Annotated in this window: 346 protein-coding genes, 5 tRNA genes, 4 pseudogenes and 1 riboswitch (2 of these 356 running past the window's edge); of the genes and pseudogenes, 136 read left to right on the top strand and 219 right to left on the bottom strand. The window is 30.8% G+C overall.

Annotated elements, in window-relative coordinates:
* The 12 genes from galE to WHD08_RS15855 form a co-directional block, all read left to right on the top strand.
* Positions 1 to 748, top strand: the 3' portion of a protein-coding gene (galE, locus tag WHD08_RS15910) for a UDP-glucose 4-epimerase GalE (protein WP_208890096.1). The gene continues 263 nt to the left of window position 1, outside the view; only the last 748 of its 1,011 coding nucleotides appear in the window; its start codon lies off the left edge, out of view; the stop codon is at positions 746 to 748.
* 234 nt (positions 749 to 982) lie between these two features.
* Positions 983 to 1,927 (top strand): TIGR01212 family radical SAM protein, encoded by a 945-nt coding sequence (locus WHD08_RS15905; protein WP_208890097.1) that lies wholly within the window; start codon positions 983 to 985, stop codon positions 1,925 to 1,927.
* Between the two features lie 162 nt (positions 1,928 to 2,089).
* A complete protein-coding gene (locus WHD08_RS15900) occupies positions 2,090 to 2,500 on the top strand; it encodes a carboxypeptidase-like regulatory domain-containing protein (protein ID WP_208890099.1) in 411 nt (136 codons plus the stop codon).
* 160 nt (positions 2,501 to 2,660) lie between these two features.
* The gene (locus tag WHD08_RS15895) at positions 2,661 to 4,016 is read left to right on the top strand and encodes a TlpA disulfide reductase family protein (protein ID WP_340832968.1); all 1,356 of its coding nucleotides are present in this window, start codon (positions 2,661 to 2,663) and stop codon (positions 4,014 to 4,016) included.
* Positions 4,017 to 4,583: 567 nt separating this feature from the next.
* On the top strand, positions 4,584 to 4,757 hold the full coding sequence (locus WHD08_RS15890; RefSeq protein ID WP_165732482.1) for a hypothetical protein: 174 nt from the start codon (positions 4,584 to 4,586) through the stop codon (positions 4,755 to 4,757).
* A 175-nt stretch (positions 4,758 to 4,932) separates the two neighbouring features.
* Positions 4,933 to 5,100, top strand: coding sequence for a hypothetical protein (locus tag WHD08_RS15885; protein WP_165732481.1), 168 nt, complete (start codon positions 4,933 to 4,935; stop codon positions 5,098 to 5,100).
* Positions 5,101 to 5,716: 616 nt separating this feature from the next.
* Positions 5,717 to 6,391: a YiiX/YebB-like N1pC/P60 family cysteine hydrolase gene (locus WHD08_RS15880; protein ID WP_244183293.1), complete on the top strand. Its 675-nt coding sequence runs from the start codon at positions 5,717 to 5,719 to the stop codon at positions 6,389 to 6,391.
* Between the two features lie 479 nt (positions 6,392 to 6,870).
* Positions 6,871 to 7,065: a hypothetical protein gene (locus WHD08_RS15875; RefSeq protein ID WP_165732480.1), complete on the top strand. Its 195-nt coding sequence runs from the start codon at positions 6,871 to 6,873 to the stop codon at positions 7,063 to 7,065.
* Positions 7,066 to 7,177: 112 nt separating this feature from the next.
* Positions 7,178 to 10,012 carry a M16 family metallopeptidase gene (locus tag WHD08_RS15870; RefSeq protein WP_208890102.1) on the top strand — a complete coding sequence of 945 codons (2,835 nt, stop codon included), beginning with the start codon at positions 7,178 to 7,180 and terminating at the stop codon, positions 10,010 to 10,012.
* 314 nt (positions 10,013 to 10,326) lie between these two features.
* Complete coding sequence (locus tag WHD08_RS15865; protein ID WP_208890104.1) at positions 10,327 to 10,509, top strand: hypothetical protein; 183 nt, start codon at positions 10,327 to 10,329, stop codon at positions 10,507 to 10,509.
* A gap of 90 nt (positions 10,510 to 10,599) precedes the next feature.
* Positions 10,600 to 11,904 carry a hypothetical protein gene (locus tag WHD08_RS15860; RefSeq protein ID WP_208890106.1) on the top strand — a complete coding sequence of 435 codons (1,305 nt, stop codon included), beginning with the start codon at positions 10,600 to 10,602 and terminating at the stop codon, positions 11,902 to 11,904.
* Complete coding sequence (locus tag WHD08_RS15855) at positions 11,904 to 12,281, top strand: hypothetical protein (protein WP_208890108.1); 378 nt, start codon at positions 11,904 to 11,906, stop codon at positions 12,279 to 12,281. Before WHD08_RS15860 ends, WHD08_RS15855 begins: the two co-directional genes overlap by 1 nt.
* Positions 12,282 to 12,497: 216 nt before the next feature.
* On the opposite strand, the gene fabD is transcribed toward WHD08_RS15855, so the two are convergent.
* Entirely contained in the window at positions 12,498 to 13,385 is an 888-nt protein-coding gene (fabD, locus tag WHD08_RS15850) for an ACP S-malonyltransferase (protein ID WP_208890110.1), read from the bottom strand.
* Positions 13,386 to 13,910: 525 nt separating this feature from the next.
* On the opposite strand from fabD, the gene WHD08_RS15845 reads away from it, so the two are divergent.
* The 6 genes from WHD08_RS15845 (at position 13,911) to WHD08_RS15820 (ending at position 20,177) form a co-directional block, all read left to right on the top strand.
* On the top strand, positions 13,911 to 14,621 hold the full coding sequence (locus WHD08_RS15845; RefSeq protein ID WP_208890111.1) for a DUF547 domain-containing protein: 711 nt from the start codon (positions 13,911 to 13,913) through the stop codon (positions 14,619 to 14,621).
* 250 nt (positions 14,622 to 14,871) lie between these two features.
* Entirely contained in the window at positions 14,872 to 15,360 is a 489-nt protein-coding gene (locus tag WHD08_RS15840) for a rhodanese-like domain-containing protein (RefSeq protein ID WP_208890112.1), read from the top strand.
* Between the two features lie 224 nt (positions 15,361 to 15,584).
* Positions 15,585 to 16,202: a TIGR04282 family arsenosugar biosynthesis glycosyltransferase gene (locus tag WHD08_RS15835; RefSeq protein WP_208890113.1), complete on the top strand. Its 618-nt coding sequence runs from the start codon at positions 15,585 to 15,587 to the stop codon at positions 16,200 to 16,202.
* Between the two features lie 59 nt (positions 16,203 to 16,261).
* Positions 16,262 to 17,077 carry a purine-nucleoside phosphorylase gene (locus tag WHD08_RS15830; protein ID WP_208890114.1) on the top strand — a complete coding sequence of 272 codons (816 nt, stop codon included), beginning with the start codon at positions 16,262 to 16,264 and terminating at the stop codon, positions 17,075 to 17,077.
* Positions 17,078 to 17,160: 83 nt separating this feature from the next.
* On the top strand, positions 17,161 to 18,045 hold the full coding sequence (locus WHD08_RS15825; RefSeq protein ID WP_208890115.1) for a sterol desaturase family protein: 885 nt from the start codon (positions 17,161 to 17,163) through the stop codon (positions 18,043 to 18,045).
* Between the two features lie 38 nt (positions 18,046 to 18,083).
* The gene (locus WHD08_RS15820) at positions 18,084 to 20,177 is read left to right on the top strand and encodes a S46 family peptidase (protein WP_208890122.1); all 2,094 of its coding nucleotides are present in this window, start codon (positions 18,084 to 18,086) and stop codon (positions 20,175 to 20,177) included.
* A 251-nt stretch (positions 20,178 to 20,428) separates the two neighbouring features.
* On the opposite strand, the gene WHD08_RS15815 is transcribed toward WHD08_RS15820, so the two are convergent.
* The 5 genes from WHD08_RS15815 to WHD08_RS15795 form a co-directional block, all read right to left on the bottom strand.
* On the bottom strand, positions 20,429 to 21,160 hold the full coding sequence (locus tag WHD08_RS15815; RefSeq protein ID WP_208890124.1) for a metallophosphoesterase family protein: 732 nt from the start codon (positions 21,158 to 21,160) through the stop codon (positions 20,429 to 20,431).
* 324 nt (positions 21,161 to 21,484) lie between these two features.
* Positions 21,485 to 22,888, bottom strand: coding sequence for a hypothetical protein (locus WHD08_RS15810; RefSeq protein ID WP_208890126.1), 1,404 nt, complete (start codon positions 22,886 to 22,888; stop codon positions 21,485 to 21,487).
* Between the two features lie 6 nt (positions 22,889 to 22,894).
* Positions 22,895 to 23,728, bottom strand: a complete 834-nt coding sequence (locus tag WHD08_RS15805) for a universal stress protein (protein ID WP_208890128.1) — start codon at positions 23,726 to 23,728, stop codon at positions 22,895 to 22,897.
* An 81-nt stretch (positions 23,729 to 23,809) separates the two neighbouring features.
* Positions 23,810 to 24,814 carry a glycoside hydrolase family 113 gene (locus WHD08_RS15800; RefSeq protein ID WP_208890129.1) on the bottom strand — a complete coding sequence of 335 codons (1,005 nt, stop codon included), beginning with the start codon at positions 24,812 to 24,814 and terminating at the stop codon, positions 23,810 to 23,812.
* A 187-nt stretch (positions 24,815 to 25,001) separates the two neighbouring features.
* On the bottom strand, positions 25,002 to 25,430 hold the full coding sequence (locus WHD08_RS15795; protein ID WP_165732465.1) for an Lrp/AsnC family transcriptional regulator: 429 nt from the start codon (positions 25,428 to 25,430) through the stop codon (positions 25,002 to 25,004).
* Positions 25,431 to 25,556: 126 nt separating this feature from the next.
* Between WHD08_RS15795 and WHD08_RS15790 the strand changes: the two genes are divergently transcribed.
* The 4 genes and pseudogenes from WHD08_RS15790 to WHD08_RS15775 form a co-directional block, all read left to right on the top strand.
* Positions 25,557 to 26,273: a sulfite exporter TauE/SafE family protein gene (locus WHD08_RS15790; RefSeq protein WP_165732463.1), complete on the top strand. Its 717-nt coding sequence runs from the start codon at positions 25,557 to 25,559 to the stop codon at positions 26,271 to 26,273.
* Between the two features lie 210 nt (positions 26,274 to 26,483).
* On the top strand, positions 26,484 to 27,833 hold the full coding sequence (locus WHD08_RS15785) for an NAD(P)/FAD-dependent oxidoreductase (RefSeq protein ID WP_208890130.1): 1,350 nt from the start codon (positions 26,484 to 26,486) through the stop codon (positions 27,831 to 27,833).
* Positions 27,834 to 27,885: 52 nt separating this feature from the next.
* The gene (locus tag WHD08_RS15780) at positions 27,886 to 29,508 is read left to right on the top strand and encodes a 4Fe-4S binding protein (protein WP_208890131.1); all 1,623 of its coding nucleotides are present in this window, start codon (positions 27,886 to 27,888) and stop codon (positions 29,506 to 29,508) included.
* A gap of 223 nt (positions 29,509 to 29,731) precedes the next feature.
* Positions 29,732 to 29,991, top strand: a pseudogene (locus tag WHD08_RS15775) (FeS-binding protein); the annotation flags it as partial.
* Positions 29,992 to 30,169: 178 nt separating this feature from the next.
* Here WHD08_RS15775 and WHD08_RS15770 read toward each other — a convergent pair.
* On the bottom strand, positions 30,170 to 31,171 hold the full coding sequence (locus WHD08_RS15770; protein WP_208890132.1) for a fasciclin domain-containing protein: 1,002 nt from the start codon (positions 31,169 to 31,171) through the stop codon (positions 30,170 to 30,172).
* Between the two features lie 26 nt (positions 31,172 to 31,197).
* Positions 31,198 to 32,091: a hypothetical protein gene (locus tag WHD08_RS15765; protein WP_244183294.1), complete on the bottom strand. Its 894-nt coding sequence runs from the start codon at positions 32,089 to 32,091 to the stop codon at positions 31,198 to 31,200.
* A 214-nt stretch (positions 32,092 to 32,305) separates the two neighbouring features.
* Here WHD08_RS15765 and WHD08_RS15760 point away from each other — a divergent pair, with 214 nt between their 5' ends.
* The 6 genes from WHD08_RS15760 (at position 32,306) to WHD08_RS15735 (ending at position 38,292) form a co-directional block, all read left to right on the top strand.
* Complete coding sequence (locus WHD08_RS15760; protein ID WP_208890133.1) at positions 32,306 to 32,773, top strand: toxin-antitoxin system YwqK family antitoxin; 468 nt, start codon at positions 32,306 to 32,308, stop codon at positions 32,771 to 32,773.
* Positions 32,773 to 33,465, top strand: coding sequence for a glycosyltransferase family 2 protein (locus WHD08_RS15755; RefSeq protein ID WP_208890134.1), 693 nt, complete (start codon positions 32,773 to 32,775; stop codon positions 33,463 to 33,465). The genes WHD08_RS15760 and WHD08_RS15755 overlap by 1 nt, the downstream gene beginning before the upstream one ends.
* Positions 33,466 to 33,521: 56 nt before the next feature.
* Positions 33,522 to 34,955: a cellulose synthase family protein gene (locus WHD08_RS15750; RefSeq protein WP_422894393.1), complete on the top strand. Its 1,434-nt coding sequence runs from the start codon at positions 33,522 to 33,524 to the stop codon at positions 34,953 to 34,955.
* Positions 34,955 to 36,373, top strand: coding sequence for a mannosyltransferase (locus WHD08_RS15745; RefSeq protein ID WP_208890136.1), 1,419 nt, complete (start codon positions 34,955 to 34,957; stop codon positions 36,371 to 36,373). Before WHD08_RS15750 ends, WHD08_RS15745 begins: the two co-directional genes overlap by 1 nt.
* Positions 36,374 to 36,434: 61 nt before the next feature.
* Positions 36,435 to 37,463 carry a LacI family DNA-binding transcriptional regulator gene (locus tag WHD08_RS15740; protein WP_165732446.1) on the top strand — a complete coding sequence of 343 codons (1,029 nt, stop codon included), beginning with the start codon at positions 36,435 to 36,437 and terminating at the stop codon, positions 37,461 to 37,463.
* Between the two features lie 22 nt (positions 37,464 to 37,485).
* Positions 37,486 to 38,292: an HAD family hydrolase gene (locus tag WHD08_RS15735; protein ID WP_208890137.1), complete on the top strand. Its 807-nt coding sequence runs from the start codon at positions 37,486 to 37,488 to the stop codon at positions 38,290 to 38,292.
* Positions 38,293 to 38,303: 11 nt separating this feature from the next.
* On the opposite strand, the gene WHD08_RS15730 is transcribed toward WHD08_RS15735, so the two are convergent.
* Positions 38,304 to 39,146 (bottom strand): glucosaminidase domain-containing protein, encoded by an 843-nt coding sequence (locus WHD08_RS15730; RefSeq protein WP_208890138.1) that lies wholly within the window; start codon positions 39,144 to 39,146, stop codon positions 38,304 to 38,306.
* Positions 39,143 to 40,102, bottom strand: a complete 960-nt coding sequence (locus tag WHD08_RS15725) for a 1-aminocyclopropane-1-carboxylate deaminase/D-cysteine desulfhydrase (protein WP_373942397.1) — start codon at positions 40,100 to 40,102, stop codon at positions 39,143 to 39,145. Before WHD08_RS15725 ends, WHD08_RS15730 begins: the two co-directional genes overlap by 4 nt.
* A 579-nt stretch (positions 40,103 to 40,681) precedes the next feature.
* On the opposite strand from WHD08_RS15725, the gene WHD08_RS15720 reads away from it, so the two are divergent.
* From WHD08_RS15720 to WHD08_RS15685, 8 genes are all read left to right on the top strand, one after another.
* Positions 40,682 to 42,127 carry a RimK family protein gene (locus WHD08_RS15720; RefSeq protein ID WP_165732441.1) on the top strand — a complete coding sequence of 482 codons (1,446 nt, stop codon included), beginning with the start codon at positions 40,682 to 40,684 and terminating at the stop codon, positions 42,125 to 42,127.
* Between the two features lies 1 nt (position 42,128).
* Positions 42,129 to 43,361 (top strand): glutamate-cysteine ligase family protein, encoded by a 1,233-nt coding sequence (locus tag WHD08_RS15715; RefSeq protein WP_208890139.1) that lies wholly within the window; start codon positions 42,129 to 42,131, stop codon positions 43,359 to 43,361.
* Positions 43,362 to 43,363: 2 nt separating this feature from the next.
* Complete coding sequence (locus WHD08_RS15710; RefSeq protein WP_208890140.1) at positions 43,364 to 44,044, top strand: N-formylglutamate amidohydrolase; 681 nt, start codon at positions 43,364 to 43,366, stop codon at positions 44,042 to 44,044.
* A gap of 532 nt (positions 44,045 to 44,576) precedes the next feature.
* Complete coding sequence (locus WHD08_RS15705) at positions 44,577 to 45,845, top strand: DUF2254 domain-containing protein (protein ID WP_208890141.1); 1,269 nt, start codon at positions 44,577 to 44,579, stop codon at positions 45,843 to 45,845.
* 585 nt (positions 45,846 to 46,430) lie between these two features.
* On the top strand, positions 46,431 to 47,306 hold the full coding sequence (locus tag WHD08_RS15700) for a TIR domain-containing protein (RefSeq protein ID WP_208890142.1): 876 nt from the start codon (positions 46,431 to 46,433) through the stop codon (positions 47,304 to 47,306).
* A 2-nt stretch (positions 47,307 to 47,308) separates the two neighbouring features.
* Positions 47,309 to 47,536, top strand: coding sequence for a hypothetical protein (locus tag WHD08_RS15695; RefSeq protein WP_208890143.1), 228 nt, complete (start codon positions 47,309 to 47,311; stop codon positions 47,534 to 47,536).
* A 115-nt stretch (positions 47,537 to 47,651) separates the two neighbouring features.
* Complete coding sequence (locus tag WHD08_RS15690) at positions 47,652 to 48,167, top strand: helix-turn-helix domain-containing protein (protein WP_208889910.1); 516 nt, start codon at positions 47,652 to 47,654, stop codon at positions 48,165 to 48,167.
* 2 nt (positions 48,168 to 48,169) lie between these two features.
* A complete protein-coding gene (locus WHD08_RS15685) occupies positions 48,170 to 49,003 on the top strand; it encodes an IS3 family transposase (protein ID WP_244183341.1) in 834 nt (277 codons plus the stop codon).
* Between the two features lie 189 nt (positions 49,004 to 49,192).
* Here the strand turns inward: WHD08_RS15685 and WHD08_RS15680 are convergent, their stop codons facing one another.
* A complete protein-coding gene (locus WHD08_RS15680; protein WP_208890144.1) occupies positions 49,193 to 51,742 on the bottom strand; it encodes an adenosylcobalamin-dependent ribonucleoside-diphosphate reductase in 2,550 nt (849 codons plus the stop codon).
* A 487-nt stretch (positions 51,743 to 52,229) separates the two neighbouring features.
* Between WHD08_RS15680 and WHD08_RS15675 the strand changes: the two genes are divergently transcribed.
* The 7 genes and pseudogenes from WHD08_RS15675 (at position 52,230) to WHD08_RS15645 (ending at position 56,052) form a co-directional block, all read left to right on the top strand.
* On the top strand, positions 52,230 to 52,793 hold the full coding sequence (locus tag WHD08_RS15675) for a TetR/AcrR family transcriptional regulator (RefSeq protein WP_165732427.1): 564 nt from the start codon (positions 52,230 to 52,232) through the stop codon (positions 52,791 to 52,793).
* Between the two features lie 53 nt (positions 52,794 to 52,846).
* Entirely contained in the window at positions 52,847 to 53,290 is a 444-nt protein-coding gene (locus WHD08_RS15670) for a cupin domain-containing protein (RefSeq protein ID WP_208890145.1), read from the top strand.
* A gap of 23 nt (positions 53,291 to 53,313) precedes the next feature.
* Complete coding sequence (locus WHD08_RS15665; RefSeq protein ID WP_208890146.1) at positions 53,314 to 54,060, top strand: SDR family NAD(P)-dependent oxidoreductase; 747 nt, start codon at positions 53,314 to 53,316, stop codon at positions 54,058 to 54,060.
* Positions 54,061 to 54,150: 90 nt separating this feature from the next.
* The gene (locus tag WHD08_RS15660) at positions 54,151 to 54,393 is read left to right on the top strand and encodes an alpha/beta fold hydrolase (protein WP_244183295.1); all 243 of its coding nucleotides are present in this window, start codon (positions 54,151 to 54,153) and stop codon (positions 54,391 to 54,393) included.
* 17 nt (positions 54,394 to 54,410) lie between these two features.
* Positions 54,411 to 55,073: pseudogene (locus WHD08_RS15655) on the top strand (alpha/beta fold hydrolase); the annotation flags it as partial.
* 9 nt (positions 55,074 to 55,082) lie between these two features.
* Positions 55,083 to 55,604, top strand: a complete 522-nt coding sequence (locus tag WHD08_RS15650; protein ID WP_208890147.1) for an alpha/beta fold hydrolase — start codon at positions 55,083 to 55,085, stop codon at positions 55,602 to 55,604.
* Positions 55,605 to 55,749: 145 nt separating this feature from the next.
* A complete protein-coding gene (locus WHD08_RS15645) occupies positions 55,750 to 56,052 on the top strand; it encodes an alpha/beta fold hydrolase (protein ID WP_208890148.1) in 303 nt (100 codons plus the stop codon).
* Between the two features lie 91 nt (positions 56,053 to 56,143).
* Here the strand turns inward: WHD08_RS15645 and WHD08_RS15640 are convergent, their stop codons facing one another.
* The 8 genes from WHD08_RS15640 to WHD08_RS15605 all read right to left on the bottom strand — a co-directional run bounded on the left by WHD08_RS15640 (position 56,144) and on the right by WHD08_RS15605 (position 65,564).
* Positions 56,144 to 57,322, bottom strand: coding sequence for an AIR synthase related protein (locus tag WHD08_RS15640; protein ID WP_208890149.1), 1,179 nt, complete (start codon positions 57,320 to 57,322; stop codon positions 56,144 to 56,146).
* A gap of 110 nt (positions 57,323 to 57,432) precedes the next feature.
* Complete coding sequence (locus WHD08_RS15635; RefSeq protein WP_208890150.1) at positions 57,433 to 58,935, bottom strand: carboxypeptidase regulatory-like domain-containing protein; 1,503 nt, start codon at positions 58,933 to 58,935, stop codon at positions 57,433 to 57,435.
* Positions 58,936 to 58,948: 13 nt separating this feature from the next.
* Positions 58,949 to 60,253: a CsgG/HfaB family protein gene (locus tag WHD08_RS15630; protein WP_244183296.1), complete on the bottom strand. Its 1,305-nt coding sequence runs from the start codon at positions 60,251 to 60,253 to the stop codon at positions 58,949 to 58,951.
* A gap of 51 nt (positions 60,254 to 60,304) precedes the next feature.
* Entirely contained in the window at positions 60,305 to 60,718 is a 414-nt protein-coding gene (locus tag WHD08_RS15625; RefSeq protein ID WP_165732412.1) for a curli assembly protein CsgF, read from the bottom strand.
* Positions 60,719 to 60,729: 11 nt separating this feature from the next.
* Positions 60,730 to 61,452: a CsgE family curli-type amyloid fiber assembly protein gene (locus WHD08_RS15620; RefSeq protein ID WP_208890152.1), complete on the bottom strand. Its 723-nt coding sequence runs from the start codon at positions 61,450 to 61,452 to the stop codon at positions 60,730 to 60,732.
* Entirely contained in the window at positions 61,453 to 61,935 is a 483-nt protein-coding gene (locus tag WHD08_RS15615) for a hypothetical protein (RefSeq protein ID WP_208890153.1), read from the bottom strand.
* 75 nt (positions 61,936 to 62,010) lie between these two features.
* Positions 62,011 to 62,952 carry a hypothetical protein gene (locus WHD08_RS15610; RefSeq protein WP_165732409.1) on the bottom strand — a complete coding sequence of 314 codons (942 nt, stop codon included), beginning with the start codon at positions 62,950 to 62,952 and terminating at the stop codon, positions 62,011 to 62,013.
* Positions 62,953 to 63,380: 428 nt separating this feature from the next.
* Positions 63,381 to 65,564 carry a glutamine synthetase III gene (locus WHD08_RS15605; RefSeq protein ID WP_208890154.1) on the bottom strand — a complete coding sequence of 728 codons (2,184 nt, stop codon included), beginning with the start codon at positions 65,562 to 65,564 and terminating at the stop codon, positions 63,381 to 63,383.
* A gap of 168 nt (positions 65,565 to 65,732) precedes the next feature.
* Between WHD08_RS15605 and WHD08_RS15600 the strand changes: the two genes are divergently transcribed.
* Entirely contained in the window at positions 65,733 to 66,749 is a 1,017-nt protein-coding gene (locus WHD08_RS15600) for a glutamine synthetase beta-grasp domain-containing protein (protein WP_165732406.1), read from the top strand.
* 231 nt (positions 66,750 to 66,980) lie between these two features.
* Positions 66,981 to 67,271: a SelT/SelW/SelH family protein gene (locus WHD08_RS15595; protein ID WP_165732404.1), complete on the top strand. Its 291-nt coding sequence runs from the start codon at positions 66,981 to 66,983 to the stop codon at positions 67,269 to 67,271.
* Between the two features lie 40 nt (positions 67,272 to 67,311).
* Here the strand turns inward: WHD08_RS15595 and WHD08_RS15590 are convergent, their stop codons facing one another.
* Complete coding sequence (locus WHD08_RS15590; RefSeq protein WP_208890155.1) at positions 67,312 to 68,250, bottom strand: calcium/sodium antiporter; 939 nt, start codon at positions 68,248 to 68,250, stop codon at positions 67,312 to 67,314.
* A gap of 540 nt (positions 68,251 to 68,790) precedes the next feature.
* Here WHD08_RS15590 and WHD08_RS15585 point away from each other — a divergent pair.
* The 3 genes from WHD08_RS15585 to WHD08_RS15575 all read left to right on the top strand — a co-directional run bounded on the left by WHD08_RS15585 (position 68,791) and on the right by WHD08_RS15575 (position 69,324).
* Positions 68,791 to 68,943, top strand: a complete 153-nt coding sequence (locus tag WHD08_RS15585; protein ID WP_165732401.1) for an SsrA-binding protein — start codon at positions 68,791 to 68,793, stop codon at positions 68,941 to 68,943.
* Positions 68,944 to 68,957: 14 nt separating this feature from the next.
* Positions 68,958 to 69,188 carry a DUF2007 domain-containing protein gene (locus tag WHD08_RS15580; RefSeq protein ID WP_165732399.1) on the top strand — a complete coding sequence of 77 codons (231 nt, stop codon included), beginning with the start codon at positions 68,958 to 68,960 and terminating at the stop codon, positions 69,186 to 69,188.
* A gap of 59 nt (positions 69,189 to 69,247) precedes the next feature.
* A tRNA-Arg gene (locus WHD08_RS15575) sits at positions 69,248 to 69,324 on the top strand.
* An 86-nt stretch (positions 69,325 to 69,410) separates the two neighbouring features.
* On the opposite strand, the gene WHD08_RS15570 is transcribed toward WHD08_RS15575, so the two are convergent.
* The 5 genes from WHD08_RS15570 to WHD08_RS15550 all read right to left on the bottom strand — a co-directional run bounded on the left by WHD08_RS15570 (position 69,411) and on the right by WHD08_RS15550 (position 74,451).
* Positions 69,411 to 69,887 (bottom strand): DUF4625 domain-containing protein, encoded by a 477-nt coding sequence (locus WHD08_RS15570; RefSeq protein WP_208890156.1) that lies wholly within the window; start codon positions 69,885 to 69,887, stop codon positions 69,411 to 69,413.
* Positions 69,888 to 69,946: 59 nt separating this feature from the next.
* On the bottom strand, positions 69,947 to 70,717 hold the full coding sequence (locus tag WHD08_RS15565) for a DUF4625 domain-containing protein (protein ID WP_208890157.1): 771 nt from the start codon (positions 70,715 to 70,717) through the stop codon (positions 69,947 to 69,949).
* Positions 70,718 to 70,742: 25 nt separating this feature from the next.
* Positions 70,743 to 71,564, bottom strand: coding sequence for a hypothetical protein (locus WHD08_RS15560; protein ID WP_208890158.1), 822 nt, complete (start codon positions 71,562 to 71,564; stop codon positions 70,743 to 70,745).
* A 43-nt stretch (positions 71,565 to 71,607) separates the two neighbouring features.
* A complete protein-coding gene (locus WHD08_RS15555) occupies positions 71,608 to 73,965 on the bottom strand; it encodes a TonB-dependent receptor (RefSeq protein WP_208890159.1) in 2,358 nt (785 codons plus the stop codon).
* 243 nt (positions 73,966 to 74,208) lie between these two features.
* Positions 74,209 to 74,451 (bottom strand): hypothetical protein, encoded by a 243-nt coding sequence (locus WHD08_RS15550; protein ID WP_165732366.1) that lies wholly within the window; start codon positions 74,449 to 74,451, stop codon positions 74,209 to 74,211.
* Between the two features lie 361 nt (positions 74,452 to 74,812).
* On the opposite strand from WHD08_RS15550, the gene WHD08_RS15545 reads away from it, so the two are divergent.
* The gene (locus tag WHD08_RS15545; RefSeq protein WP_208890160.1) at positions 74,813 to 75,697 is read left to right on the top strand and encodes a ChaN family lipoprotein; all 885 of its coding nucleotides are present in this window, start codon (positions 74,813 to 74,815) and stop codon (positions 75,695 to 75,697) included.
* An 81-nt stretch (positions 75,698 to 75,778) separates the two neighbouring features.
* On the opposite strand, the gene WHD08_RS15540 is transcribed toward WHD08_RS15545, so the two are convergent.
* From WHD08_RS15540 to WHD08_RS15515, 6 genes are all read right to left on the bottom strand, one after another.
* Positions 75,779 to 77,224 (bottom strand): M16 family metallopeptidase, encoded by a 1,446-nt coding sequence (locus WHD08_RS15540; protein WP_208890161.1) that lies wholly within the window; start codon positions 77,222 to 77,224, stop codon positions 75,779 to 75,781.
* A 10-nt stretch (positions 77,225 to 77,234) separates the two neighbouring features.
* Positions 77,235 to 78,551: a M16 family metallopeptidase gene (locus WHD08_RS15535; RefSeq protein WP_208890162.1), complete on the bottom strand. Its 1,317-nt coding sequence runs from the start codon at positions 78,549 to 78,551 to the stop codon at positions 77,235 to 77,237.
* A gap of 60 nt (positions 78,552 to 78,611) precedes the next feature.
* Positions 78,612 to 80,195, bottom strand: coding sequence for a DUF6850 family outer membrane beta-barrel protein (locus WHD08_RS15530; RefSeq protein ID WP_208890163.1), 1,584 nt, complete (start codon positions 80,193 to 80,195; stop codon positions 78,612 to 78,614).
* Complete coding sequence (locus WHD08_RS15525) at positions 80,179 to 81,420, bottom strand: DUF4876 domain-containing protein (RefSeq protein ID WP_208890164.1); 1,242 nt, start codon at positions 81,418 to 81,420, stop codon at positions 80,179 to 80,181. The genes WHD08_RS15530 and WHD08_RS15525 overlap by 17 nt, the downstream gene beginning before the upstream one ends.
* Before the next feature lie 21 nt (positions 81,421 to 81,441).
* Positions 81,442 to 84,330, bottom strand: a complete 2,889-nt coding sequence (locus WHD08_RS15520) for a TonB-dependent receptor (RefSeq protein ID WP_208890165.1) — start codon at positions 84,328 to 84,330, stop codon at positions 81,442 to 81,444.
* Between the two features lie 145 nt (positions 84,331 to 84,475).
* Complete coding sequence (locus WHD08_RS15515) at positions 84,476 to 85,654, bottom strand: FecR family protein (RefSeq protein WP_208890166.1); 1,179 nt, start codon at positions 85,652 to 85,654, stop codon at positions 84,476 to 84,478.
* Positions 85,655 to 85,763: 109 nt separating this feature from the next.
* On the opposite strand from WHD08_RS15515, the gene WHD08_RS15510 reads away from it, so the two are divergent.
* Positions 85,764 to 86,342 (top strand): RNA polymerase sigma factor, encoded by a 579-nt coding sequence (locus WHD08_RS15510; protein ID WP_208890167.1) that lies wholly within the window; start codon positions 85,764 to 85,766, stop codon positions 86,340 to 86,342.
* Positions 86,343 to 86,601: 259 nt separating this feature from the next.
* Here the strand turns inward: WHD08_RS15510 and WHD08_RS15505 are convergent, their stop codons facing one another.
* The 6 genes from WHD08_RS15505 to WHD08_RS15480 form a co-directional block, all read right to left on the bottom strand.
* Positions 86,602 to 86,799 (bottom strand): hypothetical protein, encoded by a 198-nt coding sequence (locus WHD08_RS15505; protein ID WP_165732350.1) that lies wholly within the window; start codon positions 86,797 to 86,799, stop codon positions 86,602 to 86,604.
* A gap of 101 nt (positions 86,800 to 86,900) precedes the next feature.
* Positions 86,901 to 87,173 (bottom strand): hypothetical protein, encoded by a 273-nt coding sequence (locus WHD08_RS15500; RefSeq protein WP_208890168.1) that lies wholly within the window; start codon positions 87,171 to 87,173, stop codon positions 86,901 to 86,903.
* A 17-nt stretch (positions 87,174 to 87,190) separates the two neighbouring features.
* Positions 87,191 to 87,466, bottom strand: coding sequence for an ATP-dependent Clp protease adaptor ClpS (locus WHD08_RS15495; protein WP_165732346.1), 276 nt, complete (start codon positions 87,464 to 87,466; stop codon positions 87,191 to 87,193).
* Positions 87,467 to 87,475: 9 nt separating this feature from the next.
* Positions 87,476 to 88,312, bottom strand: a complete 837-nt coding sequence (gene prmA / locus WHD08_RS15490; RefSeq protein ID WP_208890169.1) for a 50S ribosomal protein L11 methyltransferase — start codon at positions 88,310 to 88,312, stop codon at positions 87,476 to 87,478.
* 78 nt (positions 88,313 to 88,390) lie between these two features.
* Positions 88,391 to 89,149, bottom strand: a complete 759-nt coding sequence (gene tpiA / locus WHD08_RS15485) for a triose-phosphate isomerase (RefSeq protein WP_208890170.1) — start codon at positions 89,147 to 89,149, stop codon at positions 88,391 to 88,393.
* Positions 89,150 to 89,383: 234 nt separating this feature from the next.
* Positions 89,384 to 89,878 carry a TlpA family protein disulfide reductase gene (locus WHD08_RS15480; protein WP_208890171.1) on the bottom strand — a complete coding sequence of 165 codons (495 nt, stop codon included), beginning with the start codon at positions 89,876 to 89,878 and terminating at the stop codon, positions 89,384 to 89,386.
* 103 nt (positions 89,879 to 89,981) lie between these two features.
* Between WHD08_RS15480 and pyrF the strand changes: the two genes are divergently transcribed.
* Both pyrF and WHD08_RS15470 read left to right on the top strand, forming a co-directional pair.
* A complete protein-coding gene (gene pyrF, locus WHD08_RS15475) occupies positions 89,982 to 90,797 on the top strand; it encodes an orotidine-5'-phosphate decarboxylase (protein WP_208890178.1) in 816 nt (271 codons plus the stop codon).
* 4 nt (positions 90,798 to 90,801) lie between these two features.
* Entirely contained in the window at positions 90,802 to 91,584 is a 783-nt protein-coding gene (locus WHD08_RS15470; RefSeq protein ID WP_208890180.1) for an ABC transporter substrate-binding protein, read from the top strand.
* 103 nt (positions 91,585 to 91,687) lie between these two features.
* Here WHD08_RS15470 and WHD08_RS15465 read toward each other — a convergent pair whose 3' ends face one another.
* Both WHD08_RS15465 and WHD08_RS15460 read right to left on the bottom strand, forming a co-directional pair.
* The gene (locus tag WHD08_RS15465; RefSeq protein WP_165732334.1) at positions 91,688 to 93,304 is read right to left on the bottom strand and encodes a RagB/SusD family nutrient uptake outer membrane protein; all 1,617 of its coding nucleotides are present in this window, start codon (positions 93,302 to 93,304) and stop codon (positions 91,688 to 91,690) included.
* 39 nt (positions 93,305 to 93,343) lie between these two features.
* Positions 93,344 to 96,469 (bottom strand): SusC/RagA family TonB-linked outer membrane protein, encoded by a 3,126-nt coding sequence (locus WHD08_RS15460; RefSeq protein ID WP_208890181.1) that lies wholly within the window; start codon positions 96,467 to 96,469, stop codon positions 93,344 to 93,346.
* Positions 96,470 to 97,153: 684 nt separating this feature from the next.
* Between WHD08_RS15460 and WHD08_RS15455 the strand changes: the two genes are divergently transcribed.
* Together WHD08_RS15455 and WHD08_RS15450 are read left to right on the top strand one after the other, a co-directional pair.
* On the top strand, positions 97,154 to 99,106 hold the full coding sequence (locus tag WHD08_RS15455) for a sensor histidine kinase (protein ID WP_208890183.1): 1,953 nt from the start codon (positions 97,154 to 97,156) through the stop codon (positions 99,104 to 99,106).
* A complete protein-coding gene (locus WHD08_RS15450; protein WP_165732329.1) occupies positions 99,103 to 99,519 on the top strand; it encodes a response regulator in 417 nt (138 codons plus the stop codon). The genes WHD08_RS15455 and WHD08_RS15450 overlap by 4 nt, the downstream gene beginning before the upstream one ends.
* Positions 99,520 to 99,579: 60 nt before the next feature.
* Here the strand turns inward: WHD08_RS15450 and WHD08_RS15445 are convergent, their stop codons facing one another.
* The 3 genes from WHD08_RS15445 to WHD08_RS15435 are packed head-to-tail and all read right to left on the bottom strand — an operon-like array spanning position 99,580 to position 101,108.
* Positions 99,580 to 100,290, bottom strand: coding sequence for a DUF4197 domain-containing protein (locus tag WHD08_RS15445; RefSeq protein ID WP_165732327.1), 711 nt, complete (start codon positions 100,288 to 100,290; stop codon positions 99,580 to 99,582).
* Between the two features lie 55 nt (positions 100,291 to 100,345).
* On the bottom strand, positions 100,346 to 100,510 hold the full coding sequence (locus WHD08_RS15440) for a DUF5522 domain-containing protein (RefSeq protein ID WP_165732325.1): 165 nt from the start codon (positions 100,508 to 100,510) through the stop codon (positions 100,346 to 100,348).
* 58 nt (positions 100,511 to 100,568) lie between these two features.
* Positions 100,569 to 101,108 carry a DUF4136 domain-containing protein gene (locus WHD08_RS15435; protein WP_165732323.1) on the bottom strand — a complete coding sequence of 180 codons (540 nt, stop codon included), beginning with the start codon at positions 101,106 to 101,108 and terminating at the stop codon, positions 100,569 to 100,571.
* A 406-nt stretch (positions 101,109 to 101,514) separates the two neighbouring features.
* Here WHD08_RS15435 and WHD08_RS15430 point away from each other — a divergent pair, with 406 nt between their 5' ends.
* The 3 genes from WHD08_RS15430 (at position 101,515) to WHD08_RS15420 (ending at position 106,255) form a co-directional block, all read left to right on the top strand.
* On the top strand, positions 101,515 to 101,838 hold the full coding sequence (locus WHD08_RS15430) for a hypothetical protein (RefSeq protein WP_208890188.1): 324 nt from the start codon (positions 101,515 to 101,517) through the stop codon (positions 101,836 to 101,838).
* Entirely contained in the window at positions 101,814 to 102,602 is a 789-nt protein-coding gene (locus tag WHD08_RS15425) for a M15 family metallopeptidase (protein ID WP_165732318.1), read from the top strand. The genes WHD08_RS15430 and WHD08_RS15425 overlap by 25 nt, the downstream gene beginning before the upstream one ends.
* A gap of 71 nt (positions 102,603 to 102,673) precedes the next feature.
* The gene (locus tag WHD08_RS15420) at positions 102,674 to 106,255 is read left to right on the top strand and encodes a methylmalonyl-CoA mutase family protein (protein WP_208890189.1); all 3,582 of its coding nucleotides are present in this window, start codon (positions 102,674 to 102,676) and stop codon (positions 106,253 to 106,255) included.
* A 402-nt stretch (positions 106,256 to 106,657) separates the two neighbouring features.
* Here the strand turns inward: WHD08_RS15420 and WHD08_RS15415 are convergent, their stop codons facing one another.
* From WHD08_RS15415 to WHD08_RS15385, 7 genes are all read right to left on the bottom strand, one after another.
* On the bottom strand, positions 106,658 to 108,148 hold the full coding sequence (locus WHD08_RS15415) for a M48 family metallopeptidase (protein ID WP_165732312.1): 1,491 nt from the start codon (positions 108,146 to 108,148) through the stop codon (positions 106,658 to 106,660).
* Positions 108,149 to 108,153: 5 nt separating this feature from the next.
* A complete protein-coding gene (locus tag WHD08_RS15410) occupies positions 108,154 to 109,323 on the bottom strand; it encodes a DUF6882 domain-containing protein (protein ID WP_208890191.1) in 1,170 nt (389 codons plus the stop codon).
* Between the two features lie 38 nt (positions 109,324 to 109,361).
* Complete coding sequence (locus WHD08_RS15405; protein ID WP_208890193.1) at positions 109,362 to 110,018, bottom strand: hypothetical protein; 657 nt, start codon at positions 110,016 to 110,018, stop codon at positions 109,362 to 109,364.
* A 14-nt stretch (positions 110,019 to 110,032) separates the two neighbouring features.
* The gene (locus WHD08_RS15400; RefSeq protein ID WP_208890195.1) at positions 110,033 to 111,004 is read right to left on the bottom strand and encodes a hypothetical protein; all 972 of its coding nucleotides are present in this window, start codon (positions 111,002 to 111,004) and stop codon (positions 110,033 to 110,035) included.
* Positions 111,005 to 111,045: 41 nt separating this feature from the next.
* Positions 111,046 to 111,456 (bottom strand): hypothetical protein, encoded by a 411-nt coding sequence (locus WHD08_RS15395; protein WP_165732306.1) that lies wholly within the window; start codon positions 111,454 to 111,456, stop codon positions 111,046 to 111,048.
* 107 nt (positions 111,457 to 111,563) lie between these two features.
* Positions 111,564 to 112,301: a LytR/AlgR family response regulator transcription factor gene (locus WHD08_RS15390; protein WP_208890196.1), complete on the bottom strand. Its 738-nt coding sequence runs from the start codon at positions 112,299 to 112,301 to the stop codon at positions 111,564 to 111,566.
* Entirely contained in the window at positions 112,301 to 114,151 is a 1,851-nt protein-coding gene (locus WHD08_RS15385) for a tetratricopeptide repeat-containing sensor histidine kinase (RefSeq protein WP_165732302.1), read from the bottom strand. Before WHD08_RS15385 ends, WHD08_RS15390 begins: the two co-directional genes overlap by 1 nt.
* A gap of 182 nt (positions 114,152 to 114,333) precedes the next feature.
* On the opposite strand from WHD08_RS15385, the gene WHD08_RS15380 reads away from it, so the two are divergent.
* The 7 genes from WHD08_RS15380 (at position 114,334) to WHD08_RS15350 (ending at position 121,104) form a co-directional block, all read left to right on the top strand.
* Complete coding sequence (locus tag WHD08_RS15380; protein ID WP_208890198.1) at positions 114,334 to 114,675, top strand: DUF3703 domain-containing protein; 342 nt, start codon at positions 114,334 to 114,336, stop codon at positions 114,673 to 114,675.
* A gap of 237 nt (positions 114,676 to 114,912) precedes the next feature.
* A complete protein-coding gene (locus tag WHD08_RS15375) occupies positions 114,913 to 115,452 on the top strand; it encodes a sigma-70 family RNA polymerase sigma factor (RefSeq protein ID WP_208890200.1) in 540 nt (179 codons plus the stop codon).
* A gap of 69 nt (positions 115,453 to 115,521) precedes the next feature.
* Entirely contained in the window at positions 115,522 to 116,412 is an 891-nt protein-coding gene (locus WHD08_RS15370) for a dienelactone hydrolase family protein (protein ID WP_208890202.1), read from the top strand.
* Positions 116,413 to 116,585: 173 nt separating this feature from the next.
* Positions 116,586 to 117,407, top strand: a complete 822-nt coding sequence (locus WHD08_RS15365) for a class I SAM-dependent methyltransferase (RefSeq protein WP_165732294.1) — start codon at positions 116,586 to 116,588, stop codon at positions 117,405 to 117,407.
* 89 nt (positions 117,408 to 117,496) lie between these two features.
* Positions 117,497 to 118,954, top strand: a complete 1,458-nt coding sequence (locus WHD08_RS15360) for an FAD-dependent oxidoreductase (RefSeq protein WP_208891161.1) — start codon at positions 117,497 to 117,499, stop codon at positions 118,952 to 118,954.
* Positions 118,955 to 119,308: 354 nt separating this feature from the next.
* A complete protein-coding gene (locus tag WHD08_RS15355; protein WP_208890204.1) occupies positions 119,309 to 120,373 on the top strand; it encodes a sensor histidine kinase in 1,065 nt (354 codons plus the stop codon).
* Positions 120,370 to 121,104, top strand: coding sequence for a LytR/AlgR family response regulator transcription factor (locus WHD08_RS15350; protein WP_165732290.1), 735 nt, complete (start codon positions 120,370 to 120,372; stop codon positions 121,102 to 121,104). Before WHD08_RS15355 ends, WHD08_RS15350 begins: the two co-directional genes overlap by 4 nt.
* 81 nt (positions 121,105 to 121,185) lie before the next feature.
* On the opposite strand, the gene WHD08_RS15345 is transcribed toward WHD08_RS15350, so the two are convergent.
* Positions 121,186 to 122,337: an adenylyltransferase/cytidyltransferase family protein gene (locus tag WHD08_RS15345; RefSeq protein WP_208890206.1), complete on the bottom strand. Its 1,152-nt coding sequence runs from the start codon at positions 122,335 to 122,337 to the stop codon at positions 121,186 to 121,188.
* Between the two features lie 193 nt (positions 122,338 to 122,530).
* On the opposite strand from WHD08_RS15345, the gene WHD08_RS15340 reads away from it, so the two are divergent.
* Entirely contained in the window at positions 122,531 to 122,995 is a 465-nt protein-coding gene (locus WHD08_RS15340) for a glycine--tRNA ligase subunit alpha (RefSeq protein WP_165732285.1), read from the top strand.
* Positions 122,996 to 123,080: 85 nt separating this feature from the next.
* Here WHD08_RS15340 and WHD08_RS15335 read toward each other — a convergent pair whose 3' ends face one another.
* Together WHD08_RS15335 and WHD08_RS15330 are read right to left on the bottom strand one after the other, a co-directional pair.
* Complete coding sequence (locus WHD08_RS15335; RefSeq protein WP_208890207.1) at positions 123,081 to 125,045, bottom strand: YgiQ family radical SAM protein; 1,965 nt, start codon at positions 125,043 to 125,045, stop codon at positions 123,081 to 123,083.
* Between the two features lie 301 nt (positions 125,046 to 125,346).
* Entirely contained in the window at positions 125,347 to 126,093 is a 747-nt protein-coding gene (locus WHD08_RS15330) for a DJ-1/PfpI family protein (RefSeq protein ID WP_208890208.1), read from the bottom strand.
* Between the two features lie 272 nt (positions 126,094 to 126,365).
* Between WHD08_RS15330 and WHD08_RS15325 the strand changes: the two genes are divergently transcribed.
* On the top strand, positions 126,366 to 128,288 hold the full coding sequence (locus WHD08_RS15325) for a CocE/NonD family hydrolase (protein WP_208890209.1): 1,923 nt from the start codon (positions 126,366 to 126,368) through the stop codon (positions 128,286 to 128,288).
* A gap of 53 nt (positions 128,289 to 128,341) precedes the next feature.
* Here the strand turns inward: WHD08_RS15325 and WHD08_RS15320 are convergent, their stop codons facing one another.
* The gene (locus WHD08_RS15320; RefSeq protein ID WP_208890210.1) at positions 128,342 to 129,547 is read right to left on the bottom strand and encodes an MFS transporter; all 1,206 of its coding nucleotides are present in this window, start codon (positions 129,545 to 129,547) and stop codon (positions 128,342 to 128,344) included.
* A 235-nt stretch (positions 129,548 to 129,782) separates the two neighbouring features.
* Here WHD08_RS15320 and WHD08_RS15315 point away from each other — a divergent pair, with 235 nt between their 5' ends.
* Entirely contained in the window at positions 129,783 to 130,397 is a 615-nt protein-coding gene (locus tag WHD08_RS15315) for a DUF1684 domain-containing protein (protein WP_208890211.1), read from the top strand.
* A 95-nt stretch (positions 130,398 to 130,492) separates the two neighbouring features.
* Here WHD08_RS15315 and WHD08_RS15310 read toward each other — a convergent pair whose 3' ends face one another.
* Positions 130,493 to 130,741 (bottom strand): hypothetical protein, encoded by a 249-nt coding sequence (locus WHD08_RS15310; RefSeq protein ID WP_165732273.1) that lies wholly within the window; start codon positions 130,739 to 130,741, stop codon positions 130,493 to 130,495.
* A complete protein-coding gene (locus tag WHD08_RS15305) occupies positions 130,741 to 131,067 on the bottom strand; it encodes a nucleotide pyrophosphohydrolase (RefSeq protein ID WP_165732271.1) in 327 nt (108 codons plus the stop codon). Before WHD08_RS15305 ends, WHD08_RS15310 begins: the two co-directional genes overlap by 1 nt.
* Positions 131,068 to 131,682: 615 nt before the next feature.
* Between WHD08_RS15305 and WHD08_RS15300 the strand changes: the two genes are divergently transcribed.
* Both WHD08_RS15300 and WHD08_RS15295 read left to right on the top strand, forming a co-directional pair.
* Complete coding sequence (locus WHD08_RS15300) at positions 131,683 to 133,269, top strand: carboxypeptidase-like regulatory domain-containing protein (protein WP_340832914.1); 1,587 nt, start codon at positions 131,683 to 131,685, stop codon at positions 133,267 to 133,269.
* A gap of 76 nt (positions 133,270 to 133,345) precedes the next feature.
* Positions 133,346 to 134,299 carry a tRNA-dihydrouridine synthase family protein gene (locus WHD08_RS15295; RefSeq protein WP_208890213.1) on the top strand — a complete coding sequence of 318 codons (954 nt, stop codon included), beginning with the start codon at positions 133,346 to 133,348 and terminating at the stop codon, positions 134,297 to 134,299.
* Between the two features lie 690 nt (positions 134,300 to 134,989).
* Here WHD08_RS15295 and WHD08_RS15290 read toward each other — a convergent pair.
* A complete protein-coding gene (locus tag WHD08_RS15290; protein WP_165733072.1) occupies positions 134,990 to 136,621 on the bottom strand; it encodes a mechanosensitive ion channel family protein in 1,632 nt (543 codons plus the stop codon).
* A 100-nt stretch (positions 136,622 to 136,721) separates the two neighbouring features.
* Between WHD08_RS15290 and WHD08_RS15285 the strand changes: the two genes are divergently transcribed.
* Both WHD08_RS15285 and WHD08_RS15280 read left to right on the top strand, forming a co-directional pair.
* Complete coding sequence (locus WHD08_RS15285; RefSeq protein WP_208890215.1) at positions 136,722 to 137,123, top strand: hypothetical protein; 402 nt, start codon at positions 136,722 to 136,724, stop codon at positions 137,121 to 137,123.
* A gap of 179 nt (positions 137,124 to 137,302) precedes the next feature.
* The gene (locus WHD08_RS15280; RefSeq protein WP_208890217.1) at positions 137,303 to 137,776 is read left to right on the top strand and encodes a hypothetical protein; all 474 of its coding nucleotides are present in this window, start codon (positions 137,303 to 137,305) and stop codon (positions 137,774 to 137,776) included.
* 188 nt (positions 137,777 to 137,964) lie between these two features.
* Here the strand turns inward: WHD08_RS15280 and WHD08_RS15275 are convergent, their stop codons facing one another.
* Together WHD08_RS15275 and WHD08_RS15270 are read right to left on the bottom strand one after the other, a co-directional pair.
* Entirely contained in the window at positions 137,965 to 138,480 is a 516-nt protein-coding gene (locus WHD08_RS15275) for a gamma carbonic anhydrase family protein (protein WP_165733075.1), read from the bottom strand.
* Between the two features lie 74 nt (positions 138,481 to 138,554).
* On the bottom strand, positions 138,555 to 139,346 hold the full coding sequence (locus WHD08_RS15270; protein WP_208890219.1) for a DUF2797 domain-containing protein: 792 nt from the start codon (positions 139,344 to 139,346) through the stop codon (positions 138,555 to 138,557).
* An 81-nt stretch (positions 139,347 to 139,427) separates the two neighbouring features.
* Between WHD08_RS15270 and WHD08_RS15265 the strand changes: the two genes are divergently transcribed.
* Both WHD08_RS15265 and WHD08_RS15260 read left to right on the top strand, forming a co-directional pair.
* Positions 139,428 to 140,945 (top strand): GH3 auxin-responsive promoter family protein, encoded by a 1,518-nt coding sequence (locus WHD08_RS15265; RefSeq protein WP_208890221.1) that lies wholly within the window; start codon positions 139,428 to 139,430, stop codon positions 140,943 to 140,945.
* A 78-nt stretch (positions 140,946 to 141,023) separates the two neighbouring features.
* Positions 141,024 to 143,432 carry a TonB-dependent receptor gene (locus tag WHD08_RS15260; protein WP_208890223.1) on the top strand — a complete coding sequence of 803 codons (2,409 nt, stop codon included), beginning with the start codon at positions 141,024 to 141,026 and terminating at the stop codon, positions 143,430 to 143,432.
* 22 nt (positions 143,433 to 143,454) lie between these two features.
* On the opposite strand, the gene WHD08_RS15255 is transcribed toward WHD08_RS15260, so the two are convergent.
* The 5 genes from WHD08_RS15255 to WHD08_RS15235 form a co-directional block, all read right to left on the bottom strand.
* Complete coding sequence (locus WHD08_RS15255; protein ID WP_165733079.1) at positions 143,455 to 144,432, bottom strand: polyprenyl synthetase family protein; 978 nt, start codon at positions 144,430 to 144,432, stop codon at positions 143,455 to 143,457.
* 80 nt (positions 144,433 to 144,512) lie between these two features.
* Positions 144,513 to 145,550, bottom strand: coding sequence for a 23S rRNA (adenine(2503)-C(2))-methyltransferase RlmN (gene rlmN / locus WHD08_RS15250; protein WP_208890224.1), 1,038 nt, complete (start codon positions 145,548 to 145,550; stop codon positions 144,513 to 144,515).
* Positions 145,551 to 145,774: 224 nt separating this feature from the next.
* On the bottom strand, positions 145,775 to 146,824 hold the full coding sequence (gene queA / locus WHD08_RS15245) for a tRNA preQ1(34) S-adenosylmethionine ribosyltransferase-isomerase QueA (RefSeq protein WP_165733081.1): 1,050 nt from the start codon (positions 146,822 to 146,824) through the stop codon (positions 145,775 to 145,777).
* Positions 146,825 to 146,896: 72 nt separating this feature from the next.
* Positions 146,897 to 148,126, bottom strand: coding sequence for a 3-phosphoshikimate 1-carboxyvinyltransferase (locus WHD08_RS15240; protein ID WP_208890226.1), 1,230 nt, complete (start codon positions 148,124 to 148,126; stop codon positions 146,897 to 146,899).
* A 111-nt stretch (positions 148,127 to 148,237) separates the two neighbouring features.
* Positions 148,238 to 148,939 carry a crotonase/enoyl-CoA hydratase family protein gene (locus tag WHD08_RS15235; protein ID WP_165733083.1) on the bottom strand — a complete coding sequence of 234 codons (702 nt, stop codon included), beginning with the start codon at positions 148,937 to 148,939 and terminating at the stop codon, positions 148,238 to 148,240.
* A gap of 300 nt (positions 148,940 to 149,239) precedes the next feature.
* On the opposite strand from WHD08_RS15235, the gene WHD08_RS15230 reads away from it, so the two are divergent.
* Positions 149,240 to 150,541 (top strand): voltage-gated chloride channel family protein, encoded by a 1,302-nt coding sequence (locus WHD08_RS15230; RefSeq protein WP_208890227.1) that lies wholly within the window; start codon positions 149,240 to 149,242, stop codon positions 150,539 to 150,541.
* 21 nt (positions 150,542 to 150,562) lie between these two features.
* Here the strand turns inward: WHD08_RS15230 and WHD08_RS15225 are convergent, their stop codons facing one another.
* Genes WHD08_RS15225 through WHD08_RS15215 form a run of 3 tightly spaced genes read right to left on the bottom strand, consistent with a single transcriptional unit; the run spans position 150,563 to position 152,697 of the window.
* Complete coding sequence (locus tag WHD08_RS15225; protein WP_208890229.1) at positions 150,563 to 151,531, bottom strand: DoxX family protein; 969 nt, start codon at positions 151,529 to 151,531, stop codon at positions 150,563 to 150,565.
* Positions 151,528 to 152,154 (bottom strand): hypothetical protein, encoded by a 627-nt coding sequence (locus tag WHD08_RS15220; RefSeq protein WP_208890230.1) that lies wholly within the window; start codon positions 152,152 to 152,154, stop codon positions 151,528 to 151,530. The genes WHD08_RS15225 and WHD08_RS15220 overlap by 4 nt, the downstream gene beginning before the upstream one ends.
* A 6-nt stretch (positions 152,155 to 152,160) precedes the next feature.
* Positions 152,161 to 152,697, bottom strand: a complete 537-nt coding sequence (locus WHD08_RS15215) for a DUF1599 domain-containing protein (RefSeq protein ID WP_165733087.1) — start codon at positions 152,695 to 152,697, stop codon at positions 152,161 to 152,163.
* Between the two features lie 89 nt (positions 152,698 to 152,786).
* Here WHD08_RS15215 and WHD08_RS15210 point away from each other — a divergent pair, with 89 nt between their 5' ends.
* From WHD08_RS15210 to cdaA, 4 genes are all read left to right on the top strand, one after another.
* Positions 152,787 to 153,368, top strand: a complete 582-nt coding sequence (locus WHD08_RS15210) for a TIGR00730 family Rossman fold protein (RefSeq protein ID WP_208890232.1) — start codon at positions 152,787 to 152,789, stop codon at positions 153,366 to 153,368.
* Between the two features lies 1 nt (position 153,369).
* Positions 153,370 to 154,194, top strand: coding sequence for a dihydropteroate synthase (folP, locus tag WHD08_RS15205; RefSeq protein ID WP_208890233.1), 825 nt, complete (start codon positions 153,370 to 153,372; stop codon positions 154,192 to 154,194).
* Positions 154,195 to 154,521: 327 nt separating this feature from the next.
* A complete protein-coding gene (locus WHD08_RS15200) occupies positions 154,522 to 155,127 on the top strand; it encodes an ExbD/TolR family protein (RefSeq protein ID WP_208890235.1) in 606 nt (201 codons plus the stop codon).
* A gap of 52 nt (positions 155,128 to 155,179) precedes the next feature.
* A complete protein-coding gene (cdaA, locus tag WHD08_RS15195) occupies positions 155,180 to 155,956 on the top strand; it encodes a diadenylate cyclase CdaA (RefSeq protein WP_208890236.1) in 777 nt (258 codons plus the stop codon).
* Positions 155,957 to 156,035: 79 nt separating this feature from the next.
* Here cdaA and WHD08_RS15190 read toward each other — a convergent pair whose 3' ends face one another.
* Genes WHD08_RS15190 through truA form a run of 3 tightly spaced genes read right to left on the bottom strand, consistent with a single transcriptional unit; the run spans position 156,036 to position 159,013 of the window.
* Positions 156,036 to 156,464 (bottom strand): hypothetical protein, encoded by a 429-nt coding sequence (locus WHD08_RS15190; protein ID WP_208890237.1) that lies wholly within the window; start codon positions 156,462 to 156,464, stop codon positions 156,036 to 156,038.
* A 53-nt stretch (positions 156,465 to 156,517) separates the two neighbouring features.
* Positions 156,518 to 158,284 carry an ABC transporter ATP-binding protein gene (locus WHD08_RS15185; RefSeq protein ID WP_208890238.1) on the bottom strand — a complete coding sequence of 589 codons (1,767 nt, stop codon included), beginning with the start codon at positions 158,282 to 158,284 and terminating at the stop codon, positions 156,518 to 156,520.
* Positions 158,285 to 158,287: 3 nt separating this feature from the next.
* On the bottom strand, positions 158,288 to 159,013 hold the full coding sequence (gene truA, locus WHD08_RS15180; protein WP_208890239.1) for a tRNA pseudouridine(38-40) synthase TruA: 726 nt from the start codon (positions 159,011 to 159,013) through the stop codon (positions 158,288 to 158,290).
* A 264-nt stretch (positions 159,014 to 159,277) separates the two neighbouring features.
* On the opposite strand from truA, the gene WHD08_RS15175 reads away from it, so the two are divergent.
* Positions 159,278 to 159,775, top strand: a complete 498-nt coding sequence (locus WHD08_RS15175; RefSeq protein WP_208890240.1) for a metallophosphoesterase family protein — start codon at positions 159,278 to 159,280, stop codon at positions 159,773 to 159,775.
* Here WHD08_RS15175 and WHD08_RS15170 read toward each other — a convergent pair.
* The 4 genes from WHD08_RS15170 to WHD08_RS15155 all read right to left on the bottom strand — a co-directional run bounded on the left by WHD08_RS15170 (position 159,762) and on the right by WHD08_RS15155 (position 163,836).
* Positions 159,762 to 161,552 carry a tetratricopeptide repeat-containing sensor histidine kinase gene (locus WHD08_RS15170; protein ID WP_165733096.1) on the bottom strand — a complete coding sequence of 597 codons (1,791 nt, stop codon included), beginning with the start codon at positions 161,550 to 161,552 and terminating at the stop codon, positions 159,762 to 159,764. The two genes, WHD08_RS15175 and WHD08_RS15170, sit on opposite strands and share 14 nt — an antisense overlap.
* Before the next feature lie 33 nt (positions 161,553 to 161,585).
* Entirely contained in the window at positions 161,586 to 162,281 is a 696-nt protein-coding gene (locus WHD08_RS15165; protein ID WP_165733097.1) for a hypothetical protein, read from the bottom strand.
* Between the two features lie 168 nt (positions 162,282 to 162,449).
* On the bottom strand, positions 162,450 to 163,115 hold the full coding sequence (locus WHD08_RS15160) for a response regulator (protein WP_165733098.1): 666 nt from the start codon (positions 163,113 to 163,115) through the stop codon (positions 162,450 to 162,452).
* 289 nt (positions 163,116 to 163,404) lie between these two features.
* Positions 163,405 to 163,836: a DUF4293 domain-containing protein gene (locus WHD08_RS15155; RefSeq protein WP_208890241.1), complete on the bottom strand. Its 432-nt coding sequence runs from the start codon at positions 163,834 to 163,836 to the stop codon at positions 163,405 to 163,407.
* A 201-nt stretch (positions 163,837 to 164,037) separates the two neighbouring features.
* Here WHD08_RS15155 and rho point away from each other — a divergent pair, with 201 nt between their 5' ends.
* Positions 164,038 to 165,747, top strand: a complete 1,710-nt coding sequence (rho, locus tag WHD08_RS15150; RefSeq protein ID WP_208890242.1) for a transcription termination factor Rho — start codon at positions 164,038 to 164,040, stop codon at positions 165,745 to 165,747.
* A gap of 316 nt (positions 165,748 to 166,063) precedes the next feature.
* On the opposite strand, the gene WHD08_RS15145 is transcribed toward rho, so the two are convergent.
* The 7 genes from WHD08_RS15145 to WHD08_RS15115 form a co-directional block, all read right to left on the bottom strand.
* The gene (locus WHD08_RS15145; RefSeq protein ID WP_208890243.1) at positions 166,064 to 168,154 is read right to left on the bottom strand and encodes a peptidylprolyl isomerase; all 2,091 of its coding nucleotides are present in this window, start codon (positions 168,152 to 168,154) and stop codon (positions 166,064 to 166,066) included.
* A 122-nt stretch (positions 168,155 to 168,276) separates the two neighbouring features.
* Entirely contained in the window at positions 168,277 to 169,542 is a 1,266-nt protein-coding gene (locus WHD08_RS15140) for a hemolysin family protein (RefSeq protein ID WP_208890244.1), read from the bottom strand.
* Positions 169,543 to 169,557: 15 nt separating this feature from the next.
* On the bottom strand, positions 169,558 to 169,755 hold the full coding sequence (locus WHD08_RS15135; RefSeq protein WP_165733103.1) for a hypothetical protein: 198 nt from the start codon (positions 169,753 to 169,755) through the stop codon (positions 169,558 to 169,560).
* Position 169,756: 1 nt separating this feature from the next.
* Positions 169,757 to 170,320, bottom strand: a complete 564-nt coding sequence (gene lptC, locus WHD08_RS15130) for an LPS export ABC transporter periplasmic protein LptC (protein WP_165733104.1) — start codon at positions 170,318 to 170,320, stop codon at positions 169,757 to 169,759.
* A 4-nt stretch (positions 170,321 to 170,324) separates the two neighbouring features.
* A complete protein-coding gene (locus WHD08_RS15125; RefSeq protein ID WP_208890245.1) occupies positions 170,325 to 171,647 on the bottom strand; it encodes a tetratricopeptide repeat protein in 1,323 nt (440 codons plus the stop codon).
* 15 nt (positions 171,648 to 171,662) lie between these two features.
* On the bottom strand, positions 171,663 to 172,952 hold the full coding sequence (locus WHD08_RS15120; RefSeq protein WP_208890246.1) for a hypothetical protein: 1,290 nt from the start codon (positions 172,950 to 172,952) through the stop codon (positions 171,663 to 171,665).
* Positions 172,949 to 173,680, bottom strand: a complete 732-nt coding sequence (locus tag WHD08_RS15115) for a type III pantothenate kinase (RefSeq protein ID WP_317618157.1) — start codon at positions 173,678 to 173,680, stop codon at positions 172,949 to 172,951. The genes WHD08_RS15120 and WHD08_RS15115 overlap by 4 nt, the downstream gene beginning before the upstream one ends.
* Before the next feature lie 122 nt (positions 173,681 to 173,802).
* Between WHD08_RS15115 and WHD08_RS15110 the strand changes: the two genes are divergently transcribed.
* A tRNA-Phe gene (locus WHD08_RS15110) sits at positions 173,803 to 173,875 on the top strand.
* 160 nt (positions 173,876 to 174,035) lie between these two features.
* Here WHD08_RS15110 and WHD08_RS15105 read toward each other — a convergent pair.
* From WHD08_RS15105 to pdxA, 10 genes are all read right to left on the bottom strand, one after another.
* Positions 174,036 to 174,743 (bottom strand): LytR/AlgR family response regulator transcription factor, encoded by a 708-nt coding sequence (locus WHD08_RS15105; protein ID WP_165733107.1) that lies wholly within the window; start codon positions 174,741 to 174,743, stop codon positions 174,036 to 174,038.
* Positions 174,744 to 174,757: 14 nt separating this feature from the next.
* Positions 174,758 to 175,075: an Hpt domain-containing protein gene (locus WHD08_RS15100; RefSeq protein ID WP_208890247.1), complete on the bottom strand. Its 318-nt coding sequence runs from the start codon at positions 175,073 to 175,075 to the stop codon at positions 174,758 to 174,760.
* 15 nt (positions 175,076 to 175,090) lie between these two features.
* Positions 175,091 to 175,501 (bottom strand): response regulator, encoded by a 411-nt coding sequence (locus tag WHD08_RS15095; RefSeq protein WP_165733109.1) that lies wholly within the window; start codon positions 175,499 to 175,501, stop codon positions 175,091 to 175,093.
* Positions 175,502 to 175,624: 123 nt separating this feature from the next.
* The gene (locus tag WHD08_RS15090; protein ID WP_165733110.1) at positions 175,625 to 176,074 is read right to left on the bottom strand and encodes an Lrp/AsnC family transcriptional regulator; all 450 of its coding nucleotides are present in this window, start codon (positions 176,072 to 176,074) and stop codon (positions 175,625 to 175,627) included.
* Positions 176,075 to 176,164: 90 nt separating this feature from the next.
* The gene (accC, locus tag WHD08_RS15085) at positions 176,165 to 177,502 is read right to left on the bottom strand and encodes an acetyl-CoA carboxylase biotin carboxylase subunit (RefSeq protein WP_165733111.1); all 1,338 of its coding nucleotides are present in this window, start codon (positions 177,500 to 177,502) and stop codon (positions 176,165 to 176,167) included.
* 76 nt (positions 177,503 to 177,578) lie between these two features.
* Positions 177,579 to 178,049 carry an acetyl-CoA carboxylase biotin carboxyl carrier protein gene (gene accB, locus WHD08_RS15080; RefSeq protein ID WP_208890249.1) on the bottom strand — a complete coding sequence of 157 codons (471 nt, stop codon included), beginning with the start codon at positions 178,047 to 178,049 and terminating at the stop codon, positions 177,579 to 177,581.
* Between the two features lie 25 nt (positions 178,050 to 178,074).
* A complete protein-coding gene (locus tag WHD08_RS15075) occupies positions 178,075 to 179,070 on the bottom strand; it encodes a beta-ketoacyl-ACP synthase III (RefSeq protein WP_208890250.1) in 996 nt (331 codons plus the stop codon).
* Positions 179,071 to 179,224: 154 nt separating this feature from the next.
* Entirely contained in the window at positions 179,225 to 179,422 is a 198-nt protein-coding gene (gene rpmF, locus WHD08_RS15070; protein ID WP_165733114.1) for a 50S ribosomal protein L32, read from the bottom strand.
* A 1-nt stretch (position 179,423) separates the two neighbouring features.
* Positions 179,424 to 179,960 (bottom strand): YceD family protein, encoded by a 537-nt coding sequence (locus WHD08_RS15065; protein ID WP_165733115.1) that lies wholly within the window; start codon positions 179,958 to 179,960, stop codon positions 179,424 to 179,426.
* A 71-nt stretch (positions 179,961 to 180,031) separates the two neighbouring features.
* Positions 180,032 to 181,066, bottom strand: coding sequence for a 4-hydroxythreonine-4-phosphate dehydrogenase PdxA (pdxA, locus tag WHD08_RS15060; RefSeq protein WP_208890251.1), 1,035 nt, complete (start codon positions 181,064 to 181,066; stop codon positions 180,032 to 180,034).
* 59 nt (positions 181,067 to 181,125) lie between these two features.
* Between pdxA and WHD08_RS15055 the strand changes: the two genes are divergently transcribed.
* Positions 181,126 to 181,710 carry a riboflavin synthase gene (locus WHD08_RS15055; RefSeq protein ID WP_208890252.1) on the top strand — a complete coding sequence of 195 codons (585 nt, stop codon included), beginning with the start codon at positions 181,126 to 181,128 and terminating at the stop codon, positions 181,708 to 181,710.
* On the opposite strand, the gene WHD08_RS15050 is transcribed toward WHD08_RS15055, so the two are convergent.
* From WHD08_RS15050 to WHD08_RS15040, 3 genes are all read right to left on the bottom strand, one after another.
* Positions 181,700 to 181,846, bottom strand: a complete 147-nt coding sequence (locus WHD08_RS15050) for a PID-CTERM protein-sorting domain-containing protein (RefSeq protein WP_244183297.1) — start codon at positions 181,844 to 181,846, stop codon at positions 181,700 to 181,702. The two genes, WHD08_RS15055 and WHD08_RS15050, sit on opposite strands and share 11 nt — an antisense overlap.
* Before the next feature lie 873 nt (positions 181,847 to 182,719).
* Positions 182,720 to 182,793 (bottom strand) — tRNA-Ile (locus WHD08_RS15045).
* A 64-nt stretch (positions 182,794 to 182,857) separates the two neighbouring features.
* On the bottom strand, positions 182,858 to 183,829 hold the full coding sequence (locus WHD08_RS15040; protein WP_208890254.1) for a polyprenyl synthetase family protein: 972 nt from the start codon (positions 183,827 to 183,829) through the stop codon (positions 182,858 to 182,860).
* Positions 183,830 to 183,957: 128 nt separating this feature from the next.
* Between WHD08_RS15040 and WHD08_RS15035 the strand changes: the two genes are divergently transcribed.
* The 5 genes from WHD08_RS15035 (at position 183,958) to WHD08_RS15015 (ending at position 191,170) form a co-directional block, all read left to right on the top strand.
* Positions 183,958 to 184,557: a TetR/AcrR family transcriptional regulator gene (locus WHD08_RS15035; RefSeq protein ID WP_208890255.1), complete on the top strand. Its 600-nt coding sequence runs from the start codon at positions 183,958 to 183,960 to the stop codon at positions 184,555 to 184,557.
* A gap of 76 nt (positions 184,558 to 184,633) precedes the next feature.
* The gene (locus WHD08_RS15030) at positions 184,634 to 185,896 is read left to right on the top strand and encodes a TolC family protein (RefSeq protein ID WP_340832909.1); all 1,263 of its coding nucleotides are present in this window, start codon (positions 184,634 to 184,636) and stop codon (positions 185,894 to 185,896) included.
* 9 nt (positions 185,897 to 185,905) lie between these two features.
* Positions 185,906 to 187,078 carry an efflux RND transporter periplasmic adaptor subunit gene (locus tag WHD08_RS15025; protein WP_208890257.1) on the top strand — a complete coding sequence of 391 codons (1,173 nt, stop codon included), beginning with the start codon at positions 185,906 to 185,908 and terminating at the stop codon, positions 187,076 to 187,078.
* A gap of 11 nt (positions 187,079 to 187,089) precedes the next feature.
* Positions 187,090 to 190,623, top strand: a complete 3,534-nt coding sequence (locus WHD08_RS15020) for an efflux RND transporter permease subunit (protein WP_340832908.1) — start codon at positions 187,090 to 187,092, stop codon at positions 190,621 to 190,623.
* A gap of 73 nt (positions 190,624 to 190,696) precedes the next feature.
* Entirely contained in the window at positions 190,697 to 191,170 is a 474-nt protein-coding gene (locus WHD08_RS15015) for a regulatory protein RecX (protein WP_340832906.1), read from the top strand.
* Positions 191,171 to 191,359: 189 nt separating this feature from the next.
* On the opposite strand, the gene WHD08_RS15010 is transcribed toward WHD08_RS15015, so the two are convergent.
* Both WHD08_RS15010 and WHD08_RS15005 read right to left on the bottom strand, forming a co-directional pair.
* Positions 191,360 to 191,881 carry a nuclear transport factor 2 family protein gene (locus WHD08_RS15010; protein ID WP_208890259.1) on the bottom strand — a complete coding sequence of 174 codons (522 nt, stop codon included), beginning with the start codon at positions 191,879 to 191,881 and terminating at the stop codon, positions 191,360 to 191,362.
* Positions 191,882 to 191,884: 3 nt separating this feature from the next.
* Positions 191,885 to 192,532 (bottom strand): hypothetical protein, encoded by a 648-nt coding sequence (locus WHD08_RS15005; RefSeq protein WP_208890260.1) that lies wholly within the window; start codon positions 192,530 to 192,532, stop codon positions 191,885 to 191,887.
* A gap of 214 nt (positions 192,533 to 192,746) precedes the next feature.
* Between WHD08_RS15005 and WHD08_RS15000 the strand changes: the two genes are divergently transcribed.
* Complete coding sequence (locus WHD08_RS15000) at positions 192,747 to 193,358, top strand: thioredoxin family protein (protein WP_208890261.1); 612 nt, start codon at positions 192,747 to 192,749, stop codon at positions 193,356 to 193,358.
* A gap of 184 nt (positions 193,359 to 193,542) precedes the next feature.
* The gene (locus tag WHD08_RS14995; RefSeq protein ID WP_208890262.1) at positions 193,543 to 194,025 is read left to right on the top strand and encodes an ABC transporter ATPase; all 483 of its coding nucleotides are present in this window, start codon (positions 193,543 to 193,545) and stop codon (positions 194,023 to 194,025) included.
* Between the two features lie 133 nt (positions 194,026 to 194,158).
* Here WHD08_RS14995 and WHD08_RS14990 read toward each other — a convergent pair whose 3' ends face one another.
* The gene (locus WHD08_RS14990; RefSeq protein WP_208890263.1) at positions 194,159 to 194,545 is read right to left on the bottom strand and encodes a nucleoside triphosphate pyrophosphohydrolase family protein; all 387 of its coding nucleotides are present in this window, start codon (positions 194,543 to 194,545) and stop codon (positions 194,159 to 194,161) included.
* 214 nt (positions 194,546 to 194,759) lie between these two features.
* Between WHD08_RS14990 and WHD08_RS14985 the strand changes: the two genes are divergently transcribed.
* From WHD08_RS14985 to WHD08_RS14970, 4 genes are all read left to right on the top strand, one after another.
* On the top strand, positions 194,760 to 194,966 hold the full coding sequence (locus WHD08_RS14985) for a hypothetical protein (RefSeq protein ID WP_165732174.1): 207 nt from the start codon (positions 194,760 to 194,762) through the stop codon (positions 194,964 to 194,966).
* A 172-nt stretch (positions 194,967 to 195,138) separates the two neighbouring features.
* A complete protein-coding gene (locus WHD08_RS14980) occupies positions 195,139 to 195,399 on the top strand; it encodes a hypothetical protein (protein ID WP_208890264.1) in 261 nt (86 codons plus the stop codon).
* A 325-nt stretch (positions 195,400 to 195,724) separates the two neighbouring features.
* Positions 195,725 to 200,434 carry a cadherin-like domain-containing protein gene (locus WHD08_RS14975; protein WP_208890265.1) on the top strand — a complete coding sequence of 1,570 codons (4,710 nt, stop codon included), beginning with the start codon at positions 195,725 to 195,727 and terminating at the stop codon, positions 200,432 to 200,434.
* On the top strand, positions 200,431 to 201,387 hold the full coding sequence (locus WHD08_RS14970; protein WP_165732168.1) for a PorP/SprF family type IX secretion system membrane protein: 957 nt from the start codon (positions 200,431 to 200,433) through the stop codon (positions 201,385 to 201,387). Before WHD08_RS14975 ends, WHD08_RS14970 begins: the two co-directional genes overlap by 4 nt.
* 148 nt (positions 201,388 to 201,535) lie before the next feature.
* Here WHD08_RS14970 and WHD08_RS14965 read toward each other — a convergent pair whose 3' ends face one another.
* From WHD08_RS14965 to WHD08_RS14955, 3 genes are read right to left on the bottom strand one after another with little or no spacing between them, the layout of a single operon-like run.
* Positions 201,536 to 203,575 carry a dipeptidyl-peptidase 3 family protein gene (locus WHD08_RS14965; protein ID WP_208890266.1) on the bottom strand — a complete coding sequence of 680 codons (2,040 nt, stop codon included), beginning with the start codon at positions 203,573 to 203,575 and terminating at the stop codon, positions 201,536 to 201,538.
* Between the two features lie 38 nt (positions 203,576 to 203,613).
* Positions 203,614 to 204,375 carry a hypothetical protein gene (locus tag WHD08_RS14960; protein WP_208890267.1) on the bottom strand — a complete coding sequence of 254 codons (762 nt, stop codon included), beginning with the start codon at positions 204,373 to 204,375 and terminating at the stop codon, positions 203,614 to 203,616.
* Positions 204,376 to 204,377: 2 nt separating this feature from the next.
* On the bottom strand, positions 204,378 to 204,932 hold the full coding sequence (locus tag WHD08_RS14955) for a DNA-3-methyladenine glycosylase I (RefSeq protein ID WP_165732163.1): 555 nt from the start codon (positions 204,930 to 204,932) through the stop codon (positions 204,378 to 204,380).
* A gap of 98 nt (positions 204,933 to 205,030) precedes the next feature.
* Between WHD08_RS14955 and WHD08_RS14950 the strand changes: the two genes are divergently transcribed.
* The gene (locus tag WHD08_RS14950) at positions 205,031 to 205,462 is read left to right on the top strand and encodes a DUF6146 family protein (protein WP_208890268.1); all 432 of its coding nucleotides are present in this window, start codon (positions 205,031 to 205,033) and stop codon (positions 205,460 to 205,462) included.
* 10 nt (positions 205,463 to 205,472) lie between these two features.
* Here WHD08_RS14950 and WHD08_RS14945 read toward each other — a convergent pair whose 3' ends face one another.
* Entirely contained in the window at positions 205,473 to 210,050 is a 4,578-nt protein-coding gene (locus WHD08_RS14945) for a YCF48-related protein (RefSeq protein ID WP_261972507.1), read from the bottom strand.
* The gene (locus tag WHD08_RS14940; RefSeq protein ID WP_208890271.1) at positions 210,050 to 210,541 is read right to left on the bottom strand and encodes a dihydrofolate reductase; all 492 of its coding nucleotides are present in this window, start codon (positions 210,539 to 210,541) and stop codon (positions 210,050 to 210,052) included. Before WHD08_RS14940 ends, WHD08_RS14945 begins: the two co-directional genes overlap by 1 nt.
* Positions 210,542 to 210,843: 302 nt before the next feature.
* Between WHD08_RS14940 and WHD08_RS14935 the strand changes: the two genes are divergently transcribed.
* The gene (locus tag WHD08_RS14935) at positions 210,844 to 211,140 is read left to right on the top strand and encodes an isoamylase early set domain-containing protein (RefSeq protein ID WP_208891164.1); all 297 of its coding nucleotides are present in this window, start codon (positions 210,844 to 210,846) and stop codon (positions 211,138 to 211,140) included.
* Between the two features lie 186 nt (positions 211,141 to 211,326).
* Here the strand turns inward: WHD08_RS14935 and WHD08_RS14930 are convergent, their stop codons facing one another.
* From WHD08_RS14930 to WHD08_RS14910, 5 genes are all read right to left on the bottom strand, one after another.
* Positions 211,327 to 212,151 carry a thymidylate synthase gene (locus tag WHD08_RS14930; protein ID WP_208890272.1) on the bottom strand — a complete coding sequence of 275 codons (825 nt, stop codon included), beginning with the start codon at positions 212,149 to 212,151 and terminating at the stop codon, positions 211,327 to 211,329.
* A gap of 86 nt (positions 212,152 to 212,237) precedes the next feature.
* Positions 212,238 to 213,683, bottom strand: a complete 1,446-nt coding sequence (locus WHD08_RS14925; RefSeq protein WP_165732153.1) for a NupC/NupG family nucleoside CNT transporter — start codon at positions 213,681 to 213,683, stop codon at positions 212,238 to 212,240.
* A gap of 17 nt (positions 213,684 to 213,700) precedes the next feature.
* The gene (locus tag WHD08_RS14920) at positions 213,701 to 214,312 is read right to left on the bottom strand and encodes a bifunctional nuclease family protein (RefSeq protein WP_165732151.1); all 612 of its coding nucleotides are present in this window, start codon (positions 214,310 to 214,312) and stop codon (positions 213,701 to 213,703) included.
* Positions 214,313 to 214,666: 354 nt separating this feature from the next.
* The gene (locus WHD08_RS14915) at positions 214,667 to 215,623 is read right to left on the bottom strand and encodes an electron transfer flavoprotein subunit alpha/FixB family protein (RefSeq protein WP_208890273.1); all 957 of its coding nucleotides are present in this window, start codon (positions 215,621 to 215,623) and stop codon (positions 214,667 to 214,669) included.
* Between the two features lie 109 nt (positions 215,624 to 215,732).
* The gene (locus WHD08_RS14910) at positions 215,733 to 216,479 is read right to left on the bottom strand and encodes an electron transfer flavoprotein subunit beta/FixA family protein (protein ID WP_208890274.1); all 747 of its coding nucleotides are present in this window, start codon (positions 216,477 to 216,479) and stop codon (positions 215,733 to 215,735) included.
* Between the two features lie 165 nt (positions 216,480 to 216,644).
* Between WHD08_RS14910 and WHD08_RS14905 the strand changes: the two genes are divergently transcribed.
* The 6 genes from WHD08_RS14905 to WHD08_RS14880 all read left to right on the top strand — a co-directional run bounded on the left by WHD08_RS14905 (position 216,645) and on the right by WHD08_RS14880 (position 226,325).
* Positions 216,645 to 217,688, top strand: coding sequence for an acyltransferase family protein (locus WHD08_RS14905; RefSeq protein ID WP_340833857.1), 1,044 nt, complete (start codon positions 216,645 to 216,647; stop codon positions 217,686 to 217,688).
* Complete coding sequence (locus tag WHD08_RS14900; protein ID WP_208890276.1) at positions 217,666 to 219,171, top strand: phosphoethanolamine transferase; 1,506 nt, start codon at positions 217,666 to 217,668, stop codon at positions 219,169 to 219,171. Before WHD08_RS14905 ends, WHD08_RS14900 begins: the two co-directional genes overlap by 23 nt.
* 117 nt (positions 219,172 to 219,288) lie before the next feature.
* A complete protein-coding gene (locus WHD08_RS14895; RefSeq protein WP_208890277.1) occupies positions 219,289 to 220,269 on the top strand; it encodes a pyruvate dehydrogenase complex E1 component subunit beta in 981 nt (326 codons plus the stop codon).
* Between the two features lie 243 nt (positions 220,270 to 220,512).
* Positions 220,513 to 223,023, top strand: a complete 2,511-nt coding sequence (locus WHD08_RS14890) for a DUF5686 family protein (protein WP_208890278.1) — start codon at positions 220,513 to 220,515, stop codon at positions 223,021 to 223,023.
* Between the two features lie 111 nt (positions 223,024 to 223,134).
* Entirely contained in the window at positions 223,135 to 223,686 is a 552-nt protein-coding gene (locus WHD08_RS14885) for an inorganic diphosphatase (RefSeq protein ID WP_244183298.1), read from the top strand.
* Positions 223,687 to 223,976: 290 nt separating this feature from the next.
* The gene (locus WHD08_RS14880; RefSeq protein WP_208890279.1) at positions 223,977 to 226,325 is read left to right on the top strand and encodes a sodium-translocating pyrophosphatase; all 2,349 of its coding nucleotides are present in this window, start codon (positions 223,977 to 223,979) and stop codon (positions 226,323 to 226,325) included.
* Between the two features lie 121 nt (positions 226,326 to 226,446).
* Here WHD08_RS14880 and WHD08_RS14875 read toward each other — a convergent pair whose 3' ends face one another.
* Positions 226,447 to 226,608, bottom strand: a complete 162-nt coding sequence (locus WHD08_RS14875) for a DUF1328 domain-containing protein (protein ID WP_165732137.1) — start codon at positions 226,606 to 226,608, stop codon at positions 226,447 to 226,449.
* Between the two features lie 340 nt (positions 226,609 to 226,948).
* On the opposite strand from WHD08_RS14875, the gene WHD08_RS14870 reads away from it, so the two are divergent.
* Positions 226,949 to 227,974 (top strand): helix-turn-helix domain-containing protein, encoded by a 1,026-nt coding sequence (locus WHD08_RS14870; protein WP_165732135.1) that lies wholly within the window; start codon positions 226,949 to 226,951, stop codon positions 227,972 to 227,974.
* A 19-nt stretch (positions 227,975 to 227,993) separates the two neighbouring features.
* On the opposite strand, the gene WHD08_RS14865 is transcribed toward WHD08_RS14870, so the two are convergent.
* The 5 genes from WHD08_RS14865 to WHD08_RS14845 form a co-directional block, all read right to left on the bottom strand.
* On the bottom strand, positions 227,994 to 228,194 hold the full coding sequence (locus WHD08_RS14865; protein WP_165732134.1) for a DUF6327 family protein: 201 nt from the start codon (positions 228,192 to 228,194) through the stop codon (positions 227,994 to 227,996).
* Between the two features lie 24 nt (positions 228,195 to 228,218).
* Entirely contained in the window at positions 228,219 to 228,566 is a 348-nt protein-coding gene (locus WHD08_RS14860; RefSeq protein WP_165732132.1) for a hypothetical protein, read from the bottom strand.
* A gap of 3 nt (positions 228,567 to 228,569) precedes the next feature.
* The gene (locus WHD08_RS14855; protein WP_165732130.1) at positions 228,570 to 228,902 is read right to left on the bottom strand and encodes a YtxH domain-containing protein; all 333 of its coding nucleotides are present in this window, start codon (positions 228,900 to 228,902) and stop codon (positions 228,570 to 228,572) included.
* Positions 228,903 to 229,057: 155 nt separating this feature from the next.
* Positions 229,058 to 230,668, bottom strand: coding sequence for a phosphoenolpyruvate carboxykinase (ATP) (pckA, locus tag WHD08_RS14850; RefSeq protein WP_208890280.1), 1,611 nt, complete (start codon positions 230,666 to 230,668; stop codon positions 229,058 to 229,060).
* A gap of 90 nt (positions 230,669 to 230,758) precedes the next feature.
* Complete coding sequence (locus tag WHD08_RS14845) at positions 230,759 to 231,142, bottom strand: DUF423 domain-containing protein (protein ID WP_165732126.1); 384 nt, start codon at positions 231,140 to 231,142, stop codon at positions 230,759 to 230,761.
* A gap of 70 nt (positions 231,143 to 231,212) precedes the next feature.
* Here WHD08_RS14845 and WHD08_RS14840 point away from each other — a divergent pair, with 70 nt between their 5' ends.
* Positions 231,213 to 232,580, top strand: a complete 1,368-nt coding sequence (locus WHD08_RS14840) for a saccharopine dehydrogenase family protein (protein ID WP_208890281.1) — start codon at positions 231,213 to 231,215, stop codon at positions 232,578 to 232,580.
* A 236-nt stretch (positions 232,581 to 232,816) separates the two neighbouring features.
* On the opposite strand, the gene WHD08_RS14835 is transcribed toward WHD08_RS14840, so the two are convergent.
* From WHD08_RS14835 to WHD08_RS14690, 30 genes are all read right to left on the bottom strand, one after another.
* A complete protein-coding gene (locus WHD08_RS14835) occupies positions 232,817 to 233,536 on the bottom strand; it encodes a tRNA1(Val) (adenine(37)-N6)-methyltransferase (RefSeq protein WP_208890282.1) in 720 nt (239 codons plus the stop codon).
* A 142-nt stretch (positions 233,537 to 233,678) separates the two neighbouring features.
* Entirely contained in the window at positions 233,679 to 234,629 is a 951-nt protein-coding gene (locus WHD08_RS14830) for an MBL fold metallo-hydrolase (protein WP_208890283.1), read from the bottom strand.
* 16 nt (positions 234,630 to 234,645) lie between these two features.
* Complete coding sequence (locus WHD08_RS14825) at positions 234,646 to 235,194, bottom strand: RidA family protein (protein ID WP_208890284.1); 549 nt, start codon at positions 235,192 to 235,194, stop codon at positions 234,646 to 234,648.
* A gap of 52 nt (positions 235,195 to 235,246) precedes the next feature.
* Entirely contained in the window at positions 235,247 to 237,310 is a 2,064-nt protein-coding gene (locus WHD08_RS14820) for an amidohydrolase family protein (protein WP_208890285.1), read from the bottom strand.
* Positions 237,311 to 237,352: 42 nt separating this feature from the next.
* Positions 237,353 to 238,474, bottom strand: a complete 1,122-nt coding sequence (locus WHD08_RS14815) for an FG-GAP repeat domain-containing protein (protein WP_244183299.1) — start codon at positions 238,472 to 238,474, stop codon at positions 237,353 to 237,355.
* 81 nt (positions 238,475 to 238,555) lie between these two features.
* Positions 238,556 to 239,710, bottom strand: a complete 1,155-nt coding sequence (locus WHD08_RS14810) for a dipeptidase (RefSeq protein WP_208890286.1) — start codon at positions 239,708 to 239,710, stop codon at positions 238,556 to 238,558.
* A gap of 162 nt (positions 239,711 to 239,872) precedes the next feature.
* A complete protein-coding gene (locus WHD08_RS14805; protein ID WP_208890287.1) occupies positions 239,873 to 241,282 on the bottom strand; it encodes a RagB/SusD family nutrient uptake outer membrane protein in 1,410 nt (469 codons plus the stop codon).
* 15 nt (positions 241,283 to 241,297) lie between these two features.
* Positions 241,298 to 244,594: a TonB-dependent receptor gene (locus tag WHD08_RS14800; RefSeq protein ID WP_340832887.1), complete on the bottom strand. Its 3,297-nt coding sequence runs from the start codon at positions 244,592 to 244,594 to the stop codon at positions 241,298 to 241,300.
* A gap of 168 nt (positions 244,595 to 244,762) precedes the next feature.
* Positions 244,763 to 245,827, bottom strand: a complete 1,065-nt coding sequence (locus WHD08_RS14795; protein WP_208890289.1) for a FecR family protein — start codon at positions 245,825 to 245,827, stop codon at positions 244,763 to 244,765.
* A gap of 100 nt (positions 245,828 to 245,927) precedes the next feature.
* On the bottom strand, positions 245,928 to 246,623 hold the full coding sequence (locus tag WHD08_RS14790) for an RNA polymerase sigma factor (protein ID WP_165732108.1): 696 nt from the start codon (positions 246,621 to 246,623) through the stop codon (positions 245,928 to 245,930).
* Positions 246,624 to 246,949: 326 nt separating this feature from the next.
* On the bottom strand, positions 246,950 to 248,137 hold the full coding sequence (locus WHD08_RS14785; RefSeq protein ID WP_208890290.1) for an MFS transporter: 1,188 nt from the start codon (positions 248,135 to 248,137) through the stop codon (positions 246,950 to 246,952).
* 5 nt (positions 248,138 to 248,142) lie between these two features.
* Positions 248,143 to 249,045 carry an ROK family protein gene (locus tag WHD08_RS14780; protein ID WP_208890291.1) on the bottom strand — a complete coding sequence of 301 codons (903 nt, stop codon included), beginning with the start codon at positions 249,043 to 249,045 and terminating at the stop codon, positions 248,143 to 248,145.
* A gap of 158 nt (positions 249,046 to 249,203) precedes the next feature.
* On the bottom strand, positions 249,204 to 253,184 hold the full coding sequence (locus WHD08_RS14775) for a hybrid sensor histidine kinase/response regulator transcription factor (protein ID WP_208890292.1): 3,981 nt from the start codon (positions 253,182 to 253,184) through the stop codon (positions 249,204 to 249,206).
* Between the two features lie 21 nt (positions 253,185 to 253,205).
* Positions 253,206 to 255,014, bottom strand: a complete 1,809-nt coding sequence (locus WHD08_RS14770) for a metallophosphoesterase family protein (RefSeq protein WP_208890293.1) — start codon at positions 255,012 to 255,014, stop codon at positions 253,206 to 253,208.
* A gap of 5 nt (positions 255,015 to 255,019) precedes the next feature.
* Complete coding sequence (locus WHD08_RS14765; protein WP_208890294.1) at positions 255,020 to 257,977, bottom strand: glycosyl hydrolase 115 family protein; 2,958 nt, start codon at positions 257,975 to 257,977, stop codon at positions 255,020 to 255,022.
* 6 nt (positions 257,978 to 257,983) lie between these two features.
* On the bottom strand, positions 257,984 to 259,063 hold the full coding sequence (locus WHD08_RS14760) for a phosphatidylinositol-specific phospholipase C1-like protein (RefSeq protein WP_208890295.1): 1,080 nt from the start codon (positions 259,061 to 259,063) through the stop codon (positions 257,984 to 257,986).
* A 189-nt stretch (positions 259,064 to 259,252) separates the two neighbouring features.
* Positions 259,253 to 261,112 (bottom strand): family 78 glycoside hydrolase catalytic domain, encoded by a 1,860-nt coding sequence (locus tag WHD08_RS14755; RefSeq protein WP_208890296.1) that lies wholly within the window; start codon positions 261,110 to 261,112, stop codon positions 259,253 to 259,255.
* A 41-nt stretch (positions 261,113 to 261,153) separates the two neighbouring features.
* Positions 261,154 to 263,709, bottom strand: coding sequence for a glycoside hydrolase family 3 C-terminal domain-containing protein (locus tag WHD08_RS14750; RefSeq protein WP_208890297.1), 2,556 nt, complete (start codon positions 263,707 to 263,709; stop codon positions 261,154 to 261,156).
* A gap of 66 nt (positions 263,710 to 263,775) precedes the next feature.
* The gene (locus tag WHD08_RS14745) at positions 263,776 to 265,077 is read right to left on the bottom strand and encodes an alpha-L-fucosidase (protein WP_208890298.1); all 1,302 of its coding nucleotides are present in this window, start codon (positions 265,075 to 265,077) and stop codon (positions 263,776 to 263,778) included.
* Positions 265,078 to 265,105: 28 nt separating this feature from the next.
* Positions 265,106 to 267,439 (bottom strand): GH92 family glycosyl hydrolase, encoded by a 2,334-nt coding sequence (locus WHD08_RS14740; protein ID WP_208890299.1) that lies wholly within the window; start codon positions 267,437 to 267,439, stop codon positions 265,106 to 265,108.
* A gap of 51 nt (positions 267,440 to 267,490) precedes the next feature.
* Complete coding sequence (locus tag WHD08_RS14735; protein ID WP_208890300.1) at positions 267,491 to 269,539, bottom strand: glycosyl hydrolase 115 family protein; 2,049 nt, start codon at positions 269,537 to 269,539, stop codon at positions 267,491 to 267,493.
* Between the two features lie 326 nt (positions 269,540 to 269,865).
* Positions 269,866 to 272,667, bottom strand: a complete 2,802-nt coding sequence (locus WHD08_RS14730; RefSeq protein WP_208890301.1) for a heparinase II/III family protein — start codon at positions 272,665 to 272,667, stop codon at positions 269,866 to 269,868.
* A 132-nt stretch (positions 272,668 to 272,799) separates the two neighbouring features.
* Positions 272,800 to 275,232, bottom strand: a complete 2,433-nt coding sequence (locus WHD08_RS14725; protein ID WP_208890302.1) for a glycoside hydrolase family 3 N-terminal domain-containing protein — start codon at positions 275,230 to 275,232, stop codon at positions 272,800 to 272,802.
* Positions 275,233 to 275,449: 217 nt separating this feature from the next.
* Positions 275,450 to 276,598, bottom strand: coding sequence for a glycoside hydrolase family 88 protein (locus tag WHD08_RS14720; RefSeq protein WP_244183300.1), 1,149 nt, complete (start codon positions 276,596 to 276,598; stop codon positions 275,450 to 275,452).
* A 138-nt stretch (positions 276,599 to 276,736) separates the two neighbouring features.
* The gene (locus WHD08_RS14715; protein WP_208890304.1) at positions 276,737 to 279,157 is read right to left on the bottom strand and encodes a glycoside hydrolase family 3 N-terminal domain-containing protein; all 2,421 of its coding nucleotides are present in this window, start codon (positions 279,155 to 279,157) and stop codon (positions 276,737 to 276,739) included.
* A gap of 358 nt (positions 279,158 to 279,515) precedes the next feature.
* Positions 279,516 to 281,162, bottom strand: coding sequence for a RagB/SusD family nutrient uptake outer membrane protein (locus WHD08_RS14710; protein ID WP_165732077.1), 1,647 nt, complete (start codon positions 281,160 to 281,162; stop codon positions 279,516 to 279,518).
* Between the two features lie 18 nt (positions 281,163 to 281,180).
* Positions 281,181 to 284,249, bottom strand: a complete 3,069-nt coding sequence (locus WHD08_RS14705) for a SusC/RagA family TonB-linked outer membrane protein (protein WP_208890305.1) — start codon at positions 284,247 to 284,249, stop codon at positions 281,181 to 281,183.
* Between the two features lie 696 nt (positions 284,250 to 284,945).
* Positions 284,946 to 285,032, bottom strand: a tRNA-Ser gene (locus WHD08_RS14700).
* Between the two features lie 5 nt (positions 285,033 to 285,037).
* Positions 285,038 to 285,565: a ribosome maturation factor RimM gene (rimM, locus tag WHD08_RS14695; protein ID WP_165732073.1), complete on the bottom strand. Its 528-nt coding sequence runs from the start codon at positions 285,563 to 285,565 to the stop codon at positions 285,038 to 285,040.
* Between the two features lie 19 nt (positions 285,566 to 285,584).
* Positions 285,585 to 286,121 (bottom strand): 30S ribosomal protein S16, encoded by a 537-nt coding sequence (locus tag WHD08_RS14690; RefSeq protein ID WP_165732072.1) that lies wholly within the window; start codon positions 286,119 to 286,121, stop codon positions 285,585 to 285,587.
* A gap of 479 nt (positions 286,122 to 286,600) precedes the next feature.
* Between WHD08_RS14690 and WHD08_RS14685 the strand changes: the two genes are divergently transcribed.
* From WHD08_RS14685 to WHD08_RS14665, 5 genes are all read left to right on the top strand, one after another.
* The gene (locus WHD08_RS14685) at positions 286,601 to 287,047 is read left to right on the top strand and encodes a ferritin-like domain-containing protein (protein WP_208890306.1); all 447 of its coding nucleotides are present in this window, start codon (positions 286,601 to 286,603) and stop codon (positions 287,045 to 287,047) included.
* Positions 287,048 to 287,742: 695 nt separating this feature from the next.
* Positions 287,743 to 292,083 (top strand): DNA polymerase III subunit alpha, encoded by a 4,341-nt coding sequence (gene dnaE, locus WHD08_RS14680; RefSeq protein ID WP_208890307.1) that lies wholly within the window; start codon positions 287,743 to 287,745, stop codon positions 292,081 to 292,083.
* Positions 292,083 to 292,727, top strand: coding sequence for a hypothetical protein (locus tag WHD08_RS14675; RefSeq protein WP_208890308.1), 645 nt, complete (start codon positions 292,083 to 292,085; stop codon positions 292,725 to 292,727). The genes dnaE and WHD08_RS14675 overlap by 1 nt, the downstream gene beginning before the upstream one ends.
* Before the next feature lie 84 nt (positions 292,728 to 292,811).
* Positions 292,812 to 294,125 carry a D-arabinono-1,4-lactone oxidase gene (locus WHD08_RS14670; protein WP_208890309.1) on the top strand — a complete coding sequence of 438 codons (1,314 nt, stop codon included), beginning with the start codon at positions 292,812 to 292,814 and terminating at the stop codon, positions 294,123 to 294,125.
* Positions 294,125 to 294,775 carry an HAD family hydrolase gene (locus WHD08_RS14665; protein WP_244183301.1) on the top strand — a complete coding sequence of 217 codons (651 nt, stop codon included), beginning with the start codon at positions 294,125 to 294,127 and terminating at the stop codon, positions 294,773 to 294,775. Before WHD08_RS14670 ends, WHD08_RS14665 begins: the two co-directional genes overlap by 1 nt.
* A 176-nt stretch (positions 294,776 to 294,951) precedes the next feature.
* Here WHD08_RS14665 and gldA read toward each other — a convergent pair whose 3' ends face one another.
* The 4 genes from gldA to WHD08_RS14645 all read right to left on the bottom strand — a co-directional run bounded on the left by gldA (position 294,952) and on the right by WHD08_RS14645 (position 300,353).
* Positions 294,952 to 295,845, bottom strand: coding sequence for a gliding motility-associated ABC transporter ATP-binding subunit GldA (gene gldA / locus WHD08_RS14660; RefSeq protein WP_208890310.1), 894 nt, complete (start codon positions 295,843 to 295,845; stop codon positions 294,952 to 294,954).
* A 48-nt stretch (positions 295,846 to 295,893) separates the two neighbouring features.
* Positions 295,894 to 296,664: a hypothetical protein gene (locus tag WHD08_RS14655; protein WP_208890311.1), complete on the bottom strand. Its 771-nt coding sequence runs from the start codon at positions 296,662 to 296,664 to the stop codon at positions 295,894 to 295,896.
* A 75-nt stretch (positions 296,665 to 296,739) separates the two neighbouring features.
* Entirely contained in the window at positions 296,740 to 299,469 is a 2,730-nt protein-coding gene (locus WHD08_RS14650; protein ID WP_208890312.1) for an outer membrane beta-barrel protein, read from the bottom strand.
* Positions 299,470 to 299,498: 29 nt separating this feature from the next.
* A complete protein-coding gene (locus WHD08_RS14645; RefSeq protein WP_165732057.1) occupies positions 299,499 to 300,353 on the bottom strand; it encodes a GLPGLI family protein in 855 nt (284 codons plus the stop codon).
* A gap of 228 nt (positions 300,354 to 300,581) precedes the next feature.
* Between WHD08_RS14645 and WHD08_RS14640 the strand changes: the two genes are divergently transcribed.
* Entirely contained in the window at positions 300,582 to 301,196 is a 615-nt protein-coding gene (locus WHD08_RS14640) for a deoxynucleoside kinase (protein ID WP_165732055.1), read from the top strand.
* A gap of 152 nt (positions 301,197 to 301,348) precedes the next feature.
* On the opposite strand, the gene WHD08_RS14635 is transcribed toward WHD08_RS14640, so the two are convergent.
* Together WHD08_RS14635 and WHD08_RS14630 are read right to left on the bottom strand one after the other, a co-directional pair.
* Positions 301,349 to 302,191: a mechanosensitive ion channel family protein gene (locus tag WHD08_RS14635; RefSeq protein WP_208890313.1), complete on the bottom strand. Its 843-nt coding sequence runs from the start codon at positions 302,189 to 302,191 to the stop codon at positions 301,349 to 301,351.
* A gap of 184 nt (positions 302,192 to 302,375) precedes the next feature.
* Positions 302,376 to 302,945 (bottom strand): RNA polymerase sigma factor, encoded by a 570-nt coding sequence (locus tag WHD08_RS14630; protein WP_165732051.1) that lies wholly within the window; start codon positions 302,943 to 302,945, stop codon positions 302,376 to 302,378.
* Positions 302,946 to 303,146: 201 nt separating this feature from the next.
* Here WHD08_RS14630 and WHD08_RS14625 point away from each other — a divergent pair, with 201 nt between their 5' ends.
* The 3 genes from WHD08_RS14625 (at position 303,147) to WHD08_RS14615 (ending at position 306,636) form a co-directional block, all read left to right on the top strand.
* Entirely contained in the window at positions 303,147 to 304,010 is an 864-nt protein-coding gene (locus tag WHD08_RS14625; protein ID WP_015482077.1) for a sigma-70 family RNA polymerase sigma factor, read from the top strand.
* Positions 304,011 to 304,602: 592 nt separating this feature from the next.
* A complete protein-coding gene (gene rpe / locus WHD08_RS14620) occupies positions 304,603 to 305,259 on the top strand; it encodes a ribulose-phosphate 3-epimerase (protein ID WP_208890314.1) in 657 nt (218 codons plus the stop codon).
* Positions 305,260 to 306,636: an exonuclease domain-containing protein gene (locus tag WHD08_RS14615; RefSeq protein WP_208890315.1), complete on the top strand. Its 1,377-nt coding sequence runs from the start codon at positions 305,260 to 305,262 to the stop codon at positions 306,634 to 306,636.
* Between the two features lie 48 nt (positions 306,637 to 306,684).
* On the opposite strand, the gene WHD08_RS14610 is transcribed toward WHD08_RS14615, so the two are convergent.
* Together WHD08_RS14610 and WHD08_RS14605 are read right to left on the bottom strand one after the other, a co-directional pair.
* Positions 306,685 to 307,815, bottom strand: coding sequence for a PepSY-associated TM helix domain-containing protein (locus WHD08_RS14610; protein WP_208890316.1), 1,131 nt, complete (start codon positions 307,813 to 307,815; stop codon positions 306,685 to 306,687).
* A gap of 213 nt (positions 307,816 to 308,028) precedes the next feature.
* The gene (locus tag WHD08_RS14605; protein ID WP_025562381.1) at positions 308,029 to 308,445 is read right to left on the bottom strand and encodes a CBS domain-containing protein; all 417 of its coding nucleotides are present in this window, start codon (positions 308,443 to 308,445) and stop codon (positions 308,029 to 308,031) included.
* Positions 308,446 to 308,626: 181 nt separating this feature from the next.
* Between WHD08_RS14605 and WHD08_RS14600 the strand changes: the two genes are divergently transcribed.
* From WHD08_RS14600 to WHD08_RS14580, 5 genes are all read left to right on the top strand, one after another.
* The gene (locus WHD08_RS14600; RefSeq protein ID WP_340832872.1) at positions 308,627 to 318,094 is read left to right on the top strand and encodes an Ig-like domain-containing protein; all 9,468 of its coding nucleotides are present in this window, start codon (positions 308,627 to 308,629) and stop codon (positions 318,092 to 318,094) included.
* A gap of 472 nt (positions 318,095 to 318,566) precedes the next feature.
* The gene (locus WHD08_RS14595; protein WP_340832870.1) at positions 318,567 to 323,600 is read left to right on the top strand and encodes a PA14 domain-containing protein; all 5,034 of its coding nucleotides are present in this window, start codon (positions 318,567 to 318,569) and stop codon (positions 323,598 to 323,600) included.
* A gap of 482 nt (positions 323,601 to 324,082) precedes the next feature.
* Positions 324,083 to 337,471, top strand: a complete 13,389-nt coding sequence (locus WHD08_RS14590) for a T9SS type A sorting domain-containing protein (RefSeq protein WP_208890320.1) — start codon at positions 324,083 to 324,085, stop codon at positions 337,469 to 337,471.
* Positions 337,472 to 337,946: 475 nt separating this feature from the next.
* On the top strand, positions 337,947 to 346,127 hold the full coding sequence (locus WHD08_RS14585) for a T9SS type A sorting domain-containing protein (RefSeq protein WP_340832868.1): 8,181 nt from the start codon (positions 337,947 to 337,949) through the stop codon (positions 346,125 to 346,127).
* 451 nt (positions 346,128 to 346,578) lie between these two features.
* Positions 346,579 to 347,556, top strand: a complete 978-nt coding sequence (locus tag WHD08_RS14580) for a T9SS type A sorting domain-containing protein (RefSeq protein ID WP_208890321.1) — start codon at positions 346,579 to 346,581, stop codon at positions 347,554 to 347,556.
* A 67-nt stretch (positions 347,557 to 347,623) separates the two neighbouring features.
* On the opposite strand, the gene WHD08_RS14575 is transcribed toward WHD08_RS14580, so the two are convergent.
* The 4 genes from WHD08_RS14575 to WHD08_RS14560 all read right to left on the bottom strand — a co-directional run bounded on the left by WHD08_RS14575 (position 347,624) and on the right by WHD08_RS14560 (position 349,494).
* A tRNA-Arg gene (locus tag WHD08_RS14575) sits at positions 347,624 to 347,697 on the bottom strand.
* 33 nt (positions 347,698 to 347,730) lie between these two features.
* The gene (locus tag WHD08_RS14570; protein ID WP_208890322.1) at positions 347,731 to 348,180 is read right to left on the bottom strand and encodes a GatB/YqeY domain-containing protein; all 450 of its coding nucleotides are present in this window, start codon (positions 348,178 to 348,180) and stop codon (positions 347,731 to 347,733) included.
* Between the two features lie 20 nt (positions 348,181 to 348,200).
* The gene (locus tag WHD08_RS14565; RefSeq protein WP_165731945.1) at positions 348,201 to 348,650 is read right to left on the bottom strand and encodes a retropepsin-like aspartic protease; all 450 of its coding nucleotides are present in this window, start codon (positions 348,648 to 348,650) and stop codon (positions 348,201 to 348,203) included.
* 52 nt (positions 348,651 to 348,702) lie between these two features.
* Positions 348,703 to 349,494: an alpha/beta hydrolase gene (locus WHD08_RS14560; RefSeq protein ID WP_208890323.1), complete on the bottom strand. Its 792-nt coding sequence runs from the start codon at positions 349,492 to 349,494 to the stop codon at positions 348,703 to 348,705.
* A gap of 232 nt (positions 349,495 to 349,726) precedes the next feature.
* On the opposite strand from WHD08_RS14560, the gene WHD08_RS14555 reads away from it, so the two are divergent.
* Positions 349,727 to 349,906: a hypothetical protein gene (locus tag WHD08_RS14555; protein WP_208890324.1), complete on the top strand. Its 180-nt coding sequence runs from the start codon at positions 349,727 to 349,729 to the stop codon at positions 349,904 to 349,906.
* Positions 349,907 to 350,219: 313 nt separating this feature from the next.
* On the opposite strand, the gene WHD08_RS14550 is transcribed toward WHD08_RS14555, so the two are convergent.
* From WHD08_RS14550 to WHD08_RS14495, 12 genes are all read right to left on the bottom strand, one after another.
* Positions 350,220 to 350,966 carry a LytR/AlgR family response regulator transcription factor gene (locus tag WHD08_RS14550; RefSeq protein WP_165731939.1) on the bottom strand — a complete coding sequence of 249 codons (747 nt, stop codon included), beginning with the start codon at positions 350,964 to 350,966 and terminating at the stop codon, positions 350,220 to 350,222.
* A complete protein-coding gene (locus tag WHD08_RS14545) occupies positions 350,953 to 351,648 on the bottom strand; it encodes a sensor histidine kinase (RefSeq protein ID WP_244183302.1) in 696 nt (231 codons plus the stop codon). Before WHD08_RS14545 ends, WHD08_RS14550 begins: the two co-directional genes overlap by 14 nt.
* An 83-nt stretch (positions 351,649 to 351,731) precedes the next feature.
* The gene (locus WHD08_RS14540) at positions 351,732 to 352,394 is read right to left on the bottom strand and encodes a hypothetical protein (RefSeq protein WP_208890326.1); all 663 of its coding nucleotides are present in this window, start codon (positions 352,392 to 352,394) and stop codon (positions 351,732 to 351,734) included.
* Positions 352,395 to 352,424: 30 nt separating this feature from the next.
* Positions 352,425 to 353,117 (bottom strand): hypothetical protein, encoded by a 693-nt coding sequence (locus WHD08_RS14535; protein WP_208890327.1) that lies wholly within the window; start codon positions 353,115 to 353,117, stop codon positions 352,425 to 352,427.
* A 164-nt stretch (positions 353,118 to 353,281) separates the two neighbouring features.
* Entirely contained in the window at positions 353,282 to 354,136 is an 855-nt protein-coding gene (locus WHD08_RS14530) for a hypothetical protein (RefSeq protein WP_165731931.1), read from the bottom strand.
* Between the two features lie 89 nt (positions 354,137 to 354,225).
* The gene (locus tag WHD08_RS14525; RefSeq protein WP_165731929.1) at positions 354,226 to 355,950 is read right to left on the bottom strand and encodes an OmpA family protein; all 1,725 of its coding nucleotides are present in this window, start codon (positions 355,948 to 355,950) and stop codon (positions 354,226 to 354,228) included.
* A 240-nt stretch (positions 355,951 to 356,190) separates the two neighbouring features.
* Positions 356,191 to 357,501, bottom strand: a complete 1,311-nt coding sequence (nqrF, locus tag WHD08_RS14520) for an NADH:ubiquinone reductase (Na(+)-transporting) subunit F (protein ID WP_165731927.1) — start codon at positions 357,499 to 357,501, stop codon at positions 356,191 to 356,193.
* A 2-nt stretch (positions 357,502 to 357,503) separates the two neighbouring features.
* The gene (gene nqrE / locus WHD08_RS14515) at positions 357,504 to 358,232 is read right to left on the bottom strand and encodes an NADH:ubiquinone reductase (Na(+)-transporting) subunit E (protein ID WP_165731925.1); all 729 of its coding nucleotides are present in this window, start codon (positions 358,230 to 358,232) and stop codon (positions 357,504 to 357,506) included.
* 79 nt (positions 358,233 to 358,311) lie between these two features.
* Positions 358,312 to 358,959 carry an NADH:ubiquinone reductase (Na(+)-transporting) subunit D gene (locus WHD08_RS14510; RefSeq protein WP_165731923.1) on the bottom strand — a complete coding sequence of 216 codons (648 nt, stop codon included), beginning with the start codon at positions 358,957 to 358,959 and terminating at the stop codon, positions 358,312 to 358,314.
* A 3-nt stretch (positions 358,960 to 358,962) separates the two neighbouring features.
* A complete protein-coding gene (locus tag WHD08_RS14505; protein ID WP_165731921.1) occupies positions 358,963 to 359,709 on the bottom strand; it encodes a Na(+)-translocating NADH-quinone reductase subunit C in 747 nt (248 codons plus the stop codon).
* A 2-nt stretch (positions 359,710 to 359,711) separates the two neighbouring features.
* Positions 359,712 to 360,911 (bottom strand): NADH:ubiquinone reductase (Na(+)-transporting) subunit B, encoded by a 1,200-nt coding sequence (locus WHD08_RS14500; protein WP_165731919.1) that lies wholly within the window; start codon positions 360,909 to 360,911, stop codon positions 359,712 to 359,714.
* 4 nt (positions 360,912 to 360,915) lie between these two features.
* A complete protein-coding gene (locus WHD08_RS14495) occupies positions 360,916 to 362,265 on the bottom strand; it encodes a Na(+)-translocating NADH-quinone reductase subunit A (RefSeq protein WP_208890328.1) in 1,350 nt (449 codons plus the stop codon).
* 204 nt (positions 362,266 to 362,469) lie between these two features.
* On the opposite strand from WHD08_RS14495, the gene WHD08_RS14490 reads away from it, so the two are divergent.
* Both WHD08_RS14490 and WHD08_RS14485 read left to right on the top strand, forming a co-directional pair.
* On the top strand, positions 362,470 to 363,687 hold the full coding sequence (locus tag WHD08_RS14490) for a DUF5103 domain-containing protein (RefSeq protein WP_208890329.1): 1,218 nt from the start codon (positions 362,470 to 362,472) through the stop codon (positions 363,685 to 363,687).
* Positions 363,688 to 363,747: 60 nt separating this feature from the next.
* On the top strand, positions 363,748 to 366,177 hold the full coding sequence (locus tag WHD08_RS14485) for an ATP-binding protein (protein WP_208890330.1): 2,430 nt from the start codon (positions 363,748 to 363,750) through the stop codon (positions 366,175 to 366,177).
* Here WHD08_RS14485 and WHD08_RS14480 read toward each other — a convergent pair.
* The 8 genes from WHD08_RS14480 to WHD08_RS14445 all read right to left on the bottom strand — a co-directional run bounded on the left by WHD08_RS14480 (position 366,170) and on the right by WHD08_RS14445 (position 370,534).
* Entirely contained in the window at positions 366,170 to 367,528 is a 1,359-nt protein-coding gene (locus WHD08_RS14480; RefSeq protein WP_165731915.1) for a sigma-54-dependent transcriptional regulator, read from the bottom strand. The two genes, WHD08_RS14485 and WHD08_RS14480, sit on opposite strands and share 8 nt — an antisense overlap.
* Before the next feature lie 126 nt (positions 367,529 to 367,654).
* Entirely contained in the window at positions 367,655 to 368,017 is a 363-nt protein-coding gene (locus tag WHD08_RS14475; protein ID WP_165731914.1) for a hypothetical protein, read from the bottom strand.
* Between the two features lie 93 nt (positions 368,018 to 368,110).
* Positions 368,111 to 368,440, bottom strand: a complete 330-nt coding sequence (locus tag WHD08_RS14470; RefSeq protein WP_208890331.1) for a hypothetical protein — start codon at positions 368,438 to 368,440, stop codon at positions 368,111 to 368,113.
* 103 nt (positions 368,441 to 368,543) lie between these two features.
* Entirely contained in the window at positions 368,544 to 368,873 is a 330-nt protein-coding gene (locus WHD08_RS14465) for a hypothetical protein (protein WP_165734410.1), read from the bottom strand.
* A 61-nt stretch (positions 368,874 to 368,934) separates the two neighbouring features.
* On the bottom strand, positions 368,935 to 369,267 hold the full coding sequence (locus tag WHD08_RS14460) for a hypothetical protein (RefSeq protein ID WP_165734411.1): 333 nt from the start codon (positions 369,265 to 369,267) through the stop codon (positions 368,935 to 368,937).
* A 78-nt stretch (positions 369,268 to 369,345) separates the two neighbouring features.
* A complete protein-coding gene (locus WHD08_RS14455; RefSeq protein WP_208890332.1) occupies positions 369,346 to 369,678 on the bottom strand; it encodes a hypothetical protein in 333 nt (110 codons plus the stop codon).
* 102 nt (positions 369,679 to 369,780) lie between these two features.
* Complete coding sequence (locus WHD08_RS14450; protein ID WP_165731912.1) at positions 369,781 to 370,110, bottom strand: hypothetical protein; 330 nt, start codon at positions 370,108 to 370,110, stop codon at positions 369,781 to 369,783.
* Between the two features lie 94 nt (positions 370,111 to 370,204).
* The gene (locus tag WHD08_RS14445; RefSeq protein WP_208890333.1) at positions 370,205 to 370,534 is read right to left on the bottom strand and encodes a hypothetical protein; all 330 of its coding nucleotides are present in this window, start codon (positions 370,532 to 370,534) and stop codon (positions 370,205 to 370,207) included.
* Between the two features lie 401 nt (positions 370,535 to 370,935).
* On the opposite strand from WHD08_RS14445, the gene apaG reads away from it, so the two are divergent.
* The 3 genes from apaG (at position 370,936) to WHD08_RS14430 (ending at position 375,250) form a co-directional block, all read left to right on the top strand.
* On the top strand, positions 370,936 to 371,322 hold the full coding sequence (gene apaG, locus WHD08_RS14440) for a Co2+/Mg2+ efflux protein ApaG (RefSeq protein ID WP_165731910.1): 387 nt from the start codon (positions 370,936 to 370,938) through the stop codon (positions 371,320 to 371,322).
* Between the two features lie 158 nt (positions 371,323 to 371,480).
* Complete coding sequence (locus WHD08_RS14435) at positions 371,481 to 372,386, top strand: DUF3667 domain-containing protein (RefSeq protein ID WP_208890334.1); 906 nt, start codon at positions 371,481 to 371,483, stop codon at positions 372,384 to 372,386.
* 203 nt (positions 372,387 to 372,589) lie between these two features.
* Entirely contained in the window at positions 372,590 to 375,250 is a 2,661-nt protein-coding gene (locus WHD08_RS14430) for a chondroitinase-B domain-containing protein (RefSeq protein ID WP_208890335.1), read from the top strand.
* Positions 375,251 to 375,309: 59 nt separating this feature from the next.
* Here WHD08_RS14430 and WHD08_RS14425 read toward each other — a convergent pair whose 3' ends face one another.
* Positions 375,310 to 376,011: an NRDE family protein gene (locus WHD08_RS14425; protein WP_165731907.1), complete on the bottom strand. Its 702-nt coding sequence runs from the start codon at positions 376,009 to 376,011 to the stop codon at positions 375,310 to 375,312.
* 153 nt (positions 376,012 to 376,164) lie between these two features.
* Here WHD08_RS14425 and pruA point away from each other — a divergent pair, with 153 nt between their 5' ends.
* Positions 376,165 to 377,790, top strand: a complete 1,626-nt coding sequence (gene pruA, locus WHD08_RS14420) for an L-glutamate gamma-semialdehyde dehydrogenase (protein ID WP_208890336.1) — start codon at positions 376,165 to 376,167, stop codon at positions 377,788 to 377,790.
* Between the two features lie 76 nt (positions 377,791 to 377,866).
* Here pruA and WHD08_RS14415 read toward each other — a convergent pair whose 3' ends face one another.
* Both WHD08_RS14415 and WHD08_RS14410 read right to left on the bottom strand, forming a co-directional pair.
* Complete coding sequence (locus WHD08_RS14415; protein WP_208890337.1) at positions 377,867 to 378,547, bottom strand: hypothetical protein; 681 nt, start codon at positions 378,545 to 378,547, stop codon at positions 377,867 to 377,869.
* A complete protein-coding gene (locus WHD08_RS14410) occupies positions 378,544 to 382,266 on the bottom strand; it encodes a reprolysin-like metallopeptidase (RefSeq protein WP_208890338.1) in 3,723 nt (1,240 codons plus the stop codon). Before WHD08_RS14410 ends, WHD08_RS14415 begins: the two co-directional genes overlap by 4 nt.
* A gap of 63 nt (positions 382,267 to 382,329) precedes the next feature.
* Between WHD08_RS14410 and lipB the strand changes: the two genes are divergently transcribed.
* Positions 382,330 to 383,034, top strand: coding sequence for a lipoyl(octanoyl) transferase LipB (gene lipB, locus WHD08_RS14405; RefSeq protein WP_208891169.1), 705 nt, complete (start codon positions 382,330 to 382,332; stop codon positions 383,032 to 383,034).
* 62 nt (positions 383,035 to 383,096) lie between these two features.
* On the opposite strand, the gene WHD08_RS14400 is transcribed toward lipB, so the two are convergent.
* Together WHD08_RS14400 and WHD08_RS14395 are read right to left on the bottom strand one after the other, a co-directional pair.
* Positions 383,097 to 384,149: a nucleoid-associated protein gene (locus WHD08_RS14400; RefSeq protein ID WP_208890339.1), complete on the bottom strand. Its 1,053-nt coding sequence runs from the start codon at positions 384,147 to 384,149 to the stop codon at positions 383,097 to 383,099.
* 185 nt (positions 384,150 to 384,334) lie between these two features.
* Complete coding sequence (locus WHD08_RS14395; protein ID WP_208890340.1) at positions 384,335 to 384,934, bottom strand: ribonuclease HII; 600 nt, start codon at positions 384,932 to 384,934, stop codon at positions 384,335 to 384,337.
* A 175-nt stretch (positions 384,935 to 385,109) separates the two neighbouring features.
* On the opposite strand from WHD08_RS14395, the gene WHD08_RS14390 reads away from it, so the two are divergent.
* Together WHD08_RS14390 and WHD08_RS14385 are read left to right on the top strand one after the other, a co-directional pair.
* Complete coding sequence (locus WHD08_RS14390; RefSeq protein ID WP_208890341.1) at positions 385,110 to 387,080, top strand: putative porin; 1,971 nt, start codon at positions 385,110 to 385,112, stop codon at positions 387,078 to 387,080.
* A gap of 48 nt (positions 387,081 to 387,128) precedes the next feature.
* Positions 387,129 to 387,383, top strand: coding sequence for a hypothetical protein (locus WHD08_RS14385; RefSeq protein ID WP_208890342.1), 255 nt, complete (start codon positions 387,129 to 387,131; stop codon positions 387,381 to 387,383).
* On the opposite strand, the gene WHD08_RS14380 is transcribed toward WHD08_RS14385, so the two are convergent.
* The 6 genes from WHD08_RS14380 to rsgA all read right to left on the bottom strand — a co-directional run bounded on the left by WHD08_RS14380 (position 387,334) and on the right by rsgA (position 393,675).
* Positions 387,334 to 387,801, bottom strand: coding sequence for a GNAT family N-acetyltransferase (locus WHD08_RS14380; RefSeq protein WP_244183304.1), 468 nt, complete (start codon positions 387,799 to 387,801; stop codon positions 387,334 to 387,336). The two genes, WHD08_RS14385 and WHD08_RS14380, sit on opposite strands and share 50 nt — an antisense overlap.
* Complete coding sequence (gene nhaC / locus WHD08_RS14375) at positions 387,788 to 389,275, bottom strand: Na+/H+ antiporter NhaC (RefSeq protein WP_208890343.1); 1,488 nt, start codon at positions 389,273 to 389,275, stop codon at positions 387,788 to 387,790. Before nhaC ends, WHD08_RS14380 begins: the two co-directional genes overlap by 14 nt.
* Before the next feature lie 194 nt (positions 389,276 to 389,469).
* The gene (locus WHD08_RS14370) at positions 389,470 to 391,383 is read right to left on the bottom strand and encodes a DUF3857 domain-containing protein (protein ID WP_208890344.1); all 1,914 of its coding nucleotides are present in this window, start codon (positions 391,381 to 391,383) and stop codon (positions 389,470 to 389,472) included.
* 101 nt (positions 391,384 to 391,484) lie between these two features.
* The gene (locus WHD08_RS14365) at positions 391,485 to 392,126 is read right to left on the bottom strand and encodes a YceI family protein (RefSeq protein ID WP_208890345.1); all 642 of its coding nucleotides are present in this window, start codon (positions 392,124 to 392,126) and stop codon (positions 391,485 to 391,487) included.
* A 121-nt stretch (positions 392,127 to 392,247) separates the two neighbouring features.
* Positions 392,248 to 392,700, bottom strand: a complete 453-nt coding sequence (dtd, locus tag WHD08_RS14360; RefSeq protein WP_208890346.1) for a D-aminoacyl-tRNA deacylase — start codon at positions 392,698 to 392,700, stop codon at positions 392,248 to 392,250.
* 6 nt (positions 392,701 to 392,706) lie between these two features.
* Positions 392,707 to 393,675: a ribosome small subunit-dependent GTPase A gene (rsgA, locus tag WHD08_RS14355; protein ID WP_208890347.1), complete on the bottom strand. Its 969-nt coding sequence runs from the start codon at positions 393,673 to 393,675 to the stop codon at positions 392,707 to 392,709.
* A gap of 150 nt (positions 393,676 to 393,825) precedes the next feature.
* On the opposite strand from rsgA, the gene WHD08_RS14350 reads away from it, so the two are divergent.
* The gene (locus WHD08_RS14350) at positions 393,826 to 394,467 is read left to right on the top strand and encodes a hypothetical protein (RefSeq protein ID WP_208890348.1); all 642 of its coding nucleotides are present in this window, start codon (positions 393,826 to 393,828) and stop codon (positions 394,465 to 394,467) included.
* 498 nt (positions 394,468 to 394,965) lie between these two features.
* Here WHD08_RS14350 and WHD08_RS14345 read toward each other — a convergent pair whose 3' ends face one another.
* The 4 genes from WHD08_RS14345 to WHD08_RS14330 all read right to left on the bottom strand — a co-directional run bounded on the left by WHD08_RS14345 (position 394,966) and on the right by WHD08_RS14330 (position 399,027).
* The gene (locus WHD08_RS14345) at positions 394,966 to 396,048 is read right to left on the bottom strand and encodes a bifunctional 3-deoxy-7-phosphoheptulonate synthase/chorismate mutase type II (RefSeq protein WP_165731893.1); all 1,083 of its coding nucleotides are present in this window, start codon (positions 396,046 to 396,048) and stop codon (positions 394,966 to 394,968) included.
* A gap of 21 nt (positions 396,049 to 396,069) precedes the next feature.
* Complete coding sequence (locus WHD08_RS14340) at positions 396,070 to 396,921, bottom strand: prephenate dehydrogenase (RefSeq protein WP_208890349.1); 852 nt, start codon at positions 396,919 to 396,921, stop codon at positions 396,070 to 396,072.
* A 125-nt stretch (positions 396,922 to 397,046) separates the two neighbouring features.
* Positions 397,047 to 398,195 carry a pyridoxal phosphate-dependent aminotransferase gene (locus WHD08_RS14335; RefSeq protein ID WP_208890350.1) on the bottom strand — a complete coding sequence of 383 codons (1,149 nt, stop codon included), beginning with the start codon at positions 398,193 to 398,195 and terminating at the stop codon, positions 397,047 to 397,049.
* 7 nt (positions 398,196 to 398,202) lie between these two features.
* Complete coding sequence (locus WHD08_RS14330; RefSeq protein WP_208890351.1) at positions 398,203 to 399,027, bottom strand: prephenate dehydratase; 825 nt, start codon at positions 399,025 to 399,027, stop codon at positions 398,203 to 398,205.
* Between the two features lie 809 nt (positions 399,028 to 399,836).
* Here WHD08_RS14330 and WHD08_RS14325 point away from each other — a divergent pair.
* Positions 399,837 to 406,697 (top strand): T9SS type A sorting domain-containing protein, encoded by a 6,861-nt coding sequence (locus WHD08_RS14325; RefSeq protein WP_208890352.1) that lies wholly within the window; start codon positions 399,837 to 399,839, stop codon positions 406,695 to 406,697.
* A 223-nt stretch (positions 406,698 to 406,920) separates the two neighbouring features.
* Here the strand turns inward: WHD08_RS14325 and WHD08_RS14320 are convergent, their stop codons facing one another.
* Entirely contained in the window at positions 406,921 to 408,510 is a 1,590-nt protein-coding gene (locus tag WHD08_RS14320; protein ID WP_340832852.1) for a hypothetical protein, read from the bottom strand.
* An 818-nt stretch (positions 408,511 to 409,328) separates the two neighbouring features.
* Between WHD08_RS14320 and WHD08_RS14315 the strand changes: the two genes are divergently transcribed.
* From WHD08_RS14315 to WHD08_RS14300, 4 genes are all read left to right on the top strand, one after another.
* Positions 409,329 to 413,318, top strand: a complete 3,990-nt coding sequence (locus WHD08_RS14315; protein ID WP_208890356.1) for a T9SS type A sorting domain-containing protein — start codon at positions 409,329 to 409,331, stop codon at positions 413,316 to 413,318.
* Between the two features lie 18 nt (positions 413,319 to 413,336).
* Positions 413,337 to 413,504: a hypothetical protein gene (locus tag WHD08_RS14310; protein ID WP_208890357.1), complete on the top strand. Its 168-nt coding sequence runs from the start codon at positions 413,337 to 413,339 to the stop codon at positions 413,502 to 413,504.
* 198 nt (positions 413,505 to 413,702) lie between these two features.
* The gene (locus WHD08_RS14305) at positions 413,703 to 414,587 is read left to right on the top strand and encodes a LysR family transcriptional regulator (RefSeq protein WP_208890358.1); all 885 of its coding nucleotides are present in this window, start codon (positions 413,703 to 413,705) and stop codon (positions 414,585 to 414,587) included.
* Positions 414,588 to 414,663: 76 nt separating this feature from the next.
* Positions 414,664 to 415,584: a YeiH family protein gene (locus WHD08_RS14300; RefSeq protein WP_208890359.1), complete on the top strand. Its 921-nt coding sequence runs from the start codon at positions 414,664 to 414,666 to the stop codon at positions 415,582 to 415,584.
* A 169-nt stretch (positions 415,585 to 415,753) separates the two neighbouring features.
* Here the strand turns inward: WHD08_RS14300 and WHD08_RS14295 are convergent, their stop codons facing one another.
* From WHD08_RS14295 to WHD08_RS14280, 4 genes are all read right to left on the bottom strand, one after another.
* Entirely contained in the window at positions 415,754 to 416,872 is a 1,119-nt protein-coding gene (locus WHD08_RS14295) for a hypothetical protein (RefSeq protein ID WP_208890360.1), read from the bottom strand.
* Between the two features lie 40 nt (positions 416,873 to 416,912).
* The gene (locus tag WHD08_RS14290) at positions 416,913 to 418,049 is read right to left on the bottom strand and encodes a YncE family protein (protein WP_208890361.1); all 1,137 of its coding nucleotides are present in this window, start codon (positions 418,047 to 418,049) and stop codon (positions 416,913 to 416,915) included.
* The gene (locus tag WHD08_RS14285) at positions 418,046 to 420,055 is read right to left on the bottom strand and encodes a TonB-dependent receptor (protein ID WP_208890362.1); all 2,010 of its coding nucleotides are present in this window, start codon (positions 420,053 to 420,055) and stop codon (positions 418,046 to 418,048) included. The genes WHD08_RS14290 and WHD08_RS14285 overlap by 4 nt, the downstream gene beginning before the upstream one ends.
* 100 nt (positions 420,056 to 420,155) lie before the next feature.
* Positions 420,156 to 420,342, bottom strand: a riboswitch (cobalamin riboswitch).
* A 628-nt stretch (positions 420,343 to 420,970) separates the two neighbouring features.
* Positions 420,971 to 421,639 (bottom strand): response regulator transcription factor, encoded by a 669-nt coding sequence (locus WHD08_RS14280; RefSeq protein ID WP_208890363.1) that lies wholly within the window; start codon positions 421,637 to 421,639, stop codon positions 420,971 to 420,973.
* A gap of 190 nt (positions 421,640 to 421,829) precedes the next feature.
* Here WHD08_RS14280 and WHD08_RS14275 point away from each other — a divergent pair, with 190 nt between their 5' ends.
* The 3 genes from WHD08_RS14275 (at position 421,830) to WHD08_RS14265 (ending at position 425,576) form a co-directional block, all read left to right on the top strand.
* Positions 421,830 to 423,026 (top strand): Ig-like domain-containing protein, encoded by a 1,197-nt coding sequence (locus WHD08_RS14275; protein ID WP_208890364.1) that lies wholly within the window; start codon positions 421,830 to 421,832, stop codon positions 423,024 to 423,026.
* A 7-nt stretch (positions 423,027 to 423,033) separates the two neighbouring features.
* Complete coding sequence (locus WHD08_RS14270) at positions 423,034 to 423,894, top strand: hypothetical protein (protein WP_208890365.1); 861 nt, start codon at positions 423,034 to 423,036, stop codon at positions 423,892 to 423,894.
* Between the two features lie 350 nt (positions 423,895 to 424,244).
* Positions 424,245 to 425,576 (top strand): tyrosine-type recombinase/integrase, encoded by a 1,332-nt coding sequence (locus tag WHD08_RS14265; RefSeq protein WP_208890366.1) that lies wholly within the window; start codon positions 424,245 to 424,247, stop codon positions 425,574 to 425,576.
* Between the two features lie 103 nt (positions 425,577 to 425,679).
* On the opposite strand, the pseudogene WHD08_RS14260 reads toward WHD08_RS14265, so the two are convergent.
* The 25 genes and pseudogenes from WHD08_RS14260 to WHD08_RS14150 all read right to left on the bottom strand — a co-directional run.
* Positions 425,680 to 426,036: pseudogene (locus WHD08_RS14260) on the bottom strand (BfmA/BtgA family mobilization protein).
* A 1,174-nt stretch (positions 426,037 to 427,210) separates the two neighbouring features.
* Entirely contained in the window at positions 427,211 to 428,371 is a 1,161-nt protein-coding gene (locus WHD08_RS14255; protein ID WP_208890367.1) for a pyridoxal-phosphate-dependent aminotransferase family protein, read from the bottom strand.
* Positions 428,372 to 428,498: 127 nt separating this feature from the next.
* Positions 428,499 to 428,993: a PPC domain-containing DNA-binding protein gene (locus WHD08_RS14250; RefSeq protein ID WP_208890368.1), complete on the bottom strand. Its 495-nt coding sequence runs from the start codon at positions 428,991 to 428,993 to the stop codon at positions 428,499 to 428,501.
* Between the two features lie 26 nt (positions 428,994 to 429,019).
* Complete coding sequence (locus WHD08_RS14245; RefSeq protein ID WP_208890369.1) at positions 429,020 to 429,310, bottom strand: putative quinol monooxygenase; 291 nt, start codon at positions 429,308 to 429,310, stop codon at positions 429,020 to 429,022.
* Positions 429,311 to 429,436: 126 nt separating this feature from the next.
* On the bottom strand, positions 429,437 to 430,153 hold the full coding sequence (locus WHD08_RS14240) for a metallophosphoesterase family protein (RefSeq protein WP_208890370.1): 717 nt from the start codon (positions 430,151 to 430,153) through the stop codon (positions 429,437 to 429,439).
* A 639-nt stretch (positions 430,154 to 430,792) separates the two neighbouring features.
* Complete coding sequence (locus tag WHD08_RS18650) at positions 430,793 to 430,858, bottom strand: hypothetical protein (RefSeq protein WP_373943402.1); 66 nt, start codon at positions 430,856 to 430,858, stop codon at positions 430,793 to 430,795.
* A 281-nt stretch (positions 430,859 to 431,139) separates the two neighbouring features.
* Positions 431,140 to 432,177 carry a glycoside hydrolase family 43 protein gene (locus WHD08_RS14235; protein ID WP_208890371.1) on the bottom strand — a complete coding sequence of 346 codons (1,038 nt, stop codon included), beginning with the start codon at positions 432,175 to 432,177 and terminating at the stop codon, positions 431,140 to 431,142.
* An 11-nt stretch (positions 432,178 to 432,188) separates the two neighbouring features.
* Positions 432,189 to 433,607 (bottom strand): MFS transporter, encoded by a 1,419-nt coding sequence (locus WHD08_RS14230; protein WP_208890372.1) that lies wholly within the window; start codon positions 433,605 to 433,607, stop codon positions 432,189 to 432,191.
* A 12-nt stretch (positions 433,608 to 433,619) separates the two neighbouring features.
* On the bottom strand, positions 433,620 to 434,768 hold the full coding sequence (locus WHD08_RS14225) for an endo-1,4-beta-xylanase (protein ID WP_208890373.1): 1,149 nt from the start codon (positions 434,766 to 434,768) through the stop codon (positions 433,620 to 433,622).
* Between the two features lie 229 nt (positions 434,769 to 434,997).
* Positions 434,998 to 435,177, bottom strand: a pseudogene (locus WHD08_RS18645) (galactose-1-epimerase); the annotation flags it as partial.
* Positions 435,178 to 435,484: 307 nt separating this feature from the next.
* Positions 435,485 to 436,654 (bottom strand): hypothetical protein, encoded by a 1,170-nt coding sequence (locus WHD08_RS14220; protein ID WP_208890374.1) that lies wholly within the window; start codon positions 436,652 to 436,654, stop codon positions 435,485 to 435,487.
* 93 nt (positions 436,655 to 436,747) lie between these two features.
* Complete coding sequence (locus tag WHD08_RS14215; RefSeq protein ID WP_208890375.1) at positions 436,748 to 437,152, bottom strand: hypothetical protein; 405 nt, start codon at positions 437,150 to 437,152, stop codon at positions 436,748 to 436,750.
* 159 nt (positions 437,153 to 437,311) lie between these two features.
* The gene (locus WHD08_RS14210; protein ID WP_208890376.1) at positions 437,312 to 438,709 is read right to left on the bottom strand and encodes an alkaline phosphatase; all 1,398 of its coding nucleotides are present in this window, start codon (positions 438,707 to 438,709) and stop codon (positions 437,312 to 437,314) included.
* A 209-nt stretch (positions 438,710 to 438,918) separates the two neighbouring features.
* The gene (locus WHD08_RS14205; RefSeq protein ID WP_244183305.1) at positions 438,919 to 439,656 is read right to left on the bottom strand and encodes a ThuA domain-containing protein; all 738 of its coding nucleotides are present in this window, start codon (positions 439,654 to 439,656) and stop codon (positions 438,919 to 438,921) included.
* Positions 439,657 to 439,681: 25 nt separating this feature from the next.
* Complete coding sequence (locus WHD08_RS14200) at positions 439,682 to 440,962, bottom strand: sugar phosphate isomerase/epimerase family protein (RefSeq protein ID WP_208890377.1); 1,281 nt, start codon at positions 440,960 to 440,962, stop codon at positions 439,682 to 439,684.
* A gap of 6 nt (positions 440,963 to 440,968) precedes the next feature.
* Positions 440,969 to 441,985 (bottom strand): hypothetical protein, encoded by a 1,017-nt coding sequence (locus WHD08_RS14195; protein ID WP_208890378.1) that lies wholly within the window; start codon positions 441,983 to 441,985, stop codon positions 440,969 to 440,971.
* A gap of 89 nt (positions 441,986 to 442,074) precedes the next feature.
* Positions 442,075 to 443,742 (bottom strand): glycoside hydrolase family 43 protein, encoded by a 1,668-nt coding sequence (locus tag WHD08_RS14190; protein WP_208890379.1) that lies wholly within the window; start codon positions 443,740 to 443,742, stop codon positions 442,075 to 442,077.
* A gap of 11 nt (positions 443,743 to 443,753) precedes the next feature.
* Entirely contained in the window at positions 443,754 to 444,839 is a 1,086-nt protein-coding gene (locus tag WHD08_RS14185) for an endo-1,4-beta-xylanase (protein WP_208890380.1), read from the bottom strand.
* A gap of 112 nt (positions 444,840 to 444,951) precedes the next feature.
* Positions 444,952 to 446,307 (bottom strand): endo-1,4-beta-xylanase, encoded by a 1,356-nt coding sequence (locus WHD08_RS14180; protein WP_208890381.1) that lies wholly within the window; start codon positions 446,305 to 446,307, stop codon positions 444,952 to 444,954.
* A gap of 33 nt (positions 446,308 to 446,340) precedes the next feature.
* Entirely contained in the window at positions 446,341 to 447,588 is a 1,248-nt protein-coding gene (locus WHD08_RS14175) for a carbohydrate binding domain-containing protein (RefSeq protein WP_208890382.1), read from the bottom strand.
* Between the two features lie 191 nt (positions 447,589 to 447,779).
* Positions 447,780 to 449,270, bottom strand: a complete 1,491-nt coding sequence (locus WHD08_RS14170) for a RagB/SusD family nutrient uptake outer membrane protein (protein WP_208890383.1) — start codon at positions 449,268 to 449,270, stop codon at positions 447,780 to 447,782.
* Between the two features lie 13 nt (positions 449,271 to 449,283).
* Complete coding sequence (locus WHD08_RS14165; protein ID WP_208890384.1) at positions 449,284 to 452,280, bottom strand: SusC/RagA family TonB-linked outer membrane protein; 2,997 nt, start codon at positions 452,278 to 452,280, stop codon at positions 449,284 to 449,286.
* A 43-nt stretch (positions 452,281 to 452,323) separates the two neighbouring features.
* Positions 452,324 to 454,975 (bottom strand): glycoside hydrolase family 3 protein, encoded by a 2,652-nt coding sequence (locus tag WHD08_RS14160; RefSeq protein ID WP_340832835.1) that lies wholly within the window; start codon positions 454,973 to 454,975, stop codon positions 452,324 to 452,326.
* A 268-nt stretch (positions 454,976 to 455,243) separates the two neighbouring features.
* A complete protein-coding gene (locus tag WHD08_RS14155) occupies positions 455,244 to 459,386 on the bottom strand; it encodes a hybrid sensor histidine kinase/response regulator transcription factor (RefSeq protein WP_208890386.1) in 4,143 nt (1,380 codons plus the stop codon).
* A gap of 11 nt (positions 459,387 to 459,397) precedes the next feature.
* Positions 459,398 to 461,373, bottom strand: the 3' portion of a protein-coding gene (locus WHD08_RS14150; RefSeq protein ID WP_208890387.1) for a DUF5060 domain-containing protein. It continues 871 nt past the right edge of the window; 1,976 of the gene's 2,847 nt are visible here — the last part of the coding sequence; the start codon falls outside the window, past its right edge; the stop codon is at positions 459,398 to 459,400.

Below are 461,373 nucleotides of genomic sequence, written 5' to 3'. Positions count from 1 at the left end.
AGAAAGCATGCACAGACCTTTAGATTACTACGAAAACAACTTAGGTTCTTTAGTATATTTATTACAAGAAATGAGAGACAGAAAGTTAGATAACTTTATTTTCTCTTCTTCTTGTACCGTTTACGGACAAGCAGATGAATTGCCTATTACAGAAAATGCACCTGTAAAAGCAGCAGAATCTACTTACGGGAACACCAAACAAATTGGCGAAGAAATTTTAAGTGATGCGAGTAGAGCACATGGTTTAAATATTATCGCATTAAGATATTTTAACCCTATTGGAGCACATCCATCTATTAAGATTGGAGAATTACCTTTAGGAGTTCCTCAAAACTTAATACCTTATATTACACAAACTGCTGCAGGTATGCGTGATGAATTATCTGTTTTTGGTGATGATTATGATACCGTAGACGGAACAGCTGTTCGTGATTATATTCACGTAGTAGATTTAGCAAAAGCACACATTGCTGCATTACAACGTTTGATTAAAAAGAACAATAAAAAGGCTTTTGAGTACTTTAACGTGGGTACAGGAACCGGTAGTTCTGTTTTAGAAGTAATTAAAGCTTTTGAAAAAGCTTCTGGAAAACCTTTAAATTATAAAATTGTTCCTAGAAGAGAAGGTGATATTACTGCTGCTTTTGCAGACACCACTATTGCAAATAAAGAGTTGAACTGGAAAACAGAAAAAACGCTAGAAGAAGCATTAGCGTCTTCTTGGAAATGGCAATTAGCTCAAAAATAAAATTCTAAAAAACTCCAATCTTTACCGATTGGAGTTTTTTTTTGCTTTAGAATATTTCTATTCTTTTTTAACAACGAATTGAAAAACCTAAACCTATATAGGTTTTACTTAATGTAATTAACTTTAGAAATGTCAGTTCTAGTGATTCCGCTTTTAGACAGAATTGTATCTAGAATTCATATAAAAGCTAAATATTCAATAGATTAATGCAATAATTTATCAAACTTACTTTTCATGAAAATTTCAGGAAAGCGTTATTTAGATTACGCTTCGTTTATCAAATTAACCTTCGGAGAAAGGGTTCAAAAAATATCTTTAGACATTGGTTTCTCTTGTCCTAATAGAGATGGTTCTAAAGGATACGGTGGTTGCACCTATTGCAACAACGATACTTTTAACCCAGATTATTGCGAACCTACCAAAAGTGTAAAACAACAATTAGAAGAGGGAATTTCTCGGTTTTCTACCAAATATAAAACGCAACAATATTTAGCCTATTTTCAAGCTTATACAAATACCTACTCAGATTTTGAATCGTTAAAGAAAATGTACGAGGAAGCGTTAAGCGTTCCTAATGTTATTGGTTTGGTTATTGGAACAAGACCCGATTGTATTTCTGATGAAGTGATCGATTACTTATCCTTTTTATCAAAAACATATTTTATTTCTCTAGAATTCGGAGTGGAAAGCACTTCGAACAAAACTTTAGAAAAAGTAAACAGATGTCATTCTTATGATGATAGTATTGCTACTTTTAATAAATGTAAAAACAGGGGTTTTCATTTAGGCGCACATTTAATTATCGGTTTACCAGGAGAAACCAAAGAGAATTTATTAAACCATGCCATTGAAATTTCGAAGCTACCTATAGACACTTTAAAACTGCACCATTTACAGATTGTAAAGCAATCTATCATGGCGTCTCAATACAAACGAAACCCCGAAGATTTTAATCTGTTTACACAAGAAAGCTATATTGCCTTTATAACCAAATTTGTTACTTTATTAAGACCAGATATTGTTATAGAGCGCTTTATTAGTCAAGCACCTATAGATTTGCTAATTGCTCCAAAATGGAACGGACTTAAAAACTTTGAAATGGTTGCTAAAATTGATAAACAACTTGAATTAGAAAATATTTGGCAAGGGAAGAATTATACATCTTATTTGAAAAATTAAGTATAAAAAACACTCTAATTTTCAACTTAAAAACAACCACAAAAGAGTTAATTTAGTTTGATTCTAAAATTAAAAAAAGCTAATTTCGTTAACTTCTGATATAAAACATTGAAACGATTTAATATTATTAGAGTTGTAGCAAATTAAAAACTGAACACAAATATGAAATATTTTTTATTAATTATAGCTTCTGCTATGCTATTTTACCCTTTAGAAAATAAAATTAAGTCTGAAATTATATTTGGATCAAAATCTGTTGAATTTAGAAAAGAAAAAGATTCTTTAATAATTTATGGTAATATTAAAGATAATGTCGGAGACTCATTCAAATACGTAAATGTGAATATTCAAAACTCAAATTTGAAAATTAAAGTGAATGAAAACGGAGATTATAAAGTAAATGTATTTGACCTTTTGAATAAAAAAGATGAATTAATCATCCAATTTTCTTTTTTAGGATTTAAAACTGAAAAAAGAAATGTAAAAAAAGAATTATTCAATAGGAATAATATTTTAGAAATTAACATTAAAATGAAAGAAGAAATAACAATAATTGAATGTCCGAATGGATAAAAAACTTGCTACAACACCGTGTATAAAAAATTGCTATTTTTAGCTTAACCCAAAGTCGTTGCATTTTTGCAAACTTATATTTTCCTGCGGAAAATACTCGTTCACAAAATCGCAACTTTCCATAACACAACAACGTTGTAGCACATAAAAAAAATTCTAAATGAAATCAAAGTACATATTAGTATTAAGTGTTTTATACTTACTGTATTCCTGTAAAGAAGAAAATAATAGCTTTGAGATTAGTTTAAATTCAAAGATTAAATTGGACACAATATATGTTTCCGAATTAATCACTAAAAAACCAATTACCCAAATTTATAAGGAGAACGAAATAAGAACTGTTCAAATAAATAGTCCTACTGTAGCCAACCTACACGATAAAAGATATAACAACCAATATCTGACTATATTAGCTCGAAATAAAGACTTGAATATATCGATTCTTTCAGATTCTACGATAATTACTAATAACAAGAGCGATTCTTTGGTCAACTATCTCTGGAAAAGTACTGTGCCATTTATATCTAAAAATAGTTCATTTATATTTAAAACTAAAAATACAGATTCTATTCTAATCTTATTTGAAAAATTTAGAACTAAAAGAGAAAATAAAATAAAGAAATTCAAAGAAAAATTCAGTTCTGAAATAGCAGATATTTTATATTTCCAAAATGATGCAAGAATTTATTCATTTTTGTTTTTTTTAGGCAGAATATCTAAAGGGTTAAACCCAAATGATAGTTACTTTGATTTTATTAAAAATATTCCGGAAGTAAACGAAACATTAAAATCGCTTCCTGATATTTATCTCTATAAATATGAAATTGAGTATTTGAGAAAAAATAAATCGATAGAAAGTATTACTGATTTTTTAAGGTTTATTGAAAAAAAGACAAATAATAAAGATTTAGCCGATTATTTAAAAGCAAACTACATTAAAGCATTGATTGAGAGTCCATCATATTGGCAAAAACATGAAAAACTATTCAATACAGAAGTGTTATCTAAAGCTTTAAGTTCTGAAAAAAATAATACTTATCATTACATAATTGAACAACCTTCTTCTTCTTTTTATGCCTCTCAAAATGGAGAAATGGCATATTTATTTGATGCTCAAGATAAATTTGGAGGAAACTTTAATTTACAAAGCTTAAAAGGGAAGGTCCTTTTTATTGATGTTTGGGCTACATGGTGTGGACCTTGTATAAATCACAGACCAAGAGTAAAAGAATTTGCTGAAAAATTCAAAAACAATAATGATGTAGAAGTTTTATTTGTTTCAGTAGATTCATCAAAAGATAAATGGTTGTCTTTTATTGAAAAAGAAAATAATGAATTTGGGAAAAATCTATTTATAAGAAAAGGTATGCATACCGAATTTGGAAAAAATTATAATATTAAATCAATACCAAGATATATACTTATAGGTAAAGATGGAAAAATAATAAATTCAAATATTAATGAACCCTCAATTGCAGCTGAGAAAGAGATTGAAAAAGCATTAAAAGATAAATAACGTGATAAACACCGTGTATAAAAAATTGCTTATTTTTAGCTAAGCCTAAGGCTGTTGCATTTTTACTCACTTCAATTTTCCTTCGGAAAATAGCCGTTCATAAAAATCGCAACTTTCCATAACACAACAACGTTAACGAAACCGAAAATCAATCACAAAAATAAAAACGAACTCTTGCTTGTTCGTTTTTTCATTTTAAAGACTCATTAAACATTTCAATAACTCCCCATATCCAACTTCTATAAATTCGATTGTAACATTTTTAAATCTTACTATTTGCCCAAAATACAATGGATTTAAAAACTTTGAAATGGTTGCCCAAATTGACAAACAACTGGAGTCAGAAAATATTTGGTAAGGGAAGAATTATACATCTTATTTGAAAAATTAAGTATAAAAAACACTCTAATTTTCAGCTTAAAAACAACCACAAAAGAGTTAATTTAGTTTGATTCTAAAATTAAAAAAAGCTAACTTCGTTAGCTTCTGATATAAAACATTGCAATGATTTAATATCATAAGAGTTGCAAGTAATTGGCGAAATCACTCAACACAAAATAAAAAAGTATGAAAAATAAGATATTTGTAATTATACAAAGTTTAGGATTATTATTTTTTGGTTTAAATATTTTTTTTGAGTTTATAAAATTTGAAAACTCAAAAGTAAATCCAATTGGTATTGTAATAATTTGTGTTATTTCACTATTATTTACCTTAAAAAAGAAGAAAAGTACAGCATAAAAATTATGAACACTCTCTCGCTCGTCAACAAAATTAAATTTATGAATTGTGGGAATTGCAAAACGTGTGAATTTACTCAAACTCTGAAAATTAAATTGGCGGAATTATCACTCAAAATCGGAATTTAGAAAGTTTGCGGAATTGAAAAATATTATAAATTAGAAAAAATAACATTATGAATAAATCACAAATTAAGGGAATTGCAGTTTTGATTTTCGCAATTATAGCATATTTATTACTTGATAATAGTTTTATGAAGACAGCTTCAGGATTTTTATGTGCTGTAGGTTTAGGATTAATTTTAAAATGGATTCCATTCAAAAAACAAAACTCAACTGAATAATTAAAAATCGGAATAAAAACAACGAAATGCCAACAATGTATAAAAAGCATAGGGCTTTTGTCTTAATTCCAAAGTTCTGTGTTTATTTACAAAGTCCGCTAAATATAAAATTTGGCATTTAAATCCGAAAATATAAAATCAAAATATTTATATTTAGCTAAGTGTTAAACCCGAAACGATAGTGCTTATCTACTGCCCTACGTTTCTTATACCAATCCGTTAACGAAACCGAAAATCAATCACAAAAATAAAAACGAACTCTTTCTTGTTCGTTTTTTCATTTTAAAGACTCATTAAACATTTCAATAACTCCCCATATCCAACTTCTATAAATTCGATTGCAACATTTTTAAATCTTAGTATTTAACCAAAACACAGCGGACTTAAAAATTTTGAAATGGTTGCCCAAATTGACAAACAACTGGAGTTAGAAAATATTTGGCAAGGGAAGGATTATACGGAGATTGAGAATATTAAACAAGTTGTAAATGTTAGTTTAAAAAAATAGCAGAAACATACTTGGTATGATTAATCGTTAAAATAAAAATCTAAAATAATTCTAGATCTATTTAGTTCGTTGTAATTTTGCGATTCCTAAATTTAACAACAATAAATCATGAATAAAATCTTAAATCAGACTTATCCTTTCCTTATACTCTCTTTAATTTTATTCAGTTGCAAAACTAGTCAAAAGAATAAATTTGAACTGCAACAAGGAGACTTACTATTTCAAAACACAGGAACAGGTGAAATAGACAATGCTATTAAAAACGTAACGGCAACTTCAGTTTCTAAAAACTATTCGCATGTTGGTATGGCAATGCAAAAAAATAAAGAATGGTTTGTAGTAGAAGCGATACCAAAAGAAGGTATTCGTCAGACTCCATTGCAAAAGTTTCTGAATAGAAATAAAAATAAACTCAATAAATCTCAAACCACAGTGGCTAGACTAGATAGTTATTACCAGCCTTATATTTCTAAAGCAATAGCCTATGGTATTGAAAGAATAAAAACACCTTATGATGAGATTTTTTTATGGGATGACAATTCTTATTATTGTTCCGAATTAGTTTATAAAATGTTTTCTTCTCAAGACCTACCTAAAGATTCTATTCCTTTTCTTACACAACCAATGACATTTAACGACAGCACAGGAAACCCTATGCCTAGTTGGAAAAAGTACTACGAAACACGCAACCAACCAATTCCCGAAGGAATTGAAGGAACAAACCCGAACTTAATGGCTAGCAGTCCTTTCATCATATTTGTACATGATTATGAGAATGAATAACGAGTAACTTATTATTTGTAAACAATTTACGACATCAGTAATAATTAAAACTCGTTTTGCTGCTTAATTCATAAGTTTAGAATATTTAATAGGTACATCAATCCCCTATTTTATGAAGTATGATCATAAAAGAAAATAAAGGTGGAAAAAAATCTCTATCTAAATCTGATTGATTATTTGACAAATAATTTATAGCTAAGTTTTAGTAAATTTACAAAAACAGTTCATAATTCACCCAAACAAGAAACAAAAACCATTAATTACAAGTAATTCTCACGATTTTCAATCAGTTTCCTGCTTTTTAATGTTCTTATATGATAATTATATCACCCTTAGAATATCATATCCATAAAACCTACTTGTAATGTTTTACATATTCATGTTTCTTCACCCTTTTATCGGATTTTAACAGTTATAAATAGACAGCCCTTTCAAATCATAATAAATTTGCAGCCGATTTATTAATGATACTAGAAAACATGAAACTGATTAAAATTAAAAGAAAAACACGCTTAGAAAAACGATTTACGCCCAAAATGGGAAAACTACACACCAATGTAACCTACATTCAAAAAAGATTATTTAATATCATACCTATAGAAACGGTACACAAATATAGAGAAACATATTACGGAGAAATTAAAGCTTGTGAAGACTGCGTTTTATCTAAATAATATTCAAAATTCTAAACTAAAGTTTAGGATTTTTTTTTGCATTATATTTAACAACACAAAAATATGCTCATCAATAAATAATAGTATTTTTAAAAGCTTAAAATCAACCAAAATGAAAAAAATATTACTTGTATTCTTAGCAACAACTTGCTTATTAAGTTGTAAAAAATCATCCGAAGAAAAAACACCAGAACTGAGTATCAATTATAAAAAAATTGAACTAGAAAACGGCTTAGGTGTTGTTTTTCATGTAGATAAATCAGACCCAGTGGTAGCAGTAGAACTAATGGTTCATGTTGGATCTGCAAGAGAAGTGGAAGGTAGAACTGGTTTTGCTCATTTATTTGAACATTTACTATTCTTAGAATCAGAAAATTTAGGAAAAGGTGGATTGGATAAAATGAGTGCAAGAATTGGTGGTTCTGGTGCTAATGGATCTACTTCTAGAGACAGAACAAACTACTTACAAACGGTACCAAAAGATGGTCTAGAAAAAATGATTTGGGCAGAAGCAGATAAATTAGGCTATTTTATAAACACAGTTACAGACCCCGTTTTATCAAAAGAAAAACAAGTAGTAAAAAACGAAAAAAGACAAAGTATAGACAACAGACCGTATGGACATAACCAATATGTAATTGGTAAAAACTTATACCCAAAAGACCATCCATATAACTGGCAAGTTATTGGCTCTTTAGAAGACTTACAAAATGCAACCTTACAAGACGTAAAAGATTTTTATAAGAAATGGTATGTACCAAACAATGCTACTTTAGTCTTGTCTGGAGATATAGATATTGCACAAGCTACAGAATGGGTTCACAAATATTTTGATGAAATACCAAAAGGAAAAGAAGAAATACCTGCATTAACTAAACGACCTGGTATTGTTAAAGAAACCAAGTTTTTATATTACGAAGATAACTTTGCCAGAGTTCCGCAATTAACAATGGTTTGGCCAACTGTAGAGCAATACAATCCAGACTCTTATGCGCTAGATGTATTGTCTCAATATTTAACAGATGGTAAATCTGCACCTCTTAATCAAGTTTTAGTTGATGATTTAAAATTGACATCTAGAACAGGTATGTACAGTAGAAATTCTGAATTGGCAGGAGAAATTCAGATTTCGATAAGAGCTTTTAATAATGTAAAATTAGACGATGTAAAAGCTGGAGTTGAAAAAGGATTGGCACAGTTTGAAACTGAAGGAATTTCAGAAAAAGATTTAAACAGAATAAAAGCAGGTCAGGAAACTAATTTTTACGCAGGACTTTCTAGCGTTTTAGGTAAAGGGACAAATTTAGCATCATACAATACCTATTTAGGCAACCCTGGCTTTGTTACAGAAGATATTAAGAGAACATTATCTGTTACCACAGCAGATGTAATGCGTGTTTATAATACATACATCAAAAATAAAAATTACATAGCAACAAGTTTTGTTCCTAAAAGTAATGCCGAATTAGCGCTGACAAATTCTGAATTAGCAGATGTTGTTGAAGAAAAAATTGTAACAGGCGCAGAAGAAAATTTTGACCCTAAAATTGCAGCAACGTATGAGAAAACGCCTTCTACTTTTGATAGAAGCGTAGAACCAAATTATGGTGAAACTCCATCTTTAGCAGTTCCTAAAGTATATGAAAGTAGTTTAGAAAACGGTTTAAGAATCTTTGGAATTGAAAATGACGAAGTACCTTTAGTTCAATTCAATATTACAATTGATGGTGGCCAATTATTAGAATCTATGGACAAGTTAGGTGTTGCTAACTTAACTGCAGATTTATTAAATAAAGGGACCAAAAACAAAAGCGTAAAAGAATTAGAAGAAGCTATTCAAGAATTAGGCGCTTCTATTTATGTCTATTCAGATGTTGAAAACATAACTTTAAGCGGAACAACTTTAGCTAAAAACTATGATAAAACATTGGCTTTAGCCCAAGAAATTTTATTAGAACCAAGGTTCGATGAAAACGAATTCGATTTACTTAAAAAAGCTACGATTGCTAATTTACGTCAGCAAGAAGCGAGCCCTAATTCTGTAGCAAGAAATGCTTACAATCAATTAATTTACGGAAAAGACAACATTCGTTCTAAAAATATTTTAGGAACAACAACATCTGTAGAAACCATTTCTATAGAAGATTTAAAAACGTATTACAACAAGTACATTTCTCCTTCTGTTGCTAAAATGTTGGTTGTAGGTGATATTTCTAAAGAAAAAGTAATTGCTTCTTTAACAACACTAAACACTAATTGGAAAGCTAAAGAAGTTACCATTCCAACTTATAGAACACCAGATACACCAACAAAACCAGCTGTTTATTTTTATGATATTCCGAATGCAAAACAATCTGTTTTACAATTCGGTGCTCCAGCTTTGGCGGCAACGGATAAAGATTTTTACGCAGCTTCTGTGATGAATTATATTTTAGGTGGCGGTGGTTTTGCTTCTCGTTTAACGCAAGAATTACGTGAAGGAAAAGGATATACGTACGGAGTTCGTTCTGGATTTTCTGGTACAAAAGCAAAAGGTGCTTTTACCGTTTCTAGTAGTGTACGTTCTAATGTTACTTTAGAATCTGCTCAATTGGTAAAGCAAATTTTAGAAGAATACCCAACTACTTTTTCTAACAAAGATTTAGAAACCACAAAAAGTTTCTTAATTAAAAGTAACGCAAGAGCTTTTGAAACTTCTAGAGCAAAACTAAATATGTTGTCTAATATTAGTAATTATGGTTGGAGTGCAGATTATGTAAAAGACCAAGAAAATACGGTTAACAACATGACTAAAGAACAAATTACAGCATTAGCTAACAAATATGTGAATCCTAATAAAATGATTTGGCTAGTTGTGGGTGATGCAGAAACTCAACTAGAAAGAATGAAAGAACTTGGTTATGGAGAACCAATTTTATTGAATAAAATACAAAGAATAAAAAATTAGCTTTAAAAATATTTTTATAGAAGCCCCAATTTCAATTTTGAAATTGGGGCTTTTTTTTGTGTTTTTTATTAAAATGCTTAGCAAAGTAAAACACAATAGTATCTGCATAAAACAAATACAAAAGAACTAATTTAATTTGCTTCTAAGTTTTTAAAAAGCTAACTTCGTTAACTTCTGATATAAAACATTGAATGATTTTATATTATTAGAGTTGTGGTTTATATGGCTCATCTATGAGCTGAAGTGAATATTCAAAAATTGCAGCTTGTTAAATAACAAAAAACGAATATTAATCATTAAATTTATATCGATATATGAAAACGAACAAAAACAAATTAATCAACCTTCTAAAAACTAGAATTCTTTTCATTGGAATTTCATTATTACTCTGGAATTGTGAAAAAGAAGAAAACCAACTAGTTCAGGAAAACACTATTTCTGAACAACTACAAAAAACCTTTAATCAAAATGATTTTAGCAACTTAATTCCTTATTAATTTACTGTAGATTTTAGCAGCCCTGTAAAATCCTACTCCGAAGATTTAGAATTATTTTACTACGAACTTCCTGTCAATTATACTTCTTTATTGAACCCCAATGAGTTAAACAAACTTAAACGAAAAGGAGGGTATTATACTAAATATAAAATAGTAGCCATTCAAAATAATGAAGGAGATTTTAATTTTTTTGCTGCCAAATTTTATCAAAATGTAGACACCCAAAATAGTCATTTAATTAATTCAGAAGTTTCATTCTCTAATTCTAAAAATTATTCTGGTATCATTTATTTAGTAGATAAAGAAAAAAACTTTGTCTATACTAAAAAAGTCGATAAAGGTAATGTAACACACTATTCACCTTTTAAAACAAAAAAAGAATCTTCAACATCAACATTTGCTAAAAGCGATTCAAATTGTGAAACTGTTAGACTTGTTACAGAATATACAGATTGGTATAATATATCTAGTGATGAAGACGGAATTTTTATAGTATACCACGGTACAACAATAACTGGGTATGATTATGAGGAAATTTGTATAACTAGAGGTAGTTTACCCGAAATGAATAGATTTGGGCCAAATGGTGCTGGTATCTATAAAAAAACAGGCACTAACAATACTGGAGAAAAAGAAGAAAAAATTGCTTTTATTAATGATGCAATTAGTTATTGTGGACCAGGGTTATTTCCTAATAGTAATGGTGATTGTGTAAAGGATTTGGAAGATCATATTGATTCCTCTGACCTTACAGGTAAAGCAGAGTGTTTAAACGATAGTTTAACCAAAGATAGTAATGATTTTGTTAAAGATTTATTAGCTAATTTTAATGGAAACTCTGAATTTAACATAAATATATCTTCAAAAGATAAAATTTTTAGAAAAAATACTAATATTGAACTTAATGGAAAAACTACGTATCTACCTGGTTCTTCATTAATAAATATTAATATTAGTACTGGAAGATTATCAAATATGTCTTCATTAGCTGGCATAAGAACTATACTACATGAATATATACATGCAGATATGTTTAGAAAATTAAATACAAAATATTCAATAAACGGTGATTTAGATTTTAAACAAACGTTTAACCATTTTAAAAATGTTAACTTTAAACCAGACCCTCAACACGAGACTATGGCTAAATTATATTTAAACGAAATGATATTAGCACTAAAAAATACTCATCAAAAATTAATACCTAATGAGGTAAAATATTACAAAGAAAATTATCCATTAAATACTTTAGATAATATTTATGAGGCGCTTGCATGGCAAGGATTAAAAAACCATAAATTACAAGCTTGGCTAGATAAAGGTAAAGACACAATTAAAATAAATAATACAATTAATACAAACCTATCGGGCTTAACTAAAAACTTTTGTAAGTAATGAAAAAAATATTTTTAGTCATATTATTTCTTCCTTTTATTTGTTTCTCTCAAAAAGTAAAAGATACTTTATTTATAAAGCTAGATGGCAAATACTTAAAAAAAGGATTTGACTATACAGAAAAAGAACATATTTTTGTATTTAAAGACAATGATAATTCAGCAGAATTTACTTCACTATCTATTACAGACACTTTGTATAATTTAAAGCCAACAAAAATATATTGTATGAATACAATAATAAAAAAATCTGGAGCCTATTATGATAATGATAAAGTTAGAAATTATGATTTAGCTGTATATTTAAATAAGCATATTGTAATTATAATTGAAAAAAAACACTTTACTAAAACTGTTGCAATTACTGAAATAGAATAATATACAAACCACAACACGTTATATAAAAAATAGCAGTTAAGTGTGGGCTACAAAGTTTGTGCTTTTCTACTATTTTGTGTATAAACTGAAAGTAAAAGCATTATTATTCTACTACTTTTCATATACCAACACGTTAACGACACCAAAAATTCGGCCACAAAAAAAAACGAACTCTCACAAGTTCGTTTTTTTAATATTTAAATATTTCGTTAAAATCTATTCCGCTAATGCAGCTCCCGAAGCAGCAACAGATCTATCAATCTTACGCATTAAACCTTGTAACACTTTACCAGGTCCTACCTCAATAAATTCCGTTCCACCATCAGCAATCATTGCTTGTACACATTGCGTCCATTTTACTGGTGCAGTTAACTGAGCAATTAAGTTTTCTTTAATTTCATCCGGACTCGTAACCGCTTTGGCAACTACATTTTGGTATACAGCACAAGTAGGTTTGCTAAATACAGTCGCTTCAATTGCAGCCGCTAATTCTGCTCTTGCAGGTTCCATCATTGGCGAGTGAAACGCACCACCAACTGGTAATAACAATGCTCTTCTTGCACCTTTTTCCGTTAAAACTTCGCACGCTTTTTCTACTGCAGCAACTTCTCCAGAAATTACTAACTGTCCTGGGCAATTGTAATTTGCTGCCACCACTACTCCATCTATTTCTGCACACGTTTCTTCAACTACATTGTCATCTAATCCTAAAACTGCCGCCATGGTACTTGGTGCCGCTTCACATGCTTTTTGCATTGCCAAAGCACGTTTAGAAACTAATTTTAAACCATCTTCAAAAGTTAAAACTCCGTTTGCTACTAAGGCAGATAATTCTCCCAAAGAGTGTCCTGCAACCATTTCTGGCTGAAAAGAATCGCCTAAAACTTTCGCTAAAATTACCGAGTGTAAAAAGATTGCTGGCTGCGTAACTTTCGTTTCTTTCAACTGTTCCGCCGTTCCTTCAAACATAATATCTGTAATCGAGAAGCCTAAAATCTTGTTTGCTTTTTCAAAGTATTCTTGCGCCAATGCAGACTTTTCGTATAAATCCAATCCCATTCCTGTAAATTGCGCTCCTTGACCCGGAAAAATATATGCTTTCATAAATTGTAATTTTGTGTCGTTGTTTGTTTGTTTAATTGTCTGCAAAAATAATCATTTTTATTGGAAGCTAATCCCGCTAGGAATTTATCTTGAGCATCGTCGAAAGGCACTCACTTTTTTTATTTCGAAACAGCATAAAAAGAGCTCAAACATTAGTTTATACTGAGCGTAGTCGAAGTACTGCAATCGGGGCTAAACTTGTTTGCCAACTATTTGTAATCCTAAAACAGTAAATAGATTTATCTTTAATAAAATTTTAATGGTGATCAACTTTAAGAACTTCATTCAATGAGCAGATATCAAAAATTTAACCATTCTATATTGCAAAACCTCAAAGGTTTTAAAAACCTTTGAGGTTTATGAATTAGGTAGCTTTGTAGTTATCAATCTATACATATTTATATTTTTAATGTACTAAAAGAACTACTTTTAAAAATAATATCAAATAACTAAATTATCAACTATTATTATTATTTGTAATCAACTTAAAAATTTTTCGTCTATATAATTAGAAAACAAAAAACAATGAAAAAAATACTTTTAGTAATCGTCACTCTTTTTGCATTATCTAATACAAATGCGCAAACAGCAATATTTCACAATTTGTTACAAAATAATGTAACCAAAGACGGAGTTGTAGATTACAAATCACTGAAACAAGATCCTTCAGAATTAAATAGTTATATTTCTTATTTAGAAAAAACGACTCCAGATAATTCATGGTCAAAAAACAAACAAAAAGCCTTATGGATAAACGCCTACAATGCCTATACTCTTAAACTTATTTTAGACAATTATCCTTTAAAAAGCATTACAGATATCAAAGAAAACGGACTTATTGCTTGGAAAATACCGTTTGTTAAAGTTGGTGGAAAAACCTACACTTTAGATCATATAGAACATACCATTTTAAGAAAACAATTCTCAGATCCAAAAATACATGTTGGTGTAAATTGTGCTTCTGGTTCTTGTCCTAAATTAGGAAACAAAGCATTTACAGAAAAAAATGTAGAAGCAGAATTAACGCATTTAATGAAAGTTTTTGTAAACGATACTTCAAGAAATAAAATTACAGAAAACAACATTCAAATATCTTCTATTTTCGATTGGTTTAAAGAAGATTTTATCAAAAATGGTACAATTATCGATTTTTTAAACAAATATTCGGAAACTAAAATTAACCCAGAAGCAAAAATTAGTTATCTAAAATATGATTGGTCGTTAAACGGAAAATAGTATTTTTATTTTTCAAATAAACATCAAAAACGATTATGATGTTGCACATTAAATAGAATTTACAAGAATCATAAAACACAACAAAGAACTTGGAAACAGGTTCTTTGTCTATTCTAAAAAGGGTTTAACAATTGTATAAAACAAAAAAACTATAACTTTATAAATTAGTATAAGCCAACTAAGAATACTCTAAAAAAAATCGTTGTAGAAGTTAAGTTCAAATAACGTCTACCAAAGGAATAAATATATAATGAAGAAAATTTTAATTCTTTTTCTACTGATAACATCAACACTATCTGCACAAAAGAAGTTAGATAAATTGTTGAACAAATTCAACAAGAACAATGTTCCTTATATTTCTGTAGATACATTAGCAACTACAAAAACTTTTCTTTTAGACGCTAGAGAGCCAAAGGAATACAAGGTCAGTCATTTAGAAAATGCGATACTTGTTGGTTTTGATCATTTTAACATCAAGGAAACAATAGATAAATTACCTGAAAATAGAGATGCAAAAATTGTAGTGTATTGCTCTGTTGGTGTTCGTTCAGAAATTATCGCACATCAAATTATAGAAAAAGGCTATACAAATGTTTATAATCTTTTCGGAGGAATTTTTGAATGGAAAAATAACGGTTTTCAAGTAATAGATACCTTGGGTAACCCGACAGAGAAAGTCCACACTTATAATAAAGAATGGAGCAAATGGCTTACAAAAGGAGAGAAAGTGCATGAATAAGTTTGCAGTAGGCAGTTGCAGTTTGCAGTGATCACTGTTATGTTTTAAAAAATATAAAATTCTTACACATAGAAACATACAAAAATAAGTTTTCAGTAGACAGTTGCAGTTTTCAGTAATCACTCTTGTGTTTAAAATAAAAATATATTAAAAAAAAATTCTAACCACATTAAAACATAGTCTATCTTCCCTATACTTCTATGTGGTGAAAACTTGATACATTAATGGAAAATAAAATAAATAGTAAAAATTTATTATTAATCTTCACCAGAAACCCAGAGTTAGGCAAAGCAAAAACACGTTTAGCAAAAACGGTTGGTGATGAAAAAGCTTTAGAAATCTATAAATTTTTATTAGAAAAAACACGTAATATTTCCTCTGAAGTAACATCTGATAAAGCGGTTTATTATTCTGTAAAAATTAGAGAAAAAGATATTTGGGAGGCAAATAGCTATCAAAAACACCAACAAGTTGGAGAGGATTTAGGCATTAGAATGTTAAATGCTTTTAAAAACAGTTTTGATGCGGGGTATAAAAAAGTAATGATTATTGGTAGCGATTTATATGATTTAACATCAGAAAACATAGAAAATGCATTCCAACAATTAGACTCAAATGATGTGGTTTTAGGACCTGCAGAAGACGGGGGTTATTATCTTTTAGGAATGAATGCTTTACAAGAAAACATCTTTAAAAATAAAGACTGGGGAACGGCTTCAGTTAGAAAAGATACCTTAGCAGATTTACAAGATAAAGCAGTATTTTTGTTAGAGGAATTAAATGATGTTGATGTTTTTGAAGATATCGAGCATCATCCTGCATTTGCACAATTTTTACAATAACAAAATTATTCTGGACTGCGCTCGACCAGACAACAGATACTGAACTAAATTCAGCATACATGAAAAAACAACAATTACAAGAAACCATCGATTTTTTAAAATCAAATGGAATTACAAACCCAGAAATCGGAATTGTTTTAGGAACAGGATTAGGAAAGATAGTTAACGAAATTTCAATAGAAAAAGAAATTTCGTATTCAGATATTCCAAATTTTCCGGTAGCAACGGTAGAGTTTCATTCTGGTAAATTAATTTACGGAGAATTGTCTGGAAAAAAGGTACTTGTAATGGCTGGACGTTTTCACTTATACGAAGGCTACAATGCTTGGGAAGTAACATACGGAATTAGAACTATGCACGGTTTAGGTATTAAAAACCTACTAATCTCTAATGCTTCAGGAGCCATTAACTTATCATACAAAAAAGGAGATTTAATGCTGATTGAAGATCACATTAATTTACAAGGAAGTTCTCCTTTAGCTTTTCAAGGAGCCAATACTTTTGGAAATATCTTTGCAGATATGTTAGCGCCATATTCCGAAGAAATAAACACCAAAATTATAGCGGTTGCCAAAGAGCAAGGTATATTATTACACAAAGGTGTTTACACAAGTGTTTTAGGTCCGCAATTGGAAACTAGAGCAGAATATAGAATGTTGCAAATTTTAGAAACTGATGCCGTTGGTATGAGTACCGTTCCGGAAGTTATCGTTGCAAAACAACTCAACTTGCCTTGTGCGGCCATTTCTGTATTAACGGATGAATGTGATCCTAAAAATTTACAACCTGTAGATATTACAGAAATTATTGCTATTGCCGGTGAAGCTGAACCTAAAATGATTACGCTGTTTAAAGAGGTGATAAAAGTAATATAGTTTGATTTAAACAAAATTAGAGTACGTCAGACCTTTCAGGTTTCAAAAAACTGAAGGATCTATATTACCGACACAAAGAACCAATGAACAAATACATCGACATCATAAAAAGTTCCTATTCTGATTATTGGAATTACGTAAAACAATCTGTTTTAATGGATCTTAATTGGGAGAACTATTTCTACGGATTAATTATTATTTCTCTAGTTGTTTGGGGATTGGAAGCTATTTTTCCTTGGCGAAAAAACCAATCATTATTTAGAAAAGACTTTTGGCTAGATACCTTTTACATGTTTTTCAATTTCTTTATACTGAATTTAATTGTGCTCATCGCTTTATCTAATTCGGCAGCAGAGTTGTTTAATGATATTTTAGGAATTGTAGGTTTGTCAATTGCAAATTTTCAATTGTTAGAAATTAATAATCTCCCATTTTTTGCACGTATTTTCATCTTTTTTATTGTGGTTGATTTTGTACAATGGTGGACGCATAGACTATTACACACGTTCGAGTTTCTTTGGAATTTTCACAAAGTGCATCACTCTGTAAAAGAAATGGGCTTTGCTGCACATTTACGTTACCACTGGATGGAACCCGTAGTTTACAGTTCTTTAAAATACATTCCGTTGGCAATTATTGGTGGATTCTCTGCACAAGATGTTGCTATAGTTCACTTTTTTAACATTTTTATTGGGCACTTAAACCACGCAAACATTAATTGGGACTATGGTTGGTTAAAATACATTTTAAACAATCCGAAAATGCACATTTGGCATCACGTTAAAGTATTACCAGAAGACAGAAAAAATGGTGTAAACTTCGGAATTACATTAAGTATTTGGGATTATATTTTTAAAACAAACTACATTCCGTATTCTGGTAGAGATATCGAATTAGGTTTTGAAGGTGATGAGGAATTCCCTAAAAACTTCATCGAACAAGAACTATATCCTATAGTAAAAAAGTAACTCTTTTTGTATCTTTATCACTTTTTAAAAACAACTATATGAAATACATTAAAATTCTATTTTTATTCCTTTTTGTACAAGTTTCTGCGCAACAAGGTGGTATGTGGATTCCGTCTCTTTTAGAAGGAATGAACGAGCAAGAAATGACTTCTTTAGGAAGTAAATTAACAGCAAAAGACATTTACGATGTCAACAATTCTAGCTTAAAAGATGCTATTGGGCATTTTAATGGAGGCTGTACTAGTGAAATTATTTCTCCAAAAGGTTTAATTTTAACCAATCATCATTGTGGATTTGGTCAAATTCAATCTCATTCTACCTTAGAAAATGATTACCTAAAAGATGGTTTTTGGGCAATGAATTTAGAGCAAGAATTACCAAATCCTGGTTTATATATAGAGTTTATTGTACGTATAGAAGATGTTACAGACAGCGTTCTTGCAGGTGTAAATGACACTTTAACTGAAAGAGAAAAACAATCTATCATTACAAAAAATGGGAATGCTTTACAAAAAAAAATTACCAAAGAAGCTTGGCAACAAACTAAAATAAAATCCTTTTTTCAAGGAAATCAGTTCTTTTTATTTGTGACAGAGCGTTTTGATGATATTCGTTTAGTAGGTGCGCCTCCAACAAGTATTGGTAAATTTGGTAGCGACACAGACAACTGGGTTTTCCCTAGACATACTGGAGATTTTTCTATGTTCAGAATTTATGCAGATGCAAATAATCGCCCTGCAAAATACAGTAAAGACAACGTACCTTATACACCAAAACACTTTTTACCAATTTCTTTAGACGGTGTAGAAGAAGGAGATTTTACCTTAGTTTTTGGTTTTCCAGGAACTACAAATGAATACTTACCTGCTACTGCAATTAAGCATATTACTGAAGAATACAACCCAACAAATATTGCCATTAGGGAAGCTGCATTAAAGGTTATTGATGCAAAAATGAAAGAGAGTGATGAGGTTCGTATTAAATACGCTTCTAAACAAGCTGGAATTGCAAATTCTTGGAAAAAATGGATTGGAGAAAATTTAGGGATTAAGAAAAGTAACGCTGTAGAAAAAAGACAAGCTTTTGAAGCTACATTTACAAAAGCCTTGGCAGAAAAAAACTTAACGGAAAAATATGGAAATATCCTTCCTGAATTTGATCGTTTGTATAAAGAGTTTGCTCCTATCAACATCAAAAGAAGAAACTTTATTGAAGTCTTTTTAGTGACTAATGAGCTAATGAGTATGACTTTTAGAGCGTATCAGTTTGAGCAAAGTATTAATAAAGATCCAGCGTCTTTTGACAAAGCAAAAGCTGCTATAGAAAGCACTTTAAAAGGCATTCATAAAAATTATGATGTAGGTGTAGATAAAGGAGTATTCGAAAATGTAATGCCTTTTTATAACGAGAACGTTGATGCTAGTATTTATGAAAAAACAGCTTTTACAAATTTAGATACCGCTTTACAATTGTTTGATGGAAAGGCTAAAAAAGTGCTTAAAAACTTGAATAATGATGCTGCATATCAATATGCTAAACCAATGATTGCTGCTTTTTACAATGATCTGAATAGAGAGTATCAACTAAAAAATGAACCGATTGTAGCTTTGCAAAAAACCTACATGAAAGCATTGATGGAAGCATTGCCAAATGCGCGTTATTTTCCGGATGCAAACAGTACTTTACGTGTAACCTACGGACAAGTTAGAGGCTACGCACCAAGAGATGCTGTCTACTATAATCCTGTTAGTTATTTAGATGGAGTTATTGAAAAATATGTTCCTGGAGATTATGAATTTGATGTTCCAGAGAAATTACGTGAACTTCACAAAACTAAAAATTACGGACAGTATGCAGATAAAAATGGTAAAGTTCCTGTGTGCTTTTTAGGTACAAATCACACCACAGGTGGTAATTCTGGAAGTCCTGCAATAGATGCTGAAGGAAACTTAGTCGGTCTAAATTTTGATAGAGTTTGGGAAGGAACCATGAGTGATATGAACTACGATCCTGAAATTTGTAGAAACATTATGGTAGATATTAGATATGTATTATTTATTGTTGATAAATATGCTGGAGCGACTCATTTAATAGATGAAATGACCATCGTACATCCGAAGAAAGATAAATAATTAAAGTATATATTAAGTATTAAAAAAGGTTAAAGAAACATGAAAATAAATGTTTCTTTAACCTTTTTTTGTGTTGAAAATTCAGTGTATTTCTGTCACTAAATAGTAATGCCACATAGTAGGTTTCGAAGTTGTTCCTCTTTGAAATGACTTAATACATTAACACATTCTAAAAAAAAAGAACTGGAACTATGAGATTCCTCTTCGTTCCTCATTCGGAATGACAAGCTAAACCATAAGCAACATAAAAATTACTTATTTCTACCTGTTTCATTCGGGTACAAACTTGGTAAACTATCACTTTGTACAAACTCTTTGGTATAAATATTTAAACCAGTTACTTTCCCTCTAAAAGCTGCACCTGTATCTACATTCCAAACATTTGCAATGTTTATTGGGTTTGGTTCATTGTAGTTTGTTGTTGGCGTATGTCCAATATAAATTTCTTTATAGTGTTGTATTCTTTTTGGATAAAATAAAGAGTCTTTTTCGATTCTAGAGTCTAAAGCTAAAAGCATCTCCCACAAAGACCTATCTAAATAAAACAACTCTTTAAATTGCTCTTTTTCTACGCCATGTAAAGAAGTAAAACCAGCATGTAAAAACAATCTGTTTTCTGTATCTATATGATACAATGGTAAATTCTCGAAAAAAGTGAGGTGCTGTTTTTTTTCTTCAACAGAGAAACCTTCATAACTTTCCATGGTCTCTTTACCTCCGTGTAAAAACCAAATAGGATTTACATCATTTGCATCTTTTAACCAATTCTGACACCAAACATCATGATTTCCTTTGATAAAAACACAGTCGAATTTTTGAGACAACTCTAGTAAAAGCGCAACAACTTGTGCTGATTCACTCCAACCATCTACATAGTCTCCCATGAAAATAATTCTATCGCCATCTTTTAATTCTAGCTTATTTAAAACCTGAATTAATGCTTTTAATCCTCCATGAATATCTCCAATTGCAAAAGTTCTCATCTAAATTTGTTTTTGACAAAACTAAGTATTTTTATAAGAGAACAAGAATTGTAAGATTAAATTTAGATTACCAAACATTATTGTCGAATAAAAGACATAAGACCACTTCATTTTTAGAATCAAGAACCAAGACTTAGTTTCTACTACTTTACAAACACCCCGAACTTAAGCTAAAATTAGTTTGTCTTTTCTCAATAAAATTATTTCAAAAAACCAGGGTGTCATTTATAAAATACGTAAAACCACTTATTAAAAAAAGGATTAATCGGAAACTAATGATTACCGAACAAAAGTATTAACGTTTAGAAGCTTTTTCTAGAGAACCTACTCTACCGTAAAGGTTTCTTGAATCATCAGGTTTACCCAAAAATCATCACTTAAACCCATTACCGTAATTTTATAATCTTCATTTAAAATTAATGCTGCTGGTGTCTCTAAATTTATTTTTGAAGTAACGTTCGAAGTATCATAATATTGAAACATTTTATCCTCTGTAAAAGTACCTGATAACAAATCACTATCAGCATCCGTAATTATCTCTAGATATTCAACATTCTCTACATAAGAACCATCCGTCCAAGTAAATATCGGCATTAATGATTCCGAAGCATCTATGGTAAGATCCGTAAACCATTCTGTAGGCCTTGTTTGATTTTTAATTTTTACTGGATTAGAAATATGCAATGTTTCATCAATAACGTATGTAACAATACACCAACTTTCTGCATCATCTGTTCTATTGTACCTTCTTAGTTTTCCTCCATAAACAGCTTCATCTGTTAGCATTTTTCTTCTATAATTAGAAAAATCATTTTTACCTACCAAGGTATTGTCTGTTTCATAATATCTCATAGCAGAAGAACCTGTTAAGAAATCATAATAAATATAAGAAAGACTTTTAGAACCACTACTACTAGCTGCAAAAGCCAATGCACTTTCAATGGTTTTAGATGAATTTAAAGCTACATATTCTTCTAAATTTCTAGGAACAAATGTTTCTAAAATTACGGTATTTACCCAATAATCATCACTAATTGCCATCATAGTAAAAAGATATTCTGTATCTTCTACCAAATCGGCAGGAGATTGCGAAACATGTATAGAACTTTCTACATTAGAGGTATCAAAATATTGAAATATTTTATCTAAAGTATACGTACCTGAAATTAAAATATCATCTTCTACTTCAGAAATAGCTTCAAAATAAATTACATTATCACTCACTCCAAAATCTGACCAAGTGAATTTTGGATTTAAAGTTGTTGGATATTCTATAGTAACTTCATCCGTCCAACTTGTTGGGTTTGTTGCATTTTTTAAACGAATTGGGTTTGATTTATGTAATTCGCCATCTAACATGTAAGTAACAATGCACCAATTTTCTTCGGAACCAGACCTAGAAAAACGCTTCAATTCTCCTTCATAAACATTTGTTGCAGTTAGGTTCTGTCTTCTGTAATTAGAAAAATCTAATTGATCTACACTTAAGCTATCTGCTTCGTAATATCTAATATCTGTAGCTCCTTCTTCTGGTGCTGTATATATATACGTTGTACTAGTGTCTCCACTTGCACTTGCTGCATATGCAAAAACGTCTCCTAAATCTGTGTTTGATGAAGTATCTATATATTCCTGTAAATTTCTTGGAACAGTAATATCGTTATCTTCGGTACAAGAAAATAAAAAAAAGCAAACAAAAACTGTTCTCAAAAAATTTTTAATAGTCATATCTTTTTAAATTTTAATCGTAATAATTGGCAAGGTAGAATGATTTGCAATATCCTCGGCAATACTTCCTGCAAAAATATGAGATAATCCTTTTCTACCATGCGTAATTACAGAAATTAAATCTGCACCTAATGCATTCGAAAAATTTAGGATCCCTTTTTCTACAGTTCTATCGCAAACATAGTTTACATTAATCATTCTATGAACATCTCCCTCTGCTTTCAATAAAAAATTATTTGCCATTTTTTCCATTTCAGAAGTTGTTTTAAATTCTTCATTTGGTAAATTCACATATAAAATATGTTTTTGGGCATTTAAAAAGTCTAATGTTTTTAACATTCTTTGAAATCCAGGAATACTTTCTTCAGAAAAATCTGTAGCTACCACAATGTCTGAAAAATCTGCATTTACCATTTCATTTTTTATAACTAAAACCGGTAAGTTTGCAAATCGTACGACTTTTTCTGTATTAGAACCTACAAAAAATTCTTTTAGACCACTTGCTCCTTCAGATCCCATAATTATTAAATCTGCATTTAATTCTTTTGCAATGTCATTTATTTCACTAAAAACTTTAAATTGTTTTATTACAGGAATAAGTTTAACACCTTCTAAAAAATCTTTAACCAGAAAATCTTTAAACTTTTTTTCTGCTAATTTTAAGAAAAAAATTGCTTTTTCATGCTGATTATCTTCACTCTCCGTTAAAGAAATTTCTTGTAAATCTAACATGTGCAACGCGTAAACAGTTGCTTTGTATTTTTTTGCTAACAAAGCTGCCGTTTTTAAGGCATGCTCAGAATGTACAGAAAAATCTATGGGTACAATTATTTTTTTCATGGTAGTAGTAGTTTTTAGTTAATATGCTAATTTAAGCGCTAATGACCTAAATATATAGGACATTCGTCATATTTTAGAATGCTAATTTTCTTGATATAATTTTCTAATTGTTGCTTCTGCTGGTTTATTTTGTGGTGTAAATCTATTATCGTTGCTTCCACCAACTTTATCGTGTTTATGAAACCACTTCCAAATAAAACCACCTGCAAACCATTCTTCTTTCCAAAACTGATTATGGATTGCCTGTAAACCATTTACCTGAGCTTGCAAATTTACACTACCTTCTACCCTATTTGCGTCCCAAGGTTCTTTCCCTGTATAATCTACACTTCGGTAACCGAACTCTGTAAATAAAATGGGTTTCTTAAATTTCTCTTGAACTTGTAAAATTTCTTTTTTGTGAGGTTGCCAACTTAATTCGAACTCCTTAACAGAAGGTGTTTTTTTATCACTTAAAGGAAAATAAGCATCTACACCAATAAAGTCTAATTCATTCCAAAAAGGAATTCGTTTGTATTCATCCCAATTTGCAGCATAAGTTAGTTTCCCTTTGTAAACTTTTTTAATTTCTTTAACTAATTGATGCCAATATTCTGGTCTGTTCATTACAAACTTTTCTAATTCTGTACCAATACAAAATATGTCTGCATTAATTTCTTGTGCTGCTTTTGCATAGGTTAAGATAAAATCTGAATAAGAAACTTCTAATGCTTTCCAGTTTTCTTCAGAATCCATTTTTATATCACCTGTAAAAAAACCATGACCAACCCAAATTTGAGGTTTCACCATAATTTTTACATTCTTTTTCTGAAATTCTTCTGCATACTGCAATAAACCTCCTCTAGTTTCTCCAAACCATTGTCTGCTAGAATTAAAACCAACTTCAGGAAAAGAAAGGTCTCTAATAAATCCAAATGGCATTAATGCAACATAATTACTTTTCGCTTCTAAGACCGAATTTATATGTGTTTTATTTATTGTATCTCTTGAAGCAACAAAGCTTAATCCGTTTATTTTTTTCTGTTGACTATTGCATGATAACTGAATGAATATCAACAATAAAAAAAGGAGTTTATAGGTTTTCATATCGCCCGAAAATAGCTTTTTAATAAAACAATGCTCTTAAACCAATGTTAAAACTTTGTACCAATAGCATAAATATTCCGCATACTGATTTACTTTCTAATTTTTGTTTAATAATTGGCATATGTGGAGGATCTTAAATATTTCTTTAGAAAACAATCAAAATCATTAATTCATATTATTTTACCAACTACAAAACTTCTTCTTTTTTAAGTTCAGAAAGTATAAGATACGTACACGGACTACCATATTTAATAAGCTCGTCTATAAACTCTTGCAAATGTAATTGATCTCGAAGCGCTACACGCATATGAATATTATAAGGCCCCGTTATTCTAAAAACCTCTTGTACTTCTGGGTACGTAGTAATTTCTGATAAAATATAATTAAGCTTACCATCAAATATTTTTAACATTACAAATACCTCTAAGCCACTACCTAACATAGCGTGGTTTAATTTTATATTATATGCTTTTATAACTCCTAAATCTTCTAATTTCTGAACCCTTTCTCTTACAGAGGATGGTGAAAGTGCAATTTTTCTTCCTATTTCTGCAAATGAAGCCCTCGCATTCTTTTTTAATATTTCGATTATTTCCTTATCTATCTCACTAACCATTGATTCAAGTTTAATTCACTCAAAAATACATTTTTAAACTACATATATGGCGTTTAAACAAATTAATCCATTTTAGTTTTGAACCTCAATTAAATAATTTTACAGTAAATAAATAACTATTTCCTGATGAATATAACCGTCCTATTAATCTTAACAATTGGAATTTTTGTAGGATTTTACGTACAAACAGTAATTGGTTTTGCTGGATCTTTAATGGCATTACCTATTTTATTATTTGCGATAAAATTGCCAGATGCCATTGCGTATATCTCCATCTTCTATCTATTTTCTAGCATATTTTTAATTAGAAAAGAATATAAAAATATTGATAAAAAAATAATTTTAAAACTTGCAACCGCATCAATCATAGGAATTCTAACAGGTATTTTAGTACTCACTTTCTCCAACCCAATTGTACTAAAAAAAGCACTTGGAATTTTCATCTTATTTTATGTAGGATATGTATTATTTAGTAAAAAAAAGGTCATTTTAAACAACGGCGGCATTATTAGCTTTGGTGTTATGGCTGGATTTTTTTCCGGTGTTTTTTCTTCTGGAGGTCCGTTGCATGCTATTTGCATCGAAAATTCCGCAAAAAACATGAAAGTATTTAGAGCAACTATGATAGGAATTTCTGGTATTGTTTCTTTAACACGTGTTCCTGCTTTGGCAGTAAGTGGAATTTTAAATTTCAGCCATTTAAAGATGGCAGTATTAGTATTTCCTTTTTTTCTTTTTGCACAATTTTTAGGTAAACGAACTTTTACAAAAATTAATGAAAACGTGTTTAAAAAATCATTATTAGTTCTTTTATCCATTTCAGGAATTATGCTAATCTTTTAGTTAAGTATCTAAAAACAAGTAATACTAACCACAATTAATAAATACTTTCATCCATAAGATAACTATTTAAAAACTAAAATATTCTCCTTAATAACTTTCATATTGCATTCAACAAATACCGATTCCTTTATTTAAATCCATTCTAAATTAATCTATACAATTAAGTTCTTAACTTTAGCTTCGACTTAACCCTCAAGAATCAATCGCCCTATGAAACATATTGTAATAATCGGTAACGGAATTTCTGGAGTTACCACTGCGAGACATATCAGAAAAAATTCTGACCATAAAATAACAATCGTTTCCGCAGAAACTAAATATTTCTTTTCTAGAACCGCTCTTATGTATGTTTACATGGGACACATGAAGTTTGAACACACCCAACCTTATGAAAATTGGTTTTGGAAAAAAAATAGAATTGAGTTAAAAGAAGGATTAGTAAGTAAAGTACATACAGACAAAAAAGAATTGGAGTTTAGCGATGCTTCTACTCTTTCTTTTGACCAACTGATTATTGCAACAGGATCTAAACCAAATAAATTTGGATGGCCGGGTCAAGATCTAGAAGGTACATTGGGCATGTATCATAAACAAGATTTAGAAAAATTAGAAAAGTTTGCACCAGACAACAAAGCTTGTAAACGCGCCGTAATTGTTGGTGGTGGATTAATTGGTATTGAATTGGCAGAAATGTTAAGAAGCAGAAAAATTCCGGTTACCTTTTTAGTTCGCGAAGACAGTTTCTGGAACGGGGTTTTACCTGCACAAGAGTCGGAAATGATTAACAATCATATAAAAGAACATCATATAGATTTACGTTTAAGCACCAATTTAAAAGAGATTAAATCGGATGAAAACGGACGTGTAAAATCGATTATTATTGAAGAAACTGGCGAAGAAATTCCTTGTAACATAGTGGGTTTAACAGCTGGAGTAACACCTAATATAGATTTTCTAAAAGAATCTGGAATAGAATTAAGCCGAGGCGTAAAAGTAAATCGATTTTTAGAAACGAATATAAAAGATGTTTTTGCAATTGGAGATTGTGCAGAACAACACGAAGCTATTGGGCAACGTAGAAATATTGAAGCAGTTTGGTACACTGGTAGAATGATGGGCGAAACTTTAGCGCAAACAATTTGTGGTAATAAAACAGCGTATAAACCTGGACATTGGTTTAACTCTGCAAAATTTTTAGATATCGAATACCAAACCTATGGTTGGGTTTTTAGCGAAAGAGGTAAACAAGAAAACGAAGCCTATTTTCAATGGCAACATCCAACGGATCATAAATGTATTACCATTTCTTTTGATAAAAATACGCATCAATTTTTAGGGATAAATACTTTCGGAATTAGGATGCGCCATGAAATTTTTGACAAATGGTTAACCGAAAACCAATCTATAGAACATGTTTTAGAGTATTTAGCCGATGCTAATTTTGATCCAGAATTCTTTAAATTACATGAAGCTGAAATTTTAGCAAAATTCAATACAGAAAACAACACCAATATTCAACCAAAAAAGAAAAGTTGGAAACGTATTTTTTCTCTTAATTAAAGAAAGACGTTTAAAGAAATCCAATTTTAACTCATAATACCCCATACTTATTTTGAAACTCATAAAACAATCAGGTTTAATCATTTTCTTAGCAGGATTAACCTTCTTTATAGCTACAATTTTTACAGGTTCTTTTAGCTTAAAACAAGCCGAATTAGATACTTTTATAAAAGAAAAAGGCTATAAAAGTGAAATTATAAAAGAAGAATTATCAAAGGCAATTGTAACACAAGAAAACTTAAATATTTTTCAATTCTCTAGCCGTGTAATCAATGCTTACGAAACCTCTAACAATCATTACGATGCGTTAATTGCTAAATATGATTCAGAGAAAAATTGGGACGCAAAAGGAAAACAATTTCAATATAAAATCTCAGGAAAACCACATAGTGTCAGTTTTGAACTTGCAAAAAAATCTGGTAAAGGTTTTGCTGCAGACAATACAGGTTTAGCTTGGTTTTTAACCTTTGGTTTAGGTATTATTGGGGCACTTATGTTTATTGTACCTGATGTAATTTTATTAGGTAAACCTGGAATAAAAAACGATGGAATTTTCTTAAGCGCAGTAACCAACCGTGGTTGGATTGGTTGGTTTACTTTTGTCTTTTTAGTAACTTTTTATATTCTACTTTATTTTTATCCAGATTTTATTGTAAACTGGGTGTATTTAGTCGATCCAATTAGTAAATCTCTAAGCGGTAACCCAGCTGGTCAATGGTTTTTATATGGTTATTTATACTGTGTTGTTATGACAGTTATGGCAGTGAGAATGTATATAAAATACCGTCATAATAAATACCAAATATTAAGAACAACTTCTGTTTTATTCTTTCAAATTGTATTTGCATTTTTAATTCCAGAAATTTTAGTTCGATTCGAAAAACCTTGGTACGATTTTAAAAACGCATTCCCTTTAGATTACGACTTTTTCTTTAGATGGAATCTAGAAGAGCTACTTGCTAGCGGCGGTTTTGGTTTATTCATATTAGTTTGGGGAGTTGTTTTAACTATTGTAGTTGTACCTGTAATGGTTTATTTCTTCGGAAAAAGATGGTACTGTTCTTGGGTTTGTGGTTGTGGTGGATTAGCTGAAACTTTAGGAGATCCTTATAGACAAAACTCAAGTAAAACTTTACTTTCTTGGAGAGTAGAACGTATTGTAATTCATACTGTTTTAATTTTTGTTTTGGTAATGACCGGTTTTGCTTTGTACACTTTCTTTACGCAAGAAAGTCAAGTTTTAGGTATTAAGACACAAACAATTCAAGATATTTATGGCTTTTTAATAGGTGCTATTTTTGCAGGAGTAATTGGTACAGGTTTCTATCCTATTTTTGGGAATAGAGTTTGGTGTCGTTTTGGTTGTCCGTTGGCTGCATATTTAGGTTTTGTACAACGTTTTAAATCAAGATTTAGAATTACCACAAATGGTGGACAATGTATTTCTTGTGGAAACTGTTCTACGTATTGTGAACAAGGAATTGATGTAAGAGCTTATGCTCAAAAAGGAGAGAACATTATACGTTCTAGTTGTGTTGGTTGTGGTATCTGTTCTGCAGTTTGCCCAAGAGGAGTTTTAAAATTAGAAAACGGACCAGAAGAAGGTAGAATTAATCCTACAGAAATTTTATTAGGAAACGATGTTGACTTAATGGATTTGATGAATAAGAAATAATAATAAACTTTACGACTTATTTTAAAGATATACTTAAAAACATTTCTTTATGTTAGAAAGAACACTAAACACATATTCCTGAATGTAAAAATTCATTTTTTTATAAAAAAAATAAAGCCACAAATTATATTTGTGGCTTTATAAATTAAACTAAACTGACATTCAATTTTAGTATAGATTTGGTAATAAAACTCCATCTATTACGTAAACCATACCATTGATACTTACCACAAATGGACGACAATGTATTTCTCGTAGAAACTTTTCTACCAATTGTGAGCAAGGAATTGATGTAAAAACTTATCCACAACAAAAAGGAAGAAACATTATACGTTATAGCGTATTAGTTGTGGTTTCTGTTCTGCAATTTATCTAAGAGGAGTTTTAAAATTAGAAAACACTCCAGAAGAAGGTAGTATTAATGCTTCATCAATTTTATTAGGAAACGATGTTAATCTAACAGATTTGATGAATAAGAAGTAGAAGTAAACTTTACGACCTATTTTAAAGCTATTTAAATATCCTTAAAGGCATTTCTTTATGTTAGTAAAAAACCTAAACACATATTCCTGAATATAAAAAATCATTTTTTTGTAAAAAAATAAAGCCACAAAATAAATTTGTGGCTTTAAAAATCAAACTAAACTAACACTCTATTTTATTATAGATTTGGTAATAATACTCTATCTATTACGTGAACGATACCATTTGTTGTTTGTACATCTGGTATTACCATATTTGCAACTTCACCACTATTTCCTAAACCAGTAACCGTAAGTGTACCATTCGTAAAAGCACCTAAAGTTAAATCATCTCCTCCTAATGGAGATACTGCTCCTGCACTTAACTCTGAAGTAAATTTACCATCGTTTGCTATTACATGGTTTAAAAGTACTGATCTTACTACCTCTACTGGTAATTGACGAATATCTTCTGGTTTTGTGAAAGTTAATCCTAATGCAGTTCCTAAATCAACAAATGCTTGATCCGTTGGAGCAAATACTGTAAATGACGGGCTACCTTCTGAAGCAGAAAGTGCTCCTGCTAAATCTGCATAAAGAACAGCTTCCACTAAATAAGTTAATTCTGGTGCCGTAAAAACCTGAGCAGTTTGAAGTGCTATTGCAGTTTGTACAATATCAGCTCCAGAAGCAATCATAACTTTATCAATTACGTGCACAGTACCATTACTTGCCATAACATCGGTTGCCAATATTTTAGAACCATTGATATAAGTATCCCCATCACGAGTTACAAAACGTCTGTCAATTCCAAGAGCAGATGTTGAAGAAACATCAGCAGAAATTGCTGAATTAAGTAAGTTTCCATTAGAAACATGATATAATAATGTATTCGTCAAAAATGATTTTTGAAGTGCTCCTAAAGTATTTTCATTTAATCCTAATCTTGCAAAAGCATCATTAGTTGGTGCAAAAACGGTATAATCTCCAGAAACATCTCCTGGATTAGGGTTACTTAAAACAACAGCAACACCACCAGCTACAGCTGCAGCTTCTAACGTACTAAAATCTTGGTTTGTAACAGCAATATTAGCTACAGAAGGTAATTCTTCTTCGTAATTAGATGTTGTTTCACATGAACTTAATGTACTAATAGCCATAGCTGACATTAATATATATTTTGATATAGATAAATTTTTCATAATTGTATATATTTTTTATTTATTGATTAAAATGAGTAAACAACACCACCGTAAACCCCTGTAGATTTACCAACGTTTCTACCACTTACATAACTACTTACTCCTGCTGTTATACCTACAGATTTATCTAATGGCACAAAACCATTAACACCTATTCTTGTATAATTTACACGTGTTGCAGGAAAAAAGCCTTCAAAACCTTCTCCTAAAATATCTACACCATCTTTATCTGATAATTGATTAGCAACAAACCCATCTACGTAAAATTTAGAGGATGCGTACCCTAACTTTAATTCTGTGATAAAAGCATTTGGAACATCGTTACCTCTTAAACTGTAACCAGCCTGACCTGTTGCAAACATTCCTGAATCGTTTTTAAAAGTAGCAATACCAAAAGCACTAAACTTAGTCGACTCATTTCCAATAGCAATAATAGATTGTAAACCTTCATCTGCGCTGTAACTACCTAAAGGTGTTTCTAAACCAGCAGCTCCAATTAGAGATAAAGAGTTTTTATCAAAATCAAAAGTGTGAATTTTATACTTCGCATAAATTTTTAAATCTTGTAATCCTTTTCTTTCATTCTCAAAGCCATTATTAGCTAAAACTTCACTACTTGCATTTCCTTCAGATTTAATATAAGGTACATTTAATACAATATTAAAATTATCGGTAACACCAATTTCTCCGTATAAAGAAATACTTGTTGTAGTTACATCATTAAATACAGGTACTCCGTCTACCTCATTAGGCACTAAAAACACCTTACTATAAGATTCTTGAGAATAAGATAAAACCAAAGCGCCTTCTCCTGTTTTTTTCATAAATCCACTTACTGGGCTCTGAGCCATACAAATAGTGGTAAACATCATGCATAATCCTGCAAGAGTTCCAATGTTATTCATTTTTTTAATTGTCATAATTGTTTTGTTTTAAATGTTAGTGACACCATATTTACGTAAAAAAACAAGTGGCGGTTTTAAAATTTTTTAAAAAACCTTAAATAAAAAAATTACGTATGTATTATATACAAGAAATAAGCGACTACATCAAAGGTTAACGAGTTTATGAATTTTATTAATTAACCTATAAATAGCAGCTAATTAACTTCAATACACTAAAGAACAAGAAACTATGATTCTTAAATATGCATTATGTCTCTTTTTTATTTCAACCTATGCTCAAAATGAAAAAGAATTTGTACAAATTTTTAATACTCAAGGAAATTTACAATCTAAAGGATGGGTTCAAAATAATGAAAAGGTAGATTTCTGGACTTTTTATCATTCAAATGGTAACATTTCAAAAAAAGGTCATTTTAATCACGATAAAAAAAATGGATATTGGTACTTTTACACCGAAAATAAAATATTATTAAAAGAAGGTACTTATACGAATGATTCTGCTAATAATTGGTGGACCTTCTATACTAATAAAGAGAAGAAAAAAATTCAGTTTAAAAACGGTGTTAAAGATGGTTATGCATTAGTTTATAAAAATAATCGTTTAGAAAAAGCAGAGCATTATAGCGCAAACGAAAAAACTGGAGAGTGGACATCTTATTTTGTATTTAAGAAGGATAATCCAAATGTAAAATTTTAATGGATCAACTAATAAAAGTAATTATACCTGCTTATAACGAGCAAGATTCTATAGCAAATGTTATTAACGACATTCCTAAAATAGTAAATGAAGTTATTGTAATTAGCAACAACTCTACAGACAATACAGAAGTTAATGCAAAAAATGCAGGTGCAACTGTTTTAACAGAAACTAGAAAAGGATATGGTTTTGCTTGCTTAAAAGGAATGGAATACATTAGTCAGCAAGAAATAAAACCTACTATTATTGTATTTTTAGATGGAGATTATTCTGATTACCCAGAACAGTTAACAGAAATAATTCACCCAATCTTACATGATAATATCGATTTTGTAATTGGTTCTCGTGTAAAAGATACGAGAGAAAGTGGTTCTATGACACCGCAACAGGTGTTTGGTAATTGGCTAGCTACTTTTTTAATGTCGTTATTTTTTGGCGCAAAATATACAGATTTAGGTCCTTTTAGAGCTATAAAATATGATAAATTACTAGCTCTAAACATGGTAGACAAGACTTATGGCTGGACGGTAGAAATGCAATTAAAAGCATTAAAACAAAAATTAAGTTACGTAGAAATCCCTGTAAAATATAGAAATAGAATAGGCGTTTCTAAAGTATCAGGTACTGTAAAAGGAAGTATCTTTGCAGGAGTTAAAATATTAGGTTGGATTTTTAAATACAGTTTTAAATAGTGGTTATAGAATACATTATTATAATTATTTACTCGTTATCGTTATTGCTCATTTTTATGTATGCATTAGCGCAATTAAATTTGCTTTTAAATTATTTAAAAGCAAGAAAGAAAGTAGATAACTCAGAAAAATATAATTTCTCAAATACAAATGAGATTCCATTTATTACCATACAGTTACCCGTTTATAACGAGTTGTATGTAATGGAGCGCTTGTTAAAAAACATTGCGTTATTAGAATACCCAAGAGAAAAGTTAGAAATTCAGGTTTTAGATGATTCTACCGATGAGTCTGTAGAAATTACCGCTAAACTTATCAAAGAAATTCAAGCACTTGGCATAGATATTCAGCATACTAGAAGAAGCAATAGACAAGGCTTTAAAGCAGGTGCGTTAAAAGAAGGTTTAAAAACAGCTAAAGGAGAATTCATTGCTATTTTTGATGCAGATTTTTTACCAGAACCAGATTGGTTATACAAAACTGTTCCCTATTTTAAGGACCCAGAAATTGGTGTTGTTCAAACACGCTGGGGACATATAAACAGAGATTATTCTACGCTTACCAAAATTCAGGCTTTTGCCTTAGACGCACACTTTACGCTAGAACAAGTGGGTAGAAATAGTCAGGGACATTTTATTAACTTTAATGGTACTGCTGGTCTTTGGAGAAAAGAATGTATTTATGATGCTGGTAACTGGGAAGGAGACACGCTTACTGAAGATTTAGATTTAAGTTATAGAGCACAATTAAAAAATTGGAAGTTTAAATACCTAGAAAACGTAGTTACACCGGCAGAATTACCGGTAGTTATTAGCGCTGCTAGATCTCAACAATTTAGATGGAATAAAGGTGGTGCAGAGAATTTTCAGAAAATGATGAAACGTGTTATTAAAAGTAAGAACGTTCCTTTTAAAACTAAAATTCATAGTTTATTGCACTTATTAAACAGTTCGATGTTTACGTGTATTTTCTTGGTGGCAGTTTTAAGTGTGCCTATGTTGTACATTAAAAATGAATATGCGCATCTAAAAATATACTTTTATGTCATGAGCTTTTTTGTAATAAGTTCATTAATCTTTTTCGTCTGTTATTGGTTTATGTTTAAAGCAATTTACGGTGGCGGATTTATAAAATTCATAAAATATATTGGATCTTTTTTTACATTTTTCTCAATTGCAATGGGATTTTCTTTACACAATACAATTGCTGTTTTAGAAGGTCATTTAGGTAAAAAAAGTGAATTTATAAGAACTCCAAAATTCAATATCAATGGATTAAAAGGAGAATGGAAAAGCAATAAATACATTAAGAAAAAGCCCTCTTTTCATGTTATTTTAGAAGGTTTATTGGCTCTATATTTCGTTTTTGGTATGTACAGTGCATTTATTGTAGGAAACCAAGGTGGAGATTTCGGTTTATTTCCTTTTCACTTTATGCTTTTTATTGGGTATAGTTATGTATTCGTTAAATCAATATTCTCGAAAGCTTAATGTCGTCTTTTACCAAATACAAAGACCTATTCCTAATTTTAATTAGCACACTTTTATATGTAACTTTTGCCTATTATTTAGAAAGAACAGAATTCTATAAACTTTTATTTTTATGGTTTTCGCTTTTTACTTGTTTCTTTTTTTTGATCAAAAGCAAATCCATAAACACATCAACTTTAATTGGATTAGTTATTCTTTTTAGGTTGATTTTCCTCTTCGCTATCCCAAATTTATCTCAAGATTTCTATAGATTTATTTGGGATGGACGTATGATTCTTGAAGGGTTGAATCCGTATTTATCATTACCAAAAAACTTCATTCAACAAGGTCTTCACCCAATAGCAGAAACATCTAATTTGTATGTTGGTATGGGCGAGATGAATGGAAGCCATTTTACTAATTACCCACCTATTAACCAGCTTTGTTTTTTAATAGCTGCGTTGTTTGCTAGTAAAAGTATATTTGGTTCTATTGTAGTTTTAAGGCTAATTATTATTCTTGCAGATATTGGAATCCTGTATTTCGGAAAGAAACTACTAGAAAGATTAAACTTGCCTGTAAAAAACATCTTTTTATATGCATTAAATCCGCTTATAATTATAGAAATGACGGGGAACTTGCATTTTGAGCCGGTTATGTTATTTTTCTTAATTTGGAGTTTTTACAAATTACATCAACAAAAATGGATATGGGCCGCAGTACTTTTAGCTTGCTCTGTTTCTGTAAAGTTAATTCCGCTATTGTTTTTACCCTTGTTTTTTCAATGGTTTGTTCAAAAATCTTCTAATAAAAAAGAGGTTACTTCTTCGAACACTCCTCGTAATACTTTTAGTGTAAAATGGATTCCTACCTTCTCAGGGATAAAAAAACTAATAGGCTTTTATGCAATAACATTAACAACAATCATCATTTTATTTCTTCCTTTTTACTCATCAGAATTCATTAATAATTATGCTAATTCTGTTGGTTTATGGTTTAGAAACTTTGAATTTAATGCAAGTTTCTATTATATTTTTAGAGAAATTGGTTACCAATTTAGAGGCTATAATGAAATTGCAATTATTGGAAAAATCACTCCCATTTTAACTATTTTATTTCTTGTTATACTCACTTTTTTCAGAAAAAACAACACTATAATTCCGTTAATCACAGCAATGTTATTTGGATTGTGTTTTTACTACTTTACGGCAACAACTGTACATCCTTGGTATCTGGCAACACCTTTAATTTTATCTGTATTTACGAAGTATCGTTTTCCTGTAATTTGGACAATTGTAATTATTTTTAGCTATCAAGCCTATGCAAATATTCCTTGGAAAGAAAACCTTTGGTTTGTTGGTACAGAATACGTTATCCTCTATGTTTATCTTATTTTTGAGCTTCTAAAGAATCCTCAATATTATAAAATTGTAAAATAATCAATTTTAGCTATTATATTCCGAGAATTTTGTATTTTAGTCTTTAATTTTTGAATCAAATATGAAAAGACTTACCATAAAAGACATTGCTAAAGAATTTAATGTTTCTATTTCTACTGTTTCTAAAGCACTTAATGACAGTTATGAAATTAGCGTAAGTACAAAAGATAAAATTCAAAAATACGCTAAAGAAAAAAACTACAAACCTAACTTTAACGCACTAAGTTTAAAGAATAGACAGACCAAAACTATCGGAATTATCATTCCGAATATGTTAAACTATTTTTTTGCTCAGGTATTTAACGGAATCGAAAAAGTTGCCAACGACAGAGGTTATAAAATAATTTCATGTATTTCTAATGAATCCTTTAAGAAAGAAGTAGAAACTATTGAAATGCTTTCTAACGGAAGTATAGATGGTTTTATATTATCGCTTGCAGAAGAAACGGTTTCTAAAGGAGATTATAAACACTTTCAAGAAGTTTTAGACAATGACACTCCAATTGTTATGTTTGATAGAGTTGCAGAAAAATTAAAGTGCGACAAGGTAGTTACAGATAATTTTGACAGTGCAAGAAGTACCGTCTCTTATTTAGTAAAATCTGGTCATAAAAATATTGCCTTTATTTCTACAATGAATAATTTAGATATTGGAAGAAGAAGACAATTAGGTTATTTAAAAGGTTTGGAAGATTATAATCTTAAAGCCGAAAAAAACCTGATCATAAATATTGATGACAACTATAAAAACTACGAGAATATTTTAACTCCTATTTTTAAAGACAACACCATAGATAGTGTTATTGCTACAGACGAATCTTCTGCTATTGCAGCAATGAAAGTAGCTATAAAACAAGGACATAAAATACCAGAAAATTTTTCCGTTATTTCTTTTTCTAACGGAATCTTAGCAAGACACTCTAGTCCAAGAATGACTACTGTTAGCCAACATGGAGAGATTATGGGAGCTACAGCTGCAGAAATGCTAATTAACAGACTAGAAGACAAATCTAAGGTTAAGAAAAAGCATGAAACTGTTATTGTTAAAACAGATTTAGTAGAAAGAAATTCTACTAAAAACATATTATAATTCCAACTCTACATACAGCATAATGAATTTATCTAAAGTAAAATTAGTAGTTTCTGATATGGATGGAACATTACTAAACTCAAAAGGTGAAGTAAGCACCTTATTCTTTGACTTACTTAAACAACTGAAAGAAAAAAATATCACTTTTTGCGCTGCAAGCGGAAGACAATATAATAGTATTGTTTCTAAACTAGATGCTATTAAAAATGATATTTATGTAATTGCAGAAAATGGTGGAATTGCAAAAAAAAATGATGATTTATTAGTCTTAAATTTACTTTCTGCAGAGAAAATTAAAAAAATTCTTCCGATTTTAAAAAGTATAGAAAACTCTCATGTGGTTTTGTGTGGAAAAAATGGCGCATTTATAGATTCTAAAGATGAAGATTTTATTGATTTGTTTCAAGAATATTATACCAAATACCAAATTGTAGATGATTTATATAGCATTATAGACAACGAGGATTTCTTAAAAGTAGCAATTTATCATTTTACATCTTCAGAAGAATATGTATACCCACTTATAAAAGATTTTGATGAAGATTTATTAATTAAAATCTCAGGCAAAAACTGGCTAGATATTTCTGATAAAAAATCAAATAAAGGAAATGCTTTAAGAGAGGTTCAAAAAATCTTAAATATTACCAAAGAAGAAACGATGGTTTTTGGTGATTACCATAATGATATAGAAATGTTAAGAGAGGCCGATTTTAGTTTTTCTATGAAAAATGCTCATAAAGACATTACCAAAATTGCTAATTACGCTACCGAAAGTAATGATAACTATGGGGTAGAAAAGATATTAGCTCAATTAATAGAAGCTAAATAACAAACTTGCTTTTATCTAGTAAGCAAGTGTTGCCCAATAGATATTGTATTATCTTTTAAGCCGTTAATTTCTTTAAGAACCTCAACACTTATTTTAAATTTTCTAGAAATAGAATACAACGTATCTCCTTTTTTAACTTCATAGTATTTACTAATAGTTTTTTGGAGACCTTTATCCTCTATCACAACTTTTGTATTTTTACGATCAACATTAAAGCCATTGCTTTTTATTTTATCAAATTCATGCAACCTGTAGTCTTCAATAATTTTAATAAGCTTATTAGGGTATTGCCTATCTGTAGCATATCCTGCCCTTCTTAACCCTTTAGCCCAACCTTTATAATCATCACTATGATAATCAAACAAAAAAGCATACCTTCTTCTTTGTGTTAAAAAGGCAGAATGATCATCATAAGAAGATTCTACATACTGGTATTTTCTAAAGCATTCTCCTTTATGATCATCATCATGATAAACGCGTTGTCCTTGCCATTCACTATGACATTTTATACCAAAGTGATTGTTAGATTTTAAAGCCAATTCACTCCTTCCTCTGCCCGATTCTAAAATACCTTGGGCTAACGTAATGCTGGCAGGAATTCTATGCAAGTGCATTTCTTTAACTGAAACTGCGGCATATTCTCTAATATAATCTAAAGTTTGTTTATTTAAGTTTGAGTTTTTAGTTATTAAATTTGTAGTTCGTTCTACTTCACTTGATGTAGGTGTTTTTACAGGCTTTGATTCATTTAAAACAACACCAGCATCCCTTTTAGTTCTACTAGCTTTTTTGCTAGACCCACAACTTGATAAAATTAATAAACTCACACAAAATAATACAACTCTTAACTTCATATACTTTTAATTATTGGCTCATTTTTCTTTTCTAACATCTGGTTAAATCCAGCTATCCCCTGAATTCCTCCTGTATGAATTGCTAAAATCTTAGTTCCTTCATCAAAAAAATCTTTTTTAATTAAATCTACAATACCAAACACCATTTTACCCGTATAAATAGGATCTAATAGAATACCTGTTTTATCTGTAAAATCATTAATAAATGTAATTAATTCTTCACTATGCTTAGCATAACCTCCAAAATGATATCCTTTTTGTAATTTCCAATTATCATTTTTAATAGTATATTTTTTTATTTCTTCGGATAAAAAGTTTCCTTTTAACGCAGGAAAACCTAATACCTTTTGTTTTCTTTTTAACGTTTTTATCAAACCAGCTAACGTACCTCCAGTACCAACTGCTGCACACACATAATTAAATTGAGCATCTTCTTTTGTTAAAATCTCTTCACAGCCATTCACTGCTAAAAAATTTGTTCCTCCTTCTGGAATTAAATAAAAATCACCCCATTTATTTTTCATTTTCTCTATAAAACCAAAAGACGTTTTTTGTCTGTATAATTCTCTAGAAACAAAATGAAATTTCATGCCATGTTCATGCGCAACCTTTAATGTTGGATTTTCTTCTAAAGTTTGTTCTAAGTTCTTCCCCAATTCCTCACCTCTAATAATACCAAAGGTTTTTAAGCCTTCCATTTTACCAGCAACTGCAGTTGCAACAATATGATTAGAATACGCACCTCCAAAAGTAAGTACCGCCTTCTTTTTAAGCTTTTTAGCTTCTTCTAAATTGTATTTTAACTTTCTAAATTTATTACCCGAAACAAAAGGGTGAATTAAATCTTCTCTTTTTATAAAAAGTTCTATATTTTTTTCTTCTAAAATAGGAAGAAAAACTTGTTGGTTCTCAGCGATAAAATCACTCTCGAAAAAGGTTTGGTTTGTATTACTCAATGTTAAGAATTTGTTACCGCAAAAATAACAGATATTATTTTGATACCTACATAATCTTCACTTTTTAAAGTTAAAACTGCAACTTAACATACTTTTTAGAAGAAACATACCCAAAACACCTTTAAATTAAACCCTTACCTAAAAACCTGCCATTAAAAAAGCTTACAAATAGTGGTTAAAGGAAGAAACAATTCTATTTAGATTTTAAAAATAGGTTATAAAAACAGAAATAAGCACCTAAGTTTTTGAGAACCTCATATAAAACCGTCAAATATTTCTACATAAAAGGAATAAAACATTGCTTTTCCTAAAGGATAAAGTAAGCTTCTTTATACTTAGAAATAACTAATTATCACTCACAACAAAACCAAATAGTTGGTTCTTTTTAACAATACTAAAATAAAACGAAATTCTAATCAACATAAAACACTAAAACAGATGAATATTAAACGCTTTAGCTACTGTTATAATGAAAGTTAACAACTAAAAAATAATTTATTATATTTTTCAACTCATGTATTTTCAATCAAAAAAAAGTATAATTTCACTTAAAATACATATCGCGATTATGCACCATAAATGAACAAATACATTGTTGCCAATCAACCAGAAAAATGGCTTTTTTCTATTGATAATATTACCGTAATTTCCTCACAAGAATATCTTACAAATCCCAAATATTCTACCATAAAAAAAGCGAGAATATTTAACCTTTGTAAAAACTACAGCTACCAATCTAAAGGCTACTATGTTTCTCTTTTAGCAGAAGCTAGAGGGCATTTAGCAATACCTACCGTAAAAAATATTGTAGATTTAAAAACATTAAAGCTGGTAAAAATAGTTTCTGATGAGTTTGATGACGAGATTCAGCAAAGCTTAAAAAACATTAAATCGAGATCTTTTACTTTAAGTATTTACTTTGGTCAGAATGTTGCTCAAAAATACAAAGGATTAAGCAGCTTGTTTTACAAACATTTTCAAGTACCTTTTTTACGTGTAAATTTCAATTTCAACAATAAGTGGAACATACAAAGTATCAAAGCTATTTCTGAATCTGAAATACCAAATGAACACTTAGAAAGTGTCTATGAATTTGCCAACCAGTATTTTTCTAAAAAACGTTATGACACGCCTAAACTAACCACTTCAGATTTTGATTTGGCCATATTAGTAGACCCAAATGATCCTGCACCACCAAGCAATGCAAAAGCACTAAAAAAGTTTGTAGACATTGCCGAGAAAATGAATATTTATGCAGAAATTATTGAACCAAAAGATTTAAGCAGATTATCGTCTTTTGATGCTTTATTTATCCGCCAAAGTACCGAAGTTAATAATGAAGCCTATGCCTTTGCCCGTAAAGCACAGCAAGAAGGTATTGCAATTATAGATTACCCAGACGCTATTTTAAAATGCTGCAATAAGGTTTTTATGGCAGAAGCTTTAAACAATGCCAATATTGCGACTCCAAAAACAATTATAGTTCATAAAGACAATATGGACGCTGTTATTGATAATGTAGGTTTACCATGTGTGCTAAAGGCGCCAGATTCTACTTTTTCTTTTGGTGTAAAAAAAGCAAAAACAGAAAGTGAGTATTATGATTTAGTAAATGATATGCTTAAAGAATCTGAACTTATCATTGCGCAAGAGTTTTGCCCTTCTGATTACGATTGGAGAATTGGTATTATAGACGATAAACCCTTTTTTGCTTGTAAATATTACATGGCAAAAGGACATTGGCAGATTTACAATTGGAGTGCAAAAAAGAAAAATGAACAAGATGGAGATGCAGATTGTTTGCCAATAGAAAAAGTACCAAAAGTAGTTTTAGACATGGCTTTAAAGTCGGCCAGAATTATGGGAAAAGGACTTTATGGAATAGATATAAAAGTAGTGAATAACAAACCAATGGTCATCGAAATTAACGACAACCCAAATGTAGATTTTGGAGTTGAAGATGCTTTCTATGGTGATTTGGTGTACACCGAAATTTTATCAGCATTAAAAAAACGTTTAGAATAAAATGGCTAAAAAATATAAATTATTTGAAGTGTATGGTATCGAGTTAGAATACATGCTAATTAATGATACTTCTTTTAAAGTTGCACCAATTGTAGATACTTTATTGACCAAAAAAAATGGCGAATTAACATCAGACATCGAAAATGGTGCTATTGCTTGGAGTAACGAGTTGGTGGCACATGTTGTAGAAATTAAAACCAATGGTCCAACAGCTAACCTTACCAATTTAGCGGATGAATTTCATAAAAATATTGTTGAAATTAATGCGCTTTTAAAACCATTAAACACCAAATTATTACCTACGGCGTGCCATCCTTTAATGAATCCTGCACAAGACACACAACTATGGAAACACAGTTATAGTGAGGTTTATGAATTATACAATCGTATTTTTGATTGTAAAGGACACGGTTGGTCTAACGTACAAAGTACCCATATTAATTTACCTTTTTATAATGATACTGAGTTTGAAAAGCTGCATGCTGCAATTCGTGTTATTCTACCATTAATCCCTGGCTTATGCGCTAGTTCTCCTGTTTTAGAAGGTAAACTTACAGGTTTTAAAGACACTCGCTTAGAGTTTTACAAAACCAATCAAAAAGAGATTCCGGAAATGACTGGTAGCGTTATTCCTGAGCAAGTTTTTTCTAAATCGGATTATCATAAAACTATTTTTGATCCTATTAAGACAAAGATTAAAAAACACGACACCAACAATATTTTAGATCATCATTTTCTAAATTCTAGAGGAGCCATTGCTCGTTTTGATAGAAATGCCATAGAAATTAGATTGGTAGACATACAAGAATGCCCTAAGGCAGATGTAGCTATTTGTGTTTTAATTATTGAAGTTTTAAAACAATTGGTAAACGGAAAGTTGTCTAGTTTACAATTGCAAAAGGAATGGAAAGAACAAGACCTATTCAGTATTTTAGACGATGCCATAAAACAAGGTGAAGATTATAAAATTACCAATAAAGAATATTTAGCTCTTTTTAATATTTATAAAAGCAGTACAATTCAAGAAATATGGAAACAACTCTTCGAGTTGGTGAAAGAAGATATCTCTGAAAACTACAAAGAAGCATTGCACATTATCTTTAAACACGGAACATTGGCAACAAGAATTGAAAATAATCTTAGCAATGATCTTTCTGAAGAAAACATTATAAATACCTACAACAAATTAGCAGATTGTTTAGAAACCAACACTCTTTTTATTCCAAATAATTAGGAATGAAACTTATTATAACTTGCGAGCATGGAGGAAATGAAATTCCAAATACCTACAAGACTCTTTTTACTGATAAAGAAATATTAAGCACGCACAGAGGTTATGATTTAGGAGCATTAGATGTTTTTAATTCGCTAAAAACGTTAGCAACCTACACTGATTACAGTAAAACAAGTAGACTGTTAATTGAGCTAAATAGATCTCTTTGGCATAAAAACTTATTCTCTGAATTCACTAAAAAACTATCTTTTATTGAAAAAGAACACCTCATTAAAAGTTATTATGAGGTGTATAGAAATAGGGTAGAAAATAAAATTAAAGCACTTATTACAAAGGAAAAAAAGGTTATACATCTTTCTATACACTCATTTACGCCTATTTTAAATGACGATGTTCGGAATTGTGATATTGGCTTGCTATATGATTCTTCAAATCCGCATGAAAAAAATATTGCCATACAACTTAAAGCTAGCTTGTATACAATAAACCCCAAATGGAATGTCCGTTTTAACTATCCTTATTTAGGAAAAGCAGACGGATTTACAACGTATTTAAGAAAGGCTTTTAGTAAAAAATATGTAGGAATTGAGGTTGAACTCAATCAAAAGTTTTCTAAAAATAACAGTATGAATTTGGAATTGAAAAATGATTTATACCAAGCAATTAGTGAGCTAAAAGATTAAAAACTCACAATGTCATTTCGAAATGAGTCTTTTTAGACGATTGAGAAATCTCATCATAATAAACCTATACTATGAGATTCCTCGTCGTGCCTCACTCGGAATGACAATCCGAATAAAAACTCACAATGTCATTTTGAAATGAGGCTTTTTGGACGATTGAGAAATCTCTTCATAATAAACCAACACTATGAGATTCCTCGTCGTGCTTCACTCGGAATGACACAAACCGACTGAAAACTCACAATGTCATTTCGAAATGAGGCTTTTTGGACGATTGAGAAATCTCATCAGAATAAACCTATACTATGAGATTCCTCGTCGTGCCTCACTCGGAATGACACAATCCGACTAAAAAACTCACATTGTCATTTCGAAATGAGGCCTTTTGGACGATTGAGAAATCTCATCAGAATAAACCCCAAACTTTAAGGTTCCTTGTCGTACCTAGCTCGGAATGACACAACTTGATTAAAAATTTGAATTTAACCTCTAAAAAAGGTAACTTCATCAAATAAATTAAGGAAAAAATCAAATGAAAAAAAAGTTCAGAATATATTATAACAGGCTTCGAGAGCAGCTATGGTTTAGACCATTACTCTTTTGTTTATTCTCCGTTGCAGGTGCTTTATTTGCGCATCAAGCCGATGGACTTGGAATTAATGATCTTGTTCCTGATATTGATATAGAGTCAATTGAAGGACTTTTAGACACAATCTCTGCAAGTATGTTGGTCATTTCCACATTTGCTGTTGCCTCAATCATTTCTGCATTCTCCTCCGCAAGCGATACAGCAACTCCAAGATCCTTCAAAATTGTTATCCAAGATGATGTATCTCAGAACGCACTGTCTGTTTTTATAGGAGCATTTATATTTAGTATCGTCGCTACAATTGCACTTGATAATGGCTATTATGGAAAAGCAGGGAGATTTATTCTCTTTTTGTTCACTTTAATATTTTTTACAATTGTAATACTCATCTTTTTAAGGTGGGTAGATAGAATTTCGAGATTAGGGCGTTTAGAACACACCATACGTCAAGTAGAAACAGTTGCATCCAAATCCTTATCAACATATATAAAACATCCTTATTTAAAAGGGCTTCCAATAAAAGATGAATTTATTGATGGAAAAACAATTTTTGCAAGTTCTACTGGATACGTGCAGCATATCAACATGGAATCTTTACAACTACTAGCTGAAGAAAAAGAGTTTAAAATTCAATTAAACTGTCTTCCGGGTAAGTTTGTCCATAAAAACTTTATTGTTGCATACCTTAAGTCAGAAAACACTTTAGATTTTGATCAAGCGCAAGAAGACATAAACAATTCTATTCATATAGGGCAAACTAGGTTATTTGACGAAGATCCTCGATTTGGGTTAATCTCATTAACTGAAATTGCAAGTAGAGCTTTATCACCTGGTATTAATGACCCTGGAACGGCAATTCAAATTATCGGAAGTCACGAAAGATTATTTTTTTTATGGAACGAAAAAACAAAAAATAGTGATAACAATGATGAAACGGTTCCTTTTGATCGTATTGAAGTCCCTAAAATCCCGATGCAAGATTTCTTTGATGATGCTTTTAGACCAATTGCCAGAGACGGTGCCGATAATATTGAGGTGATGCTAAGATTACAAAAAGCATTAACAGCTATAGAAACCCTTGCCAATCCAGAATTAAAAGAAATAGCAATGCAACATTCTATTAAGTCTTATAATAGAGCTGAATCTGAAATGAAATTTAAAGATGACCTCGCTATTTTAAAAACACATTCTTTATTTCATAAAAAACGTTAGAAAAACACCAAAGCAAAACTTATACTTGTAGAACATAAACTCGTAACGACATGCGCTTTAATCACCTATAATCAACTAAACACAAAAGACTTACAACGTATTTAAGAAATACTTTTACCGAAAATTATCTAGGAATTAAGATTGAACTCAATCAGAAATTATCTAAAAATAATTGTATGCACCTGCAATTAAAAGAAGATTTGTACCACGCTACTTCTGAACTAAAAGAATAAAAGCGTACAATGTTATTTCGAAATGAGTCTTTTTAGACGATTGAGAAATCTCTGTATAAAAAACATATAAGATGAGATTCCTCGTCGTGCCTCGCTCGGAATGACACAAACTGATTAAAAACTCACAATGTCATTTCGAAATGAGACCTTTTTGGACGATTGAGAAATCTCAATAGTTTTAAAAAAAGTATTAAGCTTCATAAAATTTAAAAAACCTCTTAAAACTTTCGAGAAGTCTATATAGTTTAGTTTGAATCTAACCTTTAAAAAGGCTAACTTCGTTATCGTCTGATATAACGAATTAAAACTCGACATATCAATAAAGTTGTGCGTCATTTGAGAAAAAACCATTATGCCAAGAAAGAAAACAGAGAATAAAGTGCCACCACCAACAGAACTAATAGTATCAATAGAAGACTTTAAAAAAGTCCTAACGGAAAGAATTAAACTCGGAGAAAAAATTCTGAATCTAAATATAACAACTCAAAAAGAATTTGACGAAAATCGAGAGGAATTCAATCTTTGGAATGACTTTAATTCTGAATTTCTAAAGCAGTCATTTAATAACGAGTATAATGAATATAGAGACCGTTATGACAAATGTTCAATGTTCATTGGATTTGCAAAAAGAGCTCAAACACCTAACAGCAAGCTTGTAAACTTCAAAGAATCCGTTAAAGCAAAAGTTACAAATCTTAATAAGTTATTGGCTAAAGCAGACCTTTTTAAGTGTTCTGTAAAACTACAAGTAAAAGAAACTGAAAAAATTATGGAACCTGAAATTTTAAGCAACAATGTTTTTATTGTTCACGGTCACGATGACAGAGTTAAATTAGATACTGCGAGAACTATTGAAAAGTTAGGACTAAATCCTATAATTTTATCTGAACAACCTAATCAAGGACAAACAATTATTGAAAAATTTGAACTACATTCAGATGTTGGTTTTGCAGTAGTATTATTAACTGCTGACGATTTAGGAAAAGTTAAAACTGATGATGAAGATAAATATAGAGCTAGGCAAAATGTTATAATTGAAATGGGATATTTCATTGGCAAATTAGGTCGTAGTAAAGTATTTCCATTATATGAAGAGGGAGTTGAATTACCAAGTGATTTACACGGTGTTTTATATATTCCTTTAGATAATGCTGGAACTTGGAAATTTAGATTGGCAAAAGAATTAAATGCTTCAGGCTATGATGTCGAAGTGAAAAATATATTATAAATATGAGAACATATACCTTTAAAGATTTCGAAATTGGAGTAAGTGTTTACCATAAGTCGAATACTAGAATTAAAATGATTGTTGTTGGAAAAGACAGTGAAACGTTTGAATTAAAGTGTCGATGGATAGATAAAGATGGTAATAGATTAGAAGACATTTTTCTATTTGCGGAACTTGTAAAATCAGACGACCACGATTATGATACTAGACCAAGATTTAGCGTGATATAAAAACGAACGCATAACACCGTATATAATTTATTGCTGGCTTCTCGCCTACTTACGAAAGTCCTCGCGGACTTTTACACTGCCCCCAAAAAGTTAGACACTATTTGAGGGTATTTTTATGGGAAGAAAAGTCAAGTATAGTTACGATTTTAAACTACGTTGTGTAGAACAAGTATTAAAAAAAAATCAAGCAGTTTCCACTGTTTCGTTATTGAACGGTATTCATCACACATCTCTTCATAGCTGGGTTAGTTTTTATGAAAAGCATGGTAAAAAAGGTTTATTACCTAGAGAAAATCAAGAATATAGCTTAAAATTTAAATTGAAAGTTTTAGAATCTATTGTAGATGATTCATTATCTTTAAGTCAAGCTTGTTTAAAGTTTAATATTCCAACCAAATCTGCAATAATGAATTGGCAAAGGAATTATAAAAAACTAGGAATTACAGGCTTAAATAATAAACCAAGAGGAAGACCTAGATCTATGGAATTTAAGAGAGCAAAAAAGAAGTCTAATAAACCTTTAACAAGGGAAGATGAACTTCTATTGGAAAATGAATCGTTAAGAGCTGAGCTGGATTTGCTAAAAAAGTTACAAGCCTTAGTTCTAGCAGCGCAAAGCAAAAAGCGCTAGCCATAACAGAATTAAGGCATAAGTATAGTTTAGAATTATTACTAAATCATACCAATATGGCAAGAAGCAGTTATTATTATCACAAAAAAAGAAGTCAATTAACAGATAAATATGAAGAGGTAAAAATCTTAATTAAAGAGATATATCATTATCATAAAGGAAGATATGGTTATAGAAGAATCACCTTAGAAATAAACAAAAGAGGACTTGTTATAAATCATAAAACAATTTTAAGATTAATGCGAAAATTAGGTTTAAAAAGTTTGATAAGAATTAAAAAATATAAATCTTACAAAGGACAGATAGGTGAAATAGCACCCAATATATTTCAACGTAATTTTAAAACAACCAAACCTAATACAAAATGGGCAACTGATATTACCGAATTTAAAGTCTTTGGAAATAAATTATATTTATCACCAATAATTGATTTATACAATGGCGAAATAGTTAGTTATGAATTATCTGAAAGACCTAACTTCGAACAAGTGGTTAAGATGCTAAAAAAGTCTTTTAAGAAGGTTCCTAACCAAGCAAACATTATATTACATTCAGATCAAGGTTGGCAATATCAAATGAAACAATATCAACGGTTATTAAAAGAAAAAGGAATTACACAAAGTATGTCTAGAAAAGGAAACTGTCTAGACAATGCAATAATTGAAAATTTCTTTGGTATCTTAAAATCTGAATTATTTTATTTAAACAAATACATATCGATTATTCAATTGAAAAAAGAAATTAAAGAGTATATAAAATATTATAATACAGAAAGAATTAAACTAAATTTAAATGGAATGAGCCCAGTAGAATATAGAGCTCTTTATTATCAATAATTAATTATAAATTTGTCTAAGCTTTTGGGTGCAGTCTACTTTCTTGGTCGGTAATTATTTACTAAATTCACTGCTTAAACAACACAATAAAGCTTATACAAACACGATAACGACATCAAAAATTTACAAACAAAAAAAGCGCCAAATACTCAAAGTGTATTTGGCGCTTTTCATTTCATCTAAGTTAGTCTACCCACATTTAGAAGAACCACAATCTTTACAAGTTAAACATCCTTCTTGATAAATTAAATTTGTAGAATTACAATTTTCACAAGTATGTCCTTTTACCTCCGTACCATCTTCTACATAACGTTTTAAAGCACGTTGTACACCATTTTTCCAAGAGCTTATAGATTCTGAATCGAATTGTAAACTTTGTATCAACTCTACAATTTTATCAATTGGCATTCCATGACGTATGGTTCCAGAAATTAGTTTTGCATAGTTCCAAAATTCAGGATTAAATTTATGAGACAATCCTTCAATAGTGGTTTTATACCCTCTCTTATTTTTATATTGAAAATCGTAACGAGTCGTTCCATCTTCATTTTTATTCTTAATAATAAATCCTTTATCTGCCCAACGCGGAATTAAAATTCCGTCTTCATCATCGGCTAATCCTGTAAAAATCTCATAAGGTCTTCCATCAACCAAACCTACAAAAGCAATCCATTTTTCTTTTTGATTTTGAAAACGAACTACATCTGCTTCTAAAACTTGAGGACGTTTTTTAGAAAAATTAGAGGTTGTTATTTTATCTTCTTTCTTTTCATCCGTAGAAATTAAAACTCCAGAACGAGAACCATCTCTATAAACGGTTACTCCTTTACAGCCAACTTCCCAAGCTTTTAAATACAATTCGCCAACCAATTCTTCTGTTACATCATTTGGTAAATTAACAGTAACACTAATAGAATGATCTACCCATTTCTGGATAGCTCCTTGCATTTCTACTTTGCTATTCCAATCAATATCATTAGACGTTGCTTTGTAATATGGAGATTGTTTTACCAACTCGTCTATTTCTTTTTGCGTAAAATTCTTAGAAGAATCGATGTTATTTACGTCCATCCATTGTTTAAAACGATGATGAAAAACCACATATTCTTCCCAAGAATCTCCAACCTCATCTACAAAATCAATACGTACATTTTTATCATTAGGATTCACCTTTTTTCTACGCTTATACACAGGCATAAAAACAGGCTCAATTCCAGATGAAGTTTGTGTCATTAAACTCGTAGTTCCTGTAGGCGCAATAGTTAACAAGGCAATATTTCTACGACCATGTTCTAACATTTCATAATACAGTTTACTATCTGCTTCTTTTATTCTTAAAATAAAAGGATTCTCTTTTTCTCTGTCTGCATCAAAAATAGCAAACGCACCTCTTTCTTTTGCTAAATTTACAGAAGCTCTGTATGTTTCTACTCCTAAAACTTTATGTACTTCTGTAGAAAAAACATTTCCTTCTTCACTACCGTAACGAATATTTAAAGCTGCTAACATATCTCCTTCTGCAGTAATACCAATACCGGTTCTTCTACCTTCTTCTGCTTTATGCTTAATATTCATCCACAGATTTCTTTCTGTAGCTTTTACAACTTCTTCTTCTGGATCTGCAGCTATTTTTGCTAAAATTCCATCAATTTTTTCTAACTCTAAATCAATAATGTCGTCCATCATTCTTTGAGCAATAACAATATGCTTTTTGAATAACTCAAAGTTAAAAGCAGCCTTTTTTGTAAACGGATTTTCTACATAAGAAAATAGGTTTATGGCTAATAATCTACAAGAATCATACGGACATAAAGGAATCTCACCACAAGGGTTTGTAGAAACAGTTTTGTAGCCTAAATCTGCATAACAATCCGGCACAGATTCATTAATAATGGTGTCCCAAAATAAAATTCCTGGTTCTGCAGATTTCCATGCATTGTGTACAATTTTCTTCCAAATTTTAGTTGCTTCTATTTCTTTAGTATACAAAGGATTTTCACTAAACGTTGGATATTTTTGCGTGTATTTACCGTCACTTTTTACAGATTTCATAAATGCATCATCAATTCTTACTGAAACATTTGCTCCAGTAACTTTTCCTTGCTCTAGTTTTGCATCAATAAAATCTTCTGCATCTGGATGATTGATAGAAACAGACAACATTAAAGCGCCTCTTCTACCATCTTGTGCAACTTCTCTTGTAGAATTAGAATAACGCTCCATAAACGGAACAATTCCTGTTGATGTTAATGCTGAATTTTTTACAGGAGATCCTTTTGGACGAATGTGAGATAAATCGTGACCAACACCACCTCTACGTTTCATTAACTGTACTTGTTCTTGGTCTATCTTCATGATTCCACCATAAGAATCCGATTCGCCATTGTTACCAATTACAAAACAGTTAGACAAAGAAGCTACCTGAAAAGGATTTCCAATTCCTGCCATCGGACTTCCTTGAGGCACTATATATTTAAAATCTTTAATAGCATCAAAGATTTCTGATTCTGTTAATGGATTGCTATATTTTTGCTCTACTCTTGCTATTTCCGAAGCAATTCTCTGATGCATTTCATCAGGAGTGCTTTCGTAAATATTATCAGCAGAATCTTTTAAAGCATATTTATTTAACCACACAGATGCAGCTAATTCATCGCCTTTAAAATAGTTAAGAGCAGCTTTTAAAGCTTCGTCTCTAGAATATGTTTTTGTTGGAGTAAGTATTGTAGAAGATTTCATTGTATTATACAGCAATTAGATTGTTTTTTTGTTTGATAAATATCCCACAAATGTACAACCTAAAAGATGACAATTATCATAAAGTTTACAAGAAAAAAACACAATACACTTAAAGTCAGCTAAATAAAACTTATCAACACGAAAAAGTTAACAAATAATTTTATTTTTATTGAATTCTCATCACTTTAAACAACATTACTTATTATCAGTATTTTAAATTTGATTAAGACCGTTTGTATAAAAAATAAAGGACTTTTATGAGAAAAAAAAGACTTAAATAAGACTGTTTTTATGACTTTTTACTAGACAATATTTGAAAGTACGGAAAACCATAAAACTTTGTATTTTTATAATGATTATCTTTTATAATGCTTACACTTAATTTGAAAAGCAATCTATTTATTTATAAATAGTAGTAGCAAATTAAGTTATTAAATAAAAATAGACAGACCTGTCTGTTTTGAATGTTTTTTTATATATTTGCAGAATGAAACATAGTGAAGTGAAAAATAGAATTACTGAAACAGCCTCCTTTTTATTTTATAAGAATGGGTATAATTCTACAGGTATAAACCAGATTATTGCAGAAGCTGGTATTGCTAAGGCGACACTTTACAATCATTTTAAATCTAAAGAAGAAATTTGTTTGGCCTATCTTCAATTTAAGAATATTAATTTTCTTGAAGATTTTGAAAAATTTACAACATCAAAACCAAAAGGAACAGATCAGATATTAGCGATATTCGATTTTCTTCAATTATTTTATCAAGATAAAGATTTTAATGGGTGTTGGTGTATAAAAACGGTTTCAGAAATACCAAAAGACAATGAAATTATTAGACATGAAATTCAGTCTCAAAAAAACGACTTCATTGCACTTATAACAAAACTAATTACAAACAATTTAGAGCAAGTTAAAAGCGAGCAAGTAAATTCATTAGCAAGACAAATCTATTTACTGTACGAAAGTGCGGTAGGAGAAAGCCATTTACATCAAGAAGATTGGCCTATTATAGAGTCTAAAAATTTATGTGAAAAAATAATAACTTAAAAAAATTTAACTCATTAAAGACAGACTTGTCTGTCTTTAATTAACAATTCAAAATGAAAGATAATAATACAACAAGTGATTACTCAAAATTAGAATTAGGTGAATTCTCAAATTTGACTGAAAATGTATTTCAACCAAGTCCTGATTTTAAATTAGATGGTAAAAAATTTGTAAAAGATGAGCTCGGATTAACAAGTTCAGAAATATCGTTTAATACAATGGCACCGAATACAGCAATTCCTCTCCTTCATAAACACAAAGAGAACGAAGAAATCTATATCGCCGTTAAAGGAAAAGGTCAATTACTTCTTAATGATAATTATGTAGATTTAAAAGAAGGAACGATTGTAAGAGTTGCAACAGATACAGAAAGAGCCATCAGGAATAATTCGGATGCACTTTTCTCTTTTATCGTAATACAAGCCAAAGAAAATTCATACGAAGGAAGCACAGTTTCTGACGGATACTTAATAGAGAAAAAACCAAATTGGAATTAATTAATAATTAAAGAATATATAAAATGAAAGAATTTGCAAACAAAGTAGCCTTAGTAATTGGCGGAACAAGTGGTATTGGTAATGCAACAACAAATGCATTATTAGAAGGTGGTGCAACGGTACATGTTGTAGGAAGAAATACGGATAAAATTGCCGATGCAACAAACTTAATTAAACACACAGCAAACATCTCTAACACAACAGATGTTGATGCTTTAATAGCTAAAATTGACGGCTTAGATAACTTAGATTATTTAGTAAATGCTTCAGGTATTTTTGGTCCTAAACCTTTTTTAGACCATACCATGGAAGATTATAATTCTTATTTAGATTTAAATAGAGGGTTCTTTTTTATCACTCAAAGTGCTGCTAAAAAAATGAAAGCAACCAACGGAGGTGCTATTGTAAACGTAGGTTCTATGTGGGCAAAACAAGCTGTAAAAGCAACACCTTCTACGGCATATTCTATGCAAAAAGCAGGTTTACATTCGTTAACTCAACATTTGGCTATGGAATTAGCAGACGATAACATTCGTGTGAATGCGGTCTCTCCTGCCCTAGTAAACACACCTGTTTATCATGGTGTTTTTGGTGGAGAAGAAGCTGCTAAAGAGGCATTGGTTGGCTTCAACGGTTTTCATCCAATAGGTCGTTTTGGTGAATCGGAAGATATTGCCAATAGTATCATCTTCTTATTATCAGATAAAGCTGCTTGGGTAACAGGTGCTATTTGGGATACTGATGGTGGTGTTATGGCTGGTAGAAACTAAAAAACACAAAGAAAAAGTCATAACCTATACATATATTAGGTTATGACTTTTCAACTTTTCTCAAATTAATTTGAGATTTAAATTTAAATTATGAAAAACTTAGTCTTAGCCTTAAGTATCTTTTTACTTTTTACCTCTTGTAAAGAGCAGGTAATATCAGAAACGGATAAAGGTTCTAACACTTTACAAACTATTAGTGAAAATCAAAAATCAACCATAAAATATAAAACATTAGAAGTTAATGGCATTAACATTGCCTATAGAGAAGCTGGTAATGTTAACAACCCAACCATTGTTTTACTGCATCATCGTATCAATACAGAAAAGTATTAGCGCAATTATCTAACGAATATCATTTAATTGCTCCAGATTATCCTGGTTTTGGTAACAGTGATTTTCCAGATTCAGAAACATTTAAATATACGTTTGATAATATAGCAACGGTTGTAGATTCTTTTTTAGAGCAAAAAAAGATTAATTCTTATGCGATTATGATTCAAGATTATGGTGCTCCTATTGGTTTTCGATTAGCCACAGCGCATCCCGAAAGAATTACCGCCATCATAAACCAAAACGGAAATGCCTACGAAGAAGGTTTAGGTGACGCTTGGGCTGAAATAAGAGCACTTTGGAAAAATAGAACTAAAGAAAACGAAGATGCTATATTACCTGCTTTTTCTTTAGAAGGTTTAAAATGGCAATATACACATGGTGTTAGAGATACTGAAACTGTAGACCCTGATACTTATAATTTAGATTTATTTTATGATTATCAGAATAATATAAAACTATATCCAAAATGGCAACAATATTTAAGAGATAATCAGCCACCATTATTAATAGTTTGGGGTAAAAATGATGCTTTTTTTCCTGAAAGTGGTGCGGCAGCTTTTAAAAGAGATGTAAAAAATATAGATTACAACATTTACGATACCGGTCATTTTCCTTTAGAGGAAGATGGTGATGCTATTATTACAAAAATGAGATTTTTCATGAGAACCCTGAATAAATAGACATATAGAATGAAACAATTTGTACTAGTTTTAATAATTATAGCCTCTTTATTTGGGTGTAAGAATACAACTGAAAAGAATGAAAAACAGTTCTTTTTACCACCAGCTACAACGTATAATTATGCAGAAATTGATAATGTAAAACTATTTTATAGAGAAGCAGGAGATAAAAGCAATCCGACAATTGTGTTGCTACATGGTTATCCTTCTTCTTCACATAGTTATAGAAATTTAATTCCTATGTTGGCAACGCATTATCATGTTATTGCACCAGATAATTTCGGCTCGGGTTATAGCACACATTTAGATCCAGCAAGGACGAAATATACTTTTGATCTATTGGCAACTTATACAGAAAAGCTAATTGATACACTTCAAATTAAGAATTATGTGATGTACATGCAAGATTTTGGTGCTCCTGTTGGGTATCGTATGATGATGAAAAATCCAAAACGGATAGAAGCTTTAATTGTTCAGAATGCAAATGCTTATTTAGAAGGTTTAACACCGAAACGACAAGATTTTTTTTAGAACAGCACAAACAGATACCTCGCAAGTAAAACATGATTTTTTATATAGCCTAACAAGTGAAGATGCGATAATAAACAAACAGTATTTATTTGATTTAGATAGCACAAATATCAAAATTCAAAGTCCAGATGCGTGGACACACGATTTGGCATTTTTAAGTTCTAAAAAAGACAGAGAAATTCAGGTACAATTATTTAAAGATTACAACACCAATTTAATTCGATATCCTAAGTGGCAAAAAATGTTGAAAGAAAATCAACCAAAAACATTAATTACTTGGGGGAAAAAGGATTTGAAATTTAATGCCAATGGTGCAAAAGCTTACTTAAAGGATTTACCAAATGCTGAGTTGCATTTATTGGATGCAGGTCATTTTGCTGCAGAAGAAAAAACGAGAGAAGTAGCAAAACTTATTCTGGAGTTTTTATCTAAAAGCGAAATAGAATAATTAACTACAAAAAAATATTAGTTAACTAAAAACTCCAACTACTTTTAAAAGTAGTTGGAGTTTTAATATAATTTAATAATGACTTGGTTTTTTAATATTCAAAAACACCATACTCACTTGTAATTGTTAATTTTTTAGTTTCAGAAGCTTCTACTCTACCAATAATTTTTGCATCTACATTAAAAGATTTAGAAATAGCGATGATATCTTCTGCAATTTCTGGAGTTACATAAATTTCCATTCTATGACCACAGTTAAAAACCTGATACATTTCTTTCCAATCTGTTTTAGATTGCTCTTGTATCAATTTGAATAATGGTGGAATTGGAAACATGTTGTCTTTTACAATATGTAATTCATCCACAAAGTGTAAAATTTTTGTTTGCGCTCCACCAGAACAATGAATCATTCCGTGTACTTTATCCGAAGAAAAGTTAGATAGTATTTTTTTAATTATTGGTGCATATGTTCTTGTTGGCGATAAAACTAATTTACCTGCATCAATTGGAGAATTTTCTACTTTATCAGTCAATTTTGTATTTCCAGAATATACTAATTCTTCAGGAACCGCAGCATCAAAGCTTTCTGGGTATTTTTCTGCTAAATATTTATGAAACACATCGTGTCTTGCAGAAGTTAACCCGTTAGACCCCATTCCTCCATTATATTCAGTCTCGTAACTTGCTTGTCCAAAAGACTCTAAACCAACAATTACATCACCTGCTTTTATGTTTGCGTTATCAACAACATCTGTACGTTTCATACGTGCAGTTACAGTAGAATCTACAATAATTGTACGAACTAAATCGCCTACATCTGCAGTTTCTCCACCGGTGGAATGAATGGTAACTCCAAAACCTTTTAGATCTTCGATTAACTCTTCTGTACCGTTTATAATTGCTGATAAAACTTCTCCAGGAATTTTACTTTTATTTCTACCGATTGTAGATGACAACATAATGTTATCTGTTGCTCCAACACACAAAAGATCATCAATATTCATAATTAAAGCATCTTGAGCAATACCTTTCCATACAGAAATATCGCCAGTTTCTTTCCAATACATATACGCTAAAGAAGATTTAGTACCTGCTCCATCTGCATGCATGATTAAACAATAATCATCATCATTTGTTAAATAATCTGGAACAATTTTACAGAATGCCTTCGGAAATAAACCTTTATCTATATTCTTAATTGCATTGTGTACATCTTCTTTAGATGCCGAAACACCTCTTTGTGCGTATCTTTTAGAAACCTCTTGACTCATGTTGTTGTGTTGTTGTTGGGTGCAAATTTAACTTTCTTTTATGTGGCATCATAAAAAAACCAAATGATTTTTGATCATTTGGTTCTTTCTTATTAATATTTCAGTTTTAATTACTCCCAATCTGGCATAATTGCTCCTGTAAAAATTTCCTCTCTACTATTATCTCCATCAATTGGGGAGGTAAATATTTTCTTTTCTGAAATACCATCGTTAGATGTATTTACATAAATTATTTCGGCCTCATTAGGTGAGAATCTTGGATCTAAATCATTCGTTCCTGATGCTTTTGAAAGAATCATTTCTGTTTCTGTCATTGTTGAAAAATTATATTTAAAAACTTTATTATTCAATCTTCTATAATTTGATGATTGAAAATCACTTACATCTTTAGTGTAAATTAATAAGTTACCATCTACAGACAAATTTAAACCGCCTAAAGCACCAACATTTGCAGAAACAACTGTATTTAATACATTTCCACTCATATCAATAGTATAAATAGCACCATCATAACCATCAGAATTATTTGTTCTCAACACTATTTTAGTACCGTCATTACTCCAATCACATTCGGTAATTAAGTGTCCATTTGCTGTTTTATATATCATTTGAAGACCACTACCATCTTTATTAATCATATATAACTTATCAAAACTTGGATAAATAAGTTGATCACCCGTTGTAGACCAAGAGAAGTCCACTTCATTCAAATCAAAAGTATTAACAGGGATATCAGAAGTTACTCTTTTTACATCCGCCCCATTTGGTTTCATGGTAAAAATATGGGCCTCATTATTATACAATCTTAAAAAAGCAATTAAATTTACAGTGTTATTTTTTCTAGGTCTCCAAGAATTTGTGCTAGATTCTGTTAATTTAACAGTATTAATTTCATCAAGCCCCTCATCTAAACTAGATGAATAAATTACATTATTACCTCCTTCAACCCTAACGTAAGTATACCTATTCTCTGGATCACCCTTTACTGTAAATGAATTTGAAGTACTTAGCACTTCAGAATTTATATTATCTGTTACTGCTACTTGCCAAAAATACTTACCACCAAATTTTAAATCAGGAACCACATAAGTTGTATCACTAAGATTTTGAACTTGAATTATATTATTATCAAAATCATTTTTAATCTCTAATCTATACGTTAACTCATCATCATCTACACTAGAAGAAGACCAAACCAACTCTACTGAACTATCAATGTCTAAAGCACCATCCATTGGCATTAACAATACAGGCGTTGTTGGCGGAACATTAAATGCTGTTTCCACCTGCATTTCAAAAACAACATTTATTGTTGCCCCTATTTCTACAGAAACTGGCTCAAAACTATTTAGAAAACCTTCTTTAGAAGCCTCTATAGAGTATTCATTTACCGGAACCTCTTCATAAGAAAACGCTCCATTCGCATCTGTAAATGTAGTATTATTTGTTGGAGACAAAGTTACTTTAGCATTCTCAATAGGCTCAAAATCACTTTTTCCCACAACCTTTCCTGTGATTACCCCAAATTCTACACTATCAATAGTAACTTCTTCTCCGCAACTAAAAAACAAGCATATAGTTATGAGTATTAATATTTTTTGTAAGGTTTTCATACTAATTTATTTTTTAAAAATAGAAATTAATTCCTGCTCTAACATTCCAAATCTTATCATTTTTATCTCCCCTAACCAAACCATCTAAATTGTCTGTTGATATAATATTTTGCTCACCTCTTAAGATAAACCCCAATTTATCAGTAATAAGATACTCTAAACCAATACCATATTGATACTTAAAATAGTTATCACTTAAGTTTTTAGTAGAAATAGAACCAACACCAACATAAGCATAAGGAGTCATCCTGTCATTAGGCAATAGATAGTATTCAAAATTCACATTAGAATCATAAATCCTTTTTTCAAATATGTTTTTATTAGAAAGCGTGCTAGAACCTAATCCTAAAGAAAATGCAAATCTAGATTTATTTAGCATGAATTTAAGTAGCATATCTGTCCCAAGACCAAACTCTGCATCAGAATAATCACCAACAATTTTAGATACTCCACTCACAGCCCCAACACTAATCTTACCCCTTCTATATTCTTGCTTTCTATTAAATAATTCTGTTAACTCCGCCTCTTCTTGTTCTTTCTTATAGTTCTTTTTTACAAAATCTACAACTTCCTGTCCACCACTAGGCTCCCATATACCATCTATAATACCTTCTGTAATTAATAATTCTACAGCTTTATCAATAGCTTCTTTAACAGCTAATTGAGCTGGCTCATTTTTTGTAATACCTGTTTCTGCCTCTAATAACCTTCTTAAAGATACATACTTAAACAAATTAGCAGAAAGACCTTGTGACAAAATAGTTTTAGACACATACACATTTTTAAGAATTTGACCCGTGGATGTAGAAACAACTCTTAAATATACCGTTATTCTGTCTTGTCTATATTCTCCAGAAGCACCAACTCCAAAGTAACGCAAACCAGTACCCCCCGTAATAATATTAGAATCGTAAGACACAACACCACCTTCTACAATGTAATTTGCAAATAATAATGGTGGCATTTTAATAGGTTTATTATCTCCTGCATATTCTTGACGAGTATTTCTAATTATCTGTCTTTCATTTAATAAATTTCCTATATTCTCTCTTTCAATTGGCTTAAACCAATTAGATTCTTCTAATGATTTTAATAGTATAGAAGTACCTCCTTGTGTAACAGCTGTACTAAAAGTAGAACCATTTTCTACTGGTTTATATTGACCAGTATGATCCCTAAACTTATAAACACCCACTACCGTTTTTTCTTTTGGAGAAAAACTTTTTATAGACATTTCTGGAGATGAATTTTCTCCAATTCTAGCTCTTGATTGATCTAAAGGTTGGTTAAAATAAGTTCCACAACTCGAAAAAAACATTGCTATTAGGAAATAGCATAAAATAAAGTACTTCCTTTTCATAGATTTCAATTAATTGTTTGGAATAGTTATTTGAGTTTGTTCTCCTGTTGATGTATTTAAAATACTTACGCTTAAACCGCCAACACCTGGACTAATCTCTACAACTAAAGAACCATAAACATAAGTTCCTTCTGACAATCCTTGACTGCCAATTTGTTCCTGAAATAAGCCCTGTGAGAGTGAGTTTAGTAATTGCCTATTTAAGTTATCTGTAAAATTATCTATCTCTGAAGATTGCGTAAATGGATTTGTATTTTCCTCTTGAAAATCATTTTGGGCATTCGCTGAAGCTAACAACTGCTGGTATGCAAATGAATCTCCCCCTCCAAAAAACGGGTTTATCGACTTATAAACCAATTGCTGTGAAAATGAAAAACTAGAAAAACAAACAAATAACACGAATAATAGTACTTTTTCTTTCATAACAATTTTATTTACATTTTACTTTTCTTTCTTAATTCTTCTCTTTGTTTTGCATAAAAGTACAATCGCTCTAATGCAACTCCTACATTCGATTTTAAAAACTCTTCATCTGGTCTAGAAAAAAACTCATGTATTTTAATTTCTTCTACCTCTACGAGAATAATACTCGTTCTACCCATACCTGGTTTTTCTTTTATTTTTATAATAAAAGGATACTTTATACCAGATAATAAATACGATTGATAAAAAAGGTCATGGTAATCTTTACCTAATTTAGTTATAGCCTCATCTACGACTATACCTTTAAGAAAAAAATCTTTCTCGTCTGTTTTCTCAGCAACTTCCTGCTGTATATTTTTAGGTAATATCCAAAGTGAATCTTTAGATATTAATTTTTCATTTTTTTTAATAAATAAATAAACTTTTAATTCTTCGTCTCCATTTAAGTTAACTTTTATGGTGGAAACCTCCATGTTTTCATTCGGTTGTATCGAAAACTCACCTGACTGTCTATTGTTAGAGTAATTACCTCCCTTTCCTTTTTTTAAGGCAATTAAATTATAAAACAACTTATCTATATGCAACAAACCATCATTATTTACCTCTGCTTTTAAAGTAATAAAATTATCTTTTTTATCAACATTAATCTTGCCGTAAACATCATTTTCAGATTGACTAAAACCAATGCTACAACTTAAACATAAAATAAAAAAAACAATTTTAGAAAAATACATTTAGTAGTTTTTAATAATAAGTGCCTGATTATTGCTGTTTTGAATTATAGCAGCTCCGTTCATCATTGAATTTGTACCGTAAATTTGTAACGAATTAGAGTTTCCTTGTTGATGAACACCAAAGTTGATAGGATTACTATTATAGTAATTAATAAAACTATAATAATTTTCATTTCCTATTTGATTTACATTTTGAGAAGTCTGATTTGAACTCTTTATGTCTGCATTATTCTCAAAGCCTACCTGGTTAAGTACTACACTATTTATGTTTTCTGATTGTTGTTGAAATAAGCTATTTTGACTATTCTCATTTGTCAACAAACTATTACTATCTACTAGTAAGGAAGTGTTATATGGACTTAACTGAGAGAAATTATTAGAAAAATACGTAGGTAGCTTTTCTTGTTGTGCAGAAACCTCAGTAACGTATAAACTACACAATAAAAAGACAAGAAAACACCATATGTTTTTATTTTTTTTCATGATAGAAAGTGTTTGAAAAATAAGTAAGGAGGAAGAACCCCTCCTTACTTATAAATTAAGTTAATAATTTATTTTTTAGTTACCAATTTGCTCAACACAAGCTTGATTAGCACCTCCACTTTGCATAATAGTACTCATATTACTAGATAAATTAGCTGTTTGAGTAACAACTGCAGTGTTTCCTGGTGTCCAACCATAAACACCCGCTAAATTAGTCTGTGTAATTGAACTAGTATTATTTCCTCCAACTGAATTTTGAGTTACACAAGCTAAATTACCTGTACCAGTAGTCCATAAAAGAAAATCTTGATTCACTGTAGAAGTATTAGAAAAAGCACCTCCAGCAACAGATGTTTGGTCTTCAGAAGATGTATTGTCAAATCCATTTTGAGTAGAAGACGCATTATTATTACTTCCCATTTGCGCTTGTTTCGCTTCATTATCTGTACCACTTTGGTTTATCTGAGCAACACTACCCGCAACACCATTAGCACCACTATTTTGATCTTGTTCTGCGTAATTACTTACACCAACCTGCATTACTGTTGCCGAGTTGTTATCAAAACGTTGCTTTTGGAACGAAGTATTTAAAAGTCCGTTTTGATTAGCACTAGCATCATTATTTTCCGCTTGTCCAACCCCTACATCTTGCTTAGCATAATTAAGAGTTCCTCTTTGCTCTACTACACCAGAGTTATTATCTCCATCTTGCTTAATATCTGAATGGTTTCTCCAACCACTTTGATAAATTAAAGCTTCATTACTACTCCCTCCATTACCAGCTCCTAAAGTGTTATCACCGTCTTGGCTAACTATAGAGTAGTTTCCTGTTCCTATTTGATAAGCATTCGCATCATTTAAGATACCTTTTTGAGTGATATCACTCGTATTGTCAACTGCTCCTCTAATTCCAGAAGTCATTTGAGTAAAAGAACAATCATCACAACTTGCTTGTGGAGTTTGTGCGAAAAGCGCACCTGTAGCTAAACACATAGCCATAATTACTAATTTTTTCATGATAAATAATTTAAATACGTTAGTTAAAAATTAAGCATATCAAAATCTATCCGATATAAATTGAATATGATATACTACAATAAATTTTTAGGGGTAATTAAAATTATTAGGGATAAAATGTTAAGTTATTAAGGATAACTTTTCATTTTCAGTCAACTCTTAAAGTAAAGAGTTGTTGTAAACTATATAGCTTGATCGATTCTGTGTTTAAACAAGTCAAATATAGAAATTTATTTGTCTAATTCCAAAAAAAATAAAAAACACAAATAAAATAAAAGCGTAAACAACTCAAAAACAAACACTTACAGGTATTAAATATAAATAAAATAAACAAAAACAGGGGAAAACACCTATAAAAAAAAGGTTAAAAATGAATAATTATCATTTTTAACCCTTACTTTTTAAGATATTATCAATTTACCTATCGTTTAATTAATAAATAACAACTCCCTATACTTAGCTAATGGCCATAAATTATCATCTACCAAGGTTTCTAACTGGTCACAATGATATCTTATATCTACAAAAAAAGGTTTTATTTTGTTACTGTATTGTTCTGCTAATTTAAAACCAAAATGTTTATTAGCTTTCACTTTTTCTGCTTCCATTTTTACTACCAAAGCATTAATTTTAGTAATATGTTTAGAAATTAACATAACTAGCTCAATTTGCTCTTTGGCTATATTTTTATATTCATCACCAAAAATTTCTTTTAAGTTCTTAGTATTCTCCAATAAAGTATTCTGATAAATTATTGCAGTAGGCACTACTTGATTTCTTGCAATATCTGCCAAAACACGTCCTTCTATTTGCACCTTTTTAGCGTACGATTCTAAATCAATCTCATAACGAGCTTCTAATTCTACTTTACTCATTACTTCCATTTCTTCAAACAAAGAAATTGTTTTCTCAGAAACTTTTGCCTTTAAAGCTTCTGGAGTTGTTTTATAATTAGTTAAGCCTCTTTTTTTAGCTTCCTTTTCCCAAGCTTCTCCATAACTATCTCCATCAAAACGAATTGCCTTAGAGTCTTTTATATATTCTCTTAGTATATTAAAAACAGCTTCATCTTTTTTAAGATCCTTTTCCTCTATTAAAGCATCTACTTCAATCTTAAATTCTTTTAATTGCTTTGCAACAATAGTATTTAAAACAGTCATTGGTATTGCACAATTTGCTAAAGAACCAACAGCTCTAAACTCAAATTTATTTCCTGTGAATGCAAACGGAGAAGTTCTATTCCTATCTGTATTATCCAATAAAATTTCAGGAATTTTACCTATAATATTTAACTTTAAATCCGTTTTTTCTTGCGGTGAAAGCTTTCCTTTAGTTACATTTTCTAATTCATCCAAAACTGCTGATAGTTGACTTCCAATAAACACAGAAATAATTGCAGGTGGTGCTTCATTAGCGCCTAATCGATATTCATTACTTGCAGACGCAATAGAAGCTCTTAACAACTCTTCGTATTTATACACCGCTTTAATAGTATTGATAAAAAAGGTAAGAAATTGCAAGTTCTTCATTGGGGTTTTACCCGGACTTAGCAAATTAGTTCCGTTACCGGTAGACAAAGACCAATTGTTGTGCTTCCCAGACCCGTTAATACCTGCAAATGGTTTTTCATGCAGCAAGACTTTAAAATGATGTCTTCTAGATATTTTTTGCATCACATCCATTATTAATGAATTATGATCTACCGCTAAATTAGCTTCTTCATAAATTGGTGCAATCTCAAACTGATTTGGAGCAACCTCATTATGCCTTGTTTTTACAGGAATCCCCAACAACATACACTCTTGCTCTAAATCTTGCATAAAACTCATAGCCCTTGCAGGAATGGTTCCAAAGTAATGATCATCAAGTTGTTGTCCTTTAGCCGGCGAATGCCCTAATAAAGTTCTACCTGTAAATTGTATATCATGTCTTGCAAGCACTAAAGCTTCGTCAATTAAAAAGAATTCTTGTTCCCAACCAAGTGTTGCACTTACTTTATTTGCATTCTTATCAAAATATTTACAAACAGCAGTAGCATGTGTATCTATAGCTTGTAATGCCCTTAACAAAGGCGTTTTATTATCTAAAGCTTCCCCAGTATAAGCAACAAAAATTGTTGGAATACAAAGTGTTGTTTCATAAATAAAAGCAGGAGAAGTTGGGTCCCAAGCCGTATAACCACGAGCTTCAAACATATTTCTAATTCCTCCATTAGGAAAACTAGATGCATCTGGCTCTTGCTGAACCAATTGTTCTCCATCAAATTTTTCCATTGCAAGACTGCCATTTATAGACTCAAAAAAAGCATCATGTTTTTCTGCAGTAGCACCTGTAAGTGGCTGAAACCAATGCGTATAATGAGTAGCCCCTTTAGACATTGCCCAATCTTTCATACTTACCGCAACCTGATCTGCAATTTTTCTATCAATTTTAGTTCCATGATCAATTGCATTCATCACACTTTCGTATGCAGCACGTGTAAGATACTGTTGCATAGCGTATTTATTAAACACATTCCGACCAAAAAGTGCTGATCTTTTTTCATTCTGAACTACTTTTATAGGACTTCTACGTAGTGTTTCTTGCAATGCATTAAATCTAATCCTTGACATATTAGTAATATTTTCTACTTATTTTTAACTTTATACAAATATACCCTTTCAAATTTAGGGATAAAATTATTTTTTAGCTATTTTAAATATTTTACCCCTATTTTTTTTGATATCTAATGAAAATATTTGATTTTTGTAGGACGAACATCACATAAACACATATATATTATGGCAAAAATTAAATTAGAATACATTTGGTTAGATGGTTATTATCCAACTCAGAACATGAGAAGTAAAACCAAAGTTGAAGAGCATGAAGATTTTAAAGGAACAGTTGAAGAATTGGGACTTTGGTCTTTTGACGGTTCTTCTACAAAACAAGCTTCTGGAGGAGCATCTGACTGTATTTTAAAACCTGTTGCTATTTATCCAGATCCAAATCGTATTAACGGTTATTTGGTAATGAATGAAGTAATGAATGCAGACGGAACTCCACACGAATCTAATGCACGTGCTACTATTGAAGATGATGATAACGATTTCTGGTTCGGTTTTGAACAAGAATACTTTATTATGAATACAAGTACAGGATTGCCTTTAGGATTTCCAAGAGGTGGTTACCCTGCTCCACAAGGACAGTACTACTGTTCTGTAGGAGGTTTATATACACATGGTCGTGATATCGTTGAAGAGCATGCTGATTTATGTATTGATGCTGGTTTAAACTTTGAAGGAATTAACCAAGAGGTTGCTTCTGGACAATGGGAATACCAATTATTTGCAAAAGGAGCAAAGAAAGCAGGAGATGAAATCTGGATATCTAGATATTTATTAGATCGTTTAACTGAAGGAAAAGGAATGTACATTGAGTACCACCCAAAACCATTAGGAGATACTGATTGGAATGGTTCTGGAATGCACGCTAACTTCTCTAACTCTATCTTAAGAGAATGTGGTTCTAAAGAAAAATACATCGAAATTTGTGAAGCTTTCCGCCCAGTAGTAAAAGAACACATTGAAATTTATGGTGAGTTTAACGACCAACGTTTAACTGGTAAGCATGAAACTGCTGCAATTACTGACTTCTCTTGGGGAGTTTCAGATAGAGGTGCATCAATTCGTATTCCAATTATCGTTGTAGAAAAAGGATACAAAGGATGGTTAGAAGACCGTCGTCCATCTTCAAACGCAGATCCATATAAAGTAGCTGCTAGAATTATTAAAACTGTTAAACCAGTTAAATAATTACGAATAGTATAAAATCTTAAAAAGCACTTACAGCAATGTAGGTGCTTTTTTTATGCAATTATTTTGGGCGTTACCAAAGGTCGGGCTACCCGTTATATCTTTTAAATTTTTAGCTATCGCCAAAATTAAAAAAGGATACCACTTCTATCCCTAACGCAAAAAAAAGTAACTTTAAACACAAAAAGTTCAGTACTTTTAAATACCATTTTAAACAATTACATTTAATATATGGAAAACACTATAAAAATAGAATACTGCACACAATGCGGTTGGCTATTACGCGCCTCTTGGATGAGTCAAGAACTATTAACCACTTTTACCGAAGAAATTACAGAGCTGACCTTAAAACCGGGTACCGGAGGTATTTTTAACATTACAGCAAACAACCAATTGGTTTGGTCTAGAAAAGAGGAAAATGGATTTCCAGAAATTACAGAATTAAAACGACGTATTAGAGATGTTATCGCTCCAGAAAGAAACCTAGGACATATCGACAGAAAAAAAACGCCAACAAATTAATGTTAGCGTTTTTTTATATCTAATTTTACTTGCCTTCTATTTAAAGAACTAAATAAATAAACAATACATACCCTAAAAATAAAAAGACACCCTTAAACCTATTTAAAATAAACTTCTTAGGTAAAAACACTAACAATAATAAAGCAGCAGCAAACCCTAACATCCAAAAAATATCTCTAGATAAAATCTGGGCTTCTGTAACAGGTATTTCTTTAATAATAGCTGTTAAACCTAATACAGAAGCTATATTAAAAATATTAGAACCAATTAGGTTCCCCAAAGAAATTGCTTTCTCACCCTTCATAGCGGCAATAACAGAAGCAGCTAACTCAGGCACACTAGTTCCAATAGCAATCATTGTAATAGAAATAACACCTTCACTAATCCCCATATTCTGAGCAATATCTTTTGCACCGTTCACTAAAAATTCCGATCCAAAATAAAGCGCAACACCTCCTATTAATAACCATCCAAATATTTTACCATAACCTATAGAAGCCAAAGCATCATCTACCTCTTCTACATCCACATCTTCTTTTCTTGCACTTCTTATCAATACAAATAGAAAAACAGCCAACCCAACTAAAAGAATAACACCTTCTAACTGTGTTAAAACACTGTCGTTCCATAAAAAGTAATACAAAACTAAAGAGAAAAGCATCATTACAGGCCAATTAAGCTTATAAAAGTCTTTACTAACCGCAATAGGACCAATTAAAGCTGTGATACCTAAAACCAACCCAATATTAGCAATATTAGAACCTATAACATTGTTTAAGGCAATAGCTGGCGATCCATCTAAGGCAGCTTGTAAACTAACTAATAATTCTGGTGCAGAAGTAGCAAAAGAAACCACCGTCATACCAATTACCATTTTAGATATACTCAACTTAAAAGATAAACCGATAGACGATCTTACCAAGAACTCACCACCAACAACTAATAAGATTAATCCAATAATAACATAAAAAATACTCATCAATTTTATTTTTTGCGAAGATACATTTTTATCACTTTAAGAAGAAAATAAAAAATGAAAAGCCAAAAAGTATTCATTTTAAAAATAGTTTTCCCTTTACTTTTAAAAAAAGCACAAATCTCTCCCTTTAAAACCTAACACTTTTTAATAATAAAAACATATTACAATTACAATAAACAACAAAAAATAAACAATACTAATTACACATTATTACATATAACACGATTTTAGTTGTAAATAAAAAATCAATTTGATTAATAAGTAATAGTTCTCTTGGAAACAAGCCTACAGTGGTTATATATTGATAAAACAATTTCGAAATTGACCTAAATTACTAACCTTAAAACCCAAACTATTATGATTCTTATTATAACTAAATTTATTAAAGACCTGTCTGATATTATATTTCTGATTTTATTATAACAAAAAAATAACAGAACTAGATTATGAAGAGAGAAAAAAGTAGCTTATCTTTAAACAACTCAATCTTTAAACACTGAGTTGTTTATTTTAGTAAATTTGAAAGCTAATTTACAACTCATGAAAAAACAAGTTTTTAAAACACTTGCAAAGATTAATAAATTAATTTTACCTTCCTTTACAAAAAAAGGATTGGATATTTCTAAAGCATCTAAACTTCAATTAGCTATTATTGGATGGAGAGCTTTTATAACTAAAAATTCATTAACCTAAAAAAAAACAATATTATGTCAGAAGATTATACAAAAGTATTTACTGATAATTCTATATTAGTAAACAGATTAAAACACTTACTAGACGAAGCAAATATCGAATCTAAAATCATTGATCGTGTGGAGTCTGGAAGATTGGCTGGTTTTGGAGTACCTACAAACTCCGTAGAATTATTTGTACTAAATAACGACCTAGAAAAAGCGCAATCTATTGTCGATTTATTTAAAACTGAAATAAATTCATAAAAAAACTAGAATTATCTTTCTAATTTAAAAAAAGGATACTATATTTGCACCCGCTTAACGGCCATGTGGCGCAACTGAATAGCGCACTTGATTACGGCTCAAGAGGTTCTAGGTTTGAATCCTAGCATGGTCACCAATAAAACCAGTACTTTACAACGATTTGTAAATTACTGGTTTTTTCATTTGCAGAATATTTGCCTACTTTTATATAATTAAGATTCTTTAAATAATCTTTATATCTACAGAAGTTCTACTTTGCCAACCTGTTACATCTGTTACAGAATACGCACAGTGATAATCTCCCGTATCTATATCATTAGGAATTGTAATTGAAATATTAATTTCATGAGTCATTACTCCGTCTTCGACCGAATAGTTTTCCATAAATATTAATGGATTTACAGATGTTTTTATAGCCTCTAAATCACATTGTACTCCCTGATCGTCATGTGTATGGTGGTCAAAATTATGGTGAATATCAATACTGTAAGAAGCTAATTCTTTATTATCTGTAACCTGAGCTCTAAAACTATAAGTTTCCCCTCTTGAGAGTTCAGTACAGCCCTGAGGAAACCCTTCATTATAATTAATAGTAATTGTTGGTTTATCTAAATCCTTATCAATGCTATTATCTTCTGAACATGCAGCAATGCATATTATAAATGATAAAAAACAAATATATTTTAGTGTAAATTTCATTTTTATAGAATTAAAACCGCATAACAACATTTAATGTTATGCGGTAATTTTATTTTTAATTAAGCCGTAACGTCAATATGTGTTTCATATTCTTTCGTATTTCCATCTTCATCTTCTACTGTAAAAATGATATGATACTCACCAACTGGGGCAGTTGCAGGAACATCTATATGCTCATGAAACTCAATAGAAGTTTCTTCATGGTACTTCTCTAAAAACTCTTGTTCAAAATCCCATTCTACCTCTCCATCAGCAACAATAAGTCCATGAGCATGTGCATCAACAGAAACACTGTGAATACCATTTACAGCATCTATTAAAAATTCTGCATGAAAATCACTACCTCTAGCAACCGTTTCATCTATAGAAACCTCACTTAATGTAATAGGTTCTAAAATTTGTATGTGCCCATCTACTTCTGTACTATTCCCTAACTCATCTGTAACTGTTAACTCTACATGATATTCTCCTGCAGGAATATTTGAAGGAACATCTATATGTTCATGAAAAGTTGGATTAATTACCAAGTACTTTGTATCCGTAAATACTTGCTCAAACTCCCATTGAACCTCATCCTCTCCTAAAACCAAATCATGAGCATGGATAGAAAGCGTAATACTACTTACAATAGCTTCTGCATTAATTTCTGCTTCTAAATGAATATCCGATCCTTTATAAGCTACTTGATCTGTAGTATGCTCACTCCCTTTTCCGTACTCAAAACCTGATATTATTGGAGCATTTAAGTCCAAGGTTTCATCACTACTACAAGAATGTAGTGTAAATCCGATAAAAGCGATTACTGCTAAAAATTTAAAATTTGTTTTCATGGTGTTTATTTAATTTAGTTTATAATTATTCTACGATGCTTAATGGAACAGATAATTTTACTGCTTCCTCTCCTTGTTCTTGTACATATATATTTAACCAATAATCTCCAAGTGGAAAACCTGAATCTATTGCCATGTGATAATGAATATGTGGATTACTCTGATTCTCATAAAGATTTTCCGGAAGTATAATCACTATTGTATCCCACTCACCTACAGCTACATTTTGCCCTTCTCTCCATTCTTCGAACCATAATTCATACTTTATCTCACTTATCGTATTGCTACCTGCGTTATAATAAAATTCGGTATCGATCTCATCACTTCCTGCAATAACCTTATTATCTACCCCTACTTCTACCTCTGAGAACTTTTTTATTATTTCAAATTCTTTAGTGATATAACTTTCTGAATTATCTTCTTCTATTACCGTAATCTTTAAATTATAAACACCTTCCGAAGGCCTTACCGTTGGAAAAGTTTCGTTTGAAGAATCAAAAAGAATATGATAATGTATATGTGGATTTAATTGATTTAAGTAATAACTTTCTGGCACTAAATAAACTAATACCTCCCAGTTTACTTTGTCCGCACTTGGCTCACTTACATTTACAGGATTAATATCAAAATAGATCTTTTTTACTTTGGTTTTCCCTGTATAATCAAATTCTATATGTAAGTCTGGATTAAACTGAGGTACTTTAAAATCGGTATTTCCAATTTCAAGACCTTCAAACCTTTCGGGATTTTGATCTATGCTATTTTCTAAATCCTCATCATTTTCACAAGACTGCAAGGAAAACCCTACAAAAGCTATAATTGCTAAAAATTTTAAATTCGATTTCATTCTTTTCATTTGTTTTAATTTAATTATTGGTTATTGATTAATTTTAAAAAGGTACCGTTACAGATAAGGATAGATTTCTACCTGCTTCTGGCACATCTATCAATCTGTAAAAACTAGTATGATTGTAATATTTTGTATCGAATACGTTATTTAGTTTTAAACGCATATGTACAGGATCATTATTTTTAAATAGATTTACCTCAGCTAAAAAAGACATATTTAACACCTGATAACCTGCCGTTTTTTCTTCTGGAGGCACAATTTCACCCTGAGACGCAGTCATTCTAAAATCTGCTACTAATTGTGGTTTCTTAAAAAAGGACACATTTTTAAATTGATAATTAGCAGACAGCAAGCCCGATAATGGTGGAGAAAAAGGTAGTGTAAACCCTTCTTTTGGTCCGCTAGTTTGTCTAGAATACACATACTCTATAGAAGCATCTAATTGCAAGTTTTTAGATATTGTGGTATTTGCTCTAAACTCTCCTCCTACTCTAAAAACTTTGGCTTGTGTGTATTCATAAATCTGCAAAGTTTCGTAATAATTAGAAGTAGGATTTAAATAAATATAGTTTTGAAATATATTTACAAACGGACTCACACCAACACTAAACGATTTTCTAGTATGATCGATATCAACATCTAATTGATAGGATATTTCTGGGTCTAAATCTAAATTCCCTCTTTCATAACGATACATGTGATAGTTCACTCCGTCTGATGCCAGTTCATTAGCCAAAGGCATTCTAAAACTTCTACCCACATTTACTTTATACGTGGTATTATTGTTAATATAACTAACACCTAAAGAAGCACTTAAACTACCAAAATCCAGAACCTTATCTTGTGCTCTCTGTAAATATTTATAGGAAGTAGAACCGTCTTCATTATTAATTGTTGACGGAAACCAATCATTATAAGATTTGGTATCTATCAATCCTAAATCATAACGAACACCTGCTAAAATGTGTAAGTTAGGTTTGATTTGAAAATGATCATAGCCAAAAACACCTGCTGTAAAACGGTTATACTCCGGAATTAAAAATCCCCAACCTCCAATATTATTATCTTGATATTCCGCATTAACACCTAAAACCATATCGTGTTGATCATTTGATTTAAACGCATCTTTTATATTTAAAGAATAGGTGCTTTTATTAAAGACCCGTTCTTTTGTGTCTGAAGGTTTTGGCATATAACCATGCGGAACTGGTTCTGAGTGTTCTTCTCTACGGTTGTTCTGGTAACCAAGATCAAAATGTATTTTGTGATTATTTGTGTTTATAGTAGTATTGTTGGTAATTTTAAAGTGATTTACTTTATGAAAAGGCAAATCGATATCTCTATTAGAACGATCATAATCGATAGTAGAAGTTCTTACTTCTAAACCATGTGCATTTGCAAAAAATCCGTTTTTAGCATTTACATTACTAAATGTAGTTTCTGATGTAATTTTATCAGAAACATAACCAATACTTACACTTGCATCTGCTTCATTCCCCGCAGTATTTCTTAAATTATTATCATGTAAATCGAAAATGTAATTTTCATAATTAATTTTATCTGTCGGCACCTTATAATCTCCGTAATCTCTATACGTTAATCTACTTCTGTAAAACCAATTCTCTTTTCTAGATTGAATCCCTGCAGAAATTCCTAATAAATCATTATTACTTTCTCCCAAAATATTTACTTCTCCACTAAAAGAATTTGGTAACGGAATTTTATTAGGCTGAATATCTATAACACCAGCAATAGCATCTGATCCATATAACAAAGAAGCAGGACCTTTTATAATTTGGATGTTGTCTATACCTTGTTGGTCTATTTCTAAACCATGATCATTTCCCCATTGTTGCGCTTCGTGTTTTATACCATTTTGTACTACAGCAACTCTATTAAAACCTAAGCCTCTAATTGTAGGTTTCGATTGCCCAGAACCAATACTAATTGTACTAACTCCTGGTATTTTACTTAAAGTTTGCATCAAACTATTTTCTCTATTATTATCTAAAAACTCTTTAGAAACAACATGAGAAACAATCGGATTCTCTTTTAGCACTCTTTTTTTTGATTTTCCAAAAACCTTAATTTCATCTAAAGACGTAGACGATTCTCTTAAGAAAACGGGCATGGTAACTATTTTAGATTTTACAGTGACTGTAACCGTTTTAGCTTCGAAACCAACATGAGAAATCTTGAAAGTATAAACACCTTCTTCCTTAAGATCTATTGTAAATTCCCCGGATTTAGATGAAATTGAAAATGAATGTTCTCCTACAACATTAACACCTTCTAAAGGCTGTAAGTTGTTATCATTTAACACAGACCCTTTTATTTGATAAGAATCTTGCGCAAACGCACTAGAGCACAGGCTAAAATATAGCCATATACTCAACATATTTTTAAACATAATTGTATACTATAAGATTTGAACATTTGTTCTTAAAAAAGAACCACGACAAAATCTATACATACATAAAGACTAACCAATAGCTTGTTTTATAAACTGACAAATAATAGCAATTAAGGTGTTTAAAACATCCATAAAAAAATGAATTGAATAAACCACTCAAAAGAAATCAATTGAATAAACACAGAACTAATTACTTATAGAATTCATAAATAATATGCATAGAAAAACTTATACTAAAAAAGGTGGAGGTCGAGAAAAGAGTTCTCTTGGAAAAGTATTCTTAGAAATAATACTTTTATAGTTTGTTATTACTTCTTTCTGAATAAAAAATTCAATATTTTTAAATTCGAGATCAGGTCCATCCGAACTAATTATTGGAGTTAGATTGTTTACAATCGCATTATCACATACTGCACAATATAGTGCATGCTCTTTATCATCTGTATGAGACAAAGCATGTAAACCTGCCATTTTCATTGATAGAAAAAGAACAAGAAACAAATAAGTGATACTATTTTTTAAGCGACTGAATTTCATTAAGACATTAAATAATGATTTAATTATTTTATCTACAAATACTTTTTACAATTAAATATAAAAAGACCTTACTACTACTAAAGCAATCAAGTTGCGTTAATGCAATTGCAAACATATTCTATTTTTAATATTATTGCAACTAAATTGCATTAAAATAATAAAAAGAAAAACTCATTAGATAAACTACCTAAAATAGCGTGAAAAACAATAATTAAAAAGCTATTTATATTTAACAATCCTTTAACTACAACCTTTTATATCATCCTCTAATTTCGCAAACCTAAACTAACAAAACATGAAATATTTAATACTTACAACTCTCTTATTTATATCTCTAATAAGCACGACCAAAGCACAGGATAAACCTGCCTATCAATTATTTAAAAATAATGGAAAGACTGCCAATTATAATAAAATGATTAAAGATCTTGCTGATAGCGATATGGTATTTTTTGGCGAATATCATTACAATCCAATTTCACATTGGATGCAATTAGAAGTTAGTAAAAGCTTGTTTGAAATAAAAGGAAACTCATTATTCTTTGGAGCAGAAATGTTAGAAAGCGGAAATCAATTGGTTTTAAATGAGTATTTATCTGAATTGTATCCAGAAAGTAAGATGATTCCTGAAATGACACAAATGTGGAATAATTACAGCACAGACTATAGACCTTTGGTTGAATTTGCTAAAGAGAATAAGCTGCGTTTTATTGCTACAAACATCCCTAGAAGGTATGCTTCTTTAATTAGTAAAAAAGGAATAAGTGCTTTAAAAGAATTAAGCCCGGAAGCACTTGCTTTAATTGGTCCTGATTTAGAAACATATTTTGATCCTACTGTAAAAGCATATGCAGAAATGGCGGATAATATGGGAGGGCACGTACCTCCAAACATGTTAAATATACAAACAGCACAAGCTGCAAAAGATGCTACTATGGCACATTTTTCTCTTAAAAACTTTACAAAAGGAGATTTATTACTTCATATAGAAGGCTCTTATCACTCAAATTACGAACAAGGTATTATTTGGTGGATTCATAAAATTAAACCTGGATTAAATTTAAAATCGATTACTACGGTTACAAAATCTGAATGGGATAAAATGACCAAAGAAGAAAAAAATACCATTGCCAATTATATTCTTGTAGTTGCAGATAATATGACACAAACAGAAAGTTAGTTTTCTGATTCTAACTTTCTTTTACAATAAAAAATCCTAGAATTACTTCTAGGATTTTTATATTTTTAGTAAACGTTAAGCTTATTCTATTGTATTTCCTTTTTCATCAAAGTATATTACATCTCCAAATTTTTCTAGCGTCCCTTTTAGTTCAGAAACTTTACCTTTAATATAAATAACCGATTTAAAAGGATCTATATATTTTTGAGACATTGCCATAATATCATCAACATTTACTGCATAATATTTTTCTACTTTACTTTGTAAATAATCATCAGGTAAATTATAATCATCTTTTTGCATGGCAAACGTAATATACGGAATTGGGGCAATTGCATTTAAAGATCGTGTATAACTACCAATTAAACTGTTTTTAGCAATTTTTAAATCTGAAGCGCTTACTTTTCCGTTTCTTAATCGCAACATTTCTAAAATGATGTTTTCTATAGCATACGCCGTTTGATTATTACGTACACTTGTACGAACAGTTCCTCTACCACCAACAGCAGAAGCTCCAACAGAAGATCGTATAAAATAACAAAGCCCTTTATCTTCTCTTAAATTTTTATACAAATAGGATAGTTGACTCGCTCCAAAAATTTCATTTAACACTTGTAACTTAATATCATCTTTAAAATAAGTATATGCATCCCCTAAATGCCATCTAAAAGAAATATCAGACTGAACTGCATTTGGCGCATCTACAACCACTATTTTCCTTTTTTTAATAATAGAAGTTTTTTTATTTATAGGGCTATTCTTAACATAAGGTTCTCCAGATTTCCAAGCACCAAAATAACGCATCATTAATTCTTTACATTCTTTTTCTGTAAAATCTCCAACAACTACTATTAAAGAATTATTAGATACAATTCTATCATTTTTAAAGTTTTCAATATCAGAAACTGTTAAACCATTATAATTAGCTTTCACTTTTTCTTGAGTTTCAATAACTTTCTTCTCATTGCCAAATAACAAGGAATCTATAATTTTTTCTATCGAAAACGGCCTTTTAGGTGTATTTACTTTTGATATTTTCTTCTTATCTTTTTCAACCTGTTCTTCTTGTCTTTTTTGAATGTACGCATCCGTAATAACAGGATGTAATAATGCATCTACATACACATCTAACAAAAGGTTTACGTCTTGTTTCATCCCTTTAATTGTACCACCATACATACTCGCATTTAACAAAGCGCCGTAGTAATTAGATATAGAATCAATTTCTCCTTTAGGGTATTTCTCTGATAGTTTATTTGAATACGCTGAATTTAAAATTTTCTTTTCTGCTAATCTTTCTTCCTCATCATAACCCGGTAATTCTATATTTACCGATATTGTAAATTTTGGATACTCTTTTACCGGAGCTAAATAAATACGAAGTCCGTTGTCTAATTGTATCGGAATTAATTTACCTACATTTAATTTTACAGGCTCATCTGCTTCTGGAGGCATAGAACGATCTACTTGTGCAATAGCCTTAAAGCTAAAACAAATAGCAAATATTAATATATAAATATTTTTCATTTTTAATAAATTATTCTGGGTGGTAAACAATTACTACTCGATTCTTTTTATCTAAATATTTTTTAGCAACTCGCTGAATGTCATCCGCTGTTACCTTATTAAAATCATCTATAAGATTTCTAATGTCTGATGTTTTATTATATAAGTGATAATAATTAGTTACCTTATCTGCAAATGTTTCTGCATGATAAAAGTAATCTACATGAGCAGATTCGAATTGCTTTTTTACTTGTTGCAATACAACAGCGTCTACATGCTCATTTTTTAAAAGCATTATTTGTTCCTCTAATTTTTCTAGTAAATAAGGTTCACTATTTTTACTCTCAACATTTGCAGTAATACGCAATGTTCCTTCCTTTTCCCAAAAATCAACTGAAGATTTAATACGTTTAATAATGGTATCTTTCTTTAAATTTAGATGATTTTCAAAATAGGAATAATTACTACTACCAGATAAAATAGCATTTATTATTTGCATTGCAGGAGCATCTGCATCACTTTGTGACATTAACGGATATCCTACTAATATAGATTCTCCTTTTAGGCCTTTTACAGTTCTTTCTGTATGCTTTTCGAGTCCAGATATTCTATCAAACTTTATAGGTCTTTTTATCTTTTTCCCTTTCGGAATATCTTTAAAATAAAGCTTTATCCATTTTTTAGTTTCTTTAATATCAATATTACCAGAAACTACTAAACAGGCATTATTAGGAGTGTAATACGTTTTTAAAAATGCATCAAAATCTTCTTTAGAAGCCGCATTAAGATCTTCCATAGAACCAATCATATTGTGTCCGTAAGTTTCATCAGAAAATAGTTTAGACATCATTTCAAAGTAAGAATTACCCAATGGTTTACTATCGTAACGCATTCTTTTTTCTTCCTTTACAATCTCTCTTTCTCGATTAATACCTTCTGATGTAATTACCGGATGTAACATTCTCTCTGATTCTGCCCAAAGACCTAATTTAAATTCGTGTGCAGGCAATAATTGATAATAATAAGTTACATCATAATTAGTATAAGCGTTGCAATACCCACCAGCATCTAAAATAATACTTTCAAATTTTCCTTGCGGGATATTTTTTGTTCCATGGAATAAAAGATGCTCGTAAAAATGTGCATATCCTGTTTTCCCTATCTCTTCATTTTTAGAACCTACATGGTATTTAGTACCAACAATTACATTGGGTTCGTTTACATCTTTATGAAGAATAACATGCAATCCGTTTGCTAAATCATATTCCTCAAAATGAACATTGTCCATCTTTTGTCCACAAATAACCAGCGGAATAAACAAGATGAACACTTTAAATAATGACTTCATTTTTTTAATTTAAATTTTATAATAACAAGAACTCTTTACAGCAAAAAGCTTGCGTATCCATTAAAAATACAATTTAAGCCCAACCACTAAACTTAGATAATCATCGCTTTTTGAAACGTAATTAATTGTTTCGTTAGATAAGCTTGTCGCTTTCCAATAATCACCAGTAAGAGAACATTCTAAGGTATTTTCGTTTTTAAGTTTTATATTAAAACCTAATTTGGTATTAAAATTAAAAGAACTGGTTCCGGTATAATCTGCAACACTATTACCAATCCAATCTACATAAATATTGTTGGCTGCATAAGGGTTGTGTTGCATATCTAAAACATGATGGTACAAACCAGAAATATTTGTAAAAAATGATGTTTTAGTAGAAACATCTTTATGTAAGCCAAAAGCTACTTTAGGTTCTAAAAACTGATAATCGAATTGATATGCATAGTTTAAATCTAACTGCTCTACATTAGAATAATTCACTCCTAAGCTCACTTTATTCAAGAACTTTTTATAGAATAAAATGTTAGCCTCTGTTTTAAAATTATAGTTGGTAGCATTAAAATTTTTAGCATAATAAGTACCTACCTCTTGCCAAACTTTACCTTTCCCTTTTAAATATTCGGCATTTAGATTAATAGATAATAAACTATTTTTTTTATATTGATTATAAACAACATTAAACTGTTGATTTAAAAAACTATACTTCGTTAACTCATCATTTTCTTCTACTCTAACAATGTTTTTATCAATCCATCTTTCTGTACCGTACTTTGTAGCACTTTCTACAGATAAATCCCAATTATTTTGTTTTAAAAGCCAATGTAATTGCAACTGAGGCAATATTCTTTTTGTTTGAAATCCATTATCAATATTTTTTATATACGAGCCTAAACCGGTGTTTAAATAATAATTTGCAGTAAGCTCTGTATTATTTTCTGGAAACTTATTTCCTAGTTCAGAATCTGTTTTAAAAAACTCTGTGCTTAAGGCCAAACTCAATAAATGTTTTTCGTTAAACTGATAACTTGCTGAAATCTTTCCATTAATTTTTAAAGCCGTTAGCTCATTTCTAGTGTCTGTTTTTCTAAAATAAAAATTGGTGTCATAATTTAAATAACCACCTAAACTCAGTTTAGAATTTACTTTATGAGCCGCACTTATTTCAAAATTATAATTCTGATGATTCCATATACCTGTTGTTTTCTGAAAAAAGTAGTATGGAGAATTATACTCTGAAATTCCGTATGTTAAATTATTTTCTACATCTTCAATTCTAGTATTTAAATATTCTAAACTACCATAAAAAGTCCAATTGGTATTTTCTAAAGCTGCTAAAGAGGCCGTTTTTAAATACAATCCGTTTTGTTTTTTAAACTCCTGCGGATGCCTTAATTTCCCTTCACCATACAAATACTTACCTTCTCCATAAGAAAACTTTTTAAGGTTAGATTGATTGATTAATGACGGTATTTGAAAGTACCTATTTTTAAATTGTTCAAATTGAAAATCTCTCTCAATAACAGACAAACTATCTATAGTTATTGCTGTTTGAGAAAAACTACTGAACACACTTAATAATAAAGAGAATGTTAAAAACATTCTCTTTATTGCTAAATGGTCTATTTTATTAGTTGTTGTAACCATATTTGTCAGGGAAAGCAATTGCTTCAAAATCTACCGTTGAATTATTTGTATCTAATAAAATAGTTCTACCAAAACGAGCAGTAGCTACTTCATCAATTTTTCTTCTATTACTTAAACCTGTATATGAAATTGCTCCATCAGCAGTTAAATAAGTAAAACCACCATCTATTACAGTAGGCATACGTTTATAATCTGCTGCTCCAGAATTATCTAAAATATCTACTCCATCAACTACGTTTTCAATAGAAATTTTCATTAATTTAGAAGTAGTTGTAGCTCCTGGTGCTGTATAATCTACAATTCCTGAAGCATCAAAAGTTGCTTCACTACTTACTAAAACAATACTTCCTGGTGTAGATAATCTAAAAAAGTTAGTACCTTCAAACATATATGTGTTAGTCATGTTTGGTACAGCAGGATTATCTAACTCAAAATAAGGATTTCCTGCACGACCTTGTGCTTCTAACCAATCTACAGAATAATGCTCTAATGTTGCATCTGTATTATCTAACTGTGCATCTGGCGCAGTACTTCCTTCTTTATAATTAACAGCGTTTAAAGCTATTACAATACTTTTACCAGCTGCTACAGGGTAATCTGTTCCTGCTCCTGGTATTTGGCTCATTACATCTGTATACACATAACTTTCATCTGTTAATACAGAATAAATTGCAATACTACCGGTAGAACCAGATCCGCCAAAAAGATTAGCGATGTACATACCATCTGCATATAAAGTTTCTGCTGAATTATTGAAAATTTCAATAAATGAATCTTTAAATAAAGTAATATAACCAGAACCAGCTGTATATACTTCTTTAATTACTAAACCTCCGTCTTGGTTCACCGCATTTACCTCTACTGTTGTTGCTACAGTTTCTTGTTTTGTAATTACAATATTATTTGCAGTACCACTTAAAGTATATTCATCTGTAGAATGTGCTATTACTACGGTATAAGTACCCGCAGAAATATCAGAAAAAGTTGCCAAACCGTTTACATCTGTATTCATAGTTAAAGTAGAATTATCTATGGTCTGTGTAATTGTTACATCTATATCTTCTAATGAAATATCATTAAGACCACTTGCTAATGTTACTTGAACTTCTAAGTTTCCTAAATTAGGAATATCCTCATCACTTTCACAGCTAACTATTACTGATATTAAGAGAAATAATGCGATTAACTTTGTTAAACCTACTTGTTTTAAAATTGTTTTTTTCATGTTGTTGTTGTTGTTTTACTGTTATTTAATTAATAAGGTTAAATTAAAACCTACTGATATTTTATTATTCAATGTTCTTCTACTTCCTAAAAACTCATAAGTTGGGTTGTTCCATGGTGCGTTATTAGCGTAAAAACTAAAAGAATGCCCTTGTTTAGTTTCTTTACGTATTTGTAAATTAAAATTACTGTAAAATGGAGTTGCTGTGGTGGTAAAAGAGTTTTCATCTCTTTTTAAATCATCAAATTCTGGGTTCATTCTATTTTCTTCCGGAATTTCTATATAAGTACCATCTATATCATAATATGCAAACGGATATAAACTTGCACCAATAAACTGGCTACTTTCCTTAAAGTTTAATTCCGCCGAAAGTGTTAACACAAAACGCAAAGAAGGTATATGTTGAATTAAAGTTAAAGTACCAAAACTTCTAATTGCCTTTGTTAAACTATTTTCATAAACACCATATCTTACTGAATTGTCGCCAACAACATAACTAGACTTATCAATATCAAAACCTGTATTTGTTACCACACTTTCTAAATAACTATACCTAAAATTAAACTGCGTATTGGTTGCCTTTATTTTCTTTGGACTTATTGTGGCTTCTACTCCATTGGTAGCAACGTAATAATTGTTGTTCATTACACTTACTGTTCTTGGTATATTGTTTACCTCTCCTGTTGGCGCTACCGTTGGCTGCACACCTATCGGCGCATCTACTACTTCATAAACAGCTTTCGGCAATAATAACAACTCGTCTGTTGTTGTAATACCTCTACGCATGTCTTTTTTAAAATAGGTGAAATTAAAATTCATAAAAGAAGGAGACCAATCAAAACCAACTTCCTTTAAATCGGAATAATTAGGTTTTAAATGCTCGTTTGTAGGCTGATAAACATAGGTTGTTACAATTGCTAAACGCTCGTCTGGATTCTCTGCATAATATTGAAAATTGATATAATCTATATAAGATCTTCCTGGATATAATTGTACCATTGCTGGAGCTTTATACGAAACTCCCCAAGCTCCTCTTGCCGTAAAATTATTATGTTTTGATGAAAAAGACATACGAGGAGATAGCAAGTTATAACGTTCTAACATGTTATCATATCTAAGCCCTAAATTTAATTGTTGATTAGACGCCTCTCCAGATCGTTTTATAATTGTTTGATGATATGCCGAAAAAGTTTTAGAAGCCGGAATTTTCTCAAAAGTTGCAGATCTACTCCCAGCAATATCTTGTGTATGAACAATATTACCAGTTGCAACTCTACCACTACCTGTATTATCATCAAAAGAATACTGCAAACCCGTTTCAAAATTAAAGTCTAAACTCTTAAAACTTGCATTTTGAGAAGCCTCAATTCTTCCATTTAAATTAATGGGCTTTCCTTTAATATCTCTAGTTTGATTAAATGCATTCGGAGAATATGTAGTAGCATAAGTTCCGCTTTCTATAGATTCTATAATTGGGAAAGGTCCGTTAATTACATAAGTATCATAAAAAGAATGTTGATTAACAACACTACCACTAAAATTATAACTTATTTTCCCTAAAAGGGATGAATGAAAATCACCTGAAAGCGTTGCCTGATAAGAAGTACTTTTTACATCCGCTTCATTTTTAAAAACCTCTTCTGGTTCATGGTTGTTTCCATCATCGGAATGCCCTATTCGTAGAGAGGTAAAATGATTCCATTTAACATCTTTAAATACTGGTAATTTCCAACGTAACCCTAAATTAAAACTTTGATAAAATAATTTACGTTCTGTTGGTGCTCCAGAAGAATACGCGTAAGATAAATCTGTATTTAAAACGCCTAATTTATTTAATTCATATCCTTTTGCAACAGATCCCTGATAATTTGTAGATGAGACATTGGCAGAAACAATATAAGGAGATTTACCTACTTTACTTTTTACTAGAATTCCACCAGAAGATAAATTACCATATTTTGGAGATGCAATACCTGTTATAATCTCTACAGATTCTACATTTGCTAAGGTTATACTTCTTAAATCTACACCGCCACCAACTACAGATTTCCCTCCATCTAAAGTAGATGAGTTTTTGGTTTGCATATTTGCATCTGTACTAATTGCTGCACCATCTAAAATAATAGCGGTACCAAAAGAATTTACATCAGAACTTACTGCACTTCGTAAATTAGCTTGTTTAGTAGCCGTTAAGTTTGTTTGCTCCATTTTATTACCAGGAATTAAACTTAACACATCGCCTAAGTTCATTGCCTGAACTTGTTTCATTGCCTGACTACCTATTTTATAAGTAGACGTACCTTCTCTACTTACCGTTTTTTTTGCAGTAACAACAATTTCATCTAAACCTAATAAATCTTCTTTAAGCGTAATTCTAATAGTAGACAAATCTGATTCTGAGGACAAATCAACCTCTTCTGTTTTATACCCTAAAAGGCTTACATTTAATTTAAAATTTTGATGAGGTAAAGTCATCAAAAACGTACCGTTTTTATTTGTAAAAGTTCCTAAATTTAAGTCTCTAACAATTACATTAACATCAGAAAGAGGTTGGTTATTAATATCTACAATTTTACCTCTAACCTCTATTTTTTTAGAAAAATCTCTTTTCCCGATAACAATGGTATTGTTTTTGAGCAATTCTATGTTATAAAATCTTTTAGGTAATGCTTTTATCAATAAGGTTTTTGCTTTTATTATACCTTCTTTTAAATGCATTGGAGAAACATCTTTAAACATATCTGAACGATAAATAAAAGTGTAATCTGTTTGTGCTTGAATAATGTCAAATATTTGATCTACAGTTACGGTTTTGTCCTGAATTATTTTAATTTCCGCATTTTGGGAGACGACATCAATTGGAGTAAAACTAAATACTGTAGAACAAAATAATAAAAATGCTGTCCTCATAATAAAATTTTGAGTTAGCTTTTTGAGCCACTCTTGAGTAAAATTAATTTTCATAAATTTGTAAAGTATTAGTTATGCATTTAATTAATATTTCTTTAGGGATAAAGCGATGTACTTTGAGCGGTATTGACTTTATCCCTTTTCTTTATTTTAATATTATTTTGGTATCGTTTACGAGATAATTTAAATTAGAACTCCTTTTAATAGAATTTAAAGTTTCTTCAAGAGTCATTTTTTTATTTAAAACACCATTAAACTTAATGGTTTCTAATTCCTTATTTTCAAAAACAATATCAATATCATACCACCTAGATAAGACTTTCATGATTTCTTTTAAAGTTTTATTTTTAAAAGAAAAGGCGCCTAACCTCCATGCTGTTTCATTATAAATATTCACTGTTTTTACATTAATTTTCCCTGTTGATTTATCAATAACAGATTGTTGCCCTACTTTTAAATTCTCTTTAAAAGCAAAATTACTAACTGCTACTTTACCTTCAGCTAATGTGGTATATACACTTGCTTCATCTTTATAAGCCTTTATATTAAATTCTGTTCCAAACACTTCTACTTCTTGTAAATTAGAAATAACTTTAAAAGTTGCTCCGTGGTGGTTTTTACTTGATGAAACATCAAAATAAGCTTCACCATACACCAATTCTATTTGCCTAGATTCTCCTTTTTTAAATACTGTTGGATATTTTAATTTGGTTTCAGAATTTAACCAAACTTGCGTTCCATCTGCCAACGTAATTTGAAACTCTCCTCCTCTTGGAGTCGTTAAATAATTATAAGCTATTTTAGACTCTGTCTTATTTGCTTCCACTTTATCTTCAAGATTAATTATTGTTTCTTGCTCTTTTTTATAAATAATCTCTTCTCCATTACTTGCTACCGTCTTATTATTATAAACTGTACCTGCTTCTAAAATAATATTAGATCCATCATCTAATGTTAAAGTTGCTTTATCTACACCAGACTCTACAACAGTTACAAAAGAGTTTAAAACCTCTACAGGTTGCTCTTTATTATAAAAAACATATACATATGAAAACATAAATACAATAACTGCCGCTGCTGCATATCGAGACCAAACGGGGAGAATTCTAAATTTCGATTTCTTTTCAGTATCAATAGAATGCCTTATTTTTTTATAAGCAGTATCTAAATCTGGTTTATTCATTACAGTATCTATATCATAAGAAGCTTTTATGTATTCATCAAATGTTTCTTGATTATTTTCCTTTTTCAGCCACAACCTAAGAGTTTCTAACTCTTGGTCTGTAATTGTATTGGCGATGTATTTTATTATTATTTTCTTCAACAGAAAGGCTGTTTTATTAAATTTATATTAACAATACGTTGATTTAACACTATACCCTTAGTTAAATTTTAATTATGTTTGTTTTTTTAATAATAACAAACAAAACAATTTGAATTTATATTTAGACGATCTTACACTGGCTACTAATATTAAGGTAGGTGATGAAAAAGCATTTAAAACATTATTTGATCGTTATTATAAAAAACTTGTTGACTATGCATTGTCCTACACAAGTAATCTGCATGAGGCAGAAGACATTGTGCAACAAACTTTTATAACTCTTTGGACTCATAGAAAAAACATTAACACAACAAAACCTATTAAAAGTTATTTATACAGAATTACCCATAACAGCTATATAGACACTTATAGAAAAAAGAAACATAAAGAAAGTTTTTTTGATGAAATTAAAGAACGTGCTTTAAGAGATAGAATTAATGATGATGATGAAATAATAGAGCAACGCATTTTAAAATTAAAAATCATAATTGAATCTTTACCAGAAAAGAGCAAAGAAATATTAAAACTTAATAAATTTGATGGACTTAAATACAAAGAGATAGCAGATCTATTAGGCATTTCAATAAAAACAGTAGAAGCACATATGTACACGGCTTTTAAGAAAATACGTAAAGCATTTAAGGGTGATGATTTCTTCTTATTTCTTCTATTTAAAATTATGCGTTAATTCTTAATTTTTTAAAAATATTATTCATCTACTTTTAGCACCTATTTACATTATTATACATATCTAACCATTATTACTATCCCAAAATAAAAGAGTAAATTATAAAAGCATCATTATTTAGCTCTAGTTATTTTCTGCAAATATACTTTATTATTCTTATTTAGACTTAATTTAAATAATAATCTTAAAACGATATAAATAGAAAAGACCTTGAACAAATGTCCAAGGCCTTTTCGTCTAACCAAACTTAGTATAAAAACTAACTACTACTATCTTTAAGGATCTTTCTAGACCCGTATATCAATCCTAAACTTATTAAAAACAAAACACCTATTAAATTATCTATAGGCAATCCCGGAGGAGGTGGCGGACCTGCAGGCATAGGAACAGCTTGACTATATCCTAACGCAGGAACCATAAAAATTATCACTAATAAGAAAGTAAATTTTTTAACCATATATATTGCTTCTTATCTATAAGACTCATATTGTTTATAAAAGTCACTACAAATAAAAAATAAAATAGGTATTTCTAAAAAGTTATTCGGTGAAAGGTACTTTAGTGAAGGTATTGCTTAATCATTATTCGGTGAGCAGGGATGCTCTTATCGTAGTTTTCTACTAATAATTCTAATATTTCTGGGGCATTTACTCCAATATCATTTTTTTGTAGATATCTAGATACATATAAATTATATGTATCATTATTCTTTTCAAAAATTAAAAAATGAGTTTCATTTAATTCTGAATAACAAATTTCATTCCCAGAAAAAGTATCAGATGTATCTAAAAAGAATGGTGAGAACTCGTAATATTTAAAAACATTTTCCATAAACTACTTATTTTCAATTATACTAATTCTGCCGATAAACCTAATTGTAATAATTTAGAGCATCTTGGTTCTAAATCTTTAAGTTCTCCAGATTTAACGGTACATTTTCCTTTATAATGCACTAAAGTAGCACACTGCTCTGCTTGCTCAAATGAATGTTCACAAACAGTAACTAAAGATTCTATAACATGATCAAAAGTATTTACATCATCATTATGCAATACTATCTCATGCTGAAAAACCTCTTGTTCTAAGACATCTACCTCTTCTTGTATTTTTTCTTTTGTACTCATTTTACAAAATTACAATTTATTGTATTTTAATGCAACCCAATTATTTCTTTCTATAACAGTTTCTAATTTTAAATTGTATTTAGAAACCTCCGCATCTATAACAGGTATATCATCTTTATAAAAGCCACTTAATAAAAGCACGCCGTTATCGTTTAAACAATTGGTGTATGCTTGCATATCCATCAATAAAATATTTCTATTGATGTTGGCAATAATAACATCATATTTTTTATCAACTAAAAGCGCTGCTTCTCCTTCAAAAACTGAAATATTTTTACAATTATTTCTCTCAACATTTTCTACAGAATTTTCATAACACCAATTATCAATATCGATAGCATCAATAGGATTTGCTCCTTTCATTTCAGCAAAAATTGCTAAAATTCCGGTTCCACATCCCATATCTAACGTTTTTTTACCTTCTAAATCTAATTGCAATAAATGCTGTACCATCATGTGAGTCGTTTCATGATGCCCAGTACCAAAACTCATTTTTGGCTCAATTACAATATCATATTTTAAATTAGGGTTTTCATGAAATGGTGCTCTAATACTTACCACATCTTCCACTTGGATAGGTGAAAAATTCTTTTCCCATTCTGCATTCCAGTTAGTTTGCTCAATCTCCTTTTGATCGTATTCTATAGAAAACTCTTCAGAATTTAAAACAAAAATATCATCTAAAACAGTAGCGCTCCAATCGTCTTTTTGAATATAAGCTGTTACTCCGTTTTCATTTTCAACAAAACTCTCAAAACCAACCTCTCCTAATTCTGCAATTAAAATTTCTGTTGCTGGTTCTTTTGGTGTAACTGTAAAATTGTATTCTATATAAATATTGTCCATAAATGTCTTGTAAAAAAAATGCATCGAGATTTTAAAATCTCGATGCAAATTTATTGTAAATATCTTTAAGTACGATGCTTAAATAGCTTTAATAATTCCTGTAAAATCATCTACATTTAAAGCAGCTCCACCAATTAATCCACCATCTACATCTGGTTTAGAGAAAATTTCTTCTGCATTTGCAGGTTTTACACTTCCTCCGTATAAGATAGAAACAGCATCTGCAACTTCTTGATTGTATTTTTTAGCTACAATACTTCTAATAAAAGCATGCATTTCTTGCGCTTGTTCTGCACTTGCAGTTTCTCCTGTACCAATTGCCCAAACTGGTTCATAAGCTAAAATAATGCTTTTCCAAGCATCTGCTCCTAAATGGAATAATGCATTAGAAATTTGGCTTTCTACTACTGCAAAATGGTTTTCAGATTTTCTATCTTCTAACAATTCTCCAAAACAAAAAATAGTTTCTAAATCATTTTCTAAAATAGCATCTACTTTTGCTGCTAATGAAGCATCTGTTTCATTAAAATAAGTTCTTCTTTCTGAGTGTCCTAAAATAACCGTTTTAATTCCGATTGCTTTTAACATATCTGCAGAAATTTCTCCTGTATAAGCACCATTTTTAGCTTGGTGCATATTCTGAGCAACTACTTCAATTGCAGAACCGTCTGCTGCTTTTAAAGAAGCCGATAAGTTTACAAAAGTAGGAGCAACTATAACACGAGTATTTTTTAATTTCTCTTTTTTAATTGCTTTTTTTAAATCTTTGATAAGTTTTTTACTCTCTTTCTTATCATTGTTCATTTTCCAGTTACCTGCTACTATTTTTGTTCTCATAATTATTATTTTATAACCTAAAAGGCCCTTGTTAATGTTTCTATTAATTTGGATGTAAATTTAAGAAATGGAAAGACAAAAAACACTTAGAAAAGCAAATAGTTACTATAACGTTTTATATAGTTTTTTTTTAATGTGTTAAAAAGACTTTAAACCGCTATCGCTGATAGAAAAAGGGCTAATAAACATCTATTCTTATAGAAAACGAAAAGGATAAAATTCAATCAAAAATACTTACTCTTTTAAAGCTTCAATTATATCTTTATCGGAAGCATCTATTTCATTAAATAATGTTATTTGACTGTTTTCATCAACCACAACATATCTCGGAATCCAACTAAGATTTAAAAAATCAACCAAATCTCCTGTCTTCATTCCTTGTGGTAAATTGTAGTGTTCTCCAATAACATCATAACGCTTTACACCTCTTTTCCACGAGTCCTTCTTTTCATCAACAGATAAAAATAAATACACCACTTCTGGAAACACTGTTTGCAATTCTTTTACTTTCGGCATTCCGACTAAACAATCTCTACACCAAGAAGCCCAAACATCAATTAAAATCTTTTTTCCTTTATGTTGATCAATTACTTCTTTAAACGTACTTACTTCGTCGTTTAAATCGTACACTTTTTCTTGAAGCGCTTTTTCTGTAAATTCGGTTGGAGTTTCTAAACTACAACTCGCTAAAATAGATACGAGAACTAAGACTATTATTTTTTTGAACATTACTTATTTTTTGTTTTTTGTCACCTAAAGATCTCAATACTTACAATTAGACGCTTTGTTTAAAAACAAAAATACCTATTTTTGCAAAACTTATAGAAAACAAATGACAACACAAGAACTTATTGCCCAGATTAAGAAGAAAAAATCATTTTTATGCATCGGATTGGATGTGGATTTGAATAAAATTCCACAACATCTTTTAAAAGATGAAGATCCTATTTTTGCATTTAACAAAGCAATTATCGATGCTACGCATCATTTGTGTGTTGCCTATAAACCCAATACCGCTTTTTATGAAGCCTACGGAATAAAAGGTTGGAAATCTTTAGAAAAAACGATTCAGTATTTAAATAAAAATTACCCAGAAATCTATACAATTGCAGATGCAAAACGTGGCGATATTGGTAATACCTCAACCATGTATGCAAAAGCTTTTCTAGAAGATTTAGCGTTCGATTCTGTTACCGTTGCGCCTTATATGGGAAAAGATTCTGTAGAGCCATTTTTAGCGTTTAAAAACAAACATACTATTATGTTAGCATTAACATCTAATGAAGGTGCTTTCGATTTTCAAACAAAAGAAGTAAACGGAAGAGAATTATACAAAGAGGTTTTAGAGACCTCTAAAGGATGGAAAAATTCTGAAAATTTAATGTATGTTGTTGGTGCTACAAAAGCAGAATATTTTACTGAAATTAGAAAAATTGTACCTAATTCTTTTCTTTTAGTTCCTGGTGTTGGCGCACAAGGCGGAAACTTGCAAGATGTTTGTAAATATGGCCTATCAGAAAATATTGGTTTATTAATCAATTCTTCTAGAGGAATTATTTACGCTTCTAAAGATGAAAATTTTGCACAAAATGCTGCTTTAAAAGCCGAAGAATTACAACAAGAAATGGCGACTATTTTAGCACAATAAGTTCATGGAATTTCAAGATCAAATAAGACGGATTTTAACGTTTGATAAAACGCCGAAACGGATTATTTGTCTTGTACCAAGTTTAACAGAATTATTGGTCGATTTAGGTTTAGAAACCTCCATTGTTGGTGTTTCAAAATTTTGCGTTCATCCCAACCATTTAAAAGAAACTAAAACGATTGTTGGTGGTACAAAAAGTATTCATATTGATAAAATAAAGGCTTTACAGCCTGATATCATCCTTTGTAATAAAGAAGAAAACACAAAAGAGATTGTAGAGAACTGTGAAAAAATTGCACCAACGCATGTTTCAGATATTTTTACTATTGATGATAATTTAGAACTCATAAAGCAATACGGAATGTTGTTTTCCCTAGAAAATAAAGCTTCAGAAATTATTCTAAAAATCAATTCTGAATTAGACATCTTTAATGAATTCATCAAAAATAAAGAAGTAAAAAAAGTTGTTTATTTTATTTGGAAATCTCCTTGGATGGCTGTCGGAAACACTACGTTCATCAACCATTTATTAGCACTAAATAAGTTTGCTAACATCTATCAGTACAAAGAGCGCTACCCTGAAATCGATTTGGATGAAATGAAATTACAGTCAGAACTAGATTTTATTTTTTTATCATCAGAACCATATCCATTTAAAAAAGAACATTTAGCAGAAGTAGAAAACTATACTAAAAACGCCAAGGCTGTTTTAGTAGATGGAGAAATGTTTTCTTGGTACGGAAGTCGGTTAATAAAAGCGTTAGAATACTTTAAAACACTTCATTAAAAATAGCCTTTTAGAAAAAAAATAAATTATTATTAAGCTTTAATCATAAAAAAACCACCTTAAAAAGGTGGTTTTAATATTTAATTAAGTTAAAAATAACTTGTTAGTTTTGATCTGCTTCCGTTAAATTTGGATTTGCATCAATTTCTGCTTGTGGAATTTTCCAAATCCAATCATCATTTAAAGAAGGTTTTTCTTGAATGAAACCATCTCTATATAAATTATCATCAGCTCCAGAGTTCGTTAAATCAATTCCTTCATCCCAACGAATGTGATCATGGAAACTAAACCCTTCTCCGTAAAGTTCTACTCTTCTTTGCCATTTAATATGATCCATTAAAGCATCTACAGAAGTAAATACAGAAGAATCATAATCAGTATCTCTTGCTGAACCAAAAGCTTGAAGAGCTGTTTGAGCACCTGAAACATCAGATAACATTGTTTTAGCCTCTGCTTCTATTAAATACATTTCTGAAGAACGCATATAAAGAACATCATCTGGATCAATAGATCCTGGATTTTCCTGCAAAAACTTAACCGCCATATATGGGTGTGTGTTATGCGCAGAAGTCATTCCATATTTGTTTATAATTGAATCTTTAGCAGCAAAAAATTCTTCTTCGGTATCATAATTAGGATCAGTCTCAAAACTACCACCTTCTCCGTTAGATGCAGAAGAATTTGTATTTGGAGCCCAAGCTAATGCCATATTAATTCTAAAGTCTGTAGATGGAATTGCATCATAAACTTCTTTATTCATTAACTTAGGGTTTGATCTATTTTGACTTCCATTAAAAGTTGGACTAATAAAGTAGAAGAGAGATTGATAAAAGTTTGTTTCTGACTCAATAACAGTACCTCCCCAAATTACTTCAGAAAGATCTACTGTATTAAAACCAGATAACCAAGCATCTTCATCTAACAAAGGAAAACCTTCACGTGCAGCTATTGCCGCATCTGATGCATCTTGCCATTTACCTTGCGTTAAATCTATTCTTGCTTTTAAACCTTGCGCTGCATTTATAGATAAATGAGATTTATCAGCTGGACTAGAAGCACCTTCAAAGAAACTGATAGAATTTGCTATATCTGAATTTATTTGATCGTAAACAACTTGAACTGTAGATCTAGGAGCACTTGTATAAGGAGTTCCTGTAATTAACAATAAAGGAACACCTGCATCTGTCGCAGGATCACCAATTAAGTACCCTTTTGCAAATGTTGAAATTAATTGATGATACGCCCAAGCTCTATACGCATAAGCTTGACCAAGAATATTTCTTACATCTTCATCTGCTTCTGGAAAACCATTTGCTTCAATTAAATTAATTAAGTTGTTAGATGATGCTATAATATGGTAACGCATATACCAAAAATTACTTACTGTTGTAAAATTTGCATTTGTATGTGTTAACCATCTTAATTCATTTGTCATCCATCCATTTCCTGGTGATGAGTGAATCATTTGAGCACCCATTGCATCTAATGCTGGCATATAAAAACTCTGCCCACTTCTACTTGAAGTTCCTCCTGATATAGGATTTTGAGCATACATTACCCTATGCAATCCATTTAATACCAAAAACATATTGTCTACACTTGCAAAAGCATCTGCTTCTGCAATAGAATCTGTTGGTGTTGTTTCTAGAAATTCTTCTTCACAACTGGTAACAAATACTACTAATAATCCTAAAATTAATAGATTAATTTTTCGTAACATAATATAATATTTTATTTATAATTTATAATTTAATAATTTCTAGAAAGTTAAATTCAACCCTAAAGTTACTGTTCTAGAAGGGCTATAATCATATCCGCTTGATGTACCAGATAAACTATATTGAGGATTTAAACCTGTTCTTTCTGTGCTAATAAAAATATTTTCACCAGAAAGAGAAATACGTAAATTACTTAAACCTAATTTTTCTGCAACATCGTTATCAAAACTATATCCTAAGTTTACGTTTTTTAAAGAAATGTAAGATGCATCTGTTAAGAAACGAGTAGAACCAGCAATTGTTTGGTTTGGGTTTCCGTTTTCTAAACGAGGTACGTCTGTAATATCTCCTGGAGCTCTCCAAGCATTTTCTGCATCTACATGTAAAGCTCTACCAAAAGTACCTGGGTGCATTAATGAAGAATATCCACTATCTAAAATATCTCCTCCAATACCAAAAGTAAATAAGAAATCTAAAGAAAATTGTTTATATCTAAATGAGTTAGAAACAGATCCTAATAAATCTGGAATACTACTACTATCTGTAAATGCTTCTCCAGCTTCTTGATAATCGTTAGTAGTTGCTTGTGTTCCATCTGCATTTAAAACAGCTGTTCTTCCACCCCCATCTGTATCTTCAAACATGTAGTATAAAGCATCCCCATTTGCTGAATCAACTCCTGCATAATGATAGATGTAGTAATCATAAATAGATCTTCCTTCTTCCCAACGTTTAGTACCGTTATCTGCAGGACTATCAATTTTTGTAATTTCATTTTTAAAAGTACTAGCCTGAACACTTAAATCCCAATTAAAATCTTTTGTTCTTAATAAGTGACCTGTTAAACTAACCTCTATACCTTGGTTGTAAAGATCTCCTAAGTTTGTAGGGAATACATCTAATCCTTCTGAAAGAGGAATACCTAATTCATATAATAAATCTTGAGAAGATTTTTTGTAAAATTCTACAGAACCATCTAATACATTATTAAACATACTAAATTCTAAAGCAACATCCCAACTAACTTGGTTTTCCCACTCTAAATCTACATTTCCTGTATTACTCCAAATAATACCAGGTGCACCTGCGTTTGGAATAATCTCATATAATGCTTGAGAAGCGTAATAAGAACCAACTCTTTCATTACCAATTTCACCGTAAGATGCTCTTAATTTTAATTGATCTATAAAAGAAACGTTATCCATAAATTTTTCTTGATCAATTCTCCAAGAACCACCTACTGAATAAAAAGTTCCCCAACGTGCATCTTTAGCAAATCTAGAAGTACCATCTCTTCTTACAGAAGCACTTAAGTAATATTTGCTATCAAAATCATAGTTTAATCTAGCAAAATAACCTTCTATTCTGTGATCTGTACTATTTCCATTTACATTATCACCTGCAGCAAAATTATCAAATTCATAAATACCTGTAGCAGTTTGAGTATTAGCAATACCTCCTAATGTAGAAAAGTTTCTATCAAAACTTTCATGACCTAAAGTAACATCTATATTATGAACATCTTTTAGAGAAGTATTATAAGTTAAAATTTGATTAAAATTCTCTACAACTCTTCTATATCTATCTTCACTATATCTACCTGATGGTGCTCCATCACCTACTGTTTCGTTTTCATAACCTTTAGTAATATTATCTTGAATATCTCTACCATAAGTTACTTTAGCTTTTAATCCTTCTGCAAGCTTAACTTCAAGATAATTTCTAAATCCATATAAGTTTAACTTATCTTGATCTTCATTTAAAATTAGCTCAGCAATACCATGTCTTCCTGGATTGTAAGGTCTTGTTTGAATATTACTATCCGGATATCCTTCTCCTAAATCGTATAAAGGGTTACCTGAAGCATCATTTACAATTTTACCACTATTATCTACTAGGTAAACAGGGTAAATAGGACCTAAGTTATTAGCCCAACTAAAAGGATTTGCTGTAGAAGACCCTCCTCCACTAGTTGGTCCATGAGAATCTGTAGCTGTAATATACACACTACCACCAGCAGAAATATTATCGGTTAGAGTAAAATCTGCATTTAATCTATTAGTTACTCTTTCATAATCACTTTCAATAACATATCCTTCTTCTTTTAAATAAGATGCAGAATAAAATATAGAATGATTTTCGCCACCAGAAGCAACATTTACAGAGTGATTTTTTCTACTACCAGTTCTTTCTAAATAATCGAACCAATCTAAAGACTCATACTTAAGTTCTGCATTAGGATTTAATTTACCGTCAGTACCAACAATTTGATCATTTGCTACATTAAATGGGTTATAACCTAATTGATTAAATATTTTTGCAGAAGCTTCAATTTCTGGATTTGCACCACTAATTGTGTTCTTGTAACCTTCCCACATTAATTCATAATAAGAACCAGCTCCTACTCTATCATAATTAGGTACAGATCTTGTAATAACACTGTATTGTGTTGATGCACTAACAGTTGTTTTATTATTTCTTCCTTTTTTAGTTGTAACAATAACTACACCATTTGCTGCTCTAGAACCATATAATGACGTTGAAGCCGCATCTTTTAAAACTGTCATAGAAGCAATATCATCTTGATTGATAGAACTTAGAGAACCATCAAACTGTATTCCGTCTATAATGTATAACGGAGTTGAACTACCATTAAGAGTACCAACACCACGAATTACAATTGATGGCGAAGAACCTGGTTGACCTGATGCTGCAACAAACTGCACACCAGTTGCCTTACCTTCAATAGCTCCAATTGGAGACGTTACAGATCTAAGTGCTAAATCTTTTGCACCAACAACATTTGCAGAACCTGTAAAAGCTTCTTTAGTTGTTGTACCATATGCTACAACAATAACCTCTTCTAAAACACTACTATCTTCTTGTAAAACTACATTAATAACAGCAGAAGCACCAACTTTCTTTTGTGTCGATTTATAACCTAAATAACTAAACACTAACACGTCACCTCTTTTACTAGCAATTTTGTAGTTTCCATCAAAATCTGTTTCTACTCCTGTATTAGTACCTTTTACTAAAACACTTACACCAGGTAAACTCCCTGACTCATCTGAGACTGTCCCAGAAATAGTTTTCTTTTGAGCAAAAGTAACTTGCACAATCAACCCCAAAAATAGTATGAGGGATACCTTTAAAAATTTTTTCATTGTAATATCTATTTGAATTAATTATGTTCCAAAAATCTTAAAATTTTCTTAATATAAAAAATAAAGATTAACATTTATTTATTTTTTAAATAACAAACATTAATTTTATTGAATAATATTTATCATTTTCAACAAACCACTGAACATTCTTTAATAAACTATAGTGTTTTTTATTTAACAATAAGTTAATATATATGACAATATTTCTACACAAAAAGAACACAAACAACAATTTTAAAGTTAATTATTTAATAAATTAACTAATTAGATGTTATTTATATCAAAACTTTCAACTTCATTTTCCTTAATTAAAGTAACAATCAAATTAACATGTTTTTTTTTCATTTTGTTAATTTCTTCTTAAAACATCAAAAAAAGACTAACTACGTTAACACCCACAACTAAAAACCTAAAGAACAGTAACTTATAAGACAAAACTTTTTATAAAGTTCAATTTTATAAAAATTACACAAAAAAATTACCCTCATTTTGTTTCACAAAAAAACAGAAGAAATCACCTAAAAAAACCGTTTTAACACTTTTTTAGTTTTATTTTTAACATCAATTAAAACTATCTTATTTCTTATAATCATTTATTTATGTTATTTAAGAATACTTATAATTATTAATTTAACCTTTTTTAAAGAAGCAATGTATTTATAAATAAAATAATTACATTGCTATATGATAAAGCTCAAAAAAACTCCTAAAATTGCAGAACAATTAATTATTGCTTTCATTTTACTTCTAAGTACCTTAGTAATGTTAGGATGGTTTTTAAATTATCCGAAAATTTTAAGCATTATCCCTGGAAGTGCTACTATGAAATTTAACTCGGCATTGTTATTTTTTCTATCAAGTTTTTGTGTTATTAAAAGTAAAAAGAAAAAACACCCGCTTATTTTATTATTTTTTACGCTTTTAGTACTAATAATTAGCTTCTTAACATTAATTGAAAATCTATTTGACATCAATTTATTTATTGATAATCTTTTTGTAGAAGATATTTACTCCTCTAAGAACCCTGGAAGAATGTCCACTGCAACAGCTTTGTGTTTCTTTTTATTTAGTTTAAGTCTATTAGGGTTAAGGTCTGATAAAACAAAAAAAGGTAGTCAGAACATTGTTTATTTTATAATAATTATTGCATTTATTAGTACAGTCACTTTTATTCTAGACATTCCCGCAGAATATAAAACTGATTTTTACAAAACAATGGCTATTCACACTTCAATCTTGTTTTTATTAATATCTAGTTTACTTGCCTCAAAAACACCTAATTTGGGCTTCACAAGGGTTCTTATAGGAAAACAATCTGGGAGTAATTTACTACGAAAACTATTACCTTTTGTTATTTTAATTCCATTTTTATTAAGTTATTTTCTTTTAAGTCTTTTAAATAAAAATGCTATTGAAATCAATTTTGGTATTGTTTTATATACTGTAATACTAATCTCAATAAGCGTAACTTACACATCAATTATATCTATAGGGCTAAACAAGTCTGATACAGAAAGAAAGAAATTAGAAAATAATATAATTCTTAGAAATCAAGAATTAATGCAATTTAAAGAAGCTTTAGATAGAATTGCAATTGTATCTATATCTGACAATAAAGGAATCATTAAATATGTTAATAATAAATTTTGTGAAATTTCTAAATGGAGTAGAGAAGAAATCATTGGAAACACCTATGAAATAACTAGTTCTAATCACCATTCTAAAGATTTTATAGAAAAAATATCGGAAATTAATGATTCTAATAATACTTGGATTGGTGAAATAAAAAACAAGACAAAAGATGGCAAATTATATTGGACAGAAACTGCCGTTATTCCCTTAAAAGACAAGCTGGGCAATAACTTTGAATATATGGCTATCAAACAAGACATTACCGAAAGAAAAGAAAACGAAGAGTTATTAGCATCTAAATATGTTAAACAATTAGAAACAAAGAATAAAGAGTTAGAACAATTTGCTTATATAGCCTCGCACGATTTACAAGAACCATTAAGAACTATTACCAGTTTTTGTAATATTCTATATACAGAATACAATGAAAAATTAGATGAGCAGGCCAAAATCAGTTTTAGGTTTATAAGACAAGCAACTGGTAGGATGAGTTCATTAATAAAAGCTTTATTAGATTATTCTAGATTAGGTTATGAAGAAGAATTGATACTAATTGATTGTAACATAGTAATAAAAGATATCATAGAAGATTTAAACACTACCATAAAACTAACCAATACTAAAATAGAGTTTAAAAAATTACCAGAAATTAGCGGGTATAAAACAGGAGTTAGATTGTTGTTGCAAAATTTAATAACGAATGCTATAAAATTCAGAAAAAAAGATACAGATTGTATCATTAAAATCAATGCATTAAAAAAAGAAAATTTTATAGAATTCTCTGTTGAAGATAATGGTATTGGTATTGCTAAAGAATATCAAAAAAAGATTTTTGCTATTTTTCAGCGTTTACATTTAAAAAACGAATATGAAGGGACAGGGATTGGTCTTGCACATTGCCAAAAAATTGTTAATCTACACGGTGGAGAAATTTGGGTAGAATCATCTTTAAATAATGGAAGTAAATTTTATTTCACGATATTAAACGAAAAAGAAAAAAAATGAAGAAAAAATTAAAATGCATCTTATTGATTGATGATGACGAAGCTACAAACTACATTCATAAATTTGTTATCGAAAAAGCAAACTGTACAGAAAACATTGTTTGTAAACAAAGTGGCCAGCTTGCATTAGATTATTTATTATCTATAGAAAGCGAAAAACATCCTCATCCTGATATTATTTTTTTAGATATTAATATGCCCGGAATGAATGGTTGGGAATTTTTAGAACATTACAAGAAGCTAGAAAAGAACCAGCAAGCAGAAATGGTTGTTATAATGTTGACCACTTCTTTAGACCCTATTGATAGAGAAAAGGCTAAAGAAATAGGAGAAATAAGCGAATTTAAACCAAAACCATTAACAATTGAGATGCTTAATAACGTTCTAAAAGATAATTTTCCAAATTTATTTTAATCTAGATCACCTAAATAAAGGCTTTGTAATTTTATACAAAGCCTTTAATATTTATTTTATCTATTTATTATCTTGTAGCGCAAACACTTGCTTTAATAAAGCAGAAGTACGTAAGCTTGCTTTTTCTCTAATTCCTTTTTCTTCAACTTCAATCATTGTAAACACTCCTTTTAAAGCTTGGTTTGTTACATATTTAGTTAAATCTGGATCCACCTTATTCACAAAAGGAATAGAATTATATCTACCAATTAAATTACTCCAAATTTTATCTGCTCCTACTTTAGAAAAAGAATTTTCAATTACTGGACTAAAACTAGTAGTTAAATTATCAGTAGTTTTTACTTGCAGGTAAGAAGTTGCCGCATTTTGGTCACCTAAAAGAATATTCTTTGCATCTGCAAACGTCATATCTTTTACTGCATCTACAAAAATTGGAGTCGCTGTTTTAACAGCATCTTCTGCAGCTCTGTTTAAGGCTTTAATACCTTCATCTGCCAAGTTACCTAAACCAATTTTACGCAAACCATTATCTACAGCTTGTAATTCTGCAGGCAACATAATTTTCACCAAATCATTTTTATAAAACCCGTCTGTTGCAGTTAATTTAGAAACTTGATTTTTTATTCCGTTGTCTAAAGCTGCACGCAGCCCGTTACCTATTTGCTCTTCACTTAAACCTGTATTTTGACTTACCTGATTCACTACATTTTGTAACTCTGCACACCCTGCAAACTGAAGGGCAACAACTAAAATTAAAATTTTTTTCATCATTTTTATTATATTTTATCTACTATTTAGAAACTCTTTCTACTTAAAAGTCACTTTCTTATTTAAAACTATCTGTTTTCTTATCGTACCCATAAGGACAATGTTTACAACCGCTTTTACAGCAATGACCTCTTTTTAGATGAAATTTTTCTGTAAACACCTTATAGCCTTGTTCGTTTACATAAAAATCACCTTCCTCTAATGCTACTCTTTTATTATACACTTTGCAAAAATAGTTTATAATCCATAAAAAAAGCGCTCCTAAGAACGCTTTTTAATTTTTATTTATCTTTTCCTGGAGGAAATCTAGAGATAATCTCTTTTACAAACTCTTTAATTCTAGCTTCTTTTTTCTCTCTATTTTGAAGTTTTAAAGCTCCAGTTCCAATTCCTTGCCAAATCAATTCTTTTTTCTGTTTATCAATAAAATCTACAAACAATGTACCTTCTGTATATTGAGAAACACTTATGTTATTTCTACCTCCCATCATCCAAGGACTCCATCCCCAACCGTAACCATAGCCAAAATTGTTATTTTGATTTACATCTACTTTTTCTCTAGATTTTGTAAAAATACTCACCAACATATCTGGATTTTCAGATTTTGTAAATCCTTGTGCTGATAATTCTGACTCAATAGCACGTAAAATTCTTTTTTTATCTAAATCAGAAATTTCTGCTTTATCTATTCCTGGTTTGTAAAAAGCAAACGTTTTATATTGAGTAAAATCTACTTTATTATCATAATCGGTTGTAACCTTTATAGCACTACAAGATGCTAAAAGTACAGTACTAAACAAAAGTAAAAATGTTTTTTTCATGAGATTTGTTTTATATTATTAATTCGATTAAAGCACTATTAAAAGCATGACAAATAAGTATTTTCACACACTCACTATCTTTTAAATAACTTACAAGACTACCTTATTTTTTGTCTTACATCTTCTTAAAACCACATTGTTTCCTTTCAAAAAAATGCAATTTCTAAATGCTTGTACATTACTTACAATCAGCAATAAACATGCCAAAAGAATCGTAAAACTCTTATTAACAAGCAAAAATGAATCTTATAACAAATAGAAATACATTCATTGTAAAAAAAACCTGCTTCTACGTTTGATGGATAATTGTAAAATTAGATTTAAAAACTCTTTATTTCATCATATTTTGTGAAGAAGTTTACCCAAATATATTTATTTTGTAATGAATATTGTTTAATTTTAAGAAATGATTTTAATTACTAAATATCTAATCCCAAAAGGTTTTGTAGGCATCACCTTATTTCCTTTTATTCTCCTAAAAAAGAAAGATTTAAAAGATGATAAAGTTTTAGTAAACCATGAAAAAATACATTTAAAACAGCAAGCTGAATTACTACTGATATTCTTCTACATTTTTTATAGTTTAGAGTGGATTTTAAAATTTTTAAGACATAAAAACGGATATCTAGCTTATAAAAACTTAAGTTTCGAACGTGAAGCATATCAAAATGAAAATAATTTTAACTATATAAAAAATCGAAAATTTTGGGCATTTATAAAATACTTTTAAAACTAATTGTAATTCTTTTTTTCTTCGGATGTTTTAATGGTTGCAAGCCAGCACCAAAGAAAATTGCAATACAAACTACTGAAGTTTCTAAGGAAAAAGATTCCACTTTGTCATTTCCAAAATATCTAAACACAAATTATGTTTTAGGGAAATTTGATTATACAGAAAACTCAGATTTTACAGTTGTTCCTAAAGAAAATTCATCAAAAAAAATATACTTAAGAAAAGAGGTTTTAGAAGCCTTTTTAGAAATGAATGCAGCAGCTTTAAAAGAAGATATTTCATTTACAATACTATCTGGAACCAGAAATTTTGATCATCAAAAACGTATTTGGGATTACAAATGGAATGATAAATATAAAAACCTACCGTCTGTTGAAAGGGCTAAAAAGATTTTAGAATTTAGTTCTATGCCTTCTACTTCTCGTCATCATTGGGGAACAGATATGGACATTAATAGTCTTACTAATTCTTATTTTACACAAGGAAAAGGACTAAAAGAATACAATTGGTTGTTACAAAATGCACATACATTTGGTTTTTATCAAGTGTACACTTCCAAAGAAAATGGAAGAACAGGTTATAGTGAAGAAAAATGGCATTGGACTTATTTACCACTCTCAGCACTCTATTTAAAATATTATAACACAACAATTGGTTTAGAAAACATCAAAGGATTTGAAGGTTTTTCTTACGCAAAAGACCTAAACGTTGTTGAAGAGTACGTAAATGGAATTAACCCAAAAATCCTTAAAAATCAATAATAAACCAAAAAAATGTATATTATTTTAATAATTCACTAAATTGCATTGCTAATTTTATATAAATTTTACGAATGAAACAAATTACACCTTATAAACCAAAACACAAAGTACGTATTGTAACTGCTGCTGCTCTTTTTGATGGACATGATGCTTCTATAAATATTATGCGTAGAATTATTCAAGCTACAGGCGTAGAAGTAATTCATTTAGGTCACGATAGATCTGTGGAAGAGGTGGTAAATTGTGCCATTCAAGAAGATGTAAATGCCATTGCAATCACTTCTTACCAAGGAGGACATAATGAGTATTTTAAATACATGTTTGATTTGTTAAAAGAAAAAGGAGCTGAACATATCAAGATTTTTGGAGGTGGTGGTGGTGTAATCCTTCCTAAAGAAATAAAAGAGTTGATGGATTATGGAATTACAAAAATATATTCTCCAGATGATGGTAGAGCATTAGGTTTACAAGGAATGATAAATGATTTGGTGCAAAAAGCCGAGGCCCATCCTAACCTTCCCGAAGGGAAGGAACTCCAATCTGACTCAAATAACGCTCTTAAAGTTTGTAATGAAGATGGAGGTTGGCTATTGGAATTAGAAAGTAAAAAAGTTTTAGAAAACTTAAAAAGCAAAGACGTAAATACAATTGCAAGATTAATTTCATTAGCAGAAAATAACCATACTGATTTTACAAAGATATTTTCACCTTTAGATAAACTAATAGAAACTTCTACCCCAGTTCTAGGAATTACAGGAACTGGTGGTGCTGGAAAATCTTCTTTAGTTGACGAATTGGTACGTCGATTTTTAATCGATTTTTCAGAAAAAACAATCGGAATTATTTCTGTAGACCCATCAAAAAGGAAAACAGGCGGAGCACTTTTAGGAGACAGAATTAGAATGAACTCCATAAATAATTCTCGCGTGTACATGCGTTCTTTAGCGACGCGTCAATCTAACTTAGCTTTATCTAAAAATGTGAATGAAGCTATTGATATTTTAAAAGCAGCTGAATTCGATTTAATTATTTTAGAAACTTCCGGAATCGGGCAATCGGATACCGAAATTACAGAACATTCTGACACTTCTTTATATGTAATGACTCCCGAATTTGGTGCTGCAACACAATTAGAAAAGATTGACATGTTAGATTATGCCGATTTGGTAGCTATCAATAAATTTGATAAACGTGGTGCTTTAGATGCTGTTAGAGATGTGAAGAAACAATACATGCGTAATAATAATTTATGGCATATTCATCAAGATGATCTGCCTGTTTATGGTACCATCGCCTCTCAATTTAACGATCCAGGAATGAATACTTTGTACAAAAGTATTATGGACAAGTTGGTTGAAAAAACAGGTGCAGATTTAAAATCGAACATGGAAATTACCACAGAAATGTCTGAAAAAATATTTGTAATTCCGCCTGCAAGAGTTCGGTATTTATCTGAAATAGCAGAAAGCAATAGAACGTATGATGAAAGTGTTGATGATCAGGTAGTGGTTGCTCAGAAATTGTACGGAATTTACCAGACAATACTTTCTATTACAGAAAATAATAAGTCATTGCAAGGAACAGAACAATCTGTTCTTACTAAAACAGGACTTGATGAAGATGAGATTCTGAAACAAGTTCAGAATGACAAGTCGAATGTCATTCTGACAGAAAGAGGGACGAGTGACGAGGAATCTGAAACCTACTTCTTAAAATTACTACTTGCCCAATTCGAAAAAGTAAAACTAAACCTCCATCCTTTAAACTGGGAAATCATTTTAAACTGGAATGAGAAAGTTCAAAAATACAAAAGCCCAATTTACACGTTTAAAGTCCGAGATAAAGAAATCAATATAGAAACACATTCAGAGTCTTTATCACACACACAAATTCCTAAAATAGCTTTACCAAAGTACCAAGCTTGGGGAGATTTATTACGTTGGAATTTACAAGAAAATGTTCCAGGTGAATTCCCTTACACCGCAGGATTATACCCGTTTAAAAGAACAGGAGAAGACCCAACTAGAATGTTTGCAGGTGAAGGTGGTCCAGAAAGAACAAATCGCAGGTTTCATTATGTAAGCTTAGGAATGGATGCAAAACGCCTTTCTACTGCTTTTGATTCGGTTACTTTATACGGAAACGACCCTGGAAAAAGACCGGATATTTACGGAAAAATTGGTAATGCAGGTGTTTCAATTTGTTGTTTAGACGATGCTAAAAAACTATATTCTGGTTTCGATTTAAGTCACGCAATGACTTCCGTTTCGATGACCATAAATGGACCAGCACCTATGTTGTTAGGCTTTTTTATGAATGCAGCTGTTGATCAAAGTTGTGAGAAATATATTATAGAAAATAAATTAGAAGCACAAGTTGAAGCTACTTTTATAGAGTTTTATGATTTAAAAGGCTTAGAGAGACCAAAATATCAAGGTGAATTACCTGAAGGAAACAATGGTTTAGGTTTACTGTTATTAGGTTTAACCGGAGATTTGGTTTTACCGTCTGAGATTTATCAACAAGTAAAAAAAGACACACTAGCTCAAGTTAGAGGAACCGTACAAGCAGATATTTTAAAAGAAGATCAGGCGCAAAATACCTGTATTTTTTCTACAGAATTTGCGTTGCGCTTAATGGGTGATGTGCAAGAGTATTTTATAGAAAAACAAGTCAGAAATTTTTATTCCGTTTCTATTTCTGGATATCATATTGCAGAAGCCGGCGCAAACCCAATTACGCAATTAGCCCTGACCTTGTCTAACGGGTTTACCTATGTAGAATACTATTTAAGCAGAGGAATGGACATTAACAAATTCGGACCCAACTTATCTTTCTTTTTCTCTAACGGAATAGATCCTGAATATTCTGTAATTGGAAGAGTTGCTCGTAAAATTTGGGCAAAAGCGATGAAGAATAAATACGGCGCAAACCCAAGGGCACAAATGTTAAAGTATCATATTCAGACTTCTGGTCGCTCTTTACACGCTCAGGAAATTGATTTTAATGATATTAGGACAACACTGCAAGCGCTGTATGCTATTAATGATAATTGTAATTCTTTACACACAAATGCATATGATGAAGCGATTACCACTCCAACTGAAGAATCCGTAAGAAGAGCCATGGCTATTCAGTTAATTATCAACAAAGAATTAGGATTAACTAAAAATGAAAACCCAATACAAGGAGCATTTATTATTGAAGAATTAACCGATTTAGTAGAAGCTGCCGTTTTAGAAGAGTTTGATAGAATTACAGAACGTGGTGGAGTTTTAGGCGCTATGGAAACCATGTATCAACGTTCTAAAATACAAGAGGAAAGTTTGTATTATGAAACCTTAAAACATAATGGAGAGTTTCCTATTATTGGTGTAAATACATTTTTAAGTTCTAAAGGATCTCCAACCGTTCAACCTGCAGAAATTATTAGAGCAACGGAAACAGAAAAGCAACATCAAATTAAAACAAAAGAAAACCTCAACAAAGCAAATCCGAAGAAAGTTGAACAGCAAATTGCAATTTTACAAGAAGCAGCTATACAAAATGAAAACTTGTTTGATATATTAATGGAAGCTACAAAAGTTTGTACTTTAGGTCAGATTACGGAAGCGTTATTTAAAGTTGGCGGACAGTATAGAAGAAATATGTAGAAGGCAATTTTTCTAAAATTTATAAAAATCCACATATAATTTATGTGGGTTTTTTAATTTAAATAAATAAAATAAACCTGCCATTTTTGTTGATAGTATGTTCAGTAGAAAATTACTCAAACTAAAAGTTTTAGCAGCTTTGGGGGTAAAAAAAAAGGCAGTAATATAAAATCACCACCTTTCTAACTAACTGTAATAAGGATCCCCCAACCCTTAAACAGTGTTTATTAATTATGTATTAATCTCATTATGCTTCAACAATAATAGGATCTATTCCTACCAAAATTAGAAATATTAGAAGCATAAAAGTCTTTAAAAAAGGCAGTATTATAAAAAAACTGCCTTTCTAATTAACTGTAATAAAAGTCCCCCAACTCTTAAACAGTATCTACTTATTTTTTATTAAACTCCTTGTGCATCACCAATAACACGATCTATAAAATCTGTATTGATATATAAAAGCCTTGCTAAATTGTACAAAACATTTACTTCGCTATCATCTATTTCTCCATCAGCATAAGATATAATAGATAAATCTCTTAAAATGTTTAACTTTTGCATCACAGATAACACAACATCTAAGTCTTTAGTAAGCTGTTGTACTTCGCTAATCATTTCATCTTCTGTAAGCCCTTTTATGGTCATCATACAATTGGCAAAAACTTTAGGAGCCACAATACTACTTAAAGCTTGTATTTCAGAATCGTCTACTACACCATCTGCATTCGAAATTAAATATCCTCCTAAAAACATTAAACGTTGTATTTTCTCAGAATGTTCACCTTCATCCTCTAAATTCTCAGGTTCCATTAAAGACATAATTCGCTTAATTTCTACCTCCATTGCTTCCTCTGTAATTTCACCTGAAATAGAATCATTAAAAGCTGCATACGTTTCACTTTTATTAAAAAGCTCTAACGCTTTAATTCTTAACGGACTAAACGGATGAGTACTATACCAATCTGAAGGATCCAAATTAGAATCGTTTAAAACCTCTTCTAAATCTACAAACTGTTCTATGTAAGCATTTAATTGAAAATCTAAAGAATCTGTAGTTACACCAGATGATAATTTAAAGAAAGTACGACCTACAGCTTCAAAATTCTGACAACATAACAATCCTGCTCTATCTGCACTTATTTCTGCATTTCTGTTCCAAGCATACAATTTCATTGCGTGAATTGGAGCTAAATCATTTTCTCCAGTATCTAAAATTTGTCTTACAGGATAATCAAAGTGTTCAAAAAGTACATGTCCTATTTCATGACCAACAACAAAAGTTAATTCTTCTTTAGAGAAACGCTCCAGAATTCCAGATGATAAAATAATGTATAATTTATTATCGTCTGGCGGATAACAAGATGCATTAAAAGTATCTCCTTGGTACACAAAAAACTCAATATCTGCTTTAAGCTTTAATGTTTTTTTACAATGTTCTCCTATTTCATGAAGCATTGGCGCTAAGGTTTTTGTCAACCTTAAACTAGATTTTAATAAATGCTTTCTAGACTTAAATTTACCACTATTCTTATTTACTTTTTCTAACGTTTTTTGTATTAAATCGTCTTGTTGAAAAGCAATAACATAATCTCTATCTCCATCATAAACCAATAAGTTTAAGTCAATATCAGCTCTATTATTTGTATAGATTCCTTCTACGGTTTCTACTTCTGCCTTATGATTTAAAGCATTTATCTCTTCTATACGTTTGGTATATTCTGCCGCTAGTTCTGTTGTTAAATTTTGAAAAACAATACTAGCTTCTTGTATTTTATCGAAATTTCCTGACGCTTGTGCATCATTTAAATCGGTTAACATTTTTTCTTGAGCCGTATTTAAAGCCGCTTGATGTTCTTTTTCTAATTCTGAAAGTGTTTCTGCTATATATGACATACTTTTTAGGCTTGAACTGTTATTTTTGAATTAGAAACTTTCATCAATCGTCCTTTTAAATCAAATATTCCTAAAATTTGATCTTCTCCTTTTTTCGCTACAAGATTATTACCTGGCAACGCTACATCGTAACCTTTAGCTGTTAGATAAAAGTACAGGCTAAACTTCTGCGGAAAAGTATATTCAGATGTTACTTTTAAAATATGAGAACATATTGATTCTGCTGTATTTTTAGCTTTACTATCTGCTTCTTCAGATTTTATGGTTACATAAACTATTACACCTTTAAAAGCTAAGGGTACATAGCAGCTTTCACCTATAGACGCAGTTGCGATGGTAGCGAAAAAAGCACCGGGATCACTTTCCACCTCAAACTTAGGAGTAGTAAAATCAGTTATATTTAATGCTTTACCAAATGCTTTTACTGCTAATGAGGTCTGTAAAAATGTTTCAGATATTCCGCTTTGGGTATTTGCCCATGCCCACATCCAACTTTTTTCATTCTCAGAATACGTACCAAATATTTGAATATCAAACACCTTATCTTCACCGAAAGTCAGTTTACCTTCAGCCATATCACAGCTCCAGTCCAACCCTGATACCATTTCGTTAAAAATCTCTTGTTTCTCCATTGATGTTACAAAAGATCGGTTGTACATTTCATTAATGTCGATTGTTTTCTTTTCAGAACTTTCAGTGGTTTTATTTTCTGAGCTCTCGGCAGATTCCGAAGTAGTATTTGTACTTCCATTCTCAGCAAATTCCTCTAACTTATCTTCTAATAATGAAATAATACGAGCAGATCTACGATCTACTTGATCTGCATTAACAATAGGACTATGGTCAATTTTTAAAACACCAGCTTCAAAAGTAATTGCACGTTCTAAATTATGTTCGTCGTTTTCATTAATGATAATAACTTCTTTTAATCCGGCTTTTAAAAGTTCAATTCCCATATCATCTACACAAATTGCTTTAAAACCTTCTATTAATGGCTGAAAATAGATTTTAGGAAACGTATCATTATATAAATGAGAAAATCGATCTTCCATTAAAGTGTTCCAAGAAATATTTAAAGGAACAGTAAAACCTGCCGCCGTATTAATTTCTGTTTCTAATGCTGGAAATAATTCTTTTTGAAATGCTTGGATAATTCTTTTTTCTTTAAGTCCCATAATTCTATTGTTTTAATTTTATTAATTTTGTATTTATTTTATAATATTTGAAGTAGTTTTTCTTCAAAAATAGTAGCTAATTTTTCTGGTAATGCTTTATCAATACTAATTGCTATGGTTAGTATTTCTCCCTGATATTTAAGATCTAATTTATCTGCTTGTTGTAGAATAATAGTTTCTACACCTTGCCAAGCTTCTTTACCTAATTCGTCTGTTATAACTTGATGTATCGCACTTTTTAATGCTGTAAAAACATCCTGAATATTCAGTCTGGTATTTATTTCACTTAGAGAAATATCATTGATATCAAATTCTTTTATCTGACTTCCAAGTAAACTTTTTTCACTTTGCAACCAACGTTTTAGTTGCAAAACAGTTAAATCTTCGTTTTCTGATGATAAAGGCCTACTAATAGCTCCTTTAGATAATTCTACAACCATTTTTTTAGGTTGTTTTATAGTAATCATTGCAATACTATGTAGGTTTAAAAAAGTTACTTCTTCATGCTGAGAAAGCATACAAACCGATTTATTATGGTTATTGTCTTCTTTTAAATCTAGAATTATGCCTTCTACATAACCTCCATTGTTTAATGAAATAGCAATTAAAATGTCTTCCTCTTTCTTAAAAACAGATCGTAAGATTTCCTCTGGCGTTTGGGCTACAAACGCTTTATAATAATGTGTGTTTTTCATGATAAAAAATAGTGTTATAAATCTGCTATGAGATATTGGTAATCTTGTGGCAACTGTGTAAATAAATAAAGAAAAATATCATCTTTATCTGTAGTTTTGTAATCGTAGTAGGTTAAATTTTTCTTATTTAAATTCGGATAATTCATTTCAACTAAATACATCCCTACTACTTCGGTTAAAGACTGATCTTTTTCTAGTCTTTTTCTTGGTTCATGTTTTTCAAAAGCGATATAAAATGAATTTAAATCTTTTTGATTGACCCAAATATTGCTTAAAAAAACAGGAGAATTTGGCTTAGAAAATTCTTTTCTTATTATGTAATCTATATTTTCTGCCTTTACAGATCCATAATTATTTGCAACAATAGCATTTTGCTTATATCTATATAATTCTGTGCTATCATTATACGCAGTGGGTTTTACTATCAATTCATAAAAACCCTTTTCTTCTCTTTCTATTTTAAAATCTACATGAGCTTCTCTTGTCCAGGTATTTGGATATTTATCTAAAACGTTACCAATTTTATTTGAAAAATAATGAAACTTATTAAATGTAGGTTCAGATTTTAAACTAATACTAATGGAATGATTAAAGACATTTACATCAACACTTAAAACATCTTCATCTAACACTTCGTACAGTTCTTCTCTCAATACAATTTCTTGTTTTTGATACTCTGTTAACGCCTTAATACTCCTATCTTCAGTATCATGAGAAGAAACACAAAGCGCTTTATCTTTAGCATCCCATTCAAAATTTATAACAACTTTAAGGTTTTCTTTAAGCGCTAATTCTACCCAGTATAAATTAGGATCCATATTGGCAGCATTAAAATTTCTTTCAAAAGTTAGAATTTCATACTTGTTATTATGGTGCTCTTTTAAATACGCTACAAACCCTTTTTTTGCATTCGTATTAGAAACTCCACAACCAACAAACAAGAATAAAATTCCGATTAAAACACTATATAAAATGATTTTATGCATACCAATATCTTTTACCAATTACACTAAATATAAAATGCTTCTTATAAATTATTTTCCAATAAGTTAACAAGCACTTTAATTCTACTATTTACGTCTGGTGCATTTGAAATAGGACTATGATCTATCGTTAAAACTCCATCTGAAAATGTGAATCCATTAGCAGGATTGTGATGATCTTTGGTATTTAATATGTGTATTTCTTTTAAGCTTTCTGCTAATGCTTCTTTTCCCATATCGTCACTAGCAATAGATTTAAAAGCTTCTATAATTGGTAAGAAATATATTTTTGGGTATGAATCTGAATAAAGATGTAAAAAACGATCTTCAAATAAAGTGCTCCACTCAATATTTAGAGTAACATCAAAACCTGCAGCTTCATTTATTTGTGCTTTTAATTCTGGAAATTGTTCTTCTTGAAATGTTTTTGTAAATCTGTTTTCTTTTAATCCCATGATATTTTAATTTAAAGGTTATTTGTTTATATACCTCAAAACTAAGATTTGATTAGGATGTTTTTAAAACCGTTTTACATTTGTCGTTCTTCGTTTTATAATTGCTTTTATAACGTATCTAAAATCTGTTTTAAGTACGATTTTTTACGTGTAGCAACAGGTATTTTTTCACCGTTTGTTAAGTAAACAGTGTTATTGGCGTTAATGGTTTTTATGTATTTTATATTTACTAAATGTGATTGATGTATGCGCACAAAGGTGTGTTCACTTAAAATATTCTCGTAATATTTTAGATTACGAGCACTCATTATTTTTTTATCAACAGTATGAAAAATGGTATACGCACCATCAGACTGACAACGAACAATGTCTTTTGTTTGAAGAAAATATTGTGCATCTGCGGTTTTTATCAATAAGGTTTTATCAATTTCCTTTTTATTAATTTCAGAAACTTGATTTAATGCATTTTTATAAACTTGTTCTTTTTTAAAACCAACCCTAAACCGGTCTATACACTCTGATAGTTCTTCTGAATCGATCGGTTTAAGCAAATAATCTATCGTATCAAACTTTATTGCTTTTATAGCAAACTCATCATAAGCAGTCGTAAAAATTATTTTAAAAGCAATACTATCTAAAGCTTCCAAAATCTGAAAAGCATTACCACCAATCAACTCTATATCTAAGAAAACTAAATCTGGAGTTTCTTCTTTTAAAAATGAAATAGCATCTGTAACATTATCAATTTTAGCCACAACCTCAATGTCTTTTTGAGTATAGGTAATCAATTTATCTAATGTATTTAATGCATTAAATTCGTCTTCTATTATAACTGCTTTTATCATTAAAGTTTTAATTTAAAAAATACTTTTGTTCCTGAAGGATTATTGTTTTTATCAAATAAATCTTGAAGTATAAACGATTTCTCTTCTCCCTTTTTCCTCATTTTTAAACGCTCCTTAAAAATAGTTGTTGCATGTAGGTCTTCCGTTACTTCTTCTTCTTTTGCTTTTGCAGATCTCCCTACTCCATTATCTAAAATAACAAATAACAACTCATCTCCTTTTTTTTCTATTTGAAGCAATAATTTACCATCCTCTTTTTTCTCTTTTAAACCGTACTCTATAGCATTTTCTAAAAAAGGTTGTAACAACATTGGCGGCACTTGTATCTTAGAAACATCCATCAATTGATCGATTTCTATAGTATACGAAAAAACATTATTAAAGCGTAATTGTTGTGTTTCTATATAATTAGAAATCATGGCAATTTCTTTATCTAAAGAGATTGATTCTTTTCTAACATAATCGAAGTTTTGCCTAATCAACTTAGAAAACTTAGCAATATAATTAGAAGATTTTATAGCATTTCCTTCTAAAGTTATATTCTGAATAGCAGCCAATGTATTGAATATAAAATGTGGATTCATTTGTACACGCAACAAACTTTGCTCTAACTTTGATGCTTTATTAGCTGCTCTTAACTTGGTATTATACACATAAAAAGCCGTTGCAATCGCAAGAAATATAAACAACAAAATAGTACTTATTAAAAGCCACTGATTTCTGGTATTTATTTCTTTTTGATGATTTATTTCAGTTTCTTTTTGTTTAACTTCATAATTAACATTTGCAAAATTTAATAGTCTATCTTTTTCTAAAGCACTCACATTCAACTGCAAGCTATCTCTAATTATTTGGTTATCTAAAGCCTTAGCATAATCTCCTGTCAGAATAGATATTGCAACCAATTTATCCCTTACCTCTATTTCTTCTTTAACATTTTTATTAGCAACATAAATATCTAATGCTTTGTAATAATTAACCTGTGCAGAATCATTCTTAGATCTTAATAAAAACAAATTCCCCAAGCCTTTATAAGGCGCAGCATTTACAGCTTTTATATTGTTATTTAAAGTAGCAGCACCTCTTAAAAACTTCTCTGCATTTTCATATTTATTAGCTTCTATATAAGTAAAGCCAATATTATTTAGAATACTCGCTAATATTTTAGGGCTTTTTTTAGATTGACTTAAAGACATCGCTTCAGCATAACTATTTAAAGCTTTGTTATATTCCTTTAATTGTAAATAAACACTTGCTTTGTTATTCTTTATAGAGATAATAGAAGCAGTATCAATACCCTTAGAAAATAAGCTGTCTGTTACATTTATGTAAGACAATGCTTTGCTATAATCTTTTAATTTATAATGAAGATTAAATAGTTGATTATAAGCTTTACCCTCTATTCTTTTATCCTCTATTAACTTTGCCAAATGCAATGCTTTAAGCGCATATATTTGCGATGTTTCTACATCTCCCATATGTAGTGAAGCTCCACTTAATGTTATCAAACTACGCCCTTGGTTATAAATATCGTTTAATTCAACAAATAATTTGTAACACTTTAAATGCGTATTAAATGCTTCTTGATATTTAAAGTTTATATATAAAAATTCTCCTTTTTTAAACAGCAACATTGCACGTTCTAAGGATGTTAAATCTTTACTGTTTTGTAATAAACTATCTAATTCTAAAAAAAAATCTTCTGTTTGTGTTTGCGTAATACTATCTAAGCTAGCTAGTTTATTTTTTATATTCGGGCGAATAACATCTTGTTTGGAACAAGCTAAAAACAATAGTAATAAAGACATCGCAAAACTTAATTGCCATAATCTTTTCTTTTTTAAAATCATAAAAACTAAAATAGAAAATGTTTGAATAAGCTAAAATAAGCAATCATCAATACTCTAATAAAAAAAATACTTTTATTTTTGTTAAACCAAACATTTTATTGGAGCAAAATGGTAATTGATAACAATATTTTTTTTAGATTTTCTGCATCTTTATAGATAGCGCTTTGTCTATTAGAAAAAATATGAGCAATCAAAAATTGAAATCAGAATTCAAGAACCAATTAAATATCGTAAAAGTAGCACTAGCCAAAAAGCAGTATAAAACGGCTTTTTATCATTTAGAAAACGCACATATCTTAGGACAAAATAACTTGTACAGACATACTTTAAGTCATTATTACATGTTGATATTGGGTTGTAAAACAAAAAACAGTAAAGAAATTATTGGGCAAGTCTTAAGAATTTTTGCATCTATTTTGTTTACATTAATTTGGGTTCCTATAGGCAATACAGGCGGTACCAACATATCTCCAGTAAAAAAGAATCCTATTAGAAAAGAATTAAAAAAATATTTCTTAAATTAATGCATCTTTTTAAATGATACTCCGTCTATTAGGTGAACATTAAAATAGAATATCATGAAAAATACAAACTGTAACTGTAATTGTGAAGGTTGTAAAACCGGAGATTGTAAAAATTGTACTTGTACAAACTGTACTTGTAACAATTGTAATTGTTAAATAACTGCCATTCCGAATTAAGTTTTGATAAAAATTTTGATTCTTTAATTCGGAATGTCATTTTAGAATAAAAAATACTGTATGAAAACAAAACAAGTTTGGACTTTATATTCTGAAGATTTAAAACGATTTATTATCAGCAAAGTAAAAGACACCACTATTGCAGATGATATTTTGCAGGATACTTTTATTAAAATCCATACAAAACTACATACCTTAAAAGATATTAAAAAGCTAAAACCTTGGTGTTTTACCGTTGCTAGAAATTCTATTTTAGATTACTGGAGAACTAACAATAAAACTTTTGAAATTGCCAATTTTGAAGCTGAAACTAGTATTTTAAAAGAAGAACATACAGAACAAGACTGTTTAATAGGCATTTTAAATCATTTACCAAAAAAGTACAGAGACCCATTATTTCTTTCGGATATAAAAGGGATGAAACAGCAAGAGGTTGCAGATCAATTAAAACAGTCTTTACCAACTACAAAATCTCAAATACAACGTGCTCGAAAATTAATTGCAGAGGGCTTTATGGATTGTTGCGGTTTTGTTTTAAATGATGATGGTAATTTGGTTGGAGAAATTAAGGAAAAAGAAGATTGTAAAGTTTGTAAATAAATTAACCATAAACATCATCTTATTATTTATCTTAGTTAAAATTATAACAAAAATTAAAATACCCCAACTATGGCAGCACTTAAAAAAGAAGACATTAGTCAAGAAGTATTTGACTTATATGACGACTATGCACATAACAAAATAGACAGAAAGCAATTTCTAAAAAAACTATCCTTATATGCTGTTGGTGCAATTACATTGCCTGCTTTATTGAGCTTTATTTCTCCTAATTATGTAGATTCTATTTTGGTAGAACCTAACGATCCTCGATTAAAATCTGAAACCATAAATTACGCCTCTCCTAAAGGAGGAAAAAAAATGACAGGTTTACTCTCCATTCCTAAAGATCCAAAAGGTAAACTACCCGGAATTATAGTTGTCCACGAAAACCGAGGATTAAACCCGTATATAAAAGATGTTGGCAGAAGAGCTGCCTTAGAAGATTTTATAACCTTAGCGCCAGATGCACTTTCTCCAATGGGAGGATATCCTGGTAATGATGATGATGGTAGAGATATGCAAAAAAAGAGAGACCAAGGTGAAATGCTAGAAGACTTTATTGCTGGCTACAACTACCTAAAATCTCACAAAGAATGTAACGGAAAAGTAGCAGTCGTTGGTTTCTGCTTTGGTGGTTGGATTTCTAATATGATGGCAGTAAGAATACCTGAATTAGCAGCTGCCGTTCCATATTACGGAAGACAACCAGAAACAGAAGATGCTAAAAAAATTAAGGCTCCTTTACTATTGCAATATGCAGGTTTAGACAAAAGGGTTAATGATGGTTGGCCTGCTTTTGAAAAAACTTTAAAAGAAAATAATATTGAACACGAAGCACATTTTTACTCTGAGGTAAACCATGGGTTTCATAACAATACAACACCTAGATATGATGAGGCTGCAGCTGATTTATCTTGGAAAAGAACCATCGATTTTTTTAACAAGCATTTAAAAGAATAATTTTATCGTTGCAAGGAAGAATAGTATAAAATGTATTTATTTACAATCGTTTCTCAATTTATAATGAGAAACGATTGATAAATCTATTCTTTAAATAGATTTTGCCTCATTCTTTCTTCGGAATGACAATTTAATGTTTATAATTATTTACTTTTATCTTTTAAACATTTAAGGTGAAAAATAAAACTCTTATCAGTAAAGAATTAGACAATTTTTACAACAAAGCTTCAGAAGAAACCAGACTAGAAAAAGGAATGGGAATTTTTGAATTTGAACGTATTAAAGATCTCATACAATTACATATTTCCAACCCAAAATCTAGAATTATTGATGTTGGTGGTGGAACCGGTAAATATTCTGAATGGTTGGCAAAAAATAATCATACTGTTCATTTAATAGAACCTGTTTTAAAACATATAAAATTGGCTGAAAAAAGAGCCAAAAAACTAAAAAACCCTTTTTCTGTTGCTATAGGTGAAGCTAAAAATTTACCTTTTGAAGACAATGTTGCCGATTTGGTAATTTTACACGGACCTTTATATCATTTACAAAAAAGAGAAGATAGAGTTGCGGCCATTCTTGAAGCTAAAAGAGTATTAAAAAAAGGCGGAATTATTTTAGGTTTTGCTATTAACGCAACTGCCTCTACCGTTGTTGGTTTAATGAATGGAATGATTCATGCAAACTCTTTCTTTAATATGTGCAAGGAAGAACTTACTACAGGAATTCATGATGCGCCTAAAGATTTTCCTTTTCTATTAGCAGATGCTTTTTACCACAAACCAGCAGGATTAAAAGCGGAGTTTCTAGAGCAAAACCTCAACTTTATAAACCTGTTTGCCGTAGAAGGAATGATTTGGTTAGACAATGAATATTTTGCAAATATGTTAGATAAGAAAAAATCGAAAACATTAAAAGCATTGCAAAACCTCACCCAAAATGATGAGTATTTATTACCTTTTAGTCCGCATATGATGATTGCTGTAAAGAAATAACTTCGTTTCTATTTAAAAAATTATATAAAATAAATCTGCCTCAGAGATAATTAGAAATAGTCTTTAGAAAAATCTATAAACTGATAAAAATAACTAAAGTGAAAGATAAGGAGGTTTATTGGGGAGTTTGTATAAACTGTAAAGGCACGGGAAAAAAAAGGAAAAGTCTTCCTAAAAAAACACGAATCCATTACAAAAAAACATTAGAACAATTTGAAAAGTCTAATGGAAAAACGCCTGCTCCAATTCTACATAAAGGACAACTAGACACCTGTGTTAAATGTAAAGGAACTGGACTTATTGAATCTAATACCTTACCGACTATAGACAAAGAAAACTACCCACATGTTGCCATTATTGGTGGTGGAATTGGTGGAGTTGCACTCGCTATTGCCTGTTTGCATCGCGGAATTCCTTTTACACTTTATGAACGAGATGTTAGTTTTAATACTCGGTCTCAAGGTTACGGACTTACCCTTCAACAAGCAAGTAAAGCCATGGCTGGTTTAGGTATTGTAAATCTAAAGGACGGAATTACATCTACCAGACACGTAGTTCACACAACCGAAGGAGAAATAATTGGCGAATGGGGAGTTAGAAAATGGGGAAGATCAGAAACAAAAACATCGCCAAAACGGACAAATATTCACATTGCAAGACAATCTTTACGTTTGGCTTTGCTAGAGCAGTTGGGCAATACTGATAGCATAAAGTGGGGACATCAATTATTAAATTACAAAGAGTCTGAAGATGAAAGTATTGACCTCAGCTTTAAACTAAACGACAAAGTTAGAACAGAAAAAGCAGATCTAATTGTTGGTGCAGACGGAATTAGAAGTACTATAAGAAAACAGTTAATTGGCAATCATGTTTCTCCTTTACGCTACTTAAACTGTATCGTTATTTTAGGTATTTGCCCTCTAAAGAATCTAGAAGGAATTGTAAGCCCATTATTAGATTCCGCTACCGTTTTTCAAACTGCTAATGGTAATGAACGCATCTATATGATGCCTTTTGATTCGGATACCATCATGTGGCAACTTAGTTTTCCTTTATCAGAAAAAAAAGCAAAAGAACTTAATAGTAAAGGAGCTAAATATCTTAAAGAAGAAGCCTGTAAAAGAACGCAATGGCACAGTCCTATTCCACAAATTGTTACTGCGACCAATGAAGCTCAAATATCAGGTTATCCTGTTTATGACCGAGAATTACTAAAACCCGAATTATTAGAAAAAGGATCTAAAGTAACACTAATTGGAGATGCAGCTCACCCAATGAGTCCGTTTAAAGGACAAGGAGCAAACCAAGCTTTGTTAGATGCTTTATCGCTTGCCCGTGGCATAACTAAGGGATGTAAACCGTTATCTAAATGGAGAGAAATTGGACTACGAAAAAGTGTGCTCACTAAATTTGAAGCTGAAATGATAGCTCGCAGTGCTTCCAAAGTAAAAGATTCCGCAGAGGCTGCAAAATTATTACATTCAGAAATTGTACTTTATAAAGGTGATGGCCCGAGAGGCAAACATCGAAAGAAAAAAGGAGAATAATTTTTAACCTTAAAACAAGACAACATACTTAAACAACCGACTATCAAACCACTAACATATTCATTGCAAGATTTATTACCCTTTATTTTATTGATTAGATGAAATTTCCGTTGCTCACATTCAAATTACCGCTTATCATATTATCAAATTAAAAAGTAGTTTACTCACTTACATTTACCAAACCATTCTAAAAACAATAAATTATGATTGTAATTGTAAAAGCAGTAATAGAAATAGTTGAAAAAACAATTGAATTTGTTTTTCAAGTATTCTTGTGATAAATTCATTCAATAATTGATAAAAAAATTAAAATTAGATTTAATTTGTAAGTTAGACAATTAGAATACTTAATACATGAATTTATCTTTAAAAAGATTTTATATACTATTCAATCTCATTGGGTGGGTCCTTTTATTTACAGCAACATTGGCTGGACCAAAACTATTTCTTTCAGGCACTATATTAGCTCCTGAACAGATATTATATTATTGGCTAGAAACTATTACATGTGCACTGCTTGCTTTTACGCTAACATTTTTAATCTCTTTTTATGTTGATAAAAAAATTAATTTTAACAGCGACTGGAAGCCTATTACTTGGAAAATTCTTCTAATTTTTACAATTGTACAAGCATTATACTCCTTATTTATCTGGCCTATGTTAGATTTTGTTCAAGAGTACACCAAGTATGAATCTGCTCAGATAATGACTTTTGTAGGTAAAATATACAATGTTTTTTATTTTTCAACTTTATTTGTAATCTGGCTTTTTGTTTTTTTAACCATTAAAATTTACCATCAATTAAAAACGGTTCAAATAAAACAGCTAGAATTAAAGGCTACCCTAAAAGAATCTCAATTAAACACTTTAAAAGGACAAATCAATCCACATTTTATGTTTAACAGCTTAAATAATATACGTGGGCTGATGCTAGAAGATGTTGATAAAGCAAGAAATATGCTTACTAGTTTGTCTGAAACCTTAAGGTATTCTCTTACAAAAAGTGCTCTAAATTCAATTTCTTTAGAAGATGAATTAGAAATGGTAGAAAATTACATAGAGATTTCTAAAATTCAATTTGAAGATCGTTTGCACTTCGAAACTCATATTGATAAAAATTCTTTAAGCAAACAAATTCCACCAATGATCATTCAAATGTTAATTGAGAATGCATTGAAACACGGAATTTCTAATTTAAAACAAGGAGGTAAAATAACCCTATCGACCGCTATAGAAAGTAATCATTTGCAAATCGAAGTTATAAATTCAGGTACATTACAAAATACTAAAAAAGGTACTCAATTAGGAATAAAAAATATTAAAAAGAGGTTAAAACTACTCTATGGAGAAACTGCTAATTTTAGATTAGTAGAAATAGAAAATCACGTAATTGCCTCTATTAAAATTCCACTAATATGATAAAGTTAAAAGCAGTTATTGTAGAAGATTCTCGTCTAGCTCGTAATGAGTTAAAAGAACTTATTAAGGTACACAAGGAAATAGAAATAATAGGAGAAGCTGAAAATGTAGATGATGCTTTTAAATTGATTAATAACACAAAGCCCGATCTCCTTTTTTTAGACATCAATATGCCAGAAAAAGATGGTTTTGAACTCTTAGAAATGTTAGATGACGTACCTATTACAATTTTTACCACTGCGTTTGATGAATATGCAATTAAATCTTTTGAATACAATGCTTTTGACTACCTATTAAAACCAATTAATCAAAAACGATTTTCTAAAAGTATTGAGAAAGTAATTGAAAGTATTAGTAAAAATGAAACAACTACTATTACTAAAAATGAGAATGCTTTAAGTTTAGAGAAACAAATTTTTATTAAAGACGGAGAAAATTGTTGGTTGGTAAAATTAAAGGATATTTCGCTATTTGAAATTGTAGGCAATTACACGCGGGTTTACTTTGATGGGAAAAAACCATTAATTTACAAATCATTAGCACAAGTAGAAGAAAAACTACCAACAGAAGTGTTTTTTAGAGCTAACAGACAACAGATTATCAACATTAACCATGTTAAAAAAGTGGTTTCTTGGTTTAACGGAAAGTTAAAAATAGAAATGAATTCTGGCGAAGAAATAGAAATTTCTAGAAGACAATCTTACTTATTTAAAGAACAATTGAGTTTCTAATTCAGTTATTTTAAAGCAAAAAAAAAGTTTTTCATCCTTTAAAAAAAGGATAAAAAACTTTAATTGTATTTCGTATAAAAACTATAAAGCTTCTTTTCTTCTTACTTTAATTTTCATTGCACCTTCAATAGGTTTGTCAGAAACTAAAATTAAATATCCTGCTCCTCCAGCTCCTGCTAGTTTCCAAGCAAGTGACTTTTCTTTATATTTTTCTATTTCTTTAAGAATTCTATCATTTACCATTGCTGGGAACATTTTTACTTGTGCATCAAATGACTTTAAAAATGCTGCAGAAAACTTTTCTAAATCTTTATTTTGAATCGCATCCCAAACTTCCTCAGAAGCATTTGCTAAAGACTTTACATTATCTTCCGTAATATAGGTTTCACCTAATAAGTCTAAACCTTGTTCTCTAGGCCATAATAATACCATCTGAATATGATCTTCTAACCAACCTAAAATAGATTCATCATGTACAGATTCAAATTCAGTTGGCCAATAACCATCATTATAATAATGTCTAACAAGACCTGGCATACAAATACCTATTGCATCTTGAGCTCCAGAAACCATGGTAGAACCTGGTGTATTTTCAAACTTAAAAAGTATTTCTGCTAATTTTTGTGGTTTTTCTAACGGTAAATAATGAGGCCATATTTTTTTTGCAGCATTTCTAGTAGAAGTAGACATTCCGCAACGTTCATTATACTCAATAATTGGTTCTAAAGAAAGTGTAATTGCCCAACCTGGGTGAAATTTAGATACATAAGGTTGATCGATCCATGTACCTCCAAGATCTATTCTGTAAGGCAAACTACAATTACCTCCGGTTCTTAAAGAAGTGGTAGATCTTTCTGGTAAACCTGCATCCGGAATTCTTTTCAAGTTTTTTAACTCAATATTTAATTCGTCACACAATTCTTCTTTTGCAGGCGAAAAACCATCTTCATTTACAATAAAGTAATCTGGTTTTAATGCTTCTAGATCTTCTTTAAAATCTAGCATTCCAGAACCAGAGTTCACAAAAGCATTTTTTACATATTTAATTGCATTAATCATATAAATTCTTTCTTGTTCAGAATTTATAGTATGACGCCCTTTTAATTCAGACACAGTAGCATCGGAACCAATACCTACATATAAATCTCCATATGTAGAAGCTTCCTTAAAAAATGCAATATGCCCACTATGTAGCATATCAAAACAACCTGATACAAATACTTTCTTTTTCATCAATTATAACTATTTTTTGTAATTCACTCTATTTGAACAGTAAAAATACTGCATTTATTTTAAAAGGTAACTTTCTTGAACTAATTTTCATTAAAATCAGAAAACCCATTATAAACATTTACATTATCTTTATATTCTATGTTACTTTTTATAATTTTACGTGTCTAATAAGTAACAGACATAAAATACAATCATGAAAAAAATACAATCCCTATTAGTTTTAATATTTCTTTTTTTAGCAGCAACTTCTTACGCACAAGAAGTAGTCTATAAAGACACAACATATACTGTTAAAAGGAAATCAATTTATTTAGCAAAAGTAGATGTAACAAAAACCTTAAAACCTGAAAAAGTAAATGAAATTTTTGCTATTCATAAAATAAATGAAGACAGAATAGAAGCTGCAAAAAAAGCAGAGAAAGAAAAAAAAGCAACCCAAAAGAAACTAAAAAAAGCTGAAAAGGCGTTAAAGAGTAAAATAAAAGCTCAGAAAAAATTAAGCAAAGCAAACGACAAACTAGAGAGTGGTATTAAAAAATACAATAAGCTTAAAAAGAAAGGCGACTTATCTCCTAATGACGACCAAAAATGGTTAGATAAAATAAAAAAGCTAAAAAAGAACGTTACAAAAGCAGAAAAGAATTTTAAAAAATCATAACTGATTATTTAAAAATTTCTTATTCGTAAAAAAGGTCTGGTTTATAATAAACCAGACCTTTTTTTGCTATATAATTTTATAAATATTACCTCCTTCTTTTTGGAGCTCTACTTACTTTTTTCTTTCGCTTATTAAAAGGAACAGGAACTGCATCATCAAAAGTATTTTTTACTTCTTTTGCATTTTTATTCTTTTTCCAAGAATTATTTTCTGGTAATAATTTTTGTAATAAATCTTGTCTTCCTACTTTATTTAACGTGTTTTTAATCCAATCTTTATTCTCTTTCTTGTACCAAAAGAAAAATTTATGTTGATCTTCACGCTCTTTTTTAGATTTCGGAGTTTTCGTTGGTTTTAAAGTATACGGATGATATCCTGAATAATAAATTACCGTTGCAACCGTCATTGGTGTTGGTGTAAAACCTTGCACCTGTTCTAACTGAAAGCCCATATCCTTGGTTTCTGCAGCTAAATTTGCCATATCTTCCACCTCACTTGCTGGGTGACTAGAAATAAAATAAGGAATCAACTGAAGATTCAATTTCTTCTTAATATTTATCTTATCGAAACGCTCTTTAAACATATGAAAATATTTAAAAGACGGCTTACGCATCAATTTTAAAACAGGATCAGAAGTATGTTCTGGCGCAACTTTTAATCGACCAGAAACGTGCTTTGTCATTACCTCTTCAGTATATGCATCTAACTCCTTTGGATCTGCATTTTTATTAAATTCAGGCACCAACATATCATGCCTAATTCCACTTCCAATAAAAGATTTTTTAATCTTTGGATGCTTATCAACTGCTTGATATAATTCTGTTAAAGGTTTGTGAGACGTATCTAAATTAGAACAAATCACAGGCGATATACAACTAGGCGCAACACATTTGTCGCAAATAGACTGTACCTTTCCTTTCATCTGATACATATTAGCAGAAGGTCCACCAATATCAGATAAATACCCTTTAAAGTCCGGCATATTTGCCACTTTATCAATTTCTCTTAAAACAGACTCCTGACTTCTACTTGCAATAAACTTTCCTTGATGCGCAGAAATTGTACAAAAACTACAACCACCAAAACATCCTCTGTGAATGTTGATAGAAAATTTTATCATTTCAAACGCAGGTATTGGCCCACGTTTGTTATATTTTGGATGTGGTAAACGTGTAAAAGGCAAATCGAAAGAACCATCAATTTCCTTTTCTGTCATTGTTGGGTAAGGCGGATTAATCACCAACGTATTTTCTCCTACTTTTTGTAAAACTCTACGTGCTTTTAACTTATTAGATTCTTGCTCTATCACTTTAAAGTTAGAAGCAAATGTCTTTTTATCCTTTAAACAAGCCTCATGAGAATTAATTGTAACATCTTCCCAATCATTTACAACGGGTAATTTTTCAACCTGCTCATTAACGTAAATAGCTGTTTGTTTAATATTTTTTAAACTAGAAAACGGAACTCCTTTTTGCAATAATTCTACAATTTCTCGCAAAGGCTGCTCTCCCATTCCGTACACCAACATATCTGCTTTAGAAGTCTCTAAAATACCAGGCAATAACTTATCCGACCAGTAATCATAATGAGTTACACGTCTTAAAGAAGCTTCAATTCCTCCAATTAAAACTGGCACATCCGGAAACTTATCTTTTAATATTTTAGAATATACAGATGTTGCATAATCGGGTCTAAAACCTTTATCTCCATTTGGCGTATACGCATCTTTATCCCTACTTCGTTTACTTGCGGTGTAATTAGAAACCATCGGATCCATACAACCACCAGTAACTCCAAAAAATAAACGAGGCTTCCCTAATTTCTCAAAATCCTGTAAATTATCGTTTACACTTGGTTGCGGCACAATAGCCACTCGCAATCCATAACTCTCTAAAATACGCCCAATTACTGCAGGCCCAAACGATGGATGATCTACATAAGCGTCTCCGCTAAATAAAATAACGTCTAACTCTTCCCAACCACGAATTTTCACTTCCTTGTTTGTTGTTGGTAACCAGTCGGTTAATTGATGTTTTTTTGGTTCTTGCATAGTTTGCAAAAATACAAGAAATTTTATTGAATAAACACTTATTTTTCAAATCTCTCTTAGAATAGTATTTGAAGCTATTTCCTGCTTTACGCACTCGCTTTTTTTATTCAGATAAAGAATAAAAAAGAGCTCAAACAAATGCTTCAATCAGGGCTAGACTTGTTTGTCGACAAATAGAAAAACTAAGAATAAAATCTATTTTTTTTTAGAAAAACACAAAAACTCGCAAACTTGTCATTTCGACGAAAGGAGAAATGACAATTGTATAAAAAAATATACTTTCTTATAAGAGACAAATGAATTACTCCACAATTAAATGCGGAACATTATCTACATTCCAATCAATAACCAAACCACCAGCTAAAGATTTTGCCACTTCTTTTCCGTATAAAAATTCACATAGATACAAAGCAGCTTCAAAAGATTTTGCGCCACCGGCAGAAGTAATGTATTTTCCGTCGTGTACAAATAAAACTTCTTTTCTAATATCTAAATCAGGAAAGGTTGCTCGCATTTTATCAATATCACTCGGAAAGGTTGTTGAGACTTTACCATTTAATAATCCTGCTTTTGCTAAAATAAAAGCACCATCGCAATGAGAAGTCATATAAGTTGCATCCTTATCTACTCGTTTTACAAAGTCTATCATTGCCGTATCTTCTAAATCGGAATCTAAATGATGTTCTGCAGAAGGAACTACTAAAATATCAATTTTTGGCAACGAGTCTTTTAAGTAATTAAAATCGGGTAAAATTCTCATTCCTTCGAAAGTAGTAATCGGGTTGTCTGTATTTGCAACGGTAAACACATTCATTGCCTTAATATTTTCTCTAAAAATAGTATGCTGAAAAATATCAAAAGGTGCTGTTAGTTCTGTATTAAAAGTTCCGTCCATAATTAAAAAAGCAACATTATATCTGCCTTTTTCTAATTTTGGAAATACTTTTTTAGGTTGAATTTCTTTTACGTTTTCAGTGTTCTTTTCTACTTCTTTAGGTTGACAACTTATTATTAAAATTACTGACAATAACAAAAATACTTTTTTCATCTTTTGGCTTTTAGTAAAGTTTAAAAATAGGCAAAAACTCATAGCCCTGATTGAAACGGCATCCTTTTTATGCTAAAATCGTTTCATTGTCATTAGGTTTATAGAAATGCTATTTGATAAAAAAGAGTAAATGCTGAACTAAATTCAACATAAAAAGATATAGTGTAAAGCAGGAAATAGCTTCTAAAAAAAAACAATTTTCATTTTAACAAAAGAATTTTTACCAACTCTTTTTTGTTTTGTAGTTTTAGCAAAAACTAATTTACCTTTATATGAAGAAACTTTTACTCTTAACATTTTTCAGTCTTTTTTTACTAAGTTCTTGTAATTCTACAATAGAAAAAGAACAAAAAAAAGACACTTTTGTAGCAGATAATTACACCAAAAAGGAAGTAGATATTGTTATGCGAGATGGCACAAAATTGCATACAACTATTTATTCCCCAAAAGATACGAGCAAAGAATATCCTATTTTAATGCAAAGAACGCCTTATAGTTCTGCTCCTTATGGAGAAGGAAAAATGAAGGCAAAAATTAGTCCGAATGTTCATTTAATGAAAGAATTGAATATTGTGGTATATCAAGATGTTCGTGGTCGATGGATGAGCGAAGGCGTCTATGATAATATGCGTGCGTATATTCCGAATAAAACAGCGAAACAATCTGATGAAGTTTCTGATACTTATGACACCATTGATTGGTTGGTGAAAAACGTAGAAAACAACAACGGAAATGTTGGTACTTGGGGAATTTCATACCCTGGGCATTACGCAACCGTTTCTACTATAGATGCTCATCCGGCATTAAAAGCAGCTTCTCCACAGGCTTCAATTGGAGATTTTTTCTTTGATGATTTTCATCATAATGGTGCTTTTTTATTAAGTTATTTTAGAGCCATTTCTTTATTTGGAACTTATAAAGATGCTCCAACAGATTCGGCTTGGTATTCGTTTCCTAAAATGGATTCTCAAGATCAATACCAATTTTTCTTAGACAAAGGTCCTTTAAAAAACTTGAATGAATATTTTCAGTATGATAAATTAGATGTAGCAAATACCGAAAAAGATAAAAATAGAATAGATGATTTTTTCTGGAAAGAGATTGTAGAACATCCTAATTACGATTCTATCTGGCAAAGTAAAGGGATTATTCAGCATTTAGACAAAGTACCTTCTACCGTTGCAACAATGGTTGTTGCAGGAGAGTTTGACGCAGAAGATTTATACGGACCTTTAGAAACCTATAAAGGCATAGAAAAACACGGAAAAGACAATTACAATACCTTAGTTTTTGGTCCTTGGGATCACGGAAAATGGGCTAGAAATACTGTAGAAAATTATGTTGGTAATTATTATTTTGGAGATTCTATTTCTTTAAAATATCAGTCTGATGTAGAAACAAAGTTCTTTAATCACTTCTTAAAAGGAAAAGGTGATAAAAACTCTGGATTACCAGAAGCCTATGTTTTTGATACTGGTAAAAAAGAATGGAAATCTTATGATGCTTGGCCTCCTAAAAATGTGGTGAAAGAAAATTGGTTTTTAAATAGAAACCAAGGTTTAGCAAAAAAACATGATGGAAAATTAACTCGTGAAATCAATTTCATTAGCGATATTAAACGTCCTGTTCCGTATTCTGAAGATATTAAAACGGTTTTTACACCTCGTAAATACATGACAGACGACCAACGTTTTGCAGCAAGAAGACCTGATGTTTTGGTTTTTGAAACAGATATATTAACGGAAGATTTTACTTTAGCGGGAGATATTTTAGCAAAACTAAAAGTAGCAACTACAGGTTCTGCTGCAGATTGGATTGTAAAAGTGGTAGACGTTCATCCTGCGGATGCAGAAGAAAACAACGAAAAACTACAAAATCATTTAAAAATGAGCAATTATCATTTAATGGTTAGAAGTGAAGTTCTAAGAGGTAGATTCAGAAATAGTTTTGAGCATCCAGAACCTTTTATCCCAAATAAAAAAACGGATGTAAATATAAAATTACAAGATGTTTTTCACACGTTTAAAAAAGGGCATAAAGTACAAATTCAAGTGCAAAGTACCTGGTTTCCTTTAATCGATTTAAATCCGCAAACCTATGTAGACAATATTTACAAAGCGGATGAAAAAGATTTTAAAACACAAACACATACCGTTTTTACGGATTCCAGTATTGAATTTTCTGTGTTGAAATAAAATAGTAAACATTTAATTTTAAAAAATCCATCAAGAAAACTTGATGGATTTTTTTATATCAACTCTTTCCTTAAAACTCTTAAGAGATAAAATAGAATTAAAACACCAACAAAGGCAAAAGCTGTAACTAGCATCCAAGTGGTTTCAAAACCAAATTTGGCCACCAATTGCATACCAACATTGTGACTAAAAATATGTGATAAAGAGAACGCAATACTATACAAAGCCATGTATTCTCCTTTATTTCCTTTTTCTGCTCTATCTATAGCAAAAGCATTCGAAAACGGAAAAGCAATCATTTCTCCTACAGACATTAATAAAATTCCGATAATTAAAACACCCACCCAACCTGTTAAGTTTAAAATGATAAAACTAAAACCGACCAGAAAAAGACCTAAAGCAATTAATTTAACTTTAGATTTCTTTAAATCTTCTAACCATTTTATCAAAGGCATTTCTAACAGAAAAATAAACAAACCACTTAAACCCATTAATAGTCCTATTTCAAATTCTGATAAAAAACGCTTATCACTATAATACAAAGGAATTGTAGAAAAATATTGCATAAATACAAATCCAAAAATAAACATGGCTATGAAAAAGACCCAAAAAGCTTTGTCTTTATATACAGAAATTGGGTTTTCTACTTTTACTTCATCTTGTACTTTTGCTTTCTTAGGGTGCAATACTTTCAGTAATAAAAAGGCTGCCGAGACACAGGTAATTCCATCCATCCAAAATAAGCCTGCATATCCAATTCCAGTAATTATTAAACCTCCAATTGCAGGACCTGCAGAAAAACCTAAGTTAATAGCCAAACGAATTAAAGTTACAGAACGTGTTTTATTTTCTGGCTTACTGTATGCGCTTAATGCTACAAACATTGCGGGTCTAAAAGCATCTGCAACTAACATAACCATAAAAATACCAAAGCAGAATTCGTTAAAAGTGCTTGCAAATTGCAGAAAAACAAATAGAATTCCTGTACCAAATAAACTTACCAACATTACTTTGTAATAGCCAATTATGTCGGTTAATTTTCCTCCAATCCAAGTACCAACAACAGAACCTAAACCAAAGAAAGACATGATCCAACCAACATCTGACAATGAAAAATGAAGACTTTTTGTAAGATATAATGATAAAAAAGGTATAACCATTGTACCAGATCTGTTGATAAAAGTGATTAATGCTAGCCACCAAACTTCTGTAGAGAGCCCTCTAAAAGTGTTTATGTAATTGTTATAAAGTTTTTTCATTTTGGTTTAGTTGATGTATATAAAGCAAAAAAGTCCGACGGTGAAGTCGGACTTTTATAATTGTTTGATATTATATTGAACACATCAAAACATATAAATATACCGATTACTGTAGTTCTCCCACGATAACTTGGCAATATAAAATGTTAAGACTCTTTTCATTATTTGTTTATTATAGCGCCAAAGCTACATAAATTATTTGAATGTTGTATTTTTGATTTGTAAATAAATTGTAATGAAAAAAATAGTAATTCTACTTTCTGTCACTTTTCTATGGATGTCTTGTAATTCAAATGCAAAAAGACCTTTAATGGGTAAAACAGTTTATCAACAAGAACTAAATGCTAGTTTTAAAGACGCATCCATATCACCTTTAAAAAAGAAAGACTTAAGACAATTTAAAGGTTTAGATTTTTTTGAAATCGATTCTACTTTTATTGTAACTTCAAAATTAGTTAGAACAGAAAATGCACCAACATTTGAGATGGCAACCACCACAGATAGAAAGCCTTTGTACAAAGAATACGGGAAGTTGCATTTTACTTTGCAAGGAAAAAATCAGGAATTAACCATTTACCAAAGTCAAGATGATTTAGATGACGAAAAATATAAAGACTATTTATTTTTACCATTTACGGATGACACTTCTGGAGAAGCATCTTATGGCGGCGGACGTTATATGGATGTAATGACCACAGATATTACGGCAGAAAACACGGTAATATTAAACTTTAACAATACTTACAACCCTTACTGTGCCTATAACGACAAATATTCTTGTCCCTTAACACCTAGAAAAAATCATTTAGATTTAGAAATAAAAGCCGGAATTAAGGTTTATAAAAAATAGGTATTTTAAAATTCTGTTATATCCTACTATAAACAAAAGCAGAAATAACAACTTTATTAAAATCCCCAAGGTTTCAACTTGGGGATTTCTTTTTTTTATACCATTTTTTTATTGGTCATATACAAACCATAAGCCGCACTAAAAACAACTTTAAATCCAAAGAAGTTTTTCCATTTTCCATCTGCAAAATTGGTTTCTATAACTTTCGCAAAGTCAGCAGAGAATAAATCGCTAAAACTAGCCATTAACAAAGAAACTACCGTTACAATTACAAAGAAAGGAATAGCTACTCTAGCAAAATTACTCCAAAACAGCGGTTGTTTTATTTTTTCTAAAAATGTCATTATTTTAATTTTTGATTATTGTGATGACGATCGTGATCACGTTTTGTTTTAATATCTAATTTCTTTTCAAAAGCGTCTTGTAAATTGATTCCTGTTTGGTTGGCCAAACATAAAACTACGAACATTACATCTGCTAATTCTTCTCCTAAATCTTTATTTTTATCAGATTCTTTTTCACTTTGCTCTCCATAACGTCTTGCAATGATACGTGCAACTTCCCCTACTTCTTCAGTAAGTTGTGCCATGTTTGTTAATTCGTTAAAATAACGAACTCCATGAGCTTTAATCCAATCGTCTACTTGTTTCTGTGCGTTTTCTATATTCATTTTTCTTTATTAAAAGATTGAAAAAAATTAAAGTATCAAAGATACATTTTATAAATTATTTGGTTTGTTTCTAAACCAATAAAACGCTAACTTCGTTATCGCCTGATATAATACTTAAAATAATATTTGTTTTTATATTATTAATAAACTCAAACATCGCTTTCTCGCAAAATAATGGAATTTATAAGAAAAAATACATTGTGAAATTCGAATATGATAATAATAGAAATTTACTTAACATTAATTCATACTCTAAAGAAGGAAAATTGATTGGTATTAGCAAAAACAAAATTGAATTAAAACTTGACTCTTTAAAAATCACATATTACTCAAGTTAATTTGATATAAGACGCTATTTAAAATCTTTATTAGAATCTTCTTCTGCAAATATTTCTGATGTAAAATCTTTAGCAAGAGGAGAGTTGAAACGTTTACAACGTGATGCAAAATCTACTTCTAATAGAGGAAACACTTTAACACGTTACCACTTACAAGATGTTGTAGATAGAATTGATACTATTTTAGATCCTAAATAATTTATTTAGAATTATATAATACTAAAACCACACCTCTAATTGGCGTGGTTTTTGCTTTAAAAAAAATAAAATTTCTATTTTGAATCGAAAAAAAATCTCTTTTTTAGTTCTTATCATAATAACTATAAGCACAACTTTTTCTCAAAAAAAAATTTCTTGTAAAGTAGTAGATGCTTCTTCCGGAGCACCTATTGTTTATGCTACAGTTATGCTAAAAAATATAAATAGAGGTACACATGCAGACCTCAACGGAAATTTTGAAATACCAATAGAACAAAAAAATAAAGGAATAATTAGAATATCTTCTATTGGTTATAAAACAAAAGAAGTAAAGCTCTCTCAATTAAAAACAAATAGTATTAATGTTATCTACTTATCAATAGCGAATAATCAACTCAATGAAATCGTTATTAAATCTTCAAAAAAGAAAAAAAGACAATTATTAGGTATCCAAATTGTCAAACAAGCTATTCAAAATATTACAGAAAATTACCCAACAGAACCGCATTCTTATATTGGTTATTATAGAGATTATCAACAACCTGTTGGTGATTCTTACCAAAAAAACAGACAATCTAAAGAAGAAATAAAATACTTAAACGTACATGAAGCAATTATAGAATCTTTTGATGATGGTTTTGATAGTGATAAATTAGAGAGTAAAAAAAATCAATCTTTATTATATAACTACAGAACAAATAACCAATTTATACAAGACCCTTCGCTTACAGTTCCCTATGATAACGAAAAAAGAAAATATTCAGAAAGTGTATATATAACTCCTTTAGGAGGCAATGAGTTAAATATTTTAAACCTAACAAATACAATTAGAAACCATGATAAAATGTCATTTTCTTTCAGCAATGTTTTTGAAAAAGATTTTGTTAAAAACCATAAATTCAAAGTAAAACAAGTAATTTTCTCTGACACTACTCCAATCTATGAAGTTTCATTTTCTTCTATTATGGAAACAACAAATTATGATTATGCTGCATTTGGAACCATTTATATTTCTAAACAGGATTTTGCAATTCATAAACTCAACTACAACCTCTATTATAACAATAAGAAAAATCCACAATACTCAGTTACTATAGAATACATTCCTAAGAAGGATAAAATGTATTTAAATTACATCACTTTTAATAATTTCTTTGAAGCTTACAGTGGAGAATATTTTAAATTAATTAAAACCTATTACAATCCTAAACAGCAAAGTTTTGAAATGCATTTTAATCGATTGGTAGCACTTAACAGTATCCATAAAAGAAACTTTAAAATTTATTATAAAAATAAAAGATTAAAAGTTCTAGATATTATACCTATTGAAGGAAGTTCGAGAGTATTTAATGTTGTTATTGATGAAAAATCTTTTGATGACATAATCTTAAAAAAGGAAAATGTAAACCTAATTTATTCCCCTTATCTGAAATTCGATATTACGAATATAAAAGACCTAAATGGTTTTGAAATTAATAAAAGACCTAGTTTAAAAATAAATCAATACAGAGAGTTTTTTGTACAAGAAACTTTCGAACAGAAAGAACTCCCTATTCAACAAAATTTTATTGATAAAAACGCACCTTTATCAAAGTCATTAATAACACCTTTAGAATTAGAAAACAACTACTGGCTAAATACTCCTTTAAAGTCTTCTAAGAATTAAGGAAAAGTTCAATCCATTTTTTATTTTCTATCAAACGCATTAAAAAGTATTCTATATTTGCAGCACAATATTTTTTATGAGTCAGACACTTTTATCATCTCCTTTACAAGGCTTTACAGATTACAAATTTAGAAACGCATTCAATCATTTTTTTGGTGGAATTGATACTTTTTATTCACCATACATCCGTTTAAACGGAAAATTAGTGATTAAAAATTCTTATAAAAAAGACATTGAACTAGAAAATAATACTGAGTTAGAAGTAATTCCGCAAATTATTACCAATGATGTAGAAGAATTTTTGTTTGTTTCTAAATACGTAAGAGAGTTGGGTTACAAAGAATTAAACTGGAATTTAGGCTGCCCCTACCCCATGGTCACCAAACGCGGAATGGGTTCTGGACTAATTGCAGATCCGGAGAAAATAAATAGCATTCTTCATAAAATTCATAATGAATCTGATATTTTAGTTTCTATGAAAATGAGAATGGGTTATGATACTCCGGAAGAAATTTTAGAAGTGTTACCTATTTTAGATAACTATCCACTTAAAAATATAGCTATTCACGCAAGAATAGGAAAACAATTGTACAAAGGTGGAACAGATTTAGATTCGTTTCAAAAATGTGTAGACAACACAAAACACAAATTGTATTACAATGGAGATGTTACTTCTGTTTCTGCTTATAAAAATTTACAAGAACGTTTCCCGTCTATAGATCATTGGATGATTGGTAGAGGACTAATTGCAGATCCTTTTTTACCAAGTATGATAAAAGCCGAAACTACAGCATACCCGAAAAATAGGTTCGATATTTTTAACGAGTTTCACGATCGTATTTTTACAGAATATGATGCAGCGCTTTCAGGTCCTACTCCTATTAAAATGAAGATGCTTGGTTTCTGGGAATATTTTTCTCAAAGTTTTTCAAATCCACAGAAAACCTATAAAAAAATTAAAAAGGCAGGTAATGTAAGAAACTACGAAATTGCCGTTAGAGAAATTTTTAAAGAGGCTAAAAACGGTTAAATAAATTCGTTATCGCGAGTTTACGAAGCAAACCGTTTGGTTAATGAACAGATTACTTTTATAAACATGTAATGAGATTCCTCTTCGTACCTCATTCGGAATGACACTCGTTTTAAAAACGACTTCTTTGATTGGTAAAATACACTCTAATTATATCATAAAAAATGATAACGTGCAGTTTTGTCATTTCGCCCCTAAAGGAGAAATCACATAATATTGCTCAATTTTGTGTTCTCATCTTTATGAAACTTCTCCCAAAACGTCGAAGTGCCAGATTAGTATCTTCGAAATCAAAAAAATAAAACAACCAACCAATATACAGTTACTTACTAAAAAAATCAATGATAAGTAGGAAACAATTTGTTTGGTAAAAAAGTAGACTGCTTAGTGAACACGTAATGAGATTCCTCTTCATGCCTCATTCGGAATGACACTCGTTTTTTAATTAACTTCTAAGATTGAGGATGCTAAACTCTAAACAAATCGTAAAAAGTGATAAATTAGATAGAATACATCGCTGTATGAGACTCCTCTTCGTAACTTATTCTGAACAACATTTGTTGTAAAATTAACTTCTATGATTTGTAAAAACACATTCAAATTATACCATATTAAGTGATAATTTACACAAAACTATCACTTAATAAGATTTTCCTCATTCGGAATAAATCATTTTAAAATTAAAATGCTTTAAGAAACAGTTTCATTAGGATTCTCTTTATTAAAATCGCTCACAACTGTTGCAATTACAGTATCTATTCTTTCTTGATTAATATCGTATTTAGGATTTAATCCTTTTTTCTCAGGAAAATTCTCGATCGTAACCGTTGTAGAAGGAAAAGCAAAATCTACACCTAATTCTTTTGCTAATTTTACAATAGCAATGTGAAGCCTGTGTTTAGAAGACTGCTCTACACCCCAAGCTAAACTCTTAAAATAGACATTTACCATCACTAATAAAGCTGAATCTCCAAAACCTGTAAACTCTACATTATAAGAATCAGAACGTGTTTCTGGATGGGCAATAATAATTTCTCGAACCCCTTTTACAAAAGCTTCAATTAATTCTGGAGGTGTATCATAACGCAAACCTAAGTTTGTATTGTATCTTCTAAATAAACGCAAACCTTTATTATTGATCACCAATTCAGACAACCTACTATTCGGAATTTGATAAATAGAAGTATCTGCAGCACGCACTTGTGTAGACCTAAACCCTACTCTTTCTACTGTACCTACAACTTCTCCTGCCTCAATCCAATCATCTATATGAAATGGTTTATCAAGAAAAATCATAATGGTACCAATCAAGTTTTTTACCGTGTCTTGAGAAGCCAACGCAAATGCCAAACCACCAATAGTTGCACCCGCTATCATTGTTGTAGTATCCACTCCAAAAAGAACTAATAATCTTAAAATACCAACTACAATAACAACACCTGTTAAAAAACTATGTAAAATAGGTACTAGTTGATCATCTAACCTTCCATGAGTTCTTTCTGTAAACTCACCATAAATACGCATTACAACTTTTACTAATTTTAAAAACACGTAAATCCAGAAAACTGTTTCTGCAATATTTAAAGCCAAAAACACCCACGTATTTGTGGTTAAGCCAAATTGTAATGATGGAAAAGCTTTATCTATAAAACTTAACGCAACCAATAAACTTATTGGATGAGCCAATTTCTTAATGACTTTATTAACTTCTAAATTGGTATTCTTTGTTATTTGCTGTTGTAACTTTAATAAAATAAAAAATGCAATCCTTTTTACAATTAGGAAAATAATATAGGCTAAAACAAATAGTATTAACAATCCTATAATTTTCCACAATTCTATATTCATTATTTTTTTATGACCAGAAAGAGGAATTATATTCTGTAATTTTTGAATATACCACGGATATACCGATTTGTATAAACTTTCAATTTTGTTAATTGTTTCTGTTGAATAATACCAATTATCACCTATCTTTTCTACATAAATTTGTGGCATTCTTTCAGGAAACAATACGTATCTATAATAAGAAGAATACCCAATTGTATCTTTATAATTAGCATTGGTAGGTACTCTGTTCATATCTACATACAAACCCTTACCGTCTAAAACTTGCTTTATTTTAATCGCTTTTTCAATAGCCTTCTCCTCAGAAAGACCCAAAATAGTTTTTGCTGCTTTTTTAGGTTCATAAGAATCCGATTGCAAAAAGTATAAATGTGTATAAACAGTAGCATGAGGAGTACTCATATCTACACGGATACTATCTTGAGCAGTTGTAAGAATTGGTAGTAATAAAAATAGCCACAATAATTTTTTCATATTTATTTCTTAAAAACACATTAAACAGAAATGCAAATTTAAACCTTTTCATTTTTTAAGTGTCCAAGAAGCGTAATTAAAAATAACAAAACAAAAAACAATGAAAAACATAGTAACTATTTTAGTACTTGTAATCGCTTTTACATTTACTACGCAAGCGCAACAAAGAGGAGGAAAAGCTTCAACTGAAAAAATGTTAAAGAAAATGACAACAGACTTGACGTTAACTACCGAACAACAAAATGAAATTAAACCTTTGTTAGAAGAACAGATGGCAGAAAGAAAAGCTGCTATGGAAAAAAGAAAAGCCATACAAGATTCTGGAGAAAAACCTAGTAAAGAAGAACGCCAAAAACTAAATGCTGAAAGAAAAGAAAAGGCTACTGCATTTAATACAAAAATGGCAAGCATTCTAGACAAGGAGCAATTTGCAAAATTTGAGGCAATGGCTAACGAGAAAAAAGGAAATAAAGAAAACAAGGGTAAAAAGAAAAAAAATTAAAAATAACTAGTTTTGGGTTGATTAGTTTTTAAAAAACTCGGTTTCTTTATGGAGACCGGGTTTTTGCTTTTACCACATTTAATGTATGTTAAATACATGTTAAACAAAAATTTACATTAAACCATTCTATTTTATAATTGTCAAAGAAGTATACATAAAAACATTAAAATTATATAGATATGAAAAAATTAGCAAGCATCTTAGTATTAGTATTTGCAGTTACATTTACTACACAAGCACAGAAAAAAAGAGGAGGAAACGGAGAAAGAGACTTTAAATTAACAGCAGAGCAGCACGCTACTTTAGCCGTTAAAAAAATGACATTGACTTTAGATTTATCTGAAAAGCAACAAAACCAAATTAAGCCTCTTTTAATGGCTCAAATGGCAGAAAGAAAAACTGCTATGGCAGAGAGAAAAGCAAATAGAGCAGATAAAAAAAGACCTACTGCAGATGAAATGTACGCAATGAAAAACGAACGATTAGATAAAAGAATTGCAATGAAAAATCGTATGAAAGAGATCTTAAATAAAGAGCAATTGGAGAAATTTGGAAAAATGCGAAAAAACAAAGGTAAAATGGCAATGAATAAAACGAAAGGTAAAAAAGGGTCTAAAGATAATAAAGGAGAACAAAGAGGTCGTAGATCTTAAAAAAATAAAAGTAAACTAGTTTTGGTTGATTAGTTGATTGAAAAAACCCGATTTCTTAATTGAAATCGGGTTTTTGTATTTATAACGAATTGTTTTTGCGTTAGGGATTGAGCGCTCTGTTTGAGCTCTTTTTTGTGTTTACAAAAAAAGCGAGTAGCGAAAGCCCGACCTTGTGTAACGCCCAAATCTTATTCTTTAAACCAACTAGAGTATTTTAAATAATTATTGGCTATTCTATCTATTTCACCCGAAATTAATTCTTGCGAAATATCTTTTACTTTCTTTGCTGGAACTCCTGCATAAATACTTCCGCTTTCTACTCGGGTATTCTTGGTAACTACCGCACCTGCTGCTATAATTGAATTAGATTCCACCACACAATCGTCCATAATAATAGATCCCATACCTACCAAAACATTATCATGAATTGTGCAACCGTGTACAATTGCATTGTGACCAATAGATACATTATTACCAATTGTTGTTGGTGATTTCTGATACGTTGCATGGATTACCGCACCATCTTGAATATTGACTTTATCACCAATTTTGATGTAATGTACATCGCCTCTTAGCACTGCATTAAACCAAATACTACACTCTTTTCCTAGAGAAACTTCGCCAACAATTGTTGCATTTTCTGCTACGTAACAATCTTCTGGTATTTGCGGATGATTTCCTCTTACTGCTTTTATAATTGCCATAATTTATAAATTTAAATTGTATTTTTTAGTATTATAACATTGGATTACATCTAATTTATTGGGAAAAACGGAAGTTATACCTCTATTGAAACCACCAAACCTTCATTACTTCTTACATTAAAAACGGTTTCATCTTCAAAAATTAAATACTGCCCTTTTATTCCCACTAAAGTCCCTGTATAATTTGGTGTTTTAATCAGGTTTAAACTTTTTGGTTTTGCAGGATATTTTATCACCGGAAAATTGATATGTGTTTCGGTATTATTTTCAATAAAATATGCCTTTGCTTCTTCTGGGATAAATTCTTTTAATTTATCTCGCCAAGCAACCAAATCTACATCTTCAATATCATTTTTTAGCATTTTACGCCAATTGGTCTTATCTGCAACATACTCTTTTAAAGCAACCTCGGTAATTCCTGCTAAATAACGATTTGGGGCTTCTAATATTTCAATTGCTTCATGTGCTCCTTGATCGATCCAACGGGTTGGTACTTGCTGTTTTCTGGTAACTCCAACTTTTACGTTGCTAGAATTTGCCAAGTACACAATATGTGGTTTTAATTGCACCGCTTGCTCATACGCCAAATCTCTATCTTCGATACCTAAATGTGCTTTACTTAATTCTGGTTTCATAATCCAATCTGCCGCACTCGGGATTTCAAAAAAACAAGACTTACAAAAACCTTGTCTATAAATTTTCTTTTCTAAATGACAATTTAAACATTCGTATGTTACAAAACGGATAGTTATCTCTTTATTTATTAACTGATTCATGTTTATAAAATCAGTTTTCATATCTAAATAATACAGAATTTCAGCTGCATTTTCGGTCATCATTTTTTTTAAAACTCCTTGGTAAATCATCGCACAAATTTTGTATTTTTAAACTTCGGTTTTAAAACAATATTTGTTCTAAAATCATTCTAAACAAACTTACGAATTTCTATGGCTTTTCAAATTATCAATTCTATAATTTCTTGGTTTTTAAAGAAACGTAAACATCAAATAGAACTGTTTTTAAAATACCCTATTGATGTACAAGATGAATTACTTTTAAAACTTGTACATACAGCTAAAAACACAACATTTGGAAAAGAGAAGAACTTTGCTCAGATAAAAAGCCATACAGATTTTACAAAAAATGTTCCTATTCAGAAATATGAAACCTTTGAGCCTTTAATTGAAAGATGTAGAAAAGGCGAACAAAATTTATTTTGGCCAACAGATATTAAATGGTTTGCAAAAAGTAGCGGAACCACAAATGCTAAAAGTAAATTTATTCCTGTTTCTGATGAAGCTTTAGAATATTGCCACATGAAAGCTGGTAAAGATATGTTGTGTTTATACATTAATAATAATGAAGATACGCAGCTTTTTACAGGAAAAGGATTACGCTTAGGCGGAAGTTCGGATGTTTACCAAGACAACAATTCTTATTTTGGAGATTTATCTGCAATTATTATAGAAAACATGCCTTTTTGGGCAGATTTTAGCTCTGCTCCTAGTCAAGAAGTTGCTTTAATGAGCGATTGGGAAACAAAAATGGATGCTATTATTGATGAAACCATCGATGAAGATATTACAAGTTTAGCAGGTGTACCAAGTTGGATGTTGGTTTTGCTAAACCGAGTTTTAGAACGTTCTGGAAAAGAAAATATTCTACAAGTTTGGCCAAACCTAGAAGTCTATTTTCATGGAGGTGTAAACTTTAATCCTTATAGAGAACAGTATAAAAAAATTATACCAAAAGATGGTTTTAAGTACTACGAAATTTACAATGCTTCGGAAGGTTTTTTTGCTATTCAAGATAGAAATAATTCAAAAGAATTGTTGTTAATGCTAGACTACGGAATTTTCTATGAGTTTATTCCGATGAGTGACTATAAAGGTGAAAATTCTAAAACAATCACACTTGCTGATGTTAAAAAAGACATCGATTACGCTTTAATTATTACCACAAATGGAGGTCTTTGGCGTTATTTGATTGGAGACACCATTCGTTTTACTTCTTTAGAACCATATAGAATTAAAATTACAGGTCGTACAAAACATTATATAAACGTTTTTGGAGAAGAATTAAATATAGAAAACGTAGAAGATGCTTTAAAATTAACTTGCGAAAAAACAGCTGCTACGATTGCAGATTATACTGTGGGACCTATTTTTATGGAAGGTAAAGAAAAAGGAGGTCATGAATGGGTAATAGAATTTACTAAAAAACCAGATTCTATGGGCTATTTTTCTGAAATTTTAGACAATGCATTAAAATCTATCAACTCAGATTATGAAGCTAAACGCTATTTAAACATCACTTTAATGGCGCCAAAAGTACACCAAGCAGAAGAAGGTTTATTCTACAAATGGCTAAAACAAAAGAACAAATTAGGTGGCCAACATAAAGTACCAAGATTATCTAATTCTAGAGATTTTGTAGATGAATTAATAGTGTTAATGAAATCTTAAAATTATTACAATTCCAACTTCATTAGGCATGATTATTGATAAATAACCTTGAGATTTATCAATATCAAAAACCTAGAAATGATTAAAAAAATTACTTTTATTTTTTTCCTTTTACTCTTAAACTATACTACAAGCGCTCAAATCCTTACAGTAATAAACAAAGAGACTAAAGAAACTTTAGAGCAAGTAACTATATTTAACAAGCAAACCAGTAATTATGTTACTACAAACGGAGAAGGACAAGCAGATATTAGTGATTTTATAAATGCAGAAACATTAGAAGTTCGGTTTCTTGGCTTTAAAACTAAAATTAAAAGTTACGAAGCTTTTAAACAAAATAACTTTCTAGTACACCTAACTCCTACTATTTTAAGAATAGATGAAATTGTAATTTCCGCTACAAAATGGAAACAAAAAACGTCTGATTTAGCTACTAAAGTTACTGTTATATCACCAAAGGCAATACAATTAATGAACACTCAAACGGCTGCAGACTTGCTTACCGTTTCTGGTAAAGTATTTATGCAGAAAAGCCAACAAGGAGGCGGAAGTCCGTTAATTAGAGGTTTTGCTACCAACAGATTGTTATATACCATTGATGGTGTTAGAATGAATAATGCCATTTTTAGAGCTGGTAATATTCAGAATGTAATTTCTTTAGATCCTTTTGCCATAGAAGAAACCGAAATCATTTTTGGTCCTGGTTCTGTTATTTACGGAAGTGATGCTATTGGTGCTGTAATGAGTTTTAAAACCTTATCGCCAAGTTTGTCTTTAGATGATGAAACATTAATCACAGGAAATGCGTTAACACGATTTTCTTCTGCGAATGAAGAAAAAACCTATCATGCAGATTTTAATCTAGGGTATAAAAAATGGGCATTTGTTACCAGTTTAAGTTATAATGATTATGGCGATTTAAGAATGGGAAGCGATGGACCTGAAGAATATTTAAGAAATTTTTACGTAGAAAGGCAAAATAAGGAAGATGTTGAAATTACTAATAAAGACCCAAAAATTCAGACTCCTTCTGGGTATACACAAACCAACTTGATGCAAAAAGTGAGGTTTAAACCAAATGAAAAATGGAACTTTGAGTACGGTTTTCATTTATCAGAAACCTCAAGTTATTCTAGATACGATAGACATTTAAGAACAAAAGATGGAAATCCTAGATATGGAGAATGGAGCTACGGTCCACAAAAGTGGATGATGAATAATTTTGAAATCAACAAAAAAGGAAGCAATTCTTTTTATGATGATGTTACTTTAAGATTAACCTATCAAAAATTTGATGAAAGCAGAATTAGCAGAGATTTTAATGATAATGAAAGAGAAACAAGAACAGAACGCGTAGATGCCTACTCTACCAACTTAGATTTTTCTAAAAGCTTAAGTGCAAAAAGCAAATTATTTTACGGAACAGAATATGTTTATAATGATGTAAATTCTACTGGAGTAAACACAGATGTAGACACCAATATTTCTCAAGCAGGACCTAGTAGATATCCAGATTCTAATTGGTCTTCTTTAGGTGTTTATGTTTCTAACCAATATAATCATTCTAAAAAATGGGTTTTACAATCTGGTTTGCGTTATAATTTTTACAGTTTAAATGCCACTTTTGATACTACTTTTTACCCTTTTCCTTTTACAAAAGCCAATATAAATGATGGAGCTTTAACTGGTAGTTTAGGTTTGGTTTTTAGACCTGAAGAAGATTGGTTATTAAGCACTAATTTCTCTACTGCTTTTCGCTCACCTAATGTAGATGATGTTGGTAAAATTTTCGATTCGGAACCTGGTTCTGTTGTTGTTCCAAATCCTGATTTAAAAGCAGAATATGCTTACAATACTGATGTTTCTGTTGCAAAAACTTTTGGTGATTATTTAAAGCTAGAAGTTACTGGATTTTACACCCATTTAAAAGACGCCATGGTACTAAGAGATTTTACTTTAAATGGCGAAACTGAAATTATGTATGATGGAGAATTGAGTAATATACAAGCAATTCAGAATGCTGCCAATGCACATGTGTATGGTTTTCAGACAGGTTTTGAAGCAGAACTTGGAAGTGGAATTGGATTTTCATCAACAGTTAGTTATCAAAAAGGAGAAGAAGAATTAGATAATGGAGATAAAAGTCCTTCTAGACATGCTGCTCCTTGGTTTGGTACCACAAGACTAACTTATAATGCTAGTAAATTAAAAGCGCAACTATATGCAGATTATAGTGGTTCTGTGGCTTATGACGATTTACCTGACAGTGAAAAAGCTAAAGATTATATGTACGCAATTGACACCAATGGAAACCCATATTCGCCATCTTATATTACACTAAACTTAAAAACGTCTTATAGATTTACTGATAATTTATTAATATCTACAGGATTAGAAAACATTACAGACAAGCGTTACAGACCTTATAGTTCTGGAATTGTTTCTCCTGGTAGAAATTTTGTGATTTCTTTAAAAGCGAATATTTAAAATAATATAAAAGTAAAGTAAACTATATTTTACGTTTTACCACGTAATCTATCATGGTTAATAGCGAACTTTTATATTCAGATTCTGGATAGTTTTCTAAAATAGCTAAGGCTTTATTCTTGTAGTCATTCATTTTAATGGTGGTATATTCTATACCGCCATTTTCTTTTACAAAAGTAATTACCTCTTTTACGCGTTTTTTATCTTTATTGTGTTTTTTGATAGAATTGATTAACCAAGATTTCTCTTTTTTAGAACAAGTGTTTAAAGTATAAATTAAAGGCAGTGTCATTTTCTGTTCTTTAATATCAATTCCGGTAGGTTTACCAATTTTATCATCGGTATAATCAAACAAATCATCTTTAATCTGGAAGGCAATACCAATATATTCTCCAAATTTTCGCATTTGTTGCACGGTATCATTATTAGCACCTACAGAAGCTGCTCCAATACCACAACAAGCGGCAATTAAAGTCGCTGTTTTTTTACGAATAATATCAAAATAGACATCTTCTGTAATGTCTAATTTTCTTGCTTTTTCTATTTGAAGTAATTCACCTTCGCTCATTTCACGAACGGCAATAGAAATTAATTTTAACAAATCAAAATCTTCATTATCTATGGATAACAATAATCCTTTTGATAATAAAAAATCTCCAACCAAAACGGCAATTTTATTTTTCCAAAGTGCATTTACAGAGAAAAAACCACGTCTTCTATTACTTTCATCTACCACATCATCATGTACCAAAGTAGCGGTATGAATCAATTCTACAACAGAAGCACCTCTATAGGTTCTTTCATCGAAACCTCCATTAGAAACCATCTTTGCTACTAAAAAAACAAACATTGGTCGCATTTGTTTTCCTTTTCTACGAACAATATAATAGGTAATTCTGTTTAAAAGCGGAACTTTAGACAACATAGAATCTTTGAACTTTTCTTCAAAGAGTTCCATTTCATTTTTAATGGGTAGTTTAATAAGTTCTACTGGCTTCATTTGTACTAGACGAGTTTTTAGAAAGTCAAAAATAGGGAAATTAATAAGATACTGAAACAAGTTCTGTACCGCTATTTTCTTTAAGATTTATTTGCTAATTGCCCACATGCAGCATCAATATCTTTACCTCTACTTCTTCTTACATTTACTGTAATATCATTCATTTCTAAGTTAGAAATATAATTATTAATTGCAGACGGACTCGCTTGTTGAAACTCTCCATCATCAATTGGGTTGTATTCTATTAAATTGATTTTACAAGGCACTGCTTTACAAAAGGCAACCAGAGCTTTTATATCTTCTTTTCTATCGTTGATACCTCCCCAAACAATATACTCATACGTAATTGCTCTTCCTGTTTTTTCGTACCAATATTCTAAAGATTCTCTTAAATCTTTTAATGGAAAAGTAGCATTAAATGGCATTACTTTAGTTCTTATCTCATCGATTGCAGAATGTAATGAAACTGCTAAATTAAATTTAGCTTCTTCATCTGCCATCATTTTTATCATTTTTGGAACTCCAGAGGTAGAAACAGTAATTCTTTTAGAAGACATCCCTAAACCTTCTGGAGATGTAATCATCTCTATAGATTTCATTACGTTTTTATAGTTCATAAGAGGTTCTCCCATACCCATAAAAACAATATTTGTTAGTTTTTTGTCATAATACAATCTACTTTGTTTATCAATTACCACAACCTGATCATAGATTTCATCTGGGTTTAGATTACGCATTCTTTTTAAACGTGAAGTTGCACAGAATAAACAATCTAAACTACACCCAACCTGACTAGAAACACAAGCGGTTGTTCTTTTTTCTGTAGGAATTAAAACTGACTCTACAATTAAACCATCGTGTAATTTAATTCCGTTTTTTATAGTTCCATCCTTACTTTTTTGCATAGAATCTACTTTGATATGGTTAATTACAAAGTTTGCTTCTAACATTTCTCTAGTTTCTTTAGAAATGTTTGTCATAGCCTCAAAGGTATGTAAAGACTTACTCCAAAGCCATTCATATACTTGATTTCCCCTAAAGGCTTTGTCGCCATTTTCTACAAAAAAATCGCGTAATTGGTCTTTAGTTAAGGCTCTTATGTCTTTCTTTTTAGTCAAGTTTTCTAGTTTTTAAAAATAGAGTTGCAAAAATACGCATATAATTTTAGCTTATTACTATAGTTTGCTAATTGGCTGCGTTAGCGATTGAAGTGGCATCCTTTTTTGTTTTTTTTAACAAAAAAGATATAACGAAAAGCGCGACCTTTTTAGGGAACGCCCAAAAACAGAAAAACTGACAATTAAAATAACTGTCAGTTTTTGTTTTTAAATTCTTAACAGAATTATATGATTAACATAGCATCTCCGTACGTAGAGAATTTATATCCTTCTTTTATAGCTTCTTTATATGCATCCATTACAAAATCGTAACCTCCAAAAGCAGCTGCTTGCATTAGTAAGGTAGATTTTGGTGTATGAAAATTAGTAATCATTGCGGTTGCAATGCTAAAATCGTGCGGAGGGAAAATAAATTTATTTGTCCAACCTGTATATCCGTTTAACTCACCTTTAGAAGAAACTGAAGATTCTATAGCTCTCATTACCGTAGTACCAACAGCACAAACTCTTCTTTTTTCTTTTTTAGCTTTATTAATTTTATCTGCAGTAGCATCTGAAATATCAATTTGCTCAGAATCCATTTTGTGCTTTGATAAATCTTCTACTTCTACTGGGCTAAATGTACCTAAACCAACGTGTAATGTAGTTTCTGCAAACTCAACTCCTTTAATTTCTAAACGTTTCATTAAATGTTTAGAGAAGTGTAAACCAGCTGTTGGTGCTGCAACTGCTCCTTCATGCTTTGCATAAATAGTTTGGTAACGCTCATCATCTAAAGGTTCTACATCTCTACCAATAGCTTTAGGTAATGGTGTTTGACCTAATTCTAATAATTTTGCTCTAAATTCTTCGTAAGAACCATCAAACAAGAAACGTAAAGTTCTTCCTCTTGATGTTGTGTTGTCTATTACCTCAGCTACTAAACTATCATCGTCTCCAAAAAATAATTTGTTTCCAATTCTAATTTTTCTTGCTGGATCTACTAAAACATCCCACAATCTATTTTCAGAATTTAGTTCTCTTAATAAGAAAACCTCTATCCTAGCACCTGTTTTTTCTTTATTACCATACATTCTTGCAGGGAAAACTTTGGTATTATTCAACATCATAACATCACCTTCATCAAAGTAATCTATTACATCTTTAAAAACCTTATGTTCTATGGTTTGTTCTTTCCTGTTTAATACCATTAAACGAGACTCATCTCTATGTTCAGCAGGATACGTTGCTAACAATTCTTCTGGTAAATCAAATTCAAAATGCGATAATTTCATATATATATTTGCTTATAACGAGCGCAAAGATACGATATCGGGATAGGCGTTGTCAAGTGTTTGCCTAATTATTTACACTTTATCTATTTTAATGCCAATTTGTTGCATGTCATCCCAAAACTTTTGATACGATTTTGTAACCACTTCAGCATTTAAAATTTTAATAGGAACTCTTAGCGCCAAAGGTGCAAATGCCATTGCCATTCTATGATCGTTATACGTTTTTATAGAAATATTAGAATTTATTGTCGAAGAAATTTCTAAATGTAAACTTTTATCGGTTACAGAAATTGTAGCTCCTAAATTGGTTAACTCGTCATTTAAAGCGACTAACCTATCTGTTTCTTTAATTTTTAAGGTATGTAAACCGGTTAAATTACACGCAATATTTTCTGCAAAACAAGTTACAACAATTGTTTGTGCAATATCTGGTGCATTTTTTAAGTCGATTTCTAAAGTTGCTTTCTTTGTTTCTTTTACTTTTTTTAAGGTGATAAAATTCTCACCAAAAATAGTTTCTACTCCAAAGTGTTGATAGATTTCTGCCAAACAAGAATCTCCTTGTAAGCTTTCTTTTTTATAAGCTGATAAAGAAATTTCTGATCCTATTTCTGCCAAAGCAGCAATTGAATAAAAATAACTTGCAGAAGACCAGTCTGATTCTACCACAACGGTTTGTTTTTTCACCGATTTCTTAGGCAAAACTTTAATAAAGTTTCCTTCAAAATTAGTTTCAATTCCTAATTGATTTAACAAACTTAACGTCATGTTTATATAAGGAACTGAAGTAATTTTACCTAGTAACTCTATTTCTAATCCGTTTTCTAATTTTGATGCAATTAGCAACATAGAAGAAATATATTGACTACTTACATTTCCATTAATTTGGACTTTATCTGTTGTAATTTTAGAACCTTTGATTCTAATTGGCGGATACCCAACTTTATCTTCATAAGTAATTGTTGCTCCTAAATCTTTTAAAGCATTTACCAATATTTCAATTGGTCTGTTTTGCATTCTCTCAGAACCTGTAAGCACCACTTCTCTACCTTCTTTTACAGCAAAATAAGATGTTAAAAAACGCATTGCTGTACCAGCATGACCAATATTTACAACTTCATCTTTTGTAGAAAGAGCATGTTGCATGTGTACAGAATCGTCTGAATCTGATAAATTTTCTATAGAAAGTTCTGGAAATAAATTTTGAAGAATCAACAATCTATTCGATTCACTTTTAGAACCAGAGATTGTTATTTTCTCATTAATCTTTTTATTATCTACAACATTTAATAATATATCCATCTCTGTAAGTTCTATAAATTGATTTTATTAACAAAATGCCAAAGTTACTACTCAAAAGGCTTTTACCAAAGTTTCTTTGCTTTAAATAAATGTAAAAATTCTATACTTTTATTAAGAATTGATAGAGATATCGCTATTTAAATCCAATTCAATTGCATTTTCTAAATCTTGCAAATGTTGTTTTCTAACTTTTAACTTTGTTGCTGCATGTGCTTTTTTATTCAATTTAGAAAACATGCCTGCAACTTTTATTGTTGCTGGCAACAAATGGTCTACAGGAACAATTAAGTCTAAAAAACCAGCTTTTACAGCATCTTTTGGGTTGTAAATTTCAGAATTATTTACACTTCTATTTACATACACCTCAGACAATCTAGATTTTGCAATTGCAATACCAGCATTGTGCATCGTCATACCAATCATTACTTCATTTAATCCTATTTTAAAATCGCCTTCTACTCCAATTCTATAATCTGCAGAAAGCAATAAAAATGCACCTTTAGCAATAGCGTGACCAGAACAAGCGATAATTATTGGTTGTGGAAAAGACAACATTCTCAAAGATAATTTAGAACCTTTTGTTACCAGTTCTTTCGCCGCTTCTGGTGATTTTGTCATCACTTTTAAATCGAATCCTCCAGAGAAAACACCGTTTTGACCAGTAAGAACAAATACTTTATTTTCGGTTGCTGCTTTGTCTAAGCCAGCATTCAAACCTTCTATTACTTCATGAGAAATCGCATTTGCTTTTCCGTTGTTAATAGTAATTAAAGCGTAATTTTCTTCTGATTGATAAGTAACAAATTCGTTCATTATTTTTATATTTTAAAAGAAGTTACAATATAATCTAAAATTACAACATCAACAATTCATCCTTCATCATTCATTTTATTTGGGCGTTACCAAAAGGTCGGGTTTGGAGTTTATCTTGAGCGAAGTCGAAAGGCTACAATCTTTTTATTCGTACCTCTAAAAAAGGATTTCCACTTCAACCCCTAACGCAACCTACTTGACAACAATCTATAATTGAAGATTTATTAGTTATTATTTGTTTATTTTTGCCCAAAAGGAAAGAATTTAAAACTCCTTTTATATACAGAGGTTTAAAAACACATGGATAAAATTAAAAAGTTTTTTCTTCAATTTCAACAAAGTTTCTCTTTCGTTTTTCTATTAAAATGGACTTTTATTTGCTTACTTATTGGCGCATTAACAGGTAGTACTTCTGCTGTTTTTCTATGGACTTTAGAATGGGCTACAAATTATAGAGAAGCAAACCAATGGATTATTTGGCTGTTACCTATGGCGGGTTTTGTAATTGGTTTATCGTATCATTATTATGGAGAAAGTGTTGTAAAAGGGAACAATTTATTATTAGAAGAGTTCCACAACCCTAAAAAAGTAATTCCTTTTAAAATGGCTCCTTTGGTCTTTATTGGAACTATTCTTACTCATTTATTTGGTGGTTCTGCTGGTCGTGAAGGAACTGCTGTACAAGTTGGTGGCGCTATTGCAGATCAGTTTACAAAAATTTTTAAATTAAATAATCTAGATAGAAAAATTATATTGATTGCTGGTATTAGTGCAGGTTTTGCCTCTGTTTTTGGCACGCCTTTAGCAGGTGCAATTTTTGCTCTTGAAGTAATGGTAATCGGTCGCATAAAGTTTGATGCAATCATTCCGAGTTTTCTTGCTGCTGTTTTTGCTACCTATTTTTGCGATGTTTGGCAAATTTCTCATCACACACATTATACTATTTCTACGATTACTGCATTAACGCCAGCAAGTATTTTATGGGCTTTATTAGCAGGAATTATTTTTGGATTGGCAAGTATGTTGTTTTCTAAATCTACGCACTTTTGGGGTGTACTCTTTAAGAAACAAGTTAAATATGCACCACTTCGTCCGGTTATTGGTGGTATTGTAATAGCTGTAATTGTATACCTTATGGGAACTACAAAATACATAGGACTTGGTGTACCAACTATTGTAGATGCTTTTAATATCGATTTAAATTCCTATGATTTTATCTTAAAAATCTTATTTACTTCATTTACTTTAGGAGCAGGATTTAAAGGAGGAGAAGTAACACCTTTATTTTATATTGGAGCAACTTTAGGAAATGCTTTAGTTTGGTTTATTCCTTTACCAATGGGTTTATTAGCAGGAATGGGATTTGTTGCTGTTTTTGCAGGAGCTACAAATACACCAATTGCTTGTACTATTATGGGAATTGAATTATTTGGTATTGAATCCGGTGTTTTTATAGCCTTGGCTTGTATAACTTCTTATTTATTTTCTGGGCATACTGGTATTTATACTGCTCAAATTATTGGAAGTCCAAAACACTTATTTTCTAAAATTGAAAAAGGATTAACACTTACTGAAATTGACAAGCAACACAGTAAGAGTTAATCCTTAGAATATTTAGTTATTCTATAATTCTATATCATCAACATCTACCCAATTTTTCTTTTCTACAACAGTTCCTTTATCTAAAATAACAACTCCTGGGTTTCCTCTAATAATGGTTTTAAGGGTTGTTTCGTCACAGAATAAAAAGTCGAAAGGCAAGTCATACTTTTCCTTTGCTAAAATTAAATCATCAGAAAAAGAAGCCGAAACTCCATAAACGGTATATCCTTTTGATTTCGCTTTTGTAGCAATATCTTTAATTGCTGGAAAACCGTTTTCATCAGCTTTATCTAAATTATAGACAATTACCAACATTACTTTTTCCTTCTTTAATAATTCTGGTGCTAAATCTGCTTGTTCATCTTCTAACATAAAATCATGCACTGGCGGTATGCTGCCATCTTTAGGATATACCATTCCTTCCGGAATATTCTTACCAATTGCATAGGCTCTAAAATCTATAATTGGCAAATGCGTTAATACATGTTGCACAATAAAAAGGAAAGCTGCCAATGATAAAAACGTAATTACTTTCGGAATTTTACCTCCAAAAATTGGTTTTACATATTTTACGCCTACTACTAAAATAAGCACTAACGCAATTAAAATAACGTTTTTATAGAAAGTACCCCAAGTAGATAATTTTACAGCATCTCCAAAACAACCACAATCTGTAACTTTATCATAATAAGCAGAATACCAAGTTAAAAACAAGAAAACAAGTGTTAATAAAAACAAGCTCCAAACAGTTAATTTAGATTTGTAACCGATTAAAACCATCACTCCTAACAATATTTCTGCTACAATTAATACAATTGAAAAAGGCAATGCATACGGAATTAAAAACTCCATATTTAAAACACTTTCAGAAAAGTATTCTTCAAATTTGTATTGAGAACCTATTGGATCTACCAATTTTACAAAGCCCGAAAATATAAATAAGGCTCCTACTATAATTCTTGCTAATTGTACTAATATTTTCTGTATCATGGTTTTCTACTTTTATAATTGTGCTTTTTATCATTTACCGTTAAATAATAAATTGCGAAAAATAATCTTCTTTTTATTCCTTTAAATTCTTTTTTTTCAAATTGATAAAATACGGTTGATTGCACTCCAAAAGAAATTTCATTTGACATGTAAAACAGATCATAAAAATCTCTAAATAAAACATCTTCCTTTTTTAAACTCTTTAAAAACAAGATATATTTTCCAAACAGATTCAAATCATAAGATTTTTCTGTAACTTCTGTATCTAAATCAAAATAAGCCTTGTGAATCCAAATTTCTTTAAAAAATAGGCTATCTATTTTTGAGTACAATTTTTGCTGTAATTTATAATCTATTGGAAGCTCCAATTCTTTATTCCCATAAACTGCACTTGTTATCGTATTCTTATTATATTCATAATAACAATCAACTTTAGGTCTACTTTTATCTAAACAGATTTCGCTTTCAAAAAAATTCACAATCATTGATAAATCTTCCAACTCTTTATCAGTAAAAAATTCTGACATAGATTTATCAGCTTTCATTTCTTTATGAGTAGACGATTCTTGGCTAGAACAATTTGTATAAAATAAAATGGCAAGTAAAAAAACTACCTTTTTCATATAAATTTACTCCGCTAAATGAATCATTGCAAAAATTGCATAATTAATCATGTCTTGGTAGTTAGCATCGATCCCCTCAGAAACCAATGTTTTCCCTTTATTATCTTCAATTTGTTTCACGCGTAATAATTTCTGTAAAATTAAATCTGTCAAGCTAGAAACACGCATATCTCGCCAAGCTTCACCATAATCATGATTTTTATTCATCATTAATTCTTTGGTAATTTTAGCATGTTTGTCATATAAAACAGTAGCTTCTTCCGTATTTAAGTCTGGGTTAGCCACTACTCCATTTTCTAACTGAATTAACGCCATTATAGAATAATTAATAATTCCAATAAACTCAGATTTCTCTCCTTCATCAACTTTTCTTACGTCGTTTTCTTGTAATTGACGAATTCTTTGCGCCTTAATAAATATTTGATCGGTTAAAGATGGTAAACGTAAAATTCGCCATGCAGAACCATAATCACTCATTTTTTTTATAAATAAACTTCTGCATTCTTCAATTACAGCATCATATTGTTTAGATGTATCTTGCATTCTATCTTGTTAAAAAGTATTTGTTCAAAAATACTAAATCCTATAGGCATTTCATTTATTTTTGTCAAAGAATTTTAAAACTCACTAAGTTGAAAAAAATTGTTGTCTTTTGTGGCTCAAGCCTAGGTTTTAACCCTATTTATAAAGAAGCTGCTGTAGCATTAGGAAATCATTTTGTAACCCACAAAATTGGTTTGGTATATGGAGGTGGAAAAATTGGTATGATGGGCGCAATTGCTGATACTATTCTTTCTAAAAATGGTGAAGTTATTGGCGTAATTCCTCAATTATTAGAAAAAGAAGAAGTTATACATTCTGGAGTAGAAGAAATGATTGTTTGCAAAACAATGAGCGAACGTAAAGTAATAATGAGCCAATTAGTAGATGGTTATATTACGCTTCCTGGAGGTTTTGGCACCTTAGATGAATTGTTTGAAGCACTTACTTTAGGTCAGCTTTTTATTGAGCAAAAACCTGTAGGACTTTTAAATATTAATGGTTTTTTTGATGCTGTTATACTGCAACTAGATAAAATGATTGAAGAAGGTTTCTTAAAACAAACCAATAGAGATATGTTAATAGTTGGTACTTCTGTAGAAGATTTAATGCAAAAAATGGAAGCTTACGAAGCTCCAAAAATGAGCCATGTAATTAATAAAGTAGTGAGCTAAAATGACTATAAATTGCAAAGGTACTTTAGTAGATTTAACTTCTCCAAAAGTGATGGGGATTTTAAACATTACCCCAGACTCTTTCTTTGACGGCGGTAAATATAAAAACGAATCTGACATTCTTTCTCAAACAGAAAAAATGCTTTTAGACGGCGCAACGTTTATAGATGTTGGTGCGTATTCTTCCAGACCAGGAGCAAAACACATATCTGAAGAAGAAGAACTACAACGAATTGTTCCGGTTATTAATTTATTGACTCAAAATTTTCCGGAAATTATTATTTCTGTAGATACTTTTAGAAGTAAAGTTGCCCAAGAAACTATCAATGCTGGTGCAGCAATTGTAAACGATATTTCTGGTGGACAAATGGACAATAATATGTTTACAACCGTTGCCAATCTGCAAGTTCCTTATATTTTAATGCATATGTTAGGCACTCCACAAAATATGCAGAAAAATCCAATTTATACAAATGTAACTCAGGAAATTATTTCTTTTTTCGCTGCACAAATACACAAATTACATCAACTAAAACTAAACGATGTTATTATAGATGTTGGTTTTGGTTTTGGTAAAACAAACACTCATAATTTCGAAATTCTTAAAAATTTATCGCTTTTTAAAAGTTTAGAGACACCCATTTTAGCCGGAATTTCGCGTAAATCTATGTTGTATAAAACGTTGGATATTTCTGCGCAAGAAGCCTTAAACGCTACCACTTCTGCAAACACTATTGCCCTTTTAAATGGTGCAAAAATTTTACGTGTACACGATGTTAAAGAAGCTGTCGAAGCTGTTAAAATAGTAAATCAGATTTCTTTTTAGAAGCTATTTCTCGCTTTCCACTATATCTTTTTGCTGAAAAAGCAAAAAGGATGCCGCTTCAATCGAGGCTAGACTTGTTTGCTAACAGATAACTTAAATAAAATAAGCTTGTCATTTCGAAATGAGATTTTTCATCGATTGAGAAATCTCATCATTTAACAAACAGATTGCTTCGTTTACATACTTGCAAAGATAATACTAAAATACTTGGCATTCTTTTTGTTAAAGAAATGTTAACATCAAATAACTACCTAGTCAAACTTTAATAAATCAATTCGAAATAATTCGGATTGAAAATCCATTTATTAACTTTAAAATCTAGGAATTATGAGTAGAAAAGGAACTCCAGAAATTAATGCCGGTTCCATGGCAGATATTGCATTTTTATTATTAATCTTTTTTTTGGTCACCACAACGATGAGTGTTGATGCCGGAATTTCCAAAAAAATTCCACAAAAACAAGAAAACCTCACAGATATTGACATCAATGAAAGAAATATCCTTGAGGTAAACATCAACAAAAAAAATGAACTATTTGTAGACGGAAAAACGATTGAATTAAAAGAACTGAAACAGATTGCTGTCAATTTTATAGACAATGGTGGTGGATTAGACATCAACAAAAATAGTTGTAATTGGTGCAATGGAAGCAAAAACCCATCCTCTTCAGACCATCCCACAAAAGCAATAATCACTATAAAAACAGATCGGTTAACTACTTATGAAACCTATATCTCTTCCTTAGACATTCTAAATTCGGCCTATACACATTTACGAAACAAACTGTCTGTAAAATTATACAATCAGAATTATGCGAGTTTGTTAAATGCCTATAAAAATTCTAATAATAGTGATAAAAACATTCAAGAGAAAATAAAATTAATCCGAGAAAAATACCCTTTATTAGTATCAGACATAGAATTTGATAATTGATATTGCTGTCAGCAAATTTATTAGTAATTTAGCCTAAAATCAGTCAATTTTCATGTTCGATTTTATTGAATTTTCTTTATTAGATGCTTTAGACATTGTATTAGTTGCCACACTACTCTATTACATTTACAAGCTATTAAAAGGCACAGTTGCTATTAATATTGTAATTGGAATTGCGTTTATTTTCTTAATTTGGAAAATAACACAAGCTCTTAAAATGGAAATGCTGAGTGGTATTTTGGGATATCTACTTTCTGGTGGAGTTATTGCTCTTATCATTGTTTTTCAGCAAGAAATACGAAAATTCTTATTAATGATTGGTACAACAAACTTTACCAATAAACGAAGTTTTTTAAAACAGCTTAAATTTTTACATACAGAAATAGGTACTGAGATTGATACAGAGACAATTTTAGATGCATGTAAAAGCATGGCTAAAACTAAAACGGGTGCTCTAATTGTTATTGAACGTACCAATGCTTTAGATTTTTTAATAAACACAGGAGATAGCATGAATGCTTTGGTAAATGTGGCTATTTTAGAAAGTGTATTCTATAAAAACAGTCCGTTACATGATGGTGCTTTAATTATTAGAGACAATTATATTGTGGCAACAAGAGTTATTTTACCTGTTTCCGACAGTACTAAAATTCCTTCTAGATTTGGATTAAGACATAGAGCTGCAATTGGTGTTTCGGAAAAAACAGATGCCGTTTGTTTATTAGTATCAGAAGAAACTGGGGAAATTTCTTATATAAAAGATGGTGGATTTGAGTTGTATTCTGATTTTAAGGAACTGGATGAAAAACTAAAAAAAGATTTAATGTAAACTTATTAAACATTAAAAAAACACATAAAAAAAAGGTTCTCAAAATTGAGAACCTTTTTCTATTTATAATAAGTATTTTCTAGTTAGCTGCTGCCATTTTTGATTGAATAGCGGCTAATACACTTTTGTATTTTTCTACTTCACTTTTGTCTAATGTAGAAGTTAATTTTTTTCCTTCTTTTAATAAAGAAGCTCCTTTAGATGCCATACCTGTAATTTTAACAAAATCACCCTTAGCTTCTATATAATTTTTAGCATATTGAGCATAACCTAATAGATTCTGTGTTACAGCCTCATTAGAAAAACTAGGAATTGTAACTCCTTCTACTGCAGAAGTTAACTCTTTACTAACTTCTTCCTCAATTTCTTCTTCCTCAACCAACTCTAAATCTTCATTAACAACCGTTTCGGTTTCTACAACTACTTCTTTTACATCTTTCTTTTCAGATTTACAAGAAGAAAATACTAATGCTCCTATTACGAAAATTGATACAACTATTTTTTTCATTTTTTTTTGATTTGTATTATTAGTATTACAAATGTAAATCAAAAAAAATGATTTTAAGAAGCTTTCTGTATGCTAAATTGCTTGTCGTATAGGTTTTTATAATATCCTTTCTCCCTTTCTAACAACTCATTATGAGTTCCTTCTTCCACAATTAACCCATTATCCATAACAATAATTTTATCCGCTTGTTTTATGGTTGCTAATCGATGTGCAATTACAATTGAAGTTCTACCTTTTGTAATGGTTTCTGTAGCATATTGAATCATTTGCTCCGCATGAGAATCTACCGAAGAAGTAGCTTCGTCTAAAATTAAAATACTTGGTTTGCTTACATAAGCGCGTAAAAAAGCAATTAATTGTCGCTGACCGGATGATAGCATAGCACCACGCTCTTTTACATTGTATTGATAACCTCCTGGAAGTGTCATAATAAAATCATGAATTCCAATTTGTTTTGCTGCCTTTTCTACTTCTTCTAAAGTGATATTTTTATCTTTTAAAGTAATATTATTCAGAATTGAATCTGAAAACAAAAATACATCTTGTAAAACTACTGCAACTTGATTTCTTAAACTCTCTAAAGTATATTGATCTATAGAAATATCATCAACACAAATAGTACCACTATCTATTTCATAAAAACGGTTTATTAAATTGATAATAGTAGATTTTCCAGCTCCTGTTGCGCCAACAATGGCTACCGTTTGTCCACTTTTCACATCCAAAGAAATTCCTTTTAAAACTTCTTCACCTTCTATATAACTGAATCTAACATCTTTTAAATTGATATTTCCTTTCAAGTTTCCAGCTGTAATTGTTCCGTTTTTAACAATACTACTGTGAGTATCTAAAACCTTAAAAACACGTTCTCCAGAAACAATACCCATTTGTAACTGGTTAAATTTATCTGCAATTTGACGTAAAGGTCTAAATAGCATTTGTGCCATTTGCACAAAAGCCATCACCGTACCAGGACCTGGCACAGCACCACCAATAATTTGTTTACTTCCAAACCAAACAATTAAACCAATACCAATAGATGATAAAATTTCTGCAATTGGAAAGAAAATAGAAAAATACCAAATGGTTTTTACGTATGCTTCCTTATGTTTATTATTAATGTCGTTAAAATTCTTATACTCAATTTTTTCTCTATTAAAGAGCTGCACAATCTTCATTCCGGTCACTCGCTCTTGCACAAATCCGTTTAAATTGGCTACTTGGTTTCTTACCTCTTGAAAAGTAGCTTTTATGGCTTTCTGAAAAACACTAGTAGCATAAATTAAAATAGGTAAAACAGCTAGAGCTATTAAAGCTAGTTTCCAATTAAAATAAAACATTAACGCAGCTACAGCAAACATTTGTAAAACATCACTTACTATGGTAAAAACACCACTACTAAAAAAAGCTGCAATAGTCTCTATATCAGAAACGACTCTTGTAACTAATTTACCCACAGAATTCTTATCAAAATAAGACATTTTAAACTGTAAAATGTGTCTAAAAGTTTTTGCTCTAATATCTCTGATTATATGCTGACCAACCCAATTTGCAAAATAAATAAAAGTAAAACGCAATAGCACTTCTACAAGTACAATTACAAACATTAAGATGATATTATTGATAAGCCCTTGTGCGTCTTTTTCTGTGATGTACTTATCTACAGTTTCTTTTATTAAATAAGGATTTAATAACGCAACAAACGATAATAAGATTGTAGAGAAAACAGCTATAAAAAAGTTTAATTTATAACGTTTTGCAAAAGACATTAGCCTTAAAAAGATTTGTAAATCAAATGCATTTCCTGTTTTACCTTCCAAAACTTAGTATTTTATATTTGTTAAAAACAATCCTTTTGCCGGAACTGATAACCCTGCATTGCTTCTATTTTTACTCTCAATAATTTTTCTAAAATCTTCTTTTGATATTTTTTCCAGTCCAACATCAACTAAAGTACCAACAATGGCTCTCACCATATTTCTTAAAAAACGATTTGCTGTTATATAAAACACCAATTCCTTTCCGTTTTGTTTCCAAACAGCTTCTGTAACATCACAATTATAAGTATACACATCTGTCTTTACTTTAGAAAAAGTTTGAAAATCTGTATATTCTAACAATAGTTTTGCGGCGTCATTCATTAAATCTAAATTTAAATCTTGTGAATGTATTTGCCACGAAAAATCTAATAAAAAAGGGTTTCTACCCATCCATATTTTATACTCGTAACTTCTGCTAAGTGCTCCAAAACGAGCATGTTTTTCATCATCAACAGCAAACACATTATAGACTACAATATCCATAGGAAGTAATGAGTTTAACTTGTGCGGAATATCTCCTTTTAATGTTTTTTCTATATCAAAATGAGCAAACATTTGCGAAGCATGTACTCCGGTATCTGTTCTACCTGCTCCTACAACTTCAATTTTTTCTTGAAATATAGTACTAACCGCTTTGTTTAATTTTTCTTGTACAGAGATTACATCTGGCTGAATTTGCCAACCATGATAATTTTTTCCATTATAAGAAAGTTCTATAAAATACCTCAAGAAAGTCTGTTTTTGTAGTCGTCAAAATTACGGAAATTATTTTGTTATGATTACATTTGATGCTAATATCAAATAAACATCAAAATAATCGATTAAATCCGTTTCTTTCTCCTTAATATTTTAATATAAAATAGAACCATAACTAAGGCTATGATTATATTTTCTATTTCATATTAAGAAAAAATAATTCAAATTTATTATCAATCATTTTAAAATTTATTTGATGCTAATTGAGACGTTAAACTTTTCTAACTATTTCTTTTTATGAAGAAAATATTATTATTATCTGATACCCACAGCTTTATTGATGCCCAAATATTAAAGTTTGTAAAACAAGCAGATGAAGTTTGGCATGCCGGAGATATTGGAAATTTAGAAGTTACCGACACTATAAAAAAACTGAAACCTTTACGAGCTGTTTTTGGCAATATTGATGGATCTGATGCTAGATCTGAATTCCCTTTAGACGCAAAATTTGAAGTTGAAAATGTTTCTGTTTGGATTACACATATTGGAGGATACCCTAATAGGTATGACCAGAGAATTCGTGAAGAAATAAAAATAAATCCTCCAAAAATTTTTATCTCAGGGCATTCTCATATTTTAAAAGTACAATATGATAAGAAACTAAATTTATTACATTTAAACCCTGGGGCAGCGGGAAATCATGGTTTTCACAAAGTAAGAACCATGTTGCGTTTTACCTTAGAAAAAGGAAACGTACAAGATCTAGAAATTATAGAATTAGCTAAACGTGGTTAATTTGTTCTTTTTCTAAAATTGGCAAAATAACTTTAATAACAGTACCATTCTTAGGCGAAGTATCTATATGGAATTCTCCTTGCATCATTTGTATTCTTGCATCAATTTGATTTAACCCGAGTCCTTCTTTTTTTACTATCTTTTTTTTATCAAACCCAACACCATCATCAGAAATTCTTAAATACAACTTGCCATCGGCTTCATCTAGCTTAATCATTGCCTTTTCTGCCTTACTATGCTTTAAAATATTATTAATAAATTCTTGAATAATATTATATACTTTTATTTCAAAATTTTGTTCATACCTCCTTATTTCCCCTACTCTTGTATCAATCTTAATTTGAGAATTAGAATATTTATCTGCCATATCTTTTAAGGCATATTTTAAACCAAATTTTAACAATACAGACGAAACTAGGGTATGAGATAAATCTCTTATAGTTTGAGATGCCTCCTTAATAATGTGTTGAGTCTTATCTATTTCTATAGGAATATCTCCTTTAAACAAACCTCTTGCTGCTTGTAAATGAAGGTTTGAAGATGATAAAAGAGCACTTACACTGTCGTGTAAAGTTTCTGCTATTTGTTTTCGCTCTGATTCTTTACCATCTATAGTAGCATTTAAAATTCTTACTTGAGCATCTGATTTTATTTTTTCTAAATCTTGAAGCTGTACCAACTGTGTTTGCGATAATTGTAAACGTAAATTTTTCTGTCGAAGTTTATAATAATTCAATACAAATAATAATGTAATAATTATAATTAAACCTCCTATACCAAAAGACCAGAACGTTCTTTGATTTTTAAGACGTTTATTTTCTTCCTCTTTTAAAACTAATTTTTTAACAGCATCAACATCATATTCTGCATTAATTTTTTTAACGATTGCTCTAAATTCAGCTTCTCTTAAACCATCTTTTATACCGTAGGACCTTTCTTGAAATTCATACGCTTTATAATCTTTTAATTTATACATAGACCAAGATAGGTTTGCATATAAACTTGCTTTAAATCTTATTGCTTTCGCACTATTATCATTCTTTATTAATTCTAATCCTTCTAAATAAGTCTTTTTAGCCAACTTATAATCTTCTTGAATTAAATAGATACTAGCTAAATTACCTAACCCCGCAGCTTGGTTAATCTTATCATTTTTAGACTTATGAATACTTATGGATAGATTTGCATACTTTTCCGCCAAATCATATAAGGAATCATTTATATAAAAAGCTGATAAATTACTGTATGCTTTCGCTTTCTCTCCTAAAACATCATCACTTACACCATTAAAATCAATAACTTTTCCATAAAAATACAAAGTACTATCTCTATACTTTTTTAATTGCTCTTTATCTTTTAGATGCTCTCTTTCTTTAAGTTTGTGATAAGAACTACCTAAACGAAAATAATTTTGAATTAAAAATTTTTTATTAAAATTATGGTTATTACCATCTAACAAGATAGAGTCTTTTAGAATATCATTTACATTAACTCTAAAATATTTGATTCCAACTTTAAAGCTTAATGTTTCGTAAAAAACATTACCTATTAAATAGTTTGTTTTGTAAAAAATTTGATTATTTTTTTTTGAGCTATCTAATAAGATAAAAGCTTCTTTTAATGCTAAATCAAATTTTTTCTCCTCATATAATTTAGTAACATTTCGAAAACTTTTATTTAAAAGACTATCATTTAATTGTATATCAAAAGAAGCTGTATGTAATACAGCTTCTTTTTTATTGGATAGTGTCTTAAATACAACTACCAAAAAAAACATTAAAAATATTTTATTTAAAGTTTTCAATATTTATTATATTATTATTACCTCAGGTCTTCTTTCTTTTGTAAAAACATACCCATCATCTTCACCATTTGATTTGGCAGAAATATTATCATCTTCACGAATATGATTTACAAAATCTATTTTTAACGCTTCACCATCTATTTTATCAAAAACTTTAGAGAAAGTAGTTTCATCAGACTTTCCTTCTTCTAAATGAACTTCATAAATATTTAACTCTTCATTAAAAACAAAATCTACTTTCACTTTATTATTTACACTAAAATTTAAAGTATATGTTCCATCTTCGTTTCCAGAAATACTATACTCAGATAACATATCTTCATTTTTAGTTTTAAAAAATTTAGCATCTTCATCTTTAATAGTAATTTGAGATTTCTTACTAGAATTAGTATCTACAAAACCTATTTTAAGCTGATTACCATCAATGGTAAAATCTTGAGTAACCTTACTGCTAAGTTTATTCTCTGCTGAATATAAATAAATATAATTTGTATTCGTAGACTCATCTACAACATTTTCAGTTGCTGCATTTGCATTTAAACTATAATCTAAAGAATATGTTCCATCAACATCTCTTTTAATTGTATGTGTTTTTAATAAATCTGTAGATTGTTCTTCTGGCAACACTGTTTCATTGAATGAGCAAGAAGTAAAAACTAATGTTAGCGAAACTACTGCTGCAAATAAGTTAAAATTTTTCATAAGGGAGATAATTAATATTATATTTAATTAGGGTTAACTATTCATATTTTTAGTAAGCTAGAATGCATGCAACAATTAGTATTCTTTGAATTAACTATTAAACTTTTTAGGGGATCGATTTATAAATAAATCAAAGTCTAATAGTTATTTATTTTAGGGGCATAAGAACTATACTATATTGTTTTTAACTGCATACATTGCCAAGCCTACTGCATTTTTTACTTTTAATTTTTTTAATAAACTTTTTCTATATGTTTCAATGGTGTTCCTACTAAGGTGCATTAAATCTGCCATCTCAATAGTACTGTACTCTTTTGTGATTAATTTTAAAACATCTAATTCTCTTTCCGTTAAACTTTCTAACAAGTATTTGTCTGGCACTTCTCCTTTAGGAACCATTTGACCGGATAAAGATTGTAATAACATTTTCTGAATATCATCACTAAAATATTGCTCGCCTTTTGCAACTGCTTTTATAGCATTTACAATATGTTCTCCAGCATTGTTTTTAGAGATATACCCATTAGAACCAAGAGATAAAACTTCTTGAACAATTTTAAGATCATCATAACTAGATAAAATAATAACTTTTTGGTCTATTTTTCTTTTTCTAAAGTGCTTTAAAACCTCAAAACCATCTAGAACTGGCATTGTAATATCTAATATTAAAACATCTGCCGAGTTTTCTTTTTGATCAAACCAATCAATTACTTCTTGTCCTGTTAAAGAATATCCTTTAATTTCAATCTCTTTATCAGTATTTATTACAGCGATGATGCCTTCAATTAAAATTTTGTGATCATCTGCTACGTGAACGTATATCTTTTCTTTCATTATTATATTACAAATTTAGAGTACAGTTTATAAACTTACAATACCCATTTTAGGTGAAATTTCAATCTCACTGTTTTCAGTGAACCCTCTCACTGAAAACAGTGAGACCACTATCTTATATAACTAGTTTACAATACATTAAACCCTCATAAGGTTATATTATTTAAGTTAATAAAAATACAAATTAAATATTCAAATTAGATTTAAACTCTAGAAAGATCTAGAAAACAAAAAACCGAGAAATAAATTCTCGGTTTTTTTTCGCACTAAATATACTAATATGATAGGTTTATCGCAATCTATCTACAGATTTCACAAGATCTTCATCCTTTTTAATAGCTTTATTTGCCAAAACAATAAGCAAAATAACTAAAATTGGTAAGAACATCCCAATACCCTTCTCCGAAATCGAAACTTCTCCAGGTAAAGTTAGAGATACATAAATCAATAATCCTAATAAAAAAAGATTGATCAAAATTACTAAACGCCCTACAACAAATTGTAACTTCCTATTTTTAAACAAAAAAATAGTTCCAAAAGATACGATTGCAGAAAGCAAATATAATAAAGGAATTACTTTTAAAAGCATAGAATCTCTAAAAAATAAATCCAAAGCAAAAATTTCTTCTTTAATAGTACTCCAAATATCGAATACAAATACCAATCCTCCAGAAACGGCGGTTGCTAACAATAAATAGATACTCTGTATTCGTTGAATCATATTTAAAAAAAAAATAGAAATACAAAAGTAGAACTTTCTTTTTTAAAAAGAAAACCTAAAACTTAAAAAATTTGCATATATTTGTAATATAGTAACCACCCATTAAATATTGTATAGTACTATATACAATACATAAACTCTAAAAAAATTATAATTAATCTTATCTAAATAAGGTTTACAATTTAACTTAACATATAACGAATGTTCGAAATCTCAGAACTAAAAGCAAAAACACTTGCTGATTTACAAGTAATTGCAAAATCTATTGGTCTATCTAAGACGAGTCAACTTAAAAAATTAGATTTAGTGTATCAAATATTGGATACACAAGCTGCAAACCCTGTAGATACTTCTTCAACTCCTGTAACTGAAGTAAAAGAAAAAACAGAAAAACCTAAAAGAAAAAGAGTTTCTAAAGCTACTGATTCTGTAAAAGCACCAAGCGAAGCAGAAACTGAACAACCTACTTTAGATACACCTGAAAAAAAGGTAAAACAAGAAAAAACAATTCAACGTAAACCTAATCCTAGGAAACCAGTACAAAAAGAAACTGTACAAAAGGAAGTTGAAGCAGAGACAGAAACTAAACCAAAGGCGGCTAAAGAAAGAGTTGTTAAAAAAGTAGATAAACAGGAACCAAAACCTGCAAATACTCAAAATAAAACACAACCAAACAAGCCTCAACCAAAAACGAACGTTCCAAAGAAAAACCCTAACCAAACTAGAGACAAAAACAACTCTAATAGAAGTAATGGTAATAAATCTGGAAACCGTTATAAAGATCCCGATTTCGAATTTGATGGAATTATTGAAAGTGAAGGTGTATTAGAAATGATGCCTGATGGCTATGGTTTCTTACGTTCTTCTGACTATAACTACCTATCATCTCCAGATGATATTTATGTTTCTCAATCTCAAATTAAATTATTTGGGTTAAAAACTGGGGACACCGTTAGAGGTAATGTTCGTCCGCCAAAAGAAGGTGAAAAATATTTTCCTTTAATTAGAGTTTCTAAAATTAACGGATTAAACCCTAACTTAGTTAGAGACAGAGTTTCTTTTGAACACTTAACTCCGTTATTTCCTCAAGAAAAATTCAATTTAGCAGAAAAAGGAAGTTCTTTATCAACAAGAATTATCGATTTGTTTTCTCCTTTAGGAAAAGGACAACGTGGTATGATTGTGGCACAACCTAAAACTGGTAAAACCATGTTATTAAAGGATGTGGCAAATGCAATTGCAGCAAATCACCCAGAAGTTTATCAAATTGTTTTATTGATTGATGAGCGTCCGGAAGAGGTTACAGACATGAAACGTAATGTACGTGGAGAAGTTGTTGCTTCTACTTTTGATGAACCTGCAGACAAACACGTAAAAGTGGCCAATATTGTTTTAGAAAAAGCAAAACGTTTGGTAGAATGTGGACATGATGTTGTAATTCTATTAGATTCAATTACCCGTTTGGCAAGAGCTTACAATACCGTTGCACCAGCATCTGGTAAAATACTTTCTGGTGGTATCGATGCAAATGCTTTACACAAACCAAAACGTTTCTTTGGAGCAGCTAGAAACATAGAAAATGGTGGTTCTTTAACCATTATTGCTACTGCACTTACAGAAACTGGTTCTAAAATGGACGAAGTAATCTTCGAAGAATTTAAAGGAACAGGTAACATGGAACTTCAATTAGATAGAAATATCTCTAACAGACGTATTTATCCTGCTATCGACTTAATTAAATCTTCTACAAGACGTGATGATTTATTATTAGATGCTAAGACAGTACAAAGAATGTGGGTTTTACGTAAATACCTTGCAGACATGAACCCTATTGAAGCAATGGAATTTATCAATGATAAAATTAAATTCTCTAAGAATAATGATGAATTTTTAATCTCTATGAACGGTTAGAAGTAACCTTTAGATAAAAAATTATACTTTATAGAAAACCTTTTTGAGCAATCAAGAAGGTTTTTTTATTAAAAGCAATTTCCTGATTGGAGTTTATCTTGAGCGTAATCGAAAGGCACTCGCTTTTAATATTCCAATAATAATGAGCTCAAACAAATGCTTCAATCAGGGCTAAACCTACTTGCTTTTATCATGACATAAACAAAGCAACAATTCACATCTAAATAGATTTACAAGATCTATTCAGCTAAATCTAAAGCATAAAAAATCCGTTCAAAAACTTGAACGGATTTTTATATTTTAAATAAAACTTATACTAGTTACTTCTGTATAAGTTTGATCTGTTATCTTCTATATCAGCAGCATTTTTAATTGCCTCATAAATTGCAAAAGTTTTTGTTTTTCTAGACTCAGCAATACTCTTTCTAGAAGTTTCATAGTTTGGTAAAGCAGTTGGCAACTCTTTGTTTGTTACAGCAAAAGCATACACACCTCTATTACCTTCTATATTTTTATAAACTTTATTAATTTCTGCGTTATACATAGCTCCTACAACCTTAGGCTCTGAACCAGCACCAGACAACGTAGGACTTTTTAAATTAATACCACTTGCATTTCTAACATTGGTATTGTTCTCTTTAGCGATATCTGCTAACGTACTTCCATTAAATTTATCTGCAATTAATTTAGCTTTCTTTTGGTTTACTAAAATAGGCTTTACAGTATTTGTTGCTTTAGCAGCAGACATTAATCCTTTTTCAGTTTTTGCCGTTACAAAAGCAACTACATGACTACCTTCTAAATCGAAACGCTTAAAATCTCCAGGTTTAGTATCATTACTAAAAGCCCAAGAAATAATTTGTCTTTGGTTTCCTAAACCAGGTACATTTTCATCTAAAACTTTTAAACCAATAGCAGGTTTTGTAACATAGTTATTTTCTTTTGCTACTTCAAAAAACTTATTGTCTTTTGATGATGCCAGAGCAAATTGTTCTGATTTTTGAAAAATAGCATTTTCAGTAGCTTCAGAAGCTATTATCTGTCTACTATAAGTAGCTAGTTTTAAAGCTGTCTGATTGTTCTTTTGTCCATCAATCTTAATGATATGAAAACCAAATGGAGTTTCAACAACATCGATATCGCCAGTATTACCTTCAAAAACAAAGTCTCTAAATTCAGGTGTCATTCTGTTGTATGTAAACCAATCTAAATCTCCTCCTTTTGCACCAGAACCAAGATCCGAAGACATTGTTTTAGCTAAGTCTTCAAATTTATTTTTGTTTCTTTTTACAACATTTAAAATACTATCAGCTAAAACCTTAGCTTCATCTTGTGTTCTTGTTACATCAGCAGCAACTCTTTGAGCTCCTAAAAAAGGAATTAAAATATGACTTGCTCTAGCAGAGTCTGGCATAGTAGTTACATCAGTAATTTTAGATATTTTAAAATATCCTTGTTCTTTATAAGGACCAAAAACATCTCCTTTAGCACCTTTAAAAATTTCTGATGCTACTGTTGCATTAATCTCTTTTTGAAATTTAAAACTATCATCAATACTAGTATCAGAATCATTTTCGCTTAAAAATACACTTTCATTAGAAGTATTTTTAAAATCTTCAATTAATTCAGCAACACTAGCTTTAATAGCATTTTCATCTTCTGTTGTAGCAGCAATATTAAACTGTACATAAGAAATATCTCTAGACTCTTCTACTTTAAAATCGTTAGAGTTTGTTTTTATATAAGATTCTATTTCTCCTTTAGAAACTTTAACTAAACTATCTGCAATTGAAGTATAAGGAACAAATACAAATTGAGAAGTTAATTTAGTATTATCTGCAAAATATTGAGACTCTCCTTCTTTTAAAGAAGCTCCAAGACCTGCAGTAACTAAATTATTATACGTATTTCTTTCTCCATTATCTCTAATTTGAGTCATGTAGTTAGACCACGCTCCCCACATTTCTGGATTATTTAATTTTGTGTCTGCTAAAAATTGTTTGAATTTAACTTCATCAAAAAATCCTACTTCATTTTGAAATTGAGGATTATCTTTTACAGAAGGAGCATTAATTACTTCGTTCCATACATCTGCTTCACCAACGGTAATTCCTGCTTCTGATAATTGATTTTGGTAGATTTTTTTTCTAACAATATTATCCCAAACATTTTTAGAGGCTTGCATTTCAGTAACACCGCTACCTACTTGTTGCTTATAGGCTTCCAACTCTCCTGTAAACTCTTGTAAAGAGATACTCTCTCCATTTATTTCACCTACTTGATTTACTTTACTTGAATCGAAAAAATCACCTAAAGTAGATGGGTCCAATACAAAAGCAAAAAGTGCTAAACCAATTATAATGATTAAGAACATTGAACGTTCTCTAATTTTTGATAAAATTGCCATACGAATTTATTTAATTTTCAGTTTGCGAATATACGATTTGGGATTTAATATTGCAATCGATTTTATACTTATTAGTAGTAATTAAATTGGCTTATAAATAGTTCTAAAAACAAAGAGAATTATTAAGCATCTTCATCTACTATTTTTAAGCGTACTTCTTCTATTTTTGCACTACTCATTTTTAAGATTTTAATTTCAAAATCTTCAATATCAACTACTTCATTTTCCATAGGAATACTTTCTGTTTGCTCTATAATAAAGCCTCCTAAAGTTTCATAAGCTTCAGATTTTGGTATATTCAAACTGTACTCTTCATTCAAATAATCTACCTCTAATCTTGCAGAAAAATTAAATTCTGTTTCAGATATTTTCTTTTCTAAAAATTCTTGTGTATCGTGCTCGTCTTCAATTTCACCAAACAATTCTTCTACAATATCCTCTACGGTTATCATACCAGAAGTACCTCCATATTCATCAACAACAACAGCTACACTTTTGCGTTTTTTCATTAAACTGTTTAAAATGTTGTTTATCATCATAGACTCTGGTACAATCTCTACTGGCAATAAAATAGATTTAATAGTCTTTGGTTTCTTAAATAATTCAAAAGCGTTTACATACCCGATCACATCATCTAAAGATGATTTGTAAACCAACACTTTAGACAATCCAGAATCTATAAAAATATTTTTTAAATTCGCGACTTTTTCATGTAGTTCAACCGCAACAATTTCGGTTCTAGGAACCATAACCTCTCTTGCCTTTACATTATGAAAGTCGAGTGCATTTTGAAAAATTTGTATTTCAGAATCCACTTCTTCATCATTGTTACCTGTTTCTAATTGTTCTGTAATATAATAACCTAGTTCTTCTTTACTGAATTCCGTTTGTTGCTCTTCTGCATCTGTTTTAAAGAATACACGCAGAAAAAAATCTGAAATAAAAGAAATAATTTCAGAAAAAAAGTGAAATAAAACGTAAAAAAAATAGGCAGGTACAGCAAATAATTTTAAAACCTCATTTGCATAGATTCTAAAAATAGCTTTAGGTAAAAACTCAGCAGTAATTAGTATTATTATGGTAGATATAATTGTTTGTAAAAGAAGCGTAGTAAACTCATTATAGGTATTCAAGGGAAGAATTCTAATTAAGAACCCTCCCATATAATAACTGTAAATCACCAAAGAAATATTATTACCAACTAACATTGTAGTAATAAATTTTGATGATTTTTGAGTAATTTTATTAAGAACACTCGGTATAAAGCCTTCTCTTTTTTTCTCTAATTCTATGTGCAGCTTATTCGCAGAAACAAATGCTATTTCCATTCCCGAAAAGAAAGCGGAAAGAATAATAGAGGTCAATATTATGATAATTTCAATTTCCATTAAGAAATTTATAATCTATTTTTGGTTATTTCTAGTTTCTACTTTCTTTCTAAAATGTCTTTTAAAGAAAAAAACTAAGATAATAAAAATAGAAGCACCAAAAAACATATAAGATTTCTGCTTATCTGCTCCCCAACTGAGAAAACCTTCTACCAAACATATTAAAGCGACTACTAAATAGCCATATTGAAAAATTTTCCAAACTGTATTCATATTATTCTCCTTCTGATGTTACTAACCTTCCTGTTGTTTTCTTTGCTAAATGCTTACTTAAATCTTCTTTACACTCAAACCCAACACCGTATATAGTATCTTTTAAAGTGGTTAAAGTAAATGCTTTTTCTGAAAAAAAGTACTTCGTATTTTGATCCCAAAATAATTGTTCTGTTTCTAATTTAGAATTTTCTTTAGGGTTTACAACTACCACATTTCCTTTTATTTCAGAAATCTGAGTGTTTGAATATGATAATGCATAATTTCCTGAAATAGTAACAGAATCGATTCCATCAAAATTTATAATTTCAATACCTTCTGGAAATTCATTATAAGGGTGTTGTTTTCTATTACTAAAATCATACAATAACGGCGTAATTAGTTTTGATGTAATTCTACCAGAATCTTTATATACATGAAATGCATCTTTAGCAATTCCGATAGGCAAATTCTTAGACACCAAAAAATCCCTCACTTCCTTTGTATTGTTAGAGCAAGAAAAAAGCATTACTGTAACAAATAGTACAGTAATGCTTTTATATAATATTTTATTTAAGTTTTTCAAAAAATTAATTTGAAGGTACTCTTACCGTTTCACCAATCCAACATTTTATAGTGTAACTACTACCAGGAGTAACACCTGCAGTAAAAACAACTTTAGAACTTGGTACATTACCTCTATAACTTCTAATATATGAACCTGCAGTAGCAGAAATACTAGGATCTACAGATGCAGCTCTTTGCGCCTGGTTTAATGCAGCAACATATACCATTCTTTTTTCAAACTCATTATCACCACAATTATTTACACTAGATTGGTATAATCTTGCAATAAATAAATATGCTTTACCATAGTTAGGGTTAAAACGTAAAGCTTCTCTTGCTAAACTTCTAGCTTTACTTAACTGACCTCTAGATTTAGCTGATTGTGCGAATTTTAATTTATACTTTGCTTTCTTTAAAGGATCTGTTTCTAAATTGAAAGATTTCTCTCTCATTTCATTCGCTCCAGCATTATCTCCATTATCCTCTAATACAGTTGCTAAGAAAGAGAATGCTTCTGGTGATGGAGAAGCATGAGCATAAGCTCTTACTAATTCTTGGTATAAAGGATCCTCTTGACATCCTTTGTTAAACATTCTAGATACAGATCTTTTTAACCAAACTGCATCATCTTTATTTGCTTCAAAATCTCTTTTGTAAATAGGTATTAACCTTTCACAAGTTGCTATTTCTGAAATAATATTATCTAAACCTCCTTCTACAGTACCCAAGGCTCTTGAGTTTGTAGAATATGCATGTATTAATTTTTTGTTAGCTACAGAATCTTTAGAAAGATCTTTTAATTTTGCAGCATATCCTTCCAATTTTGTACTTACAGATTCTAAAACATCATCATAAGTATCAAATACCTTTTGAGGATCTGTATCTTTATTTCTGTCTGTAACTCCTTGAAAATAGATATACAAGTTTTTTACCCCCATTTTAGTAGGATCGATATTATATCCTTTTTCTAAAATAGCAAATACTTCATCATTAGATGCTAATTTATTATCTAGCAAATAAGTTGCATAGTCACTATGTACTTTTGCAGGGTTACTTGTTGGGTAAAATTCTAATCTTTGTTCATAAACTCTTTTTGCTAAAACAGGATCTTTTCTAACATCTTCAGCTAAAGTTGATCCGAATTTATAAATATTTACAGATAAATCTTTACAGTTATCCATTAAATAAATCCAGTTTGTATAAGCTTCCTCATACTTTTTAGATTGGAAATCTCCTTTAAAAAGGTTATACTTAATAGTACATTCTCTTTTTGCATCGTCTTGCGCATTTGTTTTTGCTGATGCCAATAACAACATTGCAGCTAGTAAAAACGTAATTTTCTTCATTTTATTAGTTTTTTGTTAATCTATTTTTCTTTTCTGAAACCAATTAGTGTCTGTCAAAGATAAACTTAATCTAAAATTAAAATAATTTTCTTTAATTAAATTATTAGCAGTTGTGCCTCTTTGACCAAATTCAAATCCCATATTTACTGAGGATAGTTGCTTCAGTGGTAAACCTAAACCAAAAGATATGCCAAAGTCGTCAACTTGCGTAAAATTTGTATATGGAGTTGCTCCATCTACTAATAATCCAGTCTTTTCTAAACGAACACCAGCCCTATAAGTAACTCTCTCCCAGTAGTTTGAAATTGAATTAATTTTAGGAATATAAAACCCTCCTAAAGAAATTCTATTTGACTCACCATATTTGTATGCATTGTTAGAAGTCGCTAGGAAACCTGTAGCTTCTATTGCTTCTTGTTGTTCATACTCTAAACCAACATACCATTGATCATCTTTTCCTACTCCTGCACCTAAAATTGCTTTTAAAGGCAATTTATAATTTCCGCTAATTTCCGATTGAGAAATAGTATCTCTTCCAAATTCTCCTCCAGAATTAGTTAATGTAAGAGAGTATAAATAGTCATCTCCAGTAACTTCTAAATCATTACCCATTTTAAGAGTAGCTCCACCGCTTATAATCAGTTTATTTTTAAGTGCTTTTTTATATTGTGCCCCTAGTGTAACCGATCCACCTCTAACAGTAGTGGCTTCCTTATATTTTGTAGCTAAAGGAACCCCTAACCTTTCATTAAGAATACTATTATCTATACTTCCAAATTTATAATCTAATTCTACACCTAAAGATAATTCTTTATATACTTTTATACCAAAACTAGTGTAAATTCTACTTACACCGCCTTCACCAGTAAAACGAGTTCGCTCTAAAATATTTTCCTCGTCATCTAAAATAGAATTAGATAAAGAATACCCTACAGAAGATACGGGTTGTAATCCAAAAGACATACCTGCTTTCTTTCCAATAGGAAATGCCAAAGCAAAATAACTTAAACTAGTAGAATTTGAAGACTGTTTAACACCGTCATTCTCTACTGATAATTTATTATTTAACAAACCAAAAGAATATGTTGTATATCTTAAGTTAGCATACGCTGCTGGGTTTGTAAAGTTTAAATATTTGTAGTGGTTAAAAGCTACTCCAATACCACCCATTGCACTTTGTTCTACTGTAACAGGGCTAAATTCATCTCCTATACCAAAAAAAGAGTATGGTGATGAACTTGTTCTTTGAGCCGTTAGAGCTGAAGAGGTTATTAGTATAAAAACTAATAATATGTTTCTAATCATTTGTCTATATTAAATATCAATATTCTATTTAATCCTTGAAGAAGAAAATTTTTCTTGGCAAATATGCTACTTTTTAATTGCTTTGACAAGAATTTTGTGTCTCCTCCTGTTAAAACGACTGTTAAATCCATATATTTCTTTTTATATTGATTAATTACACCATCAATTTCTTGAACAACTCCATTTACAACACCAGAATTCATACTTTCTTTAGTGTTGCGACCAATAAAGCTATTCACTTCATCTTTTTGCAGTAATGGTAAATTTGCCGTAAAATGATTTAAAGAATCAAACCTCATTTTTATTCCTGGAGAAATTGCACCACCTAAATATTCTGACTTACTATTTACAAAATCGAAAGTAATGCAAGTACCAGCATCTATAATTAATGTGTTTTTTTCTGGAAACTCATCTACTCCCCCCACAACCAATGCAATTCTATCTGCTCCTAAAGTTGTTGGTGTTTTATACAAATTGACAAAAGGAACTTTTGTAGCAGAGGACAAAACCGTCAATTGCATTAAATCTTGAAGCTTATTCAACGTTTTTTCTGATATAAAACTGACCGAAGACAAGATTCCTTGGCTAATTTTATATTTTTTTAAAATTTTTTTTATTTCTGATAAAATTTTTTTCTGGTCAATAAAAACCACTTCTAAAATGGTATCACCCTCAAATACAGCAGTCTTAACTCTTGTATTACCTGCATCAATTATTAAATTCATCATTACAATATTTATAAAAATCAAAAATACAATACATTTTTTTAAAAAGATGCTTGCACATCTTAAAAAAGGTTGTATATTTGCCACCGCTAAGGGAAAGATATTAATCTAACTTTTAAAGTAATGGTACCTTAGCTCAGTTGGTAGAGCAAAGGACTGAAAATCCTTGTGTCCCTGGTTCGATTCCTGGAGGTACCACTTAAAACCCTATAAACTCACTGTTTATAGGGTTTTTACTTTTTAGGATACTAAATAAAAAAGGTGTACTCTAAAATTTAGAAACACCTCAATACTATAAACAAACCATAGTAAATCCTAGATTGTTTAATTAAAACGAAATTTGATATTTAAAAGAATGTTAAAGTAAATTCAACCTTCTCATCAATTCACTTTTATTAGATCTACTAATTGGTATTACACTTTTTTGAATAAGTACGCTGTTATCCTCAATATCTACAATCTCAGAAATATTAATAATAAAAGACCTATGTATTCTAAGAAATAAAGAAGAGGGTAATTTATCTTCTATTTTTTTTAATGTTGAATGCACAATATAGCTCTTGCTACCTGTTCTAATGCTAATATAATCTCCTTTTGCTTCTACAAAACAAATACTAGGAATATTAATTTTAACAAGTCTTCTCTCTACACTTACATAAATAAAATCAGAATCTTCCTTTGATGCATTAGTTATGCTCGTGGAACTGCCTGTCTTTTTTAAATTAGCTAATTTCTGCAAAGACTTATTAAACCTTGTTTTAGCAATAGGCTTTAAAAGATAATCTACTACACAGTCATATTCAAATGCCTGAAGCGCAAAATTTTTATCTGATGTTGTTAAAATTATTTTTGGGGGAGATTTTAAGGTTTGGATAAAGTCGAAGCCAGAAAATGTAGGCATGTGAATATCTAAAAATATTAAATCTACCTCATTTGAGTTAAGATATTTTATAGCCTCTATAGCAGAACCAAACTCTTCTAAAACAGCAATCTCCTTAAAATCGGCACATAGCTTTTTAATAATCAGTCTTGCAGTTGCATCATCATCAATTACTATACAATTCATACTATTTTTAAAAATTATTCGACTTTTAAATATACATGAATTTTGTTTAAAACATTTATAAAATCGGTATATAATTTGGTGTCATTATTTTTTAAATCTTTTTCAAATTTAGAAGCTAATTCAGTACCTTTTTTTAATCCTAAAATACTAATTTTATGTTTTATCTTATGTACTTTGTCCGCAGCTTCTGAATACTCTTTATTATTATAATATTTATTAAAAAGTAAACATTCTTCTGGAAATTCGTTTTTTAAAACAATTAAAATACTCTCTTCAAATTCTTTATCTCCTCCAGAAAGATCTTTTATATAATTTAAATTAGGTTCTTCCATCTTTGTTCATATTATTTATTCATTAATAAGTTTATTCTCTTTCCAATAATTTAATAGTGATTCTACTTTTTTAGAATATGCAGAAAATTGTAACGGCTTTGTAAAAAATCCCGAAACTCCAAAATCATAGCATTTTTTTAATTCTGTATCATCTTCAGAATTAGACATAACTATTATAGGAATGTTTCTAAATTTAACATTAGATTTTAAATTACTTAAAAAATCTAACCCATTCATTTCTGGCATATGCAAATCCATAATAATAATATTAAAAGAATGTTCTGCATTATTTAAAATACGTAATGCTTGTTTTCCGTCTATTGCTTCTACTACTTTAGAGCGGCAATTATTATCATTACACACCTTTTTAAACTTCATTCTTTCTATTTCATCATCATCAACAAGTAATATGGAGAGGAAGTTCATGTTTTCTTACATTTTATTTTAAGATGATGTAAAAATGAACTAATAAAATTTAAAAAAAATATTTGTTAGCTTATTTGAAGTAAAAACTCGTTAAGTGGTAAAGATTTAATGTTTAATATAATGCTATATATAAACCTGTCTATCTATTTGATGGTTAAGAGAAATAAATGTTTCAAACTTAGTAACACCATTAATCATTTTTATTTTAGTATCTAACAAACACATTAAGTCTTCATTATCTTTACATAATACTTTTATAAAAATTGTAAAATTACCGGTTGTATAATGACACTCTACGACTTCTCTAACTTCTTTAAGCCTTTTTATAATTGATGATAATACTGCTGTTGTATCTAAAAAAACACCAACAAAAGCAATTGTAGTATACCCCAAAGCTTCTGGATTTATCTTCATTTGGTAACCATCGATTAATTTAGATTTCTCTAACTTTCTTAATCTTTGATGAATTGCTGCTCCAGATATACCAACATCTCTTGCAATACTTAAAATAGGTACTCTTGCATCTTTTACTAAACTTCTTATAATTTTTTTATCAATACCGTCTATCTTCATCTTTATATCTTAGACTATAAAGGTAAAAAAAATAGAGAACACAAATTGTGTTCTCTATTTTAATATCAATTTAAACTTAAATATTATGTATTATTTCATTTTGAAATCTTCCATAAATTTAGTCGTATAGTTTCCTGCAACATAATCTGGATGATCCATTAATTGTCTATGGAAAGGAATTGTTGTTTTAACACCTTCTATTACAAACTCATCTAATGCGCGTTTCATTTTATTAATAGCTTCTTCTCTTGTTTGAGCAGTCGTTATTAATTTCGCAATCATTGAGTCGTAATTTGGTGGAATCATATACCCTGCATACACATGAGTATCTACTCTTACCCCATGTCCTCCTGGAGAGTGAAAAGTTGCAATCTTTCCTGGAGCTGGTCTAAAGTTATTATACGGATCTTCTGCGTTAATTCTACATTCTATAGAGTGCATTTGAGGAAAATAATTTTTTCCAGAAATTGGTACACCTGCAGCTACCAAAATTTGCTCTCTAATTAAATCGTAATTTACTACTTCTTCCGTAATAGGGTGCTCTACTTGTATACGAGTGTTCATCTCCATAAAGAAGAAGTTTCTATGCTTATCTACTAAAAACTCAACAGTTCCAGCACCTTCATACTTTATAAACTCTGCTGCTTTTACAGCTGCAGTACCCATTTTCTTTCTTAAAGCATCTGTCATAAAAGGAGAAGGAGTTTCCTCCGTTAATTTTTGATGACGACGTTGAACAGAACAGTCTCTTTCTGATAAATGACAAGCTTTCCCGTAAGAATCTCCAACAATTTGAATTTCTATATGTCTAGGCTCTTCAATAAGCTTCTCCATATACATATCATCATTACCAAAGGCTGCTTTACTTTCATGTCTTGCAGAATCCCAAGCATCTTTTAAATCTTCAGGCTTCCAAACAGCACGCATTCCTTTACCTCCACCTCCTGCAGAAGCTTTTAACATTACTGGATAACCAGTTGCAATAGCTGTTTTTTCACAACTTTCAAAGTCTTCAATAACACCTTCACTTCCTGGTACACAAGGTACACCAGCAGCAATCATGGTAGATTTAGCATTCGCTTTATCTCCCATTTGATCAATCATATCACCTGTTGCTCCAATAAATTTTATATTATGTTCTTCACATAATCTAGCAAACTTAGCATTTTCAGATAAAAATCCGTAACCAGGGTGAATAGCATCTGCATTTGTAATTTCTGCAGCTGCAATAATATTAGACATTTTTAAGTAAGACTCAGAACTTGGTGCTGGACCAATACAAACTGCTTCATCTGCAAATCTTACGTGCAAACTTTCTGCATCTGCAGTAGAATATACTGCTACAGTTTTAATGCCCATTTCTTTACAGGTTCTAATAACACGAAGTGCTATTTCCCCTCTATTGGCAATTAATATTTTTTTAAACATAATTTAAGAGTTATAAGTTATAAGTTATAAGATTTTGAGTTAGAACATCTATACTCAAAAATCTAAACTCTTTCTATTACGATGGGTCTACTAAGAATAATGGCTGATCAAATTCTACAGGAGAAGAATCATCCACTAATATTTTAACGATCTTACCTGAAACTTCAGATTCTATTTCATTAAATAATTTCATTGCTTCAATAACACAAACAGTATCTCCTACAGAAATATCTGTTCCTACTTCTACAAAATTAGGCTTATCTGGTGATGGTTTCCTATAAAAAGTTCCAATAATAGGAGACTTTACAGTAATATATTTAGAATCACCACTTTCTGCTACTACTGTATCTGCTGTAACAGGAGCTGCTGCAACAGGTTGTGCAACTTGAGGCATACCAGCCATCGGAGCTGCTTGTAAAATTGTTGTTTCTGTTTTACCAGAACCAGTTCTAATTGTAATCTTTACATCTTCCATTTCTAACTTTACCTCGCTAGCGCCAGATTTAGCTACAAATTTTATAAGATTTTGAATCTCTTTAATATCCATACTCATAATTGTTTAATTGTTGTGTTTATGAATTATACGCCCATTTTACGTAAGCTGCTCCCCATGTGAAACCGCCACCAAATGCCGCAAAAATTAAATTATCTCCTTTTTTTAATTGACTTTCATAATCTGCTAGTAAAAGTGGTAAAGTTGCAGATGTAGTATTTCCGTATTTTTGAATGTTCATCATAACTTTTTCTGATGGCACTCCTACTCTTTTAGCGATTGCTTCAATAATACGTTTATTAGCTTGGTGTGCTACTAACCATTGAATATCCTTTTCTGCAAGATCATTTCTTTCTAATACTTTTCCAGCAACATCTGCCATATTAGAAACTGCATATTTAAAAACAGTTTTTCCTTCTTGATATACAAAGTGTTTATCTGCAGCAACAGTTTCTTTAGTTGTTGGCATTAAAGACCCACCTGCCTCTATTCTTAAGAAGTCTCGTCCGATACCATCACTTCTTAAGTACTCGTCTTGTAAACCTAGCCCTTCAAAATTTGGTTCAAACAAAGCAGCTCCTGCTCCATCACCGAAAATAATACAAGTAGCCCTATCTTTATAGTCTATTATAGAAGACATTTTATCTGCTCCTATTAACAATACTTTTTTATATCTACCAGACTCTATATAACTAGCTGCTGTAGACATACCATATAAAAAACTAGAACACGCTGCTTGCAAATCATAACCAAAAGCATTTACTGCTCCTATTTCTGATGCCACATAAGCAGCTGTAGATGCTATAGGTAAATCTGGAGTTGCAGTACCAATAATAATTAAATCTATTTCTGCAGGATCTACGTTTGACTTTTGTAATAATTCTTCCGCAGCTTTTATTGCCATGTAAGAAGTACCTAAACCTTCTCCTTTTAAAATCCTTCTTTCTTTAATCCCTGTTCTACTGGTAATCCACTCATCATTAGTGTCTACCATGGTTTCTAACTCTTTATTAGTTAGAACATATTCAGGAACATACTTCCCTACTGCTGTAATTGCTGCAGTGATTTTTGTCATAATTTTCGTTGTTTTCCGTGTGGTTAGGAAAATCAAAAGTAGTGAAATTTATTTCACTTTTTAAAGTAAAAATTATCAAAAGAATTAATTTCTAATTTAAAAACGCAAAAAAACCCTCAATTAATGAGGGTTTTAAAAAAAACTTTTGATTCTTTTATGCTTCTATTGCAGATGCAGATTCTAATACGATCTGTCCTCTATAGTATAATTTACCTTCATGCCAGTGAGCTCTGTGATATAAGTGAGACTCTCCTGTTGTAGGGTCTGTAGCAATCTGCTGATAAGATGCCTTATAATGAGTTCTCCTTTTGTCTCTTCTAGTTTTGGATATTTTTCTCTTAGGATGTGCCATTTTATGTCTTTTTTTCTGTTATTAAATTCTTTAATTTATCCCACCTTGGGTCTGTCTCTTCAACAGTCTTTACTTCTTTTATTTCTAATTCTCTTAACTTATTTAATGCTTCAGAGTCCATTGTTCCATCTAAAACTCCTGGATGAACTCTTTTATTAGGAACTGATAATACAATCATTTCATAAATAAACTGAGCTACATTAAACTCATACGCCTCGTGAGGTAATATTAAAATCTCCTCATTTTCATCATTAAATTCTGGTCCAAAGTTTACAACTAAAGGTAAAACAGCTTGAACATCTTGTTTATAAAGTTCATTAGAAACATCACATGGTACTTCTACAAAACCATTGGCGGTAAAAGTTAATTCTAGTAACGTACTCTTCTTTATAAAATTTAATGATATTTTAATTGATGAACTTTCGAATTCATCAAAATTAAAAACACTAAAGAACGTATTGTTAATTTCATATTCAAACAAATGAATTCCTTCCTTTAATCCTACAAACTGTATGTCGAACTCCTTTAAGTCTTTCATTTCCAAATATCAATTAAGCGTGCAAAGATATAAAATTTTATTATTCTACACTGTTTTCTATTAAAAGTTTTTTATTTTACTAAAAGAGGACTTTTTGTGAGCTCTTTATATTCTTTTCTTGTCTTATAAATTTCGATAGCAGTAAATAATGCTTCTTTAAAAGAAGATGGGTTTGCTATGTTTTTCCCAGCTATATCAAAGCCTGTACCATGGTCTGGAGATGTTCTAATCTCACTTAAACCTGCCGTATAATTTACGCCACTACCAAAAGACAACGCTTTAAATGGCGCTAACCCTTGGTCATGATACGTTGCTAAAACACCATCAAATTGCTTATATTTTTCCGAACCAAAGAAACCATCTGCTGCATAAGGTCCAAAAACCAGCTTACCAGATTCTTTTATTTCATCTATAGTTGGCTTTATAATTTCATCATCTTCAACACCAATAACTCCCTTATCTCCACAGTGTGGATTTAATGATAAAACTGCTATTTTTGGTTTATTGATACCAAAATCTTGCACCAAAGAGGTATACATAGTACCTACTTTTTCTTTAATTAATGCAGGTGTTATAGACTCTGCGACTTTAGATATAGGAATATGACCGGTTATCAACCCTATTCTTAATGCATCCGTCATTAAAATCATTAAACTCTTTCCTTCTAACTTATCTTCTAAATATTCTGTATGCCCTGGAAAATTAAAAGTATCAGATTGTATTGTTTCTTTATTAATTGGTGCAGTTACTAAAACATCAATCTTTTGTTCTTTTAAATGAGTAGTAGCTATCTCTAATGATTTTGCCGCATACTCACCAGATTCTTTAGTAGCCTCACCTAACGCTACAGAAACTTCTTCTTTCCAGATATTTAATACATTAACCTTATTATGATTAACCTGCTCTATAGACGTAATTCCATGAACAGGAGTCTCTGCCCCTAACGCTTTTTTATGATAAGTAACTACCTTTGTACTTCCAAAAATAACTGGTGTACAAAAATCTAACATTCTTTTATCTTGAAAGGTTTTTAGAATAACTTCTAAACCAATTCCATTTAAATCTCCTATTGAAATACCAACTATAATTTTATCAGATTTATCCATAGTAACTCTTCTATTATTCCTATTTTTGAATATCACAAAAGTAACTAAATTTTACAAATATGTTTACCGGAATTATAGAAACCCTTGGTACAATCACAAATATCACTAAAGAACAAGACAACATTCATTTAACTGTAAAGAGTAATTTTACAAATGAATTAAAGATAGATCAAAGCGTTGCTCATAATGGAGTATGCTTAACTGTGGTAAATATTAAAAATGATGAGTATACTGTTACAGCTATTAAAGAAACTTTAAACAAAACAAATATTGGTAGTTTATCTAAAACTGATTCTGTAAATTTAGAAAGAGGGATGAAATTAGGAGATAGGTTAGACGGTCATCTAGTACAAGGCCATGTAGACCAAACAGCAACCTGTGTAAATATTAAAAATGAAAATGGAAGTACCGTTTATACTTTTAATTATGATGCTTCTACTAAAAACGTTACTATAGAAAAAGGATCTATTACCGTAAATGGTGTAAGTTTAACGGTAGTAAACTCTAAAAAGAATGAGTTTAGTGTTGCTATAATACCTTATACAACAGAAAACACAACCTTTAAGTTTTTAAAACTGAATGATTGTGTAAATTTAGAATTTGATGTTATTGGAAAATATGTTAGTAGACTTACTAATCCTTAACCTTTTTAATTCCGTAAATAATTCCTGAAACTATTAAGAAAACTAAACCTCCGTCTATTGCTAAACCAGGTGGCGGTGGCGGTCCTGCAGGCTGCGGCACGTTTTGCGCGCTAACTACATAAGTAAATGCTAGCATTATTATAAATGCGAAATGTTTTTTCTTTATCATTTTATATCCCCCCAGATTAAAAATTAATATTAATTAAACTTTATACAATATATATCATTTGTAAGAACAAATGTATATTTCTTTCTTAATAAGAAGAAAAAAGCAATCTAACTTGATATTACATCAACAATATAGACTTTTTTTTACTTCTATAAAAACAATAAACTATTTTGATTCTCAGAATAGTATCTAATTGTTTTACAGCGCAAATATATATATACTTTTCTTTATTAATCACAATTTTTCGCTCAAGTTTTAAATATAATTTAATTCCTATATCCCAAACCTTATCAAAAAATCAAGTAACACAATTATATCCCAAATTACATATACCACATTAAACATTACACTAAGTAGTAGACTTGAATACCTAACATTATCTAGCACCTCTACTAGCACTCATTCTATTCTTAATCTTACTCTCAAATAAATAGCTAAAATCGTGTTTATTTACAGAAATAGTAATTAGTCTGCACTCTTATGTAAATTGTACCCAAAATGCACTTTATTTTTAAGCTCAAAAGTTGTGAAATTTATCAATTAAAAAAATGAAAGGTAATAATTTCATCTATCTAAACTAATAAGTTTCTCTTTTGGATATTTCTTAGAGATTTGAAATAAACTAGAAATAGCAATAGACCTATACAGTCTTCATCTTGCCAGTTTAATATGCTTTATAATAAGAAATATTTTTTTATTCCTTCTCCAGAAAACAACTTGACACCTAAACTAGTTTTAAATTTCTCATACAAAGGAATATTACAATCAACACGCAAACAAAATGAAGAGTTAAACAAAAAAAAAAGCCTCTACATCTCTGTAAAGGCTTGCTATTAAATGTGGTCCCACTTGGGCTCGAACCAAGGACCCTCTGATTATGAGTCAGATGCTCTAACCAGCTGAGCTATGGGACCAAAATAATTGGCTGCAAATGTAATACTTTTTATTACATAATTAAATAAAATATTAGTTTTTTTTCTAAACTGTTCTATTCATTAGCCAAAGTCCAAAATTCTTTAGACTTTCTTTGTTTTTTTCTGACACATCCATCGTGTTTAAAGTATCAAAAGCTTTCTCTGTATAGCTCTTAATCTGCTCCTTAATTAAAACAGGGATATTATTTTTCTCAAAAACCTGAGTCACTTCTTTAATTTTTAAAGAATTCTCTGTTAAATTTTGATTGTAAAAACCACTTAATTTATTTTTATCTTCCTCAGATGCAATCTCTAATGATTTTAAATACAAGAAAGTCTTCTTATTTTCTATAATGTCTCCTCCTATTTGCTTACCAAATGTTTTAGGATCTCCAAAAGTATCTAAGTAATCATCTTGTAACTGAAAGGCTAAACCTAAATTTAAACCAAAGTCATATATTAAGTCTGCATTTTCTTCATTTGTTTCTACAACTATTGCACCCATTTTTAATGCGGCTGCTACCAAAACAGATGTTTTTAACCGAATCATATTTATATATTCATCAATAGTTACATCATTTCTGGTTTCAAAATCGACATCTAATTGCTGTCCATCACAAACTTCTAAAGCAGTTTTACTAAATAATTTTGCTAATTTCTGAAAAACAACAGGCTCATAATTCTCAAAATACTGATACGCTAAAATTAGCATTGCATCTCCAGAAAGAATCCCTGTGTTCAAATCCCACTTTTCATGAACCGTAGCTTTCCCTCTTCTAAGAGGAGCATCATCCATAATATCATCATGAATTAAGGTGAAATTATGAAAAACCTCAACAGCCAATGCTGCCGGCATAGCTTTTTCATATCCTCCAGAAAAAATATCTGCCGCCATTAGTGTTAAAATTGGACGCATTCTTTTACCGCCTAATTTTAAGATATAATCTATAGGTTCATATAAATTTCTTGGCTCACTAACCCATTTTATAGATTCTAAATAATTGATAAAATCTTTCTGATAATGTAAAATCTCCAAATCTGTTATTTTTTTGTAAAAATAATGTAAAGTAATTTTACTTCACAATTACAATGTTAAAAAATAAATAAAACTTTGGAAACTTTTTTTGTTTCTAAAGTTTCCATTCGTACATTTGCAACCGAATTATGAGAGAAAAAATATTAGAAAAATCTAACGAACTCTTCTTAAACCTAGGTTTTAAGAGTGTTACTATGGATGAAATTGCAAGCGCTTTAGGTGTGTCTAAAAAGACTATTTACAAGTATTTTAAGAATAAAACGGAACTTGTAAATGGTGTTACACTATCTATGTTTAATACAATTTGCCTTGGTATTAATGGTATTTGTGAATTAAATCTAAATCCTATTGACGAGTTATTCTCTATAAAAAGGTTAATTATGGAGAACCTAAAGGATGAAAAGTCATCGCCTCAATATCAACTTCAAAAATACTACCCTAAAATTTACGCTTCCTTAAAGCAGAAGCAGTTTCATATAATGCAAGATTGTGTAATAAATAATCTAAAAAGGGGAATAGAAACAGGCTTATTTAGAAAAGAAATAGACTTAGAATTTATTTCTAGAATATATTTTAATGGAATGTTGGGCATTAAAGACAAAGACTTGTTTCCTTTAAAAGACTATTCTATGAATTTATTAATGACTCATTATTTAGAATATCATTTACGAGGAATTTGTACAATTAAAGGAATACATCAATTAGAAAACCAATTAAAACAGAAATAAAAACCACATGAAAAAAATAATTCTGGTATGCATAAGTACCTGTTTTTTCTTTATTGCAAACGCACAAGAAAAAACAATGACTTTATCACTAAAAGAAGCTATAGATTTTGCTATTGACAATAGTTACAATACCAAGGCTTCTAAAAATGATATTAAATCTGCTAACGAAAAAGTATGGGAAACAACGGCAACTGGTTTACCTCAAATAAGCGCCGCAGTAGATTATCAAAATTGGATAAAACAACAAGTAAGTTTAATTGATATTGATGGAGACGGAACCGAGGATGAATTGGTTTTTGGTACGAAACAAAGTTTAAGTGGTTTTGTTACTTTAAATCAATTAATTTTCGATGGTTCTTATTTAGTAGGATTGCAAGCCTCTAAAACCTATTTGAAAATTTCTAAACAAGCAAACGAAAAAACAGAACTTTTAACTAGAGAAACTGTTATAAATGCATATGGAAACGTTTTAGTAGCAGAAAATAGTATTACAATTTTAGAAGGAAACATTAAAATTCTTGAGAAAAACTTAAGTGATGCAAAACAAATCTATGAAAACGGATTTAATGAAGAAGAAGACGTAGAGCAACTAGAAATTACTTTAGGAAACTTAAAAAGTCAACTAAACAGTGTTAAACGAATGAAAGTTATAGCTTATAAAATGCTAAACCTTTCTTTAGGAGCTCCAATTGATACAGAACTTACGCTAACAGATTCTTTAGATTCATTAACTGAAAGTAATATTAACTTAAGTTTAGTTTCAGAAGATTTTAGCTTCTCTAATCATATCGATTTTAAAATTGCAGAGAACGATAGAGAATCTAAACGTTTACTAGTTCGTTTAGAGCAAAGTAAAGCACTACCTAGCTTATCTGCTTTTGTAAACTACGGATATTCTGGTTATTCAAACAATTTCACTTTCTTTGATAATGACCAGAAATGGTTTGAATCTTCTCTTTTAGGAGTGAGCTTAAACATCCCTATTTTTAGTAGTTTAGGAAGAAGTTCTAAAACAAAACAAGCAAAAATTGCTTTAGAAACAGCAGATATTAAGTTAGAAGAAACCAAACAACGTTTAGAATTATTAGCTGAAAAAGCAAAAAGCGAATATCAACTAAGTATAGAAAACTATAACACTGCTAAAAAGAATGTAGGTTTAGCAGAAAGAATAGAAAAGAAACAAAGAATTAAATTTTTTGAAGGAATTTCTACTAGTTTCGATTTACTACAAGCACAAAACCAACTATATACACAACAACAATCGTACATCCAATCTATGTTAGATGTAATTGCTAGTAAAGCAACCTTAGAAAACGCATTAAACACACCAATTAAATAATAACCAGGCATGAGAAAAATATATACATTATTAGCAATCACACTTGTTTTAATCTCTTGTGGAGAAAAAAAACCAACATCAGTTGCAGCTATTATTTCTGTAGGAGATTTAAAAGAATTAACTGCTAAAAAGAAAGAAATTACGGCAAACTTAGAAACTATAAATGCAGATTTAGAAGCTATAAATAATGCAATTGCTAAAAAGGACACGCTTAAGAAACTTCCTTTAATCACCACTTTCACCGCAAAAGAGGCCGTTTTTAAACATTATTTAGAAATTCAAGGAAGTGTAAAGACAAAACAAAATATTTTAATTTACCCAGAAATGCCTGGGATTCTAAAAAAAGTTTTTGTTAAAGAAGGTCAAAAAGTTTCTAAAGGACAATTATTAGCAACTATAGATGATGGTGGTATCGGTAATCAAGTTGCACAGTTAGAAGCAACTACACAATTAGCAAAAACTACATTTGAACGTCAAAAACGTTTATGGGAACAAAAAATAGGATCAGAAATTCAGTTTTTACAAACTAAAACGAATTATGAATCTCAAAGAAACTCTTTAAAACAACTAAAAAGTCAGCAAAATAAAGCATCCATTAGAGCGCCATTTTCTGGAGTTATAGATGATGTTATGAAAGAAGCTGGAACCGTAATTGCTCCTGGGCAAGGTTCAGAAATTTTTAGAATTGTAAATTTAAATAATATGTATGTAGAAGCAGAAGTGCCAGAAAGATACATTACAAGTATTCAAAAAAACAAAGAAGTAAAAATAGAATTTCCTGTACTTGGCACAAGTGTAGACAGTAAAGTAAGACAAGTTGGTAGTTTTATCAACCCAAATAATAGATCTTTTAGAATTGAAGTTCCTGTTGATAACAAAAGCGGAAATGTAAAGCCAAATTTAACAGCAAAACTTCAAGTTAATGATTATACAGATACAAATGCTATTTTAATTCCGCAAAGTATTATTTCTGAAAACGCAAATGGAGAACAATTTATATACACCATTAAAGACAAAAAATCTAACAACGAAGCAACTGCAGAAAGAGTTATTATAAAAACAGGTAAAACACAAGGAAATTTCATTGAGGTTTTAGAAAACTTACCTGCAGGCACGGAAATTATTGATGAAGGTGCACGAAGTGTAAATAACGGACAAGTAGTTAAAGTTATCAATAAATAAAAACATTAGAGATGACAAAACAAAAAAAACAAGTCGATAAAGAGTTTAAGTTATCCGCTTGGGCAATTCACAATAAAACTACCATTTACGTGCTAATGGGTGTTTTATTTTTCTACGGTATTTCTGCTTATTTAAGTATGGCCAGAGAGAATTTCCCGGAAGTTAAAGAGACCAAGATATATATTAGTACTGCTTACCCTGGTAACACTGCAGAAGATATAGAGAAACTGATTACAGATCCTATAGAAGACAAAGTAAAAACCATTAGTAACGTAGTAGAAGTTACCTCAACCTCTCAAGAAGATTACTCTATGGTAATTGTTGAGTTTGATGAAAACATTTCCGTAGAGCTAGCAAAACAAAAGGTTAAAGACGAGCTTTCTACAGAAACATCTAGTGAAGATTGGCCAACTTTTAATGACGCTAAAGTAGAGCCTAATGTATTCAATTTAAGTATGTCTGAAGAAATAGCCATCTTAAATATTAATATTTCTGGAGACTACCCTGTTCATAAATTAAAAGAATTTGCAGAGTATTTACAAGATGACATTGAAGATTTAGCTGAAATTAAAAAAGCTGATATTAGAGGTGCTCAAGAAAAAGAAGTAGAAGTTGCTGTAGATATTTATAAAATGATGGCTGCAAAAGTTAGTTTTAACGATATAACTTCTGCAATTAACAATGGAAACGTAACCATGTCTGCTGGTAACTTTATTACCTCAGGACAAAGGAGAACGGTAAGAATTATTGGTGAAATTGACAAACCAAGTGATTTAGAGAATTTTGTAATAAAATCTGAATTCGACAATCCTATATATTTAAAAGACGTAGCAACCGTTTCTTTTAAAGACAAAGACAAAACAACATTTGCAAGAGAAAGAGGACAAGAAGTTGTAATGTTAGATGTTAAAAAACGTGCTGGAGAAAACATGGTTGCTGCATCAGAGCAAATACAAGTAATTGTAAGCGATGCTATTGAAAATCATTTTCCTCACGATTTAAGTGTTACCATTACCAACGATCAATCTAACAAAACCATCGGTCAGGTAGACGATTTAGTAAATAACATTATTTTTGGGGTTATCTTAGTGGTAACTGTTTTAATGTTTTTCTTAGGATTTAAAAATGCCGTATTTGTTGGTTTTGCAATACCAATGTCTATGTTTATGTCTTTAATGATTTTAAACTTATTAGGCTACACCATGAACACCATGATTCTTTTCGGATTAATTATGGGACTGGGAATGCTGGTAGATAATGGAATTGTCGTCGTCGAAAACGTGTATCGTTTAATGGACGAAGAAGGCATGAATAGAATTGATGCTGCTAAAAAAGGAATTAGCGAAATTGCATTTCCAATTATTATTTCTACAGCAACAACCGTTGCGGCATTTATCCCTTTAGGTATGTGGCCAGGAGTTATGGGAGATTTCATGGTTTTATTGCCAATTACATTATCCACCGTTTTAGGTTCATCTTTATTAGTAGCAATATTCTTTAACTCTGTATTGGTTTCTCAATTTATGAGTGTAGAAGATGTAGACATGCCTATTAAAAAAATTGCAATTGTAACAGGTATTATGGCAGTAATAGGTATCTTAATCTTAATTGCAGGCGGAACTTATAGTGCCATTGGTGCATTAATGATTTTTGTAGCAGTAATGCTTTGGGTGTATCGTTTACTCTTAAGAGGATGGGCTAATAGTTTTCAAACCAAAGTATTGCCAGTTTTAGAGAGATGGTACGAAAGTAGTTTGCGTTTTTCTTTAAGAGGTAAAACTCCTTACTTTTTAGTAATTGGTACCACTATTCTTTTATTTGCGTCATTCATGGTTTTCGGTTGGTCTTTAGGTACTCAAAGAACTAAAGTTGAGTTTTTCCCTGACAATAAGCCAAATCAAATAATTGTTTATATAGAATATCCAGAAGGAACAGATATTCAAAAAACAAATGCTATTACCAAACAAATTGAAGAGAAGGTAGAAGGCGTTTTATATGCTGATGAGTATATGGATGGCGACTATAATTTTATGGTTGAAAGTTTAATTTCTCAAGTTGGTGAAGGAGCAGGAAACCCACAAACCGATGGTGGTTCTGCTGCAGAAATGCCTCACAAAGGAAAAGTAACCGCTTCTATGAGAGAATACAAATATAGAAGAGGCTTAGATAGTGAGCTTATGCGCCAGAAAGTACAAACTGCATTGGTTGGTATTTATCCTGGAGTTTTAATTTCTGTTGAAAAAGATGCAAACGGACCACCTGCAGGATCTCCAATTAATATTGAAATTGAAGGAGATGATTATGCAGAATTGATACATGTAGCGCAAAGAATGCGAGACTTTATCAACACAAAAAGTATTTCTGGTATAGATGAATTAAAGATTGATGTAAACCGAGACAAACCAGGAATGGAGGTTATTGTTGACCGTAAAAAAGCGGGTGAATTAGGTGTCTCTACAGGTCAAGTTGGACAACAATTAAGAGCTTCTATTTTTGGAAACAAAGCAGGTGTTTATAAAGAAGATGGAGACGATTATGATATCTACGTTCGTTTTAATAAAGAAGACAGATATAATAAGAGTGCTATTTTTAATCAGAATATTATCTTTAGAGATATGGCTTCTGGTAAAATAAAAGAAATTCCGGTTTCTACAGTTGCAACACAATCTAACAATTCTGGTTTTAGCGCTATTAAGCACAAAGACATAAAAAGACTTGTTACTGTATATTCTGCATTGTCTCCTGGAGAAACTGATGCTGGTGCCGTGGTTGGTAAAATTAGAGAAGAAATGAAAAACTTTAAAGATTTACCTAAAGGAATAAAAATTGATTATACAGGTCAGCTAGAAGAACAAAACAAACAAATGCTATTCTTAGTAGGTGCTTTCTTTACTGGATTGGCTTTAATTTTCTTTATTTTAATTTTTCAATTCAACTCGGTTTCTAAACCAGGAATTATCATGTTAGCGATTTTCTTAAGCTTTATTGGTGTTTTTGGAGGAATCGTTATTTCTGGTAGTTCTTTTGTTATTATGATGACCATGATGGGAATTATTTCATTAGCCGGAATTGTAGTAAACAATGGAGTGGTATTATTAGATTACGCACAATTGTTAATTGATAGAAAGAAAGGTGAATTAGAAATAGACCACGAAGATTATTTAGACAAACAAATGTTATTCGAAGCAATTGTAAATGCTGGTAGAGCACGTTTAAGACCTGTTTTATTAACGGCAATTACAACCATTTTAGGATTAATTCCTTTAGCAATTGGATTAAATATAAACTTCTTTAGTTTGTTTACAGAATACAACCCGCACATTTACATGGGTGGAGATAACGTTGTTTTCTGGGGACCTCTAGCTTGGACCGTTATTTATGGTTTATTAATAGCTACTTTTTTAACGTTAATTGTTGTACCTGTTTTATTCTACTTAGTAACCTTATTTAAAATGTGGATTAGAACCAAAACAACTTCAAAGGAAATGGTTCCTCAAGAAGTAATTTCTGAGGATAAAAGAATTGATGGAAAAAATAAATTCTAAATTTTAAACATATATTTTTATAAAAAAGAGATGAAATTCATATAATTTCATCTCTTTTTGTATTTTCGAACCAATGATAAAAAAGAAGTCTTTTACAGTTGATGAACTAAAACGGAAATTAGAAAACTACTGCGTTTACCAAGATAGATGCCACAAAGAAGTAGAACAAAAAATGCGCGAATACAAGCTGATTCCTGAGGCTAGAGAAATGATTTTATTAAGTTTGATGAAAGATAACTTTTTAAATGAAGAACGCTTTGCTAAAAGTTTTGCACGCGGAAAATTCAGAATTAAATCTTGGGGAAAACAACGTATTGTTAGAGAATTAAAATTTAGAGATATTTCTGTTTACAATATTAAAACAGCCTTAAAAGAAATTGACGAAAAAGAATATCTACAAACTATTTATAGAATTACAGAAAATAGAAATGAAGTAATTTCTGAATCTGATATTTATAAACGAAAACAAAAATTAATTGGTTTTTTAATGAGAAAGGGTTTTGAAAGCGAGTTGATATATAAAGTTGTTGCCGAAGTGGTTTCTTAGAGGATTGTATGCGCTACATATAAATAGCACTCTAAGGAATAAACCATCATTACATACATTTTAAATGCCAACAGCTTACTAACAAGTTTAGCCCTGATTGAAACGACATCCTTTTTGCTTTTTCTGCAAAAAGATATAGTCTTTCGACACCGTTCAAGATAAAATCCAAGCAGGAATTAGCTTCTAAAATTACTTATTAAGTGTACTTAGAAATATAGAATCACTTTTTTTCTTTGCTAAAATAACCGCTTGTATATCATTATTTGGTATTGCTACAGACAAGACATAATGCTTAATTTTCCAAACGTTCTGCTTCTTTTCTAAAACACCAGAACCTCTACAAGTCCCCATCCAAGTAGTTAACAACTCATCGAACCAAACAAAATTTTTGGCTTTATTTACATAAATATTTCTTTCTAAAGGTATAAAAGACCATGCTTTACCTTTATCAAAAAAAGGTTTGCTAAATTTTTGAAATTGTGATTTGCTCCAGTTTTCAGTTGCATCTGTGCCAATAAAAACCGAAAGGCTGTCCATCTTACCAAAATAACCTTCGTAATTTGCTTCAGAAGCAGCTTTGTGCCAATCATCTAGCAAAGTATTCACATTGCTTTTTATCGATGTAATTGTAGGAGTATTTGTAATCTCTTTTTTAACGTTACAATTAAAAAAAGAAACAAGTACTACTAAGACTAAAAAACAGTTTTTCATTGCCTATTCTTTCTTTAAAAAATCTTGATTTTCTGGTGAATTATTAATGAGTTCTTGCTCTTTAATAGAATCTAGTTCCAACCTTTTTAAATTGATAGATTTCTTAGAAATACTATCCATTTGCGTAGAATCGATACCTATAAAACCGAAATCTATATCTATTTCTTCTTCGAAACGTTTTTTGGCAAGTATGCTATTTATCTTAGAGTTTACAGTTGAAAAAGCAGCTATTGTTTTATCTACCTGTAAATTAACTTCTTCGGAGGTAATTGCGGGTATAAAAGTAAGATCTGCCAAACGCAATACCTCATTGTGCAAAACGTTAATTCTTGTTTGAAAAGGAGGAGTGTCGAAAATCTCTGGTTTTACACTGTCTTTTAAACTGATAACCAAATCTCTTAATTCTAAGGCATTACTTAAAGCCTCGTTAGGCGATACTTTTTCGAATTTCTTTAGAAAAGAACTTACCGTTTTTAATTCTTGCCAGTCTTCTATTTCTGGCTCAGAAATAGCTTTAACACCTTCTACAGAAATATGCTTTACAGGAATACTTAATTTTGGTATTTCTTGAAGCGTACTAACAGTTTCTTTCTTATTATTACCACAAGAAAATAAAATAATAGACAGCAATAAGTAAATAATTTGTTTCACGATTTTTTATAATAAGTGGTAAAAATAAGCATTTTAAAAACATATCTTATTTATTTAAGGAAATTGTAACAAAAGTGTTTATTTTAAACCTAAAAATTAGCCTGTAAGTTATTCAATTTATCTCGTCTATATTAATAATAAAAACAAGAGGTTTGTAACAAAGGTTACCGTTTTTTATAATCAATAAAAATACCTTTGCATAAAACATTAAGAGATGAAAAATATTATTGAAAAAAGTTTACAAAACGTATTATCTTATAGTGAATATAGAGATTTAGTAAGTAATTTATTAGCAGAAGGAAAAGCGACAGGACAAGAACAATCTGAAGATTTAACAAATTACAGTATGTTAAACGACAGAAGAATGAAGCGCTTAGACAAAACCATAAAAATCCCTGAAGCTACTATTACTAAAATGCAAGAAATTACTGAACCTCAAACTTGGTTACTTATTACAGAAGGTTGGTGTGGAGATGCTGCTCAAAACTTACCTGTTATAAACAAAATTGCAGCAACAAATAGTCTTATTAATCTTAAATTAGTTTTAAGAGATGAGCATGAAGATTTAATGAATCTGTTTTTAACAAACGGAGGGAAATCAATACCTAAATTAGTTGCTCTAGATAAAGACAATAATGTAATTAATAGTTGGGGACCTAGACCTAGTGAAGCTACAAAAATGGTTGCAGACTATAAAGCCAAACATGGTGTAATAGACGCACAGCTTAAAGAAGATTTACAAGTTTGGTATAACAAAAACAAAGGACAAAATATACAAGACGATTTTATAGAACTTTTTACAAATACACTTGCTAAAGAAGTCTAAAAAGTAATTTAAAGTAGGCGTCTTAAAAATAGCTTTTATCGTCAACCTGAACTTATTTCAGAATCTTAATATTATTGAGTTTTCAGTAATTTGAGATCCTGAAATAAGTTCTATATGACAATGTGAAAACTTTTTAAACAAGCACTTCTCTTTTCTGTATATTTGCAGCGAAAATTATATATAAATGTTTGTAGATTATTCCACAATTACCGAAGATGCAAAAGTTTGGGTGTACCCTTCTAGTAGAAAATTTTACCCAAATGAAATTGAAGGAATTGAAAGTAAAGTAAAAGATTTTCTAGAAAGCTGGAAATCTGACGATGAAAACTTTAAAGCTTCCTACCAATTTTTATACAATAGGTTTATTGTGTTTTTTGCAGATGATGAAAATTCAACGTTAACAAACTCAGATATAGACGCTTCTGTTTCTTTTATCTTAGGATTACAACAAGAATATGAAGTAGAATTGTTAGACAAAATGAACGCTTGTTTTAAACAAGGAGAATATGTACAATACAAAGATTTAAAAGACTTTAAAAAACTACTTAAAAATAAAGCTGTAACAGCAAAGAGTATCATTTTTGATAATTTAATAACTACAAAAGTGGACTTTGATAACAATTGGGAAATTCCTCTTGAAGAAAGCTGGTACAATAGGTATTTATAACAATCTATCTTGTATACATTGTAAAGTCTAATTTATCTTTACGAAACTAATGCAAGTTCCTTCTATTAAAAACTTGTATCGAGAATAAATTAAGTAATTAATTCTCGATACAAATTTTACTTATTATAATTGCCTATTTATCTAAAATATCGCCAATATTTGGCTTAAAGTAATTAGGCCCTTTTAAAACTTTACCATCTTCTCTGTAAATAGGTTTACCGTCTGCACCTAATTTACTCATATTACTACGCTGAATTTCATTAAAAACCTCTTCAATTTTATCTTGCATTCCGTGTTCTATAATTGTTCCACATAAAATATACAGCATGTCTCCTAAAGCATCTGCAACCTCAACCAAATCATTATTTTCTGCTGCCTCTAAATATTCTTCATTTTCTTCTTTCATTAAATTAAAACGAAGCGTGTTTCTATCTTTACCAATATTTGCAATTGGCTTTTGATTCATATTTAATTTAAAAGCGGTGTGAAACTCAGTTACTGCTGCTATTTTGTTTTTCATTATATATTAAGGTTTATTTATATTTTTTATTGTTGATTTAATTAATAAGATTCAATTTTAGAAGTTACACCAAAAACAAGGACATTCTTCTTTTAATTTGTAATTTTGCAGAATAGAATTTTATTAATTTCAGTTAGACAATATATAGAAACTTTCTGATAAAATAAAAGCTTCTTGTTTACCATTAACCCACAACTTATAAAGAATACAAATTATGTTTTTAAGTGCTTATTTTACAACAGGAAGAATTATTTTTATGACTTTATTTTTCATTTCTTTTGTAGCTTTAATGATTTACAGTTATAGAAAAGACATAAAAAACCACCAACGCTATTATAAAGGAACGGGTAAAAAAGTGCTTATTTACGGCGCAATTGTTATAGCTGTTTTTGTTGCCATCAGAATACTTTGGGGTCAATAAGCTAATTTACAAATACTTAATTTGTTTTTAAATCAATTTTAAACGTTGTTATTCATAATAATTTTATAATTTCGCAAAAATAAAAAAGAGAAATAGAGTTATAATTAAAATATTTTTAGCTACATTTATCAACATATTATTAGAAATACATAATCATTTAATCCCCCAAAGAATGATACCCTTAAATAAAAACAAATGCAAGCTACTTGCATTCTTCATATTTCCTTATCAGTTTGCTACTGCAACTTCTGTTGCTCCAGCTGATAATTACAACATTAAAACAAATACTACATTAACAGTTAACAATCGAGACGCTTTTATTAATCACATAGGGCCAAATGAAAATTCTCAATTGGTTACTAGTTTTTATTCGAGTTACCCTATTTGTTATATTCCAAAAAACACAAACACTTATACAAATACTAATAATTAATAATTAATAGAAATATTAAAATCATTTAATCCCCCAAGAATGATATCTACTAAAAAAAACAAATACAGTACATTTATATTATATGTAGTATCCCTTTTACTACTATTTATATTATTTTATTTCTTATTCAATCAGTTTGCTCTAGCAGACCCTGGATCAAAAAAGGATAATACTTCTGCAAAAAATAATACTACTTTAAAGATAAAATCTTTGAGCTTATCTGTTAATACAACAGATTTAGGTATAAATTATTCCACTCTCAAAACCGCATAATTATCTAACAATATTTAAACTTTTTTATTAAAATCATTTAACCCCCCAAAAAATGATACCCCCTAAATACAATACGTATAAAATACTTATATTTTTTTTACTTTTCTATCAATTTACATCTGCACAAACAGCACCTGTAGCAAAAGATGATAGTTATACCACTACATCTAATACAGTACTAAGGATAGAAACTCCTGGTTTATTAAGTAACGACACTGATATAGATGATGACGATCTAGAGGTTACAGAGTTTACATTAGATAGTATTACATATGCTGCAGGAGACACAGCCAACTTAACCGATGGAACAATTACTATAAATGCAAATGGTAGTTTTCTCTTTATACCTACTACTAATTATAATGATATTACTCTTGCAATTAACTATGTAATTTCTGATGGCACGTATACAGATTCTGCTAACTTGAGCATTAAAGTTAACAACCTATATGCGCCAGATCTTAAAAATGACAATTATTCAACAGAAACAAATGCAACGCTTAATGTTGATGCGCCTGGTATATTAAGTAATGACACAGATAAAGACGACAGTTTTTTATTAGTTACTGAGTTTAAAATAGATACCATTAGTTATAATGCAGGTGAAAAAGCAAATTTTACTGAAGGATCTATTACTATTAATGAAGATGGTAGTTTTTCTTTTATACCTGCCGCTAATTATAACAACAAAATTCCTACAATTAGTTATACCGTTTCAGACGGAACTTTTACAAGTACTGCTAACTTAACTGTAAAAATCATTAACTTATATCCGCCAAATGCTAAGGATGATTATGATACAGCAAACATAAACACTACTTTAAATGTAGATGCTCCTGGTGTACTTATAAATGATAGTGATCAAGATAACAACTCATTATCGATTATCAATTTTATTATAAACGGAACAACTTATACCACAGATCAAAAAGCAATTTTTGCAGGAGGTAGTATCTCTTTTAAACCAGATGGTAGCTATAGTTTTATCCCTACTAAAAATTATACAGGGAACATTCCTGTAATTAAATATATTATTTCTGATGGAACTTTTACAGATTCAGCTAATTTATATTTAACAGTAGAACATATAACCGATTTACTAGAAATAAGCTCTATATCTAGCTGTAACCAAGGCTATACAGTAGATGGAGTATATAAGATTAAATACAGTTTAACCCTTAAAAATAAAAGTACTGCAAGAGATTACCATGCAGAAAACCTTATAAAAAACATCGATTTAACAAATGATTTAAACAGCATTTACGGAAATGGATGTGTAGAACAGATAGAAGGAGTTACGGTAAATACTACTGCTGTTCAAGATTTTGTAGACAACCCATACCCTACCGAATTTAATACAGATGCTGTAAATAATAACTTTTTAAATGCTACATCAAATTCTCTTTTTAACAAAGATGCTATAGATAATTTCATTTTATACCCAAGGCAATCTATAAATATTGAATTTTGCGTAACGGTAAATCCTTTTTGTGGTGGTAGACCTAACCCTACTCCTTCTGGTTCTGGAATCGATTTTAATCATGTAGCAGAGGTAACTTCTACAATAGGAAACGACGCTAACAGTATTTTACTTGAAGATTTTCATACTACAGAAGCTATTGTGGCTGGAGGATTATATGTACCAGAACGAAATCCTAATGTAAACCCAGACGGAACTTTTGATTATAACAATAGAGTTATCTTAACAAATGAAGGTACTGCTACAGCTAATAATATTAATTATAACATGGGTTTAGGCGATTTCTTAAGCAAGGGTATTGTTTTTAGAGAGCTTAAAGTTACTCAGGTTTCTGGTCCTGATGTTACTGTTAATACTTCTTATAACGGAGGAACAAACACAAAATTACTAATGCCAAATAACTCTCTTGAACCTGGAGAAACTGTAATTTTAGAAATCTATTATTTAACAGAACCTTTCTCTTCTACTGGAATTAACAATTTTTATCAATTAAACCTTTCACAAACACAAGGAGATTTAGACGGACTAGATGAGTCAACTTCTTCTAACAACAAGAAATTCTCTTTTGTTAATTGGTCTGATGGTTTAGGAAATCATTTAGATAGATATTACCCAACAAATTCGTCTACAGCACCAGTAACATCTGCAATGCAATGCAGTTGCGCTTCTTCTAATATGGTATTGTTATTTAGTTCTGCCAATAATAATGAGAAAGCAATTTCAGAAGTTAATAAAATTCCTAATGGTATTTTAGAACATGATGAAGTTACCTTTCAACTTACCATCAAAAACAATAGTAACATTGTTCAATTAGAAAACTTAAATCTACAAGACGACTTAAATAAAATTTGTTCTGGTAATATTGTTTCTGTTACAACTCCTTTTATAGAGAACTCAACAGCAACAAAAGATCCAATATTAAACCCTAATTACAACGGAACATCAGATATCAATTTTTTTGATGGTACTTCTGGTATATTAATGCGAGGAGAAACAATTACGGTTCAATTTACAGTTGTTTTTTATGAAGACTGTATTGGCAATAACACTTCTAAATTTACTGCAACAGACCCATTAAATAAAATTATAAGCTCATCTGATTTTGTAGCTGTTAATGCCACTACAGATTCTGACAATGATGGTATTTCTAACGCTGTTGATATTGATGATGATAACGATACCATACTAGATGTTAATGAATACAACGGGTTAAATCCTTTAGATGATCATGACAACGACTTTATACCTAATTACAGAGATACCGATTTTGGTGTTGATGCTAATAACGATGGTATTGTAGATATTTTTGATTTTGATGCTGATGGAGTTCCTAATCATTTAGATTTAGATAGTGATAACGATGGAATTTTAGATATTGTAGAAGCAGGAAATAAGTCTGTAGATACAAACCGTAATGGTCGTACCAATAAACCTGTCGGTAAAAATGGACTTGATAACACTAAAGAAAACAACGATACTACCAATGCCTCTATTAATTACACTATTCCGAATACAGACACCAAGGGCAATCAAGATTTTATAGATATTGATGCAGATGGAGATGGTATTGTAGATAATATTGAAGGACAAACTACCGCTAATTACAAAGCTCCAAATGGTATTATTAATGCTTTAGGTATAGATACTGCATACCCAAATGGAATTACTCCAACAGACACAGATCGTGATGGTAAACCTGATTATATTGATCTTAATTCTGATAATGACATTCGTGATGATGCTATTGAAGCTTGGGATTTAGATAATGATGGAATTGCAGAAACTACCCCACTAAATATAGACATTGACAATGATGGTTTAGATGATGCATATGACAATAATACTGCATTGGTAAACCCAACAAACGGTCAAGTTCCTACTGATTTCCCAAATAATGATGACCCTGATACAACCGAAAGAGATTGGAGAGAGATCATAGCCATTGTTGTACTTATTGATAATGTATCCGTAATTGAAGGAGAAGATTTAGAGTTCACAATCTTGTTAGTTAAAAAGACGGATCACTCAAAATTGATTCAAAGTGCATCACCAATTAATATTAGCTTTTCAACAGTAGATGGTACCGAAACTGCAGACACATACAACATAGCAATTGCTCCTTATGATTATAAGCAAGTAACTTCTAAAACCTTAACGATAGATCCTTTTACAGATACAAATAGGTTTACGGTAAATTCTTTAGATGACAATATTGATGAGCTAGATGAATTATTTACTTTAAAAGGTAACATAACTTCTAACAACACCATTAATACAGAAATAAGAGGGATTGGTACTCTTTTAGATGATGAAGACGCACCGTCTATTACAATGAATAACGCTGTAAGTAATGAAGGTGATGATTTAGAACATAAAGTTACTTTAAGCCGCCCATCTTCTAGACCTATTTACATAGACATTCAAACAACAGACGGAACTGCAATTAGTCCAGAAGATTACCAAAGTTTTTATAAATCTTTAACCATTACCGAAACCACAGATCCTAATAACGCAAATACAGAAAGCTCTTTTAACATTCCTACTTTTATAGACAATATAAACGAACCAGATGAATTTATAAACGTTGTCGGCGTTGTAGCTTCTGCTCATATTGGAGCACAAGATTTAACTAAAACAGGTACAATTTTAGATATAAACCCAGATCCTAAAGTTATAATAGATAATGTTACTGTTATTGAAGGGCGTACTTTAACTTTTACCATTTCACTAGTAAATCCAGATTCAGATGAACCAATGCAGAATTATTTACCGATTAACTTTAATTTAGAAACGGTTAATGAAACAGCAAGCGATTTAGAAGACTATAATCCGGAATTTACCATCGCTTATATACCAGCACTTGAAACATCTATAACTCAAGATGTAAAAACCATAGATGATACTATAAACGAAGATACAGAAACAATGCTATTAGAGGTAGAAATAACAAGTACAGGTGTTTCTAATTATTCATCAACAATTTTTGGTATTGGAACCATAAAAGACAATGATTACCCAAATCTTTTTTCACCAAATGATGATGGAAAAAGTGATGTATTTGAAATCTCTGGAATTGAAGAATATCCAAACTTTAGAATAACGATACTTGACCGTTGGGGAGGTCAAGTATTCGATTATAAAAACAATGGTAATCCAAATCCACTTTGGTGGGATGGCACCAACAACGGAAAACCTGTTACGGAAGGCATCTATTATTACTCTTTAGATTATAATGATGGTATTACAAAACCTAAACAAAGCTTTATCCAATTAATAAGATGATACAAAAAAGCCCCCAAAACAATTTAAGAATTACAGATAAAACGCTTTTTACGTGTGTCTTACTAATTATTTTCTTTAACACATTTAATTACGCACAACAGACACCACATTATACACAATACATGTATAATATGCAGGTAATAAACCCTGCATTTGTAGGTTCTAGAGCAGATCTAAGCATCTCTTTACTAGCTCGTCAACAATGGGTTGGTGTAGAAGGGGCACCAGAAACCAAAACGTTTTCCATAAACGGAAGAACAGCAGCTGGTTTAGGTTTTGGTGCAACGGTTATAAACGACAAATTAGGTTTAGCAAATAGTACTAATATAAATTTAGACGTCTCTTATACATTGCCTATATCTCGCTACGAAAGACTCTCTTTTGGTTTAAAAGGTGGCGTTACTTTTTTTAATAATAATTATGCAGGAGGTGTAACACCAGATAATGAAATATATGCTTCTACAGATGGAAGTTATCCCAATATTGGTTTTGGTGGATTGTATTACACTGAAGATTTTTTTATAGGATTATCCATTCCAAATATTTTAAAATCTAGACAATTTAAAACTTTAGAAAACCTTGATGAAAGCTTTGGAATAAGCAATCACAATTTCTTTTTAGCATCAGGATATATCTATGAGATGTCTGAAGAATTAAAATTTAAACCTTCAACGATTATAAAATACACCCCTAGTCTACCTGTTTCTGTAGATCTAAATGCTAATTTTATTTATAAAGAAATAATTGAAGCAGGTTTGTCTTACCGTTATAAAGAATCTATGAGTGCTCTGTTTGCTATAGTTGTTAATAAAAAATATAGAGTTGGATACTCTTATGATAATAGACTGGCTAATTATGGAGAGAATCTAAGCTCTCATGAAATTATAATTAGTTTTGATTTAGATTTAAAAAGAAATACACGCTGGTTGTTTCATAACCGCTGTTACTTTTAAAATATTCCCTTTAATTTTAGACTGTTTATTGTTTACCTATCAATAAAATCAGTTTATAATTTGATTATCATAAAAAAAACGACTCTGTTTAGAGTCGGTTTTTACATAAATTACTTTTAAAGATATTCCTTATCAGGAATAAGAAATTTTAATTTTCAGTTCCTAAGAAATTATAATTTTTAGAATAAAATAACATTTGCTCTTCAAAATCTTTAGGGTGTGTAACTTGTACATCTATAACCTTTCCATTTTCATCTACATCCGGAACTAAAACAGGGTTTACAAATCCATTATAAGGTGCAGATTTAAACTGCTCATTTCTTTGTAAAACCTCTGCATGTATTTGTTGATCTACTTTAACACCATACCCTTCTACCAAAGCTTTAGCAGCATCAAAATCACCTTCAGATTTTATACGTTGTGCCTCTTTTAATAAGCTTCCAAATATTACTCTTAACTTATCGTAATCATTTATATTAAAGTACGTTTTACCGTCTCTCACAACCTTTTCTATAACATTGTCTTTTTTACCTTGCTCAAAAGCCCAAGCAGAAACCCATTGTCTGTTCACCATGTGGTCTTCCTCAATATCATCTCCTAAATTAATTCTTACTAACTGAGTCATTAATCCATTTCTAATATATCCATCATAAGCAGCCATTCCTAACTCTTTGTAATTATCTGTCAATCCCAATTCTTGTAATTTAGAATCCATTAAATAATACAAACCAACTAAATCTGCACGCCCTTCTTCCATTGTAGAAGCATAATTTTGAAGCGTTTCTTTTGGTTGCCCTATTCCTTCATTAATTACACCAGAAGCATGCCCAACAACTTCATGCAAAGAAGTATGTAATTTATCTGCAATCTGACCGTATTTTTCTTCTAGACGAACTTCCTCTTCATCATTGGCAAATTCTTTTAAACGATCTGTTCCGCCTACATTATTATAAGCCCCAATAATGTTTCCTAAAGAAACAGATTTAGAACCATGTTGTTCACGAATCCAATTGTTATTCGGTAAGTTTACACCAATTGGCGTACTTGGAGATGCATCTCCTGCCTCACCTGCAACATTTACCGTTTTATAAGAAACCCCAACTACATTTTGTTTTTTGTGAGAAGGATCTAACGGAGCATTATCTTCAAACCATTGCGCATTATCAGATAAAACTTTCATTTTACGAGACATGTCAAAATCTTTAATCTGAACAATAGTTTCATAAGAACCTCTGTATCCTTTTGGATCGTTGTATACTTCTATAAAACCATTTATCCAATCGATATTTCCTTCTGTAGAAGTTGCCCAAGCAACACAATACTGATCCCAAACATCTAAACTACCAGTTTTGTAATATTCTATTAATAACTCTAAAGTATGCGCTTGCTTATCATTTTCTGCAACTCCTTTTGCTTTTTCTAACCAACCAATAACATTGTCTAATGCAGCACCATACATTCCGCCAGATTTCCACACTTTTTCTACCAATTTACCGTTTTCTCTAACTAATTTAGAATTTAAACCCGCTTCAATTGGTTGCTCTTTAGATCCTTTATAAGCTGTTTTATAAAATTCAGCAACATCTTTGTCGGTAATATCTGGTCCATAAAAATTAATTGCTGATGACAAAATATTGTCAACTCCAGATTTCTTATTTACTTTTTTATTATCAGCATCATTAAATAAAATTTCAATTATTGCTGATGACAATTCTGTATTTGAATTTTCTAATAAATCTTCTGTAAAATATTCTTTTGTAAATGCTGGTTTTAATTTATCATTAGAATAATGATGATGAATTCCGTTAGAAAACCAAACTCTTTTTAAGAAGGTTTTAAACGATTTAAAGCTCTCACTTCCTCTATCTCCAGTATAATTTTGGTTGATATTTTCTAAAGCCTTTCTAATACTTAAATTATAGCGATAGTTTTGATCCCACATAATATCTCTACCAGACAAACCTGCTTGTGTTAAGTAATAAACAAGTTCTTTTTCTTTTAAAGTAAGCTCTTCAAACCCTGGGATTTTATAACGCAATACTTTAATATCTGCAAACTGTTCTACAAAATGGTTAAATTCTGCTGTTGCTTTTACCGTTTCTTTTTCGGTTTCTTTTTTTTGTTCCGCAGTACAAGAAGCCAATAATACAGCTACTGAACAACCAAAAATCATCTGTTTTATATTCATTTTATTAAATTTATAATTGATGTATAAAGGTACAAATTTTAAGTGCGTATACTTCGTATATTTTTAAGCCTACTCCAAGTTATCTTATGTCTTTGAGTATAAATTACAAAGCAACCAATATCTAATAAAAAGTAAAATAAACTAATACCACTTGGCGGGTTATTACTTGGTAAAAACTCAAAAACTTCAAACCCTATACTTGGCCAACTCCAGCACCCAAAGGCAGTACCACCAATTTCTAAAATTGCTACTAAAATATACATCGCATAGAAAAACAACCTATCCTTAGGCCTTTTCCAAAGTAATAGAAAAACACCTATTGTCATTACAAAACCAAAAACATCTGAAAAGAAAACAAGATATGTAGTTGCAAAAATTGCAATTACAATTGCAAACAATTGCTCAATAGCTTTATTGTATTTTTTTACAACTGATGCCTTACTAAACATTAAAATTCTACCGTACAAAGCGGCGTGACCAATGGGTACATAAAACGGCACATTCTCTAATCTATAAGTATACATACTTAATGCTCTAGAAAAAAGATATTCTCCTCCAAAACCCAAAATTACAGCATAAATCATTAGTTCTTTTACTCTTGGAGTAGATCTAAAGTACATTTTTAAAAAACCTGCTAACATTAAAATATTAATTAATAGCTGCGAGCTTGTTACGTTTTCTGCAAAATAAATACTATCAAAAAACAAGACGAAAACAAAAAAAATAAAGCGACCAATTTCTCTGTTAAAAATAGAAATGATTTTTTTTAAATCATCTTTGGGTATTTCAAATACATTCATTCTTATAAATATTTAAAACAATCTGTAGTGTGGTCATTTACCATACCAACAGCTTGCATATATGCATACATTACAGTAGATCCTACAAATTTAAAACCTCTCTTTTTTAAGTCCTTAGAAATTTTATCTGATAGCGCTGTTGTTGCAGGTACTTCCTCTCTTTTATTAAACTTATTAATAATTGGTTTGTTATTAACGTAAGACCAAATAAATTTAGAAAAAGAACCAAACTCCTTTTGAATATCTATAAATAATTGTGCATTTGTAATGGCACTTTTAATTTTTAGCTTATTTCTAATAATGCCACTATCTAATAATAAAGATTCATATTTACTTTCGGAATAAGTTGCAATTTTATTATAATCGAATTGATCAAAAGCAACTCTAAAATTTTCTCTTTTGTTTAAAATTGTAATCCAACTTAAACCTGCTTGAAAGGTTTCTAGGATTAAAAATTCAAATAAAACACCATCATCATAGACAGGTGTTCCCCACTCTTCATCATGATATTTTTTATACAAGTCACTGTCTGTTACCCAAAAACATCTTTGTTTCATCCTTTTTTATTAAGGTTGAAAATTAATGTTAAATCAATTAAAAACCAACCTATTTTAGAATATTTTTCGGAACTTTACTTTAAATAAAACAATTGATTATGAAACTATTAAAACAACTTCTTATACTTTTTTCTTTTGGATTATTTGTGTACGCTTGTGGTTCATCATCCATAAAAAAAAATACAACATCAGAAGAAAAACCTGTTGTTATTGCCAATGATAGTTTAGAATATGAAGTAATTATTATAGACCCTGGTTTTAATGCCTTTTTAGCTTCCATAGCTAAACCAGAAGGTTATTATTCTCAAAACTACCTAGAGGCTAGAAATAGAACTTGGGTTTTAGAATGGAATAATAGAGCTAGAAACCCTATTCAATTCAACGCTAATATATATGAAAACATCGTTGACTACCAATCTACTACTGATTACGGTTACGACGTAAACTATAAATTATTTAATTACTTTTTATTTGCCCAACAAAAGTATAAAATGAATTTAGGGGGAGGTTTTTCTAGTAGAATTAGATAATTATTTGAGTTTAATTTTTAATAATTTTTTTAGTAAACACTTTCGAATTGATAGATATTTTTAAAAAATATACTCCAGATTTTAAACTGCTTATATTTAAGTAAGAATTTTCATCAAATTCAAATGATTGTTCTTTTCCTAACAAATTGTAAATTTTAATAACCTTTTTAGAGCTTTTTAAGTCTATAGGAAAATCTACTTTTATGCTATTCTTAGAAGGAACAGGATACACTGTAATATTTTCAACCCTATCAGATTGACCAACGGTTAAAACATCTTTTATTGTAACAAATAAATTATTTCTTACTCTAGTATTTGTTATGTTATCTATTTCTGTTACAATTATTTCTCCTTCACCAATTTCTCCCCAATTTATTTCTATTTTATTTTCATTCTCAACAGAATTATCATCTCCAATTACCTTCCATAAGTATCTAGAATCTGCACTAAGAGCTGTGTAATATACTTCGTTTGTAAAGTTTAAAACTTCAGAAGAACCTACAATATTAGGATTAGGTGTATTGTAAACATTTACAATTAAATCTCTAGCACCTACTACTTCTTCACAATCATTAAAAGAACTAACCGACACCACAAATTGCCCTGGTTCTTGCCAATTAACCTTAGCAATATTATTAGCATACTCTATAGAATTATTACCAGTGACAGACCATTTATACGACGTGTTAAAACCTTGATTAATAGAATAACTCGATTTCGATTTTTCTACTACATTTATATCTCCATTAATAAAACTTGGCAATAAAGAAGCTTTATTTAATGTGTATTTATAAAAGGTTCCACGATCTCCTATTAAATAAAGCTCGTTATTAAAAAACTTTAAATCTTTAACATCTTCTTCTAGAACTTCTACCGTTTGCCAACTATTTCCATTATCAATACTTTTATTAAGAGTAGTATCCCCCCCTCCATTTGTAGAAATAGCATAATAATTGTTTAAGTTAACTTCTAACTCTGTAACACCAACAGGCATTATACTTACAACACGCTTCCATGTATCTCCTCCGTTAGAAGTAACATAAACAAGACCATCATTATTACCTATTACACCATTTAATTCGTCTTTAAAAAAGATAGATGTAAAAAACACTTCATCTTGATAGTTATCCTCTTTTAAATCATTTTTATAAGTAAAACTTACACCACCATCTATAGTTTTATAATACCCATTATATGTTAATAAGAAACCAATATTATCATTAACAAAATAAATATCATTGGGTTTTGAAAATTCATCATAACTTAGATTTGGATTTTTAACCCAAGTAATTCCGGAATCTTCAGATTTATAAAAGTTTTCATAAGAAGTACCATAAACAATATGATTATCTCCCCAAAATAAATTGAGTAAACCTGGATTTTCAAATATTTGAAAACTTTCTCCAAAATCTTCACTCACATAAATTTTATTTCTACCTAAAATATAAAACTTATTATTTTTGATGTAACATTTAAAATATGCTTCATTTTCTACTTCCGGAAGGTTTATTTTCTGCCATGTTATTCCTCCATTTTTTGTAATTCTAGAATCACTATTCCCAGAATATTGACCATTAGACAAAAGCATACCTAAATTATCTGAAAAATCCATTGATACATAATATGCATCTCCTCTTAAAGACGATTTCAGTTTAATATCATTATCTGCTACATCCATTTTATATATTGAATGTCCGTTTTCAGAAGTTCTTCCAAACCCCTCTCCATGACCTACAATTATGGCATTATTATCATTAAAATCAATACTGGTTATACTCCCTACTCTTTCAAAATCTAGGGAATGCCAAGTATTACCTCCGTCTTCTGTTTTTAAAATAGAGCTATAATTAAACCCACCCATAAAATACCCTGTATTTTCATCTATAAATTTGAGTTTCGTTGGATAACTTACATTAGTAACACTCTTAAACTCCCATGTTTTCCCTGCATCTTCTGTTTTTATAATTTGTCCTTTATACGATGTAGCATAACCAATTTTATCATCTATAAAATCTATTTTACTTATGGTAGATGAATAGCTAAATTCTGGAAAATCAACACTTATATTCTCCCAATTTAAACCACCATCAGTCGTCTTTAAAAAAGACTTAGAATTTTGACCAATAATACCTTCATTTTCATTAAAAAAATAGGCACAAGTTAAATTACTATAATTTACTTTTTTAAACGTCCAAGAAATTCCTGCATCTATCGTTTTATAAATTTTACCTTCACTACCAAATACATAACCTACTGCTTCTGAAACAAAAAACATATTATTTGTATAAGGATAAGACTCAACAGGAAAACTTACTTGAAACCAATTCTCACCAGCGTCCATAGTTTTTAAAAGAATACCACCTCCTTTTATATAGCCAACATTATCGTTTATAAATTGTATCTTATTAAGTGTGTTTGTAATATCTACGCCAACGTTCTCCCAAGTAATTCCTACATCTGTAGATTTTAAAATCCGACCAAAATCACCAACTGCTACTACCGTTTTATCATCTATAAATGTTACATCATTTAATCCGTAAGATAAATTGATTAAACTTTCTGAACACTCCCTTAAAACATCTTCATTCTGATTTACAACCTTTATTACAAAACTTCCTTCTAAAGTATTAGCGGCATCATTTATAGATGTTGCTTTTACGCGAACAATCAAAGTATTTTGCAACTCGTAATTAAAAATCTTATTTGCCTTTAATTTATTATCTTCAATAATAAAATTACTATTATCTGCTTCCCCATCAATAAGAATAAACTTATAATCAATATTATTTAAACTAGAAAAACGACCAATCTCTGTACTTAATTGATTGTTTTCTTCAATACTATTCGCACTTAAAAGAAATAACGAATTTTCAAATTTAATGTCCTTTTTTAATGGAAAGGTATTCGTTTTATTTTTTACAATTCCTTCTTCTACAGTTCCTATAAAATTAATCTTATAATTAAAAGACTCAGCATCATTAGATTTTATATAAAGTATACCTGATTCTTCTTTTAATTTACTCGGATAAAAACCAATTTGAAAACTAGTAAACTCTCCTGGCTTTATAATTTGACTTATAATTCCTTCAGAATTGTTTTCATTTATATTTTTATCGGATTTATTATTCACAAAAAAACCTTTTCCATCAATATAGATTGAAGAAAGCGCCAAGTCTTTATACCCTTTATTTTTTATGGTAAATGTTTTGGTTACTAGACTATCTACTTTAGATGTTAAGTTTATAATTTTATTATTTTTAATAATTGAATAAGATTCTTTTACCTCTATAGACGGACTTGAATTAATAGTAAAAAGGGCATTTTCTGAACCCGAAAATGTACTTCCTTCTATATAAACTGTACTGTTTCCTACGCTTACATTAAATAAATCGTTAGAGTATTTAGAAGAAACTAAAATATCTGAAGTCTTATGAATATCGCCAAAACTGCCATTTGTATAATACAAATTAGAACCTGATATAAAATATAAATTGTCTTTAAAAACAAACATATTTACAGAGCTACTTACTGCATTATTTAGAGACTCTTTAGTCCCGGATGCAGTACCGTTAGAAACCCATAAACTGTATCCATATTGGCTTTTTCCACTAAAGTATAAATTATTTTTGTACGCTATAAAATTTGACATTTGAGAACCAGAAGAATGCCTATCCCAACTAAAAGATTTTATTGCTAATGTGTTTGCCGCAGTACCATCTGTTTTCCATAAAACATCTGTGTCGTCTTCCGAATTAAAATCTGTTCTAATTGAAAAATAAACGTCGCCATTTACAAAAGTAAAATTATCAATATCTATATCTCCATATTTTGGTTGGTTGTACTCTTGTAATAAAATTAAATTCTCATTTTTATCAATTTTATAAAACCGTATATTTTGTCTGTAACTAGTATGGGATATAAAATACAGTTCGTTGTTAAAAACATTAAATTCTGCAACACTATAATAATTACCTACTTTAACTTCTGTTAATGAATGATCATAAACGTTAACCGTATATAACTTAGTTCCCTGTGAAAAATAAAGTAAATTATTTGCTACAATTAAATCACCTCTATTTGAATGAGCACCATAAACTTTTAAAGTCCCCACTTCTGTGCCGTCTGTTTTCCATATATCTTGATATCCACTGATATTATCATCTGCTGCAAGAAAATAAAGTTCATCATTATAAACAGTAAACCCTCTAGGGTTAGCACTTTGTTTAACGTACTTATATATGTTTTTAATAAGAATTGTTCCTTGTTCCGTACCATCAGATTTCCATAATTCTTGGCCATGAACACCATCGTTTGCTGAAAAATAAAGATTATTTTTAAAATAAAAAAGGTTGGATATCGAAGACCCCCTAGTTCCTTTGTATATATCTTTTACTAAAACAGTTCCTTCTTTTGTCCCATCAGTCTTCCATAATTCATTACCATAAAGAAAATCATAGGCTATAAAATAAGATTCATTATTACCTTTTACAAACTCTTTAATAGAACCAAAATCTTTTAGATACTCTTGCGAGACTAAATTTATAGTGTAAAAAAAACTAACAATTAGGAGGACTAGATACTTATTCATTATTTTTTCTTTTGAAAACTTACAAAACTAAAATCAAATTTATTTTTTTCGTCTGCTATAAAATCTTCTCTATTTGTTTCTTTCCAAATTTTTAAATCTATCTCTGGAAAAAAAACATCTGCTTCAAATTCATGATGCACTTGAGTAATATCTAATCGGTCTACCAAACCTTTTTGCATGCTTTCTTTATAAATTTGTGCGCCACCAATTATAAAAATATCATCTTTATTTTCTACCATTCCTATGGCTTCTTCAATACTATTGGCTATTAAACACCCTTCTTTAAAATAATTTTGATTTCGGGTTATTATAATAGTAGTTCTATTAGGTAATGGTTTACCTATAGACTCAAAAGTATTTCTGCCCATTAAAATGTGATGTCCGGTTGTAACTTTTTTAAACCTTTTTAAATCTGCTGGTAAATGCCAAATTAAATCATTATCCTTTCCTAAAGCATTATTCTTTGCAATTGCTGCTATAATTGTAATCATAGAATCCTAAAATTTTAACAAAATTAGAATATTTCTACTAAGATTTGACGTTTTAAGGGCACTTTAAATCAAAATAGCATACTTACGAATACGTTTTCGAACTGAAAACACTGAAAATCAAGTAGAAACAAATATGCTTTATTTTATATAAACAATAAATTTAATTCCCTTTCATTTTGAATTATCAATAATTTATATGGCCATTTTACATAACTGATAATTCTTTTATTTTCTTACAAAATAATGATGTTTATAACCAAGTAGTTACATATTTTTACTTAAAATTTTTGAATAGAATAATTATGGCAATTAAAAAACAATTTTTAAAAAGCAAACCAGTTTGTAAAGTAACTTTTACTGTACCTGCTGAAGAAGCTAAAAAAGTAGTGGTAGTAGGATGCTTTAATGAGTGGAATGAAAAATCGGCTCCTTTAAAGAAATTGAAAAATGGGTCTTTTAAAGGTACTTTAGATTTAGAATCTGGAAAATCTTATGAGTTTAAATACTTAATAGATGGTACATATACAAACGAACAAGAAGCAGATGGACTTGCTTGGAACGACTTTGTAGGAACAGAAAACAGCGTATTAAACTTATAATAACAACGTTATTGATATAAAAAAAAAGAGCTTCCAATTAATTTTGAAAGCTCTTTTTTGTTTTAATTTCTATGAGTTGTTTTAATCAACAACCTCTACCTAAAGGCACCAGGTATGCTTGCAATACAACTATTTTTCATTTGAAGCAAGCCTCCGGAAATTGAATCTTTGGCTATTGCCTTGCGATTAAACCGCAACTTTTCCTTTAATATGTGGGTGAGGATTATAATCTAACAGCTCAAAATCTTCGAACGTAAAATCTTCGATATTTTTTATTGCTGGGTTCATTTTCATTTTTGGTAATGGTCTAATATCTCTAGCCAACTGAACTTCAAATTGTTCTTTATGGTTATTATAGATATGAGCATCTCCAAAAGTATGAATAAATTCGCCTGCCTCATAACCACAAACTTGTGCAATCATCATAGTAAATAATGCATAAGATGCAATATTAAAAGGTACTCCTAAAAAGATGTCTGCACTTCTTTGATATAGTTGACAAGATAACTTACCATCTGCTACATAAAATTGAAAAAAAGCATGACAAGGAGGTAACGCTGCTTTGCCATTGGCTACATTTTCTGAAAAAGATACCGAAGTATCTGGTAATACAGAAGGATTCCAAGCAGAAACCAACATTCTTCTTGAGTTTGGATTGGTCTTTAAAGACGTTATTACATCTTTTAATTGATCTACTTCATCACTATTCCAATTACGCCATTGATGTCCGTAAACAGGACCTAAGTCTCCATTTTCGTCTGCCCAATCATTCCAGATTCTTACACCGTTTTCTTGTAAATATTTAATATTTGTATCGCCCTTTATAAACCAAAGCAATTCATAAATAATAGATTTTAAATGTAGTTTTTTGGTAGTAACCATTGGGAAACCTTCACTTAAATCAAAACGCATTTGGTACCCAAAAACACTTTTTGTTCCAGTACCTGTTCTATCTCCTTTTTCGTTTCCGTTTTCTAAAACGTGTTTTACTAAATCGTGATATTGTTTCATTTAGTTGTGTAATCTTTTAATTATGTAATTGTTTATTAAAGTACATGTAAAGGTTTAAACAAATAAACAATTACACGCTTACACTTTTATCCTATAATCATACCTGCAATTGTTGCAGACATTAAAGAAGCAATGGTACCTCCAATTAAAGCTTTAATTCCAAATTCTGACAAAACTTTACGTTGTCCAGGAGCTAAAGATCCAATACCTCCTATCTGTATACCAATAGACGCAAAATTTGCAAATCCACACAACATGTATGTTGCCATAATTATAGATTTGTTATATGTTAAATGAGTTGCACTAGCTACATTTTTTAATTCTGCTAACTGAATATAACCAACAAATTCACTTGCAGCCAATTTTATACCCAATAACTGCCCCATTAAAGCCATATCTTCTTTAGCAACACCAATAAGCCACATTAAAGGAGCAAATATATATCCTAAAATAAACTCTAAAGAAAGACCGTCGTAAAGCGTGTTATTTGCGATAAGTTCATTAACAGAAGTACAGCGCCATTCTAAGCTTAAAAATTCAATTGTAAAACCATCAAAAGATGCAACCGCTCCTAAAATACCATTTAACATCGCTATTATAGCTACAAAAACTAAAAGCATTGCTCCTACATTTACGGCTAAACGTAAACCTTCTGTCGTTCCATTAGCAATAGCATCTAAAATATTAGCGCCTATTTTTTCTTGAGAAACAGTAACGTCAGAATTTACTTCTTCAGTTTGTGGATATAATATTTTAGAAATTACAATAGCACCAGGTGCCGCCATAACAGAGGCCGCTAATAAATGTTTAGCAAATACCAATTCTAATTCTTTATCTCCACCACCTAAAAAGCCAATGTAAGCAGCCAATACAGCACCTGCAACGGTTGCCATACCACCAATCATTACCAATAACATTTCCGACTTATTCATTTTCTCTAAATAAGCTTTAATTAGAAGTGGTGCTTCGGTTTGCCCTAAAAAGATATTACCAGCTACAGAAAGACTTTCCATACCTGAAATCCCTAAAAATTTAGACAATACAATTGCTAAAACTTTTACAACTTTTTGAATTATTCCCAAATAAAACAATAAAGAAGTTAATGCAGAAAAGAATATAATTGTTGGTAATACTTGAAAAGCAAAGATGTAACCAAACTTATTCATATCTCCTACAATACCAGCAAATAAGAACTCACTACCTGCTTTTGTATAAGCTAATATTTCTATAAATATACCTCCTACAAATTCAAATATAGATTGTATAAATTCAACTTTTAAAACTCCAATAGCAATTAATAATTGCAATCCTAAACCAATAGCTACTTTTTTCCAATCTATTGCTTTTTTATTTGCACTAAATAAGAAAGCTATTAAAATTAATGAAAACATTCCTAAAATTCCTCGCCATAAACTCTGAAAAGAAAAACCTTGACTAGGTATAATTTCTGTTACAGCAGAAACTGTTTCTGTACTTTGAGAAAAAACTGAGATTGACAACAAACAGAAAACAGCAATAAATATTTTTTTCATAATGTGTACTTATAATATTAAGAGCGTTTACTAATTTCGTCTCTAATTTTTGCAGCTAATTCGTAGTTTTCATCAGAAACTGCAGTATTTAATTGGTCATGAAGTTCTTCTAAACTAACGTCAGAAAAAGAAGACTCCTTTTTAAGGATTAACGTATCTATATCAATAACGTCTTCTTCAGATTCTGGTGTATCTTCAATTCCAAATTCTTCTTCTATCTTAAGAAAAATACCTGCTTTTTCTAAAATATTTTCATAAGTATATATTGGAGCTTGAAAACGAACTGCTATTGCAATTGCGTCTGAAGTTCTTGCGTCTAAAACTTCTTCTACGCCGTCTTTTTCGCAAACTAAGCTAGAAAAAAATACTCCATCTACTAATTTATGGATAATTACCTCTTTTACTGTGACAGAAAAGCGGTCTGAAAATGTTTTAAAGAGATCGTGTGTAAGTGGTCTTGGAGGTTTAATTTCTGTTTCTAAAGCAATTGCAATAGATTGTGCTTCGAAGGCTCCAATAATAATAGGTAAAGTTCTCGTTCCTTCCATCTCACTCAAAACCAATGCATAAGCACCACTCTGAGTTTGACTGTAAGAAATACCCTTTATAGTTAATTGTATTAAACTCATAAATTTATTTACGTAAAACTAAAATATATTTGCAAAACTTTTTGAAGTCATTTTTACAAACTTTTAGAGGGGCACAATTTAATAAAAATAATAGGTTAATGCTGATATTTCTCAAAAAAGTGAGTTTTACTCTTGCATGAAGGATTGAAGCACCTGTTTGAGCTCTTTTTATTTTTCTTTTAAAATAAAAAAGCGAGTGCCTTTCGTCTGGCTCAAGATAAACTCCAAGCCTGACGAAATTATTTTGACTTTGATAAAAGTTGATAAAAAAACTTATCAAAATTTTACTTCTGATAAGTTTCTAATATTTCACTTTAAATAATTTGGGCACGCCCAAAAAATAATTCTTTATAATTAAGACGCTTTAAAAGCTTTTAATTTTTCGATTAATTTTGGAACTACTTCAAAAGCATCACCAACAATCCCATAATCTGCTGCTTTAAAAAACGGTGCTTCTGGGTCTGTATTTATAACTACTTTTACTTTTGATGCGTTGATACCAGCTAAATGCTGAATTGCTCCAGAAATACCAATGGCAATATATAAATTAGATGCAACTGGCTTACCAGTTTGCCCTACATGTTCTGCATGTGGACGCCATCCTAAATCTGAAACTGGTTTAGAACAAGCTGTTGCAGCGCCTAAAACACTTGCTAATTCTTCTACCATACCCCAATTTTCTGGTCCTTTTAAACCTCTACCTGCAGAGACAACAATTTCTGCATCTGCAATAGTTACTTTACCAGTAACTCTTTCTATTTTTTCCGATTTTACTCCTGATTCTACTATTGTAGCTTCAAAAGTTTCTGTGCTTCCAGTAACTACATTTTCATGAACGCCATAAGAATTTTTTGCAACTACTATAACTTTATGTTCTGTAGAAATTACAGTATTTGAAAATGCTTTGTTAGAAAATGTTTTTCTTTTTACTGTAAACGGACTCGTACTTGATGGTACATCTACTACGTTAGAAACGCAACCTGCTTCTAAGTTTACTGCAATAATTGGAGCTAGATACAAACCATCTGTACTAGAATCTACAACTACAACAGTGGCATTTTGTGCTTTTGCAACTTCTGTAATTACAGCTGCATATTGTTTTGCATTAAAAGTTTGTAAAGCATCATTAGAAACTGATACTACTTTCTCTGCTCCGTATGTATATAATTCTGATGAATCGCTTGCGTTTATTGTGAGTGCAACAACATTAGTACCTAATTGTTCTGCAACCTTTTTTCCATATGAAACTACTTCTAAAGCAGTTTTCTTAAATTTTCCTTCCGATGAATCGGCAAAAACTAAAACAGACATATATTTATTTTTTTTTTAAAATTGTGTAAATGTGTAGTTGTTTACTGTGTAATTGTTGGGTAATCGTTATAACAATTACACTATTCAACAATTCACCAATTACACTCTCTTATATTACTTTTGCTTCGTTATGCAATAAGCTAATTAACTCATCTACATTATCTGCATCTACTAATTTTACAGCTCCTTTTGCTGGTAGTTTTTCAAAAGATTGAATACTTGTTGATGCTTCATTACTAACTGGCTCTACCACTTCTAATGGTTTTTTACGTGCCATCATAATTCCACGCATATTTGGTATGCGTAAATCTTTTTCTTCTACCACTCCTTTTTGTCCACCAATTACTAAAGGTAAACTTGTAGATAAAGTTTCGTTTCCTCCATCTATTTCTCTAGTTGCAGTAACAGAAGTACCCTCTACTTCTAAACCAACACAACCATTTATAAAATTAAAATCGGTTAACGTAGCTAACATTCCTGGAACCATTTGACCATTATAGTCTGCAGATTCTTTTCCTGCCAATACTAAATCATATTCACCATTTTTTACAACTGCTGCCAATTCTTTTGCTACTTGAAATCCGTCTGTTGGGTTTACATTTACACGTATTGCATTATCGGCTCCTATTGCTAAAGCTTTACGCAATGTAGGTTCTGTTTCTGGACCACCAACATTTACAATTGTTACAGAAGCACCTTGTTTTTCTTTAAACCACATGGCTCTTGTTAAACAAAATTCATCATAAGGATTAATAACAAACTGTACTCCATTTGTATCAAATTTTGTATCGTTTTCTGTAAAATTAATCTTAGACGTGGTATCTGGAACATGACTAATACAAACCAATATTTTCATAAAATTCTATTTTTATACTTTTTATCTGCAACGAAAATACATAATTTTTTAAAAAAATACTATGCATGCATAGTATTTTTTTGAATTATTTAACTTTTTCGCATTATGAAGACACATTTATTTAATAAAATGTAAAAAAAGTCTGTTCTTTACAGTTAAAACAAAATTAATACTAAAATAAAATTTCAAAAAAACATCAACGCTCTAGTTTCAAACCAAAAAAGAATAAATTGGATTGACCAAATTAAAGGTTTTGGTATCATTCTAGTTGTTTACGGACATAATTTCCCTGTAATCGAAAATTATATTTATAGTTTTCACATGCCTTTATTTTTTTTAATTGCGGGCGTTTTTCATCCTAAGAAATCTAATTTCGAGATCGTTAAAAAAAGGGTTCAACAACTTTTAGTGCCATACTTTCTCTGGAGTTTTATACTTTTTTTCTTTTGGTTATTTTTAGGTAGAAAATATGGAGAATCAGCAGCTTTAGATCTATCCCCAATTAAAAATTTTATAGGTATTTTTTATGCTCAAGGAGACATCGACTATATGAATTGGGGAATTCCAATGTGGTTTTTACCATCCATTTTTTTAACTTTTCTTATTTTTTGGTTGATAAAAAAATTCATTCAAAACAAAAAAAAACAATTCCTAGTCATAATTATTAGTGTATTAATAGGTTTTTTAATTCCTAGATTCACAAACATAAACTTGTTCTGGAGCTTAGACGTTTCTTTAGTTTCTTTAATTTTTTACACCTTTGGCTATTACACTAAAAACTATTTATTTTTTAATAAATGGAAAGGAGAAAAAACCTCTTTTTTTATTTTGGGTATACTTCATTTAATTTTTTCTTTATTCCTTCTACAAGAAGTAGACATGTATAGATCTACATATGGCAATGAGTTTTTATTTATTATAAATGCACTTGTAGGAGTTCTCTTTTGGTGTAACCTTTTTAAAGTGTTACCTATTTTTAAATTCTTATCCTTTTTCGGAAAAAATACCATACCAATTTTAGCTATGCAAGTAAGATCTTTAACTTTTATAAAACTAGTGCTCGTTTTAACTATAGGATCTAGTGTTTTTAACTTTACCGAACTAGAAAAAATAGTCTTAGTCCTTTTTCAACTATTATTAATGTTTCCTATTTTATTATTAATCAACAAATATGTACCCTTTTTAAATGGAAAAAATAAAAGTATATAAAAAAGAAATTCTATTTCATTTACTACTAAATATCTTTGTAGCTCTATTTATAACAATTGCCTGTTATGTTCATGTACCTTTTGGTACTGTAAAAGCATTTTTTATCTACGTAATACATTTTCTGCTACTTCAGTTTTCTGTATTTGGTTTTATATATATTTTAAGTTTATTTAAAAGAGTATTTATCCTACTTTTTCCTATTCTATTTTTAATATGTGCTTGTTTATCATTTTGGGTGTACACACAAGATATTAGTATCGATTTTGGTATGATTCAAGCCATTTCTGAAACCAATTTAGATATTGCCGTAGATGTATTTAGTTGGCTATTTTTAGGCTATATACTGCTTGCTACGCTTGCTGTATTTATCATTTTAAAAAAATTTACAAAACTTGAAAAGAACACTATAAAATCGCCTTTATTTATTTTATCTATACTTGGAATAATCACATTTTTCATGGTTGAAAATTATCGTTTTGGCGCTCTTAAACGAAGATTACCGTACTCTGCTTTTTTTAGTGTAAAACAATATTTAGCAAAAACCGATTTAATTTTAGAAGAAGTAGATAAACATATTGTGAGTTCTCAAGACGACCTACATATTGTTTTTGTTCTTGGAGAATCGGTAAGAGCAGATCACCTTTCTTTAAATGGATATCACCGGAAAACAACTCCTTTATTAGAGCATCAGAAAAATATAATTAGCTATAAAGATGTCTATACTCCTTTAACTTATACTGCTATTAGTGTACCACAAATTCTAACAGATAAATCTATTACAGATACTTTAAACACCGCGACAAGTTTGTATAGTGTACTTAACCAAGCAGCTTTTAAAACAGAATGGATTGGAAATCAATCTTTAGAAAAAAGCTACGAAGACATTGTGAACACCAATGATAAAATACAAATTATAGATAAATTCCATTCCGTTTTAAGCTTTAAAAAAGAAAAGGATTTAGAGATATTAAATAACATAGATCTTACTAAAAATTTTAAAGGAAATAAAATAACAACCCTTCATATGATAGGGAGTCATTGGTACTACAATAGCAGGTTTGATGAAAATTCTACCGTGTACAAACCAATAGTAACGAGTAAATATGTAGGATCTTCCTCTAAAACAGCAGTTATAAATTCTTACGATAATACCATTTTATATTTAGATTCTTTTTTAAATAAAATTATCGAAGATTTAAAAAAGTCTTCTAAGAATACCATATTAATTTACCTATCAGACCATGGAGAAATTTTAGGTGAGGACGGTAAATGGTTTCATGCTCAAAAACATAAAGCCTCAGAAAACCCTGCCATGTTGGTCTGGTATTCTGAAAAATTTAAACAAAAAACCCCTAAAAAAGTAGAAAATCTTTATTTGAACAAAAACAATTCAATCTCCACAGATTTCCTATTTCACAGCATCCTTGATTTATCTGATATAAAGGAATTTAAGCACACAAAATCTCTTAGTATTTTCAATTAAAAATAAAAATATTAGTGCTGATAATAATTCATCTAATTATTTATTTTTTTTTGAGTATTTTTATTCTCATAATTCCTTACTTTTGCAATTGAAATTACTAATTACAATTAATACTAGATGAAAACAGTTCAATTCAGAGAGGCAATTTGTGAAGCCATGAGTGAAGAAATGCGCAGAGATGAAAGCATTTATTTAATGGGTGAAGAAGTTGCAGAATATAATGGTGCCTACAAGGCATCTAAAGGTATGTTAGATGAGTTTGGTGCTAAACGTGTTATAGACACACCTATTGCTGAGCTTGGTTTTGCTGGGGTTGCAGTTGGTTCTGCAATGAATGGTCTTAGACCAATTGTAGAGTATATGACTTTTAACTTCTCTTTGGTTGGTATTGATCAAATTATAAATAATGCTGCTAAAATTAGACAAATGTCTGGTGGACAGTTTAATTGCCCAATTGTATTTAGAGGACCTACAGGTTCTGCTGGTCAATTAGGTGCTACACACTCACAAGCATTTGAAAACTGGTTTGCAAACACTCCTGGTTTAAAGGTTATTGTACCTTCTAACCCTTATGATGCAAAAGGTTTATTAAAAGCTGCTATTAGAGATGACGATCCGGTTATTTTTATGGAGTCTGAGCAAATGTATGGTGATAAAATGGAAATTCCAGAAGGAGAATACATTATCCCTATTGGAGTTGCAGACATTAAAAGAGCAGGAACAGATGTAACAATCGTTTCTTTCGGAAAAATTATTAAAGAAGCTTATAAAGCTGCTGACGAATTATCAAAAGAAAATATTTCTTGTGAAATTATTGATTTAAGAACAGTACGTCCAATGGATCATGCTGCCATTTTAACATCAGTAAAAAAGACAAATAGATTAGTTATTTTAGAAGAATCTTGGCCATTTGCTAGTATTTCTACAGAAATAACTTATAGAATACAAGAAGAAGCATTCGATTATTTAGATGCTCCTATTAAAAGAATTACTACTGCAGATACTCCTGCTCCTTATTCTCCTGTTTTATTTGAGAAATGGATACCAAATTATAACGATGTTATAAAAGCGGTAAAAGAAGTGATGTATAAAAAATAAAACAACTTCAATAAATTAATAAAAAAGGCTAATAAATATATTTTATTAGTCTTTTTTTTATTTGGATAAATTCAAAAAAACACTTCTACACTATCTAAATCTCACGTATTTCTACTTTTAAAGACTACATCAATCAAAATATCTTTTTTTTAGTAAGGACGTAAATAATACACCGACTAGAAAATAATTATTTGAAGATTACGTTATCTAATTCACAAAAAACAACAAGAATTATTCTTACTAATGAAAATAAAATTCGCTTTAATTTATACTCTATTATTTTCTATCTCTTTATTAGCACAAACAAAAGTAAAGGGAATTATAACAGACACAGACAACACACCTCTTCCCTATTGTAGTATACAATTTAAGGGCTCTATAGAAGGAACTACGAGTGATGAAAATGGTGGTTTTTATTTTGAATCTAAAGAAACTTGGAAAGAAATAGAAGTATCTTTTATTGGCTATAAAACACTAATAGTTCCTTTAGAACACAGAATTAGCTATAACTTAAAAATTACACTTGAAGAAGAAACAGATGCTTTAGATGAAATTATAATAGCAACAGGAAAACAACCAAAAAAGAACAATCCTGCAATAGACATTCTTAGAAAAATTTGGGCTCAAAAACGTAAAAATGGTTTAACCCATTTTAATCAGTATACCTATAAGAAATATCAAAAGGTAGAATTTGATTTAAATACTATTGATGAAAAATTAAAAGAGAAAAAAATATTTAAAGGATTAGAGTTTGTTTTTAAAGATGTAGATACCTCTAGTATAACCGGAAAAACTTTTTTACCAGTTTTTTTAAATGAAAACCTTACACACGTATATGGAGACAATACTTTAAAGAAAGAAAAAGAAGTTTTAATTGCAAACCAAAACTCTGGTTTTAGTAAAGATCAACAGCTTATAGATTATGTAGATGATTTATATGCTGAATATGATATTTATGATAATTATTTAAAAATCTTCGATAAAAGCTTTGTGAGTCCATTGTCTAAAACAGGAATCAACAACTATAATTATGTTTTAGCAGACAGCTCTTTTATAGGTAAGAAATGGTGTTATAATATTATTTACTATCCTAGAAGACAAAACGAACTTACTTTTAAAGGTAATTTTTGGGTAAATGATTCCACATTTGCTGTAAAAGAAATTAATTTACAAGTAGTAAAAAATGCCAATATAAACTGGGTTAAAGATGTCTATATAGAGCAAGAGTTTGAATTGTTAAATGATTCTATTTTTGTATTAAAAAGAGACTACCTATTATCTGATTTTTCACTTAGTAAAAAAGATAAATCAAGAGGAATTTATGGTAAAAAGACAACCATTTATAAAGATTACGTTTTTAATAAACCGCTAAAAGATGACAGCTTTTATGATAAAAAAGTTTTTACTCCAAACAACGACTCCATTTATAGTAAATCTAGAGAGTTTTGGGACAATAATAGGTTAGAAGAACTCAACAAAAATGAAAAAGGTATTTATAAATTAATAGATACCTTAAAAACGGTTAAAAAGTTTAAAAACATTAACAAAGCTGTTCAGACTTCGTACTCTGGATACTTTGAAATTGAATCCTTAAACATAGATTATGGCCCTATTTTTTCTACTTTTGGCTATAATGATGTAGAAGGATTGCGAGTAAGAGTCGGGGCAAGAACTTACAAGTCTTCTAATGATTTATTTAGACTAGAAGCCTATACTGCTTATGGTTTAAAGGATAAAAATTTAAAATATGGTTTTCAGGCAAAATGGCTTCTAAATGAAAAAAATAGGTTCATAATTACAGGTGGAAAGAAAAATGATATAGAACAAATTGGAGCTACTTTAACTGCCAATACAGATGTTTTAGGGAGAAGCGATGGTTCTTCATCGTTAATAAGCACTGGTACCAATGATAAACTAACAAACATTAATATTACTACGCTAACAGGAGAAATAGAACCAGCACCAAATTTAATATTAAAGCTTTCTGCAAATTATAAAACACTAAGTTCAGCTTCAGATAGTTTTAGTTTAGACTATAATGATGTTACTGCCACATCGGGTATTTCATCTAACATAAGACAATTAGAAACCGTATTTTCTATGGGATATTACCCTAAACGAAAAATGTCTGGTTTCGGAGTACAGAGAGAGCCTGCAAATACAAACTACACAAAATACTTTACTCAAATAACAAGAGGAACTAAAGATATTTTTGGTAGTGATTTCGATTATACTAAAGTGCAGCTTTCTTTATTTAAATTATGGGAAATTGGCGGTCTAGGAAGGTTAAAAACTTCTTTAGAAATGGGACAAACTTTTGGGGAAGTTCCTTTAGGATTATTAAGTGTTGCTCCAGGAAATCAAACTTATTTTATGTTTAATAATACCTTTAACCTTTTAAATTTCTACGAATTTGTAACAGATAAATATGCTTCTTTTCATTTAGAGCATAATTTTAATGGTAGAATTTTTTCTAGAATTCCGTTGTTAAAAAAGACAAAATTAAGAACTGTAATAGGTTTTAAAACCTTTTTAGGAGATATCTCTGACAAAAACGTTGCATTAAATACAACTGGTAATAGTTTTGAGATCCCCTTAACTGCTCCTAATCAAGAACCTTATTATGAATATAGTGTTGGTGTTGCTAATATTTTTAAGGTATTACGAGTAGATTTTAACTTTAGAGGAAACTACTTTGATAATTCAGAAGCAAGAAAATTTGGAGTAACGGCAGGGTTGCTATTTAATTTTTAAAATAAGATATTGAAGCGTTTTAAGAACCAAATCGAAATCCTTTGCGTAAATTTATGCCCTCAAAACTAAAATAAAATTTAATTTATAACTATTTTTGTGTAAAACCAAAAAATGAAAGAACCTAAGACAATGAGTAAAGAAACGAAAAAACCAGTAACTTTTGACGTACTGATAGAAATACCAAAAGGAAGTAGAAATAAATATGAGTATGATTTTACTTTACATAAAATTAGATTCGATAGAATGCTTTTTTCTTCTATGATGTACCCAGGTGATTACGGATTTATTCCTGAAACTTTAGCATTAGACTCAGATCCATTAGATGTATTAGTTTTAGGTCATCAACCAACCTATCCAATGGTTGTTATGGAAGTTAGACCTATTGGAGTGTTCTATATGACGGATGAAAAAGGTCCTGATGAAAAAATAATTTGTGTACCTGTTTCTGATCCTATTTGGAGTAACAAAGAAGATATTGCAGATTTAAATCCTCACAGATTAAAAGAAATAGAGCATTTCTTTCAAGTTTATAAAGACTTAGAAAAGAAAAAAGTTGATACTGGTGGTTGGGGAGATGCTACTGCAGCAATTAAAATTTATGATGAATGTGTTAAACGTTATGATGATAGCGAACACAAGAAAAAAAGAACATTTACGATATAAGTAAATTTCTATAAAAGCAAAAAGCACCTTAATTTTTTAAGGTGTTTTTTTTTGATCAAATTTTAAAAAATCAATAGTATTTATATCGATTATAGTTATCAAAAAAAACATGATAATATTAAAATTCAATAGGATTTACCAACAAAACTGACATAAGTCATAGTATAGATAATATAAAATAAACGGGTATTAAATATATAATCTTTAATTTATGTAGACTTTTTTTATTAATTTAATTTAACTATTTTTAACAATGTTAAAAAAAATATAACTTAAATTAACTAGATAATATGGAAATAATCGTAAAATTTCTACCACTATTTGGTGTGGTAGCATTGCTCTTCGTTTTTCTAAAAAGCGGTTGGGTTTCAAAACAAGAGGTTGGTGATGAAAAAATGTCTCGAATTGCAAAAAACATTGCAGATGGAGCAATGGCATTCTTAAAAGCTGAATATAAAGTTTTAGCAATTTTTGTAATTGCTGTAGCCATCTTACTTTTCTTTAAAGGAAATACAGAAGTAGGCTCTAATGGAATGGTTGCAGTCTCTTTCATTATTGGAGCAATTTGTTCTGCTTTAGCAGGTTTTATCGGAATGAAAGTAGCAACCAAAGCAAATGTTAGAACAACACAAGCAGCAAAAACCTCATTAGGTAGAGCATTAGAAGTCGCTTTTGCAGGAGGTGCAGTAATGGGTTTAGGAGTTGTTGGTTTAGGAATTTTAGGATTAAGTAGCTTGTTTATGCTGTACCAATCGATGTGGCCTGGAGCAGAGAACTTAACATTAGTATTAAATGTATTATCTGGTTTTTCATTAGGTGCGTCTTCAATTGCATTATTTGCACGTGTTGGTGGTGGTATATACACAAAAGCCGCAGATGTTGGAGCAGATTTAGTTGGTAAGGTAGAAGCTGGTATTCCAGAAGATCATCCTTTAAACCCTGCAACTATTGCAGATAATGTAGGTGATAATGTAGGTGATGTTGCTGGTATGGGAGCAGATTTATTTGAATCTTATGTTGGTTCTATTATTGGTACAATGGTTTTAGGTGCTTTTATTTTAACACCTGATTTTGATGGTCTAGGAGCAGTTTATTTACCGCTAGTTCTTGGAGCTGTAGGAATTTTGATGTCTATTTTAGGTACATTTTTTGTAAAAGTAAGAGATGGTGGAAATCCGCAAACAGCTTTAAATATTGGAGAATTTGGTTCGGCAGGTTTAATGGTTGTGGCTTCCTATTTTATAATCACAGCTTTAATTCCAGAATCTATAGAAGGTTTACCTTTTGGAGCAATGGGTGTTTTTAAAGCAACAATAGCTGGTTTAGTAGCTGGCTTAGGTGTAGGAAAAATAACAGAATATTATACCGCTACAGGTAAAAAACCTGTAATGTCTATTGTAGCGCAATCGGAAACTGGAGCAGCAACAAACATTATTGCTGGTTTAGGTGTGGGGATGATGTCTACAATGATTCCTATTCTTTTAATTGCTGCTGCAATTATAGTATCTCACTATTATGCAGGTTTATACGGTATTGCTATTGCAGCAGTAGGTATGTTAGCCAATACAGGTATTCAATTAGCAGTAGATGCATACGGACCAATTTGTGATAATGCAGGTGGAATTGCTGAAATGGCAGAATTACCTCATGAAGTAAGAGAACGTACAGATAAATTAGATGCCGTTGGTAACACAACTGCCGCGGTTGGTAAAGGATTTGCAATTGCTTCTGCTGCCTTAACCGCTTTGGCTTTATTTGCTGCTTTTATGAAAACAGCAAATGTTGTTGCTATTGATGTTTCTCAACCTCAAATTATGGCTGGTTTACTTGTTGGAGGAATGTTACCTTTTGTATTTTCGGCTTTATCTATGAATGCAGTGGGTAGAGCAGCAATGGCTATGATTGAGGAAGTTCGTCGTCAGTTTAGAGATATTCCAAAGTTAAAAGCTGCCTTAGAAGTAATGCGTAAGTACGATTCTGATATGACAAAAGCTTCTAAAGAAGATAGAGCTATTTTTGATGCTGCAGATGGTGTAGCAGATTATGGAAAATGTATTGATATCTCTACAAAAGCATCCATAAGAGAAATGGTATTACCAGGTTTATTAGCAATCGTGGTACCTGTAGCTGTTGGTTTTATTGGTGGCGCAGAAATGTTAGGTGGTTTATTGGCAGGTGTTACAACTTGTGGTGTTTTAATGGCAATCTTTCAATCTAACGCAGGTGGTGCTTGGGACAATGCTAAAAAAACAATTGAAGAACAAGGTAAAAAAGGAACAGATGCTCACAAAGCAGCCGTTGTAGGAGATACTGTTGGAGATCCTTTTAAAGATACTTCTGGACCTTCTTTAAACATTCTTTTAAAATTAATGTCTGTTGTAGCTTTAGTTATAGCTCCTAGTATTGCTTTAAATAGCACTGCAATTTCTGATTATAATAATACTAATAAAGAAGTAAAAATAGAAACTACTCAAACTTCTACAGATTTATCTAGCACAATAACTTCTATAACTATTGATGAAACGAATACTCAAGAAATTATAAAAAAAGAAGCTAAAATTGAAAAGAAAGCAAAAGAGGCAGGAAAAGTAGCAACTGTAAATGTTGTAAAAAACGAAAAAGAGGTTACTATTCAATAATAATTAAGAATTTACACTTCAATTCATAAAAAAAGCATCCATTCGAAATTTTCGAAAATGGATGCTTTTTACTTTTAACAAGTATTATATGCCCATATTAAATTGGGATTAAAAATAAGAATTATACTTTTTTTCTTCCTGTAATTAAAGATATTAAGAAAAGAATAATGAAGATTACAAAAATAATTTTAGCGATTCCTGCTGCAGTTCCTGCAATTCCTCCAAATCCTAAAACACCTGCTATTAATGCGATTATTATAAAAGTGATTGTCCAACGTAACATAATTTTAATATTTTAAATGAACGTTTGTTTACTTTAATGATGCCAAACGATGTACATCTATCTAATTTTTTTTCAACTAACTAACTAACTAACTAACTAACTAACTAACTAACTGTTATACAAATATATCTCAATTAAGCTTTAGTTGTGATTGCATATAATCTAAATTTTAACTCATTTAAGTTTTTATACTTTACTTAAATTATTGTTAAATATTTTAACGAGCATATAAAAAACTTGAAATATTGATAAAAAAGTCAACTTTGTTATTAAAATTTAAACTATTTTTATTTTTTGTACTGAACATTAAATAATTGTTCCTTTAAAACACTTTGCTACAATGATTGAGATTGAAATAATTGCTGATAGTGACAAAGATTTACTAGAGCAAATTGCTATAAAAATAGGAGGTTCTGTTACTAGTAATTGGAGTGAAAATGTACTTACAATTAATAATGAGAACGCTATTGGAACAATTAAATTTATACCTTTCGATTGGGGTGTAAACTTGTTAGATTTTGATATCAAACTACACAAAGAATTTATTTTTAAAATTCAAGCAGTTCCAGAATTTAATCCTCTTCGATTTATGTACCCTTCATTTGGTTCTTTTAAACATCGATTTGGTATTGATAATAAAGAAAGCAAAATAGAACAATTTCAATCCTTAATTTTTACAAATAAAACAGATGGTTATAATTATATCCATTTACCTAAGAATGAAAAAGTAGAAATTAACCTTATAGAAATTGTCAGAAAGAAATTTCTAAAAAAAAGAACTACAAACGTTTCTACATTAAATGAAAAATTATATGAAGTTTTCGTAGATACAGATCATGATCACAGATTTATAAATTACGGTACGCTTAATTTAAAAATGGCCGATATAATTGCCCAAATAAAAAACGTAAAGGGGAAAGGAATGTTGCGTATTCTTAAAATTGAAGCTAGAGTTTATGAAGTATTATCTTTACACATACAACAACACAATAGACTTCTAGAAGGTGTCCCTTTACCTAAGTCCATTGCCAAGGATGAGTTAAAAATTGTTCGTAAATTAGGTAAAACAATTGTAAAAAATCCTGCTAAAAACTATACATTAGAAGATCTTTCATTAACTTCTGGTTTAACACAAGCAAAACTTCAAGATGGTTTTAAGTTTTTATACAACAGAACTGTTACAGAGTATATAAGACATATTCGTTTAGAGTCTTCAAGAGATCTTTTAAAGAATACAGATTTAAATATATCTCAAATTGTTTATAGTATTGGATTTAGTAGTAGAAGTTACTTTTCTAAAATTTTTAGAGAAAAGTATGGAATTACTCCAAACGGATTTAAGAAAAAATTATTATCCGTTGTGTAACTCCTTTATAAATCAACTACTATTTAAATATTTTCTTAATAAACATTAAAGTTCCAAACTTCCCTAATGTAGTAACAACGTTGCTTATTAGGGTCATAGGTTTTATACTTTCTTCAAAATCACTTTTAACCAATTTAAGTTCTTCTAAAGCAATTTGTTTTTCTAATGACAGCTGCCTTAAATCAGTATTTATTTCTTCAAAACTTTGATATATTTTCATTTTCGTTTTTTTAGGCATTAGTGATTAGTCATAGAATATTTTAGACACTTTAGATATTACTTTTTTCTCAAAAGATTTTCTCGAAAGATAAATAACTATAGAAATAACAAAGAAAAATAATCCCACAAATAAATATCCTAAAGCCGCGTTTTCGAGAAGTTCTCCCAAAGCAATGGCACTAGAAATTGCCAAAAATATAAACCCTAAGACAGATAAACTTCCTATTACAAAAAGTTTAACTATCATACTTAGGGTTAAAGCTGTTACTTGAAATGCCTTTAACTTTGAATACTCTATAGTTTTGGATACATATTCTTTACTAGCTTCAGTTCCTTTATCTGCGGAATTTTTTATATTGTCGAATATGCTCATCGATTAGGCAGATTTTTGTAATTTTTTATTTTGTTCTTTCAACTCTTTCAATTTTTTCTCTAAAGTTGAAATTACATCTTCTGCTTTATGACTAACGTTAGATACTACATTTTCTAATTGAGTGTCTAAACTTTCTTTTTGACCTGCTACTGAAGATGATACTTTATCCGTTAAATCACTTGCCGTATCTACTATCTTATCTTTTGCAGCTAATGCTTCATCAGAAATTCTTTGTCTAGTTTTTGCTCCTTTATCTGGTGCAAATAAAATACCCAATGTTGCTCCTATTACTGTTCCTGCTAATAAACCTACTACTGTATTGCTACTATTGCTCATAATTTTGTTTTTTTTTGATTAATATAACTTAGTGTGTTTCACTTACACAAAGATACATTATTAACAACCTCGTTATTAACTCTATAAATTTAAATCTTAGCTCAAACAAAAAAGCACCTCAAATTGAGGTGCTTTACTAAAAAAAAACAAAACTACTAAAAAGCATATCGCTGAGGTCCACCTCTACGTATATCTTCACTTGCAACTTCTTCAAATTGCGTAAAATTATTTCTGAATGCATTAGAGAGTTTAAATGCCGTCTTATAATAAGCTTCATCATTATTCCAAGTAGACCTCGGACTTAATAATTCTGTTGGCACTCCAGGACATGATCTTGGTTGCGCAACACCGAAAACAGAATGTATATGATAATCTTCATATTTATAACTTCCTAAATCGCCATTTAAAACAGCCGTAATCATTGCTCTTGTATATTTTAAGGGCATTCTTCTACCTACTCCATATTGTCCACCAGACCACCCTGTGTTAATCAACCAAACATTTACACCAGCATCTTTCATTTTCTTACTTAGCATTTCTGCATATCTTGTTGGATGTAATGGCATAAAAGGAGCACCAAAACAAGCAGAAAAACTTGGTGTTGGTTCCGTAACTCCCGCTTCTGTACCTGCTACTTTTGCTGTATAACCAGAAATAAAATGATACGCAGCTTGGTTAGGTGTCAATTTAGAAATTGGAGGTAAAACTCCAAATGCATCCGCAGTTAAAAAGAAAATATTCTTCGGATTTTTTCCTATGGATGGTACTTGTATATTCTCTATATGATGAATTGGATAACTAACTCGAGTATTCTGAGTAATAGAAGTATCTGCAAAATCGATAACTCCTTTATCATCCATAACTACATTTTCTAAGATTGCACCTTTTTTAATAGCTGAAAAAATTTCTGGTTCTTGTTCTGCTGATAAATTAATCACTTTTGCATAACAACCACCTTCAAAATTAAACACCGTATTTTCTGCCGTCCAACCATGCTCATCATCACCAATTAAACTTCTATCCGGATCTGTAGATAATGTAGTTTTTCCCGTACCTGATAATCCGAAGAAAATAGCAGTATCACCATCTTTACCAACATTTGCAGAACAATGCATTGGTAACGTATTTTTAAAAACTGGTAGAATGAAGTTTAAAGCAGAAAAGATTCCTTTTTTAATTTCACCTGTATAACCTGTTCCACCTATTAAAGCTATTTTTTTACTGAAGTTTAAAATAGCAAAATTGTGTTGGCGTGTTCCATCTACTTCTGGGTCTGCCATAAAACCAGGTGCATTAATAATTGTCCATTCCGGAGAAAATGTTTCTAATTCCTTTTCTGTTGGGCACAAAAACATATTGTACGCAAACATATTACTCCAAGGATGCTCATTTACAACTCTAATATTTAATTTATATTTTTCATCGGCACAAGCATAACTATCTCTTACAAAAATTTCTTTTTCTGATAAATAATCAACGACTTTAGTATACAGTGCATCAAATTTATCCGACTCAAAAGGAATATTCACATCACTCCACCAAACCTCATCTTTAGTTACTTCATCTTTTACAATAAAGCGATCTTTTGGTGAACGACCTGTAAATTCTCCTGTATTAACCGCTATAGCACCTAAAGAAGACACTTTTCCTTGTCCTTTTTTTAGAGTTTCACTATGTAGCTCGTCTGAGGTTAACTGATAGCGAACTGTTGCATTTTTGATTCCTAGACTATTTAACGAAATCGATTTCGTATTTGTATCTACCATATCAATATTTTTAATTATTTATAGATTAATTGCTGACAAAATTACACTTTAATTCCAAACAGCAACATATCTTACAATAAAATTATCAATTTATTTACTATTTCGATATTTCTTTAAGAATATCATAATCATTAAAAACCAACCAATTATTAATGTCAATCCTCCTAGAGGCGTTACAAACCAAATAGATTTTGCTGTAATTGGCGTTAAATGAATCGCATAAATAGAACCAGAAAAAAGTAAAATCCCTAAGAAAAAAATATAGCTAATATTATTTTTTTGTGAAGTAGTAAATCCGTCATAAATATTGATAAATAACAACACAATTACGTGATACATTTGATAACGAACCGCAGTTTCAAAACTCAACAACTCTGCACTAGTTAAAACTTCTTTTAAAGCATGTGCTCCAAAAGCTCCTAAAACAATGGCTAACATCCCTAAAACACATGTAATAATTAAATTTTTAAACATTTTAAATGGTTTTTGTTAAATTTTAAACAAAATTACTATCTTCGTAAGACTACAAAAATAAGATATATTGATGAAAAATATTCTAATTATTGGTGCAGGAAAATCAAGTTCTTTTCTAATAAAGTATTTGTTAGAAAAATCTGATGAAGAAAACTTAAAAATAACAATTGGTGATATTTCTACTGAAAACGCAGACAAGCTTATCAACAATCATAAAAATGCAGAAAGCATCATTCTAGATGTTTTCAATACCGAGCAGCGTCAAAGAATCATTAAAAAAACGGACGTTGTTATCTCCATGTTACCCGCAAGATTTCATATTGAAGTAGCTAAAGACTGTATTCTTTTTGGCAAACACATGGTAACAGCTTCTTATGTTTCTGATGAAATGAAAGCTTTAGATAAACAAGCTAAAGAAAAAGGTTTGATTCTGATGAATGAAATTGGGTTAGATCCAGGAATTGACCATATGAGCGCCATGCAAGTATTAAATAATATTAGAAACAAAGGCGCTAAAATGTTGTTATTCGAATCTTTTTGCGGAGGATTAGTAGCCCCAGAAAGCGACAACAACCTATGGAACTACAAATTTACTTGGAACCCAAGAAACGTGGTTTTAGCAGGACAAGGCGGAGCTGCAATGTTCATACAAGAGAGTACCTATAAGTACATTCCGTATCATAAATTATTTAGAAGAACCGAATTTTTAAAAATTAACGATCATAAATTTGAAGCTTACGCCAATAGAGATTCATTAAAATACAGAAGTGTTTATGGCTTAGATAATATACCAACTATGTACCGTGGAACGATAAGAAAAGTAGGTTTTTCTAGAGCTTGGAATATTTTTGTGCAATTAGGCATGACAGACGATTCTTACACCATAGAAGATTCTGAAAACATGAGTTACCGAGATTTTGTCAATTTATTTTTAGCCTACTCTCCTTCTGATTCTGTGGAATTAAAATTACGTTCTTACCTTAAAATAGATCAAGATGATGTTATGTGGGAAAAACTAATTGAGCTTGATATTTTTAATCCGAAGAAACAAATTGGTTTGGTAAATGCTACTCCAGCTAAAATGCTTCAAAAGATATTAGAAGATTCTTGGACTTTGCAAGAAGCCGATAAAGACATGATTGTAATGCAACATCTTTTTGGTTATGAATTAAACGGAGAAAAACATCAAATAGAAAGTAGTTTAACCGTAATTGGAGAAAACCAAACGTATACAGCCATGTCAAAAACAGTAGGTTTACCTGTTGCAATTGCTGCTTTAAAAATTTTAAAAGGAGAAATTAAAACTCCTGGAGTGCAACTACCAATTACCAAAGAAGTCTATGAACCTATTTTAAAAGAATTAGAAAATTACGGAATAAAATTTACGGAGAAAGAAGTTCCTTATTTGGGGTATAATCCTAATTATGTGGTTGGATAAGGGTTGTTATTACACCGAGTTGCACGGAGTATTTTCGCGGAGATTCACAGAGTAAAAATCTTTTTCTTTGCGCCTTTTGCGGATAAAACCCATACGTATGTCATTGCGAGGAAGAATGACAAAAAACCTAATTATGCAAAAGAATAGCGCTAGTTATTACACAGAGTTGCTCAGAGATTTTTCACAGAGATTCACGGAGTAGAAATAATATCTTTGCGCCCTTTGCGGTTAAACACCTACATTTTCAAATAAAAATCCTTGGTCAAATTAATATAATCTTCAGTATATTGATGACGTGCAATTTCTATAATCAAACTTTCTTCTTGTAATTCAGACTCATTAAAAGAAAATTCCAATAGACACCTTTTAATTTCAGAAGTTTCATTTCCTTGAACTCGACAAATTCTATTCAAAAATAATTGATTTCCCTTTGTAAGATTGATGAAATTTTCTTCCTCCTTAAAAGGAATCACCACACAAAACTTCCCGTTTTTAGATAATATTTTAGAAACACCTACAATCAGCTCTTCAAAAGAAAGTGAAGATGTAAAACGTGCTTTATTTCTAGCAGCATCATCAGTTTCAAAATCGTCATTATAAAATGGTGGGTTCGAAACAATTAAATCATAGGTTTCTTCCTCTTCTGCTATTTCTTCTGCAAATTCATTAAAAGTTGCATTATAACAATATAAACGATCTCCCCAATCGGATTCTTCAAAATTAGCTACTGTTTGTTCATATGCATTTTCATCAATCTCTACAGCATCAATTGTCATAGCGTCCGAACGCTGCGCAATCATTAAAGAAATAACGCCTGTACCAGCACCAATATCTAAAATAGTATCCGGATAATCATCAACAGAACACCAAGCGCCTAATAAAACGCCATCAGTACCAACTTTCATGGCTGTTTTATCTTGATGAACGGTAAACTCTTTAAATTTGAATGGTTTCATATATGGAATTAAAATAGCGATAAAAGTACTTTTTTTTATCAGAAGGAAAAGAGCTATTTTAATTTAATGTTTAGAATAAATAACTTTTCTATCACTTAGTATTAAAAAACAAGTGACAGAAAAATTATCTTTAATGTTCTCTTTATTTTATAATTATTGTTTCTAAATGTACAGGAACAATCACTTTAGATTTTGGCGATGCTAATTTTACTTCTTTTAAAAATGGTTTAATTTTTTTATCAATTGCACTCTCTTGAGTAAATCCGTAAGGAACTCTAAAATTATCCCAATGTGTTGGAATGACTATTTCAGGAAAGTTTGTTAACTGCATTAAACGTTCTGTATATTTATAAATTTCTAATCTAGAAAAATTAACTCCTGGTAAAATAATATCTGGTTTTAAACCTGCTACTTCTCTTTCTAAAAAGTTCATAGAACCTGCCGTTAACACTTTATGATTTTTAAAACGAATTAAAAACATTAACGATTTACCTTCAATAAAATCTTCTAATTTTAAAGGTAATTTCACCTCTTCATTATGCATTCTAGAATCATAATAATGCTTATCATCTAAAGCAGAATGAATAGACGGAATTACTCTTACAGAAAATTCATCAAACTGATAATCTTCTCCTCCTCTTACTCTAAGTAATTGCTTTTCTGGAATACCATACGCTTTTAAAATCTTACAACTTGTTTCTGTTGCAATTACTATTGCTCCTGTTTTTTTTGCGATATAAGGAACGTCTGCCAAATGATCTAAATGCGAATGATGCACTAAAATATAATCTACTTTATTTGTTAATACTTTATTGATTGTTGCCGTATCGGAAACATAAATATCTGACGGATAATAATTTTTTCGAGTATCTTCTTTACTGTTTGATGGACTATCTCCTAACTTTAATCTAGAAATATATGGATCGACTAAAATATTTAAATCTCCCTCTATCATTTCCCAACCTGCACCTCCAAAATATTTTAATTTTAATTCTTGGGCTTTACTATTTTGAGTAAAACTTAAAACGAATATCAATAAGAAGAAAGACTTTACTATTGAATCTATTTTAATTTTTCTATTATATATTTTCATATCTTATTTTTTATAATTAATCGTAAACCTCTACAATAAACTCAATTTCTACCGCTTGTGCTCTAGGTAGTGAAGCCATACCAACTGCAGCTCTTGCGTGTTTTCCTTTTTCTCCAAAAACATCAACCATTAAATCAGAAAAACCGTTAACTACTTTTGGTTGATCTAAAAAATTAGGGTCTGAGTTTACAAAACCTAAAACCTTTACAATACGTTTTACTTTATTTAAATTGCCTAGCATATGTTTTAAAACGGCTAGTTGATTTATTGCTGTTAACCTTGCAGCTGCATACCCTTCATCAATAGAAATATCTTGTCCTAATTTTCCTGTTATTTCTGTTCCATCTACACGTTTTGGACCTTTTCCTGCCAAGAAAATAAGATTTCCTGTTCTTACTCCGTTTACATAATTTGCAATGGGTTGCGGCGGACTTGGCAATACAATATTTAATTCTTTTAATTTTGCCTCTGGATTGTAATCTTTATCTGGCATTTCTTTTGACTCTTGCTTAGCACAACCAATCATTAAAAGAGCAACAAAAAGTAACTTTATAATTTTACTCATAATTTTAATATTTAATTTCTTTTGTGTTTTTATTAATTTTTAAACCTTAAAACTATTCCGCTGGTTTAAAATCTGCTGCTTTCCATAACGGATTACTTTTGTAATAATTTCCGTTAGTAACAACTGCAGAAACTGTTCTAATATTAGAAATATCTTCTAAAGGATTTTTATCTAGAATTGCAATATCTCCTTCTTTTCCTATTTCTAAAGTTCCTGTTTTATCTCCTAATCCCATTGCTGTTGCTGGTATAATTGTAGCTGTTTTTATAGCTTCTAACGGTGTCATTCCTCCGTATTTCTGATATGTTTCTAACTCTAAATACAAACCAAAAACAGGTACAATATTATCTGTTCCTGCAACAATTGGCACTCCTGCCTTATAAAATTGACCAAGAATTCCCATTGCTTTTATATAATCTGCTTTTGCCGTTTCTGCTATTTTTGCAGATAAACCTGTTCTAAATCTTTTTCCTTCAAATAATTCATACGCTATTCTATCAGAAAATGGTTCTATGGTTTCTAAAACAGATCCTTTAGTCATTGCTCTTGCTACATCTAGAGCAATTGTTGGATCTAAAACTGTTTTATGCTTTAATAGATAAGCAATAGCTTCGTCTATTTGTTTCTGCGAAATATCATTTTTATTGATATAATAACTACCTAATTCCTTAATTGTTTTACCAGGAAATAATACCGTTAAAATTCTAGACCTATGACTTAACATATCCATTCCTGCATCAATAGCACCACGTGCATTACCAATTTCTTTTGGCACATGACCTGTAATAGACATGCCTCTTTTATGTCCTTCTTCTGCCAATACTTTTGTTAATTCTGAACTTACTGAAGAGTAAATTTTTATTTGTTTGTATCCGTTAGAAAAATATAAATCTGCTACTTTTTTAGCCTCTTCAACAGTTCTTGCTCTTACAACTCCGTTACCTTGTATTCCGGCTCCGTCTGTCATACCTGCTAATAAAATATCTGGTCCGATTGCGCCTTCTTTTGCAATGGCATCTCTAAATGAGGTTGCAAATTCTAGCTCATTTCCGTTATCACGAATTGTAGTAACACCACCTGCTAAATATGCTGGTGCCCAATCTACTTGATTAGAATGCGCATGCATATCCCACAAACCAGGAATTAATGTTTTTCCTTTTACATCAATAACTTCTGCTCCTTCAGGAATTTCTACTTCAGAACGTTTTCCTATTTTAGAAATCGTTCCGTCTGTAATAATTAAAGTCATATCCTCTTTAGCAGTGTTGCTAAGTCCATCTACAATATTTCCTCCAACAAATGCTTTTATTTTTGCTTGAGTACCTTTTAAATCTTTAGTGAATTTTGATAACGCAGCCATTTCTTCCTCTACATTTCCTTGTACAAAAAATGGTTTTGCTTCTTCGTAACCTTCTTTAATATATTCTCTAATTTGTGTATTTGCCTTAACAAGTGCCACTAAATTATTTGCTTCATCTACCCAAATAGTTCTTCCTCCCCAATTGATACCTTCTACAACATATCTTTTTAAAGGTACTTTTTCACCTTTAATTTGTACGGTATCTTTTTGAATAAAATTCATGGTAATTTCTCCTCTTGGTATAGTAGGAATACTTCCTGTACCACCTTGTTTAAAATAATATTGATATAACATCATTTCTACACCTGCAGGAATATTACTATGAACCGGAAAAAAATCTATATTTTCCTTTTTTACAAAATCTCTATTTTTTTCCCAAACAGAAATTCCATCAGCAGTTTTTTTAACTTCTAAATTAACAATTGTATCATTTTTTGTAATACGTCTATTTCTGTAAGAAGAAGGATTTAAATTTATATCTAAATGTAACTCTGCTTCTACTCCTGTAATTCTACCTCTTTCGTTTTCTCCTTGAAGTGATTTTACAATAATTGAATCTTTAGTTGATGTAATAGAATAGGTTTCTTTACCAATTAAAGATTGTCTTCTATATACCAAGAAAGCACCTTCTTCGTTTATGTTTTCCCATTTTGATGGAGTACTTGTAGAACATCCTGTAACTAGAAGCAGCACACCTAATTTTAATAAGTAACCTGCTTGTTTCATTTTATGCTTTGATTTATTTTTATATATCATTTTATATTTTTTAAGAGTTATAAATATCAATCTTGATTAAAATCAAGGAAATTTTGGAGTGAATTTATTAAAGTAAAATTGATTTAATTCGCCTGAATTACTTTCTATAATATCTAGTTTTTTATCACCATTTAAATCAAATGATAAAATATCATATGTACTAAATTTCTCGTCATTTAACTGAATTTTAGTCCAACTTGTGCCGTTATTAGAATTGATAAAAACATTATTTGGTGACCCAGTATTTCCTATAATAATGTCTGTTTCTCCATCACCATTTAAATCGCCAATAGATAAAGAATATGATTTATCTGAACTTGTATCAAAAACAATTTTACGTTCATATGTTCCTTTTTTACTTCCAAAATAAATAACATTAGGCTCGCCTATATTTGCAGTAATAATGTCTTTATAACCATCTTTATCAATATCTATAACTGCTACAGATCTTGTAACATCATTACCAGTTCCGTAAGGGATTTTTTCATTGAAGTTTAATTTCCCGTCGTTTAAATAAACATAATTTGGTTGGTCATCTCTATTTGCTAAAATTAAATCTAAATAGCCATCACCATTCATATCCGCAACCTCAACATCTATGGTAGAATCTTTTTTGTTTCCAAACCCAATAACCTCTGTAAAAACACCTTTTCCGTTATTTAAACAAATCTCGTTTTCACTTCCTCTATTGGTTATTAAAATATCCATATCGCCATCGTTATCTAAATCTGCAACAACAATATTTCTTGTAGGATTATATTTTGCGCCAAAACTAGCGCCTTTGGTAAAATTTCCTTTACCATCGTTTATAAAAATGTAATTAGGTGCCATATCATTACCAACAGCAATATCTAAATATCCATCGCCATTAAAATCTGCAAGCTCTGTAGAGTAACTTGTTTCTTGTTCTGTTCCTAAATTTTTAGAAACTGTAAAAATTCCGCGACCATTATTTATAAATATTTTATTTTGTCCTGGCCAATGCCTACCATTAGCAATAACAACATCTAAATCACCATCACCATCAATATCACCAATTCCCATAGAAGCTGTTCGTTCTTTATGGATGCCCAGAATAGTTCTATTACTATTATAAAATTTTGATTTTTGAGAGTAACCAGAAAGCATGCAACTTGTAAAAAGTGCAAATAATATGTACTTCATAATTTAGCTATTAATTAGTTTAAGTATACTATTGTAAGTAAATAAGTCTCTTTTTATAGACATCTTATTTATGTTAAATTATTAAGATTTTAAAGTGTCCTTAAAATATCTTAACCAATTTAAACCTAATATTTTTTCTATATCACCAGTGCTATAACCTCTTTTATCTAAAATCTTAGCTACTTGTAAATAACGATCTGGCTTATCTAATTCCGGAATCCAAGGTGGCCATTGTACTTTATAAGAAGGTTTAAACCTTGTTAATCTTGGTTCGTACCAGTTTTCTCTTGTTGCTCCTGTTGCCTGTAAACCTTGTATTGCAAAATCTGCAGCAACACCAACATGATCTATTCCTGCAATTTTAACAACATGATCTATATGATCTACATAAGTTTCTAAGGTTGTTTTTGTACCTAATTCGGGGCCTATCATATACCCTAAACAAATTACGCCCATAATACCGCCTTTATCTGCCATGGCTTTTATTTGCGCATCGGTTTTAGATCTTGGATGGTTTTTATACAAAGACTCACACATTGTATGATTAAAACATGCTCCGGTTTTACTAAATTTAATTCCGTCGTTGGTTGTCTCTTTTCCGCAATGCGATAAATCAATCATAATACCAAGTTCGTTCATACGCTCTATGGCTTCAATTCCAAAGTCTGATAATCCACAATCTGTACGTTCTGTACTTCCATCACCCAACAAATTTCTTTGATTATAGGTTAATTGAATCCAGCGTGTACCAGCATCATATAAAGTATCGAGGTTTTTTATAGATTTCTCCATCATTGTAGCATTTTGAAACCCGTATAAAACAGCTGTTTTATTTTCTTTTTTAGCTCGGATAAAATCTGCCGCACTTGTTGCTTTTATTAATACATCCGAATTGTTTTTAATACGATTATCCCATTCTTTTATATTTTTTAAAGCTGATTTTAAATTTCCAGAAAGTAAAGAGGTACCAAAACCAGAGTATCCCGTTTTTGCTAAAGCATCAAAAGAATCTTTATTCCATCCTTTCGGAATAATAAGTCCATCAATAATCATTGCTTTTTTATACAACTCTTCTATTTTAGTGTCTTTAAGACTTGTTATCAAGTTATTAGATAGTTTTTGATTCGGATTAATATCAACAGATTCTAATATTGATGCAAAAGTACTTGCTATCTGAGTAGGAAAAATTGTACCAATTGATAATAATTTTATTAAATTTCTACGATTTTTTTCCAAAATATTTTATTTTTTATAATTGAATTTACATGAACAGAAAGACAACCCAAAACGCTAACTATAAAGAATTGTTGACTGTCATAAATTAAAGACACACATTGAAAACAACTTTTACTTTTATCAATGTGTGCTTTAAATATTTATTGGGGGATAATTATATAATTAGTATCCTGGGTTTTGCTCTATATTAGGATTTACATCTGTTTCATCCTGTGGTATTGGCAATACATTGGTATCATCTGCATAAGAAATAAAACAAGTACTAGATGTACAATTTGTTCTTACAATATCTTTTTTTCTTCGCATTAAATCCCATAATCTTTGTCCTTCAAAACAAAGCTCTAGTCTTCTTTCTAGAAAAATAGCGTCTATTAAATCATCTCCTATACTCGTTGTACTTATTGCTGTAGGAAGCGCTCTCTTACGAATTATATCTAAATCTTCTTGAGATCCAGTGATATCTGTACCTATTTGAGCTCTTGCTTCTGCTCTTATTAAATAAATTTCTGCAAGACGTACAATTTTTACATTATCATACCCCAAAACATGTGAGTATTTATCTACTCTATAAGGTGCATAATCTCCTGCTAAGTTTTCATCTATCACAAAATTCCCCATTCTTACATCGTCTGCATCATATAAAGAAACAACGTCATTAGATGGTAAATAATCTCCGTAACCACCTGCTGCTGCAGAAATGTATAAACCAGCAATACCGTTACCTCCTACGTTGTCTGATTCTGTCATAGAAATTTCAAAAATCGATTCAGAAGTATTATCGTTATCCCATAATGTTGCATAATTGTCATTATCAACCAAACTATAACCTGCATTAATTACATCGGTAGCCATTTCTTCTGCATTTGCCCAATCTTCTTTATACAAATAAACTCTAGACAATAAAGCTTTGACAGATGTGGCTGATAATGTGCTAGAATTTGAGCTTCTAGAGGTATCACTCATTAAAGATAAAGCCGTGGTCATATCTAAAATTACCTGATTATAAACCTCTTCTACAGTATTTCTTGATGGTTCTAATGTTGGGTCAAACTCTAAAATTAAAGGCACTCCCGCATGACTTGCATCTGATGTAAATGTATAATGTTGCGCAAACAACTTTACCAAATCAAAATAGATTAAACCTCTTAAAGCGTGTGCTTCTCCTAAAATATGTTCTTTACTAGCTTGAGATGATGCTGTAACTTCTACATCAGAATTAATAATATTATTTAAGGCATTATTTGCAAAATACATTCCAGTCCATAAGGCATTAGCCTGACCATCAGATACGTTTTGAACGTGTTCTGCATAGTCTACAATTCTATTTGCTGATAAATTTTGTTTTACATCATCAGATAAAACATCTGGAACCATAAACATGTATCTACCATAATAATATGCTCCTTGAATTTCGTCATACACACCTGTAATAGAAGTTTCTAAATCTTCTAAATTTGTAATAGCCTCTTCGTTTGCAACTGAAGATTGAGGAGTAAGTTCTAAAAATGATTCTGAACATGATAAGAAGAACCCTACCATAATCAATAGTAATATTTTATTATATTTTTTCATGAGTTTCTTTTTAAATTACAGTTTAATATCTAGTCCTACAGAAATAGTTTTCATCGCTGGTGTTAAACCATTATAACTTCCGCTTATAGATTGTTCTGGATCTATATACAAATCTTTATCTTTAGTAAACGTTAATAAGTTTGTACCTCTTGCGTATATTCTTGCAGAACTAAGGTGTAATAATGATGCTACTTTTTCAGGAACATCATATGCTAGTGTTAAATCTTTTAAACGAATAAAACTACCATCGTACAACCATCTTGTAACATTACCTTGATTACTACCAGATTGTCCTCCCCATTGAAACTTTGGAAATAAAGCATCTGTTTTACCTTCTACCCACCTATTTTCGTAAACATAAGTTGCAGTACTTCTTGGTGTTAATCTACCATCTCCTAAAGATCCTTTTGCTCTACTATCAAACAAATAATTACCAGAAGAATACATAAAACCAGCATTTAAGCTAAAGCCTTTGTAAGAAAAAGAAGTATTAAAACCACCGTAAAAATCTGGTGTTGCAGACTTACCCGATAAATAACGCTCTGCATCTCCAATATCATTTGTTATGGTAGTTTCACTAGCATCTGTAAAATATTGTACATCTCCGTTTGTTTGGTCTACACCCGCCCAACCATACATATAAAAAGACTGAAAATCTTGTCCTACTTGTCTTCTAAAAGCTCCGCTTGTATAATCTTCATCTAAATCTGTAATTTCATTTTTAATAAAAGTTGTATTAAAACCAACACTCCATCTAAAATCTTTATTATTAATAATGTTTGCATTTAAAGTAATCTCTAAGCCTTTATTAGACATAGATCCAAAGTTTTGTGTTAATTCTGTAAACCCTGTTGTTGGAGAAATAGGAACATCTAAAATAAGATCTGAAGATTGTCTATCAAAATACTCTACAGTACCATTAATTTTACCAAAAAGACCAAAATCTAACCCAATATTAAAATTCTCTTGAGTTTCCCATGTAAGTTCTGGATTTTCAAGTTGTTGAGGAGTACCTCCTGGAGAGCCATCATAATCATCACCATAACCATATAATCCTAAGGAAGCAAAATTACCAATAGCTGCATTACCTGTTAAACCATAAGATGTTCTTAATTTAAGAACATCGATAAAAGAAATATTATTAATAAATTTTTCTTTAAACATATTCCAACTTGCTCCTACAGAATAAAATGTTCCATATCTATTATCTGCACCAAATCTTGATGACCCATCACGTCTTACACTACTAGAAAGGTAATATTTATGATTAAAATTATAGTTTGCTCTTAAGAACATAGAGTTAAAAGTATACTCTGTTTTTGTACCAGAAACTGCATATTCTGCTGCTGCTGTACTTAGTGTTTTAACTACATCGTTAGGAAAATCTGAACCTGAAGCAGAAAATGATTCACGTACGGTTTGTTGCGCTTCATAACCTGCTAGAAAGTTTAAATTATGACTATCGTTTAATGTTAAACTATAATCTAACGTTTGTGTACCTACCCATGTTTTGTTGGTTGTATTTGCTTCATAAGCATAACCATTTGTATCATATCCGGTTCCGTAACGTCTATTATAATAAGTAGATTCGTTAACGCTTAAAATATCAAAATTCCATTGAGATCTAAATATTAAATTCTTTATAGGAGTAACTGTAAATGCTAAATTATCAATAATTCTACTTGTTTTTGTTTCCCATAAATCGTCTCCACTTAAACTTCCTACAGGATTACTTCCTATTGGAAAATATGCTAAATGATCTGCATTGTATAAACCTTCCTCGTCATAAATAGGAATTAATGGAGATAGCTCTAAAGTACTCTTAAACGGATTGTTCCAAGAACCTGCATCTGGTGCAGTTGTAGATGTAATATTTGCAATTGATATGTTATTAGATATTGTTAAATATTTACTTGCTTTATATTCTAAATTAGTTCTACCACTAAATCTAGAAAAATCATATCCTATAATATAACTTCCTTGCTCCATAAAACCACCAGACATAAAGTATTTAACTTTTTCGGTAGCTCCTCTTATACTTAAATCATAACTTTGTGTAACGCCAGTTCTTGTTATAGCGTCTAACCAGTTTGTATCTGTAGCTTCACCTGTTGAAGGATCGATTTGTTGTGTATAATAATTATCTAATTGTGTTTGAGCTTCTGCCTCTGTAAGTCCTAAATTTACATAACCTTCAATATATAATTCTTTATACTGAGCTGCATTTAAAGGTTTTAAAATATTTTTTGATGCTTGAGAATTAAACCCTGTTAATGTTTTTAATTCTATAGTTGCTTTACCCGTTTTTCCTTGTTTTGTAGTAATTAAAATAACACCATTTGCACCTCTAGATCCATAAATTGCTGTAGAAGCAGCGTCTTTTAAGATACTAATACTTTCAATATCGTTTGGGTTGATAGACGCCATTACATTAGAACTGGCTCCATCATTATCATTTGTAGACTGGCTACCTGCTTGAATAGGAATACCATCTATAACATATAAAGGCTCACTAGATGCATTAATAGATCCAATACCTCTAATTCTAATTTCTGTATTTGATCCTGGTGCCCCATCAAGAGCACTTGCTTGTATACCTGCTACTCCACCTCTTAGAGATTGTTCAAAAGAAGATGTTGGCGCTTGCTCTAATTCTGTCCCTTTCATTACTGCAACAGAACCCGTTAATTCTTCTTTTTTTAAAGAACCATAACCAACAATAACTACCTCTTCTAAAGAAGCAGTACTTTCTTCCATTTTAATATCTATAACCGTTTTATCTCCAACTGTTACAGTTTGTTTTATCATACCTATATAAGAAAACTCTAAAACAGCACCAGCTGGTACTTTAATAGAATATTTACCATCAAAATCGGTTTCAGTTCCTGTAGAGGTTCCTTTTACATGAACACTTACACCAGGCAAAGTAAAACCTTCTGATTCTACGACTAAACCAGTAACCACCTTTTCTTGTTTTACTTGATTATTAATTAAAGCAATAGTTGGTTTTTGTTTTGTTTTTTTAACAATAACTTGTTTTCCGTCAACCTTATAACTTAAATTGGTTTTTGAAAAAGCTTTATCTAAAACCTTAATAATATTTGCTTCATTAAGTTTTATTGATACTTTTTTATTTGTGTTTAAAACATCATCCTTATAAAAGAACATGTAATCACTTGACCCTTGAATTTCTTTAAAAAATTCTTCTATTGATATTCCTTTTACATCAATATTTATTTTCGTTTGTCCCATCAGCGGATTCATGTTACCTGCTGTGATTCCCAAACTAATTAATAATAGAAATATTCTCATAAGTATTAAAATTCCTTTGCGTGAGTTTTTTTTCATATTTTTGTTTTGATTATTAAATTTTGCTGTTCTCTACAGCAATGTGATTAAAATAAGCCAGAAGATGTTGGCGCATCTTCTGGCCTTTTACTAATTGAAATAATAGTAGTTCACTTCATAAATTCTTTTTGTTTAATTAATTATTATTATACCTTCTTCTAAAGTATATTTCATATTTGTACTTGCACTAATATTTTTAACCACTTTATCTATGCTTTCGTTTAAATCTAAATATCCAGAAAACTTTTCTTTAGCTAAATTTTTATTTTTAATATCTACTTTTAAATTATAGTATCTAGAAATTCTATTCATAACATAACTCAAATCATTATTTTTAAAGATTAAAACACCATCTCTCCATGAGAAATAATTATTTACGTTCACTTTTTCTGATACAATACCCTTAGTTTCTTTATTATATGTTGCTTTTGTACCAGGTGTAATTTTAATTTTATCTGAATAATGATTTAATTTAGGATCGTTATGATAACTAATTTGCACACTTCCGCTTTTTAAAACCGTATTAATTTCTCCTTCTTCCGGATAACTTGTTACTCCAAAAACAGTTCCTAAAACTTTAACTTCCTGCTCTTTAGACATTACAATAAAAGGATGTTTTTTATCATGAGCAACATCAAAAATAGCCTCTCCTTCTAAATACAACTCTCTTCTATCTCCATTAAAAACTAACGGATATATTAATTTAGAACCAGAGTTTAACCAAACAATCGTTCCGTCTGAAAGATTTATTTTAGATCGTTTACCATAAGGTATAATAAGTGTATTGTATGCTACTTTACTATTTTTAGAGGTTTCTTGTTCTATTTCGGTATCTTCTCCTATTGTTAATTTTTTTCCTGATTTAGAATAATTTATATTACTATCCTTTTTTTCTATTTTTAAATTTTCTCCATTTCCTAAAACCAATACAACTTCATCAGTTTTATTAAAATCTACCAATTTTGATGTATTTACAAAATCTGTAATAGAACTATTAGGTTCTTTTTGATAACATAAAACAATACCTATCAAAAAAACTAAAGAAAAAGCAAGACTCATTACTAAACCTTTATTTCTTCTATTTCTTTTTCTATAGCTAAGATTATCAACAGAATTAAAAATTTTATTCTTTAAAGCCGTTTTTTCCAATTCTGTAATTGGTAAAATCTTAACTTTATTAGATTCATTAACTTTCATGATCTTTTTATATTCTTTATTATTAGTTTAAAAACTTTATTTGACTGCTATATTATTAATAGCACGTTTTCAGTTTTTTATAGACGTTAAAATGTGTTTTTTATAAAAAACAAAAAGATAATTGTAGTAATAAAACACTGAAATTTAATTTTCTTAATGCTTTAATTGCTCTATAAACAGACGTTCTAGCAGATTCAATAGAAACCTCCATAATCATCGAAATTTCTTCGTAAGATTTTTCTTGCTCAAATTTTAAACTCAAAACTTTTCTTTGACTATCACTTAAGGTTTTCATAGCATTTCTTAACCTTGAGTTTCTTTCGGAAATACCTTCTTCTGTTATAATGTGTTTCTCACAAGAATCTGAATGCTTTTTATTCATAGCATCAATTTCATAATCAAAATCATCTAAAGAAACAGAAGTATTTTTTTTATGATACTTTTTATTAATTTTCCTTTTTAAGGATTTAAAAAGATAATACTTAACATTATCTGTTTTAGAAAGCTTGTTTTTGTATTTATATAAGTCTACAAATAAATCGTGAATACAATCCATAACATAGCCCCTATCTTTTGAATGATACATACCATAAGAAAATAATATATTTACGTATCTATTATAAAGCTCTTCTATAGCTGTTTTCTTACCATTCTTTAATTCCTTCCAAATTAATGCATCCGTTTTTTCTACAGGAAAAATATTACTTTCACTTGTTTCTATTACTTGATTTATCGCAGATGTATTAAGATTGTTTTTTGCTACCAAAGCCAATGCTAATTCTCCATATTCTTGCATAAATTTTACTCTATTTTTTTACTTTATTAAAGATCTTGTAACCGCAACACAATATATTAAGCAAACTATTTATCTTTCATAGACCAAATTATCATATAAATATCAAAAAAGATGATTTAAGGAAAATAATTAAACAAAAATGTTATTTTATTAAAAAATACACACATAAATTATCAAATTGAAACTCATTTTTTAATTCCGTCGAAATTATAAGTAGGTCTATTATCTCTTTATAAAAACAAAAAAAAGTTCAGTGTAATTAAACACAGAACTTTTTATCTAAAATTATTTCGTTTAGAAAAATTTTTTCTTTCTATTAAATTAACTTATTTTTTAGAAGCAACTATCGTTGAAAACAATATATATATTAAACAAACTAATGGCACCAAAAAACCTAATAAAACACTAGAAGAATCGGCTACAAACCCCATTATTGGAGGTATAAAAGCACCACCTACAATTGCTGTTACCATTAACCCACTTAATTCGTTTGCTCTTTCTGGCAACTTATCTACCGTTATAGAAAATACTAAAGGAAAAATATTTGCAAACCCTAAACCCACCAAAATAATACCAATATAAGCTATTAACGTGTTCCCTAAAATTAATAACAACACACCTAATATTGATAAAATTACCGTTACAAATAAGAACTTAATTGGTTTAATTTTTGTTAAAATTGCGGCTCCTAAAAACCGACCAATTAATATTGGCAAGAAAAATAATGCCCAACTTAACCATAAACTAAAACCTTCTATACCAAATTCTTCTTTTAATAAAATTGGTATTCCGGAACTCATCGATACCTCTGCTCCTACATAAACAAATATAGAAAACACCATCATTAACACATATTTATTCTTTAATAAAGACAAGCAACTTGCTAATGATGCAGGCGTTTCGTCTTCATGTTTAACTTCTTCTACTTTTAATTTACTGATCCACCCTGTGGTAATTAAAATAAGTACTGCGTAAATTGGGAATAATAAAGTCCAATCCATACCTGCCATAACAGCGAAGGGCGGTAATAAGAATCCTAAAGAAGAACCAATTGCTTTAATAGATTGTCCTAATGATAAATTACTAGAAAACATTCCTGGTGCAGATACATCTCTCATTATTGGATTTCCAGAAACTTGTAATACCGTTGCTCCTGCTCCTAATAATAATATAGATGCCAAAATAACGTAAAACTTTGATTGTAAATCTACTGTTCCTGTATCTATTATTGGTCCGTACATTCCTGATAAAATAGGAATTAAAAGTCCTATAAAAGCAATTACCAAGCCTATTAATAACACTTTCTTTTTTCCTTTTCTATCTTGATAGATTCCCATTGGAATAGATAATATTCCAAACATTAAAAATCCACTAAAAGGTAATAAGGTTGCTAAAAAATTAGTTAACTCGAAAGTTTCTTTTGCTAAACTTACCATAGGGCCTACAACATCTCCAAAACCCATACATAAAAAGGCTAAAAATATTGGTAACGTACTTACTTTTTTATTATTCATCTTTTTTATTTAAACAAGGTTACTGCACCCAACATAGCTGCACTTTCTTTTAAGATTGATACTTTAAAAGGAATTTCTATTCCTCTCATTCTTAATTCTGAATATAAACTTGGTTTAAATAAATCAAAAGCTTCCGCTATATTCCCTCCCATTACTACTACATCTGCATTAAAATTAAGTAAGTAATCGGATAAGCAAGATGCTAAATTGTGACCAAACTTATTAAATAATGAAACTGCATCTGTGTTTCCTAACTTTGCTAATTCTGCAATACGTTTTACGCCTGTTACTTCTTCATCAGAAACTGCGTTAAAACTATTTACAAACCATCTTGTAGAAAAATAATCATCTGCAATTCCTTCTTTAAAAGGTTTATCCCATAAATATCCATTTTCCGGAACCGTACTTCCTGCTTCAATAACTTTTCCCTTGCTAATAAATGAAGAACCAAATCCAGTACCTAAAGTAATTGCAACCATTTGATTACTTCCTTTACCGCTTCCATACCAAAAACACCCTAAAGAAAAGGCTGTGGCATCATTAACAAATTGTATTTGATCTTTTGGTAATGCTAAAGTTTTAGAGAGTGCTTCTTTAACGTTTACGTCTTTTAAGTGGATGAATTTTTTATTAGAATTATCAAACAAACCAATTCCTTCTTCGTAATTAAAAGGACCAGGAATAGCAATTCCCACGCCTACAAAACTAGAGTTTTCTGGTAGCTGTTTTTTACATGCTATTATTGCTTTTGCCCAAGTGTCTATTAAAACCTCTTTAGGTTCTGCATGGTTAACCATCATGCTAACAAATGATTTTTCTAAAACGTTTCCTGTCTCTACTTCGATAATGGTACAGCAAATATGGCTTCCACCAATATCACAACCAATACTATATTTTGATTCTTTCATTATTTACCTATCCTTAACTTATTGTTTGCACTACAGTTTGATTTTTTTAAATAAAATCAAGGATATATTATCACTAAATAATAGTATCCTATTTACAAATGTAGACTTGAAAAAGTTTTAGAATATAGATTAATCAATCAAAAATATGGACGCAGTTTTTACTTGATTAATTTACTTGGCGAATAACCAAATTGTTTTTTAAAAACACGACTAAAGTACAACGGGTCGTTAAAACCAACCATAGTTGCCACTTCTGATACATTATGATTTTTTGTTTTTAATAATATTGCCGATTTTTTTAAACGAACTGTTCTTATAAATTCGTTTGGAGATAAATCTGTAAGTTGTTTTATTTTTCTATAAAGTTTAGAAGAACTCATGGCTAATTGTTCGCACAAAAATGTAGAAGATAAATCTGGATTAGATATATTTTCTTTTATTAATTCTGTTAATCTAGAAATTAACTCAACATCTATTTGAGAATGTGCCAAAGCAGTTACATCACTTTCTACTTCGCCAGAAAATTGTTGCTTTAAATTAAACCTTATTTTTAAAATATTTTCAATTCTTGTTTTTAATAAAGATGCATCAAATGGTTTTACCAAATATCCATCAACACCAATAGAATATCCTTTTATTTTATTCTCGTTTTCAGAAAGTGCTGTTAACATTACAATGGCTGTATTACTAATGTTTTCATCTGCTTTTAACTCTTCTACAAACTTAAACCCATCCATTATAGGCATCATTACATCAACCACACATAAGTCTGGTTTTATTTTTCTACAGACTTGTAACCCTTCTTTTCCGTTATCAGCTTCATAAACTTTATAAGAATCAGATAGATAATCTACCAGAAACTTACGTACCTCAACATTATCTTCTATTAGTAAAATTCTTTGTTTAACTTCTGTACTTTGCTTAACCTTAGTAATTACTTTTTTACTTTTTTCTTGTACGGGTTTTAAAGGAAGTTCAAAAATTTCTTTTTTAGAAAAACTCTCTTTACAAAACGGAATTTCAACAATAAACGTTGTTCCTTTATCTACCTCACTTTCTAAAGTAATTTTTCCTTTATGAAGTTTTATTAAAGACTGCACTAACGACAAGCCAATCCCTGTACCTGTAGTATTATCTTTACTATTTGTTGCTTGATAAAATCTATCGAAAACTTTTTCTTGACTCTTTTTAGGAATGCCAATTCCATCATCACTAACCTCAATTACTATTCTATCTGTTTTATCTTCAGAAATACCTAAAAACAAATCTACTGTTCCGTAATTTTTTGTAAATTTTAAAGCATTTGAAAGTAAGTTAAAAAGTATTTTATTGTACTTATCTACATCTATCCAACCTTCAATTTTTTCTAATTCTGAATTAAAACTATAACTAATCTGCTTGTCATCTGCCAATTGATTAAACGAAGAGAATATAGATTTTGTACTACTTACAATTTCCGTTGCAGATACTTTTAACTTTAATTCTCCTGTTTGTGCTCTTCTAAAATCTAATATTTGATTTACCAATTGCAATAATCGCATTGCATTTTGGTCTATTAATTTAATTCTACCTACCTCGTAATCGCTTCTATCTTGTTTTTCTAACAACTGCTTAACAGGTCCTAATATTAAAGTTAATGGTGTTCTTAACTCGTGAGAAATATTGGTGAAAAATCGTAATTTTTCATTATTCAACTTTTCATCACGTTCACGTTTCACTTTTTCCATTAACAATGCGTTCTTTAATTTTAAACGATTGCTAATTTGATTTTTAACCATATAGACTAAAACACTTAAAACAAGAATTAATAGTAAAAATGCTTTATAAGTTAGCCAAAATGGAGGTTTTATATTTATATAATACGAAACAGTTTCACTCCAATAACCATCATTATTAGCTGCTTTTATTTTTAAAACATATTCATTCGGAAATAAATTAGCGTACTGAATTGTTCTAGAATCATTATTTACGATATGCCAATCTTCATCTAAACCTTCTAACTTGTATTTAAATTCATTTCTACCTTCTTTTACAAATGAAGGAACAGAGAATTTTATAGAGAAATTTCTGTTTTCATAACTTAAATCTACTTTTTTACTATAGTTTAATTCTTCTAACATAATTACTTCTCCATTTACTTCTGTACCTGGATTAATAATTTTATTTTGAATTTTAAATTCGGAAATAATTGGTAACGGAGCAATCTTATTTTCTCTTAATTTTGAAGGTGAGAAGTAAATAATTTCATTATCTCCTCCAATATAAATTTTAGAATTATCAAATAACAAAAACCCTTTCTTATTTTCTGCGTTAGATCTAATTCCGTTATTTACATAAAACAATCTAAAATCTTTTTCTTTTGGGTTGTACTTTCCTAATTGATTGTAATTCATGTTTAACCACATTACACCAGTACTATCTATTGCAATATCTGTAACCCAGTTTTTATGTAAATTAACATTTTCAATTTCAACTTTAAAAGAATCAGAAATTGGATCATAATATTTTAAACCCTGTCTGGTTCCAACCCAAACTTTACCTTTTTTATCAATTACAATATCTTTAATTCTATCATTAGATAATTCACTAACCTCAGATTTGTAAACCTTAGCTTCTTCTGTTTCATAGTTTAATTTATAAATTCCATCTTCACTTGCAATCCAAAATATATTGTTTGATGTTTTTACTATTTTATTAATATCTAATTTCCCTAACTTTTCTCTATTAACAAATCTAGATTTTTTAGAGCTAAAATTATATAATATTAAACCTTCACCTTTTGCCCCTATTAAAAACTCATCTTCATTTATTTTATAAAATGAAAATATTGGAGAGTTTTTAAAACCAACATCTATTAAAGATTCTTTATTATTTAGATAGTTGTATTTAACTATTTGTCCACTCCACAGCCCAATATAAAAGATTTTATTGTCTACTGTGTAAATTGATGCAATGTTATTATACTGCGGAAGAATCCTTTTAAACTCATTATTTTTATTAATATATAAACCATTTGAATGCGTTCCTACTAATAATTCTCCTCCTATTATTTTTGCAAAACTACTTACATTTGGAAAAGAATAATGATCAGAAAAATTTCTAGAAATAGACTTAAATTGATTGTCATATGCATCATATTTTTCAAATCCATTTTCTGTACCAATCCACAAAACACTAGATTTATCAAACAATAATGATAATATATAATTATTGCTTAAAGAATGTAATTCTGTGTTCTTAGAGTTATAACGCTCATACTCTCCACTAGAAATTCCTTCTATATTTTTACATTTAATTAGACCATTTAATGTACCCAACCAGTAATTATCATTTGGTCCTTTTGTAATACATCTAAAATAATCTTCCTCGTTTTTTTGTGGTAATAATTCAAATTCATTTTTAAGTTTATTAAGCTTAAAAATTCCTTTTTTTGTTCCTGCAAATAAATCAAACTTCTTATCTTCAAACAAAAAATAAATCTCTGGAATTACACTTTGATTTTTTGCTATTAATTTGTGAGATTTTAAATCAACAAGTTCATTATTTTCTGATAATTCAAAACTAAAAATACCTTTATTAAATGTTGAAAACCAATATCTACCATCTTGAGCTTCTTGAATTGATCTAACATTTCTAACATTTTCTACTTTTAAAGAATGAAAACTATCTTTTTCATCATCATAAAAGCTAATACCATCAAATTTAGTTCCTACCCATAAACGATTAGATTTATCAAGATATACAGTACGAATTTCATCGCCTGCCAAACTACTTTTATCGTCTAATTTATGATTATATGTTTTGTTAGTTCCTGTAGGAATATGGTATTTAAATAACCCAAACGTTGTACCTACCCAAAGATTCTCTTTGCTATCCAACTCCATATCAACCACCTCATTTGCTTGAATAAAATTAGGGTCATTAAACTCGCTTTTAAACATTTTAAATTCATAACCATCAAATCTATTGACTCCTCCAAAAGTAGCAATCCAAAGAAATCCATGGTTATCCTGAACAATGTTTCTAATAGAACTTTGAGATAATCCGTCTTTTAAACCATAATGTTCAAAATTTAAACTTTGCCCATTTATATGTAGTATTGAAAGTAATGTAAATAAGAGGGATAATTTCTTTATCATTCTTTAGATTTCTATTTTTAATTAATTTACTTCTGATATTTTTAAAGTAGATAAATCTATTTTAAAGTGGTTAGTAGGTTCTCCATTAGAAAACTTTTCGAAAATAACACAAAAATGATAGAATTCCATTTCTAATGATGTCGGATTTTCTAATAAAATAAACTTTGCTTTGTATAATTTAATTAACTCCTTATACTCTTTCATTCTATACGCACCAATATCTTCTATTGCTAAAGCATCCGCAGAGCTTAATCGATACAAATCAAACAACATATCAAAACCTGTCCATGCAGAAAATCGAACATCAATATCTAAAGTTTTACCCGCTAATATCATTAATTCTTCTCCTGTTTTTTCTAAAAAGAAATCCTTAAAATCTTTTGGCCAATCTTTTTTCAAAAATCGTAATCTTACTAGTTCTTTTAAATGCCAATTGGTAAATTCCTTATAAGAATTTACCTCTAAAATTTCTTTATTCCAGCTATTTTTTGCCTTAGATTCTTTTAAATAATTAAACTCCATTTCATATAAAGGAAATAACTCTTTAAACCTTGAAACTTTATCAATTACAACTGTTTCAACATCAAACTCATTTTCTGATATTGTTAATACTTTGTAGGCAGGAATGTATGCTGATAATGATGGTATTTGAACATTGATTAATCCTTTTCTTACACCAGTATCATTAATATGCATATGCCCTCCAAAATGTACTTTTACACCAGCTTTAGCAAACAAACTAGCAACTTCTTCTTTAGGTACTCTATGCAATTGCATTTTATTTTCTCCTAGCAATTCTCTAATATCATCAGACGCATCATCATTAAAATCTACCATAGGATAATGGCTAAAAACAATTAAAGTTTTACCTAATTTCTCTGCTCTTTCTGCCACAGATTTAACCCAAGTAAGTAAGTGTTTTTTGTGTGTTAAAACATTATTATAACCAATACTTGCCGAGTTATAATTAGATGATTCTTCAGATTCCTTTTCTGCCATTTGTTTTGGAATATAAACGTTTGCATCTATTGATAAAAACCATAAATTTTCTTTAGGTTCTAACAAATAACTAACATCTGGCATTACCGTTTTATATGGCGGAATTTTATAATTTCTTTTTAAAATATCTGCTTGTTCTTTTGCTTTCTTAAAACTATAATCTTTATAATTATATGTAGAAAAAGGAGTTTCCCAATAAACATCTGTTTTCTTTGGATAAAAACCAAAATCGGCTAATTCAGATAGAATTTCTTCGTAACCTAATTTAGCTATATCTTTAGTTATAATCGGTTTTAAATATGAAGGATTTTCTGATTCAAACATTCCTTCTTTACTATATATTGGTTGATTTTTGCCTCCTTCGCCTAAAAAATCTTTTTTTCCTGCGTCTTGATAAAAAGGTTTTACCACATCATGATTTCCTGTGGCTGCAATAAACTGAATGTTATATTTCTGTTCGTATTCCTTTAAAATTCTTTTTAAACCTCTAATGTTTAAAGGCTGACCATCATCACTAAAATCTCCTGGTAAAACCACGTATTTTATTCCGCGTTCTACCACATTATCTAACGCTGCAATAAATGCAAAATAGTTTTCATTAAATAATCTAGTAGATTCTAATTGAGATTGCATTGTTCTTGCCAATGCATACGTATTTGTTTTAGGATTAAAAACTCCTTTGTATTCAGAATCCGAAAGTTCTCCGTAAATATCTTGTAAATGTACATCTGCCATAAAAGCAATCTGTACTTTTTTAGAACCTACACTTTCTTTTTGTTTACAACCTATTAAGTTTATAATCAGAAGTAAAAGAAATACTTTTTTAAACATTTATATTACATTTTTGTTTCCTTCGGAAAAGCATACGATTCTTTTTTTCCTCCTAAATCAATCAATACCTGATCAATCATTACACCCGGATCTACCATCCAGATTTTTAACGTATGTTTTCCTGCTTTATTAATTATTTGTTTTGCTTGTTTTTGTGTTGCATTTTTTAATACATTTTGTTTCCATTCATCATCTCTACCAAAAGTCTGAAAATCTACTATAACAGGTTCTGCATCATCTATAGAAACAGCACATCTAACGCCTTTCTCTTCATAAAAAGCATGTGTTGGAACTGCTTGAACAACAACATTGGCTTTACCAAAGTTAAAGGTATAAAAATCATACTCTAATACCGGACTATTTTTTTTAATAGCAGAAATTGAAACTTCAGATGCTACTGTTCTTGGTAATGCAACACTTACATTTCCGCTATATCCTACACCTTCTAAAACTTTCCAATTAGCATTTTTTCCTGCTTTTTTTCTTAAAAAGTGTTCTGCATTTATAGAAACAAATCCTTTGTCTTCTACAAATCCTTTAAAGTTTTCTAATTCTTTTAATTTCGGATTAAATACAGAAACCCCAATAGCTTGTACTTTATTATTACTGATAAATTCTATTGCCGAATTAACTTTAAAACTTGGTGGTATTAACTGAAAATCGTGCCCTAATGGTGCTTCTTTTTTATTATCTCCAACAGGTACTTTTGCCCAATCTATGGTAACAAAAAGTCGTTCTTCTAGTTTTCCATTATTTAAGGTTCCTTTTGTTTTAGAAATTTTTATCCAATCTGCTTTTGGTTTTGCTTCCCAATTTAAAGTTCCTTCTCCTTTTAAAAATACATCAATAAAATAAGTGCTTTTTGTATACGCATTAAACACAGGTAAAACGTCGGCATATGAATTTATAATTTCTTCATTCATTTCCATTTCATAACCTTCTAAAGCCAAACCTAAAGCTAAATTATTGTTTTGGCTAGCACTTGCCACCACAGGTTTAGAAAAAACAGGTAAAAATCGTGGAGCCATATTCATTATATGATTCCATTTTCCTTTATTAAGTTTTGTATTATAATAATTAGTTTCTTTTTCAATTCTACTAAAAGCATCTAAAGATTTTTGTCCAAAAGAAATAGCACTTTTTCTACCTTGTTTAGCAACAAATTCATTTTTGTATTTGTACAACCATTTATTATTTAAACTAGACGCACCAATTACAGGATAATATATTAATTGATAAAAAGCATCTTTTCTATTTACAGCAACATCTGTATATAAATCTTCTACTTTATCTATTAATTTACTGTAAGATTCAATTCTTTTAGACACCTCATCAGCATAATGAATTTGTGTTAATTCTGTTTTTCCAGATTTAGTTACAGGCTCTACTTCACTCCAAGCCATAAATTCTGGTCTACGTTGAAACGCTAACTGATAATAATTGTACATTAAAGCTGTTATTTCTTCCGCATTTTCATTTCCAAACTCTCTAGAAGCCCAATTTGTATGATGTTCTTTTACTTGAGTACTTTCTTTAAAATTATCCATATTCCAAGCCATATCTAAAAACAGCTCAATATTGTATTCGTGTGGTTTTATATCTCCACAATTTAAAATCCATAAATTACGAGACTTAAACTCATAAGCTTTAGACATTTCTTCCCACATTAAAACAGGGTTTGTAGAGTTTAACCACAAATAATCATGAGGTCTTCCCCAATAAGATGTGTGATAATAAATACCTGCTCCACCACTTCTTAATTGTTCTTCGGGAGTACTTAACTGACGTATATAACCATAATTATCATCTGTCCAAACCAAACTAATATCTTCTGGCAACTCCATACCTCCTTGATAATAGGTTAACACTTCTTTATACGGAATAAAGATTTGTGGCACATCTTCTTTATTTTTTCCTGAGTTTAAATCTAGAATATTTCGTTGATCAGATACTACTTTTTCTAATAATTTCATTTGAGAATCTGAGTCATCTTCACCAACAATCATAGGCGAATCGTGCTCTCCACGCATTCCCATTGTATACATACTTTCAAACCCATTCGTTTCTTTTGTTCTATCCTTAAAAAGTTCTTTAATGCTAGTTTCGTTATTATCATAACGCCATTCTCCCATTTTTTTACTTTCCCATTCAGAATTAATATTACACAACATTGGCTCGCAATGAGAAGTACCAACAACAATTGCATAATCGTCTGCTACTTGCTTATTTTTAGGATACGAATAAAATGGTGCTGTACAAGAATGCATTGCAGGCCAAAGCGTATTAGCACGTAAACGCAACACCAACTCAAAAACTTTTGCATAAGTTTTAGGTCCGATATCTCCAGTTTCTGGTTCAAAATTTAAGGCTGCCCAACGTTGTAAACCCCAATCTTCATCATTTAAAAAGATACCTCTATATTTAACAGAAGGCGATCCATAAATTTTAGCTTCAACTTTTAAAACAAGCTCTTTTTGTTTAGCTGGTGTAACATCTGCCCACCATTCCCACGGAGAAACACCAATCATTCTTGAAATTTCTAACAAACCAAAAGCAGTTGCTCTTCTGTCTGAACCTACAACAACCAATGCTTTATCAATTTCTTTTGTTGGGTTATTTACTACTTGAATAGAATAGGTTTCCCACTTATCTTTTACTTTAGAAACGTCTATTTTATTATTCGAAATTAAATCATCAATCCATTTACTTTCTCCAATAGTTCCTGCAATAATTACATTTTTTGAAGAGCCTGAATTTAATAATACTTTAGAATTTGATACTTTTAAAATATCTTCAGAAAGTATTTCTGATGCTATTTCAACCACTTTTGCATCATCCTTATCAAAAATAATTGATGTAGCTACTCCTTTTGTAACCACTGAAAACTTGCTTGTTTTTTGTGCAGAAACGGTAATTCCTATAAACATCATAAAAGCTATTAATATCTTTTTTATATTCTTCATATTCTATTACTGCTTAATTTGTTGGTAAGTATTATTTTTAAAACTAACTTTAAAAGTTGATGGAAATAAATTTGTTGGAATGTAATAATCTGTTGATATTACTTGTGCTCCAGAAGCTTTTGCTTTTTCAAACCTTGTATAATCGTTTGTGCGAGATTCTTTAGTTGCTGCATCTGCTCTGGTTCTAACCAAATATCCTTTTTTAACCAATTCTTTTATATAATCGAAATCTCTAATTGGGTTATTGATAATTCTAAAACCTGCTTCCGGATTTCCTTCTGGACTATTTACAAAAAGGACTCTATCTTTTAAGCCTGCGTGTCCGTCTAAATACCGACTAATTTTCTCAGTTTTTTCATCTAACACAAAAAGAAAGCGTCCATTTACAGCTTCCATATCTGGCCAGCCATTTGTTAAAATTGCTTCTTCTAAACTTTCAGAATTACCTCTAACCAAATCGGGTGTAATTAAATCATCCTTAGAAAAAACAGACAAAATTTCTTTATCTAAATCATTAAAAGCTTCTTTACTAAAAGAAAGAGGGTTGCGTGTTCCTTTTACTTTTTGATCTTTGGTATTCATCAACACAAAAATTGGAGTGTGATTTGGATTTTTATCAGACCATTTTTTCATCATCTTTAAACAATCTTTAAATAAAAGGTGATGACTTCTAAAATCGATATCCTGAACATGAAACATCTTTAAACCTGGTTCTGCTAATTTATTTTCTAGATCATATGCTAACGGAGTTTCTCCGTTATTTCTAAGTAACTCTAGACCCTTTGGATTAGAGAAATGGCCTCCTTTAGGATCAAAAAAAACATCTAACTCAACATTTCTTAAACCTAAATTTAATTGTTCTAAAATAGAAACATGTCCGTATTGTAATGATTTTGCCTTTGTTGAATCTTGCGAGAATAAGTAATTCCAAAGTGGTTTTTCGATAGTGATTTTATAAGAATTATGGCTACCGATAACTTGTATGTCATTTAACTTAAGCGCTGCTTTATTTTCTACACAAGAAGTAAATATTGAGAAAATTAAATAAGCCGCTAAAAATGAGTAGTTATTTTTTAATAAGATCATTTAAATAAATTATAGGTCCTATCACAAATCTCAAGAAAAAAGATCACTTCTATATGAATGAATCCTTCATATATATGGACAAATAACTACTTTTTAGACTATAATTTGATGTAAGTGCAATAAACAGGTTAACCTAACTCCATTTTCATGAAATTAGATGAACCTTATTTACTCTTTTATTTAAGGTTCTTATTTTACAAGAATGATTGTATTTACACCCGTTTTAAGTGTAATTATTTCAGTTTTATTAATAGGGTTACCATTATAAATAACTTTACTTACATTGTTAAGAATAACAAACTCGCCATTCATGTTTTTAGGAAGTGCTATTTGGTAACGTTCATAACCTTTCTTTGTTAAATTAAACTTAGCTTCTATACTTCCTTTAATTGTTGGTACTTTTATTTCTGAAGAACTTAAAGTATGTAATTGAGGTTTAATTTGAACAGTATTAAAACCTGGTGTTTTTGGTGTAATTCCCCACATGTAACGAGAAATTATATTTGTAGGTGCAGTACCCCAAGCATGGTTCCAGTCAGAATTTGGTTTGTATTTCATATCCCAAGCTTCTAACGCCATTGTAGAACCAATTTTAATCATATTCCACCAAGAACGATCACTTTCTGTTTCTGTTATCAGTTCTAATGCATACTCTGCTTCATTGGCTTTGTATAAACCTTCTAATAAATATTGTGCCCCATAAACACTGCAAGCCATTCCTCTTGTTTTAATAAATTCTGTTACCGTTTTTTTGTATTTATCTGGTACAAGATCAAATGCTAAAGGAAACATATTAGCATGCAGAGAAGCATGAGAGGATCCTTCCCCATCAATATATATCCCTCTAGATTCATCAAATAATTTATTATTTATAACTTCTTTAACTTGTGCTGCTTTCTGTCTAAAAAAGGCAACATCTTCTGTTTTATCAAGAGCATCAGCAATTTTAGACATTAAGTGTAAATTGTAATAGTAAAATGAATTAACTACGGTATTAATAGCCACCATTTCGTATCCATCTCGTTCTCCATTTTTATTGGCTAATTTCCATCCTGTATCTTTTTGTCCTGCTGGCCAATCTACAATATCTCTAACTCTAGTATCTGGTTTTGTAAAACCTAGTTCTAACTTAAAATCGCCTGTTAATTTATCAGATTTAGAGCTAATTAAACCATCTTTACGTTCTAAGTCCATTAAAGTTCTTGTCTTTAGAACATCGTAATACTTCTCTAGCATTTCCACTTCTCCTGTATACATGTAATCTTGATAAAACAATAATACCGTATGAAGAAGCCATTCTGTTGGCCAAGTAGGATGATTTATAAAGTATTCATTTGTTCTACGTGCTAACGAATATTCACTATCTAAAGCATAATGACTTAACTGATTGATGTATGCATCAGCTTCATACGGAATACGTTCCCTATCTCCATCTACATAATAACCTGTAAAACTTGTTGCCTTTATAGTATGTTTACCTAAATCCCAAACTGCATTTAATATAGTATCTGATGATTTAAAAATAGCTGCTTCATCATCAAATTTATAATAATATCCTTTTTGATAAATATCTAATTCCTCAATTGGAATTTTAAGATTCTCTATTTCACAATATCTAAAAGGCATAATTACCCCAAAAGAACTAGGCAATTGAATGGCACCTACTTTTGTGTTTCTTTTATCAGCCTTTAGGCTGATAACTATATTTTGATTAGCATCTAATTGATTTAACTTTGCTTTTTGATAACGTATTGTTCCCCCTGGTGTTTTATCAATTAGTTTATTATCATTTAATTTTTCGCCTAAATGAACAATCAAACTATCGTTTTGTTGTTTTTTAGAATGCATAACAACTGTACCAAAATAAGCTTTACCAAAATCGATAAAATAATGACCTTCTGCTACCTTTATTACTTTTACAGGCTTAACGAGTTCTGTTTCAAAATCATTTTCTGTTGGCGCACTTGTAATTTGAGATTGAACAAAAGTGAATGATAATAAAAAGATGGCTTGTAAAAAATAATACTTTCTTTTAGATCTTAATTTCATTAATTTATTTTTTATACAATTAGACTCATAAAGGGTAGAACCTATTTTATCTTAAACGTTTTATTTAAACGGATGTCACTTGAAGATGCTCCTAGCATAAATTCAAATTTACCTGCTTCAAAAACCCACTGATCACTTTCTTCGTCCCAAAACATTAATTTGTCTTTTGAAACTTCGAATGATATTGTTTTTGCTTCACCAACTTTAAGCGAAACTCTATCAAAACCAATTAACTGTTTAATAGGTCTTTTTACAGATGATTTCACATCGTTTACATACAACTGAACAACCTCATCTCCTTTATATTTACCTGTATTTTTTACAGTCATAGAAACAGTAATAGTATCGTCTTTTTTATCAATTGACATATTATTGTATTCAAAAGAAGTATAACTTAAACCATATCCAAAAGGATAAAGGGCTTCACCTTCAAAATACATATAAGTTCTACCATTTGTTACTTCGTAATCATCCATTGATGGTAAATCTTTCTCAGATTTATAGAAGGTAAAAGGCAAACGTCCTCCAGGATTATAATCTCCAAATAACACATCAGCAATAGCTGTACCACCACTTTCTCCAGGATACCAAGCTTCTACAATTGCAGGCACATTTTTATCCATCCAATTAACAGATAATGAGCTTCCTGCTACAAGTACAACAACTACATTTTTGTTTATGCTGTACATTTTCTTTAAGTAGTTTACTTGATCTTCAGGTAACCCTAACTCAGTTCTATCTTTTCCTTCTTTTTCTATAGTTTTATTAATTCCCATTACAGCAATAACATAATCGCTAGTTCTGGCAGCTTTCCAATCCTCTTCATATATATCACCAGAACCACCTGGAACTTTCCATAATAATTGGCAAATAGCATCTCCTCCATTATCAAAATATTCTAACTTAATGCTGTATTTTTTACCAGCTTCCATTTTAATATCTACTTGGTCGGTCGTTTTACCTCTATTGTGCCATTCATCAACAACTAATTTATCATTTAACCATAAACGAACTCCATCATCAGAATTAACTCCTATTTTATAAGATCCAGTAATATTAGGCGTAATATAACCTGTCCATCTCATAGATTTGTGACGGTAATTACTATATGAATCTGGTGGTTGATTAACAGGGTCGAAATTAACTACTTTATCGGTTCTTGTTCTTGGAGTTCCTTCTAAAAATTTATCGTCATAATATTCTGCAAACAACCCTTTATCATCATTCTTATCATTACGTAAATATTCTGATTCTAAAAGGTTTAAGTTTCTAGCTGCAGTTTTCCATTTTACAAATTGAACTTCAATATCTTTTCCTACTTTATTTTGAATACCTTTAACTGGTGATATTGGAGAAATAACAGGCAATCCACTATAGTCTCCAAAAACTACTTGGTTTGCATTGAAACCAACAACAGCTATTTTTTTGATTTTATTCGCATTTAAAGGTAATATATTCTTTTGGTTTTTAAGTAATACTATAGATTGACGAGAAGTCTCTAACGCAAGATCTTGATGTTTTTGTGAACCAATTACATCTGGTGATATTTTTGTGTAAGGGTTTCCTTCTGCCGGATCAAAAATACCCAATTTAAATCGAGATTCTAAGACTCTTCTAACAGATTGATTAATTAATTCTTCCGTAATTAATCCTTGTTCTAATGCAAGAATTAGATATTTTTTATAAATATTATCGCCACACTCTAAATCTAAACCAGCCTCAATAGCTGCTTTAGCCGCTAAAGTATCATTACTAACAAAATGATGTGATTTTTTTAAATAAGTAGGCGCTCCGCAATCACTAACAACATATCCTTTAAAGCCCCATTCTTTTCTTAAAACATCATTTAACAACCAAGAATTTGCTGTAGCTGGAATTCCGTTTATTGCATTGTAAGCACTCATTATAGATTGTGCTTTTCCTTCTACAATAGCCGTTTTAAAAGCGGGTAAATAATATTCTCTTAAGGCTCTTTCTGATATTTCTGCATTATAAGCAAATCTATTTTCTTCTTGATTATTGGCTACAAAATGCTTGGGTGTAGAAACTACTTTTAAATATTTATCGTCATCACCTTGTAAACCTGTAACAAATGAAAGCCCTATTTTACTTGTTAAAAATGGATCTTCTCCATAAGTTTCTGGAGTACGTCCCCAACGTGGATCTCTTGCCATATTAATTGTAGGCGACCACATGGTTAATAAATCACTATATGGGTTTAGTTGATCTTTTCCTTGATTATAGAAATTCCATTTTGCTCTCGCTTCATCAGAAATAGCAGTTGCTACATTATGAATAAGATTAGGATTCCAGGTTGAAGCAAGTGCAACAGCTTGAGGAAACACCGTAAAACGACCTCCTTTAACAACCCCATGTAATCCTTCATTACCATGGTAATATTTATCTACCTCTAAACGTTTTATTTCTTCTGCAGTACTAACAAGTAAAGATACCTTTTCTGTAATTGTTAACCTACCTAATAAGTCTTCTACTCTAGTATCTATTGGTAAATCTGGGTTATTAAAAGGATATTTAGCTTGACTAAACACATAAAACGGCAACAACATAATTACCAAAATATTTAATATTTTTCTCATAAAATCTAGTTTAAAGATAGTAACCTACTATAATCGTATCTATTTATTCTTTTAATAGAATAAAGTTTATTTAATAAATTCAACATCTGTTAATTTAACAACAATTGGATTGTGCCAAATTTTATTATTATAGAGGCGTTGGGCTCTACTTACAGAAATCTCTAATAATTCTTTATGTTGAATATACCTTGTAGTTGGTAAGTTTTCTGGCCAGTATTCTACCACTAAATCATTCTGACCTAATACAGAAGCCGTAGTTTTTGATGTAGCTCTCATATTTTTCAGAAGAAAATTTCTTCTACCACCTTTAAACCAATTTTTTTGTCCCGTAATAAAAACATAAGCTGTTTTATCATCTTTACCTTTTGTGAACCACATATCTCCATCTTTAATTATTGTTGGAACTGTTCTCACATTTTTAACACCTTCTTCGTTAACATACATCCACAATGCAATTTCACGTAAACGCTCTTCTTGCTCTTTTGGGATTTCACCATTTGGTTTAGGACCAATATTCATCAAGAAATTTCCGCCTTTTGCACGAATTTCTATCAATTTCTCTATTAATTCAGAACCATCTTTATAAACATCATTGGTAGGTTTATACTGCCATTGTGTTCCCATAGTCATACAGGTTTCCCAAGGCCCTGGCATTGCTCCACCAGGAATAGATTGTTCTGGTGTTTTCATTTCACCTCTAGTAACAACAATTTCCGGAGCTATTTTATGAACATACTGCGCCATAGGTTTAGATTGAAATGCATCAAAAAACATAACATCTATTGGTCCATAATTATTAATTAACTCTCTAACCTGAGCTTTATCATATTCAAAAAGCTCTTTATTGGCTCCAATTTGTGTCATTGGTCCTTTTCGAGAAATTAAGTGTCCTTGTTTATGGATAAAACTAAAATCTTCTGGAGAAAAATAAATACCTACTTTTAAATCGTATTTACGTAAAGCTGTAACAAGTTCTGCAACAATATCTTTTCCGTAAGGAGTATTCATAATATTAAAATCGGTTGTTTTGGTATCCCACATACAAAAACCATTATGATGCTTTGCAGTAAAAACTACATATTCTGCTCCGGATATTTTAAATAAACGAGCCCATTCTTCCGCATCAAATTTATCTGGATAAAATGTTTTTGGAAGTTCATTAAAATATTTATTTACATAATTGTCTGAGGCTCCAACTAAAGAGTGACTTATCACACTTCCTAATTGAGAATCCATACTCCAATGCACAAAAATTCCAAAACCCATATCCATAAAATCTTCATCTAGTTGGGGTTTATTCTTAAGCTGTCCAAAAACAGAAAAACAAGTTATGAACAGTACAAGTATTAAATTTATTTTTTTCTTCATTTTAAGTACTTTATATAATTAATGATATCTATTCGCTTAATGTATTTGTCATTTCTAAAACCAAAGAACCTCCATTTATAATATCTTCATGACTAATATTTAAATTATCTATCGATTGATTATTTAGTTTTACGTCTTTAATATAAAAATTTTCTTCTGAATTATTTTTTGTTTCAATAACAAATTCTTTCCCTTTATAATAATCAGGATTTAATTGGACTGTTACTTTATCAAAAATTGGGCTTCCAATTTGGTACTCTGGATTTTTCTCAGTTCCTCCATTCATTTGAAATAAACCAACCTTTAATAATACAGATAAACTCCCCATTAAACCTTGATCTTCATCACCATTAAACCCAGTATTTGGACCCAACCCAGAAAACACACTTTTTACTACTTTGCGTGTCCAAAATTGAGCTAAATCTGGACGACCTAATTGATTAAATATTTGTGCTGTTTGCATAGAAGGTTGATTTCCGTAATTGATAGGAATTCTTCTATATTCTGGATGTAATTCTCTATCATGAGAGCTACCAGAAGTAAAACCAATTTTTTCTGCAGTTTTGAACTGAGTATTTAATTGTGCTATTGCTTTTTCTTTTCCACCCATTAAATCTGCTAAACCAGCAAGATCATGAGGTACAAACCAAGTTGATTGCGCTCCATTAGATTCATTAAACCCAGTTTCATACATATAAGGATCTAAATCTCCATGCCATTTTCCGTTAACCTCACGTGGACGCATCCAACCAGATGCAGTATCAAAAGTGTTTTTATAATTAGTAGATCTTTTTAAAAAGTATTCATAATCTTCTTTATGACCAAGTTTCTTAGCCAATTGCGCCAACGTAAAATCTTGATACGCATACTCCATTGTTAAACTAGCTCCATCTTGATGATGACCAAATTTACCTTCTGGAATTGGGTAAGGAACATATCCTATTTCTAAGTAATATTTTAAACCACCTCCTAATGATGTTTTGTGTTCATAACCTGCTTTTTCCATTATTCCACCAGGCATGTGTGTCTTTTTTAATGCTTGGTAAATACCTTCTAAATTATCAGTAACAATACCTTTCTGTATGGCACTAACCATAAATGGCGTAGCGGAAGATCCGGTCATTACATACGTATAATTACCACCAGAAGGTCCACGAGGAACAATACCTCCATCTTTATAATATTGCATTAAAGAATTCACAAACTCATCCATTATCTCTGGATATACTAGACCCCAAAGGGTGTTTATAGTCCATTGTGCACCCCAAAAAGCATCCGTATTATAATGGTTAAACAAAGGTTTTCCGTTAGCATCTACAGGTAATTGACCAATTCTAAAAGCATCTCCAGTATTATCTGGGTACGCACCATTAGCATCGTTAATAGTTCTTCTACCTTGTAAACCATGCCATAAATCTGTATAGAATCTTCTTTGTGCTGTTTCAGAATTTCCTTCTACTTTAATTCTACCTAACATCTCATTCCATTCGGTTCTTGATTCTTTTATTACAGTATCAAAATCCCAATGGTCTAACTCTGCTTTCATGTTTTCTGATGCGTTTTTAACAGACGTGTACGAAATAGCAACTTTCATAAGTACTTCTGCTTTGTCATCAGAAAGATCTATAAGATAATTTCCAGTTTCAGTATCTTTAGTTACAGCTTTAACTTTAGTATTTAATTGAACACTAAAAAACACTTTAGTTGGTTTTGGTCTTCTAATTGTTGGTGCATTTACCAATTCTCCAGACAACTCATAATCTCCTGTTTTAATCAGTTTTCCATCGGTAATAATACAAGGACCTAACTTTCCATTCAAGCTAAATAAAATAGCTTTCTGTTTTTCTTCTAAAAAATTATAACGATGAAAACCAACTCGTTTTGTACTTGTTAATTCTACTTTAGTTTGAGATCTATCTAAAAAAACTTGATGATATCCTGGAGATACTTCTTCCGTTTCGTGATTAAATTTAGAGTAGAAATCTGTATAAATTGTTTTTCTATTATCATTATTAATAGCAACAGGCATTACAGATAATCCAGAAAGTTGCCAAGCATGAATATGACTAAACCCTTTTATAGTATCCGTTTTATAACGATAACCGCTTCCCCATGCTCCGCCTACTTGAGTATCCGGACTTAAATTAACCATACCAAAAGGACGACTTGCAGATGAGAAGAAAAACCATCGAGAATTCTCTGTATCTAACAAAGGATAAACCAGATCAACAAGCTCTACAACCGCTGTAGTTTCTTTTATTTCTGATGAGCCACAACTATTTAGCAGTAATAATCCAAAAATTCCTAAACCCAAAAATATGCCTTTAATTTTTTTTAAGTATTTTATTTTCGTCTTATTCATTCTTTTCTGTTTAATATAACTAGCCTAAAAACTGGTTATAATCTATTAATATTATTCTATCTCTTTTAGTACTTTTCTTATTTTTGAAATATCTTCCATCTTAGGAAAACCGTTATTTGGTCTTCTAATTTCTGGGTTATACCAGTTGGCCCACTTCTCATTTTTATCACCTTCTAAACTATTCTTGTACACCAACTCTAATTGAGTTTCTGCCTTATCTAAAAGTAATAATGCTTTTACTATTGATTCTTTTTTACACGTTTCTTCAAACTCTTTCTTTAATAAAGCTATCTGGTGCAATGTACGTTCAAACGTTATTAAATCTGAGTATAATGTTACAGGTAAAAGAATATAAGAATTATAAAAATCTTTGTTTTTTTTATTAACCTTTGCGCCAAGTTTTGCTGCTTTAACAGCTTCTTGAAACATATTTAATTCTCGTTTTAAATTATCTATATCTTCATAAACTCTATCATAATTATAAGGTATAGGAGTTTTACCGGGACGCTCTAAAGGAGAATTAGAAAGATAAGAAGTCGTTTTTTTTATTCCCCATAAATGCTGTACGTAACCATTACGACCTACTTGTGTTTTATGCAATACTTTCATTGATGCTACAGCATGTTTAGCAGCATCTTTACTAAAATATCTCTCGGTCCATGACTTATAAAACATCTCTCCATCAAACTCTTTTGGATTATTACTTACCTCACTATAAGCTTCTAAGTTTAATAAAAAAGGTCTAAAATTTTGTCCGTTTACTTGGCAATACTTATCGGCTCCATAATCCTTAAACATTTTCTTCATCACTGTATCCACTTTCTTAGGATAAGGATTATGAACGGTATGATTTTTCCAGAAACCTGCATGCATATAAGTTCCAAAATCGTATCCTTTTGTACTCTTTGGTAGATAATCGAAATCTCCAAAACCATCATCACACCAAACAACAATCCAATCTTTTGGGGGATTAAAATCGCCATTAAACATTTCCATTCCATCATGATAACAAAAGGCAATCTTTGTAGCTTCTGGTTTATAATGGTCTATTAGCTTGTCTAATTCTTTATATACTTCGTTAAAAACTGTTGTTTTATCTTCTCCACAATTACTATTATATTCCCAATCCCAAACTTGGTGCCTAGGTCGTAATGAAAAAATATCCGCTTTTCCTACTGGCGTTTTTTCAAAATAATATTTCCATGCTTCTATCCACTTATCTTTATAAGTAGACCAACAATAAGATTCATCTATAGACAATGATTTCATTTGATATCCTAAAGACAAATCTATTTGCACCTTCATTCCTTTAAGATGTGCATAGTCTATCATTTTGTCGAGATACGCTACATCAATCTGATAATTTGGACTTATTTTTTTATACTCCGGACGTACAAAAAATTCAGGTCGACCTAACATATCAAAAAACTGAATGCTGTTATAACGAATTCGCACTAAAGAGTTAATCATCTCTGTATAAGATTCCCAGTCGTATTCTAACAACTTGCCTCTATAGTTTGCTAACTCGTCTACATCATTTTCAAAATAACACATTATTGGTACTAAAGGGGGACTGATTATTTTATTTTTGAAGTTAAATAAGTCTAATTTTTTATTCTTTTCAGGAATCTTTCCTGTCCAATATTCAAAAGGATCAACACCTAAAATCTGATGAGAATAATCATAAATAGAATACTGTAATCCTTCTACATCAGAACCAGCAATTACAATTACTTTACTTTGTTTTTTAGAATTTAATTTGGCCCATAATCCTCCACGAGATCCAGGGAATTTTGACGATAAATTAATCTCTTTCGTTTTAGAAAGTTTCGCTATTTTTTTATTAGATTCTATGGTACCTAACAAAAAAACAACTCCGTCTTTTGGCGTTTTAACCGTATCTGTAATTATTAAAACTTCTTTATTAATTACTTTTAATAAATCTTTTTTAAAATCAAGCACAGTACTTTTTTCAACTTTATTGGCTTTTACACCTTGCACCAAGTACACCTTTTTTTGAGCAGACAACTGGGTGTTAATTGAAAAGAGAACTATTATAAATAGCAGCTTAACCTTTTTCCATTTCAATTTAATAATCATATTTCTTAACAATTTAGGTAATCAAAAAAAATGTTTCTAATTTTTTATTGCTGATAAATTTTACAGAAGAAACGCTTCTTTATATTTCAAAAATAGAACTAGACTTTAATTTAGCTATGGATTTTTTAATCACAAGTATGGACTAAACATTACCGCCTCATTATAAGTAACATACGTATTAATAATTTTAAAAAAACAAATAAATTATATATCTAATTTGCAAATAGTAACCGTTTTAGATATGAAGGGTTTTAATAAAAACATAAAAATGTTTTACAATTTTTACTCTGCCTTATTCCGTTAACTCAAACCTATATTACTAAGCACTAATTTTTTAATACAACAACTACTTTTTTGTAAGCTTTATTCAATCTAAAATCAACTTGATTTGGGTTATTTCGGTTTACAAAAACATCTCGTTGTTCTATTAGTTTTCCGTCGTCATAAATTTTTAATTTATAAGGGTGATGACCGTCTATATATGGTATTTTAATTACAACAGGATTATCGTTTTGTATAACATAACCTTCCACTGTTTTTTCTATACTTAACGAAACTGCTTTTGCATAAGATAAAATACCCCAATTTTTATAATCAAATTTATAAACATCAGAAACGAATAAAAATGTAGGAGCCTTTTCTGTATCAGAATGTCTAATAACTGACAAAAGTCCGTTTTGATACAAATCATCATCTAACGCAATATCATTTTGTGATGCATTTGCTATAATAACATCCTTTGTTTTTAAATCTTTATGAGTAACTACTATTTTTTGAGCATCTGGAGTTTCAGTTAAACTAGGATATTCTACGCTAGAAATAGGGTTTTCACCTCCATCCATATAAGGGTTAAAAATTACTGCAAAAGGATTTCTCCACGCTTCGGTTTCCCTTCTTAAAATAAGCGTTTTCATTTTCTGCTTCAACACTTCAACTGGAGCTGTTCCTTTTGTTATTGCATTAGATTTAGGAGCATCAACAGTAAAAACAATCTGCTTTTCTTCTCCTTTTATCCACATCTTCATTAAATTATCTGGTTTGCCTTTACTTTTTAAAGTGAACAAAGCATTGATGTTTTTAGAAGTAGCAGCACTCTTTTTATCAATCAAATAATCATAAGCCTTCATGTCTCCATGTTCGCTTCCAAGTTCTTTGGTTGTTACTAATTTTAAAGGTTGATTCTTGTTATCAAAAACATCAAGATTTTGACCTAAATTATGATAGAAATATTCGTGTTTTTGTGTTGATAAATTTTTCTTTCTAGATCTAAAAACATCAATAATATACCCTTTACCAGACTCAGACTTTATCATAGCTGTAAGTCTTTGTTGATCTGACATTGTTTTTGGTTCTACCAAAGAAACATTAGCATAACTCACTTTATCAAATGCTATTTTAGATTCTGCTGACTTTGGATAATGGTTATTTAACGTATATGGATGATAACCTCTCATTCTACCGTAAGAAGAAATTCCATCGACTACAACAGTATTATGAGCAGGAAATTGAGAGTAATATTCTCGATGATCTGGATGCCAATAACTTGGCCCTTTAGACATATCTGGACCCAATACATAATTATTAGCGTATAGTTCCATTGAAATTCCGTTTACGTGCGCATGATTTCCAAAAGCTCCCACAGTAGAAACCATCATTGCTTGCTCACCTTCTCCCATTCGTTGCACAAACATGCTTACATTGGGCGCATAGAAAGTTGGTGTTATTAAACTCTCAGAGAGTTCTTTAATCTCTAAATCATTTGTTTTTTTAAGCTTATTTACATAAAAAAACAGCTGAAAAAGGTCTTTACTATCTCTTTTGTACTCTTCTTTTTTTATTAACTGTTTAAGCAAACCAGATATTACCAATTCTTTTTCTTCTTTATGATACTTTCGATAATTAGTAATTAATAATTCAAAGTTTTCTGGAGGAATAATATCATGACGCGCATCACCAAAAGCAACTGTATAACCACTAGGAAAAAGATATTGAAACGCAGCTAATGCAGCTTTTTCTACAACAGGAAAATTAGAAAGCTCATCTTGTTGAGTAACATTATCTAGAAGAGTAAGTAAGCGAAGTAACGTGGTAGTTACGTGTAGTGAATAAGATGGAGATTCTGCCCATATTCCTGTTTTTTGATCATAACCAGAAACAGCTTCTTTTATAGACCATTGTCTTTTTGTAGATTGATTAAAAGTATACTTTAAATAATATTCTTGCCCTTTTCCATTATCATATTCCTTATCACTTTCTAAAGCTAAAGCAATATATGTTAAATACCTTGCCTGAAAAAGATTCCAATTATTGTCTGGAATTCCGTTTTTTATCATCTGATCTCCCCATTTCTGAAAAACAGCTGTAGTTTTACTTAAATCTCTATTATTTTCTTGTAAATAAGAATGTAAAAAATCATAACTAATAGTAAGATTCGCAATTATTTTATCATGAATTACCTCAAAAGTAGACAAACCAGAAACACCTTGTTGCACCGTATTATCTAGATCTAAAGGCGGCTCTCTATAATACATTCCTTCAGTGTATTTTAAAAAGATTGGTTCTGCAAATTTGGCATATTTTTCTTCACCAGTAAGCCAATACAAAAAAGCAGCATCTTCTACCAATAACATTATTTTTTGATTAATTCTTTCGATAGCAAACCCTACTTTAGACGGATGCACCCACTCCTTTTTACCCGTGTTTTTATTTTTAAGAAACATCCCTCTTTCATCATCTAAATAAGGTATAACTTCTTCTAACTTTGGCGTTAAATAATCTGTTGCCCAATCTCTAGTTCCAGAAAAACGAACTGTTGGAACCGGTGCAGATCCTGTAGAATGAGAAAAATTACCTCCGTGTAAAAAAACTTTAGTGTGCTTCGTTTTCCAATTCATTTGTAAACGAGAAACCAACCATTCTGGGTCAACTTTACATTTCTCTAGATATACCTCTAGATTTTCTTTCTTTTTTTGAATTAATTGCGCTTTCCAAACTACACCTTCGGTGGATTTTAAAAACGCTACATTACTTGTATTGCCAGTATAAATACGCGGATGACTTTTATTCTGGCTAACTAAATACCCAAAATTAAATATGAAAGCACCTATTAATATTATTTTATAATTCATACGTTTATCAATTTATTGTTACAATAAAACACCGATTTCTAATCGATGTAATCACATAAGAAAAACATCTTACAATTTACATTTCAATTAAAAATCGGTATTTAATCAATGCCTTTTTTCTATAAATTCTAATTAATATGAAAGCACTTCGAAACTTCCATTTAATTCTATTTCTGTAGATGAACTTCCTATTTTTACATTGAATTTACCTGGCTCTACAGACCAATTCATATCTTTATCTAGTAATTCTAAATCTGAAGGATGAAGTGTAAAATTAACCGTTTTAGTTTCTCCTGGTAATAACTTTACTCTTTCAAAACCTCTTAATTGAGATTCATAAGTGGTAACACTACTTACCAAATCTTCTATATAAAGTTGTACAATTTCATCTCCTTCTCTTTTACCTGTATTGCTCACTTTAAATGAAACATGAACATCAGATTGATTAAGCTTTGTATCTTGTTTTACTACCAAATCACTATATTCAAAAGAAGTATAACTTAAACCATACCCAAACGGATAAATTGGTCCAATTACTCTTGTTAACCCGTATCCGTTTCCAGGAATTTCACGCTGACCTGCTTGTGATCCTCTTTTAAAAGGAAAATTTAATGGTATTTGACCTGTAGATTTAGGAAACGTAACAGATAATTTTCCTCCTGGGTTATAATCTCCAAATAAAGTTTCTGCAATAACATCTCCAGATGACGCTGCAGGAAACCAAGTTTCTAAAATTGCTGGTAAATATTTATCTTCCCAATTAATGGTTAATGGTCTTCCGTTTATCATTACCAAAACAACAGGTTTTCCAGTAGCATACAATGCTTTTAGTAAATCTAATTGACGACCTGGTAAATTTAAATTGGTACGTGTTTTACTCTCTCCTACTGCTGCCTCATCTTCTCCCATTACAGCAATAATAACATCAGATTTTTTAGCTTGTTCTACTGCTGCTGCAATACCTACTTTTTCTTCCAATAAAAGCGGCACATCCATTAATTCGCTTTCTGGCCAACTTGCATCAATAACTTCACAACCTTTTACGTAATTAACATTTATTTTTCCTTTACCGTATTTCTTAATCCCTTTATAAACAGAAACAGAATTATTACTAGAAGGACCGTATCTACTAAATGTATAGTTTATTTCATCTGCCATAGGACCTGTAACTAATACATTTTTAAGTTTAGAAAGATCTAAAGGCAATAAATTATTTTCATTCTTTAGTAACACTAAAGATTCTCTAGTAATTTGTCTAGAAAACTCTTCATCCTTATCTGTATGAACAATTTTATTAGCTAACTCTGTATCCTTTACATACGGTTGATCAAACAATCCTAATCTAAATTTTACGGTTAATACTTCCGCTACTCTTTCATCAATAACCTCCATAGAAATTTTGCCTTCCGTAATTAATTCACGTAATGGCTCAATATAAGATTCTGGAGTTCTAAAACGAGTACGTACATTTAACCCAGCTTCCACAACTTGACGAATACCTTCTTTGTAATCTTCAGCAACATTATGTTTTTCGTTTAAATACTCTACAGCATCACTATCTGAAACTACATACCCTTTAAAACCATATTCTTCTCTTAATAGTTCTGTTAAAAAATAATGACTACCTGTAATTGGCACACCATCATAATCATTATAACTACTCATAACACCCATCGGTTTTGCTTCTTTAATTACCTTTTTAAAAGGGTATAAATGCATTTGATGCATTTCTCTAGGAGCAACATGTGGATCTGTTCTTGCTTCACCATCTCTAGCTCCTTTAGGAATACTATAAACAGCAAAATGTTTAATTGTAGAAGCAACTCCTTGTGATTGAATTCCTTTAGACATTTCTACACCTAATTCTCCAATATGAAAAGGATCTTCTCCATAACATTCAATTACTCTTCCCCAACGAGGATCACGAGCAATATCTAATATTGGTGCATAAATATTAGTATAACCTAATGCTTTTGCTTCACGACCAACAGTTTGACCAGCTTTGTAAACCAACTCCTTATTCCAAGTAGAACCAATACCTATTGGCGCAGGAAGTGGTGTTGCTTTTTTATGACATAAACCATGTACTCCTTCGTTTGTAAAATCTACAGGAATTCCTAGTCTAGTCTCTTCTATAAACCATTTTTGAATGGTATTAATAGCTTCTGCATGGTTGCTATATGGAAAGGCATGTTCTGTATTAGTATATGGACGGTTCGCAATCGTATTAAGATGTTCGTCAATATTTGCTATTCCATCTTTCCAAACACGATTTTTCCATTCAGCTGTAGGCAATTCATCTTCTAAAACTCTAGAAAAACCATATAGCGTTGTCATCTGACATGTTTTTTCTTCCATTGTCATTTGCGACAAAAGATCTGCTACTCTTGTGTCTATTGTTTGTTTAGGATCTTCAAAAACATCCTTAACTCCATTTTTATTAAAGTCAATCCATCCTTTTTTGTAGATATCTTGTTTATTTTTTAAGCCATCTGCCGATGTTAAAAAAAGTAAACAAAAAATAGGAGCCAACAACTTTATTATTTTCTTGTTAAGTAAAACCATTTCTTATATTTTTCAGTTTGATACTCAAAACTACCATTTAGTCATTTAGACAATATGGATTTATTTCTTTTATATATGGATATATAGTTCAAACCAGTGAAATAGCAAGAAAAGACAACGCTTATTAAAATATATGAATTACAAATAGTAGAAAAAGTAAGTTAACAAATTGCTTTCCTTTGTAATTTCACTTTAAGATTAGGAAACTTTTTACTAATTATCCTTTTAAACTTATCTTTTTTAATAACAATAAAGCTTCTATATAATAATAATCAGCATAAATTATAGACACATCTACTTCTCTATTTTTGGGTTTATTCCCAGTAGAATGCAATAAAAAAGCATTATTTTTATCTTTACTTAAATACATATCCGAAGACAATGATTGCAACATTTTAATAGCAATACCCTTGTATTTTTCTGATATTAAAGCATCTGTATTTAAACTGGATAATTCTAATAAAGCAGACGCTACAACAGCAGCTGCAGAAGCATCACGAGGAGTATTAGGAATACTTGGGTCATTAAAATCCCAATACGGAATTAAATCATTGGGTAAGTTTTTAATATAAGCATCAGCCAACTTTATAGCTGTTTCCATAAATTCTACTTTTCCTGTTTCCCGATAACACATCGTAAAACCATAAATTCCCCATGCTTGTCCTCTAGCCCATAATGAATCATCAGTATATCCTTGGTGTGTTTTTCCTTTGATAAAATCACCATTTTTATCGTTATAAAAAACCACATGATAGGTTGTATTATCCGTACGAATATGATGTTTCATTGTTGTTTCTGCGTGCTTAACAGCAATATTATACAAGTTTTTAGCACCTCCATTTTTAGCAGCCCAAAACAAAAGTTCTAAATTCATCATATTATCTATAATAGTATGATGAGGCCAATTGTTATTTTTTCTTTTAGATGGCCATGAAAGTATAGTGCCAACTGTAGGATTATAAAGTGTTGCCAAGGAATCTGCTGCACTTAAAAGCAAGGTTTTATAGGCAGAGTTTTTTGTGAGCCTATACCCATTACCATAACTACAATAAAGCATAAATCCTAAATCATGACTACGAATAGGCTTATCCATTACAACCTGTTGCTTTTGGGTATATAACGCTGCACTTTGTTTTAATGCTAGATTGTTAGAGGCCTCAAACGAATACCATAAAATACCTGGCCAAAAACCACTAATCCAATTCTCTACTTTATCAGACTCCCAATGTGTAGCATCCGTTTCTATATATCTTGGAAATTTATCGTTATCATTAAAAGAAGAAACAGTATGTAAACTCTTATCAATACAATAATCTAATACTTTTTGATAATCAAATTGATCTTTATTTTGCTCTTGAGAAAACATTGATTTTGACATCAACATTAAAACAAACAACACCGAAATTTTATTAATAAAGCTTCTATTTATCATATTTATGAGTACAATAACTGTTTTTATAATGATTTACATATTCTAACTTAGAATGAACTTATGCAGTTAAAATTAATCAATTGGTAGTATTTCAAACCCTTTTGTTAAATGAATGTTTTCAGAAGAACTTCCAATCATTATTTTAAAACTTCCTGGCTCTACAACCCAATTCATATCTTTATCTAACAGTTCTAAATCATCTGAATGCAATACAAAGTTTACTGTCTTTGTTTCCCCTGAAAGTAAATGAACTCGTTTAAAACCTCTTAATTGAGATTCATACGTAGTTACGCTACTCACTTCATCTTTTAAATACAGTTGAACAACCTCATCTCCTTCTCTCTTTCCTGTATTTTTAATTTTAAATGAAACATGAATATCAGATTTAACCTTCCCTTTTGTTGGACTTACTTTTAAATCGCTATAATCAAACGTAGTGTAACTTAATCCAAATCCGAAGGGATAAATAGGCCCTAAAACTCTTGTATTTCCATAACCATTTGGTCCTTCTCCTGGTTGACTTGCTTGAGAACCTGGTTTAAATGGAAAATTTAATGGAATTTGACCTACAGCTTTAGGAAACGTAACTGGTAACTTTCCTCCTGGGTTATAATCTCCAAATAAAGTTTCGGCAATTACTTCTCCTGCAGATGGTCCAGGAAACCAAGCTTCTAAAATAGCTGGTATAAATTTATCTTCCCAATTAATAGTTAACGGACGTCCATTAACCAAAACTAAAACAACCGGTTTTCCTGTTTTATATAAAGCCTGTATTAGTTGAAATTGTCTACCTGGTAAACCTAAACTTGTTCTAGATCTAGATTCTCCTACTCTTTTTTCATCTTCACCAAGTACGGCTATTATAATATCAGACTCGTTTGCTTTTGCAACTGCGTCATCTATACCTTGTTGTTCTTCTGCAGAAAGTTCTGTTGGTATAATTTCACTCCCTGGCCAATTAGGGTCTACTACATTACATCCTTTTACATAATTTACATTTAGGTTATTGCCTGCATATTCTTTTATTCCTTTATAAACAGAAGTTGCAGGATTGTTTGCAGGTCCATATCTACTATACGTAAAACTTACTTCATCCGCTAACGGACCTGTAACCAAAATATTTTTGTAGTTCTTAATGTTTAATGGCAATAAATTATCTTCATTCTTTAACAAAACCAATGATTCTCTACTAATTTTCTTTGCAAACTCCTCATCATCTTCTGTATGAACTAACTTGTTAGATTCTTTAGGATTTTCTACAAAAGGTTGATCAAATAAGCCTAATCTAAATTTTACAGACAAAACATCGGCTACACGAGTATCTATAGTCTTCATTGATATTGCACCTTCTTTAATTAGTTCGCGTAATGGTTCTAAATAAGATTCTGGTGATTTAAAATTGGTTCTGACATTTAAACCTGCTTCTACAACTTGCCTAACAGATTCTTTATAATCTTTTGCTACATGATGTTTAGAGGATAAAAACTTAACGGCATCACTATCTGACACAATATAGCCATCAAACCCATATTGATTTCTTAATAATTCTGTTAAAAAATAATGACTACCAGTAACCGGAACTCCGTCATAATCATTATAACTACTCATTATCCCCATAGGCTTTGCCTCTTCAATAACCTTTTTAAAAGGATATAAATACATTTGATGTAACTCTCTTGGAGCAACATGTGGATCTGTTCTCGCTTTTCCTTCTCGCCCGCCTTTAGGTACACTATATACGGCAAAATGCTTTAATGTAGAAGCTACTCCTTCAGATTGAATTCCTTTTGTCATTTGTATTCCTAATTCAGAAATTAGAAATGGATCTTCACTAAAACTCTCTACAATTCTTCCCCATCTAGGATCTCTTGCAACATCTAAAATAGGCGCATATACATTGGTATAACCAAGTGCTTTGGCTTCTCTTCCAATAATTTTCCCTGCTCTATTTACTAATTCCGTATTCCAAGTACTACCAATTCCTATAGGAGCAGGTAACGGAGTTGCTCTATCATGTGTTAAACCATGTGTTCCTTCATTCGTAAAATCTACAGGTATACCAAGTCTTGTTTCTTCTATAAACCATTTTTGAATGGTATTTATAGCTTCTGCATGACTGCTATACGGAAATGAATAATCGTTATATGTTGAAGGACGATTTTGAATCGTATTTAAATGCTCATCAATGTTAGCTACTCCATCTTTCCAAGCACTATTTTTCCATTCTTCAGTAGGTAATTCATCTTGTAAAATTCTAGAATATCCATACAAAGTAACCATTTGAGCTGTTTTTTCATTAACAGTCATTTGAGATAAAAGACTAGCTACTCTTGCATCTATTCTTTGGGTAGGATCTTCAAAAATATCCTTAACTCCATTTTTATTAAAATCAATCCATCCTTTTTTATAGATATCTTTCTTCTTTTTTAAAACCACTACAGATGTTAAAAAAACCAAACAAAAAACAGGTACAAAAAATTTAAATATTTTCATTTTATTCAATTATAATTCAATTTCAAAGTTACTTTCTAAACTTTTTTTTAATATGGATTTATAATAGAAATATATGGATATATCATTCATTGATATAAAAACAGAAGAAAATCTACAGTTTTAGAACCGTTATTAAAGTGATATTGATAAAAAAGTATTGCACAAAAAAAAACAGGTAGAAGCTATTAACTTCTACCTGTATAAACATCAATTAAAATTGATTAAAGATTTACTTCTTCTTAAGAAATAAGTTTATAGTATTTTTTATTTTAACTACTTATTGAAGTATAGACAGGTAACTTTTATACCTGTCCATATTTCAAAACCAGCTCAAAACAAACTTATTTTTATACTGTTATTAGTATCCAGGATTTTGCACCATAGTATCAGGAGAAAGTGTTAATTCTTGATCTGGAATTGGACGTAATAAATGAATACTAGCATCAAAAGCGCCATGATCTATTACTGCCGGATTATAAAGTTTAATTCTTTCTTCTAATTTACCTGTTCTTTTTAAAACAGCCCATCTATCATCTTCAGCCGCAAGTTCTAATGCTCGTTCATTTAAAATATCATCTATAGTTATAGAGGTATATTCGTTAGCAACTCCTGTAGCACGCTCTCTAACTATGTTAATATGATTTAATGCTGATGCTAAATTATTAGCTCCTAAATATGCTTCTGCAGCTATTAAATGTGTTCCTGCTACTCTAAAGATAAAAGTATCACGAGATCCCTCTCCATCCTCACTAAAATCTTGATCATCAAATTTCTTAAAAATTGGAAAGTTTGTAAATTCTGTATTTTCAGAATATAAGAAAGTGGTCCCAGGAACATCTGTTGGTCTACCAAAGCCATATTGATCTGGTTGATATACCCAATGACGATCTAAATGATCTGCTAATTCTGCCGCACTTAATGCTACTTTTGGAAAATAAACAATAGTATCACCAACAGATATAGGCGCTATACCTCCTGTTTCATCTTCATTTGCAATAAGAGCACGATGTATAGTAACATCTTCTCTAGAATCATTATCTGCAAATAAAGAATAGAAAAATGGTGTTGGCATATCACTTCCACTTTTTAACCCATAAGAATTAACTCTAGATATACCTGGTAAGTTAAAAACTTGATACATAAAAAGCGCATGCTTATTATTATTTTTATCTGCTGTAATACCTTCTGATCCCCATTGTGCTGCAAATAAAACCTCATCATTTACTTGATTATTAAAATCAAAAACCTGAGCAAAAGACTGACTTCTAATATCATAAGAACCTATTGCTGATTCTGCTAAAGCTGCTGCAGTTGCAAAATCTGTACTTAAACCATAAGATTTATACGCTCTAGTTAAATATACCTCTGCTAATAAGTGTTGCGCAGCTCTTTTAGAAAAACGTCCTGCTTCTGGAGCAACTTCTAAATCTGGAATTGCCGCTTCTAATTCTTCTATTATAAGTGTATACGTTTCTTCTTCTGTAGAACGCGTATAATCTGAACGAATAGTTTGTGGCTCTTCTAAATCTAATACTACACCTCCAAATTGTTGTACTAAATTAAAAAAAGCTAATGCTCTTAATCCTTTCGCTTGCGCAATACCATAAGCTTTATCTGCTAATCTTGGAGTACTCCAATCTATTTGGTTTTCATAACGATTAATTGCTGTATTAGACTTTGCAATAACATCGTAATTATTAGACCAAACGCTGTTAGTGTTTGGAGCCGTAAAACCAACATAGTCATTAGCAGAACTCGTAGCAGTTACATCATTTTGATTAGTAAAGATATCAGTACCTTGAAATTTATAACCGTAATTTTTATAAACCGAACGCACTTGAGTATAAACACCTACCACTAATTGATCTGCAGTATCTTCGGTAATAAAGTTTTCGCTTGTTATATCTGAGTATATCTTCTCTTCAATATAGCTTTCACAAGCATTTAATAGCATTATACAACTTAGTATACCTATTGAATATTTTATGTTTTTTAAAATTTTCATCTTTTATATAGTTTAAAATTAATAAGATAATTTAAGACCGAATAATACTGTTTTAGTCAAATATCCTCCATTATAATTGTTTTGAAGTCCTGTTTCTGGATCTGAACCTTCATAATCTGTAAATGTAAATGGGTTTTGAATATTTACTGATAAACGTAAACTCGACATTTGTAATTTATCTAACATCTTATCAGAAAATTGATATCCTAAACCAATATTACCAATACGAACAAAATCGAAATCTGTATAGTAATCTCCATTTGCACCATATTCTAAAGCTGGATTTTCTGAATCTGGGTTATTAGGTGTCCAATAATCTAAATCAACTTTATTAAAAGTAGCATCATCACCATTCCATGGCACAGATAGTGAATTAAATTCTGAATGACCATAACTACCTTGTCTTGTATAGGCTTGAATTGAAAGATCTAAATTTTTATACGTAAATGTATTTGTAAGACCCGCCGTCCAATCTGGAGATAATTGACCTAAGACAACTTTATCTTCATCATTTAATACACCATCATTATTTTGATCTACATATTTACGTTGTCCTGGATCTTGACCATAAACATCTGCTTCTGCAATTTCATCTAATTGCCAAATACCATCTCTTTGGTAACTCCAAATAGCATCAGCTGGTTGTCCTACCTGTAAAACACCATGATCTTCGTAAGGCAATAAATCTAAATCTCCATCTAATTCAAGAATCTCATTCTTGTTTTTAGCAAAATTAAAACTAGTTCTCCAGCTAAAGTTATCTGTTTGAATATTTCTTGTATTTAAAGTAATTTCTATACCACTATTTCTTACAGAACCAAAATTACCAATTGCAGCACTAAAACCAGAAATAGGAGATAATGTTCTTCCAAAAATACTACCCACTGTTTTTTTATTATAAAGTTCTAAAGACAATGCTACTCTATTTTGTATAATACCAAAATCTAAACCAATATTAAATTCTTTTGTACGTTCCCAAGTTAAATTACTATTAGGTAAACCAGATACACTAACACCGTTTGCTGCAGATTCTCCAAATAAATAATCATTATTACTTAAAAAAGCAAGAGAATCATATGCACTAACAGAAGTATCATTACCTGCTTCACCATAACTTAAACGTAATTTTAAGTTACTTAACCAATCTGTATTGTGTATAAAATCTTCATCTGATATTTTCCAAGCAAAAGCTGCTGATGGAAAGAATGCCCATTTATTATCTGTTGCTAATTTAGAAGAACCATCATACCTTCCAGAAAAAGTAAAAAGATACTTATCATTAATGCTGTAATTTATTCTTCCTGCAAAAGACGCTAATGATTCTTTAACATATTCAGTATCATAATCTCTTATATCTGTACCAGATTCTGTATTATAAAACAAATATTCATTGGTATCAAAATTTCTAGTTTCTATTTTCCCATTCTCTCTTTGGTTATAATACAATGAAGAAATAAGTGTTGCTTTAAGATTGTGACCTTTTGCAACATCAAAATTAAAATCAACAATATTATCCCAACTATAAGATGTATTAAAATAAGTATCATAGTGTGATTGTATTCTACTAGGATCATTACGAGCAGCTTTAGTGTACAAACCTCTAAACTCTCCAAATCTGGTCGTTTTAATATTTGGTGCAAATTGCGTTTTAAAACTAACCCAATCTGTAGGCTTATAGTTTACAAACACATTTGCTATAACATCTAAAGATTTTGTATTTACAGTCCATTCTCCATTTGCATCGTAATAAGGATTTGTAAAACGGGTATCTTGATCATCTGGAAATAAAATAAGATTACCATCTGTATCACGAGAGTTTACTGTTGGTGCTAAACGTTGTGTACTTCTATATAATTCTCTACTTCCTTCTTCTCTTTCAGAAAAAGCCAAATAAGATTTTAAGCCTACAGTTAACTTATCAGACACTCTTTTAGAAAGTGAAAGGCTTAAATTATAACGTTCATAAGCTTCTATACCTATAACACCTTCATCACTTAAATACCCTAAACTAGCACTATATACCAAACCATTTGTTCCACCAGACATCCCAAAATTATGACTCGTTTGCAAGCCTGTTTTTTGATAATCTTTTATCCAGTTTGTATAACGTCTGTTAGCTACATTACTAGCTTCTTCATTTGTTGTTCTTATTTCTGTGTTTATAAAAGAAGACACATCTATATTATTATAATCTGCTACAGTAGGCGTTCCTGAATTAAATAATTTTCCAAACTCTCTACTTCTTATAACATCATCTACAAAAGCTACATATTCATCACCTGTAAAAAAATCTGGCTCATTTGCTACAGTTCTAAACCCCATTGTTGCCTCATATGTAAAAACTGTTTTTCCTTCTACACCATTTTTGGTTGTTATAATAACTACACCGTTTGCTCCACGAGAACCATATATAGCCGTTGCAGATGCATCCTTCAAAATATCCATTTGTTGAATATCTGCTGGATTTAAAATATTTATATCTTCAAAGAAAATACCATCTACCACATATAATGGTTTTGTTCTATCCAAAGTAGGATCATCACTTGCTCCGTCACGACCAACATATGCATCATTTCTAATAGCAGTATTACCTCTAATTCTAATACTAAGAGGTGCACCTGGTTTATTGCTAAGCGATCTAACATCTACCCCAGCAACTTGTCCTTTAACAGCTTGCCCAATATCTGTTTTCTTCTGTTCTGTTAATTCAGATGCTCCTATAGATGAAACAGCACCTGTTAAGTCAGACCTTTTAACAGAACCATAACCTACTACTACAATTTCTTCTAATGTTGCAGTATCTTCCTTTAATTGAACTGTTAAAGGTGATTGTCCGTTATAAGTAATTTCTAACGTTTTAAAGCCTAAATAAGAAAAGACAATAACATTACTTTTACTCGCTTTGATTTGATATTCACCATCAAAATCTGTAGTTGTTCCAATAGTGGTCCCTTTAATAAAGACACTAACTCCCGGAATTGGTTGGTTTTGTTCATCTGTTACAACACCAGATACAGAATCTTGTGCAAATGTTAAAGATGAAAAACCTATAATAAAGGCAATTAATAAGAGTTTAAGTTTTTCCATTTTAAATAGTTTAGTTAAAATAATTTTTAGTTAATCGTTATAATAATTATTAATATTTCGTTAAAATTAGTTCAGTAGTTTATTTTTGGTATGGACATTTTACTCAAAAATATAGATTTATATGTATTTTTTTTTAGATACAAAAAGCACAATAAACTACTCGTTTATACAATGTTTACAAGAGATTCCCTACTTTTTAAATAGTAATTTTCACAACAACACGACAAACCTTAAAAGTATTTAGATAGACTTGAATGCTTTTTAATAAAAAAACTTCAAAAAAATCTTTTAAAACTATGTATTAAGAAGTGTATTATATTCTTTAACAAATATTAGTAATATCTTTTTAATTTGCACTTATTTTTTTAATTACTTAAAATCATAGGTAACAAATTACGATATCTTTATATTTTATATATTTATTATCAAAAAAAAGTAAAGAGTAAAAAAATGGCTGTATACATTTTCATTCTTACATTACAATAAGAATAAAAAAATGAACACACTTTTTAAAAAATAAGGTGCAGATATTTAATATCTGTAGATTAATTTAATGAAGTTTATTAACTACTATATTTCTTTAATCTTAGCACAAATTTCACACACCTAAAATTTAGACAAATAATAGGTATATAAAATATTAAAACCGAAAAAACCCTATAAACAATTTGCTTATAGGGTTTTTTAATTTTTCAGTAGAGAGGAAGGGATTCGAACCCTCGGTACCGTTACCAGTACACTACCTTTCCAAGGTAGCTCTTTCGACCACTCAGACACCTCTCTTTATTTTAAGACAAATACAACTCAATTAATCCTTCTGGAGTATCTACCTGTATTGTTTTGTTCTCTCTATCTACTTTTTTGATAAAATCATCTACCATCGGAATAAAAATTTCTGTTCCTTCTCTGTCAATTTCAAAAAGTGGTTGCGCTGCTTTATCGTTTATATGAACAATTTGTCCAACTTCTCCAAAATTAGCATCAACAACTGTAAAACCGATTACTTCATGATAGTAAAATTTATCGCCCGTTAATTCTGGCAACATTGTATTTGGTAAATAAACACCACATTTTAAGATAGAATCTGCTTCCTCATCAGAATAAACATCCTCAAACTGAACACGTAACTGATTCCCTTTATGTAGTGAACTTTTATCAATAAAAAATGGAACCAAGTTTGTGCCGAATTCGACATAAACTGATTCCATTTCTGTATACAACTCAGGCTCGTCGGTATCTAATTTGATAACAACTTCACCTTTAAAACTATATTTTGTAACGATTTTGCCTAAATAAAAACAATCTTCTTTACGCATCTTCGTAATAATTTATAATTTATTCTGCTGCTTTTGCTGCTGCATCATCAATAGTTTCTGGAGCCTCTTCAGCTTCAGCAACAACCTCTTCTGCTACTTCTTCAACAACTGGTTTAGCTGCTTCAATTCTTGCTTCATTTACTGCTTTTTCTGCTGCCAATGCTGCTGCTTTCGCCTCAGATTGTGCTTTAGATAAACCAGCTTCTTTATCAGAAATCTTAGTAGCTTTTGCCTCTACCCACGCTGCAAATTTTGCATCTGCTTGCTCTTGAGTTAAAGCACCTTTTCTTACACCACCAGCTAAATGATTCTTTAACATTGCACCTTTATAAGATAAAATGTTTTTTGCAGTATCAGTTGGTTGTGCACCATTTTGTAACCAAGTTACAGCTAAATCTACATCTAAATCAATAATTGCAGGGTTAACGTTAGGATTGTAAGTACCAATTTTTTCTAAGTATTTACCATCTCTTTTTGCACGAGCATCAGCGGCAACGATCCAATAGAATGGTTTCCCTTTTTTACCGTGTCTTTGTAATCTAATCTTTACAGACATAATTTGTTAATTTGTTAAGGTTCTCGACCTTGATTATTAAAAATCTCACTATCTCGTAGTAAGTGGGCGCAAAAGTACAAAACCTTTTTTAAACTAAAACGCTAAATATCAATATTTTTTAGGGCGTTACCACAAGGGTCGGGCTTTCGCTACTCGCTTCCCACAAAAAATGTGGGAGAGCTCAAATAGACCGCTCTATCCCTAACGCAGACACTCATGCTCCACAAACTTGTCACTTCGAGCGCAGAGAGAAGTCGCATAACAGTGATAACACAACAATGATAACAACACAACGAACAAAATATTTATGATTTCCCCAGTCGTAGAAAAAACAAAATATCACTACACAAAATCAAATGAGTTAAAATCAAAATCTTATGGACTCATGACTCTCTCTAATATTTTATAGTTTTGTATCAGATGCTAAACAATACACATCTTAAAACAAGCTATTGGAATTTTAAAATGAAAATGACAACATGAAGTACACAGAAAAAATTTCGAACAAATTAAACGAATTATTAGAGAAAAATTATGATGCCGAAAAAGGATATCTAAACGCTGCAGAAAATGTAGAAAGTCCCAAATTAAAGATTTTCTTTAAAAATAGAGCCTCAGAAAGAAGTCAGTTTGCAAAAGAACTTAGAACAGAAATTCTTGTACACGGACAAATACCAGAAGATGATGGTTCTTTTAAAGGAACAATGCACCGAAATTGGATGACTCTAAAATCGCTATTTAGCTCAAATGATGAAGAGGCAATTTTAGAAGAATCTATTAGAGGTGAAAAAGCAAATTTAGAAGAGTATAAAGAAATATTACTAGATGATGTTTTTGCTCCTTCCACAAAAAAAATGCTAGAAGAGCAGCAACAAAAAATTCAAGCTGCTATTAATTTACTGATGGTGAAAGAAGAGTTAGCCTAATCATAAAATATAAATAGGTTATAAATCTATTATTCATATTTTTATGAAACAGTTTAAAAAGCCAATCCTTAAATGGATTGGCTTTTTTATGCTCAGACTTGTTACTTACAAGCATTAGTAAATAATTTCATCTGCCTTCTTAATTTTATAAAAGTAAGCGAAAAGACCCTTCAGGTTTTAAAAACCTGAAGGGTCTACTTTTTTACAATAGAAAACTAATGTGACAAACTTGATGCTTTTATAAAGTAAGAATATCGAAATAAACACACACACTAACGCTCGTTTGTAATGAGTGAAATCAAAGACTTTTTTATATAACCATATTAATTACAAACAACCTCAGCGTGAAGGATAGCAGCCTTTCGACTTCGCTCAAGATTAACTCCAATCCCACAGTGAGGTACGAACGCGGACTTGCAACGGATAGCCTGACCATTTTTAAGACAAAAATTTATCCTACTAACTTGGTGTATTAAAAAATGGGCACGCCCAAAAAAACAGACATATTCTTTCCCTCGGTTATAACTAGTGTAATTAAGTACTAATTTCTGATACGAAACCAGTTACAAACGAGCACTAGCCTAAGAGAAAATTTGTTGATAAACAAAACGAACTCATCCGTCATTTGTAAGAACAATTTTCTATTTTTACATGTTCTTTTAAATAGTTAAACGCTTCAACATTTACACAGATTTATGTACTTAATTTTTGATACTGAAACTACTGGTTTACCTAAAAGTTGGAATGCTCCTATTACAGATACGGACAACTGGCCTAGGTGTATTCAAATTGCATGGCAACTCCACGATGAGATGGGAAATGTGTTAGAACATAACGATTTTCTAATACAACCAGACAACTTTAATATTCCGTACGATGCAGAAAGAATTCATGGTATTTCTACAGAATTAGCAGCGGAACAAGGTATTCCTTTAAGTGAAGGTTTGGTTTTATTTAATGAAGCATTAGCTAAAACGAAGTTTATTGTTGGTCAGAATTTAAATTTCGATTTAAATATTATGGGATGTGAATTCCATAGATTGGGTGTAGAAAACAATTTAAATTCATTACCAATTTTAGATACCTGTACAGAGAAAACGGCTACTATCTGTCAGATTCCTGGGGGTCGTGGTGGTAAATTTAAACTACCAACCTTAACAGAATTACACAATCATTTATTTGGTGTTGGTTTTGGTGAAGCGCACAACGCAACTGCCGATGTTGAGGCTACAACTCGTTGTTTTTTAGAGTTAATTCGTTTAAGAGAATATACCAAAGAGCAATTAGATGTAGATGATGATTATTTTAAAAATTTCTCTGAGGCGAACCCAAAACCGATTCAGGTAATTGGTTTAAAACACATCAACCTAAAAAAGGAAAGCGATATAATTCGCCAACGTTTAGAAAAATTAAAAGGTACTGCAACAACTAAGTCTACTTCAGATGGTTTAGCAGAGTTAGAAAACGTACAATTTTCGCATTTACACAATCACACACAATATTCTGTTTTACAATCTACCATGCAATTGGGTAATATTGTAAAAGCTGCAGCAAAAGACAATATGCCGGCAGTTGCTATGACAGATACTGCAAACATGATGGGTGCTTTTCACTTTGTGAATGCTGTTTTAAACCATAATAAAACGGCAGAAACTCCCATGAAACCAATTATTGGTTGTGAGTTTAATATCTGTGAAGATCATAAAAATAAATCGCAAAAAGACAACGGGTATCAGGTTGTTTTATTAGCAAAAAATAAAAACGGATATCACAATTTAGCAAAAATGTCTTCTGCAGCCTTTGTAGATGGTTTTTATTATGTACCAAGAATTGATAAAGAACTTGTAGAAAGATACAAGGAAGATATTATTGTTTTAACAGGAAATTTATATGGTGAGGTTCCTAGTAAAATTTTAAATCTAGGAGAAAAACAAGCTGAGGAAGCGTTAATCTGGTGGAAAGAACAATTTAACGACGACTTGTATATTGAGTTGATGCGTCATGACCAACAGGATGAAAAAATTGTAAATGAAACTTTATTAAAGTTCTCTAAAAAGCATGATGTAAAAATTATTGCCACCAATAATACATTTTACTTAGAAAAGAAAGACGCCAACGCACATGATATTTTATTATGTGTAAAAGATGGCGAAAAGCAATCGACACCTATTGGTAAAGGGCGTGGTTATAGATACGGTTTACCTAACGACGAGTATTATTTTAAGTCTACGGACGAAATGAAAAAGTTGTTTGCAGATATTCCGGAAGCCATAAGCAACATTCAAGAAATTGTAGATAAAGTAGAAATATTTACACTTGCAAGAGACGTTTTATTACCTGCTTTTAATATTGGAGAAGAATTTAAGGATCCGGAAGATGAAAAAGATAATGGAAAACGTGGAGAGAACAATTTCTTAAAACACTTAACTTTTGAAGGTGCAAAAAAACGATATGGAGAAATTACAGAATCTATTAAAGAACGTTTAGATTTTGAATTAGAGGTTATTGAAAAAACGGGATATCCTGGGTATTTCTTAATTGTAGAAGACTTTATTAGAGCAGCAAGAAGAATGGATGTTGCCGTGGGACCTGGGCGTGGTTCTGCTGCGGGTTCCGTAGTTGCCTATTGTCTTTGGATTACAAATATAGATCCTATTAAATACGATTTACTTTTTGAGCGTTTCTTAAATCCAGAACGTGTATCGATGCCCGATATTGATATTGATTTTGATGATGAAGGGCGTGGACGTGTAATGGACTATGTAATTGATAAATATGGTGCAAACCAAGTTGCTCAGATTATTACGTACGGAACCATGGCGGCAAAATCTTCTATTAGAGATACTGCCAGAGTTTTAGATTTACCGCTGTTTGAAGCCGATAGAATTGCAAAATTAATTCCGGGAATTAAACTAAAAAATATTTTTGGCGATGATGCTAAAAGTAAAGGTAAAGTTGATGGTTTACGTGCAGAAGAAAAAGTTCTTATAGAAGAATTAAAACAAATGTCTTACGGAAACGACTTGGTTTCCGAAACGATAAACAAAGCCACCATTTTAGAGGGCTCTGTTAGAAATACCGGTATTCATGCCTGTGGTGTAATTATTACGCCTGGGGATATTACCAATTATGTTCCGGTTGCTTTGGCAAAGGATTCCGATATGTATGTTACCCAGTTTGATAACTCTGTAGTGGAAGACGCAGGTTTGTTAAAAATGGATTTCTTGGGATTAAAAACACTGACTTTAATTAAAGACACTGTTAAAATTGTAAAAGCAAGACATGATATTACTTTAGATCCAGAGACGTTTCCTTTAGATGATGTAAAAACATATGAATTGTTCCAGCGAGGAGAAACGGTAGGTATTTTCCAGTATGAATCTCCAGGAATGCAGAAACACATGCGTTCTTTAAAACCGACTGTTTTTGCCGATTTAATTGCCATGAATGCATTATATCGTCCTGGTCCGATGGAATACATTCCGTCTTTTATCAATAGAAAACACGGAACTGAAGATATTGAGTACGATTTACCTGCCATGGAAGAGTATTTGGCAGAAACCTACGGAATTACAGTATACCAAGAGCAAGTAATGCTTTTATCACAAAAACTAGCAGATTTTACCAAAGGTGAAGCCGATGTTTTACGTAAGGCAATGGGTAAAAAACAAATTGCGGTTCTAGATAAAATGAAACCAAAGTTTGTAGAGCAAGCTGCTGCAAAAGGACATGATCCAGAAAAATTAGAGAAAATCTGGAAGGATTGGGAAGCCTTTGCTAGTTACGCCTTTAACAAATCTCACTCTACGTGTTATGCATGGATCGCTTATCAAACAGCGTATTTAAAAGCACATTACCCTGCAGAATATATGGCTTCTGTACTTTCTAATAATATGAAAGATATTAAAGCTGTTTCTTTCTTTATGGAAGAATGTAAGCGAATGGAGTTACAGGTTTTTGGACCAGATTTAAATGAATCATTTTTAAAATTCTCTGTAAATAATGAAGGTGCTGTTCGTTTTGGAATGGCAGCAGTAAAAGGTGTTGGAGCCGGAGCAGTGAGAGCTATTATTAAAGAGAGAGAAGAGAATGGAAATTATAATTCAATTTTTGATTTATCTAAACGGGTAGATTTAAGAGCTGCCAATAAAAAATCTTTTGATAGTTTGATAAAAGCTGGTGCTTTCGATTCTTTTACAGATACTCACAGAGCGCAATATTTTGCTACCGATGAAAAAGGAATGACGTTTTTAGAACGTGCCATGAAATTTGGACATAAATATCAAGAAAACGAAAACTCTGCTCAGGTTTCTATGTTCGGAGAAGCTTCTACTGTGCAGTTTCCAGAACCAGACATTCCAGAATGTGAAACTTGGGGAACCATGGAATTATTGCAACAAGAAAAAGAAGTAATTGGTATTTATATTTCGGCACATCCTTTAGATGATTTTAAAAATGAAATAAAATTCTGCAACGCTTCTTTAAAATACTTTAAAGCCGATTTAGCAAAATTTGTAAATATGAATTTAGCTTTTGCAGGAATTGTTACCGATGTACAACACAGAGTTTCTAAAGCAGGAAAAGGTTGGGCAATGTTTACGGTTGAAGATTATGGTGATAGTAATGAATTTAGGATTTTTGGAGAAGATTACCTAAGAATGCAGCACTTCCTAGTACCTAATCAATTTTTATTTATACGTACTACCGTGCAACCTGGTTGGACTAATAAAGAAACAGGAGTTGTTGGTGAACCTAGGTTAAAGTTCTTAGAAATGAAATTGCTACATGATATTATGGATGAACTCTGTAAAAAAGTAACCATTCAACTTCCTTTAAGTGAAATTAAAGAAGATTCTATTTTAAACTTAGAATCCATTTTAAAGAAGACACCTGGTAAACAAAATTTAAATTTCACTATTTGGGACGAAAAAGAAAAACTAGAAATTAGCTTGCCAAGTAGAAATACAAAGGTTCACATAACCAACGAGCTGCTAGCAAGTTTAGATACACAGCAAATTGCATATAAGTTAAACTAATGAGAAAATTATATCCATTATTTTCTATGCTAATTTTTATGACTTGTGCTCCAGCTCTAAAAATTACAGATTATAAACCAAATATATATAGAAGTGAATTTACTAATCCTGATTCTATCTATATACCAAAGCCCGAAATAGTTGACAATTACTCAAAAAAAGGAAATCACCATTATATACATAAAAACGGATTTAAATCTTTTGAAATTACTAAATCTAAAACAGTAAAAAATAAAGATTCTATTTTTGCAAATGAGCTGAAATTTTACGCCACATATTCTTCTTTTTATACTCGAAAATCTATGTATGAAAAATTTGGAAATTGGGATAAAAACCTATATATAAAAGGAGAAAGAACACCTTTTCTTATTTGGAAAAAGGTAAAATTATTTCCAGAAAAAGAAAATTATTTTTATGTAGTCACTGGCGGGCATGAATGTACTAATTGCGATGTTGATTTAAAAAGCATATACGCATCAGTTATTGTCTTAGATGAAAATAAAAACGATTGTTTAACTGATAAAGACCCCAAATTAAAAAAAGAAATCATAGCTTTATTTTCTGATGGAATTAAGAATCTAACAAATAGTGAAGAATTCTATGGAAAATTCTGGGGATTAGTTTTAAAAAACAAAATTCAGTAGGTAGCATTTTTTATAAATTAAATTAGATCTAAATACTCTAAAAAAATTATATTGCTTACTTTTGTTTAATATTTTACAAAATAGATGAAACAAAATAAAAATGGAGTTTGGACAAGTTGGAACGAAAATCTAACCTACAATTACGAATCTCTTTATAAAATTACTTCAGAACAAGAGTTGCAAGAAGTTGTCAAAAAATCAAAAAAAATTCGTGTTTTTGGTAATAAACAATCTTCTGCTGATATTGCTTCTGGAGCCGCAACCTTAATAGACATTAGAACTTATAACAAAATTATTTCTTCTAATGACACTGAACATACAATTACAGTGCAATCTGGTGTAATTTTAGGAGATTTTCTAGAGGCTGTGGAAGCAAAAGGTTGGTGTATTCCTTGCTTGCCAGATATTAATACCATTACAATTGGTGGCGCTTTAGCAACAGGAACTCATGGAACAAGTGGTAAACTTCTTTCTGAGTACATGACCAAATGTAGTATTGTTCTTGCAGATGGCTCTATTAAAATTATTACAGACAAAGATGATTTAATTGATGCTATAAGAGTTTCTTTGGGAGTTTTTGGTGTGTTTTCTGAAATAACTTTTAAGTGCGAACCTATTTATACTTTACATGTTAAAGAAGGTCCGGAAGATGATAGTGTTTGGTTACCTAAGATTAATGAACGCCTAAAAAAACATGATTTTCTAAGAATTTTGTGGCTTCCTCATACTGATAAAGGATATGTTATTACAGGTGATAAAATAGACCCAAACACAGAAGTTATAGAAGATTTAGGTCCTAAATATTTAAAACATAGAAGAACGGCGTCTAAAATATTGTATAAATATTCACACGTTTTTCCTTGGATTACAGCCATTGCAAACAAACTTTTATATAGAGGCTTTTTTAGCTCTACAAAAGAACACAAAGGCTCGTTATACCAAGCTACCGTTACAAAATCTAGAGGATCTACTTTAGAATTAGCAGAATGGACGATTGGTTTAGATGTTTTTCCTACAGTTTTTGAAGAACTAAAAACAGAAATAAATAAGTGGAGTAACAAATCATTTATTCATATTCCTATGGATGTTCGTTTTGTGTACAAAGACAAATCTTGGTTAAGCTATGCTTACGAAAAAGACACTGTTACAATGGGTTGTGTTTCTAGAAATGCAGCAACTGCAGATACCTATGAAGCTTTTAAAAGTATTGAAAAAATATTTTTAAAACACGGAGGGAAACCACATTGGGCAAAACGTTTTACAGCTAAAGATGCAGAACTTTCTAAAGTGTATACAAAGTGGGAAGATTTTAAACTTTTAAGAAGAGAATTAGATCCAACTAACAAATTTTTAAATCCGTATTTAACGGAAATATTCAACGAAAAAACAAGTAACTAATGATATTACCTAAAGGATTTTTATTTGATTTTGATGGCGTAATTGTATACAGTTTTGAAAGCCATTATTCTGCATGGACTTCCGCTTTTAAAGAGTTATTTGATAAAGACATTACTCCGTTTCCTAAAACGCATGCAGGAAAATCACCAATGATTATTGCTGAATATTTTTGCTCTGTTATTGGTGAAGAAAAACGTACTAAAGAATTATTCCTTTTAAAAGATGAACATATAAAAACACACTTTAAAGTCCCTAAGTTATTACCAGGAGTTAGAGAGTTTACAAGTCTTTTATCCGAAGAAAAAATACCTTACGGGATTGCAAGTAACGCCACTAAACTGTTTTTAAAAAACAGCATTCATCATTTAAACTTAAACTTTACTACTGTTTTTGGAGTGCAAGATTATGTAAAACCAAAACCTGCTCCTGAAGCATATATTTTATTAGCAGAAACATTAGGGTTTAAAGAAAGTGATTTTAAAGATATTTGGGTTTTTGAAGATAGTTTAACAGGAACAAAAGCGGCCAAAGCTGCAGGAATGGTTGCTATTGGAATTACAACGCAATATTCTGAAGAAGAATTAAAAGAAGCAGGAAGTGTTTTAGTTTTTCCAACTTTATTGGAAGCTTATGAGTATTTGACTAAATAATATTTCTGAATTAAATAGCTTTCATAACAAGTAACAAATTTGAAGGTTTTACTTACAGTTTGTTATTTCAATCAGAAAGAGAAATCTCATAAAACTACAAAGTTTTGTGTAATCACAGTCATGTGACTTCTCATAACTTCTAAGTGACAAACTTTATAAAATTATCGCTTAAAAACTTAAGCGGTAACCTCTCTAAAAAGCGTTTCTAAATTCTTGTTTTGAGTATTTAAGCTAAGAATTTTTAAACCGTTTTCTTGTGCAAAATCAAAAATAACAGGTCGCATATCTTCTTCACTTTCAAAAGTGATAAACCAAGTATTGTCGTAATTATTTTTATAAGAAACCACGTTTGGTAACCTTTTTATGAATTGCTCTTCTATTTTATAATCAAACGTAACTTCTATTACTTGCTGATTATTTTCTTTGAGCTCTGCTAGTTTTTTATCAATTAAAAGTTCTCCTTTTTTAATGATGATCACACGATCGCAAACCGCTTCTACTTCTTGCATAATATGGGTAGAAAAAAGTACCGTTTTATCTTTTCCTAATTCTTTAATAAGTGCTCTAATTTCTACTAATTGATTAGGGTCTAAACCCGTTGTTGGCTCATCTAAAATTAACACTTTTGGGTTGTGTAAAATTGCCGCTGCCAAACCAACTCTTTGCTGATATCCTTTAGATAATTGATGTGTTTTTTTATGTGCTTCTGCAGTTAACCCAACTTTTTCAATACAAATTTCTATTTGGCTTTTATCAACCTTAAAAATAGTTGCTTGAAACTGTAAATATTCACGCACATACATATCGGTATACAAAGGGTTGTGCTCTGGCAAATACCCAATAGATTTTTGTGCTTCTAATGGATTTTGTAACACATTTATTTCATCAACAAAAACTTCGCCTTCATTCGGTTTTATAAAACCTGTTAAGATTTTCATCATCGTAGATTTCCCAGCACCATTTGGACCTAAAAACCCAATTATTTGGCCTTTATCCGCAGAAAAAGAAACATTATTTAATGCTTTTTGCATTTTATAGACTTTGGAAACCGATGTTACTTTTATAGACATGTAATAAGAAAATTAGTGATCATTTAAATTAACGATATAAAAACACTTTTAGTTTGTGGCTTTAGACAGATTTAGTCTAATTTTTCTAATATTTTTCATTCTTAACCAAGCAGCTTTATGTCGTTTTTTATAAAACCATAAAGTTCCTAAATCTAGTAAAAAGTAAAAAAAACTAATTCCTGTTGGAGGATTATGACTTGGCAAGAAATCAAAGATTCCCCAAGCCGTAGCTGGCCACCACCAACACTCATAGGTTGTACCCACAATTTCTAAGAACGCAACTGCTAAATACATGGTTAAATAAAACAGCCTTTCACGAGGTTTCTTTATCAAGATTAACAGCGTTCCTGCAGTCATTACAAAACCAAAAACATCATTTCTAAAAATAAGAAATAAGGTAGCATATAGTATAATGATAACTGTTAGTATTTTCTCTAATTTTTGATGGTTATTTTTAGTAAAAGCTGTTTTCATAAAAAACAAAACTCCAGCATATACTAAGGCATGTCCCATAGGGATGTAATGAGGCACATTTTCTAACCGATACGTATACATACCCATTGCTACAGAAAACAAATATTCCCCAAAAAAACCTAATAAAACTGCGTAAAACAGTTGTTCTCTAATTCTTGGTGAAACTTTAAAACAGGTTACCGTAAAAACAATTACCATAACAATATTTGCGACCCATTGAGACTCTCCAAAATTTCCGGTAACATAAACACTGTCTATAAAAAGACCAATAAGTATGTAGAAAAAAAGGATACCTAATGTTTTTATAAAGGCAGGGAAAAAGGTTTTGCTTGTTACTACACTCATTCGGCTAAAATAAAGAAAGAAAAGAAAAAGAGCTCAATAAATTGAGCTCTTTTTCAGTAAACAATACTACTTATTTTATAATTGATATTTCACTCTAAGACTAATAAACCTTGGTAAAACAAAGGTCTCATTTATTGTAAAAGCGATATTACTAGTATTTACAGAAGCTCTAGAACCAGAAGCTAAAAGGTTACTTCCTACCAACTCATACTCCCATTTTGCATCTTTATCTTTTCTATAGGCAAAAGAAGCATCTAAACTTTGAAAAGTATTTGCAACTACTCCATCTTGTTTTACTTCATTGTAAGAAAAGTCCGAACGAATCGTTAACGATTTCCAAACATAAGCGTCAAAACTAATAGAAGGTGCATTAGTAACACCTTTTATAACGGCATCTCTAGAACTATTATCTTGGTCTGACAAACTTAATCTATACCCTAAAGACACATTTGGAGCTTTGTTAAAATTGGTACTTACACTTGCAGAATAACTTTGAGAAAATAGTTTATTAGTATTAAACTCATCATTTAAAGACTGAAATGTTTTACTATAACCATAATTAGCTCCTAATGATGTTTTAATCTTATTAAAAGTTTTACCAACTCTTGCGGAACCCGTAAAACTCTCATTATCGAAAGGTGAATTTAATGAAGTACTTGTAGACACAACAGAACCAGGTTCAAAAATTGTATTTGAATTAATTTGATCTATCGTTTTTTTGTAATTAAGTCTCGCAAATACATTTGTGTAATTAAATAAGTTAAAGCTAGAATAATTTAAATTCACATTATGTAAATGTGCATTGGTTAACTCGTGATTACCATAATAAAAAGAACTATAACTATTTGCTACAATACCTTTGGCAAGTTGATTTACATCTGTAAAATTAACTTCTTGTTTGTAAGAAAACTGTAAAGATTCACTTTGTTTAAACTGTGCGATTATAGATAATTCTGGAAAGAATTTCTGAAATTGATCTTCAAAGATCTCTGTCTCATACTGCGTATTTTGAACATCATATGCATGTAATGTAAAACCAGGTGTAAAAGTAAAAATACCTGCTTTTAAACGATATCTTAACCCTGCATAAATATCAGAAAAACCATATTCTGTATCGTTTGTAAATGATCTAGCATCATCTTCTGGAATAGTTCCTGTTGGAGTAGATTCGCTTCCATCTTCTAAAACTTGGAAAAACTTAGAATCAAAATTTTGCTTACTTTGTATGGTACCAACTACAAAGTTTAAATTACTCTTATCATTTAAAATATTATAGTAATCTAACTTTACGTCTAATTGATTCGACTTTACACGTCTGTCTTGTTCTAATGTATAATACTCGTTAGTTGCACTTGGCTCTGTAAAACCTAAGGTTTCTGCCTCATCAACATAATTATCTTTATCTAAAGACGCTACGTAAAAAGGATCCTCATCTTGTAATAAATGTTTTGCTTCTAATGCAAAGATATTTTTTTCATTTGCCGTATAGAAATAACTAAAATTTTGATTGATTGTATAAGGTGTTGCTTTTTCATCTTCTGTAATATTACCTAAAACATTAGACACAACATCATCTTTTCTAAATTCGTTTGTAAAACGACCAATTAAATCATAATTAAATTGCTTTCTTGCATTTTGCTTATATCCAGCACTCAACTTAATTAGTCCTGTATTACTTGTTTGGTCTGTTCTGCTCTCGGTATATTCATCTGGAGTCTCAGCATCTATATAATCTGTATCTACATTATTTTGTTGTCCGTTGCTATTACTAGAAAATATTAAAAATCCGCTTAAATCTAGTTTTGTAGTTGGCGAATAACTAAAATTCATAGCCATTAATTTGGTCTCTATTCTATTCGCATTTCTAGCATTTGCAGTTAAAAAACCAATACCTGCACTTGCCAAACTTAAGTTGGTTCCGTTAGACGGACTTTGACTTCTAAAACCACCACTAAAGCTTCTAATATCTCCTCTATCTAAAACAACTTCTCCCATATTATTAACATCACCAATAACATTAATGGTGTATTTTGGAGAGTAATAAAATAATTTTGGTTGTAATAAATATAAGGTTTCATCTGGTGCATCTCCTGCTCCTGCAGTTATATCACCAAACCAGAAATTCTTTTTACCTTCTTTTAGCTTAATGTTTATAGCAACTCTATCCTGATTGTTTTGTACACCACTAAGTTGACTTACATCTGCATAATTTCTTAAAACTTCTATTTTATCTAAAGCGTTAGATGGTATGTTTTTAGTAGCCAATTTTGTATCGCCATCAAAGAAATCTTTACCATCGATCATTATTTTTTCTACAGTTTTGCCTTCTACCTCAATTTCACCATCATCATTTATCTCTACACCAGGCAATTTTTTTAGTACATCTTCTAATTTCCTTTCACTACCATTCTGAAAAGAATCTGCATTGTACACAATTGTATCTCCTTTTACAGTAACCGGCATTTTAGAAACAATATTTATACCGTCTAATGCATTGTCAAAAGCTAACATTACATTTGTAACAATGTCACCTGACTTAGTTTCTAATGTAAAATCTGCAGATTGCATACCTACATAACTTATTTTTAATAAAACAGTAATGTTCTTATCTACATTTAATTTATAGAAACCTTTTTCATCTGTAAATCCGTAAGACGCTATTTTATTGGTAACCTTATCTATAGCTAAAACATTTGCCATTTCTAAAGGCTCTCCAATACTATCTTTAACAATACCTGTTAATTTTACTTGGGCATTGGTAAAAATGGTAACCATAAAAATGGCTAAGAATATTATTTTTTTCATTCTATATATTTAAAATTATTTTTGTTAATTTAGTTACGTCCGCCACCACGGTTACCACCTCTACCTCTATTTTGAAAGTTTTGTCTTAATTCTTCCATTTTTTTAGTTACGGTTTCTGTGTATTTTTCTCTTGTAATCTTTTTACCTTTTGATGGTGCTTCTATCGCTTCTTTTTCTGAAGGATTTAATACAATTTCTGTACATAAAATAGTAGTAGTTCCTTCGCTAATTTCTAAAATTAAACCAGGTAAACCCCAATACTCTCCAGGACCATTGCTTACAGGTATTTGTGGTGTATACCATGCAGTAACTAATATTTGTTTTACTTCTTTTTCTTCTTCTGATTTTTCTTCTGCTTCCTCACCTCTTCCTGGTCTTCTAAAGTTAGAAAAATCTAAAGGGTTTGCATCTTTAAGCAATGTTGCTTTATAACAAAGATAACTACCTATTTGTTTTGTTTCTCCGCCTAACTCCCATTGTGGTTGTTCCATTACGTCAGAAACTAAAAACTTTTTACCAAAAAACTCGGTAGCTTCTAATGCCACTTTATCTTTGGTATTTTTATACTTAGTTCCTCCACTAGTAAAACCACCAAATCCTCGTCCTCTTCCGCCTCCACTAGTAGTTGGTGCTTCTAATTTTTCATCTTCTTTATAAAGAGACGAGCTTTTATCAAAATTTAAAATAAATGTTTTTTCTAACTGAGATTTCATTCTTGCTTGAAGCTGTTTCTTTCTTGCTTCAGAAAGTTGTTCTCCACCTCGCGCAAAGTTGCTTAAGTCTATAGAGGTTTTAGACATATAAATAGCTTTCCCCTGAAAATCTTTTTGTCCAAAAGTAATAATTGAAACAAGCGCTAGAATGAATGTAAATAATGATTTCATGTGTTTGAGTTTAATGATCTATAAAATAAATAGGATTACATTTATTAAGACTCAAAAGAAACCTGAAAGTTTAATTAAAAAATTTAAAATAACTTTATTTCTTAAAGTTTTATGATTTTTTAAATGATAAGCACTATAAATTTTAGTTATAAATTAACCTGTTCGCCTTTTCTGTTTATTATTTTACCTATTTTTGCAACTCTGTTTAATCTTATTAGAATTTAATTTATGCACGTTGCAATTGCAGGAAATATAGGCGCTGGTAAAACCACGCTAACAAAATTATTAGCCAAACATTACAAATGGAAACCTCATTTTGAGTCTGTTGATGAAAATCCGTATTTAGACGATTTTTATACAGAAATGGAGCGTTGGTCTTTTAATTTACAAGTTTATTTTTTAAATAGTCGTTTTCGTCAGATTTTAGAATTAAGAGAATCTGGTGAAAATATCATTCAGGATAGAACTATTTATGAAGACGCACATATTTTTGCACCTAATTTACATGCAATGGGTCTAATGACCAATAGAGACTATAATAATTATAGTTCTTTGTTTGAGTTGATGGAAAATTTGGTTACACCTCCAGATTTATTAATTTATTTACGTGCAGACATTTCTACTTTAGTAGGACAAATTCATAAACGTGGTAGAGATTATGAAAACACTATTAGTATCGATTATTTAAGTAGGTTAAACGAGCGTTATGAAGCTTGGATATCTACCTATACAAAAGGGAAATTACTAATAATTGATGTAGATAACTTAGATTTTGTAGACAACCAAGAAGACTTAGGCTATATAATAGACAGGATAGACGCTCAAATAAATGGGCTTTTTTAGAACAAGATATTAAATTTAAGAACTTCCGAGACAAAGCCTTGTGAGATTTTTATAAAAGTAAAAGAGACCGTAAAAACGGTCTCTTTCTTTTTGTGATATTTCACAAATTTGGTAGTTTGTCCCCCAACATCCTACCAATTATTTAAAAGTAATCAATTAAATACTTCTATTTGATTATCTACTATTTCTTTTATTGGAATAATTACCTTTCCTTTTTCAGTAATTAACACTACACAAATATTATCTATCATACCAACAACACCTTCTATGTCATTAACATTTACTTTATCTCCTTCTTGTATGTTTTTTCTGGTATAATAACCAAATAACAGTCTTTTTATTACATCTCTAGAACCTAATCCAAAAGCAATGGTAAAGGAAGCTAAAATTGCTCCGAGAATTATAGATAAGTTACTTGTAATTAAATCTGTATTAACTCCTGCTTGGTTTAACGCAGTAACAGTAACTATTATTGCTAATAAATAAAAAGCAATATTACCTACTAAATTCCCACCTGTTAATTCTAAAGACTTAAACATCGCAAACAACGTTTTCTTTAGTATGTTTGCTATATAAATACCTATTGCAAAAATAACTAAGGCGCTAATTAACCTCGGTAAATACCCAATTAAATTACTTAATTGTTCAGAAACCATTCTTAAGCCTAAAAGTTCTGCACCTACAATTATAAAAACTAAAATTAAAACCCATTTTATAGCGGTAATAATTATTTTAGTTGGTTGAATTTTTAAAGATGATTCTCCAAAAATTTCATCTACATGTAGTTTTTCAGGTAAGCTATCTAATTTAGTAAAACCCAATGCTTTTTTTATAATGTAAAGCAATAACTTTATTAAAAGCCATCCAATTATTAAAAATATAATTCCTTTTAATAACTGCGGCAAAAAGTCAGTAAAATTATCCCAAAGTTTTTGTAGAAAACTAAAATCGATATTAGCATTTATTGCTAGTAGTTTGTTGGTCATTATTTTCATTTTTTTCGATTAGCCTTACTATCATTACTTAAAAAATCGCCAATTGTATTTGGATATTTCACTAAAAATAAATCAGCAATATCTAAAGTGAATTTAATCATCCCGATATCGCTTAGTACTTTTTCTTTGAGAACCTTAGGCACACTATGGTGGTGTATAATTTTCTTAAAAGGATTGTTCATAACTATAACTCTTCATACGTTCTTACAACTTTTTGTTTCGCTCTTTTAATTCTCATCTTAACAGCGCTTTCACCAATGTTTAAAAAATCTTTAATTTCTTTAATTGACATATCATCTTGATATTTCATTAAAAGAATCATCTTTTCTGTTGGATCAATTAAAGACAATGCTTTTGCTAATTTTTCTGATTTTAACTCAAATAAAGTTAAATCATCAATTTCTTGCGAAAGATCATCATCTTGTATATTATCTGTAACAACCGTAACTTTTTCTTTCTTCTTAAAATCATTTCTTTGTACATAATTTACACAGAAATTATACGTAAAAGAATATAACCAAGTAGAAAACTTAGAGTTACCTTTAAAGGTTTTTAATTTTACAAATAACCTGATAAAAACATCATGTGTTAAATCTTCTGCTTCTTCCTTATTTTTAGAAAAACCATAACATTTATTATAAACAACTTTAGAAAATCGATCATATAAAACAGCAAACAATTGTGTGTTGTTTGTTGCTACTATTTTAAAGATTAATTCCTCGTCGCTTAAAGCTTTAACGTCTATTGTTTTCAATTCAGTTATTATTTTGACACAAAGAAATCAAAGAAGTCACTATTAAATTAAAAAAAAAGTTGACAGGCAATTTTATGTCGGTGAATGGTAAAAAACATACTTTTAAAAAAATAATGAAACTTTTTGTAACATTTTCTTAAATACCAACGTATAATAGATTGTAGCAATACATTAATCCTTTAAAAAGTCATAGAGAATTAGATGAGACAACTTAAAATTACCAAGCAGGTTACTAATAGAGAAACCGCATCGTTAGATAAATATTTACAAGAAATAGGAAAAGTAGACTTAATTACTGCAGATGAAGAAGTAGAATTGGCACAGCTTATTAAAGCTGGAGACCAAAGAGCTTTAGAGAAATTAACGAAAGCCAATTTAAGATTTGTGGTATCTGTTGCAAAACAATATCAAAATCAAGGATTAACTTTACCCGATTTAATTAACGAAGGAAACTTAGGTTTAATTAAAGCTGCTAAACGTTTTGATGAAACACGTGGTTTTAAATTTATATCGTATGCAGTTTGGTGGATTCGTCAATCTATCTTACAAGCATTAGCAGAGCAATCTAGAATTGTACGTTTACCGTTAAATAAAATTGGTTCTATCAATAAAATTAACAAAATGTATGCTTTCTTAGAGCAAGAAAACGAAAGACCTCCAAGTCCGGAAGAAATTGCTAAGAAATTAGACATGACTGTGAATGACGTAAAAGAATCTATGAAAAATTCTGGTCGTCACGTATCTATGGATGCTCCTTTAATTGAAGGTGAAGATTCTAACTTATACGACGTTTTAAACTCTGGTGAGTCTCCAAACCCAGATAGAGTTTTATTACACGAATCTTTAAGAATAGAAATTAACAGAGCCTTAGAAACATTAACTCCACGTGAGGCAGATGTTGTAAAATTATACTTCGGTTTAGGTGAGCACCAACCAATGACTTTAGAAGAAATTGGAGAAACTTTCGATTTAACTCGTGAGCGTGTTCGTCAAATTAAAGAAAAAGCAATTAGAAGATTAAAACATACATCTAGATCTAAAATTTTAATGACTTACCTTGGGTAGTAATCGCAGATTGCATTAGGTATCTCAATCATACTTTTAAAAGTATGAAACACATATAAAACTCTCAAATTCATTTTTGGGAGTTTTTTTTATTTGAAGTTATTTTCCGCTTTCCTCTATATCTTTTTTGTAAAAAAACAAAAAAGGATAAAGCTTGTCTTGAGCGAAGTCGAAAGGCTTCAATCGGGGCTAAACATTTTAATAGACATTTTACATTTCCGGCAACTTATACCAAGCGTAAAAAGGTAACTACTTAGGTACATAGAAAGCATAGTGTTCTCAATGCTGGTGCGAGCGTCTCGCTCGTACACCATGAATATGTTACAAAACGACTAAAATAGTATGATTATTAACAAAGAGTTAGTCGTATTAGCACGAGCGGGACGCTCGCGCTAGCGCAGAATTCAATATTCATCAACAGAAAAGAAAAAAGGCATAAAAAAATATACAAGCAACAACCTAACCTCAAAAGGAAAGCTTCCAAAACAAATATTTTTCATATCGAAGAAAACTTCACAAAATTTAACTCTTGGCTATCGCCCTGCGATTAATTACCTTTGTCGCATAAAAATAACAACACAACAACAAATAAATGAGTAATTTAATTGCACCTTCAGTATTAGCAGCAGATTTTGCTAACTTACAAAGAGACATAGAAATGGTAAACAATAGTGAAGCAGATTGGTTTCATATTGATATTATGGATGGTGTTTTTGTACCAAACATTTCTTTTGGAATGCCAGTTTTAAAAGCAATTGCTAAACACGCTACAAAAACAATAGATGTACATTTAATGATTGTAAACCCAGATCAGTACATACAAACATTTGCAGATTTAGGCGCAGACATTTTAACTGTACATTACGAAGCTTGTACACATTTACACAGAACAATTCAAGCAATTAAAGATGCAGGAATGAAAGCCGGAGTTGCTTTAAATCCACACACACCAATTGCAGTTTTAGAAGATATTATAGAAGATTTAGATTTAGTTTGTATAATGAGTGTAAACCCAGGTTTTGGCGGACAATCATTCATAGAAAACACATACAAAAAGGTAAGTCAATTAAAACACTTAATCGATTTTACTGAATCTGAATGTAAGATAGAAATAGATGGAGGCGTTACTTCTTATAATGCAAATGCATTAATTGAAGCTGGTGCAAATGTTTTAGTGGCAGGTAGTTTTGTTTTCGGATCTGAAAACCCTACGCAAACTATTGCCGACTTAAAAAAGACAATCGAATAATTGTTATACACAGTCGTTGACATAGAAACCACAGGAAATGGATATAAAGGTTCTAAAATAACCGAAATATCCATTTTTGTTTTTGACGGTAAAAAAGTCATAGACGAGTTCACCTCTTTGGTAAACCCTGAGCAAAATATCCCTGCATTTATTACCAATCTAACAGGTATTACAAATGCCATGGTTAGAAATGCCCCTAAATTTTACGAAATTGCAAAAAAGGTAGCAGAAATAACAGAAGGCACTATTTTTGTAGCGCATAATGTCAACTTCGATTATAATATTATTCAGGAAGAATTTAAAAATTTAGGCTTCGATTTTAAACGAAAAAAACTGTGTACTGTTCGTTTAACTAGAAAAATAATGCCTGGTTTAAGTTCTTACAGTTTAGGAAATATTTGTACACATGAAAACATTCCTATTGTTGGTAGACACCGTGCAAAAGGAGATGCAGAAGCTACTACCGAATTGTTTAGAAGATTGATAGAAAGAGATGATAATTTTACCATCAATTCTTTTTTAAACCCTAAATCTAGACAAGCAACCTTACCGCCTCTTTTAGACAAAAAAGTTGTCGATAATTTACCCGAAACTTTTGGTGTTTATTACTTTAAAAATATAGAAAAAGAAGTTATTTATGTTGGTAAAGCCAATAATATAAAGCAACGTGTGATCAGTCATTTTTATGACAAAAAGAAAAAAGAGCAAACCATGTGCATGGAAACTGCCGACATTTCATTTACAAAAACAGGAAGTGAGTTATTAGCACTCTTACATGAATCTGCAGAAATAAAACACCGATACCCTAAATTTAACAGAGCACAAAGAAGAGCTAGTGAAGCTATTGGTTTATTTTCTTATGAAGACCAAAAAGGAATTATCCATTTAGCCTACAATCGACTAAAATTAGCTCCCAACCCTATTATGAAATATTATACGGTTACAGAATGTAGAAATCATTTAGAAGCGCTTTGCAAAGAGTTTGAATTGTGCCCAAAATATTGTCACTTACAAACCAATGTTGCCAGTTGTTTCCATTATCAGCTAAAAGAATGTAAAGGTGTTTGTTGCGATAAAGAAACCGTAGAAGATTATAACAAACGTGTAAAAGAAGCGATTAAATCGGTAGGTATTGGCGCAGAAAACTTAGTGATTAAAGAAACCGGAAGAACAGAAAATGAAGTCGGTTTTGCTTTAATTTTAGACGGAATTTATCAAGGTTTTGGGTATGTAGACATGCATAAATCAGAAGAATTAGAAAACCCAGAAGACTACCAGTTTTTTGTAGAACCTAAAAAAGACAATAGAGACATTCAGCGTATTATTGCGGCGTATTTAAAAAAACAAAATACGGATAATAATGAAGCTACCTTATAGGTTACATTCATATTAACAGTATTTATTTCAATCTTAAAAGATAAGAAATTACTTAGCCTTTTTAGTTTTCTTTAATTTATTTATCCAAATAATGGTACCTGTAACCGGTAAACTTGTCGCGATTAAACATACTAAAAAATAAATTATTTTAGAAAACAAGCCATAAATATCTCCGGTATGAATTGGTTTTATTAACGATGCAAATTGTACGTTTAAGGGTTTGTCTTTAAAATAATCTACCGCTAAAACTTCTCCAGAAGAACCTACATATAATCTATCTGATGTTACTGGAGAAAAGTTAGCTTCATTGGTTTTTCTAAAGCTATAGTAATTACTCTTTTTGTTAGGAAAGGTTACAGACAAATCTCCTTTATAAGCAAGCGTTTTATTGGCTATTTGTATTGCTTCATCAACAGAAATTACTTTATTTTCTGAGTTCTTCTCTACCTTCAATTTCGGACTAGAACGGTTAAAAATTTTAGCTCCAATTAAATCTCCTAAACCTTCTTTATAACCTTCAAAAGACCAACACAAACCTGTAATCCCCATAATTACAAGAAATATACATGCGTAAAAACCTAAGGTATTGTGTAAATCGTGATTTATGCGTTTCCAATTTGCTTTGGTTTTAATTTTAAAACCTTGTTTTATATTTCGCCATTTTAGTTTTTTAGGAAACCATAAATAAAGACCAGAAATAGATATTATTAAAAAGATAATAGTAGCAATTCCCACAATTGGCCTTCCTATTTTAATATCTAACAACAGCCATCTGTGTAATCTAAACATCGACATTAAAAAAGCATCTGCACTTGTTTTTTGTACCGTTTTTATTTCACTAGAAAAAGGATTGACTAATACTTTAGAACCACGACGCTCTTTTAAATCTTTTTTTACGTTAAAAACATATGGTTCCTTTTCATCTGCAGCAATAGCTACTCCTGTTACAAACCCCATTTCAGCAACTTTTAAGTTTGTTACCAAAGTACTTACCAATTCTTTATTTTCCGTTTTTTCAACGATAAAGTCATCAGCAAAAAAATCTTTTATCTCATGCTCAAAGGTTAAAATTGTTCCGCTTAAACACACTAAAAATAAAATAATTCCACTAGCTAAACCCAACCATAAATGAATATCGTTTATTAACTTTCTAAAAGAATAAGAAGTTGTTTTTTTCATCAGTAAAAATTATGTAGTAAAATGTGTTATTTTCAATAAAAACGCAAATATAAAACTCAAACTAACATTCTCAAAATTTATTTAGATTAAATATGAATAATATAAACTTCTATTTCATGAAAAACCTTAAAAACACACACTTATTCGTTTTATAACAAAAAAAGAGGCCTTATAAAAGCCTCTTTCTTACTAACTAACCAATATAAAAAACCACTATAATTTTGCTACCAAATATTTCACTAAATCTCTAGTAGTAACAATACCTACTAGTTCAGAATCTTCAACTACTGGTAAAGCATGAAATCCTTTTGTTGTTAATAATTCTGCCGCATCTTTAATAGATGTATATGGCGGAATTGCTGTAATACTTTTATCCATAACTTGTGCTATAGAAAAATTGTTGTTTATATAACTATCTACAGATGTTTGGTCTTCATTTAAAACAGCAGAACTTACTGTTTGAATATCATAATAACTTAACATTCCTATAATTTCTTTATCACGAACCACCGGAATATGTTTTATTTTGTGTTCTATAAATAACTTTTCTGCAGTAACTAAATCATCAGTAACACATAAGGTAACTAAATTTGTTGCCATTATTGTAGATATAGGCTCATCTCTTCTCATAATTTAATCTTTTAATTATACCCACAAATTTCTGAATAAAACCAAGTTTAAAAGATGATTTTTATCAGTTTTCTCAAATTTTGCAAAAAAAGAGATTTAATTTCTGTTCCTATGCCAAAAAAAAACAAATAGAATTACTATAATAATTATTATTTTTGCATACATTTATAAAACTCCCCTTATGGCTACCCCTCAAAAACACACAAGGACAACTCTTTGTAAGTCTGGTAATGTTTTTCTTTCATTGCTAAAGACCAAAACAACAACTGGTTTAAAACTACTACTTTTTGCTAGTTTCTTATTTTTCTCAAATTCAAAAACATTTTCTCAAACCGAAGTTGTAAATACTTCTACAGTGGAATCTGGTTCTTACACCGTTTCTGGCGGACCAAAACAAATATCTTTTCTTATCTCTGGAGGTAATGGTGGAAACGGAACCAATACTTTTGGTGGTAATGGAGCTAATGCTACTGCAATCTATAATCTTAATAATGGAGATGTTATAAGATATTTAGTAGCAGAAGGCGGTGGTGGTGGTAACCAAGGTGGTGGTGGTGGTAGTACTGGTATATACATTAACAGCACTTTAGCACTTGTTGCTGGTGGAGGTGGTGGTGGTGATAATTCTACTAATGCAGTTGGCTTAGGAGCCAATAGTACTACAAACGGACGTAATGGGACTAATACTAACAACAACACTCCTTTAGGAGGTAGTGGTGGTATTAATGGTAATGGAGGTACATCGAATTCGCGTAGTGGTGGTGGTGGTGGAATAGAACAAAATGGAAATAATGGAAGTGAAAGTAACGGTGGAAGTAAAATTTTAACACTTTATACTTTAGCTTTAGGAGGTACTACATCAACAAACGGTGGTAATGGAGGTAGAGGACTTACTGGTGGTGGAGCTGGTGGATCAAATTACGCTGGTGGTGGTGCTGGCTACTCTGGTGGTGGTGCTGCTGGTTTTCAGGGTTCTGGTGGTGGTGGTGGTTCTTATGTGAATACTACCCTTGCTACTTATGTTAGTAGTACAATTACTGGTGGTCTAAATGGTGCAGCTACTGGTGCATCACAAACAAATGGAGCTAATGGTAGTGTGAAAATAACAATTTTAAAAGATACGGATGGTGATGGTATTGCAGATGTTAACGATGATGACAGTGATAATGATGGCATTTTAGATATTGTTGAATGCCCTAACTTTAGCTTTAGCAAAGATTTAATTATATCTAATGCAAACGCAGGCTACTTAACAGTAGTCGGTGGTGGTGCTGCTGGTAGCTCTTTAGTTACAGATGCAGGACCAAATAATAATGAAACTGGTTTACGATACATTGACCAATCAAGTGGTGTAACTTACTATAGGTTAAACACACAAGGTAAAGACCACACATATATAGATGGTAATAACTTAATTTTTAGAATTTTTACAGAAGACCCTGGTGAACCTTTTTTCGGAGGAACTACAGATGTTCGCATAGGTAGTGGTACTACCCAATACACTATAGATTTAACAGAAGCTCCTTACGGAGTAACAGCTCCTTCTACAATAACTCCTGTTGTAACAGATTTTACAATTACAGTGCCTTTGACAGCTGATAATTTTGGAATATCACAAGCTCAGTTTAATGCTGTTATTTCATCTTTAGATTATATAGATATTAGAGCCGAATTTTACGCGGGAGCAAGAGGTGTTGTAGAAAGTGAACTTATTCCTCTTGAAAATGATCCTTGTGATGATGATAATGATGGAATACCAAATATTTTTGATTTAGATAGTGACGGTGACGGTTGTTTTGATGCTTTAGAAGGAACGGGAAACATTACAGCAAATCAATTAACAAGTACTGGTGCAATAGATTACGTTAACCAAGGTGGTGTAACTGCACAAGGAGTTCCTAATGCAGTTGTAAATGGTACATCTGTAGGTCAAGGAATTGGTACATCTCAAAATAAAGATATTCAAAGTCCAGAATGTAATACTGATGTAAATACAGAAAATGATATCAATCAAACACCAAAAGACATGCCTGTTGATGGTGCATTATTAACTAATGATGAAAATGTAACAAGTGTAACTTCTGTTATTATAAATGGGACTGCAACTGCTGTTCCTACAGGAACTACAGGAATAACTATTAATAACGTGCCTGGTGTAGATGAAAATGGTGTTGCCGTTGCAAATGCAGGTTCAATTACTATTAAAGACGATGGTACATATACCTTTACTCCTACTACAGGATTTACAGGTACAATTAATCCAATAACCTATACCGGAGAAGGAGCTAACAATGAAACAGATACAGCTACTTTAAATATTGAAGTAGTACCAAACATTTTGCCTAGCGGTAATAATCCGCCAACAGCACAAGATGATGTAGCTACTACAGAATTAAATACAACTGTAAACTCTACAATGCTTTCTAATGATTCTGATCCTGATGGAGATAATTTAACAGTTACTTCTAATGATGTAACAATTGATACTGCTACAACAGTTGCTGGTGTTGATGAGAATGGAGTTGCCGTTACAAATGCAGGTTCACTTACATTAAACGATGATGGAACTTATGAGTTTGTTCCTGCAACAGGATTTACAGGTACAATAAACGATATTACATATACAGTTTCTGATGGAAACGGTGGTACAGATACTGCTATTTTAAACTTAAATGTAATTTCTAATTTTGGAAACAATACGTTTGCTAATGATGATGCAAATTCTGCTCCGCAAGGAACTACAATGAATGGTAATGTGTTGACTAATGATTTTGATCCAGATTTAGGCGATACACAAACGGTAAATTCAGCTTCAGTAAACGGAACAACCATAAATATTGGTACGCCTACTGTAATTGCAGGTGTAGGTTCTTTAACTTTAAATTCAAATGGATCTTATACATTTGTGCCATTAGATACTTTTAGAGGAACAATACCTGTAAAATATGAGATATGCGATACCGGATCACCTCAAAAATGTGATGAAGCTACTTTATATTTAACCTCTATTCCTACAGATGTTACTGCAGAGAATGATATCAATCAAACACCGAAAGACACAACTGTTGATGGAGATTTATTAACTAATGACGAAGGTATTACAAGTATAAAAGCTACTGGATTTGTTTTAGGGACACCTACAACAGTTTCTGGTGTAGATGAAAACGGAACTGTAGTTGCAAACGCAGGTTTATTAACTCTTAATGAAAACGGAACATACAGCTTTACTCCTACTACAGGTTTTACAGGAACAATTGACCCTGTAACTTATTTAGGAACTGGAGCAGGTATTGGAACAGATAGCGCTACCTTATCTATTGAAGTATTACCTAATATTCAGCCAGCGGGTAACAATCCGCCAACAGCACAGAACGATGTAAATACTACAGAGTTAAATACAACTTTAAACTCTACAATACTTTCTAATGATTCTGATCCTGATGGAGATACAATAACTATTACCGAAGCTACAACGACTAATGAAGCTGGAGTAGTTAGTCCTTTTACCTTAGGAACTGCTAAAACGGTTTCTGGTATTGATGAAAATGGAGTTGCTGTTGCAAATGCTGGTACTGTTAAAGTAAATGCAGATGGAACTTATGAGTTTATTCCTGCTAACAATTTTACAGGTACAATAAACGATATTACATACACAGTTTCTGATGGAAACGGTGGTACAGATACTTCTATTTTAAGCTTAGATGTAATTCCTAATTACGGAAACAACACCTTTGCTAATGATGATGCTAATTCTGCTCCACAAGGAACAACAATGAATGGTGATGTTGTTACAAATGACTTTGATCCAGAAGGAAATACACAAACAGTTACTACTGCTTCTGCTTTAGTAGGAACAACTTCAACTCCAATTACTATTGGTACAGAAACAACGATTCCTAATGTTGGGAAATTAACACTTAATGCAATTGGAACTTATACATTTGTTCCTGATACTGATTTTGTTGGTACAGTGCCTGTAACATACACTAAATGTGATACCGTTACCTCGCCAACAGTACAAGCATGTGACCAAGCTACTTTATATTTAACTTCTATTCCTGCTGATGTTACTGCAGAGAATGATATCAATCAAACTCCGCAAGACACAACTGTTGATGGTCAATTAATAACAAACGACCAAGGTGTAACAAGTGTTACCGCAACAGGATTTACTTTAGGAACTGCTAAACAAGTTTCTGGTGTAGATAATAACGGAAATGTAGTTGCAAACGCTGGTTCTTTAACTATCAACGCAGACGGAACGTATACTTTTGTACCTGCTGCAGGGTTTACAGGAACTATTGATCCTGTTACTTATACTGGAAAAGGAGCAGGTAATGGCACTGACACAGCTACTTTATCTATTGAAGTATTACCTAACATTCAGCCAGCTGGTAACAATCCGCCAACGACACAGAATGATGTAAATACTACAGAGTTAAATACAGATGTAACTTCAACAGTACTTTCTAACGATTCTGACCCTGATACAGGTGATATAATAACTATTACCGAAGCTACAACGACTAATGAAGCTGGAGTAGTTAGTTCTTTTACCTTAGGAACTGCTAAAACGGTTTCTGGTATTGATGAAAATGGAGTTGCTGTTGCAAATGCTGGTACTGTTAAAGTAAATGCAGTTGGAACTTATGAGTTTATTCCTGCTAACAATTTTACAGGTACAATAAACGATATTACATATACAGTTTCTGATGGAAACGGTGGTACAGATACTGCTATTCTTAACTTAAATGTAATTCCTAATTACGGAAACAATACGTTTGCTAATGATGATGCTAATTCTGCTCCGCAAGGAACTACAATGGATGGTGATGTTGTTACAAATGACTTTGACCCAGAAGGGAATACACAAACAGTTACTACGGCTTCTGCTACTTTTAACGGTACAACAACAGCAATTACTGTTGGTACAAAAACAACGATTCCTAATGTTGGGGATTTAACATTAAACGCAGATGGAACATATACCTTTGTACCTGATGCTGACTTTGTAGGAACAGTACCTGTAACATACACTAAATGTGATACCGTTACCTCGCCAACAGTACAAGCATGTGACCAAGCTAATTTATATTTAACGTCTATTCCTGCTGATGTTACTGCTGAAAATGATATCAATCAAACTCCGCAAGACACTACTGTTAATGGTCAATTAATAATAAACGACCAAGGTGTAACAACTGTTACTGCAACAGGATTTACTTTAGGAACTGCTAAACAAGTTGCTGGTGTAGATAATAACGGAAATGTAGTTGCAAACGCTGGTTCTTTAACTATCAACGCAGACGGAACATATACTTTTGTACCTGCTGCAGGTTTTAAAGGAACTATTAATCCTGTAACATATACAGGTGAGAATGCTGGTGGTGCAACAGATACGGCTACTTTATCTATTGAAATATTACCTAATATTCAGCCAGCCGGTAACAATCCGCCAACGGCGCAGAATGATGTAAGCACTACAGAATTAAATACTGTTGTAAGTTCTACAATACTTACCAATGATTCTGATCCTGATACAGGTGATACGATTACTGTAACTGGTTTTACAACCAACGTAACAACCAATTCTGGTGCTACGAGTACTCCAACTACTGTTACTACGTTTCCTGTTACAGGACAAACTGTTTCCGGATTAGATAAAAACGGGAACCCAGTAGATGTAGCTGGTACTATTAACTTCGATGTAAATGGAGAATATACCTTTACGCCTGCTACTGGTTTTACAGGAACTGTAAACGATATTACATACACAATTACAGATATTGATGGAGAAACAGATACCGCTATTCTTAACTTAGATGTGATTCCTAACTACGGAAACAATACGTTTGCTAATGACGATGCCAATTCTGCTCCGCAAGGAACTACAATGAATGGTGATGTTGTTACAAATGACTTTGACCCAGAAGGGAATACACAAACAGTTACTACGGCTTCTGCTACTTTTAACGGTACAACAACAGAAATAACTGTTGGTACAGAAACAACGATTCCTAATGTAGGTAAGTTAACATTAAACGCAGATGGGACATATACCTTTGTTCCTGAGACTAATTTTGTGGGAACAGTCCCTGTAACATACAGTGTATGTGATAATGGAACTCCACAAGTATGTGATGAAGCTACTTTGTATTTAACGTCTATTCCTGATGATGTAATTGCAGAGAATGATATCAATCAAACTCCGCAAGACACACCTGTTGATGGTCAATTAATAACAAACGACCAAGGTGTAACAAGTGTTACTGCAACAGGATTTACTTTAGGAACTGCTAAACAAGTTGCTGGTGTACATGATAACGGTACTGCAGTTGCAAACGCTGGTTCTTTAACTATTAATGCAGACGGAACGTATACTTTTATACCTGCTGCAGGATTTACAGGAACTATTGATCCTGTTACTTATACTGGAACAGGTGATGGAACACCGATTGACACAGCAATATTATCTATTGAAGTAATTCCGAACATTAACATTGAAACAGGCGCTAATAATCCGCCAACTGCACAAAATGACGTAGCTACTACGGAAATAAATACAACAGTAAGTTCAAACTTATTTAATAATGACAGTGATCCCGACGGTGACGCTATTACTGTAACTTCTGCAACATTTACAAGGACTGGTACTACCAATCTAGAGAATATAACAGTTGGCAGTCAAATAGAAATTTTTGGAATTAATGAAAATGGCAATTCAGTTCCTGCTGGTAATATTACAATAGAGGCTAATGGTGACTACACATATTCTTCTACGCTGACTTTTGTTGGTACTTTAGAACCTATTACGTACACCATTTCTGACGGTAATGGTGGTACTAATACAGCTATTCTTAGCATAAATGTTATTAACAATTTTGGAAACAACACGTTTGCTAATGATGATGCCAATTCTGCTCAGCAAGGAACTACAATGAATGGAAATGTTGTTACAAATGACTTTGATCCAGAAGGAAATACACAAACAATTACTACGGCTTCTGCTACTTTTAATGGTACAACAAGCCCAGTTACACCTGGTACACCAGAAGTAATCTCTGGAATTGGTTCGATAACCATAAACACAGACGGTTCTTATACTTTTGTACCTGAAGCTGGATTTACCGGAACGGTACCTGTAATTTATAATATATGTGATAATGGAACTCCACAAGCATGTGACCAAGCTACTTTATATTTAACGTCTATTCCTGCAAATATTGCTGGAGATGTTATGATTACACAAGTATATCAAGTTGGTACAGAAAAATGGATTGAAATTACAAATATTGGTACAACAGAAATTCCAGCAAATACTATAAATATTCAGCTGTATAAAGATAAAACAGGTGATCAAACAGGTGTTACTCCAGATGTTACTTATACAGTTACAACGTTATTAGCAAGTGGAGAATCTGTATTGTTTAAAAACTCTGGAAACGGTATTGAAAATTTAAGAAGCACAGCAACAATTGTAGATAATGTTGTTTACCCACAAGTAGATAACCTAACAGATCTTGAAGGAGGTAATGACATCATTACACTTTCTTCTTCAACAGGTACTTCTTCATGGGGTAATAGATACGATGTTGTTTCTAATGTTACGAACAAAACTTCTGTTGTAAGAATAGATGAAACATTAACACCTAATAAAGACTACACAGCTAGTGAATGGGTAGTATTTATAGATGATGCTATTTTACCTTATCAACCAATTGGTGATGAAACTGTTGCTGGAGACAAAAGACATCCGCAAGATCCTTTAATCTCAGAAATTGAATCTTCTAGTACAGAAGCTAATACTTTGTTAGGTTTACATAGAATTAATATTACTACTTCAACAGCTACTAACAATTTGTATACAAATGGGTATCCAGATAGATCTCGTTCTGTTGTAATTGATCAAGATTTTGAGCATACTGGTAATAGATTAAGCGCTAGAAAACTTAAAGTTGATGCAAGTAACACGTTAACAGTAACAGATCAATTGTTAGTAGTTACAAATGATATTACTTTAGATGGTGATATTCGTTTAACAGGTACTTTAGCTCAATTAGTGCAAACACACACTGGTACTAGTACAATTACAAGTACAATAACTGGTGATATGGGAAAACTTTTAATAGATCAAAACTCAGATATACCTAGTTTATATAGATATGGGTACATGAGTTCTCCTGTTAATTCAGGAACTAACACCTACACTATAGAAGATGTATTAAAAGATGGTACAGATCCAAGCAATCCAAAAGACATAACATTTGTTGATGGTTATGATGGTTCTTTTACTAGCACAGGTATTTCATTAGCAGATTACTGGATTTACACCTATTCTCCTCAAACTAATGGTAGAATAAACTATGTACATAAATATGAAGATGGTATAATAAATAGAGGTGATGGATTTATTTTTAAAGGACCTGGTAAAGAAGATGGACAAAACTATACTTTCTCAGGAACACCTAATGATGGTGATTTTAATACCATAGTTGAAATAGGTACTGATCAAGATTACTTAATTGGTAACCCTTTCCCTTCTTCTATAAATACTAGAAAATTTATAGAAGACAATCTAGACAGTACAACAGGAACTCTTTATTTCTGGGAACACCAAGAAAGTGAATTAGGTGAAGGAGAAGGAATTGATGGACATATATTTGGTGGATACATTGGTGGATATGCAGCTATAAATTTAACTACGTCTACAGCTGCTAGTTCTTTAGCTTCTAATAACAATAATGGTACAGGTGGTACAGGCGATAGCGATGATATGGCCTATAAAACACCTTTACCATACATAGCAATAGGACAAGGTTTCTTTATACAAGGTGATGACGATGGTGGACCAATTAATTTTAACAACACACAAAGAGCTTATGTTACAGAAGGTGCTGAATCTATATTTTTTAAAGCAAGTGGAAAAAGCAGTAAAACAGCAATTTCAACAAACTTATTGCCTATTATTAAATTAGGTTTTGAATATAAAAACACGGAAGAATTATTACTTCATAACCAAATAGCAATCTCTTTTCAAGAAACAAATTCTTTTGCTTTTAATAAAGGATATGACTCGGAAGTATATGAAACTGGTAAAACAGACATGTATTTTAAATTCCCTAATGATGATACAAATTATGTAATTGCTGGGGTACAAGAAATATCTAACGAGTTAGAAGTTCCTTTAGAACTAGTTGTTGATTATTCTGGACAAGTGAATGTAATGGTAGATGAAATTCAAAATGTTGATAGAGATATCTATATTACAGATAAACTGACAAATACATCTTACAATGTTAAACAAGGAAAAGCTACTTTAACTTTAGAAAAAGGAGTTTATACAGATCGCTTTGTACTTGCTTTTAAAGATGCTAGTGTACTTAGTGTAGAAGATGATATTTTAGAAGGATATACAAGTATTTATGCCGACAATGAGAATAACAATATTGTAATCTCTAAAAATCAAGATATAGAAATTAACAAAGTAGAATTGTTTGATATTCTTGGTAAAAAAGTAAGTCTTTGGAATATTAAAGAACAAAAAAGTACGTATCAATTAGATATCAAAAAACAAATACCAACGGGTATTTATATTGTAAAAATGAGAACTAATAAAGGTGATACTAACAAAAAAGTAATTATTGAATAACAAATACTTGTACTGATAAATTAAGGTAGATTAAATTAAAAACGAGTAACAGAAATAAATTTCTGTTACTCGTTTTTTTTTATCAAAAAATAATATAAAAAAACGTGTATAAAAAAAGTTGCTTTACTTTTATATACACGTTAAATTAAATAGTCATAGTTTCTAACAAACCTAAATAAAACTACTATTTTAAAGCATTTATGCAGTTTTACTTAAAATAAATCAATAAATTTTCTTCTTTTAAAATAAAAATAATGAATGGTTATTTATATCAATTTCATAAAAAAAATAAGAATCATTATCTAATTCATAAAAAAAAATAATTATCTAAGAAAAACACAAGAATACTAAAACCAAAAAAACGGATATTACGTATACATTTAAAATAATATAGAGTATTATCTTAGAGGTCAAAGCCTAATAACACTTCAATTGATTAATAATCCACTACTTTTGCAATAAATTTTCTTTCATGATTAACCCCCTTAATAAAACGAAAAAATTTCGTTTAAAAAAATCACAGTTTTTATATGTGTTATTTCTATTTACAATAAATAGTTACTCACAAACTCTAATTACTACTTCTATAGGAAAATCAACAAATAAAACGAATACCACTGATACAGTAGATACAGATAATGATGGTATTATTGACTCTATAGATATTGATGATGATAACGATGGAATTTTAGATGTTAACGAAACAGATAACAATTGTGCTGCTTCTAGAAATAATCGTTTAAACTATGAGTTTTATGATAGTGTACCTACCGGTTCTACAGTAGATAACATACCTACAACAGGTGCAAAAGGTACGGGTACCGTTACAGATTTTGATGTAGATGCTCTTTATGCTATAGAAACACCAGGAGATGGTGATACCTTTAGTATACGATATACAGGTTTTATAACTATTGAAACCTCAGAAACGTATACTTTTTACACCAACTCAGATGATGGTTCTAAACTATTTATAGATAATAATCAAATTGTAAGTAATGACGGAAACCATGGCCCTACAGAAAAAAGTGGAAGTATCGCTTTATTACCGGGTTTACACGACATTACAGTACTATTTTTTGAAAACGGTGGAGGCGAATCTCTAACTGTTCAATACTCAAGCAGCAGCATTACCAAAAGTGCTATTCCTTTTTCTAAATTATCGTCAAGTAAAATTTGTGATAATGATACTGATGGAGATGGCATCACTAATTCGTTAGATTTAGATTCAGATAACGATGGTATCCCAGATAATATTGAAGCACAAACTACTAGAGGTTATATCCCTCCTACAGGAATCGATTCGGATAATGATGGTTTAGACGACGCTTATGATGCAACTCCTAATGGTAATTCAGACGGATCTGGTTCATTAGGTTTAACAACTATTAATACAGATGAAAATGCTATTTCTGGTGCAGATGTTAAACCAGATTATTTAGACTTAGATGCTGATGGTGATGGTTTATTTGACATTGTTGAATCCGGAAGCAATTTATCGAACGATGGTGCTGGTAAAGTAACAGGGACTGTTGGTACAAACGGACTTGCAGATGCTATTGAGACAGATGGTACAGATAATTTATATACAGATGTAAACGGAAAGTATGATGACACACAAACGGATAACTTTACAGATACCGATGGAGATGCCAACTCCGCTATTGGTGATGTAGATTACAGAGATATCAATGTAAATATAGATACAGATAATGATGGCATACCAGATTCTATTGATGCAGATAGCGATAATGATGGTATTATAGACAGTGTAGAAGATGGAAACTGTGATCTTTCTGAAAAAGTAGAAATTATTGTAATTTCTAGCGAAGACTTTGGTACAGGAACTACTAGAACTACAAATAACAATGTAGAAAATCATTCATATACTAGTTCTGGTGCCATACCAGATGGTTCTTATGCCGTAGTTTCATCACTCACTTCAGGATTATCAGACTACAATCGTACAGACAAAAATGGAGATATAGATTCAAATATAGATCAATTTACAGGTCCAGCAGGTGGTTCTACAAACAGTAGATATTTAGCTATAAACATGATTAATCAAGCTAATACAGAGTTTTATCGTCAGTCTTTAACCAATTTAATTATTGGAGCAGATTATAGGTTTAGACTAGATTTAGCGGGTTTATGTAATGGATGTAGTGACAAGCCAATTTTTAGATTGGAAGTACAAGATGATTCTGGAGCAACAACACAAACAATATCATCACCAGCGGCAGGAGAACCTAATGATGATATTTGGAGAAGAGTATCATTAAACTTTACAGCAACAAAAACTACTTTAGATATTGTAATTTTTAACGACCAACCTAATGGTTCTGCAGGGAATGATGTTGGGGTAGATAATATTGTTTTTGCTACTTTAGAATGTCCAGCAAGTTTTAATGATCAAGATGGAGATGGTATCCCTAATTCTTTAGATTTAGATTCTGATAATGATGGTATTCCAGATGTTATAGAAGCTGGTGGTATAGACGCTGATAGAGATGGTAAAGCAGATGGAGATATAGACCCTAACAATGGAATACCAAGTTCTGCAGGTACAGGCAATACACCTACAAATACAGATGGAGATGCTGTTGCAAATTACTTAGATTTAGATGCAGATAATGACGGAATTCCAGATAATATAGAAAGCCAAACATCTAAAGGTTATATCGCTCCTAGTGGTTTTGGTGCAGGAATAACAGATGCAAACAACAATGGTATGGACGATGCTTATGAATCTGGTGCAATTATTGGAGTAAACCCAACAAATACAGACGAAAATGCAACTGTAAATGCAGATACAATACCAGATTATTTAGACTTAGATTCTGATGGCGATGGTATATTTGATGTTATAGAATCTGGAACAGGCTTGCCAAATGATGGTAACGGAATGTCTACAGGTACTTTTGGTATTAATGGTTTAAACGATCTTGCAGAAACAGGTAATACAGATTTAGGTTATACTGATGTAAATGGTATTTTTGACAACACACAAACAGATAATTTTACAGATGCTGATACAGATGCCTTAACTTTTGGAGATGTAGATTATAGAGATATTTCTGATGATGGAATTGCAATGATTACTCAAGTATATCAATATGATAATGATAGCAATACAGACAGATGGATAGAAATTACAAACATTCATGCTACTAAAAGTATTGCTGCTAATCTTATTCAAGTTCAATTATATGTAGATAAAACAGGTACACAAACCACGGTTCCAGATGCTTTCTATACATTTCCAAATATATTAGCTGCTGGTAAATCTATATTGTTAAAAAGCACTAATAATGCAATTACTAACTTTGATAACTCTGATTTAACAAGAGTTATAAATAGCGACGTATTAACCAATATTGAAGGCGCTAATGACATGGTTACTTTATCATCTACCAATGATGCTTCTTCTTACAACAACAGATATGATATCATTCAAGCAATTGCTGATAAAACATCAAAAGTAAGAATAGATGAAACATTAATATACAATAAAGACTACGATGCAAATGAATGGGTAGTATTTATAGATGATGCTATTTTACCTTATCAACCAATTGGTGATGAAACTGTTGCAGGAGATAAAAGACATCCGCAAGATCCTTTAATCTCAGAAATTGAATCTTCTAGTACAGAAGCAAACACGTTGTTAGGTTTACATAGAATTGATATTACTACTTCAACAGCTACTAACAATTTGTATACAAATGGGTATCCAGATAGATCTCGTTCTGTGGTAATTGATCAAGATTTTGAACATGAAACAAACAGATTAAGCGCTAGAAAACTTAAAATTGATGCAAGTAAAACATTAAAAGTAACAGATCAATTGTTAGTGGTTACAAATGATATTACTTTAGATGGTGATATTCGTTTAGCAGGTACATTAGCTCAATTAGTGCAAACACACACTGGTACTAGCACAATTACAAGTACAACAACTGGTGTTATGGGGAAACTTTTAGTAGATCAAAATTCAGATATACCTAGTTTATATAGATATGGGTACATGAGTTCTCCTGTTAATTCAGGAACTAACACCTACACTATAGAAGATGTATTAAAAGATGGTACAGATCCAAGTACTCCAAAAGACATAACATTTGTTGGTGGTTATGATGGTTCTTTTACTAGCACAGGTATTTCATTAGCAGATTACTGGATTTACACCTATTCTCCTCAAACTAATGGTAGAATAAACTATGTACATAAATATAAAGATGGTATAATAAATAGAGGTGATGGATTTATTTTTAAAGGACCTGGTAAAGAAGATGGACAAAATTATACTTTCTCAGGAACACCTAATGATGGTGATTTTAATACCGCATTTGAAATAGATACTGATCAAGATTACTTAATTGGTAACCCTTTCCCTTCTGCTATAAATACTAGAAAATTTATAGAAGACAATCTAGACAGTACAACAGGAACTCTTTATTTCTGGGAACACCAAGAAAGTGAATTAGGTGAAGGAGAAGGAATTGATGGACATATATTTGGTGGATACATTGGTGGATACGCAGCTATAAATTTAACTACCTCTACAGCTGCTAGTTCTTTAGCTTCTAATAACAATAATGGTACAGGTGGTACAGGTGATAGCGATGATATGACTTATAAAACACCTTCAAAATACATAGCAATAGGACAAGGTTTCTTTATACAAGGTGATGAGTCTGGTGGACCAATTAATTTTAACAACACCCAAAGAGCTTATGTTACAGAAGGTGCTGAATCTATATTTTTTAAAGCAAGTGGAAAAAGCAGTAAAACAGCAATTTCAACAAACTTATTGCCTATTATTAAATTAGGTTTTGAATATAAAAACACGGAAGAATTATTACTTCATAACCAAATAGCAATCTCTTTTCAAGAAACAAATTCTTTTGCTTTTAATAAAGGATATGACTCGGAAGTATATGAAACTGGTAAAACAGACATGTATTTTAAATTCCTTAATGACGATACAAATTATGTAATTGCTGGGGTACAAGAAATATCTAACGAGTTAGAAGTTCCTTTAGAACTAGTTGTTGATTATTCTGGACAAGTGAATGTAATGGTAGATGAAATTCAAAATGTGGATAGAGATATTTATATTACAGATAAACTGACAAATACATCTTACAATGTTAAACAAGGAAAAGCTACTTTAACTTTAGAAAAAGGAGTTTATACAGATCGCTTTGTACTTGCTTTTAAAGATGCTAGTGTACTTAGTGTAGAAGATGATATTTTAGAAGGATATACAAGTATTTATGCCGACAATGAGAATAACAATATTGTAATCTCTAAAAATCAAGATATAGAAATTAACAAAGTAGAGTTGTTTGATATTCTTGGTAAAAAAGTAAGTCTTTGGAATATTAAAGAACAAAAAAGTACGTATCAATTAGATATCAAAAAACAAATACCAACGGGTATTTATATTGTAAAAATGAGAACTAATAAAGGTGATACTAACAAAAAAATTATAATCAACTAATATAAAATATAATTATATAAACTAAAAAAAAAGCTAAACTTAAATAAGTTTAGCTTTTTTTTTAGTGATTATCACCTTCTTTAAAAACACTTCTTTTTGCACCTCTACTATTACCAAAAACTTAAGTAACTAGTAAAAAGACACTTAAAATAGCAAAAAAAATAAAATCTTAAAAAAAAGTTAAATCTATCACAAAAAAAAAACTATCTTTATAAAAAAAGCTACACTATATAATCTAAGAAAAAATCAATCCCCATGATTACCCCCAAAAAAAAGAAAACTTTTTTTAAACTTAGTAAGGTTTTATACTCATTGCAAACAGTTGTCTTTATAACATCAAGACTTCACAAGACCTATCGTCTTAAAATACCCCTCTTTTTTCATTTTAATTACAATTAATTGTTTTCTACAACAAATATTTTGTTCTAAAGAAAACGTGTAATCAGTTTTAAAAAGTTAAACCTATGTTAAAAAAATACTCCATGAAATATTATTCCAAATACTTTGTTAAAACTACAATGCTAGTTTTAACAGCACTATTTCCCTTCTCATTTAAAACATTTATTTTCAATAAAAAAATACATATCAAATTAATTATATGTACTCTTTTATTGTTTAATCTATCATTACAAGCACAAACAAACCCAAGTACATTTACTTCTGGAGATAAAGTAGATTATTATCCTGGCGGTGTTTTTTCTTCAATACTTGCAGATAATAATGATGCGAACCCAACAAATGAAGTTTCAGATTTAAAAACATCTGGAGAAGATAACACTCCTTTAATGACAACAGGAGATGTAGTTGCCTATAGAAATACAGGAACTCAAGGAGGAACAATGTATGATATTATTGCAACAATAATATCTGTCGTTCCTTATTCAGGAACAATAGATACTGCTCCTGTTGTTGCTACAACAACTTATACCACAGGTAATGTAACAGATGGCAATGGGCATTTTCCATACTTTGTTATGCCAACCGGTACAGGAAGTAAAGTTGGTTTTGCTGTAGCACCGAGTAATGTTTTTGGAGGTACTTCTGCAGAATACTCAGCTACTATAAAATTAGAATTTTTTGAAGCAGGAACATATTCTGGTAATGGTACAGGAACACCAATAGAAATATCACCAATTTTCGAAATGCTAGATATTGACTTTGACCCTAATTTAACTGGTACAGAGAAAAAAGAATTTGTAACCTTATATAAAAATGATTTTGAAAATTTATATTTTAGCAATAATACATTTTTATCTGATATAACTTCTGGAACAAATGCTGTAACAGTTATCTCTTCAGACTCAAATAATGTATCACCATTAATCACCGACGAACAATTAGCCATAAGAGTTGATACTAATGGAATTACAGACATCACTTTTACAATAGGTTCTAAATCGGGTCACGAAGGACCAGCTTTTAGAGTACAATCTATACAACCCGTTTTAATTGATGATACAGAAGTAGGAACTGCAATTTCGGGAAACCCAATTTCTGCGAATAATGATTCTGGATCTGTAAATAAAGGTTATGGAGGTACAGCTATTGCAAATGTTGTTGCAAATGATAAATTAAACAGTACAAGCACTACTATTGGTACTAGTGCAGGTCAAGTTACATTATCTCAAACAAGTTCTACGAATGCTGGTATTGTTTTAAATACTTCTACAGGTGAAATTACAGTTACAACGACTGTTCCTGCAGGCACGTATAGCGTGGTTTACGAAATATGTGAAGCAGGCGCCTCACCAGCAAATTGTGATTCTGCAACAGCTATAGTTAACGTTGTCCTTGATACTGACAACGACGGAGTACCAGATGCTACCGATGAAGATGATGACAATGATGGTATTTTAGATACAGAAGAATGTACAAGTGTATTAACTTATAACGACTCTTTTGAAATTCCGGATTTACAAGCAGAAACGCCAGACTTAGTAAGTAAAATAGATGGTGATGGAGATACTGAAATAGATTTTTTAATAAATCAAACTAGTGTTGAAGGGTGGGTAACCACAGATACAAATACTTTTGATATTGCTTTTGATGCTTTTAATGCTTCTGATGGAGACCAAAGTATCGATTTGTACGGAACACCTTCGGCAACCGGTATTCAAAAAACATTTTCTGGGTTTACAGAAGGAATCCCTGTTGCTTTTTCTTTAGATTATAGTTCTGTTGCTGGTCTTTTTGAAGCAACAATTTCTGTAGATTATGGTGATGGTCCAATTTTTATTACAACTTTACAACCCAATAATATTGCTACATCAGATAGCCCCAATACAGCTGGATCTAGAATTGCTTCTATTGTTTGGGCTAGTTATACCGCAAATTTATTACCAACATCAACGGGAGATATTAAAATTATCATTCAATCTACAAGTTTAGGTTCTGGTCAATCAGGAGTTTTAATAGATAACGTAACTTTATCACAACCAACTTGCCCAGATACAGATGGAGATAGTATACCAAATCATTTAGATTCAGATAGTGATAATGATGGTTGTTCTGATGCTGATGAAGCATATTTTGTTCTTGGGTCTAACCCAGATGCAGACACAGATAATAATGGATATTATGGTACAGGTGTACCAATAGTAAATATGACTACTGGTAGAATAGATGGTCTTACTTATACTACTACACCAAATGCATATTATTTAGATGCAGCCGTTAACACTTGTAATGATAGTGATAATGATGGTGTACCAGATGCTCTTGACTTAGATAGTGATAACGATGGTATTTTAGATTCTGTAGAAATAAACCTTAACTGTCCATCTACAGATTATATAGATTTAGGCACTACATTTACAAATACAACTACAGGTACAAATGGAGGAAATTCTTCCGGTACTACATCTAATCTTTACACATTTGAAGGGGTAGAAGCTTCCTTTAGTTTTGAAACAACAAACTCAGCAACTTGGGCCAGTGGAGTTGCTAGTGCAGGTCCAACAAACGGTATAGACGGAAACTACATCAACGTACAACCAATTAATACTAAATTCCCTTTAGGTTCTTACTATCCAGCAGATGCAGCAAACATAGATGTAGCTGTTTACAAATTAACATTTACAAAACCTGTTCACAACTTAGAGTTTAAATGGGGAGGATTAGACAATGACGACAGAGTAGACTTTACAGCGAATTTAAATGGAACAAATGTTCCTTTAACAATCACTAACAACACATTACCAAGTAATAGTTATACAATTTCAGGTCAATCTGTTACTAGTACTAATGCCGGATCTAATGCACCTAATAACAGTGTTATTGTTTCTTTAACAGGTCCAGTGACAGAAATTATTTTCGTTGCCGGTAAAAATAATTTAATTAATACTGCTTCTAATGTAACAATGCAGTTATTTGAATTAAAATACTGCCTAGCCACAGACACAGATAATGACGGAATACCTAACTATTTAGATTTAGATTCTGATGGTGATGGTATATCAGATGTTATTGAAGCTGGTGGTACAGATACTGATGGAGATAGTATGGCAGATGGTGGTGCAGGTATTACACCAACAACCAGCGGTATACCTAGTAGTGCAGGTACAGGACAAACTCCAACAAGTACAGATACGGATGGGATTCCTAATTATTTAGATTTAGATTCTGACAATGATGGTATTTACGATATTTTAGAAGCTGGTGGAACAGATGATAATGTAGATGGTATTGTAGATAATACAAGTGACTCTGACAATGATGGTTTAGCAGATATTTATGATGGTAGTTGTGTGTCTACAAATAGTGGAGCGGCCGTACTAAACGCTGTAGCAACAAGCACTTCTGCAGGGTCTTTTACAACTCCAAATAACGCAACAGGATCTACAGGTACTACAGATACAGCTGCAGCAACTTCACTTTTTGCAGGTACTTCTAAATTAGTACTAGACATGGGTGCATTGGTTGACGCTGGTTCTACTATAAGAGTTTACATGGCACATGCTACTGGCGGAACTCAAGGAGGACAAATACATCAAACAGATGCTAGTGGTAATACAATAGGAAGTATAATAGATAGCTATAATATCAGCGGTTCTACAATAACAACTGTTACAGCAACAACCAATACAGCTACACAATATATTCAGATTTCAACCTATTACAACAATGTAGAAATCTATGGAATAGAAATAGATTACAATATACCTCCAGACTGTTCTGGCACTGCATTAGTACCACCAGAAACAACATCTGGTACACCAGATTATTTAAACACAGACTCAGATGGAGATTTATGTACAGATGCAAAAGAAGCAGGTTTTACAGATGCTAATAACGATGGTTTAGTAGACGGAACTGGTGGTTTTACTGCTACAGGTAAAGTTATAGGAAGCGATGGTTATGCAGGTACATCTGCTTCTGTAACAGATAGCACAAATAATTTTGCTTGTTTAGATAGCGATTTAGACGGCGTTTTAGACATAAATGACTTAGATGATGATAATGATGGTATTTTAGACTCAGTAGAGTTAAGTACCTGTGCAATTACAAAAGTAGAATGGTACCACAATTCGCCCGAAACACCAAATGCAGGAACTGTTAATACTTTTGTTGGAGATTCAGATTACGCTACTTATGAAGACCAAGCCTTAATTAGTAGTCCAAACTTTACTTCTGCACCAAATATTTCTTTTAACGAATTAGAACAAACTGGTTTTGTAAACAATAAATTTACCTACATAATTAGTAACGCAACAGAAGCTACTTTTACTGCTGCCAAAGCTGCAAATAAATATGTACAAGTATCATATACACCTGCAGTAGATCTTATAGCTTCAGAAATAAAATTGGGTTGGTCTACTGGAGCAGCTACCGCTAATGATGATACATTTGGTAATTTTGACATGGCTGTAGAAATGGATACAAATCCAAGTTTTGAAAGTCCAACTGTTAAAGATCAAGATTTTCATATAGGAGAAATGATAATCGATGGTTATTTGCAATATGAAATACCAACTACTGATTATCTAGTTGCTGGCACAACTTATTATTTTAGAATTTATATATACAACAACCAAAACGGAACTGGTTTTACAAGATTTGATGATATCTCTTTTGAACATCGATTAATTTGTGATGCAGATGCAGACGGAATTCCAAATCATTTAGACTTAGATTCAGATAATGATGGTATAACAGATGTTATAGAAGCTGGTGGTACAGATGCAAACCAAGACGGTAAAGCAGATGACGATGATGATAATGTAAGCAATACTGCTTCTAATGGTATACCTACTTCTGCTGGTGCTGGTTTAACACCAACAACTACAGACTCAGACGATTTACCAGATTTCTTAGATATAGATGCAGATAACGATGGTATACCAGATAATATAGAAGCACAACCAACGAGCCCTTACATAGCGCCTAGCGGAATTGGTAGTTCAATAACAGATATCAATAAAAATGGTGTAGATGATAATTATGAAGTTGGTGGTATTGGTATAATTCCTGTAAACACAGATGTTTCTAATGATGCAATACCAGATTACCAAGATTCAGATTCAGACAATGATGGTATCCCAGATATTAACGAAAATGGCGATACAGACAACATATTAGCAGGAACAGATGCAGATAGTGATGGTTTAGATGATAACTTTGATGATTTCACAGACATACCAACAACTGGTTTTACTGTAAACAACGGTATCAATCCTCCAAGCGCTGCTAACTTAGGTGATGAAGATGGAGATTTAGGCTCTGGCGGAGAGGTAGATTATAGAGATTTTAAAGACAGTGATAATGATGGTATATCAGACGCAAATGATTTAGATGATGATAACGATGGTATTCCAGACAGTATAGAAAACAGTAGTTGTGCTATTGAAGAAAAAACAGAAGTTGTAGAAATACTTACTGAAGATTTTGGAACTGGTACAGCAAGAGAAACGAATGCATATATACTAAACCATACATACCAACCTACAGGAGATATACAAGATGGTTTTTATGCAGTAGCCTCATCTCTTACAAGTGATTTAGCCTCCTTTAATAGAACAAACTTAACTGGAGATAAAGATGCAAATGTAGACCAATATACTGGCCCTGATAACGGAAGTACAAATGGTAGGTATTTAGTTATAAATTTAAAAAACCAATTAGATATAGAGTTTTATCGTCAAACATTAAGCAACTTAATTGTAGGACAAGATTATAGGTTTAGAGTAGATTTAGCAGGTATATGTGACGGATGTGATGATGCACCAATCTTTGAACTAGAAATAGAAAACCCTTCTGGCGTAATAGTAGAACAGTTATCATCTGCATCTCTAAATGTTGCTAATGATGATGTATGGAAAAGAGTTGTATTAAATTTTACAGCTGCAACAACCTCTTTAGATATTGTAATTATTAACCACCAACCAGATGGAGCAGATGGTAATGACGTTGGGGTAGACAATATTGTTTTAGCTACATTAGAATGCCCAAATACTTTAGATTCTGATAACGACGGTATTATTAACTCTTTAGACTTAGATTCAGACAACGATGGTATTCCAGATTTAGTAGAAGCTGGTGGAGTAGATACTGATGGAAATGGACGAGTAGACGATGTTAATGCAAATGGCACGCTTATAAATGATTTAGATGGCGATGGTTTAGATGATCGTTACGATGCAGATAGTGGTGCAAGCACAAACATCATTACAAACCCAGATACAGATGGCGATGGTATAAAAGACTTCTTAGATTTAGATGCAGATAATGATGGTATTCCAGATATTGTAGAAGCTGGCGGTACAGATGCAAATGGTGATGGTAAAGCAGATGGTTTTATAGATAACGATAAAGATGGTTTTAACGACCTTGTAGATGGAGATACAAATAATGATGGTACTTCAGACAATATATTAAACGCTTTAATAACTACTGGAGATGATGCTAATAATGATGGTGTTCCAGATTCTTATCCAAATAAAGACACAGACAATGATGGTATTCCTAATCATGCAGATTTAGATGCAGACAATGATGGTATTGCAGATATTGTAGAAGCTGGTGGAACTGATGTAAATGGTGATGGTAGAGCAGATAATTTTATTGATGTAGATAAAGATGGTTTTAATGATATTGTAGACGGTGATCCTACAAATATTTTAGCAGTAGGAGTCGATACTGTAGGTGCAAATACAGGTAATGCTTTAATTGTTACTGGAACTGATGGTAATAATGATGGAAAACCAGACACGTACCCTAATGGAGATACAGATAAAGATGGTGTTCTAGATATTTACGATTTAGACGCAGATAATGATGGTATTCCAGATGTTGTAGAAGCTGGTGGTACAGATGAAAATGGTGATGGTAAAGCAGATAACTTTGTAGATGCAGATAATGATGGATTTAACGACATTGTAGATGGAGACCCTACAAATGCGTTAGCGTTTGGTATAGATACTGTTGGTGCAAATACAAGTAACGTATTAATTGCAACAGGTTTAGACGCTAATGGAGATGGTAAACCAGATTCAATCCCAACAGGCGATACTGATGGTGACGGAATAAGAGATAATTTAGATTTAGATGCAGATAACGATGGTATTCCAGATGTTATTGAAGCAGGTGGTACAGATGCAAATGGTGATGGTAGAGCCGATGATTTTATAGATACTGATAAAGATGGATTTAACGACGTTCTTGATGGTGATCCTACTAACGCCTTGCCAAATGGTACAGATACTGCTGGTGCAAACACGGTAAATGCTTTAATTCTTACAAGCCTAGATACAGACGGTGATGGAAATCCAGATTCTTATCCTACGGGAGATACAGATAATGATGGTATTCCAAACTATTTAGATTTAGATGCAGACAATGATGGTATTGCAGATGCAGTAGAAGCTGGCGGAACTGATGAAAATGGTGACGGTAGAGCTGATGATTTTGTAGATGCTGATAAAGATGGATTTAATGATGCCGTAGACGGAGACCCTACAAATGTGTTAGCAAGCGGTACAGATACTGCAGGTGCAAATACAACAGATACCTTAATACTTTCAGGAGAAGATGCAAATGGAGATGGAAACCCAGACACCTACTCTACTGGAGATACAGACAATGATGGTATTCCTAATCATTTAGATTTAGACGCAGATAATGATGGTATTGCAGATGTAGTAGAAGCTGGTGGTACAGATGTAAACGGAGACGGTAGAGCAGATAATTTTATCGATGCTGATAATGATGGTTTTAATGATGTGGTAGACGGTGATCCTACAAATGCGTTAACATTTGGTACAGATACTGCTGGTGCAAATACTAGTAATGTTTTAATTGTAACGAGTGCAGATACAGATGGCGATGGAAACCCAGACACATACCCTAACGGTGATAATGATAACGATGGTATTTTAGATCATTTAGATTTAGATGCAGACAATGACGGTATCGCAGATGTAGTAGAAGCTGGTGGAACTGATGCGAATGGCGATGGTAGAGCAGACAATTTTGTAGATGCTGACAACGATGGTTTTAATGATATTATTGATGGTGATCCTACAAATGCGTTAGCTGTTGGTACAGATACAAGTGGTGCTAATACAGATAATGTATTAATTATAACTAGTAACGATAGTGATGGTGATGGAAAACCAGAATCATATATTAATGGAGATACTGATAATGACGGTATTTTAGATATTTATGATTTAGATGCAGACAACGATGGTATTGCTGATGTTGTAGAAGCTGGCGGAACGGATGTAAACGGTGACGGTAGAGCAGACAATTTTATAGATGCAGATAACGATGGTTTTAACGATGTCATTGACGGTGATCCTACAAATGCTTTGGCAATTGGTATAGACACTGCTGGCGCAAACACCAGCAATGCTTTAATACTTACTGGGGCAGATACAGATGCTACTAAAGATGGAAAACCAAACTCTTACCCTAACGGAGATACAGACAAAGACGGTATTTTAGACCATTTAGATTTAGATGCAGATAACGATGGTATTGCAGATGTAGTAGAAGCCGGCGGAACCGATGAAAATGGTGACGGTAGAGCAGACAATTTTGTAGATACTGATAAAGATGGATTTAATGATATAGTAGATGGTGATCCTACAAATATATTAGCAGTGGGTACTGATACTGCAGGCACAAATACTTCTGATGCTTTAATTGTAACAGGTACAGATGCTAATGGTGATGGAAACCCTGATTCTTACCCTAACGGTGATACAGATAATGATGATATTCCAAATCACTTAGATTTAGATGCAGATAATGATGGTATTCCAGATGTAGTAGAAGCTGGTGGTACAGATGCAAATGGTGATGGTAGAGCAGATAATTTTGTAGATGCAGACAACGATGGATTTAATGATGTAGTAGATGGTGACCCTACAAATGCGTTAGCTGTTGGTACAGATACAGTAGGTACAAATACTGCAAATGCATTAATTAGTACAAGTGCAGATTCAGATGGTGATGGAAATCCTGATACATATCCTAACGGAGATACTGATAAAGATGGAATTTTAGATCATTTAGATTTAGACGCAGATAACGATGGTATTGCAGATGTAGTAGAAGTTGGCGGAACCGATGAAAATGGTGACGGTAGAGCTGATAATTTTGTAGATGCAGACAACGATGGATTTAATGATGTAGTTGATGGTGACCCTACAAATGCTTTGGCAATTGGTATAGACACTGCTGGCGCAAATACTAGCAATGCTTTAATACTTACTGGGGCAGATACAGATGCTACTAAAGATGGAAAACCAAACTCTTATCCTTACGGAGATACAGACAAAGACGGTATTTTAGATCACTTAGATTTAGATGCAGACAATGATGGAATTCCAGATGTAGTAGAAGCTGGCGGAACAGATGAAAATGGTGACGGTAGAGCAGACAATTTTGTAGATGCAGACAACGATGGATTTAATGATGTAGTAGATGGTGACCCTACAAATGTATTAGCAGTGGGTACTGATACTTCAGGAACAAACACATCTGATGCTTTAATTGTAACAGGTACAGATGCTAATGGTGACGGAAATCCTGACACTTATCCAAATGGTGATACAGATAAAGATGGTATACCAAATCATTTAGATTTAGACGCAGATAATGATGGTATTGCTGATGTTGTAGAAGCTGGTGGTACAGATGCAAATGGTGATGGTAGAGCTGATGATTTTGTAGATGCAGATAACGATGGTTTCAATGATATTGTTGATGGTGATCCTACAAATATTTTAACTGTTGGTACAGATACAAATGGAGCAAACACTTCTGACGCTTTAATACTTACAGGAACTGATGCAAACGGAGACGGGAATCCTGATACATATCCTAACGGTGATACAGACGCAGATGGTATTTTAGATCATCTAGATTTAGATGCAGATAATGATGGTATTGCTGATGTAGTAGAAGCTGGCGGAACCGATGCAAATGGTGATGGTAGAGCAGACAATTTTATAGATGCAGACAACGATGGATTTAATGATGTAGTTGATGGTGATCCTACAAATGCACTAGTTGTTGGTACAGATACAGTTGGTACAAATACTACTAATACTTTAATTATAACTAGTAACGATAGTGATGGTAATGGAAAACCAGAATCATATATTAATGGAGATACGGACAAAGATGGTATTCTAAATCATTTAGATTTAGACGCAGATAATGATGGTATTGCAGACGTTATAGAAGCTGGTGGTACAGACACCGACAGAGACGGTAAAGCAGATGGAATATTAGATGTAGACAATGATGGTTTTAACGATTTAGTAGACGGAGACCCTACAAATTCTTTAGTGAAAGGTACAGATAGTGCTGGCACAAATACAGCCAATGCTTTAATTGTAACGAGTGCTGACGATAATAATGACGGAAGACCAACTTCTTATTTAAAAGGAGATGCTGATACTGATGGCAAACCAAACTTTTTAGACATCGATGCAGATGATGATGGTATTCCTGATAATATTGAGGGGCAACCTTCTGTTGGTTATATTTCTCCAAGTGAAGTTGTAACCGGAACTATAGGAATAATAGATACTAACAATAATGGTGTAGATGACAAATATGAAGTAGGCGGTATTGGTTTTATTCCAGAAAACACAGACGGAACAGATAACCCAGATTATTTAGATTCAGATTCAGATAATGATGGTGTTTTAGATATTAAAGAAAATGGAGATACTAATCATCTTTTAATGGATCTAAATGGATTAGTAGATACAGATGGAGATGGTTTAAATAATACTTTTGATGATAACACCACCAACACTAATGGAGCTACCGTAAATGATGGTGTGGGATCTAACGACAAAATTATTGATGAAGCCTCTTTAGAAGATGCTTTTGGTGATACCGACAATGACTTTAACCCTGGTGCAGGAGATCTTGATTATAGAGATATCCCAGACCCAGCAGATGTTATGATTACACAAGTATATCAATTCGGTGATGAAAAATGGATAGAAATCACCAATATTGGGGAAATAGATATTCCCGCAAACACCATTAAAATTCAATTGTACAAGGATAAAACGATTGCACAAATGATTGCTGCTCCTCTTACAGAACCAACCGTATCTTCAATTACAGTAGGTACCATATTACTTAAAGGTAAATCTGTCTTATTTAAAAACACTACAAATTCTATTGTCCCTGATGAAACTAATTCGGGAGTAACAACTGTAACAAGTGCAGCAGTAGACTTGCTAACAGACTTAAGTCGTGATGAAACAGATCAAACTACACTTAATAGTTCTAATGACATCATTACACTTTCAACGGGTATTGGAGCTTATTCATGGAATAATAGATATGATATTGCTTCTAATATTGGTAATAAAACTTCTGTTGTAAGAATTGATGAAAGGTTAACAACTAACAAAGATTATGATGTAACTGAATGGGTAGTATTTATTGATGACGCAATAACTCCTTACCAACCAGTTGGTACTGAAGCAGCTGATATAGCTGACATTGTAAGACATCCTCAAGATCCATTAATATCAGAAATAACATCTTCTAGTATAGAAGCAAACACACTATTAGGTTTACATAGAATAGATATTACTACTTCTAATTCTAGCAGTAACACATGGACTAATGGTTTTCCAGATAGATCTCGTTCTGTAGTAATTGATCAAGATTTTGAGCACACTACAAATAGATTAAGCGCTAGAAAACTTAAAGTAGATACTGGAGTAAAATTAGCAGTAACAGATCAATTATTAGTTGTTACTAATAATATAACTTTAGACGGTAATATTCGTTTAGTAGGTACTTCTCAATTAGTACAAACGCATACAACAATACCTCAAATATCTGGTACTGGAAAACTATTAGTAGATCAAAATTCAGAGACACCTAGCTTATATAGATACGGGTATATGAGTTCGCCCGTTAATTCATCAGGCTTCATTTACCTAATAAAAGATGTATTAAAAGATGGTACTACTCCATTAGATGCTACATCTACAGTTGGTACTCAAGTAGCTAAAAATATTAATTTTATTAGTGGGTATGACGGAGATACTACAGATCCTATTTCTCTTGCAGATTACTGGATATATACCTACTCTCCAGAGTCTAATGGTAGATCTAATTGGACACATAAGAATGAAGATAAACCAATAGATCGTGGAGATGGTTATATTTTTAAAGGACCAGGTGAAGTATTACAAAACTATACATTTGTTGGTACACCTAATGATGGTGAATTTTATACCGTAGTTGGAATAGGTGCTAATGAAGATTATTTAATTGGTAACCCTTTCCCTTCTGCTATGAATGCAAGAAAGTTTATGGAAGACAATGATGGTTCTATCAAACAAACATTATATTTCTGGGAGCACCACGAAAGTGCCATTGGTGAAGGAAACGGAATAGATGGGCATATATTTGGTGGGTATATTGGTGGATATGCAACACTAAACTTATCAACAGGAACTGCTGCTAGCGCTATCGCAGAGAATAGCAGTAATGGTACTTCTGGATTAGGTGGAGGTACTTATAAAGAACCAGAACCATATATTGCAATAGCACAGGGTTTCTTTGTTGAAGGAAATGGAACTGGTGGAGTTATAAAATTCGATAATAGTCAAAGAGCATATGTAACTGAAGGTACTGAATCTATTTTCTTTAAAGGAAGTGCTAAAAGCAGTAAAGCTAAAACAGGTTTATTACCAATTATTAAATTAGGTTTTGAGTTTAAAAACACAGAAGACTTATTACTACATAATCAAATAGCAATTTCTTTTCAAGAAACAAACTCGTTCGATTACGATAAAGGTTATGATTCTGAAATTTATGAAGTTGGTAAAACAGATTTCTATTGGAAATTTCCGGAGGATGAGACAAAATATGTAATTGCTGGAGTTCAAGAAATATCTAACGAGTTAGAAGTTCCTTTAGAAATAATCATGGATTATTCTGGACAAGTAACTTTAATGGTAGATGAAATTATAAATATTGATAACGGTATTTATATTACAGATAAACTTACAGGCACTTCTTATAATGTTAAACAAGGTAGAACTACTTTAACTTTAGAAAAAGGACTATATACAGGTCGTTTTGTACTTGCTTTTAAAGAAACTAGTGCACTTAGTGTAGAAGACGATATTTTAGCAGGATATACAAGTATTTACGCAGACAATGAAAATCATAATATTGTAATTTCTAAAAATCAAGATATAGAGATTAACAAAGTAGAGTTGTTTGATATTCTAGGTAAAAAAGTAAGCCTTTGGAAAATTAAAGAACAAAAAAGTACGTATCAATTAGAAATCAAAAAACAAATACCAACCGGTATTTATATTGTAAAAATGAAGACTAATAAAGGTGAAATGAATAAAAAAGTAGTTATTGAATAACACTTTAGAGGTATTCTATACATAAAAGAGCAAATCTTAAATTTAAACCAGTGAAAAATATTTCACTGGTTTTTTTGTTATACAAATTCAAAGAAATAGTAAAACTTAACATTCTGAACTTATTTCAGCATTAAAATTCGCTAAAATGGAATCATCATTATCACCTATTATAAATTTAGAGTCACAAGCAACTCTGCTTTTAGATAAAATTTTTAAATAATTATATAAAAAAAACTTATTAAAAAGCACTAATTATAAAAAAAATAGCTCTCAAACAGCCCTCTATTATTAAGTGTTTCTACTTAAAATAAGGTGGTGAAATAAAAAACACCAAAAACTAAAACATAAAATACCTAAAAGAAAGTAATTAATTTTATTTAAAATAAATAATTGTGACTTATTGAATATAATGGTGTCTTATAACAGGTGCATGGTTAATAATGACTACTTCAACACTTTTTATAAAATTTTCTTAATGATTAAATATCTACTAAAAACGAAACTATTTGGGGGAATAATTCGTTTTAAATTTAAAACTCCTTTACATTTATTCATTGTATTTGTGTTGTTTTCTTTAATAAATACAAATGCACAATGTGATAGTCCTAATCACACATTAAATAGTAATCAAACAAATGGTTATACTTTTCAAACAGGTATTACAAGTGTTACTGGAAATGTAAGTATTACTAATGGTAGTGGAGCTACTTTCGAAGACGGGGCTATTGTTTGTATTTCTTCTAAAGGAAAATTAACGATTTCATCCATGTCAGCAAACAACGGAAGTATATCTATATATATTGGAGATGGAGAAGTTGTTTTTAGTCAAAGTGCTAGTATTAATGCCAACTTAACCTTAACATTAGGTACTGAAGGAATATTAACTTCTACAAACACCATTAGTTTTAATGGTGGTAATAATAGTATTTATAATGAGGGGACTATGAATGTAGGTTCTCTAGATTTTGGAGGTAATACACTTAATACATTTGATAACTTGGGAGATGTAAATGTTTCATCTCAAATTAACGCATCTTCCATTGGTACAAGTAATTTTAGAAATCAGGGAACAATGGAGGTTAACAATAATTTTGCTATAAGTGATGAAACCATTTTAGTAAATTGTGGTACAATCGTTTCTGGTAGCTCTTTTAACCATAATGGAGGTATGGTTGTAAATACAGGAGTGTTTAATATTACATCTGGCTCCTTAGCTATGGGGTCAACTTCAGCTATTTTCAATAATTATGGAGAATTTTACACGTCTTCTGGAGATGTTAATCTAGATGGAACATTTTATAATGAAGGGTACGCAAAAGTTGGTGGTAAATTTCAGGGTAATGGGTCTCTTACCGGGCCAGCTAGCAATGAAAATAAAACTGGTTTTGTAAGTATTGGAAATCAATCTAATATTTCTGGTAATCTGGGACCAAATTTAAATATTGGTTACACTTTTGGGGGTGGTGATACTCATGCAATACAAAATGAGACAGTAATAGCTCCGGTATCATATAATTGTGATAATAATGGAAATTGTAATAATCCAATGGATACAGAAGAAGTCTGTGCTAATTTAGATGGCACAATACCTTGTACTCTAAATGATCCTGGCACATTAATTGGCTCTTGTATAAACGGTTCTGATTTACAATTTACATTAAATTTAACTGGAAACGATAAAATAGGAAGTTCATATACAATTTCAGGTACTACATCAACTACAGGTATTTATAACACTAATACAGTATTTGTAATAGCCAATGGTGCAGATGGGTTAGATAAAACAATAACCGTAACAGATATAGATGACCCAAATTGTAATTTAACAATTACAGTTTCTGGCTCAGCTTCATGTATAGATACAGATAAAGATGGTGTTATTGATTCTATTGATTTAGATGATGATAATGATGGTATTTTAGACTCTGACGAATTAAATTGTCTTTCAGCTTCTAGTTATATAGATCTTGGCCAATCATTTACACAATCTAGTACTAATACTACTACAGGTAGCAAAACTTCTGGATCACAAACAAATCTTTACAATCTTAACGAAGTAAGTGCTTCTTTTGCTTACCAAGTAATTAATTCAGCCCAATGGAGTGATGGTGTTTCAAGCAAAGGACCTACAAATAATGTCGATGGAAATTATATATATGGGCAGGCTAAAAACACAAATTTCCCAAATGGATCTTTCTACCCTGCAAATTCAGCAGATTTAAGTGTAGCAATTTATACAATAACATTTACAGAACCCGTATATAATATAGAATTTAAATGGGGTGGGTTAGATAATAGTGATAGAGCTGATATTTCAGCTAATTTAAACGGTATAAATGTTCCTTTATCAATCAAAAATAATTCATTAAACGCAGGAGAATATACAATTAATGAACAATCTATACATAGCACTACTAGTGCTGGAAACGCACCTAATAATAGTGTAATTATTTCTAGTGCAAGCCCTATAACGCAAATAGTAATTGCGGGAGGTAAAGAAGATGGCACAAGTAGAGTTTCAACGATGCAGTTATTTGAATTAAAATACTGTAGCTCTCCAGACACAGACGGAGATGGTATTCCAGATTACTTAGATTTAGATTCAGATAACGATGGTATTCCAGATATTGTAGAAGCTGGTGGTATAGATACTAACGGTGATGGATTAGTAGACTACCCAACTGCAGGAGATCCTACAAGTATCGTAGATTTAGATGGAGATGGTTTGTCAGATATGTATGATGATACAGACACTGCAGGAGGTACTCCAAATTGGGTTGCAGGAACACCTATTGCTAATCCAGATTCAGATGGAGATGGTATTCCAGATTACTTAGATTTAGATTCAGATAACGATGGTATTCCAGACCTTGTAGAAGCTGGTGGTATAGACACTAACGGTGATGGACGTGTAGATAACCTTACAGATATTGACCAAGATGGTTTAGCTGACATTCATGATGAAAATGCTTCTAACGGATCTGGTGATAGTGGTACAGCTCTTATTAAAACAGACGCAGCAGGTAACATGATAGGTGGAGATGGTACTTCTGTTGATACTGATAACGACGGAATCGCAGATCACTTAGACTTAGATGCAGACAATGATGGTATTACAGACTTAATGGAAGCTGGTGGTACAGATACTAATGGAGATGGACGTGTTGACAACAATACAGATGAAGACAAGGATGGTCTTGTAGATATTTATGATGAAAATGCTGCCGATGGACCTGGAGCAGATGGTATAAATGGTACAGCTCTTGTAGAAACGGATGAAACAGGTAAAATGATAGGTGGAGATGGTACTTCTATTGATACTGATAACGACGGAATCCCTGATCATTTAGACTTAGATTCAGACAATGATGGTATCCCCGATTTAATAGAAGCAGGTGGTATTGACACAGATAAAGACGGGCGTGTAGACTCAATTTTAGATGAAGACAAAGATGGTTTAGCAGATATTTATGATGAAAATGCTACAGATGGACCAGGGGCAGGTGGTACAAACGGTATTGCTCTTGTAGAAACTGATACTACAGGTAAAATGGTAAGTGGAAATGGTGAATCTATCGATACAGATAGCGACGGAATTCCTGATCATTTAGACTTAGACTCAGATAATGATGGTATTCCTGATATTGTAGAAGCTGGAGGTGTAGATACTAATGGTGACGGTAAAGTAGATGACATAAACCCAACAACAGGAAAACTTATAAATGATTTAGACGGCGATGGTTTAGATGATCTTTATGATGTAAATAGCGGTACATATACCAATGCAATTACATACCCAGACTCAGACAAAGATGGTATTCCAAACACCAAAGACTTAGATTCAGATAACGATGGTATTTTAGACGTTATAGAAGCAGGTGGTATAGATGAAGATAGAGATGGTAAAGTAGATAATTGGGTTGATATTGATAACGACGGTTTTAACGACCTTGTTGATGGAGATGTTGGTCAAGACGGCATAGCAGAAAACAAAGACAACGCTTTAATAATTACAGGTAAAGATACAAATGGAGATGGTAAACCAAACTCATATCCAAGTAAGGATTATGATGGAGACGGTAAATTAAACCATATAGATATCGATTCAGATAATGATGGTATACCAGATAATATAGAAGCACAAACAACTAGTGGTTATATAGCACCAAGCAATCCTGATGGAGCAATGTTAGACACTAATAAAAATGGTGTAGACGACAACTACGAAGATGGTAATATTATTGGTTTGATCCCTGTAAACACAGACAATAAAGATAATCCAGATTACTTAGATTTAGATTCAGATAATGATGGGATTCCTGATATTGTAGAAAACGGTGATCCTGCAAATAATGTAATTTTAGACATCAATGCAGATGAAGATGGTGATGGCTTAAATGATATTTTTGACGATAACAATGATTCTGAAAACTCAAGAATTACAGTAAATGATGGATCAAGTGCACAGAAAACTGTAACTACACCAAGTGAATTAGATATTGCCTTTGGAGATGAAGATAATGACTTCCCTGGAAACGGAGATCTAGATTATAGAGACATTAAAGACACGGACAACGATGGTGTTCCAGATTTTTATGATTTAGATGATGATAACGATGGTATTTTAGATACAGATGAAGGTTGTGGTAACTTAATTATAAATGGAGATTTTGAGCTTCAAGATTTTTCAAACGCATCTGAATTTCCAAACGGAGGAACAGATAATTATGGTACATTTATAGGAAAAGGATTAAACACAAACACTTTAACAGGTTGGTCTTATACACAAAACCTAGACGGATGGGTTGGAGGACAATCTCCATATTGGTCAACTAGTAATTATGCAGACGCTTATAGCGGAAACCAATACATAGATGTTCTTGGTAATAATGATAAAACTGATGGTGTAAGCAATATTCTCTCACAAACTTTTTCTACAGTACCAGGTAGTGAATATACACTAACCTTTTATTGGGGAGAAGATATTGGTCATGAAACAGGACAGTATGTTACTTTAAATGTAAAAGTAAAAGACGCTTCTAGTTCTAATATTTTGAATAAAACATTAACCGCAATAGCAGAAGGTGCTGTAAACGGAGTTGTGGGGCCTAAAAAATGGTATCGTTTTACTACAGTATTTGTAGCTACTACAACAGAAACATCATTAGAGTTTCAAGCATCTCCTCCTGTACCAGGTTCTATAGGAATTGGAGCTGCTCTAGATTTAGTAAGTATTTTTCCAAACAATTGCGAAGACACAGATAATGACGGAATACCTAATTCTTTAGATTTAGACTCAGATAATGACGGGATACCAGACTTAATTGAAGCTGGTGGTATAGATACTAATGGAGATGGATTAGTAGATAATATCAATGCAGACGGTACTCTTGTAAACGACACAAACGGTAATGGATTAGACGACCTTTATGATGCTGATGTTGCTGGAGGTAATAATCTAGAAAACTTAGATACAGATGGAGACGGCATACCAAATAGCATGGATTTAGACTCAGACAACGATGGTATTCTAGATATTATTGAAGCTGGAGGAACTGATGCTAATAGAGACGGTAAAGTAGATACTATTAATGCTGATGGTACACTAACCACAGACACAAACAATAATGGTTTTGATGACGCTGTAGATGGGGCTATAAATTCAAGTACACCTTTAGTAATAACAGGTGAAGATACAGACGGAAATGGAAAACCAAATACATACACAAAAGGTGATGAAGATAAGGACAACATTCCTAACTTTTTAGACATTGATGCAGATAATGACGGTATTCCTGATAATATAGAAGCACAGACAACTATTGGATATAAAGCTCCATCTGGTATAGCTACAGGAATAACAGATACAAATAATAATGGTGTAGATGATATTTACGAAGATGATAATAAGATTGGTTTGATTCCAGAAAATACAGATGGTACAGATAATCCTGACTATTTAGATTTAGATTCAGACAATGATAATATTCCTGATATTGCAGAAAACGGACACCTATTAGATGTTGCTTCTGGTAAAGATGATGATAATGATGGTTTAGACAATGCATTCGACGATAATGATGACTCTGATATTGCAGGATCTACAGTAAATGATGGATCAGGAGATGGTGATAAGGTAACCAACACAAGTATTTTAGATACTTCTTTAGAAGATGCATTTGGAGATGAAGACAATGATGTTAATACTGGTGGAGATTTAGATTATAGAGATATTCCAGAAGCTGCTAATGTTATGATAACGCAAGTATATCACCTTGGAAATGAAAAATGGATAGAAATTACTAACATAAGTGCTTCTACAATTCTTGCAAATAGTGTGAAAATTCATTTATTTAAAGATAAAATAGGAGATCAAACAAATATTGCTCCTAATGCTTCTTACATTTTAACAACTCCTTTACTTGCTGGGAAATCAGTATTATTTAGAAACTCGAGTAATACTCTTACTCCAGAATTAGTAACAGGTAGAACAATTGTAGATAATGATGCATTAACAGATTTAGATGATACTATTAACGATATCATTATATTATCTGCATCTAATGGAGTTTATTCTTGGGATCATAGATATGATGTTGTTTCTAATGTTACTAACAACACTTCTGTTGTTAGAATAGACGAAAGTTTAACAACAAACAAAGATTATAACGCAAATGATTGGGTAGTATTTATAGATGATGCAATAACACCATTTCAATTAGTAGGAGAAACAGATGTTACAGGAACTAAAAGGCACCCTCAAGATCCTTTAATCTCTGAAATTACATCTTCTAATGTAGAGTCTAATACTTTATTAGGATTACATAGAATTGATATTACTACTTCAACAAATAGTAACAATGTTTATACAAATGGATATCCAGATAGATCTCGTTCAGTAGTAATTGATCAAAATTTCGAACATTCTGAAGATAGATTAAGTGCTAGAAAATTAAAAGTAAATGCAAGTAAAAAACTAACAGTAACAGACCAATTATTAGTAGTAACTAATGATATTACTTTAGATGGAGATATTCGTTTAGCAGGTACTTTAGCTCAATTAGTACAAACACATACAGGTACAAGTACAATTACGAGCTCTGTTTCTGGAACTATGGGGAACCTTTTAGTAGATCAAAACTCAGAAATACCAAGTTTATATAGATATGGTTACATGAGTTCTCCTGTTAATTCTGGCGTAAACAACTACACAATAGAAGGTGTATTAAGAGACGGTACTGCCCCAAGTAATCCAAAGGAAATTACATTTATTGATGGATATGATGGTTCATTTACTAGCACAGGTATTTCACTAGCTGATTACTGGATATACACCTATGCACCTGGATCTGATGGTAGATCTGATTGGGCACATCAATATAAAAGTGGTACTATAAACAGAGGTGAAGGTTATATTTTTAAAGGCCCTGGAAGAGCACAGAATTATACATTCTCTGGTACGCCTAACGATGGTGATTTTAGCACAACTTCTAAAATAGCTTCAGGAGAAAGTTATTTAATTGGTAACCCTTACCCTTCTGCTATGAATACTAAGAAATTTATACAAGATAATTTAGCTAATACTACCGGAACACTTTACTTCTGGGAACATCATGAAAGCGTTCTTGGAGAAGGAGATGGAATTGCTGGGCATGTATTTGGTGGTTACATTGGTGGATATGCAACCATAAACTTCGTTACAGGAGTAGCAGCAGATCGAATAGAAAACCTTAGTATTAATAATGATAGCGGAACTTCTGGTTTAGGCGATCAAGAATACAAAGAGCCGTTACCTTATATAGCAATGGGTCAAGGATTCTTTATTGAAGGAGATGCGGTAATAGAAACACCACAAGCAGTAAACTTTAATAATAGCCAAAGAGCTTATGTTACAGAAGGAGATGAATCTGTATTCTTTAAAACAAGCAAAAAAAGCAGCAAAACAGCAAGTACAACTAACTTGTTACCAATTATTAAGCTAGGTTTTGAATACAAGAACACAGAAGAAACATTACTTCACCATCAAATAGCAGTTTCTTTTCAAGGAACAAACTCATTTGATTTTGATAAAGGATATGATTCTCAAGTATATCAAATTGGTAATACAGACATCTACTGGAAATTCCCTAATGATGATAACAACTATGTAATTGCAGGTGTACAAGGAATATCTAATGAGTTAGAAGTACCTTTAGAATTAGTAATGGATTATTCTGGTCAAGTAAACTTAATGGTAGATGAAATTCAAAATGTTTCTAGAGACATCTATATTACAGATAAACTCACAGGAACTTCTTATGATGTTAAAAACGAGAAAATAACTTTAACTTTAGAAAAGGGAGTTTATACAGATCGCTTTGTACTTAATTTTACAGAAAATGCTGCACTTAGTGTAGATGACGAAATTTTAGCAACATCTACAAATATTTATGCAGACAATGAAAACAACAATATTGTAGTTTCTAAAGATGGTGATGTAGAAATCAATAAAGTAGAAATGTTTGATATTCTTGGTAAAAAAGTAAGTGTTTGGGAAATTAAGGAACAAAAAAATACTTACCAATTAGAAATCAAGAAGCAAATACCAACTGGTATTTACATTGTAAAAATGAATACTAATAAGGGTGAAACAAATAAAAAAGTTATTATTGAATAAACACTAAAAATAACTATTTTAATTAAAGCTGAATAATGAAATCATTATTCAGCTTTTTTTTATTCTTTTTTTATAAGTATAATAATTAGGAAATATCGTGACTACGACCTAAAAAAACTACTGAATCCCCAACAAAAACCCTATTTTATTAAGTAATAAGACAGTAATTAACATTTTTTAATCATTTATAGGGTAAAAATTAGCAAACCCAATATTATTTAGTTACTTTTAAAATAGTATTTATTTAATATAATCCCCCAAAAAATGAATAACACTAAAATACCAAGAAAATATTTTTTAAAATATTCAACTTTTCTAAAAAACACCATTAAAAAGAACTTGTCTTTTTAATAGTGTTTACTTCTATCCATTTTCTTTAACACTAAAACTTTTGCCTATTCCCTGTAATTCTATTTAACACATTGTTTATTTAATATAATCCCCCAAAAAAATGAATAACACTAACAACACTCAGAAATTATTTTTAAAAAACTTCAATTTTTCTAAAAACCAACATCTTAAAGAAAAGAAAACTTATAAAAAAGGAATTATCTATTTAATAGTATTTCTATCCGTTTTCTTAAATATTAAAACTTTTGCCAATATAATACCAAATAGAGGGTCATCATCAGAATTCTGTAAAGCCTCCACACCTAAAGAAGGCTATTATAATAAAAATTTTGAAGATCACAGAAGTAACAAAACTGAATTTACAAAAAATAATGAATTATTACCAATCATTAAATTAGGGTTTGAATATACAAATACAGAAAATTTAAGGTTACATCATCAAATAGCAATCTCTTTTCAAGCAACAAATTCATTTGATTATGAAAAAGGTTACGATGCGGAGTCATTTATCGACAATGAAACTGACATCTATTGGAAATTTAAGGATGATCATAGAAAATATGTAATTACTGGTGTGCAAGAAATTTCTGATGATTTAGAAGTTCCATTAGAAATTACAATGGGGTATTCTGGACAGGTAGATTTAATGGTAGATAAAATTCAAAATATTTCCAGAGAAATTTACATAAAAGATAAACTTACAGGAGTTTCATACAACATAAAAAATGGAAAAATCAATTTAACCTTAGATAAAGGTATCTGTTCTAATCGTTTTGTTTTAGCTTTTAGAGAATCTACCTCTAACACACTTAAACTAGAAAACAATACACTAATTAACGAAACTACTATTTATGCTGATAATCAAAATAAAAATATTGTAATTTCTAAAAATCAAGAAATAACAATACAGAAAATAGAACTTTTTAATATACTTGGTAAAAAAACAAGCTTATGGAACATTACAGAACAGAAAAATAGCTACAAGCTAGCCATAAAAAATCAAATACCAAAAGGACTATACATTATAAAAATGTATAGCAACAAAGGTACCCTAAGTAAAAAAGTAGTTATTGAATAATTAGAATAATCTTAATTGACAAAAAAAGGCTAAGAATTACAAAATGTAATTCTTAGCCTTTTTTTTGTGACCGCGAAGGGATTCGAACCCCCAACCCTCAGAGCCGAAATCTGATATTCTATCCAGTTGAACTACACAGCCATTTTGTTTTCTATAAAGAAAACAAAATATTTTTTACATTAAATTCTTTTTTACTAAAGTAGAAATGGTTTTACCATCTGCTTTACCTGCTAATTCAGCAGAAACAATTCCCATAACTTTTCCCATATCTTTCATTCCGGATGCCCCTACTTTGGTAATCGTAGTAATAACAACACTTTCAATTTCTTTTTCTGATAAGGCTTCTGGTAAAAACTGTTCTAAAACAGCTAATTCAGCTAATTCTGGATCGGCTAAATCTTGTCTACCTTGTTCTATAAAGATAGCTGCACTGTCTCTTCTTTGTTTAACTTGCTTCTGAATAATTTTAATTTCTTGCTCTTCCGTAATTTCTGCTTGAACACCTGTTTCCGTTTTCGCTAATAAAAAGGCAGATTTAACCGCTCTTAAAGCTTGTAAAGCAACGGTATCTTTTGCTTTCATTGCTTCTTTCATTTTATCCATTACTTGTTTCTGCAAACTCATTGTATTTTATTTTAAATTAATTATTTCTTTGTTTTCTTTAAGTATAAAACTTTTTTATGATAATCTATAAATGCTTTTCCTTTTTGTAGCACATCTGCACCAATAATTCCATGTACTTCTTTTGCTTTGTGTTGCGTTAAAGCTGTATTAACATGCGATAAATTGAACAACACTAAATGACATTTATTTGTTTTCCAACTTCCTATTTTTAAAGAATTATTATCAGACTGTAACGTTTCCATATCTGTTGCTCCTGCCCCAGCTGCTTTGGTTTCACTTTCTACAGCTTCCAAATTAAAATGAGTAATCATATCTAATCCTACACAAGAGTTAGAAGCACCTGTATCTAGAATAAATCGCCCTTTTACACCATTAATTGTTGCTTTTAATTCCAAGTGATTGGTCGCAATTTTTTTTAGCTTTATTTTGACGAATTTCTTCTTCTTTAAAATTTTCTTAATACTACTCATTTTATTATTCTTTGAAGTGATCAAAAATACGATTTATAAATTTTAAGAAGTACTATCGCTCTAAGATTTCTTTTAAATTCTCTTTATAAATGGCAAATTCTCTAATATTATGATGCGTACCTCCATCAATCTCTATATACTTATTTTTAGTTGATGTATTTAATACCAACAACCTTTTAGATTGCTTATAAGAAGTGGTAGTGTCTTTATTACCATGAAACAGTGTAATAGGACATCTTACTTTAGAAATGTCCTTATCAGACCTAAATTGGTATTTCAACAAAAAGGTTGGAACAGACTTAAACTTATAAGTCGCTGCTTTTTTAAAGTTGTAAAAAGGAGCTTCTAAAACTAATTCTTTCGGGTTATTTACTGAAGCTATTTTGGTAGCAAAAGTACCTCCTAAAGAAAACCCATAAACCACAATATTCTCTTCTTTGAAATTCTTTTTTAAATGATTATATACAAACAAACCATCATTGTACATCTCTAATTCATTAAATGCGCCAATACTCTTACCGTAATTCCGATAATCAAAAACAAAGACTTCATAATTGTATTCTAAAAAGTAACTAACTCTATCTCCCCACTTTGTTAAATTCCCTTTATTACCGTGGCAAAACAAAACAACTCCTTTTGGGTTTGGTAATTGAAAGTGAAGTGCATTAACTACATTATTCCCATCAGTTTTCACAAAGACATCTTCAAACTTGTTTGTAAAGTTATATTGATAATTTTTATCTAATTTATTACCATTCAAAAAAATAAATTTCTCTTGAAATAAATAAAGTCCAATAAAAACAATCCCTATTATTAGTAGTAAAGAATATACTAAGTAAATCATTTAAAAATTTAAACAACGAAATTAATCATTTTTAAAGATTTTAAATACAAATTACAATGCTAATAAAATGTGGATTTGTAGATATAAACCTACTTAAATAAAATAAACAAATTAGCCACAACACTTTTAAATAGCTAAAGCCAAAAAAGAGCAATTAAAAATAATTCGTCCTTTTTTTTCAATAATGAAAAAAAATATCTTTATTTTACTATGAATTAAAAAACATAAAAAAATGAAAAAATTATTATTTGTAGCTGTATGCTTAACAATATCATTCACCGCTTGTAGAGAAGATAAAAAATCAGAAAAAAAGACAGAGGTTAAAACTGAAAATAATGTAAATATTGAAACTCCACAAGGAAGTGTAAAAACTGATGGAGATGGAAATGTTGATATTGAAATTAAAGAGTAAATAGTAAAACTTAAAGTAAATTTTCTTTTTTATTAGGAAAGCAAAATTTACGTGTATAAAAAACCGATTCATCTCTGAATCGGTTTCAATACTAAATTTTATGTTGATGAAAAGTACAGAAACAAGTTCAGTATAATAGTACTTATTACCTATCCTAAACGTATTTGAATTCTTATAAGTCTTAGACTACATAGCAAATGTAATGGATTCCTCTAAAATTATTGAGAAAGAAAATGAAGAGCCGGTTTACTCTATAAAACCTTCTTTGACGAAATATTAAAGGAACTAACTGCCTTTTCAAAACACTTAAAAACTAACCTTTTAGATTATTTAAAAAATCTTGTCGTCTATTTCTAGAGACAGGCACTTTATGGTTCTCACTTAATAATACATAACCTTCATTCAAATATTTTTTTATATGTTCTAGATTTATCAAATGAGATTTATGGACTAAGTAGAAATCCTGCTGCTGTAATAATTTATTAAAATGACCTATGCTTTGTGAGCTTAAAATGGGCTTTTGATTACTGAAATGAATCTTAGTATAACCATCTACACCTTCGCAATGTATAATTGCATCTATTTTTACAAACTCTAATCCATCTGCAGATGGAATGACTATTTTTTTCTTCTGAAAATTTTGTACACCTAAATTCTCAATCAGTAATTTGTTTTTTTCTAAGGCAGATTTATCTGCAATATTTTTAGAAGCCTTTATTACGGTTGCTATTAAAGTTTCATTATCCACCGGCTTCAATAAGTAACCAATAGCACTATAATTTATAGCATCTATTGCGTATTGGTCAAAAGCGGTTACAAAAATAATTTCAAAATTAGGTTTCTTTACATTTGCTAAAACATCAAACCCATTCATTACAGGCATTGCTATGTCTATAAATACAAGTTGAGGTTGCAATTTATCTATAAGTTCTAAACCTTTTTCTGGACTCTGAGTTTCTGCAATAATATCTAAGTCTGGACAGTATCTTTCAATTTTATTTTTTAAAATAGATAATGCTTTCCGCTCATCATCAATAAGTATCGTTTTAATTTTTGTCATAATAATTTTGATTAAATTCTAAAACAATTTCAGTACCTGTTTCACCAATTTCTATAGAACGATCTATCATTTTATGGCACACATTCCAAGAACCACTTTCATTTAAAAAATGAATTCGCTCGGTTAATACTTCTGATGAATGTGAAGCATTTTGACTTTTTATAGAAGTATTTAGTTCTTTCGATTTTTTTAAACCAACACCATTATCTATTACACTAACTTTAAAGCAATTTGCATTTATAAAATTGAATATTACAGTTACTTTTCCATTCCCTTTTTTGTGAAATAAACCATGGTTAATAGCATTTTCCACCAATGGTTGTATAAGCATAGAAGGTATCTGTTCTTCTTCAAGATCTAATTCTGGATCTACTTTTATTTCATACTCTATTTTTTCTTCGAAACGTAATTTCTCTATTTGAAGGTAATTCTCTAGCAGGCTAATTTCTTCACTTAAACTAACACTTTTCCTTCTTGAATAATCAAAAAACTGACGCATTAATTTCGAGAATTTTGCTAAATAGTTTTCTGATGTTTCAACATCATTCTGTTGAATATAATATTGAATCGCATTTAAAGAATTATGTACAAAATGTGGATTCATTTGGCTACGCAAAGCCTTTAATTCTAAATCGTGTTGGCGTTTTTGGTTTTGTATGGTTGCTTCAAAATTATCACGCACTAATTTGTTTTTCCTATTTATAAACACAAAAAAAAGCAATACTAGTAATACCCCTAAAAAAACGAGTATTAATATTGAATAACCTATGATTGAACCTTCTGGTGAGTGCATATAAAACCGATACTTAAAATGATACTTTTTAAACTTGTAATTGTAATTAATAAACCAAACAAATGATGAAACTCTTTAAAACTTGCAAAATAATTTTGACCTACTTTAAAAGGTATAAAGCCTAAATAGTAGATAAAATGTGCAATAGCTATCCATAGTAATAAATTGGAATATACATTTTCTTGTTTACTAGATGTTAATAACATCATTAAATAATAAGCTACAAAGATTAAAATACTAAATCCACCAATTATGTAAGACTCTAAAAAACTCTGACTAGTGTAATCTATTTGTTTAATCAATAATTCATAAGCAACAACTGTAAAATATAGAACCCCAAAAAATATAATTATTTTTTTAAATATTTTACTATTGAATTTAGAATAGAATAACCAAAAAAGAAAACTAAAATAAATAACATTAAAAATATTATAAAAAACTACGTTTTTTTGTATTACAATATATCTACCATAGTATAAAGCAAAAATTTCATTAAATACCCCATACCAAAGTAATAGTACAAAATATCGGTATTTAACATCTAGTTTCTTAATACAAAATAAACCAATAATAGCTGGTATTATTTGTATATATAAATAACCATAAACTACAGATTCATATATTACTTCTATCAAAAGAAAATTATTTTAGTTTAAACTATTTAATTAAGACTTAGGAGGCATTATATTAAACTCATCTGCATTTAAACTTGAATTTCTTTCTAAAGATCTTGTAGCACTTTTAGTTTCCTTATTTTTTAGGTAGGGTAATAAATATTTATAAGTTCCTTTATATTTATTATCTTGGTTTGTATATTCAATAAAAAAGGGAATATGTCTATCAAACTCATTGGTAAATATTGAATCTTTATGGTTTTCTCTAAAGGTTGGAGCTAAAAAAACTGTTTCTCTATGTCTCATGTCTCCAACTACCCTATCATTTTTTTCATTCATCTCGTCATAACTCTTAATATTATGATTAAATTTAGGTATAGAATTAAGTGTTTTATTTTTATCATGCGCACCTAAAAATATTGCAATTCCAGTAACTTCATTGTTGTCATTACCTTTATTCGTTTTTTCTACTTCCTTTAAAAATCGAATGTAATTTTCTAATTGTTGTATGCTAACCAATACATATTCTGTTCCTTCATATCCTTTTCTATCCAAAATTGAATTTTGTGCTTTTTCAACGTAAGGCTTTATATTGTCATTGTAATTTTCATATAAACTATGGCTTTGCTTCATTGTAATTGCGTGCCCTGATTTTTCATATAATTCAATTGGGCTTGCACAAGAATAAAACATTAGAGCAGTAATAGTTGCGTAAAAAAGGTGTTTGATTTTTAAATTTTTCATATTTTTTTCTTGAAAGTTAATGTTTATAAATGAAATGTTAAAAAAAATGTTTGATATCAATATAAATAACCTCTGTATTAGTTCTGAAGATAATGTTTAAAAAAGCAACTTTGATACAATCTCCATTGCCTTTTCATGAATGATTATTAATAATATTAGTTTACTTATTTTTCATTATTAACACAAATATCTTCAATTAGCTTAATAATATCTGTACCTACATTGTTCAAATTTGCATTCATAAGTTTTAAACCTCCGTTATTAATATCTACTAAACTTATTTCATAATTTGATGTAGCTAATGATGAAACTAAAATCACCTGAATACCATCTAGATTTGCTTTTGCAGCAAGAGATGCCAAATACGTGTCATCAATTCCATTAGCAGTATCATCATCTCCACCTGCCACAGCATCAGTGATAATTATAGCTAGTTTAGTAATATTAGTTGTTCTCCAATTTCCTGCAAAACTATTATTTATCAGTTCATTAAATAATAAGCCTCCAGGTTCTGGTGATCCAACTCCAGAACCTAAACTTAATGCCCCATTTAGTTTTGCTAATTGATTACTAAATGAGGTTTTATTATTTGTTCCAAATTTTTCCATCATAGTTAAATACTGATCCCTTGTTGCAAATGTAGAATTTACTATTTTTTGACCTGCAGGTAAACTCACATAGTCCGTTTGGGCAGCATAAGCTGGTAAATTACCTTCTGGTTGTTCGTCAAAAATTGATAAAGAGAGTCTATAATCTCCCCCAGACTCAGTTACAATTGTACTTGCAATTGCAGCAACAGAGCTTTTAATACCTTCTATTGCTCCCCCCATACTTCCCGTATAATCAATTAAAAAAGCCACATCCATACCTTCACTACACGCAAAAGGAAATCCGTCATCTTCCACATCATATTCACAGCTTTCATCACTACCACAACTCACAAAGTTCATCATCACGAACAAGCTAAAAAGTATACTTACATATTTTAAAATTCTTCTATTTTTATATCTCGTTTTCATATTTTCTAGTTTTTTAAATGTAAGTCAAGACAGCATTTTACTGCCTTGACTTGGTTTACTAATTATCAATTAACTCAAACAAATACTTATTAAAAGCAAACTACTTTAAACTCAGTTCTTCGGTTTATTCTGTGTTCGTCATCCGTACATGGTACGTTATTAGAACATTTGGTATTCTTTAATTCACTTTCTCCTGCTCCACGGCCAACTAACCTACTTCTTGAAATGCCTTTACCAACAATATAATTTACTGTTGCATCTGCTCTTCTTTGAGATAAACTTAGATTATAACCATCACCTCCTTGGCTATCTGTGTGAGAAGACATTTCTACAGTAATACTTGGGTTGTCTTGCATTAACTTCACCACATAATCTAAATCTGGTTTTGCCGCTGGTAAAATAATTGCTTTGTCTAAATCGAAGTTTATATTGTCTAATTTAATGGCCACTCCACATGGATCTATACACATTTCAAAATCAATAAATAAAGTGCTTTCTCTATTGTAAGAATTGGTAGCCACTTCTACTTCATTAGAGAAATAACCATCTTTTTTACCATTTAAACCATACCTTGAAGCTTGTTTTAAATGAAAGATAAAATCTCCTTCTGCATCAGATAGTGTGTTTTTTTGCCCTGCTCTAAGCTTATCTTTTAAGATAATATCTACGCCTTGTATTCCGTTAGTAGAATTACATTCTACCACATTTCCTTTTAAGATGAAGTTTTCATCAGCATATACAATCACTTTTTGTATACCTGCACTTTCCTTTTTACAGTTTTTGAAATCTTCTTTTGTAATGCTTCCTTCTTCTAAAGTAACATTGTATAGTTTTCCTCTAATTACATAATTATCTTCTGGCACTTCTGTAAATACCACAACACCGTAAGAATTTGTAGTGGCTGTTTGTACAATGCTACCGTTTAAATCAGTTAATACAACATCTGTATTGGGTAACGTTTCTCCAGTAAATTTATCTTTAGCTGTTACGGTTACATTACAACCACATGTTGCACAACAATAAGGTGTGTGATTTTCACCACAAACTGGACAAGATTTTTCCTTTTTACTGAATTTGATGGTAACCCCTGCAAATAAACCAACTGATGAAATATCACAATCGCACGGTTCACTTCTTACCTTCGGATTTCCTTGATCAATATAAAATTCGCCAGCATCCTCGGTAAAGGGTTGGTAACTTGCAGAAAGCCCTCCTTCATTTAACTCTGTAACACCGAAGTGTCGCATATAATAGGCTCCTGCATTAATTCCAAAATTTTCGGATAAGAAATAAGTAAAACGAACCTGACCTTTAAATGTAAATACACTTGATGCGTTATAACCAGCATGAAAATTTAATATGTTTGCTGCTGTTGGACCTGCTAAAAGTGTTCTACCACCTTTTATAGATGCTAATCCAAAACGTGTATTAAATTCAGTTTTAAATTTACCAGAATTACTTCTTATTTGCGCATTGGGACCAATTCCATAAAACATGCGTGTAATTTTTGCTTCGGATAAGGTTGTTGGTAAAGTACTTGCAATTGTTGGATACGTACTTTCTGGCTTATTTTTGATGTAATCAAAATCCGCCCCTATACCAAACCATGTCCAGTAATAATCTAAGGAAATGCCTAAATCTAAACCACCTTTATAATCGATATAGGGTGTATTGTTATTGTAGGTCGGAAAATCGTATCCAACTCTTGGACTTAATTGTAAATAATTTTTGTCTAAAGGCTGTTGTTGGCCCATTGATAAAAATGCATTTGTAAATACAAATAGCATTAATAGTACTTTTAATAAATTTTTCATAATAGAGTTTGTTTTACAAAAAAGCATTTCTTCTTTATTGCTTCTTATCTGATTAATACAGAACAAATATTCTATTAAATTTCAATTTTTTATAGAGTGATTTTATAAACTGACGTTTTCAATCTATAAATGGTAATGATGAGGTTATATAGAGGAATATCTGTATATTTTAGAAAGTTAACCCCACAAAAAAACCGATTCATTTCTGAATCGGTTTGTAGTATTATAATTGATTGAAGTCTATCCTCCAAAGTCATCAAAACGAATGTTTTCGTCTGCAAGACCAAAATCTTCACCCATTTTCTGAACGGCATTGTTCATTAATGGTGGTCCACAGAAATACAATTCTAAATCTTCTGGTGAGTCATGCTTAGATAAATAATTATCAATTACACAATTGTGAATAAACCCAACAAAACCATCTCCAGCTTCATCATGAATATCTGTTTTCTTTGTCCAGTTATCTGCCTCAGTTGGGTCAGATAAAGCAATATAGAATTTAAAGTTTGGAAAATCTTTCTCCAATGCTCTAAAGTGTTCGATATAGAATAATTCTGCTTTAGAACGACCTCCGTACCAATATGTTACTTTTCTACCCGTTTTTAAGGTTCTGAATAAATGATATAAGTGAGAACGCATTGGTGCCATACCTGCTCCACCACCTACATATAACATTTCTGCTTCAGATTCATTAATAAAGAACTCTCCATAAGGTCCAGAAATAACACATTTATCTCCTTTTTTAAGGTTGAAAATATATGAAGATGCAATACCTGGATTAACATCCATCCAGCCACCTTTTACTCTATCAAAAGGGGGTGTTGCAATACGTACATTTAACATAATTTCTCTTCCCTCTGCTGGGTAAGAAGCCATAGAATATGCTCTTTCTACAGTTTCTGTATTTTTCATTACTAATGGACGTAAGTTAAACTTATCCCACTCACCTTCAAACTTGTCTGGTGTATCGTGCTCTTCTGGATGTGCAGTAATATCCATATCAGAATATTTTACTTCACAAGCTGGAATTTCAATTTGAATATATCCACCTGCTTTATACCCCATATCTTCTGGAATTTCAACAACAAATTCCTTAATAAATGTAGCTACATTGTAATTTCTTACAACAACTGCATCAAATTTCTTAATTCCAAAAATTTCTTCTGGAATAGAAATATCCATGTCTTGTTTTACTTTTACTTGACAAGCTAAACGAATTCCTTCTTTTAATTCTTTACGAGTAAAGTTAGGTATTTCTGTTGGCAAAGCTTCACCTCCACCAGAATTTACGTGACACTCACATTGAATACAAGTTCCACCACCTCCACATGCAGATGGTAAAAATATCTTTTCGTTTCCTAAAGTTGATAGAAGAGAACTTCCTGAACCAACTTCTATTTTACGCTCACCATTAATAGTAATTGTTACTGGACCAGATGGCGATAGTTTTTGTTTTACAAATAATAATAACGCGACCAATACCAGTGTTAATACTAAAAAAGCTGCTACTGTTGCAATTATGGTTCCTGTTGTACCTGCTGCTAATATCATATCTACTCTTGGTTTGTATTTGTGTTTTCAGCTACAATTTCTTTCGTTGCTGGTTTTACTTCTTCTTTCTTAATACTAGCTTCCGTAGCTGGTTTTTCTTCTTCTTCATCACCACCACCAGTTAACATTCCTCCAAAGCTCATAAATCCAATAGCCATTAATCCTGTAATGATAAACGTAATTCCTAAACCTCTTAATGCAGGTGGAACGTTAGAGTATCTAATTTTTTCACGAATTGCAGCAATTGCTACAATAGCTAAAAACCATCCAATTCCAGAACCAACTCCGTAAGTTAATGCTAAACCTAAAGTAGGAATTTCACGAGATTGCATAAATAAACTTCCACCTAAAATAGCACAGTTTACAGCAATTAATGGTAAGAAAATACCTAGTGAGTTGTATAATGAAGGTGAGAATTTTTCAACAATAATCTCTACCAATTGTACCATGGTTGCAATCGTTGCAATAAACATGATAAATGATAAGAAACTTAAGTCGTATTCTGCATACTCTGCACCCAACCATTTTAATGCGCCTGGTTGTAAAATATATTGATCTAATAACCAGTTTAATGGTACAGTAACTGCTAATACAAAAATTACAGCAGCTCCTAAACCAACGGCAGTAGTTACTTTTTTAGATACGGCAAGGTAAGAACACATTCCTAAGAATACTGAAAATACCATGTTATCTATAAATATCGATTTGAAAAATAATTCTATATGTTCCATATTTTTAGTTTTCAGTTTTTAGTATCAGTATTTAGTGAGCATTTTACTGCAAACTGTAACTGCTTACTGCAAACTCATTTTAATTTTCTTCTATTAATGATGTGTTTTTACTACGCTGTATCCAAATAATAATACCAACTACAATTAATGCCATTGGAGGCATAATCATAAATCCATTATTTTCGTAACCAAATGCATACAAACCTGTTTTAGTAATAGGGTCTCCTAAAACTTTAAATCCTAACAAAGTACCAGAACCTAATAATTCTCTAAAGAAACCTACAATAACTAAAATTAAACCATAACCTGCAGCATTACCAATTCCATCTAAGAAAGATTTCCAAGGTCCGTTTGCTAAAGCAAAAGCTTCAAAACGTCCCATAATAATACAGTTTGTAATAATTAACCCAACAAAAACAGAAAGTGTTTTACTCAGTTCGTAAGCAAAAGCTTTTAAAACTAAATCTACCACAATTACTAAAGCAGCAACTACAACTAGTTGTACAATAATTCTAATTTTAGATGGTATAATGTTACGCATTAATGAAATAACCACGTTTCCTACAGCCAATACTGCCATAACTGAAAACGCCATAATTAAAGATGCTTTTAATTCTGCTGTAATAGCTAAAGCAGAACAAATACCTAATACTTGTATAGTAATAGGGTTGTCATCTAATAAAGGGTCTGTAATTAATGCTGCGTCTTTTTTTGATAAAAGTCCCATAAATTATTTTTTTAAAGTTTTAAAATAAGGAATGTAAAGCTTTAACTCATCTTTAATCATTGCAGACACTCCGTTACCTGTAATTGTTGCTCCAGCGATGGCATCTACCTCATTATCCGTTTTGTCTACGTTCATTGGGTCGTTATTACCTTTTGCTACATCAACTCCTTTAAAGTTTCCATTGCTAGATAATAAGTGTTCTCCAATAAAATCATCCATAAAAAAACGTTGTTTTATGTTTGCACCTAAACCAGCAGTTTCTCCTTTATGATCAAAGTAAGCACCTTGTATAACCATGTCCTTATCTATAGAGATATAAGCCCAAATTGCATCCCAAAGTCCTTTACCTCTAATTGGTGCAATATAAAAAGTAACACCATCTTTCTCACCAATAAACAATGGTAAGCGACGCTCGTTTCCTTCTTTTGCGCTTGTTTGTTCTTTTTTAATATCAATTAAAAACGCTTTATCATCCTCAGTAACTTTATCACCTTGAATAACTAATTGTTTTTTAATGTATTTTTCAAATTCCTCTTGAGCAATATCTGTAGAAACAAAGTTTGCACTTGTTTCGTCATTATCATTTACGCCCATAGCGTACAAGATATTTTGCTGTTTTTCTATACGTTGATTCGCTGTTATGGTTGGTCTTAAAGACGAAGCCGTAAAAGCCAACATAGTACCAACAACTAATACCATTGCTACGGCAAAAATCATTGTATATGAATTACTATCTGTTCTCTTACTCATAATTAGGCAGTTTTAACTTTAGCACGTTTTAATCTTTTCTTTACATTTCCTTGTACCACATAGTGGTCTATTGTTGGAGCAAAAACATTCATTAATAAGATTGCTAAAAATACTCCTTCTGGGTACGCTGGATTAAATACACGAATCATAATTGACATAAAACCAATTAAGAAACCATAAATCCATTTCCCTTTATTTGTTTGTGATGCTGTTACAGGATCTGTAGCCATAAAAACAGCTCCAAATGCTAAACCTCCAATCATTAAGTGTTCCCACCAAACCGTATTCATTAATCCATAAAAAGAACTAGATTCTGTAATAATATCTGCGGCTACAATTTGATTAAAAATTAATCCCATAACGGCTGCTCCTATAAATGTAGAAACAATTATTCTCCAACTTCCAATCTTAGTAAAGATTAAGAAAGCAGCTCCTAAAAGGATTAATAATGTAGATGTTTCTCCAACAGAACCAGGAATGAATCCCATGAACTTATCAAAATTAGAATAAATTACTTCACTGTTTTGAGCGTAACTACCTAAAATAGTTTCACCAGAAATTGCATCTGCAGTTCCTGCTCTATTTACAGCATCGTGTACCCAAACTTTATCTCCAGACATCCATGTTGGATATGCGAAAAACAAGAAAGCTCTAATGGTTAAAGCAGGGTTTAAGATGTTCATTCCTGTACCACCAAAAACTTCTTTACCTATTACTACACCAAAAACAACGGCAACAGCTAACATCCATAACGGTGTATCAACTGGTACAATTAATGGTACTAACATACCTGTTACTAAGTATCCTTCTTCTACTTCATGACCTTTAATGATCGCAAAAATAAATTCTACTCCAAGACCAACTCCGTAAGAAACAATTACTAGTGGTAATACTTTTAAGATTCCAATCCAAAGATTATCTAACGTAAAAAAGTTAGCTAATACATCTGCTCTTAAAGAACCATCTATTGCTGCATAGTGTTGATAACCTGCATTAAACATTCCAAAAAGCAAACAAGGAACTAAAGCCATAATTACCGTATTCATGGTACGCTTTAAATCGTCTGCTGCTTTTATATGAGTTCCTCCGTGAGTAACATCATTTGGTAAATATAAAAAGGTATGGATTGCATTAAATGCAGGTGCCATTTTGGTTCCTTTATATTTCTCTTTTAAATTATGTAAATTTTGTTTTAAGCCCATAATCTTATCCTAATTCTTCTCTCATTAAATCTAAACCTTCACGTATTATTTTCTGGTGAGGTTGTTTAGATACACAAATAAATTCTGTTAGTGCAAAATCTTCTGGAGCTACTTCGTAACCTCCTAAAGCTTCCATTTCATCTAAATCTTTATACATACATGCTTTTAACAATTGCATTGGATAAATATCTAAAGGAAAAACATTTTCGTAAGAACCTGTTACAACAAATGCTCTATGCTCTCCGTTTGTGTTTGTATTTAAATCGTATTTTTTCTTTGGTGTTAGCCAAGAAAAAGTTAATGCTCTAGATGTAGATATTTTATTAAAAACTGGTTTGTTCCAACCAAATAATTCATAATCATCTCCTTCTGGAATTGCAGTAATCTGATTGTCATAATACCCTAGAGAATCTGCTTCTTTTACTTGCTTTCCAGAAAGTACGTTTCCACTAATAATTCTTGTATTATCATTTACTAAATTCCCAGCAGTAACATCTGCAATAGTTGCTCCTGCAATAACAGTTACATATTGTGGATTGCTAAATTTAGAACCTGTTAAAGCTACCGTTCTAGTTGCATTATACTTACCTGTTAAAAGTAATTCTCCAATAACAATTAAGTCTTGTGGTGTAACTACCCAAACAACTTCTCCTTTGTTAATAGGATCTATATTTGCAATTAAAGTACTCACATTCCCAGAAGGATGCGGACCAGAAACCTTATGTAATTCTATTCCTTTTATGTTAGCTAAAGGTGAGTTAGAATTGGCTCCTACAGAAACATGCACTTTACCTTCAGTAAGTTTAGAAACCGCTGTAATTGCTGCTTGCAATTCGGCTTCTTTACCTGCTAAAGTAAAATCTAAATCTGCTGCTAAAGGCGCACTTGCATACCCAGAAACAAAAATAGCTTTAGGTGCTTGGTTTGGATTTGCAACAACATCAAAAGGACGTTGTTTTACAAATGGCCAACAACCAGAAGCAAATAAATGATTCTTAACTTCTTCTGCAGACATTTTATCTGCATCTTTAGCCCCGAAATCTTTATATTCTTGTGTTGTGTCTGCAGAAATTTTAACTGCTAATACTTTTCTTCTTGCTCCACGTATAACCTCTACTACTTTACCAGAAACAGGACTAGGAAATAAAATGCGTTCGTCACTTTTTGAATAAAAAAGTACTTCTCCTGCTTTTACTTCTGCTCCTTCTTTGGCAACAAGTTTAGGTGTAATTCCGTGAAAGTCTTCTGGCTTAACCGCATAAATACTACTTAAAGAAACCTCTTTAGTCGTTTTTTCTGCAGCGCCAATAAGCTTAATATCTAAGCCTTTTTTAATACGAATGTCTTTTGACATAGTAAATTGGAATTGTTAGTTATCTTAAAAAATCAAGCAAATTTAGGCTTTTTGCTATGTATGAGTGAAACATTTTAACTTTTATCTTAGTTAAATATTCTTATTTATAATTAATCTAAATAATAAGAATAAATGAAAACGTTTTAGTTATAAATTTTGGCTTAAATATTGATAATTAAAACAAATGAACACTATTTTTGTAACATGTATAAAAAGCTTCTAATCACTGTTTCAATCCTATTTTGCCTAAACTCTTTTTCGCAAAACATAAAATCTATTCAGTTAAGACCATTGCAAGAAAACAACTTTTCTGCCATTGTTCCTTTAGGCACTGTATTAGAATTATCTTTTGATGATTTAGATGCAGATAGTAAAGATTATCAATACAAAATAGAACACATGACGCATGATTGGGAACCTAGCAGAATGTCTTCTAGCCAATACATTAATGGTTTTGACCAAAATACCATTATAGAAGTAACCAATTCTTTTAACACATTACAAAGTTACTCCCATTACTCTGTACAAATACCGAATGTAAATACCGTAATTACCAAAAGTGGAAACTACCTTTTATCTGTTTTAAATAGTTATGACGAGCTTATGTTTACAAGACGTTTTGTTTTATACGAAAATGCCACAACAGTTGGTGTATCCGTAGAAAGAAGTAGAAATACAAAAACATTAAACACACAACAAACGGTTCAGTTTTCTATAACGCATCCAAACATACAGATAAACAACCCTAGCCAAGAAATAAATGTTGTCATTCTAAAAAATAATAATTGGAATGAAAAAATAACAGACTTACAACCTACGTTTTTTAAACCTAATCAATTATTATATACGTACACCAACAAAACTAATTTTTGGGGAGGAAATGAGTACCTCAATTTCGATAATAAAATTATTAGAAATAATAGTTTAAACGTAGTTAAAGTTATAAAGGAAGATGTTTTTCATCATTATTTATATCCTTATACATTTAATCAATTTAACGAATACAAATACAACCCAGATATTAACGGACAATTTGTGGTTAGAACTATAGAAGCAGATGATTCTAGAACGGAAGCTGATTATGCAATGATGCACTTTTCTGTTTTAGCTGATGAACCTATTGCTAATAAAGATCTTTATGTTTACGGTGCTTTTAATGATTTTAATATTACAGAAGAAAACAGAATGGAGTATAATTCTAAGGAAAAATACTATGCTGCAAATATGCTTTTAAAACAAGGTTTTTATAATTACACTTTTGTTACTTTAGATACTAATGGAAATGTAAATACAAATGATATATTGGGCACATTTTATGAAACCGAAAATGAATACACTGTAATTGTTTATTACAAACCTTTTGGTAGTTTTTATGAACGTGTAATTGGTATAGGAACTGGTTATTTCAATCAGAATAGGTAAACAAAATATTGCTTTTTTTATAAAATTAGCATGCTTTAAAAAATATTACACTCTTACTTTATGAAATCATTAAAAAAGAATATTACTTTTAAAGTTATAATAGGCTACATCATACTTGGTCTTTTAGCAACTATTGCTGGTTTTTTAGTGCTTTCTGAACTAAAAACATTTACACAATTACAAAAACAAGATATCTCCGACAGAAACGTAATTGTTAGAACAGGAACTTTAATAGCTCACATATACAAAAATGAAAGTATCGCTAGAGCTGCACTACAGTTAAATTCTCCAACAAAATTTAATGAATACTTAGAAGAAAATAAAAAATTAGTATCAAAAATTGACTCACTGAGCCTTATTGTTACTAACAATTCTCAAGAGTTTATTTTAGATAGTATAAAATTAATTATTGATAAAAAATTGAAAAACATTATAGATTTAAAAGATCTAAATACCAACTATGATTCTAACAAACCTATAACTGAAGCCATAAATAAATTAGGTTCTATAGATTCTTTACTTTTAAAAATTACCATAAATGATTTTATTAAAAATCCTTTATATTTTGATAACGGAACGAGTTCTAAATTAGAAAATTTTGCACTGGCTCTAAACCAATATGTACCAAAAGATTCTATTAATAATATTGAACAAAAGCAAATAGATTCGTTAGTTTCTATTTCTAGAAAAATGCTAAAAGAGGCTCAAAACAAAAACAATAGCCAGCGTTTTTATCTAAGAAAAAAACAAAATGAACTTATAAATAATGATTTAACAATTTCTAGAAAGCTACAAGAGTTGTTAGAAAACCTTGAAAAAGACATCCTTTTCTATACTACTAATATGGATAAGCAACGAGAAGCAACATTAAACCAGAGTAGAAAAATTATCTTATTTGCTGCCGGCATTAGTTTTATCATCATTATTATTTTTTCTATAATTATTTTAAGTGATTTCTGGAAAACCCAGCGCTATCGTTTACAATTAGAAAAGGCGAATAGCACCACACAGTCACTTTTAAAAAGTAGAGAGCAGTTAATTTCTATGGTAAGCCATGATTTAAGAACTCCGCTAAGTACTATTTCTGGTTTTAGTGAATTACTTCAAAAATCGACAGAGAACACAAAAGACAAAAATTATTTAGACCATATACGAAGCGCATCAACATATATGGGGCAGTTAGTAAATGATCTTTTAGAATTCTCTAAACTAGAAAATGGCCATATCGCTATAGAATCTATTCCTTTTAACCTAGAGAATTATATTAATGAGATTATTCTAAATTCGAAAAACATCATTCAAGACAAACCCGTACGCTTTGTGGTAAAACAAGACGATTCTATTAACAGTCTTATTATTAGTGATCCATTTCGAATTAAGCAGATTTTATATAATTTAATTGTAAATGCATGTAAATTTACAAACGAAGGCACCATTACTATTCAAAGTTCTATAAAGCAACAAGATCATAAGAGCACCTTAGAAATTTTAATTATAGATACTGGAATCGGGATTAGTAAAGACAAAAAAGCAACTATTTTTAATGCCTTTAATCAGGCAGAAAATGCAAGCGACAACAATTTAAAAGGTTTTGGTTTGGGGTTAACCATCTCTAAAAAACTAGTTGAACTTTTAGGCGGAAAACTAACCCTAGATAGCAAACTAAATATAGGAAGTACTTTTACCTTAAAAATACCGGTAAAATTGTCTGACAAACCAATTATAAAAACTAAAGAAATTAAAAAGACAACTACCGCTTTTAACTTAACCGCTGTTGTTGTAGAAGATGATGCTTCTGTCCGCCTACTTTTAAATGATTTTTTAAAACAATTTAATATTGAAGTATACACATTTGAGAATGCACAAAATGCGATTAATGCTATAGATGAAATTTCATATGATTTTGTAATCACAGATATTCAACTTCCAAAGATGAATGGAATTCATTTTATGGAAATCCTTAAAAATCATAAACTTTATAAAAATCAACCGATTATTGCCATGACCGGACGTGCAAATATTTCTAGAGAGGAGTATTTAAAAATTGGCTTTGCAGAAGTGTTGATAAAACCATTTAACTCCAACCAGCTTCAAGATGTTTTACATCGTTTTTTTAAGTCGAGTAGTATACCAATTAAAACCAAAGTAGTAGAAAGTACAGAAAAAGCAACTGTAGGTTTTAGTATCAAATCTTTACAATCTTTTTTAGGTAATGATATTGCTTCCATAAAAAACACCTTACAAATTTTTTTAGAAGACACTAAAAAGAATAGCTTAACACTAATAAAAGCCAAAGAAGAGGCTGATATTAAGACGCTAAATGAAATAAGCCACAAGATGCTTAGTATGTTTAAACAGCTAGAGGTAAAAGTCGTAATTCCTTATTTAGAAGTATTTGAAACTACAACAACTATTGATAAAACCAAATTTATTGATTTTGAGAAACAGTTAAATAATTTTATAAAAACTTTAGAAGAGTACCTTAATTAAGGTCATACTCTTTCATTTTATTATAAAGTGTTTTTCTAGTAACATTTAATAATTTTGCTGCTTGAGTCTTATTATTTCCTGCTTCTTCTAGCGCACTAATAATAAGTACTTTTTCATTTTCTTTTGTAGAAAATTTATTTGATGAAACGGTGTTTTCTTTTACTTTAGTTAATTCACTTGGTAAAACATCTACATCAATAACTTCTGTTTTTGTTAATAAAGTAGCTCTTTTAATCACATTAGACAATTCTCTTAAGTTACCAGGCCACTGATAATTCTGAAAAATAGTTAATACTTTTTTAGAAAAACCAATTACAGATTTATTCAACTGTTTGTTTGCCTTGTTTAAAAAGAAATCTGCATATAAGATTAAATCGTCTTTTCTATCTTTTAAATTAGGGACTTTTATAGAGAATTCATTTAAACGATGGTACAAATCTTCTCTAAAATCACCTTTTTCAACCGCCAAAAGCAAATCTTCATTTGTTGCGGTAATCAAACGAATATCAACATTAATTTCTTTACTACTTCCAACCGGTTTAATTCTTCTTTCTTGCAAAGCACGTAACAGTTGTATTTGATTTTCATAAGACAAATTACCTACTTCATCTAAAAAAAGAGTCCCTCCATTTGCAGATTCAAAATGCCCAATCTTATCCTCATTAGCACCTGTAAAAGAACCTTTTTTATGTCCGAAAAACTCACTAGAAGCTATTTCCCTAGGTATTGCACCGCAATCTACCGCTATAAATGGTTTGTTATGCCTAGGACTCTGTAAATGAATTGTTTTTGCAACCACCTCTTTTCCTGTACCACTTTCACCTGTAACCAGCACAGACATATTAATAGGAGCTACAAGAGAGATATACTCATCAAGAACTTTAGAAGAACTACTAATACCTTTTACAAAACCAGTATCTGTATTACTATTTTCTTTTTCTTGCTTCGCCTCTTTTTGCTGTTTTTGTTGATGTTCGGCAGCATCATCTGCTTTTTCTTCTAAAGCATTGCTAATAACTTCTAAGACCTCAGTTGGGTTAAAAGGTTTCGAAATATAATCAAAAGCTCCTTGTTTCATTGCTTGTACAGCTGTAGAAACCTCTGCATAACTAGTCATTAAAACTACCGGAGTAGCCTTTTTACTAAGTTTTATTTGCTTTAACAAGGCAATTCCATCACCATCAGGAAGACGTAAATCTGTAAAAACTAAATCGTAATTCTTCTTTTCTAACTGTTGTAAAGCATTTTTTATATTATAACTCACCTCTACAACATACTTATGTCGTTTAAGAAACTGCTTCAACATTTCTGAAAATGCTACATCATCTTCAACTAATAAAATCTCCTTCATAAAGCTTATACATTTGTTACAAAAATATCAAGATAAATTGATTGTAATCAAAAAAAAAGACATTTTAATTAAAAAATGTCTTTCTCTTCCGAAAAATTGAGTTTAAAAAATATTTAAACCTTTTTACTACTCAGTTTTTTCTTCACTAAAATCCCCTTCTTCTTTTGCTGTTATAATGTCTGTACCTTTTAACCAGTTACCTTCTTTATCTAAATAAACTACACCTTTTGTTCCATCTGCAGTAAGTTCAATCTTGTATTGCTCACTATCATTTAGATACGCTTTAACAACAGTGGCTGTAGAAAAATCTCTTGAAATTGAGGTAGAAACCGCTTCTGGTAATTCCTTTATTTCAATTTCTTTAAAATCGTCGTTGGTTGCTACCATCACAATTTCGTCTACATTGTTGGTGTTGATATCGTTTGCTGCAAATACTGTTGCTCCACTTGTTAAAACTGCTACAGTTAATGTTAAAACTAATTTTCTCATGATTTTATATTTTTGATTATTTTATGATTGAATGTGTGATAATTAAAGATCCCTTAGACCTATAATTGTGTTACTTTTTTTTATGAATCAGAATTACTCTACTACTACAACATCAGATTCTTCTAACCAATTTCCATCTTTATCAGCGTAAACTACACTTTCAGTTCCATCAGTAGTCAATTCTATTTTATACTGCTCACTGCCGTTTACATAAGCTTTTACAACAGTAGCTGTTGGAAAATCTTTTAAAATTGCGTTAGAAACTGCTTCTGGTAATTCTTCTAATGTAATTTCTTTAAAATCTTCATTGCTTACTACAACTACAATTTCGTCTACATTATTGGTGTTGATATCGTTTGCTGCAAATACTGTTGCTCCACTTGTTAAAACTGCTACGGTTAATGTTAAAACTAATTTTCTCATGATTTTATATTTTTATATTTTTAATTATTTTATGATTGAATGTGTGATAATTAAAGATCCCTTAGGCCTATAATTGTGTTACTTTTTTTTTATGAATCGAACTTTACTCTACTACTACAACATCAGATTCTTCTAACCAATTTCCATCTTTATCAGCGTAAACAACGCTTTCAGTTCCATCAGTAGTCAATTCTATTTTATATTGCTCACTGCCGTTTACGTACGCTTTTACAACAGTAGCTGTTGGAAAATCTTTTAAGACTGCGTTAGAAACTGCTTCTGGTAATTCTTCTAATGTAATTTCTTTAAAATCGTCATTACTTACTACAACTACAATTTCGTCTACATTGTTAGTATTGATATCGTTTGCTGCAAATACTGTTGCTCCACTTGTTAAAGCTGCTACGGTTAATGTTAAAACTAATTTTCTCATGATTTTATATTTTTATATTATTAATTATTTTATGATTGAATATTTTCTAGACGAATACAGTCTATTGTTCCCCTGTTACAACATCGGCTTCTTCTAACCAATTTCCTTCTTTATCTGCATAAACTACCTTTTCTTCTCCATCTAAAGTAAGTTCAAATTTATATTGCTCACTTCCGTTTACATATGCTTTAATAGCTGTTGCTGTTCCAAAATCTTTTACAATTGCGCTAGAAACCGCTGCTGGTAATTCTTTTACGCTAATTTCTTTAAAATCGTCATTACTTACTACAACTACAATTTCGTCTACATTATTGGTATTGATATCGTTTGCTGCAAATACTGTTGCTCCACTTGTTAAAACTGCTACGGTTAATGTTAAAACTAATTTTCTCATGATTTTATATTTTTTATATTATTAATTATTTTATGATTGAATATTTTATGATTGAATATTTTTCTAGACGAATACAGTCTATTGTTCCGCTGTTACAACATCGGCTTCTTCTAACCAATTCCCTTCTTTATCTGCATAAACTACCTTTTCTTCTCCATTTAAAGTAAGTTCAAATTTATATTGCTCACTTCCGTTTACATATGCTTTTATAGCTGTTGCTGTTCCAAAATCTTTTACAATTGCACTAGAAACCGCTGCTGGTAATTCTTTTACGCTAATTTCTTTAAAATCGTCATTGGTTACTACAACTACAATTTCATCTACATTGTTTGTATTGATATTGTTGGCTGCAAATACTGATACTCCACTTGTTAAAAGTGCTACGGTTACTGTTAAAACTAATTTTCTCATGGTTATATGTTTTTTAAATTATTAATTACTTTAAGATTTACTATTTATAAACTAAAGATCCTAAGACCTACAACTACTTTACTTTTATAGACTATTATAACTTTACTCCTTTACTACAACATCACCTTCTTCTATCCAATTTCCATCTTTGTCTGCATAAACTACAGCGTCAGTTTCATCAATAGTAAGATCAATTTTATATTGCTCGCTACCATTTACATATAGTTTGTTAACTGTAGCTGATGGAAAGTTTTTCATAATTGCATTAGAAACTGCTTCTGGTAATTCCTTTGCTGAAATTTCTTTAAAATCATCATTGGTTACTACAACAACAATTTCATCTGCATTGTTAATATTGATATTGTTTGCTGCAAATACTGATACTCCACTTGTTAAAAGTGCTACGGTTACTGTTAAAATTAATTTTCTCATGATTGTATGTTTTTAATTATTTATAATTTGATATTTTAAAATTTGTAATTAAAGATCCTTATACCTGTAACTACTTTGTAACAATATTGTAATCTTATTCAGTTACTACAACATCACCCTCTTTTAACCAATTACCTTCTTTGTCTACATAAACTACACTTTCAGTTTCATCAATAGTAAGTTCAATTTTATATTGCTCACTTTCGTTTACATATGCTTTACCAACAACAGCCGTTGCATAATCTTTTAAAATTGCATTACCTACTGCTTCTGGCAAATCTTCTAAAGCAACTTCTTTAAAGTCTTCATTAATTGTCATTACAATTACTTCATCAGAATGATTACTATTGTTAATGTTTGCTGCTGAGATTGAAACTCCACTTGATAAAATTGCTACTGCTACTGTAAAAATTAATTTTTTCATGATATAAGTTTTTAAGGTTGTTATTATTTCTGATTAGTATATAGAAATAAATATGCCATGTAGAATCACCTTGCAACAATCACTAGTAAAACACTGAAAAACAATTACTTAATATTTAAACACTTTTATACCACTTTAATTAATCCGTGTAAAACATGTGTAATTAATAGTGTAAATGAGTAAACTTTACACAATTTGAGATAGAAGAGCATCCATAATAAGAAAATGTATTACACAAAAAACTAAAAAGAATAACAGAGTAGCTCCTATCTAGGAATATTTAGATTTTATAAAAGTTGTTTATGAGAAAACCAATCATATATGTACTATAATTGAAAAAAACATAAATCAGATTAAAAATCATTTGTAATTTAAAATCAAAAAAACTACATTTACTATCAATGATAAACCAAATTACAAAAGGCATAAAAATTTCTGTTGATACTAAATACAAAGGCACAAATTATAGAAACAACAGACTGCACCACATTTTTGGGTATATAATTACTATTGAAAATAAATCTACCGAAACTGTAAAACTAACAGATCGATTTTGGACAATTTTTGATACACTTAATAACACAGAAATTGTAAGTGGAGAAGGTGTTGTAGGACAAACACCAACTTTAAAACCAAACGACATATATAAGTATGGTTCTGGTTGTTTCTTAGAATCCAACATTGGGGCTATGAAAGGGTTTTATACCATGATAAACCTAGAAACTTTTGAACAATTTAAAGTAATTATACCAACCTTTCAACTCACCACCCAATCAACATTAAACTAACCAAATCTAAAAAGAAAACAATTATTATAAAAGACCCTGCATGTTTAAACTGTGGGCATCCTTTTAGTGGACATGAAAAATTTTGTCCAGATTGTGGCCAGGAGAATAAAGGAAATAGAATTACTTTTTACAGCTTTATTCATCATTTATTTAATGGCTTGTTTAATTTTGATGCTAAATTTTGGAAAACATTAATCCCACTTTTAATAAGACCTGGAGAAGTTTCTAAAAATTACATTGCAGGGAAAAGACAACGCTATTCTAACCCTTTTAAATTCTACTTAACTGTTTCTGTTATCTTCTTTTTAATTATAGGTATTACAGATAGCTATAACGATTTTAATAATTTTAGAAATGGAAAAAACCCGAACAATACGGATATTTTTAATGCTATAAACCTCAATTTAAAAGAAGATCAAAAAAAGGATTCTATCTTAAATTTAAAAGAAACAGATTCCACATTAACCGCTATTAAAGATACTATTTCTAAAATGCCATTCCTTAAAGTTGGTGGCAAAGAAATAAAAATAGTTAAAATGCTGAAGTTTCAAAAACAGCACCCTAACCTGTATGTAGATGATGCTTTAGATAGTTTAAAAATAGATAAAAGTTTTTCAAATAAATTTTGGTATTCTAGGTCTCAGTTAATAAATACTATTTATACAGATAGCACAGTTTCCAAAAAGTTAAAAAAGCAATTTCTTTCTTACTCTTCAATTGCGTTATTTATACTATTACCCTTATTTACACTCTTTTTAAAATTTATTTACATACGAAGTAAGTTTACCTATGTAGAACATTTAATATTTGTTTTCCATACGCAAACCCTCTTTTTCTTGCTACTTTCAATTTTTTATATTCTAAACATCTTTATAGAAACAGACAGTTATACAGGTTTATTTTTATTGCTTTTTTTATTGTATTTATTTTTAGCAATGAAAAACTTCTACGAACAAAGCTTTATTAAAACATTATTTAAATACGTATTTGCAAATGTTTTATTTATGATTTTTACTTCACTAGGCGTTGTTTTTATTTCCTTTATTGCTTTTGCATTATTTTAGATCTAAATGTTACATTTTCTATAAAAATCCTTTAAGCTTTATACTTTTGTATAAAGTTTCTTCAGCAAATTCCCTTTCTTCTTAACAATTAATCATTAATACCCTCACACAAAACAAACGTCTTGTTTTCAGATGTTTAATTCACTACATTTGGTTTACCAAACTGGTTTACCAAATATTATTAATATTAAACAGCAATTAACATGAACAAAAAGTATTTTTTAGCAGCACTACTTTTATTAATCACACAAATTTCTACCTCCCAGACGACGTATAACATTGACGATCCGGAAGACGTAAGAAATGTACTCTACGAAGCCGGAGATGTCATTATTTTAAAAAATGGAACTTATGATACAGACGAAAGAATAAGGTTTCTGGGATCTGGTACTGCAGAAAACCCTGTTACTTTAAGAGCTGAAACTCCTGGTGGTGTAATTTTTACCAGAGGACCTAGATTAACTATCGGCGGTGAAACAGAAGACGGTGTAAAAGTTGCTACTGGTGAATATCTAGTAGTAGATGGTTTTCATTGGAAAGGAGGTTACGGAGCTAGTAACTTTATAGAATTTAGAAATGGTTACGACCTTGCGCATCATAGTACAATTCAGAACTGTGTAATTGATGGTTTACAGATAGAACCAGATGATCTTGCTGATGATATAGAAGATGGATCGATTACAAAACATAGATGGATCGTTTTATTCGGAACTTATAATACCGTAATTAATTGTTCTTTTTTTAATAAATCTAGTGCAGGTGCAATTGTATTAGCAGAGTACGCCTATAATGCTTGGGCACCTCCTTATGATGAACCAGAAGACGGTGAACCAGATAATGGGTTTGAATCCATAAATACTCGTTGTGATTTAGTAGGACATAAAATTATGAATAACTATTTCTATAATTTTGAAAAAATGGATGCTAGTAAAAGTAATGCTGGAGATAGTGAAACGATTCGTATTGGTACCAGTGAATATCAAAATATAAATAGTGGCGCTATTGTTAGTAATAACTATTTTGTACAAGCCGATGGTGAAAATGAAATTATTACAAATAAAAGTAAAAACAATACGTACACAAACAATACATTTAGAAGATCTAGAGGCTCGTTAGTACTTAGACATGGCTCTAATGCAACTGTAGATGGCAATTACTTTTTAGGAGAAGGAGTTGACGGTACTGGTGGAATTAGAATAACAGATAGCGACCATACAATTACCAACAACTATATTCAAGATTGTGTTACAGTTCTTGATCAAGCTAAATGGAATAATGGAATAACATTTATAGGAGGATCTGATAATAACTCTGTTGATTGTACTGCTACAGGTGTATCTAATGGATACCAAAAAACTGAAAATATTATTGTTTCTAATAATTCAATTGTAAATACAAATGCTCCTTTATTTTATAACACAGATAAAGGATCGACAGATCCAACAGGAACAGTTTCAAATAACTTAATTTATTTCGCGGCTAATAACCCGAATATAACAAATCTTATTTCTGGCGACACTGAAACTTCTTACACAAATTTAGGTACAAAATTAACCTACACCGGAAACGTATATACAGGTACAAGTTTAGGCGAAACCAATGAAGGTTTTTCTGAAGAAACAGGAGTTACAGCTACAACAGATGGCGAGATTTTTAAGTTTTCAGGAACAGGTGCTGATGGAAAAGGAGCTGATATGGGAGCTTATAGACCAGCAACAGATGATATGGTTGGACATGGAATTGGGGCTTGTTTTGCTGATAATTTAGGAAATAATATTCTTGATGGTGATTGTACAATTGAGGTAATTGAATCTTTAACAGTAAGTAGCATGCCTTCATTTACTGCAGCCGCAGGAAGCAATGATGTTTCTGTAAATGCGAACGTTAGCTGGACAGCAGTATCTAATAATGATTGGATTTCTATTGATATTACTTCTGGTAGCGGCAACGCCACTGTTTCCGTTACAGTAACAAAAAACACAGAAACTACAAACAGAACCGGTTCGGTAACTTTTACACAAGATGCTGGAGGAGATGATATTGTAAGAACTTTAAATATTACGCAAGAAGGTGCAGATTTAACGGATTTGTACAAGTTAATCAATACAGGAACCGGATTAGCTACAGATAAAGTAACCATACATTCTTTTTCTAAAGAAAATAGCTCTAAAAGTGAGTTTGCTACTAATTCCTTAGACAAAGATTTAGATACAGAATGGACCGCAGATGACGGTAGTATTATCTCTGGAGATTACAAAGGTGATGGAGAATATGTTATTTACGATTTAGGAAGTTCACAAACTTTAAATTTAATTCAGTTTAACACCACCAATAAATCAGACGCATTTGGATTTCAAATATACGTCTCTAACACAGGAACAGATGCTGATGATTTTTCTAAGATACTACCTACTTCAGGTGATTTACTGTTAACAGCTATAAGCACTACAGAATTTAATCAATATCAAGTAAGTACAGAAGCGCGTTATGTTAAATTAGTAGGTTTCGGACGATTTAATAGTACTGCAGATAAAAGAGAAAGTGCTTGGACAGCCATTACGGAAATAGAGTTTTATGGTTCTTCTAATTTAGGAATAAATGATTTTTCTTCAGCAGAAGAGCTAGGTTTAGAGTTTTATCCAAACCCTATCACTAATAATATGTTATACATCAATAGAGCTTCAACAGATTTTAACACAGTTAAAGTATACTCTATTTTAGGAACTAAAATTTTAGAAACTAAATTAGAAAACAATAATGCTATAGGTAAGGTAGATGTATCTTCTTTAAATGCAGGTTTGTATTTTATTGAAGTAAATAACGGAAAACAAAAAGCAGTTAAAAAAATACTAATTGCAAAATAATTAAAAGCAATATTTTACAGAACAGCTATCTAACTTAGATAGCTGTTTTATTTTATAAATTATAATATTTTACTTTTCAGAGGATTTAAAACATCCAAATAAGTAATATTAACATTACTTTTTTCTTTTTTCACAGAAGTAACACTCACCGTTTCTACAAATTCACGTTTCATTTTAGGTGAAGTACCAAGAGTTCCTAAATTCTCATTTTGATGAAATTCTACTATTTTTTCTTGATGAAATTCATCATTTTCTAATAACCAATTAGAAAACCAAACTTGCCTCATTTCCTTCATTTCTTCTGTGTACAAAGTAGATGAAGACCAAATTTTAGGTTCTTGTAATAATTTATTAAAATGTTTTGTATTTCCATCCCAAACCAATTCATAAGTTTCTAATTGATTTTTCCAATCGACCAAAACTAAAGTAAAAGGTTCTATCTCTGTAAAATCATAATTATTTACATAAGCTACTCCATCATCAGCAGATAAAATATTTTTGACAATAATACCTCTACTTATTTTATAAGAACTCTTTCTAGTATGTATTTTAAAGCCACCGTTTAAAAGGCAAACTAATCGACTTTTATCACTTAAACCAATCCAAGTTCCACCAGCTAATTCGTCTTTTGGATACGTTAACTGAACACCATTTTCTATATAATTTTGGGGTGGAATTGTATTTCTTAGTGGAGTCTCATCTCTATTAGAAGTTAAGATAAAATCATTATTTCCTAAAGGCAAATAACTTACTGTACACATACATTTTATAATTAATTATGATAAACTTTACGTTTAGACGATATCTTTATACATTCCTTAACAAAAGACATAAAAATTCAGTTAAAATTATTGAAACAAAAATTGTAACTTTGGAACTCAAAATTAGTCGATTAAAACTTAAAATACACACAAATGTCAAGAGGATTTTATAATGTTCCGAAAGCAGTAAACGAACCTGTAAAAGGGTACGCTCCGGGCTCTCCTGAAAAGGAAGAATTATTAGCTACTTATAAAGCTATGTATAACAGCAATATTGATGTGCCAATGCATATTAATGGTGAAGAAGTTAGAACAGGAAATACTAAAAATATTACTCCTCCTCATGATCATAAACATGTGGTTGGGCAATACCATACAGCAGATAAAACGCATGTAGATGCTGCTATTTCTACAGCTTTAGCTGCTAGAGAAGCTTGGTCTAGCGTAAGTTGGATGGAACGTGCTGCAATTTTCTTAAAGGCTGCAGAATTATTAGCAGGTCCTTATAGAGCAAGAATGAATGCAGCAACGATGATTGCGCAATCTAAAAACGTGTATCAAGCAGAAATTGATGCTGCTTGTGAAATGATTGACTTCTTCCGTTTTAACGTAGAATACATGACGGATATTTTTAAAGATCAGCCAACATCTTCTCCTGGAGTATGGAACAGGGTTGAGTACAGACCTTTAGAAGGATTTATCTACGCTATTTCTCCTTTTAACTTTACATCTATTGCTGCAAATTTACCTGCGTCAGCTGCATTAATGGGTAATGTTGTTGTTTGGAAACCTTCTGATCATCAAGCTTATTCTGCACAAGTAATTGTAGATTTATTTAAAGAAGCTGGTTTGCCAGATGGTGTTATAAATGTTGTTTACGGAGATCCAGTTATGATTTCTGATACTGTATTAGCTTCTCCAGATTTCTCTGGATTACACTTTACAGGTTCTACACATGTTTTTAAAGAATTATGGAAGCAAATTGGTACTAATATCCATACGTATAAAACGTATCCAAGAATTGTTGGTGAAACAGGTGGAAAAGATTTTATCTGGGTTCACAACTCGTCAAATCCTTTACAAGTTGCAACTGCAATGACAAGAGGTGCTTTCGAATACCAAGGTCAAAAATGTTCTGCTGCCTCTCGTTCTTACATTCCTGCGTCACTTTGGCCAGAGGTTAAGAAACATTTAATTGCACAAGCAAGCGAATTAAAAATGGGATCTCCAGAAGATACTTCAAACTTTATAAATGCAGTTATTCACGAAGGTTCTTTTGATAAAATTACTAGCTATATTGAGGCGGCTAAAAAAGATAAAGATGCAGAAATAATTATTGGTGGAAACCATGACAAATCTGTTGGTTACTTTATTGAGCCTACTGTAATTGTTAGTCAATCTCCAAAATATGCAACTATGACAACTGAGTTATTTGGCCCAGTAATGACGGTTTATGTATACGAAGATGCAGATTGGGAAGCTTCCTTAAAATTAGTAGATGAATCTACAGAATACGGATTAACAGGTGCTATCTTTTCTACAGATAGATATATTGTAGAAAAAGCTTCTAAAGCATTAGAAAACGCTGCTGGAAACTTTTATATTAACGATAAGCCATCTGGAGCTGTTGTTGGTCAGCAACCATTTGGAGGAGCAAGAGCTTCTGGTACAAATGATAAAGCGGGTTCTGCACAAAACTTATTACGTTGGACTTCTGTTAGATTGATAAAAGAAACATTGGTTTCTCCTACAGATTATAAATACCCTTTCTTAGGATAAGAAAAAATATCTTTTTATAAAAAAAAGCCACATCAATTTTTTGATGTGGCTTTTTTAATTTAATAAGAATACTTTATTAATCTACCGTAAACGTAAAAATTTGCCCAATAGATTTTGCCCCAACATTATCGGTTACATTCACTTGCCATGAATATGTTTTTCCTGAAACCACAGAAACCGAATATGACTTTACCGTAAGAGTATTATCAATAGAAATTAAAGTAGCATCTTCACCAAAAAATAATTCATATGTTAGTGTATCTGCGGTATTAATATCTGATGCTTCCCAAACTAGGTCTACAGTTCCTTCAGTAACGTTTCCATTATTTTCTGGCGATTGTAAATCAGCCATAAAAGGCGCATAATTTGTAACCCCATCTCCTTTTGTATAAAAAGAAAATATTTCAGAATTACTTTCTTGGTTATTATCTACGTCTATTGCATTTACTTGCCAATAATACGCTACAGACTTCTCTAAAGTTACTGTTAATTCACTTGCGCTAACAGTTCTGTTTTCTACAACATCTATTAACTGCCTGTCTTTGGCTATGATAATAGTATACTCGATAGCATCATTTTCTAAGTCTATAGCATCACTCCAGTTAAAAGAAATTGTATGATCTATACACAAAAGGTCTTTTGTAGGATACTCTAATTGAACAATACTCGGCGCTTTATTTTCATCATCCTTAGAAGAACAACTTACAGCTAAAAAGCAGATAGTACATAAATTTAAAATAATTATCGCTTTTCTCATTTCTTTAATATTTTAATCGGTTTTGCAGCAATTGGTAATTTTAAAATATAAATTCCTTTTTCAAATTGTTGAAACGGAATGGACATTGAATTACCTTGAACATTTACCATTTGTTTAAAAACTAATTTACCATTTATATCAAAAATTAGTGTTTCTATACGATCACCTTCTATTCCTAAAGGAAGTAATAATTCTATAGAATTTACCACTGGATTTTGGAGTAATATAACAGCATCTATTGTTGTTTTAAACACACCCTCACAATCTTTCGCCGTTTTTACCTCTAACAAGCCTCCTTCATTTAACTCAATATCAAAACTCTTTTCACTAGAAGTTCTTAGTAGCTTATTATTTAAGAATACACTAAAAGGAGCTGTCCCCTCATCAATAGCAAAAGAATATATTTTTGATGTTTTACTTGCACTCGCTTTTAATGATATTGGCTGAGACTCTACAATTTCAACTTCATAACATTGTCTAAAGTCTTGTTGAACTGTTTCTACACAAACCTCATAAATACCCGGACTTAAATCTGAAAATATTTTACTAGAACCAACTATCGAGGAAGTAGAAGTACTTGCAGAACTTGATAATGTTACATTATAATCTAAAGAAGTCTGAGATACGTCTACCGTAATAATACCATCGTTTTCATTTACACAAGTTTCTGATGTTGTTTGCACAGAAACATTGTTTACATCTATAACAACAATTGTATAATCTTCTGTTTCTCCCCATTCTGTTAAATGATCTGCATTACAAGGGCCATCTCCATAACCTCCTGTAGAATCATCATACTCTATAACAACTCTCATTGTTGTGCTTCCAACTTTGGCATCACCTGGCACTGTAATCATAAATGTTTTGGTTCCTATATCAGTAGACTCTGTTCCTAAATCATACCTTTCCGTTGTTTTATCAAAAATAAAATCTTGATTCCAATCTATAAATACATATACATGATCTTTAAACCCTCCCGTATTTAGAGTTACAGAAACTTGATGATCTTCTCCATTTTTCACTTTCGTTTCTATAGCCGTAAAATCTTCATATCCATTTACAGCAGCATTGCCAGAATTATTATTAATGGTATTAAATGTTACATTAGTTATAAATTCTTTCCCTATAACATCATCTGTAAAATTAGAAGCACAATAAACAGGTGTTAATGTTTTAAATTCAAATACATTTGAATAACTACCTTCTGCACAACTATTTTCAGCTTTTACTCTCCAGAAATAAGTGGTATTTACAGAAAGTTCTGATAAAGAATACTCATTTAAAGTTACATTTTCATTTACAATTAAGTGTGTAAAACCAGTATCTGTTGCTACTTGTACGTTGTAATTACTTGCATTGGTATCTGCATCCCAACTTAAGGTTGTACTTAAATCTACTTCAACAGCATCATTGGCAGGAGAAGTTAGCGTTAAGGCATCAAAACTAGAAGTCGTTATATTTAATTGAACATCTATGTTATTAGAAATACTTGTAGAACTACCTACTACATTAATCTTGTAAGGTTTTTCAATGGCATCATTTAAACCACTTACAGTCATATTAACATTACCATCTGCGCTTATAGTTGATGCACTAAAACTAACTGTTGTTCCCTCCGGTTGACCTGTAGCCGAAAGAGCCACATTTTCTGAAAATCCGTTTATAAAATCGAAATTTAAAATATAACTTACAGACTGATTTCCGGTATTACAAACAGACTGATCTCCACTTGTATCTGTCATTACAAATGTTGGAACTGATGAATTTATTGTAAAATTTGTTGCATTTACATTATAGAAAATATTGTCTGCCGCTTCTACCATAATTCTAGCAGATGTAGTTGGGTTTTCTGGTATTACAATATTTTCAGAACCATCATTGGGCGTATTTTCTTTTAAAATAATAGGAAACGTAATTCCACCATCTACAGATAATTTAATCGTTACATTTTGGCAATTTATTGGAGCAATATCAGTTGTTCCTTTATTCCATGTTATATTTTGTGTCGTGTCTGCAAACCAAGAAACAGCTGTACTTGGAGCTGAAACCGTAAAAACTTCTGCATCCTCTACCGTTACTGTCATATTATCTCTTGCAGTACTTCCTCCTCCTGCATGATTATCTCTCACTAGAAAAGAAAAATTTAAATCTCTTGCTACAGATGGCACAACTTCCCAAGTTGATGCTGTACTACCGGCTACCACCGTTGCCAATTCAGGCATGTATCTTTCTGAACTCATTGCAGAAGGTAAAGATCTAAACATTGGTCCTACAGAACTTGTTGTAGCTGGAGGCATTGTTGCTGCAGGTTCATTATCTGTCTGCTCCCAATTATAGGTTAAACTAGCCGTTCCATCTACATCTGTTGCAACTCCTTTTAGTAAAAAGGGTGTCGATTTTGGAATACTATAATCTAATCCTGCATTTGCTGTTGGCGCACTATTATTTGTATCTGTTAACACAGCACAATTTGCAGAAGAACTTACAATATTCCACATTTCTGCAATACTAACTGCATGAAAATAATCATCGCTTTTAGACTGTACGTTTGGTATACAAATACCTGCATACCCCATTATAGTAGAAGCACTACCAGGCTCTACTGCTGTGCTACTATTTATATTACAACTATTACTCTGTGTGTGATTTGCTCCAAATTGATGTCCCATTTCATGCGCTACAAAATCAATATCATACGCATCACCAATAGGTTCACTTCTTCCCGTTACTCCACGTGCTTTCTGACCTGTAATACAAACTACACCTCCACTTGCTAAACCGTCTCCACCAGTACTAAAAATATGTCCAATATCATAATTTGCATTTCCTATTTCAGTATCACAAATAGTTTGTACTTGATTAAGCATAGTGTCAGGATCTCCATCCGTAACATTATCTGTGGCTGCATCTAAAAAAACCACTTTATCATTATCTCCAACAATAGTCATTCTTACAGATAAGTCTCTCTCAAAAATACCATTAACTCTTGTCATGGTCGTATTCATTGCAGAAAGTACGGCAGCTTTTTTAACTTCATCTGAAGCAGCAGCAGATATATTCTGATTTGTTAAATGAAATTGTGCGTATTCTCCACTACAAACTAAAGCCAAACGAAAAGTTCTTAGTTTACCATCTTGTGCATTTTTAAAACTAGTAGTTTTAGCAATACCCATACGTGCAGCCTCTTCTACATGACAGGTAAAACTATCGTTATCTGTATTTAAATCACTTCTTTTGTAGACGATTAAAGATTTTTTATCCTTAGAATAAGGATCTATATATAATGTTTTTTCTACACCAGAATACACAACTGCATGAAAACCGTCTGTACCAATACTAATTTTTGCTACTGCAGTAGGATCATCTACTCCTTGAGCAGAATACGACTTTATCATAGAGTATTTTTCTGATAATTTGTTTTCAAAATTTGAAGTCTCATTGATAACAAAATTAGAAAAACCTCCATCAGTATTCGGTAATTGTATGGTTTTCTGTACCGATTTAGAACTAGATTTTGATTTTAATTCTGTATTAAAGTTATTTATATCTATAGAAACTAGATTGTATGCTTTTGGAAAATTCTTCTTAGAATAAATTTGATCTTCTTGAATTGAAAAATTGTCTTTATCAATCTTCTTCAAAAAGGTCTGAGCATTTATCACTTCGATAGAAGAAAAGAAGCCAACAAAAATAAATAACAGCAATAATCTTGTTTTCATAAACAGTATTTATATAAAATCGTTATCAAATATAATGAAATAATTATCTTTGTAGTCGCAATGATGAACAGAAACATACTATTAAAAGACTTATCTGTAAAAGATTACAAGGAGACTTGGGACTATCAAACTGACTTATTACAAGAAATTGTAGCCATTAAGATTGATAATCGTAGAAACGAGAATACAAACCCAACAAAAAATTACTTTTTATTTGTAGAACATCCACATGTTTACACCTTAGGAAAAAGTGGAGACCTAAGTAATTTATTACTGAATGAAAGTCAGTTAGCAGAAAAAGGAGCTACTTTTTATAAGATAAATCGTGGTGGAGATATTACCTACCATGGTCCTGGGCAAATTGTTGGCTACCCAATTTTAGATTTAGAAAATTTCTTTACAGACATCCATAAATACTTACGCTTTTTAGAAGAAGCTATTATTTTAACCATTGCAGAATATGGTATAAAATCAGAAAGAAGTCCTGGAGAAACTGGAGTTTGGCTAGATGTAGGAACACCATTTGCACGTAAAATTTGTGCTATGGGAATCCGTTCTTCTCGCTGGGTTACCATGCATGGATTTGCACTAAATGCCAATGTAAATTTGGGTTATTTTGATAATATTATTCCGTGTGGAATAAAAGGAAAAGCAGTAACCTCTATGGAAGCTGAATTGAACCGAAAAGTAGATATAGAAGAGGTGAAATCTAAAATTTTAAAGCATTTTAAAGTACTTTTTGAAGTGGAAGAGTTTATTGAGGCTTAAAAAAATAAAAATCCCACTTACGTTTTAAAACATAAGCGGGATTTTTTTACTTAGAAGAGATTTTACTTCTCTTCGTTAAAATACACTTTATAGTATTTCATTTTCTTTTCTTCATCATACCCTCTTTCTAAATATTCTGATGCTGCTTCTGGCGCATCTACATCTAGTTTTATGTTGATGTTGGTATCTAACTTAATTTCTGTTTTTAACTTGTTTTTTTCCTTCTTTAAAACAACTCCAGAAACATCAAAATTATTTCTGATTAACACATCGTTTAACTTTTCGAAGTGGTTTTTATACTCGTCAAACTTTTCTTTGTGTTTGTCATCTTCAAAAACTTCATCTTTAAAAGTAGCGTAATCTACAGCTTCATTTTCTTTAAAGTAATCTACAGTATTTGCTAAGAAATTTCCTTTTTCGTGCATTCCTAATTCTGGCTGAATTACCTCTTCAGAAAATTCTTTACACATTTCTAAATAGTTCTGTGTATGAGAATTATAATCGTCTGCTAATTTTACAGATAAGAAGTTTTTAACCCAATATTGTGCATCGTAATTGTTGTTGTCTACAGAAAAAACAACGGTACCTTCTTCGTCAGAAGTATTTAAAACCAAACACCCTTTATCTATTCTTTTTGTAGAGATTCCTTTTTGAACAACGATATCAAAACTTTCATTATCATCTAAATAAGTTTGGAAGAAATCTACTTTATTTTCTATTTTAAAAACTCCAATTGCTTCTGTTAAAACATCTTTATATTCGATACCTTCTATATAAACAACCAATACATCTCCAGTTTTTATTTGTGCCGAATTAGATTGCTCAAACAAATGATTTACAATACTTTTAGAGTATTCGACAAAACTTTCTTCGTCACTAAAAACTTCTGAAGCAAATTTATTTACCTCGTTTAAACGAACATCTTCATGCTTGGTAAAACGGTAACTCTGCGTTAAATTCCCGAATGGTTTCAATAAAAAACCTTTCATTAAATCGTAACTTTCTTGATCGAAACGAATTAAGTCTTCAGAAAAAACATTTTGTCCGCTATTAAATTTATTGGCTACTTTATGTAAAATACATTTGGTAATTTCTGCTTTGGTTTTTCTAATCATTACTTAAAATTTTGGAGCGTAAAAATAGTTGAAGTTTTTTAATAAAAAGGAAATAATTGTATGAGATTTTTTAAAAGTTAGCAAAATGGCTTAGCCCTGATTGAACGGTTTGTTTGAGCTCTTTTTTGTCTTTTTAGGCGAAAAAAGCGAGTAGTGAAAGCAGGAAATAGCTTCTAAAAAACAACTTACAGCTTTAATTTTATTTGTTCTGGTAGCAATTTAAACGTTTTTCTATGGTATTTAGTTGCTCCAAACTCTCTAATTCCGTTTCTATGTTCTTTGGTTGGATACCCTTTATTTTTAGCCCAATTATACATAGGAAATTCTTTGTGAATCTTTGCCATATACTCATCTCTATAGGTTTTTGCCAATACAGAAGCTGCTGCAATACTTAAATATTTTGCATCGCCTTTTACAATGGTTTCATGCGGAATATCTTTGTAATCTCTAAATTTATTTCCGTCTACAATAATGTATTCTGGCTGTATTTTAAGCATCTCTATAGAACGATGCATGCCCGTAATAGAGGCTTGCAAAACATTTATGAGATCTACTTCCTCTTGCCAAACAAAAGAAACGCCATAAGCAATGGCATTATTTTCTATAAACGGACGTAATTCATCTCGCTTTGCTTCCGATAATTGCTTAGAATCATTTAAAAAAGGATGCGTAAAATCTTTTGGTAAAATTACGGCTGCCGCAACTACAGGACCGCATAAACAACCTCTGCCGGCCTCGTCTGTACCTGCTTCTAAAATAAAACCACTATAATTTGATGCTAACATTTTGCAAAGAAAAGAAAACTTTTTCTTTTAGGTTCTTGTTTCTATAGGAATGGCTCTTTTTTAAGGAAACTTAAAATAAAAGGTGAAAAATATAGTTTAATTAACAGATTTCATGATAATTATTAACGAATCTTTTCGTTAAATTATTTTACATTTGCCATTGCAGAAACAATCTATGAACAAATCGTTATTTTTCTTATCAATACTTGTTTTATTTATAACAAACACGCTATACTCTCAAACAGATTTTCAGTTGGGAAGTGGAGGAAATGGCTTAGGAAGGAATCCTAATTCTCAGAATGATTCTATTAAAAATTCTGGTGAAATCTCTGTAACTTTATCTGGAAAGACAAAATATACGGATTATAAAATATTTTCTCACCAAAGAGATACTACTTATATAGACACCACTTTATCGATTCAGAAGGATTATAAATTCAATTATTTGCGTACTGATAATTTTGAGTTATTGGGTTTTCATAATCAAGGGCAAACTTTTACTAATTTAGGATATGATTTTAGCAATCTAAAGTTAATGCCAGATATTGGTTTTACTGCAAAACAGTTTAGTTATTTAGATATCGACGAAATAAAATATTATGAAGTACCAACACCAACTACAGAGATAACTTACAGAACTGGTTTACAACAGGGACAAGTTTTAGATGCTATTTTTACTGTTAATTTTTCTCGAAGACTTAATGTTTCTCTTTCTTACAAAGGAATTCGTTCTTTAGGTGCTTATAGAAGGTCTTTGGCTAGTCATGGAAATTTTAGAGGTGCTTTTCACTACAGAACAGAAGATAATCAATATGAAATCCGTGGACATTTAACTTCTCAAGATTTCTTTAATGAGGAAAGTGGTGGCTTACCACAAGCTGAAATTGATAAGTTTGAAAGCAACGATTCCGACTATAGTACTAGATCTTATTTGGATGTAAATTTAGATGATGCAGAAAATGATTTTGAAGGTAGAAGAGTTTATTTAGAACATAGTTATAAATTATTGGCAAATAAAGACACCATTAATAAAACAGATTTTAGCAACTTAAAAATAGGACACGTATTTACTACAGAAACTAAAGAATATAGTTTTACACAACCTACAATAACAACAGATTTTTTTGGAGAATCTAATGCTTCTGGAGCAAGCAATAACCAGGCTAAAAATACCATTACAAATAATGAAATGAACTTAGAGTTTAATTCTAAATATGTACTTGGTAAATTTAAAGCCAAAGTAAATCTTTCTAGTTATTCTTACGGATATGATTCAATTTTAAATTCTAATAGTAATATTTCTAAAATAAAATTAGAAGGAAATGCTATTTCTGTGGGTGCAGATTGGAATGCTAGAATTAAAAACTTTCATTTAAATGCAACAGGTAATTTATCTCCAGGAAGTGGCAGGTTGTCTGGGAGTTTTCTACAAGGAGAAGCTTTGTACAAAAAAGATAGTCTTTTTGCTGTAAAAGGTAGTTTATTAATTAGTTCTAAGTCACCAAATTTCAACACTTTATTACATCAAAGTAAATATGATGATTACAACTGGTATAATGACTTTAGTTCTGTTAACACAAGAGATTTAGGGTTCGATTTAAGTTCTAAATGGTTAAATGCTTCGTTAAATTTTACCAATATTGACAACTATACGTATTTTGATGAAAATAACAAACCACAACAGTTTGATGGCCAGATTTCATATTTAAAGGTAAAAGCAAGTAAAGAGTTTAGGATAAAAAAGTTTGCTTTAGACAATACCATAATGTATCAAAATGTAAGTAGCGGTAGTTCGGTTTTTAGAGTACCAGAATTGGTTACTAGAAACACATTATATTACCAAGATTATTGGTTTAAAGGGAAACCAATGCTGGTAAATATTGGGGCCACTTTTAACTACTTTACAAAGTATAAAATGAATGCTTATAATCCGTTATTAGCAGAGTTTACCTTACAGAATGACCAAGAAATAGGTTTCCCTTCTGTAGATGTTTTCTTTAATGCACAAGTACGAAGAACGCGTTTGTTTTTAAAAATAGAAAATGTAACTTCTAGCTTTACAGAGAAAAATTATTACTCTGCGCCTAACTACCCTTATAGAGATTTTGTCATCCGTTTTGGATTGGTTTGGAACTGGTTTATATAGTCACAATCTGACGGATAAAGTATTTTCTCTTATGATACCATCAAAAAAATGATAAAACAACTTAAAGATAACTGGAAACTCTTTTTACTTGCTAGTTTAACATTAGGCCTTGCTCCTTTTAATCCACCACATATTTTAGGCAAAATTGAATGGATTATAGGTGGAAGTGCTTTTTCTGGAGAACAAGCAATGCAAGCTAAAGACTGGTTTGATGTTTTGCTACACGGAAGTCCGTGGTTGCTTTTAATAGTTTCTATTGTTTTAAATCTTTTTGCATTAAAGACAAAAAACGACCTAAAATAGCACTACCTATTTGTTCTTTCACTAGAAACCCTTGCGATTTATAAAAAGGAATTGCATTTGGGTCTGCCACTAATTCTATCTTGTTTGCATTAGAAATTATTGCTTTGTTTAAAGCATGCTCTAATAATTCTTTCCCGATTCCTTTACCTATAAAAAGAGGTAAAACAAATAACATTTCTAATTTTACCAGTTCTTCATTTGGAGTATTTAAAACATAAAAACCAACAACTTCGTCATTAATCATATACTTATACACTTGGCAAGTTTGTATCGTTCTAGAGGTTACCGTAAGATCTGCTCGCCAACCTTCTATCAACTCATTAGAATAGCCCCAAAAAGCTTTCGATTTTAAAGCAACTTCAGTAAGTATTTTTGCATCAGAAATAGTTGCAACAACTATTGTATTATTTTTTAACAAGCTGTTTAATTTTAATATTGAAAGCAGCAAAAATTAATGTCATAATAGGACTCAACCAATTAAAAACAGCAAAGAAGAAGTATTCAGAAACGCTTACACCTAAAACCCCAGATTGATAAGCTCCACAGGTATTCCAAGGTATTAAAACAGAAGTTACTGTACCAGAATCTTCTAAAGTTCTACTTAAGTTTTCTGGCGCCAAACCTTTGTCTTCATAGGCTTTTTTAAACATTTTACCCGGAATTACAATTGCTAAATATTGATCTGAAGCTGTAATATTTAAAGCCAAACAACTTGCAACCGTACTTGCAAAAAGACCAAAAACAGAACTTGCCAAACTTAATAATGCTTTACTAATTCTAGCCAGTGCACCGATAGCATCCATAACCCCACCAAAAACCATTGCACAAATGATCAACCAAATCGTACCTAACATACCATTCATTCCTCCAGCTGAAAATAAATCATTCAATTCTTTACTGGTAGTTTCTACTGAGGTATCTACAGTTATTGCATTCATAACTCCTTTATAAGCCGAATTAAAAGTTAAAGATTCTGCACCAGCTACGTTCATTACTATATGTGGCTGTGCAATTACAGCAACAACACCTGCTAATAAAGTACCCGCTAATAACGCTATTAAAGGCTCTGTTTTTTTTATAATTAGAACAATTACAGTAACAGGAACTATAAATAACCAAGGAGAAATATTAAAAGCACCATCGATAGCCGCTAATTTATCTGATATATCTGGTGTACCTGTAGTTTCTATTGAAAAACCAATAATTATAAAAACCAATAATGTAATTAAAATTGTTGGCACTGTTGTTAACGACATATATTTTATGTGTGTAAACAAATCTCCTCCTGCCATTGTTGGCGCAAGATTTGTGGTATCTGATAATGGAGACATTTTATCTCCAAAATAAGCACCAGATAAAACCGCACCTGCCGTCATACCTGCAGAAATACCTAGGGTATTACCAATACCAACTAAAGCAATACCTACTGTTGCAGAGGTTGTCCAAGAACTACCAGTTGCCACAGAAATAATTGCACATATAACTACGGAAGCTGCTAAAAATATTGTTGGATTTAAAATCTGTAACCCATAATAAATCATTGAAGGGATAATACCACTTATTAACCAGGTTCCTGCGAGTGCACCAACCATTAATAAAATTAATATTGCACCAGAAGTAGATTTTAAATTTTCTGAAACTTCATCAATCATTTGTTTATAAGAAACCTTATTTTTAAAACCAACAAGTGCCGCAACAGCCGCACCCATTATTAATAGAAATTGATTACTACCACTTAAAGCATCATCTCCATATACAAAAAACACGTTGTAAAACAACATACCAACCAAGGCAAAAACAGGAAGCAAAGCCTCCCAAATATTAAGTTCTTTATTTTCAATAATTTTTTGATCTTCAATATTTATTTCTGAAAGATTTTTATCCTCTGGCATACTTCACATTTTAGTTCTGTAATGTTACGATTTTAGAAGAAACTACGCAAATTGAATCCTTGACTACCATTCTTTTTAGCAAAAAAGAAAAATAAACAACTCAAATTATGTTTTACTTATATTAATACAGATAAATTGCTTTTTCTATTTTTAAATGAGCTTTAAACACCAATTTAGAACCTAGAAGGTTGCTTCTATTTTTGGGTGATTGCAATTCTTAATTTTTCATATTTAGCAATACTTTTTCGGAAATTTCGATACTCACTATAATCTTCTTTCAGATAAACACCTGCCTTAATAACCATGGACTTATGATAGGTAAAAGTGGTATCATCAATTTTAGTAAAAGTTACTTTGTAGGCTCCAAATTTTGTAGAAAGCACTTTTTCTGAAGGTAAACTACTTAAGACATATCCTTCTGGTAGCTTAAACTCATACCTTGTATCATCTTTATAACCTCTAGAAATTTTTAAAGGCAATTTTCTACTTCTATATCTTTTAGGTACAAAGCTATTTTTATTAAAAACATTTACTCTAAATAGATATTCTTGTTCATTTACAGAAGCATAACTTTTAACAGTCATCTTTAGATCTTCTTTAAAGACTACTTTTTCTTTATCATTTAGTAAATCTACATCCGTTATTTCTAAGTTATTATTATAGTCCCAAACGTTAGATTTGTAATTCTTAACAAGCTCTTCTTCGGTAAATCTCTCATAATGCGATTTGTCATCATATTTAATCCCGTTAGAAACTCTATTTAAACTAGCAGATAAACTCCCGTTTTTTTCTAGCTGAATAGTAGCTTTTATTTCTTGAAGGTTTGTTTCGTCTTTATACGCTGGTGTTCGTTTAATAATACCTCCTTCTGGCGTCATTACCAAAACATTTCTGTCATCTGTAAAATCTCCTAAAAAACCAAACGGAATTGTTTGACTGGTACATTCTAACCAAATATCATTTCCATTATTTGGTATGTTTAAGATTACATGATTTCCTTGCATTCCAAAAAAATCCTTTTCTACATCTCGTTGATCTGCTCCTGCCCAAATTACTGCATAATGAGATTTTACGCCAACTGCATCTAATAGTGTTTTGGTATAATTCGTTAATCCTTTACAATCTCCATAACCAACTTTATCTACTTCATTAGCAGGTATTGGCATCCAACCACCAACACCTTCTTGCACACTTATATAGCGTGTTTTATTTTGCATAAAAGCATAGACAATTTTGGCTTTTTCTATTGGTTCTGTAACACCTTCTACCAATAGTCTAACCTTTGCTTTTATAGCCTCAGACAGTTCGTCATTTCCATTTTTTAAATAATCATAACGCCACTTGCCAAACTCACTCCAATTAGTTGCTTCTCCCACTATTTTTTTTAAAGCAAATTGATTTACGCCAACCAATAAATGAGGCATAATATCTATAGATAAAGGCGCATTGTTTTCATATTTCACCACTTTTTGATTCTTTATGGCGTAGTTTACATTAAACGCCGTAGAAGTATTTTCTATAGAATAAGAATGAAAGTTTTTCTCTTTTTTTCTGATGGTAAAATGTTTCGGATTTAGAAGTTTGTAGCTACTTTTTTCGATGGATAAAAAATAACTTTCTACGGGAAACCAACTAGGAATAAAACCTGTTGAAGATGTTTTATATTCAGATTCAAAAACTACTGTGTACGGATAAGAAATTGGTGTATAATCTACATATTTTACTCTAGAATCAGAATACAAAGTTCCTCCACTTACAGCACTTACATCTAAAAAATCTCTTTCCTTATACTTTTTAATCTCACTACCAAAAGCATCATAAATAGTAGCGGAAAGTTCTGTTATTTTTGTATCGTCATCATAATGAGCAGACATACTAACATAATTGTCTCCCAATTTATTTAAAACAGTAATTACTTCTTTTTTAAACACCGTCATTGCATCTACATCTTCAATAGTAATTTCTAAAGAATTGTCTCTAACAACTGCATTTGCATCTTCTTTTAAAGCACTGGGAATTAATAAGGAAGTGTAGTTTTCTTTTTGACTAAAAGTAGTGGTTATTGAAAATAGGGAAATAAATAGACATAGGGTAATAAACTTTTTCATACAATTATAGGGATAGCAGTCCAAAGTTAAAAAAAAGAAAAAGAAAAGAGGCTAAAAACATATGTTTTTAGCCTCTAAAATTGAATTTGAATTAATCTAATTTACGCTTTCGTTTTTACAACAAAAGAGAAAGTCATAATATCATCTATAAATTTATCTTGTAAATCATCAAAGAAAGATTTTGAACCATATTTTACGTTAAAATCTGCTCTATCTACATTAAAAGTTTCACTTGTAAATACTGTTACTCCGTTTTCAGTAGAAATTGTTGCAGGTATTGTAATACTTTTAGTTACATCTTTAATTTGTAAATTTCCAGTAACAGCTAATTTCCCTTCAACTTCTTTTACGCTTGTAATTACAAAACTAGATGTTGGGTATGTAGCTACATCAAAAAAGTCTGCACTAGTTAAATGTCCTACTAATTTAGCGTTTCCTTTTTTATCTGCAGGGATATCTAAATTTACAATAGAAGTCATATCAATAACAAACTCACCACTAGTAAGTTTACCTTCTTCTATTAATAAACCTCCACTTTTTAAAGCTATAGTTCCGTTATGTGCTCCTCCTGGTTTTGATCCTGCCCAATTTAAAACAGATACAGAAGTATCAACATTATTTCGTTCAGCTACATTAACTTCTACTTTTACAGCTTCTTTAGCTTCTACTTTTTCTTTCTTTTCTCCTTTACATGCAGTTAAAACTGATGCTACTAATACTAATGATAAAACTATTCTTTTCATTTTTTTGATTTTTTTGATTTTTTTGTTAATATAAATTCTGATGCAAATATATACTATTTATTTCCCTTGGAAAGTATTATTATAATTTTTATGATAAATTAACATTTTACATTTTTAAAAATTACTCTTTATTTTTAGAGTCAATGATAATTGTAACCGGACCATCATTTACCAAAGCAACTTTCATATCTGCACCAAACTGACCTGTTTGTACTTTTTTACCGAGTTCTTTTTCTAAGGTTGCTACAAAATTCTCATACAACGGAATGGCTACTTCTGGTCTTGCTGCCTTAATATAACTGGGTCTGTTTCCTTTTTTGGTAGATGCCTGTAACGTAAACTGACTTACAACAATTACTTCGCCATCAACATCTATAAGTGATTTGTTCATCACCTCATTTTCATCATTAAAAATGCGAAGATTGGCTGTTTTTCGAACCAAGAAATTAATATCTTCTTGTGCATCATCATCAACAATACCTAATAAAACTAAAAGTCCGTTTTTTATTTCCGAAACTTTATTCTCATCAATAGTTACACTAGCTTCCGATACTCTTTGAATTACAATTTTCATGAAGTTTTACTCTTCATTATCTTCTTCGTTCCAAACATCTGTTCTAAAATGTTCTTTTTCCTCATCTCCACTTAAAATTTGAAGGTAACTTTTATAACGAGACCAAGAAACACGCTCTTCTTCTAACGCTTCTTTTACAGCACATTGTGGTTCTTTGGTATGAATACAATTATTGAATTTACAGTCTTGCTTTAAGGCAAAAAACTCAGGAAAATAATCTCCTAATTCATATTTATCAATATCTACCACTCCAAAACCTTTAATACCTGGTGTGTCTATTATTCTTGCATCGAAACTTAAATCGAACATTTCTGCGAAAGTAGTAGTATGTTTACCTTGATTGTGTTGGTCGGAAATTTCTTTTGTTTTTAAGTTTAAAGAAGGTTCTATAGCATTTACTAATGTAGATTTACCAACCCCAGAATGCCCAACAAACATAGATGTTTTACCTAGCATTATTTCTTTAATAGTATCTACATTTTTATTTTGTGTAGATGAAACTTCTACACAACGATACCCAATAGCTTCGTAAATATCTTTTAAGTATAAAATTTCTGCACGCTCTTCTAGTTGATAAGAATCTATTTTATTAAAGACTAAAATCGTATCTATTCGATATGCTCTAGTTGCTACTAAAAATCGGTCTATAAATGTGGTAAATGTAGGCGGATTGTTAATAGTAATTAATAAGAAAACCTGGTCTATATTAGAAGCAATTATGTGGATCTGTTTAGAAAGATTTACAGATTTTCTAACAATAAAATTGTCTCTATCTAAAATCTTTTTGATGACACCTGTTTCTTCATCATTCTTTTTCTCTAAATCGAACACAACTTTATCGCCAACCGCAATTGGGTTGGTACTTTTGATGTCTTTTATTCTGAATTTTCCTTTAATTCTACATTTGTAAAATTCTCCGTTATCAGCTTTTACTTGATACCAACTTCCTGTAGATTTGTATACGATTCCTTTCATTACTACAAAGATGCTGAATTAATATTGATTTAAGAAAAATAGTAACAAATTCAATAGTTATTTCATTAATCAAGTTAAAAAATAAATTAAATCTTAAAATAATCGTTAAAGTTACCCCTATATTCGTTTTTTTTTAACCAAAACTTATTTATGAAAAAAATTATCTTTCTATTTGCACTTGTAATTTGCATAACAACAACAAATGCTCAAACAAAATTATATGTACATGATGATGCTGAAACTTATGTAGAAAACACAAAAACAATAGCAATATTACCTTTACATGTTCAGGTTAAGTTAAGACCAAAACAATTAAAAGATTTTACTTCTGAACAAATTATTGAAATGGGAAAAAGTGAGGCTTTAGACATACAAAAAGCGATGTATTCTTGGTTTTTAACTAGAAAGAAAAGAGGAACTTTATTAGTTTCTGTTCAGAACCCAACAAGAACGAATGCTTTATTAAAAAAGAAAGGAATAGATATTCACTCTTATGATGAATATTTACCGAGCGAATTAGGCGAAATTTTAGGTGTAGAAGCAGTTATTTCTGGAACTTACGAAACTTCTAAACCAATGTCTAATGGAGCTGCAATTGGACTTGCTGTTTTAACTGGCGGAATGTTTGCAACCAATACTGCAACTATGAATATGGATTTTACAAGTACTACCGATGATGAATTAGTGGTTAATTACCACAAAAAAATCAAAGGAACTCTTGGTTCTGACGCTCAAGATCTGATTAATGTTTTAATGAGAAAAGTATCTAGAAGAATTCCTTATACAAAATAATATAATTCTATTTTACTAGTAAAAAAAGACTGCCAATTGGCAGTCTTTTTTTATTTCTTTCATTCCTTTTCACCTAACCAAAGTTCGTTATTTGTCATTTCTAATTTTTGAGAGAAATCACATAAGGCTTAGGCTGCATTGTGGAATCACTGTTATGGAATTTCTCCTAACGTCGAAATAACAGGTTTGCGGATATAAATTTGTGGATTTACTTTTAAAACAATACGTAAAAAGACCTCACAGGTTTTAAAAACCTGTGAGGTCTGAATAGCTTACTGCTAGTTTTAAAGAAACATACTTTTTAGGTTCTCACTAAGCGTTAAGGATTGAGCAATTGTTTGAGCTCTTTTTTGTTTTTTTAACAAAAAAAGCGAGTGCCTTTCGACTTCGCTCAAGATAAACTCCAGCCTGACCAAGCTTTTTTGCTTGGTAACGCCCAAAAAAAATACCTTCAAATTATAAAACTTGAAGGTATTTAAATAAATATATGCTTAAAAATTATCCGTTGATAATTTTTTCTTGGTGAACGATAGATTCTTGGTGAATTGCTTTAAACATTTTTAAAACAAATTCTTCACTTAAACCTTTACTACTACCTTCCATAACCATGTTTCCTAAAATCTCGTTCCAACGACGTGATTGTAAAACGGCTACGTTTTGATCTTTCTTTAATTGACCAATTTTATCGGCAACTTGCATTCTTTTACCTAATAAATCGATTAATTGATCGTCTACCACATTAATTTGAGCTCTTAAGTTTTCTAAAGGTTCTCTGTAACTAACTGCAGTTTCAGTTTCTTTTTTAACTTTTAAGTCTTGCATTATTTGCTTTAAAGCATCTGGCGTAACTTGTTGTGCAGCATCAGACCAAGCGTTTTCTGGGTCATAATGAGTTTCTATCATTAAACCATCAAAGTTTAAATCTAAAGCAGTCTGACAAACATCAAAAATCATGTCTCTTTTCCCTGTAATATGAGAAGGATCGTTGATTAATGGTAAGTCTGGAAATTTATTTTGAAACTCAATAGCTAATTGCCATTCTGGAGTATTTCTATATTTAGATTTTTCATACGTTGAAAATCCTCTGTGGATTGCTCCTAAGTTTTTGATTCCTGCAGTATATAATCTTTCGATACCACCTAACCATAAAGCTAAATCTGGATTTACTGGATTTTTAACCAATACAATCTTATCTGTACCTGCTAATGCATCTGCAATTTCTTGCATGATAAAAGGTGATACAGTAGAACGTGCACCAATCCATAATAAATCTACATCGTGCTCTAAAGCTAATTTTACGTGGGCTGCATTTGCAACTTCTGTACAGGTTTTCATACCTGTCTCTTCTTTTACTTTCTTTAACCAGTGTAAACCAATTTCACCAACACCTTCAAACATTCCTGGTCTTGTTCTTGGTTTCCATATTCCTGCTCTAAAATAGCTTACATCAGAATCTTTTAGTTCGTGTGCAATCTTTAAAACCTGTTCTTCGGTTTCTGCACTACAAGGCCCTGCTATTACTAGTGGATGATTTAATTTCATATCGTCCAACCATGTTCTCAATTCTTTTGTATTCTCCATTTTTCTACTTGTTTTGGCTTATTATTTTATGCCGTTTAAAATTTGTTTTATGTGATTTGTATTCTCCATTTCGCTAAAAATTTCAGAGAACCTATCTTTTTGCATCAACTCTTTAAAATGTTGTAAATTATTGATGTACTCTTCTAACGTTTCTATTACGTTTTCTTTATTTTGTTCAAAAATTGGTGTCCACATTGCTGGCGAACTTTTTGCCAGACGCACTGTAGATCTAAATCCTGAACCCGCCATATCAAAAATATCACGTTCATTTCTTTCTTTATCTATCACCGTTTTACCCAACATAAATGCGCTTATGTGAGATAAGTGCGAAACATACGCAATATGCTTGTCATGAGAAACTGGGTCCATGTAACGAATACGCATTCCAATGTCTGTAAAAAGCTTTAAAGCTTTCTCTTGCAATTTAAAAGTTGTCTTTTCTACTTCGCAGATAATATTCGTTTTTCCAACGTATAAGCCGGATATAGCTGCTGTTGGTCCAGAATTCTCTGTTCCTGCAATTGGATGCGCTGCCAAAAAATTTCTTCTTTTTGGATGATGTTCAACCACTTTACAAATTGCTTCTTTTGTGGATCCTGCATCTACAACCAAACCATCATCAGAAATTTTATCTAATATTGTTGGCAATAATTTTGCAGTTGCATCAACAGGAATTGATATAATTACCAAGTCTGCATTTTCTATATCGTCTAAAGTTGCTTTCTTTTGAATTACTCCTAATTTTAGCGCTTCGTCTAAATGACTTTCATTAATATCGATTCCGTGAATTACAACATCCGGATTGTTATTTTTAATATCGATAGCAAAACTACCGCCTATTAAACCAATACCAATCATGTATATATTTTTCATTTTGTTTTCTCTTTAAGTGAGATTCCTCTTCGGAATAACTCTCTTACTCTTTAATTTTTAATTTTTAATTCGATAAAGTCTCTTTTTAGTAAACAAACTACCATCTGCTACTAAAAAACTGAAAATTATTTATCAAACCTGCTAATTGCTTCTTTAATTACATCTGTTGTTACACATAATGAAAAACGGATATATCCTTCTCCTTGAGATCCAAAAATGGTTCCTGGAGTAATAAAAATATCGTTATCATATAAAACTGCATCTGTAACTTCTTCAGATTTTTTTCCTTCGGGAATTTTTGCCCAAACAAACAATCCTGTTGAATTTTTACTATAAACAGCATCTAACTTATCTGCCAATTGCCAAATTAAATTTCTACGTTCTTCGTAAATTTTATTTTGAGCTAAAAACCAGTCATCAGATAATTGTAAGGCTTCTATAGCTCCTTTTTGAATTCCGTAAAACATACCAGAATCCATATTCGATTTTACTTTTAAAACTTCGTTGATAAATGTTGCGTTTCCTAACAACATACCAACACGCCAACCTGCCATATTAAAAGTTTTACTTAAAGAGTTTAATTCTAAAGCAATGTCTTTTGCGCCTTCTACTTGTAAAATACTGATAGGATTATCGTTTAAAATAAAACTATACGGATTGTCATTTATAATTAAAATATGATGCTTTTTACCAAAAGCCACTAGTTTTTCAAACGTTTCTAAAGTTGCATTTGTTCCTGTTGGCATGTGCGGATAATTTACCCACATAATTTTTACATCACTTAAATCTTGTGCTTCTAATGCTGTAAAATCTGGTTGCCAATTAGTTTCATCACTTAAATTATAAAAAAGTGGTTCTGCACCAACTAATTTTGTTACCGATGTATATGTTGGATACCCAGGGTTTGGAATTAATACTTTATCGCCTTCGTTTAAAAAAGCCATAGAAATATGCATAATCCCTTCTTTACTTCCCATTAATGGTAAAATCTCATTTTCTGGATTTGAATCTACAGAAAACTTGTTTTTATAAAAAGTAGCAATTGCATTTCTTAATTCTGGTAAGCCCTGATAGGATTGATATTTATGTGCACTTGCATCACCTAGACTATTTTGAATTGCTTCTAAAACTTCTGTTGGTGGCTGCAAATCTGGAGACCCAATTCCCATATTGATAATTGGTTTTCCTGCTGCTGCTAATCCTCTAACTTCTCTTAATTTTTTAGAGAAATAGTATTCTTGCACTGTATCTAATCTTTTAGCTGGTTGTATCATAACTATACTATTTTCTACCGTTTTTATAAACTCCTAAAATTTTGAATTCTTCTGCCATTATTTCTATAATCGCTTTTGCTTTTTCGTACTCACTATATTCTTCAAAAGTAACATCTACAAAAAATGAATATTTCCATGGAGTTTCTATTACTGGTAAAGACTGTATTTTGGTTAAGTTCATTTTGCAATCACTCAACACATTTAAAATAGCAGCCAAACTTCCTCTTTTATGGTTTAGCTGAAATTTTAAAGAAGCTTTATTAACTTCTTTATTAACTTCTGGTTTAGTAGTTTGTACAATTACAAAACGTGTAGAATTATCTTTTATAGTTTGAAGTTCATCTTCAAGAATTTCTAAACTAAAAATTTCTGCAGCTATTTTAGGAGCAATTGCTGCAATACCTACTAAATTTTCTTTCGAAATTCTTTTAGCAACCTCAGCAGTATCAACATCTTCCACTAGTTTTATATGTGGATATTTTTTAAAAAACTCTTTACATTGTAACAATGCCATTGGATGCGACCAAACCTCTTTAATATCTTCTATTTTCTGACCTTTTAAAGCCATTAAATGATGATGAATATTCAAATATTCTTCATCTATTATGTGTAAATTTTTATTATCAATTAATGCATAATTAGGAATTATAGACCCCGCAATGGTATTCTCTAAAGCCATAATACCCAAATCTGCGGTATTGTCTAGCAAACTAGCTACCAACTCATCAAAAGACATACATTCTTTTAATTGTATAGTGGTTCCATAAAAGTTGCGAGCAACTTTATGATGGTTTGAGCCTTCAGCTCCTTGTATGGCAATAATTTTATTCATTTTATTACAAATAATGTCAAAAAAAAAGCCTCGAATAGAATTCGAGACTTTATATGATATGAATGTTACTTAAAAACATGATACAAAGTCTCCTCTCTTACTAAAAAAGTAAAAGTAAAAATAGAAACGAGTAAAATAATTATTTAACATTTGTATTCTCTTTGTTTATACTGACAAATCTAAAGATAAAATTGAAACAAACAAACTAAATAGCATTTTTTATAAAAAAAATGATAAATCATTAAAAACTACATAAAATATAAAGCAATCATTATGAATTTCTTCAACTAAAAAGAGATTATAAACGGTATTCTAAATGTTAAGCTATTCTTCTACTATTTATTTCAATTGAAGCTACTCTTTTAGAGCAATAATAACTCCTACTTAGTTCATTTATATATTCTTTAAAACCATTCTCCATTATTTTCTGAACAATTTTTAGATACTTACTAATAAAACAGAATCGTTGTCTAGCTTATTTATTTCACTTTGTAACAACGATTATTATATGAATATCAAAAGTAGCTAAAGTCTTATTTGTAAACATATAATGATTCATCTCTCTTCGATATATATTAGGTTCATGTCATTGTAAAATATAAAAAACTAATTGTATCTGTTAACTATAAAAAGAGAGGATTAGTATTATACATTTTAAATAATTCTTTCCATTTATTTGTACATCTGTGAACTTAGTACTAGTTTTGCACTCCCCTTAACTGCGCCCCTAAGCAGATTTTATAGTATTCCCCCAACGTATTTTTAAGATTTTAATAACTCCCCCAAAGAACAATTAAATCAAAAACACCATGAAAAAAACTACTTTTCAGGTATGTGAATTTGGGGAAATTCAATACCAATTAAAGAACAAAGCAATTCGCCTAGTATTATTTTCCATAATCGTATTTGCGACAACTTTTAGTGCACACTCCCAAGTATTTGACATCAATGATAACATTGAATTTTACAAGAAATACTCTGGTGCAAACCTTACCTATAAACAGATTGGTAATAGTGAGGTTAAATACAATACCAATAGTAACAAAACTTTTCAGTGTTCTAAAGGTAACGGAGCCGCTACTAGCGCAACTTTATCATTACCTGCAGATGCAGTTATACAAGCTGTATATGTACAATGGTTTGCGCTTGTAAAACATGATAAATCTAATTTAACTAGCTACAACCCATTATCTACTTCTATACCTATTATTTTTCCAAACGGAGCTACAAAAACTATAACAAGAGATGAAAGTTATAGAGAAACGGTACCATTTAGTAGTTATAACCCTGTATACGAAGGTTATTTAGCTGATATTACTGCAGAAGTTTTAGCACAGCCTAATCCTTCTGGAAATTATACTGCTGACGTTATCTCGACATCTACAAATAATGATGTATTGGATAACTTTAATTCGGCTTGTGCCTATTCTCAAGAAAACGTAAGAGCATGGCAAATGCTTGTGGTATATAAATCTAAAACAGCTGAATCGGGTATCAATCAAGTATACGTATATGATGGATTAAGGGGTTTTGTAGGCCTAAATAGTGTAAAAGAAATAAAAATTCCTGTTTCTGATTATAAAGTATACTCAGGTGATGTAGCAGGTAGTATTTCTGTAGCTTCTCTACAAGGAGACGGTGCTATATCTGGGGAATATTTGAACGTTTCTGATAAAGCATTTTCAGATTTCCCTGAAGATTTCGCAAATTCAGGAGGTATTTCAGACCCAGCTCCAGGAGGTTCTGCAAATACAGGTGGCCCATACGGTGCTTGGGATATTGATGTTGTGAATAGTAATTTCACACCTAATACAACCAGTTTAGAACTAACTGCAGGCTCTAAAGGAGATCTTATATTATTCGATTTAATTGTATTAAAAATACCAACAGGAGGTTTAGTTGTAACTAAAAAAACAACCACACCTAATGTTAATATTGGCGAAAATGGTACCTACGAAATAACTTTAACAAATGCGACTAATGTAGATTTAAAAGGCATAAAAGCTAAAGACATTCTACCCACAGGTTTTACCTATGTATCTGGAGCTAATGTTGTGTTAAACAATGCTAGGCAAACTGCCACAACAAAACCACAAGTAGGAGATACTACACTTAATTGGGGTACTTTTGATATTGATGGTAAAGGAAGTGTAACCATTATCTTTGATATAGCAGTACCTGAAAACCAAAATTTAGGCACCTATCAAAACGGAGTAACAGCTACTGTTACAACTCCAAATGATACAGTCATTACAAATTATGATTCTGGAGACTCTACAAATGATGATATAACCGTAGGGAATCGTTGTGATGCAGCTTCTTCTGGTAACATAGATACAGACGGAGATGGTATTAGTGATATTTGTGATTTAGATGATGATAATGACGGTATCTTAGATGTTGATGAAGATACTTGTGATATCTATGGTACTCCTTTACTTAATGAAGATTTTGGAATAGGAAACAATACAAGTACTCCTTTATCTGGAGGAGCAACCACAAAATACACTTATTTACAGTTAAGGAAACCACTTACTAATGATTTACAAGATGACCTTTACGCAGTATTTAATAACATCCCTAACTCTGCTAGTTGGGCAAATGATAAATGGCAAACTGTAGGAGATCACACAAGTGGTAGCTTAACCCCTACAAACGACAATATGTTAATGGTAAATGCAGGTAAAACACTTGACGTTATTTATCAGAAAACAATATCAGGTATTACAGCTGGTGCTCTTTTAGATGTATCTTTTTGGGTCTTAAATTTAGATGTTGATAATAATATTAATAATGATCCCCTTAGAGTTTTACCAAACATACAAATAGAACTTTGGCAAAACGGAAAACTTTTAGGTGCCCCTGTAAACACAGGAAACATTGTTAGAGAAGAAGCAGGCAGTAAAGATGCATGGAAGTATTATGGTACAAAAGCACCTTTAACTACATTAAATAGCAGCAATATAACCGTTGTTATTAGAAACAATACCAAAGCAGAATACGGAAACGATTTAGCTATTGATGATATTCTAGTAAGACAATTATGTAATACAGATTCAGATGGAGATGGTATTCCTAATCGTTTAGATTTAGACTCAGACAACGATGGTATTCCAGATGTTATAGAAGCTGGTGGTAAAGACGAAAACAATGATGGAATGGCAGATGGAGCTGTTGGAACAGCACCATCAACTAATGGAATCCCACAAAGTGCAGGTACAGGTAATACACCAACATCTACAGACGGAGATGGTATACCAGATTATCTAGACATAGATGCAGATAATGATGGTATTCCAGATAATATAGAATTACAAACTTCTGCTGGTTACATTGCACCAAGTGGAGTTGGTACAAACATAACAGACACTAATAATAATGGTATCGATGATGTTTACGAAATAAATGGTAATGTTCTTATCCCTGTAGATACCGATAATGATGGTATACCAGATTATTTAGATACAGACTCAGATAATGATGGTATTTTAGATATTGTAGAAAATGGAGATACAGACAATGCAATTATAGATATTAATGCAGACGCAGATGGAGATGGGTTAAATGATATTTTTGATGATAACACAGACGATCCTACTATTGGTTTTACTGTAAACGACGGTTCTAAAGATCTTAATAAAGTAATTACTCCTAATGATTTAGATACTGCTTTTGGTGATGAAGACAATAACTTTCCTGGAACTGGTGATCTAGACTTTAGAGACTTTAAAGATAATGACAAAGATGGTATATCTGATGTTAATGATTTAGATGATGATAATGATGGAATCCCAGACACTCTTGAAAACGGTGTAAATGATGCCGAAGGAGATGAAGACGGAGATGGTATTCCTAATTATTTAGACACTGTAGACAATGGTAATTCTGGCGATGGAAGTACAACAGATTATACAGATACCAACAATGATGGAATTCCTGATGTATATGATGCAGATGGTGATGGTATTCCTAATCATTTCGATTTAGATTCAGATAACGATGGTATTCCAGATATCGTAGAAGCTGGTGGTGAAGATACAGATGGTAATGGTAAAGTAGACGATATTAATACCGATGGTACACTTACAAATGACACCAATAATGACGGATTAGACGATCGTTACGACTCTAATAACGGAGGAAATAACCTTGCTAATACCGATACAGATAATGATGGTATTCCTAATAGTCAAGATTTAGATTCTGACAACGATGGAATTACTGATGTTATTGAAGCTGGTGGTTCTGATACTGATAGAGATGGTATTGCAGATAATTTTGTTGATACTGATAATGATGGATTTAATGACCTTGTTGATGGAGATGTAGGACAAGATGGTATTTCTGAAAACTCTGCAAATGCACTAATTCTTACAGGTGAAGATACTAATAATGATGGAAAACCAGATTCATATCCTAACAGTGATCAAGATGGAGATGGTAAATTAAACCATTTAGATATTGATGCAGACAATGACGGAATTCCTGATAATATAGAAGGACAACCTTCTAACAACTACATAGCACCCAGCAATCCTACCGGAGCAATGTTAGATACTAATAAAAATGGTGTAGATGATGTTTACGAAGTTAATGGAATCGGTTTTATACCAGAAAATACAGACAACCAAGACGAACCAGATTATTTAGATCTAGATTCTGATAATGATGGAATTCCTGATATTTCTGAAAACGGACATATTGCAAACATAATTACAGACATTAATGCAGATATAGATAATGATGGATTAAATGATATTTTTGATGATAATATAGATCCTCTTACAGGTAGAGTTACAGTAAATGACGGTAATTTAATCCCTAACAATAAAGTAATTGATATAATCACTTTAGAGAACGCTTTTGGTGATACAGACAATGATTTTAATCCTGGTAGCGGAGATCTTGATTATAGAGATACATTAGAAGCAGCCAAAGTTATGATTACGCAAGTATATCAATTTGGTACAGAAAGATGGATTGAGATTACTAATATTGGTACAGTAGATATTCCTGCAAATAATATTAAAATTCATTTATATAAAGATACATCAACAAATGACAAAACAGATATAGAACCAACTGCTTCTGACGAGGTTAAGACTATATTAAAAGTTGGTAAATCTGTTTTATTTAAAAACCTAGAAACCCCAAGTATCAAAAACTTAGGAACAACGGATATTATAAAAAATGAAAACCTAACAGAATTAGAAGGTGCTAATGACATTATTATACTTTCATCTGCAGACGGAAAATATTCTTGGACAAATAGATACGATGTTATTTCTAATATTACAAACAAAACATCGCTTGTAAGAATAGATGAAACATTAGCAACGAATGCTACTTACACACCAAGTGAATGGGTGGTTTTTATAGATGATGCAATAGAGTCTTACCAATCTGGATATGGAGCAGCAGATAATGATGCTAAAAGACACTCTCAAGATCCATTAATCTCAGAAATAGAAAGTTCTAATACAGAAGCTAATACATTGTTAGGTTTACATAGAATTAAAGAAACTACTAGAAATACAGATGGTACTTGGGACAACGGTTATCCAGACAGATCTCGTTATGTTATAATTGATGAAAACTACACACATACAGATACTAAATTAAGTGCTAGAAAATTAAAGGTAGACACAAATAATAAGTTAATAGTAACAGATCAATTATTAGTTGTTACAGATGGTATAGAATTAGACGGTGAAATTCGTTTATCAGGTTCTTTAGCGCAATTAGTACAGACACATGAAAGTGAAAGTTCTGTTGTAGGAAATGGGCAATTATTTGTCGATCAAAACTCAGAAGTACCAAGTATATATCGTTATAATTACATGAGTTCTCCGGTTACATCTTTAAACGCAGACACATACACGTTAGAAACAGTTCTTAGAGATGGTACCGATTTAAACAATCCTAAAGCAATTAATTTTGTTTCTGGTTACGACGGAGCATTTACAGGAACAGGTATTTCTTTAGCTGATTATTGGGTGTACACATACACACCTGCAAGCAACGGAAGAGCAAATTGGGCACATAAATATAAAAACGGAACCATAAAAAAAGGTGAAGGATATACATTTAAAGGACCTGGAAGAAACCAAAACTATACGTTTGTTGGCACACCAAATGATGGAGAGTTTAATACCACACAAATAAATGCAGGTGAATCTTATTTAATAGGTAATCCTTTCCCTTCTGCTTTAAATGCTAGAAAATTTTTAACTGATAACAGCGAAACAATTTCTACACTTTATTTTTGGCAACATGTAGCCGAAACAGAAGCATCAGGAACTGCTGGTCATAATTTTGGTGGATATATTGGTGGATATGCTGCACAAAATATAAGTATGGCAACTAAGGTAAAAACAGGCGAAACAAGCCCTGTAAACTACATCCTTGAAGCCGAAGGTGCAACCGAAACAACAGGTTTGATATCAGATATTCTTAATCTTATAAGCTCTGTAGTTAATTTAAATAGTAGAGATTATATTAAATTCTCTAATATTCCTAGAGGAGTAGAAACTTTAAAAATAAATTATGCATCTCTTTTAACTAAGAGTTTTAATATAAAAATTGATAACATAGATAAAGGAAATTTCACTTTCCCATCTACCGGTCTATTTTATAATGATATAACATTTAATATATGTATACCTGCTGGTAGCGATATTACTTTTACAGCAACCAACGATTCAGGTGTTTTATATATGAATAATTTAACATTTATAGATGATGACGGTCTTATTTCTTGTAGTCCTGACTCTGGTGGTAGTGAATATGAAAATTTATACAAAACTCCAGAGCCTTATATTGCAATCGGTCAAGGATTCTTTGTAGAAGGTATTGGTACCGGACAAATTAAATTTAATAATAGTCAAAGAGAATATAAAACAGAAGGAGATGGTACATCTATATTCTTAAAGACTAATAAGAAAACGGCTGCAAAAACAGCAACTAATAACTTACCAATCTTAAAGCTAGGAATGAACTACTCTAATGATGAAGGAAGTAATTTACATCGTCAAATTGGAGTTTCTTTTAATCAAGCAAATTCTTTTGGCTATGAAAAAGGGTATGATTCTGAAATGTATGATCTTAATCCTACAGATTTTTATTGGAAATTCCCTAATGATGCAAATAGTTATGTAATTTCTGGAGTACAAGAAATCTCTGATGCACTAGAAGTGCCACTAGAAGTTATTGTAAGTGAAAACAGTATTATTACAATTGGTATTGATGAAATAAATAACATCAATCAAAATGTATACATCAAAGACAAATTAACAGGTCAAACTCAGAAAATAAATGATGTTAGTGCTGCATATCAATTAGAAGCAGGTACATACACAGAAAGGTTTGTTTTAGCTTTTGAGGCTGCAGAAGACACTGTACTTGGTGTAGAGGAAGATATATTTACTGGAAAAACAAGTGTTTACGCAGATAACGACAATAACAATATTGTAATTTCTAAAAATCAAGAAGTGAACATTCAAAAAGTAGAGTTATTTGATATTCTTGGTAAAAAAGTAAGTACTTGGAATATTAACGAACAAAAACCTACCTACCAACTAGACATCAAAAAACAAATAATAACAGGTGTTTATATTGTAAGAATGAATACAGATAAAGGTATTATGAGTAAGAAAGTAGTTATAGAATAACAAATAATCTACACCTCTACTTATTTAAATAGAGGTGTAGATTTTATAAAAGCTATATAGGAAAGGTTGTTTAGAGTTTTTTAAGAAAAGTTTTAACGCTAAATGTAATTATCAATTAGCCCCAACTATTGAACTCCTTTTCTCTATAGTTATTAGGTAGGCACTGTCACTTAAAGTGTATAACTAAAAAAATCTCAGGTTAATTAATTAACCTGAGATTTTTTTAGTTAGAAGTAGCCGTATTTTTAAAGTTTTCTATCAAATAATCTACTAACTTAAAGTCTTCTTTATTAACATTTAACTTATTTCTAATCCGATACCTTTTACTCTCTACAGATCTAACAGACGTATTTAGAAAAACACTAATTTCTTTGGTTTTAAACCCCATAAATAGATAGTAACATATAATTACTTCAGAAGAATTTAACTCGGGGTGCTCTAAAGACATTTGATTAAAAAACTCTACATTAAGATTATTTATTAAATCTAAATGATCTTCTCCTTTTACTAAAAGAACAGAAGAGCTATGAAGAATTTCTTTATGAAGATCTTTAATCTTACTTCTCTGATCATCTATATTTGTAATTGAAGAAATACTTTTTATTTCTTTCTTTAAGTCTACTATATAATTTTCTAACCCCTTAACTTTTAACTTTAACTTATCATGGTTATTTTCGATAAGAGAATATTCTTTTCTACGTTTCGTAAAATCATTTAAAATTCTTTTTAGACTCTTATATTTTACAAAAACAAAAACAGTACCCAATATTAAAAGTGTAATTAAAAACACTATCCAATTTCTATTTAAAAAATTCTTCTTAGTTTCTACTTCTAAAATCCTAGAATTTTCTAAAAAAGACTCATTAATATTAAAACTGGCATCAATGTTTTCATTTATTAAATTCTGATGAAGGTTTTTAAGAGAATCTATATAATTATTTTTTTTATGAGTATCCTTTAATTCATCATAATATGATATGTAATTTTTAAACTGATTTTCTTTATCAAAATTATTCATATATGCTCGCATAGCATCTACTTTTTTTAAATAAAAAACAGTAGAATCTAATTGCTTTCTACTCAAAAACAATTCAGAAAAAGATATGTTTAAAGTAACATCATGTATCTTATAAAGGTACTTTGTAATGGTAGTATCATTTTCTAAAGTCTCAAAATCGGCATAGTACTTTACCCTATTTGCATCATCATTTAGATCCACATAATTAAGTACAATCATAAATAAAGCATATAATTGATAAAAAGAATCCTCTTTTATCGACTTATAATAATTTAGCTTAGGCAGAATTAAATCGTTACTTTTTTGATGATTGTTATTGTATAACTCAATATATGCTTTCATTTGCATAACATCTATCAAGCCTAATTTACTATTAATAATTGTATAAAACTTCTCTGCTTTTTTAAGATAATTTAGAGCAGAAGTATCTTTTTTTACGATATATAAATTATAAAATAACTCTATACTCGACGCACCCGCTAACTCATAATTTTCTTCTAACTCCGCATATTTTAATCCAAGAATATTATAATGATAAACTTCGGCACTTCTATTTAAGTGACTACTTAAAACTGCTTTAAGATGATAATAGTCTGCCAATTTACCTTTAATATTTATATCTAAAGGACTGGGAATGGAGTCTAAAAATTTTTCTGCGAGAACAGGATAATTATCTATTCGGTTACTGGCAGAGTCTATATATTTTAAATAAATACTAGAAGGTTCTTGTGCATAAAAATTTATGCTCAGAAAAAAAACTATCAGCTTAAAAGTGTTATTACTTTTTTTTTTCATCAAAATTAAGAAGAGACTTTTATAGGTCATTAGGATAATAAACAAAAATAGTAAAGTTTCATAAACGACCATAACAATTAATGAGTTTAACCTAAAAAAAGCAAAGACAAGGAGCTCTAAAGCAGTGTTTATATGATATTAAAAAAAGAAACATTCTTCCTTTCAGCAAAGTACGTAGTTAGTGAGTAGTTTAATATAATGACTTATCTTTTAAACTTATTCATCTTTGTACTTTTAATGAAATTTTGATTTAAAAACATTTATAATTCTTTAAGTAAGACAAAAGTTCTTTTAGACAATAACTTATTAACGTAGTAGCGTATCAAAACAGAATTCCTAAAGACATCATTTTAACTATTATAAAAATATATGATAAAATAAATATTGATGAGTTAGGTATTAAAATTTATAATCAAGCACAATTAACTCTATTTAATAAAAACCTACCAGTAGTTAGTAATTTTGCAATTATTGTAACAGAAGTTAGTTGGGGGACTACTTCTGGCTAATGTATTCCAACTGATCCAGAAGGGACACATTAACAATTACTGCTACTGGTTTTTTCAATTTGGGTGCTTAAAAAAACTACTATTAATAAAATTACTGGGGCAAAAAACATCCAAATTATTAATACTGCTTGTCCAGAACTAAAAGTAAAAAAGAAAATATAACTTAAATATTTTCTAATTAAACACTAACTAAAGAGCACGATAGCAAAGTGCGTAGTACATGCGTAGTTTTATCTACTCAACTCGTGCACTTCTAAATTAAAAAAAAGTAGACATTTGTATTAACATTTTTTTAACACAAAATAGAACATGAAAAATACAGTACACAAAGTATATTTTATTTTATTTTTTATTGGTTGCTTTCAGGTAAATGCACAAACAATAAACTATAAACAAGAAGCAACTAAAGAAAATAGTAATTTCTTTGAGATTGTAACTAAAACTAGAAAACAGTTTATAGAAAAAGGCAAAAACTCTAAAACTGCAGAAACTAGATTAGAAAAGAAAACCCGAAAATTATTTGAACGTTGGGCTTGGAGCTGGAAAGATAGAGTAAACTCTGACGGTACATTTCCTAAAAACCAAGTGAACAAAGAAGACTATTTAAACTTATTAGTAGACAATGCAAGTACAAAAGCAAAAACTTCTTCTACAACAAAAGCTTGGGAACAAATAGGCCCAACTGCAATAGTAAATAAAAACTATAATTTCGATTATCCAGGACCTGGTAGAGTAGATGTTGTAGCTGTAGACCCAAACAATGCTAATATCATGTATGTTGGTACACCTTCTGGTGGATTATGGAAAACTACAGATAAAGGAGTTACTTGGGCTTCAAAAACAGATCATTTATCTGGCTTAGGTGTTACCGATATTTTAATAGACACAAATAATACAAATATTATTTACATGGCAACGGGAGATAGAGACAGTAGCCACGTTAGTTCTATTGGACTGTTTAAATCTACAGATGCGGGAGAAACTTGGGTGCCAACCGGACTTACTTTTTCTTTATCTGAAAGTGAATTCATTAGAGATATAGCCTTTGCTCCTGGAACTACCACTACTATATTTGCTTTAACAAATGCTGATATAAGAAAATCTACAGATAGTGGTGCAACTTGGTCTAATATGTTTGTTACTAGTGATGGTACTAACCAAATTACTTACACTGCCAAATACCAATCGATGGTTTTTGACCCAAATGACGCAAACAAAGTTGTAGTTTCAGATTATTGGGATGCTATTTATTATTCTACAGACGGTGGAAATAACTTTAAAGTACATCCAGCTTTTCTAGGTGGTGAAAGCGCAAAAATATTAAGAATTACTGCTTCTCCTGCAGATAACGATTATTTTTATGGAATAAATCAAGATGGTGTTTTTAGAAAATATAATTTTGATTTTAATGACACGACAGCAGATATTGTTAAATCTACTCCTGTTACAGCACTTATTAATGGCACTGCAACACCATTTGATTCTCAAAGTGGTTATATACAATGTATTGCTGTTTCACCAGAAGACCCAGACAACTTAATGGTTGGTGGTGTACAAGGTTGGAAATCTACAGATAATGGAAATACTTTTTCTCCTGTTTTAAATGCATATACTTCTGCGGCAAACTTACCTGCAGGTCAAATTCACGTACATGCAGATCATCACTTTTTATTATTTACAGATGATACTCATATTATTAATGGAAATGATGCAGGACTTAGAATGGGACTTTTCTCACCGGGATCAGATGCAGATTTCCCTGATGTTTCTAGTGGTTTAATTATTACACAATCTTATAATATTGCTATTACTCACGGTTTAAACGGTGATGATTATATGATGGCAAACCAAGATAACGATGGTTTTTCTAAAGTTTTGAAAGATGGAGTTAGACAATGGGTTGCTGCTGTAGCAGGTGATGGTACAGGAACGGCAATTGACATTGAAAATCCTCTTATTAGATATTTAGGAGGAACAAACGGACAATTAAATAAAACGATTGATGGTTATGAATATGATTATGCAAGTGCAACACAAGTGTTACCATCAGATGCAACAAATGCTGCATTTATTTCTCCAATAAACGTACACCCTACTATTGCTGCAACAATTTATGCAGGACACGGAGATGTAAAAAAATCTATAGATAGAGGAGCTAATTGGACTGCACTTGGTACAGGTTTAACACATACAGAATTTTTAGATGTTTCTCTTAACAATGCTTCAGTTAGAATATTTGCCATTGGTGAAGTTGCAGAAGTTTCAACATTAAAAAGAAGTGTAGATGACGGTGCAACTTGGTCTACAATAGCAAGCCCAAGCGGAGTAACTATAAACAGTGTATATGGTGTACCTAACACAAATACAGTATATGCAACAGTTAAAAGTTATAGTGCAGGAAACAAAGTCTACAAGAGTTTAAATAACGGAACTACGTGGACAAACATAAGTGGTGATTTGCCAAATATTATTACATTTAAAATAATATTAGATCCTAACAAAACCAACGAAACTATTTATTTAGCAACGGAAATTGGTGTTTATTTTACAGATAACTCAACTACTAATTGGGCTAAATTAGGAACAGGTTTACCAAACGTAAGAATAAGCGATATTGAAGTAAGTGCAAATAATGGTAACGTATATGTAGGTACTTTTGGTAGAGGTATGTGGGTGTATAATGATCAAAAATATTTTGATAATATAGATGACTCTAAATGGTCTACAACAAATAACTGGGAAGGTAAAAATTTACCTACTAATGGAGACGATGTTTTAATAAAAGCAGGCGAACAAGTAGTTTTAGATTCTGAAGGTGCAGTTGCAAACTCTGTAGAAATTGCAAATACTGGTTATTTAGATATTTATAAAAATGCTGATTTAACCATTGAAAATAATTTTGATTCTACAAATAATGGTTTATTTGTGTATTCTGATGCAGCTGATAGTGGAACTTTAATTGTAAAAGGAAATAGCACTGGTAACATTACCTATGTAAGAGGTGGTTTATTAGCTACTCAATGGAGCCTTATTACGCCTCCTGTATCAGGACAAAAAGTAAAAGATTTTGCTTTAAATATGGCTAATGATATTAGAACAAACTCAGATTCTCCTGCTAAATATGCAATTGCAAAATATAATGATGCAAATGCAACTGGTGCTAAATGGGAATATTTTGATGTAAACATTGGTGCTGCTGTAGAATTTGATAAAGGTAATGGATACTCTATTTCTAGAGGAACTGAAGGATCACTTAATTTTAATGGTACCTTAGAAACAAATACTTTAAACGTATATGCTGCACACGGAAAATGGGTGGCAGTTGGTAACCCTTACACAGCATATTACCCTGCTAATAAAGGTGGTTCTGGAGATTTTGTACAAGATAATATGGCTAAACTAGCTATAGATGCTCCTGCTGTTTATGTTTGGGAAAATAGCCAAGCTAAATATGTTGCTCACTCTGCAGAATCTACTACAACTAAAGTATTAGCTCCAGGGCAAGGATTTTTTATAAAAATGAAGCCTTCTGGAACTGATGAAATGGTTGTTTTTAACAACACAAAAATAGGAACTAAAACAGCTCTTACAGGAGATCATACTTTTAATAAAAGTGCTACAACAACACCTTATATTAAATTATATGTTGCTAAAGGAAACTTAAAAGTAAATACAGATGTTGTGTTTTCTGAAAACGCAACTGTAGGTTTTGATGCTGGTAAAGATATTATCAATTTTAATTCTTCAGAATTTGATTTAACAACTAAATTGTTAGACAACTCTACAGATACAGATTATACCATTCAGGCAATTCCTAATAACAATTATGAAAACCAAGTAATTTCATTAAACCTTAAAGGAAAAGCAAATGAAAAAATTACTTTTTCTGCATTAAATAGTAATTTACCAGAAGGAATGAAGGTTTTCTTAGAAGATAAAGAAACTAGTAGCTCATATGAGTTAAGCAATACAGAAAACTACACGTTAACATTAATTAGTGATGCTAGTGGTTTTGGACGTTTTTACGTATATTTCTCTACACAAGCATTAAGTGTAATTTCTGATGATGTAACAAAAGTTCAGATTTATAATCAGAATAATTTCTTACAAATAAAAGGAGCAAATGCAAGAGCTTTAAAAATTGATTTATTTGATCTTAATGGTAAAGTTATTTTAAATCAAAACCAATCTACAGATAAATACAGTCCTATTAATTTAAATAGTTTTTCTAAAGGAGTTTACTTAGTAAAAGTTACTACCGATGGAAAATCTGTTTCTAAAAAAATAATTATAGACTAACCTCTTAATAATAAACTCATGAATATTAAAAGTGAAAATAAAATAGACAGAAAAGAAGCTTTAGAAAAGATAGGGAAATATGGCAAGTATGCAGCTTTAACAGCTTTAGGTACTTACCTGATTTTAAGTCCTCAAAAAGCACAAGCCTCATCAGCAGCTCCAGAAGATCTTGGAGTAGGATTCTAACACATTCTTAAAACTCGATACTATTTCTAGTATCGAGTTTTTTATTTTAATTCAAACCCAAAAATGAATTTACAGCTTGCAAACTTGTAAAAACTACAATAAAATTATACATCAAAATAAGATTACACGTACCTTTAGGCTATCAATAAAATAATAGATTCATTTTATTTATAATTCTATTTTATACCTAAACAGTTAATGCATACAAAACTTCTTATTTTTAAAACCGTTGCAACCTATTTAAGTTTTACAAAAGCTGCTGAGCAATTATTTATATCGCAGCCTGCTATTTCTAAGTCTATTAGAAATTTAGAAGAAGCCTATAAAACTACCTTGTTTTTAAGAAAAAGAAACTCCATAGAATTAACTAATGAAGGGAAGGCATTTTTAATCTACACCAATAAAATTTTAGAAATTTATGCAGAAATGGAAAATCAATTTTTGCATAAAAATGAAAACCATCCAGATTTAATAAATTTTGGTGTGAGTACCACTTTGGCAAATTATATTATGCCAAAAGTAATTGCAAAATTTAGAACACAATTCCCTAATACTAAGTTTGAAATAACTGCAGGAAATTCTGACGATATTGAAGAACTTATTCTAAACCAAACACTAAATTTCGGAATTATAGAAGGTAAAAACACCAATCGTAAACTACAATTTAGTAAGTTCATGAAAGATGAAATTGTTTTAGTTACAAATGCTAAAAACAACACTTTTAAGAAAGGAATTATTAGTTTAGAAGTCTTAAAAGAAATTCCGTTTATTATGCGAGAACTAGGTTCTGGAACCAAAGAAATAGTTGTAGAACATTTAAACAAACACCACATTAAAAAACTAAATACTGTGGTAACTCTAAACAGTACAGAGGCTATTAAAAATTACCTTTTAAATTCTGATAATTTTGCTTTTATTTCTATTCATGCTATTTCTGAAGAACTAACAAATAACAAGCTTAAAATAATTGACGTAAAAGACTTATCTATTGAGAGATGGTTTTATTTTGTTTCTAGAACAGGGTATCAATCTAACCTAATGAGTTACTTTGAAAAATACACTTTAAACAACTATAACTTTTAGTTATCTTAAACAATAAATTAGTTTGCTAAATAGTTATTCTAAGTCCCTAGTTTTGTATCGATAAATAAATCTCGATATGAAAACGACATTCCCTAAAATTATCTTTTTCTTAATTATAGTTTTTGCACTATTTAGCCCAATGAATAGCCCAACGGCTTTATTACTTGGTTTTGTATTTGCCATCATTTTTAAAAACCCTTTTAAATCTAAAAGCTATAAAGCCATTCATATTCTTTTAAAAGTAGCAGTAGTAGGTTTGGGGTTTGGAATGCTTCTTAAAGAAACATTGGCAACAAGTAAGCAAGCATTCAGTCTTACCTTTTTCTCTATTTTTTTAACAGTAAGTTTGGGTTTACTGCTTACAAAACTATTAAAGTTAGATAAAAAACTAGGTCATCTAATTACCTCTGGAACTTCTATTTGTGGCGGAAGCGCAATTGCAGCCATTTCTCCTGTTATTAAAGCAAATAGTAAAACGATAAGTGTTGCTTTAGGTCTTGTTTTTTTATTAAACTCTATAGCCTTGTTTGTTTTCCCTGCAATAGGACATTTTTTGCAGTTATCTCAAGAACAATTTGGAATGTGGTGTGCTATTGCCATACACGACACTAGTTCTGTTGTAGGTGCTGCTTTAAGTTATGGAGATGAAGCGCTAAGAATTGCTACAACTGTAAAACTATCTCGAACACTTTGGATAATTCCTTTAGCTATTTTATCTATGTTTATATTTAAAACAAAAGGAGAGAAAATTTCAATTCCTTATTTTATATTACTTTTTGTAGTCGCTATTTTTATAAATAGTTATCATTTAATTCCTACAGTAATTACCTCTGAAATTGTTTTTTACTCTAAAAGAACCTTGGTTGTAACCTTGTTTCTTGTAGGTTCTACAATTTCTATAAAAGACCTAAAATCAACAGGAATAAAACCGATTGTATTAGCTGTAAGCTTGTGGATATTTATCTCTATTTTTTCACTAATATACATCACACATTAAAAGTGATAAAATAAAAAAAGATTGTCTAAAAAGATATTTTTTGTCAATCTGAATTTATTTCAGATTCTTATGAAGATTGAACTTCAATAAGTTGAAATACTGAAACGAGTTCAGTATGACAAGATTTAATCTTTTTTAGACAACCTCTTTATTTAGTAAAATATACTATTTAATCATTTAACATGTTTAAATCTGCTATTCCTGTTACTTCTGTAGAAAGCTCACCTAACCACCCCATATTTTCTAGGATTCCTGTTTGAACTTTAATAAAATCGATTCCTGTTAAATTTACAGTATTTCCATCCTTATCTATTGCATCCGAAATATCTAATTTATCGCCTCCTGGAGTATTATCTGCATAACCATATTCAAAAGCGTTACTTTTAATCCAGCTAGGATTACTCATGTCAATATTATCATCTGTTAAAAGAGTCCCTGTAATTGTATAAGAATCTTCTGTAATAAATTCTGGATAAAATTTTGTTGATATCACACCATTATCCCCTTCACTATCTATCCAAGTTACAACTTCTGAATCTTCGTTAGGTCTAGAATAAGTTACACTATAATTTTTTATAGTCCCTTCGAAAGCATCTGCACTACCTTTAATTTCATACCAAGTATCATCTGCAATTCCATTTGCATTTTCATCTTGCATTACCCAAACAACACCGGGTTCTGCAAAACCAGAAAATGCATTTCCATACATCATTATATCAGCAGCATCTTCTGTATTTATAACGGTATGATCAAAAGTATAAGAAACAGCACCTCCCCATGCTCCTAAAGTAACCATTCCTTTTTTACCTTCTAGAGTTTTAGCTCCTTCTTCTGTACCTATTGAAGTATTAATTTTTTGCCCTGGAGCAGGTAAATAATCAATTAAAGTAGTAACATACAAATTACTTTCTTCTGTAATAGGACGAATTACAGCTGCTACTGAAATAACATATTCATGTGTAAATTCTCCTGCATCATTAGACGCAGTGTAAGACAAAACATAATCTCCAGAAGTTTCTGGAACAAAATCATAGGTAGATAAAGTAGAAACAATACTGTCTCCTAAATACCATTCTTCTAAATATTCTGTTTCATTAATTTTTGTAGCAGAAAAATTAATTGTTTCTCCCATTAACATTTCTACACTATTACTTTCTTCTGATAATTCAATTTCTGGTAAAACACTATAAAGGTCTAGTTCTGATGTACAAGATGTTGCCATTATTGCTAAAAAGCAAGGAATAATAAACGCTACACGTAGTTTTAAAGTTTGGATAATTTTCTTCATGTTTTTAATTTAAAATTTGATATTTGGGTTATAATTATTACTAGTTAAATACTACTTTGTTAGGAATATCTCCTGTTTCTACAGACCATTTAAAAGCACCTTCAGAAGAAAAACAATACAGTGTTCCTGGTGTTACATAATCTTTAGCGTCTGTAATTAGAATGTCTTTCGTTTCTGGATTTATCGTAATTCCATAAGGAATTTTTATAAGATCTTTGTCTTCATCTGAAATAAAAGAATCAGTAAGAATGGTTTCTGTTTTTGTATCTAACCTGTTATAAGAAATGGTGTTTTCTCCTGTTACATAACTAAATTCTGTGCTGTAGATATACATAATATCATCAAAAATGGTCATATTACTAACAGCCAAATCAAACGATTCTGTCACTTCATCGATGGCTGTATCAATTACAAAAAGTTTAGAAGGCGTTTCATAATAATCTCCTCTAGAAGAAACATAAATATCTCCTTCACTATCAATTTGCATACGATGAAGATTGATTTCTACCTCTATTCGTTTTGTTTCTTCGAAACTTGCAATATCAACCACAGAAACCGTAGATTCATAATTTGGCGGACTATAACCTCCTGAATTTGCCACATAAATTTTATCATTATGTATTACCAATTCTTCGGGCTGCCTACCTACATTAACAGAACGCGTAACACTAAGACTTGTAGTATCAATTTCCATAATTTTTCCGTTTGCAGCGTCCGGATCCCCAATAACACCTAAGTAAGTTGTTAAATACGCTTTTCCGTTGTAAAACTTTATGTACCTGCAATTATCAACATTTATTTGTTTAATTTTTTTTCGAGTATTTACATCTAAAACTTCTACTTTATTAGACGCATTTACAACCACATATAATTTAGAACCATAAATTCCCATATCATTTCCAACATCACCCAAACCACCAACTTCTTCTGGATTTGCTGTCCTAAAAACTTCTTTTTCGTAAATTCCAGTTTCAAAATCCATATAATCTAAAGCTGCTTTATTCATAGACATGTTTCCTTCATTCAATAAATAAAACCCTTTTAAATCAGCTATAGGTTCTGTAGGAATTTCTGGAGTTATGGAGTCATCAAAATTCTCATTGCTACTACATGCATTGAAAAAAAGTACAACAGCTAAAGCTGATGCAATCTGTACACTTAATTTTCTTTTGTTCATAATAAAAAATTTAAAGTAAAACGATAGGATCTCCCAGGCATTGGGAAGTTTTTTACTACCGCATATTGTTGATTAAACACATTATTTACTGCTACTAAAACCTTTAATTTCTTTCGATTAAATAATAGCGTTTTGCCTAAACTTAAATCGTGTGTAAACCACGGATCTAAATAATTAGAACTGATGTTTGCCTTTTGGCTATATCTTTCTCCTGTATAAATAAAACTGTAATTAAATTCTATTTTTTTGTAATCTATCATAGCACTTATACTACCGCTATGAACTGGTATGTACGGAATTTGATCTCCGTAGTTACTAGCGTCAGCAGTAGCATCTATAGATTCTTGGTACGTATAACTTAAGTTTGTAGTGTATTTAAATTTCTCACCTAGACTCCCACTCGATTTTATATTTGTTTCTATTCCGGTTGTTTCTACTTTGCCTAAATTAAACATAGACCAACGGAATAAATTAGCGCCAGGAATCGCAACAATTTTGTTGTCTATCCAAATTTTATACACATCTGTTTGTACATCAAATGCTGTTTTTTTAAAGTCCGTTTGGTAAGAAAACCCCAAATTTACCTGAGTCGCATCTTCTGGGTCTAAAAAAGTATTTCCGATAAACGTATAATACAAATCATTAAAAGTGGGTTGTCTAAAAATTTCTTTATAAAAACTCCTTATCCTAAATTTATTAGAATTAAAAGGTTGCCAATTCATCATAATTGTAGGTGAGTACTTTTGCAAATCTTCTGCAGCTTCGTAATACAATACAGTTTCATCTACCGTTGTACTTAAAAGACTTGCTTGAATGTGGATTTTATCAAAATTAAAATCAGCAGCTAAAGCTGATAAAAGCGTGATTCTTTTAGGATATGAAAATCTGTACAAATTCGCATCCATCGTATTCTTTTGTAAGTCTGTTGCCAAGGATAATTTCCAAAAAGGTAAAACCTGAAACGTATTTACCATCGATAGATAATATTCTTCTTGTGTATATCTATTATCTAGTTCTCCATCCACTTTTATAATTTCTGGATCTACGTAACGAGAATAATTATGCGCATATTTACCTCTTAACACAAAAAAGTAAGAGTCGTTTACATGCTTCGTAAATGCTCCTTGTAGAAAATTATTTTGATCCCATAAACGTTGCGGACGCTTAAAACGATTGGCAACGATGGCTCCAGGTAAACCACGTTCAGAATCATAGTGATATAATTTCACGTTCCAATTATTCTTAATTCCATTCGAACCATGTAAAGACGCTTCTGCCCTAAAAGATTCGATATCGGCATTATTACGTGTTGCTATTGTATCATAACTTCCGTTTGTATATCTAAACTTATACTTTCCGTTGGCATTGAGATATTCTGTACTAAGGCGAGCACTTAAATGCTCATTTATCTTAAAATCTACATCTGCAGAGGGATTTACCAAACCAAACGAACCTGTTTTTAAACTGACATTTGTATTCACCTTTTTTCCTTCTGAAAATTGAGGAGTTTTAGACTTTAAATAAATACTATTGGAAGAAGCATACGATTTAGCAGATTGATCTAAATCTGAACGTTGCCCTTGATACAATGAAACAGCTTCCATGTTTTGCACAGAATATTTACCTAAATCTATTTGTCCGTTTTGTGCGTTTCCAAGCTGAACACCATCATAAAAAACTCCGGTATGTTGTGAGCCCATTCCTCTCACATTTATGGTTTTTATTCCTCCAATTCCGCCATAATCTTTTAATTGAACTCCGCTAAAAAAACGAATAGCATCTGCAACACTAGCATTACTTAAACGACTTAAAGTTTTCCCCGTTAAAGTCTGAACAGTAACTGGAGAAAAATGTATTTTAAGCTTCTCTTTATTCGTTATTAAAAAGATTTCCTTAAGCTGAACTGCTTTTGTAGAATCTATTTTTTGGGCATGTAAAACACCTGAATTACAGCATCCTATAATCAAAAATATAGCCCAAAAAGAATGTAAAAAAGAATTCCTCATACTTAAATTTTGCGTACGAGGATAGAATAAGAGAAGTGCTACGTATCTAAATAATAGATATGCAGATTCCTAATTCTAGCTTCAATCCTCGAAAGCTTAATGAATTATTAAAAAAATGGCAGGTCTTCTGACTTACTCCTTCCACCCAGTCTTCCCATTCTTTCGAAAAGTGACTATTCGGGTTTCAACTTTAGAGCTTACAGCTGCGGGACAGTTCTAGAATTAAACTAGATTCCCATTTTAATATCAAGTTTTTAAACTTGATAACCATTCTTAGTTAAAAAATAAAGTACAAATTTATCTACTTTTCAGGAATAAACAACACGCTTTTATTGTTTATTTCTAAACAACCTCACTATTGATTAAAACCTAAAAAAAGCACAAATAATTTGAATAAAAAGCATCAATAATGCTACTTTGTTGAAGTAAAAAAAATGACTAATTAGAAAGGCAGAAAATACCCTTTAGAGAATAAAATACTTAAATATAAACTATGATAAAGATCAATAGTTTCAAAATTTAAAAGCCGTATAAATATCTTATAGAAAAAAAACAACTCCAAATAAAATAACTTAATGACTGAAAACACTGTCCCCCAACAATATTAAAATACTCAAAAATTATAATAAATGAAGCTGTAATAAACTCATATATAAAATGGTATCTAAAAAACCACTGTACTTTTCTTTCAATTTATTTTTTGGTTTTCTAAAAAAATCAAAATCTTTAGAGAAACCTGATTACTACTTTTAAAACAAGGTTTCTAAAAAAAGCCTCACGGATTTCCGTAAGGCTCTCAATTAGAACTCTTTCCTTTTCAATAGTTTCTTTTCTAAATACTATTCAAATATATTCCAATAAAACATATAAATTTTACGGGTTTCCGTAAATAGCAGTTTTATATTTAAAAAAGAATTACACTAACCCAAAATCTTTAGCAATAGCAACCAAATGCGTTGGATTACTTGCATTAAAATGTTCCTTTAAAAATTTCAACCTTTTTTCTATAGCACTTATACTAGAGGGAAAACACCCTTTTTTTCTCAGGCTTTTACTTATTTCTTCTTGCAGTGATCCCATAGAAAGTGATGCTATTAAAAAAACATCAAAATCAGTAATCTCTAGAGCTTGCTTTGGATGAACCGTAGTATTTAATTCTGGCGAAATATAAAACTGATTTGTAGTATAAATTCTATGCATAGCATTCCTTAATTCTTTTAATCCGTTTCTATTCTTCCAAACATAGCCATCTATCTTTAGATTCTTATACAAGTGCTGAATTTTATAAGGTTTATCTTCAACAGAGAAAACAATAATCTTTAAATCTGAAAATTCTTTCCTAGTTTTATGTATTAACTCTTCTCCTGACTTTAATTCTTGCGGAGTTCCATCATTTTTAAAAGACAAATCAGAAATAATTAGATGGTAAGGAGCGTTGTTTAAATAAGCGCTTTTAATTTTAAAATACGCATCATCACAATACGAAACAAAATCTATATCTTTTATTCCTATTTCCTCTAAAGCTATTTTAATTCCGCTATTAATAACATCTATGTCTTCTGCGACCAAAACCTTTTGAAACATTTTTTACTTTTTAAAATGAAAATTTTCTTTTAAACTCCTCACTAATTCAATATCAAATTTAATTTTTCATTTTTTAGTTTTTATACGGGTTTCCATATTGTTAAGTACTTTTTTTTAAGAAAAAGTTAACTATTATAATGAGGACTGTAAACATTCGTTTTTTTCTACGACAGAATTTAAAATAAAAATAATGAGATCTTTACAATTTATTCTATTCCTTTCACTCATTTTTAATAGCTGTATTGAAGATGATATTATCGCAGATAATCAACCAGAAATATTAAGTTTTAACAACTCCATTACAGAACTTGGTATAAAAAATACGCATCTATACAACACAAAATACACTAATAATATAGGAGAAATAACAACTCCTCAAATTAATTGGAACAGCAGCAATGCTAACATTGTATCTGTTTCTAACACCGGCTTACTTACAGCACTATCCATAGGAACATCTGTAATTACAGCTTCTGTAACAACTGAAAGTGGAAGTATTATTACAAACGAAAACAATATAGAAGTTATAGCTGTTGATAAAAAACTAACAATAGATAATGTTATTGAAGAGATAATTATCTCTAAAACATACCAATACACTTCAACTTTTACAAATGAACTTGGAGAGATAGAAGATTTAAAAGTATCTTGGAATAGCTCTAACCCCTCTATTATTACGGTTTCTAACGAAGGCTTAATTACAGCTATTAGTGAAGGTACAGCAACCGTTACAGCAAGTACCACAACAGCAGACGGAAAAACAATTAGCACGGAAGATACAGTAGCGGTAGTAACTATAGACGAACGTATAAGTATTAATAACCCAATAGAAGAGTTAAACATAAACAATACCCACCAATACACCACAACATACACAAACAGTAGTGGAGAAACAGAGAATACTACTATTACTTGGCAAAGCTCTAACACAAACGTATCAACAGTTTCTAATACCGGCTTAATAACCGCAATTGCACCAGGAGAAGCTGTGATTTCAGCAACAGTAAACTCTTCTAATAACACGATTACAACCCAAGATACAGTAATTGTTATTGGCAACACCACTCAAGAAAAAACAGGAACTTTAAAAACATCAAGCAGTTATGAACTTAGAGGTGATTTTACTTTAAAAGAAATACCAAACACAAATGATTTAGAGTTAACAATTGACGAAAACTACAAGGCATCAGACAGACTACCTGGTTTATACTTATACTTTACCAATAATATAAATACAGTAGCAAATGCTAAAGAAATACAAAAAGTTACTGTGTTTGAAGGAGCCCACACATATATTATAAAAAATACAGGTATTAATGATTTTACACATTTATTATATTGGTGTAAACCATTTGGTGTAGACGTAGGAAATGGAGAAACTAAATAAAAGAAACATGAAAAAACATATCATTACATTCGTTTTAATAGTATTAGCAAGTAACATTAGTTTTGCACAATGGACTAAAGGGAAAGGAAAAGGGTATTACAAACTTGCAGGATGGCAATTACAGTATGATGAGCATTATACAGATACAGGAGCTAAAGACCCTAATAGAACTAGAACTTTGTTTAACACTAGTATCTATGCAGAATATGGGTTAAGTAATAAATTTGATGTTATTGCATACGTACCATTCTTTGCTAGCTCTTCTCAAAATAATCAAATTTCAGGTACTACAGGAGGAACTATTAGCCAAGGGGAAACAGTAAATTCTTTTGGAGATGTAGATTTAGGTATTAGGTATGGTTTATACAAGAAAGGAAATTGGGCTGCTGATATAAAACTAACATTAGGATTACCAACAGGTGATAATAATGGTGGTAGCGATGGTAGTTTTCAAAACGGAGATGGAGAATTTAATCAAATTCTATCATCATCTCTAGGTTACTCCACATCTTATAAAGACAAACCTGTTTATTTAAAATCTTATTTAGGTTACAACAATAGAAGTGAAGGTTTTTCTGATGAGCTTAGGACTGGCTTAGAAGCAGGAATCAATTTAATAAACAATAAACTTTGGCTAATTACAAGGTTAAATGTTGTAAAATCTTTTAAAAATGGATCATTAAATGCTACCAATAGTAATGGAAGTATTTTTGCAAACGATATTGAATACAGTAGTTTTGGTTTTGAAACAGCTTACTATATTACTAAAAAACTAGGTATTTCACTAGGCTTCGACTCAACTTTTTCTGGTAAAATAATAGCCGCAAGCCCTTCTTTCTCTGGAGGAATATTCTTAGATATAAAATAATTTTACATTATAAAGAGTAATTAAGAAAAGCCAAAATATGTATTTATTTTGGTTTTATTATTTTTAAGGATTAATCCCTTTAAATTTAGTGCAAACAAAAAAGAGGAATCATTTCTGATTCCTCTTTGCTTAGTAGCGGGAACTGGACTCGAACCAGTGACCTTCGGGTTATGAGCCTAGAGATATCATAAACCAACACCTATCAAAACAACAACAACACTATGATTATTAGTTATTTGATAAAAATTGAACTCAATTAAAATGTTTTAAAATCAAATAATTCCGCACCTATTCTGTACCTCTTTTTTATATTTTGATTATCTTTATAGGGTGAAAATATAAATAATAGTATGGCTAGTATAAAAATTGTTCGACGGAAAAATAAACAGAGAAAGGACGGTACTGCTCCCTTGGCTTTAAGAATCAGTGAAAATTACAAAACTAACTATAGATTTACAGGACAATATGTCTTAGAAAAAGATTGGGATAAAATAACTGGACGAGTAAAAAGATCACATTCTTATTCACAGAAGCTAAATAACTTCCTTCTAAAAAAGCTAACTGAGGCCAATGATATATATTTTGATTCTAAGAACAAACTCACAACTAAACAAGTCAAACAAAAATTAAAAGGTGCCGGAGGTTCTAAATCTTTCTTCGCAGTTGCTTCAGAAAGGATAAAAAACAAATATGAAAGGGGGACATTTTCCGTAGCAAAATCGGAACTATCTATTCTTTACAACATCGAAGAATTCTTAAACTTGAACAAAGTCAGCGGAAAAGATGTCAGCATTCAAGAAATAAAGGCTCGTAGAAAAGAAAGAATAAGTAAAGGACGAAAGGGTGAACATTCATTTATGGATAATGTAGCGCATTTTAAAAATAAAAAATCTTTAAAATTTCAAGATATCAACGAGCCTTTTCTAGATAAATACAAAGATTTTTGCCTGGTCTATCTTGGGCAAAAAACTCGTACAATTACAAACCAACTTATTTTTATTCGAACCCTATTCAATAATGCAATTAAAACTGGTATTGTTGATTCTAAGTACTATCCCTTCGGAGGAGAAAAAGAAAAAATATGTATTGGATCTAGCCACAAAATTGGTCTCACCTCAAATGAAATTGAAAAGATTGAAATCTTGAAACTAGAGCCAAACACCTCCATTTGGCATACTAAAAACGTATGGCTCATTGCGTTTTATTTTGCAGGAATAAGAATTTCCGATGCCGTTAAACTAAAATGGACAGATTTTAAAGACGATAGACTCTTATACGTAATGCACAAAAATGATAAGCCAGTTAGTCTAAAAATACCTGAAAAAGCAATTGTTATTTTAAAGCAATACAACAGTGTTAAAGATCAAAACAACGGTTATATTTTTCCTTTTCTTAATTCTATGGAAACATCCAATAATGAGGATTTATTTAAGAAAACAAGAAATGCTACTAAACTTTTTAATAAGTATTTGAAGCGTATCGCTATTAAATGTAAAATTGATAAAAATCTATCTAATCACATTGCTCGCCATAGTTTCGGGAACATTGCCGGTGACCGAATACATCCATTAATGCTCCAAAAACTGTATAGACATAGTGACCTTAAAACCACTTTGAATTATCAATCAAATTTTATCCATAGAGATGCTGATGAGGCTTTGGATAGCGTATTGAATTTTTAATAAACGTATAAAATGCTTTACAAAATCAGCTGAACTTTGTAAATAATTACCTCTTGTTTTTTGAGGTGTGATAGTGATATACATAACTCAAACCTTAAAGGTTTTAAATTGCATTTTCTTTTTCCTTGTTTTTATCGATTCCGTTTTTCTCTAAAATCAAGCTTTTTTTTGTAGGTTCCTGTACTTGAAATAGCGATGCAATCATTGCAACGGTAGGCTTGGTTTGCGACTTTTCTACATCGTTCATAATTATAACTACTACATCAATACGTTTCTAAATGGTTGCTTCTAAAGTTCTGCCCATAGGTCCAAATTTTTCTTTTGGAGAAATTTCATTATAGAAGAAAAAATCAAGCATGGTTGCCATCGCTTCAGTATGTGATTTGAAGTGTGCTCTTGAAAATTTTTGAAAACGTTTTGCTGTTTCTTTTTTAAATCTAATTCCGATAAATAAGTTCATAATTCGCCGATTTGTCGCAAATTCTTCCCTAAAACTAGGAGTTTACAGATTATTTGTCGCAAACAACTAATTATTAGTGATTTAAATACTATATAAATCACTAACTATCAATTCCTTGAAGACAAAAAGAACGACATAACATCGCATAGCGTGTTACCCTCTTGCTACTCCTTTTGTCACGCCTTAGCTCGACAAATTTTTCGTACAACCTTGCTAAAAAGCCCATTGCCATTTTAAATTAAATGTACTTTATTTTTTAGTGTGCTCATCATAAAATATTTAAAGATTAATTAAATCCTATCTGAACAATTCAGACAGTTTGCTATTATTTTTTTTGAAGTGATTTACTTATTATATCTGGAGCGTTTTCATTTTTTGTTTTTTTTGGTGCCGCTTATTTTTTAATATTTTTATATGATTTCATAAGATTTACTTTTGTTCGCTATTTCCTTTTTTTGTTGCTGATACATTTTCATTATTTTGAATTGAGAAAGACTTATAAAAAGTGAAGCGCAGCACAACGGTTTATGCAGTCTGTTCAACTTCAAAATCTTGGTGCTTTGCTGCCAAAAAAGGAAGAAATAGGGAGGTTTGGGATTTAACCGAAATATCTATGTGAAGTACAAAAACATAGGAAGTGGCACAAATGATAAAAGAATATTCCTATTTAGCGGAGGCATTTATAATTTTTGCTCAGGAATAAAGTAGACCATTCAGGCAAAGCAGAATGGGTAACGAAAAGGAAAGCGAGAATTATGAATTGTGTCCAAGATCATTTTTAGAGAAGCTTTTTTTTCGAAATGACGCTTTTCGCGAAATGCAGGAAAATGTGCTGAACGGAATCTAAAAACAAAATTCTTGATTCTAATTTTACCCAACAACTTTTTGAGTTGATACCACCTAGACTACGCTTTTATATGGTGTAAATTTAATCCAAAGTAAATAATAATAATAATATATCTTTATCAAAAACAAACTCACTTCTTATAAAATAATAGTATTTAATTACTAATAATACTTTGAATAAAGCCACAGACCATTTTCTAAGGTTTCATAAGGATTGTTTAATACTCTAAAAGTTAGATTTTGTTGCAGTAATAAGAAAATAATGCTCTTGTAGTGAACGTGTAGTATCTTCTATGACAAAATGATGATGTAGGTTTCTTTATTCTAATTAAAAGTGTTTTAATATTTGAGCTGTTCCTAATCCTAATTCATGTGAATACCCATTGTTCTTCAACGCTGATTCAATGGCTCCAACCGTTGCGAGTAAATCATTCTTGTTTACCGACCCCATGTGTCCAATTCTAAAATAACTATTTTTTAATTGAGGCAAAAGACCTCCAGCCAGTATAACTCCTTCTTGATTTACGGCCTTTAAAAAAGAGGCTGTGTCCATTAGGTTTGGATATAAAGGCGCTGATAAGGTATTTGCAGAAACTTGTTCGTTTTTTGATAATAAGTCTAAGCCTAAAGCTTTGATTGCAGCTCGCATGGCTTTTCCTGCTCTTCTGTGTCGGTCGAAACGACTGTCTAAACCTTCCTTTAAAATGAGTTGTAAACTTTTTTCTAGAGCAATTACAAGATTAACGGCAGGTGTTCCAAAATATGAGGCTTGTCTATTTTCATAAGCTTTCATTATTGGTAACCAATTAGTCCAATCTCCATAGTAATTAGCAACAGGACTTGTTCGTTGTTCAAATGTTTGCATCGCATTTTTAGAAGCAACTAAAAGAGCAAGTCCTGGAGGAACTCCTATTGCTTTTTGAGAAGCTGTAAGTACAACATCAATTCCCCAATCTTCTTGTTTAATTTCTTCGCCCGCAACAGAGCAAACACCGTCAAGAATGGTTAATACGTTGTACTTTTTACCTAAAGCACCAATACTTTTAGCATCATTTAAAACAGCTGTTGATGTGTCAACGTGTGTAAAGGTTAAAAGTTTATAGCTTTTAGATTTTAGTTGTTGTTCTATAAGCTCTAAGGGTACAATGTTACCTACTTCAGCTTCAAGAATATCCACTTGAGCTCCATATCGTTTTAAGATTTCGGCATAACGTAAACCAAAGTAGCCTGTAGATATTACAAGTGCTTTATCACCGGTTTCTATTAGGTTTACAGCAGCCATATCCATAGCAAGCGTACCTGTTCCTGCCACTATAAATGCCTGACCAGATGGGCATTTCCAAACCTCTTTCATTAGTTTTAAACTATTGGCAAAGAGGTCTATAAAACCCGGGGAAACATGGCTAGGAGTTGGTACTGCCATACATTGCATAACTTCACTTTCAAATTCTATTGGACCAGGTATCATTAATAATTTTCTCGATTTCATCTATTGCGTTTTATAGTTTCCCAACTGTTTTATTCTGTTTTTTAACGATTTATAATCACTGAAATACTAGTAATCTACTGAGGCAGTAATTTGTCTATATTTATTACCGATTTTCTTTTCTATACTTCTAAAACTTATACAAGTTTAAACCGGTGTCCTCATCAGAATAACGATTAACGGTTCCTTCAAAACTTTCTATAACAAACTCTCCAGCTCCATTAATTTTAGCTGTAAGTAAGTGTCCTGCTAATGCTGTGTAATCACCTCGTCCAAGTGTTACATGCATGTGTATGTAATGCTTATTATTTTGTTGAGATATATTACCTGTTATGTTGGTAATTTCCATTTGTTCGGAAAACGTTTTATCTACAAACTTTTTAGTAGCTGGATCCAAAATTCTTAATGTAGCTTCATTTACAGCTCCAAGACCAGAAATTGTTCCTGCTTTTATATCTAGCTTTTTCACAAATGCAGTGATTGCTTTTGTAATTTCAGAATGGTTTTGAATACTTACAACATACGTGTTACCAAACTGCTTGTAAGTGTAAAGTTTAGAGTTTGATTGTGAGTTTGCTAAAAAAGATACTGTAAGACAGAATACTATTAAAATTGAACGTTTCATTTTGTATAAAATTTTAAATTATAAAACTAATAAGACTCTCTTATTATATCTATTGTTAAACTATCAGCCTTATTCCCTAGTTCGGTCTTTAATAATAAAAAATGTTCTGTTTGGTTATGAAAGTCAATCGCTTCCTGTGATTTCCATTCTTCCAAAATTATAACCTTTGAGCTGTTATTAATATCTTCATGTAATATATAGGAGATATTACCTTCCTCTTTCCGTGTTGCATCAGTTACGGTTTGCAACATATTTAAAACATCTTCCTTAAATCCGGGTTTTACAATAATTGTAGCTATAATTTTTAATTTGCTCATAATAAATAGTAGTAAAATTAATTTTTAAAATATACTTTCTTTTTTGATACTAGACCATTGGCCTAAAATTAAATAACTCGTATTTAATCGTTTAACTTTTATATTTTATATAAAAACCGGTAGCGATTAGTGAAAGAAGCGTTTTATTACGTTTTGCATAGTGTTAGAAAAGCGTTTTAGTTTTCCTTTTTTTATTTGTCCCTTTTCATTCGCTTTTAAAAACTCACCTGTTTCAACGTTAAAACAAGTCAACCACATGCCACCGTGTGCGAAAGTATCAATACAAATAGTATGACCAAAATCGGCTATTTCTCCATTTTTACGAGCAGTATGTCCGCAAATTACAGTTTTTCCTAGATTATAAATTACAGGGGTTTCATATTTCTTATGAAATAAATGATGCTCATTCTGTTCGTCTAGATGCTTATTGCTTTCAAGGCCCGCATGAACGAAAATGAACTCTTCTATTTCCAAATATGGCAAGCAAGAATCGATAAAGTCCCAATACTTTTTATCTACGTGGTTCATCCAGTTTAGGTTATCTGCCATTTTATACGAATATAAAGTATGGAAGCCTCCATAATTTTGGACCCATTCAGCATATTTTTGTGGTGAAGATTTGGCAGCTGTCATCATTATTTCATGATTACCAAGTATAAATTCAAAGTCGAATACTTTTCTTTTTTCTAATAACCAATCCAGTACTCCCTTACTGTCAGCTCCTTTATCAACATAGTCTCCCAGAAAAACTACTTTATCTTGCTCTTTAATTATGCCTTGTTGAAAAATGGTTTTTAAAGCATTTAGACAACCATGTATGTCTCCAATTGCGTAAATAGCCATAGTTATTTGTTGTTTTATTAAAGTCTTAAGTCCATATGTTTGTTTGTGAAATCTTAGTTTTTTTTATGTCTTATTTCCGACTTAAAAATAGATCTTATATAACTATTTACGACTATCAAAAACATAGTAAGTTACTTTTGATGTATTCTTCAACTTATCTTCTAACAGGAGATATAAATCTTACATAGGATAAATTTCTATTTTAAAAGATTTCCTAACTTTCGGTACTAGTTGTTTGTATCGTATCTAATTCCACTAATTTAATTTTTGAATTAGCAAAACTAATGTTGTTTCAAGCCAAACTATTTGACCTAAGTCAATAAATTGATATAGACTGTAATTTAATGGAGAACTAACATGTTTTAATATCGAAAATTGAAACTGTTGTTGCTAACTGGTTAGTAGATGAAAAGTAGACGATTTCGAGTAAGCACAAAGTTTGAGATAAGCCAAAAACCTTAAATTTACTGCTGTTTCACCTATTTTTCATCTGCATTTAAAATTGAACGTTTCATTTTGTATAGAATTATAAAATTAATAAAACACTCTTATTATATCTATCGTTAAACTATCAGCCTTTTTCCCTAGTTGGGTCTTTAATATTAAAAAATGAGCTGTTTGGTTATTAATGTCGATCGCTTACTGAGCTTGCCATTCTTCCAAAATCACAACCTTTGAGCTGATGTTAATATCTTCATGTAATATATACGAGATATTACCTTCCTCTTTTCGTGTGGTCTCAGTTGCGATTTACAGCATATTTAAAACATCTCCCTTAAATCCAGGTCACAAATAATTGTAGTTATAATTCTTAATTTTCTAATAGTAAATACCATTAAAATTATTTTTTTCGATATACTTTCCTTTATCTATCCAGACCATTAAAATCAGCTTTTAATTGAGGTTGAACAATTTCCGCTACATTTTTTATCTATTTCATATCATGTAGGGATGTTTGTCAATCAACAAGTTACAACTTCTTAAAACTAATCCCTATAAGGTTCTATTGTTTGTATTGTTCCATCCTCGTTATAATTAATTTCTATAACTTTTACAGAACGTAAATGTGTTACTCCTTTAGATAAACTAGAATCATGATAAAACAAATAATCTTTTCCTTCTACATTACAAACAGAATGATGAGATGTCCAACCTACAACTGGTTCTAAAATTCTACCACCATACGTAAATGGCCCATAAGGACTATCACTTATTCCATAACAAATAAAATGCGTATCGCCTGTAGAGTATGAGAAATAATATTTTCCGTTATGTTTATGTAACCATGCAGCTTCAAAAAATCGTCTATCAATATCACTTGCTAATAATAAATCTCCATTTTCATCAACAATTTCAATTTCTTTTGGCTTTTCATCAAACTCTAATAAATCATCCGTCATTTTTGCAATATATGGCAATAATGCAGGCTCATCTCCTTCAGGAAGAAACGCTGTAGGGCTTTCTGGTTGGGCTGCATTAAACTCGCCCGTTCTCCAACGTTGCAATTGTCCACCCCAAAGACCTCCAAAATACATAAAGCAACTTCCATCATCATCTTTAAAAACAGCTGGATCTATAGAAAAACTACCTTTAATTGCTTCTGGTTCTGCTTTAAACGGACCTGTTGGTGAGGTGCTTGTAGCCACCCCAATTCTAAAAATATCATCATGTGCTTTTGCTGGAAAAAACAAATAGTAAGTCCCATCTTTTTCATTTGCATCTGGCGCCCACATTTGTTGTTTTGCCCATGGCACATCTTTTACATGCAAAGCCAAACCATTATCTACAGCCTTACTATCTATACTATCCATAGATAATACATGATAATCTTCCATAGCAAAATGGCTACCTAAATCGTCAAAAGCTTCTCCTGCATCAATATCATGAGATGGATATATATATATCTTACCATCAAAGACATGTGCAGATGGATCTGCGGTATAAATGTGAGAAACTAATGGTTGCGAAATGGCTTTTTTATTTAATTCATCAAAATTGATGTGTTCTATACTTTTTTCTGGCATGGTATTCTTTTTTAAATTGCTCTTCTTTCTTTTAACTCTTTTTCTATTTTTAATTCCATTTTTTTATCAATTTCATAAAAATATAATAGTCCTACTCCTATTAAAAATGGAACTGCAGCATACACACTAATTAATAACTTTGTACCATTAATGGCTGCTTCACTTTGTATTTCTAAATGAGAATCATATCCATAGCCTCCTAAAATTGATGAAACTAAAGCACTACCAATACTTATACCTCCTTTTAAACCAACCATCATTGCAGAAAAAATAATAGCAGTGGCTCTTCTGTTTGTTTTCCATTCAGAATAATCAGCTACATCGGCAATCATCGTCCAAAGAATTGGAGTACCAATTCCGTAAAAAAACATGTGTAAAATCTGAGTACCAAATATGAGTCCTATAGATTCTGGTTGATAAAAATAAAAAGCAATGATAAATAAGGTTGAAATAAAGAGCGAAATACCTAAAACATTTCGTTTTCCATATTTATCTGCCAAACGTTTAGAAAGAACGATTCCTATTAACCCAACTAAAATTCCAATTCCGTTAAACACTCCTAAACCAAAAGAGGTTTCATTTTCAAATGTGGGTAATATTGATTTATATGGATCTAAAAACACTCTTAGTTTTTCTTCATTTACAAAGTTTTCGAAATAATAAACATAAGAACCTCCTTTCATTGCTAATGTGATAAATATTAGAGTAGTAAGCACCAACATAATCACCCAAGGTTTATTTTTAAACAAATCTGATAAATCTTCTTTTAAACTAGACTTTTGTTCTGGCTTAGGTATTACTCTTTCTTTTGTTGTAAAAAAGGTAATCATTAACATTACTGTTCCTATAATTGCTAAATAGGTCATTACAGTTTCCATACCTACAGCTTTGTTACCATCACCTGCTTTTAAAATTAAATCGTACATAAAAACTTGTACAAAAAACTGAGCTCCTAAAACACCCACAAATCGATATGCAGATAAACTATTACGCTCTTTCATATCTCCTGTAATAACTCCACTCAAGGCAGCATACGGTAAATTACTTGCTGAGTACAATAATAACAGTAAAGTATAGGTAATTACAGCATAAATAACTTTTCCTTGATACTCAAAATCTGGCGTAGAAAAAGCTAACAATGCAGTTACTCCTAAAGGTATTGCAGTCCATAAAATCCATGGTCTAAATTTACCCATTTTAGTATTGGTTCTGTCTGCCAAAGCACCCACTATTGGGTTAAAACCAAACGCAGCTATAAGACCAACTGTTAAGGTTACTAATGCGGCATCTTCTGGCTTTAGACCATAAATATCTGTATAAAAATAAGATAGATAGGTTACTAAAGTTTGAAAAACTAAATTGGCGGCTAAATCTCCAAGAGCATAACCTACTTTTTCTTTTACAGATAATTTGTGTGAAATAGTTGTCATTTTTAAGAGTTATTAGTTCGCCTTATTTTTAAGTGCAATTACATTATTATAAACTTCTTTTGGTTTATCATCTCTTCCAAAAAGTAATGGGTAATTTGTTCTCCCTTTAATTGGCCAATCATTTAACCAAGATTGTCCATCATTAACCCCCCAAAAAGTTACACGACTAATTTTATCTTTGTGTTTTAAGAAAAGATTAAAAATATCTTCATAACGTTTTGCTATTTTTAGTTCGATGTCTTTTGTTAATCCATTTGGGTAAGGGTTCATTTTAGGATCATTCTCGTATCTTTCATAGCTTTGCTCTACAGCAGCACCATCCAATTCCCAAGGATTTGGCAGAACGGTAATATCTAACTCTGTAAACATTACTTTTACTCCTAATTCTGAATACGCAATTATACTGTTTTCAATATCTTCTAAAGATGGACCCTCTAAGCTCCAATGTGCTTGCATGCCTACAGCATCAACTTTGATACCTTTTGCTTGTAAGTTTTTTACAATTCTAATAACTCCTTCTCTTTTTTCCGGTTTCCATAGATTATAATCGTTGTAAACTAGCTCTGTATCTGGTGCTGCTTTTTCCGCAAGTTTAAAAGCCAATTCTAAATAGCTTTCATCTCCAAAAATTTTATAAAACATAGATTCTCTCGGAGATCCATCTTCATTTAAAGCTTCATTTACAACATCCCAAGAATCTATTTTCCCTTTATATCTACCCGCAATTGTATTTATATGTTTTGTAATGTTATTTACTAAAGTATCTTTATTTGTAATTTCATGTACCCAAGGTGCCAATTGACTATGCCACAGCAAAGTATGCCCTACAACATGCATGTTATTTTTATTACCAAAAGCAACATAAGCATCTGATACCTCAAAATTATAAGTATCTTTTTTAGGATGAATTTGCTCCCATTTTAAATCGTTCTCTGGAGTAATCGCATTAAACTCCCTAGTTATTAAAGCTGTTTGCTCCGCATTTACTTCTTTAATCTGCCCTGTATTAAGTGCCGTACCTATTAAAAAGTCTTCTTTAAAACTATCTTTCAAAGAAGTTTTGTTTTGAGGTGTTTCTTTAACAGCTTCTTTTTTTGTCTCTTTACAGCTTAAAAAGCAAATTGATAATAAGAGTAAAGTTGTATTAATTTTATTAAACATATCTATATTGTATTTATTTGTAAATTTCTACGGATGTTACTTACTGCTATTAAATGAGTTTTTTTTATATAAACCGACCAATAGGTAGTTTTAAAAAATATCACTTAATATTGGTTTAAAATTAACTGTAATATGTAGATTGCTATAAAACAAATACTGCTTTTAGTAGAACAATTCTTGCATTATAAGAATTAAATTCTATTTTAAAAGTATTACTAAATTCTAGCAATCACTTATAAACATTAAACTTACAAGTAGTTCTTGAAAAATATTTTTCTCCTATTAATAATAAAGTTGATGGAAAGTTGGTTTGATTAGGACTATTTGGAAAATGTTGTGTATCGATACAAAACGCTGCTCTTTTTTGATATAAAACATCGTTTTTGCCTTCTAAATTATTTAGATGATTTCCTGAATAAAATTACAGTCCAGATTCAGTAGTAAAAACCTCTAAACTTCTACCAGAATTTTCATCAATTGCCTTTGGTTCAAAATCTGCATTCACGAAATAGCATGTTTCTCTCCCATACCTTTTTAACGTAATAGCATCATAATTTCATCTGCAACAGAAAATAGGTTGCCATCATTATCTATAATTTGATTACTCTTTTTGTTTTGAACATTACATGAGGTAGATAATACTATAAAGAAAATGATGTTTTTAAAACCTTTTTAGATTTTAAAAACATCATTCTTTTACTTTCATTTTAATAAATTTACTCCCTTACAAAGTTTAAGAATTTATTAATTTCAAATTCACCATCTAAAACAGTTGCTTTAAAAACATATTTACCTGCTTTGGGCATAAAAATACGTGGTGTTGTAGTATTTGGGTTATTATTTTCGAATTCACAATCGACAGGACCTTTTACTTGCTTCCATACTATTTCCAGACTAATGGCATCTTTATCCTCGTCAGTAATCACAGTTGTAATTGCAAGACTGTTATCAGTTTTTGAATACATATAATCAATAGTAATGGTTGGTGGTGTATTTATTGCAGAAACTATAGCATTGGTGTCATTTGCAAAACGTTGCTCATACTCGAGACCTGCTGCCCAAAGTGCAATTCGTTGTGCAAATACTCTATTATCAGAATGACTTAAACGGGTACCAGCTCCGGCATTCCAAAACAAATTACGATCAAAAACACCTATTACTCTTCCTTTACCTATTTCTGTTATTGCTAAAGCTACATCAGTATTTTCATTAAATTTACCATCATTTGAATTTACAACTAACCTACCGCCTAATCCGCCTTCTTGCGCTTTCGCTAAAATTACTGCCGGTTTGGAAACACGGATAAAACTTACGCCTTCTCCCCTAAAAGCAACGCCTTTATGTTTATTGTTTTTATTAATAAAGTGATCTTGTGTATACTCATTTACCAAATAGTTTCCCGCACCATTATCAGTCAAAAAATACATACCAAATTGCTCCATTAAAGCATTGTCAGAAATTCTCCCTACTTCATTATCCACACCTACAATGCTATACTCACCACCAAATCCACTATCTGACCAAGCAATTACTCCGCCACCTTTTTTCACCCAACGCTTTAAGGCTTTAGCTTCAGCTTTGTTAAAAACTCGCTGATTTGAGCCTAAAATTAAAACATCAATCGACTTTAAAAATTCGGCATTAATTACAATTTCTTGATCGTAAACTTCGTTTACAGTAAACCCAACAGCATCTAATGCTTTTTTAAAACCACTCATCCCTAATGCTCCTTCATCATTCAAACGCATTTGGTGAAATGGTTTTTTACTTCCCGATGGTAGCATACCATCAGCAGCAACATCTCCATATACATATACAATGTTTTGCGCATCTACAGCAAGAAAACAAATTAAACTTATAGTTAATAATATTATTTTACGTTTCATATATTTATTTTTAGTGATACCTTATTAATGGTTTATTTTATTTCTACGCATTAAAAAAGAGTATTCAGGTTACGCAATTCAACAGCTAAAATGCTAAAAAGTAACCTTCGACTTATTCTTTAACTTTTTTTCCATAATAGGGTATAAATCATAGGTTGGATACATCTCTGATTTAAAAGCTTTCCATGCTGTTCTTTCAATAGCAAGATTTACAGCTGATAATTTTGAAGCAGGCAGTTCTAATACTACCATTTGGCCAATTCCCATAACTACAAACCAATTAACTACAGAAACGCCTTCTGGCGGAAAATTTTCATAAAACCCTTGATCAGTTCTTATTTTTTCAATTTCATTTAAATTCATACTTTGATCATGTTTAAGAAAAACTGTTAATAACAACTTGTCTTCACCTTTTTCAGAACCGGTTTTTACATCAGTCGATTGCGAATAACCAATGAATTGTATTAAGAATAGCGCGAGTAATAGTGAGTATTTCATGTTTCGTGAATTTTAAATTAATTATATTTTTATTAAGTTAATACTTCTTGTTATGTTAGCAGATAAAAAGTATCTCGGAACTTCGACAATGGAATATTATTCCCTTTTCCCCTATTAATTGAAGATATTTTTAAAAGAATTTCATCTAAAATGATTCATTTAGATACCCATAAGTTTCAGGATTTTTTTTGGTAAATCGGTATTATCGAAATATTCTGAGAACTCTTCTTGACCTTTACCTATAACTCGAACAGGAATTGGTGTACCAGAATGATTGCCAGAACCCCAATTTATTCCTGCCTTTTCATTCAAAATATAGGCAGCTGTTTCTCCCATGGATTTTGTCTTGGTTTTAGTTAAATAATCGGCATCCGCGTTTACTTTCTTATGTCCTTTAAACTGCTTATTGTAGGCAGATTTTAATAGGGCTAATTCTTTATCATCTAAAGACAAACCGACATCCTTGTTTCCTAAGCCAAAATCTGCCTGCACTAAATCTAAAATGGTATTGAAAGAAACTTTTGGATCCGTATTTTTAAGTTCTGTCATTTTTCTTTTAAACTCTTGAACTGAAATTATTTGGTATTTCAACAATTCAGGATGTGTGGCATAATTTATCCCTGTAGTTAGAGCTCCTGTTTCATGATCTGCAGTAACTATTATTAATGTTTCATCTGGTCGTTCTTTATAAAATTCAAAAGCTTCTTTTATAGCATCATTAAACGCAATTACTTCATGTACCATGGATACACCATCGTTTCCATGACATGCCCAATCAATTTTACCGCCTTCTACCATCATAAAAAAACCTTTATCATTATCAATCACTTCAATCCCTTTTTTTGTAAAATCGGCAAGAGAAAGCGCGTCTTCTTTTTTATCAATAGCCCAGTAAAATTCTCCTGTAGGATACTTTTCAGGATTTATGGCAATTATTTTTTCATCGCCATTTTTCAGTTTATTAAATTCCTCATGAGAGTCTGCTATGGTATAGCCCTTTTTAATAGCATTTTCAAATGAATCTGGTTGATCTCCTTTTTTTCCTTTAGGATGATGGAAGCCTCCTCCTCCAAAATAATCAATATTATAATTGGGTAGCTCCATGCTAATTTCGTAATACATATTACGAGAATCTTGATGTGCATAAAAGGAAGCTGGAGTAGCGTGATCTATCATTACACTAGATAATATACCTACTTTAAAACCTGCTTTTTTTGCTTTTTGAGATATGTTTTCATACGCTATTTTTTTGTCAGGCGATTTTCCTATAATACCATTATTCGTTTTAAATCCTGTTGACATTGCTGTTGCTGCTGCACAAGATGTAGTAACATAAGAACTAGCTGAATAATTCGTCATATTCGAATTAACCGGAAAACTATTCATTAATAGTTTCTCTGATTTAATCTCGTTGGGTTTTGCATTTAAATACATTTCGGTAGTATAAACTTGACTTGCTCCCATACCATCTCCAATAAACAGAAATACATATTTTGCATTTTGTTTCGTTTGACCATATCCAATAGCACAAAACAAGGTCATTGAAATTATCATCATATTTTTAATCATGTCTTATTTATTTTAAATTATTTTTTTCTTAAACAAATGGTTTTCTAGTTAGGTAGTTGTTTGTTGAGTTTTTTTGACTAAATATTTTAAAGTAAATATATCATTAATTGAAATTTTTTGATAAAACTAAATAGTCATATTATAAAAAATTTAATGCGTTGGTTACTGAAAATAGGTTCTAAAAAGTTTGTAAAAACCTATTTATTAGATGTCCAGTATATTGCACCAAAAATGTGATTCAAAAAGTTTTTGTCTTTAAACGATTCTGGTTTATGACCTAAAGCTGTGTAAAACGATCTTCCTCCTTCATATTCTTGATACCATGAAATGGGATGTTCCGATCCCATGCCTTTTAACGGAATGTCATCATAACCCGCAGTAAAATCATAAGAAGCTTCATCAACAGTCATTAGAATATTTAGTTTATCTAAATTCATGTTTTCAAAATTATACCACTCATCACTACGAAGCCATTTCTTAGGCAAATGCCATGTTGCAGGAAAGTCCGCATTCTCTACTTTTACAATTGCTGCTTGTAATTTTGGATGATTCACAAATTTCGCTCCTACAAGACCATCAAACCAAGCATTATCGTTTTCGCCATCTGCAGTTCCGTGTATGCCAACAAAGCCTCCGCCTCGTTTCATAAATATTTTTAAAGCATCCATATGTTTTGACGTCAAAAAATTGGCATTGGCGTTCATAAATATGACAACATCATATTCTGGTAATTTTTCTATAAGATCATCTGATCTTTGCGTCCAATCAAACTTAAACTGATTTTCAGCTGCCATTTCCTTAAATGCTTCAACAGCAACAGGGATGGTATTGTAATGCCAAGTATCATGTTGGGTAAACAGCAAAACACGAAACTGGTCTTGCGCATTGGTTTTAATCATTGTAAAGAAAAATATAGTTAATAAAAGATACTTCATTCTAAAAGGTTTTATAATTAAATGTTTATTTTAATAATTCATAATAAATATATTCCCAAGCTAAACCAACACTAAATAAAGGAGGAAAGCTATAGTCTTCTACTTCTGACAAGATATATTGAACTCCAGCTATTTCTTGATACTTAAAAATATCTTTGAAATCTATTTTACCACTTTCGCCTAATTCTTTATAGTCTTTTACATGCCAACTAATAAATCGTTTAGGATAGGTTTTAAAATAATGAACAGGATTTACACCGCCCACTTGCATCCAATACAAATCAGATTGAAAATAGACATATTCTGGATTGGTGTTTTGAAGAAAATAATCATAAATAGTTACACCTTCTACCTTTAGAAATTCATCAGCATGATTATGATAGACAAACTTAAGTCCGTTCTCTTTACATAGTTTTCCAACTTTATCATAATAATTAGAATACTCCTGAAGTTCTTTAATCGTCTTGATGCCTTTTAATTTACTATTTGAAGTAGATAGATATGCTACACCCGCTTTTTTATGGTCTTGTATCGTTTTATTCCACCATGCATATATTGCGGCATCATCATTTTTATCTTCAGGATCGAAAAAAGTCATAGAACCCAAAAATTTCATACCTGCTTTTTCAACCATAGTCTTAAACTGCGTTGGACTTTGACCGTAAAAACTACCGTTTTTATATACAAAGGTCTCCACATAGCTATACCCCATTCTGCCTAACTGAATTAAGGTTTGTTCCGGATTTTTAAGCATTTCTTGGTGAACAGAAACGAGCTGAATACCAATATTTTTGTCTTTAGGATTATTTTTAATATATCTGGTTTTCCATAAACTCTTTTCATTAGCATCAAACCCTTCTAATATAACATCTGTATAATTTTGAAAGTTAAAATCCACCTTCATTGTTTTATTACCATTAAGGTCTTTATCTTGCATCGTCCATTTTTTTTCTGAAGCAAAACTTCCTTTTCCAGTGAAAAATGCGCCTTGTGCATTATGACCTGCAGCAAAAATAGTATCAGTAACACTATCATAACCAATAATTTCTTGAAGTATCGAATTGTATTGGTTACTACTATCTTTTTGTAAAACTTTAACTGTGAGCGAATGATTATTGAAATTATTCAAACTGCTCATTTTTATTTCAGGCAGTTTTGCAACACTATCTGTATTGGGATTCATAGCACTTACCCATTGACCCGAATATTGCATGAGTCGATCTTTTTGAGAAGTAATACTGTAGTTTTCTTGAGCAAAACCGACAAATGTCATTAGAAAAATAACTAAAAATATAACTTTTTTCATCTTTACTTATTTATTATTAAGGTGAATAAATAATGGCTTCTCCATTTCTTTTTTATAAGCCTCTAATACAAATGGATTTTTTTCGATACGTGCATCTTTCCAATCATGCCATGGAAAACCATTTCTGTTAGACCAATATTCCCAATCCCAATTGATATAGCAAAATGCTTTTATTCCTGGGTTGTCATGAAGCATCTTGAAAAAAGGTTTGAACCATTTATCCCAAGAAGTTTCACCATCTAAAACACCTACAAATCGTGGAGTACACTCGCCAATCATAACGGGTCTTTTATGAATATGCGCTGCATCAAAAAAGTTTTGTAAACCAATATGATCAAATTCTTCAGGACTAAAAATATCGATACCCCACCAATCTACATATTGGTCACCAGGATAATAGGTCATCAACTTTTCAAGACTTATAAAATCTGCAGAGCCACCACCAGAACACCAAACCGTAGCCGATTTTATATTCTTTTCTTTAAATGCCTTTGAAATAGTGATGAATACTTTTTTAAAACTTTCAGGTGAATAGCCGTTCCAATCGCCTTCAAACTCATAACCAATTCTAGTAAAAGAGGGTCTGTCTAAATCTAAAAGCATTTTATAAAATGCTTGTAATTGTTTGTTATATTTTCCATCAGCGACTTCTTTATCCAAACCTGCTCCAGTATCCTTACCGCCAGTAAACCCTAAACCAATTTGAGGCATTATCCCTTTGGGCAAACTATCTAAAACCTGTTTTAAACTTTTTCCCCAACGCTCAATCCTTTTTACCGGTGAAGTTATATTAACATACGTCATATAAATTGCAGGCATTTTATCTTGTCCTACAGCATTTACATAATCGTGAAACCCATTTTTATCTTGACCAGCACCGTGATAAATTCCTTTTTCTGGTTCGTATTTAGCATTGTAATTAAAACGAGGTTTTGCCTCTTGGCTAAATCCATTTTGCAAAAATAACAGCAGAATAATTAAACTTATTTTATATATAAATAATGAACCTATTGATTTTATCATTTTTTAAAATTTATTGTAAATAGTATTTAAAAATTAACATAAATGTGAATAATTTATGCACTTTCTACACACTAGTTTACAGATTACTATTAATTTATATTCTTGTTTTTAAACCAATGATAAACAGCTTTGTTTTTGCTTTTATTACCTGATGAAGTTGTGTACATTCCGTAAATAGTTCCTACAAATCCACCGGCTTGTTTGGTGCTTAAAAAACGAGCATCTACATTTTTATTTAAAACTTGCCAATCTGTATTATTTATTGAGTAGTAAAAATTGTAATATGTTCCTTTAGCTTCTATCTTAAAAGATATTTTATCGCTCTCTTTTATTGATGTAAAGGCGATTTCTTCTGTTCCGTTTTCTGTAGATTTTAATAACTGAACAACAGGCGTATTATCTTTTAAGCTTTTACATAAGTAGTAATAATGCATTTCATTTTGAAGAGCAATTAAGCCTGCTTTTTCATTCTCTGAAACTGGTTTAAAAGATAGGTTTGTAGTTACCTGACCAAATAAATGTTTTTGTCTATACCCAATAAAACTTGGATTTGATGTCCCTGAAGTAGTTTCTGGACGAGTTTTTATTGTTAATTCTCCGTTTAAAAGTGAATACCATTTTTCTTTAGGAGTTCTTAAAAAAAGCCAATCAAACGCTAAAGTATCAGCATTAAATTCATCTATAAAATCGGCATTAACAGACTGTACATGTGCAAGAGATTTGTTTAATGTTATTTGATATCGATCTTTTACAACATCTCCTTCCAAATCAAAAACTGGCCAATCATTTTTCCATTTTACAGGTGCCATAAAAGTTTCTCTACCAGTGTTAAAATAATTTTTATTATAAGGTCTGCATCCTAAAAACACGCCCCACCAATTACCATTGATATCTTTAATAATATCTGCGTGACCTGTTGACGTTATTGGATTTTGTCTATTAACGTCTAAATTTCGTTGCGTTAAAATCGGGTTATTTTTATAACTTTTATAAGGACCTAAAATATTTTTACTTCTAAACACAACTTCAGAATGCTCTTCTGCGGTACCACCTTCTGCAGCCATTACATAGTAAAACCCGTTTCTATTATAAATATGCGGACCTTCAATCCAAATAGGTTTGTCTTCTGGTTTTGCTCCTTTATTTATAATTATTTTAGCTTCACCAACTGTTTTTAGATTCTTAACATCTAATTCTATAATTTTAATAGTTCTGTGCCCATCATATTCTGGTGAATTATTAGGAGGATTACTATTAAAAACAACATACGTTTTATCATCTTTATCAAAAAACATAGATGGATCTATACCTTCTACTTTTGGTAACCAAGTTGGGTTAGACCAAGGTCCAGCAGGATCTGAAGCGGAAATAATAAAATTATTTTTACCACCAACAATTGTGTTAATAATATAAAACACTCCATTATGATAAGAAATTGCAGGAGCAAAAACGCCTTGAGAAACTTCTAAACCTTCTAAATCTAATTGTTCTACTCTGTCTAAAGCATTTCCTATTTGTTTCCAGTTTACTAAATCATCACTTTTAAAAATAGGTATTCCTGGAAAATAAGCAAAAGTTGAGTTTATAAGGTAATAACTATCATCTACTTTACAAATACTTGGATCTGGATAAAAACCCTGTAAAATTGGGTTTGAAAATGTATTTAGCTGTTTTTTAACTGCTTTAATTTGTTCTTTTTTATTTGTACAGCCAATTACGGCAATTACAAATAACATTGCTATTGCACATTTTTTCATACGATATATTTTTACTCTTTTAAACCATCTAACACACCAAAATAGGCCGGCTTTGGTTGTAAATTATCATCATATATACACGGCCAATCTTTCAAATTAAAGAAGCCTTTAATCCAAGAATCTCTATCTGTAAAATCCCAAAACGTAATTCCAAATTGTTGCTCTCTAGGTACTATCTCTTTATACATTTTAATCAAATTTTTATACTTCTCGGCTTGCGCTTGTTTCATTTCATCGGTTAAAACGCTATAATTCTGAATACCACCTAACCGTTCATCATTATGAGTATTAAAAATAATATCAACTTCAGATAGATGAATTTGCAAACCTGTTTCCGCAGCTTTTTTTAATGCATACGCTATAATTTCGTCAGGAATATCCATTCTTATGTGCATTTGAAAACCAATACCAGAAATTGGAACTCCTTTAGCTTTAAATTCGTTAACCATTTTTAATACAGCGTTTAACTTTACTGTATCTCTTTCAATATTAAAATCATTATAAAATAAAATAGCTTCTGGGTCTGCTTCATGAGCATATTGAAATGCTTTTTCTATATAACTTTTGCCTAGTTTTTTATACCAAAATGATTCTCTATAATTTGCTCCACTAGATTCAAAAGCTTCATTAACTACATCCCAAGCTGCTACTTTTCCTTTATATCTTCCTACGTAGGTTTTTATATACTCTTGCATAAAATTACCCAACCAAATACTATCTTTTTCACCTTTCTCCTCTACCCATTTTGGTGTAGAACTATGCCAAATTAAATTATGTCCAAATAACCTTTGATTGTGTTTTGTAGCGTACTGTAAAATAGTATCGGAAGTTTTCCAGTTATACTGATTTTCAACTGGCAAAATGGACTGCATTTTCATATCACTAGTGGCAGTAATACTGTTGAAATTTTCAATTTGTAATTTTTGAAGCTTCGCATCATTTAATAACCTATTGATATTTATTGCCGTACCAATTGGAAAAGTTGCCGCATTTTTTAAACCTATTACTTCCTTCTTTTCTTTTGAATTATTACACGCAATAACACTTGTAAAAATCACCAATATATAAGCTAGTTTTATAAGATTTTTTGTTTTCATCGTATGATATATAAAAAATTAACTGGTTATTATTCTAAAAAAAAAATCAGTTAAACTTCGCAGAAAAGTTTAACTGATTCTAAATTCAAATTACACTTAACAAATAACTTATTTATTGTAATCCTTCTAAAAAGCCGAAATAAGCTGCTTTTTTATTATAATTTGAATCAAACAATAAAGGCCAATCTGCATTTCCCCAAAAATCTATCAGCCAAGATTCATTATCTCTTACTCCCCAAATTGTTAGGGCGAATTTATTTGCTAAAGGAATTGAATTGTATATTTGAACTACTTCTTTATATTTTGCTCTTTGTTCTTGAGCTCTATCATCTGTTAAAGTAGTTATATCCTTGTTTGGATTTGCTCTAATATCTAACTCAGCAAAGTGTAATTTTAAACCTCTAGATACAGTACCATCTGCCACTGCTTCAATATTAGATTTTGAAGGACCTTCATAAGAAATATGCATTTGAGCTCCAACACCATCAATTAAATCACCTAGCTCATCGACCATTTTAAACATTGCTGCTCTTTTTGTTGTACTAGAAGCCATGTTATAATCGTTATAAAAAAGCAATACATCTGGATCTGCGTCTCTTGCAAATTGAAAACATTTTTTAATATAGTCATCACCCATTTTTTGTCTAAAAACAGAATTTCTAAGTGGATGACCTGATCCATCTTCAAAAGCTTCATTTACCACATCCCAAGAACGAACTTTACCTTTGAATCTTGTTAAAGTGGTTGTAATATAATCTTTCACCATTGCTTCAAATTCAGCATTGGTTCCTGCAAAATTTTCAACCCAAGAAGGTGTTGCATTGTGCCAAATTAATGCATGTCCGTGAACATTCATACCATTTGCTTGCGCAAAATCTACCATAGCATCTGCTGCACTAAAATCGTAGTTTCCTTGCGATGGATACATCACATTCATTTTCATCTCATATTCTGAAGTTATATTATTAAACTCCTTTTTTAAGATTTCTGTATGTTTTCCTCCTGCTTTTACCCAAGATGCTCTAGTGATTGTACCTACTGAAAAAGTAGTTGCAGCATCTTTTAAACTTATATTACTTGTTGAGCCACATAATCCATCTGGACAAACTCCATTTTCATCAACCCTAATTGTTTGAGTTGCTATTGTTGTAAGTCCATCGTAAATAACATAGTATTTCACAACATATTCTCCTGCATCATTATATCTCACCTCAGCAATACCTGCGTTATCACTTACAATTCCACCTCCTAAACCATAGTCCCAAAAACTTTGATATTCCACGGAACTTTCTGTAGTACTTTGTAAAACTGCTACATAAGGATCTGCTGTTGAAACTGTATAACTAAATGAAGCTTTAACTGTAATTGCTGTTTCACCTTCAGACCCCATGATACTCTCATCCTCTTCTGAACAAGAGAATAAGAATAGCGTTGAGATTAATAATATTATTAATTTATTTATTTTCATAAAATCTATATTTCGTTAATTAAGGTTTTACTATTATTTTTTTTCTACTTTTAAATCATCAATAATGAATGTACCTGCTGATGCTCCCATATCTAAAGATATATTTGTATTTGCTTCATTCGCTACAAAAGTCCACGTATATTTTGCCCAATCTGCAGTAATTGTATAGTCAGGTCCATATTTTGCCGTTGCATCTGGTTTTGTTGAATAACGAATTACAGCAGGATCTCCTTTTGCCCATAAAGTAACTTCATATTCTGCATCTATTTCTGTTTCTATGGCATCACTTACAAATTGTACACTCCAAGGGTCTCCAGCTGCAGAGTTTGATACTTTAACGGCTCTAGCACCTGATAAAACATCACTTGTTTCTTCAACAATAAAATCGCCTCCATTGTATTTTCCCCAATTTGTAAAATCATTACCAGAACCATCTTCAAAACCACCATTTAAAATTAAACTAGTATCAGAAGGGAGTGCTGGTGCTGTGTCTCCTTTTACAACTTCAATAACATCTATTACAAATGTACCTGCAGATTTACCCATATCTAAAGAGATATTTGTGCCTGCTTCATTTGCAGTAATTGTCCAAGTATATTGTTGCCATTCTGATGTTAATGTATAATCTGGCCCATATTGAGCAGATGCATCTGGTTTTGTTGAAAAACGAACTACTTCTCCATTTCCTTTACCCCAAAACGAAACAGTATATTGTTCTCCTACTACTGTTTCAATAGCATCACTTACAAATTGAACACTCCAAGGATCTGCATCTGCAGAATTTGATATTGTAGCTGCTCTACCTCCAATAAGTGCATCTGTTGTAGCAAAAATATTATCGCCTCCATTATATGCGCTCCAGTTTGTAAAGTCATCGCCATCACCTTCAACTAAATATCCGTTTAATAGTAAATTTTCTGGATTTGTTACGATTACCTCCGCTACTGCTACAATTACATCAATAGTTTGAGACGTTTGTAAAGCATCTCCTACACTAACCATGGTAAGTGTTACAAATTTGCTTCCAGACTCTTTGTATTTGTATTCTACAGCACCTGCTTTATCAGCTACTTTATTTCCTGCAACTTCAAACTCCCAATAGCTATAAAACTCACCTTTATTTGGCGTTGTATTTTCAAAAGAATAAACACCTGGATTTTCAGCAGATTCTGTTACTGTAAATGTTGGTTGCATTAATACAGCAACCTCATCATCGTTATTTGTACATGAACAAAAGGCCATGAACAAACATAATAAACCTAATATTTTATATTTTTTCATAATTGTATTTTTATTATAATTATTTTAATCCTGTAAAATAAAATTGCAAGTTGCTATAAATGCTTTCTTCCTTATAACCAAATACTCTACAATCTACTTTATAAACAACTAACTTTAAATAGTTTAATAACGGTGTGACTTATTACACACACCATTATTAAAACTAAACTTAATTTACATGAACTCAAGTATTAAAAACCTGGGTTTTGATCTTCTGAATTAATATTAGCATTTGAACTAATTTCAGCATCTGGTATTGGCCATAATTCATTTTTACCTACTTGAAAATTAGTACCTGCTAATTCAGTAGCTGCAATACCCCATCTAAGCATATCATCAAATCTTACTTGTTCTCCTGCAAGCTCTACTTTACGTTCATGAACAATAGCGTTAAATACAGCATCTTTAGATAAGCTTACATCTAAATCAGCTAATCCTGCTCTTGTTCTTACTTTATTTATATAACCAATTGCTGTTGCTTGAGAACCAACTTCATTTTCACATTCTGCCATCATTAATAACACATCTGAATAACGAAGTACTTTTACGTTAATTCCAGATTCTCCATTTTCTGAAGGTTGTTTGTAATAATTTTGATATTTTTTCCAAGCTGCTTGTCTAATATTACCTCCGTTTTCAGCAAAGTCTGACTCAACAAACGTATTATCTCCATTGTTATAGGTGTCTCCTGCCACGTAAAAACTACCAGTAAATCTTTTATCTCCTGCTTCAAACTCAGCCACTAAATCGTCTGATGGATACACGTTAAACCAATCTAAAACTCCATAATCTTGCCCTCTCTTAGTTGCATGAATTGGACCTAAGCCATCAACTGGAGACCACCAGAATTGCTCAGTTCCTAAAGCGATATCGTATTCAACTTCAAAAATTGATTCCACACCATGCTCAGTTTCTTCCATAAAATTATCATAGTAATTTGTTTCAAGAGCGTAACCAGATAATTTATTAAACTCTGCTAAAGCTAAACCATAAGACTTTTGGTATAAATATACTTTTCCTAAAAAAGCTTGAGCAGCTCCTTTTGTAGCTCTACCAGGAGTTTCTGCACCTTTATCATATAAATTAGTAGCCGCATATTTTAAATCATCTATAATTAATTCAATCACTGCTGCTTTTGTGCTTCTTGGTTGACCTTCTGTATTGTCGGTTCCATCACCTAAATAAATAGGAACTCCTCCATAACGATTTACTAAAAGCCAGTAATAATGTGCTCTTAAAAAACGTGCTTCACCAATGTATTTTGCTTTTTTAGCAGCGGTTAATGTACCTTCTGGCAATTCATTAATTTTTTCTGCATTAGAAATTACAAAATTTGCTTTGTTAATTCCTCTATAACACCCATCCCAATAGTCTTTAATAGAAGGAAGACTTGAATCAAAAGAAAAATCTGCAAAGGTTACTTTATCTCCTTCTTGTTGTCCGTTACCAGAATTTTCGTGAGCCATGTTATCCATCATGTAAAACATTACTCTACCATACAATCCGAATGGTTGTAAATTTGCATAAGCTGCATTTACTGATGATTCTACTTGAGACTCAGTAGAGAAAAAAGTATCTGGCGATAATTGATTTGGGTTTGACAACTCCAAATCATCTTCAGAACAAGAGTTTATTGTAAAAACTCCTAAAAACGCTATAATTATTAATATATATTTTTTCATAATTGTTTAATTTTTAAAATGAAACTTGAATTCCTAACAAAACAGATTTAGGTTGTGGATAATTACCTCTATCAATTCCATATTCATCACCTCCAATTTCTGGATCTAAACCAGAATAATCACTTATAGTTACTAAGTTGGTACCACTAACATACACACGTAATTTTGAAAAATATTTTTCAAACATTTCACTTGGCAATGTATACCCTAAAGAAACATTTTTTAACCTGGTGTATGATCCATCTTCCACAAAACGATCTGAAATTCCGTTATTTTGAGGTGCTCCTAAAACTCTAGGCTCTGTCCCTGTTGGGTTAGCTGCAGACCATTTATTATTATAATAAGATTGGCTTACATTAAATAATCTGTTTGCTCCACCTACTAAATCGTACGTATTTGTATTAAAAATTTCGTTTCCTGCAACACCTGTAATAAATAAGCTCATATCGAAGTTTTTATATTTAGCGTCTAAATTTAAACCGTATGTAATATCCGGAAATGGATTACCTATAATTGTTCTATCTTCAGAGTTAATAGTTCCATCACCATTTAAATCTTTAAAACGAATATCACCTGGCTTTACAATAACTTGATTTGGGTTTGCGGTAAATACAGCATCTACCTCATCTTGATTTTGGTAAATTCCGTCAGATACTAAACCGTAAAAATGAAATAATGATTCTCCTACTACTGTACGAGTAACATCTCCTCCACCTAATTTATACTGAGATCCTGTAATCTCATCTCTAGCTCCTAAACTTAATACTTCGTTTTTTGAAGTTCCTAAGTTTAAGTTTGCAGACCAAGTAAAGTCTCCATCATAATCATTAAATCCTAATACTAATTCAAAACCTTTAGTTTCTACAGAACCAGCATTTACAGGTAAACTACCCGCATTAATACCACTTGATAATACAGCAGGTATGTAAATTAACAAGTCATTACTTGTATTTTGGTAGTACTCTAAAGAAGCTGTAAATTTTTCATTAAATAAACCTGCGTCTAAACCAACGTTTATAATTTCTTTGGTTTCCCATTGTAAATCTTGATTTGAACCTCCGTTAGCTGTTACACCAAATGCAACTGCACCACCAATAGGATATTCAAAACCACCAGTTAAAGATGGTGCATATAAATAGTCTCCAATAGCATCACTACCTACAGTACCGTAACTAGCTCTTAATTTTAAGTTACTGAAGTGAGAATCTTCCATAAAAGATTCTTTTGCAATATTCCAACCAGCAGATGCTGAGTAAAAGTTAGCCCAACGTTTGTTTGCTCCAAATCTTGATGAAGCATCACGTCTCAAAGATGCCGATGCAATGTATTTACCATCAAAGTTGTAATTGATACGTCCTAAGTATCCAATTTTATTTACTTCTGAAGAACCCGAGCTAACACTTGAATCTTCATTAGAAACTTGATTTACTTCATCTGTAACAGCATTTCTACTACTTGCATTTAGATTTTTGTTTTGACCTTCATATTTTTCAACCAATAGTAATGCTTCAATATTATGTTTATCAGCAATTGTTGTATTATACGTTAAGCTATTATCAAATATGATTGTTTGGCCACTACCTGTGTTACGTGTAATTGCTGCGTAGTTTTGTGCATGTGTTGTACTTCCTTCTACACTATCATCACTATATGAGGGTTTAAAACTACTATTATCATATGAGTAATAATCTAAACCTACTTGAGATTTAAATTTTAATCCATCAATAATTTCTACTTCTGCATACACATTACCTATAATTCCTAATGTTTTATTTATTGCATTACCAATTGTTTGAGCTCTTACTGGGTTTACAGCATCTTGTCCATCTGCTGATGAAGAAGGCCCTTGAAAACCGCCTAAGTTACTTGCATTATATACAGATAAATAAGGTGCCGATTTAATGGCGTGTTCTATAAGAGATCTACCTTCTTCATCTCTTTCAGGGTTTTGCTTTCCGAAAGAAATAGACATAGATTCTCCTACTCTAACCTTACCAAATTTAGCACTACTATTTGCTCTAAAAGAATATCTTTCAAAACCTGAATCAATTAAAGTTCCTTCTTGTTTTAAATATTCACCAGAAAAAAGATGTGTTGAATTTTCTGTACCTCCAGAATAACTTAAATTATAATCTTGAATCATACCTACTCTAAAGATTTCATCTTGCCAATCTGTATTGGTTTTGTAAGTAGATAATGGTCTATTAGGAAACACACCTAATTCACCGGCGTATTTTAAATAATCTATGGTTTCTAATACATCATATCTTTGTGTTACTGTTTGAAAACCTGTATACGTATTAAAACTTAATCTACCTTTTCCATTTTTACCTTGTTTTGTAGTAACAACCACTACACCATTCGATCCTTGTGCACCATATACCGCTGTAGTAGAAGCATCTTTTAATACAGAAACTGTTTCAATATCATTAGGACTAATCCCTGATAAATTCCCCACAATAACACCATCAATTACATATAGTGGACTATTATTACCCACTGAACCTAACCCTCTAATTAAAACAGATGGTGAAGACCCTGGAGAACCACTATTAGTAATTGTAAGACCCGCTGCTCTACCTTGTAAAGCAGATTCTGCATTTGTTACTGGTAATGCCGAAATATCTTCAGACTTTACCGTGGCTATTGCCCCTGTTACTGTTGTTCTACTTTGTTGTCCATAACCAACAATAACGATTTCGTCAAGACTTTCTAAGGACTCTATTAGAACAACATCAATTCTTGTATTTGCACCTACAAGAACTGTTTTACCTGTCATACCAATATATGCAAATACCAACTCGTCTGTAGACTGAACATTGTCAATCATAAAAAGACCATCAAAGTCTGTTTGAACTCCTTTTTGGGTTCCCTTTACTATTACACTAACACCAGGTAATAATTCACCTGTAGCATCTTTCACAGAACCGCTAACAGTCTTGGATTGTGAAAACATACTCTGAGAACATATCATAACTAAGGCTATGATAGCGATTTTCATTTTTATCATTTTGAGTAATTTTAATTAATTGAATTTGTTTGTTTTTACTTATTTATTGAATTTGAACTTTTGTAATTAAAACGTTATCTTCTGGTGTAACCGACTTATCTGGTTGTTTACCACCAATACTTATATTTATGATACCAGATTCTATTACTTTTTTTCCTTCTTCAGATATTCTTGCATATTTTGTAGACGGAATTTTAAATGTTACTGTTTTAGTTTCGTTGGCTGTTATAAGTACTTTCTTAAAGTCTACCAAACTTCTTATTGGATTATTTTTAAGTGTATCATTCTTGTGCGTAACATAACATTGTACAACTTCTTTTCCTGAATATTTACTATTATTTTTTACATCAACCGAAATAACGATATCCTCATTCTTTGCAATCTTATCTGATATTTTTAAATTTGAATACTCGAATTTAGCATAACTTAAACCATGACCGAAAGGAAATAATGGTTCACCTTTAAAGTATTTATAAGTTCTGTTTTCCATGTCGTAATTTTTAAAATCTGGAAGGTCTTTTACAGACTTATAAAAAGTGACTGGTAATTTTCCTGACGGATTATAATCACCAAAAAGAATATCTGCAATTGCATTACCACCAAATTCACCAGGATACCATGCTTCTAGAATTGCATGAATATTTTCTGCCGTCCAATTAATAGCCAAAGCACTTCCGTTCATTAAAACAACCACTGTTGGTTTACCCAACTTCTGAATCTTTTTAACTAATTCTAATTGTATTTTTGGTAATGTAATTTTAGATCTATCTCCTTTATCAAAACCTTCTATAACTACAGGCATTTCTTCGCCCTCTACTTCTGGTGATAATCCTAAACAAAGAATTACCACTTCAGATTTTTTTGCAGCTTCTAATGCTGGCGATAATAAGTCTTCATTTAATTTTGCCCAAACTAAATGTGCTTGAGGGTCTGAAAGTGTATTGCTATATTCTATTCTTATTTTAAAAGCTTCTTTCGCTTTTAATTTTGCATCAAAATATTCTAATTTTGGTTCATAATCTGCACTGTATTCAAACTTTAAAGAATCATTGATGTAAAGCTTTGCATAGCTACTTGCTTTTAAACCAATTCTATATTCTCCAGCTTCTTCTGGTACGATTTCTCCTGACCATCTTACTGAAAAATCATCAGATTTTAAATTTTTTATAGGTCTAACAGGTGTCCAAATAAAGTTTACAGTTGCATCACTTTTTGTAAATACTGGTTCTCCTTCTAAATTACTGTTGTTGTAGTATTCAGCTTTAAGACCTGTACCTTTTTCATTTTTTAAAACCTCTTTAGGAATTGCTTTTAAGGTTGGCCATTCTTTTGCAATGTATGAACCTAAAGCATAATTAATAGTTGTGTTTGGTAATTTCTCTTGCAATCCTTTTAACGGTGTAATAAAGTTATTTGGTGTTCCATGATAATTACCTAACAATGCTTGTTTAGAATCTGCATTCGGACCAATAACTGCTATCGATTTAAGACTCTTACTTAAAGGCAAAATATTATTGTCATTTTTTAACAACACCATAGATTCTTTGGCTATTTGTTCAGACAATTTGTAATGTTTTTCACTTGCCACAACACTGTATGGTATTTTAGACCATTCAACATCCTTCTGATCATCAAACATCCCTAACTTAAAACGTGCTGTAAATAATCTTACTAAAGCAACGTCTAATTGTTTTTCATCTATTAATTCTTTTAAAACTGCTTCATTTAAATTAGGGTCATAAACACTACCACAATTTAAATCTGTACCACTCATTACAGCTAAAGCACCAGCTTCTTCAGGCGTTTCTACTACTGCATGTTTATCTTCTTCCCAAAAATCATTTATTGCCCAACAATCAGAAACTACATAGCCACTAAAACCCCATTCTTCTCTTAAGATTTTTTGAAGTAATAAATCACTTCCACAACAAGGTTTGCCATTATATCTATTATATGCACACATTACAGAATGCACTTTAGCCTCTTTAACAGCAGCTTCAAAAGCAGGTAAATAGGTTTCGTACAAATCTTTTTTAGTTGTTACATAATTATCTTGATGTCTCGATTTTTCTGGACCACTATGAACAGCAAAATGTTTTGCAGTAGCAACAACTTTTAAATACTTTTCGTTATCACCTTGTAAACCTTTTATATAGTTCACTCCTATTCTACTTGTTAAATAAGGATCTTCTCCATACGTTTCTTGCCCTCTTCCCCAACGTGGATCTCTAAAAATATTAATGTTCGGAGTCCAGAAAGTTAGACCTTGTCCCATTCTTCTTTGTCCTTTACTAATAAATTGATGATATTTTGCTCTAGCTTCATCAGAAACAACAGTTCCCATATTAAAAATTAAATCTGGGTTCCAGGTTGCACCCATTCCTATTGCTTGCGGAAAAACAGTTGCTTCACCAGCTCTTGCAACTCCATGCAAACATTCGTTCCACCAATTATATTCTGGCACACCTAATCTCTCTATTGCAGGTGCATCATATCTCATTTGAGATATTTTTTCTTTCAATGTCATTAGACTAATTAAATCTACTACTCTTTCTTCTGTTGATAAAGATTGATTTTGAAATTTAAATTCAGTCTCTTTTTTACTGCATGAGAAAACAAGAAATAACGAAATGAAGCAGATTTTAAATGCAACATTAGATTTTAGTTTATTGATATTTATTTTACTTTTATTCAAGGTCATTAATTAAAGATTAAAACTAGTAACAGTATTAAAACACCTACGATTAAGATTTCTATAATGATATTTCTTATTGGATATTTTTTCTGCATAATTAACTCATACTACTCTCCAAATATAGAAAGTTGATGCACTTTTGAGTAAAAAAAAGAATGCATTAGATGTTAATTTTGGCTCTTTTTAAGGTAAAATAGTACAAATACACTATCTCTATTAGCTTTTGGTAGCTAATTTTACATTCAAGAAATAAAAAGGGAAAGAGTTATTACTTTTCTTTGATAACAACCTCGGTTGGAAGTTTTCCAAAATGTGCTTTGAAACATTTTGTAAAATAAGATGCAGAAGAGAAACCTACTTTAAAACCAACTTCGCTTATAAATGCAGAACCCGTTTCTAATATTTGATATGCTCTTTCTAATCTAATTCTTCTTAACAGTTCGTTAGGAGTTTGTCCTGTTAGAGATTTTATTTTTCTGTATGATTGACTTTTACTTAGGTTTAATTCATTAGCCAATTCCTCTACACTTAAACTAGAATTACTAATGTTTTCTCCTATATATGCCAAAACTTTATTAATAAACTCTTTGTCTATAGAGGTAGCATTTGTATTCTCTTTTGCGCCACTAACTTCACTAAAGTATTTATCAAAAATTAATTTTCTACTGGTAATTAATTGATTTAGTCTTAAAGTAAGCAAACGCATATCAAATGGTTTGGTCATATACGCATCAGAACCATGTTCTATTCCTTCAATACGATCATCAATTCTTGCCTTTGCAGTAAGCATTAATAAAGGAATATGACTTGTTTTAATATCTGTTTTAATACGTCTACAAAACTCAAAACCATCCATTTCTGGCATAATAACATCTGTTAAAATAACATCTGGAAAAGATTTTTCAGCAATTTTTAAACCTTCCACACCATTAATAGCCGATAAAACCTTGTATGTTTTACTTAATTCCGTTTTTAAATAATTTCTTAACTCTGTATTATCCTCTACAACTAAAATAGTATATTTTTTAGAGGCTATTTTTTCGATTTCTTCATTTTCTTCTATTTCTGAAATTTTATTTTCTGGAATAAAATTTATTTCTTTTTTAGGAAGATCTGCCTCTAATTTAAAACTCTTAATTTCATCTGCAGAAAAATATTCTTTCCCTTTTGGTAAAATTATTCTAAACGTAGTTCCTTCATTTATTTTACTTGTTACTTCAATCTTACCTTTATGTAAATTAACAAAACTACTAACTACTTCCAGTCCAATACCTGTACCGCCATAGTAAGTTTTATTAAGACTTTCTACTTGATAAAATCTTTCAAATATTTTATCTACCTGATCTTCCTCAAGCCCTTTTCCTGTATCCGATATTACAATTTCTACTACTTTTACTGCTTTGGTTGATGAAATTAGTGGTAAGATATAGTCTTCATCATTGTCTATTAAATTTACATTAATCACTCCATTATCTGGAGTTACTTTCATTGCATTTGACAAAATATTGAAGATAATTTTTTCGAGCATATTTTGATCTGCCCATGTTTTTATCAACGACATTTCTGTATCTAAAGTCAAAAATATATTTCTATTTGCAGCTTCTTCTTTAAAGAACAGTACAATATTCTTGGTAAAATCTACCAAATTTAATTCTGATGCTCTTACTTTTAATTTATCAAATTCTAACTTTCTTAAATCCATTAGCTCATTTATAAGCCTAAATAATCTATCAGAATTTCTATAAATAGTACTGTGTTTAGATTTAACTTTTTCTGGTAAGTTTAAAGTTTCATCCCTCATCATATCCTTTAAAGGATTTAAGATCAACGTTAAAGGAGTTCTAAATTCGTGAGAAATATTTGTAAAAAACTGTAACTTCTTTTTATTTAAATCCTCTTGTTGAAGTCTTTGAGTTCTCTCGTTTTTAATGAGTTCTTTTTCTTTTAACCTATTTTGTGTTATTTTATTTAAAAGGTAAACTCCTAACCCAAAAAGTAGCACATAGATAATCAAAGCCAAGTTAGATTTCCACCAAGGTGGTAAGATTGTTATTTTTAATTCTAATGGTTTTTCGTTCCAAAGACCATCATTATTTGCTGCTTTTAACTTAAAAATGTAGTCTCCGTAATCTAAATTGGTATAGGTAGCACTTCTTTGATTGCCTACATAATTCCAAGATTTTTCTAAACCTTCTAAATAATAAGCATATTGATTTTTCTCTGGTCTTGTATAGTTAATCCCTGTATATTGGATGGTAAATACAGACTGTTTATGATTAAACTCTATACTTGGTGTTTCTGTTATGGTTTTTGTGAGTGGCGAGTTTTCTTCATTAGGAACCACGTCTTTGTTAAATATTTTTAACCCAGTTAAATATAGAGAAGGTACGCTAGAATTTGTACTTAAGTCTTTTGGGTTAAAAAAATCTACTCCTTTATAATTTCCAAAATAAAGTTTTCCTTCTTCATCTTTTAATACTGCATTAAAATTAAAATCATCAGACAATAAACCATCATTCATGGTATAATTAACAACTTCATTTGTTTTTAAATCTAGTTTTGTAATTCCAGAATTTCCACTTACCCAAATATCACCTTCTTTATCTTCAATGATACTTGCAATATTTTCTTCATTTAGACCAGAAAACTTATTAAACCATTTAAATTCGTCTGTTTTTTTATCATACCTACACAATCCAGCACCTCTTGTACCAATCCAAAGATAATTATCTGTACTTTCATATAAGGATAATATATGTGTTGAACTTCTTTGATTATTGTTAGAATTAGCCATTGGCTTCACAAAAGATTTTACACTTAATACACCTTGGTTATTGTTTATTTTAAAAAGGCCAATAGTTGTTCCTAACCAAATAGCGCCATCACTATCTACCAATATTTTTCTAACATCACTTGTATTTATACCATATTTTGCAAATTCTTGTGAATTATGGTGTGTTAAAACATGTGTCTTTGGATTAAAACTACAAACACCTGCGTAAAAAGTCCCTATCCAAATAATACCGTCTTTATCTTCTGCAAAACTTAAAATGGCATTAGATAATAATTTTCCATTTGAGTTTTCGATATTAATATTTGTAATATTTTTAAATCCATCTTTTAAGACGTAAATCCCATTATCCCAACTTCCTGCCCAAATATTCTTTTTACTATCAATAAAAATAGTTTGAATGTGATTACTTGTAAGTCCTGAATATGTTTTATCATTAGAAGTATTGATGTGATCTACTTTAGAGGTTTTGATGTCAAAAACATCAATACCTCCACCATCCATAGTTATCCATAATTTATCATTAGCATCTTTTACGATACCAGTAACTGAACCGATTTGTAAAGAATTCGGATTATTTTCTACACTTTCTATGTTATCGAATTTATCAAATAAATGGTCACTTACAACAACACCACTATTGTAATACCCCATCCATATTCTCTCATTATTATCAACAAATAATGACCAAATTGAATTTGAACGAATACTATTTTTGTCTTTTTTATTATAGCGATAGTTTTTTGTGAAAACTCCATTAGAATCCATGTGAAAAAGACCATCATTTTCGGAACCAAATAAAAAGGTTTTATCCGCTAATTCCACTAAAGATAATATGCGTTTTTCAGTTATAGAAAATTGCGAAAAACTAACAATATTATTGTCTTTAAGTTGATACTTAAAAACACCTTTTGTGTAGCTTCCTGCCCATAAATTATTATTAGTATCTACCAACAAAGTTTGAATAGGTATATCAAAATTAAAAATAGTAGCACCCTCTATTTCTTTTGGTTTTAAAATTACAGAATTTAGCGTATCTAGTTTTCTTAACCCTAAACTTGTACCAAGAAATATTGTACCATTTTTATCCTTTTGTATACTATTTATAGCAGGTTTACAAGCTATTCTTTGTATTTTATTGGTTTTTAGATTAAGCTTAAATAAACCATTTAACCTTGTACCAATGTAAAGGTTACCTCTACATTCTAGAATACTCAAAACAGATATATTAGCATTCTCTAATAGACCAACAGATATTTTTTTAAACTGATCTAAATCTCTATCATAAAGATTTAAACCATCTTCTGTACCAATCCAAAGATTATTATTTTTATCTAAATAGGAAGAAAACACCAGGTCACTACTTATAGATGTTGCATCTTCTTGCTTAAATTTATAAGAAGTATAATCAAGACCATCAAACTTATACAAACCAGCCCCATTGGTTCCTATCCAGATAAAGCCGTAATTATCTTGAATAATCGTATAAATACCAACTTTAGAGATCCCCTCTTTTATCGTTTCAAAATTAAAAATTTGCGTTTTATTTTGTGCCTCAATAGGTGCACAAAAAAATATGCATAGAGACAAAATAAAAGTAATACACCATTTAAGTTGCATAATTTAGATTTTTAATTAGGAATAAAAATACTATTTTTTGTTAGAATAAAACGATCCATCTTAAAACCATCTTCTCTCATAGAAAAAGACAGCACGTATTCTCCTGATTTATCAAAGTTTAAATAAATTGTTTTTTCTATACCACAATGATTATCTGGCATTCTTTGTGCAGAAGACCAAGTCCATTCATTTTTACCATCGCACCATTGTATTCTTGCTCCACTTTCTTGCCAATTTTCATTAAAACCAACATGTACTCCATTATCTTCTGTACCTGTAGAAAGTGCATTGACCCAAATATAATATTTCCCTGGATTATTTATTTTTATTTTATAAGAAATAACACCTCCTGTGCCAGAAACCGGAAAGAAGTTTTCACCTAAAATAAGAGTATCATCATGTGTAACCCTTGTATCTGGTAATGCTTGGATATAGCTGTTTTTATTAGCAGATTTACTATAATTTACACCACTTATTTTATCATCTAAAGATCTTACAACCCAATTTCTCTTGGTGCTATTATTACTCTTATAATGATAATTTTCTGCTTCAATTTCTAACATTCCGTCTTTTTCTTCAAAAGGTTTTGTATCTGCTAATATTTTTAGCAACGAATAATCTTTAGGCGTAAAAGTGATAGAATTCCATCTCCCTCTAGACCAAGCCGTTTCATTTCCTTCAAGAATTAAACCATTGGTCACTGCTTTAGAGGTTATTTCGATGATATCATTTACATGTAAAAAAACAGCATTAACCTGATGTCTAATACTTTTAAAAGACTCAGAAACTCTAGCGTTTTTAATAGTATCTAAAGTAGTCCCATTAATTTTAATAACATATTCAGATTCTCCATCATTTTCTGCAGTGGTTACAAAAGTAAAATTATAAACACCTGTAACTCCTTTAAATTTAGCAATTGCAGTTGCAAACTTGTTTCTATTATTTTCTTCGGATGCATTAATTGCCAATACGTTGTTTGGAAAATCCTTGTAATAAGACAAACCATCCTTTTCTAATAAATCGAAATCTTGAATAGCATTTAAACTGATGATTTTTTGCTCCTTTTCTTGAGTACTTTCTTTTTCCTTTTTGGTTGATTTAATAAGTGCAACCCAATCTTTATCTTTATTTGGTGGAAAACCAATTGATTTTTCACTTCCACCAGAAATCTTTTTAACAGAACCATTTACAAGTTCCCCTCTAGTTCTGGGATTATACCATTTTACAACGTATCTTTTTGTTGAACCAAATAAATTAATTTTAGTTTCTTTTACTTCTAGCAAGTATATGGCATAAATTTCATCATTTTTAGCAAAAACATAATCGTCTGGATTATCTGTTAAATCATCTGCAGAATGCATTTTATTAAAAGGTAAGTACTTATTAAAAAAGTCTAATGCGTGTTTTGTTTGGTTCCAAACGATATCTCTCGATCTCCAATCTTCACAATTTAAGTCGTTATGCGCAAATTTATAACCAAAATACCATTCTACTCCAGCACCACCAGCCATTAAATTCCCCCATAATACTTTATGTCTTATATCATTATGCTCAGGGTCATCTGCATCTGGTTTTGCGCCTATTTCTGCAGGTCCTATTTCATCTTGAGAAACCACCCAATTTTTCCTTGTTAATTGAGATTCTTTAATCCATTTTTTTGTAATATTATGAATTGAATCTGGACTATTAGTTTGCATAGAAGGTCCATCTAAAAACTCAAAACCCAATAGAGGCTCTAAATACAAATCTTGCTCTATAGGCATAGAATGTGTATGTAAAGTCACAAAATTATGATAAGGATCATGTGTTTTAATATATTTAGCCATCGCTTTTCTATCCGCATCGTTTTGTCCTTTTGGAGACCAATGAACAGGTCCATTTTCTTCTCCTAAATTCCAAGTAATCGCTAAGTGATGTGCAAATCTTGCAATTAATTCTCTGTAATATAATTTACGCTGCGTTTTTAACTCGCCAATATCTAATAGTA

It is taken from the genome of Polaribacter sejongensis (assembly GCF_038024065.1).
In the GTDB taxonomy this organism is placed as follows: domain Bacteria; phylum Bacteroidota; class Bacteroidia; order Flavobacteriales; family Flavobacteriaceae; genus Polaribacter; species Polaribacter sejongensis.
The sequence above is the reverse complement of the archived record's forward strand: the minus strand, read 5'-3'. Positions and strand labels throughout refer to the sequence as shown.

Bases quoted from the DNA above. Each gene is read 5' to 3' on its own strand.
- WHD08_RS15905 (WP_208890097.1), top strand. From the start codon at position 983: ATGAAAATTTCAGGAAAGCGTTATTTAGATTACGCTTCGTTTATCAAA.
- WHD08_RS15900 (WP_208890099.1), top strand. From the start codon at position 2,090: ATGAAATATTTTTTATTAATTATAGCTTCTGCTATGCTATTTTACCCT.
- WHD08_RS15895 (WP_340832968.1), top strand. From the start codon at position 2,661: ATGAAATCAAAGTACATATTAGTATTAAGTGTTTTATACTTACTGTAT.
- WHD08_RS15890 (WP_165732482.1), top strand. From the start codon at position 4,584: ATGAAAAATAAGATATTTGTAATTATACAAAGTTTAGGATTATTATTT.
- WHD08_RS15885 (WP_165732481.1), top strand. From the start codon at position 4,933: ATGAATAAATCACAAATTAAGGGAATTGCAGTTTTGATTTTCGCAATT.
- WHD08_RS15880 (WP_244183293.1), top strand. From the start codon at position 5,717: ATGAATAAAATCTTAAATCAGACTTATCCTTTCCTTATACTCTCTTTA.
- WHD08_RS15875 (WP_165732480.1), top strand. From the start codon at position 6,871: ATGAAACTGATTAAAATTAAAAGAAAAACACGCTTAGAAAAACGATTT.
- WHD08_RS15870 (WP_208890102.1), top strand. From the start codon at position 7,178: ATGAAAAAAATATTACTTGTATTCTTAGCAACAACTTGCTTATTAAGT.
- WHD08_RS15865 (WP_208890104.1), top strand. From the start codon at position 10,327: ATGAAAACGAACAAAAACAAATTAATCAACCTTCTAAAAACTAGAATT.
- WHD08_RS15855 (WP_208890108.1), top strand. From the start codon at position 11,904: ATGAAAAAAATATTTTTAGTCATATTATTTCTTCCTTTTATTTGTTTC.
- fabD (WP_208890110.1), bottom strand. From the start codon at position 13,385: ATGAAAGCATATATTTTTCCGGGTCAAGGAGCGCAATTTACAGGAATG.
- WHD08_RS15845 (WP_208890111.1), top strand. From the start codon at position 13,911: ATGAAAAAAATACTTTTAGTAATCGTCACTCTTTTTGCATTATCTAAT.
- WHD08_RS15840 (WP_208890112.1), top strand. From the start codon at position 14,872: ATGAAGAAAATTTTAATTCTTTTTCTACTGATAACATCAACACTATCT.
- WHD08_RS15835 (WP_208890113.1), top strand. From the start codon at position 15,585: ATGGAAAATAAAATAAATAGTAAAAATTTATTATTAATCTTCACCAGA.
- WHD08_RS15830 (WP_208890114.1), top strand. From the start codon at position 16,262: ATGAAAAAACAACAATTACAAGAAACCATCGATTTTTTAAAATCAAAT.
- WHD08_RS15825 (WP_208890115.1), top strand. From the start codon at position 17,161: ATGAACAAATACATCGACATCATAAAAAGTTCCTATTCTGATTATTGG.
- WHD08_RS15820 (WP_208890122.1), top strand. From the start codon at position 18,084: ATGAAATACATTAAAATTCTATTTTTATTCCTTTTTGTACAAGTTTCT.
- WHD08_RS15815 (WP_208890124.1), bottom strand. From the start codon at position 21,160: ATGAGAACTTTTGCAATTGGAGATATTCATGGAGGATTAAAAGCATTA.
- WHD08_RS15810 (WP_208890126.1), bottom strand. From the start codon at position 22,888: ATGACTATTAAAAATTTTTTGAGAACAGTTTTTGTTTGCTTTTTTTTA.
- WHD08_RS15805 (WP_208890128.1), bottom strand. From the start codon at position 23,728: ATGAAAAAAATAATTGTACCCATAGATTTTTCTGTACATTCTGAGCAT.
- WHD08_RS15800 (WP_208890129.1), bottom strand. From the start codon at position 24,814: ATGAAAACCTATAAACTCCTTTTTTTATTGTTGATATTCATTCAGTTA.
- WHD08_RS15795 (WP_165732465.1), bottom strand. From the start codon at position 25,430: ATGGTTAGTGAGATAGATAAGGAAATAATCGAAATATTAAAAAAGAAT.
- WHD08_RS15790 (WP_165732463.1), top strand. From the start codon at position 25,557: ATGAATATAACCGTCCTATTAATCTTAACAATTGGAATTTTTGTAGGA.
- WHD08_RS15785 (WP_208890130.1), top strand. From the start codon at position 26,484: ATGAAACATATTGTAATAATCGGTAACGGAATTTCTGGAGTTACCACT.
- WHD08_RS15770 (WP_208890132.1), bottom strand. From the start codon at position 31,171: ATGAAAAATTTATCTATATCAAAATATATATTAATGTCAGCTATGGCT.
- WHD08_RS15765 (WP_244183294.1), bottom strand. From the start codon at position 32,091: ATGACAATTAAAAAAATGAATAACATTGGAACTCTTGCAGGATTATGC.
- WHD08_RS15760 (WP_208890133.1), top strand. From the start codon at position 32,306: ATGATTCTTAAATATGCATTATGTCTCTTTTTTATTTCAACCTATGCT.
- WHD08_RS15755 (WP_208890134.1), top strand. From the start codon at position 32,773: ATGGATCAACTAATAAAAGTAATTATACCTGCTTATAACGAGCAAGAT.
- WHD08_RS15750 (WP_422894393.1), top strand. From the start codon at position 33,522: ATGTATGCATTAGCGCAATTAAATTTGCTTTTAAATTATTTAAAAGCA.
- WHD08_RS15745 (WP_208890136.1), top strand. From the start codon at position 34,955: ATGTCGTCTTTTACCAAATACAAAGACCTATTCCTAATTTTAATTAGC.
- WHD08_RS15740 (WP_165732446.1), top strand. From the start codon at position 36,435: ATGAAAAGACTTACCATAAAAGACATTGCTAAAGAATTTAATGTTTCT.
- WHD08_RS15735 (WP_208890137.1), top strand. From the start codon at position 37,486: ATGAATTTATCTAAAGTAAAATTAGTAGTTTCTGATATGGATGGAACA.
- WHD08_RS15730 (WP_208890138.1), bottom strand. From the start codon at position 39,146: ATGAAGTTAAGAGTTGTATTATTTTGTGTGAGTTTATTAATTTTATCA.
- WHD08_RS15720 (WP_165732441.1), top strand. From the start codon at position 40,682: ATGAACAAATACATTGTTGCCAATCAACCAGAAAAATGGCTTTTTTCT.
- WHD08_RS15715 (WP_208890139.1), top strand. From the start codon at position 42,129: ATGGCTAAAAAATATAAATTATTTGAAGTGTATGGTATCGAGTTAGAA.
- WHD08_RS15710 (WP_208890140.1), top strand. From the start codon at position 43,364: ATGAAACTTATTATAACTTGCGAGCATGGAGGAAATGAAATTCCAAAT.
- WHD08_RS15705 (WP_208890141.1), top strand. From the start codon at position 44,577: ATGAAAAAAAAGTTCAGAATATATTATAACAGGCTTCGAGAGCAGCTA.
- WHD08_RS15700 (WP_208890142.1), top strand. From the start codon at position 46,431: ATGCCAAGAAAGAAAACAGAGAATAAAGTGCCACCACCAACAGAACTA.
- WHD08_RS15695 (WP_208890143.1), top strand. From the start codon at position 47,309: ATGAGAACATATACCTTTAAAGATTTCGAAATTGGAGTAAGTGTTTAC.
- WHD08_RS15690 (WP_208889910.1), top strand. From the start codon at position 47,652: ATGGGAAGAAAAGTCAAGTATAGTTACGATTTTAAACTACGTTGTGTA.
- WHD08_RS15680 (WP_208890144.1), bottom strand. From the start codon at position 51,742: ATGAAATCTTCTACAATACTTACTCCAACAAAAACATATTCTAGAGAC.
- WHD08_RS15675 (WP_165732427.1), top strand. From the start codon at position 52,230: ATGAAACATAGTGAAGTGAAAAATAGAATTACTGAAACAGCCTCCTTT.
- WHD08_RS15670 (WP_208890145.1), top strand. From the start codon at position 52,847: ATGAAAGATAATAATACAACAAGTGATTACTCAAAATTAGAATTAGGT.
- WHD08_RS15665 (WP_208890146.1), top strand. From the start codon at position 53,314: ATGAAAGAATTTGCAAACAAAGTAGCCTTAGTAATTGGCGGAACAAGT.
- WHD08_RS15660 (WP_244183295.1), top strand. From the start codon at position 54,151: ATGAAAAACTTAGTCTTAGCCTTAAGTATCTTTTTACTTTTTACCTCT.
- WHD08_RS15650 (WP_208890147.1), top strand. From the start codon at position 55,083: ATGAAACAATTTGTACTAGTTTTAATAATTATAGCCTCTTTATTTGGG.
- WHD08_RS15640 (WP_208890149.1), bottom strand. From the start codon at position 57,322: ATGAGTCAAGAGGTTTCTAAAAGATACGCACAAAGAGGTGTTTCGGCA.
- WHD08_RS15635 (WP_208890150.1), bottom strand. From the start codon at position 58,935: ATGAAAACCTTACAAAAAATATTAATACTCATAACTATATGCTTGTTT.
- WHD08_RS15630 (WP_244183296.1), bottom strand. From the start codon at position 60,253: ATGTTTTTTTCGAGTTGTGGAACTTATTTTAACCAACCTTTAGATCAA.
- WHD08_RS15625 (WP_165732412.1), bottom strand. From the start codon at position 60,718: ATGAAAGAAAAAGTACTATTATTCGTGTTATTTGTTTGTTTTTCTAGT.
- WHD08_RS15620 (WP_208890152.1), bottom strand. From the start codon at position 61,452: ATGTATTTTTCTAAAATTGTTTTTTTTATTTTATGTTTAAGTTGTAGC.
- WHD08_RS15615 (WP_208890153.1), bottom strand. From the start codon at position 61,935: ATGAAAAAAAATAAAAACATATGGTGTTTTCTTGTCTTTTTATTGTGT.
- WHD08_RS15610 (WP_165732409.1), bottom strand. From the start codon at position 62,952: ATGAAAAAATTAGTAATTATGGCTATGTGTTTAGCTACAGGTGCGCTT.
- WHD08_RS15605 (WP_208890154.1), bottom strand. From the start codon at position 65,564: ATGTCAAGGATTAGATTTAATGCATTGCAAGAAACACTACGTAGAAGT.
- WHD08_RS15600 (WP_165732406.1), top strand. From the start codon at position 65,733: ATGGCAAAAATTAAATTAGAATACATTTGGTTAGATGGTTATTATCCA.
- WHD08_RS15595 (WP_165732404.1), top strand. From the start codon at position 66,981: ATGGAAAACACTATAAAAATAGAATACTGCACACAATGCGGTTGGCTA.
- WHD08_RS15590 (WP_208890155.1), bottom strand. From the start codon at position 68,250: ATGAGTATTTTTTATGTTATTATTGGATTAATCTTATTAGTTGTTGGT.
- WHD08_RS15585 (WP_165732401.1), top strand. From the start codon at position 68,791: ATGAAAAAACAAGTTTTTAAAACACTTGCAAAGATTAATAAATTAATT.
- WHD08_RS15580 (WP_165732399.1), top strand. From the start codon at position 68,958: ATGTCAGAAGATTATACAAAAGTATTTACTGATAATTCTATATTAGTA.
- WHD08_RS15570 (WP_208890156.1), bottom strand. From the start codon at position 69,887: ATGAAATTTACACTAAAATATATTTGTTTTTTATCATTTATAATATGC.
- WHD08_RS15565 (WP_208890157.1), bottom strand. From the start codon at position 70,717: ATGAAAACAAATTTTAAATTTTTAGCAGTAATCGCTTTTATCGGATTT.
- WHD08_RS15560 (WP_208890158.1), bottom strand. From the start codon at position 71,564: ATGAAATCGAATTTAAAATTTTTAGCAATTATAGCTTTTGTAGGGTTT.
- WHD08_RS15555 (WP_208890159.1), bottom strand. From the start codon at position 73,965: ATGTTGAGTATATGGCTATATTTTAGCCTGTGCTCTAGTGCGTTTGCG.
- WHD08_RS15550 (WP_165732366.1), bottom strand. From the start codon at position 74,451: ATGGCAGGTTTACATGCTTTGTCTCATACAGATGATAAAGAGCATGCA.
- WHD08_RS15545 (WP_208890160.1), top strand. From the start codon at position 74,813: ATGAAATATTTAATACTTACAACTCTCTTATTTATATCTCTAATAAGC.
- WHD08_RS15540 (WP_208890161.1), bottom strand. From the start codon at position 77,224: ATGAAAAATATTTATATATTAATATTTGCTATTTGTTTTAGCTTTAAG.
- WHD08_RS15535 (WP_208890162.1), bottom strand. From the start codon at position 78,551: ATGAAGTCATTATTTAAAGTGTTCATCTTGTTTATTCCGCTGGTTATT.
- WHD08_RS15530 (WP_208890163.1), bottom strand. From the start codon at position 80,195: ATGGTTACAACAACTAATAAAATAGACCATTTAGCAATAAAGAGAATG.
- WHD08_RS15525 (WP_208890164.1), bottom strand. From the start codon at position 81,420: ATGAAAAAAACAATTTTAAAACAAGTAGGTTTAACAAAGTTAATCGCA.
- WHD08_RS15520 (WP_208890165.1), bottom strand. From the start codon at position 84,330: ATGAGGACAGCATTTTTATTATTTTGTTCTACAGTATTTAGTTTTACT.
- WHD08_RS15505 (WP_165732350.1), bottom strand. From the start codon at position 86,799: ATGGTTAAAAAATTTACTTTCTTATTAGTGATAATTTTTATGGTTCCT.
- WHD08_RS15500 (WP_208890168.1), bottom strand. From the start codon at position 87,173: ATGGAAAATGTTTTTAAATATTACGAGTTCTCACCATTCTTTTTAGAT.
- WHD08_RS15495 (WP_165732346.1), bottom strand. From the start codon at position 87,466: ATGAGTACAAAAGAAAAAATACAAGAAGAGGTAGATGTCTTAGAACAA.
- prmA (WP_208890169.1), bottom strand. From the start codon at position 88,312: ATGGACAATATTTATATAGAATACAATTTTACAGTTACACCAAAAGAA.
- tpiA (WP_208890170.1), bottom strand. From the start codon at position 89,149: ATGAGAACAAAAATAGTAGCAGGTAACTGGAAAATGAACAATGATAAG.
- WHD08_RS15480 (WP_208890171.1), bottom strand. From the start codon at position 89,878: ATGTTCAAAAAAATAATAGTCTTAGTTCTCGTATCTATTTTAGCGAGT.
- pyrF (WP_208890178.1), top strand. From the start codon at position 89,982: ATGACAACACAAGAACTTATTGCCCAGATTAAGAAGAAAAAATCATTT.
- WHD08_RS15470 (WP_208890180.1), top strand. From the start codon at position 90,802: ATGGAATTTCAAGATCAAATAAGACGGATTTTAACGTTTGATAAAACG.
- WHD08_RS15465 (WP_165732334.1), bottom strand. From the start codon at position 93,304: ATGTTACGAAAAATTAATCTATTAATTTTAGGATTATTAGTAGTATTT.
- WHD08_RS15460 (WP_208890181.1), bottom strand. From the start codon at position 96,469: ATGAAAAAATTTTTAAAGGTATCCCTCATACTATTTTTGGGGTTGATT.
- WHD08_RS15455 (WP_208890183.1), top strand. From the start codon at position 97,154: ATGATAAAGCTCAAAAAAACTCCTAAAATTGCAGAACAATTAATTATT.
- WHD08_RS15450 (WP_165732329.1), top strand. From the start codon at position 99,103: ATGAAGAAAAAATTAAAATGCATCTTATTGATTGATGATGACGAAGCT.
- WHD08_RS15445 (WP_165732327.1), bottom strand. From the start codon at position 100,290: ATGATGAAAAAAATTTTAATTTTAGTTGTTGCCCTTCAGTTTGCAGGG.
- WHD08_RS15435 (WP_165732323.1), bottom strand. From the start codon at position 101,108: ATGAAAAAAACATTTTTACTTTTGTTTAGTACTGTACTTTTAGCATCT.
- WHD08_RS15430 (WP_208890188.1), top strand. From the start codon at position 101,515: ATGATTTTAATTACTAAATATCTAATCCCAAAAGGTTTTGTAGGCATC.
- WHD08_RS15420 (WP_208890189.1), top strand. From the start codon at position 102,674: ATGAAACAAATTACACCTTATAAACCAAAACACAAAGTACGTATTGTA.
- WHD08_RS15415 (WP_165732312.1), bottom strand. From the start codon at position 108,148: ATGTCATATATAGCAGAAACACTTTCAGAATTAGAAAAAGAACATCAA.
- WHD08_RS15410 (WP_208890191.1), bottom strand. From the start codon at position 109,323: ATGGGACTTAAAGAAAAAAGAATTATCCAAGCATTTCAAAAAGAATTA.
- WHD08_RS15405 (WP_208890193.1), bottom strand. From the start codon at position 110,018: ATGAAAAACACACATTATTATAAAGCGTTTGTAGCCCAAACGCCAGAG.
- WHD08_RS15400 (WP_208890195.1), bottom strand. From the start codon at position 111,004: ATGCATAAAATCATTTTATATAGTGTTTTAATCGGAATTTTATTCTTG.
- WHD08_RS15395 (WP_165732306.1), bottom strand. From the start codon at position 111,456: ATGGGATTAAAAGAAAACAGATTTACAAAAACATTTCAAGAAGAACAA.
- WHD08_RS15390 (WP_208890196.1), bottom strand. From the start codon at position 112,301: ATGATAAAAGCAGTTATAATAGAAGACGAATTTAATGCATTAAATACA.
- WHD08_RS15385 (WP_165732302.1), bottom strand. From the start codon at position 114,151: ATGATTTTAAAAAAGAAAAGATTATGGCAATTAAGTTTTGCGATGTCT.
- WHD08_RS15380 (WP_208890198.1), top strand. From the start codon at position 114,334: ATGAGCAATCAAAAATTGAAATCAGAATTCAAGAACCAATTAAATATC.
- WHD08_RS15375 (WP_208890200.1), top strand. From the start codon at position 114,913: ATGAAAACAAAACAAGTTTGGACTTTATATTCTGAAGATTTAAAACGA.
- WHD08_RS15370 (WP_208890202.1), top strand. From the start codon at position 115,522: ATGGCAGCACTTAAAAAAGAAGACATTAGTCAAGAAGTATTTGACTTA.
- WHD08_RS15355 (WP_208890204.1), top strand. From the start codon at position 119,309: ATGAATTTATCTTTAAAAAGATTTTATATACTATTCAATCTCATTGGG.
- WHD08_RS15350 (WP_165732290.1), top strand. From the start codon at position 120,370: ATGATAAAGTTAAAAGCAGTTATTGTAGAAGATTCTCGTCTAGCTCGT.
- WHD08_RS15345 (WP_208890206.1), bottom strand. From the start codon at position 122,337: ATGAAAAAGAAAGTATTTGTATCAGGTTGTTTTGATATGCTACATAGT.
- WHD08_RS15340 (WP_165732285.1), top strand. From the start codon at position 122,531: ATGAAAAAAATACAATCCCTATTAGTTTTAATATTTCTTTTTTTAGCA.
- WHD08_RS15335 (WP_208890207.1), bottom strand. From the start codon at position 125,045: ATGCAAGAACCAAAAAAACATCAATTAACCGACTGGTTACCAACAACA.
- WHD08_RS15330 (WP_208890208.1), bottom strand. From the start codon at position 126,093: ATGAAAAAAGTATTTTTGTTATTGTCAGTAATTTTAATAATAAGTTGT.
- WHD08_RS15325 (WP_208890209.1), top strand. From the start codon at position 126,366: ATGAAGAAACTTTTACTCTTAACATTTTTCAGTCTTTTTTTACTAAGT.
- WHD08_RS15320 (WP_208890210.1), bottom strand. From the start codon at position 129,547: ATGAAAAAACTTTATAACAATTACATAAACACTTTTAGAGGGCTCTCT.
- WHD08_RS15315 (WP_208890211.1), top strand. From the start codon at position 129,783: ATGAAAAAAATAGTAATTCTACTTTCTGTCACTTTTCTATGGATGTCT.
- WHD08_RS15310 (WP_165732273.1), bottom strand. From the start codon at position 130,741: ATGACATTTTTAGAAAAAATAAAACAACCGCTGTTTTGGAGTAATTTT.
- WHD08_RS15305 (WP_165732271.1), bottom strand. From the start codon at position 131,067: ATGAATATAGAAAACGCACAGAAACAAGTAGACGATTGGATTAAAGCT.
- WHD08_RS15295 (WP_208890213.1), top strand. From the start codon at position 133,346: ATGAGTCAGACACTTTTATCATCTCCTTTACAAGGCTTTACAGATTAC.
- WHD08_RS15290 (WP_165733072.1), bottom strand. From the start codon at position 136,621: ATGAAAAAATTATTGTGGCTATTTTTATTACTACCAATTCTTACAACT.
- WHD08_RS15285 (WP_208890215.1), top strand. From the start codon at position 136,722: ATGAAAAACATAGTAACTATTTTAGTACTTGTAATCGCTTTTACATTT.
- WHD08_RS15280 (WP_208890217.1), top strand. From the start codon at position 137,303: ATGAAAAAATTAGCAAGCATCTTAGTATTAGTATTTGCAGTTACATTT.
- WHD08_RS15275 (WP_165733075.1), bottom strand. From the start codon at position 138,480: ATGGCAATTATAAAAGCAGTAAGAGGAAATCATCCGCAAATACCAGAA.
- WHD08_RS15270 (WP_208890219.1), bottom strand. From the start codon at position 139,346: ATGATTTACCAAGGAGTTTTAAAAAAAATGATGACCGAAAATGCAGCT.
- WHD08_RS15265 (WP_208890221.1), top strand. From the start codon at position 139,428: ATGGCTTTTCAAATTATCAATTCTATAATTTCTTGGTTTTTAAAGAAA.
- WHD08_RS15260 (WP_208890223.1), top strand. From the start codon at position 141,024: ATGATTAAAAAAATTACTTTTATTTTTTTCCTTTTACTCTTAAACTAT.
- WHD08_RS15255 (WP_165733079.1), bottom strand. From the start codon at position 144,432: ATGAAGCCAGTAGAACTTATTAAACTACCCATTAAAAATGAAATGGAA.
- queA (WP_165733081.1), bottom strand. From the start codon at position 146,824: ATGAAATTATCGCATTTTGAATTTGATTTACCAGAAGAATTGTTAGCA.
- WHD08_RS15240 (WP_208890226.1), bottom strand. From the start codon at position 148,126: ATGGATATATTATTAAATGTTGTAGATAATAAAAAGATTAATGAGAAA.
- WHD08_RS15235 (WP_165733083.1), bottom strand. From the start codon at position 148,939: ATGAACGAATTTGTTACTTATCAATCAGAAGAAAATTACGCTTTAATT.
- WHD08_RS15230 (WP_208890227.1), top strand. From the start codon at position 149,240: ATGGATAAAATTAAAAAGTTTTTTCTTCAATTTCAACAAAGTTTCTCT.
- WHD08_RS15225 (WP_208890229.1), bottom strand. From the start codon at position 151,531: ATGATACAGAAAATATTAGTACAATTAGCAAGAATTATAGTAGGAGCC.
- WHD08_RS15220 (WP_208890230.1), bottom strand. From the start codon at position 152,154: ATGAAAAAGGTAGTTTTTTTACTTGCCATTTTATTTTATACAAATTGT.
- WHD08_RS15215 (WP_165733087.1), bottom strand. From the start codon at position 152,697: ATGCAAGATACATCTAAACAATATGATGCTGTAATTGAAGAATGCAGA.
- folP (WP_208890233.1), top strand. From the start codon at position 153,370: ATGACTATAAATTGCAAAGGTACTTTAGTAGATTTAACTTCTCCAAAA.
- WHD08_RS15200 (WP_208890235.1), top strand. From the start codon at position 154,522: ATGAGTAGAAAAGGAACTCCAGAAATTAATGCCGGTTCCATGGCAGAT.
- cdaA (WP_208890236.1), top strand. From the start codon at position 155,180: ATGTTCGATTTTATTGAATTTTCTTTATTAGATGCTTTAGACATTGTA.
- WHD08_RS15190 (WP_208890237.1), bottom strand. From the start codon at position 156,464: ATGAAAAAAATAGTTGTATCAATTTTCGTAATAGGAGCATTAGTATTT.
- WHD08_RS15175 (WP_208890240.1), top strand. From the start codon at position 159,278: ATGAAGAAAATATTATTATTATCTGATACCCACAGCTTTATTGATGCC.
- WHD08_RS15170 (WP_165733096.1), bottom strand. From the start codon at position 161,552: ATGTTTTTTTTGGTAGTTGTATTTAAGACACTATCCAATAAAAAAGAA.
- WHD08_RS15165 (WP_165733097.1), bottom strand. From the start codon at position 162,281: ATGAAAAATTTTAACTTATTTGCAGCAGTAGTTTCGCTAACATTAGTT.
- WHD08_RS15160 (WP_165733098.1), bottom strand. From the start codon at position 163,115: ATGAAAGAAAAGATATACGTTCACGTAGCAGATGATCACAAAATTTTA.
- WHD08_RS15155 (WP_208890241.1), bottom strand. From the start codon at position 163,836: ATGATTCAACGAATACAGAGTATCTATTTATTGTTAGCAACCGCCGTT.
- rho (WP_208890242.1), top strand. From the start codon at position 164,038: ATGTTCGAAATCTCAGAACTAAAAGCAAAAACACTTGCTGATTTACAA.
- WHD08_RS15145 (WP_208890243.1), bottom strand. From the start codon at position 168,154: ATGGCAATTTTATCAAAAATTAGAGAACGTTCAATGTTCTTAATCATT.
- WHD08_RS15140 (WP_208890244.1), bottom strand. From the start codon at position 169,542: ATGGAAATTGAAATTATCATAATATTGACCTCTATTATTCTTTCCGCT.
- WHD08_RS15135 (WP_165733103.1), bottom strand. From the start codon at position 169,755: ATGAATACAGTTTGGAAAATTTTTCAATATGGCTATTTAGTAGTCGCT.
- WHD08_RS15125 (WP_208890245.1), bottom strand. From the start codon at position 171,647: ATGAAGAAAATTACGTTTTTACTAGCTGCAATGTTGTTATTGGCATCA.
- WHD08_RS15120 (WP_208890246.1), bottom strand. From the start codon at position 172,952: ATGATTAGAAACATATTATTAGTTTTTATACTAATAACCTCTTCAGCT.
- WHD08_RS15115 (WP_317618157.1), bottom strand. From the start codon at position 173,680: ATGATGAATTTAATAATTGATGCAGGTAATACAAGAGTTAAGACTGCT.
- WHD08_RS15105 (WP_165733107.1), bottom strand. From the start codon at position 174,743: ATGAATTGTATAGTAATTGATGATGATGCAACTGCAAGACTGATTATT.
- WHD08_RS15100 (WP_208890247.1), bottom strand. From the start codon at position 175,075: ATGGAAGAACCTAATTTAAATTATATAAAAGATCTTTCTGGAGGAGAT.
- WHD08_RS15095 (WP_165733109.1), bottom strand. From the start codon at position 175,501: ATGAACTTCCTCTCCATATTACTTGTTGATGATGATGAAATAGAAAGA.
- WHD08_RS15090 (WP_165733110.1), bottom strand. From the start codon at position 176,074: ATGAAGATAGACGGTATTGATAAAAAAATTATAAGAAGTTTAGTAAAA.
- accC (WP_165733111.1), bottom strand. From the start codon at position 177,502: ATGTTTAAAAAAATATTAATTGCCAATAGAGGGGAAATAGCACTTCGT.
- accB (WP_208890249.1), bottom strand. From the start codon at position 178,049: ATGGATATTAAAGAGATTCAAAATCTTATAAAATTTGTAGCTAAATCT.
- WHD08_RS15075 (WP_208890250.1), bottom strand. From the start codon at position 179,070: ATGACAAAAATCACTGCAGCAATTACAGCAGTAGGGAAGTATGTTCCT.
- rpmF (WP_165733114.1), bottom strand. From the start codon at position 179,422: ATGGCACATCCTAAGAGAAAAATATCCAAAACTAGAAGAGACAAAAGG.
- WHD08_RS15065 (WP_165733115.1), bottom strand. From the start codon at position 179,960: ATGAAAGACTTAAAGGAGTTCGACATACAGTTTGTAGGATTAAAGGAA.
- pdxA (WP_208890251.1), bottom strand. From the start codon at position 181,066: ATGGATAAATCTGATAAAATTATAGTTGGTATTTCAATAGGAGATTTA.
- WHD08_RS15055 (WP_208890252.1), top strand. From the start codon at position 181,126: ATGTTTACCGGAATTATAGAAACCCTTGGTACAATCACAAATATCACT.
- WHD08_RS15050 (WP_244183297.1), bottom strand. From the start codon at position 181,846: ATGCTAGCATTTACTTATGTAGTTAGCGCGCAAAACGTGCCGCAGCCT.
- WHD08_RS15035 (WP_208890255.1), top strand. From the start codon at position 183,958: ATGAGAGAAAAAATATTAGAAAAATCTAACGAACTCTTCTTAAACCTA.
- WHD08_RS15030 (WP_340832909.1), top strand. From the start codon at position 184,634: ATGACTTTATCACTAAAAGAAGCTATAGATTTTGCTATTGACAATAGT.
- WHD08_RS15025 (WP_208890257.1), top strand. From the start codon at position 185,906: ATGAGAAAAATATATACATTATTAGCAATCACACTTGTTTTAATCTCT.
- WHD08_RS15020 (WP_340832908.1), top strand. From the start codon at position 187,090: ATGACAAAACAAAAAAAACAAGTCGATAAAGAGTTTAAGTTATCCGCT.
- WHD08_RS15015 (WP_340832906.1), top strand. From the start codon at position 190,697: ATGATAAAAAAGAAGTCTTTTACAGTTGATGAACTAAAACGGAAATTA.
- WHD08_RS15010 (WP_208890259.1), bottom strand. From the start codon at position 191,881: ATGAAAAACTGTTTTTTAGTCTTAGTAGTACTTGTTTCTTTTTTTAAT.
- WHD08_RS15000 (WP_208890261.1), top strand. From the start codon at position 192,747: ATGAAAAATATTATTGAAAAAAGTTTACAAAACGTATTATCTTATAGT.
- WHD08_RS14995 (WP_208890262.1), top strand. From the start codon at position 193,543: ATGTTTGTAGATTATTCCACAATTACCGAAGATGCAAAAGTTTGGGTG.
- WHD08_RS14990 (WP_208890263.1), bottom strand. From the start codon at position 194,545: ATGAAAAACAAAATAGCAGCAGTAACTGAGTTTCACACCGCTTTTAAA.
- WHD08_RS14985 (WP_165732174.1), top strand. From the start codon at position 194,760: ATGTTTTTAAGTGCTTATTTTACAACAGGAAGAATTATTTTTATGACT.
- WHD08_RS14980 (WP_208890264.1), top strand. From the start codon at position 195,139: ATGATACCCTTAAATAAAAACAAATGCAAGCTACTTGCATTCTTCATA.
- WHD08_RS14975 (WP_208890265.1), top strand. From the start codon at position 195,725: ATGATACCCCCTAAATACAATACGTATAAAATACTTATATTTTTTTTA.
- WHD08_RS14970 (WP_165732168.1), top strand. From the start codon at position 200,431: ATGATACAAAAAAGCCCCCAAAACAATTTAAGAATTACAGATAAAACG.
- WHD08_RS14965 (WP_208890266.1), bottom strand. From the start codon at position 203,575: ATGAATATAAAACAGATGATTTTTGGTTGTTCAGTAGCTGTATTATTG.
- WHD08_RS14960 (WP_208890267.1), bottom strand. From the start codon at position 204,375: ATGAATGTATTTGAAATACCCAAAGATGATTTAAAAAAAATCATTTCT.
- WHD08_RS14955 (WP_165732163.1), bottom strand. From the start codon at position 204,932: ATGAAACAAAGATGTTTTTGGGTAACAGACAGTGACTTGTATAAAAAA.
- WHD08_RS14950 (WP_208890268.1), top strand. From the start codon at position 205,031: ATGAAACTATTAAAACAACTTCTTATACTTTTTTCTTTTGGATTATTT.
- WHD08_RS14945 (WP_261972507.1), bottom strand. From the start codon at position 210,050: ATGAATAAGTATCTAGTCCTCCTAATTGTTAGTTTTTTTTACACTATA.
- WHD08_RS14940 (WP_208890271.1), bottom strand. From the start codon at position 210,541: ATGATTACAATTATAGCAGCAATTGCAAAGAATAATGCTTTAGGAAAG.
- WHD08_RS14935 (WP_208891164.1), top strand. From the start codon at position 210,844: ATGGCAATTAAAAAACAATTTTTAAAAAGCAAACCAGTTTGTAAAGTA.
- WHD08_RS14930 (WP_208890272.1), bottom strand. From the start codon at position 212,151: ATGAAACAATATCACGATTTAGTAAAACACGTTTTAGAAAACGGAAAC.
- WHD08_RS14925 (WP_165732153.1), bottom strand. From the start codon at position 213,683: ATGAAAAAAATATTTATTGCTGTTTTCTGTTTGTTGTCAATCTCAGTT.
- WHD08_RS14920 (WP_165732151.1), bottom strand. From the start codon at position 214,312: ATGAGTTTAATACAATTAACTATAAAGGGTATTTCTTACAGTCAAACT.
- WHD08_RS14915 (WP_208890273.1), bottom strand. From the start codon at position 215,623: ATGTCTGTTTTAGTTTTTGCCGATTCATCGGAAGGAAAATTTAAGAAA.
- WHD08_RS14910 (WP_208890274.1), bottom strand. From the start codon at position 216,479: ATGAAAATATTGGTTTGTATTAGTCATGTTCCAGATACCACGTCTAAG.
- WHD08_RS14900 (WP_208890276.1), top strand. From the start codon at position 217,666: ATGGAAAAAATAAAAGTATATAAAAAAGAAATTCTATTTCATTTACTA.
- WHD08_RS14895 (WP_208890277.1), top strand. From the start codon at position 219,289: ATGAAAACAGTTCAATTCAGAGAGGCAATTTGTGAAGCCATGAGTGAA.
- WHD08_RS14890 (WP_208890278.1), top strand. From the start codon at position 220,513: ATGAAAATAAAATTCGCTTTAATTTATACTCTATTATTTTCTATCTCT.
- WHD08_RS14885 (WP_244183298.1), top strand. From the start codon at position 223,135: ATGAAAGAACCTAAGACAATGAGTAAAGAAACGAAAAAACCAGTAACT.
- WHD08_RS14880 (WP_208890279.1), top strand. From the start codon at position 223,977: ATGGAAATAATCGTAAAATTTCTACCACTATTTGGTGTGGTAGCATTG.
- WHD08_RS14875 (WP_165732137.1), bottom strand. From the start codon at position 226,608: ATGTTACGTTGGACAATCACTTTTATAATAATCGCATTAATAGCAGGT.
- WHD08_RS14870 (WP_165732135.1), top strand. From the start codon at position 226,949: ATGATTGAGATTGAAATAATTGCTGATAGTGACAAAGATTTACTAGAG.
- WHD08_RS14865 (WP_165732134.1), bottom strand. From the start codon at position 228,194: ATGAAAATATATCAAAGTTTTGAAGAAATAAATACTGATTTAAGGCAG.
- WHD08_RS14860 (WP_165732132.1), bottom strand. From the start codon at position 228,566: ATGAGCATATTCGACAATATAAAAAATTCCGCAGATAAAGGAACTGAA.
- WHD08_RS14855 (WP_165732130.1), bottom strand. From the start codon at position 228,902: ATGAGCAATAGTAGCAATACAGTAGTAGGTTTATTAGCAGGAACAGTA.
- pckA (WP_208890280.1), bottom strand. From the start codon at position 230,668: ATGGTAGATACAAATACGAAATCGATTTCGTTAAATAGTCTAGGAATC.
- WHD08_RS14845 (WP_165732126.1), bottom strand. From the start codon at position 231,142: ATGTTTAAAAATTTAATTATTACATGTGTTTTAGGGATGTTAGCCATT.
- WHD08_RS14840 (WP_208890281.1), top strand. From the start codon at position 231,213: ATGAAAAATATTCTAATTATTGGTGCAGGAAAATCAAGTTCTTTTCTA.
- WHD08_RS14835 (WP_208890282.1), bottom strand. From the start codon at position 233,536: ATGAAACCATTCAAATTTAAAGAGTTTACCGTTCATCAAGATAAAACA.
- WHD08_RS14830 (WP_208890283.1), bottom strand. From the start codon at position 234,629: ATGAAAATATATAATAGAAAAATTAAAATAGATTCAATAGTAAAGTCT.
- WHD08_RS14825 (WP_208890284.1), bottom strand. From the start codon at position 235,194: ATGAGTAAAATTATAAAGTTACTTTTTGTTGCTCTTTTAATGATTGGT.
- WHD08_RS14820 (WP_208890285.1), bottom strand. From the start codon at position 237,310: ATGATATATAAAAATAAATCAAAGCATAAAATGAAACAAGCAGGTTAC.
- WHD08_RS14815 (WP_244183299.1), bottom strand. From the start codon at position 238,474: ATGAAGTACATATTATTTGCACTTTTTACAAGTTGCATGCTTTCTGGT.
- WHD08_RS14805 (WP_208890287.1), bottom strand. From the start codon at position 241,282: ATGAAAAAATATAATAAAATATTACTATTGATTATGGTAGGGTTCTTC.
- WHD08_RS14800 (WP_340832887.1), bottom strand. From the start codon at position 244,594: ATGAGAATATTTCTATTATTAATTAGTTTGGGAATCACAGCAGGTAAC.
- WHD08_RS14795 (WP_208890289.1), bottom strand. From the start codon at position 245,827: ATGAAAGTTAATGAATCTAATAAAGTTAAGATTTTACCAATTACAGAA.
- WHD08_RS14790 (WP_165732108.1), bottom strand. From the start codon at position 246,623: ATGCAAGAATATGGAGAATTAGCATTGGCTTTGGTAGCAAAAAACAAT.
- WHD08_RS14785 (WP_208890290.1), bottom strand. From the start codon at position 248,137: ATGAATAATAAAAAAGTAAGTACGTTACCAATATTTTTAGCCTTTTTA.
- WHD08_RS14780 (WP_208890291.1), bottom strand. From the start codon at position 249,045: ATGAAAGAATCAAAATATAGTATTGGTTGTGATATTGGTGGAAGCCAT.
- WHD08_RS14775 (WP_208890292.1), bottom strand. From the start codon at position 253,184: ATGATAAAGAAATTATCCCTCTTATTTACATTACTTTCAATACTACAT.
- WHD08_RS14770 (WP_208890293.1), bottom strand. From the start codon at position 255,014: ATGTTTAAAAAAGTATTTCTTTTACTTCTGATTATAAACTTAATAGGT.
- WHD08_RS14765 (WP_208890294.1), bottom strand. From the start codon at position 257,977: ATGAAGAATATAAAAAAGATATTAATAGCTTTTATGATGTTTATAGGA.
- WHD08_RS14760 (WP_208890295.1), bottom strand. From the start codon at position 259,063: ATGATCTTATTAAAAAATAACTACTCATTTTTAGCGGCTTATTTAATT.
- WHD08_RS14755 (WP_208890296.1), bottom strand. From the start codon at position 261,112: ATGAAATTAAGATCTAAAAGAAAGTATTATTTTTTACAAGCCATCTTT.
- WHD08_RS14750 (WP_208890297.1), bottom strand. From the start codon at position 263,709: ATGAGAAAAATATTAAATATTTTGGTAATTATGTTGTTGCCGTTTTAT.
- WHD08_RS14745 (WP_208890298.1), bottom strand. From the start codon at position 265,077: ATGAAGAAAAAAATAAATTTAATACTTGTACTGTTCATAACTTGTTTT.
- WHD08_RS14740 (WP_208890299.1), bottom strand. From the start codon at position 267,439: ATGAATAAGACGAAAATAAAATACTTAAAAAAAATTAAAGGCATATTT.
- WHD08_RS14735 (WP_208890300.1), bottom strand. From the start codon at position 269,539: ATGATTATTAAATTGAAATGGAAAAAGGTTAAGCTGCTATTTATAATA.
- WHD08_RS14730 (WP_208890301.1), bottom strand. From the start codon at position 272,667: ATGAATTATAAAATAATATTAATAGGTGCTTTCATATTTAATTTTGGG.
- WHD08_RS14725 (WP_208890302.1), bottom strand. From the start codon at position 275,232: ATGGTTTTACTTAACAAGAAAATAATAAAGTTGTTGGCTCCTATTTTT.
- WHD08_RS14720 (WP_244183300.1), bottom strand. From the start codon at position 276,598: ATGTTTTCTCAAGAGCAAAATAAAGATCAATTTGATTATCAAAAAGTA.
- WHD08_RS14715 (WP_208890304.1), bottom strand. From the start codon at position 279,157: ATGAAAATATTTAAATTTTTTGTACCTGTTTTTTGTTTGGTTTTTTTA.
- WHD08_RS14710 (WP_165732077.1), bottom strand. From the start codon at position 281,162: ATGAAAATTTTAAAAAACATAAAATATTCAATAGGTATACTAAGTTGT.
- WHD08_RS14705 (WP_208890305.1), bottom strand. From the start codon at position 284,249: ATGGAAAAACTTAAACTCTTATTAATTGCCTTTATTATAGGTTTTTCA.
- rimM (WP_165732073.1), bottom strand. From the start codon at position 285,565: ATGCGTAAAGAAGATTGTTTTTATTTAGGCAAAATCGTTACAAAATAT.
- WHD08_RS14690 (WP_165732072.1), bottom strand. From the start codon at position 286,121: ATGTCTGTAAAGATTAGATTACAAAGACACGGTAAAAAAGGGAAACCA.
- WHD08_RS14685 (WP_208890306.1), top strand. From the start codon at position 286,601: ATGAAGTACACAGAAAAAATTTCGAACAAATTAAACGAATTATTAGAG.
- dnaE (WP_208890307.1), top strand. From the start codon at position 287,743: ATGTACTTAATTTTTGATACTGAAACTACTGGTTTACCTAAAAGTTGG.
- WHD08_RS14675 (WP_208890308.1), top strand. From the start codon at position 292,083: ATGAGAAAATTATATCCATTATTTTCTATGCTAATTTTTATGACTTGT.
- WHD08_RS14670 (WP_208890309.1), top strand. From the start codon at position 292,812: ATGAAACAAAATAAAAATGGAGTTTGGACAAGTTGGAACGAAAATCTA.
- WHD08_RS14665 (WP_244183301.1), top strand. From the start codon at position 294,125: ATGATATTACCTAAAGGATTTTTATTTGATTTTGATGGCGTAATTGTA.
- gldA (WP_208890310.1), bottom strand. From the start codon at position 295,845: ATGTCTATAAAAGTAACATCGGTTTCCAAAGTCTATAAAATGCAAAAA.
- WHD08_RS14655 (WP_208890311.1), bottom strand. From the start codon at position 296,664: ATGAGTGTAGTAACAAGCAAAACCTTTTTCCCTGCCTTTATAAAAACA.
- WHD08_RS14650 (WP_208890312.1), bottom strand. From the start codon at position 299,469: ATGAAAAAAATAATATTCTTAGCCATTTTTATGGTTACCATTTTTACC.
- WHD08_RS14645 (WP_165732057.1), bottom strand. From the start codon at position 300,353: ATGAAATCATTATTTACATTCATTCTAGCGCTTGTTTCAATTATTACT.
- WHD08_RS14640 (WP_165732055.1), top strand. From the start codon at position 300,582: ATGCACGTTGCAATTGCAGGAAATATAGGCGCTGGTAAAACCACGCTA.
- WHD08_RS14635 (WP_208890313.1), bottom strand. From the start codon at position 302,191: ATGAAAATAATGACCAACAAACTACTAGCAATAAATGCTAATATCGAT.
- WHD08_RS14625 (WP_015482077.1), top strand. From the start codon at position 303,147: ATGAGACAACTTAAAATTACCAAGCAGGTTACTAATAGAGAAACCGCA.
- rpe (WP_208890314.1), top strand. From the start codon at position 304,603: ATGAGTAATTTAATTGCACCTTCAGTATTAGCAGCAGATTTTGCTAAC.
- WHD08_RS14610 (WP_208890316.1), bottom strand. From the start codon at position 307,815: ATGAAAAAAACAACTTCTTATTCTTTTAGAAAGTTAATAAACGATATT.
- WHD08_RS14605 (WP_025562381.1), bottom strand. From the start codon at position 308,445: ATGAGAAGAGATGAGCCTATATCTACAATAATGGCAACAAATTTAGTT.
- WHD08_RS14600 (WP_340832872.1), top strand. From the start codon at position 308,627: ATGGCTACCCCTCAAAAACACACAAGGACAACTCTTTGTAAGTCTGGT.
- WHD08_RS14595 (WP_340832870.1), top strand. From the start codon at position 318,567: ATGATTAACCCCCTTAATAAAACGAAAAAATTTCGTTTAAAAAAATCA.
- WHD08_RS14590 (WP_208890320.1), top strand. From the start codon at position 324,083: ATGAAATATTATTCCAAATACTTTGTTAAAACTACAATGCTAGTTTTA.
- WHD08_RS14585 (WP_340832868.1), top strand. From the start codon at position 337,947: ATGATTAAATATCTACTAAAAACGAAACTATTTGGGGGAATAATTCGT.
- WHD08_RS14580 (WP_208890321.1), top strand. From the start codon at position 346,579: ATGAATAACACTAACAACACTCAGAAATTATTTTTAAAAAACTTCAAT.
- WHD08_RS14570 (WP_208890322.1), bottom strand. From the start codon at position 348,180: ATGAGTTTGCAGAAACAAGTAATGGATAAAATGAAAGAAGCAATGAAA.
- WHD08_RS14565 (WP_165731945.1), bottom strand. From the start codon at position 348,650: ATGAGTAGTATTAAGAAAATTTTAAAGAAGAAGAAATTCGTCAAAATA.
- WHD08_RS14560 (WP_208890323.1), bottom strand. From the start codon at position 349,494: ATGATTTACTTAGTATATTCTTTACTACTAATAATAGGGATTGTTTTT.
- WHD08_RS14555 (WP_208890324.1), top strand. From the start codon at position 349,727: ATGAAAAAATTATTATTTGTAGCTGTATGCTTAACAATATCATTCACC.
- WHD08_RS14550 (WP_165731939.1), bottom strand. From the start codon at position 350,966: ATGACAAAAATTAAAACGATACTTATTGATGATGAGCGGAAAGCATTA.
- WHD08_RS14535 (WP_208890327.1), bottom strand. From the start codon at position 353,117: ATGAAAAATTTAAAAATCAAACACCTTTTTTACGCAACTATTACTGCT.
- WHD08_RS14530 (WP_165731931.1), bottom strand. From the start codon at position 354,136: ATGAAAACGAGATATAAAAATAGAAGAATTTTAAAATATGTAAGTATA.
- WHD08_RS14525 (WP_165731929.1), bottom strand. From the start codon at position 355,950: ATGAAAAATTTATTAAAAGTACTATTAATGCTATTTGTATTTACAAAT.
- nqrF (WP_165731927.1), bottom strand. From the start codon at position 357,501: ATGATATTAGCAGCAGGTACAACAGGAACCATAATTGCAACAGTAGCA.
- nqrE (WP_165731925.1), bottom strand. From the start codon at position 358,232: ATGGAACATATAGAATTATTTTTCAAATCGATATTTATAGATAACATG.
- WHD08_RS14510 (WP_165731923.1), bottom strand. From the start codon at position 358,959: ATGGGACTTTTATCAAAAAAAGACGCAGCATTAATTACAGACCCTTTA.
- WHD08_RS14505 (WP_165731921.1), bottom strand. From the start codon at position 359,709: ATGAGTAAGAGAACAGATAGTAATTCATATACAATGATTTTTGCCGTA.
- WHD08_RS14500 (WP_165731919.1), bottom strand. From the start codon at position 360,911: ATGGGCTTAAAACAAAATTTACATAATTTAAAAGAGAAATATAAAGGA.
- WHD08_RS14495 (WP_208890328.1), bottom strand. From the start codon at position 362,265: ATGTCAAAAGACATTCGTATTAAAAAAGGCTTAGATATTAAGCTTATT.
- WHD08_RS14490 (WP_208890329.1), top strand. From the start codon at position 362,470: ATGTATAAAAAGCTTCTAATCACTGTTTCAATCCTATTTTGCCTAAAC.
- WHD08_RS14485 (WP_208890330.1), top strand. From the start codon at position 363,748: ATGAAATCATTAAAAAAGAATATTACTTTTAAAGTTATAATAGGCTAC.
- WHD08_RS14480 (WP_165731915.1), bottom strand. From the start codon at position 367,528: ATGAAGGAGATTTTATTAGTTGAAGATGATGTAGCATTTTCAGAAATG.
- WHD08_RS14475 (WP_165731914.1), bottom strand. From the start codon at position 368,017: ATGAGAAAATTAGTTTTAACATTAACTGTAGCAGTTTTAACAAGTGGA.
- WHD08_RS14470 (WP_208890331.1), bottom strand. From the start codon at position 368,440: ATGAGAAAATTAGTTTTAACATTAACCGTAGCAGTTTTAACAAGTGGA.
- WHD08_RS14465 (WP_165734410.1), bottom strand. From the start codon at position 368,873: ATGAGAAAATTAGTTTTAACATTAACCGTAGCAGCTTTAACAAGTGGA.
- WHD08_RS14460 (WP_165734411.1), bottom strand. From the start codon at position 369,267: ATGAGAAAATTAGTTTTAACATTAACCGTAGCAGTTTTAACAAGTGGA.
- WHD08_RS14455 (WP_208890332.1), bottom strand. From the start codon at position 369,678: ATGAGAAAATTAGTTTTAACAGTAACCGTAGCACTTTTAACAAGTGGA.
- WHD08_RS14450 (WP_165731912.1), bottom strand. From the start codon at position 370,110: ATGAGAAAATTAATTTTAACAGTAACCGTAGCACTTTTAACAAGTGGA.
- WHD08_RS14445 (WP_208890333.1), bottom strand. From the start codon at position 370,534: ATGAAAAAATTAATTTTTACAGTAGCAGTAGCAATTTTATCAAGTGGA.
- apaG (WP_165731910.1), top strand. From the start codon at position 370,936: ATGATAAACCAAATTACAAAAGGCATAAAAATTTCTGTTGATACTAAA.
- WHD08_RS14430 (WP_208890335.1), top strand. From the start codon at position 372,590: ATGAACAAAAAGTATTTTTTAGCAGCACTACTTTTATTAATCACACAA.
- WHD08_RS14425 (WP_165731907.1), bottom strand. From the start codon at position 376,011: ATGTGTACAGTAAGTTATTTGCCTTTAGGAAATAATGATTTTATCTTA.
- pruA (WP_208890336.1), top strand. From the start codon at position 376,165: ATGTCAAGAGGATTTTATAATGTTCCGAAAGCAGTAAACGAACCTGTA.
- WHD08_RS14415 (WP_208890337.1), bottom strand. From the start codon at position 378,547: ATGAGAAAAGCGATAATTATTTTAAATTTATGTACTATCTGCTTTTTA.
- WHD08_RS14410 (WP_208890338.1), bottom strand. From the start codon at position 382,266: ATGAAAACAAGATTATTGCTGTTATTTATTTTTGTTGGCTTCTTTTCT.
- lipB (WP_208891169.1), top strand. From the start codon at position 382,330: ATGAACAGAAACATACTATTAAAAGACTTATCTGTAAAAGATTACAAG.
- WHD08_RS14400 (WP_208890339.1), bottom strand. From the start codon at position 384,149: ATGATTAGAAAAACCAAAGCAGAAATTACCAAATGTATTTTACATAAA.
- WHD08_RS14395 (WP_208890340.1), bottom strand. From the start codon at position 384,934: ATGTTAGCATCAAATTATAGTGGTTTTATTTTAGAAGCAGGTACAGAC.
- WHD08_RS14390 (WP_208890341.1), top strand. From the start codon at position 385,110: ATGAACAAATCGTTATTTTTCTTATCAATACTTGTTTTATTTATAACA.
- WHD08_RS14385 (WP_208890342.1), top strand. From the start codon at position 387,129: ATGATAAAACAACTTAAAGATAACTGGAAACTCTTTTTACTTGCTAGT.
- nhaC (WP_208890343.1), bottom strand. From the start codon at position 389,275: ATGCCAGAGGATAAAAATCTTTCAGAAATAAATATTGAAGATCAAAAA.
- WHD08_RS14370 (WP_208890344.1), bottom strand. From the start codon at position 391,383: ATGAAAAAGTTTATTACCCTATGTCTATTTATTTCCCTATTTTCAATA.
- WHD08_RS14365 (WP_208890345.1), bottom strand. From the start codon at position 392,126: ATGAAAAGAATAGTTTTATCATTAGTATTAGTAGCATCAGTTTTAACT.
- dtd (WP_208890346.1), bottom strand. From the start codon at position 392,700: ATGAAAATTGTAATTCAAAGAGTATCGGAAGCTAGTGTAACTATTGAT.
- rsgA (WP_208890347.1), bottom strand. From the start codon at position 393,675: ATGAAAGGAATCGTATACAAATCTACAGGAAGTTGGTATCAAGTAAAA.
- WHD08_RS14350 (WP_208890348.1), top strand. From the start codon at position 393,826: ATGAAAAAAATTATCTTTCTATTTGCACTTGTAATTTGCATAACAACA.
- WHD08_RS14345 (WP_165731893.1), bottom strand. From the start codon at position 396,048: ATGGAGAATACAAAAGAATTGAGAACATGGTTGGACGATATGAAATTA.
- WHD08_RS14340 (WP_208890349.1), bottom strand. From the start codon at position 396,921: ATGAAAAATATATACATGATTGGTATTGGTTTAATAGGCGGTAGTTTT.
- WHD08_RS14335 (WP_208890350.1), bottom strand. From the start codon at position 398,195: ATGATACAACCAGCTAAAAGATTAGATACAGTGCAAGAATACTATTTC.
- WHD08_RS14330 (WP_208890351.1), bottom strand. From the start codon at position 399,027: ATGAATAAAATTATTGCCATACAAGGAGCTGAAGGCTCAAACCATCAT.
- WHD08_RS14325 (WP_208890352.1), top strand. From the start codon at position 399,837: ATGAAAAAAACTACTTTTCAGGTATGTGAATTTGGGGAAATTCAATAC.
- WHD08_RS14320 (WP_340832852.1), bottom strand. From the start codon at position 408,510: ATGAAAAAAAAAAGTAATAACACTTTTAAGCTGATAGTTTTTTTTCTG.
- WHD08_RS14315 (WP_208890356.1), top strand. From the start codon at position 409,329: ATGAAAAATACAGTACACAAAGTATATTTTATTTTATTTTTTATTGGT.
- WHD08_RS14310 (WP_208890357.1), top strand. From the start codon at position 413,337: ATGAATATTAAAAGTGAAAATAAAATAGACAGAAAAGAAGCTTTAGAA.
- WHD08_RS14305 (WP_208890358.1), top strand. From the start codon at position 413,703: ATGCATACAAAACTTCTTATTTTTAAAACCGTTGCAACCTATTTAAGT.
- WHD08_RS14300 (WP_208890359.1), top strand. From the start codon at position 414,664: ATGAAAACGACATTCCCTAAAATTATCTTTTTCTTAATTATAGTTTTT.
- WHD08_RS14295 (WP_208890360.1), bottom strand. From the start codon at position 416,872: ATGAAGAAAATTATCCAAACTTTAAAACTACGTGTAGCGTTTATTATT.
- WHD08_RS14290 (WP_208890361.1), bottom strand. From the start codon at position 418,049: ATGAACAAAAGAAAATTAAGTGTACAGATTGCATCAGCTTTAGCTGTT.
- WHD08_RS14285 (WP_208890362.1), bottom strand. From the start codon at position 420,055: ATGAGGAATTCTTTTTTACATTCTTTTTGGGCTATATTTTTGATTATA.
- WHD08_RS14280 (WP_208890363.1), bottom strand. From the start codon at position 421,639: ATGTTTCAAAAGGTTTTGGTCGCAGAAGACATAGATGTTATTAATAGC.
- WHD08_RS14275 (WP_208890364.1), top strand. From the start codon at position 421,830: ATGAGATCTTTACAATTTATTCTATTCCTTTCACTCATTTTTAATAGC.
- WHD08_RS14270 (WP_208890365.1), top strand. From the start codon at position 423,034: ATGAAAAAACATATCATTACATTCGTTTTAATAGTATTAGCAAGTAAC.
- WHD08_RS14265 (WP_208890366.1), top strand. From the start codon at position 424,245: ATGGCTAGTATAAAAATTGTTCGACGGAAAAATAAACAGAGAAAGGAC.
- WHD08_RS14255 (WP_208890367.1), bottom strand. From the start codon at position 428,371: ATGAAATCGAGAAAATTATTAATGATACCTGGTCCAATAGAATTTGAA.
- WHD08_RS14250 (WP_208890368.1), bottom strand. From the start codon at position 428,993: ATGAAACGTTCAATTTTAATAGTATTCTGTCTTACAGTATCTTTTTTA.
- WHD08_RS14245 (WP_208890369.1), bottom strand. From the start codon at position 429,310: ATGAGCAAATTAAAAATTATAGCTACAATTATTGTAAAACCCGGATTT.
- WHD08_RS14240 (WP_208890370.1), bottom strand. From the start codon at position 430,153: ATGGCTATTTACGCAATTGGAGACATACATGGTTGTCTAAATGCTTTA.
- WHD08_RS14235 (WP_208890371.1), bottom strand. From the start codon at position 432,177: ATGCCAGAAAAAAGTATAGAACACATCAATTTTGATGAATTAAATAAA.
- WHD08_RS14230 (WP_208890372.1), bottom strand. From the start codon at position 433,607: ATGACAACTATTTCACACAAATTATCTGTAAAAGAAAAAGTAGGTTAT.
- WHD08_RS14225 (WP_208890373.1), bottom strand. From the start codon at position 434,768: ATGTTTAATAAAATTAATACAACTTTACTCTTATTATCAATTTGCTTT.
- WHD08_RS14220 (WP_208890374.1), bottom strand. From the start codon at position 436,654: ATGAAACGTAAAATAATATTATTAACTATAAGTTTAATTTGTTTTCTT.
- WHD08_RS14215 (WP_208890375.1), bottom strand. From the start codon at position 437,152: ATGAAATACTCACTATTACTCGCGCTATTCTTAATACAATTCATTGGT.
- WHD08_RS14210 (WP_208890376.1), bottom strand. From the start codon at position 438,709: ATGATGATAATTTCAATGACCTTGTTTTGTGCTATTGGATATGGTCAA.
- WHD08_RS14205 (WP_244183305.1), bottom strand. From the start codon at position 439,656: ATGAAGTATCTTTTATTAACTATATTTTTCTTTACAATGATTAAAACC.
- WHD08_RS14200 (WP_208890377.1), bottom strand. From the start codon at position 440,962: ATGAAAAAAGTTATATTTTTAGTTATTTTTCTAATGACATTTGTCGGT.
- WHD08_RS14195 (WP_208890378.1), bottom strand. From the start codon at position 441,985: ATGATAAAATCAATAGGTTCATTATTTATATATAAAATAAGTTTAATT.
- WHD08_RS14190 (WP_208890379.1), bottom strand. From the start codon at position 443,742: ATGAAAAAATGTGCAATAGCAATGTTATTTGTAATTGCCGTAATTGGC.
- WHD08_RS14185 (WP_208890380.1), bottom strand. From the start codon at position 444,839: ATGAAAACAAAAAATCTTATAAAACTAGCTTATATATTGGTGATTTTT.
- WHD08_RS14180 (WP_208890381.1), bottom strand. From the start codon at position 446,307: ATGAAAATAAATAAATTAATAATATTATTAATCTCAACGCTATTCTTA.
- WHD08_RS14175 (WP_208890382.1), bottom strand. From the start codon at position 447,588: ATGAAAAAATATAAAATATTAGGTTTATTATGTTTGTTCATGGCCTTT.
- WHD08_RS14170 (WP_208890383.1), bottom strand. From the start codon at position 449,270: ATGAAAAAATATATATTAATAATTATAGCGTTTTTAGGAGTTTTTACA.
- WHD08_RS14165 (WP_208890384.1), bottom strand. From the start codon at position 452,280: ATGATAAAAATGAAAATCGCTATCATAGCCTTAGTTATGATATGTTCT.
- WHD08_RS14155 (WP_208890386.1), bottom strand. From the start codon at position 459,386: ATGCAACTTAAATGGTGTATTACTTTTATTTTGTCTCTATGCATATTT.